The organism is Chromobacterium sp. HL1, assembly GCF_057418835.1.
On sequence record NZ_CP162399.1, the window covers coordinates 2,588,414 to 3,049,786 of the forward strand.

At 64.3% G+C, this 461,373-nt stretch carries 373 protein-coding genes, 15 tRNA genes, 4 rRNA genes, 1 other RNA gene, 2 pseudogenes and 2 riboswitches (2 of these 397 only partly in view); of the genes and pseudogenes, 165 read left to right on the top strand and 230 right to left on the bottom strand.

The window, feature by feature from the left end; genetic code table 11:
* The 3 genes from AB1Z25_RS11715 to AB1Z25_RS11725 all read left to right on the top strand — a co-directional run.
* A protein-coding gene (locus tag AB1Z25_RS11715; RefSeq protein ID WP_048410338.1) for a ribonucleotide-diphosphate reductase subunit beta crosses the window boundary here: on the top strand, positions 1–958 show its 3' portion. 122 nt of this gene lie to the left of the window's left edge; the window shows 958 of its 1,080 coding nt (coding positions 123–1,080); the start codon falls outside the window, past its left edge; the stop codon is at positions 956–958.
* 344 nt (positions 959–1,302) lie between these two features.
* Complete coding sequence (locus tag AB1Z25_RS11720; protein ID WP_486637317.1) at positions 1,303–1,971, top strand: hypothetical protein; 669 nt, start codon at positions 1,303–1,305, stop codon at positions 1,969–1,971.
* A gap of 176 nt (positions 1,972–2,147) precedes the next feature.
* On the top strand, positions 2,148–3,188 hold the full coding sequence (locus tag AB1Z25_RS11725) for an IS481 family transposase (RefSeq protein ID WP_486637318.1): 1,041 nt from the start codon (positions 2,148–2,150) through the stop codon (positions 3,186–3,188).
* A gap of 75 nt (positions 3,189–3,263) precedes the next feature.
* On the opposite strand, the gene AB1Z25_RS11730 is transcribed toward AB1Z25_RS11725, so the two are convergent.
* The 4 genes and pseudogenes from AB1Z25_RS11730 to AB1Z25_RS11745 form a co-directional block, all read right to left on the bottom strand.
* Positions 3,264–4,439, bottom strand: a complete 1,176-nt coding sequence (locus tag AB1Z25_RS11730) for a response regulator (RefSeq protein ID WP_486637319.1) — start codon at positions 4,437–4,439, stop codon at positions 3,264–3,266.
* On the bottom strand, positions 4,436–4,888 hold the full coding sequence (locus AB1Z25_RS11735) for a response regulator (RefSeq protein WP_486637320.1): 453 nt from the start codon (positions 4,886–4,888) through the stop codon (positions 4,436–4,438). Before AB1Z25_RS11735 ends, AB1Z25_RS11730 begins: the two co-directional genes overlap by 4 nt.
* Positions 4,869–8,240, bottom strand: a complete 3,372-nt coding sequence (locus tag AB1Z25_RS11740) for a hypothetical protein (protein ID WP_486637321.1) — start codon at positions 8,238–8,240, stop codon at positions 4,869–4,871. The genes AB1Z25_RS11735 and AB1Z25_RS11740 overlap by 20 nt, the downstream gene beginning before the upstream one ends.
* A gap of 129 nt (positions 8,241–8,369) precedes the next feature.
* Positions 8,370–9,142: pseudogene (locus tag AB1Z25_RS11745) on the bottom strand (transposase).
* Positions 9,143–9,704: 562 nt separating this feature from the next.
* Between AB1Z25_RS11745 and AB1Z25_RS11750 the strand changes: the two are divergent.
* The 4 genes from AB1Z25_RS11750 to AB1Z25_RS11765 all read left to right on the top strand — a co-directional run bounded on the left by AB1Z25_RS11750 (position 9,705) and on the right by AB1Z25_RS11765 (position 13,043).
* On the top strand, positions 9,705–9,995 hold the full coding sequence (locus AB1Z25_RS11750) for a hypothetical protein (protein WP_486637322.1): 291 nt from the start codon (positions 9,705–9,707) through the stop codon (positions 9,993–9,995).
* Between the two features lie 29 nt (positions 9,996–10,024).
* Positions 10,025–10,984: a LysR family transcriptional regulator gene (locus AB1Z25_RS11755; RefSeq protein WP_486637323.1), complete on the top strand. Its 960-nt coding sequence runs from the start codon at positions 10,025–10,027 to the stop codon at positions 10,982–10,984.
* 86 nt (positions 10,985–11,070) lie between these two features.
* On the top strand, positions 11,071–11,727 hold the full coding sequence (locus AB1Z25_RS11760) for a hypothetical protein (protein ID WP_486637324.1): 657 nt from the start codon (positions 11,071–11,073) through the stop codon (positions 11,725–11,727).
* Positions 11,724–13,043 (top strand): MFS transporter, encoded by a 1,320-nt coding sequence (locus AB1Z25_RS11765; protein WP_486637325.1) that lies wholly within the window; start codon positions 11,724–11,726, stop codon positions 13,041–13,043. Before AB1Z25_RS11760 ends, AB1Z25_RS11765 begins: the two co-directional genes overlap by 4 nt.
* 76 nt (positions 13,044–13,119) lie before the next feature.
* Here the strand turns inward: AB1Z25_RS11765 and AB1Z25_RS11770 are convergent, their stop codons facing one another.
* Positions 13,120–14,364 (bottom strand): peroxidase, FMP-type, encoded by a 1,245-nt coding sequence (locus AB1Z25_RS11770; protein WP_486637326.1) that lies wholly within the window; start codon positions 14,362–14,364, stop codon positions 13,120–13,122.
* Between the two features lie 738 nt (positions 14,365–15,102).
* Between AB1Z25_RS11770 and AB1Z25_RS11775 the strand changes: the two genes are divergently transcribed.
* The 3 genes from AB1Z25_RS11775 (at position 15,103) to AB1Z25_RS11785 (ending at position 19,213) form a co-directional block, all read left to right on the top strand.
* Positions 15,103–15,492 (top strand): nucleotide pyrophosphohydrolase, encoded by a 390-nt coding sequence (locus tag AB1Z25_RS11775; RefSeq protein ID WP_486637327.1) that lies wholly within the window; start codon positions 15,103–15,105, stop codon positions 15,490–15,492.
* Positions 15,493–17,373 carry a DNA/RNA helicase domain-containing protein gene (locus AB1Z25_RS11780; protein WP_486637328.1) on the top strand — a complete coding sequence of 627 codons (1,881 nt, stop codon included), beginning with the start codon at positions 15,493–15,495 and terminating at the stop codon, positions 17,371–17,373.
* A 64-nt stretch (positions 17,374–17,437) separates the two neighbouring features.
* Positions 17,438–19,213 (top strand): DNA/RNA helicase domain-containing protein, encoded by a 1,776-nt coding sequence (locus tag AB1Z25_RS11785; protein ID WP_486637329.1) that lies wholly within the window; start codon positions 17,438–17,440, stop codon positions 19,211–19,213.
* A gap of 125 nt (positions 19,214–19,338) precedes the next feature.
* Here the strand turns inward: AB1Z25_RS11785 and AB1Z25_RS11790 are convergent, their stop codons facing one another.
* The 10 genes from AB1Z25_RS11790 to AB1Z25_RS11835 form a co-directional block, all read right to left on the bottom strand.
* Positions 19,339–19,995, bottom strand: coding sequence for a hypothetical protein (locus AB1Z25_RS11790; protein WP_253313594.1), 657 nt, complete (start codon positions 19,993–19,995; stop codon positions 19,339–19,341).
* A 112-nt stretch (positions 19,996–20,107) separates the two neighbouring features.
* Positions 20,108–20,476, bottom strand: coding sequence for a hypothetical protein (locus AB1Z25_RS11795; protein WP_253313593.1), 369 nt, complete (start codon positions 20,474–20,476; stop codon positions 20,108–20,110).
* 197 nt (positions 20,477–20,673) lie between these two features.
* Positions 20,674–21,108 (bottom strand): hypothetical protein, encoded by a 435-nt coding sequence (locus AB1Z25_RS11800; RefSeq protein WP_486637330.1) that lies wholly within the window; start codon positions 21,106–21,108, stop codon positions 20,674–20,676.
* Between the two features lie 73 nt (positions 21,109–21,181).
* Positions 21,182–21,643 (bottom strand): hypothetical protein, encoded by a 462-nt coding sequence (locus tag AB1Z25_RS11805; protein WP_486637331.1) that lies wholly within the window; start codon positions 21,641–21,643, stop codon positions 21,182–21,184.
* 59 nt (positions 21,644–21,702) lie between these two features.
* Entirely contained in the window at positions 21,703–22,170 is a 468-nt protein-coding gene (locus tag AB1Z25_RS11810) for a hypothetical protein (protein ID WP_486637332.1), read from the bottom strand.
* Positions 22,171–22,226: 56 nt separating this feature from the next.
* Positions 22,227–22,685: a hypothetical protein gene (locus tag AB1Z25_RS11815; protein WP_486637333.1), complete on the bottom strand. Its 459-nt coding sequence runs from the start codon at positions 22,683–22,685 to the stop codon at positions 22,227–22,229.
* Positions 22,686–22,785: 100 nt separating this feature from the next.
* Positions 22,786–23,253, bottom strand: a complete 468-nt coding sequence (locus AB1Z25_RS11820; RefSeq protein WP_486637334.1) for a hypothetical protein — start codon at positions 23,251–23,253, stop codon at positions 22,786–22,788.
* Complete coding sequence (locus tag AB1Z25_RS11825; RefSeq protein ID WP_486637335.1) at positions 23,238–24,086, bottom strand: hypothetical protein; 849 nt, start codon at positions 24,084–24,086, stop codon at positions 23,238–23,240. The genes AB1Z25_RS11820 and AB1Z25_RS11825 overlap by 16 nt, the downstream gene beginning before the upstream one ends.
* A 3-nt stretch (positions 24,087–24,089) precedes the next feature.
* On the bottom strand, positions 24,090–24,659 hold the full coding sequence (locus AB1Z25_RS11830) for a PAAR domain-containing protein (protein WP_227103467.1): 570 nt from the start codon (positions 24,657–24,659) through the stop codon (positions 24,090–24,092).
* 576 nt (positions 24,660–25,235) lie between these two features.
* Complete coding sequence (locus AB1Z25_RS11835; protein WP_486635318.1) at positions 25,236–28,589, bottom strand: EAL domain-containing protein; 3,354 nt, start codon at positions 28,587–28,589, stop codon at positions 25,236–25,238.
* 472 nt (positions 28,590–29,061) lie between these two features.
* Here AB1Z25_RS11835 and AB1Z25_RS11840 point away from each other — a divergent pair, with 472 nt between their 5' ends.
* The 6 genes from AB1Z25_RS11840 (at position 29,062) to AB1Z25_RS11865 (ending at position 35,758) form a co-directional block, all read left to right on the top strand.
* Positions 29,062–29,352 (top strand): hypothetical protein, encoded by a 291-nt coding sequence (locus AB1Z25_RS11840; RefSeq protein ID WP_486635319.1) that lies wholly within the window; start codon positions 29,062–29,064, stop codon positions 29,350–29,352.
* Positions 29,353–29,641: 289 nt separating this feature from the next.
* Positions 29,642–30,460 (top strand): BglG family transcription antiterminator LicT, encoded by an 819-nt coding sequence (gene licT / locus AB1Z25_RS11845; RefSeq protein WP_107801716.1) that lies wholly within the window; start codon positions 29,642–29,644, stop codon positions 30,458–30,460.
* A gap of 154 nt (positions 30,461–30,614) precedes the next feature.
* Positions 30,615–32,468 carry a beta-glucoside-specific PTS transporter subunit IIABC gene (locus tag AB1Z25_RS11850; RefSeq protein ID WP_486635320.1) on the top strand — a complete coding sequence of 618 codons (1,854 nt, stop codon included), beginning with the start codon at positions 30,615–30,617 and terminating at the stop codon, positions 32,466–32,468.
* A gap of 23 nt (positions 32,469–32,491) precedes the next feature.
* Positions 32,492–33,889 carry a glycoside hydrolase family 1 protein gene (locus AB1Z25_RS11855; protein WP_486635321.1) on the top strand — a complete coding sequence of 466 codons (1,398 nt, stop codon included), beginning with the start codon at positions 32,492–32,494 and terminating at the stop codon, positions 33,887–33,889.
* Positions 33,890–34,011: 122 nt separating this feature from the next.
* Positions 34,012–35,400, top strand: a complete 1,389-nt coding sequence (locus tag AB1Z25_RS11860; protein ID WP_486635322.1) for a carbohydrate porin — start codon at positions 34,012–34,014, stop codon at positions 35,398–35,400.
* Between the two features lie 49 nt (positions 35,401–35,449).
* Positions 35,450–35,758, top strand: a complete 309-nt coding sequence (locus AB1Z25_RS11865; RefSeq protein WP_227103477.1) for a DUF1484 family protein — start codon at positions 35,450–35,452, stop codon at positions 35,756–35,758.
* Between the two features lie 34 nt (positions 35,759–35,792).
* Here AB1Z25_RS11865 and AB1Z25_RS11870 read toward each other — a convergent pair whose 3' ends face one another.
* The 3 genes from AB1Z25_RS11870 to AB1Z25_RS11880 are packed head-to-tail and all read right to left on the bottom strand — an operon-like array spanning position 35,793 to position 49,856.
* Complete coding sequence (locus tag AB1Z25_RS11870) at positions 35,793–38,891, bottom strand: phospholipase D-like domain-containing protein (protein ID WP_486635323.1); 3,099 nt, start codon at positions 38,889–38,891, stop codon at positions 35,793–35,795.
* A gap of 10 nt (positions 38,892–38,901) precedes the next feature.
* Entirely contained in the window at positions 38,902–42,672 is a 3,771-nt protein-coding gene (locus AB1Z25_RS11875; protein ID WP_486635324.1) for a hypothetical protein, read from the bottom strand.
* Between the two features lie 11 nt (positions 42,673–42,683).
* Positions 42,684–49,856 (bottom strand): hypothetical protein, encoded by a 7,173-nt coding sequence (locus AB1Z25_RS11880; RefSeq protein WP_486635325.1) that lies wholly within the window; start codon positions 49,854–49,856, stop codon positions 42,684–42,686.
* A gap of 447 nt (positions 49,857–50,303) precedes the next feature.
* On the opposite strand from AB1Z25_RS11880, the gene AB1Z25_RS11885 reads away from it, so the two are divergent.
* The 7 genes from AB1Z25_RS11885 (at position 50,304) to AB1Z25_RS11915 (ending at position 77,761) form a co-directional block, all read left to right on the top strand.
* A complete protein-coding gene (locus tag AB1Z25_RS11885; RefSeq protein WP_486635326.1) occupies positions 50,304–53,021 on the top strand; it encodes an MHYT domain-containing protein in 2,718 nt (905 codons plus the stop codon).
* A gap of 271 nt (positions 53,022–53,292) precedes the next feature.
* The gene (locus AB1Z25_RS11890; protein ID WP_107798774.1) at positions 53,293–53,517 is read left to right on the top strand and encodes an MbtH family protein; all 225 of its coding nucleotides are present in this window, start codon (positions 53,293–53,295) and stop codon (positions 53,515–53,517) included.
* 205 nt (positions 53,518–53,722) lie between these two features.
* Entirely contained in the window at positions 53,723–63,268 is a 9,546-nt protein-coding gene (locus AB1Z25_RS11895; RefSeq protein WP_486635327.1) for a non-ribosomal peptide synthetase, read from the top strand.
* A gap of 205 nt (positions 63,269–63,473) precedes the next feature.
* Positions 63,474–70,136 carry an amino acid adenylation domain-containing protein gene (locus tag AB1Z25_RS11900; RefSeq protein WP_486635328.1) on the top strand — a complete coding sequence of 2,221 codons (6,663 nt, stop codon included), beginning with the start codon at positions 63,474–63,476 and terminating at the stop codon, positions 70,134–70,136.
* A complete protein-coding gene (locus AB1Z25_RS11905; protein ID WP_486635329.1) occupies positions 70,133–71,737 on the top strand; it encodes an MBL fold metallo-hydrolase in 1,605 nt (534 codons plus the stop codon). The genes AB1Z25_RS11900 and AB1Z25_RS11905 overlap by 4 nt, the downstream gene beginning before the upstream one ends.
* Before the next feature lie 119 nt (positions 71,738–71,856).
* On the top strand, positions 71,857–74,589 hold the full coding sequence (locus AB1Z25_RS11910) for a condensation domain-containing protein (RefSeq protein ID WP_486635330.1): 2,733 nt from the start codon (positions 71,857–71,859) through the stop codon (positions 74,587–74,589).
* Between the two features lie 76 nt (positions 74,590–74,665).
* A complete protein-coding gene (locus tag AB1Z25_RS11915) occupies positions 74,666–77,761 on the top strand; it encodes an amino acid adenylation domain-containing protein (RefSeq protein WP_486635331.1) in 3,096 nt (1,031 codons plus the stop codon).
* A gap of 30 nt (positions 77,762–77,791) precedes the next feature.
* Here AB1Z25_RS11915 and AB1Z25_RS11920 read toward each other — a convergent pair whose 3' ends face one another.
* Together AB1Z25_RS11920 and AB1Z25_RS11925 are read right to left on the bottom strand one after the other, a co-directional pair.
* Entirely contained in the window at positions 77,792–78,481 is a 690-nt protein-coding gene (locus AB1Z25_RS11920) for a type 1 glutamine amidotransferase domain-containing protein (RefSeq protein WP_107799548.1), read from the bottom strand.
* A gap of 137 nt (positions 78,482–78,618) precedes the next feature.
* Complete coding sequence (locus tag AB1Z25_RS11925; RefSeq protein WP_107799549.1) at positions 78,619–79,080, bottom strand: MerR family transcriptional regulator; 462 nt, start codon at positions 79,078–79,080, stop codon at positions 78,619–78,621.
* Positions 79,081–79,161: 81 nt separating this feature from the next.
* Here AB1Z25_RS11925 and AB1Z25_RS11930 point away from each other — a divergent pair, with 81 nt between their 5' ends.
* A complete protein-coding gene (locus AB1Z25_RS11930; RefSeq protein WP_107799550.1) occupies positions 79,162–80,388 on the top strand; it encodes an NADH:flavin oxidoreductase/NADH oxidase family protein in 1,227 nt (408 codons plus the stop codon).
* Positions 80,389–80,398: 10 nt separating this feature from the next.
* Here the strand turns inward: AB1Z25_RS11930 and AB1Z25_RS11935 are convergent, their stop codons facing one another.
* On the bottom strand, positions 80,399–81,286 hold the full coding sequence (locus AB1Z25_RS11935) for a LysR family transcriptional regulator (RefSeq protein WP_486635332.1): 888 nt from the start codon (positions 81,284–81,286) through the stop codon (positions 80,399–80,401).
* 138 nt (positions 81,287–81,424) lie between these two features.
* Here AB1Z25_RS11935 and AB1Z25_RS11940 point away from each other — a divergent pair, with 138 nt between their 5' ends.
* The 3 genes from AB1Z25_RS11940 (at position 81,425) to AB1Z25_RS11950 (ending at position 84,004) form a co-directional block, all read left to right on the top strand.
* Positions 81,425–82,297 carry an MBL fold metallo-hydrolase gene (locus tag AB1Z25_RS11940; protein WP_486635333.1) on the top strand — a complete coding sequence of 291 codons (873 nt, stop codon included), beginning with the start codon at positions 81,425–81,427 and terminating at the stop codon, positions 82,295–82,297.
* A gap of 139 nt (positions 82,298–82,436) precedes the next feature.
* Positions 82,437–82,628, top strand: a complete 192-nt coding sequence (locus AB1Z25_RS11945; RefSeq protein WP_253315288.1) for a hypothetical protein — start codon at positions 82,437–82,439, stop codon at positions 82,626–82,628.
* A gap of 5 nt (positions 82,629–82,633) precedes the next feature.
* On the top strand, positions 82,634–84,004 hold the full coding sequence (locus AB1Z25_RS11950) for an amidase (RefSeq protein ID WP_486635334.1): 1,371 nt from the start codon (positions 82,634–82,636) through the stop codon (positions 84,002–84,004).
* Between the two features lie 167 nt (positions 84,005–84,171).
* On the opposite strand, the gene AB1Z25_RS11955 is transcribed toward AB1Z25_RS11950, so the two are convergent.
* On the bottom strand, positions 84,172–85,080 hold the full coding sequence (locus AB1Z25_RS11955) for a LysR family transcriptional regulator (protein WP_227103509.1): 909 nt from the start codon (positions 85,078–85,080) through the stop codon (positions 84,172–84,174).
* A gap of 114 nt (positions 85,081–85,194) precedes the next feature.
* Between AB1Z25_RS11955 and AB1Z25_RS11960 the strand changes: the two genes are divergently transcribed.
* The 3 genes from AB1Z25_RS11960 (at position 85,195) to AB1Z25_RS11970 (ending at position 88,413) form a co-directional block, all read left to right on the top strand.
* Positions 85,195–86,136 carry a DMT family transporter gene (locus tag AB1Z25_RS11960; RefSeq protein ID WP_107799555.1) on the top strand — a complete coding sequence of 314 codons (942 nt, stop codon included), beginning with the start codon at positions 85,195–85,197 and terminating at the stop codon, positions 86,134–86,136.
* Positions 86,137–86,297: 161 nt separating this feature from the next.
* Entirely contained in the window at positions 86,298–86,774 is a 477-nt protein-coding gene (locus tag AB1Z25_RS11965) for a hypothetical protein (RefSeq protein WP_227103511.1), read from the top strand.
* Between the two features lie 217 nt (positions 86,775–86,991).
* Complete coding sequence (locus AB1Z25_RS11970; RefSeq protein ID WP_486635335.1) at positions 86,992–88,413, top strand: Dyp-type peroxidase; 1,422 nt, start codon at positions 86,992–86,994, stop codon at positions 88,411–88,413.
* 142 nt (positions 88,414–88,555) lie between these two features.
* Here the strand turns inward: AB1Z25_RS11970 and AB1Z25_RS11975 are convergent, their stop codons facing one another.
* The gene (locus AB1Z25_RS11975) at positions 88,556–89,662 is read right to left on the bottom strand and encodes an SGNH/GDSL hydrolase family protein (protein WP_486635336.1); all 1,107 of its coding nucleotides are present in this window, start codon (positions 89,660–89,662) and stop codon (positions 88,556–88,558) included.
* 179 nt (positions 89,663–89,841) lie between these two features.
* The gene (locus tag AB1Z25_RS11980; protein ID WP_227103517.1) at positions 89,842–90,333 is read right to left on the bottom strand and encodes a surface-adhesin E family protein; all 492 of its coding nucleotides are present in this window, start codon (positions 90,331–90,333) and stop codon (positions 89,842–89,844) included.
* A gap of 395 nt (positions 90,334–90,728) precedes the next feature.
* On the opposite strand from AB1Z25_RS11980, the gene AB1Z25_RS11985 reads away from it, so the two are divergent.
* Positions 90,729–91,937, top strand: coding sequence for a hypothetical protein (locus AB1Z25_RS11985; RefSeq protein WP_486635337.1), 1,209 nt, complete (start codon positions 90,729–90,731; stop codon positions 91,935–91,937).
* Between the two features lie 244 nt (positions 91,938–92,181).
* Positions 92,182–93,270, top strand: coding sequence for a chitosanase (locus AB1Z25_RS11990; RefSeq protein ID WP_227103522.1), 1,089 nt, complete (start codon positions 92,182–92,184; stop codon positions 93,268–93,270).
* 101 nt (positions 93,271–93,371) lie between these two features.
* Here the strand turns inward: AB1Z25_RS11990 and AB1Z25_RS11995 are convergent, their stop codons facing one another.
* Positions 93,372–94,013: a CHAP domain-containing protein gene (locus AB1Z25_RS11995; RefSeq protein ID WP_486635338.1), complete on the bottom strand. Its 642-nt coding sequence runs from the start codon at positions 94,011–94,013 to the stop codon at positions 93,372–93,374.
* On the bottom strand, positions 94,010–94,381 hold the full coding sequence (locus AB1Z25_RS12000; protein ID WP_486635339.1) for a hypothetical protein: 372 nt from the start codon (positions 94,379–94,381) through the stop codon (positions 94,010–94,012). Before AB1Z25_RS12000 ends, AB1Z25_RS11995 begins: the two co-directional genes overlap by 4 nt.
* A 162-nt stretch (positions 94,382–94,543) precedes the next feature.
* On the opposite strand from AB1Z25_RS12000, the gene AB1Z25_RS12005 reads away from it, so the two are divergent.
* Both AB1Z25_RS12005 and AB1Z25_RS12010 read left to right on the top strand, forming a co-directional pair.
* On the top strand, positions 94,544–94,882 hold the full coding sequence (locus tag AB1Z25_RS12005; RefSeq protein WP_253315298.1) for a hypothetical protein: 339 nt from the start codon (positions 94,544–94,546) through the stop codon (positions 94,880–94,882).
* A gap of 156 nt (positions 94,883–95,038) precedes the next feature.
* Positions 95,039–95,407, top strand: a complete 369-nt coding sequence (locus tag AB1Z25_RS12010) for a LecA/PA-IL family lectin (protein ID WP_107799565.1) — start codon at positions 95,039–95,041, stop codon at positions 95,405–95,407.
* 85 nt (positions 95,408–95,492) lie between these two features.
* Here the strand turns inward: AB1Z25_RS12010 and AB1Z25_RS12015 are convergent, their stop codons facing one another.
* Complete coding sequence (locus AB1Z25_RS12015) at positions 95,493–95,837, bottom strand: DUF4180 domain-containing protein (RefSeq protein ID WP_486635340.1); 345 nt, start codon at positions 95,835–95,837, stop codon at positions 95,493–95,495.
* A 362-nt stretch (positions 95,838–96,199) separates the two neighbouring features.
* Between AB1Z25_RS12015 and AB1Z25_RS12020 the strand changes: the two genes are divergently transcribed.
* From AB1Z25_RS12020 to AB1Z25_RS12035, 4 genes are read left to right on the top strand one after another with little or no spacing between them, the layout of a single operon-like run.
* Positions 96,200–97,015 (top strand): hypothetical protein, encoded by an 816-nt coding sequence (locus AB1Z25_RS12020; RefSeq protein ID WP_486635341.1) that lies wholly within the window; start codon positions 96,200–96,202, stop codon positions 97,013–97,015.
* A complete protein-coding gene (locus AB1Z25_RS12025) occupies positions 97,012–98,193 on the top strand; it encodes a hypothetical protein (RefSeq protein ID WP_486635342.1) in 1,182 nt (393 codons plus the stop codon). The genes AB1Z25_RS12020 and AB1Z25_RS12025 overlap by 4 nt, the downstream gene beginning before the upstream one ends.
* Positions 98,194–98,218: 25 nt before the next feature.
* On the top strand, positions 98,219–99,145 hold the full coding sequence (locus tag AB1Z25_RS12030) for a glycosyltransferase family 2 protein (RefSeq protein ID WP_227103534.1): 927 nt from the start codon (positions 98,219–98,221) through the stop codon (positions 99,143–99,145).
* Entirely contained in the window at positions 99,142–100,335 is a 1,194-nt protein-coding gene (locus tag AB1Z25_RS12035; RefSeq protein WP_486635343.1) for a phenylacetate--CoA ligase family protein, read from the top strand. Before AB1Z25_RS12030 ends, AB1Z25_RS12035 begins: the two co-directional genes overlap by 4 nt.
* Before the next feature lie 53 nt (positions 100,336–100,388).
* Here AB1Z25_RS12035 and AB1Z25_RS12040 read toward each other — a convergent pair whose 3' ends face one another.
* Entirely contained in the window at positions 100,389–101,090 is a 702-nt protein-coding gene (locus tag AB1Z25_RS12040) for a hypothetical protein (protein WP_107799571.1), read from the bottom strand.
* 487 nt (positions 101,091–101,577) lie between these two features.
* Between AB1Z25_RS12040 and ampH the strand changes: the two genes are divergently transcribed.
* Together ampH and blaCHC are read left to right on the top strand one after the other, a co-directional pair.
* Entirely contained in the window at positions 101,578–102,690 is a 1,113-nt protein-coding gene (ampH, locus tag AB1Z25_RS12045) for a D-alanyl-D-alanine-carboxypeptidase/endopeptidase AmpH (protein ID WP_486635344.1), read from the top strand.
* Positions 102,691–102,910: 220 nt separating this feature from the next.
* Positions 102,911–104,077, top strand: a complete 1,167-nt coding sequence (gene blaCHC / locus AB1Z25_RS12050) for a CHC family extended-spectrum class C beta-lactamase (protein WP_486635345.1) — start codon at positions 102,911–102,913, stop codon at positions 104,075–104,077.
* 19 nt (positions 104,078–104,096) lie between these two features.
* Here the strand turns inward: blaCHC and AB1Z25_RS12055 are convergent, their stop codons facing one another.
* The 4 genes from AB1Z25_RS12055 to AB1Z25_RS12070 form a co-directional block, all read right to left on the bottom strand.
* The gene (locus AB1Z25_RS12055) at positions 104,097–104,411 is read right to left on the bottom strand and encodes a DMT family transporter (RefSeq protein WP_107799574.1); all 315 of its coding nucleotides are present in this window, start codon (positions 104,409–104,411) and stop codon (positions 104,097–104,099) included.
* 1 nt (position 104,412) lies between these two features.
* Positions 104,413–104,724 (bottom strand): DMT family transporter, encoded by a 312-nt coding sequence (locus AB1Z25_RS12060; RefSeq protein ID WP_486635346.1) that lies wholly within the window; start codon positions 104,722–104,724, stop codon positions 104,413–104,415.
* 142 nt (positions 104,725–104,866) lie between these two features.
* Positions 104,867–105,412 (bottom strand): TetR/AcrR family transcriptional regulator, encoded by a 546-nt coding sequence (locus tag AB1Z25_RS12065; protein ID WP_227103543.1) that lies wholly within the window; start codon positions 105,410–105,412, stop codon positions 104,867–104,869.
* 84 nt (positions 105,413–105,496) lie between these two features.
* Positions 105,497–107,059, bottom strand: coding sequence for an alkaline phosphatase D family protein (locus AB1Z25_RS12070; protein WP_486635347.1), 1,563 nt, complete (start codon positions 107,057–107,059; stop codon positions 105,497–105,499).
* Between the two features lie 194 nt (positions 107,060–107,253).
* On the opposite strand from AB1Z25_RS12070, the gene AB1Z25_RS12075 reads away from it, so the two are divergent.
* The 4 genes from AB1Z25_RS12075 to AB1Z25_RS12090 all read left to right on the top strand — a co-directional run bounded on the left by AB1Z25_RS12075 (position 107,254) and on the right by AB1Z25_RS12090 (position 113,773).
* A complete protein-coding gene (locus tag AB1Z25_RS12075; RefSeq protein WP_486635348.1) occupies positions 107,254–108,042 on the top strand; it encodes a uracil-DNA glycosylase family protein in 789 nt (262 codons plus the stop codon).
* A gap of 17 nt (positions 108,043–108,059) precedes the next feature.
* A complete protein-coding gene (locus tag AB1Z25_RS12080) occupies positions 108,060–109,376 on the top strand; it encodes an amidohydrolase family protein (protein WP_486635349.1) in 1,317 nt (438 codons plus the stop codon).
* Between the two features lie 201 nt (positions 109,377–109,577).
* The gene (locus AB1Z25_RS12085; protein WP_486635350.1) at positions 109,578–112,676 is read left to right on the top strand and encodes a response regulator; all 3,099 of its coding nucleotides are present in this window, start codon (positions 109,578–109,580) and stop codon (positions 112,674–112,676) included.
* A complete protein-coding gene (locus tag AB1Z25_RS12090; RefSeq protein ID WP_486635351.1) occupies positions 112,673–113,773 on the top strand; it encodes an HD domain-containing phosphohydrolase in 1,101 nt (366 codons plus the stop codon). The genes AB1Z25_RS12085 and AB1Z25_RS12090 overlap by 4 nt, the downstream gene beginning before the upstream one ends.
* Before the next feature lie 158 nt (positions 113,774–113,931).
* On the opposite strand, the gene AB1Z25_RS12095 is transcribed toward AB1Z25_RS12090, so the two are convergent.
* Positions 113,932–114,375: a hypothetical protein gene (locus AB1Z25_RS12095; RefSeq protein WP_146176650.1), complete on the bottom strand. Its 444-nt coding sequence runs from the start codon at positions 114,373–114,375 to the stop codon at positions 113,932–113,934.
* Positions 114,376–114,844: 469 nt separating this feature from the next.
* On the opposite strand from AB1Z25_RS12095, the gene ssrA reads away from it, so the two are divergent.
* The 3 genes from ssrA to AB1Z25_RS12110 all read left to right on the top strand — a co-directional run bounded on the left by ssrA (position 114,845) and on the right by AB1Z25_RS12110 (position 117,326).
* Positions 114,845–115,209, top strand: a transfer-messenger RNA (tmRNA) gene (gene ssrA / locus AB1Z25_RS12100).
* Between the two features lie 147 nt (positions 115,210–115,356).
* Positions 115,357–117,060, top strand: a complete 1,704-nt coding sequence (locus AB1Z25_RS12105; protein WP_486635352.1) for a sensor domain-containing diguanylate cyclase — start codon at positions 115,357–115,359, stop codon at positions 117,058–117,060.
* Positions 117,061–117,086: 26 nt separating this feature from the next.
* Positions 117,087–117,326 carry a hypothetical protein gene (locus AB1Z25_RS12110; RefSeq protein WP_486635353.1) on the top strand — a complete coding sequence of 80 codons (240 nt, stop codon included), beginning with the start codon at positions 117,087–117,089 and terminating at the stop codon, positions 117,324–117,326.
* A 70-nt stretch (positions 117,327–117,396) separates the two neighbouring features.
* Here the strand turns inward: AB1Z25_RS12110 and argS are convergent, their stop codons facing one another.
* From argS to AB1Z25_RS12175, 13 genes and pseudogenes are all read right to left on the bottom strand, one after another.
* Entirely contained in the window at positions 117,397–119,115 is a 1,719-nt protein-coding gene (gene argS, locus AB1Z25_RS12115) for an arginine--tRNA ligase (protein WP_235088265.1), read from the bottom strand.
* A 167-nt stretch (positions 119,116–119,282) separates the two neighbouring features.
* Positions 119,283–119,945 (bottom strand): annotated as a pseudogene (locus AB1Z25_RS12120) (MBL fold metallo-hydrolase); the annotation flags it as partial.
* A 24-nt stretch (positions 119,946–119,969) separates the two neighbouring features.
* Positions 119,970–120,317 (bottom strand): hypothetical protein, encoded by a 348-nt coding sequence (locus AB1Z25_RS12125; RefSeq protein WP_486635354.1) that lies wholly within the window; start codon positions 120,315–120,317, stop codon positions 119,970–119,972.
* A gap of 108 nt (positions 120,318–120,425) precedes the next feature.
* Positions 120,426–121,265, bottom strand: a complete 840-nt coding sequence (locus AB1Z25_RS12130) for an ABC transporter permease subunit (RefSeq protein ID WP_107799587.1) — start codon at positions 121,263–121,265, stop codon at positions 120,426–120,428.
* Positions 121,262–122,170 (bottom strand): ABC transporter permease subunit, encoded by a 909-nt coding sequence (locus AB1Z25_RS12135; RefSeq protein WP_107799588.1) that lies wholly within the window; start codon positions 122,168–122,170, stop codon positions 121,262–121,264. Before AB1Z25_RS12135 ends, AB1Z25_RS12130 begins: the two co-directional genes overlap by 4 nt.
* Positions 122,171–122,462: 292 nt before the next feature.
* Complete coding sequence (locus AB1Z25_RS12140; protein ID WP_486635355.1) at positions 122,463–123,557, bottom strand: polyamine ABC transporter substrate-binding protein; 1,095 nt, start codon at positions 123,555–123,557, stop codon at positions 122,463–122,465.
* Positions 123,558–124,299: 742 nt separating this feature from the next.
* Positions 124,300–125,643, bottom strand: coding sequence for a prephenate-dependent tRNA uridine(34) hydroxylase TrhP (trhP, locus tag AB1Z25_RS12145; RefSeq protein WP_107799590.1), 1,344 nt, complete (start codon positions 125,641–125,643; stop codon positions 124,300–124,302).
* A gap of 32 nt (positions 125,644–125,675) precedes the next feature.
* Positions 125,676–126,095 carry a hypothetical protein gene (locus tag AB1Z25_RS12150; protein WP_107799591.1) on the bottom strand — a complete coding sequence of 140 codons (420 nt, stop codon included), beginning with the start codon at positions 126,093–126,095 and terminating at the stop codon, positions 125,676–125,678.
* A 166-nt stretch (positions 126,096–126,261) separates the two neighbouring features.
* Entirely contained in the window at positions 126,262–126,477 is a 216-nt protein-coding gene (locus AB1Z25_RS12155; RefSeq protein WP_227107940.1) for a hypothetical protein, read from the bottom strand.
* 32 nt (positions 126,478–126,509) lie between these two features.
* A complete protein-coding gene (locus AB1Z25_RS12160; protein WP_486635356.1) occupies positions 126,510–127,343 on the bottom strand; it encodes a ferritin-like domain-containing protein in 834 nt (277 codons plus the stop codon).
* A 157-nt stretch (positions 127,344–127,500) separates the two neighbouring features.
* A complete protein-coding gene (locus AB1Z25_RS12165) occupies positions 127,501–131,364 on the bottom strand; it encodes an ATP-binding protein (protein WP_486635357.1) in 3,864 nt (1,287 codons plus the stop codon).
* A gap of 10 nt (positions 131,365–131,374) precedes the next feature.
* Positions 131,375–132,106: a response regulator gene (locus AB1Z25_RS12170; protein WP_107799595.1), complete on the bottom strand. Its 732-nt coding sequence runs from the start codon at positions 132,104–132,106 to the stop codon at positions 131,375–131,377.
* Complete coding sequence (locus AB1Z25_RS12175; RefSeq protein WP_158274294.1) at positions 132,103–133,317, bottom strand: EAL domain-containing response regulator; 1,215 nt, start codon at positions 133,315–133,317, stop codon at positions 132,103–132,105. Before AB1Z25_RS12175 ends, AB1Z25_RS12170 begins: the two co-directional genes overlap by 4 nt.
* Before the next feature lie 206 nt (positions 133,318–133,523).
* On the opposite strand from AB1Z25_RS12175, the gene fliW reads away from it, so the two are divergent.
* Together fliW and AB1Z25_RS12185 are read left to right on the top strand one after the other, a co-directional pair.
* Positions 133,524–133,958 (top strand): flagellar assembly protein FliW, encoded by a 435-nt coding sequence (fliW, locus tag AB1Z25_RS12180; protein WP_107799597.1) that lies wholly within the window; start codon positions 133,524–133,526, stop codon positions 133,956–133,958.
* Positions 133,958–134,524 carry a DNA-3-methyladenine glycosylase I gene (locus tag AB1Z25_RS12185; protein ID WP_107799598.1) on the top strand — a complete coding sequence of 189 codons (567 nt, stop codon included), beginning with the start codon at positions 133,958–133,960 and terminating at the stop codon, positions 134,522–134,524. The genes fliW and AB1Z25_RS12185 overlap by 1 nt, the downstream gene beginning before the upstream one ends.
* Before the next feature lie 59 nt (positions 134,525–134,583).
* Here the strand turns inward: AB1Z25_RS12185 and clpB are convergent, their stop codons facing one another.
* Positions 134,584–137,163, bottom strand: coding sequence for an ATP-dependent chaperone ClpB (clpB, locus tag AB1Z25_RS12190; protein ID WP_107799599.1), 2,580 nt, complete (start codon positions 137,161–137,163; stop codon positions 134,584–134,586).
* Between the two features lie 244 nt (positions 137,164–137,407).
* Between clpB and AB1Z25_RS12195 the strand changes: the two genes are divergently transcribed.
* A complete protein-coding gene (locus tag AB1Z25_RS12195) occupies positions 137,408–137,890 on the top strand; it encodes a hypothetical protein (RefSeq protein ID WP_107799600.1) in 483 nt (160 codons plus the stop codon).
* Positions 137,891–138,049: 159 nt separating this feature from the next.
* On the opposite strand, the gene AB1Z25_RS12200 is transcribed toward AB1Z25_RS12195, so the two are convergent.
* Both AB1Z25_RS12200 and selD read right to left on the bottom strand, forming a co-directional pair.
* A complete protein-coding gene (locus tag AB1Z25_RS12200; RefSeq protein WP_227107930.1) occupies positions 138,050–138,547 on the bottom strand; it encodes a LexA family protein in 498 nt (165 codons plus the stop codon).
* Between the two features lie 10 nt (positions 138,548–138,557).
* A complete protein-coding gene (selD, locus tag AB1Z25_RS12205; RefSeq protein ID WP_235088252.1) occupies positions 138,558–139,598 on the bottom strand; it encodes a selenide, water dikinase SelD in 1,041 nt (346 codons plus the stop codon).
* A gap of 20 nt (positions 139,599–139,618) precedes the next feature.
* On the opposite strand from selD, the gene mnmH reads away from it, so the two are divergent.
* Together mnmH and mnmC are read left to right on the top strand one after the other, a co-directional pair.
* Entirely contained in the window at positions 139,619–140,656 is a 1,038-nt protein-coding gene (mnmH, locus tag AB1Z25_RS12210; RefSeq protein WP_235088250.1) for a tRNA 2-selenouridine(34) synthase MnmH, read from the top strand.
* 100 nt (positions 140,657–140,756) lie between these two features.
* Complete coding sequence (gene mnmC, locus AB1Z25_RS12215) at positions 140,757–142,742, top strand: bifunctional tRNA (5-methylaminomethyl-2-thiouridine)(34)-methyltransferase MnmC2/FAD-dependent 5-carboxymethylaminomethyl-2-thiouridine(34) oxidoreductase MnmC1 (protein WP_227107926.1); 1,986 nt, start codon at positions 140,757–140,759, stop codon at positions 142,740–142,742.
* Positions 142,743–142,813: 71 nt separating this feature from the next.
* On the opposite strand, the gene AB1Z25_RS12220 is transcribed toward mnmC, so the two are convergent.
* Complete coding sequence (locus AB1Z25_RS12220) at positions 142,814–143,242, bottom strand: acyl-CoA thioesterase (protein ID WP_107801826.1); 429 nt, start codon at positions 143,240–143,242, stop codon at positions 142,814–142,816.
* Between the two features lie 1,037 nt (positions 143,243–144,279).
* Between AB1Z25_RS12220 and AB1Z25_RS12225 the strand changes: the two genes are divergently transcribed.
* Positions 144,280–145,008 (top strand): peptidylprolyl isomerase, encoded by a 729-nt coding sequence (locus AB1Z25_RS12225; protein ID WP_107799605.1) that lies wholly within the window; start codon positions 144,280–144,282, stop codon positions 145,006–145,008.
* A 60-nt stretch (positions 145,009–145,068) separates the two neighbouring features.
* Here the strand turns inward: AB1Z25_RS12225 and AB1Z25_RS12230 are convergent, their stop codons facing one another.
* Complete coding sequence (locus AB1Z25_RS12230) at positions 145,069–146,310, bottom strand: chitinase (protein WP_486635358.1); 1,242 nt, start codon at positions 146,308–146,310, stop codon at positions 145,069–145,071.
* Between the two features lie 222 nt (positions 146,311–146,532).
* On the opposite strand from AB1Z25_RS12230, the gene AB1Z25_RS12235 reads away from it, so the two are divergent.
* Positions 146,533–147,117, top strand: a complete 585-nt coding sequence (locus AB1Z25_RS12235) for a LysE family translocator (protein WP_227107922.1) — start codon at positions 146,533–146,535, stop codon at positions 147,115–147,117.
* Here AB1Z25_RS12235 and AB1Z25_RS12240 read toward each other — a convergent pair.
* The 5 genes from AB1Z25_RS12240 to AB1Z25_RS12260 all read right to left on the bottom strand — a co-directional run bounded on the left by AB1Z25_RS12240 (position 147,091) and on the right by AB1Z25_RS12260 (position 151,978).
* Positions 147,091–147,954, bottom strand: a complete 864-nt coding sequence (locus tag AB1Z25_RS12240; RefSeq protein ID WP_486635359.1) for an AraC family transcriptional regulator — start codon at positions 147,952–147,954, stop codon at positions 147,091–147,093. The two genes, AB1Z25_RS12235 and AB1Z25_RS12240, sit on opposite strands and share 27 nt — an antisense overlap.
* A 3-nt stretch (positions 147,955–147,957) precedes the next feature.
* On the bottom strand, positions 147,958–148,722 hold the full coding sequence (locus AB1Z25_RS12245) for a YdcF family protein (protein ID WP_486635360.1): 765 nt from the start codon (positions 148,720–148,722) through the stop codon (positions 147,958–147,960).
* A gap of 53 nt (positions 148,723–148,775) precedes the next feature.
* Complete coding sequence (locus tag AB1Z25_RS12250) at positions 148,776–149,858, bottom strand: type 1 periplasmic-binding domain-containing protein (protein WP_227107920.1); 1,083 nt, start codon at positions 149,856–149,858, stop codon at positions 148,776–148,778.
* A gap of 25 nt (positions 149,859–149,883) precedes the next feature.
* Entirely contained in the window at positions 149,884–150,738 is an 855-nt protein-coding gene (locus AB1Z25_RS12255) for a hypothetical protein (protein ID WP_486635361.1), read from the bottom strand.
* A 208-nt stretch (positions 150,739–150,946) separates the two neighbouring features.
* Complete coding sequence (locus AB1Z25_RS12260; RefSeq protein ID WP_227107918.1) at positions 150,947–151,978, bottom strand: flagellin N-terminal helical domain-containing protein; 1,032 nt, start codon at positions 151,976–151,978, stop codon at positions 150,947–150,949.
* A 229-nt stretch (positions 151,979–152,207) separates the two neighbouring features.
* On the opposite strand from AB1Z25_RS12260, the gene AB1Z25_RS12265 reads away from it, so the two are divergent.
* Together AB1Z25_RS12265 and AB1Z25_RS12270 are read left to right on the top strand one after the other, a co-directional pair.
* Positions 152,208–152,957, top strand: a complete 750-nt coding sequence (locus tag AB1Z25_RS12265) for an MgtC/SapB family protein (RefSeq protein ID WP_227107917.1) — start codon at positions 152,208–152,210, stop codon at positions 152,955–152,957.
* 105 nt (positions 152,958–153,062) lie between these two features.
* Complete coding sequence (locus AB1Z25_RS12270; RefSeq protein ID WP_486635362.1) at positions 153,063–154,088, top strand: hypothetical protein; 1,026 nt, start codon at positions 153,063–153,065, stop codon at positions 154,086–154,088.
* A 64-nt stretch (positions 154,089–154,152) separates the two neighbouring features.
* On the opposite strand, the gene flgL (AB1Z25_RS12275) is transcribed toward AB1Z25_RS12270, so the two are convergent.
* The 11 genes from flgL (AB1Z25_RS12275) to flgB (AB1Z25_RS12325) all read right to left on the bottom strand — a co-directional run bounded on the left by flgL (AB1Z25_RS12275) (position 154,153) and on the right by flgB (AB1Z25_RS12325) (position 164,369).
* On the bottom strand, positions 154,153–155,076 hold the full coding sequence (gene flgL / locus AB1Z25_RS12275; RefSeq protein ID WP_227107915.1) for a flagellar hook-associated protein FlgL: 924 nt from the start codon (positions 155,074–155,076) through the stop codon (positions 154,153–154,155).
* 10 nt (positions 155,077–155,086) lie between these two features.
* Entirely contained in the window at positions 155,087–156,868 is a 1,782-nt protein-coding gene (gene flgK, locus AB1Z25_RS12280; RefSeq protein ID WP_486635363.1) for a flagellar hook-associated protein FlgK, read from the bottom strand.
* Between the two features lie 81 nt (positions 156,869–156,949).
* On the bottom strand, positions 156,950–157,936 hold the full coding sequence (flgJ, locus tag AB1Z25_RS12285) for a flagellar assembly peptidoglycan hydrolase FlgJ (protein ID WP_107799617.1): 987 nt from the start codon (positions 157,934–157,936) through the stop codon (positions 156,950–156,952).
* A 94-nt stretch (positions 157,937–158,030) separates the two neighbouring features.
* Positions 158,031–159,107, bottom strand: coding sequence for a flagellar basal body P-ring protein FlgI (locus AB1Z25_RS12290; protein ID WP_370445216.1), 1,077 nt, complete (start codon positions 159,105–159,107; stop codon positions 158,031–158,033).
* An 80-nt stretch (positions 159,108–159,187) separates the two neighbouring features.
* Positions 159,188–159,868: a flagellar basal body L-ring protein FlgH gene (locus AB1Z25_RS12295; RefSeq protein WP_107799619.1), complete on the bottom strand. Its 681-nt coding sequence runs from the start codon at positions 159,866–159,868 to the stop codon at positions 159,188–159,190.
* 58 nt (positions 159,869–159,926) lie between these two features.
* The gene (gene flgG / locus AB1Z25_RS12300) at positions 159,927–160,709 is read right to left on the bottom strand and encodes a flagellar basal-body rod protein FlgG (protein WP_253314873.1); all 783 of its coding nucleotides are present in this window, start codon (positions 160,707–160,709) and stop codon (positions 159,927–159,929) included.
* Between the two features lie 72 nt (positions 160,710–160,781).
* Entirely contained in the window at positions 160,782–161,525 is a 744-nt protein-coding gene (locus tag AB1Z25_RS12305) for a flagellar basal body rod protein FlgF (protein WP_107799621.1), read from the bottom strand.
* Positions 161,526–161,542: 17 nt separating this feature from the next.
* Positions 161,543–162,787 (bottom strand): flagellar hook protein FlgE, encoded by a 1,245-nt coding sequence (gene flgE / locus AB1Z25_RS12310; protein ID WP_235088229.1) that lies wholly within the window; start codon positions 162,785–162,787, stop codon positions 161,543–161,545.
* A 36-nt stretch (positions 162,788–162,823) separates the two neighbouring features.
* On the bottom strand, positions 162,824–163,534 hold the full coding sequence (locus AB1Z25_RS12315; protein WP_486635364.1) for a flagellar hook assembly protein FlgD: 711 nt from the start codon (positions 163,532–163,534) through the stop codon (positions 162,824–162,826).
* Positions 163,535–163,545: 11 nt separating this feature from the next.
* Positions 163,546–163,956 carry a flagellar basal body rod protein FlgC gene (gene flgC / locus AB1Z25_RS12320; RefSeq protein ID WP_019102824.1) on the bottom strand — a complete coding sequence of 137 codons (411 nt, stop codon included), beginning with the start codon at positions 163,954–163,956 and terminating at the stop codon, positions 163,546–163,548.
* Positions 163,956–164,369 (bottom strand): flagellar basal body rod protein FlgB, encoded by a 414-nt coding sequence (gene flgB / locus AB1Z25_RS12325; protein WP_019102825.1) that lies wholly within the window; start codon positions 164,367–164,369, stop codon positions 163,956–163,958. The genes flgC (AB1Z25_RS12320) and flgB (AB1Z25_RS12325) overlap by 1 nt, the downstream gene beginning before the upstream one ends.
* Positions 164,370–164,670: 301 nt before the next feature.
* Between flgB (AB1Z25_RS12325) and AB1Z25_RS12330 the strand changes: the two genes are divergently transcribed.
* Positions 164,671–165,468 (top strand): response regulator, encoded by a 798-nt coding sequence (locus AB1Z25_RS12330; RefSeq protein WP_107799623.1) that lies wholly within the window; start codon positions 164,671–164,673, stop codon positions 165,466–165,468.
* Positions 165,469–165,491: 23 nt separating this feature from the next.
* On the opposite strand, the gene AB1Z25_RS12335 is transcribed toward AB1Z25_RS12330, so the two are convergent.
* Entirely contained in the window at positions 165,492–166,319 is an 828-nt protein-coding gene (locus AB1Z25_RS12335) for an AcrVA2 family anti-CRISPR protein (RefSeq protein ID WP_227107910.1), read from the bottom strand.
* Positions 166,320–166,395: 76 nt separating this feature from the next.
* Positions 166,396–167,925, bottom strand: coding sequence for an EAL domain-containing protein (locus tag AB1Z25_RS12340; protein WP_227107908.1), 1,530 nt, complete (start codon positions 167,923–167,925; stop codon positions 166,396–166,398).
* Between the two features lie 519 nt (positions 167,926–168,444).
* Between AB1Z25_RS12340 and AB1Z25_RS12345 the strand changes: the two genes are divergently transcribed.
* Positions 168,445–169,764 (top strand): DEAD/DEAH box helicase, encoded by a 1,320-nt coding sequence (locus AB1Z25_RS12345; protein WP_107799626.1) that lies wholly within the window; start codon positions 168,445–168,447, stop codon positions 169,762–169,764.
* 71 nt (positions 169,765–169,835) lie between these two features.
* On the opposite strand, the gene AB1Z25_RS12350 is transcribed toward AB1Z25_RS12345, so the two are convergent.
* Complete coding sequence (locus tag AB1Z25_RS12350; RefSeq protein WP_253314871.1) at positions 169,836–171,518, bottom strand: glycoside hydrolase family 9 protein; 1,683 nt, start codon at positions 171,516–171,518, stop codon at positions 169,836–169,838.
* Positions 171,519–171,655: 137 nt separating this feature from the next.
* Entirely contained in the window at positions 171,656–172,867 is a 1,212-nt protein-coding gene (locus AB1Z25_RS12355) for an ROK family transcriptional regulator (RefSeq protein ID WP_227107905.1), read from the bottom strand.
* A 232-nt stretch (positions 172,868–173,099) separates the two neighbouring features.
* Between AB1Z25_RS12355 and AB1Z25_RS12360 the strand changes: the two genes are divergently transcribed.
* From AB1Z25_RS12360 to AB1Z25_RS12375, 4 genes are read left to right on the top strand one after another with little or no spacing between them, the layout of a single operon-like run.
* Positions 173,100–173,966: a glucosamine kinase nucleotide-binding domain-containing protein gene (locus AB1Z25_RS12360; protein WP_486635365.1), complete on the top strand. Its 867-nt coding sequence runs from the start codon at positions 173,100–173,102 to the stop codon at positions 173,964–173,966.
* 28 nt (positions 173,967–173,994) lie between these two features.
* Positions 173,995–175,239 carry an ABC transporter substrate-binding protein gene (locus tag AB1Z25_RS12365; RefSeq protein WP_227107901.1) on the top strand — a complete coding sequence of 415 codons (1,245 nt, stop codon included), beginning with the start codon at positions 173,995–173,997 and terminating at the stop codon, positions 175,237–175,239.
* Between the two features lie 10 nt (positions 175,240–175,249).
* Complete coding sequence (locus tag AB1Z25_RS12370; protein WP_486635366.1) at positions 175,250–176,116, top strand: carbohydrate ABC transporter permease; 867 nt, start codon at positions 175,250–175,252, stop codon at positions 176,114–176,116.
* A gap of 16 nt (positions 176,117–176,132) precedes the next feature.
* Positions 176,133–176,990 (top strand): carbohydrate ABC transporter permease, encoded by an 858-nt coding sequence (locus tag AB1Z25_RS12375; RefSeq protein ID WP_227107897.1) that lies wholly within the window; start codon positions 176,133–176,135, stop codon positions 176,988–176,990.
* A gap of 19 nt (positions 176,991–177,009) precedes the next feature.
* Here AB1Z25_RS12375 and AB1Z25_RS12380 read toward each other — a convergent pair whose 3' ends face one another.
* The 3 genes from AB1Z25_RS12380 to hmpA form a co-directional block, all read right to left on the bottom strand.
* Positions 177,010–177,867, bottom strand: coding sequence for an endonuclease (locus AB1Z25_RS12380; RefSeq protein WP_107799633.1), 858 nt, complete (start codon positions 177,865–177,867; stop codon positions 177,010–177,012).
* Positions 177,868–177,963: 96 nt separating this feature from the next.
* Positions 177,964–178,413, bottom strand: coding sequence for an Rrf2 family transcriptional regulator (locus tag AB1Z25_RS12385; RefSeq protein ID WP_107799634.1), 450 nt, complete (start codon positions 178,411–178,413; stop codon positions 177,964–177,966).
* A gap of 198 nt (positions 178,414–178,611) precedes the next feature.
* A complete protein-coding gene (hmpA, locus tag AB1Z25_RS12390) occupies positions 178,612–179,829 on the bottom strand; it encodes an NO-inducible flavohemoprotein (RefSeq protein WP_253314867.1) in 1,218 nt (405 codons plus the stop codon).
* Between the two features lie 249 nt (positions 179,830–180,078).
* Here hmpA and AB1Z25_RS12395 point away from each other — a divergent pair, with 249 nt between their 5' ends.
* From AB1Z25_RS12395 to crcB, 7 genes are all read left to right on the top strand, one after another.
* Positions 180,079–180,870: an oxygen-binding di-iron domain-containing protein gene (locus AB1Z25_RS12395; protein ID WP_107799636.1), complete on the top strand. Its 792-nt coding sequence runs from the start codon at positions 180,079–180,081 to the stop codon at positions 180,868–180,870.
* On the top strand, positions 180,863–182,248 hold the full coding sequence (locus AB1Z25_RS12400) for a type IV pilus assembly protein FimV (RefSeq protein WP_486635367.1): 1,386 nt from the start codon (positions 180,863–180,865) through the stop codon (positions 182,246–182,248). Before AB1Z25_RS12395 ends, AB1Z25_RS12400 begins: the two co-directional genes overlap by 8 nt.
* A gap of 8 nt (positions 182,249–182,256) precedes the next feature.
* Complete coding sequence (locus AB1Z25_RS12405) at positions 182,257–183,309, top strand: hypothetical protein (protein WP_486635368.1); 1,053 nt, start codon at positions 182,257–182,259, stop codon at positions 183,307–183,309.
* Between the two features lie 18 nt (positions 183,310–183,327).
* Positions 183,328–183,876 carry a GTP-binding protein gene (locus tag AB1Z25_RS12410; protein WP_107799639.1) on the top strand — a complete coding sequence of 183 codons (549 nt, stop codon included), beginning with the start codon at positions 183,328–183,330 and terminating at the stop codon, positions 183,874–183,876.
* Positions 183,873–184,505 carry a peptidase M23 gene (locus tag AB1Z25_RS12415; RefSeq protein WP_486635369.1) on the top strand — a complete coding sequence of 211 codons (633 nt, stop codon included), beginning with the start codon at positions 183,873–183,875 and terminating at the stop codon, positions 184,503–184,505. Before AB1Z25_RS12410 ends, AB1Z25_RS12415 begins: the two co-directional genes overlap by 4 nt.
* 48 nt (positions 184,506–184,553) lie before the next feature.
* Positions 184,554–184,916, top strand: coding sequence for a roadblock/LC7 domain-containing protein (locus AB1Z25_RS12420; protein ID WP_048410238.1), 363 nt, complete (start codon positions 184,554–184,556; stop codon positions 184,914–184,916).
* A 223-nt stretch (positions 184,917–185,139) separates the two neighbouring features.
* Positions 185,140–185,529, top strand: a complete 390-nt coding sequence (gene crcB / locus AB1Z25_RS12425) for a fluoride efflux transporter CrcB (RefSeq protein ID WP_107799641.1) — start codon at positions 185,140–185,142, stop codon at positions 185,527–185,529.
* 129 nt (positions 185,530–185,658) lie between these two features.
* Here crcB and pcp read toward each other — a convergent pair whose 3' ends face one another.
* From pcp to pxpB, 7 genes are all read right to left on the bottom strand, one after another.
* Complete coding sequence (gene pcp / locus AB1Z25_RS12430) at positions 185,659–186,303, bottom strand: pyroglutamyl-peptidase I (protein ID WP_474453719.1); 645 nt, start codon at positions 186,301–186,303, stop codon at positions 185,659–185,661.
* A complete protein-coding gene (locus AB1Z25_RS12435; RefSeq protein ID WP_486635370.1) occupies positions 186,300–187,310 on the bottom strand; it encodes a DUF2891 domain-containing protein in 1,011 nt (336 codons plus the stop codon). The genes pcp and AB1Z25_RS12435 overlap by 4 nt, the downstream gene beginning before the upstream one ends.
* Positions 187,311–187,319: 9 nt before the next feature.
* Positions 187,320–188,306 carry a DUF979 domain-containing protein gene (locus AB1Z25_RS12440; protein ID WP_486635371.1) on the bottom strand — a complete coding sequence of 329 codons (987 nt, stop codon included), beginning with the start codon at positions 188,304–188,306 and terminating at the stop codon, positions 187,320–187,322.
* Entirely contained in the window at positions 188,303–189,016 is a 714-nt protein-coding gene (locus tag AB1Z25_RS12445; protein ID WP_107799645.1) for a DUF969 domain-containing protein, read from the bottom strand. Before AB1Z25_RS12445 ends, AB1Z25_RS12440 begins: the two co-directional genes overlap by 4 nt.
* A 63-nt stretch (positions 189,017–189,079) precedes the next feature.
* Positions 189,080–189,817 carry a 5-oxoprolinase subunit PxpA gene (gene pxpA / locus AB1Z25_RS12450; protein ID WP_253314439.1) on the bottom strand — a complete coding sequence of 246 codons (738 nt, stop codon included), beginning with the start codon at positions 189,815–189,817 and terminating at the stop codon, positions 189,080–189,082.
* Entirely contained in the window at positions 189,802–190,734 is a 933-nt protein-coding gene (locus AB1Z25_RS12455; RefSeq protein WP_486635372.1) for a 5-oxoprolinase subunit C family protein, read from the bottom strand. Before AB1Z25_RS12455 ends, pxpA begins: the two co-directional genes overlap by 16 nt.
* Positions 190,727–191,389 carry a 5-oxoprolinase subunit PxpB gene (pxpB, locus tag AB1Z25_RS12460; RefSeq protein ID WP_227107880.1) on the bottom strand — a complete coding sequence of 221 codons (663 nt, stop codon included), beginning with the start codon at positions 191,387–191,389 and terminating at the stop codon, positions 190,727–190,729. The genes AB1Z25_RS12455 and pxpB overlap by 8 nt, the downstream gene beginning before the upstream one ends.
* 155 nt (positions 191,390–191,544) lie before the next feature.
* Here pxpB and AB1Z25_RS12465 point away from each other — a divergent pair, with 155 nt between their 5' ends.
* The 3 genes from AB1Z25_RS12465 (at position 191,545) to AB1Z25_RS12475 (ending at position 195,848) form a co-directional block, all read left to right on the top strand.
* Entirely contained in the window at positions 191,545–192,054 is a 510-nt protein-coding gene (locus AB1Z25_RS12465; protein ID WP_081546777.1) for a winged helix DNA-binding protein, read from the top strand.
* A 479-nt stretch (positions 192,055–192,533) separates the two neighbouring features.
* Positions 192,534–194,957 carry a putative bifunctional diguanylate cyclase/phosphodiesterase gene (locus AB1Z25_RS12470; protein WP_107799649.1) on the top strand — a complete coding sequence of 808 codons (2,424 nt, stop codon included), beginning with the start codon at positions 192,534–192,536 and terminating at the stop codon, positions 194,955–194,957.
* A 96-nt stretch (positions 194,958–195,053) separates the two neighbouring features.
* The gene (locus AB1Z25_RS12475; RefSeq protein ID WP_227107878.1) at positions 195,054–195,848 is read left to right on the top strand and encodes an iron-containing redox enzyme family protein; all 795 of its coding nucleotides are present in this window, start codon (positions 195,054–195,056) and stop codon (positions 195,846–195,848) included.
* Between the two features lie 117 nt (positions 195,849–195,965).
* Here AB1Z25_RS12475 and gltX read toward each other — a convergent pair whose 3' ends face one another.
* The 29 genes from gltX to AB1Z25_RS12620 form a co-directional block, all read right to left on the bottom strand.
* Positions 195,966–197,351 (bottom strand): glutamate--tRNA ligase, encoded by a 1,386-nt coding sequence (gene gltX, locus AB1Z25_RS12480; protein ID WP_253314441.1) that lies wholly within the window; start codon positions 197,349–197,351, stop codon positions 195,966–195,968.
* A gap of 120 nt (positions 197,352–197,471) precedes the next feature.
* A complete protein-coding gene (locus AB1Z25_RS12485) occupies positions 197,472–198,503 on the bottom strand; it encodes a substrate-binding domain-containing protein (protein WP_227107874.1) in 1,032 nt (343 codons plus the stop codon).
* A gap of 134 nt (positions 198,504–198,637) precedes the next feature.
* Entirely contained in the window at positions 198,638–199,576 is a 939-nt protein-coding gene (gene rbsB / locus AB1Z25_RS12490; RefSeq protein ID WP_107799653.1) for a ribose ABC transporter substrate-binding protein RbsB, read from the bottom strand.
* A gap of 62 nt (positions 199,577–199,638) precedes the next feature.
* Positions 199,639–200,577 carry an ABC transporter permease gene (locus tag AB1Z25_RS12495; RefSeq protein ID WP_019099980.1) on the bottom strand — a complete coding sequence of 313 codons (939 nt, stop codon included), beginning with the start codon at positions 200,575–200,577 and terminating at the stop codon, positions 199,639–199,641.
* A gap of 66 nt (positions 200,578–200,643) precedes the next feature.
* Positions 200,644–202,137, bottom strand: a complete 1,494-nt coding sequence (locus AB1Z25_RS12500) for a sugar ABC transporter ATP-binding protein (protein ID WP_235088190.1) — start codon at positions 202,135–202,137, stop codon at positions 200,644–200,646.
* A gap of 11 nt (positions 202,138–202,148) precedes the next feature.
* Positions 202,149–202,547 carry a D-ribose pyranase gene (gene rbsD, locus AB1Z25_RS12505; RefSeq protein ID WP_107799654.1) on the bottom strand — a complete coding sequence of 133 codons (399 nt, stop codon included), beginning with the start codon at positions 202,545–202,547 and terminating at the stop codon, positions 202,149–202,151.
* On the bottom strand, positions 202,544–203,431 hold the full coding sequence (locus AB1Z25_RS12510) for a ribokinase (RefSeq protein WP_486635373.1): 888 nt from the start codon (positions 203,429–203,431) through the stop codon (positions 202,544–202,546). The genes rbsD and AB1Z25_RS12510 overlap by 4 nt, the downstream gene beginning before the upstream one ends.
* A 297-nt stretch (positions 203,432–203,728) precedes the next feature.
* Complete coding sequence (locus AB1Z25_RS12515; protein WP_107799656.1) at positions 203,729–204,454, bottom strand: YebC/PmpR family DNA-binding transcriptional regulator; 726 nt, start codon at positions 204,452–204,454, stop codon at positions 203,729–203,731.
* 97 nt (positions 204,455–204,551) lie between these two features.
* Positions 204,552–205,328, bottom strand: a complete 777-nt coding sequence (gene fliR, locus AB1Z25_RS12520) for a flagellar biosynthetic protein FliR (RefSeq protein ID WP_107799657.1) — start codon at positions 205,326–205,328, stop codon at positions 204,552–204,554.
* Complete coding sequence (fliQ, locus tag AB1Z25_RS12525) at positions 205,328–205,597, bottom strand: flagellar biosynthesis protein FliQ (protein ID WP_019099986.1); 270 nt, start codon at positions 205,595–205,597, stop codon at positions 205,328–205,330. Before fliQ ends, fliR begins: the two co-directional genes overlap by 1 nt.
* 71 nt (positions 205,598–205,668) lie before the next feature.
* A complete protein-coding gene (gene fliP / locus AB1Z25_RS12530) occupies positions 205,669–206,415 on the bottom strand; it encodes a flagellar type III secretion system pore protein FliP (protein ID WP_107799658.1) in 747 nt (248 codons plus the stop codon).
* Positions 206,412–206,861 (bottom strand): flagellar biosynthetic protein FliO, encoded by a 450-nt coding sequence (gene fliO / locus AB1Z25_RS12535; protein ID WP_486635374.1) that lies wholly within the window; start codon positions 206,859–206,861, stop codon positions 206,412–206,414. Before fliO ends, fliP begins: the two co-directional genes overlap by 4 nt.
* Positions 206,862–206,872: 11 nt before the next feature.
* Positions 206,873–207,322, bottom strand: a complete 450-nt coding sequence (gene fliN, locus AB1Z25_RS12540; protein ID WP_048414031.1) for a flagellar motor switch protein FliN — start codon at positions 207,320–207,322, stop codon at positions 206,873–206,875.
* Positions 207,323–207,351: 29 nt separating this feature from the next.
* A complete protein-coding gene (fliM, locus tag AB1Z25_RS12545; protein ID WP_048413985.1) occupies positions 207,352–208,353 on the bottom strand; it encodes a flagellar motor switch protein FliM in 1,002 nt (333 codons plus the stop codon).
* Positions 208,354–208,358: 5 nt separating this feature from the next.
* Entirely contained in the window at positions 208,359–208,820 is a 462-nt protein-coding gene (locus AB1Z25_RS12550) for a flagellar basal body-associated FliL family protein (RefSeq protein WP_227107866.1), read from the bottom strand.
* A 166-nt stretch (positions 208,821–208,986) separates the two neighbouring features.
* Entirely contained in the window at positions 208,987–209,928 is a 942-nt protein-coding gene (locus tag AB1Z25_RS12555) for a flagellar hook-length control protein FliK (protein ID WP_486635376.1), read from the bottom strand.
* A 73-nt stretch (positions 209,929–210,001) separates the two neighbouring features.
* Positions 210,002–210,430, bottom strand: coding sequence for a flagellar export protein FliJ (gene fliJ / locus AB1Z25_RS12560; RefSeq protein WP_227107862.1), 429 nt, complete (start codon positions 210,428–210,430; stop codon positions 210,002–210,004).
* Between the two features lie 30 nt (positions 210,431–210,460).
* Entirely contained in the window at positions 210,461–211,855 is a 1,395-nt protein-coding gene (gene fliI / locus AB1Z25_RS12565; protein ID WP_227107860.1) for a flagellar protein export ATPase FliI, read from the bottom strand.
* Entirely contained in the window at positions 211,836–212,669 is an 834-nt protein-coding gene (locus AB1Z25_RS12570) for a flagellar assembly protein FliH (protein WP_486635377.1), read from the bottom strand. Before AB1Z25_RS12570 ends, fliI begins: the two co-directional genes overlap by 20 nt.
* On the bottom strand, positions 212,650–213,648 hold the full coding sequence (fliG, locus tag AB1Z25_RS12575; protein WP_048413990.1) for a flagellar motor switch protein FliG: 999 nt from the start codon (positions 213,646–213,648) through the stop codon (positions 212,650–212,652). Before fliG ends, AB1Z25_RS12570 begins: the two co-directional genes overlap by 20 nt.
* Positions 213,641–215,335: a flagellar basal-body MS-ring/collar protein FliF gene (fliF, locus tag AB1Z25_RS12580; RefSeq protein ID WP_227107856.1), complete on the bottom strand. Its 1,695-nt coding sequence runs from the start codon at positions 215,333–215,335 to the stop codon at positions 213,641–213,643. The genes fliG and fliF overlap by 8 nt, the downstream gene beginning before the upstream one ends.
* 101 nt (positions 215,336–215,436) lie before the next feature.
* The gene (gene fliE / locus AB1Z25_RS12585) at positions 215,437–215,757 is read right to left on the bottom strand and encodes a flagellar hook-basal body complex protein FliE (RefSeq protein ID WP_019099998.1); all 321 of its coding nucleotides are present in this window, start codon (positions 215,755–215,757) and stop codon (positions 215,437–215,439) included.
* Positions 215,758–215,759: 2 nt separating this feature from the next.
* Positions 215,760–217,136, bottom strand: a complete 1,377-nt coding sequence (locus AB1Z25_RS12590; RefSeq protein ID WP_107799666.1) for a sigma-54-dependent transcriptional regulator — start codon at positions 217,134–217,136, stop codon at positions 215,760–215,762.
* A gap of 22 nt (positions 217,137–217,158) precedes the next feature.
* Positions 217,159–217,866, bottom strand: a complete 708-nt coding sequence (locus AB1Z25_RS12595; protein WP_107799667.1) for a chemotaxis protein CheB — start codon at positions 217,864–217,866, stop codon at positions 217,159–217,161.
* Positions 217,867–217,936: 70 nt separating this feature from the next.
* On the bottom strand, positions 217,937–218,434 hold the full coding sequence (locus AB1Z25_RS12600) for a low molecular weight protein-tyrosine-phosphatase (RefSeq protein ID WP_255411647.1): 498 nt from the start codon (positions 218,432–218,434) through the stop codon (positions 217,937–217,939).
* A gap of 129 nt (positions 218,435–218,563) precedes the next feature.
* Complete coding sequence (locus AB1Z25_RS12605; RefSeq protein ID WP_227108577.1) at positions 218,564–220,789, bottom strand: ATP-binding protein; 2,226 nt, start codon at positions 220,787–220,789, stop codon at positions 218,564–218,566.
* A 5-nt stretch (positions 220,790–220,794) separates the two neighbouring features.
* The gene (locus AB1Z25_RS12610; protein ID WP_486635378.1) at positions 220,795–221,304 is read right to left on the bottom strand and encodes a putative pterin-binding protein; all 510 of its coding nucleotides are present in this window, start codon (positions 221,302–221,304) and stop codon (positions 220,795–220,797) included.
* Positions 221,305–221,315: 11 nt separating this feature from the next.
* Positions 221,316–222,533, bottom strand: coding sequence for an EAL domain-containing response regulator (locus AB1Z25_RS12615; RefSeq protein WP_158274295.1), 1,218 nt, complete (start codon positions 222,531–222,533; stop codon positions 221,316–221,318).
* Between the two features lie 192 nt (positions 222,534–222,725).
* A complete protein-coding gene (locus AB1Z25_RS12620; protein ID WP_107799671.1) occupies positions 222,726–223,649 on the bottom strand; it encodes a LysR family transcriptional regulator in 924 nt (307 codons plus the stop codon).
* Between the two features lie 95 nt (positions 223,650–223,744).
* Here AB1Z25_RS12620 and AB1Z25_RS12625 point away from each other — a divergent pair, with 95 nt between their 5' ends.
* Positions 223,745–224,713, top strand: a complete 969-nt coding sequence (locus AB1Z25_RS12625) for a bile acid:sodium symporter family protein (protein WP_486635379.1) — start codon at positions 223,745–223,747, stop codon at positions 224,711–224,713.
* A 133-nt stretch (positions 224,714–224,846) separates the two neighbouring features.
* Here the strand turns inward: AB1Z25_RS12625 and uvrB are convergent, their stop codons facing one another.
* A complete protein-coding gene (gene uvrB, locus AB1Z25_RS12630) occupies positions 224,847–226,859 on the bottom strand; it encodes an excinuclease ABC subunit UvrB (protein WP_107799673.1) in 2,013 nt (670 codons plus the stop codon).
* Between the two features lie 223 nt (positions 226,860–227,082).
* On the opposite strand from uvrB, the gene AB1Z25_RS12635 reads away from it, so the two are divergent.
* A complete protein-coding gene (locus tag AB1Z25_RS12635; protein ID WP_107799674.1) occupies positions 227,083–227,952 on the top strand; it encodes a serine hydrolase in 870 nt (289 codons plus the stop codon).
* Positions 227,953–228,019: 67 nt separating this feature from the next.
* Here AB1Z25_RS12635 and AB1Z25_RS12640 read toward each other — a convergent pair whose 3' ends face one another.
* The 7 genes from AB1Z25_RS12640 to AB1Z25_RS12670 all read right to left on the bottom strand — a co-directional run bounded on the left by AB1Z25_RS12640 (position 228,020) and on the right by AB1Z25_RS12670 (position 235,845).
* The gene (locus AB1Z25_RS12640) at positions 228,020–228,547 is read right to left on the bottom strand and encodes a fimbrial protein (protein ID WP_081550751.1); all 528 of its coding nucleotides are present in this window, start codon (positions 228,545–228,547) and stop codon (positions 228,020–228,022) included.
* Between the two features lie 66 nt (positions 228,548–228,613).
* Positions 228,614–229,624: a fimbrial protein gene (locus tag AB1Z25_RS12645; protein WP_486635380.1), complete on the bottom strand. Its 1,011-nt coding sequence runs from the start codon at positions 229,622–229,624 to the stop codon at positions 228,614–228,616.
* A gap of 30 nt (positions 229,625–229,654) precedes the next feature.
* Positions 229,655–230,389 (bottom strand): fimbrial biogenesis chaperone, encoded by a 735-nt coding sequence (locus AB1Z25_RS12650; RefSeq protein WP_486635381.1) that lies wholly within the window; start codon positions 230,387–230,389, stop codon positions 229,655–229,657.
* Positions 230,390–230,405: 16 nt separating this feature from the next.
* On the bottom strand, positions 230,406–232,829 hold the full coding sequence (locus AB1Z25_RS12655) for a fimbria/pilus outer membrane usher protein (protein WP_486635382.1): 2,424 nt from the start codon (positions 232,827–232,829) through the stop codon (positions 230,406–230,408).
* Positions 232,830–233,140: 311 nt separating this feature from the next.
* Positions 233,141–233,668: a fimbrial protein gene (locus AB1Z25_RS12660; RefSeq protein WP_107799677.1), complete on the bottom strand. Its 528-nt coding sequence runs from the start codon at positions 233,666–233,668 to the stop codon at positions 233,141–233,143.
* Between the two features lie 356 nt (positions 233,669–234,024).
* Complete coding sequence (locus tag AB1Z25_RS12665) at positions 234,025–234,375, bottom strand: hypothetical protein (protein WP_146176655.1); 351 nt, start codon at positions 234,373–234,375, stop codon at positions 234,025–234,027.
* Positions 234,376–234,894: 519 nt separating this feature from the next.
* On the bottom strand, positions 234,895–235,845 hold the full coding sequence (locus AB1Z25_RS12670) for an N-acetylmuramoyl-L-alanine amidase (protein ID WP_486635383.1): 951 nt from the start codon (positions 235,843–235,845) through the stop codon (positions 234,895–234,897).
* Between the two features lie 245 nt (positions 235,846–236,090).
* Between AB1Z25_RS12670 and AB1Z25_RS12675 the strand changes: the two genes are divergently transcribed.
* Entirely contained in the window at positions 236,091–236,432 is a 342-nt protein-coding gene (locus tag AB1Z25_RS12675) for a hypothetical protein (protein WP_486635384.1), read from the top strand.
* A 216-nt stretch (positions 236,433–236,648) separates the two neighbouring features.
* Positions 236,649–237,509 carry a flagellar motor stator protein MotA gene (gene motA, locus AB1Z25_RS12680; protein ID WP_107799681.1) on the top strand — a complete coding sequence of 287 codons (861 nt, stop codon included), beginning with the start codon at positions 236,649–236,651 and terminating at the stop codon, positions 237,507–237,509.
* Here the strand turns inward: motA and AB1Z25_RS12685 are convergent.
* Genes AB1Z25_RS12685 through AB1Z25_RS12700 form a run of 4 tightly spaced genes read right to left on the bottom strand, consistent with a single transcriptional unit; the run spans position 237,493 to position 241,556 of the window.
* Positions 237,493–238,449, bottom strand: coding sequence for an ABC transporter ATP-binding protein (locus tag AB1Z25_RS12685; protein WP_486635385.1), 957 nt, complete (start codon positions 238,447–238,449; stop codon positions 237,493–237,495). The two genes, motA and AB1Z25_RS12685, sit on opposite strands and share 17 nt — an antisense overlap.
* The gene (locus AB1Z25_RS12690) at positions 238,442–239,995 is read right to left on the bottom strand and encodes an ABC transporter permease (RefSeq protein ID WP_107799683.1); all 1,554 of its coding nucleotides are present in this window, start codon (positions 239,993–239,995) and stop codon (positions 238,442–238,444) included. Before AB1Z25_RS12690 ends, AB1Z25_RS12685 begins: the two co-directional genes overlap by 8 nt.
* The gene (locus AB1Z25_RS12695; protein WP_486635386.1) at positions 239,995–240,543 is read right to left on the bottom strand and encodes a GNAT family N-acetyltransferase; all 549 of its coding nucleotides are present in this window, start codon (positions 240,541–240,543) and stop codon (positions 239,995–239,997) included. The genes AB1Z25_RS12690 and AB1Z25_RS12695 overlap by 1 nt, the downstream gene beginning before the upstream one ends.
* A complete protein-coding gene (locus tag AB1Z25_RS12700) occupies positions 240,540–241,556 on the bottom strand; it encodes a thiamine ABC transporter substrate-binding protein (RefSeq protein WP_253314456.1) in 1,017 nt (338 codons plus the stop codon). Before AB1Z25_RS12700 ends, AB1Z25_RS12695 begins: the two co-directional genes overlap by 4 nt.
* 45 nt (positions 241,557–241,601) lie before the next feature.
* Positions 241,602–241,696, bottom strand: a riboswitch (TPP riboswitch).
* 149 nt (positions 241,697–241,845) lie between these two features.
* On the opposite strand from AB1Z25_RS12700, the gene AB1Z25_RS12705 reads away from it, so the two are divergent.
* Entirely contained in the window at positions 241,846–243,345 is a 1,500-nt protein-coding gene (locus tag AB1Z25_RS12705) for a DUF1800 domain-containing protein (RefSeq protein WP_486637347.1), read from the top strand.
* Between the two features lie 13 nt (positions 243,346–243,358).
* The gene (locus AB1Z25_RS12710) at positions 243,359–244,537 is read left to right on the top strand and encodes a DUF1501 domain-containing protein (protein ID WP_486635387.1); all 1,179 of its coding nucleotides are present in this window, start codon (positions 243,359–243,361) and stop codon (positions 244,535–244,537) included.
* A gap of 50 nt (positions 244,538–244,587) precedes the next feature.
* Here AB1Z25_RS12710 and AB1Z25_RS12715 read toward each other — a convergent pair whose 3' ends face one another.
* The 4 genes from AB1Z25_RS12715 to AB1Z25_RS12730 all read right to left on the bottom strand — a co-directional run bounded on the left by AB1Z25_RS12715 (position 244,588) and on the right by AB1Z25_RS12730 (position 258,392).
* The gene (locus tag AB1Z25_RS12715) at positions 244,588–253,377 is read right to left on the bottom strand and encodes a calcium-binding protein (RefSeq protein ID WP_486635388.1); all 8,790 of its coding nucleotides are present in this window, start codon (positions 253,375–253,377) and stop codon (positions 244,588–244,590) included.
* A 236-nt stretch (positions 253,378–253,613) separates the two neighbouring features.
* Positions 253,614–254,813 carry a glycosyltransferase family 4 protein gene (locus tag AB1Z25_RS12720; protein WP_486635389.1) on the bottom strand — a complete coding sequence of 400 codons (1,200 nt, stop codon included), beginning with the start codon at positions 254,811–254,813 and terminating at the stop codon, positions 253,614–253,616.
* A 1-nt stretch (position 254,814) separates the two neighbouring features.
* Complete coding sequence (locus tag AB1Z25_RS12725) at positions 254,815–256,236, bottom strand: HlyD family type I secretion periplasmic adaptor subunit (RefSeq protein WP_486635390.1); 1,422 nt, start codon at positions 256,234–256,236, stop codon at positions 254,815–254,817.
* A gap of 8 nt (positions 256,237–256,244) precedes the next feature.
* Complete coding sequence (locus AB1Z25_RS12730) at positions 256,245–258,392, bottom strand: type I secretion system permease/ATPase (protein WP_486635391.1); 2,148 nt, start codon at positions 258,390–258,392, stop codon at positions 256,245–256,247.
* A 362-nt stretch (positions 258,393–258,754) separates the two neighbouring features.
* On the opposite strand from AB1Z25_RS12730, the gene AB1Z25_RS12735 reads away from it, so the two are divergent.
* Positions 258,755–259,579 (top strand): hypothetical protein, encoded by an 825-nt coding sequence (locus AB1Z25_RS12735; protein ID WP_486635392.1) that lies wholly within the window; start codon positions 258,755–258,757, stop codon positions 259,577–259,579.
* 664 nt (positions 259,580–260,243) lie between these two features.
* A complete protein-coding gene (locus AB1Z25_RS12740; protein ID WP_486635393.1) occupies positions 260,244–260,678 on the top strand; it encodes a hypothetical protein in 435 nt (144 codons plus the stop codon).
* A 90-nt stretch (positions 260,679–260,768) separates the two neighbouring features.
* Here the strand turns inward: AB1Z25_RS12740 and AB1Z25_RS12745 are convergent, their stop codons facing one another.
* From AB1Z25_RS12745 to AB1Z25_RS12760, 4 genes are all read right to left on the bottom strand, one after another.
* Positions 260,769–262,142: an efflux transporter outer membrane subunit gene (locus tag AB1Z25_RS12745; RefSeq protein WP_486635394.1), complete on the bottom strand. Its 1,374-nt coding sequence runs from the start codon at positions 262,140–262,142 to the stop codon at positions 260,769–260,771.
* A gap of 4 nt (positions 262,143–262,146) precedes the next feature.
* Positions 262,147–264,081 (bottom strand): macrolide ABC transporter ATP-binding protein/permease MacB, encoded by a 1,935-nt coding sequence (gene macB / locus AB1Z25_RS12750; protein ID WP_486635395.1) that lies wholly within the window; start codon positions 264,079–264,081, stop codon positions 262,147–262,149.
* On the bottom strand, positions 264,078–265,271 hold the full coding sequence (macA, locus tag AB1Z25_RS12755; protein WP_486635396.1) for a macrolide transporter subunit MacA: 1,194 nt from the start codon (positions 265,269–265,271) through the stop codon (positions 264,078–264,080). Before macA ends, macB begins: the two co-directional genes overlap by 4 nt.
* A 153-nt stretch (positions 265,272–265,424) precedes the next feature.
* A complete protein-coding gene (locus tag AB1Z25_RS12760; RefSeq protein WP_486635397.1) occupies positions 265,425–265,799 on the bottom strand; it encodes a cysteine-rich CWC family protein in 375 nt (124 codons plus the stop codon).
* 179 nt (positions 265,800–265,978) lie between these two features.
* Between AB1Z25_RS12760 and AB1Z25_RS12765 the strand changes: the two genes are divergently transcribed.
* Complete coding sequence (locus AB1Z25_RS12765) at positions 265,979–267,127, top strand: branched-chain amino acid ABC transporter substrate-binding protein (RefSeq protein WP_107801116.1); 1,149 nt, start codon at positions 265,979–265,981, stop codon at positions 267,125–267,127.
* Positions 267,128–267,268: 141 nt separating this feature from the next.
* Positions 267,269–267,529, top strand: coding sequence for a GlsB/YeaQ/YmgE family stress response membrane protein (locus AB1Z25_RS12770; protein WP_107801117.1), 261 nt, complete (start codon positions 267,269–267,271; stop codon positions 267,527–267,529).
* A gap of 59 nt (positions 267,530–267,588) precedes the next feature.
* On the opposite strand, the gene AB1Z25_RS12775 is transcribed toward AB1Z25_RS12770, so the two are convergent.
* Positions 267,589–268,812, bottom strand: coding sequence for a branched-chain amino acid ABC transporter substrate-binding protein (locus AB1Z25_RS12775; RefSeq protein WP_107801118.1), 1,224 nt, complete (start codon positions 268,810–268,812; stop codon positions 267,589–267,591).
* A 273-nt stretch (positions 268,813–269,085) separates the two neighbouring features.
* Entirely contained in the window at positions 269,086–272,688 is a 3,603-nt protein-coding gene (gene putA / locus AB1Z25_RS12780; RefSeq protein ID WP_486635398.1) for a trifunctional transcriptional regulator/proline dehydrogenase/L-glutamate gamma-semialdehyde dehydrogenase, read from the bottom strand.
* Positions 272,689–272,995: 307 nt separating this feature from the next.
* Between putA and AB1Z25_RS12785 the strand changes: the two genes are divergently transcribed.
* Positions 272,996–273,349 carry a DsrE/DsrF/TusD sulfur relay family protein gene (locus AB1Z25_RS12785; RefSeq protein ID WP_235087950.1) on the top strand — a complete coding sequence of 118 codons (354 nt, stop codon included), beginning with the start codon at positions 272,996–272,998 and terminating at the stop codon, positions 273,347–273,349.
* A 52-nt stretch (positions 273,350–273,401) separates the two neighbouring features.
* Here the strand turns inward: AB1Z25_RS12785 and rrf (AB1Z25_RS12790) are convergent.
* The 19 genes from rrf (AB1Z25_RS12790) to flgB (AB1Z25_RS12880) form a co-directional block, all read right to left on the bottom strand.
* Positions 273,402–273,516: ribosomal RNA gene (gene rrf / locus AB1Z25_RS12790) — 5S ribosomal RNA — on the bottom strand.
* 68 nt (positions 273,517–273,584) lie between these two features.
* Positions 273,585–273,699 (bottom strand): 5S ribosomal RNA (gene rrf / locus AB1Z25_RS12795).
* A gap of 121 nt (positions 273,700–273,820) precedes the next feature.
* A 23S ribosomal RNA gene (locus tag AB1Z25_RS12800) occupies positions 273,821–276,709 on the bottom strand.
* A 258-nt stretch (positions 276,710–276,967) separates the two neighbouring features.
* Positions 276,968–277,043: transfer RNA gene (locus AB1Z25_RS12805), tRNA-Ala, on the bottom strand.
* A 117-nt stretch (positions 277,044–277,160) separates the two neighbouring features.
* Positions 277,161–277,237: transfer RNA gene (locus AB1Z25_RS12810), tRNA-Ile, on the bottom strand.
* 85 nt (positions 277,238–277,322) lie between these two features.
* A 16S ribosomal RNA gene (locus tag AB1Z25_RS12815) occupies positions 277,323–278,858 on the bottom strand.
* Together the 16S, 23S and 5S rRNA genes with 2 tRNA genes alongside form the textbook arrangement of a ribosomal RNA operon.
* Before the next feature lie 285 nt (positions 278,859–279,143).
* The gene (locus AB1Z25_RS12820; protein WP_486635399.1) at positions 279,144–279,941 is read right to left on the bottom strand and encodes an ion channel; all 798 of its coding nucleotides are present in this window, start codon (positions 279,939–279,941) and stop codon (positions 279,144–279,146) included.
* A gap of 230 nt (positions 279,942–280,171) precedes the next feature.
* Positions 280,172–281,209: a hypothetical protein gene (locus AB1Z25_RS12825; protein ID WP_227107817.1), complete on the bottom strand. Its 1,038-nt coding sequence runs from the start codon at positions 281,207–281,209 to the stop codon at positions 280,172–280,174.
* A gap of 11 nt (positions 281,210–281,220) precedes the next feature.
* A complete protein-coding gene (gene flgL / locus AB1Z25_RS12830) occupies positions 281,221–282,129 on the bottom strand; it encodes a flagellar hook-associated protein FlgL (RefSeq protein ID WP_486635400.1) in 909 nt (302 codons plus the stop codon).
* Positions 282,130–282,139: 10 nt separating this feature from the next.
* Positions 282,140–283,507, bottom strand: coding sequence for a flagellar hook-associated protein FlgK (gene flgK, locus AB1Z25_RS12835; RefSeq protein WP_107800162.1), 1,368 nt, complete (start codon positions 283,505–283,507; stop codon positions 282,140–282,142).
* An 8-nt stretch (positions 283,508–283,515) separates the two neighbouring features.
* On the bottom strand, positions 283,516–283,962 hold the full coding sequence (locus AB1Z25_RS12840) for a flagellar biosynthesis protein FlgJ (protein ID WP_107800161.1): 447 nt from the start codon (positions 283,960–283,962) through the stop codon (positions 283,516–283,518).
* Positions 283,962–285,062: a flagellar basal body P-ring protein FlgI gene (locus AB1Z25_RS12845; RefSeq protein ID WP_019102956.1), complete on the bottom strand. Its 1,101-nt coding sequence runs from the start codon at positions 285,060–285,062 to the stop codon at positions 283,962–283,964. Before AB1Z25_RS12845 ends, AB1Z25_RS12840 begins: the two co-directional genes overlap by 1 nt.
* 119 nt (positions 285,063–285,181) lie before the next feature.
* On the bottom strand, positions 285,182–285,832 hold the full coding sequence (flgH, locus tag AB1Z25_RS12850) for a flagellar basal body L-ring protein FlgH (protein WP_048415603.1): 651 nt from the start codon (positions 285,830–285,832) through the stop codon (positions 285,182–285,184).
* Positions 285,829–286,617, bottom strand: a complete 789-nt coding sequence (gene flgG, locus AB1Z25_RS12855) for a flagellar basal-body rod protein FlgG (RefSeq protein WP_082159140.1) — start codon at positions 286,615–286,617, stop codon at positions 285,829–285,831. Before flgG (AB1Z25_RS12855) ends, flgH begins: the two co-directional genes overlap by 4 nt.
* A gap of 64 nt (positions 286,618–286,681) precedes the next feature.
* A complete protein-coding gene (locus tag AB1Z25_RS12860; RefSeq protein ID WP_107800159.1) occupies positions 286,682–287,413 on the bottom strand; it encodes a flagellar basal body rod protein FlgF in 732 nt (243 codons plus the stop codon).
* A gap of 16 nt (positions 287,414–287,429) precedes the next feature.
* Positions 287,430–288,608, bottom strand: a complete 1,179-nt coding sequence (locus AB1Z25_RS12865; RefSeq protein ID WP_227107813.1) for a flagellar hook protein FlgE — start codon at positions 288,606–288,608, stop codon at positions 287,430–287,432.
* Between the two features lie 38 nt (positions 288,609–288,646).
* Entirely contained in the window at positions 288,647–289,330 is a 684-nt protein-coding gene (locus tag AB1Z25_RS12870; protein WP_107800157.1) for a flagellar hook capping FlgD N-terminal domain-containing protein, read from the bottom strand.
* On the bottom strand, positions 289,327–289,752 hold the full coding sequence (gene flgC, locus AB1Z25_RS12875; protein WP_107800156.1) for a flagellar basal body rod protein FlgC: 426 nt from the start codon (positions 289,750–289,752) through the stop codon (positions 289,327–289,329). The genes AB1Z25_RS12870 and flgC (AB1Z25_RS12875) overlap by 4 nt, the downstream gene beginning before the upstream one ends.
* 3 nt (positions 289,753–289,755) lie before the next feature.
* Positions 289,756–290,115 carry a flagellar basal body rod protein FlgB gene (gene flgB / locus AB1Z25_RS12880; protein WP_039755772.1) on the bottom strand — a complete coding sequence of 120 codons (360 nt, stop codon included), beginning with the start codon at positions 290,113–290,115 and terminating at the stop codon, positions 289,756–289,758.
* 135 nt (positions 290,116–290,250) lie between these two features.
* On the opposite strand from flgB (AB1Z25_RS12880), the gene flgA reads away from it, so the two are divergent.
* Complete coding sequence (gene flgA / locus AB1Z25_RS12885) at positions 290,251–290,967, top strand: flagellar basal body P-ring formation chaperone FlgA (protein WP_227107811.1); 717 nt, start codon at positions 290,251–290,253, stop codon at positions 290,965–290,967.
* A gap of 211 nt (positions 290,968–291,178) precedes the next feature.
* Here the strand turns inward: flgA and AB1Z25_RS12890 are convergent, their stop codons facing one another.
* Positions 291,179–291,883, bottom strand: coding sequence for a glutathione S-transferase N-terminal domain-containing protein (locus AB1Z25_RS12890; RefSeq protein WP_235087946.1), 705 nt, complete (start codon positions 291,881–291,883; stop codon positions 291,179–291,181).
* A gap of 273 nt (positions 291,884–292,156) precedes the next feature.
* On the opposite strand from AB1Z25_RS12890, the gene AB1Z25_RS12895 reads away from it, so the two are divergent.
* Both AB1Z25_RS12895 and AB1Z25_RS12900 read left to right on the top strand, forming a co-directional pair.
* Entirely contained in the window at positions 292,157–293,485 is a 1,329-nt protein-coding gene (locus tag AB1Z25_RS12895) for a methyl-accepting chemotaxis protein (RefSeq protein WP_486635401.1), read from the top strand.
* Between the two features lie 97 nt (positions 293,486–293,582).
* Positions 293,583–294,782, top strand: a complete 1,200-nt coding sequence (locus tag AB1Z25_RS12900; protein ID WP_486635402.1) for an NnrS family protein — start codon at positions 293,583–293,585, stop codon at positions 294,780–294,782.
* Between the two features lie 41 nt (positions 294,783–294,823).
* On the opposite strand, the gene AB1Z25_RS12905 is transcribed toward AB1Z25_RS12900, so the two are convergent.
* A complete protein-coding gene (locus AB1Z25_RS12905; protein ID WP_253314386.1) occupies positions 294,824–296,029 on the bottom strand; it encodes an EAL domain-containing response regulator in 1,206 nt (401 codons plus the stop codon).
* Between the two features lie 310 nt (positions 296,030–296,339).
* On the opposite strand from AB1Z25_RS12905, the gene AB1Z25_RS12910 reads away from it, so the two are divergent.
* From AB1Z25_RS12910 to AB1Z25_RS12925, 4 genes are all read left to right on the top strand, one after another.
* Entirely contained in the window at positions 296,340–297,926 is a 1,587-nt protein-coding gene (locus tag AB1Z25_RS12910; RefSeq protein ID WP_486635403.1) for a methyl-accepting chemotaxis protein, read from the top strand.
* Positions 297,927–298,477: 551 nt separating this feature from the next.
* Positions 298,478–298,651, top strand: a riboswitch (M-box (ykoK) riboswitch).
* A gap of 82 nt (positions 298,652–298,733) precedes the next feature.
* Positions 298,734–299,756 (top strand): magnesium transporter, encoded by a 1,023-nt coding sequence (locus tag AB1Z25_RS12915; protein WP_227107802.1) that lies wholly within the window; start codon positions 298,734–298,736, stop codon positions 299,754–299,756.
* A gap of 196 nt (positions 299,757–299,952) precedes the next feature.
* Positions 299,953–300,540 (top strand): hypothetical protein, encoded by a 588-nt coding sequence (locus AB1Z25_RS12920; RefSeq protein WP_486635404.1) that lies wholly within the window; start codon positions 299,953–299,955, stop codon positions 300,538–300,540.
* A gap of 345 nt (positions 300,541–300,885) precedes the next feature.
* Positions 300,886–301,746 carry a hypothetical protein gene (locus AB1Z25_RS12925; protein WP_486635405.1) on the top strand — a complete coding sequence of 287 codons (861 nt, stop codon included), beginning with the start codon at positions 300,886–300,888 and terminating at the stop codon, positions 301,744–301,746.
* A gap of 69 nt (positions 301,747–301,815) precedes the next feature.
* Here the strand turns inward: AB1Z25_RS12925 and AB1Z25_RS12930 are convergent, their stop codons facing one another.
* Both AB1Z25_RS12930 and AB1Z25_RS12935 read right to left on the bottom strand, forming a co-directional pair.
* Positions 301,816–304,674: an adenosylcobalamin-dependent ribonucleoside-diphosphate reductase gene (locus AB1Z25_RS12930; protein WP_107800147.1), complete on the bottom strand. Its 2,859-nt coding sequence runs from the start codon at positions 304,672–304,674 to the stop codon at positions 301,816–301,818.
* 241 nt (positions 304,675–304,915) lie between these two features.
* Complete coding sequence (locus AB1Z25_RS12935; RefSeq protein ID WP_486635406.1) at positions 304,916–308,239, bottom strand: DUF748 domain-containing protein; 3,324 nt, start codon at positions 308,237–308,239, stop codon at positions 304,916–304,918.
* A 403-nt stretch (positions 308,240–308,642) separates the two neighbouring features.
* Between AB1Z25_RS12935 and AB1Z25_RS12940 the strand changes: the two genes are divergently transcribed.
* Positions 308,643–309,983 (top strand): glutamine synthetase family protein, encoded by a 1,341-nt coding sequence (locus tag AB1Z25_RS12940; RefSeq protein WP_107800145.1) that lies wholly within the window; start codon positions 308,643–308,645, stop codon positions 309,981–309,983.
* A gap of 288 nt (positions 309,984–310,271) precedes the next feature.
* A complete protein-coding gene (locus AB1Z25_RS12945) occupies positions 310,272–311,003 on the top strand; it encodes a transglutaminase domain-containing protein (RefSeq protein WP_107800144.1) in 732 nt (243 codons plus the stop codon).
* A gap of 21 nt (positions 311,004–311,024) precedes the next feature.
* Here AB1Z25_RS12945 and AB1Z25_RS12950 read toward each other — a convergent pair whose 3' ends face one another.
* Positions 311,025–311,840: a class I SAM-dependent methyltransferase gene (locus AB1Z25_RS12950; protein ID WP_107800143.1), complete on the bottom strand. Its 816-nt coding sequence runs from the start codon at positions 311,838–311,840 to the stop codon at positions 311,025–311,027.
* A gap of 326 nt (positions 311,841–312,166) precedes the next feature.
* Here AB1Z25_RS12950 and sph point away from each other — a divergent pair, with 326 nt between their 5' ends.
* On the top strand, positions 312,167–313,687 hold the full coding sequence (gene sph / locus AB1Z25_RS12955; RefSeq protein WP_486635407.1) for a sphingomyelin phosphodiesterase: 1,521 nt from the start codon (positions 312,167–312,169) through the stop codon (positions 313,685–313,687).
* 185 nt (positions 313,688–313,872) lie between these two features.
* On the opposite strand, the gene AB1Z25_RS12960 is transcribed toward sph, so the two are convergent.
* A complete protein-coding gene (locus tag AB1Z25_RS12960; protein ID WP_107800141.1) occupies positions 313,873–314,277 on the bottom strand; it encodes a DUF3995 domain-containing protein in 405 nt (134 codons plus the stop codon).
* Between the two features lie 227 nt (positions 314,278–314,504).
* On the opposite strand from AB1Z25_RS12960, the gene AB1Z25_RS12965 reads away from it, so the two are divergent.
* On the top strand, positions 314,505–315,626 hold the full coding sequence (locus tag AB1Z25_RS12965) for a hypothetical protein (RefSeq protein ID WP_486635408.1): 1,122 nt from the start codon (positions 314,505–314,507) through the stop codon (positions 315,624–315,626).
* A 78-nt stretch (positions 315,627–315,704) separates the two neighbouring features.
* Here AB1Z25_RS12965 and pta read toward each other — a convergent pair whose 3' ends face one another.
* The 3 genes from pta to pflA all read right to left on the bottom strand — a co-directional run bounded on the left by pta (position 315,705) and on the right by pflA (position 319,982).
* Entirely contained in the window at positions 315,705–317,789 is a 2,085-nt protein-coding gene (gene pta / locus AB1Z25_RS12970) for a phosphate acetyltransferase (RefSeq protein ID WP_253314394.1), read from the bottom strand.
* A 115-nt stretch (positions 317,790–317,904) separates the two neighbouring features.
* A complete protein-coding gene (locus AB1Z25_RS12975; protein WP_043594375.1) occupies positions 317,905–319,098 on the bottom strand; it encodes an acetate/propionate family kinase in 1,194 nt (397 codons plus the stop codon).
* 92 nt (positions 319,099–319,190) lie between these two features.
* On the bottom strand, positions 319,191–319,982 hold the full coding sequence (gene pflA / locus AB1Z25_RS12980) for a pyruvate formate-lyase-activating protein (protein ID WP_235087924.1): 792 nt from the start codon (positions 319,980–319,982) through the stop codon (positions 319,191–319,193).
* A 450-nt stretch (positions 319,983–320,432) separates the two neighbouring features.
* Here pflA and AB1Z25_RS12985 point away from each other — a divergent pair, with 450 nt between their 5' ends.
* Positions 320,433–321,566, top strand: coding sequence for a Vgb family protein (locus AB1Z25_RS12985; protein WP_486635409.1), 1,134 nt, complete (start codon positions 320,433–320,435; stop codon positions 321,564–321,566).
* Between the two features lie 141 nt (positions 321,567–321,707).
* On the opposite strand, the gene AB1Z25_RS12990 is transcribed toward AB1Z25_RS12985, so the two are convergent.
* Positions 321,708–322,487: a FadR/GntR family transcriptional regulator gene (locus AB1Z25_RS12990; protein ID WP_486635410.1), complete on the bottom strand. Its 780-nt coding sequence runs from the start codon at positions 322,485–322,487 to the stop codon at positions 321,708–321,710.
* Positions 322,488–322,663: 176 nt separating this feature from the next.
* On the opposite strand from AB1Z25_RS12990, the gene AB1Z25_RS12995 reads away from it, so the two are divergent.
* The 4 genes from AB1Z25_RS12995 (at position 322,664) to AB1Z25_RS13010 (ending at position 325,900) form a co-directional block, all read left to right on the top strand.
* A complete protein-coding gene (locus AB1Z25_RS12995; RefSeq protein WP_486635411.1) occupies positions 322,664–323,053 on the top strand; it encodes a Rossmann-fold NAD(P)-binding domain-containing protein in 390 nt (129 codons plus the stop codon).
* A 47-nt stretch (positions 323,054–323,100) separates the two neighbouring features.
* Positions 323,101–323,571 (top strand): Rossmann-fold NAD(P)-binding domain-containing protein, encoded by a 471-nt coding sequence (locus AB1Z25_RS13000; RefSeq protein ID WP_486637348.1) that lies wholly within the window; start codon positions 323,101–323,103, stop codon positions 323,569–323,571.
* Between the two features lie 86 nt (positions 323,572–323,657).
* The gene (locus tag AB1Z25_RS13005; RefSeq protein WP_486635412.1) at positions 323,658–324,674 is read left to right on the top strand and encodes a proline racemase family protein; all 1,017 of its coding nucleotides are present in this window, start codon (positions 323,658–323,660) and stop codon (positions 324,672–324,674) included.
* Between the two features lie 80 nt (positions 324,675–324,754).
* A complete protein-coding gene (locus AB1Z25_RS13010; RefSeq protein WP_486635413.1) occupies positions 324,755–325,900 on the top strand; it encodes a branched-chain amino acid ABC transporter substrate-binding protein in 1,146 nt (381 codons plus the stop codon).
* A gap of 296 nt (positions 325,901–326,196) precedes the next feature.
* On the opposite strand, the gene AB1Z25_RS13015 is transcribed toward AB1Z25_RS13010, so the two are convergent.
* On the bottom strand, positions 326,197–326,871 hold the full coding sequence (locus tag AB1Z25_RS13015; RefSeq protein ID WP_227107776.1) for a M24 family metallopeptidase: 675 nt from the start codon (positions 326,869–326,871) through the stop codon (positions 326,197–326,199).
* Positions 326,872–327,421: 550 nt separating this feature from the next.
* Between AB1Z25_RS13015 and AB1Z25_RS13020 the strand changes: the two genes are divergently transcribed.
* Positions 327,422–327,862: a hypothetical protein gene (locus AB1Z25_RS13020; protein WP_107800132.1), complete on the top strand. Its 441-nt coding sequence runs from the start codon at positions 327,422–327,424 to the stop codon at positions 327,860–327,862.
* A gap of 312 nt (positions 327,863–328,174) precedes the next feature.
* Here the strand turns inward: AB1Z25_RS13020 and AB1Z25_RS13025 are convergent, their stop codons facing one another.
* The 9 genes from AB1Z25_RS13025 to AB1Z25_RS13065 form a co-directional block, all read right to left on the bottom strand.
* Entirely contained in the window at positions 328,175–329,011 is an 837-nt protein-coding gene (locus AB1Z25_RS13025; RefSeq protein ID WP_486635414.1) for a macro domain-containing protein, read from the bottom strand.
* The gene (locus tag AB1Z25_RS13030; protein ID WP_486635415.1) at positions 329,008–329,571 is read right to left on the bottom strand and encodes a TIR domain-containing protein; all 564 of its coding nucleotides are present in this window, start codon (positions 329,569–329,571) and stop codon (positions 329,008–329,010) included. Before AB1Z25_RS13030 ends, AB1Z25_RS13025 begins: the two co-directional genes overlap by 4 nt.
* A 148-nt stretch (positions 329,572–329,719) precedes the next feature.
* Complete coding sequence (locus AB1Z25_RS13035) at positions 329,720–330,718, bottom strand: DUF4062 domain-containing protein (protein ID WP_486635416.1); 999 nt, start codon at positions 330,716–330,718, stop codon at positions 329,720–329,722.
* Positions 330,719–331,100: 382 nt separating this feature from the next.
* Positions 331,101–331,313: a VOC family protein gene (locus AB1Z25_RS13040; protein WP_486635417.1), complete on the bottom strand. Its 213-nt coding sequence runs from the start codon at positions 331,311–331,313 to the stop codon at positions 331,101–331,103.
* Between the two features lie 393 nt (positions 331,314–331,706).
* Positions 331,707–332,360, bottom strand: coding sequence for a hypothetical protein (locus AB1Z25_RS13045; protein WP_486635418.1), 654 nt, complete (start codon positions 332,358–332,360; stop codon positions 331,707–331,709).
* Between the two features lie 406 nt (positions 332,361–332,766).
* The gene (locus AB1Z25_RS13050; protein WP_486635419.1) at positions 332,767–333,243 is read right to left on the bottom strand and encodes a VOC family protein; all 477 of its coding nucleotides are present in this window, start codon (positions 333,241–333,243) and stop codon (positions 332,767–332,769) included.
* Between the two features lie 200 nt (positions 333,244–333,443).
* A complete protein-coding gene (gene pflB, locus AB1Z25_RS13055) occupies positions 333,444–335,702 on the bottom strand; it encodes a formate C-acetyltransferase (protein ID WP_107800127.1) in 2,259 nt (752 codons plus the stop codon).
* A 227-nt stretch (positions 335,703–335,929) separates the two neighbouring features.
* Positions 335,930–336,757, bottom strand: coding sequence for a formate/nitrite transporter family protein (locus tag AB1Z25_RS13060; RefSeq protein ID WP_227107763.1), 828 nt, complete (start codon positions 336,755–336,757; stop codon positions 335,930–335,932).
* A gap of 5 nt (positions 336,758–336,762) precedes the next feature.
* On the bottom strand, positions 336,763–336,975 hold the full coding sequence (locus AB1Z25_RS13065; protein ID WP_107800125.1) for a hypothetical protein: 213 nt from the start codon (positions 336,973–336,975) through the stop codon (positions 336,763–336,765).
* A gap of 999 nt (positions 336,976–337,974) precedes the next feature.
* On the opposite strand from AB1Z25_RS13065, the gene AB1Z25_RS13070 reads away from it, so the two are divergent.
* The 3 genes from AB1Z25_RS13070 (at position 337,975) to AB1Z25_RS13080 (ending at position 341,299) form a co-directional block, all read left to right on the top strand.
* Entirely contained in the window at positions 337,975–338,196 is a 222-nt protein-coding gene (locus tag AB1Z25_RS13070) for a hypothetical protein (RefSeq protein WP_486635420.1), read from the top strand.
* Between the two features lie 326 nt (positions 338,197–338,522).
* A complete protein-coding gene (locus tag AB1Z25_RS13075; RefSeq protein ID WP_486635421.1) occupies positions 338,523–339,812 on the top strand; it encodes an HAAAP family serine/threonine permease in 1,290 nt (429 codons plus the stop codon).
* Between the two features lie 86 nt (positions 339,813–339,898).
* Complete coding sequence (locus AB1Z25_RS13080) at positions 339,899–341,299, top strand: L-serine ammonia-lyase (protein ID WP_107800124.1); 1,401 nt, start codon at positions 339,899–339,901, stop codon at positions 341,297–341,299.
* Positions 341,300–341,366: 67 nt separating this feature from the next.
* On the opposite strand, the gene AB1Z25_RS13085 is transcribed toward AB1Z25_RS13080, so the two are convergent.
* The 8 genes from AB1Z25_RS13085 to AB1Z25_RS13120 all read right to left on the bottom strand — a co-directional run bounded on the left by AB1Z25_RS13085 (position 341,367) and on the right by AB1Z25_RS13120 (position 349,771).
* Positions 341,367–342,167, bottom strand: a complete 801-nt coding sequence (locus AB1Z25_RS13085; RefSeq protein WP_486635422.1) for an anti-sigma factor family protein — start codon at positions 342,165–342,167, stop codon at positions 341,367–341,369.
* Complete coding sequence (locus tag AB1Z25_RS13090; protein WP_486635423.1) at positions 342,167–342,685, bottom strand: RNA polymerase sigma factor; 519 nt, start codon at positions 342,683–342,685, stop codon at positions 342,167–342,169. Before AB1Z25_RS13090 ends, AB1Z25_RS13085 begins: the two co-directional genes overlap by 1 nt.
* Complete coding sequence (locus AB1Z25_RS13095) at positions 342,682–343,668, bottom strand: YncE family protein (RefSeq protein ID WP_107800121.1); 987 nt, start codon at positions 343,666–343,668, stop codon at positions 342,682–342,684. The genes AB1Z25_RS13090 and AB1Z25_RS13095 overlap by 4 nt, the downstream gene beginning before the upstream one ends.
* Positions 343,655–344,014: a COG4315 family predicted lipoprotein gene (locus AB1Z25_RS13100; protein ID WP_486635424.1), complete on the bottom strand. Its 360-nt coding sequence runs from the start codon at positions 344,012–344,014 to the stop codon at positions 343,655–343,657. Before AB1Z25_RS13100 ends, AB1Z25_RS13095 begins: the two co-directional genes overlap by 14 nt.
* 232 nt (positions 344,015–344,246) lie before the next feature.
* The gene (locus AB1Z25_RS13105; protein WP_486635425.1) at positions 344,247–345,947 is read right to left on the bottom strand and encodes an ABC transporter ATP-binding protein; all 1,701 of its coding nucleotides are present in this window, start codon (positions 345,945–345,947) and stop codon (positions 344,247–344,249) included.
* A gap of 16 nt (positions 345,948–345,963) precedes the next feature.
* The gene (locus AB1Z25_RS13110; protein WP_486635426.1) at positions 345,964–347,025 is read right to left on the bottom strand and encodes an ABC transporter permease; all 1,062 of its coding nucleotides are present in this window, start codon (positions 347,023–347,025) and stop codon (positions 345,964–345,966) included.
* 13 nt (positions 347,026–347,038) lie between these two features.
* Positions 347,039–347,977: an ABC transporter permease gene (locus AB1Z25_RS13115; protein WP_107799538.1), complete on the bottom strand. Its 939-nt coding sequence runs from the start codon at positions 347,975–347,977 to the stop codon at positions 347,039–347,041.
* A 21-nt stretch (positions 347,978–347,998) separates the two neighbouring features.
* Positions 347,999–349,771 (bottom strand): ABC transporter substrate-binding protein, encoded by a 1,773-nt coding sequence (locus AB1Z25_RS13120; protein ID WP_486635427.1) that lies wholly within the window; start codon positions 349,769–349,771, stop codon positions 347,999–348,001.
* 366 nt (positions 349,772–350,137) lie between these two features.
* Between AB1Z25_RS13120 and AB1Z25_RS13125 the strand changes: the two genes are divergently transcribed.
* Positions 350,138–350,503: a hypothetical protein gene (locus tag AB1Z25_RS13125; protein WP_081551307.1), complete on the top strand. Its 366-nt coding sequence runs from the start codon at positions 350,138–350,140 to the stop codon at positions 350,501–350,503.
* A gap of 52 nt (positions 350,504–350,555) precedes the next feature.
* Here AB1Z25_RS13125 and AB1Z25_RS13130 read toward each other — a convergent pair whose 3' ends face one another.
* The 7 genes from AB1Z25_RS13130 to AB1Z25_RS13160 all read right to left on the bottom strand — a co-directional run bounded on the left by AB1Z25_RS13130 (position 350,556) and on the right by AB1Z25_RS13160 (position 360,137).
* Positions 350,556–353,669 carry an efflux RND transporter permease subunit gene (locus AB1Z25_RS13130; RefSeq protein ID WP_486635428.1) on the bottom strand — a complete coding sequence of 1,038 codons (3,114 nt, stop codon included), beginning with the start codon at positions 353,667–353,669 and terminating at the stop codon, positions 350,556–350,558.
* Positions 353,670–353,684: 15 nt separating this feature from the next.
* On the bottom strand, positions 353,685–354,800 hold the full coding sequence (locus AB1Z25_RS13135) for an efflux RND transporter periplasmic adaptor subunit (RefSeq protein ID WP_107799542.1): 1,116 nt from the start codon (positions 354,798–354,800) through the stop codon (positions 353,685–353,687).
* Between the two features lie 309 nt (positions 354,801–355,109).
* Positions 355,110–355,529, bottom strand: coding sequence for an ExbD/TolR family protein (locus tag AB1Z25_RS13140; protein WP_227107752.1), 420 nt, complete (start codon positions 355,527–355,529; stop codon positions 355,110–355,112).
* Between the two features lie 13 nt (positions 355,530–355,542).
* Positions 355,543–355,986, bottom strand: coding sequence for an ExbD/TolR family protein (locus tag AB1Z25_RS13145; RefSeq protein WP_227103650.1), 444 nt, complete (start codon positions 355,984–355,986; stop codon positions 355,543–355,545).
* Positions 355,987–355,996: 10 nt separating this feature from the next.
* Positions 355,997–356,728: a MotA/TolQ/ExbB proton channel family protein gene (locus AB1Z25_RS13150; RefSeq protein ID WP_107799544.1), complete on the bottom strand. Its 732-nt coding sequence runs from the start codon at positions 356,726–356,728 to the stop codon at positions 355,997–355,999.
* A gap of 50 nt (positions 356,729–356,778) precedes the next feature.
* Positions 356,779–357,435 carry an energy transducer TonB gene (locus AB1Z25_RS13155; protein WP_227103654.1) on the bottom strand — a complete coding sequence of 219 codons (657 nt, stop codon included), beginning with the start codon at positions 357,433–357,435 and terminating at the stop codon, positions 356,779–356,781.
* A gap of 161 nt (positions 357,436–357,596) precedes the next feature.
* Positions 357,597–360,137 (bottom strand): TonB-dependent receptor, encoded by a 2,541-nt coding sequence (locus AB1Z25_RS13160; protein WP_227107750.1) that lies wholly within the window; start codon positions 360,135–360,137, stop codon positions 357,597–357,599.
* 714 nt (positions 360,138–360,851) lie between these two features.
* Here AB1Z25_RS13160 and AB1Z25_RS13165 point away from each other — a divergent pair.
* Positions 360,852–361,211, top strand: a complete 360-nt coding sequence (locus AB1Z25_RS13165; protein ID WP_019104007.1) for a DUF2325 domain-containing protein — start codon at positions 360,852–360,854, stop codon at positions 361,209–361,211.
* A 116-nt stretch (positions 361,212–361,327) separates the two neighbouring features.
* Here the strand turns inward: AB1Z25_RS13165 and AB1Z25_RS13170 are convergent, their stop codons facing one another.
* From AB1Z25_RS13170 to hpnC, 8 genes are all read right to left on the bottom strand, one after another.
* Positions 361,328–361,507: a zf-HC2 domain-containing protein gene (locus AB1Z25_RS13170; protein ID WP_107798721.1), complete on the bottom strand. Its 180-nt coding sequence runs from the start codon at positions 361,505–361,507 to the stop codon at positions 361,328–361,330.
* The gene (locus AB1Z25_RS13175) at positions 361,504–362,064 is read right to left on the bottom strand and encodes a sigma-70 family RNA polymerase sigma factor (RefSeq protein WP_107798720.1); all 561 of its coding nucleotides are present in this window, start codon (positions 362,062–362,064) and stop codon (positions 361,504–361,506) included. The genes AB1Z25_RS13170 and AB1Z25_RS13175 overlap by 4 nt, the downstream gene beginning before the upstream one ends.
* Before the next feature lie 82 nt (positions 362,065–362,146).
* The gene (gene radA / locus AB1Z25_RS13180) at positions 362,147–363,508 is read right to left on the bottom strand and encodes a DNA repair protein RadA (RefSeq protein WP_227107748.1); all 1,362 of its coding nucleotides are present in this window, start codon (positions 363,506–363,508) and stop codon (positions 362,147–362,149) included.
* Positions 363,509–363,535: 27 nt separating this feature from the next.
* Positions 363,536–364,099 (bottom strand): hypothetical protein, encoded by a 564-nt coding sequence (locus AB1Z25_RS13185; RefSeq protein ID WP_107798718.1) that lies wholly within the window; start codon positions 364,097–364,099, stop codon positions 363,536–363,538.
* A 15-nt stretch (positions 364,100–364,114) separates the two neighbouring features.
* Positions 364,115–364,870, bottom strand: a complete 756-nt coding sequence (locus tag AB1Z25_RS13190) for an SDR family oxidoreductase (protein ID WP_227107746.1) — start codon at positions 364,868–364,870, stop codon at positions 364,115–364,117.
* 61 nt (positions 364,871–364,931) lie between these two features.
* Positions 364,932–366,200 (bottom strand): hydroxysqualene dehydroxylase HpnE, encoded by a 1,269-nt coding sequence (gene hpnE, locus AB1Z25_RS13195; RefSeq protein WP_253315227.1) that lies wholly within the window; start codon positions 366,198–366,200, stop codon positions 364,932–364,934.
* A 7-nt stretch (positions 366,201–366,207) separates the two neighbouring features.
* The gene (hpnD, locus tag AB1Z25_RS13200) at positions 366,208–367,053 is read right to left on the bottom strand and encodes a presqualene diphosphate synthase HpnD (RefSeq protein ID WP_107801710.1); all 846 of its coding nucleotides are present in this window, start codon (positions 367,051–367,053) and stop codon (positions 366,208–366,210) included.
* Positions 367,054–367,130: 77 nt separating this feature from the next.
* Positions 367,131–367,943: a squalene synthase HpnC gene (gene hpnC / locus AB1Z25_RS13205; protein ID WP_253315226.1), complete on the bottom strand. Its 813-nt coding sequence runs from the start codon at positions 367,941–367,943 to the stop codon at positions 367,131–367,133.
* A 176-nt stretch (positions 367,944–368,119) separates the two neighbouring features.
* On the opposite strand from hpnC, the gene AB1Z25_RS13210 reads away from it, so the two are divergent.
* The 5 genes from AB1Z25_RS13210 to AB1Z25_RS13230 all read left to right on the top strand — a co-directional run bounded on the left by AB1Z25_RS13210 (position 368,120) and on the right by AB1Z25_RS13230 (position 372,421).
* A tRNA-Ala gene (locus AB1Z25_RS13210) sits at positions 368,120–368,195 on the top strand.
* Positions 368,196–368,358: 163 nt separating this feature from the next.
* A complete protein-coding gene (locus AB1Z25_RS13215) occupies positions 368,359–369,144 on the top strand; it encodes a substrate-binding periplasmic protein (protein ID WP_107798714.1) in 786 nt (261 codons plus the stop codon).
* Between the two features lie 119 nt (positions 369,145–369,263).
* A complete protein-coding gene (locus AB1Z25_RS13220) occupies positions 369,264–370,430 on the top strand; it encodes an MFS transporter (protein ID WP_486635429.1) in 1,167 nt (388 codons plus the stop codon).
* On the top strand, positions 370,427–371,539 hold the full coding sequence (locus AB1Z25_RS13225; protein WP_235087863.1) for a class II histone deacetylase: 1,113 nt from the start codon (positions 370,427–370,429) through the stop codon (positions 371,537–371,539). Before AB1Z25_RS13220 ends, AB1Z25_RS13225 begins: the two co-directional genes overlap by 4 nt.
* Positions 371,540–371,596: 57 nt before the next feature.
* A complete protein-coding gene (locus AB1Z25_RS13230; protein ID WP_486635430.1) occupies positions 371,597–372,421 on the top strand; it encodes a MoaF C-terminal domain-containing protein in 825 nt (274 codons plus the stop codon).
* Between the two features lie 16 nt (positions 372,422–372,437).
* Here AB1Z25_RS13230 and AB1Z25_RS13235 read toward each other — a convergent pair whose 3' ends face one another.
* Entirely contained in the window at positions 372,438–373,232 is a 795-nt protein-coding gene (locus tag AB1Z25_RS13235; protein WP_486635431.1) for an SDR family NAD(P)-dependent oxidoreductase, read from the bottom strand.
* A 114-nt stretch (positions 373,233–373,346) separates the two neighbouring features.
* Between AB1Z25_RS13235 and hpaR the strand changes: the two genes are divergently transcribed.
* Positions 373,347–373,787, top strand: coding sequence for a homoprotocatechuate degradation operon regulator HpaR (hpaR, locus tag AB1Z25_RS13240; RefSeq protein ID WP_253315220.1), 441 nt, complete (start codon positions 373,347–373,349; stop codon positions 373,785–373,787).
* Positions 373,788–373,818: 31 nt separating this feature from the next.
* On the opposite strand, the gene AB1Z25_RS13245 is transcribed toward hpaR, so the two are convergent.
* The 4 genes from AB1Z25_RS13245 to AB1Z25_RS13260 all read right to left on the bottom strand — a co-directional run bounded on the left by AB1Z25_RS13245 (position 373,819) and on the right by AB1Z25_RS13260 (position 378,867).
* Positions 373,819–374,406, bottom strand: coding sequence for a DUF3156 family protein (locus AB1Z25_RS13245; protein ID WP_486635432.1), 588 nt, complete (start codon positions 374,404–374,406; stop codon positions 373,819–373,821).
* Positions 374,387–375,889, bottom strand: coding sequence for an APC family permease (locus AB1Z25_RS13250; RefSeq protein ID WP_486635433.1), 1,503 nt, complete (start codon positions 375,887–375,889; stop codon positions 374,387–374,389). The genes AB1Z25_RS13245 and AB1Z25_RS13250 overlap by 20 nt, the downstream gene beginning before the upstream one ends.
* Positions 375,890–375,998: 109 nt before the next feature.
* On the bottom strand, positions 375,999–377,330 hold the full coding sequence (locus AB1Z25_RS13255) for an aspartate aminotransferase family protein (RefSeq protein WP_107798706.1): 1,332 nt from the start codon (positions 377,328–377,330) through the stop codon (positions 375,999–376,001).
* Positions 377,331–377,367: 37 nt separating this feature from the next.
* Positions 377,368–378,867 carry an aldehyde dehydrogenase family protein gene (locus tag AB1Z25_RS13260; protein ID WP_486635434.1) on the bottom strand — a complete coding sequence of 500 codons (1,500 nt, stop codon included), beginning with the start codon at positions 378,865–378,867 and terminating at the stop codon, positions 377,368–377,370.
* Positions 378,868–379,151: 284 nt separating this feature from the next.
* Between AB1Z25_RS13260 and AB1Z25_RS13265 the strand changes: the two genes are divergently transcribed.
* Positions 379,152–380,159, top strand: a complete 1,008-nt coding sequence (locus tag AB1Z25_RS13265) for a helix-turn-helix domain-containing protein (protein WP_486635435.1) — start codon at positions 379,152–379,154, stop codon at positions 380,157–380,159.
* A gap of 8 nt (positions 380,160–380,167) precedes the next feature.
* On the opposite strand, the gene hpaA is transcribed toward AB1Z25_RS13265, so the two are convergent.
* The gene (gene hpaA, locus AB1Z25_RS13270; protein ID WP_235087847.1) at positions 380,168–381,070 is read right to left on the bottom strand and encodes a 4-hydroxyphenylacetate catabolism regulatory protein HpaA; all 903 of its coding nucleotides are present in this window, start codon (positions 381,068–381,070) and stop codon (positions 380,168–380,170) included.
* 254 nt (positions 381,071–381,324) lie between these two features.
* Between hpaA and AB1Z25_RS13275 the strand changes: the two genes are divergently transcribed.
* The 11 genes from AB1Z25_RS13275 (at position 381,325) to AB1Z25_RS13325 (ending at position 392,903) form a co-directional block, all read left to right on the top strand.
* Positions 381,325–381,996 carry a fumarylacetoacetate hydrolase family protein gene (locus AB1Z25_RS13275; protein ID WP_486635436.1) on the top strand — a complete coding sequence of 224 codons (672 nt, stop codon included), beginning with the start codon at positions 381,325–381,327 and terminating at the stop codon, positions 381,994–381,996.
* A complete protein-coding gene (locus AB1Z25_RS13280; protein ID WP_486635437.1) occupies positions 381,993–382,775 on the top strand; it encodes a fumarylacetoacetate hydrolase family protein in 783 nt (260 codons plus the stop codon). Before AB1Z25_RS13275 ends, AB1Z25_RS13280 begins: the two co-directional genes overlap by 4 nt.
* Positions 382,772–384,241, top strand: a complete 1,470-nt coding sequence (hpaE, locus tag AB1Z25_RS13285) for a 5-carboxymethyl-2-hydroxymuconate semialdehyde dehydrogenase (protein WP_235087841.1) — start codon at positions 382,772–382,774, stop codon at positions 384,239–384,241. Before AB1Z25_RS13280 ends, hpaE begins: the two co-directional genes overlap by 4 nt.
* A 107-nt stretch (positions 384,242–384,348) precedes the next feature.
* Entirely contained in the window at positions 384,349–385,233 is an 885-nt protein-coding gene (hpaD, locus tag AB1Z25_RS13290) for a 3,4-dihydroxyphenylacetate 2,3-dioxygenase (RefSeq protein ID WP_107798699.1), read from the top strand.
* Positions 385,214–385,603: a 5-carboxymethyl-2-hydroxymuconate Delta-isomerase gene (locus tag AB1Z25_RS13295; protein WP_227107731.1), complete on the top strand. Its 390-nt coding sequence runs from the start codon at positions 385,214–385,216 to the stop codon at positions 385,601–385,603. Before hpaD ends, AB1Z25_RS13295 begins: the two co-directional genes overlap by 20 nt.
* A gap of 48 nt (positions 385,604–385,651) precedes the next feature.
* Positions 385,652–386,455, top strand: a complete 804-nt coding sequence (gene hpaH / locus AB1Z25_RS13300) for a 2-oxo-hept-4-ene-1,7-dioate hydratase (protein WP_107798697.1) — start codon at positions 385,652–385,654, stop codon at positions 386,453–386,455.
* Between the two features lie 19 nt (positions 386,456–386,474).
* The gene (gene hpaI, locus AB1Z25_RS13305) at positions 386,475–387,278 is read left to right on the top strand and encodes a 4-hydroxy-2-oxoheptanedioate aldolase (protein ID WP_486635438.1); all 804 of its coding nucleotides are present in this window, start codon (positions 386,475–386,477) and stop codon (positions 387,276–387,278) included.
* Between the two features lie 76 nt (positions 387,279–387,354).
* Positions 387,355–388,740, top strand: coding sequence for an MFS transporter (locus AB1Z25_RS13310; protein WP_107798695.1), 1,386 nt, complete (start codon positions 387,355–387,357; stop codon positions 388,738–388,740).
* A 144-nt stretch (positions 388,741–388,884) separates the two neighbouring features.
* A complete protein-coding gene (locus AB1Z25_RS13315) occupies positions 388,885–390,054 on the top strand; it encodes a p-hydroxyphenylacetate 3-hydroxylase oxygenase component (protein ID WP_486635439.1) in 1,170 nt (389 codons plus the stop codon).
* A 204-nt stretch (positions 390,055–390,258) separates the two neighbouring features.
* Positions 390,259–391,179 carry a p-hydroxyphenylacetate 3-hydroxylase reductase component gene (locus tag AB1Z25_RS13320; RefSeq protein ID WP_486635440.1) on the top strand — a complete coding sequence of 307 codons (921 nt, stop codon included), beginning with the start codon at positions 390,259–390,261 and terminating at the stop codon, positions 391,177–391,179.
* 140 nt (positions 391,180–391,319) lie between these two features.
* Positions 391,320–392,903, top strand: coding sequence for a GMC family oxidoreductase (locus AB1Z25_RS13325; RefSeq protein WP_486635441.1), 1,584 nt, complete (start codon positions 391,320–391,322; stop codon positions 392,901–392,903).
* Between the two features lie 107 nt (positions 392,904–393,010).
* On the opposite strand, the gene AB1Z25_RS13330 is transcribed toward AB1Z25_RS13325, so the two are convergent.
* The 5 genes from AB1Z25_RS13330 to AB1Z25_RS13350 form a co-directional block, all read right to left on the bottom strand.
* Positions 393,011–394,195, bottom strand: coding sequence for a DMT family transporter (locus tag AB1Z25_RS13330; RefSeq protein WP_486635442.1), 1,185 nt, complete (start codon positions 394,193–394,195; stop codon positions 393,011–393,013).
* A gap of 9 nt (positions 394,196–394,204) precedes the next feature.
* Positions 394,205–395,098, bottom strand: coding sequence for a SphA family protein (locus AB1Z25_RS13335; protein WP_253315207.1), 894 nt, complete (start codon positions 395,096–395,098; stop codon positions 394,205–394,207).
* Between the two features lie 62 nt (positions 395,099–395,160).
* On the bottom strand, positions 395,161–396,384 hold the full coding sequence (locus tag AB1Z25_RS13340) for an MFS transporter (RefSeq protein WP_486635443.1): 1,224 nt from the start codon (positions 396,382–396,384) through the stop codon (positions 395,161–395,163).
* 163 nt (positions 396,385–396,547) lie between these two features.
* Positions 396,548–397,525, bottom strand: a complete 978-nt coding sequence (locus tag AB1Z25_RS13345) for a helix-turn-helix domain-containing protein (protein ID WP_107798689.1) — start codon at positions 397,523–397,525, stop codon at positions 396,548–396,550.
* Between the two features lie 155 nt (positions 397,526–397,680).
* Positions 397,681–398,667, bottom strand: coding sequence for a LacI family DNA-binding transcriptional regulator (locus AB1Z25_RS13350; RefSeq protein ID WP_227107723.1), 987 nt, complete (start codon positions 398,665–398,667; stop codon positions 397,681–397,683).
* Between the two features lie 311 nt (positions 398,668–398,978).
* On the opposite strand from AB1Z25_RS13350, the gene ptsP reads away from it, so the two are divergent.
* The 3 genes from ptsP to AB1Z25_RS13365 all read left to right on the top strand — a co-directional run bounded on the left by ptsP (position 398,979) and on the right by AB1Z25_RS13365 (position 404,192).
* Entirely contained in the window at positions 398,979–401,495 is a 2,517-nt protein-coding gene (ptsP, locus tag AB1Z25_RS13355; protein ID WP_107798687.1) for a phosphoenolpyruvate--protein phosphotransferase, read from the top strand.
* Positions 401,492–402,439: a 1-phosphofructokinase gene (gene pfkB, locus AB1Z25_RS13360; protein WP_486635444.1), complete on the top strand. Its 948-nt coding sequence runs from the start codon at positions 401,492–401,494 to the stop codon at positions 402,437–402,439. The genes ptsP and pfkB overlap by 4 nt, the downstream gene beginning before the upstream one ends.
* Before the next feature lie 73 nt (positions 402,440–402,512).
* Positions 402,513–404,192, top strand: coding sequence for a PTS fructose transporter subunit IIC (locus tag AB1Z25_RS13365; protein ID WP_486635445.1), 1,680 nt, complete (start codon positions 402,513–402,515; stop codon positions 404,190–404,192).
* 255 nt (positions 404,193–404,447) lie between these two features.
* Here the strand turns inward: AB1Z25_RS13365 and AB1Z25_RS13370 are convergent, their stop codons facing one another.
* Complete coding sequence (locus AB1Z25_RS13370) at positions 404,448–405,716, bottom strand: hypothetical protein (protein ID WP_253315516.1); 1,269 nt, start codon at positions 405,714–405,716, stop codon at positions 404,448–404,450.
* Between the two features lie 170 nt (positions 405,717–405,886).
* Between AB1Z25_RS13370 and AB1Z25_RS13375 the strand changes: the two genes are divergently transcribed.
* Positions 405,887–406,612 (top strand): substrate-binding periplasmic protein, encoded by a 726-nt coding sequence (locus tag AB1Z25_RS13375; protein ID WP_227107714.1) that lies wholly within the window; start codon positions 405,887–405,889, stop codon positions 406,610–406,612.
* Positions 406,613–406,685: 73 nt separating this feature from the next.
* Here AB1Z25_RS13375 and AB1Z25_RS13380 read toward each other — a convergent pair whose 3' ends face one another.
* The 3 genes from AB1Z25_RS13380 to AB1Z25_RS13390 form a co-directional block, all read right to left on the bottom strand.
* Positions 406,686–407,483, bottom strand: a complete 798-nt coding sequence (locus AB1Z25_RS13380; RefSeq protein WP_486635446.1) for a hypothetical protein — start codon at positions 407,481–407,483, stop codon at positions 406,686–406,688.
* A gap of 34 nt (positions 407,484–407,517) precedes the next feature.
* Positions 407,518–408,660: a hypothetical protein gene (locus AB1Z25_RS13385; protein WP_486635447.1), complete on the bottom strand. Its 1,143-nt coding sequence runs from the start codon at positions 408,658–408,660 to the stop codon at positions 407,518–407,520.
* A 298-nt stretch (positions 408,661–408,958) separates the two neighbouring features.
* Positions 408,959–409,516, bottom strand: coding sequence for a GNAT family N-acetyltransferase (locus AB1Z25_RS13390; protein WP_486635448.1), 558 nt, complete (start codon positions 409,514–409,516; stop codon positions 408,959–408,961).
* Between the two features lie 145 nt (positions 409,517–409,661).
* Here AB1Z25_RS13390 and AB1Z25_RS13395 point away from each other — a divergent pair, with 145 nt between their 5' ends.
* The 7 genes from AB1Z25_RS13395 (at position 409,662) to AB1Z25_RS13425 (ending at position 417,791) form a co-directional block, all read left to right on the top strand.
* Positions 409,662–410,705 (top strand): Tle-like phospholipase domain-containing protein, encoded by a 1,044-nt coding sequence (locus AB1Z25_RS13395; RefSeq protein ID WP_486635449.1) that lies wholly within the window; start codon positions 409,662–409,664, stop codon positions 410,703–410,705.
* Positions 410,706–411,049: 344 nt separating this feature from the next.
* Positions 411,050–411,466 (top strand): hypothetical protein, encoded by a 417-nt coding sequence (locus tag AB1Z25_RS13400; protein WP_107798678.1) that lies wholly within the window; start codon positions 411,050–411,052, stop codon positions 411,464–411,466.
* A gap of 257 nt (positions 411,467–411,723) precedes the next feature.
* On the top strand, positions 411,724–412,698 hold the full coding sequence (locus tag AB1Z25_RS13405) for an ABC transporter substrate-binding protein (protein WP_107798677.1): 975 nt from the start codon (positions 411,724–411,726) through the stop codon (positions 412,696–412,698).
* A gap of 18 nt (positions 412,699–412,716) precedes the next feature.
* The gene (locus tag AB1Z25_RS13410; RefSeq protein WP_227107708.1) at positions 412,717–413,547 is read left to right on the top strand and encodes an ABC transporter permease; all 831 of its coding nucleotides are present in this window, start codon (positions 412,717–412,719) and stop codon (positions 413,545–413,547) included.
* Positions 413,548–413,793: 246 nt separating this feature from the next.
* Positions 413,794–414,585: an ABC transporter ATP-binding protein gene (locus tag AB1Z25_RS13415; RefSeq protein ID WP_081545119.1), complete on the top strand. Its 792-nt coding sequence runs from the start codon at positions 413,794–413,796 to the stop codon at positions 414,583–414,585.
* A gap of 27 nt (positions 414,586–414,612) precedes the next feature.
* Positions 414,613–416,451, top strand: a complete 1,839-nt coding sequence (locus AB1Z25_RS13420) for an ATP-binding protein (RefSeq protein WP_486635450.1) — start codon at positions 414,613–414,615, stop codon at positions 416,449–416,451.
* The gene (locus tag AB1Z25_RS13425) at positions 416,448–417,791 is read left to right on the top strand and encodes a sigma-54-dependent transcriptional regulator (RefSeq protein WP_227107706.1); all 1,344 of its coding nucleotides are present in this window, start codon (positions 416,448–416,450) and stop codon (positions 417,789–417,791) included. Before AB1Z25_RS13420 ends, AB1Z25_RS13425 begins: the two co-directional genes overlap by 4 nt.
* Before the next feature lie 186 nt (positions 417,792–417,977).
* On the opposite strand, the gene AB1Z25_RS13430 is transcribed toward AB1Z25_RS13425, so the two are convergent.
* From AB1Z25_RS13430 to AB1Z25_RS13445, 4 genes are all read right to left on the bottom strand, one after another.
* Positions 417,978–418,640 (bottom strand): DUF6348 family protein, encoded by a 663-nt coding sequence (locus tag AB1Z25_RS13430; protein WP_486635451.1) that lies wholly within the window; start codon positions 418,638–418,640, stop codon positions 417,978–417,980.
* 53 nt (positions 418,641–418,693) lie between these two features.
* Entirely contained in the window at positions 418,694–420,304 is a 1,611-nt protein-coding gene (locus AB1Z25_RS13435) for a methyl-accepting chemotaxis protein (RefSeq protein WP_107798672.1), read from the bottom strand.
* A gap of 89 nt (positions 420,305–420,393) precedes the next feature.
* Positions 420,394–422,160, bottom strand: coding sequence for an ABC transporter transmembrane domain-containing protein (locus AB1Z25_RS13440; RefSeq protein WP_486635452.1), 1,767 nt, complete (start codon positions 422,158–422,160; stop codon positions 420,394–420,396).
* Between the two features lie 126 nt (positions 422,161–422,286).
* Positions 422,287–423,567: an OmpP1/FadL family transporter gene (locus tag AB1Z25_RS13445; RefSeq protein ID WP_486635453.1), complete on the bottom strand. Its 1,281-nt coding sequence runs from the start codon at positions 423,565–423,567 to the stop codon at positions 422,287–422,289.
* 245 nt (positions 423,568–423,812) lie between these two features.
* Between AB1Z25_RS13445 and AB1Z25_RS13450 the strand changes: the two genes are divergently transcribed.
* The 3 genes from AB1Z25_RS13450 (at position 423,813) to AB1Z25_RS13460 (ending at position 425,720) form a co-directional block, all read left to right on the top strand.
* Complete coding sequence (locus AB1Z25_RS13450; protein WP_227107700.1) at positions 423,813–424,370, top strand: peptidylprolyl isomerase; 558 nt, start codon at positions 423,813–423,815, stop codon at positions 424,368–424,370.
* Positions 424,371–424,435: 65 nt separating this feature from the next.
* Positions 424,436–424,927 carry a peptidylprolyl isomerase gene (locus AB1Z25_RS13455; RefSeq protein WP_107798668.1) on the top strand — a complete coding sequence of 164 codons (492 nt, stop codon included), beginning with the start codon at positions 424,436–424,438 and terminating at the stop codon, positions 424,925–424,927.
* A gap of 76 nt (positions 424,928–425,003) precedes the next feature.
* Entirely contained in the window at positions 425,004–425,720 is a 717-nt protein-coding gene (locus tag AB1Z25_RS13460; RefSeq protein WP_235087796.1) for a UDP-2,3-diacylglucosamine diphosphatase, read from the top strand.
* An 84-nt stretch (positions 425,721–425,804) separates the two neighbouring features.
* Here AB1Z25_RS13460 and tilS read toward each other — a convergent pair whose 3' ends face one another.
* Together tilS and AB1Z25_RS13470 are read right to left on the bottom strand one after the other, a co-directional pair.
* Positions 425,805–427,061 (bottom strand): tRNA lysidine(34) synthetase TilS, encoded by a 1,257-nt coding sequence (tilS, locus tag AB1Z25_RS13465; protein ID WP_486637349.1) that lies wholly within the window; start codon positions 427,059–427,061, stop codon positions 425,805–425,807.
* Between the two features lie 61 nt (positions 427,062–427,122).
* Positions 427,123–428,088 (bottom strand): acetyl-CoA carboxylase carboxyltransferase subunit alpha, encoded by a 966-nt coding sequence (locus tag AB1Z25_RS13470; protein ID WP_486635454.1) that lies wholly within the window; start codon positions 428,086–428,088, stop codon positions 427,123–427,125.
* Positions 428,089–428,306: 218 nt separating this feature from the next.
* On the opposite strand from AB1Z25_RS13470, the gene AB1Z25_RS13475 reads away from it, so the two are divergent.
* From AB1Z25_RS13475 to AB1Z25_RS13540, 14 genes are all read left to right on the top strand, one after another.
* A tRNA-Val gene (locus AB1Z25_RS13475) sits at positions 428,307–428,382 on the top strand.
* A gap of 13 nt (positions 428,383–428,395) precedes the next feature.
* A tRNA-Asp gene (locus AB1Z25_RS13480) sits at positions 428,396–428,472 on the top strand.
* A gap of 26 nt (positions 428,473–428,498) precedes the next feature.
* A tRNA-Val gene (locus AB1Z25_RS13485) sits at positions 428,499–428,574 on the top strand.
* Positions 428,575–428,585: 11 nt separating this feature from the next.
* A tRNA-Asp gene (locus tag AB1Z25_RS13490) sits at positions 428,586–428,662 on the top strand.
* A 26-nt stretch (positions 428,663–428,688) separates the two neighbouring features.
* Positions 428,689–428,764 (top strand) — tRNA-Val (locus AB1Z25_RS13495).
* Between the two features lie 10 nt (positions 428,765–428,774).
* Positions 428,775–428,851: transfer RNA gene (locus AB1Z25_RS13500), tRNA-Asp, on the top strand.
* A 27-nt stretch (positions 428,852–428,878) separates the two neighbouring features.
* Positions 428,879–428,954, top strand: a tRNA-Val gene (locus AB1Z25_RS13505).
* A gap of 11 nt (positions 428,955–428,965) precedes the next feature.
* A tRNA-Asp gene (locus tag AB1Z25_RS13510) sits at positions 428,966–429,042 on the top strand.
* Positions 429,043–429,068: 26 nt separating this feature from the next.
* Positions 429,069–429,144: transfer RNA gene (locus AB1Z25_RS13515), tRNA-Val, on the top strand.
* A gap of 13 nt (positions 429,145–429,157) precedes the next feature.
* Positions 429,158–429,234, top strand: a tRNA-Asp gene (locus AB1Z25_RS13520).
* A gap of 42 nt (positions 429,235–429,276) precedes the next feature.
* Positions 429,277–429,353, top strand: a tRNA-Val gene (locus tag AB1Z25_RS13525).
* A gap of 6 nt (positions 429,354–429,359) precedes the next feature.
* A tRNA-Asp gene (locus AB1Z25_RS13530) sits at positions 429,360–429,436 on the top strand.
* A 188-nt stretch (positions 429,437–429,624) separates the two neighbouring features.
* The gene (locus tag AB1Z25_RS13535) at positions 429,625–431,181 is read left to right on the top strand and encodes a FecR family protein (protein WP_253314152.1); all 1,557 of its coding nucleotides are present in this window, start codon (positions 429,625–429,627) and stop codon (positions 431,179–431,181) included.
* Between the two features lie 9 nt (positions 431,182–431,190).
* The gene (locus AB1Z25_RS13540) at positions 431,191–432,843 is read left to right on the top strand and encodes a CHASE2 domain-containing protein (protein WP_107799690.1); all 1,653 of its coding nucleotides are present in this window, start codon (positions 431,191–431,193) and stop codon (positions 432,841–432,843) included.
* 49 nt (positions 432,844–432,892) lie between these two features.
* Here AB1Z25_RS13540 and AB1Z25_RS13545 read toward each other — a convergent pair whose 3' ends face one another.
* The 6 genes from AB1Z25_RS13545 to pmbA form a co-directional block, all read right to left on the bottom strand.
* Entirely contained in the window at positions 432,893–435,535 is a 2,643-nt protein-coding gene (locus tag AB1Z25_RS13545; protein WP_486635455.1) for a TonB-dependent receptor plug domain-containing protein, read from the bottom strand.
* A 299-nt stretch (positions 435,536–435,834) separates the two neighbouring features.
* Positions 435,835–436,326 carry a disulfide bond formation protein B gene (locus AB1Z25_RS13550; RefSeq protein WP_107799692.1) on the bottom strand — a complete coding sequence of 164 codons (492 nt, stop codon included), beginning with the start codon at positions 436,324–436,326 and terminating at the stop codon, positions 435,835–435,837.
* A gap of 82 nt (positions 436,327–436,408) precedes the next feature.
* Positions 436,409–437,548 carry a patatin-like phospholipase family protein gene (locus AB1Z25_RS13555; RefSeq protein ID WP_486635456.1) on the bottom strand — a complete coding sequence of 380 codons (1,140 nt, stop codon included), beginning with the start codon at positions 437,546–437,548 and terminating at the stop codon, positions 436,409–436,411.
* Between the two features lie 131 nt (positions 437,549–437,679).
* A complete protein-coding gene (locus AB1Z25_RS13560; protein ID WP_486635457.1) occupies positions 437,680–438,597 on the bottom strand; it encodes a DNA-3-methyladenine glycosylase family protein in 918 nt (305 codons plus the stop codon).
* Positions 438,598–438,600: 3 nt separating this feature from the next.
* Positions 438,601–439,245, bottom strand: a complete 645-nt coding sequence (gene alkB / locus AB1Z25_RS13565) for a DNA oxidative demethylase AlkB (RefSeq protein ID WP_486635458.1) — start codon at positions 439,243–439,245, stop codon at positions 438,601–438,603.
* A gap of 154 nt (positions 439,246–439,399) precedes the next feature.
* Positions 439,400–440,743, bottom strand: coding sequence for a metalloprotease PmbA (gene pmbA / locus AB1Z25_RS13570; RefSeq protein ID WP_486635459.1), 1,344 nt, complete (start codon positions 440,741–440,743; stop codon positions 439,400–439,402).
* A gap of 85 nt (positions 440,744–440,828) precedes the next feature.
* Here pmbA and yjgA point away from each other — a divergent pair, with 85 nt between their 5' ends.
* Genes yjgA through AB1Z25_RS13595 form a run of 5 tightly spaced genes read left to right on the top strand, consistent with a single transcriptional unit; the run spans position 440,829 to position 444,861 of the window.
* Entirely contained in the window at positions 440,829–441,380 is a 552-nt protein-coding gene (gene yjgA / locus AB1Z25_RS13575; RefSeq protein ID WP_081545106.1) for a ribosome biogenesis factor YjgA, read from the top strand.
* Entirely contained in the window at positions 441,380–441,958 is a 579-nt protein-coding gene (gene mog / locus AB1Z25_RS13580) for a molybdopterin adenylyltransferase (RefSeq protein WP_107799697.1), read from the top strand. Before yjgA ends, mog begins: the two co-directional genes overlap by 1 nt.
* A 3-nt stretch (positions 441,959–441,961) precedes the next feature.
* Positions 441,962–442,909, top strand: coding sequence for a YheT family hydrolase (locus AB1Z25_RS13585; RefSeq protein ID WP_107799698.1), 948 nt, complete (start codon positions 441,962–441,964; stop codon positions 442,907–442,909).
* Between the two features lie 57 nt (positions 442,910–442,966).
* A complete protein-coding gene (locus AB1Z25_RS13590) occupies positions 442,967–444,283 on the top strand; it encodes an MFS transporter (RefSeq protein ID WP_486635460.1) in 1,317 nt (438 codons plus the stop codon).
* Positions 444,284–444,291: 8 nt separating this feature from the next.
* Complete coding sequence (locus AB1Z25_RS13595) at positions 444,292–444,861, top strand: hypothetical protein (RefSeq protein ID WP_486635461.1); 570 nt, start codon at positions 444,292–444,294, stop codon at positions 444,859–444,861.
* Positions 444,862–445,012: 151 nt separating this feature from the next.
* Here the strand turns inward: AB1Z25_RS13595 and AB1Z25_RS13600 are convergent, their stop codons facing one another.
* Complete coding sequence (locus AB1Z25_RS13600; protein WP_486635462.1) at positions 445,013–446,164, bottom strand: HD-GYP domain-containing protein; 1,152 nt, start codon at positions 446,162–446,164, stop codon at positions 445,013–445,015.
* A gap of 167 nt (positions 446,165–446,331) precedes the next feature.
* On the opposite strand from AB1Z25_RS13600, the gene AB1Z25_RS13605 reads away from it, so the two are divergent.
* The gene (locus AB1Z25_RS13605) at positions 446,332–447,177 is read left to right on the top strand and encodes a dienelactone hydrolase family protein (RefSeq protein ID WP_486635463.1); all 846 of its coding nucleotides are present in this window, start codon (positions 446,332–446,334) and stop codon (positions 447,175–447,177) included.
* Between the two features lie 6 nt (positions 447,178–447,183).
* On the opposite strand, the gene AB1Z25_RS13610 is transcribed toward AB1Z25_RS13605, so the two are convergent.
* On the bottom strand, positions 447,184–448,290 hold the full coding sequence (locus AB1Z25_RS13610; RefSeq protein ID WP_158274297.1) for an HD-GYP domain-containing protein: 1,107 nt from the start codon (positions 448,288–448,290) through the stop codon (positions 447,184–447,186).
* Between the two features lie 143 nt (positions 448,291–448,433).
* Here AB1Z25_RS13610 and AB1Z25_RS13615 point away from each other — a divergent pair, with 143 nt between their 5' ends.
* From AB1Z25_RS13615 to AB1Z25_RS13630, 4 genes are all read left to right on the top strand, one after another.
* A complete protein-coding gene (locus AB1Z25_RS13615; protein ID WP_235087776.1) occupies positions 448,434–449,033 on the top strand; it encodes an HD domain-containing protein in 600 nt (199 codons plus the stop codon).
* Between the two features lie 240 nt (positions 449,034–449,273).
* Positions 449,274–449,477: a cold-shock protein gene (locus AB1Z25_RS13620; protein ID WP_019101682.1), complete on the top strand. Its 204-nt coding sequence runs from the start codon at positions 449,274–449,276 to the stop codon at positions 449,475–449,477.
* An 81-nt stretch (positions 449,478–449,558) separates the two neighbouring features.
* The gene (locus AB1Z25_RS13625) at positions 449,559–450,119 is read left to right on the top strand and encodes a DUF1415 domain-containing protein (protein WP_227107675.1); all 561 of its coding nucleotides are present in this window, start codon (positions 449,559–449,561) and stop codon (positions 450,117–450,119) included.
* Between the two features lie 81 nt (positions 450,120–450,200).
* Positions 450,201–450,935 carry a hypothetical protein gene (locus AB1Z25_RS13630; RefSeq protein ID WP_486635464.1) on the top strand — a complete coding sequence of 245 codons (735 nt, stop codon included), beginning with the start codon at positions 450,201–450,203 and terminating at the stop codon, positions 450,933–450,935.
* Positions 450,936–451,098: 163 nt separating this feature from the next.
* On the opposite strand, the gene AB1Z25_RS13635 is transcribed toward AB1Z25_RS13630, so the two are convergent.
* From AB1Z25_RS13635 to AB1Z25_RS13645, 3 genes are all read right to left on the bottom strand, one after another.
* A complete protein-coding gene (locus tag AB1Z25_RS13635) occupies positions 451,099–451,668 on the bottom strand; it encodes a lysophospholipid acyltransferase family protein (RefSeq protein WP_107799707.1) in 570 nt (189 codons plus the stop codon).
* 194 nt (positions 451,669–451,862) lie between these two features.
* A complete protein-coding gene (locus AB1Z25_RS13640; protein ID WP_107799708.1) occupies positions 451,863–452,489 on the bottom strand; it encodes a helix-turn-helix transcriptional regulator in 627 nt (208 codons plus the stop codon).
* Positions 452,490–452,497: 8 nt separating this feature from the next.
* Positions 452,498–453,721 carry an MFS transporter gene (locus AB1Z25_RS13645; protein ID WP_486635465.1) on the bottom strand — a complete coding sequence of 408 codons (1,224 nt, stop codon included), beginning with the start codon at positions 453,719–453,721 and terminating at the stop codon, positions 452,498–452,500.
* Between the two features lie 217 nt (positions 453,722–453,938).
* Here AB1Z25_RS13645 and AB1Z25_RS13650 point away from each other — a divergent pair, with 217 nt between their 5' ends.
* The 3 genes from AB1Z25_RS13650 (at position 453,939) to AB1Z25_RS13660 (ending at position 456,318) form a co-directional block, all read left to right on the top strand.
* Positions 453,939–454,166 carry a glycine zipper 2TM domain-containing protein gene (locus AB1Z25_RS13650; RefSeq protein WP_081545093.1) on the top strand — a complete coding sequence of 76 codons (228 nt, stop codon included), beginning with the start codon at positions 453,939–453,941 and terminating at the stop codon, positions 454,164–454,166.
* Positions 454,167–454,262: 96 nt separating this feature from the next.
* The gene (locus AB1Z25_RS13655; RefSeq protein ID WP_486635466.1) at positions 454,263–455,630 is read left to right on the top strand and encodes a deoxyguanosinetriphosphate triphosphohydrolase; all 1,368 of its coding nucleotides are present in this window, start codon (positions 454,263–454,265) and stop codon (positions 455,628–455,630) included.
* Between the two features lie 46 nt (positions 455,631–455,676).
* Complete coding sequence (locus AB1Z25_RS13660; protein ID WP_227107671.1) at positions 455,677–456,318, top strand: histidine phosphatase family protein; 642 nt, start codon at positions 455,677–455,679, stop codon at positions 456,316–456,318.
* Between the two features lie 42 nt (positions 456,319–456,360).
* On the opposite strand, the gene AB1Z25_RS13665 is transcribed toward AB1Z25_RS13660, so the two are convergent.
* The 3 genes from AB1Z25_RS13665 to AB1Z25_RS13675 are packed head-to-tail and all read right to left on the bottom strand — an operon-like array spanning position 456,361 to position 459,392.
* Positions 456,361–456,981: an SCO family protein gene (locus AB1Z25_RS13665; protein WP_107799712.1), complete on the bottom strand. Its 621-nt coding sequence runs from the start codon at positions 456,979–456,981 to the stop codon at positions 456,361–456,363.
* Position 456,982: 1 nt separating this feature from the next.
* Positions 456,983–457,393, bottom strand: a complete 411-nt coding sequence (locus AB1Z25_RS13670; protein ID WP_107799713.1) for a hypothetical protein — start codon at positions 457,391–457,393, stop codon at positions 456,983–456,985.
* Between the two features lie 7 nt (positions 457,394–457,400).
* Positions 457,401–459,392, bottom strand: coding sequence for an RICIN domain-containing protein (locus AB1Z25_RS13675; protein WP_486635467.1), 1,992 nt, complete (start codon positions 459,390–459,392; stop codon positions 457,401–457,403).
* Positions 459,393–460,026: 634 nt separating this feature from the next.
* Here AB1Z25_RS13675 and msrB point away from each other — a divergent pair.
* Positions 460,027–460,419 (top strand): peptide-methionine (R)-S-oxide reductase MsrB, encoded by a 393-nt coding sequence (gene msrB / locus AB1Z25_RS13680; RefSeq protein ID WP_235087762.1) that lies wholly within the window; start codon positions 460,027–460,029, stop codon positions 460,417–460,419.
* A gap of 114 nt (positions 460,420–460,533) precedes the next feature.
* Here msrB and AB1Z25_RS13685 read toward each other — a convergent pair whose 3' ends face one another.
* Positions 460,534–461,373 carry the 3' portion of an ABC-F family ATP-binding cassette domain-containing protein gene (locus AB1Z25_RS13685; protein ID WP_107799716.1) on the bottom strand. It continues 828 nt past the right edge of the window, so the window shows 840 of its 1,668 coding nt (coding positions 829–1,668); the start codon falls outside the window, past its right edge — the gene reads right to left on this strand; it ends in the stop codon at positions 460,534–460,536.

Below are 461,373 nucleotides of genomic sequence, written 5' to 3' on the forward strand. Positions count from 1 at the left end.
ACTCGTGCCCTTCAAACACAAATGGGCATGGGAAAAATACCTGGCCCAATGCGCCAACCACTGGATGCCGCAAGAAGTGAACATGCAGCGCGACATCGAACAGTGGAAAACCGGCCAACTGACCGAAGACGAAATGCGCATCGTCAAGCGCAACCTCGGCTTCTTCGTGACCGCGGACTCCCTGGCCGCCAACAACATCGTGCTGGGCACCTACCGCCAGATCACCAGCCCGGAATGCCGCCAGTTCCTGCTGCGCCAAGCCTTTGACGAAGCCATCCACACCCACGCCTACCAATACATCGTGGAAAGCCTGGGCCTGGACGAAGGCGAAGTCTTCAACGCCTACAACGAAATCAAATCCATCCGCGACAAAGATGAATTCCTGATCCCCTTCATCGACGTACTGTGCGACCCGGCCTTCAAGACCGGCACGCTGGAAAACGACCAGAAGCTGCTCAAATCCCTGATCGTGTTTGCCTGCATCATGGAAGGCCTGTTCTTCTACGTCGGCTTTGTGCAAATCCTGGCGCTGGGCCGCCAGAACAAGATGACCGGCGCCGCGGAACAGTACCAATACATCCTGCGCGACGAGTCCATGCACTGCAATTTCGGCATCGACCTGATCAACACCATCAAGCTGGAACAGCCGGAAATCTGGACCGAAAGCTTCAAGGCCGAGATCACCGAACTGTTCAAGCACGCGGTGGAACTGGAATACGCTTACGCCGAAGACACCATGCCGCGCGGCGTGCTGGGCCTGAACGCCAGCATGTTCAAGGAATACCTGCGCTTCATCGCCAACCGCCGCATGCAGCAGATTGGCCTGGACCAGCTCTACCCCGGCGTGAACAACCCCTTCCCGTGGATGAGCGAGATGATCGACTTGAAGAAAGAGAAGAACTTCTTTGAGACCCGAGTCACCGAATACCAGACTGGCGGGGCATTGAGCTGGGATTGATTTGAAATGTCAGAAATCGGAAAGGTTGAAATTTAGTAGTCAAAGTTTGAAATGCTACTTGTCACCCTAAGGAAAAGGCCCTGCAATGCAGGGCCTTTTCCTTAGGGTGACAAGGTGGCAACATACAAAACAGCCGCGGGCTAATGCGAGCACTGATTACGACTTATTGACCAACGCGGTCGTTCATACTCTTGTGTTAATATAACTACTATCAGTCAGAAGCTGGTTTTTGCCAAAAAATCAGAGGAGTCATCAAAAGACCGATCCACAAGTCAAATTCATCAAATTTCACTCAAACAAAGCCAGCACATCAAAATTTAAAACTTACCTTTGGCTCAAATTATATGAATTATGATCGAAATTTAGAAAAACAATTTTTTGAATACCTTATATCCATTGGGTATCCAAAAAACTCAATAATCTATCAACCCGCCACTCACCCGGTGCAAAGCATGAGGTGCTACAGGCCGAGCTTTGCCCTAATAGACCCGAAAAATAACGAACACATAGCAATAATTGAGGTTAAAGAATCTAATATTGAAGAAGGGGCATTAATTTATCGAAATATGTGTGACTACCGAAAGGCTGTGGGAGCTGATTGCATTCCTGTTTATATTGTATCACCATCCAGTAACGATGCTTCCCATTTTCTTCTTAACTCCTTTGACGACAAAGGAAAAATAAATATCATTGACCATGGTTTATTTCCTTCATTTGAAGCTCTGTCAGCAAAAGAGTCCGCAGACAGAAAGGCAAATCTTAGGCTTCGTCAAGCGGACGTTGGTGATAAATTCAGGATAGTTTGCTGGAGTGCCTCGATCATTTTTTGTATACTGGCAACTTCTGACTTTGTGCTAAAAGAATTTTTCGGGATAAGCTTGTTGACAGCTGAGCGTATCTCTCTTTTTGGTGGGGCTCTAGCGTTGACTGTCATTCCATATGCACAGAAATTTAAAGGTTTGGGTCTCGAATGGGAGAAAGTTAAAAATTCAAATGAGTCGAAAGAAGAATAATCTCACAAATGGTTTAAATAACTTACCCCTCTAGCTGAATGAGGTTTTAACTAGTCCTTTCACTGTAGAAGTTCCGATTTGATCTGACAGTCAGGCCTTGCCGATAGGTGGGGTTACCCGTTTTGATAGAGGTGCGAATCTTCATCAAGACAGCGCGCAAGTGCAGGAGTAACCCCATGACAAGTCTCAACCAGAACATCATCAAACACAAGATCGGCCTGTTGAACCTGGCCGCTGAGCTAGGCAACGTCTCCAAGGCCTGCAAGGTGATGGGCCTGTCCCGAGATACCTTTTACCGCTACCAGAACGCAGTGGCTGATGGCGGCGTCGAGGCGTTGTTCGATGCCAATCGTCGCAAACCCAATCCCAAGAATCGCGTAGACGACGCCATAGAGGCGACCGTAGTTGCCTATGCAACGGAACAGCCTGCGCACGGGCAAGTGCGGGTCAGCAACGAACTGCGCCAGCGCGGCGTGTTCGTTTCCCCTTCCGGTGTGCGCTCAGTCTGGCTGCGACATGACCTGGCATCGTTCAAACAGCGGCTACGCGCTCTGGAACATCTGGTAGCTGAACAAGCCATCGTGCTCACCGATGCGCAGATCGCGGCACTGGAGCGCAAACAAGAAGATGATGTCGCGCATGGCGAGATTGAAACAGCGCATCCGGGCTATCTAGGCTCGCAGGACACCTTCTATGTGGGCACGATCAAAGGTGTCGGGCGGATTTACCAGCAAACCTTTGTCGATACCTACAGCAAGGTGGCGTTTGCCAAGCTCTACACCACCAAAACGCCGATCACCGCGGCGGATCTGCTCAATGATAGGGTGTTGCCGTTCTTTGCCGAGCATGGAATGGGGGTATTGCGTATGCTGACAGATCGCGGAACCGAGTATTGCGGCAAGCCGGAAACCCATGATTACCAGCTGTATTTGGCGGTGAATGATATCGAGCACACCAAGACCCGTGCGCGGCATCCGCAGACAAACGGGATCTGCGAGCGCTTCCACAAAACGATCTTGCAGGAGTTTTACCAGGTGGCATTCCGCAAGAAGCTCTATCTGGAACTTGACGAGCTACAGGCCGATCTGGATGCTTGGTTGGTCTACTACAATCAGGAACGCACCCACCAAGGCAAGATGTGCTGCGGCCGCACGCCTGTACAAACCTTTATTGATGGCAAACGGGAATGGAGGGAGAAGATAGACAACTTGAATTGATCTGACAGCCAGGCGCCGTCAAAACGGGAGACTGTCAGATCAGGTCTGAATTTCTACAAATTAGCTATATCAGCACTACATAAATGAGCCGATGAAAAACCAAGCCAGAAACAATGCAATCAATGCTTCTTTAAAAAAACCGATCAGCGATATAATTTTTTCAAATAATTCATAATGCAAAAAACCATCACTTCTCACGTCAACCGACTCGATATTAGAGTCCCGATCCAATAGTGGAATCCAATATCTTTCCATAAACCCATCTGACGTAAAATAAAGACTATGACCACCATTGAAAAACCTGTTTATAAGTCTATCATCGTTGACGCCATAGAACCCTGTTTTTCCTGCCATGCCGACAAAAGGAACAATCGCTTCATTTACCCAAAGCACGTAGTCAGAGTCGCCACACTCATTAACGATCCTAGCATTAGTTTTAGCTAAAATAGGCCTCAAGCTGTAATTTGATTTTAAAACGCTACCACTAAAAACAATAGTCGCAATTTTTGGAACCCATCCCTCCTGTAGCACGGCACATAAAGATTTTGCTAAAAGATAGGTTCCAAAGCTATGAGAATAAAAAACAAATTGCTTATCTGAATGTTCTGAAAAAAGTCTTTTCAAATGCGCAGTCAATCTACGCACCTCAACCCACCGTAAGAAAGGAATACAAAATGCGACAATAGAAAAATACCCATATTTGTATGAGCCAACCTCAATTGACGAACTAGTCCGCTCGGCTATTATTTTCAACCTATTCTGCCAACCACCAAAAGTTCTAATCCCATGAATTGTAAGCGCATAGATTTTAGAGTCAGCACCAGAACGATCTACACGGGCTTTAAATGCATAGGATAATGCACTACTGATTTTACTCTTCCATGCTCCACTTCCTCGTTGAGCCTCAACAATTGTATGACAGTATTTTTCAAACTCCTCTCTAAAAGAGGAAATATCATCAAGATGTGCAGTTATTCCAATTATTTTCTCAGGCTTTTTGAGCGATGGAGATCGGGATATTTGCGCAAGAAGACCAATCCCATTACTAAAATTAGCGGAGGCATGTTTATTTTTTGGCAAAACAACATCCAAAACCAAAGCATCAAAATACATGCTTCTTAAGAAAGACTTTGCTTCGTCAACATTATCTACAGCAGTTATATTAATAGCGCCAATTTCCACACAGGTGCTTAAGTGCCTTACCAGTTCATTTTGACGAGGCACATCATCATCTACTATTAGTATATTCATTCTCTAATCATCATCAGTATTTTTGAGAGTTGCTCTTTCCAAGCGCTTTTGAAACTATCATAGTATATAAGCTCTATAAAATTTTCTCCGCAGTCGATTCTTAACTCATTTTCCAATGACTCCAGCGAATGGGAAGACTCTTTGTCACTAAAGGATTCATATTGCGTTATAAAAACAATGTTAGCTTTTTTTTGTCTACGCATTATTTTCCTTGCTAACTCTTTTCCTCCAAATGCTCTAAAGCGACCTCCAGACTCCACACCCCCTCTATCATATGTCGGCAAACTAATATCTAGAATTATAAGATCATACTTAGTGGAATTTATTTTCTGACTTCCGGTGGAGAATGAATTTGCCTCATCTATTGCGACTCCCGGAATTACTTCCTTTATGAACGATGACACTCTCTCTCTCTTAAGAGCACTATCTTCAACAAATAGTATTTTCATCACAGCTCACCGACGTAGTAAATATACAACCATCCCAGCCAATGCTAACATCAATTTGACTGCTAATGGACTGAAGGTTATTCAATATCTTGTACAAACCCGAGTCTCCTTCCGTTCTCATCAGCCATGAGGAATCAGGATCACGCATCCTTTCTGACGTATGTTTTATAGATTCTACAGTTAGATTTTTAGCTTTTTCAGGAGAGACGGGATTCTTAATTTTAACAACCCAGCCCACTTCTGTACTGGCCCCAGTAATTTCAATCTGGACAGCACTACCAAAGCCGCTATGCCTAAAGCAATTATCTAGTATGTTTATAAATGACACAACAAAAGGCTTGATGGCAATACTGTTGATTCTAATATCAGAAACACCATGAGACAGATTAATATATATATTACTCTTTTTTCCTTTAATAGTATCAAAGTAACGCACCGAAACATCAATTAGCAGATCCAAAGATTGATCACTAGGTGCTCTTGCTTGATAAATATTAAACCACTCAGTCACCATTGTAATATCTTCTTTGATGTCACTCTTAGTCTGAATAATGGCCTTTGAAAGATCGCTTAATACATTTCCACCTCCTGTTACATTGTCAATACGATTGATCAACTGATCAAATAGATTATCAACACTACTCCGAAAATCCCCATTGAGTTTTTCTTTTATTTTTTCTAACCCTATTTTAGTTTTCCCCCATAAAATTTCGAATAAACCTTCAATGAAATTATCACAATTATCTGCACCATCAATCAAATTTTTAAGAAATTCGAATTCTTCTGAGAATATGGTGAAATTAAAGCAACGCTCCCCGTTTTCCATACCATTAAACTCAATTTTCATCCATTCCTCTGCAGCCAGGAGCAAGTTATGAAATTGAGCAGAGAACCACCTCAGCTCCGCATCAGTCTTTTCCAAAACCTCATTAACCACTAGTTGATTTGTTTCAAACCAATAATTAATTTTCTGATACTGATCATCACCACCAATCTCTGAAAGTAGATATCTTTTCTCCGGTCGCGAGCGCATGAGGTTTGAAAAGAAACCATGCCTAATTTCTGTACTTAAATTTTTGTCAAGACCATGACTTTCATCGAATAAGAAAACATGTGTGACCGTATTGACCATTTTCAAAAGAATATTATTTTTATCCCCGGCGACAAGTGCAATCGCAACGCCCTCCTTGTCCTCCCCGCTATTCAATACTATGTAATCATTGCTCGTACTATTTTTAGAAAATTTATAAAGATCAAAGAGTGACCTAACCTCGTCCGAGGTAATTTTTATCACCTGCGCATTGCTAACAAATACCTTACCTCCATGAAACTCACTTACTCCTGCATCGATTGCTATCCCACCGATAATTTCTTCAATCTCTTTTCTTGCTGCATCCGCAGCAATCACGCTTTTTTCTTGCAAAACATTAATTATTCGCAAGCGTTCTTCCTTTGGGCCTGTCGAACTCGAAAAGCAGCCAAGAAAATCAATAACCTCTGGAGAGCAAATATCCCTATAAAAAACCTTCTCCATATTATTGAGAACATCGACCCTTTCAAGCAACTCCGATGGAAAACTGACATCATTCGAAACAACATACTCCTCAAACACTTCATTTAATAGTGCATCAGATTTTGTAGATATGTATTTAACAAAGTAAAAAACAATCACAACTGCTTCAATTGAACACACCATATTTTCCGCAATATAATTCTCCAATACATTCATCGGCAGGCATGCATAGCACTCAGGATTGTCGGCAAGCGCTTCTGCACTCACCCTCATCGCACTTTCATAATCGTCAATTGAAATGAAATACTCCACAGACAGTTCAATCCAATCTTTTAGCAAGGGAGCGATGTCTTTAAATACCAATAATTCTCTTTTCACCTCAACATCATCTGCGCCATTTTTAATCAATTGCAGTATTTTATGCTTGGTTTTTCTGTGGTTAGGCCAATTTTCTTTTTCTATGGAGATATACTCTGTCTCTACAATACCCCCTCCCCCATTGGCGATGCTAATAATTAATGGGGTACAACTTTCAGTTATTGTTGTCGCTAATCGTGAGATTTCTTTCCTTTCTTTGGTAGAGAAAGTCAATGGCGCAGCTATCATTATGGCCGACTGTAATGCTACAGCTTTCTCAATACCATTTAGCCTAACTGCAAATGACAAAAGATTGTCTTTGACTTGCCGCTGCCCTGAGCCGAGCGAATATACTTTGGCAAGATTTTCAGTTATTACTGACAATGGACTTTCATCAAAATTGTCATTACGGCCTTGCAAAGCAATAGACTTTGCCTTGATATTTATAAGTGCAAATGGATTCTCAGCGTCAAAAATACTTTTGTTCAGTATTTTATGGTACTCTCCACACTCATAACTCTCTATCATATCATTTAAATATTTACTGGTTATTTTATTTTCTCCAGTAAATTTGCTTTTTATTACGCCTAGCGCCTGGGAGTTTGTAGTTTCGTAAATTGTTTCTATGAAGAAGTGCAGACCAGATTTGGACACAGAGATCGGACTATCTGAATCTAGGCTTTCTAACGCGCGGGGCACCCACGCCATAAACATACAGTATTGATCCACCAGAGGAAATATTTGTATTAACGACAACGCCGACAATTGATCATATTTTCCCAAAATCGGATCTGGAACAAAGAGCAAAGCAAACATGCTAGCATAATCACCCAAGCCGGCACTTTTAAGCTCATTTATATTTTTTATCACCAACTGTTTTAAATGAACAATTGACTGACTTGAATGGGAAAGCATAAATAGACAATTTATTATAAAACTAACCATTTCTGCATTAGTCCGACCTTTACAAGAGTCAGAAAATTTTTGTAGCTCTTCATTTTTCCCAAGATAGCTCAACAAAAGAATTTTGCTTCTGATAAACCAAAACGACTCCCCTAACTCGGATTTTATTTCTTCCAAAGCTACTTCTGCTTTTTTAAAATCTCCAACCAAGAAACCATTCTCGAAATCGGCTCTCAATCTGATAAATTTGTTTATACGATCAGATTCTTTTTTAAATAAACTTGCAGAAAATTCCAAATAGCGATCATCATTTCTTCGAACAATTTTAAGCCTCGGAAACTGTCCAAAATTTTCTATTTTATTTGCAAGCCCTCCAATTGAATCCCTGAAAGGCTTCAGATCTAAAGCCATGTTCATGGTCTCCAAAAAAATATCGCGCTCGCTTTCTTCTAGAAACCTTACAAATGGCTGCTCTAAACTTTCCTTAGCAATGAAACTTCTTGCAATTGGACTGGAGATCAACCACTTAAAATCTGGTACCGATTTTCTTACACGCCTGGTAATGTTTTTTTTTCTCATAAACACCATCCTTAATTCAACATAAAATCAACCAAATTATTACATGGCATCTTTTTGATTATTGACATTTACTCATCAAAAACCTCGTGCAATTTGTTGGCCTCCTCCCGACTAACCGAGCAGTCTAGTCTAGAGATTCCCGGCTTCAAGGTGAGCAAGTCGGAACTCGCTCGGGGTCTGGTCGCCCAGCAAACGGTGCGGCCTGAATTCATTGCAATCCTGCCGCCAACGTTCGATCTTGTCTCGCACATCTTCCAACGACAGAAACCAATGGACGTTCAGACACTCATCCCGCAGGCTGCCCATGCTCCAGCACGCATTCAGACTAGAGGTGATCGGCCGTGCAGGTCGATGGACAGCTGCCACACGCCGTCTGGGACGTTTGCGCCGCAGGTTTAGCTCCTCCTCGCAATAGGTCCGGTACGTCTTCTTGTGATTGATCAGCCACCCCTCGCACCGCAGCAGGACATGAATGCGGCGTGCTCCATAGCGAATCCGCGTGGCGGCAATCTCGCTAATTCGCGGCCGCTCCGCTCGATCGTCACGAGGGTGGGGACGATAAAAATACGTCGCTTGCCGCAACAGAATGACAGCTGCGGCGCGGCGCATACTGACGCGGTACGCACCGATCAGGAAGTTGGCCAGCTCGCGTTTGCTAGCCGGCTTCACAGCTTTTTTTGGATGACTTCCTGCAGCATCTGCTTATCCAGGCTCAGATCCGCGACCATACGCTTGAGCCGGGCGTTTTCTTCTTCCAATTGCTTCAGACGTCGTAGCTCGCTGACGCCCAGGCCACCGTATTTCTTCTTCCAGTTGTAGAAGGTAGCTTCAGAGACGCCCATCTTGCGACAGACCTCTGCGACAGTGGTGCCGGACTCGGCCTAGCGCAATGCGAAGGCGATCTACTCTTCCGTGAACTTCGTTTTTCATGACAAATCTCCTGCCTGGATGGGCTTAAATTTGCCAGAAATCTCTACTTTTCGCTGCTACGGTTTTGCGGGAGGAGGTCATCCTAAAAACAAATGACCACGTACTCAGAATCGCTCCAGTAAGACCTGAAATCCTGGTGCATGGAGTCCTCGACGGTTTTGCAAAAGCACATCAAACCAAAATCATATGTCATGCCACTAGCAATGTCACACAACTAACATCAAATCATCTGCCATCTACCCAAGCGCCTCCTCCAGAAAGCCGCCCCCTTCTTGACGCCCCACCCCCGCCTCAGTACCCTGTGCTCGCGCTGCGCCCAATAACGCCGCGTCGGGTTTGGAAGCCCGTGATCTACTGAACCTAGCGGCACCGCCGCTGTATAGGTTCGCCTAGCTGTACCCTCGTAGTACCCGCAAGAGGGCAGGCCGTGGCATTGAGCCTTACGGCTGCCGTAGTAGATCGCGGTCTTCCAACCTTGTCACGTGCCTGTCCAAGCCTCTCCGGGCAGGCTCTAAAGCTGACTAGGAGACTGCAATGACACCTTCCCATCCGCACTCCGCTTTCGCCAAACCACCGCCAGACTTACAGCCCCCAACCCTGGCCGCCTGCGCCATCGCCTTGAACTGCCTAGCCACCCTGCGTCATGCGCTTGACGCCTTCCAGTCCCACGCCGCACTGACACATCAACCCCGTTTGCAGCATCTGGCCTACGCCGCCACCGCGGTACTGGACGATTGCGTCAGCCAGTTGCACAGCCTTTCCTATGATTCCCTTCCCTGCCCGCCAGGCGAGAAGCAGACAAACCCAGACACCGCGCTGCGCTGAGGCGCGGCGGAACTTCATGGGAGCTAGGGATGAATACTCGCTTTGTTGAAGCCTTTATCTGGGTGGCGCGTTTGGGCAGCTTTCGCGCAGCGGCGGATCGGTTGTTTCTGACCCAGGCCGCCATTTCCCACCGCATCGCCGCGCTGGAGCAGGAATTGGGCGGCAGAGTGTTTGAGCGCAAGCCGCGCGGGCTGAGGCTAACGCCCTTGGGTAGCCGGCTTTTGCCTTACGGCGCGCGCTTGCTGGAGTTGGAAGCGGAAATCATGCAACTGGACCAACCTGGTGCGCCTTTGCTGGGGCTGGTGCGCATTGGCGTGATAGAAAGCGTGGCGCATACCTGGCTGGTGCGTTTCCTCCAGCGCCTACAAAGCAAGCACCCCGGTATTGAGGTGCAGTTGAGTTCTGAAACCACGGAGAAGCTGCGCCACAGCCTGCGCGCGGCGGAAATCGACATCGCCTTGCAAAGCGATGCGGCGCTGGGGGACGGCATTGTCAGCCGGCCCTGTCTGCCGCTGGCCATGGGCTGGGTGGGGCCCCCTGGCAAGGCCCGGCCGGAGGAGGCTAGCCTGGACCAGTTGCTGCGCACGCCCATCATCACCATGAGCCGTGGCTCCCAGCCTTATTTGGCGGTAAAGGATTTGTACCGCAAGGCGCGGCTGCCGCCGGGCAAGGTGCATTGCGTCAGCTCCATCGCCGCCCTTGCGCGCTTGGTGCAGACGGGTTTTGGCTATGCGCTGCTGCCGCTGGCGCCGGTGCGGGACAAGATAGAGCGCGGGGATTTGCGTTGGATTCCCTGCGCCCAGCCGCTGCCGGCCCAGCAGTTGGTGGTGAGCCATCTGGAGCGCGACGCGTCGGAAGCCATTAACTTGGCGGCGGAGCTGGCTTGCCGTGAATCGGACGATTTTGTCCGCGCCCTGCCCGCCCCTTATGCGCCGCCGGCGGAATTGGCCTTGATAGATGGGCCAAGCTGCGCCGATAAGAAAAGCTGATCAAGCGCCGCAAGAATTACTCGTTTGTCCTGCTGCGGCGCGGCGGCGATCATCGCGACATGTCAGCAGCCTTCCGGAGGCTTTCCATGCGCCCAAGTTCTCCCGCCATGCTCGTGGTCGCGTCCAATGTCGACGCGGCTAACGAGGCCGATTTCAACCAGTGGTACGACCGGGAACATCTCGAAGAGCGCGTGCGCCTGCCCGGCTTCATCTCCGCCGCGCGCTATCAATCCGAGCAGGCGGAGCACCGCTATCTGGGCTTGTACCGCGCGCAGTCGCTGGACTGTTTCTCCTCAGACGCTTATCAGGACGCGTTCCGACATCAGACCGAGTGGTCGCAAACCAATTTGCGGCGCATGCGCCAACCCATGCGCCGAGTATGCCGGGTGTTGGCGGAGGTGGGGCAAGGCAGCGGCCGTTGCCTGCTGATGCTTCCGCTGTCCGCCCTGGCCCGGGCCGACGAACTGGCGGCCCAAGCGCGGGCCTTTGGCCAAGCCCATATTCAGTCCTCCGGTTTTGTTCGCTCTTGCTTGCTGTGGCCGGACGCGAAACTCAGCCAGCCGCTGCCGAACGAGTCGCTGGACAATCGTCTGCTGCGGCCCTTGTTGCTGATGGAGTGCAGCCATGAGGATGCGCGCTGCCATGCGCTGGAGCTGGCCTGCTTGCTGCTGGACGGCAAGGAGCAAGACGCCGCCCGCTACGATCTCAAGTGGAAGCTGTTTGCAGAGGAGTTGAGCCGATGACGCAGACCCGCGCTGCAGCGACGCCAACGGACGGCCAGACCGCCACCCGCCCCAAAATGGGCCGCTTGGCCATGGCCAGCATGCTGGGCACCACGCTGGAATGGTACGACTTCACGGTGTACAACCTGATGGCCGCCCTGGTGTTCAACGTGCTGTTCTTCCCCTCCTTCGACCCCTTGACCGGCACCATACTGGCGTTTTCCACTTACGCGGTGGGTTATCTTTCGCGGCCCCTGGGCGGCGCGGTGTTCGGTCACCTGGGCGACAAGCTGGGCCGCCGTTTCGTGCTGATCGCCACCTTGCTGCTGATGGGCGTGGTCACCGCCCTGATGGGGCTGCTGCCCACTTACCGGGATTGGGGCATCTGGAGCCCGCTGCTGCTGGTCAGCCTGCGCTTTTTGCAAGGCGCGGCGATTGGCGGGGAATGGGCCGGCGCGGTGCTGCTGTCCATGGAGCATGGCGCGCCGACGCAGCGCGGCCGTAATGCGTCCTTTACCCAAGTGGGGCCGTCCTGCGGCACTTTGCTGGGCACCGGGGCGATTGCCGCGCTGTCCTGGTGGCTGAGCCCGGACGCTTTTCTGGAATGGGGCTGGCGCGTGCCCTTCTTGTCCAGCGTCCTCTTGGTGGTGTTTGGCCTATGGCTGCGTCGCGGCGTGGAGGAAACCCCGGTGTTTCAGGCCTTGGAGAGCCGCCAACTCAAGGCGGCCACGCCGGTGCGGGAGGTGTTCACCGGGCATTGGCGGCGCTTGCTGCTGGCCGGCGGCGTGCGCATCGGTTCCGATGTCTTGTACGCGCTGGTGGTGGTGTTCACGCTGACTTATGTGACCACGGTGCTGCAACTGCCGCGCTCGCTGGCCCTGACGGTGACAATGATAGGCGCGGCGGTCAATGCGCTGGCCGTCCCCTTGTTCGGCATCTTGTCGGACCGCTGGGGCCGCCGCCCGGTGTACGCGATGGGCGCTTTGCTGGGCGCGCTGTGGGCATTCCAGTATTTCCGGCTGATGGACAGCCAACAGCCGCTGCAAATCGGCGTCGCCGTGGTGGCCGGCCTGCTGATCCACGCAATGATGTACGGCCCGCAAGCGGCTTTCGTCACCGAGCAGTTCCCGTCCCGCATCCGCTACGCCGGCTCGTCCCTGGCTTACACCCTGGCCGGCATCGTAGGCGGCGGCTTCGCGCCCTTGATCATCACCAGCCTGTACCGGGCCTTTGATTCCACGCTGGCCGTTTCCGCCTATGTGCTGGTCGCCTTGTGCTTGACGCTGCTGGCCTTGCTGCTGGCGCGGGAAACCGCGAAGCAAGCGCTGGAGGAGTAAACCAGATGAACACGCTGACTTTTCAGCAAGAAACACCGCTTCACTATTGCGAAGCGGTGTTTTCGTCCAAAGAGTCCTAGTAGTTTAAATGCGACCTACCAGTCGGTTTCTTTCTCAAAGTATTGACTTGGATATGCGGCCAGCGCGTCACTTGCCCGTTGGAGCCGAACATGAACTCAAAAAATAGCACTTGTTCATATTGAAGCTGCAACACCTCACAGCCGTCGCTGTCGATCACCGTTTGTATCCACAAGTTCAGATTCATCTCGGTAACATTGGCAAAGGTGCTCACAAAGGGGGTGTTTAGAATCCCACCTTGCGGCCCGCCATTGTGTTTGCTGCTGAGCTGAATCAACGTGTATTTTTTGATGCGCTGGTCTTTGATCACATCACGCAACCGCAAATCAGGGCGTACGGAATACGGGTAGTTTGGATCAGCGACAATCCGTTGGAAATAAGTCAGATTGCTGTCCGGCTGGGTGGCCGGCAATGACTTGTCAAACGCCCAAGCCGGCGCGGGTTCATCCAGATTAAGCGGCGCAGCCGGTGTGCCCTCCTGAACCGACAGCAGTGCGGCTGCGCCCATGCTGGGTGAAATGGCGAGCGGAGACCCAGTCAGGGGCACGGGGTTGGCAGCAACGGCAGCCGGCACCGTATTATTGTCTTGCGGCGGAGGAGTCGTTGGCCACGAGTTGCTAAAAGGCTGAGTCCAACAGTCGGTGCCGGTGGGATATTCCGGTTTGCCTGGAATGTCCGCCTGAAATCCGCCGGTGATCATCATTGCACTGCCATGGGGTATGGTCCCGCTACGCGCAATGGAATAAGGCGGCACGTAATTTGGTCCGTTGGCGCCGGCGCCAATGGCAATTCCAGGGAAACCGTTATCAGAAATGACGGATTCCTCAGTAGCCGCATGGTTGTACATCGGGTTCATCCACAAATACATGCCATCTTCTTCGTGAATGCCCACGCCGTCACTGACGCGCTGTATGCTTTGATTGTATTTCACCGCGCCCGCAAACTGCTCGTTGGTGCCGCCCCGATTCCGTACCCCACCATCCACCAGGGAGAACGTGAGTTCTTCGGTATAGTTTTCACAGAGGAAGTGGAATATGCCGAAAATGGTTTCAGAATTTGTCCCCGGAGACGGCATACAGGTGGTATGCAAGCCCCATCCCAGATTCGTCTTATCCGGATTGTAGTTAACCCATGTGCCTTCCAGCTGCTTCAGCACACCATAATCAGCCGGCTGATCCAGTACTTTATCCGAATATTCTGGATAGGGCGGAGCTGGCGTTTGAACCACATTGTTTTCAGGCATACACACCTCGCATGATCATTCATTTTGATAAAGGGCGGTGCAGCGAAAAGACAATAAAAGCCGTGTCAGCTTTACGGGACTTGCTATACAAATAAAAACACACCAATGAAAAGCTGGGTTTCTAGCAAAATTTGTATTTGCGTGGCTGAAATATTCTGCAAATCTCCAGCCCGGAAATGAACCAAATTCCACCATACAAAAATCCTAGCACTAGACATGACAATGTCAAGACAAATTCTATTGATTATTTTATTGTGAATAGAGAACGTCTAAGTTAGGCGAAATTTTCTGAGAAACCATCTTTGGAGAGAATGCGGTCATGGGGACGGTAGAACCGAAACCCAAGCACAGTGGAGGTGATATCGCCCTCCCGGGCGATTGCGGTACAGCCGCCGCCTTCCATCCGCACTTCGCTTTCGCCAAACTACAGTAGCCCACAAGCCGACACTTGCCTTTGAGGAACGCTTGCTGGAGCTAGAAATGAAGATCATGCAACTGGTGGAAGCAGATGCCCCTTTGCACGGGCCAACGCGCATCGGCGTATTAGGAAACGCAGCGCATAACAGCCTGACTCTCAAGCTATTGGCTCCCCCTCCACCAGAAACCCGGATTTTTCTACAGCACACGGGGCCGCCCAGGATTGCCCACAAGTGCCGCGTCAGTCCACAATAGAGAGTATTGCGCACAACCCCAGATACATATTCTGCAAGCGCAGCTATCCTCGCAGGAAGTAACACAATGACGAACCAAACCCTCCACAACGACAACACGCCTCTGGTTGAAACCTCCAGGCTGGCCACTGCACTCGAAACCTTTGCTGCCGAACGCGATTGGCATCAGTTCCACTCCCCCAAGAATCTGGTTATGGCTCTCTCTGGGGAGGTTGGGGAACTGATTGAAATCTTTCAGTGGATGAGCGAAGACGCCTCAAAGAGCGCAGGCAGTCACCCGGCCACGGCCGACAAGGTACGTGAGGAACTGGCAGACGTGTTGCTCTACCTTGTCCGCCTGGCTGATGTCTTGGGCGTTGACCTCAATGATGCGGCCAGCAAAAAGCTGCAGTTGAACACTCAGAAATACCCGGCCGACAAAGTCCGCGGCTCCAGCAAGAAATACAACGAGATCTGAATGCAAGCGTCCAGTTCAACCCATACCCTCATCTACCAGGCCGATAAGCAGAAATTCCTTCAGGATGCAGACCGCTATATCGAAGACCTGATCGAAATTCAGTATCAAGAGAAGACTGGCAAGAAAGTAAGCCCTAAAGAGAAGCAATCCTGGCAGAACTCGCTGCAGGAAATGGCTAAGATCTTGCGTGATGACAGCATCCCGGCCAGTGCGGGAGTGGGTATCGAACTATTCGCACCTCAGTCGATGAGCCGCATAGACTTTACTCTCACCGGTTATGACGAATACGGGAACAAGAAGGCAGTCATCATTGAGCTCAAGCAATGGAGCGGCATTGAGCAGACCGGCAAGGATGCCATCGTACGCACCATGCTGGGAGGCGGATTGAATGAGGCCATTCACCCCTCGTACCAGGCCTGGTCCTACGCCATGCTGTTTGAAAGCTTCAATGAGTCGGTTTCATCCGGCGACATCAAGGTGATACCGTGCGCCTTCCTTCACAATTACCCCGAAAACGACAACGCCATCCTGGATGCCCGATTCAAGGAGTACACCGAACAGGCGCCATTATTCCGTAAAGGGCTAGCCGAACGAGACAAGCTGCTTGCCTTTCTGCGCCAACACATCCAAAAGGGAGACCAACAGGCGGTGTTGCAGCAACTCATCAGCAGCCGAATTGGCGCATCCAAGGCGTTTGCTGACTCCCTGGCTCAGCTGATGAAAGGAAACACCGAGTTTGCCCTGATCAATGACCAAAAACTGGTTTATGAAAGCATCAAGGAAATTGCGCAGGCGGCAGCCCCGGGCAAACACAAAGTCATCATCATTGAAGGCGGCCCTGGCACCGGCAAAACCCTCATCGCCATCAATCTGCTGGTCAAGCTGCTGCAAACCGGCATAGCCATCAAGTATGTTTCCAAGAATGCCGCTCCTCGGCATGTCTACAAGGCCAAGCTAACTGGTACGGTTAAACAGACCCACTTTAACGGCTTGTTCACTGGCTCAGATAGCTTTCACGCCATGGAGCCGGATAGTTTTGATGTGTTGCTCGTTGACGAGTCCCATCGGCTGACAGAAAAAAGCGGCATGTTCAATAATCTGGGCGAGAACCAGATGAAGGAGTTGATCAACGCCGCCAAGTGCACGGTCTTCTTTATTGATGAAGACCAACGCGTTACCTTCCGCGACATTGGCTCCAGGGAGCAGATTCGTCACTGGGCGGCCATCAAGGAAGCGGAGATACACGAGTTCACCCTCAGCTCGCAGTTCCGTTGCAGCGGGTCAGATGGCTACATGGCATGGCTGGACAATGTTCTCGACATCCGCGAAACCGCCAATAATCTGCTGAACACCCAAAGTTACCACTTTAAGGTTTTTGATACGCCGGAAGCCATGCATGAGGCTGTCGAGAAAAAGAATGGAAAAAACAAGGCACGCGTTGTCGCAGGTTACTGTTGGCCATGGAACAGCAAGACGGATACCAGCCAGATGGACATCGTCATTGGTTCTCACTACCAGCGCCAATGGAATCTGGCCAGCAACAGCATGGTGTGGATTATTGCCCCAGACTCCATTGACCAAGTGGGCTGTATCCATACCTGCCAGGGTCTTGAGGTCGACTACATCGGCGTGATCATTGGCCCCGACCTCATCGTCCGCGATGGCCAGGTCATCACCGACGCCAGTCAGCGCTCCTCCATGGATCAAACCATCAAAGGCTACAAAACGCGTATCAAGAAAGATCCTGCGGGTACCAAAGCACTGGCAGACCGCATCATCAAGAATACTTATCGCACCTTGATGACGCGCGGCATGAAGGGTTGTTATCTCTACTGTTCGGATCCAGAAACTGCCGACTACTTCAGAAGCAAGTTACAGTAAGCCAACCCTTGCTTACAAAACAGCACGCGAAAACGCAAGCAACAGAAACCGCCGCCAACAGCACATGACCGCACTCGCCACACTGACCATTCAAGAATTCTGTGAAAAAGCCAAAAACCCAAGCTTTCCAGATGAACTTGAACAGCGTTATGCAGAAGTCTTTGAGCAGAGCCCGCTCAGCCCTCAAGAAAAGTCATCATGGACTCACTCCTTGCCGGCCCTGGCAGCCTTGCTGGAATCACAGCGGATCAACGGGCACATTTTGCTCGAATACCCCATGCCATTAGGCACTAGACGAGCAGATTGCGTGCTGATTGGCGCTGACGCGGATGACAACACGCATATCCTCATCATTGAGCTAAAGCAATGGTCTCAAGGCAGCATCAGCCTGAGTAAAAGCGATGAGCCACGCAGCCTGACGGTTCATGCTCAACCGCCTTACTCAACGGAGCACCCTTGTGACCAAGCGCAAGTTTACATGACCGCGCTTGAGCACATGCTTGATTTCGGCTCCCATCAGCCAGTCATGCATGCCATGGCTTATCTGCACAATTACAGGGAAGTTGAAGATGATCTGCTAAGGTCACACCCCTTTGCCTCCCATCTGCAGAATGCGTTGCTACTCACTCTTAACCAGGGACAAGAAGCCGCCGCGAGCGTGCTTGGGCAACTACAGCAGCCCAGTTCTCTTCTTCCCTTTTTGTGCAATCCGGTACTGCATTACTCCGATGCCTTTATCGCCAACTTCAGCGACAAACTCAATTGCAGCGCCCTATTTGAGCCCAGCGCCGAACAAGAACAGACATTCCGAAAAATTCTCAGCGTGTTGGATGATACAAAGCATCGAAGCTGCGTCGTCATTAAAGGGATAGTTGGCACCGGCAAAACGGTTCTGGCCATGATGCTTATTCGGCATCTCATGCAACAGCGGAAAAACCCAAAATACTATGTTATCTCCGCAGCCATCAAAGACTGCCTGCGCGCCCTGGATTTTAGCGCAGGCGGGCCTGCAAGCACCAAGTATTTAATCGTCGACGAGGCGCATCGTCTTAACGGCAAGTTTCTAGCCCAGCTCTTTAAAAATAAGCAACTCATCGTTTTTTTCATCGATGACAATCAATGGCTACAGCCCAACGAGAACTGCCGCAGCGCCGACCTCTCTGCTGCCGCCCAAAAAGAAGGCATGCAGCTCATCCAGCATACCCTCTCCGTACAATTGCGTTGCCGAGGGGCCGATAACTATATCGCTTGGGTTGATCGCTTTCTCAACCATGGCAAGCTCGACACCCTCAAGCCTGACACAGACTTTGAAGTTCAATTGGTAGACAATCCGCAACAAATGGAAAACCTGCTGCGCCAACGCGCACAGAGCAACACAAGCTGCCGCATGGTTGCCGGGTACTGTTGGGATTGGAGCACAATACATAGCCCGCCTGGCGAGGGCCACGATATTGAGATCGAAGATTGGACTGCGCGCTGGAATCAGTACTCGGCCTATGCCGACTGGAATCAGAGGCCTGGCTTTCACACTGAAGTTGGCGCAATCTATACCGTTCAAGGTTTTGAATATGACTATGTCGGAGTGATCATTGGACCAGATTTAATCCATACATCCAATGGCCTTAGAGTGCGCCCTAGTTATCAGAAATACAAACCATTGCAAGATTCGCTGGATAGACCAGAAATCTCAATACCGCAGAGGAAGCAAGAATTTGCCAAGGCTGTACGCAATATCTACTACGTATTGCTTACCCGCGCCAAGAAAGGCGTATTCATTTACGCAACAAACCCGGAATTAAGGAATACTCTGCAAAAATTAAAAACACTTGAACCAACCTAACTCAAAAAATACAGGATGGCGCATAAGACGGACGGCAGAGCGGGGAAATCGAAAACTGCACAGGTGCCTGATGATCGCCAGGACGATACGGCTGTCAGGCATCCCCACCCCAAACGTGGCCTCCATCAGTCAAGCAAAAACCTATACACATTCCCCTCCTCCACAAAGGAAGCGAAATGCTTGCCCGCCAAGGGCACAAATCGGCCGGACTTAATCGCGTACTCATTGAGTACCACCCCAGCCGGCTCATCCTTGCCACCCTGATAGCGATACTCAAGCTTGTCGAACCGTACTTGGCCGTTCAAAAACCTAAGGCCCTGACAGGATGCAAACAGGCTGGGTAGCTTCCATCCTTGAGGCTTGGATCTGCCCAAGCGCAACAGGTAGACCGACTTATGTCTCACCGCCGTACCCGAGGCCGATGCAGGCGTATTTTCCACGCATGCCCAGCCGGCGGCGAAATACGCCACAGCCCCTCTCCCCAAATCCCCTGCATTAACCACCTCGCCAGGGAAAGCCTTGATCGACTTGGCCAACCATGTCCTGCCATCCAGGATGATCTTACCCTCTTTCAGCTCTACCTTATGACGGCCACCCGCTGCCATGCCCTGCCAAACATATCGGATGTCTTGTTCCCCCTCCAGGCTGAAAGGTTCTAGCTCGATACCCGAAGACTGGAATAAGCGATTTGGCAGGCTGCGGTAATAGGTCTCATACCCATCAAACAGCTCAGCAGCTAGGGCCCATGTTGGCAGAAACAGTAAAACCGCAAAATGATTCATGCGCATATCATTGTAAGGTCAGCAGAAACAAGCCATTTTATCGCCGCTCTAGCCTGCAGAACTCGGCATTTTACACTTCAACAGAAGCTCCCGGCTTCACCAACAATCAAACCTAGCATTTTCTACTAGCAGCTCCCCAATCTCGTAGTGTAAGATACTTTTTAGGTCTCATAAAACCAAAGCACGACCTGTGTTTTAGCTCATTCAACGAATAACTTACCCGCCCCTCCTTCTGAACTGACAACTCATATCTTTTCCCGCTTTTATACTTATAAAAAATCAAGCCATTCCCTTGAAGATGATGCTCTTGAATAAACCCATTATCCTCAGGCGTTGCGCTCAAATTAATCCGATCGACAACGTGAAAATCCTCATCAAGCAGATAGAACAGATAATTTGTCCCCTCCCAAAAATCATTCTCAAGAACAACAAGAAATAAATGATCTATCTTATATTGAGCAAAAACAGTTTCATAATCCACCCTAACTCTTGTAGCATGACCATCAAACATCAAGTCAAAGCATTCGTCCACCTCCCTTAAGGGCTTCACTTTCTGCAAGTGAAACAAATTTATTGAATGTACCATCTAATAAAATCTCCCCACACTTGCCCCACTTACATTTGACAACCACTTTTCAAAAACAAGCCCCTACACCTCTGTTAAAAGCAAATATTTTCTCAATCTAAAAAATCAAAAAATGACCTCCCCTTAAAATCACTCAACGAATAAAAAACCTTTCCTTTACCATCTATCTTTAAAGAGTACTTCTTGGAGTTATCTGATCTTTTGAAAACAAACTCTCCCTCCGAAAAATGCTTATCAGTCATAAACCCATCAATCCCATAAGACTGAAATTGCTTCACACAATCCAAAGTCGAAAGACCTTTATCCAAAAGATAAAAAGCGTAGTTGACAATCTCAAAATGTTCATTCTTCAGCACGACAAAAAAACACCCATCCATTAATTTATATTGAACGACAATATCGTGATAGTAGATAGATTTGATACCAGTGCCCGCTCCTTCATACAAAAGTGTATACTCAACATCTCTTGATTCAGAAAGGTAGACATCACGTTTAGCTATGCTGAAAGCGCTTATTGCAACTGCCAATTTGCAAACTCCCCTAGCCTTTCATCTAGACAATCAATCGCCATTTTTATCAAGATTACAAGAACAGAAGGCATCATGCCTGCACTGACAGGGTTAAGAATTTCCGTGGCCTGATAAAATCAAGCAAAGCCCTATATTTGAAATCCCTTCCTGAATAACGAAATTCACCATCATCGCTAATCTTCAGCGCATATTTTTTATTATTCAGAGATCTCTCAAAGCAAAACACACCATCATTCAGTTGATAGCTCTGTATAAACCCCCTATCCAATTCAGACCAATCCAGACACAAGCAATCCAAGACATGAAGATTGGCATCAAGCAAATAAACAATATAATTTACAGCATCAAAACACTCATTTTCCAAAACAACAAAGAATCGCCCACTTTCACCTAAGCCATGCTGAATAAAGATAGTTTCACAATATGTTCTTACTCCTGTCCTATTGCCATCAAACAGTAGAAAGTAATAAGCACCCCCATCATTTGATGACCTCTCATCTTTTAGCAAGCTGAAGTTTATTATTTCAGACACCACCTTGCCCTCCTTTACACCTCACCCTACCACAACAATCGAAACCTTAAATAGCAGCACTACACTTCAGTTAGTGAAAAATATTTTTTCAGGCGAAGAAAATCAAAAAACGACCTACTCTTCAGGTCTCTTGTCGAATAAAAAAATCTTCCTACATGATCAATTTTCAAGACATATTTTTTCGCATTACCGGCTCTTTTGAAAGTAAACTCATCTCCATCAAGCCTATGGTAAACGATAAATCTCTCTTCACAATCATCAGAAGCAAATTGTCGCACACAGTCTAAAATCGAGAAATCATAACCCAAGAGATAAAACTGATAATTAGTATCCTCCCAGGAGTCATTTTCCAACACAACAAAATAGCGCCCCTCCTCCAACTGATATTGGGCAAAAACAGCATTATAGTAAATAGACCTGATACCGACATCTTCTCCTTCACACAAAAGCACATACTCCACCTCTCCAGACTTGGAGAGATGGGCATTACGTTCTTCTATACTGAAATGATTTATTGTTACTGCCAATTTGAAAGCACCTCCTCCCAGACGACCAACTGAGCCCTGATTAAAAGAAACTATGCCTACCCTGTCAGGGTTAAGAATTTTCGTGGCCTGATGAAGTCAAGCAGGGCCCTATATTTGAAATCCCCTCCTGAATAACGAAACTCACCACCATCGCTAATCTTCAGCGCATATTTTTTATTGTTCAGAGATCTCTCAAAGCAAAACACACCATCATTCAGCTGATAGCTCTGTATAAACCCCCTATCCAATTCAGACCAATCCAGACACAAGCAATCCAAGACATGAATATTGGCGTCAAACAAATAAACAATATAATTTACAGCATCAAAACACTCATTTTCCAAAATAACAAAAAATCGCCCACCTTCGCCTAAACGATGCTGGATAAAGACAGTTTCACAATATGTTCTTACTCCTGTCCTATCGCCATCAAACAGTAGAAAGTAATAAGCATTCCCATCATTTGATGTTTTCTCATCTTTAAGCAAGCTGAAGTTAGTTATTGTATATTGCACTTTGCATGCCACTCTAGTTCCTCATCTAAAGCTATCCACTACACATTTCAGCAAATAGTCTAGCAGCAGCAATTCCCACACAGTTGCACTCAAGACAAAATCACGACACTTCCATCAGCATCAAGTATTTTTTCAAACGAAGGAAATCAAAAAATGATCTACCCCTAAAGTCACTCATTGAATAAAAAAACCCACCTTTGCGGTCTATTTTCAAAACATACTTTTTGGAATTACCTGTTCTTTTGAAAGAAAATATTCCTTCTGAAAAATGCTTATCAGTCATAAATCCATCACACCCATAAGACTGAAATTGCTTCACACAATCCAAAGTCGAAAGACCTTTACCCAACAGATAAAAAGCATAGTTCACAATCTCAAAATGTTCATTCTTCAGCACGACAAAAAAACATCCGTCCATTAATTGATATTGAACGACAATATCGTGATAGTAGATAGATTTGATACCAGTGTCCGCTCCTTCATACAAAAGTGTATACTCAACATCTCTTGATTCAGAAAGGTAGACATCACGTTTAGCTATGCTGAAACCGTTTATTGCAGCTGCCAATTTGCAAACTCCTTCAATTCCTCATCTAGACTATCAACCACCGTTTCAGACAATGCTCCACCAGCAATACTACCCGCCAAAACTACCGCAATCGCACAAAATGGAGCACCTGGACCGCAAATAGTAGAAACCGCCAGTCCAGCAGCCGCTCCCCCTAGCACACCCCCACTAATGATAGCACCCTGCCTTACAGCTTCTTTCTTCTTGTTCTCTGCCTCTGCTATTGAATAAGTCGCTAGTGTTGCGGTCACTACCCAGCCCACCTTCCCCATAACTTTTAATTTCTTTGCGACTCCATCAAACCCATCATTTGTTCGAGCCGAAGAGTTAATAATCTTATAATAAATACTTGTTTTTTTCGAGCGAGTCAGTTTTTCAAAATCCTTACCATACATATCCTTGGCGTATTTATCTAGCAACTCCCTCTCACTCACCCCCTTGGGCTTATGCTTTTCCGCTAAGGCAACTCCTTGCCTTGAAGTCACCGCTCGGTGCTCCAGCATGATTTTGTTACGCATTTGGATGGAAAAGCTCATACCATCTTTTGCCGTTATGTTACCGGCACTCACTTCATCAAGCACTGCCTGTCCCATGCGGTGAATATTATTCTGATAAGAAATCCGTACATTCCCATCATTAATAGCATCCGTCGCAAAGCGCGCCGCAGCAGCTTCAAGAGCTTCAATGCTTTTCTTGAGAGGCGACTCCAGTTCATGCCGCAGATTAACCTGATAGTAACCTCGGTACTCGATCTTATATTCGGGGACGCTGGCCCCGCTGGTGGTGGAAGTGCCAGCACTGCGGCTTCTGCCATAGGTCACGGAATCAGTCATGTCTCAGCCCTCAATCAGATTAATGAATTGGTTAAAGAGGCATTCGCCATTATCTTCGTCATCCGGAATTTCCACATGGACACCCGCCACCTCGGCCATGGAGTCAATCCGCAAGCAGCTGGCCTGGTCAAACGTCATGTCTTTGGAACTGCCGTCGTTGAAGTTGATCGTGCAGGCCAAGCCTTGGTAGTTCTCCTGGGCGGGCAAAGCGAACTCGATCCAGTTCGGGCCTTGCGCCAGCATGGGCGCTCCCGCCGCAATCATCGCGCTCAGCGGCCCCGGCACCCTCTTGGCTGCGCCAGGGTCGGTATCTACCGTGGCTTGAGACTGGGAGGCAATCAGGACTGCGCCGCAGGAAGTGAGCATCCCTTCCACCGCCACATTCTTGCCCATGAAGATGACGTTTTGCGCCCCGGCCACGATGACGAACTCTGTCTTGCACTGCGGACAGTAGCCACGGTGGCCGATGCCGGATGCGTTCTTGCCATAGATATTGAAGTTGGGGAATGACTCCAGCACGGTGCCGCCATGTGAAGTGGTATCGCCCTCCCGGACGATTGCGCGCGCAGCCATAGTTTTCCTTTCCATTCAAGAAAGTAGCTTCCGGCACGCCACGGGCATTCTCGGCAATTATTCTTAAGATATCAACTAAACGAAGTCCCCTGCTCCGATTTGTCCATACGGAGGCAACCGAACCTAGCGGCTCCGCCGCTGTATAGGTTCGTCTGGCTGCGCCCTCGTGGTACCCGCAAGAAGGCCAAGCCTGACGGCTGCCGTAGTAGATCGCGGCCTTGCAACCTTGTCGCGCGCCTGGTCAAGCCTCTCCCGGCTGGCGCCAAAGTTGACCAGGAGGCCGCAATAACGCCTTTCCCTCCGCACTCCTCTGCCTATGCCTCGTCCATGGGATATGCCGGGCCGCCGGTCATCAAAGCATTGCGGGGCTTAGAGCGGCTAACAAAATCAGTTTCACATCTGAGGCAAGGCGCGCCGACGCAGGCAGTACTTGAGTACGGCAAGTCGGCGCAACGCAGCATCAGGAATTTGTTAGCCACTCTTAGGCCAGCGCTTGCTCACGCAACAGGAGCACAACACCTTGCCGCAGCTAACCACCCAAGCAAAGCGGCTTGCGGCACAGGAGGCTTTCCCACGCTATGGCGCCCGGAATGTGGTGGTCCAGGCGGCGAACTGCTCAGCCGGCATCGGCGCGGCAATAAAATACCCCTGAGCATAGTCGCAGCCCAGCTCACGCAGGCTCTGCCAGTCAGCGGCGGACTCCACTCCCTCCGCAACCACCAGCCGTCCCAGATGGTGGACAAGTTCGATGGTGGATTTCACGATCATGGCGGAGTCTTTGTCCTGCGACATATTCATCACAAAAGACTGATCAATCTTGATGTAATCCACCGGCAGTTTTTGCAGATAGCTCAACGACGAGTAGCCGGTGCCAAAATCATCCACATACAGTGCGACACCAGCGCATCGCAGTTCATGCAACAAGGCCAGCGCCAGCTCCGGGTCCAGCATCACGGAGCTTTCCGTGATTTCCAGCTCCAACAAGCCGGTGCGAATCGAACGCTGTTCCTGCCAAAGCCGCAGCTTGTCCGGCAAGGCGTCGTCCTGCAGATTGCGCACCGATAAATTGACCGCGATGGGCAGCATCAGCCGCTGCCTCTGCCAGGCTTGCAGAAGCTCCAGTGTTGCCGTAATGACCCACTCGGTCAGCGGGTGGATAAGCCCGGACCGCTCAGCGATATCAATGAAGGCGCTGGGCCCCAATAAGCCGTGCTGTGGATGCTGCCAGCGCACCAAGGCCTCGGCGCCGCAGACCCGGCCATCGGCCAGGCTGACCTTGGGCTGCAGGTATAGCCGCAGCTCGCCCTGCGCTATGGCATGGCGGAGTTCTCTGGCCAGCGTCAGCCGCTCCGCCTGCGTCTCGCCCTTGCCCGGTTCGTACAGGCAATAAGCCACCCCTCGCTGCTTGGCCTGCTGTGCGGCCTTGCCCATATGACGCAACAAATCGTGTACGTTCCCCCCATGTTGAGGGAACAGCGCGATTCCCACTCTTGCAGCAACGTCCAGGGTCAGCCCCGCCACTTCAAAAGCGGTGGTCATTGTCCAGGTGACCGCAGTGACCAGCACCAAGGCCTCTTGCGCATCGGCGCCGGGGAGCAAGACCGCAAATTCGTCGCCTCGCACGCGCGCGGCCAACGCGGCGGCGGGCAGGCAAGCCCTCAGGCGAGCGCCAAACTCACGCAATACCTGGTCGCCCTGCGCAAAGCCGAGCACCTCGTTGATTTCCCCCAGCCGTTCGATATTGAACTGCAGCACGGCCAGCATGCGGCCCTCCTGGCTGGCGTGCACAACGGCCAGCGTCAATGCCTCTTCAAACTGCAACATATTGGGCAGGCCGGTCAGTTGATCATGGCGCAGCATTTGCTGCATGGCTGCGCGGGCCTGCTCTCGTTCCCGCTGCGCACGCAAGGAGCCGATGCCGAACGCGAGATCGGCGCTGGCCTCAATCAGCAAATCAATCTCGTCGTCGTCAAAGGTATCCGCCTGCTTGTCGTAAATGGTCAGGGCGCCGATCACGCGGCCGTCCACCCGCAACGGGCAGGCCAGGCCGGATGCCGCTCCATACATCAAGGCCCGCAGCGCCTCATACCGGCTGTCGTTCTGCATGTCGCGCGCCAGTTGCACCTTGCCGGTACGCACGGCTGTCGGCGTGATGCTGATGCCGCCGGCGGCATCGGCTCTGCCCAGAACAATGCCTTTCAGTTCGTCCAGCCCGCCGGCAAAGCCGCATTGAGCCATCGGCTGTAGCTCTTGCGCCTCTCCGTCGCCATACCAGATCACCGCCGTGTCGTAACCGCCGGCCTCAACAATGGCCCGGCAGCTGCTGTCCAGCAACTCCTGCTCGTCCTTGGCGCGCAACATGGCGCGGTTTCCGGCGCTGAGGGTACGCAAGGCGCGGGAAACATGCTCCAGCTCGCGCACTTGCTGAGACAGTTCGTTGTTGAGCAGCTGGATATGCTCCTCTGCCGCCTTGCGCTCGGTGACGTCGATGCCCAGCACGTAATAACCGATCACCTCCTCCTGCTCATTGCGTTTGGGCACATAGCGTATGTTTTGCCAAACCCCTGGAAAAGGCTGCCAGTCATAGTCCAGCGGCTCGCCTGCCAGCGCTTTGTCAATGCGCGGACAGGCTATGTCGTAACGCTCTTCCCCCAGAATTTCCTTCACCGCGCAGCCGGTGATGTTCACGCGCTCTGGCGCAAAGCGCTGCCGGTACTGTTCGTTGACATACACATAGAGGCGATCGGCATTGACATAGGCAATCAGCACCGGCACTGCGCTGAGGATGGCGTCCAGATGCGCCTCGCTTTCCACCAAGCGCAAGGACCGGTCCTGCACTCTCTCGGTAAGCAGGGCATTCTGCGCCAGTATGGTCAGCCGGGCATCCCGTTCCGCGGTGGAGTCATGGAATACGACCACCACGCCGTTCAGTTGACCGCCGCTGGCGATAATCGGGGCCACGGTGTAGCTGATCGGGCACTGCCGGCCGTCGCGCGCCACCAGTTCCCCATGCCAGGACTCCGGCATGTGCAGGGCCTGAGTCACCATTCTTGTGCCGCACGCCAATAAATCGATAGCCCGGTCGTCTTTATCCCGCCGCACGGTCAATATCTGTGACAGGGGCAAGCCGACGGCCTCGGCGGCGGGCCAACCCGTGAGCAACTCGGCCACCCGGTTGCAACGGGTAATCAAGCCAGCCGCATTGACGGAAACAACCGCGTCCCCAATCGAATGCAGCGTGGCGGCCAGGCTTTCCTCGCTGGACGCCAATGCCTCCCGGCTGGCCTTGAGCGCCCGCCATTGCCGCCGCACCATGAAATATGTCCCGGCCAGCAGCAGGTAAAGCGTGATGCCGCTCAGGCCGTTCCACCATAGCTGCCACTGCTGTGAGCGCTCATAATCGATCTGCCTCCGTTCCAACACCAGGTGCTCTTCCTGGTCCATTTCGTCCAGCAAGCCATACGCCCGTACCCGGGTGGCGTGTATCGGCGCTCGCGCGGCGTAGGCGCTGGCCGCCGCGCCGCCTTGCCGACGGTACACGCTCTCCACTTCACGAGAGATCGCCAGCCGCTGGGTGACGACCTGGTGCAGCGCCATCAAACGCTTAAGCTGTTCGGCATTGTCGCCAACTCGTGTACGAAGCTGCACCAGCAAGCGCTCGCGCGCCTGAATGACCCTGTCGCGCTCCTTTAAATTGGATTCATCGCCTGTCAGGCGATAGTTCTGAGTGCTCATTTCCACTTGCGTGGTATAGCCGCGGATATGCGCCAACTGGTCCATGACCAGAACGCTGTTCGCCAGCCAGTGCGCGGCTTGACTGGCGTTGTCGACAACCTTCCAGATGGAAAGCGACAGCGCCGCTACAAACAACATGGCAACGGCAATGGCGACTCGCAACTTGGCTTCAAATCGGTCTGGCAAAATGTCCACCCCGGCGTGCTGACCCCAATCAATATCCTATATAGATAGTAAATTCCGCCACGGTAGAACAAGGCATTAACCATAGGGTTTGGTCTTGAGGCCCCACAAACTCCAGTCCGCTCCCCCTTGAAAATTCCAACTTGATGAACCACGGCGCATCCTTAGAAGGATGACAATCATGAAACCCTTCTCTCCTCCGCCATTGGCTTGACGCCCCATCCCCGCCTCAGTACCCTGTGCCTCGCGCTGCGCCCAATACGCTGCGTAGGGCTGGCAAGCCCAGAAATGTATGATCGCAGACTCTTTTGTGTCCGCTTTGGCACAACTACGTCTGCTGCCACGCTGTACCCATTCGGGTAGGCCGTGGCAGGGAGCTCCTTGTGGGCTGCCGGTCCTTGATCATACATACCGGTCTTGCCACCTTGTCACGTGCCTGTCCATGCCTCTCCGGGCAGGCTCTAAAGCTGACTAGGAGACCGCAATGACCCCTTCCCATCCGCACTCCGCTTTCGCCAAACCACCGCCTGATCCACAGACCCAAACCCTGGCCGCCTGCGCCCTGGCCTTGAACTGCCTCGCCACCCTGCGTCACGCGCTTGACGCCTTCCAATCCCACGCCGCACAGTCACATCAACCCCGTTTGCAGCATCTGGCCTGCGCCGCCACCGTGGTGCTGGACGATTGCGCCAGTCAGTTGCACAGCCTTTGCCCCGACGCCGTTCTCTGCCCGCAGAACGACAGGTTTCCAACACTGACTTGGAGACCGCAATGACGCCTTCCCTCTCTTTCGCCACGGCCGCTAAACCGCCCCCGGCTGCCCGCTCTGTCAGACGCCCGCATCAGTCGGCGTTGAATCGTCATATTTTTAACAAATTAAGTTGTCATTCCTACCATCCTATGGTCTTATGCGTTGATGACACTTGGGACCAAAGCCGTGACAGGGTTCCCGCGTCGTCAAACCGGATGTATGTGCTCAAGGATTGTTACTGCGCAAGCAGGCAAAACCTGATGACTTGGCTGAGGCCAAGCCGTCAGGTTTTTTTGTTTTCAGGGTGTGCGCTATGAAAATCAGCAAAATCTTGAACAACAACGCGGCCCTCGTGTTGGACGAACACCAGCATGAGTTGGTGGCCATGGGCTGCGGCCTGGGGTTCCAAAAGCGCCCGGGAGACGCGCTGGATCCGGCCCGGATCGAAAAACTCTTCGCCTTGCAAAACCATGAGCTGACATCCCGCTTGAGCGAAGTCTTGAGCGGCATCCCCGCGGAGGTGATGGCGGTGTGCGCCGATATCCTCAGCCTGGCGAAAAAGCAATTGGGCAAACTGCCCGAGGAGGTGTATCTGGCGCTGCTGGATCACTGCCATTTCGCGATTGAACGCCAGCGCCAGGGCATTGCCCTCCACAACGCGCTGCAATGGGAAATGCGCAGGCTCTACCCAAGAGAGTTCGCTCTTGGTCAGCAAGCGCTGATGCTGATTGAGCAGCGCCTGGGTCTGAGCCTGCCGGAAGATGAAGCGGGGTTCATCGCCTGGCATTTGACCAATGCCCAAATATCAACCGAGGCTCTCGGGATGCAAGCCATTTCCCAATTGATGCAGCAGATACTCCGGATTGTCACCTACCAGCAAGGGCGTGAGCTTGACGAGCAAATGCTGAACTACCACCGCTTCATTGCCCACCTGAAGTTTTTTGCGCAACGCGTGTTGTCGCAGCAGACATTGCCTGTTGGAGACGCCTCCTTGCATGCGGCGGTGAAGGCAAGCTACCCGCAGGCGTGGCGCAGCGCGGAAAGCGTTAGAGGCTTTATTTGGGAGCAGTACCAGAAGGAACTTGAGTTGGACGAGATGATGTTCCTCGCCATTCACATCAGCCGTCTGTAAGCCTGATCTTTACTCGCCGGCGGCTTTGAGCCGCCGAGACATCAACAGGGTTGTTACTGTCTAGAACAGGCAAAACCTGACCACGCCTCCCCCATTGCGGGCGGGCGCGGTCAGGTTTTTTTTTGAGCGTTCGCTCGCCATAGGGAGGAGAACAATGGACATACTCGCCAAGCTGATCGTCGCGGGAGTGGGCGGCAAGGACAATATTCTGAGCCTGGTGCACTGCGCCACCCGTCTGCGCTTCAAATTGCGCAACCCGGGGCTGGCCCATGCCGAAAGCTTGAACAGCCTGCCCGACGTTCTCATTGCGCTGGAGAGCGGCGGGCAATTCCAGGTGGTGATCGGCAACCGGGTGGCGGAGGTCTATGCCGAGATACAGCCGCTGATGGGTGCCCAGGAGGACGCCGATAAGGAAGAAAAGGATGGGCTGTTCAATCGTTTTATCAGCCTGGTATCGGCCATCTTCATGCCCGTCCTGGGCATTCTTACCGCCTCCGGTGTTTTAAAAGGGCTGCTGGCTCTGTTCGTGGCTTGCGCTTGGCTGAGCAAGAGCAGCGGCACTTATTTACTCTTGTTCACCGCCAGCGACGCCTTGTTTTATTTCCTGCCGATGGCGCTGGGCTATACCGCCGGCAAAAAATTTGGCGGTAATCCTCTGTTCACCATGGCGATTGGCGGCGCCTTGGTGCATCCACAAGCGCTCCGTGCTTTTGAGGCCGCCAAAGACCCGGGGACGGCGGCTTTGGATTTTCTCGGCCTGCCCGTGACCTTGATGAATTACAGCTCCTCGGTGATGCCCATCCTGTTTGCGGCCTGGGTCAGTTGCCAAGTCGAGCGTAGGCTCCGTCCACGCCTGCACGACTCGGTGCGCAACATCCTGACGCCCCTGACCTGCCTGATCCTGGTTGTGCCGCTCACCTTCATTCTGATAGGACCGCTGGCCACTTGGGCCAGCCAAACACTGGCGGGCGGCATTCAGGTCTTGTACGGCTTCATGCCCATGCTTGCGGGCGCCGCCTTGGGCGCGGGCTGGCAGGTCTTGGTGATCTTCGGCCTGCACTGGGGCTTCATCCCGCTGTTCTACAACAATCTGAGCGCGCTGGGCTACGACACCTTGACGCCCATGTTGATCCCCGCTGTTTTAGGGCAGGCTGGCGCAGCCTTTGGGGTGATGCTGCGCAGCCGCGACGCCAAAAAACGCGCCCTGGCCGGCTCGGCGGTCACGTCCGGCCTGTTCGGCATTACCGAACCGGCCATCTATGCCATCAATTTGCCGGCCAAACGCCCTTTCATCTTCGGCTGCGTGGGAGGCTCGCTAGGCGGCCTGTTTGTCGGCTATGTGCAGGCAAAAAAATACTCGATGGGTCTGGCCAGCATTTTTTCCTTTGCTCAACTCATTCCCGACAGCGGCATCGACTATACGGTTTGGGGAGCGATTGCCGGCAGCCTGCTGGCGGCGAGTCTCGCCGCGCTGCTCACCTTCTTCTTCGGCCAGCCCAAGGCCGAGGCGGCCGCCGCCGCGACGGCAGAGCCTCCAACCGCGGTCGATGCCGCATCGTCTTATCAAGTCCTCTCCCCGATTCATGGCCAGCCCCAGGCGCTCAACACGGTTCCGGACCCCGCCTTCGCCAGCGGCGTGCTGGGCAAGGGCGTGGCTATCTTGCCGCATAGCGGGCGGGTGGTGGCGCCGTTTGGCGGCCGGGTCAAATCCCTATTCCACTCTTGCCACGCCCTGGCGCTCGTCGCCGACGACGGCACCGAAATGCTGATCCATATCGGCATCAACACCATCAAGCTCGATGGCCGCCACTTCAACGCCCATGTCCGGACAGGCGACGCCATCACGGCGGGCGATCTGCTGTTGGAGTTTGACCGCGCCGCCATTGCCGAGGCCGGCTTCGACATGACCAGCTTGGTGCTGATCAGCAACCCCGGCTGCCCGCAAGTGCAGCCTCTCACCATGGCCGAGGTGGCGGAGTTGGCCCCTCTGCTGGCCGTCAGTCGTTAACCACCGCATCAGGAGATATAGAGATGACATTGTTTCCCACTGATTTTCTATGGGGCGGCGCTTTGGCCGCCAATCAGGCTGAAGGCGCTTACCTGGCCGACGGCAAAGGCCTGTCCACCTCGGATGTGCTGCCGCAAGGGGTGTTTGGCCCCATCGCCCAGCGCGTGGCCGGCGACAGCGGCCTCAAGGACCAGGCCATAGACTTTTATCACCGCTATCCGGAGGACATCGCCCTGTTCGCCGAGATGGGTTTTAGCTGCCTGCGCGTGTCCATCGCCTGGAGCCGCATCTTTCCCCAAGGCGACGAGGACGCGCCCAACGAGGCCGGGCTGGCGTTTTATGATCGCCTGTTCGACGAAATGGCCAAGCACGGGATTCAACCCTTGGTCACGCTGTCGCACTTCGAAATGCCCTATGCGCTGACCCAGCGACACGGCGGTTGGGCCAGCCGCCAGACCATCGCCTTTTTTGAGCATTACGCCCGCACCGTGTTCGCCCGCTATCGCGACAAGGTCAAATACTGGCTGACCTTCAATGAAATCAATATGGCGCTGCACGCGCCGTTTACCGGCGTCGGTCTGCCGCCGGACAGCGGCAAGCAAGCGGTTTACCAAGCCATCCATCACCAACTGGTGGCCAGCGCCCGTACCGTCAAAGCCTGCCATGAACTGATACCGGGCGCCCGGATCGGCAATATGTTGTTGGGAGGCGTTCGTTACCCGCTCACGTGCCGGCCGGAAGACGTGCAGGAAGCTTTGCGGCAAAACCGAAAGTGGCTGTTCTTTGGCGATGTGCAGGCAAGAGGCGCTTATCCGGCCTATATGCAGCGCTTCTTCCGCGAGGCAGGCATCGCGTTGGACATCCGCGCTGCCGACCTTGACGACCTGCGCGCCACCGTGGATTTCATCTCCTTCAGCTACTACATGTCCGGCTGCGCCTCAGCCGATCCCACAGTGGGCCAACAGGCAAACGGCGTGCTGGGCATGGTGCCCAACCCTCACCTGCCCAGTTCGGAATGGGGCTGGCAGATCGACCCGCAGGGCCTGCGCTACCTGCTCAATCTGCTCTACGACCGCTACCAGAAGCCGCTGTTCATCGTGGAGAACGGCCTGGGCGCGCGCGACGAGGTGACGCCGGACGGCCGCATCCACGACCCCTACCGCATCCAATACCTCAACGATCACCTGCTGCAAGCGGCCGAGGCGCTGGACGACGGCGTGGAACTCCTTGGCTACACCAGTTGGGGGCCTATTGATCTAGTCAGCGCCTCCAAGGCGGAGATGTCCAAACGCTACGGCTTCATCCACGTCGATCTGGACGACCAAGGCCAAGGCAGCCTGGAGAGACGGCGCAAGGACAGCTTTTACTGGTATCGAGACGTGATACGCAGCCGGGGACAAACGCTTAAGCCGGCCGGCTAATCGCAGAAACGGGAACATTCGCGGCCCGCCAACAGCGGGCCAAGCCATAGCAGGCGCTGCCATAGGCCAGGAGCGGGCTTTGCCCGCGCCTAGGCAGCCGCCGGAAAGATCAGGAGACAAACATGCCTACCTTGTTCTCTACCGCCCCGCGTCGCGGTCCCTTGGCTTTGGCGCTGAGCTTAGGGGTATTGCTAAGCCCCGATGTCATTCAAGCCGAAAGCCAAAACCCAGCCTGGAACGGCACGGTTCTGGGCTTCGAACCACAGGCCGGCGACTTGCTCAGCACCGATACCGGTATTCGCAACCGGCTGGAACAATATGGTTTTCGTTATCGCCTGGCCCACGTCAGCCAAACCGCCTACAACGCCAAAGGCGGTTACAACACGGACAAGAAAGCCGAATACATCGACCAGTTTTCGCTGACCTTCAGCCAAAGCCTGGAGGCGCTGACCGGCATGCCCGATGCCGCGATCGAGGGCAATATCGTCAACCGCAATCATGACAACAATCTGACCAGCACGCGGCTGCGAGACCCACGCGTCGGTTTCAACGATCTGGCGCAGGAAAGCTGGGGCGGCCAGTCCATTACCCGGCTGGGCTGGCTGACCTTCCGTCGCAGCTTTCTCGACGGCAGATTGCAGTGGCGGATAGGACTGATGAACAAGGTGCAGGACTTCGACCAGATCATTCCCTGCGATTTCCAGACCTTGAATCTGTGCGGAGGAAAATCCGCCGGCTCGCGCACTTGGTACAACTGGAACGTGCACTACTGGGGCACAAGCTTACAGTACCGGCTCACCCCGGAAGTCACCCTGAAAACCGGCCTGCTGGAACAGAACCCGCAAGCGCCATCACGCAGCCACGCCTGGAGCGTATCCACCGACGGCAGCCGCGGCATCCTGCTGCCGCTGGAAGCGGAATGGAAAACCCGCCATTTTGGCCTGCCAGGCATTTACATGCTGGGATTGCTCTATACCAATGCCAAGCAACGCGACTTCTACGCCGGAGCATCCGGAGGCGCGGGAACGGACGACCCCGCGGGGTATCGGCACTACCGCAATACTTGGTATCTGTACACCGGCTTCAATCAACAGCTGACTCGCCGTCTTGAAACAGCCAACCGCGGGCTCAGCCTCTCCTGGAGCTTGGGCGTGGCCGATCAACGCAGCAACGCCCGGTCCTATGCCAGCTCCTTGTCCTTACGCTATCGCGGACCATTTGATGCCCGGCCAAATGACTGGCTGGCCTTGGGCGTATCCAAATTTCAGGCCAGCCCCAACTGGCGCCGCAGCCAGAACCTGCTGAATCAGCGAGCCGGCGTCAGCGACTATCAGGACCCGCTTTACGCGCCGCTGCCGGAATCCTCGGTCAACGCCGAATTGATCTACCGCTACCAGGTCTGGCCCTGGCTGGAGTTGCAACCCGGACTCCAATACTGGGTGCGGCCGGGAGGGCTGGTTCAGACGCCCAATGCCTGGGTTGTGGGCCTAAAAACCACCCTCAACTTCTGATATCGCCAATCTTCTTGAGTTTTTCAGAGGGGTCAAACCAAGGAATGCCATGACAACGACCTTGCCCGCCATGGAGCAATTAAGGCGCTTGAACCAGAACCTGAGCAATACACAGGACCAGAGCGCCTTGCCGCAGCTTGGCCGGCAACTGGCCCGGCAATGCGAAGAGATGGACGCCCGTCTGACGCAGGGCCTGATCGACATCCGCGCCGCCCATCTCGGCCTGCAGGCCATCCTGACCCTGCTGCAGCGCCGCGACGAGCCCTTGCTGTGGAGCAGCGAAGAAGCCGCGGCGCTGCTGGAGCCGCTGCAACAGCGCCTGAGCCAGGGCTTAAGCCGCATCAACCGCCTGGTCTAGCCCGCCTGGCCTCCCTGCCGGCGGCCGGCGGGCCTCAGGTGCTGCTCTCGCTCAGCAGCCCCACCAGGGTCAGCAGCCCGGACGCGCCGGTGGCGCCGTTGGGATCGGCGACATCCTCGCTCTGCGGGATGACCGACGCATCCGTCGGGCCCAGCCACAGCGGGGCCAGCCGGCTGAGGCCGCCTTGCATCAGCAGATCCGAGATCAGATCAAAGGCCGCGGCGGGCGATTGCAGGCGCAGCCATTCCGAGGCCGGCAGCCCCGCCGCGTCCGTTGGACTCACCTGCAGCTTGGCCGCCATCAGTTGCCGGCGGAAGGCGCTCACCTTGCGGCTGTAACCGCCGGCGATGTCCCGATCGAACGAGGCCACCGCCATGCTGCCGTCAAAGGTCATGCCGCGGCGCCGGAAATGGGTGGCGCCGCTCAGGCACCAGACGTCGTCGACAATGACGGTGGTGGTGCGCAGCTGCGCCCAGCGGCCGGGGAAGCCGCGCGGGTGGAACACCGCCACGCGCGCCGCGCCGGCGCTTTGCAGGATGTCCACGGCGTCCTTGCGCAGGGCGATCGCCCTGCGCACAAAGGGCGCGTACGCGGGCGCGAAGTCCGTCTCGCGCGGCAGGCAGACAATCACTTTCAGATTGGGGTTGGCCGCCATCCGGTCCGCTATCTTTTGTGCAAGGTCTATCTCATAGGCGGCGGGCGGGCCGCTGGGCCGCGCGGTGCGGGCGAAACCGGCGGTCTCGATGTAGATCAGTTCATCGGCCTCGCCGATGGCGCGGGTCAGCGCCCAGAGCGAATCGCGGTTGCCGTGCTTGGAGACGAGGAATTCGCGCCGCACCGCGTTGATCAGCCGGTCTTCGTTGGAGATGGTGATGGACGGCGCGCTGCCCAGCCCCAAGGCGGCGGCCAGCTGGTTGAGCAGGTTCTGGAAGGTGATGGGCGAGGACGAGCCCAGCGGGTTGTCGTCGGGCAGCAAGGACAGTTCCGGCGTTTCGCATACCGCGCACACCGTTTCCAGCGCCACGCCCGAGGAGCTGCCGGGCGTGGCCGCCGGCGCGGCGGCGGGCGGGTTGAAGTTGTTGCCGCCGGACATGGCGATCCAGCCCGGCGTGCTGTCTCCAGGCAAGGGAAAGATGGGCTGGACGCGGCGCAGCGCGTGCTGGGCCAGGTCGTAAGCCAGCGCGCCGGTGACGCGCAAGCCGGGCGCATGGGTGTCCGGGCCGGCGGGGTTGCCGGGGTTGGCGTTGGCGTGGTCCGCCGATCGGCTTTCGCGCGCCCAGCGGCCGCCGCTGAGCACCGCGTCCCAGTCCAGCCCCGCCGATACGTTGGCGCTGGGGACGCCGGTGACGACGATCGCGTCGAAGCGCGCCATGGTGGGCATGCGCGGCCCTTGGCGCGGCTGGGTTTCGGACATCAGCGCGCGCGCCAGGTCCGCCGCGGTGGCCGGGGAGCCGCCCGGCGGCGTCACGGTGCGCGGCAGGCCGAAGAGCGGCACCGGGCAGATGGATTTGATGTTGTCCGGCCAGGCCGCCAGTGGGTCTCCGGCGGCGAAGGGGTCGGCCGGCGCGGCCGCCGGCCCGGCGGCGATGACGGCGCGCTGCGCCGCCCACATGCGCCGCCGCCCGGTGCGCGGCGCGATCACCAGGTCATAGACCAGGGTGCCGGGGCTGGGCAGCGGGTCCCCGGGCTTCAGGCCAAACGGGTTGCGCACCAACACCTGCACCGGGCTGCCCGCCGCGGCGATCGCCGCGCCGCCGTCCGCGCGCAGGAAGGAGAGCTCCTCGCCTATGGCCTGGATCAGTTGGAAGCGCTGCGCGAAAACGCGCACGGTGGCGCCGCTGGGCGCGAAATCGGCCGGGATGGCCACCACTACGTCGTTGGTTCCGGACCAGGCGGCGGTGACGCCGGCTGGCGGCGCCATGCCCGCGCCAAAGCCGGCATTGGTGTTGGGGCCGGGAAAAGCCGGCCAGTGCGCGCCCGCGCCCGGCGCGGCGGCGGTGCCCACGCCGGGTTCAAAGGTGGGCGACACGGCGAACATCAGCGCGCCGGCGCCGGCCCCCATCATGCGCCCCGCCGTCTGAGACGCCGCGGCCAACATGTCCGGGCCGTCCGCCAGGTAATCCACGGTTACGCCGTCCCTGACCTGGGGCTGCAGGTCCGCCGGTATTTTCTGGTCGTCCGCGGGGATGCCGTTGACCGCGGAGGCGGTGCGGTTGCCGCGCAAATGCCAATCCAGGTCCACGGCGAAGGCGCGGACGAACTGGCGCGCCAGCGTCACGCCCGCCGGCAGATTGGGCACGGCGAGCGGTCCGGCCGACATGGTGCCGCCGCCGGCCCAGCCCAGGCGCAGCCTGGCCGCCGCGCCGGCTCCCGTGCCCGCCAGTTGCTGGCCGGCGCTCATGGCCACCAGCCCTGCCGCGCCCAGCGCCGTGGACGAGCCGCCGCCGGACGCCTGCCTTTCCACGCCGGGGCCGCCGCCCACCGCTGAAAACGCGCGCCCGTGCAGCGTGACCACCTGGGCGAGCACGCCGCCGGCCAGGCCGGCAATGCTGCGCACCCCGCCCGCCGCCGCGGGCGATACCGCGCCGGCGCTGATATCCAGCGCGGGAAACGCCGTTTGCAGATCGTCCAGCATGGCGGCCACCGCGACGGGGTCGACGATGAGTCCGCGCGCATCGTGAAAACTCAGCGCCGCGCCCGCGGCCCCGGCCGGCAGGTCATCGCCCGGATCGTAGCTGTGCGGCGAGACATTGTCCGTCAGGCCGCGGACAATCAGGGTATGCGGCACGGCGCGCACCTGGGGCTGCCCGGGCGCGGCGTAACGGCCGGCGGCCAGCGTCTCCAGCCGCGCCGCCGCCTGCGGATGCAGACGCAGCGCCGCGCCGGCCCCGCTCAGGGGCGCGCCGTCCGCCGCGCGGAACGCGGCCAGGCTGTCCAGGTATTCAAGAATGCCGCGCCACGGCGCTTTGGGCGCGCCGGCAAAGGCGAGCGTGAGCGCCGCGCCGTCAAACGCGGGGTTGGCCCCGCCCCAGCGGGGCCCCAGCCGCAGCGCGGTCAGCCCCAGCGCGTCCAGTCCGTGGTCCTTGAGCGCCTGCGCGGCGCCCGCCGGCGTCAACGTGAAAACCGTCACCATGGCGCGCTCCTTATCCGTGGGCCCGTTGTTCGACCGTGCGGCCGTCGGGCGTGATGATGCGAACCAAGACGCCGCGCAAGGCCAGCGCCGAGACGATGGCGAAATGGTCGTGCGCCGGCGCGGCCTGCCGCGCCACGGCCGGCCCCGACGCGCCGAGGACGGGCCTGCCGGACACGGTGGGCACCGAGCCCAGCTCCGCCTCGAACACATAGACCCCGTTGATCAGCTTGAACTGGGACGGCGCGGGACGCGGGCCGATGATGATGGGCGGGATTCCTATGCCGCCTATGCCGCCCAGCCCGGGCGGCAGCCGCGGCGAGAGGGGCGGAATGGTCCGCAAGGGCCGGATGGGCGGTATCGGCGTAATGGGCGGAACCGACGGTTCGGGCGTCAGTTCTATGCGCAGACGATAGACCCCGCCCGCATCGCTGTCCGGCGCGTTGCTGCTAAAGGTGTAGGCCTTGCCGGATGGCGACAGGGCCGCGCCGACGATGGGCGACAACAGCGGCAGCGGGACGATGGAGCCGGACGGGATGGCCAGCGTGCGCTCGCTCGCGCGTCCCAGCGGGTCCGTCATCCGCACCGTCACCGACACCGCGTCGCCCATGGCGGCGCGGCGCACCAGCAGCCGGTATTGGGTGGGGCCGCCGTCTATGCGCCAGACGTCCGTGCCGGTGACGGGCGGCGCCAGGCCCAGTTTGTCCAGCGCCGTCTGCCGCCGCAACAGGGCCGCGCCGCCGGCCAGGACGGCTTCCACCGACAGCATGTGCGGCCCGGCCGGCGTGGCCGCCACCGGCGCGTTGGAGCTGAACTGCAGCAGTACCGCGGCCGGATCGCCGCCGGGCCAGCTCATCGTCAGCGGGGACAGGTCCGGCGGCCCGGCCGGCGGGATCAGCACCGACACCGCGGGCGACGGCCGCGAGCGCCCCTTGAGCACGCCGCGCAGCGCGTCGTCGTCGCTCCAGGCCACGGCGCGATACCAGACATTGCGCCATGAGCCGCTGGGGCGGTCTTCGCCGGCCAGGCGGGCGATCCAGTCGCCGCCGCCGTCCGGCGCGCTCACCGTCCAGCCGCCGCCGCTGGCCATGACGCTGGCGATTGGCGGGCCCATGCTGTCCAGCGCGCGCGCCGCGTCGTCCACGCGCACGCGGTACAGGTCTATGCGCTTGGGCCGCGCGCCGGCGCCGCCGCGCGTGCCCACCCGGATGCGCGCCCGGTAGTCCGGCGCGGCGGGCGGTTTGTCGAACACCATCTGCACTTCTATCGTTGGCGGCGCGGGCTCGGCCACGCGCGGCGCGGCGTAGGCGATGAGCGCCTGATCCGCGTTCGGCCCGCTGGGCCAGGCCGCTTCGTGGCCGCCCGCCATCATGGGCAGCACGGTGTAGACGTGGATGTCGCGCGAGCCGCGCGGCATCGTCACGTCGGCGGCGGTGACGGTGATCAGTTCGGCGTTGCGGCGGATGAAGTCCCGGCGGATGGGGTTGGCCTTGAACGCCTGCTTGATCGTGCTCAGCCGCTGGCTGAGCGTGCGTTCCGGCGTTGGTTCCGGCTGCCCGGGGTGGCTGCTGAGAATGCGGGTTTCGGTGCTTTCGTACACCGCGTAGCCCACGGCGCCGGCCACGGCCGCCCAGCTCAGGTGCGCATGGCATTCGCCGGCGGCGTCCGGCAGGCTGGCGAGCTGGACGATGTCCACGACGGTGGGCCGCGCGCGCGGATCGGAGGCGTAAGCCAGGCGCGGCGTAGGCGGCCAGGGGCCGCTGCGGTGCGGCGCGATGGCCTCCACCGCGCGCGCCTCCAGCACCAGGCCGATATGCGGCGCGGCGCCGAAGTCCAGCGAGAAGCCGGGAATCGTCAGCCGGTAACGCCGGCTGCTGCCCTGCGCGGCGTGGCCGGGCGTCACCACCGCCGCGCCTTCCGCGTCCAGCGCGTCCACCGTGCCGCCGGCCAGCGCGGGCGCGTCGCCGGCGAAAGTCAGCTGCATGGCCGCCGCCGCGCCGCCCAGCGATTTTTGCAGCCCCGCCGGCGCGGGCGCGGCCGGCGGAGCGCTGCTGCGCGTGGCCGCGGCGAACAGGCGGCCGCGCAGATCGATGCGCGACGGGGTGCGCACGCGCCAGTCCACCGATATCTCGCACACCAGGGACGCCGCGCAGACGCTGCCGCTGCCCGGGTCCGTCGCGCGCAGGTCGGCGGACAGGAACTGCACTGGCGAGAGGTCCGGCTGGCCCACGGTGATGGCCGCCGCCGCCCAGGGGCTCCAGATGCCGAAAATGTTCTGGGTGGCCGCCGCATACGTCATGGCCACGCTGCCCGGATCATTGGGGACGGCGAGCGCGCCGTCGGTGGCGCTCTGGCGCGTCGGCTCCGGGTCGCGGTCGTTGCGCGCGCTGCCGATGGGGCGATGGCCGCCGGCCTGCGCGTGCTTTTGCAGCAGCGCCTCGGCCGCGCCGGGCGCGCCGTTGCGGCGCCGCGCCGCGGCGTAGCTGGCCACCGCGCTCAGCTGGTTCAAGGGAAAGCGCTCCCAGCTCGCCCGGATCGACGCCAGCCAGTCCCGGTCCGCCTGAGACGGCCGCAGATTGGCCTGGAAGTCCACCGCGAAATCCGCCGGCGTGGGCGCGGGCAAGGCCAGGCCCGGACGCGGCACCAGCGCGGCGAACTCCACCGGCCCCGACGCCCCGTCCAGCCCCTTGTCCCACAGGCCGGTGATCAGCCAGTCCCAATCGCTGCGGCTGGCGTCGCCGAACAGCTGGCTGCTGGCGAAGTTGATGGGCGGAATGTCCTCGTCCGCGTAGCCGGTGCCGTAGCCCAGCGTCACGGCCAGCAACGGATCGGTCGACGCCGCCATCGCCAACAGTCCCACCGGCGACAGATCGGCCTTGCCCGGGTCCGTGGCGGGCATGGTTTCGCCGGCCGGGTTCTGCGGCGGATCGATGGTGAAGGTGAAGCGTTTGGCCGCCTGCTGATTGGGCGGCAGCGAGGCCACGTCATGCAGCATGGGCAGCAGTTCGATGGCGCTCTCGTCCACCAGCTTGGCCGGGTCCGGCAATTGCCACATCGGCGCCGGCGCGGCGTCCGGAAACGCCGGCCACCAGCCCAGCGGATTGACGCCGCGCTGGTAGCGGTCCACCGCCGCGTCCGGCGCCGGCATTTCCGCGCCCACCCTGCCCTGTTTGACGCCGTGGCGCTGGCCCAGCCCCGCCCAGTCCGCCTCCGCCACCGGCAGCCCCACCGTTTCCACCAGCTGCCAGCCTTCCACTTTTTCCAGTTCGTCGGCGTTGAGCCCGGTGGGCGCGTCGTAGCTGGAGACGTTGACCAGCATCAGCCCGGTGATCAGCGGCGCCTGAAACTCCAGGGTGTCGCTGCCGCCCGCGGCCAGGGTGCGGGACTGCACGGCCACGATGGCCTCCAGCACCGGCGGTCCGGCCAGCACGGCCACGCTGAGCATGCCGCCGGCGCTGGAATGCACGGTCAGCCGCGCCGAAGCCAGCGGCGCGTCGAACTGAATGATGCGGAACAGCGGCGGCAAGGCCAGTTCTTCATAGCCCACCGGATGCGGCTGGCCCAGCGGCGTGGCCGGACGGCGCCAAACCTTGAAGGGCTCGCTGGGCAGCCCGGCCGCGGGGCTGGTCTGCCAGCGCAGCAGCAGCGCGCGCCGTTTGGGCGGCACCATGGTCGCCGCGCCGATATTGGGGTTGACTCCGCCGCGCTGGCGCAGGAGGGCGGTGAAATCCACCAGGGCGCCTTGCGCGTTCAGGATCGCGGGGTCGTAGATACGGGTCGCCATCTCGGGGCTCCTCAGAACTCTTCCCACGGCGCATGCGCCAGCGGTTCGTCGACGATCACAAAATCGGTGGGCGCGGCGCCCGCGCCATCGAGATAAGCCGCCTTGAAGACCTTGCGCTCCAGCGCGAGGCGCAGCCGCTGACCGCGCGCGCCCGCGCCCAGGCGGATCAGCGCGCGCTGATTGCCCGGCGCCCACAGCGTCTGGCTCACGCCGGCCGCATTGCCGGCCGCCGGGGTCAGATCCAGCCAGACTTGCTCGGTCATCTGCCAGCGTTTGCTGGGCGGCGTGTCGCCGCTGGGCTCCTCGCTGGGCAGCGGGCGGGTGCGGCGCATGGGCTCGGGGGCGTCTATCATCACCGCCACCGGCTGCGGCGTGGCCGCGGGGTTGGCCTGTTCCCAGAACACGACGACGCGCGGGTCCTTGGGCACCGGCATCGGCTCCAGCCCGGCGGCCATCATCGCCTGATCCAGCTCCGGCCCCTGCGGGTCCCGGCTGGCGAAGGCGGCGGTGGCGAAAATACCCTGCATGGCCCCCGTCGGCGCGTAACGGTGCTCGGTCAGCACGCCCTGGAAGGCGGTGGCGAACGCGTCGAAGGTGCCGAAGGCGCCGGTTGAGAAATGCCGCCGCAGCACGCGCTCGCCCACGGCGTTCTTGGGCGCGCCCATGGGCACGGCTTCGATGTCCAGCACGTAGTCGGTGTAGGGATCGAGCGGGATCGGGAGAGTCAGCTCGCTGTGGCGCGAGCGGTCGACATCGACCGGGATGCACGGCCCGAACTCGGCCAGCTTGTCCACCAGCGCGCCTTCGAACGGCGACATCACGCTCGCCTTCACATCGCCCAGCTTGGGCTGGATGCCGGCGCCGCCCCCGGCGGGATGGACGATGGGCACAGGATGCTCGATGCCCGGCACGTTCACCTGGGCGAACGAGGCGGCCTTCAGGCGCACGCGCAATTCCTTGCCGTAGGCCCCCCACAATTTGTCCACATCGTTGGTCCCGAACACCAGGCGCACGTGCTCCTCGCCAAAATAATGCGCTTCCCCGGCGGCCGGCAGCGTGCACAGCATCCACGGTTCCAGCGATTTGGGGCTGTTGGCGTCGGTGCGGAACCAGAAGTCCTGCGTCTGCGCGCCGCCGTCGGTTTCGTTGCCGGCTTTGTCGCGGGCGCGGATATGGACCGTGGTACGCAAGTGGTACAGCTCGTCCGGCGCCAGCAAGGCCACGTCGCCGCTGGCGGCGCCCAGCAATTGCTCCAGCACGCCGCGGTTGCGCTGGGTCTGGCGTTGATCCCAGTCTTCGCGCGCGGCCTCGGCCCAGCGGGTGAACTCCAGCGCGGCCACATAGTACGGCCGCCCGCTCACCTCGCGCTTCTTAGCCGCGGCCGGGTCCTTCGCGTGCGGCACGCCGATCTCGATGCGGTCCAGCTTCTCCGCCTTGTCCAGGTGGATCAGATACGGCACATAGCCCTGCGCCTGCATCAGCTGAGATTGCAGCACCACGTGGGACACCGGGTCCACCCACGGCCCGTTGGCGTCCGTCCAGCGCGGCGGCAGGCCGAGCAGGCCAAGCGCGTCGGCGTTGCTCACCACGCGGCGGCCGATCTCGGCGCCGTTCACGTCCAGCAGGCGCAGCACCAGGCCGCGCGCCGGCGTGGGGTTGGGCGGCAGTTCGCGCCGGGCCAGCAGCAGGATGCGGCCGTCGACGATGGCGCCGCAGCTCACCACGATCACATCGTCCAGCGGGCCTTGCTTGAAGCCGGCCTGCTCCAGTTGCGCGGCCACCTCCCCCGCGCGGCGCTTGTCGCCGAACACCACCGGCAGGCCGATGTCGTACAGCGGAGACGCCAGCAGACGGCTGTCGCAGCGGCGCGGCGGCACGGTGGCGGCGCCCGGCGCGGCGGCCGGCGGCGCCAGCGTGGCCAGGCCGGCGCTGATCTGCGTCAGCGCCGCGCGGTTGATGACGGTGCTGCTCGCCAGCTGGCGCACGGTGTCGGCAAACGCGACCGGGGCGACGTCGATGCGGTCGGTCCGGCGCAGCGCGATGGACGGCGCGGTGGCGGCTTCCAGCACCGCGCGCCCGACGGCGAGACGGCTGGCGAAACCCGACAGATTAAGCGGCGCGGCGGCGCCCGCGGGCACGGTGGAGGACGGCAGTCCTGGCTTCTGGCGGCACGGCACTTGCGTGCCCGCGATGACGGCCGGCACGATGCCGCGCTGGCGGTCCAGCTGGCGCTGGCCGGTGCGCCAGCGTTCGCTCACCTCCAGCTCCAGGTCCGGCGCTTCCGAGCGCTTGGTCTTGTCCGGGTCCGGCCAGGCGATGCCGTCCACCTGCCAGCCGGTTTCCGACGGGCCGCTGGGTTCGTGCTCGAAGGTCCAGAGCACGGCGGCGGCGGGCGCGGCGTCGTGGCAGACGGTGCCCCAGCGTTCGGTGATGTTTTCTTCCAGGAACTGGCTGCGCTCCAGCGCCTTGGGCGTGGGATTGGGCACCCAGTTCAGCAGGGACAGATTGGCGACGAGATTGCCTTCGGTGGGGTCGTTCAGCGTCCACCAGGTCGACGGCGTCGGCCCCGGGCCGACCGCGACGCCGCCGTCGGCGCGCGTCAGCTCCACGGCGGTCACGTCGTAGCGGTAGGCGTAGTCGCCGCGCTTGACGAAGCCGTCGGCCGGCGCGCCCGGCGATCCGCCCGGCGTCTGGCCCAGAATCGTCAGCGCGTCGTCCACCGGGGTGGCCGACATCGTGATCACCGGAATGGCGTCTATGGGCACCACCGGCAAAGCCGGATTGTTGGCGGCCGGCTGCGCCGCGCCGCGCAGCGCGTCGCCGATTTTCGAATCAATGCCGCGGTCCACCCCGGTGCCCACCACCAGCGCGGGCGAACGGCTGACCAGGCTCACCGCCCGGACCAGCTCGGGCGCGGCCGGGATGATGGGGTTTTGCTCGCCGATGTGGAAATCGACGCAGCCTTTGATGCTGAAGAAGAACAGATCGATCTCGCCGCAGATCTCGCCGTCTATCCGCGAGATCTGCGAGCCGTCGGACTTGGTGCCGATCTGCACTGTCAGATCCGCCGACGCGCTGATGCTGATGATGAACAGGTGCAAGTCCCCGCGGACGTAGAGCAGGCCGCCCACGTAGAACGGGTCGAAGCCGAGCACCGCGTTGAAACCGGCGGTGGCGCGCAGATAAAGGTTGATCGAGGTGTTGCCCCAGGTGATGGACACCTCCAGGCCCACGGCCAAGCCCACGCCCGAGACCGCCGACAAGCCTTTGTACGCCGGGATGCCGTGCCCGGACACCATCACATAGCCCTGGCCGTCGAACACCTTGAGGATGTTGGCGTGGATGGGGCCCGGCAGCGGACGGTTCATGCTGTCGCTGCCCGGGAAGGTGCCCAGGTAGACGTGCCAGTCGCCGCCGTGATTGAGGTTGAAATACGCCTCGATCGGGATGGTGATCTGCACGATGGGGGTGATCTTGAAATCGATGGACAGCCCGATGGTCAGCGTGCCGCGGCCGAAGTCGAGATCGATCACGCACAGGAAGGTGCCTTCGGCGGTTTTGTCCTTGAGGTCCGGCAGCTTGGCCAGCAGATTGGCCTTGACCACCAGCAGCAGGCGCGGCCCCGGCAATTCCAGCAGGACCATCCCCTTGACATTGAAGATGATGCCGCCTTCCATCGTGCCCAGGATGGCGCCCACACCGAAGGCCCAATGGTCTATCTGCGGCTTCCACGCCTGAAGGTTGGTCGGATTGCCCTGGGCCCGGTCCTTCAGCCAGGTGAGCGCGGGCGTCAGCGAGGTGATGCCATCCTCGTTGCGGGTGTAGTGCATGGCGAACAGGCCGAGGAAGCCGTAAATGCCGAAGCCGGACTGCGCCAGCGGTATCGCCACCGGCAGCTCCAGTTCCAGCGAGATCGCCACCGCCGTGGCCGGCCCGCCCAGGGCCGCCGGGATGTCGGACACCGCGATGCCCGCCGCCAGCCGCAGCTTGATGGGCACCAGCGATACGTCGATCTGCCCCTTGATCTCGAACGGGTTGGCGTTGATCTCCATATAGCCGCGCCCTTCTATGGTGCCCGGCACCTTCAGGCTGGCGGCGAAGGCCGTCAACTCCGGCGGACCCGCCGGGTCCACGGGAATGCGCACCCGCGCGCGTTCTATGGTGATCACGCCCAGGTTGACCGCGAAACCGAGATCTACTTCGAAGGTCAGCGGATTGGTCCGCGCGATGCGCGCGCCCAACACCTGGATGATCTGGCCCAGCGGGTCCGGCACGCGCACCGCGCCCGGCCCCGACAGGTCGATGGAATAGCCCTTGGACGAATCGAACATCGGCCGCAGCTGGAAGCGGTTGGCCGAGCCCGGCGGATAGCCCATCTGCAGGCCTATCGCCTTGTAGCGCACCGCCAGCGGCTTGTTGCGCGGAATCTCCAGCAGCTGGAAGCCGCCAATGGAGACATTGGCCGACACCGCCGTTTCCACGTCGAACAGCAGCGTGGAAACCCACTGCCCCGCTCGCGTCGTCACATGCAACTCGCCGCCGTACAGCACCACGCGCTCCACATTGAACAGGCCCAGCTCCGCCAGCGTGATGGGCAGCGCGAGCGCGGCCCCGGTCAACACCAGGGCGCCGACGTCGCCGTCGGCCGGATTGGCGGGCGCGGTGGCGGCCAGCAGCGGCGTGAACACCGTGGTCATGCCCAGCACGTTGCGGCCGGTGCTGGGGGCTTGCAGCGGCTGGCCGGCCAGCTGCCCCGTCATCACCAGGCCGTCGCGGTCGTTGGGATCGGCGCCCAGGTAAAGCTTGACCTCGTCGGTCTGGCTGGCCGGATCGCGCTGGTAGAGGATCTGGTAATTGACGATGCCGTCCGACGGGTTCTGGCTGCCCAGGCCCTGGAAGGTGGGGATGTCGCCCTGGGCGACGCCGCCGTTGCGCAGCCGCTGTTCGGCCGCGGTTTCAAAATCGATCGACCCGCTCAATTCAATGGCGACGAACTGATCGCGCACGATGCGCACCTTGAGCGCGGCGGAGCGGAACCAGTCCGGCGGCGGCGGCGTGGCGGGCGCGGGATCCCGCGTGGGGATGGTGGGCGGCGGCGGCGGCGGGGCCGCCGGCCGCGTGGCGTCGCCCTGGGTGACGGTGCCCGGCAAGGCGATGGGCCCGAAGCCGCCGATGCTCGCCTTCCACCACAGATTGCGCGCGCCGGAATGCGTCTGCCAGTCCGCGGTCCAGGCCGGCGGCGGCTCCGCCGCGCCGATGTCGGGCGGGTCCAGCGTCAGCGTAAAGCTGGGGATGCGCAGATTGGCGTCCGGATTGGCCGCCTCCGCGCTCAGTATCTGCTGCAGCGCCCGCGCGCGGCGGCGCGAGAGCAGGTAGTTGTACTTGGCCTTGGCCACATTGCCTTCGAAGCTGGCCACGCCGGTCAGCGTCAGCGCCGCGGCGGAAATGCGTTTGAGCGCCGCGCGGTACTGCTGCATGAACGGCGTCGCCGGCGGCGTCCAGACGGCGCTGCCGCTCGGGTCCACCGCCGGCGAGCTGTTGGTGTTGTCGGGGATCAGCGCGTAGTCGGCCGGATCGCTGTCATTGGGGTGATCGAAACGGTAGTAGCAGGTGATGCCGGTCACGGAGCCGCTGCTCAGCTCCGCGCGTATCGCCCGGGTTTGCCCGGCGGACACCGGGATCGTCACCGTGGCGCCGGGGCTCTGCGCCGCGCCGTCCACGGTCCAGGCCGTGGCCGGATTGGCCGGGTTGAGGCTGACGGTGACGGAGCTCGCGTCCTGACGGACGAGCAACAGCTCGGGCGTGGTCTGCGGCTGCCCTTCCAGCGTGATGGAGGTGGTGCGCACCGTGGCCGGCTGGCCGGGCGCGGCGCCGGGCGCGGGCAGGCTCTGCGTGGCCTGCTCCCGCCGCGCGGTGATGGTGAGGGTGGCGCTTTTCTGCGGATTGGACGCGTCGGTGGCGGTGACGCCTATGCTCATGTCGGCGGCGCCGGACAGATCGATGTCGTGCACCAGGCCGTTATGCGCGCCGCCGCCGAAGCTCGCCTGCCCGACATAGGGCGCGCGGCCCCCCGTGATGTCGATCACCATGCGCGTATGCGCGGGCAAGGACGCCTCGGCGGTGTGCTCACCGGTGCGGCGGATGCCGATGGCGGCGCCGTCCGGCGTGAAAAAGCGCGCCGACACATTGAGCTGGCCTGCGCCCTGGTTGATCACCATCAGCTCGAAATCGCCGGTCACGCCGCTGGATTGGCCGAAGCCGATCAGGAAGTTGCGCACCCCGGCGTCCACGGCGAAGTCCTGCATGCCGTTGGGGGCCACGAACAGGCGGATCTCCGGCAGATAAAGCCCGGTCCAGCTCTCGTCGAAGCCAAACTGGTCCAGCACCTCCGGCGGCGTGTAGCCGTCGGCCAGGTCCAGCGTGGCGGAGCGGAATCCGAAGCCCACCACCTGCCCGTCGCCGACGAAGGCATAGGGCGGCGTCATCGTGATCAGCTGCGCGGCGCCGATGTCGCCGGGATCGTCTATGCCGGTGACGCCCAGCGAAGCGATGGACACGTTCAGCGCCGCGGCGGCGTCGCTGCCTTGCGACAGGCGCAGCTTGATCTTGGGCAGGGTGAAGAAGACGTCGCTGCGCGAGGCGTCCGGCACCAGCAGGCCGTCGCTCTCCATCTTGGCCGGCTTGAGGAAGGGAGGCCGCAGCACGATGCCGGCCAGCACCAGGTCCAGCGTGAAGCCGGTGCCGGGATAGTCCGAGGGCGGCGCATCGCCGGGGATCGGGTCCCAGGCGTTGAGCACGGCGCGCACCGGCGCGAAACCCGCGTCGCCGCCGGGAATGCCGCCCACGCCGTTGGCGATGATGGCGCCCGCCGCGCGCGGCACCGACAGGGCGAACTCGACGTGGGTGTCCGTGATGTCGAACCAGGGGTCGCGCCGGCCGGGCTGGCTGCGCGGGTGCCCTTCGGTATTGGACGCCTCTGCGCGCAGCGTGCCGCTGGACGGATCGAAGCTGATCTCGACATCGCCGGAGAAGCGCGCCACACCGCGGATGACCGTGCCTTCCACGCCAAACGCCGTCTCGAAACTCTCGACATACAGGACGGACAGCACGGCATGCCAATCCGTGTTCTCGCCCTTGAGCAGATAGGGACGGAACAAATCCACGAGCGCAAGTTCGGTAACCATCAGAGCTCCCTTTCTTGAAAAGGAGTCAACGCGTCGGCGGGGCGCTAGAGACTGATCAGGAAAGCATAGGCCACTGTCAGCGGATATTCCATTAAGTTTGTAAATTCAATAGGATATGGTTTATGGAAAGCCTTTTGGCTGATTGAATGCGTCAACAAACCCGGCGGTAATTGACGGCTTCCGCCCGCCTGCGGGCCATCGACCGACCCGCCCCTTCACCGCGGCATGAGCGCCTGGCCACATGCGCGGCGTACCTGCCGATGCGGCTGGGGGCACGCGGTTGCTCCCGCCCTCCTTCCACCACAGGCCGGCAGATACGGCGCATGAGCGCTACGACAGACGCCGTTTGCCCAAGCCCGCCGACGCGGCCGCCATTGTCTATACCTGAGAGGAGTCCCGGCGCTTAAGTTGGCATAGCGTAAAGAAACCATTGAAAATGGGGAGTCCATGCTCAGTTCGTTTTTCATTGACGCTTACCAGTCCTATTTATTTCTACCGACCCAATACAATCTGTGGCTGGTGGCGCTGTCCTTGCTGGTCGCCGTTTTCACCTCTTGTCTGGCGCTGCAGATCGCCGGCCTGGCCCGCGAGGCCAGCGATCGCTGGCTGCGCCGGGTCGCCCTCGCCACCGGTTCTTGCGCCATGGGGGGCGGCATCTGGGCCATGCACTTTGTCGGCATGCTGGCTTTCAGCGTTTGCAGCACGGTCCAATACGCGCTGCTGCCCACTCTCTTGTCCATGCTTCCCGCCGTCGCCGCCTCGCTGATTGCCTTGCACTTGCTGTCTCAGCCCAAGATCGACGGCAGGCAGTTGCTGATCAGCGGTGTGCTGGTGGGGAGCGGCATCGGCACCATGCATTATTCCGGCATGGCGGCCATGCGGATGACGCCGCTGCTGCGCTACGACCCGCTGTGGTTCTCCGTTTCCATCCTGCTCGCCGTTTTGCTGAGCACCTTGTCGCTGTGGATACGCTTTGGCCTGGACAATAAAAAAATCGGCAAGGGGTGGATGACGCTGCTCAGCGGCGCGGTGATGGGGGTGGCCATTGCCGGCATGCATTATTTCGGCATGGAAGCCGCCCGCTTCATCGGCACGCCGGACCCGGCGTTCCGCAACGCCTTGGACAACAACGCCGGCCTGGCCGTCGCCATCGCCATCACGGTGCTCCTGCTCGGCAATATGGTCTTCGTCGGCAATGTGTTGCTGCGTTACCGTCCCTTGTACCTCAGAACGCAAAGCAATGAATTGAAGCTACAAGCCACCTTCAACACCTCGCTGGACGGCATCATCACCATTGATGAAAAAGGCCGCATCTTGACGGCCAACCCGGCGGTGGAGCGCTTGTTTGGCTGGAAGGTCGACGAGTTGCTGGGCAAGAACATCAAGCTATTGATGCCGGAGCCGCATCACTCCGAGCATGACCGTTTCCTCTCCGACTACAAGCAGACTCAGATTGCGAAGCTGATCGGCAGGGAGCGCGAGGAGATGGCGCTCAGGAAAGACGGCGTCCAGTTTCCCATCCGGCTATCGATAGGCAAGGTGTTGCTGCCCGATCAGGTGATCTACGTCGGTTTCATCGGCGACATCAGCGAACGCTACCGCATCCAGCAAGAGCTGGAGGACCGTGAAAAGCAGTTCCGCACCCTGATAGACAACATTCCCGGCGTCGCCTTTCGCAGCCACTGCCTGGAACCCTGGAAGACCATCTTCATCAGCGAGGACATCGAGAAGCTCTGCGGCTGGCCGGCCAAATCCTTTCTGGACGGCCGCATTCAGCTGCTGGACATCATCCATCCGGAGGACCGGGACAGGGTGCGCGAAACCATCCGTACCGCCCTGGAGCAGCGGCAGCTCTATGTTCTCGAATATCGTCTGCTGTGCCTGAACGAGGAGGAGCGCTGGGTGTTGGAGAGCGCTCGCGGCGTCTACGACGACGCCGGCGCGCCGCTGTTGATTGACGGGGTGATTCTGGATATTTCGGAGAAAAAGGCGGCGGAGTTCGCCTTGATTGAGGCCAAGAATCGCGCGCTGTCGGCGGTCAAATCCAAAAGCGCCTTCCTGGCCAATATGAGCCATGAGATCAGGACGCCGATGAACGCCATCATCGGCTACACCGATTTGCTGCAAGACACCGAGCTGGACGCTCAGCAAAAAAGCATGCTGAAAACCGTCAACCACTCCGCCAAAAGCTTGCTGGGCCTGCTCAACGATGTCCTCGACACCGCGAAGCTCGAACAAAACGCCCTGGAGCTGGAGGAAGCGCCCTTTTCATTGCGCGAGGTGGCGGAACACGTGATCGACATCCTGCGGCTGAGCGCCAGCAAAAAAGGCATCAGCTTGCAGTTGAAATACCCGGCCATTATCCAGCAGGCCTTTATCGGCGACGCTTTCCGGGTGCGGCAAATCTTGATGAATCTGGTTGGCAACGCCATCAAATTCACCGCTCAGGGCGGGGTTTGGCTGACGGTGCTGTCCGCGGGAGAAAACGTGGTCATCCTGATCCGCGACAGCGGCATCGGCATGAGCAAGGACACCCTGGCCAAATTGTTCGAACCCTTTTCCCAGGCGGACGCCTCCACCACACGCCGCTTTGGCGGCACCGGCCTGGGTACCACCATCGCCTTGCAGCTGGCCCAGAAAATGGGCGGGCGGATCGAGGTGCAAAGCACCCCGGACAAAGGCTCCATCTTTCAGGTTTACCTCCCCTTGCGCCCGGCGCCGCCGGACGCCCTGTCCTGCCTGGAGCCGGCGGCGACGGAGCTCATGCCCAAGCCGCCGTCCCCCCTGAACATCCTGGTGGCCGATGACGATGCGATCAATCTGGACATCGTCACCATCCTGCTCAAAAAATACGGGCACCGCATCTATACCGCGTCCAATGGCAAAGAGGTCATCAACGCGTGGCAGCACCACGACATCGACCTCATCTTGATGGACATTCAGATGCCGGTGATGGACGGCATCACCGCCTGCAAGTTCATCCGTCAGGTGGACCCCGACAGCGACAAGCGCGCCACGCCCATTATCGCCTTGACCGCCGGAGCGTTTCAGGAGGACCGCGAGGCGGCCATGGCCGCCGGCATGGACGGCTTCATGACCAAGCCCATAGACGTCATCCGGCTGCAAGATGAAATCGAACGCGTGATGAAGCGCATGGCCGGCTAGCCGCCGGCGCTCCCGGCCGAGGGCGGCGGCGGATCCGCCGCGCGCCGTGGCAGCTTGCGCGATGAGCGCCGCATCGAACCCCTCGCGCCGTACGCGCATTCCGCCCCCTCCGCGTTTTTCTCCCTGCCCCGCTCCGCCTCGCCATAGTCCATTTATTGCGATAAAACCATATTTATTTAATGACATGTTCATTTTGTATTGATATGCTGTTCAGATATTTCTGCGCACTGACGCAGACAAACCTCATGAGACAGCCACAGGGAGAAGTGTCATGGCGAACCCGTTCGACAATAAGGAAGGCGTTTTTTTCGCCCTGGTCAACGATGAGGGCCAGTACTCGCTCTGGCCCGAGTTCGCTCCGGTTCCGGAGGGTTGGCAAGCCTGTTTCGGCCCCTCCGACCGCCAGTCCTGTCTGGACCACATCGAACAAAACTGGATAGACATGCGGCCCGCCAGTCTGGCCCGCGCTCAGGACGCCTTGCTCTCCACCGGCTGATTCCCGCCCCGGCTCAAGGGGGCCATGCCGGGACGCGCCCGCTTTCAGGACAAAGCGCGGCGCCGCTCTCGCCATCTCGCGGCGGCGCGTTCGCCGCGCGCCCTACCCGCCATCCCGCTCCACACCGAAAAAAACGCCGGCCGGCCGCGCATGCGCGGAAGGTTGCGGCCTCACGCCCTGTTCCGCAAGCCATTCAAGGTGCGATATGAACGACAACGCCGTTTTTCCCTCCCGCAATCCGCACGCCGCGGCCGCCCCGGCTGAAACCTTCGCCGCCCTGTTCGCCCGAAGCGCGGCGGACCATCCCGACGCCATCGCGCTGCGACACGGCGCGCGCGCGCTCAGCTACCGCGAGCTGGACGACCAGGCCAACCGTCTGGCCCATTATCTGCGGGAGCTGGGCATAGACCGCGAAACGCCGGTGGGGCTGTGCCTGGACCGCTCGCCCGAACAAATCATCGCCATGCTGGCCATTTTCAAGGCCGGCGGCGCTTATCTGCCGCTGGACCCCGATTACCCGCGGGAAAGGCTGGCCTATATTCTCAACGACGCCATGCCGGCCGCGCTGCTGACGCGGGCCGCGCTGACCGAACAACTGCCGGTCCACTGGGCGCGGGTGGTGGAACTGGATACCGAGCAGCCCACATGGCAGACGCAGCCGGATCAGGCGCTTCCGCTTCACGATTTCCCGGACCAGCTGGCGTACCTGATCTACACCTCGGGCTCCACCGGCCAGCCCAAGGGCGTGGCGGTGACTCACCGCGGCATAGGCGCGCTGGCGCGCGCGCAGAGCCGCCGCTTCGGCATCGCCGCCGGCGCCCGCGTGCTGCAATTCGCGTCTTCCAGTTTCGACGCGGCCTTCTCCGAAATCGCCATGACCTTGCTCTCCGGCGCCTGTCTGGTCACCGCGCCGGCGGCGGAATTGACGCCGGGCGCGGCGCTGGCGGACTTGCTCGCCCGCCAGAAAATCAGCCATCTGACCCTGCCTCCCAGCGCGCTGGCCCTCATGCCGGACGGCGGCATCCCGCAGGATTGCGGCCTGATCGTCGCCGGCGAGGCCTGCCCGGCGGCCCAGGTGCGGCGCTGGTCCGCCGGCCGGACCATGCTTAACGCCTACGGCCCCACCGAGGCCACCGTGTGCGCGACGATGAGCGGCCAGATGCGGGATGAGGCCCCCGCCGACATCGGCGCGCCGCTGCCCGGCGTCCAGGCTTACGTGCTGGACGACGCCCTGCGGCCGCTGCCGCCGGGCGTCGAGGGCGAGCTGTATCTTGCCGGCGACGGGCTGGCCCGCGGCTATCTGGGCCGGCCGTCGCTGAGCGCCGAGCGCTTTGTCGCCAATCCCTTCGGCCCCGCCGGCAGCCGCTTGTACCGCAGCGGCGACCTGGCGCGGCTGCGCGCCGACGGCGCGCTGGACTACCTGGGACGGGCGGACGAACAGCTCAAGCTGCGCGGCTACCGCATCGAGCCCGGCGAGATCGAACACCTGCTGACCCAGCAAGCCGGCGTGAGCCAGGCCGTGGTCCGCCTGCGCGAAGACCTGCCCGGCATCAAGCAGTTGATCGCCTACGTCGTTTCCCGCGCCGGCCTGCAAGCCGACGGCGCGGCCTTGCGCGCGGCGCTGGCCGAGCAACTGCCGGATTACATGGTGCCGGCGGCGGTGGTGCCGCTGGAGCGCCTGCCGCTGACCCCCAACGGCAAGGTGGACAAACAGGCGCTGCCCGCGCCGGATTTCGAAAACGCCGACGCCGGCGAGGCGCGGGACTGGCTGGAGAAAACGCTGGCCAAGCTGTACGCGGAAGTGCTGGGGCTGTCCAGGGTGGGCCTGGGGCAGGGCTTCTTCGATCTGGGCGGCGACAGCATCAGCGCCATTCTGCTGGTCAGCCGCGCCCGCGCCCACGGCCTGCAATTCAGCCCGCAGGACGTGTTCGACCATCCCAGCATCGAGCGTCTGGCGCTCCGGGTCCGCCCGGTGGACGCCGACGCGGCGGCGGGTGAATTGCCGCCGGCCAGCGCCGCGGACCTGGAAAGCATCCGCGCCCGCTATCCGGCGGTCAGCGCGGTGCTGCCCTTGTCGCCGCTGCAGCGGGGCCTGCTGTTCCATCTGTTGTACGACGAGGGTCAAAGCGACGTCTACCTGATACAGATGGGCTTCCAGCTGGATGGCCCGCTGGACGCGGACAAGCTGCGGGCGGCCGCCGAAGGCTTGCTGCAACGCCATCACCATCTGCGCGCCGCCTTCTCCGCGGACGGGCTGGAGCAGCCGGCGCAAATCGTGCTGGAGCGCGTGGAGACGCCCTGGCGCGAGCTGGATCTGTCCGCGCATCAGGCCGATGAACAGCAGCGCGCCCTGGAACGGCTGCGCACGGACGACTACGCCGCCGGCGTGGACCCGGCGCGCGCGCCGCTGCTGCGCTTTACCTTGGTCAAGCTGGACGCGGAGCGCCACCAGCTGCTGTGGAGCTTCCACCACCTGCTGTTCGACGGCTGGTCGGTGCCGGTGCTGCTGCGCGAACTGTTCGCCCTCTACCGCGGCGACGCGCTGCCGCCCGCCATTCCCTACCGCGATTACCTGGCCTGGCTGCACACCCGCGACCGCGACGCCGCCAAGCGCCAATGGATCAAGCATCTGGCCGGGCTGGAGCAGCCGGCGCGCCTGGCGCCCAGCGCGTCCCAAAGCCGGCAGCTGCCGCGCAACCACAATGTGACGGCGGACCCGGCGGTCTACGCCGCGCTGGAGCGGCTGGCCCGCCGGCAAGGTCTCACCCTCAACACCTTGTTGCAAGCCGCCTGGGCCATTCTGCTCGCCCGCCTCTCCGCCTCAGACGACGTCGTTTTCGGCGTCACCGTCTCCGGACGTCCGCCGGAACTGCCCGGCGTCGAGCGCATGGTCGGCCTGCTGATCAACACCGTCCCGCTACGCCTGCGGCTGCAGCCCGAGGAAACCCTGACCGCCCTGCTGCAACGCCTGCAGGCCCAGCAGGCCGCGCTGATCGAGCATCAACACCTCAGCCTCGCCGAGATCCAGCAGGCGGCCGGCCTTGGCGATTTGTTCGACACCCTGCTGGTCTTTGAAAACTATCCGATCGCCGATGACGATCGCCGCGTGGACGACGCGCTGTCCATCGGCTATCTGGGCGGCCAGGGCGTAGACACCTCGCACTATCCGCTCAACCTGTGCGCCGTCCCCGGACCCGAACTCGAGCTGCGCTTCGGCTACCGGCCCGATCTCTTCTCCGCCGACGCCGTCGACGGCATCGCCCGGCAATTGCTGGAACTGCTGCGCCTGATCGCCGAACAGCCCGAGCTGCCGCTCGCCCGCATCCCGCCGGCCACGCCGGCCCAGCAAGACGCGCTCGCCGCCTGGAACCGCACCGACGCCCCGCTGCCCGCCGCCACCCTGACCCAGTTGCTGGAACGTCAGGCCGCGCTCAGCCCCGACGCCGAGGCGCTGCGCTTCGACGAGGCCGCCCTCAGCTACCGCCAGCTGCACCAACGCGCCAACCGCCTCGCCCGCCGCCTGCGCGCCGACGGCGTCGGCCCCGAGACCCTGGTCGCCGTCGCGCTGCCCCGCTCCATCGATCTGGTCGTGGCCCTGCTCGCCGTGCTCAAGGCCGGCGGCGCTTATCTGCCGATCGATCTCGACTATCCGGCCGAGCGCATCGCCTTCATGCTGGCCGACGCCCAGCCCGCCGTGGTCATTTCTCGCTCCGAGCTGCTGGCCGGCCTGCCGGTCGAACGCGCACTGTGTCTGGACCAACTCGACGAGACCCTGTCCGATGCGCCGCTGGAGCTTCCCGGCGACGACAGGCATCCGGCCTACGTCATCTACACCTCCGGCTCCACCGGCCGCCCCAAGGGCGCCGTCAACAGCCATCGCGCCATCGTCAACCGCCTGCTGTGGATGCAGCACGCCTACCCGCTGGCCGACGACGACGTGGTGCTGCAAAAAACCCCGTCCAGCTTCGACGTCTCGGTCTGGGAGTTCTTCTGGCCGCTGATCGCCGGCGCCTCGCTGCTGCTGGCCCGGCCCGACGGCCATCGCGATCCCGTCTATCTGGCCGAGCTGATCCGCCGCCGCGGCGTCACCACCCTGCATTTCGTCCCGTCCATGCTGGACGCCTTCCTGCAGGAGCCCGCCAGCGCCGGCTGCGCCAGCCTGCGCAGCGTGCTGTGCAGCGGCGAAGCCTTGCCCGCGCCGCTGCTGGCCCGCGCCGCCCAGACGCTGCCCTGCCCGCTGCATAATCTCTACGGTCCCACCGAGGCCGCCGTCGACGTCACCGCCTGGACTTGCGATCCGACGCGCGACAGCCGCTCGGTGCCCATCGGGCACCCAATCTGGAACACCCAGCTCTTCGTGCTCGACGCCATGCTGCGGCCCTTGCCGCCCGGCATTCCCGGCGAGCTGTATCTGGGCGGCGTCGGCCTGGCCCGCGGCTATCTTCGCCGTCCGGCGCTGACTGCCGAGCGCTTCGTCGCCCACCCCTTCGCCGCCGGACAACGGCTGTACCGCACCGGCGACCGCGTCGTCCGCCGCGAGGATGGCGCGCTGGACTATCTGGGCCGCCTAGACCATCAGGTCAAGCTGCGCGGACTGCGCATCGAGCTGGGCGAGATCGAAGCCGCGCTGCTGGACCAGCCCGGCGTCGCCCAGGCCGTGGTCCTGATCCGCGAGGACGCGCCCGGGCAGCGCCGGCTGGTCGCCTACGCGGTGCCCGCCGCCGGCGTCCAGGCCGACGTCGCGCGCTGGCGCGACGCGCTGGCCACCCGTCTGCCCGACTACATGGTGCCCGCCGCCTGGGTGCCGCTGGATGCGCTGCCGCTGACCCCCAACGGCAAGCTGGACCGCCACGCCCTGCCGGCGCCGGAGCTGACGCTGGCCGAGCACCGCGAGCCGGTCACCGAAAAAGAAAAACGGCTGGCCGAAGCCTTCGCCCAAACCCTGGACCTGGAGCGCGTCGGCCTGGACGACAGCTTCTTCCATCTCGGCGGCGACAGCATCAGCTCCATCCAGCTGGTGAGCCTGGCCCGCAAGCGGGGCTTGGGCCTGACGCCGCGCCAGGTATTCGAACACCCCAGCGTCCGCGGCCTCGCCCAAGTTGCGACCGAGGCCTCGGCCCTGGCCGTTGACACGCGCGCCGACGCGCCGCTGCTGCGGCTGGAGCCGGCCGAAATCGAGCGCCTGAGCCGCCGCCGCCCCGGCCTCGCCGAACTGCTGCCGCTGACGCCGCTGCAGCAAGGCCTGCTGTTCCACGCGCTCTACGACCACTCCGCCGCCAACCCCTATGTGGTGCAGATGCGCATCGAGCTGGACGGCGCGCTGGACGGGGCCGCGCTGCGCCGCGCTGGCGAAGGCCTGCTGCGCCGCCACCCGCACCTGCTGGCCTCCTTTATTCACGAGGACACCCAGCAACCGATGCAGGCCTTGAGCCTGGACAGCGCCGCGCCGTGGCGGGAAGCCGATTTGTCGGCGCTCAGCGACGACGAGGCGCGCGCGCGGCTGGAAGACATGCAGATTGCCGATCATGGGGAGAGCATGCCGCCGGACCGCGGGCCGCTGCTGCGCTTCACCCTGATTCGGCTGGCGCCGGAGCGCCACCGCCTGCTCTGGACTTTCCACCACCTCTTGCTCGACGGCTGGTCCCTTCCCGTGCTGCTGGAAGAACTGTTCGCGCTCTACCGCCAGGGAGAATCGGCCGCGCTGCCGCCCGCGCCGGCCTACCGCGATTACCTGCTCTGGCTGTCCGGCCGCGATCAGGCCGCCGCCCGCCAGGCCTGGGGCCAATACCTGCGCGGCGTGGACGAGCCCACCCTGGTGGCGCCCGGCCTCCCCGCCGCGGAACGGCGGCCGGATCTGCACACCGCCGCGCTGACGGCGGAGCTCAGCGCCGCGCTGTCCGCCCAGGCGCGGCGTCGCGGGCTGACCCTCAACACCCTGGCCCAGGCCGCGTGGGGTCTGCTGCTGGCCCGCCTGACCGGCCGCGACGATCTGCTGTTCGGCATCACCGTGTCCGGACGGACCGCGCCGCTGGAAGACATCGCGCGGCTGCCCGGCCTGCTGATCAACACCGTGCCGCTGCGCCTGAAACTGGAACCGTCGGCCACGCTGGCCGGCTGGCTGGACGATCTGCAATCGCGCCAGGCCGCGATGATGGAGCATCAGCATCTCGGACTCGGCGACATCCAGCAGCTGACGGACATGGAGGAGTTGTTCGACACGCTGATGGTGTTCGAAAACTATCCGCAGCTCGACACGCTGCGCCAAAGCCGCGCCGGCGACGGCCTGAGCGTGCGCCCCGTCGACGGTTTGGGCGGCGATGTGTCGCATTACCCGCTGGGCCTCTGCGTGGTGCCGGGAGAAAGACTGGAGCTCCGGCTGGGCTGCCGCGCCGACGCCTTCCCGCCGGCCGCGGCCGAGCGCATTCTCGCCAGCCTGACGCGCCTGTTCCAGGCGCTGGCCGGCGATCTTGAGCGGCCGCTGGCCAGCCTGCGCTGGCTGGACGAGGCCGAGAGCCGCCAGCTGGACGGCTGGAACGCCACCACTCGCGCCACCGCGCCGGCGACGCTGCCCGAGCTGTTCCGCCGGCAGGCCCGGCTGACGCCGGACGCCGTCGCGGTCTGCGCCGGCGACGTTCGCCTGAGCTACCGCCAGCTGGATCTGCAATCCAACGCGCTGGCCCACCGCTTGCGCGCGGCCGGCGTGACCGTGGAAACGCCGGTGGCGCTGTGGCTGCGGCGCGGCCCGCTGCTGCCGGTGGCCATCCTCGGCGTGCTCAAGGCCGGCGGCTGCTATATCCCGCTGCACACCGCCCAGCCGGAGGAGCGGCGGGCCTGGACCCTGACCCAGTCACGCGCCGCTTTGCTGCTGGCCGACGAGGCCCCGGCGCCGGCCATGCTGCCGCCGGGCCTGCCGGTGCTGCGGATAGACGGTCCGTCCGACAGCGCCGAGCACCCGCCCCGCCTGAAGCTGACCCCGGACGCGCTGGCCTATGTGATGTACACCTCCGGCTCCACCGGCGTGCCCAAGGGCATAGCCGTCAGCCACGCCAACGTCAGGGATCTGGCGCTGGACCGCCGCTGGGAGGGCGCGTCCCAGAGCAAGGTGCTGCTGCACTCTCCGCATGCCTTCGACGCCTCCACCTACGAGCTGTGGACCCCCTTGCTGCACGGCGGCCAGGCGACGCTGGCGCCGCCGGGGGACAACGACATCGACTCGCTGGCGGACGTCCTACAGCGGGAAAGCGTCACCGCGGCCTTCCTGACCACCGCGCTGTTCAACCTGCTGGCCGAGGAGCGGCCGGACTGCTTCGCCAGCCTGCGCACGCTGTGGACCGGCGGCGAAGCCGCCTCGCTGCGCGCCTTCCAGCGGGTGCGGGAGCGCCATCCGGGGCTGGAACTGGTCCACGTCTACGGCCCCACCGAGACCACCACCTTCGCCACCTGCTGCCCGCTGCCGTACGATCAGCCACTGGCTGCGCCGCTGCCGATAGGCGCGCCGATGGACAATACCCGCGCCTATGTGCTCGATTCCGCGCTGCGCCCGCTGCCCGTCGGCGCGCCCGGCGAACTCTATCTGGCCGGCAGCGGCCTGGCGCGCGGCTATCTGGATCAGCCGGCGCTCAGCGCCGAGCGTTTCGTGGCCAACCCCTTCGGCCCCGCCGGCAGCCGGCTCTACCGCAGCGGCGACCGGGCGCGCTGGCGCGCCGACGGCCAGCTGGAATTCCTCGGCCGCGCCGATCAACAAATCAAGCTGCGCGGCTTCCGCATCGAACTGAGCGAAATCGAGGCCAGGCTGAGCGAACACCCGGCCGTGTCCCAGGCGCGGGCGGTGCTGCGCGAGACGGACGGCGCGCCGCGCCAGCTGCTCGCCTATGTCGCGCTCCACCCCGGCGCCGACCTCGCCCCGTCCGCGCTCAGACAAACCCTGGCGGCGCAGCTGCCCGACTATATGGTGCCAGCCGCCGTCGTCGCGCTGGACGCGCTGCCGCTGACCCCCAACGGCAAGCTGGACCACCGCGCGCTGCCCGCGCCCGATTTCCAGGCCGGCGAACGGCGGCCTCCGCGCAGCGACGCCGAGCACATCCTGGCCGGGCTCTACGCCGAGCTGCTGGGCCTGGACGAAGTCGGTCTGGACGACGGCTTCTTCGATCTCGGCGGCGACAGCATCGCCTCCATCTTGCTGGTCAGCCGCGCGCGGCGGCAAGGCTTGCTGCTCAGCCCGCGCGAGGTCTTCCTCCATCCTCGGGTGGAGGCGCTGGCCGCCGTCGCCCGGCCGGTCGTCGCCGTCGCGGCCGAGGACACCGCGGAGGGCCCGCTGCCGGCGACGCCCATCATCCGCTGGTGGCTGGAGCGCGGCGGCCCGCAAAGCGGCTTCTACCAATCCATGCTGTTGCAAACCCCCGCCGGATTGGAACAAGCCCATCTGCTGCAGGCGCTGCAAGCCTTACTGGACAAACACGACGCGCTGCGGATGCGGCTGGACGCGGACAACGGCCTGAGCGTGCCGCCGCCCGCTTCGACATCGGCGCAGGACTGCCTGCGCCGCATCGCGGCGGACGCGCATCTGGAGATCCCGCCGGCCGACATCGCCGCCGCAGCGCGGCAGCTGGACCCCGCCGCCGGCGCCATGTTGCGGGCACTGTGGCTGGACGCCGGCCCGGACGCGCCGGGCAGGCTGTGGCTGGGCATCCATCACCTGGCGGTGGACGGCGTTTCCTGGCGCATCCTGCTGCCCGACCTGGCCTCCGCCTGGCGCGAGGCCCGCGCCGGCCAAGCCATCCGGCTGGATCCGGTGGCTACTTCCTTCCGCCGCTGGGCGCTGCTGCTGAACGAGGACGCCGTCCGCGCCGCCCGCGCGGCCGAAGCGCCGATGTGGGCGGCCATCCAAGACCAGCCCGATCCGCCGCTATCGCCCTGCCTGCTGGACCCGGCGCTGGACACGGCCAGCGCCAGCCGGCGTCTGAGCGTCGCGCTGCCTTCCGCCGTCACCGCCGATCTGCTGACCCGGGTGCCGGCGCTGTTCCACGCCGGCATCAACGACGTGCTGCTCACCGGCTTCGCGCTGGCGGTGGCGCGCTGGCGGCATGGCCGGGGACGGGACGGCGGCTCCGCGGTGCGCCTGGAATTGGAAGGCCACGGCCGCGAAGAGCGGGGCGAGCATTGCGATCTTTCCCGCACCGTGGGCTGGTTCACCAGCCTGTTCCCCGTCTGTCTCGACCCCGGCACCTCCGCCGCGGCCGCCCTGGACGACGACGCCGTGCTGGGCGCGGCGTTGAAGCGGGTCAAGGAGCAATTGCGCGCGCTGCCGGACCGGGGCCTGGGATACGGCTTGCTGCGCTATCTCAATCCGGAGACCGCCGCCCAACTGAGCGGCGCCGCGCCGGCGCAACTCGGCTTCAACTACCTGGGACGCTTCGCCACGCCGGCGCGCGGCGACTGGATGCCGGCGCCGGAAGCGGCCGGGCTGGACGGAAACAGCGATCCTTCGACGCCCTTGTCCCACGCGATCGAGCTCAACGCCGCCACCCACGACGGCCCGGACGGACCGGAACTGGTGGCCACCTGGCTGTGGGCCGGCCGCCTGTTCGACCGGCAGGAGATCGAGAAGCTGGCGGAGGACTGGTTCGACTCGCTGCGCGCCTTGGCCAGGCTGGGCCGCGCGCCGGACGCCGGCGGCAGCACCCCGTCCGACCACCCCCTGGCCGGCGGGCTGTCGCAGGAGGAGATAGACCTGATCGAAGCCGGCTTCTAAGAACCTGTTCAATGTCTGCTGCGCTTCAGCGATACGGCGTTGAAAACCAGCTCAAAATGCTCATGTACCACCTGTACATTCCGCTTTTTCGCTCGTTTTCGCCTTGTCTCGCCCTTGCTCGCGAGACTTTGAACAGGCTCTAAGAGCCTGTTCCAAATACTTTCCGGGCGGCCGCCGACGGCGACCGCCCATTGCGAGGTTCACGATGTCGAAGATCGCCGAAATCCTGCCGCTGTCGCCATTGCAGCAAGGATTGCTGTTTCACGCGCTGTACGACGAACGCGAGGTGGACGCCTACCATGTCCGCAACCGCTTCGAGCTGCGCGGCGTCCTGGACGCCGGCCAGCTCAGGCGCGCGGCGGAGGCGCTGCTGCAACGCCATCCCAATCTGCGCGCCGCCTTCGTCTACAAGGGGCTGGCGCAGCCGCGTCAGGTGGTGCCCCGCGAGTTCGAGCTGGATTGGCGCGAGGAAGATCTGTCCGGCCGGGACGCCGCCGCGCTGGACGCACTGCTGGAGGCGGACCTGCGCCGCCGCTTCGATCCGGGCAAGCCGCCGCTGCTGCGCTTCATCCTGGTCAAGCTGGACGCGGAACGCCATCAACTGCTGTGGAGCTTCCACCACCTGCTGTTCGACGGCTGGTCCATGCCCATCCTGATGGACGAGCTGTTCGCGCTCTACCGCCAGGGAGAATCGGCCGCGCTGCCGCCGGCCGCGCCCTACCGCGATTATCTGGCCTGGCTGCAACAGCAGGACAAGGCCGCCGCCGCCCGCGCCTGGGCCGCCAGCCTGGACGCGCTGGACGAGCCGGCCAAACTGGGCGCCGCCGCCGCGGGGGAACGCCAGCTGATCCTGTCCCGTCAAACCGAAACCGCCCCGTTGCAGGCGCGGGCCCGCCAACTGGGCGTCACCCTCAACACCTTGCTGCAAGCCGCCTGGGCCATTCTGCTCGCCCGCCTCAGCGCCTCAGACGACGTCGTTTTCGGCGTCACCGTCTCCGGACGCCCGCCGGAGCTCCCCGGCGTCGAGCGCATGGTCGGCCTGCTGATCAACACCGTCCCGCTGCGCCTGAGGCTGCGGCCCGAGGAAACCCTGGCCGCCCTGCTGCAACGCCTGCAGGCCCAGCAGGCTGCGCTGATCGAGCATCAGCACCTCAGCCTCGCCGAGATCCAGCAGGCGGCGGGAAGAACCGAGCTGTTCGACACCCTGCTGGTTTTCGAAAGCTATCCGGCGCTGCCCGGCGCGGCCGACGGCGAGGTGGCCGACGGCCTAGCCTTGATTCCGCTCGGCGGCGACGGCGCGGACACCTCCCACTATCCACTCAGCCTGTGCGCCGTCCCCGGACCCGAACTCGAGCTGCGCTTCGGCTACCGGCCCGATCTCTTCTCCGCCGACGCCGTCGACGGCATCGCCCGGCAGTTGCTGGAGCTGCTGCGCCTGATCGCCGAACAGCCCGAGCTGCCGCTCGCCCGCATCCCGCCGGCCACGCCGGCCCAACAAGACGCGCTCGCCGCCTGGAATCGCACCGACACCCCGCTGCCCGCCGCCACCCTGACCCAGTTGCTGGAACGTCAGGCCGCGCTCAGCCCCGACGCCGAGGCGCTGCGCTTCGACGAGGCCGCCCTCAGCTACCGCCAGCTGCACCAACGCGCCAACCGCCTCGCCCGCCGCCTGCGCGCCGACGGCGTCGGCCCGGAAACCCTGGTCGCCGTCGCGCTGCCCCGTTCCATCGATCTGGTCGTGGCCCTGCTCGCCGTGCTCAAGGCCGGCGGCGCTTATCTGCCGATCGATCTCGACTACCCGCCCGAACGCATCGCCTTCATGCTGGCCGACGCCCAACCCGCCGTGGTCATTTCTCGCTCCGAGCTGCTGACCGGCCTGCCGGTCGAACACGCCTTATGCCTGGACCAGATCGACGATGCGCTCGAGACCCTGTCCGATGCGCCGCTGGAGCTCCCCGGCGACGACAGGCATCCGGCCTACGTCATCTACACCTCCGGTTCCACCGGCCGCCCCAAGGGCGCCGTCAACAGCCATCGCGCCATCGTCAACCGCCTGCTGTGGATGCAGCACGCCTACCCGCTGGCCGACGACGACGTGGTGCTGCAAAAAACCCCGTCCAGCTTCGACGTCTCGGTCTGGGAGTTCTTCTGGCCGCTGATCGCCGGCGCCTCGCTGCTGCTGGCCCGGCCCGACGGCCATCGCGATCCCGTCTATCTGGCCGAGCTGATCCGCCGCCGCGGCGTCACCACCCTGCATTTCGTCCCCTCCATGCTGGACGCTTTCCTGCAGGAGCCCGCCAGCGCCGGCTGCGCCAGCCTGCGCCGCGTGCTGTGCAGCGGCGAAGCCTTGCCCGCGCCGCTGCTGACACGCGCCGCCCAGACGCTGCCCTGCCCGCTGCATAATCTCTACGGCCCCACCGAGGCCGCCGTCGACGTCACCGCCTGGACCTGCGATCCGACGCGCGACAGCCGCTCGGTGCCCATCGGCCATCCCATCTGGAACACCCAGCTCTTCGTGCTCGACGCCATGCTGCGGCCCTTGCCGCCCGGCATCCCCGGCGAGCTGTACCTGGGCGGCGTCGGCCTGGCCCGCGGCTATCTTCGCCGTCCGGGCCTGACCGCCGAGCGCTTCGTCGCCCACCCCTTCGCCGCCGGACAACGGCTGTACCGCACCGGCGACCGCGTCGTCCGCCGCGAGGACGGCGCGCTGGAATACCTGGGCCGCCTAGACCATCAGGTCAAGCTGCGCGGACTGCGCATCGAGCTGGGCGAAATCGAAGCCGCGCTGCTGGACCAGCCCGGCGTCGCCCAGGCCGTGGTCCTGATCCGCGAGGACGCGCCCGGGCAGCGCCGGCTGGTCGCCTACGCGGTGTCCGCCGCCGGCGTCCAGGCCTACGTCGCGCGCTGGCGCGACGCGCTGGCCGCCCGCCTGCCCGACTACATGGTGCCCGCCGCCTGGGTGGCGCTGGACGCGCTGCCGCTGACGCCCAACGGCAAGCTGGACCGCCGCGCCTTGCCGGCGCCGGAACTGACGCTGGCCGAGCACCGCGAGCCGGTCACCGAAAAAGAAAAACTACTGGCCGAAGCCTTCGCCCAGACCCTGGGCCTGGAGCGCGTCGGCCTGGATGACAGCTTCTTCAACCTCGGCGGCGATTCGCTGCTGGCCTTGCGGCTGAAGGGCCTGGCGCTCAAAGCCGGCGTCTCCTTCGAACTGGCCAGCCTGTTCGAACACCACAACGTGGCGCTGCTGGCCGCCCATGCCGAACAGGCGGCGGCCGCCGCCGCGCCGGCCGAACCGTTCTCGCTGCTGGACCCCGCCGACCGCCGGCGGTTGCCGCCGGACGCGGTGGACGCCTACCCGCTCAGCCAATTGCAGCAGGGCATGCTGTTCCACAGCGCCTTCCGCGACGGCTCGACCCTATACCACAACATCGTCGGGCTGGCGGTGTCCCTGCCTTACGACGCCGCCGCGCTGCGTCGCGCGCTGGACGCGCTGTGCCGGCGGCATGAGTTGCTGCGCACCCGCTTCGCGCTGGACGGCTACCAGGAACCCTTGCAACTGGTATTGGCCACGGCCGCCATTCCGCTGGCAGAGAGCGATCTCGGACAGCTGCCGCCCGCCGCGCAGCAAGACACCCTGGCCGCCTTCATCGCCGCCTGGTCCAAACAAGCTTTCGATCCCGGGGCCGCGCCGCTGCTGCACGCCCACGCCCACCGGCTGGGCGAACGGCGCTTCCATCTGACGCTGCGCATCCACCACGCCATCCTCGACGGCTGGAGCGACTCCGTCTTCATCGTCGAACTCGCCCAGCTCTACCAGGCCGAGTTGGCCGGCCGGCCCTGCCGGCTGCCCGCGCTGTCCAGCCGCTACCGCGACTACATCGCGCTGGAACGCGAGGCGATGACCTCGCCGGCCAGCCGGGATTTCTGGCGGGAACAGCTGCGCGGTTACGAAGCCGCCGCCGCGCTGCTCGCGCGGGAGGAAAACACCGCCTTGGCGGCCGACGGCCCGCTGCAGATCCACGCCGACATCGCCATAGACGAGCCGGTTTCGACGGCGCTGACCGCGCTGGCGCGCCGCTTGAACGCGCCGCTGAAATCGGTGCTGCTGGCCGCCCACCTGGCGGCGCTGGCCATGCTGACGGGCAAAAGCGGCGCCTGCACCGCGCTGGTCACCAACGGCCGGCCGGAAACCGCGGACGCGGAGCATATGGTGGGCCTGTTCCTGAACTCGGTGCCGCTGCGCATGGAGATCCGGCGCGAACCCTGGACCCGGCTGATAAGCCGCGTGATAGACGCGGAACGGGCGCTGCTGCCGCACCGGCGTTATCCGCTGGCCACCATGCTGCGCGACGCCGGCCTGCGCGACGCCGGCGAGGCCATTTTCAATTACACGCATTTCCAGGCGCTGGAAGCGCTGGCCGACTGGCGCCAGCAGGACAGCGCGATGGACAACAGCTTCGCGCTGCAAATCAATTTCCGCCCCGACGGCGCGCGCATCGCCGGCAGCCTGACCGCCCACCGCGACGCCCACGACGCCGACGCGTTGCGGCGCTACGCTCGCTGCTACGCCGCCGTGCTCGCGCAGCTGGCCGGCGGCCCCGACGGCCCGGTGCGCCGTCTGGACCTGCTGGACGAGGACGAGCGCCGCCTGCTGCTGGATGGCCAGGCCAGCGCCCGCGACATCGCGCCGCTGCCGCTGTGCGAGCTGTTCGAGCGGCAAGTCCGCCGCGCGCCGGACGCGCCGGCGCTGGACTGCGACGGTGAAACCTTGAGCTACGCCGAGCTCAACCGCCGGGCCAACCGGCTGGGCCGGCGGCTGATCGCCGCGGGCGTCGGACCCGGCCGGCTGGTGGCGGTGGCGCTGCCCAAATCGGCGGCGCTGCTCGTCTCGCAACTGGCGACGCTGAAAGCCGGCGCCGCCTATCTGCCGCTGGACCTCAACTACCCGGCGGAGCGGCTGGCGCTGATGCTGGACGACGCCCGCCCGGCCCTGGTGCTGAGCGACGCCGGCTCCGCCGCCAGCCTGCCGCAAACCGCCGGGCCGGTGATGGCGCCGGAGGCCGACGATAGCTTCGCGGACGGCGACATCGGCCAGCAAGAAAGGCTGCGCCCGTTGACGGCGGACGATCTGGCCTACGTGATCTACACCTCCGGCTCCACCGGCCGGCCCAAAGGCGTCGCGGTCGGCCACGCCGGACTGGCCAGCCTGGCGCAAGACCTGAAGGAGCGCTGCGCGCTGGACGCGTCCGCGCGCGTGCTGCAATTCTCCTCGCCGGGCTTTGACGCCTCGGTGCTGGAAATGCTGATGGCCTTCGCCGGCGGCGCCTGCCTGGTGCCCGCCAACGCCAGGCAGCTGGACGCCGATAGCCTGCCGGGCACGCTGCGCGCCGCGCGCGTCAGCCACGCGCTGCTGCCGCCGGCGCTGCTGGCCATGCTGGAGCCGGCGCCGGATCTGCTGCCTGGCGCCTTGCTGGTCGGCGCCGACGCCTGCCCCGCCGAGGTGGTGGCCAAATGGGCGCGCGGCCGCCGGATGATCAACGCCTACGGCCCCACTGAATCCACCATCTGCGCCACCCTGAGCGACCGCCTGACCGACGGCGCGCCGCCCATAGGCCGGCCGGTGCTCAACAGCCAGGTCTATCTGCTGGACGAGGCCTTGCAGCCGGTGCCCGTCGGCGTCGCCGGCGAGCTGTACGTGGCCGGCGCCGGCCTGGCGCGCGGCTATCTTAACCGCCCCGCGCTCAGCGCCGAGCGTTTCGTCGCCAATCCCTTCGGCGCGCCCGGCAGCCGGCTCTACCGCAGCGGCGACAAGGCGCGCCGCCTGGCGGACGGCCAGCTGGAATTCCTGGGCCGGCTCGATCAGCAGATCAAGCTGCGCGGCTATCGCATCGAGCCGGGCGAGATCGAGGCCGCGCTGCGCTCGCAAACCGGCGTGGCCCAGGCCGTGGTCTTGCCTGTCGACGACGACGGCCGCAAGCGCCTGGTCGCCTACGCCGTCCCGCGCGCCGGCGCCAGCCTGGACGGCGCGCGGCTGCGCGCCGGGCTGGCCGCCGGCCTGCCCGACTACATGGTGCCCGCCGCGGTGACGGTCTTGCCCGCGCTGCCTTTGAACGCCCACGGCAAGCTGGACCGCGGCGCGCTGCCGGCGCCGGTCTTCGCGACCGCGCCGCAACGCTTGCCGGCCACGCCGCTTGAACAGACGCTGGCGGCCTTGTTCGCGGAGACGCTGCGGCTGCCGGCCGTGGATCTGGACGCCGGCTTCTTCGAATTGGGCGGCGACTCGCTGCTGGCGATGCGGCTGGCCGCCCTCATCCGCGGCAAGCTGGGCGTCAAGCTGTCGATGGAACAGCTCTTCCTCGCCCCCAGCGTCGCCGAATTGGCGCGACGCCCGGCGTTTGGCCGCCCGGACGAACCGTCGTCGGCGGCCGGCGGCCGCTCGTTCTGGCTGACCGTCCGCCGGCAAGACGGCGCGCCGGTCTCGCTGCGCTGCGACGGCGAGCTGGAGCTGCCGGCCTTGCGCCAGGCCTTGCGCGAGCTGGGCCGCCGTCACGCCGTCCTGAACGCGCCGGCCGAAACAGGGGCAACGATCAAGACCGCCAACGGCCTGGCCTTGCCCGCCGCGCTGCACCAGGCCGCGGACAGCGGCGCCGGCGCGCCGATCGCGCCGCTGCTGCGGGAGCTGGCCAAGGCTTACGCCGCCCGCGCCGACGGCGGCGCCCCCGATTGGACGCCGCTGCCGCGGCCATACGCCGACTACGCGGACTACGCCGCGTCGCGCGCAGAACTCAGCCAGGCGACGGCTCCGTCCGGCACGCCGGCTTCGCGCCCTTTCCCTCCCTCTTCCACGACATTGGAGCAAGCATGAACACTCCCCATCCCGACACGGCCGTCTACCTGAAAAGCGGCGTCAAACTGGAACCGCTGTTCCACCGCTGGTACGCCTGGAGTCATCTGGTGTCGCCGGTCCAGCAGGCGATCAATCTGGCCTTCCGCCAGATTCCGCTGCTGCGCTCCTTCATCGCCAACCCCAATGTGCACATCGCCGCCTCCAAGAACCCCCAGATGCTGGGCGGCCCCTTCCTGGAGCTGCCGGCCAGCGATCTGCCCGCGGTGCGCCGCCTGCTGCAGGACACGCTGAAGGACGCGGCGCCGCTGCTCCGCTTCGCCGAAGACCTGCAAAAGCTCAATCGCCAGCTGCAGCAAACCGCCAGCGGCCACAGCCTGGACGCGGTCTACGCCGAGTTGTCGCCCACGCTGGCCGGCCTGGTCGAAGTCAGCTACGACCTCAACCATCACCCCGGCCTCCGCGTGCTGGACTCCTTGCTGAGCTATCCGGACGCCGCGGACGCGGACCGGCAGGCGCTGGCTTTCAGCACCGAACGCGACGAGCAGCGCCATTTCTTTCTGAACACGCCCCGGCTGGACGGCGACGCCAGGCTGGTGCTCCCGCTGCCCTTCGCCGCCCCCCATCACGAAGCGCTCGCCGCCAGCCGGATACGCGCCGTCCCTTACGCGGAGCTGAAGCAGGCGCTGAAGGTGCCGGCGGAGCAGGAAGCCCGCTTCCGCGGCTTCTTCGACACCGAAGCGCCACAGCGCGAGCAGCCCGAGTATCACGGCGGCGACGTGCGCATCCGTTATTTCGGCCACGCCTGCGTCTTGCTGCAAACGGCGTCCACCTCGGTCCTGATCGATCCCTTCGTCACCTGGGACCGGGATGGCGAACCGCAGCGGCTGACTTTCGACGATCTGCCCGACCATATCGACTACGTGTTCATCACCCACAACCATCAGGACCACTTCAGCCCGGAGCTGCTGCTGCAATTGCGCGGCCGCATCGGCCGCCTGCTGGTGCCGCGCCACAACAGCCGCAGCCTGGCCGATCCGTCGATGAAGCTCACGCTGCGCGCGCTCGGTTTCCGCAACGTGTCCGAACTCGAGCCGATGGAAAGCGTGCGCTTCGACGACGGCGAAATCGTCAGCCTGCCGTTTTACGGCGAGCACGCCGACCTGGACATCGAAAGCAAGCACGGCATGTTCCTGCGGCTGAAAAACCGCCGCTTCCTGTTCCTGGCGGACTCGGACTGCAAGGACCGCGCGCTCTACCGCCGCATTGTGGAGCGTCTGGGCAAGGCGGACACGCTGTTCATCGGCATGGAGTGCGACGGCGCGCCGCTCAGCTGGCTGTACGGCCCGTACACCGGCAGCCCGCTCAGCCGGCGCGACGACGAATCCCGCACCTTGTCCGGCTCGGACTGCGAGCACGCCTGGAGCATCGTCGAGGAGTTCGACTGTAAGAAGATCTACGTCTACGCGATGGGGCAAGAACCCTGGATGCGCTTCGTCACCGGCCTGGAGTATTCGGCCGACAGCAAGCAGATCGTCGAGTCGAACAAGTTCCTCGAGCGCTGCCGCGCCGCGGGCCTGAGCGCGGAACGGCTGTACGGCTGCAGCAGCTTCAGCTGCTGAGCCTGTGCAATGTCCGCCGCGCGCCGTAAAAGCTTCCAGGACGCCGTCGCCGGCTTGGGGCGCGGGGCTGAATAAAGGCTTGCTCTTGTCGACTGATTGCCGACCCAAGGTATTCGCTTATGAAATTTTCACTCGATGCCGGCTACGGCTGGCTTGCGTCCTTGCAACAGGAACGACTGTTCCACCTGGATCCGCTGGCGCCGGACGCCGCCTCATGCTCGTTTCCCGTCGTGCTGCGGATAAGCGGCGCGCTGGACGCCGCGGCATTGGAGACGGCCCTGGCCGCGGTCGTGGCCAAACACGAGGCCTTGCGCACGACGATGGCCTTCGACGGCGACGAGCTGCTTTGCTCGACGCGGCACGCCTGGCCCGGCCCCCTGCTCCAGCCGACGCGCCAGGAACCGGCGAGCGGGGACGGCGCCGGCCTGGCCGCGGCCGTCCGGGAAGTCATCGACCGCCCCTTCGATCTGGCGACGGGGCCTTTATTTCGCTTTGCTCTCTTTCAACCGGCGGATGATGAGGCGAGCCTGGTCATGGTGTTCCATCAGGCTGTTTTTGACGCCTGGTCGGCCGGCATCCTGGCTACAGACCTGGACACGGCTTATGCCGCCGCCTTGAACGGCGGCGACGTCGAGCTCGCGCCCAATGCGCTCGATTACGCGGACTTCGCCCATTGGCAGCGCGAACCATGGCGCGCCGGCGCGCCCCGGCCTTCACGATTGGGCGCGGACGGTCCGTTGCCGGCCACGATATCGACGGACGGCGCTCAATGGGCGCTCAAGCTCCCCTCCGAGCAGGAACAACAATTGCGCCGGCTTCAACAGGAAACGGGAGACGCCTTGCTGGTCGTTTTCTCATCCTTGCTCGGTCTTTTCCTGGGCGCGGAAAGCGGCCGGGATGAAATCCTCATCGACGCGTCCGTCCCGGGGCGACGCCACGCGGAAGCCAATGACATCATCGGCCTGTTCGAAACCCCGCTCCCGCTGCGCTTGCGCCTGGACGCCAAGCCCACTCTGCGGGAGATGCTGGACCAGGTCCGCACGCAGGCCGCGCAGGGCGCGGAGAACCGGAACATGGCGTTGGAACCCTCCGCCGCCTTGGAGCCGCCAGGGTTTCAAGTCGCCGCGCGGGTGCGAAAACGCCCGCTCTGGCGTCTCGCCGGCCTGCGGCTGACCGAGCAGGCGGCGCATGCCGGACGCGCGAAGCGCGACTTGAGCTTTGTGCTGGACGAGCGCGACGACGGCGTCTGGCTGACGCTAGAGTACGCCGACGCCTTGTTCGAAGCCTCGGCCGCCCAGCGGCTCTTGAACGGGCTGGTCCGCTTCGCCGCGCAATGCCTGGCCGATCCCGCCCGCCGGCCGGACGCCTTGCCGACGGCTGATGAGCAAGAACTCGCCAGCCGCGGACAAGAGCGGGACACCGGCGCGCTCGCGGCGTTGGCGCGGCCCCAGGCCGACGCCCGGCTGGGCCAGCTGTCCAGCAATCAGCAAAGCCTGTATTTCTTTGAGAAACTGGCCCCGGACCGCGCCTTGTACAATGTCCCGCTGCATCTGGAGATGCGCGGCCAGCTGGACCCCGCCCGCCTGGAGGCGGCGCTGGAACAGCTGCTGAAACGCCATGAAGCCCTGCGCGCGCGCTTTGTGGAAACCCCGGCCGGCCTGCGGCAGGACGTCGGCGCGCCGCCCTCCCGCGTACTCGAAACCGCGGATCTCAACCAACTGCCGCCGGAGCGCCGCGACGCCGGCTTCGCCAGCCTGGAACGGGATGTCAGCTCGACCCCCTTCGACCTCGCCGCCGGCCGGCTCTTCCGCTTTTGCCTGGCGCGCCGCGACCGCGATCACTGGGTGTTGCTGATGGTGTTTCACCACATGGCGTTTGACGGCCATTCCGCGCAGATATGGCTGCGCGATCTGCGTACCCTGCTGCGAGGCGGCGCCTTGCCCGCCGTGGGGCCCGCGATGACGGTGAGAGAGGCCGCCGCCGAGGAGCGGGCCTGGCAGCGCAGCCGCGACTACCAGAAGGCGCTGAGCCGCTGGCTAGACCGCCTGGCGGGAACCGCGGCCCCGCTCAATCTCAGGCCGGACCGCCCGCGCCCGCTGCGACGCGACTACGCCGGGGCCTTCCTGGAATGCGCCTTGCCCCAGGCGCTGCTGGGCGAGCACATCCAGCGCGCCGCCCAGCTTGGCGCCTCGCCGTTCATGGCCGTCGCCGCCCTGCTCGCCGCCTATCTGTCCGCGCGCGGCAATCAGGCCGACGTCTGCCTGGGCTTCCCCCATGGCGGACGCGGCGACGGCGCGATCGAGGACACCATAGGCAATTTCGTCAATTTGCTCGCCATGCCGGTGCGGATAGAGACCGCCGACACCCCGCGCAACATCATTGAAAAAGTGCGCCAAACCGCCCAGGCGAGCTACGCCGGCTACCGGGTGCCCTTCTCCTCCCTCGTCGATCGGCTTGGCCTGGAGCGCGTTCCAGGCCAACACCCGGTCTTCCAGGCGGTGGTCACCGTCGATCAAGACTTCGACGGCTGGACGCAGGACGGCCTGACCGTGGCCTTGCTGCCGGGCAGCAACCCTATCGCCAAGTTCGACCTGGCCTTCGGCTTCAATCTGGCGCGCAGCTGCGTCCGCATCGAGTACGCGACCGATATGTTCGACCCGGCGTCGATTGAAGCCATGGGCGCGGAACTATCGGCCTTGCTGTCCCAGTGCGTGCGGGGCTTCGACGCGCCGCTGCGGCAGGCCGCCGGCGCGACGGCCGCCGGGGAGGTGCCGCGCGCCGCGCCCAAGCTGCTGAGAAAACCCAAGCCGGCCGGCGCCGGGAACGCCGGCTTGGCGGCGGACGCGACTTGAGCCCATGTCAAGCGCCGACAACTGACCAACCGCCGGAGGGCGCAAAGCGCTCTAGCCGGCAGGACATGCAAAACCAATGACTCATCCAACAGAACTCAGCGCCTGCCAAACGCTTGCCGAGGCCTTCTCCCGCTCGGTCCAGCGCTTTCCCGACCGCATCGCCGTGCAATGCGCGGCGGCTTCGCTCAGCTACCGGCAACTGGATCAGCGGGCGGACGCCCTGGCCCGCCGCCTCCGCGCCATGGGCGTGACCGCCGAAACCCTGGTGGGCTTGTCCGTGCGCAGATCGTCCGATCTGATCGTCGCCATGCTGGCCATTCTGAAAGCCGGCGGCGCCTACCTTCCGCTGGACCCGGAGTATCCGGCGGAGCGGCTGGACTACCTCGTCGGCGACGCCCGGCCCAAGCTCATCGTCGTGGATGCGGCATCGCGGGAACGGCTGGCCGCCGCCGCGTCCGCCAAGGACATCCCGCAGCTTGATCTGGACGCTTTTGCCCCATCGCGCGACGAGACGCCCGTGGGCGGCGGCGCGCCGAATCGCGACAACCTGGCTTACGTCATCTATACCTCGGGCTCGACCGGAGGCCCCAAAGGCAGCCTGATCACCCAGCGCAATGTGCTGCGGCTGTTTACCGAGTCCCAGCCTTATTACGACTTTGGGCCGGAGGACGTCTGGCCCTTGCTGCATTCCTACGCCTTCGATTTTTCGGTCTGGGAAATCTTCGGCGCGCTCTTGCATGGCGGAACCTTGCTGGTCCCGGACCTGGCCACCATTCGAGACCCTTCCGCGCTGCTGGCGTATTTGCGGCGGCATGGCGCGACGGTGCTCAACCAGACGCCGTCCTTCTTCTATCAGCTGGCCCTGTATCTGAGCGAGCATCCGGAACAGCGCGAGGCCCTGGAATCACTGGCCTTCGTGGTGTTTGGCGGCGAGCGGCTGGACCTGACCCAGCTCAAGCCCTGGTTCAAGACCATGGGCGACGAGGGCCCGGTGCTGGTCAATATGTACGGCATCACCGAGACCACCGTGCACGTCACCTTGCACGTGGTCGACGCCGACGAGACGAAGCATAGGAAGTCCGCCGGCATCGGCTCGGCCTTGCCGGACTTGTCGCTGTTCCTGCTCGACGAGGACTTGCAGCCGGTGGCGGCCGGCGAGGTCGGCGAGCTGTATGTCGCCGGTCCGGGACTGGCGCGCGGCTATCACGGCCGGCCCGGCCTGACCGCCGAGGCCTTCATTCCCTGCCCCTTCCCCGGCCGCGAAGGCCAGCGGATGTATAAAACCCAGGATCTGGCGAAGATCGATCCGCACGGCGAGCTGGTTTACGAATCACGCAAGGGCGGCTACCTGAAGATCCGCGGTTTCCGGGTTTCGCTGGCGGAGATCGAATCCGCGCTCTGCGAGCTGGACGGCGTCGCCAACGCGGTGGTCCAGGCCTCGTCCGAGGATGGGCGAGATCTGGTGTCGGCCTATCTCCGCTTTGCGTCCGCGCCGATGAGCTTGCGGGAACTCCGCCAGGCGCTGGCGGAAAAACTGCCCGGCTTCATGATGCCGCACCACTTTCATTGCATCGACAGCCTGCCGCTGACCGCTCACGGCAAGATCGATCGCAGCCGTTTGCCGCACATGGCGCGGGCCCTGAGCGACGAACGCCCGCCGGACGCGCCGGCCTCGGCCGATGAAGCCGACATGACGGCGATCTGGCGCCGGGTGCTCGGCGTGGAACGTCTTGGTCCTAACGATGATTTCTTCGCCTTGGGCGGGGACTCCATCCGCGCCGTGGAACTGATCATGGCGCTGAATCGCGCCGGCTGGGCCGCCACGGTGGAAGACGTGTTTCACTCGCCCAATGTCCGGGACCTGAACGACCGCAGCCTGCGGGGCGAAACCGGCTTGCCGCCGACGCGGGCGAAACGCGCGAACGCCGCGTCCGACATGCAGCGCCTGATGCTGGAGCACTATCAAGCGGCCCCGGCAGGGCTTGGCGTCTATCACGTGCAGCAGTGGTTTGACTGCGTGGACGCGGCGCTCGACATCGGACGGCTCATGGAGGCCTTCCGCTTGGAGTTTTCCCGGCATCCCGTTTTCCGCACGCTCTTCGTCCGCGACGGCGACGCGATTCTCCGCACCGACGCGGGCAGGGAACGGGTGCGCCTGGACGCCGTCGACCTCCGGCGCGACGCCCCTGCCCGGCGGCGGGCGCGGATTGCCGAATACGCGCGCGCCGATCTCCACGCGCCATTCGCGCCCTTCGAGGCGGCAAGCGAAACGGCGCGGCTGCGCTTCTTCCAAACCGAGGACAGCCGCTGCGTCGTTTTCCTGAGCATCCACCACGCGATAGACGACGGCTGGGGGCAGCAACGCTTTTTCGACGCGGTATTCCAGCGCTATCAGCGCCATGACGCCGTCGCGCCGCCGGCGCGCGCGGACGTGTTTTCCGAATACGTCGCCCTCCAGCAGCGCATGGCCCTGGACCCGGCGGCGATTGAATACTGGCGGCGAGCGCCGTTTGCCGGCGCGCAGACGCTTGAGCGACGGAGAACGCCGCCGGCCGGAATGACGGAGCACAAAAAACGCATCGCGCCCCGGCTGGTGGCCCGCGTCGGCCACTGCGCGCGCGCGCGGCGCATCCAGACGCGATCCTTGTATTTGGCCGCCGCCGGGCAAGCGATCGCGCGCGCGACCCGGGACCCCCAGGTCTTGATCGGAATGGTGGTCAACGGCCGGGTGCCGGAACTGAGCGATCCGCTGGACGCGGTGGGCCTGTTCTGGAATTTGCAGCCGCTGTCGTTTCAGGCCTTGGCGTGCCCGCTGGAAACGGCTGAGGCCATCCACCAGCGCCTGCTGCTGCAGGAGAAATACGCGCTCTACCCGCTCAGCGCGATTTTCGATGCGCGCAGCCCCGGCCGGGAGTTTCTTTACACCTTCAACTTCACGAATTTCCGGGCGCGGGATTCGAAAACGGCGGATTTGCGGGACTGGGACGGCGTGGATCGCTTCCACTACCCCGTCAATATCGCCGTCCATCTGGATGAAGGCTCGGACATCGCCGAATTCCGGCTGAGCGGCGATCCCGCTTATTGCGGCGAGGCCGCGGCGGACGCGCTGTTCCAGGCTTTTGAAGAAGCGCTGGGCGTCGCCGTCGGGGAGCTGGCCGGCCTAGGCGCTTGACGCGGCCGCGCGAGGCCGGCGCTCCCGGCCTCAGCGCGACAGCAAGGCGGCCACTCGCTTGGCGGTGGCCTTGGCCGACTGCGGGTTTTGCCCGGTCACCAGCCGGCCGTCCACCACCACCTTGGGCATGAACGGCAGCCAGGCTTTTTCATAGCGGGCGCCGCGCCGCCTCATTTCCTCCTCGGCGTTGTAGGGCACTTTGCCGGCCACGCCGGCCAACACTTCCTCCCGCCAGGAAAAGCCGGTCAGCCGACGGCCGGCCACCAGCAGCGCGCCGTCGGACAAGCGGATATTCAGCAGGCCGCAATAACCGTGGCACACCGAGGAAACGACGCCGCCCTGCTCATAGATCTCGCGGGCGAGCCGCTGCAAGCCGGCGTGCTCCGGAAAATCCCACATCACCGCGTGGCCGCCGGTGAAATAGATCGCGTCGAACGCCGCCGGGGCGATGTCTTCCGGCTTGGCGGTATCCGCCAGCAAGGCCCGCTTATCGGCGCTGGCCAGCCAGGCCCGCGCCGAGGCGTCGGCGTTCGGCCATTTCAGCGAGCGCGGCTCCAAGGGAGAGGCGCCGCCCAGCGGGCTGATCAACTGCTGCTCCCAGCCTTGCGCGGCGAACACCTCGTAAGCGTGGCTCAATTCAGACAGCCACAAACCGGTGGCTTCGGACGGATCGGCGTAGTGAGCGACATTGCTCACCACATGCAGAATGCGCTTGCTCATGACGGCATCTCCTCATCAAAGCGCCGCTGGGGTTTGAATACGGTTTGCATCGGCCGTTTCCGGCGGCGGGCCTGCGCCACCTTAAGCTTCAAGTCCGCTTGAGGGTCAAGGCATTTCACCTGAGCCTAAGCGCCCGTTTACGACTTTTCCGGGAGCGGGCCTTGCCCGCTTCCCGGCGCTCCGCCCGCCGCGCCGTCCTCGTCGCGCAGGCGGTTCAACACCCATTGGGCCCGCTCGTCGCAGGCCAGCCCTTCCGGCCCGTTCTCCATGCTGGCGATCACCCGCCGCAACTGAGCCTTGTTCTGCTCCAGCCGCTGCTGCAAGCGTTCGATCTCGGCCACTTTGCGCATGAGCCCCGCCAGCAGGTCCTCATGCTGCCAGGCCTTAGGCTCCGTCGGCAGCAGACGGCGAATCTCCTCCAGGGAAAACCCGGCGCTCTGGGCGCTGGCGATGATGTCCAATATCCACAGCGCTTCCGGGCCGTAATCGCGGTAGCCGTTGGCCCCGCGCGCCACCGCCCGGATCAGGCCGCTGGCTTCATAAAAGCGAATGCGGGAGGCGGTCATGCCGCAGCGCTTCGCCAATTCTCCAATTTTCATCCGCGTTCTCGATCGGGGCTTGACATTAAAGTTAACTTTAAACCTATGGTTGAGCCAAGATCAAACCCGGAGCGCGCGCTCATGACCCTATTCAGCCCCTTGACCCTTCCCAACGGTTCCAGCCTGCCCAACCGCATCGCCAAGGCGGCGATGGAAGAAAACATGGCGGACGCGGACCAGGCCCCGTCCGATGCCTTGATGAGGCTCTACCAGGCCTGGGCGGACGGCGGCGCCGGCCTGCTGATCAGCGGCAACGTGATGGTGGACGGCCGCGCGATGACCGGGCCGGGCGGCGTGGTGCTGGAAGACGAGCGCCAGATGGAGCGCTTCCGGCGCTGGGCCCGGATCGGCCGCTCCCGCGGCGCGCAGTTCTGGTTGCAGATCAACCATCCCGGCCGTCAGATGCCGGCCAATCTGGGCCAGGCCACCTGGGCGCCGTCCGCGGTGCCGCTGGACCTGGGCAAGATGTCCAGGCATTTCGCCCTGCCGCAGGCGATGACGCCGCAGGGGATCGCCGATGTGATACGGCGCTTCGCCCGCAGCGCGGGCCTCGCCGAGCAGGCCGGTTTCGACGGCGTGGAAATCCACGCGGCCCACGGCTATCTGCTCAGCCAGTTCCTGTCCCCGCTGTCCAACCAAAGAACGGACGCCTGGGGCGGCCCGCTGGAAAACCGGGCCCGCCTGTTGCTGGAGATCGTCAAAGCGGTGCGCGCGGAGGTGTCCCCGGGCTTCGCCGTGGCGGTCAAGCTCAATTCCGCCGATTTCCAGCGCGGCGGCTTCAGCGCCGACGACGCCCGCCAGGTGGTGCTCTGGCTCAATGAGCTGGCGGTGGATCTGGTCGAGCTTTCCGGCGGCAGTTACGAAGCGCCGGCGATGCAGGGCGAGGCCCGCGACGGGCGCACCCTGGCCCGCGAGGCCTATTTCCTGACGTTCGCCCAAGCGCTCCAAACCGTGGCCGCCATGCCGGTGATGGTCACCGGCGGCATCCGCCGCCGGCCGGTGGCCGAACAGGTGGTGGCCAGCGGCGTGGCCATGGCGGGCATCGCCACCGCGCTGGCCCTGGACCCCAGGCTTCCCAGCGACTGGCGCCAGGGCAAGGACACCGCTCCGGCGCTGCCGCCCATCGCCTGGCGCAACAAGCCGCTGGCGGCGCTCGCCAATATGGCCGCGGTGAAGTTTCAGCTGCGCCGGCTCAGCCAGGGCAAGACGCCCAAGCCCCAGGTGTCGCCGCTGCGGGCGCTGATCCAGCAGCAGCTGGCCGCCGCCTGCCGCGCCCGCCGCTATCGACGCTGGGCGGCGCAACGCTGAGCCGGTGGTCTCAAGCGCCCGGCAGCGCGGCCAGAAAGCGCTTCAGCGCCGGGTTGGCCGCGTCCTTGCGGCTGACGAAGCTCAGCGGCATCGGCAAGGACAAATCCCGCAGCCGGAAGAAGCGCGCCTGGGCCGGCGGCCGGCCCAGATTGGCGGAGTTGACGATGGCGGCGCCGATGCCGGCGCAGACCAGCGACAAGATCGCCGTTTCGGTGCCGGCCTCCTGCGCCACCCTAAGACGCACGCCCAGTTGCCGGCAAGCGCTGATCAGGCGGTCGTAATAGCCGGGATAGGCCTCGCGCGGCATGGTGACGAAGGGCCGGTCCGCCAGGCTGCGCAGCGCGATGGGGCGGTTCTCGTCGTGGCCGGTGTCCCAGCAGCGCGGCAGCGCCAGCACCACGTCGTGCTCCAGCAAGGGCAGGCCGGCCAGGCTTTCCGGCAAGTCTTCGTATTGGTAGATGAAGCCGCCGTCCAGCGCGCCCTCCTCCAGCGCGCTCAATTGCTGCGGCGTGTTCAGCACGCTCAGCTCCAGCGCCACCTCCGGCGCCTCCGCCTGGAAGCGGCTGAAAGCCTGGGGCACCAGGCCGTCCCAACCGGCGTTCTCCACGCAGCCCAGCCGCAGCCGGCCCAAAAGTCCGGCGGCCACGCGCCGCGCGCTCTCGGCCGCGTCGTCCAGCGCGGCCATCGCTTTGCGCACCTCGCGCAAATAGCTTGCGCCGGCCGCGGTCAGCTTGAGGCCGCGCGGCGAACGCTCAAACAGCGGCAGGCCCAGCTCTTGTTCCAGGTCCTGGATCTGCCGCGACACCGCCGGCTGGGTGATGTGCAGATGCTCGGAGGCCAGGCGCACGCTTTGGTGCTCGGCCACGGCGATGAAGTAACGAAGATGGCGCAATTCCATGCGGGGTCTTTCGGCTTGGCTATGCTTTTAAGTTATCATGAATTAATAATTCGGCATTGGAAAGCATGGGTAATTTCCGCGATAGTGACGGTCAAGCCGCCGGCCGCACCGGCGCGCACCCTAGCCGCAGAGACCCAAATGGACACCATCAGCCCCACTTATCAACTTGGCGACGCCAAGATCACCCGCGTGACGGACACCCTGCTGCGCGGCCTGGCCCCGTCCTTCCTCTACCGCGATTGGAACGAGACGCTGCTGGCGCAAGAGCCGGGCTTGCGCGGTCTGCTGGACGCCGACGGCGCGCGCCTCACCCTGAGCGTGCACAGCTGGGCGGTGGAATGGGCCGGCCAGGTTTTCCTGATCGACACCGGCGTCGGCAATGACAAGGAACGCGCGTTCAACCCGCTGTTCCACCGGCTGCAAACGCCCTTTCTGGAACGCCTGGCCCGCACGGGCATCCAGCCCGCGGACGTCGACCACGTGTTGCTGACCCATTTGCACGCGGACCATGTGGGCTGGAACACGCGGCTGATCAACGGCCAGTGGACGCCCACCTTCCCCAAGGCCCTCTATGCTTTGCCGCAAGGCGATCTGGATTTCTTCGCCACGCCGGAAGCGGACAGCCGGCGCATGGTGTTCGACGACAGCGTGGCGCCGGTGATCGCCTCCGGTCAGGCGCGCGTGATCGGCCTGGACGGCGGCGACTACCAGGACGGTTTCCGCTTCCACCCCACGCCCGGCCATTGCGCCGGCCATATGTCGATTTCGCTGAGTTCGCGCGGCGAGACGGCGCTGTTCTGCGGCGATGTGATGCATACGCCGATGCAGGTGTACCGGCCGGAATGGAATTCGGTGTTCTGCCGGGAGCAGGACGCGGCGCGGGCATCCCGGCGCTGGCTGCTGGACTTCGCCGCCGAGCGCCGCGCCCTGGTGTTCAGCGCCCACTTCGCCGACAGCTCCGCCGGCCGGGTGACGCGCCGGGACGGCGGCTTCGGCTGGACCTTCCTCTGAGGCGCCGCTTAACGATCCGCCGCCTCCGTGGGGCGTCCCCGTCCACGCGGCTTTGAAACGCCGACGACAAGCTGCTCTAATCCTTAATCTCAATGCCTTGCGCCAGGCCTTGCACAGGCCCCCAACCTAGGAGCTCCTCATGGCCCTTCCCACCCTCTCGCCGGAGGCCGTCGCCGCCCTGGCCCTAGCCGCCGGCCTCAAGCTCGCCCCCGATCGCCTGGAGGCCGTCGCCGCCACCCTGGCCTTCATCCGCGCGGAAATCGCCAAGCTGGACCGGCTGAGCCCGGCCGACGCGCGCTCAGCGCCCCCCTTCGACCCGGACTGGAGGTAAACCCCGTGCAAGCCTATCAATTGAGCATTGTGGACACCGCCCGGCAGATAGCGGACGGCCAGTTGTCGCCGGTGGAGCTGACCCGCTCGGTGCTGGAGCGGGCGCAAGAGAAAGAAGACCAGCTGTCCGCCTATGTCACGCTCGCCGCGGATCAGGCCATGGACGCCGCGCGGCGGGCCGAGCAGGAAATCCGCCGCAAGGAATACCGCGGCGTCTTGCACGGCATCCCCTACGCGCTGAAAGACCTGATAGACGCGGCCGGCCTGCCCACCACCGCCAGTTCGCAAGTGCGCCGGCATCACCTCGCCGCCGCCGACAGCGAGGTGGCCGCCCGGCTCAAACAGGCGGGCATGATCTTGACCGGCAAGACCCATACCCATGAATTCGCCTTTGGCCTGACCACGCCGCAAACCAACAATCCCTGGGCGCCGGAGCGTTCCCCCGGCGGCTCCAGCGGCGGTTCCGCCGCCGCGGTGGCTTATGGCGGCGCGCTGGCGGCGCTGGGCACCGACACCGGCGGCTCCATCCGGGTGCCGGCCGCCTTGTGCGGGCTGGTGGGCCTGAAGCCCACTTACGAACTGGTGTCCCGCCAAGGCGTGGTGCCGCTGTCCGGCTCGCTGGACCATGTCGGCCCCATCACCCGCACCGTGGCGGACGCCGCGGCCTTATTGGACGCCATCGCGACGCGACGGCCGCCATCGGCCGACAGCTACCGCCAGGGCCTGGGCCAGGGGGTGGAGGGGCTGCGCGTCGGCGTGGCCGGCAATTATTTCTGCGAGCATATCGCGCCGGACATCCAGGCCGCGCTCCAGGATCAGCAGGCCGAACTCGCCGCCGCCGGCGCGACGCTGGTGGAGGTCGAGATCCCGCTGACCGATTTCATCCTGCCCATCCAATGGGGCCTGATAGCGCCGGAAGCCGCCGCCTATCACCGGGACGCGCTGCGCCGCGCGCCGCAGCTGTACGGCGACGAGGTGAGGACGCTGCTGGAAGCCTGCATGCTGGTGCCGCAGAATGAACACGCCCAGGCCCAGTCCGCGCGGATCGCGCTACAAACCGCCTGGCGCCGGCTCTTCGCCAGCATCGACCTGCTCTTGGTCCCCACCGTGCCGCACACCGCGCCGCTGCACGGCCAGGACAGCTTCGTCTGGCCGGACGGCGTCGAGGAGAGCGTGGTCTCCGCCTATATACGGCTGAGCACGCCCGCCAATGTGCTGGGCCTGCCGGCGCTGACGGTGCCGGCCGGCCTGGACCGGGCGGGGCTGCCGTTCGGCGTACAGGTGATTGGCCGGCCTTTCGACGAGCTCACGGTGCTGCGCGCCGGCCAGCTGATAGAGAGCCGCTGCCAAACCCGGTTTGACCTGCCGCGGGCCTAAGAATCGGTTCACAGCCTGCCGCGCTTCGCGACGCGTGGCGCGGCGGGCGCCGCTTAAACATGCTCATGCGCCGCCTGCGCATTCCGCTTTCTCAGCGGCTCCCGCCTTGTCTCGCCCTGGCACGCGAGATTTTGAACAGGCTTGTGGACTGTCCGCATCGCGTCCGCTCACAAACCGCCCAGCGAACCGTCGCGCAGGCTCTTGGCCATGGTTTTGCAGGTATGCAGAAAAGCCGCCACCGCCGGGCTGACGTGCTTCCGGCTGGGCACTGCCAGGCCCACCGCGCGCCGCACCATGGGCGCCAGCGGCTTTTTCACCACGCCAGGGCATAAGGCCAGCAAGGGCGCCGGCACCGCGAGATCGGCGACGATGGACACCCCGGCGCCGTTCTCCACCATTTTGACGATGGTGAGAATCTGGGCGTAGCGGTGCTTGACCATGGGCCGCAGGCCGGCGGTTTCAAACAATCTCTCAATCAGCGCGGTATTGCCCGCCAGCGTCATGATGAAGGGCATGTCGCACAAATCCGCCAGCCGCGCCGCCGGCTGGCCGGCCAGCGGATGGCCGGCCGGAATCAAGGCCACGAACTGGTCCTCCACCAGCGGCAAGGTGTCGAAACGATCGTCCGGCAGCACCACGAAGCCCACGTCCACCCGGCGCTCGCTGACCCATTGCGCCACTTCGTCGTCCTCGCCCTCTTCCACGAACACGTCGATTTCCGGATAGCTGGCGCGGAACTGCTCAAGGATGCGCGGCAACAGCAGCAACGAGGAGGTGGTGCCGAAGGAGCCGATGCGCAGCACGCCGCGGTTCAGGCCGCGCGCCGCCGACGCCTCCTGACGGATCGCCTCGGCCACGCCCAAGAGCTCGCGCACGCGCAGCAGCAGGCTGTTGCCGGCCTCGGTGGCCTCGATGCCGGCCTGGCCGCGCGTCAGCAGGGTCAGCCCCCATTCCTTCTCCAATTGCCTGATCGCGTGCGACACCGCGGATTGGCTGATGCCCAGTTTGTCCGCCGCCGCGGTGAAACCGCCCAGCTCCGCCACCAGCGCAAAGATTTCCAGCTGCGTAAAGGTCATGACCGTCTCGTTCACCCATGAGCAAATGCTCATTTTTCCATGAATTCAAACAATCAATAGTATATACGCACCCACATAGCATCAGGAGGCCGGGCGGTGCGCCCGGCGCCCACCATGAATCACTCAAGCACCCTCGCCGTCGCGGCGCAGCCCGCCCGCGCGCAAACCGCGCTCAGGCCGGCCCTGTCTCTGAAACTGGCGCTGACCGCACTGTTCTGGGGCGGTACCTTCATCGCCGGCAGAGTGCTGGCGCAATCCATGCCGCTGATGACCGCCGCCTTCGGCCGCTTCCTGGTGGCCGCCCTGCTGCTGGTGCTGGTGGCTTGCCGGCTGGAAGGCGGGCTGCCGCGGCTGAACCGCTCGCAGATCGCCGTCACCGCGTTTCTGGGCTTTACCGGCATTTTTCTCTACAACGCCTGTTTCTTCGGCGCGCTGGCGCGCATTCCCGCCGGCCGCACCGCCTTGTTCGTCAGCCTCAATCCCATCATGACCGCGCTGGCCGCCAGCCTGATTTTCCGCGAGCGTCTGGGCCTGCGCCGCTGGGCCGGCATCGCCGTGGCCTTGCTGGGCGCCATGGTGGTCATCACCCGCGGCGATCTCGTCGGCACGGTCCACGATTTCAGCCAGTCCTTCGGCGCCGGCGAAGCCCTGATGAGCCTGGCGGTGCTGAGCTGGGCGGCCTATACGCTGGGCTCGCGCAAGGCGATGGAAACCCTGAGCCCGATCGCGGCCACCACCTACGCCACGCTGTGGGGCCTGGCCTTCCTGTCCCTGGGCGCGGCCGGCGAGATCGGCTCCGTTCCCTGGGCCTCCTTCGGCTGGCGGATCTGGCTGTCCATGCTCTATCTGGGGGCCATAGGCACCGTGGTGGGCTTCATCTGGTATTACCAGGGCATCCGGGAGATCGGCCCCTCGCGCGCCGCCGTGTTCACCAATCTGGTGCCCGCCTTCGGCGTGCTGCTGTCCGCGGGGCTGCTGGGCGAACCCATTCTGGCGTCCATGCTGGCGGGCGGCGCGCTGGCGGCGGCGGGCGTGTCCCTGACCAACCGCAAGTGAGCGTTCGGCCGCGCCCGCCCCCGCCGGGCGCGGCCCTCGGGCAAGCCCTTAGTACGAATACCTAAGCCACGGCTATTGATTTGCAAAACGAATAAAATCGCATTGACAGTCAAGGTCGCGCTGCTAGGCTTCAATTCCCAAACCCCTTAGGGAGAAGCCCCATGGCCAGCCCGCTCACCCTGTTGATGCCGGTCATTCCCGGCACCAGCCTGGAAGCCATCGCCGCCACTCTGGCGGAATACGAACCCACCCTGCATCAAGCGCTGACTTCGATCGGCACCGTCCATTACGCGCGCACCTTGCTCTTGGACCGCTCCGCCGCCAATCTGCAGCCCACCGGCAAAAGCAGCGACAACTACGTGATCGCGGTGATCACCGAATACGACGGCAGCTTCAACGCCTACATCAACGACTTCGTCGCCCAGGTGGGCACCGTCTTCGACGCGCTGCTGCAATTCGTGGTGGGAGGCAAGGCGCTGACCCCGGTGGCCAATAATGTGGCGGCCTTTCAGGCCTTCATCGCCCAGAACGACGCGTCCCAGCATATTCCCAACAACGGCGGCGGCGGCAAGGACGACAACGGCTTGTACCAGGCCTATCCGTACACGGTGCAGACCATACTCGCCGCGCTGGACTGAAGCGCGCCCGCCAGGCGCAGGCGGCCCGCCCGCTTGCGCCTTAGAGCCTGTTCAAAGTCTCGCGAGCAAGCGCGAGTCAAGGCGAAAACGAGCGAAAAAGCGGAATGTACGCGTGGTACATGAGCAGCTTGAGCGGGTACTCGCCGAGCGGCTCTTCACGAAGCGCAGCGGACTTTGAACAGCCTCTTACACCCGTCCCATTGCTGAAAGGCATGCCATGAACAGCCCCGACCTCCCGTACGACGACATCCAAGGCACGATTCTGCGCGGCTACCGCGTGGACCTGGCCCGGCATTTCATTCTGAGCGTTAGCGACAAGGCCGCCGCCGGCGAGCTGATCCTGAAACTGGTGGAGGGCCGGGACGGCCTGCCGAGCATCACCAGCGCCAAGCGCTGGCTGCAAAAACCGAACGGCTTCCTGAACATAGGCTTCACCTGTCCCGGGCTGCGCATGCTGGGCGTCGGCGCCGAGCAGCTGGCCAGTTTCGAATCGACCTTCCAACGCGGCGCCACCGATGGCGACACCGCCAGCCTCGTTGGCGACATCGGCGCCAGCGCGCCTGAAAAATGGATAGGCGGCCTGGCCAATGGCGAGCAGGTGCACATCGTGCTCAGCTTGTGGGTGGCCAAGGACCCGGCGCTGCTGGAAAGCCTCAGCGCGCGGCTGCGTCAGGCCTTCGCCGGCGCCGTCAGCGAACTATCCGCCCATGACGCCCAGGCGCTGCCTGACAATCAGGTGCACTTCGGTTACCGCGACAGCATCGCCCAGCCCACCATCGCCGGCGCGCCGCCGCGCAAGCGCCCGGAACCGGACGATCAGGCCGTCATCGCCACCGGGGAATTCCTGCTCGGCTACACCAACGAGGGCAAGGGCGTGTACTCGGTGCAACCGCCCGAACTCAGCCGCAACAGCAGCTATGCCGCTTTCCGCATCCTGGAACAGGACGTGGCCGCTTTCGACGCGTTCCTGAGCGAATACGCGGCCAAGGCCGGCATCGATCCCGAACTGCTGGCGGCCAAGGTATGCGGACGCTGGCGCAACGGCAACCCGCTGACGCTGCGGCCGGACGAGGCCGGCGCCACGCTGCCGACCAGTCAATTGAACGACTTCAACTACGTCAATGCCCAGCCGTCCCAAGACGACACCCTGGGCCTGAAATGTCCGATAGGCTCCCATATCCGCCGCAACAATCCGCGCAACGGCGCGGTGGTGGGCACCGACAGCGCCCACCACCGCATCGTGCGCCGGGCCATGCCTTACGGCCCGGCCTACGACCCCGAACACCCCTCGGCCGCGGCCCGCGGCCTGATCGGCTACTTCATCAACGCCAGCCTGAGCAATCAGTTCGAATTTCTCAGCAGCCAGTGGAACCTGCTCAGCGACTTCGTCAAATCCGCCACGGAACCGGGCAATCCGGACGCCGGCAACGCGGTGTTCAACATCAGCGGAGAAGACGTCTTCCTCGGCGTCAACGACGCCGCGGACAGCAGCTTCACCCTGGCCGCGCCCGGCCGCTCGGGCAAGAACAACACCGTGTTGCAGGGCTTCTCGCGGATGATCACCACCCGCGGCGGCGCGTATTGCTTCCTTCCCGGCATCGGCGGGCTGCGCTACCTGGCGCGGCTGGCCAGCGGCTAAGAGCCTGTTCAAAGTCTGCTGCGCGTCGTGAAGCCTTGCACGGTGAGTACGAGCTCAAAATGCTCATGTACCACGTGTGCATTCCGCTTTTTCGCTCGTTTTCGCCTTGTCTCGCCCTTGCTCGCGAGACTTTGAGCAGGCTCTAAGACGCGTCGGCCGGCCGCCCGTACTGCTCGCGGATGAAGTCCGTCATATGCGCGGCCAGGATCTGGTGCACCTCCTGACTGGGGTGCACCTCGTCGTGGAACAGGTGGCGATGCGAGCTGTCCAGCGGCCGCGCGTCGCCGGCGAAGCCGAGCACGCGCGGCAGGTCGATATAGCCCTCGTGCTTATTATGCAGAGTGTCGTAATCCACTGTTTCCGCCAGCTCCATCAGGTAATCCAGCTTGGCGCCGATATCGAAGAAACGGAGGGTCACCCCGGCGTCGCGGTAGCGGGCTTGCAACGCCTCCACCGCCTGGCTCAGCTGCCGGTTATGCCGCTGAGACAAGTCGTGCAGCTTTTCGGCCTCCGCCGGCGGCTGTTTGCGCGCGTTCACGGTTTTGGACAGATCCGGCGCGCCGGCCACCAGGATGTCCTTGACCCCCTTGGCCACCAGCTTGTCGATCTGCCGCTCGTAGGTGCGGATCACCTTGTCCACATCGGTCTTGCCGAAAGTCATGTAGTCGTTGGACCCCAGGGCCAGCACCGCCATATCGCCCGGCTGGAAGTGGTGCTTATTGATCTGGCGCTCCATATGGGAGATGAACATGAAGGCCGGGTTCCACTTGGAGTACTTGCCGGCCACCGCGCCGCCCTCGGCGTAATTGACCACCGGCTTGCCCAGAAAAGCCCTGGACGCCAGGAAGTCCGGCCAGGCGAAGCCATTGGTGAAACGCCCTTCGTAGTACTGGCGCGAGGACGGCATCACCCCCAGGGTTTTGCTGAGCATGCGGCCTTCGGAGTCCGACAGGCTGTCGCCTATCACCACCAGGCGCTGGATATGCCCCAGGCTCTTGCCCTCCCCGGCGGCCGCGGCCGGCGTCTTGGCCTGCACCGCCTGGTTTTTCAGCGCCAGCGCGAACAGCGCTTTTTTGTCGAAGCCAAGCGAGGCGACGGAGTCCGAGCGCGACAGCGTGGAAGGCTCGTGCCGCAATTGCCGCAGCCGCATGATCAGCCTGGACGCCTCCGCCAAGCGCGCCTCCTCGCGCCGGGCGCAGTGCCTGGGAACCAGCAGTTTTCCGGGTACGAGTTTGCAAGTCATCGGCATGGCGTAAGCTCCTGTGCGCGATCCGCGGCGCGGTCAATGGGTTTTCAATGTGCCGCAGCATGCCCAAGCGCGAGCCCGCAAGCTTGCTTAAAACGATCACGCCGCCGGTCAAGGCGCGCAAAAAAGCCCTGCCGAGGCAGGGCGCTTGCCGTAGGCGGCCGCGTTCCGGGCCGCCGCGATCAGCGGCTCTTATCCCGATGAAACGCCAGATGCTCGCTGGCGTAACGCCTCTGCTCCCGCAAGAAGCCCTGAATGCCCTGCCGCATCGCCACCGCCATGTCCGGCCGCTTTTCCGGCTTGCAGATATAGGTCCACAGAAAATCCTCCTGCGTGTCCGGCTGGATGTCCTCCATCTTGGCGTGCTCGAACTCGGTTTCCCGCGATTCGCCGTTCACATCGAAAGCCACCGTCATCGGCATCATGATCAGGCGTTGCCGGCAATGGATCTCGTACAGGGACTGGCTGTAGGCGTAAGCCGTCATCGGCTTGTCCGCCTCGAATCTGGGCGCGCACAGCGTCCAGAACTTGACGGTGCCGTGCGGCGATTGCGCAATGCTGTCGGTATCGATCAACAAGCCGCCCTCGCTGGGGTTGAAGTAGGTGAAATCCCAGCTGGAGGCGCTGGCCATGGAGGACAACAAGATAAAAACGCAGGCAATGACTTTCAACATTCTGATTCCCAATATTTTTCCAATCGACACGCGCAATGCAGCGGCGGCGGGCATGATAACAGCCCTGGTTTTTCCTTGTGAATGGCCGGGCGCGCTCTGAATCAAGCGTGCGGAGCCGAAACACGGCAAGGCGAATCGGCGCCGCTCAAGGCCAAGGCTGATAAATGGGTCGCGGATCAAGGGCTTTTTCTTACACTTGAACCAACCGTCCATCGGCCCGCGGCCGAAATCGTTTTCTGAAAGTCTTCCCCGCCGCTCAGCCTTCACACTGCGCCCCAATAAAATAACCATGCGGCAAACCTGGGTTCGCTCCCCAGGGCGTCCGTCGCCGTCCGCTTCGGACGGCGCGCCGAGACGCCGCCGCTCCAAATCAGCACCTCGCCGGGAAAACCGCCATGAGCACCATTCCAACCGCCATCCAACTGCGGGCGCAGCAGTACGACCTGTCACGCCTGCAAGACCACAAGGAACACAGCCGCGTCGGCATGCGCAAAGACGGCATGCTGGTGCTGTACACCGGCCGCAGCTATCTGCTGCACCCGGAACAAACCCGGCGCGCCAGGGACTTTCTCCGCGCCCGGGGAGCCGTCGTCGGCTCCGGCCCGCTCAAGCTGTCCGCTTTATTGCGCCTGAGCCCGCCCGTCGTCGCGCCCCGCAACGCTCCGCCGCCGGCTGGGGACAGGAGCTCCTGCCTGCTGCTGCGCAGCCTGATGCAACAGCGAGTCCGCCTGATTCGAGAAGAACTGGGCCTGCTGCGCAGCGCCTGCGTGGTGACGCGGGCCAAGCAACGCCTCGTCCAGCCTGAGGCCAAGGCGGACGCCCCGCTCCCGCAAGCCATGCCGCCGGCGCTGCTGCGCCGCTTCAAGATGGTGGGCGTGGCTTTCGAGCGTCCGCCGGCAAGCTACGCCGAATTATTGTCCGGCATCCGGGCCTGCGGCCGGCCGAAACAGATCGCCGTCGCGGAAAGAAAACTGGGCAAGGTCGATCTCAGCTCCGCGCCCAAACCCGGCAAGGTCAAAAGCCTGCTCGCCGCGCTGGCGCGCGCATCGGAGGACGCCTGGACCCAATGCGCGCGGGCGCATGGCGGCGAGCAGGCGCGCGCTTTCCGGCAAACCGCGTTCATCCAGGGGTCGACGATAGGCGAACAAGGCGTTTGCTTCCCGCTGGTCGTCAAATGGTTGGCCAGCCAGCGCAGCTGGCCAAACGAGGCCGAGGCCTTTTTCCGCGACATCGAAACCGAGGGCGGGCGGGACGAGGTGATGGAACTGGCGGTCAACAGCTATGTGTGGCGAAGCGTAGACGCCATCGCCGACTATTTCGCCATCTATGGCTTGAGCCCTCGCGGCCACAGCGAAAGCCCGGGCTTCAAGATCGCGCTGGAGCGCGACGGCCTGTACAACATCGGCATCCGCCCCGCCCAAGGCGTCGGCCACGCCTTGGCGGCCAGGGTGGATCATGCCGCGCGGACATTCCGGTTTTTCGATCCCAATAGCGGGGAATACGCGCTGCCGTCCGCCGAGGCCCTGGCCGGCTTTGCGCAAGACTACCTGGCGCTGGCCTACCCTGCGCTGGACAAGGGCAGCGACGTGACGCGGCTGGAGTAGCGCCCGCTCCAAACCTCATCGCCTGAATTTTCCGCGCGCCAATCCGCATAGAATGCGCTTGCTGCGCGCGGCGCTACTTCCCTCTTCCAACGCTGAAACGCCGACAGGAGGCCCATCTACTTGCGCGCATCCGCGCCGCCCGTTCCATTTGCCAGTCCCCCCCTCTTTCGCCAATAAAATCCGTATGGCATTTTGTGCGTTTTCCCGGCTCGCGCCGCCCTACCTCTGTCTACCGGAGAACGTTTTGAAACGCACACTTTCGATGCTGGCCCTGGCCGGCGCCGGCTGGCTGGCCTGCGCCGGCGCATCCTGGGCGCAAGCCTCCCCCGCCGGCAGCGCTCCTAGGCTGGCGGCGCGGCTGGCGGTCTGCGCCGCGCCGTGGAAGGCCGCCACGCCCTATCCGGCCGGCAGCGTGGCCAGCCATCACGGCGTCAACTTCACCGCCGTTTACTGGACCCAGGGCAACACGCCGGACGCCAGCAGCGGCGCGGCGGAAATCGGCCAGCCCTGGACCGCCGGCGCGCGCTGCGCGCTGCCCGGCAAGGCCAAAGCGGCCAATCCGGACGCCAACTTCTCCCCCAGCACGCTGAAATTCCTGAAAGCCAACACCGGGCTGGACGGCGAGCAGTGGAACAACATCATGAAGTTGGTGAACAAGCCGGAGCAAGACTCGCTGGATTGGCCCAAGTTTTACGGCTATTGCGAGGACATCGACGACGAACGCGGCTTCACCATCGGCATTTTCGGCGCCACCACCGGCGGCCCGCGCGATCAGGGGCCGGACGGCCCGACGCTGTTCAAGGAGTTCGACGCCGCCAGCGGCGCCGGCAATCCCTCTATTGCCGGCGGACTGGCGCGCGCCGGGGTGCGCGGCGGCATGCAAGGGCCGGTGCTCAAGATCAGCGACAGCGAGAAGGTGTTCTGCGGCAAGATAGCCGCGCTGCAAAACAACGCCGCCTGGCGCGAAGCGATGTGGCAGACCTTTTACAAGGTCTACATCCAATACAGCGTGCAACAGGCGCGCCAGCGCGGTTTCGGCAGCGCGCTGACGATAGGCTCCTTCGTGGACACCGCGCTGAACCAGGGCGCCAGCGGCGGCTCCGACACGCTGCAGGGACTGCTGTCCCGTTCCGGCGGCAGCGGCGACGAAAAAACCTTCATGAACCGTTTCCACGCCGAGCGCAGCAAGGTGGTGGACACGAATGAATACAACCAGCCGCCCAATGGCAAGAATCGCGTCAAACAATGGAGCGGCCTGCTGAGCCAGGGCGAGACCGATCTGAAAGACGCCGACGCCGCGGTGCTGAAAGCCACCAGCTGGAAGATGAAGTAGGCGCGCCCGGCCCGGTTCACGATCCGCCGCGCATCGTGAACGCCCCACGGTGAGCGCCTTGTCTAAATCCCGCTGAAGCGCAGCGGACCTTGAACAGGCTCTCAGGCCTCGCCCGCCGGCTCCAGGCCGTCCTCCGCCGGCGCCGAGGCCTGCGGCGCGCGGCGCAGCCAACCCAGCGCCCGCGGATGGTCCACCCGCGGGACGCCCTGCTCCATGAGCAAGGGCAGCCGCTCGCGGGCCTCGCCGAACGGGCCGGGGTTCTGCTGGATGATCTCGATGAAATCCGGCCCGGTCCGGCTGACGATGGCGACGTGGCCGTAACGGTTGAAGGTCCAGGGCGCGAACACGATCAGGTCTTCCGCCCGCGGCGCGTCGCCGCCGCCGTTGCGGTATTGCAGCAGGCCGCGCTCGGGATTGAGCGCGCCGTTGTCCAGACGGGACTGGAAGAAATCCCGGGCATGGCCCTTGTCTTGCGGCATCTTGTGGCCAAAACGCTGATAGTAATAGCGTTTGACGAACTCCACGCACTGATAGCGCAGGCCCAGATTGTAGCCGTCCGGCGCCAGATTGCGCCCTTCCACGTTCTGCACGCCGCCGTTGTAATACACGGCGACGCCGTTGAAGGCGTCCACAGGCTCGCCCACCGCGCGGCCCCAGTTGCTGTTCAGATGCGTGGCCGCCCAGTAGGCGCCGCTCAGCAGCGCGAGCAGCGTCAGCGCCGCCTTGCCCTTGCTCAGCTTCATTGCGGTCCGGGCCCGGCTTTGACCTGCTCGTCCAGCCAATCCTCCAGATGACAGGACTCGCCGGAACGGATCGCGTCGATGCGCTCCACTTGCAAGGCCGGCTTGCCGTCCCGCTCCGTGAATTCGCCCAGGACCCGGGCCGAGGTTTTGGCCTGTTCTTCCAGCGCCTGCGGCGACAGGCCCGGCCATTCCGCCAAGGGCCGGCCTTCCTGGCTCAGCAGCTGATAGATAGGTTTGCCGATGCTGCAGCGGGTCAGCCGCAAGCTCCCCTCGTGCGCGCTCAGCATGCCGATATAAATATCCGCCGCCATGGCGGCAAACGGCGTCAGCGCGCCAAGGACAAGCAACATCGGTTTTCGCGGGAACATATCGGTCTCCTTGCGGCCGCCATCGAGACAGGCGGCCTAAAATTCGATCGGCATGTTAACAGTTGCCGTGCCGATGAACCAGCCTCGCCCGGAGCGCGGCTAGCCGCCGCCGGCCGCTCTTGTTATATTGGCGGCCTTCCGTCCTCAGCCCGAACGCCGCCCATGTCCGTCCCCGCCCGTTTCCTTTTCGCCAGCCTGGCGCCGGCCCTGCTCGTTCTGCTGGCCGGCTGCAAGCCGCAGGCGATGCAGGCCAGTTACCACTGCGCCGACGCCACCCGCTTCCACTTCAGCCGCCAGAGCCAGACGGTGGAGCTGATTCGCGGCGAACAGCGTTTTCAGGGCTATATGGACGAACGCGGGCTGCTGACCTGGCCGCGCGACAAGGCCGGCCTGGGGCTGCCGGACAGCTTTTTCATCACGCGCAAGCTGCCGGATGAAATGAAGCTCTACGGCGGCTTCGCCGGCACCGGCCTGGCCTGCAAGCTGGATAAAGGCCGCTGAGCGCCGGCAAGCTATCCAAAGTTCCCCACGCCGACCTCGCCGAAAGATCAGCGGCTAAAACCCCCATCGCCAACTTTAATGAAATAAGCATATTCCTCGCGCCGTCGGCGCGACGTCGAATCTGCTTTCTCTCACTTTCATTATTGGAGATTCACCATGGCTTGGACCGGTACTGTCGCTGCGAACAATCCCAACGGGGAACCCACCACCATCACTTACAATCCCGGCGATGTGATCACCATTGTCGCGTCGGGCTGGGCAGGCTACGGCCCGCAGCCCAACTGGGGCCCGCAGGGCGACAAGAGCCACCCCAATCAGGGCCTGATCTGCGGCGACGCCTACTGCGGCGCGCTGGTGATGAAGATCGGCGCCGGCGGCTTCATCCCGGTGAACACCGGCCTGTTCCGCTGGAAAGCGCCGGCCAACGCGCAAGGCCAGATCACGCTGTACTACAACGATGTGCCCAGCACCTACGGCAACAACTCCGGTTCCTTCCAGGTGAGCATCGGCAAAGACGCGGTCTGATCGCGCTCTTCCGCTCGCAAGCAGCCCCGCAAGGGGCTGCTCCGCGCCCTTTCCCCGCCTTCACGCTGTCCGAGCCGCTACGCGCTCAATGCTGCGCCGCCAGCCAGGCCAGAGCCGCCTCTCTATCGTTGAACACGCGAAACTGCCGGCCACGGCGCGCTTCGCTCAGGTATTCGCCAAAACGTTCGCCGTAGGCGGCGCCGTCGGCGAACACCCCGGCCACGGCAAGACGATAGTTGACCAGCTTCTGAACGAACTCGCCGGCGAAGCGGCTGCTCAAGTCGAAAAAAGCCGGCGGCAAGGCCTCTTCCGCCAGCAGCACGCGCGGCGCGTCGTGCTCCGCGCACAAGGCCACCAAGTCCAGCGCCTGGTCCAGGCTCGCCACCCCGGCGCTGCACTCGATCAACTTCGTCTGCTTGACAGTCGTCACTCGGGTTTCCATCGGCACGCTCTCCCTTGCATGAAAAACAAAAGCAAATCATGACCAAGACATGGCCGCGCGACAAGCGCCGTTTAAGCATGGCTCTTAAGGCCTGCTCAAAAACCCGCGAGCAAGAGCGAGCCTAGACGGCAAGCACAGAGAGAAGCGTGTTTAACACCGCGTCGCCGAAGCGCGACGGACCTTGAACTGGCTCCTAGATCATTCATGCGGATTTTCAATATGGTGGTAGTACCTATATCGGCAGTCTGATCCTTAAACCATATTGATGTCTGCGCAAGCGTAAAAGAAACCGGGCCGGCGGCCGCTCCGCCCGGCCGCCGCGGCGCTCAATGCAAGCAAGGGTTCCGTTCATGCACCGTCTCAGCCAGATCATCATGCCGGTATTGCGGGATTTGCCCGCGTCCCACCTCAAGCGCGAGCTGCTGCAAGCCTTTGAACGGCACGGCAGCCACTTCGACGCGATCGAATCCGGCTTTGCGCGCCTGACCGCGCGGCGGCAAAGCCCGGAAACGCTGCGGCGCTTTTTCCAGAGCTGGAGCCAGACCAACAATAGCGCGATGACGGTGGCCGGCATCAGCAACCGGCTGACGCTGCTGGTCCACACCGGCCAGCCGGTGGCGGACCGCGAGGCCTTGTTCGCCACCATGGTCTGTTTGAACCGCATCGTGGACGAGGATTTGGCGGTCACGCACAAGGTGCTGCACGCGCAGATGTACTACAACATGGCCACGGGCATTGTCGGAGATGACCAGTGGCTGTCCCATGCCTATCTCCACCCCAGCGCCAAGGCCTTCAAAAGCTGGAAGGATCATCAGTCGCTGCGCGAGCCGGACCTGGCCGTCGCGCTGCTGACCACGCTGACGCACGAGATTTACACCCATGGCGAGGTGGAATTCATCCTGCCGCTGTTCCGCCGCTGGCTGACCCAAACGCTGGGCTTCGCCGAGCGAGACGCCACCCGCACGCTGGGCTGGATCAGCGTGCACTGCGGCCCCACCGAGAAAAACCACTTCTTCCACGCCATGAACGCCCTAAACCACTACGCGCGGGCCATGGCGCTGGACCTGGAGCGCTACAGCCTGGACGGCATCGTCGGCGCCTATCTGGAGCAAAAGGCGGCGGTGCTGGCGACGGTGCCGCGGGACGCCGCCGCGGAGGCGCTGTGAGCCGGCCGCGGCCTCCGCTTTTGCGGCTGGCGGACCAGGCCGCCGCGCCGCCGCCCTGGCCGCCGGGTGCGCCGCCCCTGTTCGCCCCGGAACAGTTGGCGCGCGCCCGCGTGGAGGTGTCCGCCGACTATCTGAGCAGCCTGCGGCGCCTGAGCGCGCTGCTGGACGCCGCCTTCCGCGCCATCGTCGGCCGCTACTTTCTGGACCCCCGCATCCGGGCGCTCTATCAGCTGCCCAAGGCCATGGAAGCACTGCTGCGGCGCGCGCACGGCCGGCCTTACCGCGTGGGCTTCTACCGTCCGGACTTCATCTACGACCGCCATGGCCAGCCGCGCATTTGCGAGGTGGGCGCGCGCTACCCGATGAACGGCTGGATGATCAGCCGCTGGCTGGGTCAGCCGGCCGGAGACGACGCCTTCTTGCAAACCCTGCGTCAATGGCATCCGCCCGGCTGCGTGGTGGCGCTGACGCACGCCCGCGAACCCGGCACCGAGATTTTCCTGCTGGCGGAAACGCTGCGCCGCGACGGCGTCCACTTTCTGTCCGCCCGGCCGGAGGCGCTCAGCGTCCGCGACGGCAAGCTGCGGCTGGACGGCCGGACGGTGAACCGCTGCATCCTGGAAATGGATCGCAGCGAGCTGCCGCTGCTGCCGGACCGGGTGCTGGACCAACTGCTGGACGGCGGCGCGTATTTCAACGACATCCGCACGCTGATCCTGGTGCACGACAAGCGGGTGCTGGCGGTCCTGAATCGCGAGGACATCATGCGGGACTGCCTGGACGCCGACGATTACGCGGCCTTGCGCCCCTTTCTGATCCCCTCCTTCGCGCCGGCCTCGCGGGACGGGGCCGAGGCCCTGCTGGCGCGCGCCGGCGACTTCATCGCCAAACCCAGCAGCGGCGGCCGCGGCCTGGGCTCGCTGGTGCGCTCCGCCTGCGGCGAAACCGCCTGGCGCGAACTGGTGCTGGGGCAATGGCCGCAATACATGTTCCAGGACTACATCGAGCAAAGCGAGTTCGTGGACCCGGAAAGCCGGCAGCGCATCCGGCTGGTGGGCATGCAGCTGTGCCGCGACGCGGAAAGCTACGGCCCCGGCGTGTTTCGCGGCTCGGACGAGTTGATCATCAATCTGCACCAGCGCCGCGGCAAGCTGTACTCCGCCGCCGCGACGGCCTGAACCGGTTTCGCGCACAGGGGGCTTCATGCGGCATTCCGTCATTATTCCGCTGTACAACAAACGCGCCTACATCGGCGAGACCATCGCCTCGCTGGCGGCGCAGGAAAAGGCGCCGCACGAGATCATCATCGTCGACGACGCCAGCACCGACGACGGCGCGGAGGCGGCGGAGCAGGCCTTGCGCCACCACGCCCAGGATTTGAGCCGTACCCGCAGCGTGCTGCTGCGGCTGCCGCGCAACAGCGGCCCCGGCGCGGCGCGCAACGCCGGCCTGGCGCGGGCCGGCGGCGAGCTGGTGAGCTTCCTGGACGCCGACGACTGCTACCGGCCGGACTGCCTGCGCTTGCTGGAGCAGAAAATGAACGAGCACCGGCTGGACCTGGCGGTGCTGGGCTACGACAGCGCGCCGCCTGAGGAACGCTTCCCGCAGCTGGACGCCTTGCGCGCCGAACTGGAGCCTTTGGAAGACGAAGCCTTCCTGCTGCCCCGCCCGCTGCGCACCGCCGGCCACCCGGACTTCTTCATGGGCCGGGCCAGCAATGTGGCCGCGCGGCGGCAATGGCTGCTGACGCAGCGCTATGTGGCCGGCGCGCGGCTGAACGAGGGCATCGATTTCTGGTATCGGGTGCTGAAAGAGATCGTCGCGCACGGCGGACGCGCCGGCCTGCTGTCCGCGCCGCTGATCCGCTTCCGCATTCTGGCGGACAGCCTGTCGCACCGGCCGTGCCGGGACTGGCGGCTGCTGGCCACCCCGCCCACGGTGCTGCGCTACGCGGGCAGCCAGGACGCGGACGAATTGCGCCTGGCGCGCATGCTGGCGCAGCGCTGGCTGGACTACGCGCAAGAAGCGCTGCCGGACGCGGCGCAGCGGCGCGCCTTCCTGAGCCGCCACCGTCCGCTGCTGATCCAGCTGGGGCTGACGCCGATGGACGCGGCCAGGCTGCCGGCATGAAGGCGCCGCCCGCCCAGCCGCCCGCGCCGGCCCGCCAGCAGGCCTTGCTGCGCGAGTGCTTCGAACTGGCCCGCGCCCACCCCTTCTATCGAACGCTTTACCGCGGCGTGGCTTGCGCCGAAGACGCGCCGCCGCTGGAGAAGGCGACGCTGCAAGCCGCGCTGGAGACGTTTTCGCCGGAGCGGGAAGCGTCCGGCCTCTATCTGGTGCGCTCCGGCGGCAGCACCCGGGCGGCGCTGATCTTCCCGGTGGACATTGCGGAAAACCTGGCCCAGCGGCAGGCGCTGGCGGACCGGCTGCGCGCCGACGGGGTGTTCGGTCCCGCCAGCATCGCCTTGAACCTGTTCGGCTACGCCAATCTCTACCGCACCGCGGCCATCGTCGACGATGTGCTGGAACGTTGTCAGGCCACCACGCTGCCGATGAGCGCCCACGCCGCCGACGCCGACATCCTGGCCGCGGCGCGGCGATTCCGCCCCAGCCACGTGCTGGGCACCCCGTCGCGGCTGGCCTTGTTCGCCGCCCATCTGGAAGCCGCCGGCGAGCGGCTGAAGATTCCGCAGCTGCTGTACGCCGGCGAAACCCTGCACGCGTCCACGCTGGCGCGGCTGCGCGCCGCGCTGGGCGCGGCCCAGCTCTGGTCGCTGTACGGCGGCGCGGAAACCGGCATCTGGGCCTGGAGCGACGCCAGCCGCCGCCCCGGCCTGTTCCGGGTGCTGCCTCGGGTGGCGGCGGAGATCCTGCAACCGGACGCCGCCGGTTACGGCCGCATCGCGGTCAGCAACGCCTGGCGGCGGCGCTTCCCGGTGTTCCGTTACTGCCTGGGCGATATCGGCCGCTGGGTGGAGTGCGACGGCGAACGCTGGCTGGAATTGCGCGGCCGCGACGGCCGGTCCTTCCGCCTCAATGAAACCACGTACGAGTTGGACGATTTCGCGCAACTGGCCGGCGCGGAGCACGCTTTCCAGATCCAGCTGGACCGCGACCCGGCCGGCCGCGAGCGGCTGACCCTGCTCTTGGCCGAACATCTGGACGCCGGCCCGGAAGCGGCCTTGCGCGCGCGCCTGGCGGCTTTGCTGGGCCTGGCGCCAGATGACGGCGCCTTCGCGCTCGGCTTGGCCGCGCGGGCGCGATGGCGGCTGGACCCCGTCACCAGCAAGACGCCGCCCATCGTGGATTTGCGGGACTGAAGCCGCCGGCGGACCGCCGTTCCGGCCGTCCGCCGCCCTTGCCCGCCGCGCGCTTACAAGGTCTGGAAGTAGAAGCGGTAATCGCCCTGGCCGAACAACATCGACATGCTGGTCAGATTGCTGTTGGCCGGCGTGCCCACCAGGGTCAGGATGGGAATGGAATCGTGACCGTATTGGTAGGCCTGGGTCTGCGGGTTGTAGCCGAACTGGTAGAAGGTGTCCACGCTGCCCACCTTGAAGGCGTACAAGCGGTACGTGCTGCCGTCGAACAACATCGACCAGCGGTGGAAGTCGGTGTCTCCCGGCGCGCCGGTGACGTTCAGGGTGGGAATGGAGTTGTAGCCGTACTCATAGTGGTTGGTGGAGCGGTTGAAACCGAACTGGTACAGCACCGTGGGCGCGCCCAGGCGCCGCAAATACAAGCGATAGGTGCTGGTGCTGCTGTCGTAGAGCATGGACACGCTGCTGGCGTCCGCGTCCGGCGGCGCGCCGGTGATCTTCAACTCCGGGATGGAGTGGAAGCCGAACTCGTACTTGGACGTGGCCGGATTGAACGCGGCCTGGTACAAGGTGTCCGCGCTGCTGCCCTTGAAGAAATACATCCGGTAATACTCGCCGTCGTTGAGCATGGTCCAGCGCGCCCAATTGGTGTCGCTGGGCATATTGGCGATCGACATATTGGGAATGGAGCCGCCATAGGCGAACTTATACGTGCTGGTGTTGGGCACATAGGCGAACTGATTGACTGATGGCATGACGCTTTCCTCCAAAGTGAGTCAGCTGCCCAGGCGCGGGCCCAAGGCCGGCGACCTCCCTACGGCAACAGCAGCTGACAAAACCCGCGCAAACGGCATGACGCCGGCGCGGCGCGCGGGCTGGCGCGTTCAAGCGGGTTTTGCCAGCGGTTCTACCCCTGGCTTGAGGTGATGATTGCGTGATTGCGCATGGATCTCTCCTCCCCCGCGCGGCGGCGCGGGCGAACAAACAGCCACTAAGTCGTCAATCAGGGGCGGGCGCCTTGGCGCGGACGAGGCGGGGCCGATAATGGCGGCGATAGGGACTTCGACTAGCCAGTAATAGCATCTTGAAAACCGGGCGTGCCTGTACTTTCGGACTGGGTCGGCGGCTCTGGTTACAGTCGTTACATATTGCGCGCTATGCCGCCCACCGCCTCCCCCCTAAAATGCACGCCATCTGACGGCGCCGCCGGCGCGCCGCCTCATCCAAGGGAAAGCAAGATCAATGAGAACAAAGGGATTCATCAGCCTGGCCCTGGCCGCCCTGCCGGCCTTGAGCCAGGCCGCCATGCCCATCGCCCAACTGAACCAGCACGCCGAGCGGATTTTCAAGGATAGCCAGGCGGTGGGCATGGTGATGGTGGTCGTCGACAAACAAGGCGGCCTGCAACGCTTTTACGGAGAGACCCGCCCGGGCAGCCGCCAGACGCCGGACGCCAATTCGCTGCTGCGCATCGCCAGCCTCAGCAAGCTGATGACCAGCGAAGTGCTGGCGGCCATGGTCCTGGACCAACGGCTCAAGTTGGACGATCCGCTGCGGAAGTTCGCGCCGGCGGGAAGCGCGCAGTCCAAGGCCCTGGCCGGCCAGCCCATCACCCTGCTCCACCTGGCCACCCACACCAGCGGCTTCCCGCGCGAACTGCCGGGCGTCAAGCCGCGCGACACGCCGGTTTTCGTCTGGCCCAATCAGCAGCAGCGCTGGCGCTGGCTGGCCAAGACCAAGGCCCGCTTCGCGCCGGGTCAGAGCGCGCAATACTCTAATCTGGCTTACGACTACCTGGCCGACGCGCTGGCCGTCGCCGCCGGCAAGCCCTATCCGGCGCTGCTGCGCGACACCGTCACCGGGCCGCTGGCCATGCGCGACACCACCTTCAGCCCCAGCCCCGCCCAATGCGCGCGCCTGCTGCGCGGCGTGGAGGCCAGTCCCTGCGTCAACACCAGCGCGGCCATAGGCAGCGGCGGCGTCTACTCCACCGCCGCCGACATGCAACGCTGGCTGCAGGACCTGGTGCGGCCGCAAAGCGAGCAGCGCAAGCGCCTGTACCAGCAAACCTTCCAGATGCGCTATCAGCGCGCCGAATTGCGCAGCCTCGCCGGCATGGACGTGCCCGGCAAGGCCGACGCGCTGGGCCTGGGCTGGGTGGCGATGCACGAACAGCCGGACACCCGGCCCTTCCTGCAAAAAACCGCCGGCGGCGGCGGCTTTTTCAGCTACGTCGCCATCGACCCCCAGCGGGGGAGCGCGGTATGGGTGGCGCTGACCCGCGGCAAGCAGACCCGCTACCAGGCGATGAGCGACGGCGTGAACCAGTTGCTGCTGGCGCTGAACCGCTCCTAAGAAAGCCGCTTGCGATTCGCCGCGCGTCGCGGGGCCCGATGCGGCAGACGCCGTTTCGAAATCCCCCTATCGCCCAGGCGCATGCGGCTTGATCGGACGCAAGGCCTCGCCTCGCTCGCGGGGCCTTGAACAGACGCCAAACGGCCCTGGCGACGCGCAGACGCCATGACTCGCGCCGCCCCTTCTTTTCCCACATCCTCATCGACAAGGAGGCATCGTCATGCCCGCAATGAATCGCCGCGTCCTGCTGCTGGCCTGCGCCGCGCTATCCGCCCACGCCCTGGCCGCCGCGCCTTCGCCCCAAGCCGCCGTCGACGCGGAAATCCCGGCGCTGATGCGCAAGCACGGCATCCCCGGCATGGCGGTGGGCCTCGCCGTCGACAGCGGCGTTCAGGTTTACAACTACGGCGTCGCCTCCAAGGCCGACCATAGGCCGGTAACGCGCGCCACGCTGTTCGAGATCGGCTCGCTCAGCAAAACCTTCACCGCCGCGCTGGCCAGCTACGCCCAGGCCGAAGGCCGGCTCTCGCTGGCCGACCCCGTGACCCAGCACCTGCCGGCGCTGGCCGGCGGCGGCCTGGAACGGGTCACGCTGCTGAACCTGGGCACTCAGACCTCAGGCCTGCCCTTGTTCGTGCCGGACGACGTCGACAACGCCGGCACATTGCGGCGATTCATGCGGCGCTGGCGCCCCAGCCAGCCGGCGGGCGGGCAGCGGGTCTATTCCAATATCGGCATCGGCGTCCTGGGCCAGATCGCCGCCGCCAGCATGCGCATGCCCTACGCGGCGGCGGTGGAAGGCAGGATCTTCGCCAAGCTGGGCATGGACAGCAGCTTCGTCAACGTCCCCGCCCAGAGAATGCGCGACTACGCCCAGGGCTACGACAAGAACGACAGGCCCGCGCGGCTGACTCCGGCCCTGCTGGCGGACGAGGCCTACGGCGTCAGGTCCAGCGCCGCCGACCTGGCGCGCTTCCTCAACGCCAATATGGGCCTGCTGCCCATGGCGCCCAAGCTGCGGGCCGCGCTCGAGGACACCCATATCGGCTACTACCGCGCCGGGGTGCTGACCCAAGGCCTGATCTGGGAACAATACCCGTATCCGGTGGACCTGCCGCGGCTGCTGAGCGGCAATGCCCCCGCCTACATCTATCAGGGCATGCCGGCGCAGCGCCTGGATCCGCCGCTGCCGCCGCAAACGCGGGCCTTCATCAACAAGACCGGGTCCACCAACGGCTTTTCGGCTTACGCCGCCTATATCCCGGAAAAACGACTGGGCATCGTGCTCTTGGCCAACAAGTCCTATCCGCTGGCCGAGCGAGTGAGCGCCGCCTACCGCATCCTGGCGCGGCTGGACGGCGGACTCGCGCCCGCCGCTCAACCATGATCCCGCACGGCCGTCGTCGCTAGCCGGCGGTCTTGAGCACAACGATGGACGCGACCAGCAGCGACAGATAGGCAAGCTTTTTATTGCTCTTTTTATCGCCCCAGAACAGGATGCCGGTCACCACCGTGCCCACCACGCCAATCCCGGTATAAGCGGCGTAAGCAATAGACATGTCTATGGTTTTCATCGCCCAGTAGAGAAGAAACAAGGAGCTGCTCAAGCCCGTCGCATACAGCGCGCAGCCCCTGACATACCGCTTCAGCGCGATGTCCCGGATCCCCACCACCACCAGAATTTCCAGCACGCCCGCCGCCAACAGATAAAGCCAGTCCATTTCAGTCTTTCACTTGCTTGAGTTGCACCACCGAAAACAGGATCACCGCAATCGCCAGCATCGCCACCGGACTAAACGGCTTGCCGAACAAGGCCACATCCAACAGATAAGCGCCTACGGTTCCGAAGATCACGAAAAACACATAGGCGGTCGACGCGCCCATTCTCTTGGTCGCCAGCACCAGCAAGGAGAAACTGCCAATGATGCAGACAATGGTCGCCAACCATTCCAATGCGCTTTCCGAGCGCTTCAAACCCGCGGCCCACAGTACTTCCAAACCGCTGGCAAACAGCAACGACACCCAGCTAAGCATCTTTAACGCCCCTTCCCCGACTCAATCATCAAAGCCCGTTCAGCCGTCGCGGCACACGCCCGGAGCCTGTTTACGCACCCTCGGGCAAGAACGGAAAAACCTTGCGGCGGCCCACTTGATAATGAGCGCGCCAAGAACGTCTTCAGCGCTCCGCCAATCGCTCGATATCTTGGAACGCGTCCCGCCACTCCTGCTCGCTCATCTCGGCCAGGCCGAAGTAGCGCAGCATGAACGCCCCTTCCACCGCCAGATAGGCCACGCGCGCGCGGCGGCCCTCCTCGGTGGCCACGTCCAGCTTGCCCAAGCGCTCGGCATGCCAGGCCCGCACCCAGTCTTTCTGGTCCTTGGACTCCAGCATGGCGCTCAGATGGCAGGCGGCGCGGGCGATCAAGGCCTCTTCCGTCGCGGTGATGCGGACATGGGTTTTGACTTGCTCGACGCTGGACAGCTGTTCGGCGGCGACGCCCGCGGTTTTCTCGAAACACGCGTCGTAGTGCTTGCCCCAGCGCTCCAACATGGCGTTGACCAGATTGCGCTTGGCGCCGAAACAGGACTGGACCCCGCCCTTGCTGATGCCCACGGCCTTGGCCACGGCGTCTATGGTGAGGGCGGCCGCTCCCTTGCGTTCTATGATCTCTTCCGCCGCGTCCAACACCTGATTGCGATCGATGGATCTGGGTTTGCTCACGATGCCTCCCGGCTCATTGAATACATACATATGTATTCTATTGAATCCCAGGAAGTAGCGTCAAGCGCGCGATGGGCGTCGCAACTAGGCCGGCGCCAGCTCCTGAGTGAACAAGGTCTGGCCGGCCACGTCCTTCAGCCTCACCGTCATCGCGCGGCTGCGGGCGTCTATGTCCACCTGGCCGAAGAACTGCATGCCGGCCAGCGGCGACAGGTTCTGCGTCTCCGGCGCCTTCTGGTACACCACCTTGGGGCCGAACGTCATGTCCAGCGGATTGGGGCCGAAGGTGCCGGCGTTCAACGGACCGGAGACGAACTCCCAGAACGGATTGAAGTCCGCGAAGGCGGCGCGTTCCGGATGGTAATGATGGGCGGCGGTGTAATGCACGTCGGCGGTGAACCACACCACGTTGCGGATATCGCGGCGCTTGATCTCGCCCAGCAGCCAGGCCAGCTCCAGTTCGCGCCCCAGCGGCCGGCCGTGGTCGCCGTTGGCCATCGCCTCCCAGCGCGCGCTGCCGTCCGCGTTCTTGCCGTCGGCCACCTGCAGGCCCAGCGGCATGTCCGCCATCACCGCCTTCCAGACGCCCTTGGAAGCCTGCAAGCCTTCCAACAGCCATTGCAGCTGCGCCCGGCCCATGAAGTTCGCGCCCGGCTCGCCCTCCCGCTGCAGATTGGCGCCGTTGGCGTCGCGATAGCTGCGCATGTCCAGCACGAAGACATCCAGCAACGGCCCCTGCGGCAGATGGCGGTAGACCCGCTCGTCCTCGCCGTTGCCGTGAAACCGCAGCGGCGCGTACTCCAGAAAGGCGCGGGTGGCGCGCGCCTGCAACACGCCTATGTTTTTCTCGCGGTAACGCGGGTCGGCGGACAAGTCCTTGCCGTCGGACCAGTTGTTGACCACCTCGTGGTCGTCCCATTGCCAGATCTGCGGCACCTCGGCGGCAAAACGCCTCACATTGGCGTCCATCAGGTTGTAGCGGTAGCGGCCGCGGTATTCGTCCAGCGTCTCCGCCACCTTGCTCACTTCCGGCGTCAGCAGATTGCGCCAGATATTGCCGCCCTCCACCGCCGTCTCGGCCGCCATCGGGCCGTCTGCGTAAATGGTGTCGCCGCAATGCACGAAGAAATCCGGCCGCTGCCGGCGCATGGTTTCGTAGATGCGCATGCCGCCCCAGTCCGGATTGATGCCGTAGCCCTGGCCGGCGGTGTCGCCGGACCAGACGAAGCGCAGATCGCGCGCCGTTTCCGCCACAGTGCGAAAGCTCCCTGTCACCGGCTCGGACCAGGCCCGCGGATGGACCGCGTCTTCAAAACGCGCTCTCACATACAGCCGCTCGCCGGCCGGCAGGCCGCTCAGATCCACGCGCGCGGTGAAGTCGCCGGCCTCGGTCGCCCAGGGGCCCCGCACCTGGCGCGGGCTGGCGAAGCGCTCGCTGCGGTCCCACTCCACCACCAGGCGCGCGGTCCGGTCGGAGCGCGCCCAGACAATGGCGCGGTCCGCGCCCGCGTCGCCGATCTGGATGCCGGAATTCATCAGCGGGCGCAGACGGTCCGAGGTGACGACGGCCGGCGCGGCCAGCGCCGGCCCGGCCAGCAACAGGCCGCCTCCGGCAAGCGAGGTTTTCAAAAAACGGCGACGATCCATGGCGTTCTCCGGTGTTGATCAAGACAGTCAAAACGCCGATCTTGCCGCGGCAAGATGACGCCAGGATGTCCCGCTAGCGGGTTTTACGTATTTCATTCGCGCGCTTGATCGCATATACCTCAAACACCCGCCGCGCGGCCCTCCGAGCCGGCCCGCAGTCAACGGGCTCCGCCAACAGGTTCAAAGGAAAGCACATGCTCTGGGACCCCGGGCCGCCCCCGCCTTTCTCCTCGCTGTTCGAGCACGCTCCGCTGGCAAGCTATCAGGCTCTCCCGGCCAAATTCCGCCTGGAATGGGGCCCCGTCTACTACCGCGGCCGCCTGGACGGCAGCGCCAAGGTGCTGATCGTGGGACAGGACCCGTCCGCCGATGAAAACCTGACGCGCCGCGCCATGGTCGGCACCGCCGGCCAGCGGGTGCAGGGCTTTTTGCGCAAGCTGGGCCTGGACCGTTCCTACGTGATCGTCAACGCCAGCCTGTATAGCATTTACGGCCAGTTCGACGCCGAGATGGCCGGCTTCATGGACCTGGCCGCGGTGCGCGCCTGGCGCAATCATTTGCTGGACCAGCTCAAGCAACCCGGCCTGCAAGCGGTGATCGGCTTTGGCAAGGCGGCGGCCAAGGTGCTGGACGACTGGCCCGGCGCGGCGTCCTTCAAGGCCGCGCAGCGGCTGTTCCAGCCGCAGCATCCCACCGCGCGCTCGCCCGGCGCGCTGCTCAAATCCTGGAACCAGACCCTGGCCGCGCTGGCGCCCTTGTTGAACCCGGACCCCGGCCTTGCGCCGGACCCCACGCCCTATGAGCTGACGGGCTTTCGCGAGCAGGATCTGGCGCGGATTCCCGCCGCGGACCTGCCCTTCGGCATGCCAGCCTGGCTGGGCCAGGGCGATATGGCCACGCGGGTGATCAAGGGCCAGGCCAAACTGAAAGCCCCGGCCGCCAACGCCTCCATTCTGTGGACGGCGCAGGCGGACCAGGGCTGAACCGGCGGGAGAAGCAAATGAAAAGCCTGGGATGGCTGCTGTGCGCCGCCGCGCTGTTGCCGGCCCACGCCGGGGTGACGGTGACGCCGGGCGACGACGAACACCTGGTGATACGCGGCCGTCTGGTGCTGGCGGAACAAGAGAGCGACGGCCGGCTGGTGCTGGCCGGCGACCGCATCGTCTGCGCCGGCGCGGACTGCGCCGAGCCCCCCGGCGCCACCGTGCTGGACGTGAGCGAGGGCTACGTCTTTCCCGGCTTCATCGACGCCCACAACCACGTGGCCTACAACGCGCTGCCCAAGTGGACGCCGCCCAAGCTCTACCAGAACCGCGGGCAATGGCAGCGCGCCGCCGCCTACAAAACCTTCAAACGCCCCTACGATCAATTGAAGAAAAGCGGCCTGATCTGCGAAATGGTGAAATACGGCGAGGCCAAGGCGCTGATCAGCGGCGTCACCACCATACAGGGCTCGCCCGCCGGCCGCTGCCTGCAAGGGCTGATCCGCAATGCGGAGAACCCCCAGTCCGGCCTGCCGGTCTCTTCCGCCCACGTCCGCACCTTCATCCTGGACGTCGGCGGCGCGCCCAAGATCGACTGGAACGCGACCGACGCCTTCCTGATCCACGTCGCCGAAGGCGTGGACGCCGACGCGCTGGCGGAATTCTCCACGCTCAAGGCCAAGGGCCTGCTCGCCCCCGGCACCACCGTCATCCACGGCACCGCCTTCGGCGACGAGGAGTTCCGCCAGATGGGCGCGGCGGGCAGCAAGCTGATCTGGTCCCCGCAAAGCAATCTGGCCCTGTACGGCCGCACCACCCGCGTCGACCTCGCCTTGCGCCACGGCGTGCCGGTCTCGCTGGGCGTGGATTGGAACCCCACCGGCAGCGACAATCTGTTCGACGAACTGCGCGTGGCGGAAAGCGTCAACCGCCAGCAATTCCAAAGCGCGATCCGGGAACGGGACTGGGTGGCCATGATCACCCGCCACCCGGCGCGGGCGCTGGCCCTGGACGACTACATCGGCGAACTGCGCGCCGGCCTGAAAGCCGACGTCGTCATCCTGTCCAGCCGCGCCGCCGCCCCCGGCCAGGCACTGCTGGACGCCAGACTGCGCGACGTGGCCGCGGTGCTGGTGGACGGCCGGCTGCTTTACGGCGACAGCGACGCGATGGCGGCGGCCGGCCGCGCCGATTGCGACGCGCTGACCGTGGACGGCGCGCCCAAACGGCTCTGCATGCAAACCGCCAAAACGCCCAAGGGCGAGCAGCGGCTGGACGACGTCCGCGCCGCGCTGCGCAAGGTCTACGCCGGCGTGGCGCCGCTGGCGCCCTGAGCCCGCCGCTCAAAGTCCGCGCTCCGCGACAACGCCGATCCGGCGGCGCGTCCCCATGCCCGCCGGTCCCCGCGGCGTCTCCGGCATGCGTGGATACGCAATGGACATTCCACTCCCTGCTTACGAGTGCATATGCTATAAAACAGCAAAATATGATTAATTCATAAACACCAAATCCGTTGATCAATGGAGCTTTGGCGCATGCAGCAAACTCCCGCCTCCGGCAACGACGCCTTCGAGTTTCTGTCCACGCTGCCGCCCAGCCGCGCGCAGCGCCGGCTGGCCCTGGCCGCCATCGTGGTGTCCATGCTGGTCTTCGTCTGCGCGCTGCCCTTCGCCAAGCTGCCCCTGCCCAAGGTGCCCGCCTTCATTCCCGCCTATCAGGCGGCGATGGCGGTCTGCGATCTGGTCACCGCGGCGCTGCTGTTCGGCCAGTACGCGATCTTGCGCGCTCGCGCCTTGCTGGCCTTGGCGACGGGCTATTTGTTCACCGCGCTGATGGCGATGGCGCATTCGCTGACCTTCCCCGGCGTGTTCGCGCCGGGCGGCCTGCTGGGCGCCGGGCCGCAGACCACGGCCTGGATGTATATGTTCTGGCACGGCGGCTTTCCGCTGATGGTGCTGGCCTACGCGCTGCTCGCCCAGCGCAACGACGGCCCCAAGCGCTTCGCCAGCGCGCTGCCGGCGGTGCTGGGCTGCGTCGCCGGCTCGCTGGCGCTGATGGCGGCGCTGACGGCGCTGGCCACGCTGGGCCACCCCTGGTTTCCCCCCATCATGCAAGGCAGCCGCTACACCCCCATCATGTTCGGCGTGGTGTCCGCGGTTTGGGGCTTCAGCGCGCTGGCGCTGCTGCTCTTGCTGCGGCGCTGGACGCGCACCTTGCTGGATGTCTGGCTGGCGGTGGTGATGACGGCCTGGCTGTGCGACATCGCCCTGTCCGCCATGCTCAACGCCAGCCGCTTCGACCTGGGCTTTTACGCCGGCCGCGGCTACGGCCTCTTGTCCGCCAGCTTCGTGCTGATCATCCTGCTGCTGGAAAACGGCCTGCTTTACGCGCGGCTGGCGGACACCGCCGGACAATTGCGCGTGGCCAAGCAGCAGGCGGAAGACGCCACCCAGGCCAAATCGATGTTCCTGGCCAATATGAGCCATGAAATCCGCACGCCGATGAACGCCATCATCGGCATGTCCTATCTGGCGCTTAAAACCAAGCTGAGCGGGCAACAGCGCGACTACGTCAACAAAATCCACAACGCCGGCACCTCCCTGCTGGGCATCATCAACGACATCCTGGACTTCTCCAAGGTGGAGGCCGGCAAGCTGGAAATGGAGGCCGAACCGTTCTGGCTGGACGATGTGCTGGAGGCGGTGTCCTCGCTGGTGGCGCAAAAGGCGACGGACAAATCGCTGGAATTGCTGTTCGAAGTGGGGTCGGACGTGCCCAAGGGGCTGGTGGGCGACGCCCTGCGGCTCAGCCAGGTGCTGATCAATTTGAGCAATAACGCGATCAAGTTCACGGAAAAGGGCCAAGTGGCCATCATCATCAGCCGGCTGGAACAAGTGGGCGACAAGGTCCAGCTGCGTTTTTGCGTGCACGACACCGGCATCGGCATGAGCGAGGAACAGGCGGCGCGGCTGTTCCAGCCGTTCAGCCAGGCCGACGGCTCCACCACCCGCCGCTTTGGCGGCACCGGCCTGGGCCTGACCATCGCCAAGCGGCTGGTGGAGCTGATGGGCGGCTCCATCCGGGTGGAATCCGCCCCCGGCTGGGGCAGCCTGTTCATGTTCAACGCCTGGCTGGGCGTGTCCTCCGCCGTGGACACCCGCCGCCAGGGCCTGCCCGGAGAGATCAAGGGCCTGCGCGTACTGGTGGTGGACGACAACGCCTCGGCGCGGGACATCCTGTCCGACCAGCTGCGCTCGCTGGGCTTCTACGCCCACGCCTGCGCCTCCGGGCCCGAGGCGGTGGCGGCGATCGCCCAGGCCAATCTGGACCGGCCTTTCGACGCGGTCTTCGTGGACTGGATGATGCCGGGCATGAACGGGGTGGAAACCATCTCCCAGATTCGCAGCATCAGCCGCAGCATCAAGGTGGTGCTGGCCACCGCCTTCGGCCGCGACGACGTCCGCGCCCAGGGCGAGCTGAGCGGCTGCGACGCGGTCCTGATCAAGCCCGTCAGCCTGTCCTCGCTCTACGACGTGGTGCTGGCGATGTTCGGACCGCAGCGGGATCACGGCCTGGTGGCGCTAACCGAGGAATTGCCGCGGCTGGACGGCGTGCGCCTGCTCTTGGTGGAAGACAATCTGGTGAATCAGCAGATCGCCGTGGAACTGCTGGGCGACGCGGGCGCGCTGGTGACCTTGGCCAATCACGGCGGCGAAGCGCTGGCGCGTCTGGCCGCGATGGGGCCGCAAGGCTTCGACGCGGTATTGATGGATGTGCAGATGCCGGTGCTGGACGGCATCTCGGCCACCCGGCAGATCAAGGCCGACCCCCAGTTCGCCTCCTTGCCGGTGCTGGCGATGACGGCCGACGCGCTGTCTGAGGAACGGGAGGACTGCATGAGCGCCGGCATGGACGACTACATCGCCAAGCCGATAGACCCGCATACGATGTTCCAGACCCTGCTGCGCTGGGTGAAGCCGATCCCCCCGGGCGCGGAGATCCACCGCGCCGCCGCGTCCGCGCTGGCGCTGCCGGACATCCCCGGCCTGGATCAACAGGCCGGCTTGAAACGCGTGGCCGGCAAGCGCGAGCTGTATCTGCACCTGCTGCGCCAATTCATCGCCGAGGAAGCGGACGCCGCCGCGCGGCTGTCCGCGGCGCTGGAAATCGGCGACTACGTCCAGGCCGAACGCACCGTGCACACGCTCAAAGGCGTCAGCGGCAATGTGGGCTGCGTGCAGTTACAGGAGGCGGCCACCGTGCTGGAGCGGGATTTGCGCGCGCGCGGCGCCATTCATCTGGCGCCGCTGGAACAGGCGCTGGAACAGGTGATGACGGCGCTGCGCGCCGGTCTGGAAGCGGAAGACCGCTTATCCGGCGCCGGCGCGCCGACGGCGGACGCCCCGGCCGGCCCGGCGCTGCTGCAACAACTGGCCGCCCTGCTGGCCGCCAGCGACGGCGACGCGCTGGAACTGTTCCTGCAACAGACGCCGGCGCTGCGCGCCCTGTTCGGTCCCGATGAATTCGCCGACTTCGAAAAAGCGCTGAACCACTTCGATTTCGTCAACGCGCTGACACTGCTGCGCCACGCCGCGGCCGCCCAGCGCATCCCCTTGCCGGAGGACATAAGATGACGGACTCCGCCCCGACGGCCCCGCGTCAGACCGTTCTGATCGTGGACGACACCCCGGAAAACCTCACCTTGCTGTATGGCTTGCTGAAAGACCATTATCGGACCCAAATCGCCAACAGCGGCGAGCGCGCGCTGGAACTGCTGGAAGGCGACGCGCTGCCGGATTTGCTGCTCTTGGATGTGATGATGCCCGGCATCGGCGGCTTCGAGACGTGCCGCCAGGTCAAGGCCAACCCGCGCACCGCGCGCATCCCGGTGATCTTTCTGACCGCGATGGGCGAGAACGAGAACGAACAGGCCGGCTTCGACGCCGGCGCGGTGGATTACATCATCAAGCCCATCTCGCCGCCCATCGTGCTGGCCCGGGTCAAAACCCATCTGAGGCTCAAGGCCGCCGCCGACTTTCTGGAAGACAAGGCCGCCTTCCTGCAAACCGAAGTGGAACGCCGCATCCACGAGGTGCAAGTGGTTCAGGACGTCACCATCCTGGCGCTGGCCTCGCTGGCGGAAACCCGCGACCATGAAACCGGCAACCATCTACGCCGGACGCAGAACTACGTGCTCGCCCTGTGCACCCAATTGCGCAATCACCCGCGCTTCCAGGCCGTGCTGGAAGAGGAAACCATCCAGGAACTGTTCAAATCCGCGCCCCTGCACGATATCGGCAAGGTGGGCATTCCGGACGACATCCTGCTCAAACCGGGCAAGCTGACGCCGGAAGAGTTCGAAATCATGAAAACCCACACCACGCTGGGACGCGACACCATTGCCGCGGCGGAGCGGCTGCTGGACTCTCCCAGCAGCTTTCTGCGCCACGCCAAGGAGATCGCCTACAGTCATCAGGAAAAATGGGACGGCAGCGGCTACCCCCAGGGCCTGACTGGCGACGACATTCCGGTGTCCGCCCGGCTGATGGCGGTGGCGGACGTCTACGACGCCCTGATATCCCGCCGCGTCTACAAGCCCCCCTTCCCCCATGAGCAGGCGGTCGCCATCATCCGCGAAGGCAGCGGCAAGCATTTCGACCCGGACATCGTCGCCGCCTTCCTGAGCATGACGGAAACCTTCCGCGCCATCGCCCTGCGCTATACCGACTAAGAACCCCCTCCCAACCAAGCGCCGCGCCAAGACCGCGCCGTATGCCGCAACAGCAATAAAAAAACAGCCCGCGCCGGATAAACGGCGAAGGCTGTTTTTACATTCCAATCAAAGCGCCATGGCCGCCCTCAGCGCTTTTTCATTTGCGGGGACGCCGTTTAGGAAAGCAGAGATTTAACGGTGCTGCTGGTTTTATGCTCCACCAGCAAGGGCTCCATACTGTCTCTTTTAGTCACGTCCAGATCATGCTTGGAAATGATTTCCTTCAATTGGCAAGCCAATTCCGACATGCTGTACGAGCCCGCTTCAATATCGATCAGCAAACCGTCCACCCGGCTGCGGCTCATGCGGTTGCTTTTCCACTTGCGCTCGAAGCCGCCCGCGGCGGCCAGGCTGGACAAGGCCGCGGCGATCGAGGTCAACACCGTGGAATAACCCTTCAGGTCATGCCCTTGCACCTGCAGCAAGCCGCCCACCACCACGCTGCAGAGAATCGATCCGAAAATGGCCGTATGATGGGCGAAGCTCCAAAGCCGCTGACCTTTGCTAAACCAGTTTCGCCATCTCATGGCTTCCTGCCTGAGCGCCTCTTTATCCATCATATTTCCTCCTCGCTGAGAAGTACGCATTTGCGGCCAGTCATGAAGTCAACATAGTCAATCCAACTGAAGTTGCAAATATTGACGCGTAAAAAGCCCATTAATTTGAAATGGCCCTGGCCGAATTCGACGCTTGAAGGAACAACGCTTAAAAACTGAAATTTCCCGGAAGACCCGGCGCGTCCCAGAAAAGCGGAAAGTGAAAATCCGGGACGCCCCGCTCAAAGGCGCATCGATAAATCTATCAATCTAGACCACGGTCTTGATTCCCGAAAGTCTGATTTCTCCCTTTCCGCGCGGCGACGCTTGCAAGGGAAATCCTGAATCTGTTTCAAGCGGAACCCTATGACAATCGTCGTCTCTCGCCAACGCCGCGCCCTGCTCCGGCCCCCGACGGCGCTTGAATTCGTACGAAAAGCGCCGCGGAACTAGCCTTGGCCGCGCATTGTCTATATAATCTGGATTCTTATCTGGGGGCGACCTGGTTTCGACGAGGGTTGCGAAGCAGATGAGGGCATACCGGGATTTCAGTCACCCCGTAAAACACTGAGTTTATTTAGTCGCAAACGACGAAACTTACGCTCTGGCAGCCTAAGGGCTAGCTAGACACTACAACGGTTCGCAGATGGGCCGGGGGCGTCAAAACCCTGTAGTGTCACTTTACATCTGCTAGTGCTATGTCGGGTTACTTGGCATAGTGCGAAACAATAGGTAACTCGCCAAAGTCCAGCCTGTCCGTCGGCGTGGCAGCGGTTAAATCCAAATGACACGACTAAGTATGTAGAACTCACTGTAGAGGACTTTCGGACGCGGGTTCGATTCCCGCCGCCTCCACCACCACACTGCTTCATGATCCGTCATGAAGACTCGGAAACCCCGATAGCTCAAAGCTTTCGGGGTTTTTTGTCGCCTCAGCCTCCGCAAGGCGGCCCCCGCCCCGCCGCCCATCTATAATCCAGTCATCCCCATCTCCGCAAAGCGACCATGCCTCGCCTGTTGCCCACTTTGCCGGACAGTTTCCGGCTACGGCTGACCGCGCTGTTCGGCGGGCTGTTTCTCGCCTCGGCGCTGCTGGCCGCGCTCTTCCTGGATCAAGTGCTGAGCAGCCGCATCGTGCAGAACCAGGGCGTGGCCATGCATGCGCTGGCCGACAACATCGCCAAGGCCATCTCCACCAATCTGCAGGAACGCCATCGCGAAGTCTTGCTGCTGGCGCAGACGCCCGCCTACGTCCGCGCGCCGCTGGACGGCGACGACCTGCGCCAAAGCCTGGAACGCACCAAGCGGGCCTACCGCTACTACGCCTGGATTGGCATCACCGACCCGGACGGCAACATCGTTTCCGCCACCAGCGGCATGCTGCAGGGCCAAAGCGCGGCCAAGCGCCCCTGGTTCATCCACGGCCGCCAGGCGCCCTTTGTCGGCGACGTACACCAGGCCGTGCTCTTGGCCAAGCTCATGCCCTCCGCCGCGAACCATGGAGAGCCGCTGCGCTTCGTCGACTTCGCCTCGCCGATTTACGACCCCGCCGGCAAATTGCGCGGGGTGCTGGCCACGCACGCGCTCTGGGCCTGGGTGGAGGAAACGATACGGGAACGCCTGCCCGCCAAGACGTCTCAGCAGGTCTTCATCATCGACAAGCGCGACAATACGCTGTCGCCCTTCGAGGCGATAGGCAAGGAGCGCCCGCCCGCGCCCCTGCCTTCCGGCCGGGATTTTCAGCTCGGCGTCTGGCCCGATGGCAAGAATTACCTGTATAGCGAGGCCTGGGTGCGCGAGGCCGGGCTGGACTGGCGCGTGGTCGTCCGGCAGCCGCAAGGGCAGGCCTTGGCGGCCTTGAACCAGTTGCGCGCCAGCCTGATCCTGCTGGGCCTGGTCGCCACCTTGCTGCTGATGGTCGCCGTTTATCGGCTGGCCGCCCTGTTCAGCACACCGCTGGAACAATTGGCCGGCATCGCCCGACGCATCGGCCAGGGAGACGAACACGCCGATTGGACGCTGCCCAGCGGCGCCCAGGAACTGCGTCAGCTCTCACAGGCGATGCGAAGCATGGCCACCGCCCTGCTGGCCCGCAAACAGGAGCTGACCGACATCAACGCCAAGCTGGAGCAGCTCGTGGAGGAGCGCACCGAGTCCCTGCGCGAGGTCAACCACGAGCTGGTGCGCACCGCCACGCGATTGGCGCAGCAGGCGCGCAGCGACGCGCTCACCGGACTGAACAACCGCATGGCCTGCAACGAACAGCTCAGGGAAGAGCACCTGCGCTACGGGCGCAGCGGCGCGCCCTACTCGGTGCTGTTGCTGGACGTCGACCACTTCAAGCGCGTCAACGATCATTTTGGACACGACGCCGGCGACCGCGTGCTATGCCACATCGCCCGACTCCTGCAAGCCACCGCCCGCCTCACGGACTTCACCGCCCGCTACGGCGGCGAAGAGTTCCTGCTGCTGCTGCCCGACACCGACGACAAAGGCGCCGCGGTGCTGGCCGAAAAAATCCGCGCCGCCGTCGAACACTCGCCGGCGCCGGACGCCGGCAAGGTCACCCTCAGCATCGGCCTGGCCATGGCCCGGCCCGCCGACGCCCAGCCTGAAACGGTGGTCAAACGCGCCGATCAGGCCCTGTACCGCGCCAAGGCCAACGGCCGCAACCAGGTTGCGCTGGACACCACGGACGGATCGCATTAAAAGTGAGCCATCGGCCCGGCCGAATCATGACAAAGAGATTCCGCCCGGCGCTGACCGCGCCCGCCACCGCCAAGGATGTGAAGATGAAAGAGCAAATGCCGCCGCCTAAGTATCAGATCAAACCTGAAACCTCAACCCCGCCCCTGCCGGCGGGCCTGTCCAAGGTGCTGGATATGCTCAGCGACGCGACGCGCGCCAAAGAGGCTGAGCCGGCGGCGGACGCAAACGCGGAAGCCGGCACCGGCGAACCGCCCCCGGCGCGCTGAACGCCCTACGCGCATGAAAAATGCCGCTGGCGCAAAGCGCGGGCGGCATGCTTGAAGCGGGAAGACCGGCTTACATCGAGGCCAACACCTTGATGCCCAACAGATCCAGACCGGTTTTCAGCGTCTTGCCGGTCAAAGCGGCCAGCTGCAGACGGCTGGCGCGAACTTCGCCCTCGCTCTTGAGAATGGGGCAAGCCTCGTAGAAGCGCGAGAACAGCGTGGCGATGTTGTACAGATACTGGGACAGGTAGTGCGGATAGCAACCGTCCACCACCGCCTGCAAAGTGTCTTCGAACTGAGCCAGCGCGGCGGCCAGATGCTTCTCCGCCGGCTCGGTGATGACGATGGCGGCGTTGGCGTCGTAGCCGTCGGCCTTGCGGAACACGCTCTGCACGCGAGTGTAGGCGTATTGCAGATAGGGCGCGGTATTGCCCTCGAAGGCCAGCATGGTGTCCCAGTTGAAGATGTAGTCGCTCATGCGGTTCTTGGACAGATCGGCGTACTTGACCGCGCCGATGCCCACGGCGGCGGCGATGTCGCGGCGCTCCGCTTCCGACAGATCCGGGTTCTTCTCCGTCACCAGCGCGAAGGCGCGCTCTTCCGCTTCCTGCAACAGCTCGATCAGCTTGACCGTGCCGCCGGAACGGGTCTTGAACGGCTTGCCGTCGTCGCCCATCATCACGCCGAAGCCGACGTGCTCCAACTTCATGCTCTCCGGCGCGAAGCCGGCCTTGCGGCAGATGGAGAACATCTGGGCGAAATGCTGGCTCTGGCGCGCGTCCACCACGTAGATGACGCGGTCCAGGTTCAGGGTCTTATGGCGATAACGCACTGCGCCCAGATCGGTGGTGGTGTACAGATAGCCGCCGTCCTTTTTCTGGATGATCACGCCCATGGGCTTGTCTTCCTGGGTGCGGAACTCTTCCAGGAACACCACTTGGGCGCCGTCGTCCTCGCTCAGCAGGCTGGCCGCGCGCAATTCGTCGACGATGACCGGCAGGTCGTCGTTGTACGAGGACTCGCCGCGCACGTGCTCGCGCTTGAGGCCGACGTTGAGCTTCTGATACACCGCCTCGCAATGCTTCAGCGACACGTCGACGAACTGCTCCCACAGCTTCAGCACGTCCTGGTCACCGCCTTGCAGCTTGACCACGTAGTCGCGGGCGCGGTTGGCGAAGTCTTCGCTTTCGTCGAAACGCACTTTGGCGTTACGGTAGAAGGTTTCCAGGTCAGACAGCTGCAATTCGGCGTCGCCGGCGTGGCTGGTTTCCACCAGGTAGGCGGTCAGCATGCCGAACTGGGTGCCCCAGTCGCCCACGTGGTTGGCGCGCACCACGTCGTGGCCGACAAACTCCATCACCCGGGCCAGCGCGTCGCCGATGATGCTGGAACGCAGATGGCCAACGTGCATTTCCTTGGCCAGGTTGGGCGAGGAGTACTCCACCATCACGCGCTGCGGCGCAACGCGGCTGATGCCAAGCTTGTCGTCTTTCAGGGCGGCTTCGCTTCGTCGGGCAAGATATTCAGGGGCTAGATGAATATTGATGAAACCCGGGCCGGCGATTTCCACCTTGTCGGCGATGCCGGCAAGATCCAGCGCGGCGACCACTTTCTGGGCCAGTTCGCGCGGGTTGGTTTTCAGCAGTTTGGCGGCGCTCATGACGCCGTTGGCCTGATAGTCGCCGAATTCCGGCTTGGACGCCGGCTGCACCACGGCGGGCGCGTCCGGCGCGCCGGCTGCCGCCAGAGCGGCCTGCACCCGTTGATTGATGAGTTGAAGAATAGTCATTAGAGCCCCAAGAATTGCCGCGAAAACGAAAATTAGTCTTCGCTTCTGAAAAAAACTACTTGTTGATTGTATTCCCGCTTGCCATCAGGGGCAATGCTTGCAACCAAGCCGCGTCGGTAAAATAAGCCTCAAGCGGCGGCGTTTGGGATTTCCTGCCAAGATAGGGCTTAAAACCAGCGGGTTTCGCCCATGGCCGGCAGTTGGAACCTCGATGCGGGGATATTCCATTGCGCTAGCGCTGCGGCGAGATCGTCCTGTGGTTGGTCCAGCGGCTCGTCGGTCAGAATGAAGCTGCCCCAATGCACCGCCCAGGCGGCGCGCGCGCCGGTGTCCAGCAGAATGCGCACCGCCTCTTCCGGATTCACATGCTGAGGATGGAGAAACCAGCGCGGCTCGTAAGCGCCTATCGGCAGCAAGGCAAGATCCGCGGCGCCGATGCGCTCGCCGATCAGCCGGAACAAGGACTCCTGATAACCGGTGTCGCCCGGATACCAGAACTGAAGCCCGTCGCCGCGCACGGCGAAGCCGCCCCACAGCGCGCGGTTTTCATCGCCCATCATCCAGCGCTTGCTCCAATGATGAGCCGGCGTCAGTTCCGCCTCCACACCGCCCAGACAGCAACGCTGCCACCAGTCCAACTCCTGAATCCGCGACGCCGGCACACCGGCGCGCCGCAGGGTCGCGCCCACGCCCAGCGGCGCGGCGAACTGCGGACAGCCGGCCGGCTGGCGCGCCAGACTGCGCACGGTGTTGAAATCGAGATGATCGTAATGGTTGTGGGTGATCAGCACCAGATCGATGGCCGGCAGCTCCCGCAAAGCCATCGGCGGCGGCGACTGCCGCGCCGGCCCCGCTCACTGAAACGGAGAAGCGCGTTGCGACCAGATCGGGTCGATCAGAATGTTCTTGCCGCACAGCTGGATGAAGCTGGTAGCGTGGGCGACCCAGGTCAGCGACGGCCGGTCCCGGTTGGCGTTCAGCGCGGCCAGCTCCGGCGCCTGGCGCGGGATGCGCTCCAGCCTGTGCTTCACCGCCGGCATGCGGCTGCGCTGCCACTCCCAGCGCAACACGTCGGCCAGGCTTGGTTGCCGAAACGGAAACAGATTGCGGTAGCCGTCCGCCTGATGATGCGGCTGCCGCGGGTCCGGCCGGTAGACGGGCAGCGGCCAGCGGTCTTGCAGCCAGGACTTCAATCGCGACATGACGTCACCATACCGAAAGAATTCCGGCATTGTCGCCGATGAAAGAGGAAAACAAAAGACGGCCGGCGCCGCCGTCTCGCCGACGGCGCCGGCCCGCCTCCCCCGCGGTCAGCCTTGGGCGAAGGCCAGCTTCATTTCGCGCTCGCGCTTGCGCTCCGCCGCGCGCATATAGAAGTTGGCGGCGATGACGCCGACGGAGACGAAGAGAATGAACAAGGTGGCCAGCGCGTTCATTTCCGGGTTCAAGCCCAGCCTCACCCGCGAGAAGATCACCATGGGCAAGGTGGTGGAGCCGGGGCCGGACAGGAAGGCGGTCAGCACCAGATCGTCCAGCGACAGCGTGAACGACAGCAGCCAGCCGGAAATCAGCGCCTGGGAGATCAGCGGCAGCGTGATCACGAAGAACACCTTCAAAGGCCGCGCCCCCAGGTCCATCGCCGCCTCTTCCAGCGACAGATTGAGCTCCCTCACCCGCGACTGCACCACGATGGCGACATAGGACACGCACAACATCACATGACCGATCCAGATGGTGAACACCCCTCGGCCCTCCGGCCAGCCAAAAGCCTGCTCCATGGCGACGAAGAGCAGCAACAGCGAGATGCCCTGAATCACTTCCGGAATCACCAGCGGCGCATTGACCATGCCGGCGAACAAGGGAAACATGCGGAAGCGGCCAAAACGCGCCAGCACGAAACCGGCCCAGGTGCCGATCACCACCGAGGCGGTGGCGGTCATCAGGGCGATCTTGACGCTGAGCCAGGCCGCGTTGATCAACTCCTCGTCCTCCAGCAGCGCGGCGTACCACTTGGTGGAGAACCCGGACCACACCGTCACCAGCTTGGATTCGTTGAAAGAGAACAGAATCAGCAGCGCGATGGGCAGATAGAGAAAGGCGTAGCCCAGGCCCAGCACCAGGAAGGACAGCGGCTTGTTCGGCTTGATCATTTCGCGGCCTCCATATTCTTGACCTGGTAGTGCTGGAACAGCGCCATCGGCACCAGCAACAGCAGCACCATCGCGCAAGTCACCGTCGCCGCCATCGGCCAGTCCATATTGTTGAAGAACTCATCCCACATCACGCGGCCTATCATCAGCGTGTCGGAACCGCCCAGCAGCTCCGGAATCACGTACTCGCCCACCGCCGGAATGAACACCAGCAGGCTGCCGGCGATGATGCCGTTCTTGGACAGCGGCAAGGTCACCTGGACAAAGGCCTTCCACGGCTTGGCGCCCAGATCGTAGGCCGCCTCCAACAAGCGCAGATCCATTTTCACCAGATGGGCGTACAAGGGCATGATCATGAACGGCAGGTAGGAGAACACCATGCCGATATACACCGCCCAATTGGTGTGATACAGCCGCAGCGGCGTGTCGATCACCCCCAGCCACAACAGGAACTGATTAAGAAAGCCGTCGTTCTTCAAAATGCCGATCCAGGCGTAAACCCGGATCAGGTAAGAGGTCCAGAACGGCAGAATCACTAACATCATCAGGGTGTCGCGCGCGCGGTCTGAAGCCCGGGCGATGTAATAAGCCATCGGATAGCCGATCAACAGACAGAGCAGCGTGGAGACGAAGGCCATCTTCACCGAACTGATATAGGTGGCGAAGTACAAGTCGTCGCTCAACATGAACTTGTAGTGGCTGATGTTCAGCGCGATGGAGAAGACGTCGTCTTCCAGCTTGGTGAGCGGGGTGTAAGGCGGGATGCCCAGTTGCTGCTGCGAGAAACTGATGCCCACCACCAGCAGGAAGGGCAGCAGGAAAAACACGAACAGGAAGATGAACGGGATGCCGATGACGGTGGTCCGTCCGCTGGGCAACCATTGTTTTAATTTTAAACTTTTCATGTCAGCACCACGTGGCCGGCGCGTTCCGGCTTGGCTTGCATTGCTTGTCTTGCCGGCGGCCCCTTCCGTCTGACGCGGGCGGTGGCTGGGCGGCTTCCTCTTGATCTCTCCTCGGAGTCCGGTCCGGCCCGCTGCTCGCTAGGCCGGAAAGCCGGCTCCAGACCACCCACAGCCGACGGCTGGATGGCCCGGGACTATTCTCCACGCTGCGCCGGACGCGGCCGCCCGCGGGCCGCGCGGCGCGGGCCCGGGGTGGCGGATCGGCATGGGTTCGTCAGGTCCGGTCTTGCGGTCAATGACCGGTCTTAAGCTGTGTCCACAGCCGGTTTTGCAGGCGCATGATGTCCGCCGGCAAGGGCTTGAGCAGGAACAGCGTCTTCACCACCGCCTCCGGCGGATACACCGCCGGATCGTTGGCGATTTCCGGCTTCACGAATTTGCGCGCGGCGGCGTTGGCGGTGGGATAGAACACTTCATTGGTGATCGCGGCGTTGACTTCCGGCGACTGGATGTAATTGATCCATTTGTGCGCCGCCTCCGGATGCGGCGCGTCCTTGGGCACCACCATCACGTCGAACCAGAGCGGCGCGCCGCTCTTGGGGATCACATAAGCCAGCTGGTAAGGCCGCTTGGCCTCACGGGCGCGGTGCTTGGCGATATTGATGTCACCGGAGAAGCCCAGCGCCAGGCAGATGTCGCCGTTGGCCAGGTCGTTGATGTAGCCCGAGGAGTTGAACTGGGTGATGTAGGGCCGGATTTTCTTCAGCGCGGCGAAGGCGGCCTGATAGTCGGCGGGGTTCTTGCTGTTCGGGTCCTTGCCCAGATGGTGCAAGGCGACGGCGAACACGTCGTTGGCCTGGTCCAGCACCGACACGCCGCAGCCTTTCAGCTTGGACACGTATTTGGGATCGAACAGGATGTCCCAGCTGTCCAGCGGCGTGTCCTTGCCCAGCGCCGCCTTGACCTTGTTCAGGTTATAGCCCAGGCCGTCGGTGCCGTAGGCCCAGGGCACGCCGTGGGCGTTGCCCGGGTCCGCGTCGACGATCTTGGCCATCAAGGCCTTGTCCAGATTGGCCAGATTGGGCAGCTTGGATTTGTCCAGCTTCTGATAGATGCCGGCCTCGATCTGCTTGGCCATGAAGTTGGACGTGGGCGCCACGACGTCGTAACCGGCGCGCCCGGTCAGCATCTTGGCCTGCAAGGTGTCGTCGCTGTCGTAAACGTCGTACTTGACCTTGATGCCGCTCTGTTTTTCAAACCCGGGGATGGTGGACTTGGCGATGTAGTCCGACCAGTTGTACACGTTCAGCGCCTTGTCTTCCGCCTGCGCGCTCATCGCGGGGAGCAGCAGCAGCGAACAACACAGATTGCGAACCAGCTTCTTCATGACAGGTTTCCTCAATGGAACGACCGCAGCCGGCGTAGGCGCGGCCTGACCGACGACAAGTTCAGCGCCGCCCTCCTCGCCCGTTGCCGGGCCATGACGCCGCTCCCTCTCCCTTGGCGGCGGAAGCCGCCCAAGGCCCAAGGCGATGCCTGCGCGCCGAAACGCCGTTGCCGGCGACTGCCGACGACACGCGCCGCATTGCCAACTTACACTGCATCGCGCGAGATTCCAGCTGTCCGTTCGCTACGATTTGTAAGAGCCGGCCCGCAAGCCGCCGCGCATCGGGATGAGGCGCGCGGCTCGCGAGCGCTCCCGAGATCGCGGACAACTTCCACGCGCCTGCTCCAAGCGACAAGGTGCCAAGGGTCATTATGGTCCGCGCGCCGTCGAAACGACGACGCGCGGACAAGGGAAACCTGTGCGGAAAACCGGCTGGCGCCGCCCCCAACAGGCTGCGGCCGGCCTCCATCGTCTCCTCTTCTTTCTCATCTCTCCGCGCCCAGCGTGTGTTTAATAAAATTCACACACCTATCTGTAACGCCATTACTTTTTAACCATGTTTTTAGAGCTGCGCAACTTTTATCGATGCTGCCGCGCAAAAAAATAAACACGATTACCACAGACTGTGCTCGTCACGTTAACTATGTTCAACATTCAACAGCCCGTTTCCCAAGCTGGCGGCCATGAAAAACGGGCGGCCGCAATGGCCGCCCGCTTAAGCGAAAATCCGCGTCGACGCGCGTCAGAACAACCGCGCCAGCAAGGCCTTTTCCTTGCCATGCATGCCGGGAATCTTGACCTGCATGCCGTTGCCGGCCGCCACTTCCACCGGCTGGTCCTTGCGCGTCATCTGCGCCAACTCGATGATCTGATTGCCGCTGGGGTGGATCACTTCGATGCGATCGCCCACCGCGAAGCGGTTCTTCACCTCGATCAGCGCCCAGCCGTCGGCGTCCACCGACAACACGTCGCCGACGTACTGGCTCTGCTTGGCCTTGGAATGGCCGGTGAGGTAGTTCTGGTATTCCTGGGTCTGGTGACGCTCCAGGAAGCCCGGGGTGTAGCCGCGGTTGGCGAGGCCGTCCAGCTCGGCCAGCAGGCCGAGGTCGAACGGGCGGCCGGCCACGGCGTCGTCGATCGCCTTGCGGTAGACCTGGGCCGCGCGCGCCACGTAGTACAAGCTCTTGGTGCGGCCCTCGATCTTCAGCGAATCCACGCCGATTTTGGCCAGCTTCTCCACCTGCTCCACCGCGCGCAGGTCCTTGGAGTTCATGATGTAGGTGCCGTGCTCGTCTTCGATGATGGGCATCAGCTCACCGGGACGGCTGCCTTCTTCGATCAGATAGGTCTTGTCCGCCAGCGGATGGCGCTCGGCGCCGCCGCAGGAGGCGAAACTCTGATTGGCCTCTTCCAGCGCCTTGTTGAAGTCGAACTGGATGGTCTGCACATCGCCGGCGTCGTCGCCCTGAGTGTCGTGCACCTTGTAATCCCAGCGGCAGGCGTTGGTACAGGTGCCCTGGTTCGGATCGCGGTGATTGAAGTAGCCGGACAGCAGGCAGCGGCCGGAGTAAGCGATGCACAGCGCGCCGTGCACGAAGACTTCCAGCTCGATGTCCGGGCATTGCTGGCGGATTTCGGCGATCTCGTCCAGGCTCAGTTCGCGCGACAGAATGATGCGCGACACGCCCAGCTTCTGCCAGAACTTGACGCCCATGTAATTGACGGTATTGGCCTGCACCGACAAATGGATGGGCACTTCCGGCCATTTTTCGCGCACCATCATGATCAGGCCGGGATCGGCCATGATCAGCGCGTCCGGCTTCATCGCGATCACCGGCTCCATATCGGCCATATAGGTCTTGATCTTGCTGTTGTGCGGCAAGAGGTTGCTGGCGACGAAGAACAGTTTGCCGCGCGCGTGGGCTTCGTCTATGCCCTGCTTCAGCTCTTCCAGCTTGAAGTCGTTGTTGCGGGCGCGCAAGCTGTAACGCGGCTGGCCGGCGTAGACGGCGTCGGCGCCGAAGTCGTAGGCGGCGCGCATCTTGTCCAGCGTGCCGGCCGGCAACAGAAGTTCTGGTGCTTTCATTGTTTATTCTGTGGGTTCGTTGAGCGGTGGGCTCAGTGCAGCAGACAGGACATCGGCAGCGGCTCGCGGTCCGGCTCGACAAAGCCTTTGCGCGCCGAATCGTCGTCCAGGCGCTCTGAAGAATAGTGTTGCAGAATCACGGCGCGGGGGTCGGCCAGCATGTCCGGGCAGTGGCTGGCGAACGCCTCCCAATCGTCCAGCAACTGCGGCTGGCTGGCCATCCGGCTGTACAGAATCACCAGGATGGCCATGGTCAGGGTGTGGTGGTACTTCATCGCCGCGCCGTTCACCATGGCGAAACGGGACAGCGCGCGCGCGCAGCGGGCGGCGGCTTCCGGCGCCGGGTATTGGCGGCGGTAGGCCCAGGCGGCGTACAGGTGCGCGCGGTGGTTGAAGTCGGATGCAGGCAGCGCGTTGGTTTCCAATTGGCGCAGGAATGCCTGATGGTCCATGACTCGGTTTCTCCGAAAATTCCAAAAAGCAAAGGCTCCACCCAATGTGGAGCCCTGACCCTTATCGATACGGGGGCGATTATGCGCGGCCTGCCGGTGGCAGTCAAGTCCGCGCGCCGTCCGCAAGCAACACTTTAAGCCGCTGTTTTAAAAATCCTTTTCCGGTTTAAGGTCTTTTCGCCAATGCCAACAAAGCGCTGAACTGGCAGATCAGGGCCAGCAGCATCGCCAGCGGACACAGAATGGCCAGCAAGGGGCCGGGGCCGCCGTCCAGGCCGCGCCACAGCGCCGAGCTGAGCGCAAAGGCCAAGGTGCTGAGCAGCAGCACCGTCATGGCGAAGCGCCGCTGCCTTTGCATCTTCTTAAACAAATTCAATAGCATGTTTCATCGTTCCAGGTGAGGCCGCCGGCATTCTAGCCGGCTGGAGCTGTGTCGTCTTCGCACAAGGCGCGCAGCGCTTCCAGCTCCTTGGCTGAAAACCCCGCCCGCTCGCGGGCGGCCAGATTATAGGCCCCGCGGTAAAGCTGGACATCGTGGCGCCGCAGCAGTTCCTGAAAACAGGCCTCCGGCTCCAGCCCCCGCTGCCGGCACAGCCGGCCGAACCAGGCGTTGCCGATGCGCACATGCCCCACTTCCTCGCGCAGGATGATGTCCAGCACCGCCACGCTCGCGTGATCGCCAATGCCGGCCAGCCGCCGCTGAATGCCCGGCGTCACGTCCAGGCCGCGCGCCTCCAGCACCCTGGGCACCAGGGCCATCCGCGCCAGCGGATCGTAATCGGTCTTGCAACTCATCGCCCACAGGCCGTTGTGAGCGGGGAAATCGCCGTAGTCGTGGCCCAGCTCCCGCAGACGCCGCAGCAAGAGGGAGAAGTGGCGCGCTTCTTCCGCGGCGACTTGCAACCAGTCGCTGACGAAGGCGTCCGGCATCTCGCGGAAGCGCCAAGCGGCGTCCAGCGCCAGGTTGACCGCGTTGAATTCGATATGGGCGATGGCGTGGAGCAGCGCGGCGTGCCCCTGCCGGGAGGACAGGCTGCGCTTGGGCACCTTGGACGGATGGACCAGTTCCGGCAGCGGCGGCCGTCCGGCCTCCGGCAAAGGATAGGCCGGCGGCGCGTCCGCGCGGCGGGGCAACGCGTCTAAACGCCAGCCGTGCAAGACCGCCGTCGCCAGCGTCATCTTGCGCTCGACGTCGTCGCACAGCAGCGCCGCTTCCAACTGCGGGTAAAGAGATGTCGACTCGCTCATGGCCGGGTATTTTAGCCGATCTCGCCTCGCCTCAGAACCTGTTCAAAGTCTAGCGGCCTGCGACAAAGCAAGCGGTTTCGCTCATGCGGCGCATGGGCATTTCAATGCCCGGCTCCCCCGCCGCGTCGTCGGCGCGCTGCGGACTTTGAACCGTATCTCAGGCCGGATTGGTTTCATTCTGCCTGGCCAGCCAGACCTCGAACTCGGCCAGCGCGGCGTCGAAAGCCGGCATCAAGGCCGCCACCTGCTCCATCGCCTGGGCCTTGCCCGCCTTTTCCACCGCTTCGGCCGCCTCGCCCAAGGCCTTGATGCCCACCATGCGGCTGGCGCCCTTGACCCGGTGGGCGGCGAAGCTGACGCGGTCGCTGGAGCCTTCCGCGATGGCGCTGCGCAGTTCGGCCACGTCCTCGGCGTTGCCTTGCTGGAAGTCGCGCAGAATTTCCAACTCCACTTGCAGCTCGCCGTTGCTGTACACCTGCAGCACGGAGCGGTCCACCGGCCCGTCTTCCGGCCCGCCCTCAGGTTCGGCCTCGGCGGGCGGCGCCGCCGTTTTTGCCCCGGCCTCCGCCGTCGTCCACTTTTGCAGCGCGGCGGACAGCTCCGCAATCGACAGCGGCTTGGTCAGAAAATCGTCCATGCCGGCTTCCCGGGTCTTGTCCAGCTCCTCCTTGGCGGCGTTGGCGGTGCAGGCGACGATGGGAATACGGCTTCCTTCCGCTTCCTCCTGTTCGCGCGCGCGCACCAGCCGCGCCAGCTGATAACCGTCTATGCCCGGCATATGGCAATCGGTCAGAATCATCGAGTAGCGGCCGGACTGCCATTTGGCGAAAGCCTGCTCGCCGTCCTCCGCCCATTCCGCCGCATAACCCAGCTTTTCCAGCTGCTTGAGGGTGAGCTTGCGGTTGGTGGAATTGTCCTCGGCGAACAAGATGGGCAGCGCGCTCCGCTCCGGCGACGGCGCCGCGGTTTCGACCTCCTCTTCGCGCGGCGTCTCCGCCGGCACGTGGACCTGGGGCAGGCTGACCGGGGCCACCACTTGTTCCGACCACTCCGCCTCCAGCAGCAAACGCGCGCAACTGCCCTGGCCCAGCTCGCTCTCCAGTTCCACATGACCGCCCATCAAGCCGGCCAGCCGCCGGCAGATGGCCAGGCCCAGGCCGGTGCCGCCAAACCGCCGGGTGGTGTCGGAGTCCGCCTGGGTGAAGGGCTGGAACAGCCTGGACAAGCTGTCCTCGGACATGCCGATGCCGCTGTCCTCCACCTCGAAGCTGAGCGACTGGTAATTGGCCATGGTGCTGAGCACCTTGACGCGTATGGTCACGCCGCCCTGAGCGGTGAACTTGATCGCGTTGCTGATGAAGTTCTGCAAAATCTGCCGGACGCGCAAGGGGTCCAGCACCAGCGTCGGCGCCAGTTGCTCATCCACTTCCAACTGGAAATCCAGCCCCTTCTTATAAGCGTTTTCCTGATACAGGCTGCGGATGCTCTCCAGAAACGGTCGCGTCGCCGTCGGCGCGGTGACGATCTCCAGCTTGTCGGCCTCGATCTTGGAGAAATCCAGAATATCGTCGATCAGCCGCAGCAGCGTGTGCGCGGAATCGTGTATTGTCGCCACCGCGTCCCGCTGCTCGCCGTCCAGCCGAGTCATGTTCAACAGTTCCAACATGCCCAGCACCCCGTTCATCGGCGTGCGGATCTCGTGGCTCATGGTTGCGAGGAAGGCGCTCTTGGCGCGGTTGGCGGCATTGGCCTGGTCCCGCGCCATGCGCAGTTCGAATTCGGCCATCTTGCGTTCCGTGATGTCCAGGCAGGCCAGGATCATCACGCCCTCCACCGTTTCCGTCGCCACCGTCTGGCCTTCGAACAGGACCCAGATCGGCAGGCCCGCGCCGGTCAGGCATTCCAGTTCGCAGTGGATGCGGGTGCCCTGACGCATTTGCTGCAAGTGCTCGGTCAACTCTATCCAGCCTTGATCCGACGCCATCAGCTCCATCAAATGCATGCCCACCAGGCCGTAATCGCCGACGTCGAAAATCATCTCCGCCGTCTGGTTGGAGCGGGAAATCTGCAATTGCTCGTTCAGGCGCAGCAAACCCACCGGAGACGAGGCGAACACCGCCTCCTCCTCCTGCAACACGGTGCGCAACTGCGCCTCCGACACCTTGCGCCGCGCTTCCTCATCGTAAAAGCCCAGGATATTGGCGTAGGCGCCGATCAGCGGCTGCATGCCCACGCCCAGGCGGAACACATCCGGCTGCTGCATGCACACCGCCGCGGCGACATCGCCGCCCAGCATCACCGGCAGGGAAATCCAGGTGGAGCGCTCGCTCAGCAGCTGGAACAATTGGCTGAGCGGAGCCGCCGCGTGGGTGACTTCCTGCAGCGACGGCAATTCCGGCGGCCAGCTGCCGGCCTGCAAACGCAGGGATTGCCCGCATTCGTCCAGCGGCGACCAGGCCACCAACAGGCATTCGCGGGCGCCGGTGTGATGGCAGAACACGCGGTGCAGCTCCTCGAACACCTTGTCGCGCGGCTCCCGCGCCAGCAACATGCCCTCCACCACCGAAATCGCCGACAACAGTTCCACACTGCGCTCCAGCGAGGTTTCGGCCTGCCGTCTTTGCTGCTCGTTGCGCACCGTCAGCATGCGCCAGCCGTGGTCTCGGCTATTGCTGAACTGGCTGAGCGAGATCGCCACGTAGAAGCGTTCGCCGTTGGCGGGCAAGCCTTCTCCGGCCAAGGCCACGGTTTCCTGATCGTTCAAGGCCTGGGTCAGATGCGCGGCGCCGCCCGGCACCTCCAGCAAGCTATAGGCCGACATGCCGTGCAAGGCCGCTTGCGGATAGCCGAACATCTTGCCGGCCCCGGCGTTGGCGATTTCGATCCGACCGTTGCGATTGACGATCAACACCGCGTCGCCGGAGGCGTCCAGCATATGCTTCAGCGCGGACAGCGGCCGCAATACGCGGCGCACCATGTAGTACAGCAACACCAGCACCAGGCTCAGCGCCAGCACGCCGAACAAGCCGTCGCGCACCATGCGCAGCAGATAAGTGCGCCGGCTTTCGTCAATGCGCTCGGCCGTCATCCGCTCCACCATGCCGAAGGTGCGCCGCAGCTCCTTATCCAGTTCCAGCAAGTTGACGCGGAAATTCGTGACCTGACGGAAAGACTGAACGCCGTCTATCTGTTCGTATTGCAGTTTGACGACCAGTTGCAGCTTCAGCGTCAAGGTGGTCAGATTGGTGAACGCGGCTTTCAAGGCGTCGTCGTGCACGCCCAGGATCACAGGGCGCAGCTGCTCCACCATGACCATGGCGGAGCTGAGCCGGAAGGCCAGATCGTCCTCGATGTCGCGGTTCATCCGGTGCCCCAGCTGCTCGCGCATGATCAACGCCACCGCATTGCCGCGCAATTGCCCGCCCAGCTGCCACAGGCTCTGCTTGATCATCATCAGGCTGTTGAGCGTGGGATCGCCCTGACTGGCCAGCTGCGCCATGTCCGCAGCCAGGATGCCGCCGGCCTCGTTGCGCATCCGCGCGGTGGCCAGGTAGAGCAGATTGCTCAGCGATTCGTTTTGAAAATCCGGCTGGTGCAATATCTTTGTGGTTTCATCGCGCAGCACCTTGAAATCGTGGGCCAGATTACGCAGCCGCCCCTGGCTGGAGGCGTCCGCCCCGGTCATGACGGGAACCGACGCCAGCGCCACCACGAACTTGGCGTCGGTGTCGCGGGCAAGCTGCTTCAGTTCTTCCTGTTGTTGCGGCGTAGGCGGCGATTTTGCCGTCAGCAGCAGCCGCAGCTTGCTGCTCTCCAGGTTTTCCGCGCTGACCGCCTGATACAAGGCCGAGATGTCTCGATTGAGCTCGGCCACGTGCCGGGCCCTGCGATAGGAGTCCCAGGACTCGTCCAACAGACGCAAAATGGCCCCGGTCTGCAGCACGCCCAGCAATAAGACGATCAGGATCACCGCGCGGCGGATGGATTTGATGTGCTCCTGACGCGGCCTGGAAAACTTCATCGACGGCCGCTCAGAGCTCACGTGACGACTCGGCCTCCGTCTCGGAAACCTCCTCGACGAAGAGCCGCAAAACACCGTAGCGGTCGCTGAAATCGCGCAGCACCGTGATCTGGTTGGCGGAGATGGCCGCGCCGCGCGGCAGCAGCAAATGGCCGTGCTTGCTGTGCAGGTCCTGAGCCAGCACCGCGCCCGCCTTCACCGTGAGCAGGCTGACCGCCATGCCCGGCGGCGCTTCGGGCAGCGCCGGAGCGTCGAACAGCCGGCCGAAAACCTTGCGGTCATATTCGGTGCCGGTGGACACGCCGTAGTAGCTGAACGGATCGATCTCCGGCCGCTTGCGCTGCATCGCCGCCACGATGGCCTTCTCCACATCGGCCGGCTTCGGCGGCTTGACCACGAAGCCGTCTGCGTGCAACTGGCTGGCCAGCACCACATTGCTGCGATCCGCATGGCCGGACAGGAACACAAAGGGCAGATTGGAAGGATTCATGGTGTGGCCGCAGCGCAGTTCCTTGAGCAGATCCATGCCGTTCATCGGCGCCATCTGCACATCGCACAGCACCAGGTCCACCATGCGGATATCCAGCAAGCGCATCGACGCGGTGCCGTCCGCAGTCTGGAAGATGGCGTCCGAGCGCATGCCCATGGTCTGCAAAGCCTGACTGATCAAGGAGCGCACCAGAGTCTGGTCGTCCACGACCAATATCCGCATCCGCGAGAAGTCCACCGCCGCGATACTCATCCCGCGCCCCCTTCCGCCGCCGCGGTTTCCTGACTCCGCCGCAAATAGTCGCTCAATTCGTTTTCACGCACCGGCAAGGCCATATAAGCGCCTTGCACGCAGGGGCAGCCCATCTCCTGCGCCAGCGTCACATCCTCCTCCTCGTCCACCCCGCTGGCGGTGATGGCTCCCGGCGGCAAGCCGTAGATGCGCAAGAACCGCAGCGCCTGCGGGTCCGCGCCCAGCATGGCGCGTATCCATTGCAGGGATTCGATGGGGATGTTCACATGGTCGAACGGCAGCTTGAGCATATTGCTCTGGGTCAGCGAACCGCTGCCGAAATGATCGGCGATCAGCCGGAAGCCCAGATACTTGATCTTGGCGACATTCTCGAAAGCCTGGGCCGGCGATTGCTGCCCCAGTCCCTCGGCCAGCTCGAAACCCAGCAAGCGCGGCGGCACGCCGCGCTGCTGCAACTGGGCATGGCAGTGGTCGAACAGGTTCTCGCTCTCCAGACAGGCTTTGTCTATGCGCACGTTGACGCCGCACTCCTCGCCCAGACCCTGCTGGCGCAGGCTGGCCAACAGGCTGGCGATGCGGGCCACCAGCTCCTCCAGCACCAGGGCGGAGACCCCCTTGCGGCGCGCCAGCACATTGAAAAGACCGGCGCCCCACTCCACCCGCCCCTGCGGCCGAATCAGGGCCGTCACGTCGAAGCCGGCGAGCCGATGGCCGGGCAGGCCCAGGATGGGTTCGATCTCCAGCTTGAATTCGCCGGAGCAGACGTCGGCGAAAAAGCCCTCCACGTCCAGCTGCTGCACCTGGTAGGCGCGCTCCAGATCGTTGAACACGCTGTTGAGCGCGGTGAGAAAGGACTCCGCCGAGTACGGCTTGGACAGGAAGCGGGTGCTGCCTATGCCCAGGCTGCAAGCCATCTCGCTGATGGTGTTCAGGGTTTTGCCGTCATAGCCGGAAATGATCAGCAAGGCCGCCCGGTAGCCGAGCAAGGCCACGTGCTTGATGAAGTCGATGCCGTTCATGCCCGGCATGCCGATATCGGTGACGATCAGGTCGTAGTGGTTCTCCCCGATGCTGCGCAGCGCCTCGGCCGGGTCGCTGAACTCGTCGATGGCCACTTCGTAGCGACTAAAGAAACTGGCCTGGCGGGAAATCAGTTTCCGCAGCACCAGCTGGTCTTCAAGAATCAGAAACCGCTTGGCGGGCAAGCTCATGGGATCTCCCCTTAGCATCGCGCGCGGGCGCCCTGCCGGCTGTCCGCAACCCAATTTAGATACGACATTCGAGTAATATTGATATAGGCCGATAAGCCCTCGGCCACAACCACGGCTTGCAATCTTCGCGCGCGGCGGCGTTCCGCTTGTGCAATTGCCGTCGTCGCCATGCATAATGAGAGCATTGTCACGCCAGGAGGCACGCCATGCGGTTCCAGTCCAGCCAGCTCGGCCAAGTCGATATCGACGAGAGCACCGTCATCACCTTCCCGCGCGGCATTCCCGCGCTGGAAAACTGCACCCGCTTCAAGCTGTTCCACAACGCCACCCAGGCCCAGCCGCAGGTGTTCTGGCTGCAATCGCTGGACGACGCCGGCGTCATCTTCAGCATCACCACTCCGGAAGCGCTGGACATCCGCTATGAGATAGAGCTGGACGACGCCGAAGTGGCCGAGCTGCAATTGCAGCGGCCGCAGGATGTGGCCATTCTGCTGATGCTGAGCAATCAGGCCGATGAACAGCACCCGGCGCTGTCCACGATGAAGGCGAACATCCGCAATCCTCTGGTGATCAATCTGCAAAGCCGCACCGGCCTGCAAAAAGTGGGGCTGCAGTGCGACATCCTGCTGCATAACCGCTGATGCCGGCCCCGGCCCGCTGCGCCTGGTGCGGCGACGATCCGCTCTACGTCGCCTATCACGACGAGGAATGGGGATGTCCCGAGCGCGACGACCGCAAGCTGTTCGAGATGCTGATTCTGGAAGGCGCGCAGGCCGGCCTGTCCTGGATCACCATCCTGCGCAAGCGCGACGGCTACCGCCGCGCTTTTCACGGCTTCGACCCGGTCAAGGTGGCGGCGATGGACGACGGCGACGTTGAGCGCCTGATGCAGGACGCCGGCATCGTGCGCAACCGGCTGAAGATCCGGAGCGCCATCCGCAACGCCAAGGTGTTTCTGCAGATGCAGCGGCAACACGGCAGTTTCGCCGACTGGCTGTGGGCGCATGTGGACGGCCGGCCGATACTGCGCCGCCGCGACGACGAGCGGGTGCCCGCCAGCACCGAGCTGTCCGACCGCATCAGCAAGGCGCTGAAAAAAGCCGGCATGAACTTCGTCGGCAGCACGGTGATTTACGCCTATCTGCAGGCCTGCGGCGTGGTCAACGACCACATGTCAGCCTGCTTCCGCCACCCCGATCGCGGCTGAGCGCGCCGCCCAAAGAAAAAGCCCGGATTCCCGGGCTTTTTTTACGAGCGGGCCTGCGTTCAGGCAAAGCTCAGATGGCCGTCCCGCGCTTCCACCAGGATGGTGGATTTCGGCGGGTATTCGCCGGCCAGGATGGCCTTGGCCAACGGGTTTTCCAGTTCGGACTGGATCGCCCGCTTCAAGGGCCGCGCGCCGTAGACCGGATCGAAGCCGGCTTCGGACAGCAAGGCCAGCGCCTCCTCGCTGATCTGCAAGTCCAGATCCAGCTTGGCCAGCCGGCGCTCCAGGCTCTTGAGCTGGATGCGGGCGATGGACTTGATGTGCTGCTCGCCCAGGCCGTGGAACACCACCACCTCGTCGATGCGGTTGATGAACTCCGGCCGGAACTGGGTTTTCACCTCCGCCATCACCGCCAGCTTGATCACCTGGTAATCGTCGCTGTCCATCGCCTGGATCTGCTGGCTGCCGATATTGGACGTCATCACCACCACGGTGTTCTTGAAATCCACGGTGCGGCCCTGGCCGTCGGTCAGGCGGCCGTCGTCCAGCACTTGCAGCAGGATGTTGAACACGTCCGGATGCGCTTTCTCCACCTCGTCCAGCAAGATCACGCTATACGGCTTGCGGCGCACCTGCTCGGTCAGATAGCCGCCCTCCTCGTAACCGACATAGCCCGGCGGCGCGCCGATCAAGCGGGACACCGAATGCTTCTCCATATACTCGGACATGTCGATGCGGATCAGGTGATCTTCGCTGTCGAACATAAAGCCGGCTAAGGTCTTGCACAGCTCGGTCTTACCCACGCCGGTCGGCCCCAGGAACAGGAAGGAGCCGTAAGGCTTGTTGGGATCGGCCAGCCCGGAACGGGAGCGACGGATGGCGTCGGCCACCGCGCTGACCGCCTCGTCCTGCCCCACCACGCGCTGATGCAGCACCTCCTCCATGCGCAACAGCTTGTCGCGCTCGCCTTCCAGCATCTTGGACACCGGAATGCCGGTGGCGCGGCTGACCACTTCCGCGATCTCCTCCGCCCCCACCTGGGTGCGCAGCAAACGGTTGGGCCTGGCCTGCTCGCCGGCGCCGGCCGCCTCGGCGTCCTGCAGCCGCGCCTCCAGCTGCGGCAGCTTGCCGTACTGCAGTTCCGCCAGCTTCTGCCAATCGCCCTTGCGCTTCAGGTCCTCCATCTCCACCTTGAGGCGCTCGATTTCCTCCTTGATGCTCTGCGAGCCCTGTTGCGCGGCTTTTTCCGCCTTCCAGATCTCGTCCAGGTCCGCATAGGCGCGCGACAGTTCCGCGATCTCGTCCTCGATCAGCTTCAGCCGCTTTTGCGAGGCCTCGTCGCTTTCCTTGTTCACCGCCTCGCGCTCGATCTTCAGCTGGATCAGCCGGCGGTCCAGCCTGTCCATCTCTTCCGGCTTGGAATCCAGCTCCATCTTGATGCGGCTGGCGGCCTCGTCGATCAAATCGATGGCCTTGTCCGGCAAGAAGCGGTCGGTGATGTAGCGCTGCGACAGCTCGGCGGCGGCGACGATAGCCGGGTCGGTGATGTCCACGCCATGATGGATTTCATACTTTTCCTGCAAGCCGCGCAGGATGGCGATGGTGTCCTCCACCGAGGGCTCGCCGACCAGCACTTTCTGGAAGCGGCGTTCCAGCGCCGCGTCCTTCTCGATGTAACGGCGGTATTCGTCCAGCGTGGTGGCGCCGATGCAGTGCAGTTCGCCGCGCGCCAGCGCCGGCTTCAGCATATTGCCGGCGTCCATCGCGCCCTCCGCCTTGCCCGCGCCCACCAGGGTGTGGATCTCGTCGATGAAGATCAGGGTCTGGCCGTCGTCCTTGGCCAGATCGTTCAACACTGCTTTCAGCCGCTCTTCGAATTCGCCGCGAAACTTGGCGCCGGCGATCAGCGCCGCCAGATCCAACACCAGCAAGCGCTTGTTCTTCAGGCTCTCCGGCACTTCGCCGTTGACGATGCGCTGGGCCAGGCCCTCGACGATGGCGGTCTTGCCGACGCCGGGCTCGCCAATCAACACCGGGTTGTTCTTGGTGCGGCGCTGCAATACCTGGATGGCGCGGCGGATCTCGTCGTCGCGGCCTATCACCGGGTCCAGCTTGCCCAGGCGCGCGCGCTCGGTCAGGTCCTGGGTGTACTTCTTCAAGGCTTCGCGCTGGCTCTCCGCGTCCTGGCTGGACACGCTTGCGCCGCCGCGCACCGCGTCGATCGCGGCCTGGATCGCCGCCGGCTGGCCGCCGTGCTCTTTCAGCAGCCGCGCGGCCTCGCCCTTGTCCTGGCTCAGCGCGGACAGGAACAGCTCGCTGGCGATGAACTCGTCGCCCAGCTTCATCGCCGCCTTGTCGCTCAGGTTCAGCAGATTGGCCAAATCCCGCGATACGGTGATCTCGCCGCCATTGCCCTGCACCCGCGGCAAACGCTGCAAAGCCTGGTTCAAGCCGGCTTTCAGGCCGGGCACGTTGACGCCGGCGCGCGCCAGCAGGCCGGCGATGCCACCGTCGGCGTCGTCCAGCATGGCCAACAGCAGATGCTGCGGCTCGATGTAAGCATGGTCTTGAGACAGGGCCAGGCTCTGGGCATCCCCCAGCGCCTGCTGGAACTTGGTCGTCAGCTTGTCGAATCGCATGGAGTGGCTCCTTCGGAAGATTGATAAACACTATCTGGGCATGGCCAGTTGCTTTTCAAGCCTCGCAATCGTCGATCTTGAACCCGATTTTCCCTCAGACGCATTTTATTTATGGCGTTGGCAAAAAATTTAATCTATGCATTAAATCAAGAGCGGAACCGGACTGGCCCAACAAGAGCCGCCCACCCAAGTCCCGAGCCGCCTGACTTGCGTAATCGCTTATCTTCCTTAAAGGGGTATCACCATGAAGCCACTCCTGGCCGCCGGCCTGCTATTGACCGCCTGTTCCCTGGCCCACGCCGACAATGATCTTTCCCTGCTGGCCTACGGCGCGTCCATACACAGCCAATGCAGCGGCAAGCGTTGCGATTTCAACGGAGAAAACCCCGGCCTCGGGCTGGAATGGGCGCCGCTGGGCAACGACGCGGACGGCCGCTGGATCGGCCGCGTCGGCTCTTATCGCGACTCCTTCCGCGAAACGGCCTGGTTCGTCGCCGGCGGCTGGCGCAAGGAATGGCAGCTGGGATCCAGCCCGCTCTACGCCGGCACCACCTTATTGGTCGGTTATCTGGACGGCTCCGGCGTCAAGCAGGTGGTCGCCTTCCCCATGCTCAGCATAGGCACTCGCAAACTGGCGCTGGAAGTGGGCTATGTGCCCAAGATGGACTACACCCCGCACAAGACGCGGGTTGCCGTCACCACCTTCAGCCTGCGCTGGACCTTTTAAGAACCTGTTCAAAGCCTGCTGCGCTTCGGCGATACGACGTTGAGAGCACCGTCGAAATGCTCATAGACCCTATGTGCATTACGCTTGCTCAGCCGTTTTCGCCTGGTATCGCCCTAGCTCGCAAGACTTTGAAATAGGCGCTAAGCCGCGCCGGCAAACTCAGCGCAGCGAACGCACCACCGAGCTGACCACGCCCCAGATCTCGACATCGGTCTCCGCCTGTAAATCGGCGTAGCCCGGCTGAGCGGCGCGCAAGCAGGCGCGATCAGGGCTCAGGTGCAGCCGGCGCACCAGGAATTCCTCGCCCGCCACCGCCACCACCACATCGTTGTGACGCGGCGGCAGCATGCGATCGACAATCAGCAAGTCGCCGTCGAAAATGCCGGCCCCGGCCATCGCGTCGCCGGCGACGCGCACGAAGAAACTGGTGTCCGGGTGCTGGATCAACAAATCGTTGAGGTTGAGCGAACGCTCGAGATAGTCGTCGGCCGGCGATGGGAAACCCGCCGCCACGCTGCCGTCGAACCAAGGAATCTGGGCGTCGTCGGCGCTGGCGCGCCGCGCGCCGCCCACCCGGCCGGGCGCCAGCCGCGCCAGCTCCGCCAAGGGCCGGTCGCGGGCGGCCAGCCGCAGGCGCTCCGGACGCGCGTCTTTCACGTCGCGCCGCTCAGCGGACGATGACGCGGGCCTCGCCCGCGGCCAGGCGGCCGATCTTGGCCGCATAGCCGAAACCGGCGCGCTGGAAACGCGCCAACACCTCGTCGGCCTGCTCCGGCGCCACCGCCGCCAGCAAACCGCCGCTGGTCTGCGGGTCGGCCAAGAGCCGCAGCTGCCACTCCGGCAGCGCCGCGCCAAAATCGACGTGCTCGCCGAAACTGGCCAGATTGCGCTCGATCGCGCCCGGACCGCAGCCTTGCTCCGCGAAAGCGCGCGCCTCCTCGATCACCGGCACCGCGGCCATATCGATGTGCGCCGCCAGCTTGGCGCCCTTGCACACCTCCAGCGCATGGCCCAACAGGCCGAAACCGGTGACGTCGGTCAGCGCGTGCACGCCGTCCATGGCCGCCAGTTCCGCTCCGACGGTATTCAATTTGGTGGTGGAAGCGATCAAGGCCTGATAGCCCTTATCGTCCAGCTCCCCTTTCTTCATCGCCTGCGCCAGCACGCCCACGCCCAGGCCCTTGCCCAGGATCAGCACATCGCCGTCGCGCGCCTCGCTATTGCGCTTGAGCTGGTCCGGATGCACCACGCCCAAGGCCACCAGACCGTAGATCGGCTCGGGGGAATCGATGGAATGGCCGCCGGCGAGCGGGATGCCCGCGGCGTGGCATACCGACTCTCCGCCGGCAAGAATGTCGCGGATGGTTTCCACCGGCAACACCTTCACCGGCATGCCGACAATGGCCAAGGCCATGATGGGGGTCGCGCCCATCGCGTAAATGTCGGACAGCGCGTTGGTGGCGGCGATGCGGCCAAAGTCACGGGCATCGTCGACGATGGGCATGAAAAAATCAGTGGTCGCCACAATGGCTTGCGAGGCGTTCAACTGATACACCGCGGCGTCGTCGCTGGTTTCCGCCCCCACCAATAGATTGGGGAAAACCATTTTTTCCTTGGCCGTCGACAAAATGGACTCCAGCACCGCCGGGGCAATTTTGCAGCCGCAGCCGCCGCCGTGAGACAATTGCGTCAATTTGATTTCAGCCATTTGCGGACTCCGCCATATTTATGCTTTTCAAGGTCGCGAACGTATCACAGCTTGGGCAGTTTGACGAGATCATCGACGTCCGATCTCCGGCGGAATTTGCCGAAGATCATATCCCCGGCGCCATTAACTGCCCGGTTCTGGACAACGACGAGCGGATTCGCGTCGGCACGCTGTATAAACAGGTTTCCCCATTTGAAGCGCGCAAGGTCGGCGCCGCGCTGGCGGCCAAGAATATCGCCCGCCATATCGAAGAGCGCTTCGCCGATCGCCCCAAATCCTGGCGCCCGCTGATCTGCTGCTGGCGCGGCGGCCAGCGTTCCGGCTCCATGGCCCTGATCTTCGCCCAGATAGGCTGGCCTGCGCATCAGCTGGAGGGCGGCTACAAAGCCTATCGCCGCCAGGCGCTGCAATGGCTGGAGGAACTGCCCGGCCAGCTCAAGCTGCGCGTGATCTGCGGCCCCACCGGCTCCGGCAAAAGCCGCTTGCTGCAGGCGCTGGCGCGCGCCGGCCACCAGGTGCTGGATCTGGAGCAGCTAGCCAATCACCGCGGCTCGGTGCTGGGCCGTCTGCCGGACTTGCCCCAGCCGCCGCAAAAATGGTTCGATACCTTGCTGCTGCAACAGATCCGCAGCCTGGATCCCGGCCGCCCCGTCTTCATCGAATCGGAAAGCAAGAAGGTCGGCTTCGTCACCCTGCCCGACGTGCTGTACCGCCAGATGCACCAAGGCGACTGCCTGCTGATCGACGTGCCTTTGGCGGAGCGCGTGCGCTTTTTGCTGGAGGATTACGACTTCTACCTGCGAGACCCCGAAACCTTGATCCGCCAACTGGGCTTCTTGAAAGGGCTGCACTCGGGCGAACAGCTGGACGCCTGGAACCAGTTGATCCGGGCCGGGCGCTTCGACGCTCTGGTGGCGGAGCTGCTGGCCAAGCACTACGACCCGCTCTACTACCGCTCGCTGGGCAAGCATTACCCGCAGCTGGCCAAGACCGCGCCTTTGCGGCTGGACAGCCTGGCTCCGGAGCAACTGGACCTGGCCGCGGCGCGGATAGTCTGAACAGGGGCCGCGGCACCGCTCATCAGCGGCGCAAAACTGCGGTATCATCAGAACATCCTAATTCACCCGCGGCGCCGCGCCGCGCCCCGACCCCGCGCGCATGACCCCACACGCTCAACTTGACTGGCACGACGGTCAACCGGTTTCCCTCGCCTTCGGCGACGTCTACTTCTCCCGCGCTTCCGGCCTGGACGAGACCCGCCATGTCTTCCTGCGGCACAACCGTTTGGCCGAGCGCTTCGCCGAACTGCCCGCCGGCGGCCACTTCGCCATTGCCGAAACCGGCTTCGGCACCGGCCTGAACTTTCTATGCGCGTGGGAATGCTTTTTGCAATACGCGCCGGCCGATACGCGCCTGCACTTCATCAGCGCGGAGAAGTTTCCGCTGACCCCGCGCGATCTGGCCCGGGCGCTGGCGCTCTGGCCCCAGCTCGCCGGCCTGGCGCAGCAGCTGCTGGCCCAATACCAGTCCCTGCCTCCGGGCTGGCACCGCCTGCTGCTCAGCCAGGGGCGCGTCACGCTGACCTTGCTGATCGGCGATGTCCTGGAAGTGCTGCCGGAGGTGGACGCTCGCGTGGACGCCTGGTTCCTCGACGGCTTCGCCCCGTCCAAGAACCCGGACATGTGGCAAGCGGAGCTGTTCCAGACCATGGCGCGGCTCTCCGCACCCGGCGCCACCTTCGCCACCTTCACCAGCGCCGGTTTCGTGCGTCGCGGCTTGAGCGAGGCCGGCTTCGCCGTCAGCAAGACCGCCGGCTTCGGCCATAAGCGGGAAATGAGCCACGGCCATCTGCAAACCCTGCCCGACGGCGAATGGTCGCCTCCGTGGTTCGCCCGCCCGGCGCGGCGCCACGGGGAACGCAGCGCCATCGTCATCGGCGGCGGCATCGCCGGCGCCGCCAGCGCCTACAGCCTGGCCTGCCGCGGCTGGCAGGTCACCGTGGTGGAACGCCTGCCCGAACTCGCGCGCGGCGCCTCCGGCAACCCGCAAGGCGTGCTGTACACCAAGCTGTCCCCGCACTTCACCCCGCTGACCCGCCTGATCCTGTCCGGCTACGGCTATAGCCTGCGCACGCTGAAAACCCAGCTGCCGGAGGACGACGCGCACTGGCGCGGCTGCGGCGTCTTGCAACTGGCCTACGACGCGGCCGAGGCGGAACGCCAGCAAGGGCTGGCCGCGGCCGGCTTCGGCGAAGACTTCCTGCGCCCGGTCGACGCGCGGGAAGCCAGCGAGCTGGCCGGCGTCGAGCTGCAGCACGGCGGCCTGTTCTTTCCGCAGGGCGGCTGGGTCAATCCGCCCGCCCTGGTGCGCAAGCTGGTGGAGCATCCCAATATCCAGGTCCGCACCAGCCGTACCATCGTAGAGCTGGACTACAACCCGCTGGACAAGAGCTGGGTCGCCATCGGCGATGAAGGCTCGGTGGCCATCGGTTCCGTGGTCATTCTGGCCGGCGCGGCGGAAACCGGCGCCTTCGACGCCACCCAGCATCTGCCCTTGAAAAAGATTCGCGGCCAGGTCACCGTGACGCGCGCCACCGAACACAGCGAGGCGCTGCGCACCGTGCTGTGCGGCGAAGGCTATATTTCCCCGGCCCGTTTCGGCGAACACTGCCTGGGCGCCACCTTCAAATTCAACACCGAAGATCTCGGCGTCAACCTGTTCGAGCATCAGGAAAACCTGCAGATGCTGGCGGGACTCGCGCCCAGCCTGTACCAGGCCCTGGGCGGCGAAAGCCTGCTGGACAAAGCCCTGGCCGGACGCGCCGCGCTGCGTTGCACCAGCCCGGACTATCTGCCCATCGTCGGACCGGTCGCCCACGCGCAAGGCCTGATCGACGCCTATCTGCCGCTGAGCAAGGACGCTTCCTTGAAGCTGACCGCCGCCGCGCCCTGGATAGACGGCCTCTACGTCAACACCGCTCATGGTTCGCGCGGCATGATCACCGCGCCGCTGTCGGGCGAAATACTCGCCGCCCTGCTGGAGGACGAACCGGCCCCGGTGGCCCGCAGCCTGATGCAGGCCACCCACCCCAGCCGTTTCCTGATGCGCGATCTGATGCGCAACAAAGTGCCGCGGCAAAGCTGACCCGGCGGCAGCCGGGCGCGAAAAAGCCCCCGCCGCGCCAAGGCGACGGGGGCCGGGAAAACCTGGTCGTTTCAGGCGGCGGACTTGGCCGCCGTCTCCACCGCCGCGCGAATGTCCTCCGGGATGGCGACCGACTTGCCCGCCTGATAATCCACCCACACCAGCGTCACCTCGCCGCTGGCGTACACCACGCCGGGATCGTCGCGCCGATAAAAATGATGGCGCAGCTTCAAGCTGCTGCGTCCCAGTTTTTCCAGTTCGATGCTAATGTCGAGCGTGGCCGGATAGGTGATCTCCTTGCGGAACACGCAGGCGGTGCCCGCCAGCACCGGACCGCAGCCTGAGGGGTCGATGCCGTGCCCCAGGCTTTCCAGCCAATCCAGGCGGATCTGCTCCAGATAACGGAAATAGTACGTATTGTTCAGATGCCCGACGGCGTCCATATCGCCCCAACGCATCACGATGCTGCGGGTATCGATAACCGGGTAATGCTTGTCCACGCTGTTCCCCTTGAAAGACGAGCCGGCGCGGCGTCCATAGGCGCGCCGTTCACAGCCGGCGCGCCATGATTGTTTGCACTGCGTCATGATAGCGGCCAATCCCGTCCGGGTCACATAGCGTCACATAAAACACAACAAATCCAAATATCCGGCCTCGAAACAAATCGGCATACTGGTTTCCGTCAGCAGCCAGGGCTCGCAAGAGTCCTGATCTGGCATGATCAGCGCGCGGGTTCTGTTGGAAATTACCTACCCCTTCTGGCCGGCGCGTTGGTCTCCTGAGCGAAGGTGCAAATTGGGGCCCCATCTGGGGCTCTTTTTTTATGCTTCGCCCTCCCTCAGCCAGACCTGCGCGCCAATTCATTGCGCAAATGTTAAGCCCGCCCCGATTTCATCACAGCCCGTCACACAAGCCCCCAATAATCACTCTATTTGGCCCGTGCCGGCAGGCGCATACTGCGTCCATCGAATCGGCTCTCCCCCGAGGGCGGTTCGATACGATCGAAGCGCTGCCGGCTGTGGATACACGCCCACCGGCAACCGCAACGATCACCTGAGCGAAGGTGCAATTCAGAGCCCCCTGATCGGGGCTCTTTTTTTATGCTCCGTTCCCGGCGGCGCGAGCCAAGCCGGCATGCTTTCGTGTTATGCTCTGAGGGCTGGGCAAAAAAAGAGGCCGCACGGAGGCGGCCCAAACGGGGATCTCAATTCACCAAGTGTCCAAGCCAAAGCTTGGCTCACCAGAACGAAGTACAGACGGACGACGTCTACGTACACATGAACATCAAGACTCGGCAAGCGGCGTACAAGCATGAGCAGCCAACCGGGTTTTCATGCAAGCCCTGAAGCTGCATGGCTCGTATACTAGCGATTAAGCGACCGGGCAAATATAAGATTATTCTTAAAATTTTCGCGCTTTATTCCAACGCCCCTCGATAAGACTCGCCGCCTTTCTTGACAAGCGCGGCGAACGCTTTTTAAATCGCACATTTCCCGCCCTTGGGCGCATCCCTCATCTACCATCACAGGAAATCTCCATGACCATTCGAGTCAACGGCATCGAAATCACCGAAGACACGGTGCAAGCGGAACAAGCCCACTACGCTGACGCGCCGAACCCGCGCGACGCCGCCGTTCAGGAGTTGGTCCTGCGCGAACTGCTGTTGCAGAAAGCCAAGTCCCTCGGCATCGACACCGCCGACCAAGGCGCCGCCATCGGCGCCTTGCTGGAACAGGAACTGCACGTTGACGCCGTGGACGAGGCCGCATGCCTGGCCTTCTACAATCAATACCCCGAGCGCTTCAGCAGCGGCGAGTCCGCCGTGGCCAGCCACATTCTGTTCCCGCTGGGCGAAGGCCTGGCCGGCAGCCTGGCCAAAGCCAAGGCGGAAGGCGTGCTGGAAGAAATCAAGGCCAATCCGGCCCGCTTCGCCGACCTGGCCCGCGAACACTCCACCTGCCCGTCCGGCCAGCAAGGCGGCAGCCTGGGCCAGTTCGGCCGCGGCCAGATGGTGCCGGAATTCGAACAAGCGGTATTCAACACCGCCGCCGGCCAGCTCGCGCCGGATCTGGTGCAGACCCAGTTCGGCTACCACATCATCCAGGTTCAAGAGCGCCATGAGGGCGGCAAGGTAAGCTTTGAGGAAATCAAGGACCGCCTGCAGCAATACCTGAACGACATGGCCGGCAACAAGGCGATGCAGGCCTATCTGGGCCAGCTGGTCGCCGCCGCTCAGATCGAAGGCTATGCGATGCCGGCGCTGTAAGCCACGGCTCGAACCCGTACAAAACCGAGGCGCAATCGCGCCCCGGTTTTTTTACGTCCATCAGTTGCGGCCGCGCAGCGAAGCCCCCACCGGCCGCGAGAACGGGAAGCCGTCCTTGCGGTCCCAGTTGATCGACCAGCTCATGACGCCGCGAAACGACGGATAGGCCTGACTCGGCTTGACGCTGCCGCAATTTTTCAAGGCCATCAGGCAATCCAGCGACTTGATCACGGTATCCGCGCTGACAAAGCCGGAATTGGCGGAACTGCGGCCGGAAGGCACGCCGAAAGCCACCTGATCCGGCCGCAAACCCTTGAAACTGCCCGAAGCGCCGTAAGCCAGCGGGAAACCCTCGATCAACATCTTGCTGCCGCCCACCAACATGTCCACGCTGCCCTCAGCCAATGCGGCGTTGGAATAAGGCGTGTTCAGCCCGCCGTTGTTGTAGTACTGGACATGGATCACGCTCAAATCGTCGCGCAACGCGTCGATGATGGGCAGATAAGCGCCCCAGATGCTGCCGTAGGCGACATAGCCGCCCTGGACATAGGGGTGCTCCGGCGCCATGGACAGGTAGAAACCCGCGCCCACCTTGGCCTTCAACTGCTTCACCGCGCCAATCAGATTGCCGATGATGGGCGCGCCTTGCGACACCCCGCTTTCCAGATCCAGATCGATGCCGTCGAAACCGAATTTGACGATGATGGCGTAGAGGCTATTGACGAAATTCTGGGCTTGCGCCGGAGTGTTCAGCGTGACCGAGCCATTCTGCCCGCCCAGCGACAACACCACCTTCTTACCCTTGGCCTGCTTGGCGCGAACATCCTGGATGAACTGAGCTTCGGAGCCTGCCTTGGGATCCAGCGCGAAGCTGAGCTTGCCGTTGCCCGCGTCGTCGGCGAAGGCCACCGCGATCACGTCCCAATCGTCGCTGACCTGGCTCAGCGGATAGGCGTCGCCGCTGGGGTTGGCGAAATTGTGCCAATAGCCCACCAAAGCATGTTTGGCGAACGGCGCGGACGGCCCAGGAGCGGGAGACGGCGTCGGCTCCGGCGTTGGCTCCGGCGCCCCCGCGCAACTACCTCCCGCCAGCCACAGGGTCGGCGACGCCGGAGGATTCCAGTTGGCGCCGACATGGGCGGTATGCGCCACCCGCGCGGTGTAGTTGGCCGCGGCGTACGCAACCGTGTCGCCGGCCCGATAGCTGGCGCCCTCCTGCCATGCCGGGCAGATCGCCCACGCCTGCCCCGCCGCCAGCGCGCACGCGGACGCCCGCATCACGGTTATCCAGTTCAACGACATGCGTCTTCCTCCTTGGATTGCAGCGTCCGCGTCGGCGCGCGCAGGAGACGGGAGCCAAACGGGACGTCAGCCCAGACCTTGCTGGTATTTAATTGGTATTACATTAAACCATTCATGTCAAAGGCATTTTTTGATAAACCTCTCCGACAGGTCAATTTTCTACAATACGCCCCGCCCTCGCCCGGCTACTTTGTCCGCATCGCCCACCCTCCAGGACACATCATGAATCAGACTCTCGCCATGGCCGGCTTCGCTCTGGCCGCCTCCATCACACCCGGCCCGGTCAATATCGTCGCGCTCAGTTGCGGCGCTCAGCATGGCGCGCGCGCCGGCATGCGCCATGTCGGCGGCGCCACCGTCGGTTTCACCCTGCTTCTGCTGCTGACCGGCCTGGGCCTGGAACAGACCCTGCGGCAATGGCCGGCACTGACGCAGGCGCTGCAATGGGCCGGCGTGGCGTTCTTGCTCTATATGGCGTATCAATTGGCTCGCAGCGATGGCGCGCTGGACTGGGACAAAAGCGGCGTCCAACCCAGCTGGTGGCGGGGCGCGGCGATTCAATGGCTGAACCCCAAGGCCTGGGTCGCGGCACTGGCGGGCTGCGCCGCGTTCACCTCGGGCCAAGACGCAATGGCCTTATGGCGCTTCGCCGCGCTTTACTTTCTGATTTGCTACGCCTCGGTAGCCTGCTGGGTTCTGGCCGGCGCCTGGCTCGGGCAAAAACTGGCCTCGCCTGGGCGGCTGCGCCGCTTCAACCAAGCGATGGCGGTCTTGCTGGGACTAAGCGCGCTGGGCTTGTTGACCTGAGCCCGCGCGGTACTGTCCCGGCGTGGCGGCCACGTACTGCTTGAAGATTTTATGCAGATGAGCTTGATCGGAGAAACCGACGGCCTGCGCCACCTCCGCCAAGGGCAGGCCGCCGCGCATCAGCCGCCGCGCCAGTTGCACCCGCTGATTCAGCAGAAAGCCATGAGGCGTGACGCCGTAACGCCGCTTGAACGCGCGGATCAGATAGGAGGCCGACAAATCCGCCGCTGCGCAGATCTCCTCCAAGCGCAAGGCTTGATCGCAATGCGCGGCGATATATTCCGCCGCGCGCGCCAAACGCTGATTCGATTCCGCCGCCGGCTCGACGGCCAAGCCCAATACTCGGTGCGCTCCGTCGAAGAAGGCGGTGGCCGCCGCGTCTTTCTCCAAGAGCTCCCGCCCCTCCGCGCACAGCACATCGAACAAGGCGTTGAAGCCGGAGAACAGCCGCGGGTCCCGGCTCGCCGCCTCGCCAAAGGGACGAAAGCCGCCGGCCTGGCCCTGACCCAGCCTTTGCTGCAAGCCGCCCAGCCAGCCCACCTCCACATACAGCATGCGATAGGACCAGGCCTGCCCCGCCACCGGATTGCAGGCATGGATGTCGCCCGGATTCATCAACACCAAGGCGCCCCGCTCGCTGCGGCGCACCTTGCCGTTGAAGTAGTCGCAGGCGCCGGCGGTGATGACGCCCAGGGAAAACGTCTCATGCGCGTGCCTGGCGTAACAGACGCGGCGTCCGTCCGCCACTGAGCGCGCCTCGAACTGCGGCAAGGCCGCGTCGCGCCAGAAGCGATGATCGACTCTTGGCCGTGCGGGCGCGGCGGATTGCGTCGGCATGGGTTACTCTCCCTTCATCCGGTAAAACAGCATGCCCAGCCATTCCCTCAACGCGGCGTGGCACTCCTGCATCGCTCGGCCGCTAGGCAGATACCAGGCGACGCCGCCGCCGTCGTAGCGGATAAAGGCGGTTGGCGCGGCGGTGACTTCCAAACCCTGACGCTGGAAAAACGGCAAGGCTCGACGCAAATGCCAGCCCTGGCTGACCAGCGCAATCCGCTTGATTCCGGCCGCACGCAGCAATTCGGCGGAGTAGCGGGCGTTTTCCAGCGTGGTGTTGGAACGCGTCTCCACCCAACGGGGGACGATGCCGTATTCCTCGCGCAGGACCCGCGCCATCACCGCGCCTTCGGCTTCCCCGCCCATCGGCGCGCCGCCGGTCAGCAGTATCGGCTTGCCGCTTTGATGCGCCAGCCGCGCGGCGTAACGCAGCCGCGCCAGCGAGTCCGCGCCCGGTTCCATGCCGCCGTATTCCGGCGCGGGCTTCTTGCCGCCGGACAAGACCACGATGGCCTCCGCCCGGCTCAACGGCTCCGCGCCTATCACCGGATAGCGTTCCAGGCCCCGGTTCAGCCACATCGCCATCATCGGCGTGCTCAAGGCGTACAGGCCCGCCATGCCCAAGATCAGCAAGCCGGCGCCCAGGCGCCGCCAGCGGCGGCGCAGCCCCAGTCCCAGCAAGATCAGCAACAACATGTTCAGCGGCGGCAGCAAGAAGGCGCCCAACACCAAATGGACCAGCGCCTGCGTGGAAATCGTGGAGATCATGGGGATGACGATGCGTGGATTGAGCGCCAGTTAAGCACGCGTCGCGCGGCAAATCAATGCCGCGGGAACCAGATGGCCGCGTAGGCGCGGCGGTAGCCGTTGGCCGGATCGTAGCCGATGCTCAGATAACTGTCGCGTATCGTCTGTTTGACCAAGAGATGCGGCTGGGTAACGTACAGGCTGGGCGGCTGGCGGGCAAAGGCGCGGTTCAGCTCATCGGCCATCTGCCAGCCATGCAAGTGCAAAGGCTCGGCGATGGTCGCCTCCTGCATCAGGCCCGCCCGAATCCGCCTCATCGCGCTCAGCGAGCCGTCGCCCAGCGAAATATTGACGACGGAGGCGTTCAGCTTGCCCAGCGGATAACCGATGGAGTCGTAATACAGATCGTTGATGCCTATGCTGTGGGTCCAGGCCTTGCCGTGGCGCCGATACAGTTCCGCCACCCGCGCCGGCAACAGCTGCTGGACCTGAGCCAGCGAGATGTCTTCCACCGCCAGCACCTTGCAGCGCCGGCACGTCTGCAGCTGCCGCACCGCCTGCCGGGTTTTGGCGGTGGCGATGGCGAAACGGCTGTCGGTGAACAGCACCACGCCGACCGGGCCGCGGCTGCTGGCCGCGATGTAATCGGCGGCGGCTTGCGCCGCGGCCAAGGGGCTGGTGGAGATATTGGTGAACAGCAGTCCGGGCACCGGGCCGGGCTTGTCTCCGGCATGCCAGCCGAGCACGGGCACGCCCAGCGCGTGCAGGCCTTGAATCTGCGGCTGGAATTCCTGGGCGTCGAAACCGCCCAAAGCCACGGCGGCCGGCCGCTCCCGCTGCGCGCGCTCCAGAAACTGGAGCAAGGAATTCCGCTGCCCCTGCCCATCCAGCAGCGTCACGCGCCAGCCCAGCAAACGCCCCGCCTCGGCCAGGCCCCGGTAAACCCCGACCACGCCGCCGTTGCGCAAGTCCGACGCCAAAAACCAGACGCTGCGGCCAGGCTGCGCCGCGGGCCCGCTGACGGGGCCGTCCCACTCGGTCCACTCTCGCGCCGGATTATCCCGGGCTGGCGGCGCGCCGGCGCCCTTGGCCGCCGGATCGGCGGCGACCGGCTCCACGCTCAGCAGACACAGAAGCAGTATGAGAAGGCGCAACATGGACCCACTATAGACCACGGCCGGGTCAAAGCGGCGCGCCGTCTCCCGCCAGCAACTGGCCGGCCACTTCCGCCGCCACCGCAAACAGCAGCGGCGACAGACGCTGCGCCTGTAAACCCGTTGCGCCGTGCCGGCTGATCGCCAAGCCGCTCCACGGCATGCGTTCGCCGATCAAGCAAGCGGCGAGCCTGCCGCCGCCTCGCTCCGCCGCGGCCTCAATCTCCGGCAGGCGCCGACGCAGAGCCCGGCACACCTCGGCCTCGGCCACAAAGGCCAGCGCCACACCGGCCGCCACGCGGCGGATGCGCAGGCAGAATGCGCCGATTCCCGGCGCCGTCAGCCACAGCAGCAGGTCCAGTTCGTCCCGTTCCGGCTCGGACTCGCGCTCCAGCGCGTCCTCTACGCTCAAGGTCAGCGCCGGACCGCCCCACAGCCAAAACGGCAGAGTCAGCGGCAAGGGCGGCTCGCCGGCGGCCTGCCTGAGGCCGGCCAGAGCCAGCTCCGGCAACTGCTGCAACAAGGCGCCCGGCAGATGGCTGCCACCCGCCTGCTGGAACTGGGTCGCGGCCTGGGTCAAGCGTCCCAGCAAAGCCTGCCGCCAGGACTGCGCCAATTCGGCGGCGGCCGGCTGAGGTCTCGCCAACTTCGGCATCGCGGCCTGCTCCAGCTGCCAGGCCCGCGCCGGCGCTTCGCCGCCGCTGTCGCCATCCGGCTTTTCCATCGACAGCGACAGTTCCAGCCGCGGCTGCGTGGCCAGCACCAGTACTTTCAACACCGTTCCCGGCGTCAGCTCCGCCAGACCTTGCGGCCATGTCGGCAGGGCCAGCTGGACGCCGTCGCCGCTCAACAGCGGACGGCCGTCCGCGGTACGGCTCAGCACCGCTTCCCACTGCCGGCCCGGCGTCAGTTCCGCGCCCGGCTGCGCGCCGTTCGAGATCGGCGCGCTCGGCGTAACCGGGGTCGCCGCCGTGATCGCTCTGATTGAAATCGCCTTGCCCCTTCACAAAAGCCCGCTCGCATGACGCAAAAAAAGCCAGCCGCGTACGCAGCTGGCTCCAGATTCGCGCCGGATCGACGCTGAATCGCGATTACTGCAGCAGGGACATCGCCAGGCTGCTCATGCTGCCGCTTTGCTTCAGCATGGAAGTGCCGGCTTGCATCAGCATTTGCTTGGAAGTCATGCTGGCGCTTTCGTTGGCGTAGTCGGTGTCCATGATGCGGCCTTTGGCGGCCAGGGTGTTGTTGTTCACGTTGGCCAGGTTGTTGTTCACGTGGTCCAGACGGTTGGCGTTGGCGCCCAGGGAGGAGCGAACCGAACCTACCGAATCCAGAGCGGCCTGGATGGTGTTGATGGTGTCGGTTTTGCCGATTTCGTCGCCCTTGGCGGCTTTGTCCAGCGCGGCTTGGCCGTCTTGCTGAGCCTTCAGCGCGGTTTCGTAAGCGGTTTTCTTGGCCGGATCGGTCGGAGCGGCGTCGTAGTCGGCTTTTGCGGTATTCGTCGCGGTCACCAGAGCCGGCATCGCATCGGTAGCGGTCTTAACGGCGGTGGCGTAAGCGGTGCCAGCGGCATCGTCCTTGAAGAAGGTCTTGGAAACACTGCCCAGCGCGTCGTTCAGCGCGGTCATGCCATCCTTCATGTTCACCGTCATGGATTCGTCGGCCGACGCGCCGATCTGGAACTTCATCTCATCGGTCAGCTTGCCGCCTTGCAGCAGTTTCTCGCCGCCGAAGGAGGTGTTCTTCATGATGTTGGTCAGTTCCTTGCCCAGTTCGGCGAATTCGGACTGCATCGCGCTCTTGTCGGCTTTGGTGGAGGTGGCGTTGGCGCCTTCGGTGGACAGGTCCTTCATGCGCTGCAGGATGTTGGACACTTCGTTCAGCGCGCCTTCGGCGGTTTGCAGCATGGAGATGCCGTTCTGCGCGTTTTTCATCGCCACTTGCATACCGCGGCTTTGCGCGTCCAGACGGGTAGCGATCTGCAGGCCGGCAGCGTCGTCCATTGCGGAGTTGATGCGGAAGCCGGTGCCCAGACGGGTCATCGAGGTGGACAGCGCGGTTTGGGTGCCGGTCAGGTTGGACTTGGTGTTCAGTGCGGCGATATTGGTGTGCAGGCTCAGCATAGCTTTTGCTCCAGAAGTCAGGTTGGTTGGTCCGGCATTGCTGCCGTCACCATCACAAGGCGGCCGTCTACTGGCAAACTTAAGCCCGCCCGGAACGTGAAAAATCACATCGCCGTCTTGCCTCGCCTCCTCGCCCCTGTGCATGCCGCGCCCTCAAGCCAGTAGCCGCCGGCCTCGCAACTTGCTATCGTCGGTCCGTTCGCCGTTTCAAAGCGCCGCAGGAGCCCGCATGGCACTATCCTTTTCCGAACTGATCGGCCAGTACTGGTCCACCCCCAAGTGGGAAGTGAATCTGCTGATCACGCTGAACCTATTGGGCGGCCTGTTGCTGGGTTGTCTGGTGGGTTACGAGCGCTGGTTCAACGGTCGCGCCGCCGGCATGCGCACCTACGGCCTGGTGTCCATGGCCTCCGCCGCGGCCATCAGCATCGTCGGTTACTCCGGCTACTGGTACGGCGGCCTCTATCCCGACATGACCCACGGCGACATGACCCGTGTGGCCCAGGGCGTGCTGACCGGCGTCGGTTTCCTCGGCGCCGGCATGATCATGAAGGAAGGGCTGAGCATCAGCGGCCTGACCTCGGCCGCCTCGATCTGGATGTCCTCGGTGATCGGCATCCTCGTCGGCGTAGGCTTCTACGCCGCGGCCATCGCCATCACCTTGCTGTGCGTGCTGTGCATGCTCTCCATCAATCAGATGGAGAACCGCTTGCCGCGCCGCTTCAGCCTGTTCATCGTCATCCGCTTCAAGCCGGAATACCAATGGACAGTGCAGACGCTCAGCGCCGGCCTGCTCCGCTTCGGCGTGCGCCTGCACGAGGACAGCATCGCGCTGAACGCCGGCCCGGACGCCACTGAGTGGAGCTTTCTGGTCTCCGCGCAAAACCGGCGCGACCTGATCAATGTCGTGGATCTGTCGCGCGAAATCATGCAGATCGACCATATCGAAACCCTCAGCATCCAGCCCGCGCGCAATTAAGGCCTATCGCCCGGCCGGCCCGCCGGCTAGGTGTTTCCACGCCATCAAGTTTCCCTCCGGATTGACGATATCAGTTCACCTACACTTCCTGTTCCGGAGTCTGCAATGCGAGTCGCGTCCATGGCGCTGTCGATGAGCAGCCAATACAGCTTCAGCCAAAGTCTCAGCGTTCAACAACAAAGCCGCACCTGGGTGCAGCTGCCCCCGTCCTCCCCTCCGGCCAAACCCTCCTCCGACGTCAGCCTAAGCTCCGACGGCGTCAACGCCAGCGCCAAGGACAAGGCCTTCGCCGATGGCATGACGCCGATGCTGGGGCTGATCAAGGACATTCTGGAAAAGGTGCTGGGCGTCAAGTTCAAGGTTGTTGACGGCACTTTGCAAAGAGACGACGGCCAAGATGAGCCATCCGCCGACTCGCGCCCCGCGCGATCCGGCCAGTCCTCTGCCCCGCAGTCGCAGCAAGCGCGCGCCGGCGGCGAGTTCAAACAGACCGTCGACTACCAGGAAAGCGAAAGCCTGGCGTTTTCGGCCAAGGGCTCGATCAAGACCCAGGACGGACGCGAGTTCAATTTCGCGCTGGACGTGCAAATGAGCCGCAGCTTCGAATACCACAGCAGCAGCACGATACAGTTTGGCAACGGCAAGGCCACCGACCCGCTGATGCTCAGCCTGGGCAACGACGCCGGCAGCTTCAGCGGCGCCAGCGTCAGCTTCGATCTGCAGAGCAAGGGCCAGCAAAGCCAGCTGCCCTTCATCAACAACGGCGGCTGGCTGGCCCTGGACCGCAACGGCGACGGCAAGATCAACGACGGCAAGGAATTGTTCGGCACCCAATCGGGCAACGGCTTCGCCGATCTGGCCAAGCTGGACGGCAACGGCGACGGCGTGCTGGACGACGGCGACGCCGCGTTCGCGCAATTGAAGCTCTGGTCCGGCCGCGACGGCGACAAGGACCAGTTGATGGGCTTGAAGGAATTGGGCATCGGCGCCATCCTGCTGCCCAGCGTGGACAGCCCGTTCAGCATCAAGAACGCCGACAACCAGTCCCAGGCCGATATTCGTCGCTCCGGCGTCTACCTGACCGAAGACGGCCGCGCCGGCCGCATCAGCCAGGTGGACGTCTACGGCTGAACCCGGCCCGCGCCAACGACAAAGGCCGCTTACGCGGCCTTTGTCTTGTCCGGCGCACGCCGGATTAGGAGATATAGTTGAACAGCGAAAGCTGAGTCACCTTGTTATAGGTCAGCTGGCTGTACTTCAACGAAGTCTGCGCCAAGGTGAAGTCCGATATCGCCTGCGGCATGTCCAGATCCTGCAAATCGCCGATGCTGCTGGCGTATTGCAGTTTCAGGCTGCCCCCGACATTCTGCATATTGTCGTTCTGCTGGCCGCGGGCGCCGATGGACGCCAAAGACAGCGACATCTGCTGCTGAGCCGCATCGATGGCGTTGATCGCGCTGTTCAGCTGGGTGCCGAAGTTGGCGGGCTTGGGATTCTGGCCCAGCAGAGTGTTCAGCTGGATCAGGCCGTCGAAGGCAGCGGTGGCGCTGCCGCCGGGCGTGCCGAACACCGTGCTGCCCGGATCGGAAATCGTCATCTGCTGCGAAGCGCTGATCTGCACACTGCGCTGGCCGGTATCGCCCAGATACGAAGCCGGCGGCACCGCCGACAAGCTGACCGCGAAGGGCAGCGTATCGGTCTTGTTGCCGCTGAACAGATAATTGCCGCGGCCGTCGGTGGAGTTGGCGTAAGTCGTCAACTCGGTGATACCTTCCTGCAGCTGCTTCTGGATCGCCTGCAGCTCGGTTGGGCTCAACGCGCCGCTGCCGGCGGAAATCGCCAGGCTCTTCATGCTGGCCATCAGGTCCGACGAACTCTTGATCGCGGTTTCCGACAGCGACAGCCAGGAACTGACCGCCTGGGTGTTGTTGATGTACTGGCTGTTCTGTCCCTGCGACTGGCTGATCAGCAGAATGCGCGCCGCGGCTACCGGATCGTCGGCCGGCGTCACCACCCTTTGCTGATTGTCGATCTGCATGGTGAGCTTGTAGATGTTGGCCTGCAGGCTCTGCATATTGTTCAGGCCTGACTGATAAATATTGTTGGAGCTGATACGCATCGGTCTCTCCTTAGCCCATCAGGTTCAGAATGCTGGAGAAGGTGGTTTGCGCCACCTGTATCACCTTGCTGCACGCCTGATAGGACTGTTGGTACTTGATCAGATTGGCCGCCTCCTGATCCAGGCTCACCCCGGTGACATTGGACAGGCTTTCCGTGGTCTGCTTCAAAGTAGTCTGCATGGCCGCGGACTGCAATTGCGCAGTATTGGTCTGGTTGCCCACCGAGGCCACCAACGTCGAATAATACGAACCGTAAGACTGATTGCCCATCAGCTTGAGGTTCTGCTGCGCCAGCAGCTCGCGCAAATTGGTGTTGTCGCCCGGCGGCGGCTTGGTCCCTGCCGGCGCCGGCCCCACGGTAAAGGTCTGGCCGTTGATCGGCGCGCCGGACAGCTGAAAGCTGACGCCCACGTCCACCGGCGGCACCGCCGTGGTCTGCAGTTTGAAACTATTGCTGGCGCCGCCGCCCACCGGCACCACATTGTAAGGTCCGCCGCCGTTGGGGCCGGCGATGGAGGCCGTCATCGTCGCCGGGCTGCCCGCTGCGGTGATGGTCATCCCGGTCATGCCGATGGACGGATGCGTGCCAGTGCCGGGAAAGACCGGCGGCACGCTGTTGATGCTGCCCGCGTAACCGCCCGGCAAGGTGGCCCACACGCCGCTCATGGTGACGCCGTTGCCCCCGGCGCCGCCGGTGGACACCATATTGGACGCGGTGGCCAGTTTATTGGGATCGCCCATCAGCACTTGCAGATTGCTGGCCGCATTCTGCGGATTGGCGGCGTAGCTGCTCAGATCGTTGAAGATGGGCAGGCCGGCGGCGCCGGTATTGTCCACGCCCAGCTGGTTCTGATAATTGATCGAAGCGGAAAAGTTGATCGCCATCGTGCCCAGCTGTTGCCGGGCCTGCAACAAAGGGCCGTCGCGGAAGTTCAGCAAACCGCCCAGTTGGCCGCCGGACATCAGATTGTTCGGAATCGCCGTCACCGTGCCGTTGGGATTGTTGAACACCAATTGCAAGGTGGTGGGATCGCTGGGCAGCGGCTGGGTGGCCAGGGTATTGGTCTGACCGCCGGTCACCAGGGTCTGGCCGTTGCCGACGTATACCGAGTAAGTGCCGTCCGCCTGCGGCACGGCCTTGGCGCTGACCAGCTTGTTCAATTCCAGCATGGCCTGATCGCGCTGGTCCATCAGCGTATTGGGCTGCGCGCTCAGCTGATTGCCGCCGGTCAAGGCGGCGATTTCGGTGTTGAGGCTGGCGATCTGCGAGGCCAGCGAGTTGATGCTGTCCACCGTGCTCTTGATCTGGCCGTTGGCGCCGGACTGCAGTTGCTGCAGTTGGCCGTCGACGGTAGCGAACTTGGTGCTCAGCGCCTGGGCCATATTGAGCACGGTCTGCCGGCTGGGAATGGCGTCCGGCTGCTGAGACAGCGTCTGCATCGCGCCGAAGAAATCCTGCAAGGCGGGCAGAATGGACACATCGGTCGACGCCATCAGATTGTTGATCTGATTCAGCTGCTTGACCTGGGTGCTGTAATAGCTGCTGTTGGTCTGCGCGGTCTGCACCTGGCCGGACAGGAATTTGTCATAGGTGCGCAGCACATTGGTGACGTCCACGCCCTGCCCCAGGAAGCCGAAGCCCTGATATTGCGGCGTGCGGCCGGCCTGGGTGATGTATTGAACGTTGTACCCCGGCGTGGAGACATTGGCGATGTTGTTGCCGGTTACCGACAAAGCCGTTTGAGCCGCATTCAGTCCGCTCACGCCGATCGAGAAAATATTGGAGCTCATGATTTACCTCTCTTTGCCTTATCGGCCCGGCGCGCCAAAACTTGACCCTGAAGTGCAAGCTCGGCCGCCGCTGCCTTGTCCTTAACTGCGCGTGGTTTGCTGCGCCAAAGTCGCCGCCACGTCCACCAGCTTGCGCGCGTAGCGCGGATCGGTGGCGTAGCCGCCGGATTGCAGCGCATGCGCGAAGCCGTACATATTCTGCCCCTGGTTCAGCGCGCTCTTGTAGCGCGGCGAATCCTTCAACAAACGGGCGTAGTCGCTGAAGGCCTCGGAATAAGAACCGTAGGCGCGGAATTTCTCCACCCGCTTCTGCGCGACGCCGCCCTCGTATTCGGTGGTCATCACGCTGACCGTGCGTCCCTGCCAATCGCCGCTGGCCTTGATGCCGAACAAATTATGGCTGTTGCTGCCGTCCGGATGGCGGATCGCCCGCTTGCCCCAGCCGCTTTCCAGCGCCGCGTGCGCGACCACGGCTTCCGGCGCCACGCCCAGCTGGGCCGCGGCCGTGCGGGCATGCGGCAGCATTTCGGCGGCGAAGTCGCGGCTGCCGCCCTTGCCGGCCGCCTCGGCCTTGGTCTGAGCCGCCGGAGCCGTCAAGCTCAACACCGCGCCGGCGGTCTGCTGCGCTTCCTGGTAGGCCTGCAGGGCCTTGGCGCCGCCGGCCGGACGCGCGGCCAATTGCGGACCGGGAGCGGCGTAAATCGTGCGCGCGCTCTTGTCGTCCGGATCGAAGTTCGACTGCTTGGCGATCTGGCGATACAGCATATCGCCCAGCCCCAGGCCGCCGTTGGAGCTCAAAGCCTGGGTCAGTTGCTGATCGTACAGGCCTTGGTAGGTGCTCAAATCGTTGGACTCGCCTTCCGGGTCGAACTTGGTCTCGCGCATGCTCTTGAGCAAGGTGCTCATCAACAAGGCCTCGAACTGCGACGCAGCCTGTCTCGCCGCGCCCTTGGGGTCCTTGATCGCCTGCGCCCGCAGCTCGTTCAGCTGGTTCGGATCCACGGCCAGCTGCCGGTTTAGCAAATCGTTGGCGCTCACGGCGCCGGCATTGATGGACTGAATCGTCATTTCTCGCTCCTGGAATCCAGCTAATAGCAAGATTCGGGCCAGGAATAAAAAGACGGCCGCGCGGCCGTCTTTTTGTTCGCCGTCCTGGCGGCGCTCAGATAATCTGCAGATCCGCTTTCAACGCGCCGGCGGATTTCATCGCCTGCAAGATGGAAATCAGATCCTGAGCGTTGGCGCCCAGCGCGTTCAACGCCGCCACCACCCGGGACAGATTGGCGCCGTTGGGCAGGCTGATCAGCTTGCTGCCCGGGGTGTTGATGCTGATGTCGGCCTGGTTGGTCACCGTGGTCTTGCCGCCGGACAGCGGGTTGGGCTGGCTCACTTGCGGCGTGTTGCTGACGGTCACCGTCAAGTTGCCGTGCGACACCGCGCACGGCGCCAGGGTCACCGCCTGATTCATCACGATGGAGCCGGTGCGGGCGTTGATGATGACGGTGGGGGAAACATCTGCCGGGTCGACGGCAATATTTTCCATCTTGGACAGAAACTGCACGCGCTGGTCCGGATCGAACGGCGCACGCACTTCGATCAGCCTGCCGTCCACCGCGCGCGCGGTGCCCTGGCCGAACGATTTGTTGATCGCCTGCACCACGCGGTTGGCGGTGGTGAAATCGGACTCGCGCAGTTCCAGATTGACGAATTCGCCGGACCCCAGCGCGGTGGGCACTTCGCGCTCCACCGTGGCGCCGGCCGGAATGCGGCCCACGCTGAGCTGATTGATCTGGGCGGAGCTGCCGCCCGCCGAGGCGCCGGCGCCGCCGACGACCACATTGCCCTGCGCCATCGCGTAAATCTGCCCGTCCGCGCCTTTCAGCGGAGACAGCAGCAAGGTGCCGCCGCGCAGGCTTTTGGCATCGCCGATAGACGAGGCCGTCACGTCTATCGCCTGCCCCTGCCGCGCGAACGGCGGCAAGGTCGCGGTCAGCGTGACCGCGGCGATGTTCTTGGGATCGAGCTTGGTGCCCGGAGGCACTTGCACGCCCAGCTGATTCAGCATATTGGACATCGCCTGGCCGGTGAAGGGCGAGGAGGTAACCTTGTCGCCGCTGCCGTCCAGGCCCACCACCAGGCCGTAGCCTATCAACTGGTTGGGACGCACCCCGCCGACATTGGTCAGATCCTTCAAACGCTGCGCGGCCATGGCCGGAAACACGGCCAGCGCCAGCAGCATCGCTAACATCAATCGCTTCATTTTCGCCCGCTTTCAGCCCGCCGCGCCCGCCAGATGGCCGCGCCCGGGCCGGTAATCCGTTAAATCGGCAATATACTCATGAAAAACTTGGCCAGCCAACCCGGCTCATTGTACAGCCGGTGCGTCCCCTTGGTCTGCTGCTCGATGCGGGCGTCCGCCACCTTGAGCGAAGACACGCTGCGGTCCGCGCCGATATCGCGCGGATTGATCACGCCGGACAGGCGGATCGATTCGGTGTCGCTGTTCACCCTCACGACTTTCTCGCCGCTGACCGATAGATTGCCGTTGGGCAACACCTCCAGCACCGTGACGGTGATGGAGCTGACGAAGGAGGTGGCCACCTTGTTGTCGCCCTTGCCGGTATTGTTGGCCGAACCCGAGCCGCCGAAATTGGCGCCGGCCAAACCGCCGGCGGCGCCGCTGGGCAGGAAGGGAATCTTGATGCCGGCGTTGATGCTGCTGTTCAGGCCCGAGGTTCGGGTATTGGTGGTCTGCTCGGAAGCCGAGGTCGACGAGTTTTCCTGGATGTTCACAGTCAGGGTGTCGCCGACATAAGCGGGCATCCGGTCCTGAAACAGCGGCCGGTAGCTGGCCGCCTGGAAAATCGAGCCGTTGCTGGGCATGCTGACCGGCTGCGGTTGCGGACGCGCGCTGGTCGGCTGCTGCACCAGCGGCGGCTCCTGGGTCACGCAAGCGCTCAATAGTGCGGCCAACATCGCCGCCATCGCCATCGCCTTCATCAAACACCTCGTCAATTCAAATCCGAATCGGCCGCCTCAGCCGGCGGCCCGTTCTTGCTTACAGCTGGCTCAGTTTCTGCAGCATCTGGTCCGCGGTGGTGATCGCGCGCGAGTTCATCTCGAAAGCGCGCTGCGCGGTGATCATATTGACCAGTTCCTCGGTGACGTTGACGTTGGACGCTTCCACGAAGCCGGAACGCACCGCGCCGCGGGTATCGGTCTGCGGATCGCCGTCCTGCGGATCGCCGGAGGACGCGGATTGCAGATACAGGTTATTGCCCACGCTCTCCAGACCCTGCGGGTTGATGAAGGTGGTCAGCTGTATGGTGCCCGCGGTTTGCGCCGCCGGATTATTGGGCAAGAAGTACTGCACCACGCCGGCGGAGGACACCGTGATCTGGTTGGCGGTGCCGGGAATATTGATATTGGGGTTCAGCGGATAACCGTCCGGATTCACCACGTCGCCGTTGGAGTTGCGCTTGAACTCGCCGTTGCGGGTATAGGAGGTGGTCCCGTCCGGCAATTGAATGCGGAAGAAGCCCTCGCCGGAGATCGCCATGTCCAGCGGCTGCCCGGTCTGGGTCGTATTGCCCTGGGAGTGGATGCGGGCGGTGGCCACCGCCGCCGAGCCGGTGCCCACCTGCAAGCCGGTGGGCGTGGTATTGCCGTTGGCCAGCTGCGCGCCGGGCTGGCGCAGGGTCTGGTAATACAAGTCCTCGAAAATGCCCCGGCTACGCTTGAAGCCGACGGTATTGACGTTGGCCAGGTTGTTGGACACCACGTCCAGTTGGAACTGGCTGGAATCCATGCCGGTCTTGGCGATATACAGTGCGCGCATCATGGCTTGTTTACCTCGTCTCCAGAGCCGCGTTCCCTTACAGGGCCGCCGCGGCTCGCAATCTCATATTATGGTTTAACCGTTGGTGGACAACAGTTGAGCCGCCTGCTGATCGCCTTGTTGCGCGGTTTGCATCAGGCGGACGTTGAGGTCGTACTGGCGGGCGTGGGAAATCATCTGCACCAGGCTTTCCACCGAGTTGACATTGCTGGCCTCCAGCATTTCCGGCACCAGCTTGACGTTGGCGTCGGCGGCCGCGTTGCCGCCGCCGTTAATGCGGAACAGGCCGTCCTCGCCCTTGTACACTTCTTTGGGGCCCGGGTTGACCATCTTGATCTGCCCGACCAGTTGCGGCGTGCGCACCGCGCCGGACAGCGGAATCGCCACCACGGAGCCGTCCTGGCCCAATTGCACGCGGGAGCCGGTCGGCACCACGATGGGACCGCCGTCGCCCATGATGGGCAGGCCGGAGCGGGTGCGCATCATGCCGGTGGCGTCCAGCACATAGCCGCCGTCGCGGGTATAGGCCTCGGCTCCGTCCGGCGCCTGCACCGCGAAGAAACCCTTGGAGCCGATGGCGAAGTCGCTGACGTTGCCGGTGTGCATCAAGCTGCCCTGGCTCAAATCGTGGCCCACGGTGTTGTCCACCACATAGGTCCGCGTCGGCGCGCCCTCGCCCACCACCGGCAAGGCGCGGAAGGCCACCACGTCGGCCTTGAAGCCGTTGGTGTGCACATTGGCCAGATTGTTGGCGGTGGTGGCCTGCTGCCACATCACGTGCTTGGCGCCGTTCATCGCCAGGTAAAGCATTCTATCCATCGCGCGCGCTCAGCTCATCAGATGTTCAGCAAGGTCTGCACCAGGGTGTCCTGGGTCTTGATGGTCTGCGCATTGGCCTGGTAATAGCGCTGCGCGGTGATCATATTGACCAGTTCCGCGGTCAGGTCGACGTTGGAATCCTCCACCGCGCCGGCCTGGATGGTGCCGGTATTGCCGGTACCGGGCGCATTGTAGGAGGCGATGCCGGAATCGTAGGTCTGCGCCCACAGATTGTTGCCCTTGGACTGCAAGCCTTGCGGGTTGATGAAGTTGGCCAAGGCGACCTGGCCTATGGTCTTGGTCTGGCCGTTGGTGAACGTCGCCTGGATGATGCCGGAGGACGAAATATTGATGCCCTTCAGATTGCCGGGCGCGGAGCCGTCTATGGTCGGCGGCGTGGTCACGCCGAAGTTCTGCCCCACCTGGGTGGAGCCGGTGAAGCTGAAGGCCACGGTCTGCGGCACCGCCGAACCGTTGAGCGGGCTGGGGGTGAAGTTGATATTGAACGGTCCGGGCGTGGTCAACACGCCGGAGGTGTTGAAGGTCAACGAAAAATTATTGCTGTTGGGCGGCGTGTTATTGGCCGGGTTGCCGTCCACATAAGCGGTTGCGGTCCAAGTCCGGCCAGCGGCGGTGGGCGCGCCGGCGACATAGTACATGGTCACCTGGTGCGGGTTGCCCAGCGAGTCGTAAACCGTATTGGTGTTGGACCAGTTGTAGGAGGCCGAATTGGTCGGATCCAGCGGCGCAACGGTCGGCACCGTGCTGCGAGAATCCAGATTGATGCCGAGGGTGGCCTTGGTGGTGGCCTGCGGCGACACCAGGTTGGAGTTCAGCTGTATTTTGCTGACCGGCCCCTGGGTGATGTTGCCTGCCGCGTCCGCCTGCCAGCCCTGCAGGAAATTGCCGTTGTTGACCACGTAACCCTGATTGTTGATCTGGAACTGGCCGTTGCGGGTGTAGGACAAGGTGCCGTCCGGCTGGGCCACGGTGAAGAAGCCGCCGTTGTTGATCGCCAGGTCCAGGCTGCGGCCCGTGGTGGTCACGTTGCCGTTGCTCATGTTCTGCGTCACCGCGGCCACCTTGACGCCGATGCCCGGCGTGGTGGTGGCGATGCCGTACAAGGTGTTGCCGTACATGTCGGCGAACTCGGTGCGCGAACTCTTGAAACCCACGGTGTTGGCGTTGGCCACGTTGTTGCCGATGGTGTCCAGCTGGGTGGAGGCGGCGTTCAAGCCGCTCAAACCTTGTTGAAAGCCCATGATGTCAGTCCTTGAAGTCGAATGAGGTCAGTGGAATCAGGCGGTCATCTGCGCCACATCGCCCAATTGGGCGCGGCTGCCGTCCGGCAGCACCAGTTCGGGAACGCCTTGATCCCACGCCACCGCGGTCACCGTTTGCGTGTTGTAGGCCACGGCCGTGGTGCTGCCGTTGGCGCTGGCCTGGGTCACGTCGGCGCTGAAGCTGTACTTGCCGGCCGGAACCACTTCGCCCTTGTCGTTCTTGCCGTCCCAGCTGAAGGTATTGACGCCGGCCACCGGCTTGTCGATGGTCATGGTGCGAACCACATTGCCGTTGGCGTCCTTGACGTTGACTTTCACCGTTTGCGCCGGCCCGTTCAGCAAGACGCCGGCCGGGGTGGTGCCGCCATCCGGCGGCTTGGGCAGGCTGCTGCCGGCCACCAGCACTTTTTTGCCTATCATGCTGGACGCCATCAGCGACTGGGAGGCCGCCTGCGCGCCGATCAAGGCCTGCATGGACTGGTTCAGCTGCTGAATGCCGCCCACCTGGCTGATCTGCGCCATCTGGGCCGTCATCTGGCTGTTGTCCATCGGATTCATCGGGTCCTGGGAACGCATCTGGGCCACGAACAGTTTCAGAAAGGTGTTCTGAATGTCGCTGGCGCTGGAGCCCACCACGCCGGAATTGCTCTTGCTGCCGTTGACGCTGCTGTTCGGATTGGTCTGAGTCTGACTGTTCAACACGTCATAAGGATTTGCGCTAGCCATCGCCTAACTCCTCACTGGCCAAGCTGCAGCACTTTTTGCTGCAGCGTCTTGGCGGTATTCATGATTTCGACATTGTTCTGATAGGCGCGGGAGGCGGCGATCATGTCGGCCATCTCCTCCACCGGATTCACATTCGGCATCGTCACATAGCCGCGCTGATCGGCCAGCGGATTGCCCGGATCGTACTTGAGCCGCGGCGGGGTCTGGTCTTCGACCACCGCGGTCACGCGCACGCCGGCCACCTGCGGCTGCGCCGCCGTCACCGGAATCGCGGTGAACACCGCGTGACGCCCTTTGTAGGGCTCGCCGGTGGAGCTGGTCGAGCTTTCCGCGTTGGCGATATTGCTGGCCACCAGGCTGAGGCGCATCGATTGCGCCGACATCGCCGAACCGGAAATGGAAAACACATTGGACAAAGACATCAGCTATTGCCTCCCTGGCCCTGGATCGCCGAACTCAGGCCGCTGATCCGCTTGTTCAGAAAAGTCAGCGTCGACTGGAAGCGGACCGCGTTGTCGGCGAAAGCCGCCCGCTCCACATCCATGTCCACGGTGTTGCCGTCCACGCTGGGCTGCACCGCCGCGCGGTATTGCAGCGCGGCGCCGTTGCCCGCGCCGCCGGCCCCGGCAAGGTGGCGGGCATCGGTCAGATTCATCGCCAAGCGACCCTGCGCATCGGTCTGCGCCTGCAAGGCCTTGCCGAAGTCGAAATCCACCGCTTTGTAGTTGGGGGTTTCGTCGTTGGCGATATTGCTGGCCAGCACCTCGGTGCGATAGGCCCGCAAATTCAGCGCTCGCTGCTGAAAGTCGAAATGTTTGGCGATTTTGTCTAGCATGTCAGCCTCCTTGAGGCGACCTTAAAGCAGGAAGCGTGCCAAGCCATGCAGACACGCCAGCGCATTGATTTTTCTAGGCAATCCGTCAAACCCTCGGCCGCAACGGCCCAAACGGCAACAATGAGCGGCAAGATTTGCCGCCTCCGGCCCAAGCGACAGATTTTGCTTGCCGCACCGCGCAATTCGTGCCAAACCAACATAAGAACCATTGAAGACGCGTCCGGAATCGCCGACACTCAGACATTGGCCGGCGCTGGCGGGCGGCTTTGAGAAAATAGAGAAGACAGGCGGGGGAAGAGGCATGCTGGAAGTACAACATTTAATCATCTCGCTGGCGGAACCGTCGCATGTGCAAGCGCAGATCATCAGCAAGGCGCTGGGCGAGATGGGCATCTCCAAAGTGGAGATCCATCCCAACGGCGAAGCGCTGCTCAACCGCGCGCGCGAGTCGCGCCCCGACTTGGTGATCAGCGCCTACTATCTGCCCGACATGACCGGCCAGCAGTTGCTGCAGCAGATGCGCGAAAGCGCCGATCTCAGCGGCATGCCCTTCATTCTGGTCTCAAGCGAAACCAATCCGGAACGGCTGGAGCCCATCCGCCAGGCCGGCAGCCTGGGCATTCTGCCCAAGCCCTTCACCAGCGGCCAACTGGACGAGGTGCTGGCCAACGCGCTGGACTTCATCAATACCGAGAGCCTGGCCATGGAGGTGGACACGGATCTGGCCAACGTCCAGGTGTTGATCGTCGACGACAGCCAGACCTCGCGCCGCCATGTGCGCGCCGTGCTGGAGCGCCTGGGCTTCGAACACTTCACCGAAGCCGCCAGCGGCGCCGACGCGCTGCCCTTGCTGGAAAACGAAAGCTTCCAGCTGATCATCGTCGACTACCACATGCCCGGCATGGACGGCTGCGAGCTGGCGCGCCACATCCGTCAGAACAGCGCTCAGGGGCGAACGCCCATCCTGATGATCACCAGCGAGACCGACCACGACCGGCTGGCCGAGGTGGAGGCGGCCGGCGTCTCGGCCTGCTGCGACAAGCCCTTCTCCACCAACAAGCTCAGAGACACCATACGCGAACTGCTGCAGGAATACTGAGAGCCGACTCCAAGCCGCCGCTCTTATTTCGGCGCCACCCACACCAGGCGCGAATTCGCCTTGGCTTCGCCAAACGCCTGCCGCCGCCAGTAACCCTGGGTCGCGTAAGCCTGCGCGGCGTCCAGCTCGGGAATACGGCAGAAACTCACCTCGCTGAAACCCGCTTTCAGCAATTGGCTGCGGCCGCGCTGCCGGGTCTTGACGCAAGCCGGCGCGCCGGCCTGCTCCACCCATGGCTGCGGCGCGCCCGGCTGCCAGGCCTGCTCCCGTTCCAGTTTGGGCTGGGTCATCATCGCCAGGCCGTTGAGCACCGCGGCCAACAAGGCCTGCCAACGCTCGGCCACCGCCGCGATCTGCGGCGCCAGTTCGCCCGGATAGCTGACCAACAGGGCCTCCACCCCGTCGGACTCGTGCAGCCATTGCGCGGCGTCGCGAGAAAAGCCCTCGCCCACCAGCGTCAGCAGCAAGGCCTTGCGCTCCGCTTGATGCGAGACGAAAGCCCCGCCGCCGCCCGGCACATGTAAAAAGAAGGCGTCGGCCGGCAAGCTCAGCGTATCCGGCAATTGCGAGGGCAGCCGGGTGTGGGCCAAGGCCTGCACCAGGCCGTCGTCCAGATGGGAAATCACGCGGCCATGGCGGGCGAAACAGCCCCAGGACTCCGCCAAAGCCAGTTCGGCGACAATGGTCTGCTGCCCCACTTCGAACACCTGGGCGGCGCGCTCCAGTTCGCGCTTGATCACTTCCTTCATGTCCTTGCGCGCCGCGGACGGCTGCAAAGCCTGAACATACAGCTGGCTGACGCGCTTGGCCCAAGGACGGGAGGCCGCATAACGCTGCACGGCATACATCATTCCCTACCCCTTTCCTGAAACAAAAAAGGGCGCATTGTAACAAAGCGCCCCCGTCGCCCCAAGCCGCGATCCGGTTTCAGCCGCCGCCCTCCCTTTTGCCGGAGGGGCGGGTACGGCTTTCGGCGATGCCGGAATACAGCCACTGCCGGAAATGATTCAAGGTCATCGGCTTGCCGAAGTAAAAACCCTGCAAATACTCGAAGCCCTTCACATTCAAATAGCTTTGCTGCCCCTGGGTCTCCACCCCTTTCACAATCACCTGCACCCCCATTTCATTGGAGGACAAGAGCAGGCCGTCCAGAATATTGCCCTTCAGGCTATCCTGCCCCAAGGCGGACACATAGCCTTTTTCAACCTTTAGATAATCAAAGCCCCAGCGGCTCAAATATGTCTTGTCGGCGTAGCCGGCGCCAAAGTCGTCCAGCGCCAGCCTCACCCCCATCTGCCGCAAACCATTGATCACCTTCTGAGCGCCGGACGCCTCTTGCAGCGGCGCCCGCTCCGACACCTCCAGCACCAGTTGCGCCTGCTTCTCGCGCAATAGATTGACCAGCGGCCGGCAATCCTCCAGCAATTCGGGCAAGGCCAGATGCTCGGTGGAAATATTGAGCCCCACCATAAAGCCGGGCGGCAGCACGATCTGCTTCAACTCCTCGGCCACCCGCCGCAACATGTAGCGCGTCAGCGACACGATCAAGCCGGCCTCGATCGCCGTCTGGATGAATAGCTCGGAGCGCACATTGCCCTGCACCGGGTGCCGCCAGCGCGCCAGCACTTCCACGCCGACGCATTCGCCGCTGGCCGCGGTGACGATGGGCTGGTAATGGGCGAAGAACTCTTTTTGCCGAATGCCCTCGGAGATTTCCCACCCCGTCGCCTTGCGCCCGCCCGAACCGCGGCGCGCGCCCCAGGCGATGCCGCAGCCCAGCGCCGCGGCCAGCAACAAGGCCAGCCACTGGGTTTTCAGCACCAGCAAGGGCGCCGCTCCCCATTGCGGCGCCGCCAACACGCCGATGCGCGCCGGCGCGGACGGCACCCAGGCCACCTCGCCGCCCGCGTCCGGGCCCTGCTCTCTGACCTCGCCGTTGGCGGCCAAGGCCCTCCCTCCGGCCAGCAGGCTCACTTTCACGCCTTCGCGCTCGGCCAGGGCCAATTGCGCGACCAGCGGACCGGCGTCCAGCTCCAGCACTCCGGCCGTATGCGCCAGCCGCAAACCAGGCAACAACTGTCCGCTGCCGGCCGGCAACAGGCTCGCCCCGCCTTCCACGCCGTCCGCCTCCACAACCGCGCCGCGCCGCGATGCGCATAGCAGGCCTCCGGCGCCGCGCGCCTGGGCGAAGCGCACCAGCGAAGTGCGCTGGACCAATTCCGCCAAGGCCTGGGTCTGGGCGCGGCAATCCGGCTCCGGCGGCGGCAGCGTGTCCAATCGCGTCAAGGCGGCGAACGCCGGCGACAATTGCCAAGTGAGCTGGCCGGCGACCAGTTCGGCCTTTTCCCCGGCCAGCGACTGCAAGCGCCACGCCGTCAGCGCCAGCGCCAGGCCCAGAGTCAAGGCCAGGGCCAAGGCGACGCAAACGGCATAGGCCGCGCCAGGGGAGCAGGACATCAACCAGGAGTGAGCCCGGTCCGTGCTTGCGAATCTGTTTTTTCCACTCATTGCCAGCCCTCAACGAAGGTTTCACGCGTGGCCCGTCATCGTTGAAGTGTAGTTAGAAGCCAGCAAATCTCCATAAGCGGACGCCACTTGGTCCAAGCCTGGCCGTCGGTTGTCTTTGCGGATTCCAACAGTTTTTTTGCAAAATCGCCGCGGCAAGCGGCAAACAATCAAATACTTAGCCGGCATGTTTTGAAAAAACAGTTGTAAACCCGCCTGATTTACCGTATAGTCCGGCCTCTTGTGTTTCCACCGGGCATTCCAAACCACGCCTCAGCCCGAGTGAGATTGCTTCATCGTCCCTGACCATTTCCAGGCTTCGTCCACGCTTATAATGTCGCATCAGACTGGACCGCTGTTCGCCGCTTGTCAGGTTAGTGCCGATGATTTACGGCTTAAAGGCGCCGTATAACCGACCGCCACCAACCTGGCTACAAGTGACGCCGGCAGTTTCCGGCTTGAAAGGACATCATGCATTTTTCCGACCTGGGCATTGCCCCGACCATCCTGCGCGCGCTGGAAGCCGCTGGTTACTCTTCCCCTACCGAAGTACAGGCTCAAGCCGTGCCCGCAGCCATCGCCGGCCGCGACCTGCTGGTTTCCGCCCAAACCGGTAGCGGCAAGACCGCAGCCTTCCTGCTGCCGGCGCTGACCAAGCTGTCCGAGCGCTCCACCGGCAAAGGCCAGGGCCCGCGCGTACTGGTGTTGTGCCCGACCCGCGAACTGGCCCAGCAAGTGGAAAAGAACGCGCTGGAATACGGCAAGGACCTGCGCTGGATGAAAACCGTCTGTCTGGTGGGCGGCTCCTCCTTCGGCTATCAGACCCGCGCGCTGTCGCGTCCGGTAGACCTGATCGTGGCCACTCCCGGCCGTCTGATGGACCACATGCGCTCCGGCCGCATCGACTTCTCCCGCCTGGAAATGCTGGTGCTGGACGAAGCCGACCGCATGCTGGACATGGGCTTCATCGAAGACATCGAGACCATCGTCAAAGCCACTCCGGAAACCCGCCAGACCGTGCTGTTCTCCGCCACGCTGGACGGCACCGTGGGCCGCATGGCCGAGAAGATGACCCGCGATCCGCAACGCATCGAGATCGCCCGCACCGAGACCTCGGGCGGCACCATCGAAGAGCACCTGCTGTACGCGGACGACCTGAACCACAAACACCGTCTGCTGGATCACATCCTGAAAGAGTCCGGCTTCGACCAGTGCGTGATTTTCTCCGCCACCAAAGCCTACTCCGAAGAACTGGCCGACAAGCTGTCCGACCAGGGCTATTCCGCCGCCTGCCTGCACGGCGACATGCCGCAAAGCTGGCGTAACCGTACGCTGAACGATCTGCGTCGCGGCCGCATCAAGATCCTGGTGGCCACTGACGTGGCGGCACGCGGCATCGACGTGCCCACCATCACCCACGTGGTGAACTTCGACCTGCCGAAACAGGCTGAAGACTACGTGCACCGCATCGGCCGCACCGGCCGCGCCGGTCGCGACGGCACCGCCATCACCCTGGCGGAGTCCAAGGAATTCCACAAAGTGCGCCGCATCGAGCAGTATCTGAAGCGTCAGATCACCGAAGGCGTGATCGAAGGCATGGAACCCACCCGTCGCCCGCCGAAAGGCCCGCGTCGCAACACCAGCGGCAAAGGCGGCTACGGTGATCGCCGTCCGGGCAGCGGCGGCGGTCGCGGCGGCTACGGCAATCGTCGCGAAGGCGGCTACCAAGGCCAACGCCGCGAAGGCGGCTATCAGGGCAATCGCGGTCCGCGCAGCACCCAGCAGCAGTAAATCTCAGACGCCCCCGGCAGCGGGGGCCGCTGAAACAGAACGCCATCGGCTTGCCGATGGCGTTTCGCATTTCAAGCGCCGTCCGCCCTTCCACGCAAAGCCAGGGCCAGAAACAGCCAGGCGCCGTGCGGCAGCCATTGCTCGGTCCAGCGCCAGGACTGGCTGATATCGGTCTGTTCCGGGCTCAGGAAGGCGATGCCCTCGTCCGCGCCCGGCGCGGCGGTGATCCCATTGCACACCCCGCCGCAGGCGTTGTAATAGCCCGGCTCATAGCGCGGATTATTACGACCCCAGCCCTGCAGCATGCAAACGTCGAAGGGATTGCGCCCCAGAATCCAGTCCAGCGCGCCCTGCGCGTACTTCAGCATCGCCGCGCGAGCGTCCCCCTCCTCCCTCTCCGCCAAGGCGCAGCTCGCGGCGGCCAGCGACGCCAGCCGCGCGTTTTCTCCCTGCCACCAATAAGCGCTTTCATTGGTTTGCGGCATGAAAAAGCGCGCCGCGCCCTCCTCGCCGTCGCGGGCCACCCATTGCCGCGGATAGGCGAAAGGATTGCCCGCCGCCGCCGTCAGCGCCATTTCGGCCTCCAGCCCCCGCCGGACCGCCTGCCGCGCGGCGCTCGCCAACGGCGAAGCCGGCAACACCGCGGCGAAGCGCAACAAGGCGAGATAGGGCAAGCCGGCGTCGGCGCCGTGGAAAAAACTGCGCCGGCGCTCCGCGTCCATCCAGAAGCGGCCCGCCTCGTCCTGCCGCGCCAACATCCGCCGCGCGCGGCGGTCGGCGGCGTCGGCGAACACCGGCTCGCCGCTGGCCGCGTACAACTCGCAAGCGGCCAGCAGGGCGCAATAGTCGTCGATGAGGTTTTCGCTGCCGTCGTCCAGATAGCGCGCATTGTATTGCTGCAGATGGGCGAAGCCGCGCCGCGCCGCGGCCAGATAATCGCCTCGGCCGAACTCGCCGTCGCGCGGCAACTCCGCCGCGCGCGCCAGCGCGGCGATCGCCAGGCCGCCGCCCTGGCGGAAGCCGGCTTGAAAACGCCCCGACTTGAGCCCGCGCTGAGTGGAATAGGCGCACAGTTCGCGCTGTTCCGGCGCCTTGCTCCAGCCGTCGAACACCGTCATATAGAAAAACCCCGACGAATGCTGCATCCGCAACAGAAAGTCCGCGCCGTGCAGCGCCTCGTCCACCATGCGCTCGTCGAACCAGCGCGGCTGCGGCGGCAGCGCCTCGCGGCCGGCCATCAGCGCCCAAGCCAGCAAGGGCGTCTGCTGCGGATTCATGAAGTTGGCGTAAGACAGGTGCGACAGGTATTTGGAACAGTCGCCGGAGGCGTCGAACCAGCCGCCGCGCACGTCCCGCCTCGCTTCGCCGCCCCACTCCGGCGCCGCGCGATCCGCCTGGTCGTAAAGGCCGCTGCAGCGCTGCGACTTGAAATAATGCAATAGGTCGGACAACATCTGCCCGCCCAGGCAGCCCGGCCCCACCTCGAACTCATGGCTGATCACCGGCGGCGCGCTGTCCCGCAGCCACAGCCGATAACGGCCCGGCCGCGTCCAGCCGCTGAAATCCGCCTGCCAGTAATGCCACTCCGGCCATCCCTCCGCCATGCCCTGCGGCTGCAAAGGAATTTCGGTCGCGGCGCGCCCCTCGGCATCCAGCAAGACCAGCGCCGTCGGCGCGGCCTGGGCCGGCGCCTGCAACAAGGCCAGCTTGGACGCTTGCGGTTCGAAACCGATATGGTTCAGCAGAATCTTCATGGCGCGACCCCCGTTCAATTAAATAAAGCGTTTTGCTTTAATGATGGGCAATATTTACGCGCCGCGATGGCCAGGTCAAGCCAATGACATAAAAAGATCTCGCCGTGACGCCGGCGCGCTGGATCGCCAACCGCTTCTCAAGCTTTGAGCAAGACCTCGTACTGCGGATTGAACTCGTCGAAGATCGGCAAGGCCGCCGCGCCCAGCGCCACCGTATCGCGGCCGGCTCCGCCCAGCAGCACCCGCGGGCCGCAGCTTTGCCGGATAGATACCGGCAGCGGATGCAGCCGCTGCTCCAGCTGCTCCAGCAAGGCCGGCGGCAGAAAACCGCCTATCACCACCGCCTCGATGTCCAGCAGGCTTTCCAGGATATTGATCGCCTGGCGCAGCGGCGGCGCAGCGGTGGCCAGCCAGCGCTCGATGCCGTAGCAGATCTCCGGCGTCGGCCGCTGCAGACTGCGGGCCGCCAGCTCCGCGTCGTCGGCCAGACCCAGCGTTTCGTACAGCGCGCGCAGCGACACATAGCGCTCCAGGCAGCCATGGTTGCCGCAATCGCAGGGCCGTCCGTCCGGCATCACGATCATGTGACCGATCTCGCCGGCGTTGTGGCGAACGCCCGCGTACAAGCGCCCGTCCAGGAACAAGCCCGCTCCCAGCCCGGCGCCGATGAACAGATAAACGAAGTTGCGCAGCGCGGCGGCGCGGCCGTACAGCCGCTCGCCGATGGCGGCCGCGGTGGCGTCTTTTTCCAGCAGGACAGGCAGATCCAGCCTGCGCTCCAGCTGCGCCGCCGCGTCCACCTCCTCCCAGCCCGGCAAGGTGGTGGGGCCGACTGAACTCATGCCCTCGACGCCGAAAGGGCCCGGCATCACCAGACCCAGGCCCAGCACCCGCCCCCAGTCTATGCCCGACTCGGCGCGCAGCCGGCCCACCACCTCTTCGATCAAGGGCAAGGCCAGTTGCGGATCCGGCCGCCTCACCGGCGCCTCCACTCGCGCGCGGCATTGACCGGCCAAGTCCACCGCCACCGCGATCAGCGACTGGGTGTCCAGCTGAATGCCCAGCGAGTAGGCCCCGTCCGGGTTGATGCTCAAGGGTATCGCCGGCTGGCCGCGCGCGCCCTCCCGCATCGGCTCTCCGGCCAACAGCATGCCGCCGTCCAGCAATTCCGCCGCGATATTGGACACCGTCTGCGGCGTCAAGGCGGTCAGGCGGGCGATTTCGGCGCGGGTCAGCTGCCCGTTCAGGCGTATGGTCTCGATCACCGCGCGACGGTTGTGCGCGCGGGCGTGCTCCAGATTGGTCCCCGCCACCGTGCGCGGGTCCTGGCCTGCAGGAATGGATTTCATGCCGGCAGTATGGCGAGCCGGCCCCGGGCGGACAAGCGCATCCGCCGGCCTTGTTGCGGCGGCGGCGACAGCCAGGCGGCCCAGTCGCCGCAATTAAATAAATCAACTTGACGAAATGCCATCGTAATGATTGAATTTTCAAAAATTCTAATGGCATCGGACGCCGGCCATGCAAACCCATGATGTTGCGGGGATTTGCGCCGGACGCCCGCATTTGACCAAGGACAGCACCGTGACTGAAGCTTTTGAATACCGCCTGGGCGTTGACGGCGGCGGCAGCGGCACCCGCGTCTGCCTGAGCGACGCCGCCGGCCGCCTGCTCGCCCGCGCCGAAGGCGGCCCCTCCGCGCTGTCGCGCGGCGTGCCGCAAGCCTGGGACGCCGTGAACGAAGTCGTCGCCCACGCCTTCGCCCAAGCCGGCCTGCCGCCTGCGCCGCCGGCGCGATGCGCGATCGGCCTGGGCCTGTCCGGCGTGCACAACGCCGCTTGGGCGGCCGCCTTCCGCGCCGCCGATCCCGGCTACGCCCGTCTGCGCCTGGCCACCGACGGCTACACCACCTTGCTGGGCGCCCACGGCGGCCGGCCCGGCGTGATCGTGGCGCTGGGCACCGGCAGCATAGGCGAAGCGCTGTATCCGGACGGCAGTCATCGCGAGGCGGGCGGCTGGGGTTATCCCAGCGGCGACGAAGCCAGCGGCGCCTGGCTGGGCCAACGCGCCGCGCAATACGCGCAGATGGCGCTGGACGGCCGCCTGGCCGCCACGCCGCTGACCCGGGCGGTGCTGAAACATGTAGGCGGCGACTGGCAGGCGATGATGGCCTGGAACGGCCGCGCCACGCCCACGCTGTTCGCGCAGCTGGCGCCGCTGGTGGTGGCCAATGGCCGCCGCGACTCTCTGGCCGCCGAATTGCTGCGCCAGGCCGGCCGCGATGCCTGGTCCATCGCCAAGGCGCTGGATCCAGACGAGAGTTTGCCGACGGCCTTGTGCGGCGGCCTGGGCCAGGCGCTGCGCGATTGGCTGCCGCCGGAATTCGCCGGCCGCCTCAGTTCGCCGCAAGGCGACGCCTGCGCCGGCGCGCTGCTCCTGCTGGCCGACTGACCCCCTCCTCACTCCATAAGGACATCCCATGCGCCTCTCCCCGCTGCTGCTCGCCGGCCTGCTGGCCCTGGCCGGCCCGGCCCGCGCCGACAAGATCGTGGTCGAGTACTGGACCGACTCGCTCAAGCCTCAGTTCGACGCCTACTTCGCCGCGGCGAAGAAGCAGTACGAGGCGCAGCACCCCAATGTCGAATTGCGCTGGGTGGACGTGTTCAACGAGGGCTTCGAAACCAAGCTCAACGCCGCCATCGCCGCCGGCAAGCCGCCGGCGCTGATCAACCACGACGTGCCGCGGCTGTACAAATACGCGCAAAAAGGCGCGCTCTTGCCGCTGGACGGCGCGCTGGCCGCGGACAAGGCCGGCTATCTGCCCAATGCGCTGGCCGACCTCAGCGTGGCCGGCAAGCTCTACGCCTATCCCTGGTACAACAACGTCAACGTGCTGGTGCTCAACGGCGAATTGTTCCGCAAAGCCGGCCTGGACCCGGCGCGCCAGCTGCTCAGCCTGGAACAGCAACTGGCCGCGGCCAAGGCCATCCGCGCCAAGACCGGCGTGCCCGGCCTGCTGCCCCAACTGGGCCAGATCGACGGCATCATGCTGGGCCGCGGCCTGCCCTTGCTGCAAAACGGCAAGGCGGTCTTCAACAGCCCGGCGCACGCGGCCTTGCTGCGCCAATACGCCGACGCCTACAAAGCCGGCGCGCTGGCCAAGGAGAACCTGTTCGCCGACGACAACTACCAGGCCAGCGTCAAGCTCTACAACAGCGGCCGGCTGGCGATGATGGAGACCGCGCCCACCGCGGTGCGGCGCACTCAGACCGACGCCCGCGCCATTTTCGCGGTCAGCCGGGTGCAACCGGCGCCGCTGGGACCCACCGGCGTGGTCCAGGGCGGCTATCAGTTCGGCTGGGCGGTGTCCAAGGGCTTGCCTGCGCCCACCCAGGCCGAAGCGATCAAGTTCGCCCGCTTCCTGACCAGCGACGCGCAGCAACTGGCGTTTTCCAAAGTCACCGGCGCCACCTTCCCCTCCACCCGCGCCGCGCTGCGCGATCCTTACTTCACCCAGGCCGGCGGCAGCCTGGTCGACGTCGCCCGCGCCCAGGGCGCCAAGGCCGCGCCGGACATCCGCACTTTCAGCCTGAGCGGCGTGCCGCGGCTGGCGGACCTGAAGAAAAAACTGGTGGACAGCGTGGAAGCGGCGGTCACCGGCCGCAAGGACGCCCAGCTGGCGCTGGACGAGGCGGCCGCCTTCTGGAACCGGCAGCTGAAGTAAGCGCGCCGCGATGAAATCCAGCGCCCGCAACGCCTGGCTGTTCCTGGCCCCGGCCCTGCTGCTGATGGCGGCGTTCACCTTTTGGCCGCTGCTGTTCGGCAGCTATCTGGCCTTCACTCGCTACGATCTGCTGTCGCCACCGCAGTGGGCGGGGTTGGAGAACTTCGACTATTTGCTGCAGGACGAGGCGTTCTGGCGCGCGCTGCGCAATTCCCTGCTCTATCTGCTGGTGGTGCCGGTCATCCAATTGGCCGCCATCGCGCTGGCGCTGCTGGCCAACCGGCCGCTGCGCGGCGTCAAGCTGTTTCGCGCCGCCGTCTATCTGCCGGTGATCACCACCGTCGCCGTGGTCGGCATCATGTGGAACTGGATGTACGCCGATTACGGCGTGCTCAACAGCGCGCTGCGCTGGCTGCGCCTGCTGGCGGCGCAGCAGGAAATCGGCTTTCTCAGCGACGAGGACATCGCGCTGTTTTCCGTGATGTTCGTCACCTTCTGGCGCGGCGTCGGCTATTACATGGTGCTCTACCTCGCCGGCCTGCAGGCGATCCCGGCGGAAATGCAGGAAGCGGCCTTGCTGGACGGCGCCAACGCCTGGCAGCGTTTCTGGCGCATCACCCTGCCCATGCTGAAGCCCACCATTCTGTTTTGCAGCCTGATTTCCACGCTGGACGCGCTAAAGGCCTTTGAGGAGGTGTTGGTGATGACCCGCGGCGGCCCGCTGAATTCCACCTATACCGTGCTGTATTACATGTTCCACCAAGGCTTCGATCAGCTGGACTTCGGCCGCGGCGCCGCCGCCGGCCTGCTCTTGACCGTGATCTGCCTATTGCTGGCCGGCCTCAACTTCCGCCTGCTGCGCCCGGCCCACCGCTAGTTTCAGGACGCCCGCCATGACCGCCGTCTCAAGCCCGCTTGCCCGCCCCGCCCGGCAAACCCGTTCGCGCGCGCTGCGGCGCCTGCCGGACTATCTGCTGTTGTTGGCGCTGGCCTGCGCCGCCTGCTATCCGTTTTGGTGGACCTTGATGATCGCGCTGGGCGACGGCGAGCAGGTGTTCGACTTCCCGCCGCGCTTGCCCGAGCCCTTGTCGCTGGCTCACTTTCGCGAAGTCTGGACCCAGATTCCGATGGGGCGGTTTTTATGGAACTCGGCGCTGATTTCCGCCTTGACCACCGCCGGCACCCTGCTGGTTTCCAGCTGCGCCGGCTTCGCGCTGGCGCAGCTGCGCTTCCGCGGCCGGCAGTGGGTGTTTTACGCCATCATCGCCACCCTGCTGCTGCCCAACGAAACCAATGTGCTCAGCAATTACGTGACGCTGTCCTGGCTGGGCCTGGACGACAGCCGCGTCGGCGTGGCGCTGCCGGCCTTGGCCGGGGCCTTCGGCATTTTTCTGATGAAGCACGCCTTCGAGGAGATTCCCGAAGAAATCGTCGCCGCCGCGCGCATGGACGGCGCCGACGACTGGCAGCTGTTTTGGCGCGTCTGCCTGCCGCTGAGCCGGCCTTATCTGGCCACCCTGGCCATCTTCACCCTGGTCTGGTCGTGGAACAGCTATGTCTGGCCCAGCGTGGTGCTGAAGAACCCGGACCTCTACCCGCTGTCCGTCGGGGTGCAATACCTGAAGGGCGCTTTCGCCACCTCCACGCGCATGGTGGCCGCCGGCGCGGTGCTGACCATCGCGCCGGTGCTGCTGGTCTTCCTGTTTTGCCAGCGCTATTTCATGCGCGGCATGGACGGCGCGGTCAAATAAGGCCGCCCGGCCGCCCCGCTCAAGCGCCGCACAGCTCGGCCAGCCGCTGCGGCTCCGCCACCAGGAAATTGCCCTCGCCCTGCAGTTGAACGATGCGCGCGTCGCGGCGGCGCTCCCAGGCGTTAACCGGATACTGGCGCGCCCAGGCGCACATCAGTTGCTGATCCTGACGGCTCATGCGCAGCTGGTAGCGCGCGTGCATGTACAAGGTGATGCGCGCCGCCGCGCCGCGTACTTCCTCGCGCGGCTGGAAACGCTTGTTGCCGAAATCCGTCACCGATTGGCATTGGCCGTACATGGTCGCCGGCTTGCGGCTCCACGCGCCGTAGGCGAAGTTGGCGCGGTCGCCGTTGACCTCGCCCACCGCCGGCACCAGATTGTTCAGATCGCCTTCCGCCATGCGGAACACCGGATCGCTGGACGCGCAGTTCTTGCGGCCGCCCTGCTGCCAGCATTGGCGCTGATGGCCCAGATTCCAGGCCGGCACCACGTGTTCCCACTCGATGCGGCTGGCACGGGTTTCGGACTTGCGCGGCACATAGCCGCAGGACGCCCAATCCACCGCCTTGCCGCGGTAATCGCAACCGCAATAGAAGTCCTGTTCCATGCCGGAGAACACCCGCGGCAGCACTTTCTTGGCGTTGGAAAAATCGCGGTGCCCCACTTGCTTGACGCCGCTGACCAGCTGCGCCGCCTGGACCCGGCCCGGCGCGCCGGCCTCGGCCGCGGGCCGCGTCGCCTGCTCCAGTTGGCGCACCACGGCCGCTCCAGCCTTGGCCAGGGTTTTGACTTCCGCGGATTGGCTGATTTTTGAAAATTCGGCCGCGTCGCAGCCGGCCAACAATAAAACGACGGGGAGAAGGATGGGATAACGCATGGCGGGCAGTGTAAGTACCCGCCGCGTTCACGACAATAAGATACAAAAAATATTACAAATGATAATCCATGTGAATCTCAACAAAATACGCCAACATCATTTTGAGACAGACAAGGGCTGCCGATGCAGCCGGACGATGGCCTCGCCGGTGGGCGCGGCCATCATATCGCGCAAGGTGTATTGGTCCAGCGTACGGAAAAACGCCGCCAGCGCCTCGTCCAGCGCGCCCTTGAGCCTACAGCCCGGCCGCAGCGCGCACGGTGGGTCCGCGCAATCTATCAACTGCGACAGTCCTTCCAGCGTGCGCACCACCTCGCCGACGCGGTAGCGCTCCGGCGCCCGCGCCAGCGCCAAGCCGCCGCCCTTGCCGCGGCTGGTCTGCAGCCAGCCCTGCTGCGCCATGAAGTGGACGACCTTGACCAGATGGTTGCGCGACACTTCGAAACGGGCGGCGATTTCGGGAATGGTGGCCAACTGCCCCTCTTCCTGCCAGGTCAGATACATCAGCACGCGCAGGCCGAGATCGGTAAAACGGGTCAATTGCATGATCTTAAAAACCTGTTCAAAGCCTCGCGAGCCAGCGCGAGACAAGGCAAAAATGGCTGAAGAAGCGAAGTGTACACATGGTACACCAGCATTCTAAAACTGTTTTCAAGGCCCTTTCCGGCCCTATCGCGGACGCGCGGCGGACATTGAACAGGTTCTAAAGCCCGCCGCTCAATAGAGCGCGGGCCTTGCCGCGGCTCAGCCGCCGACGGCGTTGGAGCCGAACACCTCGAAATGCACTCGTTCCGCCGCCACGCCCAAGTCCAGCAGGCTGGCGCGCTGCGCCAGCATGAAGCCCACCGGGCCGCACAGATAATAGTCGGCGTCCGGCAGCAGCGTCATCTCGCGCAGCTGGCTCAGTTGCAGGCGTCCCTGCTGCTGATAGTCCCGGTCCAACACGTCCTCCGCGCGCGGCGCCTCGTAGCAGACATGGGCGCGCAGCTGCGCGTGGCGTTCCTGCATCTGGCGCAAACCGTCGCGCATCGCGTGCGCGCCGCCGTGGCGAGCCGCGTGCAGGTAGCGGATTTCGCGGCGGCTGCCGGTTCTCAGCAAATGCCGCAGCATGGACAGCATCGGCGTCTGACCGACTCCGGCGCTGATCAGCACCACCGGGCCGTCTCGCTCTTCATGCAGGAAGAAATCGCCCTGCGGCGCGCTCAGCTCCAGAATGTCGCCCTCCCGTTTTTCCGCGTGCAGCAGATTGGATACTCGCCCCGCCGGCTTGCCCTCGCCGCCGTCCTCGCGCTTGACCGAAATGCGCAGATATTCGTCGTTGGGCGCGTCGGACAGGCTGTACTGACGCGGCTGGGCCAGCCCCCATTCCTCGACAAAGCATTTGACCGACACATACTGGCCGGGCCGGAAGCCAGGCACCGCGCCGCCGTCGGCCGGCGCCAGATAGAAGGAAGTGATTTCCTCGCTCTCCGCCACCTTGCGCGCGATGCGAAACGGCCGCCAGCCGGCCCAACCGCCTTCGGCGTTGGCGCTGGCGCGGTACAGTTCTCGCTCCTCCGCGATCAAGATGTCCGCCAATTGGCCGTAGGCGGCGGCCCAGGCCGCTATCAGCGCCGGCGTCGCCGCCTCGCCCAGCACTTCCTGGATGGACGCCAGCAAATGCTTGCCGACGATGGGGTAATGCTCGGCGCGGATGCCCAGGCTGACATGCTTGTGCGCCACCCGGGTCAGCACCGGCGCCAACGGCGACGGGTCGTCTATGTGCTGGGCGTAGGCCAGCACCGCCATGGCCAGCGCCTGTTGCTGCTGGCCGGAGTGCTGATGCCCCTGGTTGAAGATGTTTTTCAGCTCCGGGTTATGGCTGAACATGCGGCGATAAAAATGACTGGTCAGGCTCAGGCCGTGTTGCTGCAACACAGGAACGGTGGCTTTGACCAGGGCGCGGGTTTCGGGACTCAACATGGCGGGCTCCTAAAGATGTGTGCTTAATACATTTTATTGTGGGTAAAAAACGCCGACTCGGCGCCGGTCGGCTTAAAGATGTAAAAATAATACATCTTTATGGCGACGCTGTCACCGCCGCGTAAAAATATTCCTTCCGGGTGAGCTTGACCCAGGTCAAGACCCCAACCATACCGCTTGCATAATATCTGCGCATTCTTACGGCATAACACGTCCATTCGCGGGCGGGCCAAGCAAACGGGGCGGTTCATGGCATTGGTGCTTTACGACGACGGCAATCACAAATGCGTCGCCTTCACCGAACTGGTGCAGGGCGAAGGCATACAATCCAATCAGTTCGCCATCATCGACCAAGGCGAGGGCATTCTGCTGGACCCCGGCGGCAACCTCACTTACAAGCATCTGATCGCGGAACTGGCCGATTACTTCCTGCCCTCCCACACCCGCTACATCTTCGCCTCGCATCAGGACCCGGACATCATCGCCTCGGTGGGCGGCTGGCTGCTGATCACCGACGCCCAGGTGATCATCGCCGAAGAATGGACCCGCTTCCTGCCCCACTTCTGCATGCGCGGCGCCACCGCCGGGCGGCTGGTGGCGATTCCGCCGCGCGGCATGTGGATGCGGCTGGGCGGCGCGGACCTGCAAATCGTGCCGGCCCATTACTTGCACACGGTCGGCTTTTTTCAGATCTACGACCCGATCAGCAAGATCCTGTTCTCCGGCGACATCGGCGCCTCCTTGATGGACGGCCACGCGGCCGGCCTGCCGGTCAGCGACTTCGACGCCCACCTGCACGACAGCCACATGCTCGCCTTCCATCGCCGCTATATGTCCAACAACAAAGCCTGCCGGCTGTGGGTGGACATGGTCCGCCGGCTGGACATCGAATGGATCGTGCCGCAACACGGCGGCTCCTTCCAGGGCAAGCCCATGGTGAAGCGTTTTCTGGATTGGTTCGAAACCCTGGAATGCGGCACCGATCTGATCGGCCCCGCCGATTTCACGCCGCCGCCGCGCGAGGCGCCGCGCCATGACTGACTGGCTGCCGCAGAACCCCGTCGATCTGGTCGTCGGCCTGGCGCTGGCCATGGGCCTGCTCGCCTTGCTGGCCGCGCTGCGCTGGCAGGCTCGCCGCGACCGCGCCGCCCAAGCGCGGGACGAGGACATCTCCTTGGCCGAGCCGGACCCAACGGACGCCGGCGACGCCGAGCAGCCCTATCAGGTGGACGAGCTGGATTCGCTCGCCGAAGTCGACATCTTCATCGAGTTCGGCTATCTGGAACAGGCGGCGCAGGCCCTGCGCCACTATGTGGACAGGCAGGCGCCGCACTCCTCCAAGCAGTTGCTGCGGCTGGCCGGCCTCTACCTCAAGACCGGCGCGCTGGACGACTACGCCGCGATGCTGGAACGACAGCACGATCTGGCGCTGATCGGGCGGGAAGCGCTGGAACAAGCGGTGGAAGCCGGCCTGCGCGTCGAGCGCAATCAGCTGGCCCTGCGCGTGCTGGCGGAACAAAGGCTGGGCTGGGGACCTGAGGCCATCGGCCTGCGCCTGGGCGATGACGCGCCGGAACTGGCGGCGGAAGACGCCGAGGAAACCACGGCAGCCGTCCTCCCCGCCCATCCGTCTCAACCCTCGCCTCCCGAAGCCGGACGGCCGCAAGTCTTGCTGCACGGCTGCGCCCCGTTGTTTCCGCTGAATGAGCGGGAGAAAGACGCCATCGCCGCGCTGCTGCCGGCCGAGCGTCAGGCCAAAGTCTGGCTGCGCTGGCAGGAATACGCGGCGGCGACGGCGGCGCTGGAACAGACGCTGACCTTGCGCCCCCACTCGCTGACGCATTTGCTGGACCTGCTGCACGCGCATTACCGGCAACGCCAGCTGCCGCGCTATGCGCGGACGCTATGGCGCTTCCATCTGGCGCTGGGCGAACACGGCGCCGGCCTCAAGGAACAATTGATCCACGCCGGCTGGCTGCTGGGCGCCCATCCGGTGCTGGACCTGCTGGCGCGACGCCCGGACAGGCCGGAACTGGAACGCATCGGCCGCAGCTTCGGCTTCAGCGGCGCGCCTCCGGCCGTCGCGCCTCAGCGCCGGCCGCTGGTGACGCGGCGGACCGAGACGGAGGCGCCCGAGAATCTGGACGCGCGCGGCGAAGCCGACGCCTACCTCAACGAAGGCCAGGTCGACATGGCGATCCAGACCTTGGAGCACGCGGTGCTGAGCCGGCCGGAGGACGCCGCCAACTATCCTCCCCTGTTGCAGCTATACCGCCGCCAGGACGACCGGGCGCGCTTCCAGTGGCTATTGCGGCAACTGCGCGGCCATGTGGCCCAACTGCCGCTGGAAGTCAGCGCGCAGCTGGCCGGTTTCGACGCCGACGCCGGCCCCGCCCGCCGGCGCATGCTGGCCGCCTGAGCACGCCCATGCCGCGCGCCGCCCCTCCCGCCCCCGATATCGCCGTGCTCGCCGTCGGCATGGACGATCGCAAGCTGGCCCTGCTGCGCATGGCCTTCCGCCTGCACCACAGCTTGCGCTACCGTTTGCTCGAACCCCCGTCCGACGAACGCGCGCCGGACCTGGCCATCGTCGATGTCGACAGCCCCGTCGGCTGGCAGGCCTGGGAAACATTCCGCCAGCGTCATCCGGCGCTGCCGGCCCTGATCGTCGCCGCGACGCCGCCGGAGCGCGCGCCCGTCCCGACGCTGGCCAAGCCGTTGCGGGTGGAGACCCTGTTTCCTCAACTGCAAGCGGCGCTGCGGCGCGCGCCCGACGCGGCAAGGGCAGCGGAAGCGTTCCCGGCGCCCGCGCCCCGGCCCGAACCGGTCGCCGCTCCGGCTCCGCCGCCGTCCATGCCGTCGATCTCCATCGCCCGCTTCGACCCCCGACGCGGCCTGCTCGGCGCGACGACGCGGCTGGCGCGCCAGCCTCGGCCGGCGCTCTTGCTGGCCGAGGGCCGGCCGCTGCTGTGGCTGCGGCCGGACCGCGCGCAAGCGCAATGCCTGCAGCCGGCGGAGCAATTGCGCGAGCTGTGCCGGCAAGACGCGCCCGCGCTGCACGCTCAAGCCGCCGGCGCCAGCGCCGGCGTCATCACCCAGCCGCTGCCGGCGCTGCTGTGGCAGTTGGCGATCTGGAGCAGCCAGGGCCGGCTGCCGGCCGGCATCGGCGCGGACACTCCGCTGCGGCTGAGGCAGTGGCCCAACCTGACCCGGCTGGCGGCGCTGCCGGACGCGACGCGACTGAGCGCGCTGCTGACCAAGACACCGGCCACGCTGCGCATCATCATCCGGCTGCTGCGCGTCGATCCCGAACACGCCTGCACCTTCCTCTCCGCGGCCCACGCGCTGGGCCTGCTGGACTGGAACAGCGACGCACCGCCCCTGAAAGTGATCTCCAGCGCGCCGGTGCGCCCCGACGCCGTCGCGCCCGAACGCGCCGGCCTCCTGTCCCGACTCTTGCAAAAAGTGACCCGTTTGTGAGCCTCACGACCTTCCATCATGCGCAGCCCAGATAACAAAATCCTCTTCGCGGGCCCGGTGGGCGCGGGCAAGACCACCGCCATCGCCGCCATCAGCGACATCGCCCCGATCCGCACCGACGCCAAGGCCAGCGACATGACCTTGCATCGCAAGGACCACACCACGGTGGCGCTGGACTACGGCATGTTGCGCCTGGACGCCGACACCAAGATCCACCTCTACGGCACCCCCGGCCAGGAGCGTTTCGACTTCATGTGGGACATCGTCAGCCGCGGCAGCATCGGCCTGATCCTGCTGCTGGACCACAGCCGCGCCAATCCGCTGCAAGACCTCGGCTTCTTCCTGCGCGCCTTCGAGCCGCTGCTGCGTCGCGCGCCGCTGGCGCTGGGCGTCAGCAAGACCGACCTCGCGCCGCTGTCCGCCACCGCCGTCTACGCCGACGCCCTGGCCGCCCGCGGGCTGAGCGCGCCGGTGTTCGAAGTGGACTGCCGCCGCCGCGAAGACATCAAACAGCTGCTGCTGGCGCTGCTGTACTCGATAGACCCTGGCCTGGGAGAACCGCAATGAAAGAAGAACTGCGTCTGAGCGGGCCGCTTTATCCAATGGCCACGCCGGCCGGCGCCTTTTACGCCGTCGCCGGCGCGGAGGCCGACCTGACCCGCCGTCTGCTGCTCAACATCCTGCGGCTGGGCCATGCGGTGCCGCTTAGCGAACCTTTGCTCAGCGAATGGTGCGACGACGAACTGGAACAAGCGCTGGCCACCCTTTACCGCTTGCAACGGCTGGAATTCGTCCACGGCACCGCCGAGCCGCGGCCGGCCGCCGCCGGCAACCTGGAAAGCCAGTTGCCGGAGCTGCTGGCGGCGCTGTCCGGCAGCGGCCAGGCGCTGCTGGCCGACGACAACGGCCTCTATTACGCCACCGCGGGCTTCCGCCACGAAACCGCCGAGGAAATCGCCGCGCTGGCCGGCGACCTTATGTCCTTGAGCCGCCGGCATCACCTGCTGCTCAAAAACCACCTCAACCTGGGCAGCGCCGCCTGGGCCTCGGTGGATCCGGCCGGCCGCAGCCAGCTGGCCTTTTACCCCTTGCACGTGGCGCAGCAGGCCTTCGCGCTGATCATAGGCGGCGAACCGCGGCTGCAAAGCGAAGCCTTCGTCGGCCTGGTGGAGCTGCTGGTGCGCCGCTACGCCTGAACCCCGGCCGCGCGGCGGCCGGCGCATTGAACAATCCAGGAGAAACCCATGCGTGAACAAATGCTCAAATCCATTCTGAGCGACCTCAACGGCGCGTCCGCCGACATCGAAGCGTCCGCCATCATTTCCGCCGACGGGCTGACCATGGCGGCGCTGCTGCCGCAAGAGGTGGACGAGGACCGGGTCGGCGCGATGGCGGCGGCGATGCTGTCCCTGGGCGAGCGCACCGCGCGCGAACTGGCGCGCGGCGGCCTGGAACAGGTGATGGTCAAGGGAGAACACGGCTACATCCTGATGAGCCACGCCAGCCCTGACGCGGTGCTGACCGTGATCGCGCGGCGCGAGGCCAAGCTGGGTCTGATTTTTCTGGACGCCAAGCGCGCGGCGCGCAGCATTGCCGAAATCCTTTAAATCAACGGCTCAATGTCTGCTGCGCGTAGGCGGGCTAGCCGGGCAAAGGCCTTGAAAGCCGCTTCGGAAACGCCCATTCCCCCTTGCGCGTTCCGCCTTCTCGGCGGTTTCGCCTGGTCTCGCCCCGGCGCGCGAGGCTTTGAACTCGCTCCGGCAAACCGGCCTATACTTGGCGGCGTCTGGCCGGCACAATAGGGTTTTGCTTTTATGCCAGACCCGCTCCATGTGGAAAACCATACTCGCCATCTCCGTTGGCGCCGCGCTGGGGGCGCTGCTGCGCTGGGCGCTGGGCGTCAAGCTCAACAGTCTGTGGCCCAGCTTGCCGCCAGGCACCCTGGCCGCCAATCTGGTCGGCGGCTACATCATCGGCCTCGCCGTCGCCTTCTTCGCCAGCGCGCCGGGCGTGTCGCCGCTATGGCGGCTGCTGGTGATCACCGGCTTCTGCGGCGGCCTGACCACCTTCTCCACCTTCTCCGCCGAAGTCGTCTCCCTGCTGCAGCAACAGCGGCTGCTGCCGGCGCTGACCGCCGTCGCCGTCCATGTCTGCGGTTCGCTGCTGGCCACCCTCGCCGGCATCGCCAGTTGGCAGTGGCTGCGCGCGCTCAAGAGCTGAACGCCGTCCAAGAACGCGCTTAGCCGTTCACACCGCCAGGCTTCGCGGCGGGGAGCGCGGCATGCGGATACGACACGGCAACGCTTGCAGACCGTACCCGCCGTGCCGCGCCGTGGATCCTACACCGCGCTAATGCGTCGCCCCGCCGGTTTCCACGATGTCCGTCGTCGCCGTCAACGCCGTTTCCAGGGCCAGCCTCAGGCCGGCGACTATCGTCTCCAAGCTCATGCTGGCCGCGCCGGGATGCGCGGCGGCCTGCTCCGGCAGATACGGGATGTGAATGAAGCCGCCGCGCGCGGGCGTTCCGGCCAAGGCGTGCATCAGGCCGTAGAACACATGGTTGCAGACAAAGGTGCCGGCGCTCTGCGACACCGCCGCCGGAATGCCCGCCGCGCGCAGCGCCGCCGCCTGGGCCTTGATCGGCAAGGTGCTGAAATAGGCGGCCGGCCCGCCCGGCACCACCGGCCTATCTATCGGCCGCCGCCCGGCGTTGTCCGCGATGCGGGCGTCGTCGACATTGATCGCCACCCGCTCAAGCGAAAGCTCGGGCCGCCCGCCCGCCTGCCCCACCGCCACGATCAGCGCCGGCCGCAGCGCGGCCATCTCCTCGCGCAACACGGCCAAGGCCTCGCCGAACACGCAGGGCAGCCGCCGCGCCGCCACCGCCGCGCCCGCCAGCGTCTCGCCGTCCAGCCGGCGCACGGCCTCCCACGACGGGTTCACGCTCTCGCCGCCAAACGGTTCGAAGCCCGTCAACAAAATGGTCTTGCTCATTCGCACTCCCCCTCTTCCAAGGCCAGCAGGGCGAAAGTTCCCAGCCAATGCTCGCCGGTGTAATGGCCGCTGACCACATGCGGCAGGCCGGCGTCCAGATGCGCCCGCGCGCTTTGATTCAGCAGAGGCCTCCAAGCGTCATCCGGCGGCAAGGCGGCCGTCAACTGGCGCAAACACCAGGCGCGGCTCAAATTCAGGCCGATGAGGTGACCGATCTTGGGGTCCGAGCCGTCGCTGACCCGGACCGGGCTCAGCAAGGCAGCGCTGCGCGGCAAATCCGGCGAGAAGGCGCGCAGCCAGTCGCGGAACGCCGCAGCCGACAATAGCCGGCCAAGCAGCAAAGCCTGGCACAGGCTGGGCGACAGAAAGTCGTCGCCGCTCGGTTCCAGCCGCGTCGGATAGTCCGCATCGGCCAGGAAGTAACGCCGGGCGGCCGCCTCCAGCGCCTGCGCCAGCTCGGCATCGGCGGCGGCGCGGGCGTAGTCCAGGCTCAGCAGCAAGGCGAAGGCGGTGTTGGCGTGCCCGCCGCCGCGGATCGGGTAATCCTGCAAAGGCAGAAACCTCAGCCAGCGCTGGCGGATCAAGGCCAATAACGGCTGCATCGCCGCCCGCCATGACCCGGCTTGCGGCAGATCCCAGGCCTCCAGCTCCTGCGCCAGGGCCAGCAGCCAGGCCCAGCCATAGGGCCGCTCGAAGCTGGCGCGGCCCGGCGCGGCGAAATAGTCCGCCTCCGCCTGGAAAGCCTGCGGCGTAAAATGGCCGGCGAACAGGGCGGCGATCTCGGCCTGCTCCGGCAAGGCCGGGAAACGGCGAGCCAGCCGCGCCAGCAGCCAGAAGCCGTGCACGGCGGAGTGCCAGTCGTAGCAGCCGTAGAACACCGGGTGCAAATCGCGCGGCGCGCGCGCGTCCTCCGGCCCGTTCAGCAGATGGCTCAGCAGATTCGGATATTCCCGAACCAGGCCGGCCAGCGGCAGCGCCGCCAGCTTGGATGCTTGTTGCGGATTCATGCGGTCTCCTCAACGGAACACGATGAAATACATCAAGAGGATATTCACGCCCAGCAAAGCCAGCGCGGTGGGAATCTGGGTCTTGATCACCAGATATCGGTCCTTCAGCTCCAGCAAGGCCGCCGGCACGATATTGAAATTGGCCGCCATCGGCGTCATCAGCGTGCCGCAATAGCCGGAGTACATGCCTATCGCCACCAGCGGCGCCGCGTCGGCGTGATGGCCGACGATCAGGAAAGGCAGCGCGATGCCGGCGGTCATCACCGGGAAAGCCGCGAAGGCGTTGCCCATGATCATGGTGAACAAGGCCATGCCGATACAGTAGATCGCCACCAGCAGAAAACGATTGCCCGGATCCACGAACAAGCTCACCGCTTCCTGCACCGCCTGGCCGGTCTTGGCGGCGACGAACACCCCGCCCAGCATCGCCAGCATCTGCGGCAGGATGGCGGCCCAGCCGATGGCGTCCACCAGACGGCGCGATTCCCGCACCGCCTGCAGCGGCGTTCCGCCGGTCAGCCTCCAGCCCAGCAGCACCGCGCAAACGCAGGCCACCGCCAAGGCGGCCAGGGTCAGATGCTTCTGATCCAGCAAGGCGAGACCGCCTACCCCCACGCCCTTCAGCGCCAAGGTGCAGGTCACGGTCAGCAGGGGAATCAGCAAGGCGGGCAGGAAGATCTTGTTGCCCAGGCGCTGGGCGGCGTCCTGCCGCTGCCCATCGCTTCTTTGGCCATAACTGCCCGGAGCCAGCAGGCCGGCGCCGGCCAATAGGGCCAGCGCGACAACAACGAGTCCCACCAGGCGGTAGGTCATCGCCTTGCCCAAAACGGCCGTCATCAAGTCCCCGAACAAAAAGGTGGCGCCGAACAAGAACCAGAACAGCGCGGTGGTGTAACGCTTGGGGTTGCCGCGGTCGCGCAGCGTCATGCCCACCAGGAGCATCACCACGATGCCGATCAGATAATAAACGTCATTGATGCTGAACCATGCATTCATGCCGCGGCCTCCTGTTTCGCGCGCCAGGCGGCGATATCGCCTTGCAGACTGGCGTCAAGCCGCGCCAAGCGCGCCATATGGATGATCAGCGCGCTGATGGCGGTGGGAATCGCCCACAGGCCGATGTGCAGCGGCTCGATATTGGCGATGCCGTTTTCCTTGAGGAAGGCGTCCATCAGCAAGACCGCGCCAAAGGCGATGAAGATGTCCTCGCCGAAAAATACGGCGATATTGTCGCAGGCGGCGGCATGGGCGCGGATGCGGTCGCGCAGCGCCTGAGGCAGCTCCCCCAGTTGATTGGCCGCGGCGCCTTCCGCCATCGGCGCCAGCAGGGGGCGCACGGTTTGGGCGTGGCCGCCCAGATTGATCAGGCCCAGCGCCGCGGTCAGCTCGCGCACCACGAAATACAGCATCAGGATGCGCGCGGTGGTGGCGCTCTTGATGCCGGCTATCCATTGCTGCGCGCGCTCTTTCAAACCGTAGCGCTCCAGCAGGCCGATCACCGGCAGGATCAGGATAAAGGTGGCCAATTGACGGCTATTGAGGAATTTCTCGCCGAAGGTTTCCAGCAGCGTCCCCAGGTCCATGCCGACCGCCAGGCCGGTGCTCAGACCGGCGGCGGTGACCACCAGCAGCGGATTGAAGCGCAAAGCGAAGCCCGCCACCACGACGGGAATGCCCACCAGGGGCAGATAGGATGCAAGATCCATGCAGTTTCTCCTTTGTATGATGGAAATGGCCGCCTGCGGACGGCTCTAGTTTCCGGCTAACGCTCACAAGGCGACGATGTTTACCCCCTCCTGTTCCAAGCGTTGGCGCAGCAGCCGCGCGAAGTGCAGCGCGTGCGCGCCGTCTCCGTGCAGGCAAACGCTGTCGGCGCGAAGCGCCAGCTCGCCGCCGTCCAGGCAGGCCACGCGACCGCGCAGCACCAGATCCAGCGTCTGACGCAAAGCCTGCTCCGCGTCTTCGATCACCGCGCCCGGCGTTCCGCGCGGCGCCAAGCTGCCGTCGGCCAGATAGGCGCGGTCGGCGAACACCTCTTCCACCGCCTGCAGACCGTGGCGCCGCGCCGCGCGGCCGGACTCGCCGCCGGCCAGGCCGACCAGCCTCAGCTCAGGATCCCAATCCCTCACCGCGCGGGCGACGGCGTCGGCCAGCGCCGGATCGCGCGCCGCCTGGTTGTACAGCGCGCCGTGCGGCTTGACGTGACGCAGCCGCGTTCCGGCGGCCTTGGCCATGGCCGCCAGCGCGCCCACCTGGTACAACACGTCCTGGTACACCCGCTCCGGCGCGCGCTGCATAGTCCGGCGGCCGAAATGTTCCCGGTCGGGAAAGCCGGGATGGGCGCCCAGCGCCACGCCTCGCCGCGCCGCCGCCTCCACCGCCAGCCACATCTGTTCGGCGTCGCCCGCGTGCCAGCCGCAGGCGATGTTCACCGAACTGACCTGATCCATAATCGCCGCGTCGTCGCCGCAGCCCTCGCCGATATCGGCGTTCAAATCGATCTGCATGCCTGACTCCAGTCCTGTCCCTGCAAGTACCGGCGCAGACGCGCGCGCGCCGTCGCCGCCTGCTGCGCGTCCACCATCTCGAAACGCAGCTTGGCACCCGGCCGCGCCTGCGCCAGCTTCCACAAATCCGCCTCGATCACGCAGGCGATGCGCGGATAGCCGCCCGTCGCCTGCGCGTCCGCCAGCAACACGATGGGCTGGCCGCCCGGCGGCGCCTGCACCACGCCGGGCAGCACGCCGTGGGACGGCAAGTCCCCGTCGGCCTCGCGCGCCAGCGCGTCGCCCTGCAGGCGGTAGCCCATGCGATTGCTCTGCGAGCTCACCGTCCACTCGCCTTCGCTGAAGGCCTGCCGCGCCTCCCGGGCGAATTGCCGCCACTCCGGGCCCGGCAGCGCGCGCAGCGTCGGCGACCAAGCAAGATTGCGCCGTCCCAGCCGGCCAGACAGCGCCGCCGCCGGCCCCAGCGGCAAGCGGTCGCCCGCCTCCAGCGCCCGCCCCATCCAGCCGCCCAGACCGGCCTGCAGATCGGTGGCGCGCGCGCCCAAAGCCAGGGGCGCGTCGATGCCGCCGGCCAGGGCGAGATAGGCGCGCATGCCGTGGCGGCAGCCGCGCAGCAGCAGGCGCTGGCCCGCGCGCGCCGGATAACGCCAGCCGCTCCACACCGGCTCGCCGTCCAGTTCCGCGTCAAAATCCGCGCCCATCAAGGCGAACCAGCCGTCGCGCAGAAAGCGGACGCCAAACGGCCCCAGGGCCACCTCGATGCCGGCCGCATCCGCGGCATTGCCCAGCAGGCGGTTGGCCATGATCAAGGCCGGCGCGTCCAGCGCGCCGCTTTGCGCCACGCCGAGGTGGCGCAAGCCGCGCCGGCCCAGGTCCTGCACCGTGCTTTGAATGCCGGCCTGCGTGATTTCAATCATCTCCGCCCTCCTGCGGCACAAAGCGCACGCTGTCGCCCGGCAGCAGCAGGGACGGTTCCGCGCGCCGCGGATCGAATAATTTCAATGAAGTGCGGCCGATGATCTGCCAGCCGCCGGGGCTGGTCGCCGGATAGATGCCGGTCTGGCCGCCGCCTATGCCCACCGAGCCGGCCGGCACCGCCAACCGGGGCTCGGCGCGCCGCGGCGTGGCCAGGCGCTCGGGCAAGCCGCCCATATAGGCGAAGCCGGGCTGAAAGCCGAGGAAGTACACCACGTAGTCGGCCGCGGCATGAGCGGCGGCGACATCCTCCTCGCTCAAGCCCGCATGCGCCGCCACCGCGGCCAGGTCCGGACCGTGGCGGCCGCCGTAGCGCACCGGCACGTCCACCCGCCGCAAGCGAGGCTCGGCCTCTTGCGCCGCCGCCCAGCCGCGGCGCAAGCGCTCCAGCCAGGCCTCGCCGTCGTCGGCGTCCGGATCGAAAATCAAGGTGAGATTATTCATGCCGGGCACCACGTCGATCAGCCCGGCCGCGCCCGTCAGCGTCTGCGCCAGCCACCAGATGCGGCGCTGACACGCCAGATCGGCCGGCTTCGCGCTCTCCAGCACGGCGGCGCGTTCGCCCAGCAAGTAATAGCGCATTGGGTTCGATGCCAAACCATTCTCCATATGCAACCGTCCGCCTCGCGGCGCTCGAATTTATTATTTTGCAGACAAAACATCTATAAATTATTTGTATTTATTGGCGATGTCCAGCACAAATGACGTTTTGCTATACTGGCCGGCCAGCCACCTCGTCGCCAGGCCCGTCCATGAACGCTCAACGCAATATCGTCTCCTCATCGCATCTGGTTTCGGAGCGTTGCGCCGAACTGTCCGAGTTCGAATTCGGGCTGATCGTGGCCAACAACGCCTTCAACCGCTGGATGATCCGCTGCATGGCGGCCGCGGGAGAAACCGATATGACCGCGATGGAGGTGTCGCTGCTGCATCACGTCAACCACCGCGGCCGCAGCAAGAAACTGGCGGACATCTGCTTCGTATTGAACATCGAAGACACGCACGTGGTGTCCTATGCGCTGAAGAAGCTGGTGAAGATGGGCTATGTCGGCAGCGAAAAGGTGGGCAAGGAGGCTTTGTTCGCCACCACCCAGGCCGGCGTGGAACTGTGCCAGCGCTACCGCGACGTCCGCGAGCAATGCCTGATCAACGCGCTGATAGACAACGGCGGCCAACAGGCCGATATCGGCGACAACGCCCAGTTGCTGCGCATGCTGGCCAGCTTGTACGACCAGGCCTCTCGCGACGCCGCCTCCATGTAAGAAGCGCTTCAAAGTCCGCGGCGCTTCAGCGATACGGCGTTGAAAACCCGTTCATGAGAGATCCGGCGCGGCGGCCGCGGACCAGCCCTCTTCCTCCTCTCGCGCCGCCGCTTCCCACCGGCGCGCGCACGCGCGCCGACCGCTCCCCGCCCCGCCTTGCGCGCGCCGGCCGCCGCCATGGTCAAGCCAATAGCAAGCCCATGGAAATTAGGCTATTCATTTATTATCAAACTTTCTCATCTAAAATAAACATTCGATATAGTTGTCAAAAACATTGAATAATTTCGAATGGGATGATAAAAACGCCATACACCGGCACATAGACCGGTGAACTTCCGCCCGTCGGCGGGCGCGCCGCGACGGGCAGGCTCCGGACTCAAGCGCGGCGCCGGCTCGCCGCTCGGGCCGGAGAGGTCGGCGGCGGCGCTTGATGGGGACCATTAGCCGCATAGTTACCATATTCATCAGCCGGAACCGCCATGAGGTCGAATACCGCCAACCGACAGTTGCTCTTTGTCGTGCTGCCCTTCCTGCTCATTGTCGTCATGCAGGTGGCGCTAAGCGCGTTCAGCCTCTACGTGGTGTCCACCGCCCGCGCCTACGTGGCGGGGGAAGGCCTGTGGTCTAAAGCGCAGAAGGACTCCATCTACCACCTGACCCGCTACGCTCAAACCGGCTCCGACCACGACTTCCAACGTTATCGGCTGGCCATCTCCATCCAATTGGGCGACCACCGGGCGCGGCTGGCGCTGGACCGCAAGCCGCCGGATCTGGACACCGCGCGCCAAGGCTTTCTGGACGGCGGCAACCACCCCGACGACATCGAAAACATCATCCGCGCCTATCTGTGGTTTCACCACGTCAGCTATCTGGCCGAGGCCATCCGCTATTGGAAAATCGGCGATTACTACCTGCAGGAAATTCAAACCATAGGCGAGCAACTGCGCCAAGGTTACGCCGACGGCTCCTTGAGCCAGGACGACAAGGCCGCCCTCACCTCGCAGATCGCCGAGATCAACGAAGCGGTCAAGGCGCCGGCCCAAGGCTTTTCCCGCGTGCTGGGCAACGCCTCGCGCGAGGTGAGCCAGGCGGTCTGGCGCGTCAATCTGCTGGTGGGCCTGCTGCTGGTGCTGCTGACCATTTTGCAGATCCGCCGGCTGATCCAGGCCTCGGACAATTACAAGGCCGCCTTGCAGGCGGAGCAGCAACGCGCCGAGATCACCCTGCAATCGATAGGCGACGCGGTGATCACCCTCAATATGCAAGGCGCGGTGATCTATCTGAACCACAGCGCCAAGCGCATGCTCAGCCACCTGGAGACGGAAAGCCTGGGCCTGCATTTCGACGAATTGCTCAGCCTGATCAAACAGGGGCAGGACAAGGACAGCACGCTGAGCTTCGCCGAGCTCTGCCGGCTGGACGAAAGCAGCCGCACCTATCCCAAGCTGAACATGCTGCGCCACAACGCGATTCCGCTGCAGGTCAGCCTGGTGGCCGCGCCGATACGCGACCGCCGCGGCGAGCAATACGGCATCGTGCTGGTGCTGCACGACAACACCGCGGAACAGCAATACATCAACGAGTTGTCCTGGCAGGCCAGCCACGACGCGCTGACCGGCTTGCTCAACCGCCGGGAGTTCGAAACCCGCGCCATCAAGGCGATCAAGCAGCTGGGCCAGGCCGAGGCGTCGCTGGCGCTGATGTTCATCGATCTGGACCAGTTCAAGCTGATCAACGACACCTACGGCCACGCCGCCGGCGATGAACTGCTGTGCCAGATCAGCCGTTCGGTGGCGCGGCGGCTGCGCGCCTCGGACACGCTGGCGCGGCTGGGCGGCGACGAGTTCGGCGTCTTGCTCGGCAACAGCTCGGTGGAATCCGCCATCGCCAAGGCCAATAATCTGCGCCAGGCCATCATGGAATGCAGCTTCCAGTGGGAAGGCAACCAATTTTCCATCAGCGCCAGCATCGGCCTGGTCTGCGTGTCCGACGCCGACACCTCGCTGGCCGAGGTGATGCGTTCGGCCGACATCGCCTGCTATATGGCCAAGGAAAAAGGCCGCAACCGCATCCAGCTCCACATCCCGCACAATTCCGAAGTGTCGGCGCGCTTTCACGAAATGGACTGGGTGCAAAGGCTGCGCCAGGCGCTGCGCGACGACAGCTTCACCCTCTACGCCCAGGACATCGTCCCGCTGGCCGCCCATCCGGAACGCGGCCGCTATGTCGAAGTGCTGCTGCGCCTCAACGCCGACGACGGCAGCCAGGTGCCCCCCGGCTTGTTCGTGCCGATCGCGGAGCGCTACGGCCTGATGACCGAAATCGACCGCATCGTGGTGGAAAAAGTGTTTCAGGAGCTGGCCTTGCTGCGCCGCGCCGGCAATCAGGACATCCGGCATTGCGCGATCAATCTGTCCGGCTCCACCTTGTGCGACGACGGCTTCCTCGCCTTCGTGCAGCAGCAGTTCCAGCGCAGCGGCGTGCCGCCGGAGCTGATCTGTTTCGAGATCACCGAAACCAACGCCATCGCCAATCTGGAAGCCGCGCAACGGCTGATCCACGAGCTGCGCCGGATCGGCTGTCTGTTCTCCTTGGACGATTTCGGCACCGGCATGTCCTCCTTCGCCTACCTGAAGCACTTGCCGGTGGACTTCCTGAAAATCGACGGCAGCTTTGTCCGCGAGATGGCGACGGACCCGATAGACCACGCCATGGTGGAAATGATCAACCACATCGGCCACGTCACCGGCAAGCGCACCATCGCCGAATTCGTCGACACGCCCGAGATCGTGGCCGAACTGCGCAAGCTGGGCGTGGACTACGCCCAGGGCTTCCACCTGAGCCGGCCGGAGCCCTTCGGCTTCCGCCACGCGCATGGAGACCGCCGAATGCGACAGCAATAGGCTACCGGCCTGGTCGTCAGGCCGGATCTGGGCGGCCGGGAGGCCGCCGCGTCTGGCCGGCTTGGCCCGGCTTTGCTTCTAAGGAAAGGGGACACCATGAGTAAAGAGATCGGTTTTGTCAGGAGCGGCCCGCTGATGGACCTCCACAGCTATCCGGAATGGACGCGGGAGCTGGTGCGCCATTGCGACGCCTTCAAACGCCAGGTGGTGGAACACGAGTTGTTCCGGCAAATGCGCGACGGCGTGCTGCCCGCCGCCATCCACCAGGCCTTTCTGCGCGGCGGCTGGCCGGTAATCGAACAGTTTCCGCAATACATGGCCAAAAACCTGCTGAAAGTGCGCTACGGCCAGCATCGCGGCCATGATATGGCGCGCCGCTACCTGATCCGCAACATCCGGGTGGAGCAGAACCACGCCGACCACTGGGTGCAATGGGCCGCGGCGTCCGGCGTGGACACGGACAGCCTGCTGCGCAACCCCCAGGCGCTGGAAACGCTGAGCCTCAGCCACTGGTGCCATCAGGTCTGCGAGCGCGAATCGCTGGAGGTGGCGATGGCGGCCACCAATTACGCCATCGAAGGCGCCACCGGAGAATGGTGCGCCGCCGTCTGCTCCAAGGAGGACTACGCCCGGCAGTTCCCCAAGGAAAAGCGCGCCAAGGCGATGAAATGGCTGGCGCTGCACGCGCATTACGACGACGAACACCCCTGGGAGGCGCTGGAAATCATCGTCACCCTGGTGGGCGAAAATCCAAGCGCGCAGCAAGTGGCCGAGTTGCGCCACGCCATCTGCCAAAGCCACCGCTACATGCGCCTGTTGCTGGATCATTATATGAGCCAGCCCGCGCCTGAGACTTGCGCGCGCGTCTGCGCCGAGCCGGCGCTGGCCTGAGGATCTATTCAAGGCCTGGCAAGAGGCGCGCGCCTGCGCCGCATGGGCGTGCCGCCTAAAACAAACCGCCCCGCAAGCCAACGCTTGCGGGGCGGTTTTTTAACGTCGACGGCCGGCTCAGCCGCGCAGGCGACGCAGCACTTCGTCCTTGCCGATCAAGGCCAGCACCGCGTCCACCGACGGCGTCTGGGTGGTGCCGCACACCAGCACGCGCAGCGGCATGCCCAACTGGCCCATCTTGATGCCCTCTTCCGCGCAGAAAGGCTTGAACAGCTCGTGGATGCCTTCCGCGGACCAGGCGTCCAGCGCCGCCAGCTTGTCGGCGAAACGGCCCATGCGCGCCACGCTGTCGCCGGACAGATGCTTGTCCACGTCGGCCGCGGCGGCCTCGCGCTTGCGATAGAAATAATCCACTTCCAGCGCCAGCGCGTTCAGGTCCTGCACCCGCTCCTTGACCAGGGCGATCACCTCCTCGATGGCGGGCCCGCCGGCCAGCTCGACGCCGGCGGCGGCCAGGCGCGGCGCGATCAGTCCGGCCAGGCGGCCGTTGTCCGCGCTCTTGATGTGCTGGGCGTTCAGCCACATGAATTTTTCATGGTTGAAGCGGCTGGCGGACGCGCTCACCGCTTCCAGGCTGAACCACTCGACGAACTGCTCCATGGAGAAGAACTCGTCGTCGCCGTGGCCCCAGCCCAGGCGCGCCAGGTAGTTGAGCAGCGCTTCCGGCAGAATGCCCTTGTCGGCGTAGTCCACCACGCTGACCGCGTCGCGGCGCTTGGACATTTTCTGGCCGTCCTCGTTGAGGATCATGGGCAGATGGCCGTACACCGGCAGCGGCGCGTTCAAGGCCTTCAGGATATTGATCTGGCGCGGGGTGTTGTTGACGTGGTCGTCGCCGCGGATCACATGGGTGATCTGCATGTCCCAATCGTCCACCACCACGCAGAAGTTATAGGTCGGGCTGCCGTCCGGACGGGCGATGATCAGATCGTCCAGTTCCTGGTTGGCGATCTCGATGCGGCCCTTGACCGCGTCGTCCCAGGCCACCACGCCGTCCAGCGGGGTCTTGAAGCGCACTACCGGGGTCACGTCCGCGGGGACGGCCGGCAAGGTTTTGCCGGCTTCCGGACGCCAGCGGCGGTCGTAACGCGGCTTCTCGCCGCGCGCTTCCTGCTCTGCGCGCATCGCTTCCAGCTCTTCCTTGCTGCAATAGCACAGGTAGGCGTGGCCGGAGTCCAGCAACTGCCGGATCACGTCCTTGTAACGGTCGAAGCGATGGGTCTGGTAGAACGGGCCTTCGTCGTAATCCAGGCCCACCCAGTGCATGCCGTCCAGAATCGCCTTCACCGACTCCGGCGTCGAGCGCTCCAGATCGGTGTCCTCGATGCGCAGCACGAACACGCCGTCGTTCTTGCGGGCGTAGGCCCAGGAAAACAGCGCGGTGCGCACGCCGCCGATATGCAGATAACCGGTGGGACTGGGAGCGAAACGGGTACGGATCATGGTGACTCAGGCTCGAAAATCGTGAAACGGCTATTGTACGCCGGCTGGCGAAGCGGCAGCAAACCCCAGGGTCTGTTGAGCTTTGTTTTTCCGCCGGGGAAAAACATAGTTCAACAGACCCTAATCCGGCCAGCGCCGGTGCAGGCTGGCCGGCACCAGGGCCTCCGGCTCGGTCAGCGTCTGCCCTTCCAGCAGAGCCAGGGCCAGGTCCAGGCTGCGCGCCGCCATTTCGCGGCTGTCCTGCACGATGGCGTCGACGCGCAGCGGCAGGCAGTCCAGCAAGGAGTGATCGTCGAAGGTCAGCAGGCGCAGCGGCGCGTTGGCCAGGCCACAATGCTGATTGAGAAAGGCCAGCGCGCCCTCCAGCAGCGACACCGAGGCGGTGAACAAAGCCTGAGGCAGGCGTTGATGCTGTTGCCGCCATTGCTGCATCAGTTCGAAACCGGAACGGCGCAGGTAATCGCGATGGCACACCCAGCCCGGCCCTTCCTCAACGCCGTGAAGCGCCAAGGCCTGACGATACCCTTGCAGACGGTCGCGGCTGGGCGACAGCTCGGGCTGGCCGCCGAAGAACACCACTTCGGACACGCCCTGCTCCAGCGCGTCGCCCACCAGGCGCTCCACGCTGGCGCAGCCGTCGGTCACCACCGACGGGATGCCGCTGCCGTCCACCCGGCGGTCGACGAAGACCAGCGGCAGCCGCCGCACCCATTTCTGGTAGGACTTGGCCTCGTGCGTGCACGGCACCACGATCATCGCGTCCACCTGCCGCGCCGCCAGATGCGCCATCACCTCGGCCTCGCGTCGCGGATCTTCGTCGCTGGTCACCAGCAGCATCTGGTAATCGCGCTGGCGGCACAGTTCCTCCATCGCCTGGGCCAAGGCCGCGTGGGCGGAGTTGGTCAGGTCGGGAATCACCAGCCCCACCGAGTTGCTGCGCCGCGAGCGCAAGGAGCGCGCCGACTGCGACGGGTTGAAATGCTGCTCGCGCGCCACCTTCTCCACCCGCTCCACCGTGGCCCGGGAAATGCGGTAGCGCTCGGCATGGCCGTTGAGCACCATGCTGGCGGTGGTGCGCGACACGCCGGCCAGTTCGGCGATGTCGTCTATGGTCAAACGCTTGTAGCCGCTCATCGACAGCCTATTCCTCATGCGGCGGCGCCATGCCGCCGCGGACTCGATTGCAAAACAGCCCCGGCCTGCGCAAGCGCGGGACGGGGCCGCCGATTGCCGGCCACCTTACCTCAAGCCGGCCCTCATCGCCAGAGCGAGACCGGTCTTCAGGCTTACTGCTTGACCAGGTTCAAGGGCACCGGGATGAATTTCTCCACCTGCTGGCCGTCGATCAGCTTCTTGGCGGTCTGCACGCCGTACTGGCCGATCAGCTCCGGCTGTTGCTGCACGGTGGCGGCCAGGCCGCCGGCCTTGACCGAGGCCACCGCGTCGGCGGTGGCGTCGAAGCCCACCACCGCGACGTTCTTCAGGCCGGCGGCCTGGATCGCCTTCAAGGCGCCCAGCGCCATTTCATCGTTGTGGGCGAACACGCCCTGCACGTCCTTATTGCCCTGCAGGATGTTTTCCATCACCGACAAGCCCTTGGCGCGGTCGAAATCGGCCGGCTGCTTGGCCACGATCTTGACGTCGGCCTTGCCGTCCGCCACCGCGTGGAAGCCCTGACCGCGCTCGCGGGCGGCGGAGGAGCCGGGGATGCCTTCCAGTTCCACCAGCCGGCCCTTGCCGCCCAGCTTCTGCAGCAGGAAGTCGGCCGCCATCTTGCCGCCGGCCACATTGTCGGAGGCGATATGGGCGCTGACTTCGGCGCCGTTGACGCTGCGATCCAGCGACACCACCTTGATGCCCTTGCTCACCGCTTCCTTCACCACATTGGCGACGGCGGAGGAGTCGGTGGGATTGATCAGGATCACGCTCACCTTCTTCTGGATCAGATCCTCCACGCTGGCCTGCTGCTTGGCGGAATCGTCCTGCGCGTCCACAGTGATCAGGCGCACGCCCTCCTTGGCCGCCTCGTCTTCCGCGCCCTTGCGCAGCGAGACGAAGAACGGATTGTTCAGCGTGGACACCGCCAGGCCCACCACCGGCTGGCCGGCGGCCGCGGCTGGGGCGCTGGCGCCGGACGAGGCGCCGTCGGCCGGACCCTGCTTGGTGCAGGCGATCAGACTGGCCGCGATGACACTGAAAACCAAAGGCTTGATTAAGCGTTGCATATCGGAACTCCCCTTGTGTAATGGTCGCTTGCGCTGCGAGCCCGCCGACGGCGGGCCTGCTCTCACTTCTTGCCGCTGCGGTCCAACAGCACCGCCAGCAGAATCACCACGCCCTTGATCACCTGCTGATAGAAGGACGATACGCCCAGCAGATTAAGGCCGTTGTTCAATACCCCGATCAGCAAGGCGCCGATCAGCGTGCCCACGATCCAGCCGCGTCCGCCGGTCAGGCTGGTGCCGCCCAGCACCACCGCGGCGATGGCGTCCAGCTCGTAGCCGGCGCCGGCGGTGGGCTGCGCCGAATTCAGCCGCGAGGTCAGCACCGCGCCGGCCATCGCCGACAGCGCGCCGGACAAGGTGTAGACCCAGATCTTGACCCGGTCCACCTTGACGCCGGACAGCCGCGCGGATTCCTCGTTGCCGCCGGTGGCGTAGACATGGCGGCCGAAAACGGTTTTCTTCAGCATGAACCAGAAGCCGGCGAACATCAGCAACATCCACACCACCGGCACCGGCACCACGCCGGCCACATAGCCGCCGCCCAGCATGGAGAACATATCGCTGCCGAAGCCGGTGATCGGGCTGCCGTTGGACGCCACCAGCGACAGGCCGCGCAGAATGGTCATCGACGCCAGCGTGGCGATGAAGGGCGCCACCTTGCCCTTGCTGATCACCAGACCGTTGCAGCAGCCCATCAGCGCGCCGGACAGAATGCCCAACAGCGTGGCCAGCAGCGGATCGACGCCGGCTTGCAGCAGCATCGCGGTCAGCACCGACGACAAGGCCAGGATGGAACCCACGGACAGATCGATGCCGCCCAGCAGGATGACCAGGGTCATGCCGAAGGCGATCAAGGCGTTGATGGAGACCTGGCGCATCACATTGAGCAGATTGCCCATGGTCAGGAAGTCGGCGCTCATCACCGACAAGCCGGCGCAGATCGCCAGCAGGGCGATGAAAGGCCCGAGTTTTTGCAGCGTTGCTTTTTGTTGCGGGGTCATCTTGCTTACCGTTTCCCTTGCTTGCGCCCGATGGGCGCGACCTGAATATTCAATGCGCGGCGACGCTCAGTCCGCCGTCGCGCCGGCCGCCGCGGCCATGATGTCTTCCTGCGTCGCCGCGCCGGCCTCGAACAGCCCGGCCCGGCGCCCCTCGTGTATCACCAGGATGCGGTCGCTCATCGCCATCACTTCCGGCAATTCGGACGACACCATGACGATGGCCGCGCCGGCGGCGGCCAGTTGATTGATGATGTGGTAAATCTCGGCCTTGCCGCCCACGTCGACGCCGCGCGTCGGCTCGTCCAGCAACAGCAGCTTGGGCGGCTCCGCCAGCCACTTGGCGAACACCACTTTTTGCTGATTGCCGCCGGACAAGGATTTGACGTCCAGTTCCGCGTCGCGGGTGCGGATGCGCAATTGCTCGATCAGCCGTCGCGCCTCCTCGTTCTCGGAACGGCGGTTCACCACCCCCAGCCGCGCGTGGCGGCGCAGATGCACCAGGGTGGCGTTCTCCCGCACCGACATGCCCAGCACCAGGCCCTGGCTCTTGCGGTCTTCGGTCACGTAGGCGATGCCGGCGGCGATGGCGTCGCCGGGCCGGCGGATGTCCAGCTCCGCGCCGTCCAGCCTCACCCGCCCCTGCCGACGCGGCCGGACGCCGAACAAGACATTGAGAATCTCGCTGCGGCCCGCCCCCATCAAACCGGCCACGCCCAGCACCTCGCCGGCGCGGACCTCGAAGCCGATGTCCCGGATGCGGCCATCGTCGGCCAGCCCTTCCACTTCCAGGCGCACCGCGCCGGGCGCAGACGCGCGCTTGGGAAAACGGTCGCCGATCTCGCGGCCCACCATCAGCCTCACCACCTCGTCGAAATCAGTGGCGGCAATCTGACGCTCGCCGACGAAGCAGCCGTCGCGCAGCACGCTGATCTTGTCGCAGACGCGGAAGATTTCCTCCATCCGGTGCGACACATAAACAATCGCCACGCCGCGCCGCTTGAGCTGCTCCATGAAGACGAACAAGGCTTCGATCTCGCGCTCGGTCAAAGCCGCGGTCGGCTCGTCCATGATCAGCACCTTGGCGTTCAAGGACATGGCCTTGGCGATTTCCACCATCTGCTGCTGGCCGATGGACAGCTTGCCGGCCTCTGCTTCCGGGTCGATCTGGCCGGCGCCCAGCTGCTGCAAAATCTGGCTGGCCTCGCGCCGCATGCCGGCGCGCCGGATCACGCCGAAGCGGCTATGCTCGCGTTCGCGTCCCAGAAACAGGTTTTCCATCACCGACAGCTGCGGAATCAAATTCAGTTCCTGATGGATGATGGCGATGCCCTGGGCTTCGGCCTCGGTGGTGGAGCGTATCGTCGCCGGCCGGTCGTTGAGCAGGATCTCTCCGGCGTCGGCCTGATGGACGCCGGACAGAATCTTCATCAAGGTGGATTTGCCGGCGCCGTTCTCGCCCATCAAGGCATGCACTTCGCCGCCCGTCACGGTGAAATCCACCGCCTCCAGCACCTTGACCGGGCCAAAGGCCTTGCTGATGCCGCGCATGCTTACCTTCATCGCCCGTCCCTTCAAAAGATCACGCCGGAATACAGGATCACATTGGCGTACGGCGTGCATTCGCCGGTGCGGATCACCGCCTTGGCCTCGCGGCAGCGGCGCTTGAACTCCTCGTGCGGCGCGTATTCCACCGCCACGCCGTGCGCGGCCATATCGTTGGCCAGCACTTCCACCGCCGGGCTGTGCTGCAGGCATTCGGAGGCGAACAAGGCCCGCTCCGCCTTGAAGTCCGCCAGGATGGAGTCCAACACGCTGGGAAACTCCGGCACGCCCAGGCGCAGGCTCAGGTCTATGCATTCGACGCCGGGCGGAATCGGCAGGCCGCAATCGGCGATCACCAGACTATCGGTGTGGCCCATGCCGGCCAATACCCGCGCGATGTCGCGGTTCAGATGTCCCAGCCGCTTCATGCCTGTTCCTTCAGCATCTGTTGCAGCGCGGCCAGCGACGGCATGCCGCTCTGCGCGCCGGATCGCGTCACCGACAGCGCAGCCGCGGCGCAGGCCAAGGCCATCGCCGCCTCCAGGCCCTGCGGCCAGAACGCGGCCAAGGCGCCGTTGAAGGTGTCGCCGGCGCCGGTGGTGTCCACCGCGGACACCACAAAGCCGGCTTGATGATGCAGGCTGCCGTCGGCGCGGCAGAAATAAGCGCCGTCCTTGCCGCGCGTCATCGCCACCCGTCCCGGCAGTTTGCGCATCAGCGTTTGCCAATCGCCCTGCTCGTCCAGCGCCTGCGCCAGCTCGTGTTCGTTCGGCGTCAACAAGGCGGTCCGTTCCAGCAGGCTGGACGGCAAGGGGCGGGCCGGCGCCGGATTCAGCAAAAAGGGCTTGCCGTGGCGTTGCGCCAGCTCGGCCGCGCGCTCCACCGTGGCCAGCGGCACCTCCATCTGCGCCAGCACCACGTCGGCGTCGCGGAAGGCTTGTTCGTCCTGATCCAGATGCTCCGGCAGCAACTGATGGTTGGCGCCGGGCACCACCACGATGGCGTTGTCGCCTTCGGCCAGGGTAATCGTCGCCAGCCCGGTGGCCACATCCGCCTCGCGCAAGCGGCCGATGTCCACGCCCTCGGCCCGCAAGGTCTCCTTGAGCTGGGAGCCGAACATATCGCGGCCCACGCAACCCAACAAGCTCACCTGCGCGCCCAGCCGCGCGGCGGCCACCGCCTGATTGGCGCCCTTGCCGCCCGGATAGGACGCAAAGCGCTTGCCAAACAAGGTTTCACCCAGCCGTGGATAGCGTTCCGCTTCCACCACCAGATCCATATTGACACTGCCCACCACCAGGACCCGGGTCATAGTTTCCTCATCGTGATCAAACGACGCCGCGGCTAGCCCGGCGGCGCCAATTGCTAAAACGTAATCAGCTGACGCTTTATAGCAGAGCCGCCCACGCGCCGGAAGCGATAAACTCAATCTGTTCAGCAAATGCAACAGTCCGCGCCAAGCCCTTCGGCGGCGCTTGACGCCGGGCGAGCTTCAATGTAGCGGCAAAACTACAGACGGGCCGCGCAGCCCGGACGCAAAAAAAGCTCCCCTGGGGGAGCTTTCTTTTTCCTGCCGCCGCGGGGCCTGTGGCCTACCCGCGTCCGCGTCTTACTCGTCCAGCACCGCGGAGGTGTAGACGTCCTGGACATCGTCCAGGTCTTCCAGCGCGTCCAGCAGCTTCTGCATGCGCGCGGCGTCGTCGCCGGACAGTTCGGTCTCGTTCTGCGGCTTCATCGTCACTTCGCCCATCTCCGCCTTGAAGCCCTTGGCTTCCAGCGCGTCCTTGACGTCGGAGAACTCGTACGGACCGGTGATCACTTCGATGGAGCCGTCGTCATTGGCGACCACGTCCTCCGCCCCGCTTTCCAGCGCGGCCTCCATCAAGGCGTCCTCGTCCACGCCCGGCGCGAACACCAGATAGCCGCAATGGCTGAACTGGAAGGACACGCAGCCGTCGGTGCCCATATTGCCGCCGTACTTGGAGAAAGCGTGGCGCACGTCGGCCACGGTGCGGGTCTTATTGTCGGTCAGACAGTCCACCATCACCGCCGCGCCGCCGATGCCGTAGCCCTCGTAGCGGCATTCCACGTAATCGACGCCGTCCAGCTGGCCGGTGCCGCGCTTGATCGCGTTCTCGATATTGTCCTTGGGCATGGACTCGGCCTTGGCCTTGTCCACCGCCAGGCGCAGGCGCGGGTTCATATTGGTGTCCCCGCCGCCCATCTTGGCCGCAACGGTGATTTCCTTGATCAAGCGGGTAAAGATCTTGCCACGTTTGGCATCCTGACGACCTTTGCGGTGCTGGATGTTAGCCCATTTACTGTGACCTGCCATAGTTGCCTCTGTCTGTTGTCCGGTCCACTGCGGACCTTTCAGTCAAAATTGGCGCTTATTTTAGCAGAACTTGAATCTGGACAGGAATGGCGGCCGCCTACTTGGCCTTGAGCATGGCCAGCATCATCTCGAAACCGGCCTGGTACATCTGCTCCAGCACCGGCACCATCATCGGCAAAGTCAGATAGATGCTGATGAAACCTATCATCAGAGTCAGCGGAAAACCGAAAGTGAAGATGTTGAACTGCGGCGCGGCGCGGGTCATCACCCCGATCGCCAGGTTGGTGATCAGCAGCGCCGCGATCACCGGCATGGCCAGCCAGACGCCCCACTCGATCAGATGGCCGCCCCACAGGGCCAGCGCCTTGATGCCCTGGTCCGGCATGCTCATGCCTATCGGCAGCACCCGATAGCTTTCCACCAGGGTGGACAGCACCACCTGGTGGCCGTCGAAGGCCAGAAACAATAGAAAGGTGAACAGGGTCAGCAGCTGCGACACCACCGGCACCTGGGCCGAGTGCATCGGGTCGAAGAACATGGCGAAACCCAGACCGGTTTGCGAACCCATGATGAAGCCGGCCACTTCCACCGCGGAAATCACGATGCGCATGACGAAGCCCATCGCCAGGCCGATCAACAACTGCTGCAACAGGATGGCGATGCCCTCAGCCGACACCAGCGGCACCGCGGGCAGCGGCGGCAGCAAGGGCGCCAGCATCACGGTGAGGATCAGCGCGAAGCCGGCCTTGAAACGGCGCGGCACGCCGCGATAGGCGAACACCGGCTCCACCAGCAGCAGGCCGACGATGCGCGCGAACGGCCAGACGAACATGGCCACCAGCGCGTTGATCTGCGCGTCGGAAATGCTCAGCATCAGCCGATCACGTGCGGAATGCTCTGGAACAGCCGCGTGGTGTACTCGATCAGCGTGTTCAACATCCACGGCCCGGCCAGCACCAGCACCAGGAACATCGCCAGCAGCTTGGGAATGAAGGTCAGCGTCATCTCGTTGATCTGAGTCGCCGCCTGCAGCACGCTGACCAGCAGGCCCACCAGCAGCGACACCAGCAACACCGGCGCCGCGACGATGATCAGGATGTACAGCGCGTTCTGCACGATATTGATGATCAGCTCCGGACTCATGCCGCCCGCTCCTCGCCTAAAACGCCGGGCCCAACCCGGCGACGTTTCCAGTCACAAGCCATCATGCCGCCTCAGCCAGTATAGAAGCTCTGCACCAGCGAGCCCATCAGCAAGGTCCAGCCGTCCACCAGCACGAACAGCATCAGCTTGAACGGCAGCGAGATGGTCACCGGCGACACCATCATCATGCCCATGGCCATCAGGATGCTGGCCACCACCAGATCGATTATCAGGAAGGGAATGAACACCATGAAGCCGATCTGAAACGCGGTTTTCAGCTCGCTGATCACATAGGCCGGCACCAGGGTCTTCATCGACACGTCGGCCTTGGTTTGCGGCTTTTCCGATTGGGAAATCTCGATGAAGAAGGCCAGATCCTTCTCCCGGGTCTGGCGCAGCATGAAGGCCTTCATCGGCTTGCTGGCCTCGTCCACCGCCTGTTGCAGCGTGATCTTGTCGTCGGAGAACGGCACCCAGGCCTTGGCGTAGACCTGATCGAAGGTCGGCCCCATCACGAACAGGGTCAGAAACAGCGACAAGCCGACGATCACCTGGTTAGGCGGCGACTGCATGGTGCCCATCGCCTGGCGCAGCAAGGACATCACGATGATGATGCGGGTAAAGGCCGTCATCATCAGCATCATCGCCGGGATGAAGGTCAGCCCGGTCATGAACAGCAACATCTGCAGGCTGAGGGAGTAATTCTGCCCGCCGCCGGCCGCCGGCGTGCTGCTCATCATTGGCAGGCCGCCGGCCGCGTCCGCGATCAAGGGCGTCGCCAGCAAGGCCAAGGCGCCGTATCGGAGACAGCGCTTCATTGCGGCCCCGCCTTGTCCTTGCGGTTCTTGTCCATCGCCGCCTTCAACCAGCGCGCAAACGGCTCCGCCGCCGGCGCGACCTCGGTTTCCGCGCCTTCCGGCCGCGGCAGCTTGCTCAGCAGATTGACTTGCTGCGGCGTCACGCCCAGCACCAGCCACTCGCCCTCCAGCTCCACGATCACCACGCGCTCCTTGGGCCCCACCATGGTGCCGCTCACCACCTTCAGGCGGTTGGACGCGCCCAGCATGCCGCCGGACAGCCGTTTGAACAGCCAGGCCATGCCGACGATGGCGCCCAGCACCACTGCCAGGCCAAACAAGACCTGCAGCAAACTCATGAACGGCGACGGCGCGGCCGCCGGCGGCGCGACGGTGGCCGCGGCGGCCAGACTGGACGCCGCCAAATAAAAAGCGCCCTGCACTGCACGGCGCGTCATCGCAAACATGGCTGACCTCGTCATTTTTGCAGGCGGCGAATGCGCTCCGCGGGCGTGATGATATCGGTCAGCCGGATGCCGAACTTGTCGTTGACCACCACCACCTCGCCCTGGGCGATCAGGCAGCCGTTGACCAGCACGTCCATCGGCTCGCCCGCCATGCCGTCCAGCTCCACCACCGAGCCCTGCGCCAATTGCAGCAGGTTGCGGATGGCGATCTTGGTGCGGCCCAGTTCCACGGTCAATTGCACCGGGATGTCCAGAATCATGTCCAGATTCTGCGGCACGCCGGCGCCGGACGTGCTCGCGCCCAGTTCCTGGAACAGGTTCTGCGCCGGCACCGCCTCGGGAGCGGCGTCCACCACTTCCTGCTCGGCCATCGCGGCCGCCCAGTCGTCCATCGATATCTCTTCCTCGCCGCCGGCCCCGCCGGCAGCGGCTGCCGCGGCGGCGGCCGCTTCGGCCTCCATCTGCGCGGCTTGCAATTCTTCTTCGCTCATTACTCTTTATCCCCCAGAGGCTCGTGAAAATCATTCGCGCCGGCCAACACTTGCTCCACCTTCAGCGCATAGCGCCCCTGCACGGTGCCGTAGCTGGCTTCAAACACCGGAATGCCCGACACATCGGCCTCCACCCGTTCCGGAATCTCCAACATCACCACGTCGCCGTTCTTCAAATTCAGAATCTGACCCAAGGTCACCTTGGTCTGGCCCAAGGTCGCCACCAGCTCCACTTCCGCCGCCTGCACCTGATGCGTCATCAGGTTGACCCAGCGGTTGTCCACCTCGGTGCGGTCCGCCTGCATGGTGCTGGACAGCATGTCGCGGATGGGCTCCACCATCGAATACGGCAGACAGATATGGAAATCGCCGCCTCCGGCGCCCAGTTCGATATGGAAGGTCATCGCCACCACCACCTCGGTGGGCGTGGCGATGTTGGCGAACTGGGTGTTCATTTCAGAGCGCAGGTAGACGAACTCGATCGGGTGCACCGGCTCCCAGGCCTTCTGGCATTCGACGAACACCACGTCCAGCAAACGGCGGATGATGCGCTGCTCGGTGGGGGTGAAGTCACGGCCTTCCACCCGCACATGGTAGCGCCCGTCGCTGCCGAACAGATTGTCGACGATCAGGAAGACCAGATCCGGGTCGAAAATCAGCAGGCCGGTGCCGCGCAAAGGCTTGACGTGCACCAGGTTGAGGTTGGTGGGCACCACCAGGTTGCGGATGAACTCGCTGTACTTCTGCACCCGCACCGGCCCAACCGAGATTTCCGCGTTGCGGCGGATGAAGTTGAACAGGCCGATGCGCAGATTGCGCGCGAAACGCTCGTTGATGATTTCCAGCGTCGGCATCCGGCCGCGCACAATGCGCTCTTGCCGGCCGATATCGTAGCCGCGGACGCCCTGCGCGTCCCCGCCGCCGCTGTCATCCTCATCCTCCCCGGAGACGCCCCTGAGTAGGGCATCTACCTCTTCCTGGGAAAGAATATCGTCGCCCATGCCGCTTACTGCTTCTGGATGATGAAGGAAGTGAAGAGCACGCTTTCCACCGGCTGCTCCTCGCCGGCGTCCATCGACTCATTGATGATCTGCTTGACCTGGGCTTTCAGCCGCACCTTGCCGTCCGGCGTCGCCAGCTCGACCGCGGACTTGGACGACAGCAGCAGGATCAGCGCGCTGCGAATCTTGGGCGCGTAATCGGTGAATTTCTTTTTGGCTTCCTCGTCGGCCAGCTCCGCCTGCATGTCCACCTGCAGCAAAGAGCCGTCGTTACCGGCCAGATTCACCACGAAAGTGTCCAGCTTTTCAAAGATCGGCGGACCTTCTTTTTTCTTCTTGGGTTTTTCCTTGGTCTGCTCGGCATGTTCGCCGGCCGCCGCCGGTTTATTCATATTAGTGAACATGTAAGCGGCCAAGCCCCCCACCGCGGCCAACACCAGAACCAGCAACACAATGACGATCAGCATCAATTTGCCGCCGCCCCCTGCTTTTTTCTCTGCTTTTTCCGCTTTTTTATCTTCTGCCATATACCTGCCCTGTTCACTGGGTGTTCATAGTGAAATCTTAAACGATTTCTTCACTATATTTTCTAATTTTAGATGCCAATTGAACAGGGGAGATTATCACAAATGATCAGGCGAAAATGCTGAGAATGCCTCGAGCGGCCTTGATGCTGCTCAATGCATCCATCGGCTCGGGCTCGGCGCTCTCGTTCTCGCGCTGCGATTGTCCGCGCTGAAACGCCTGCTGTTGCTGTCCGGATTGTCCGCTGGACACTTGCGCGTCGGTCAGCTGAATGCCGCCGGCGGCCAACATGGAAGACAGACGGTGCATATTGTTTTCCAGCGCTTCGCGCGTGGCCGGCACCGCCGCGGCGAACAATACCTGGGCCTGGTCGTTGCCGTTCATCTTCAGCGTCACCTCGATCGGCCCCAATTGCGGCGGATTCAGCTGGATCTGCGCCTTGTCGGCCTTGAGGCTGACCATGCCCATCACCTGCTCGCTCATCGCCTTGGCCCAATTGGGATCGGTCACCGGCTGCTGCACGGTGAACACCGGCGTGGGCGCCGTTTGCTTGACCGCCAGCTGTTCATGCCCCTGGAGCGGCAAAAACTGCGGCAGGACCTTGCCGTCTTCCGGCAAATTTTGCTGCGCCTGCAGGGGCAGGTTGCGGGTCTTGCCAAGAGCGGCGGGCAGGGTCGCGGCGACGTCCGGCTTGAGATCCACCGGTTTGGCGCCGGTCGGCAAATCGCCGCTGGCCCGCGGCGCGGTCATCGCCTGCTGCTGGGCGGGCTGCTGCGCGGCGGCCATCAGCGGCATGCCCGTCAAGGGCGTCGCCTGCGCCTGGCCGTCCTCGCCCTTGGCCGGCTTATCCTTGTCCAGGCCTGCGTCCGCCAGCGGATCGGCGTTGGCGCCCGGCAGGAAGGAGCTGCCCAGGGCGCTCATCTGCAGACCCAGCAGGCTGGCGAACAGGTCGCCGGCGCCGGTATCGCCGGCAGTGGCCAGATTGCCGCCCGGCATATTGGCTTTGCCGCCGACCGGATTGGCCGCGGCTGCGTTCACAGGTGTCGTCATGGCCGACTCTCTACAAGTAAGACGCAGACAATAAAGCAACTAGCGTGCCAAGCGCCGGCCTTGGAGCAAGACCTTACTCCTCGCCGTGGGTGCTGTCCCAGAAACGCCGGGTGGCGAATTCGTCGCTGGCCTTTTGCTGAAGCCGCGCCTCGCGCACGGCGGCGCGCTCCTGCTCCCGCTGCAGCAGTTTTTCATAGGCCTTGAGCTTTTTGTATTCATGCTGCCAGGCCTGACGCTCCAGCAAGAAACGCTGGGTGCAGCGCTCCACCTCGCCCTGCTGTTGCACCATGGCCTCGTCCAGACGGGCGAGAAAACGCTGGAAATCCTGATACTGCAAAGCGCTGATGCCCTGAGCGCCGCGGCTGGTCAGCCGTTGCCGGTACTCGCCGCGAAACGCGTCCAGCTGCTCCTGACGCGAACGGGCGTCTGCCAGACGGCCTTGCGCCAGCCGCATGCGTTCAGCGGCGGCCTTCTGCTTGTCCTCGGCCAAGCGAATCAACAACAGGTATTTGCTCTCCGCCACGGCTCAGCCTCAGGACAACACGCCCTGCAATTGTTCGCAGCTGGACGGAAAATCCTGCGACTCATGCATAGGCTGGGTCAGAAAACCGACCATGGGCAGCTGACGCCGCATCGCCTCGTCCAATACCGGATCCGAGCCCGGCACATAGGCGCCGACGCTGATCAGATCGCGGTTGCGCTGATAGCGCGAATACAGCTGCTTGAATTGCCGGGCCAAAGCCATCTGCGACTGCGGCACCACGTCCACCATCACCCGGCTGATGGACTGCTCGATGTCGATGGACGGATAGTGGCCGGATTCGGCCAGTTCGCGCGACAGCACGAAGTGGCCGTCCAGAATGGCGCGCGCCGAGTCCGCGATCGGATCCTGCTGATCGTCGCCCTCGGACAGCACCGTGTAGAAGCCGGTGATGGAGCCGCCGCCCTCGGCGGCGTTGCCGGCGCGCTCGATCAATTGCGGCAGACGCGCGAACACCGACGGCGGATAGCCCTTGGTCACCGGCGGCTCGCCGATGGCCAGCGCGATCTCGCGTTGCGCCATCGCGTAACGGGTCACCGAGTCCATCAGCAGCAATACGTCCAGGCCCTGGGCGCGGAAATACTCGGCCAGCGCGGTGGCGTAGGCGGCGCCGTGCAGCCGCATCAGCGGCGGCATGTCCGCCGGCGCGGCCACCACCACCGAGCGGGCGATGCCCTCGTCGCCGAGAATGTTTTCGATGAAATCCTTGACCTCGCGGCCGCGCTCGCCGATCAGGCCCACCACCACCACGTCGGCCTTGGTGAAGCGCGCCATCATGCCCAGCAACACCGATTTGCCCACGCCGGAGCCGGCGAACAGGCCCAGACGCTGACCGCGCCCCACCGTCAACAGGCCGTTGATGGCGCGCACGCCGACATCCAGCACATCCCGCACCGGCGATCGGTCCAGCGGGTTCATCGGCTGGCTGTGCAAGGGAAACCAGGCGTCGGGATGAATGTCGCCCTTGCCGTCCAGCGGCCGGCCCAGCGAGTCCAGCACCCGGCCCAACAGGCTGAGCCCCACCGGCACCATGCGGCCGGACGCGCCGTCGCCGGCGGCCTGGGCCCGGGTCTTGCCGAATTGCGGCGGGTGCTGCGGCGTCAGCGGCATCACCGGCGTGCCCGGCAGCAAACCATGCACATTGCTCAGCGGCATCAGAAAGACTTTGTCGCCGGAGAAGCCCACCACCTCGGCTTCCACCAGACGCTTATCCGCCAGGGCCACCTGGCAGGCGCTGCCCACCGGCAGCTTGAGGCCCACCGCTTCCATCACCATGCCGGTGACGCGGACCAGCTTGCCGCAGGGCTGCCACAGCTTGGCGGCACGCGCGCTGTCCGCGCAATCGCGCAGCCAGGCGCGCTGGCGCTCAATCAGCGGCGGGCTCATCGTCCATTCCCAAGGCTTTGCGCATGGCGGCGATGCGGGTGTTCATGGTCAGATCCAGCCGCAACGCTGCGGTGTCTATCACGCAGCCGCCGCGCTCCACTTCCGGATCCTCTATCCATTGCCACTGGGTTTCCGGCGTCTCCTGAGCCAGAAACTCCCGCGCCACGGCCAGATCCGCCGGGTTCAAGCGCAGCCGCGCCTGAGCCAGCGTGGCCGGCAAGTCCTCCAGCGCCTCGCGCAGCAGCTCCTGAATCAACAAAGGATTCTGCCGCGCCAGCCCATGGCTCAGCTGGCCGGCGAGCTCCAGCGCCAGCGCCAGCCAGTCCGCCGACAATTCGGTTTCAAAACGGGAAATATCTTGCGCCAGCCCTGCCGCCAGCGCTTGCAGCGGCTGCCAGGCCGCGGCGAAGCGGGCCTCCTGCTCGGCGCGCACCTCGGCCAGCCCTTGCTCGCGCCCGGCGGTCAAACCTTCTTGATAACCGGCGGCGCGGCCGGCTTCCTCCCCGGCCTCATGACCGGACTGCCAGGCTTCCTGATGGATGGCTTCCAACTCCGCCGCGGTGGGATAACCGCTGACCGCGCGCTCGTTTTCGGCCCCGCCGGTTTCCGCTTCGGGCTCGGCCGGGGCCGGCTCGGCGGCGGACTCCGCCTGCGCCTGCGCCTGCTCCTGCTGGCGGCGGCGCTGCTGCGCCAGCTCCATCAGTTGCACCGGCGTCAGTCTCTGGGTCAGGCCGTCCAGCGCGTTGGGACTCCAACTGCTCCAGCCCTCCAGCTCCTCGCCGGGGATGATGGGATTACTCGACGAGACCTTCATCACCGCCCTTGCTGCCTAGCACGATCTGGCCGTCGTCGGCGAGCTTGCGCACCACCTTGAGGATTTCCTTCTGCTCGGCCTCCACTTCGGACAGCTTGACCGGGCCCTTGGACTCCAGGTCGTCGCGCAGCATTTCCGCGGCCCGCTGCGACATATTGCGGAAGATTTTGTCCTTGAGCTCGGCGCTGGTGCCTTTGAGCGCGATGACCAGAGAATCGGACTGCACTTCGCGCAGAATGGTCTGGATCGAACGGTCGTCGATTTCCAGGATGTTCTCGAACACGAACATCTTGTCCTGAATGCGCTGAGCCAGTTCCGGGTCGTACTCGCGGATGTAGTTGAGCGCGGCGGCCTCGACGTTGGAGCCCATGAAGTTGAGGATTTCCGCGGTCAGGCCAATGCCGCCGGCCGCGCTCTTCTTGATGCGGTCGGAACCGGACAAGAGCTGGGTCAGCACGTCGTTCAGTTCGCGCAGCGCCTGCGGCTGCACGCCCTCCAGCGTGGCGGTCCGGATCAGCACTTCGTTGCGCATCCGCTCCGGGAAGAAGGACAGAATGGAGCTGGACAGATCCGGCTCCAGATGCACCAGAATGGTGGCGATGATCTGCGGGTGCTCGTTGCGGATCAGGTCCGCGGCGGAAGAAGGGTCCATCCACTTCAGGCTTTCGATGCCGCTGTGGTCGTTGCCCTGCATGATCTTGTCCAGCAGGTTGGCCGCCTTGTCCGGTCCCAGCGCCTCGATCAGCACATTGCGCAGGTATTCGTCTGACGCGCCGATGCTGGCGCGCGCCGCGCACTCGCCCTTGAATTCGCTGACCACCTCGTCGATCTGTTCGTAGCTCAGATTATTGATCGCCGCCATCGCCAGCGAAATTTTCTGCACTTCCTTGGGACCGAGGTATTTGAACACCTCCACCGCCTCGGCCTGCCCCAGGCTGAACAGCAACACCGCGCTTTTGCGCACTCCGTTCTCACTCATCGGCGCTTATCCATTCCTTGATGATCTGGGCCGCCATGCGCGGATCGGATTTCACCATTTCACGCACCGCTTCCAGATTGGTGGTGTATTGCCGCATCTGCGCTTCGCGCGGATCGCCGCCGCCCGCGGCGCCGCCGGCGTGACCGGCCGCGCCCTCCTCGCCTTCTTCTCCGGCCACGCCCAGCAGGCGGCCGCCCGCGGCGGCGGCCTGCGCCGCGGCCTCTTCTTCGCTGCCCTTGGCCGGCGCCGGCGGCTTGACCAGATCGCGCATGATGGGCCGCACCACGCCGAACAGCAGGTAGAGCACCGCGATGGTCAGCAGGCCGTACTTGATCAGGCTGGAGCCGTTGCTGGCCACGTAGTCGGTGACTTTTTCCTGCAGCGTCGCCGGCACTTCGGCGTCGGCGAAGGCGGCGTTGACCACGTTTAGGGTGTCGCCGCGCTGGGTGTTGAAGCCCATCGCCTCCTTGACCAGATTATTGATCTGCTGAACCTCCTGCGGGGTCAGCGGCGTCGGCTTCATTTCGCCGTTCTTATCCGGCATGCGCCGGTAATTGACCACCACGGCGGCGGACAGGCGCTTGACGCCGCCCTGCGGCATCTTGGTGTGCTGGATGGTCTTGTCGACTTCGTAATTGGTGGTGATGTCGCGTTGCAGCGTGCCGGACGCGCCCATGGTCTGGCCGGACAGCGTGGCGGTGCCCGGCGCGGCGCCCGGCGGCAAGGTGATCGGAGCGGAGGCGGCCGACGGCGGCTGATTGGACAAGGCCCCCGGCACGCCGGACGGCAACGCCGCGCCGTTGTTCAGTTTTTCGCTGATCTGCTGGCTGCGGGTGGAGGACGGATTGGGGCTGGAATTGGGCTTGAAGGTTTCCGAGGTCTGCTCCACCTCGGCGAAATCGACGCTGGCGGTGACCTGGGCGCGAGAATTGCCCTTGCCGAAGATCGGCTCCAGGATATCTTCGATGCGCTTGACGTAGCCCTCTTCCACCTGGCGCACATAGCCCAGCTGGCGCTGATCCAGGCCCGAGTTCTCGTCCGGCCCGTTCTGTTTGGACAGCAGATTGCCGTCCTGATCGACGATGGTGACGTTCTTGACCGGCAGATTGGGCACCGAGCTGGACACCAGGTGCAAAATACCGGCGATCTGCCCGGCGTCCAGCATGCGGCCGCGGAACAGGCTCAGCATCACCGAGGCGGTGGGCTGCTGCTGTTCGCGCACGAAGACGCTTTGCTTGGGAATGGCGATATGGACGCGGGCGGTCTCCACCGAGCCCACCGCTTCAATGGTGCGCGCCAGCTCGCCCTCGATGGCGCGCTGGTAATTGACTTGCTCGGCGAACTGGCTGATGCCGAACTTCTGATTGTCCATCAGTTCGAAACCGACGCCGCCGGCCTTGGGCAGGCCTTGCGCCGCCAGCTTCAGGCGCGCGTCGTAGACCTTGTCCGAGGGCACGGAGATGGTGCCGCCCTCGCCCAACTGATACGGCACGTTCATCTGCTGCAGCGAAGCGGCCACCTGCCCGCCGTCGCGGTCGGAGATATTGGAGAACAGGACTTTATAGCTGGGCGTGCGGTTCAACACCACCGCGCCCACGATAACAGCGAAAATGGCGGCTACCGCCGCGAGGAACAGGACTTTTTTATTGTTGGGAAGCGCTTTGAAGCGATCGGACGCTTCATTCATGCGGCTTCGCCAAACGGGCGTAGCGTTTTCTTCTGCCAGGTCAGCCATACAGTGGTTTTAGGTTCGAGCCCACCGCCGCCGGCTGGTCGGGTCCGGCAGCGCTAGACTTGGGTATTCATGATTTCCTGATAGGCGGTGACCAGCTTGTTGCGCGCCTGAACCATGGTCTGGAACGACAGGCTGGCTTTCTGCAGCGACACCATCACGTCCTGCAGGTTGACCCCCTCGTCACCCAATTCAAATTGCTTCTGCATCTCCTGCGAAGTCTGCTGCGCCGAATTCACCTGCTCCAAGGTGGACTTTAGCACAGCGGAGAAGTCCACCTGGGACGCTTCCGGGGCCGTAGCGGCGGGCTTGCCCGCGGCCAGGGCCGAGGCGGTGCGCAGCTCGCCCAACAGTTGATCGATATTTGGCACTGACATGGTTACTCCAAGCCATTTCCATCTGGAACCTCCTGACATCCGTCGGCTGCGTCTTCATCACGGTAACGCTGCAATTTATAGCGCAAGGTGCGCTCGCTGATGCCCAGTTTTTCCGCGGCCAGCTTCTTGACGCCGCCCACTGCGGTCAAGGTTTCCAGAATATGGCGTTTCTCTAGCGTTTTCATGTCGGTTTCATCCGACACGGAATAGTCTTTTTCAGACGCTGTCCGGGTAACCTGAGCCGCGCCGGAGTCGTGATCCAGCAGCAGGTCGGCGGCAAAAATTTCCGCCCCGGCGGCAAGAATCACCGCCCGCTGCACCACATTCTCCAGTTCGCGGATGTTACCCTCCCAACTATAGGCCGTCAAATGACGTTCCGCATCCTCGGACAGGATCAGATTGCCTCTTCCGGCGGCCTCTGCGTACTTTTTAAGCATGATTCGTGCCAGCGGCAGAATATCGTCGCGTCGCTCGGCCAGCGCGGGGATGCGCATCGGGAACACGTTCAAACGGAAATACAGGTCCTCGCGAAATTGCCCCGCGTCCACCGCGGCCTGCAAATCGCGGTTGGACGTGGCCAGCACGCGGATGTCCAGCTTCAGGGTGCGCGTGCCGCCGACGCGCTCCACTTCCCGCTCCTGCAGCACGCGCAGCAGCTTGGCCTGCAGCGACAACGGCATCTCGGTGACTTCGTCCAGCAGGATGGTGCCGCCCTGCGCCTGTTCGAACTTGCCCGGCAAGGCCTGGGCCGCGCCGGTGAACGCGCCGCGCTCATGGCCGAACAAGGTGGACTCCAGCAGGTTTTCCGGGATCGCCGCGCAGTTGACCGCGACGAAAGGCCCTTCGCAGCGCTTGGAGTGCCGATGGATGTAACGCGCCAGCACTTCCTTGCCCACGCCGCTGGGGCCGGAGATCATCACGCTGACGTCGCTGCCGGCCACGCGGCCGGCCAGCGCGAACAGCTGCCGCATCGCGGCGGACTCGGCCACCACCTCGCCGCTCGTCTCGCTGGGCATGCGCAGCAAATGCTTTTCCACTTCGGCGATCAGGCTGGCCGGCTCGAAAGGCTTGAGCAGGTAATGCGCGGCGCCCGCGCGCAGCAGTTCAATCGCCCTTTCAATGACGCCGTAGGCGGTCATCAGGATGAAGGGCACGCCGGGATAGCGCTTTTTCGCTTCCTCGAACAACGCGTAGCCGTCCATCGGCGCCATCTGGGCGTCGGATACGATCAGCCCCACCGGGGCTTCTTTCAATTTGGCCAGGGCCGCGGCGCCGTCGCCGGCCTCCAAGGTGGGATAACCGGCCAGGCTTAGGGTGTCGACGATGGCTTCGCGCAGGTCCGCGTCGTCTTCCACCACCAGAATAGGGAGATACTTCATGTCTTCTTGTTCTATCAGAGGGTTAAGCCGAGCCGCCGGCTTGTTGTTGCTTTTGCGTGGCCAGCACCGACAAACGCGTGGCGATGCTTTCCAAGGCCAGCACTTCGTGCGCGCCGCCCATGGCGATGGCCTCCTTGGGCATGCCGAACACCACGCAGCTGGCTTCGTCCTGGGCGATGTTCCAGGCGCCGGCCTGCTTGAGCTCCAGCATGCCGCTGGCGCCGTCCCGCCCCATGCCGGTCAGGATCACGCCGATGCAGTTCTTGCCCACCAGATTGGCGGCGGAGCGGAACAGCACGTCCACGGACGGGCGATGCCGGTTGACCGGCGGCCCGGCGTGCAGGCCGATGGCGTAGCCTATGGTGGGCGCCGGCTTGATCAGCAGATGGGAATGGCCGGGCGCAATGTAGACGGTGCCGTTTTGCAGCCGTTCATTGTCCTCGGCTTCCTTCACCGTCAGCTTGCACAAGGTGTTCAGACGCGTGGCGAAGGAATGGGTGAACATCTCCGGCATATGCTGGGTGATCAGGATGGGCGGCATCGAGACCGGCAGCGCGGTCAGCAAGGTGCGCAACGCCTCCGTACCGCCGGTGGAAGAGCCGATGACGATCACCGCCTGGCTGGCCAAGGGCACTTTGCCGGCCTGCTTGGGCAAGATAATGTCGGCGTTGTGGCTGGGCACTACGTCCAGCGGCTTCTTGGCCGCGTTTCCCCTCGTCAGCTGCCCCATACGCGTCCTTGGCTTTCTCTGGTTATTGTAAAAACAGCCCGCGCGCGCGGCGCCGCCGCGTCAAACGGCTTCATGGCGCCGGCTCCGTTTCGGCGTCCGCGATGCGGGCCAGCCAGGCGTCGCAAGCCGCCTCCACCAGATCCAGCACAGTGTCGAAACCGCCTGCGCCGCCGTAATAGGGATCGGGCACGTCGCGGGCGGCGCCGGACAGCGGCTCCAGCAGCAAATGCAGCTTGCCCCGATAGGATGGCGGACATTGGGTATTTAACAAAGCCAAATTTTGCCGGTCGGCGGCCAAAATCCAGTCGAAACGCTCGAAATCGCGCGCCTCCACCTGTCTTGCCCGCAAATCGGACAGGTCGTAGCCGCGACGCAGCGCCGCCTGACAGGTGCGCCGGTCCGGCGCTTCGCCGACATGGTAGCCGTGCGTGCCCGCCGACTCCACATCAATCCGCGCCTCCAGGCCCGCGCGCTTCAGCTTGGCGCGCATCACCCCTTCCGCCGTTGGCGACCGGCAGATGTTTCCCATGCAAACAAATAAAATGGACAAGCAATCGTTCTGGCTCATGGACGGCTTCGGCTCTCTATTTTTATTCAGTATGGGATTCAGGCACCCACTCGCCCCGATCTTATCACTTCCGCCGCCGGCTACGCGTCCGCGAGAAAGGCGCCGGCTATTTTCCCTCCGCCCCCGCGGCTAACGCAGCGCCGGCAAATCCATGCCGGCCAGATAGCCGGCCGCGATGCAGGCGCTGCGCGTCGAGTCGAACAGCAGGCCCACTCTTTCCGCCTCGTCGGCCAAGCCCTCCTCCGCCGCCAGCGCCAAGCGCTCCAGCCCGGCGCAGGATCCGCCCAGCGCGCTGAAGCCCAGGGTCAGCGCGGCCCCCTTCAGATTGTGCGAATGGCGTCGCACCTGATCTCGCTGACCGGCCAGCGCGGCGGCCAGCAGCTCGTCGACCCGGCCCACCTTGCCGGCGAAGAATTGCGCCACCAGCTCCCGGTATTTTTCCAGGGTCAGCATTTCGGTCATTTTTTCGATCATCGCCACGTCCAGCAAGGCCGGCAGCAAGGTGGGCTCGGCGTTCGGCTCCCGCGCCGGCCCATTGCCGAACTGACGCTCCAGCATGGCGTGGAACTCCGTCACATGCAGCGGTTTGGCCAGGAAATCGTCCAGGCCGCCGGCCAGAGCCTTGTCCCGCGTTTCCGCGAGGACGTCCGCCGTCAGCGCGACGATCTTCATCCCCGGCGTCATCGCGCGCTCGCGCAAATGCCCGGTCGCCTCGATGCCGTCCATCGCCGGCATGTGCAAGTCCATCAAGACCAAGTCGAAGGGCTGCCGGGCGGCCGCCTCCACGGCTTCCGCGCCGTCCTGGATCACGGTGACCAGATGCCCTTGCTTTTGCAGCATCGCCTGCATGTATTTGCGATTGATCGGATTGTCGTCCACCACCAGAACGCGCAGCTGACGCTCCAGCCCCGCCGGGTCCGCTTCCGAGCCCGTCTTGGCCCGGCCCTCCGGCGCGTTCATCGCCTGCAAAGGCAGCGACAGCACGAAGACGCTGCCGGCGCCCAGCGCGCTGTGCACGGTGATGTCGCCGCCCATCAGCTGCGCCAGGTTCTGGGAAATCTCCAGCCCCAGGCCGCTGCCGCCGTACTGACGCACGGTGGAGCTGTCGCCCTGGGAGAAACGCTTGAACAAGCGCGCCAGCGTGGCGTCGTCCATGCCGATGCCGGTGTCCCGGACCGTGATCCGCAGCACGGCGCCGGCTTCCGCGCCCGATTCCGCGGCCTCCGCCTGTATGGTTACCGCGCCGATCTCGGTGAACTTGATCGCGTTGCTGAGCAGATTGAGCAGGATCTGCCGCAAGCGGGTGGGATCGCACAACACCCATTCGGGCACGTTCAAATCCAGCGCCATGCGCATGGCCAGCCCTTTGGACACCGCTTGTCCGCGCATCAGGCTTTCGCATTGCAGCAGCAGTTGTCGCAGATTGCACACCGTGGGCAGCAGATCGAGCTTGCCCGATTCCAGCTTGCTGGCGTCCAGCACGTCGTTCAACAGAGCCATCAGGTGGCGGGCGGATTCTTCGGCGGTCTTGATGTAATCGGCCTGCACCGGCGTGGGATTGCAATCCCCCAGCAAGGAGAGCATGCCCAGCACGCCGTTGAGCGGGGTGCGGATTTCATGGCTCATATTGGCGAGAAACACGCTTTTCGCCATGCTGCCGGCCTCGGCCTGAACCCGGGCCTGCTCCAGCACGTCGGTCAGTTCCTCCAGTTCGTGGCGTCGGCGTTCCAGTTGCCGCAGCTGCCGCACCACGATGGTGGCGAAGCCCAGGATCAGCGCCCATTCGAAGGCCATCAGCCAATTGCTGACCACGATGTGCTGCTGCATGCTTTTATTGCGCGCGTCCACCTGTTCCGCCATGCGCTGGTTGGCCACCAGCGACAGGTCGTGCAGCGGACCGCTCAGCAAGTCCAGTTCGGTGTCCAGCCGCCGCAGGCCGTCCAGTTCCAGCTCCGCGCCGGATTGGCGGCCGAAATAGGCGTCGGCCTTGCGGATGAAGGCGTCCAGTTTGGGCCGGGCCTGCTGGTATTCCTGGGTGCCGTCCAGCAGGCTGGAATACAGGCCGTGGTCGACCACGCCCACGCGACTGACGAAGATGTCGTAGCGCTCCTGCAGTTCGGCCCGGTCCTGCTCATGGTTCAGCACATGTTCTATCGTCGTCTGCAGCCGCATCGATTCGGTTTCGAGCTGAAAGTAGGCCCATACGATATTGTCGCCTTCGTAGCGCGCCGCGGTGTTCAGCATGTCCGCCTGCCGCACCTGGATATAGGCCACTCCGGCGAACACGCAGGCCAGCGTCGCCCCGATCAAGATCAGGCTGCGCCAGGCGGAATAGCTTCGCTGCGGCGTCTTCATCGCGCTCAATGCACCTGCAGGGATTTGAGTTGCCAGGCGGAACGGTTGTAATACAGCTCCGAACGCAGCTCTTCTTGCGAATCGTAGGGGTAGACGATGAACAAGGGCCCTTTTTCCCGCACCGGCATCGGTTTGCCGTTCATCTGGGTCGCCAGGATCACGTCGAAGCGGCTGGCGTCGTCAAAGGGGATATCGGTCTTGTAGTCGTTCAGCGCCACCGCTTTCAACAGTTTGCCGTGGGCGCCGGCGGCGGCCAGCACGTCGCGCAGCAAGGGCCCCGAAAAGCGGGTCAAGCCCGGATACCACGGCGTGTGGGTGCTGAAACTGCGCTGAGGCAGTTTGGCCAGCATGGCCATGTCGAAGGCGGCGACGTCACCCTGGTTTTTTTGGCCGACGTTGCCGCTGATCACCAGCACCGCCTTGCCGGCGGGCTTAGCCAAAGCGTCGACCGCCGCGGCCAAGGGCACCGCGGCGGCCAGGCCGAGCAGCAACAACAGGATTCCAAGTCGTTTCATGGTTTTCTCGCTTAGGTGTGCGCTGCAATGAATACCCAATCCCGCGCCGACTGCGGCACGCCTCCGCCGCAATTCGCCAGCCACTCGGCGAAGGAGGCCTCGTCCACCGGCGGGGAGATCAGGGAACCTTGGGCCGCCGATACGCCGAATGCCTGGCACAAGCCCCACTCGGCCTCGGAAGCCACGCCCTCGGCCACCACTTTCAAGCCCAACCGGCGGCCCAATTCCACGCTGGCCAGGAAAATGGAGCGGTTGGTGGCGTTGCTCGCGGCGTCGATGACGAAGCCCTTGTCGATTTTCAATTCGGTGAACGGGATGCGCGCCAGCCGGTCCATGCTGGCGAAGCCGGTGCCGAAATCGTCAATCGCCAGGCCGGCGCCTTTCAGACGCAAGCGCGTCATGATTTCCAGCGCCGAGGCCGGGTCCGCCATCACGCCGCTTTCCGTGACCTCGAACGTCACCCGGGACATCTCAAGATCGGCTTCGTTCGCAATCGCGACCAAAGCAGCCACCAGACTGGAGTCCTTCAGGGATTGCATGGAAAGATTGACCGACATGTCCAGACGCTGCCGCGCGTCCAGGCGTTTAAGCGCTTGCGACGCGTCCGCGAACAAACGCTTGGTCATCTGCGTGATCAGGCCGCTTTGTTCCGCCAGTTCGATGAACTGCAACGGCCCGAGCAAGCCCAGCTGCGGATGCAGCCAGCGCGCCAGCACTTCCACACTCAACACCCGGCCGCTGGCCACATCCACCTGCGGCTGAAAAAACGGCACCACCTCGCCGCGCTCTATGCCCAGGCGCAGTTCCTCGCTGTTGATCCGTTCCAAAGGCAGGCACACCGCCTCCCCGGGCGCGACGGGCGCGGCCAGCATCGCCAGCAATTGCTCCGGATCCACCGGCTTGGGCAAGACGCCGCACAAACGCAGCGCGTACATTCGCGCCAGATCCGCCACGCTGTCCAGCACTCTTTCGTCGAAACCGCTGGTGATCAGCAATTTGCCGCAATAAGCCCTCTCGCCCAAATGACGCACGAACTCGACGCCGTCCATGCGCGGCATGTCCAGATCGCAAAAAATCAGATCAAAGGCCCGGTCGCCGGCATCCAGCTGCATCAGCGCGTCCAGGCCGTCGACCGCCTCGGAAATCTTGCCCATGCCCAGCTGCCGCAATACCGCAGTCAGGAATTGCCGGGACACGGCTTCGTCGTCAACCACCAAGATTTGCGGCATCGTCTCCCCCATCTAGCCCATCTCGTGCTGGCTGTTTTCACTATCGACGCCGGCTGCGAGCTTCCGCGACCGCCCCCGCCGCGCTGTGCTTGGCCGCGCGGCGGTCCGGATCTCGTTTTTGCCCCTGTAGTATCTAAATAGCCCGCCGCCTTCGTCTTTTCCAGCCGCCGCGCCCGGCGCGGCCCGGCGAGCTCAGCCGCCCCAGGCGGCCGGCCGCGCCGCGGCGGCCAGTTCCTCGCGCATTTCCAGCGCCAGCTGCCACACTTTCCGCGCCAGCGGCGACAAGGAACGGTTGGGCCGTTTGATCAAGACGATGCGGCGCCTCTCCACCGGCAGCAAGGGCAATACGCTCAAGCCGCCGCCGGCGGGCGGCGGCATGGCCAGTCCCGGCGCGACGCTGAGGCCCAGGCCGGCCGCCACCATGCGGAACACCGACTGCGAGTGCCCCAATTGCTGCGCCACTTCGCAGGCCAGGCCGTGCCGGGCCAGCAAGTCGTCTATCAGCCGGCGGCTGCCCGAGCTGTGGTCCAGCAAGACCAGCGGCTGGCCGTCCAGTTGCGACCAATGCGCCGCGTCCTGGCCGGCCAAGGCGTGGTCGCTGCGGCACACCAGCCAGAAGTCGTCTTCCAGCAGGGGCTCGCTGTCCAGCGCCGCTGCCGCGTCGGGCTCCACCACCAGGCCGAAATCCACCTGTCCGCCCGTGACCGCGTCTATGTTCAGGCGCTGCACCTGGTCGTGCAACACCAGCTTCAGCTGCGGATAGCGCTGCCGGCACCGCGCGATCAACAAAGGCATCAGGCTGGCCGACAAGGTGGGGCTGCTGGCCACCCGCACCACGCCGTGCGCCTGCGCGCCCTCCATCCGGGCTTCGCCCAGCGCGTCCTGCAGCGCCTCCAGCACCCGCGTCAGCTTTCCCTGCAAACGACGAGCCGCGGCGGTGGGCTCCACCTCGCGCGTGGTGCGGTCGAACAAGCGCAGATCCAGAGCCTGTTCCAGCTCCCGCACCGCGCGGCTGACCGCCGGCTGGGTCAGACCCAGCGCGTCGCCGGCGCGGCTGAAGCCGCCCAGCTCGATCACGGCCTGGAACACTCGCAGTTGGCGCAAAGTCACATTCATATCAATTACTCATCAATTGATCAGATAAATGCATTTGTATTCTCAATTGAGCTGCGGTTCAATAGCGGCATCCCTTGCCATCGCCGCATCGCCCCATGCCCAAACTACTCGACGCCTTCACGCTGTCCCTGCTCGCCACCGTCGCGCTGGCCACCGCGCTGCCCTGCTCCGGCGATGTCGCCGCCGCCTTCAACCTCGTCACCAATCTGGCGATTGCGCTGTTGTTCTTTCTGCACGGCGCCAAATTGTCGCGCGAGGCGGTGCTGGCCGGCGCCGCGCATTGGCGGCTGCACCTGGTGGTGCTGAGCTGCACCTTCCTGCTCTTCCCCGCGCTCGGCCTGGCCTTGCGGCCCGTCTTGCAGCCCCTGCTGACGCCGGAGCTCTATCTCGGCGTTCTCTATTTGTGCATGCTGCCTTCCACCGTGCAATCGTCCATCGCCTTCACCTCCATGGCGCAAGGCAATGTGCCGGCCGCCATTTGCAGCGCCACCGCTTCCAACATCCTGGGCATCTTCATCACGCCGCTCCTGGTCAGCCTGCTGGTGGTCAAGCACCACGGCGCCGGCCAGGGCTGGGGGCCGGTGCTGGACATCGTGATGCAGTTGCTGCTGCCCTTCATCGCCGGCCAGATCGCCCGTCGCTGGATAGGCGGTTGGGTGGACCGCAACAAGGGCTTGCTGCGCTACGTTGATCAGAGCTCCATTCTGCTGGTGGTCTATACCGCCTTCAGCGCCGCGGTGATCAGCGGTCTGTGGCGACAAACGCCGCCGCAGGCGCTGGCCGCGCTGCTGCTGGTCAATCTGGTCTTGCTGGGCCTGCTGCTGGCCATCACCCTCTTGCTGAGCCGCAAGCTGGGCTTCTCTCGCGCGGACCAGATCACCATCGTGTTCTGCGGCTCCAAGAAAAGCCTGGCCAGCGGCGTGCCCATGGCCAAGGTGCTGTTCGCCGCGCCGGTGCTGGGTTCCATCGTGCTGCCGCTGATGCTGTTTCACCAGATCCAACTGATGGCCTGCGCGGCCTTGGCGCAACGCTACCGCCGCCAGCACGCGGAGGAGGGACGCTGAAAAGACGACGCCCCGCTCGGAATCGAGCGGGGCGTCTCGCGGACAAGACCGGACAAGGCAGGGCCTGTCAGCTGGAAGCCCCGCGACTCGTCGTGCAAGGCTTCACACAGCGCAGCAGATTATGAACAGGCTCTTACAGCTCGTTGATCCAGGCCTGTTCTTTTAGATGCTTGAGCTGGTCGCGCAGGCCGGCCGCCTTTTCGAACTCCAGATTGCGCGCGGCCTCCATCATTTCCTTCTCCAGACGCTTGATTTCCTTGGCCAGGGACTTTTCGTCCAACATCGCCACGCGGGCCTTGTCCACCAGCTTCTTGCGTTCGTCCTCCACGCTGTAAACGCCGTCGATGATGTCCTTGATCTTCTTCTGCACGCCCTTGGGCACGATGCCGTGCTCGGCGTTGAAAGCCATCTGCTTGGCGCGGCGGCGCTCGGTTTCATCCATCGCCCGCTTCATGGAATCGGTGATGCGGTCCGCGTAGAGCAAGGCCCTGCCGTTGAGGTTGCGCGCGGCGCGGCCTATGGTCTGGATCAGCGAACGGTCCGAACGCAGGAAGCCTTCCTTGTCCGCGTCCAGGATGGCCACCAGGCTGACTTCCGGAATATCCAGGCCTTCGCGCAGCAGATTGATGCCGATCAGCACATCGAACACGCCCAAACGCAGATCTCGGAGGATTTCCACCCGTTCCACGGTATCGATGTCGCTGTGCAGATAGCGCACCTTGATGCCGTGCTCGGTATAGTAGTCGGCCAGTTGCTCGGCCATGCGCTTGGTCAGCGTGGTCACCAGCACCCGTTCGCCGCGTTCCATGCGCAGACGGATTTCGGACAAGAGATCGTCCACCTGGGTGGCTACCGGCCGCACCTCCATCTCCGGGTCCACCAGGCCGGTGGGACGCACCACCTGTTCCACCACCTGGCCGGCGTGTTCTTTCTCGTAGTTGGCCGGAGTGGCGGACACGAACACGGTTTGCGGCATCAGCAATTCGAATTCGTGGAATTTCAACGGCCGGTTGTCGGTGGCAGACGGCAGGCGGAAGCCGTACTCCACCAGATTGGCCTTGCGCGCGGCGTCGCCCTTGTACATGGCGCCCACCTGGGGCACGGTGACATGGGATTCGTCGATGAACATCAAGGCGTTCTTGGGCAGGTAATCGATCAGCGTCGGCGGCGGATCGCCGGGGCCCCGGCCGGAGAAGTGCCGGGAATAGTTTTCGATGCCTTTGCAAAAGCCCATCTCGTACAGCATTTCCAGGTCAAAGCGGGTGCGCTGCTCCAGGCGCTGGGCCTCCACCAGCTTGCCCTCTTTCTGATACCACTCCAGGCGCGTGCGCAGTTCTTCCTTGATGTGCTCGCAGGCGCGCAGCACGGTGTCGCGCGGCGTCACGTAGTGGCTGGAGGGAAACACCGTGAAGCGCCCCACCCGCTGCTTGGTCGTGCCGGTCAGGGGATCGAACAGGGTCAGCGTTTCCACTTCGTCGTCGAACATGCTGACGCGCAGCGCGGTGTCGCTGCTTTCCGCCGGATAGATGTCGATCACGTCGCCGCGCACGCGGAAGGTGCCGCGGCCGAAATCCATATCGTTGCGATCGTACTGCATGGTGGCCAGCCGGCTGATGATGTCGCGCTGCGCCAGCGTCTCCCCTTCCTTCAGATGCAGAATCATCTGATGGTAGTCGGAGGGGTCGCCAATGCCGTAAATGGCGGAGACGGTGGCGACGATGATGCAGTCCGGCCGTTCCAGAATGGACTTGGTCGCCGACAAGCGCATCTGCTCGATGTGCTCGTTGATGCTGGAATCTTTCTCGATGAAAAGATCGCGGCTGGGCACATAGGCTTCCGGCTGATAGTAGTCGTAGTAGGACACGAAATACTCGACGGCGTTTTCCGGAAAGAACTCGCGCATCTCGCTGTAGAGCTGCGCCGCCAGCGTTTTGTTGTGCGCCATGATGATGGCCGGACGTCCGCTTTGGGCGATGACGTTGGCCATGGTGTAGGTTTTGCCGGAACCCGTGACCCCCAGCAAGGTCTGGTAGGACAGGCCGTCGCCCAGCCCTTCCAGCAATTGGACGATGGCGCCGGGCTGATCGCCGGCCGGTTCGAATGGTTGATGCAGTTTGAACGGACTGTTGGGATAGGTGCGCAGCATGGGTCGAGACATCGGAGGAGATAGCCTGATTCTACGCGGTTCGCCCCCGCTTCACACCCCCGATGCGCCTGCATATAAAAAAGCTGCGATTCAGGCTATACACAGTCAAAACATTGTTTAAAATACAGTTAGACCGAGCATAAAACACGGCTTGCGGCGCAAACGCCGCGAGCCTATTTTTCGGTCCGAGATTCGTTAATATCCGCTCTCCCTGGAGTGAAGCATGATCAAGAAAATTGCAAGCCTGCTGGTATCCGCGGCGTTAGCCATGCCGGTGCTGGCAGGTGCGCCGTCCAGCGTGATGGTGGCCTCGCAGATGGCCGACCTATCCGTTCCGCGACTGAATTCGCATTCGGTCTTGGTGCTCAACGGCATCACCGGCGAACCCTTGTACCAAAAGAACATCCACCAACGCATGCCCATCGCCTCCATCACCAAATTGATGACGGCCATGGTGCTGCTGGATTCCGGCGCCTCGCTGGATCAGGAGGTGACGGTATCCGACGCCGAGATAGACCGGGTGAAAAACACCTCCTCGCGCCTGGCGGTGGGCACCACCCTCAGCCGCAAGGAAATGCTGCTGCTGGCGCTGATGTCGTCGGAAAACCGCGCCGCCGCCACGCTGGCCCGCACCGCCTTGCCGGGCGGCAGCGCCACCTTCGTGGAACGCATGAACCGCAAGGCCCGCAGCCTGGGCATGAGCGAGACCATCTTTTACGACGCCACCGGTCTGGACATGCGCAACACCTCCACCGCCGCCGACCTGGCCCGCATGGTCCGCGCCGCGCACGGCTATCCGCTGATCCGCGCCTTCACCACCACGGAGAAGCACCAGATTCAATCGGTGAGCCGCCGCGTGCTGCAATACAAGAACAGCAACGCGCTGGTGCGCGAAGGCGACTGGGAGATTTCCCTGCAAAAAACCGGCTACATCCAGGAGGCCGGCCGCTGCATGGTGTTGCAGGCCACCGTGGGCTCCCAGCCCTTGATCATCGTGTTGCTGGCCGCCGGCGGCAGCGCCGCCCGCGTCAACGACGCCAGGAGCATCAAAACCTGGCTGGAGGCGCATCCCGGCAGCTGGCTGGCCGGCTGAGTCCGCCGCCTCCAAACGAAAACGGCCCTTCCGTCATATGGCGGAAGGGCCGTTTTCATGCATGCGCTTACATATAGCGCAAGTCGAACTGAGCCAGGCCGTTGGCCGAACCCGGCTTGATGCCGCCCTCCTGCCCTTGCGGCACCGGCGCGCGGGTGGATTCGTACATCGCGTTGAAACGCAGGGTGTTGCTGCCGTTGGTCAAGCCCACCAGCGGCGAATACTGGCCCAGCACGATGTCGCCGCCGCCCGGTCCCATCAGGCGGATGCCCACGCCGGCGGCGCTGCCGTTGATCGCCATCAGTTCGCCGTTGTCGCGGTCGGCCTCTCCGTTGAAACGCACCGCCACCGTGGTCATGGTGTCGATGGAGCACTCGGTCAGCCGGATATCGAAGGACACCGGGCGGGAACGGTCGCCGATCTTGCGGAACATCTGCGAGGACACCAGACCCATGCCCACTTCCAGGCTCTGCGAGTTGGGATCCAGACCGCAGGCGCTCAACACCAGTTCGCCAAAAACGTTCAAGGTGCCGTCCGCCGCCTGCGCCAACGGCGCCGCCAGCGCCAAAGCCAGCACCATCGCCTTGAATTTCATTGCTCCACTCCTTACGCCAATTCAGTTCGCCGTCTCGCCGCCCTCATATCAGAGGGCTCGAGCCGCTCAGATATAATCCAGATCGATATTGACCGTGCCCTGGAACGGGCCTTCTTCCACCTTGCCCATATTGGTGGGGACGATGGTGCCGTACATCGGAACGGTTTTCTGGCGATCGCCCAACTTGAAATCCGCCAGAAACTCAGTTCGCCCAAATGGTATTTGACGACCATCGCTAAAAAACAACTGCAAACCCAAACCGCTATCACTACCATCTTTTTTCTTAACTAAGGTCGCAGTGTATGTATCATTGCTTCCATTTTTGCCGGTGAAGAATCCATTAATTTTTACGGGATCATCACATGTTTTCACCAAGTTCAGACGAAAGTCCTTCCTAGGCAAGGTCGGCACCAGTCCTTTCGTGCTCTTTACTATTCGCCCGAAATCCAACGTATTACTTGCAGGATCTAGGCGCACCTCAACTGCACACTGAATAAATCGAATATTACTCAGACCAACCAATTTATATACTACGTTGCTATTTGGTCTGTCATTAATGCCGCCAACACCATCAAACTGTAGAACCTGAAATTCATTTTTCCCCACGCTACCGCTTGGGGGATATGGTGTTTTCGTGGCAATCTCCACTGTGAAATTCAAATCCACACGTACCTTGGGGCAATTACCAATAGCAGTAGGCTTAGGACATGCCGGGATTCGTTTGCCAGTGTCAATTTTTTGGGTCTGATAGTAAGTGACATTGTTATAGACCACACCAAACTGCACGCCCTGCGGAACGCCATCCCCCCGAGGATTCGGGTAGAAATAAACGTTCTCGGCATCACGAAGTCCGTCGTGATCCTTATAACAATTTACTGAAACTGAACGCGGCGAAGAGTGCCAAATTGCCTTATTCGAAGCCTCAGTAACGGGCACCGCCACCGTGGAGCCAATGCTTTCCGTGATCATTGGGTTAGTACTGCCATCCGCCGGCATGCACGCCAAAGCGTGGCTCAAGGCCGGCAGCATGGCCAGCGCGGCCATCAACAGCAAACGCGGCAAACGACGATTCAACATGGGCTCTCCCTGCGCTGTGCGCCTGCGGAATTATTTCTTGTCTTCGCGGTACTGGCACTGGCCGTCCGCGCAAACGAAGGTAAAGGTGTCCTGAGCGCCGAAATCATTGATATTGCTCAGCTTCAGACTGGCCGGCAGCGCCTTCAGCGCAAAGCGGGCCTCGCCCTTGGGCGGCACCATCAGGCCGTCCATATCGCGCGGCTTCTTGTCGCCCGGCAGTTCCAAGCCCACCAGGGTCAGGTGATAGGGGCTGGGGTTCTTGAACACCAGCTTGCCGGCGGCGGCGTCGAAGCTCAGCTGCAGCTTGTTGGCCGGGTTTTCGCCACGCGGCAATTGCGCTTCCTTGGGACGGTAGAACACCTTGATGCGCGACTTGATCGCCAGTTGCAGCACATTGTCCTTATCGCTCTTGGGCGGGACTTCCTGCACGTTCAGATAAAACAGCGACTCCCGATCGGACGGCAGGCTGGGGTCGGGAATGCGGCTCAAGCGCACCACGCCCTTCTCGCCGGCCTCGATGCGTTGCAGCGGCGGCAGCACCAGGAAGGGGGAAGCCAGGCGCTTGCCCTCGCCGTCGCTGAGCCAGGATTGAACCAGATAAGGTTGCTCCGGGTTCTTGTTGCTCAGCAACATGCTGACGTTCTTGTCCTGCTCCAGATAAATCATCCGGGTGCGGTCCAGCAGGATGTTGGCCTGCGCCGCCAGCGGCGCGGTCAGCGCGGCCAGCACGCCCGCCAGCCCCAGTGCGCGATGAAACGTTTTCATATCGATTCCTTATTCTTTATTCTGCGAGAGGCGCGCACACCATGTCGCGACTGCCCTGGCTCAGCTCGTAATCGGCCGGCAGCGGGTCCACGCGGCAACGCGTCTTGCCCCAGGAGATTTCCAGCTTGGGCGTCGGGCTCAAGCCGGTGACGAAGGTCAGACCGCCGTCGCCCACCATGCCGACGTCGCGCTTGCCGGCCACGTCGCTGACGGTGGCGCCCAAAGGCGGCATTTTGCCATCCGGCAGCCGCACCGTCAGCAAGGCCTTGCGTCCGACCTTGACCGGGAACTCGGTGCGCCCCACCGCGCCTTCGGTCAACACCACACGGCGCACCGCGGAACTGGCCTCCACCGAATCCGGCATATTGTCGTCGTCCAGGCGCACGTCCTGGCTGTAATACGGTGCCACGCTGCTCAGCATCGCGTAGCCGTTGCGGTCGGTCTGCGCCGACACGCCGTAGACCGGCACGCCGGCCACGCCGTCGGTGTCCACCAGCATGCGGGTTTCGCCGCCGTAGCTATTGCCCATGGTCAGGCCCCCGGCGTGCAGCACCAGCGAGCTGCCCAAGCCCGCGGACAGGCTGCTGTAACCGCCCTGCTGCTTGCTGGCCGAGACGTCGGCCTGCATGACGCGGCCGGTGTAATGATAGTCGCCGGACACCAAGGGCTTGCCGGAACGGGTGTCCGCGCTCATCGCCACGTTGTAGCTGTGGTTGGGGTTGCTGCTGTCCGAGTAACGGACGGTGTGATTGGTGTTGCCGGCGCTGCCCTGCACGTCATAGCCGATGCGGCGGTTGTTCTCCAGCGGCATGCTCAAACCCAGGTAGACGCGGTTGCTGCTGCCGGTCTGGTCGCGCAGGTTCTGCACCGACAGATTGAGGCTGACGTTGCGCAAGGAACCGATATTGACGTCGCGGCTCAGCGACAGATCCACGCGCTGGGTGGCGGTGGCGTTCCAATAAGTGGACTTTTCAGCTGACAGAAACACATTGGTCTGGCCGAAAGTCTTGCTGGCAGTCATGCCCACCCGCTGTTTGTCGCTGATATAGTTCTGGCCGTCCAGATCGCTGAGGAATTGGCCGAAGGAACGGAAGTTGCGGTCCGAGAAGCGGTAGCCGAACAGACGGATGTCCGCGTCCAGGCTTTCAAACTTCTTGGCGTAGTTGAAACGGTAAGAACGGCCGGCCATGTTCAGGCCGCCGCGCAATTGGGCGTTGGCCTGGGTCACGTCGGCGGACAAAGCACCCCAGTTGCCGATATCCTTGGCGAAGCCCATCGCCAGCGAACGGTAGTCGGCAGACGCGATGAAGCCGCTGTACAGCGACAAGGTCTGCGTCAGGCCGTAGGACGCCTCGGCGCTGGCCACGTTCGGGTGCGATGCGCTGCCGTTCTGATCCGCCTGGCCGATGGCCGCCTTGTAACGCCACATGCCGTTGCGCGTCAGGAAGGGCACCGAGGCGGTATTGACGGTGAAGGTCTGCTGGCTGCCGTCCGCCTCCTCCACGGTCACATCCAGCTGCCCTTGCGTGCTGCTGTTCAGATCGCGGATGGAAAACGGGCCCGGCGGCACATTGGTGGTGTACAGCACCCGCCCTTGATTGCGGATGGTCACCTTGGCGTTGGTCTTGGCCACGCCGTTGACCTGCGGCGCGTAGCCTCGCAGGCTTTGCGGGATCATGCGGTCGTCGCTGTTCAGCGTGGCGCCGCGCATGGAGAAGGCATCGAAAATCTCGGAAGTCTTGAAGACTTCGCCCAGGGTCAGACGCGCCTGCATGCCGCGCAGATCGCGATACACCTGGGTATTGTTCCAGCTCAGACGGCTGCGGTTAGTCGCGCTGTCGTCGTACTGGTAATTGGAGCGCAGCCTCCAGGGGCCGGCGTTGGCGCCGGCCACGCCGTAACTGGTGGTCTTGCTGCTGCTGGCGCCAAGACCGTTGTCGGTGCGCTGATAGAATACGCGGTAATCCAGCATCGCGGCCGGCACGCCGTCGTTCCAGGTCTCCGGCGGCGCGTAGTCTTCATCGCGATACGCCAGTTCCGCCTGCGGCACCGAGATGTCCAGGCGCGCGTTGCTCTTGCTGTAGCGCACTTTGGCGGCGCTGACCGCCGACAAATCGACGCACTGCTCGTTCTGCGGCCAGACAATGCCGGAGCGCAGGCCCAGCTGGCGAATCAAATCCGGCGGCAAACACGGGCGCACGGTCTGATCCGCGCCTTCCGGGCGGAAATCCAGCTCCAGCTGCTGCAAAAAGCGCTGGTTCAGATACACATCGGCGATATAGCGGCCCGGCACGATATAACCGGCCTGCTCGAACTGCTCCAGGCTCACGCTGCTGCTCGGGTCCAGCTGCAAAAAGGCGTCGTTGAACTCCACCGCATGCGCAATGCAAGGGCCCAGCGTCAGCGCCACTGCCACAATGTAAATGCGATGCTTGTTCATGCCTGCCGATATCCCGATTTAAGTGCGCGCCGCCTGCGGCAGCCTGGCCCAAAACACGCCGTCGCGTCGAAGCGCGCCGGCCTTGAATCTGTCCCGTCAGGCAATGACGAAGCCGCGCCGCTTGTCAGGCGCAGGTGTATGCCTTGGGGGAATGCTTGCAGATGACTATCCTCATGCCCTGGTTTGCAGACTACTCATTGCTGACAGCGGACAAACCAGGCCAGACCATCGCCTAAGCGATGAGACCTTCAGGGCACAAGGAAACAGGAGCCGGAACCTTGCTTGGTTCCGTTATTGAATCGAACTGCGGATTACTTGTACTGCAGATCGAATACGGCGAAGGCATCCGCTTGACCCGGGGTCACGGTTACGGCGTCGCCGGCTTTGGCGCCGTCGGCTTCGTATGCAGCGCTGAAGTTCAGGGTATTGTTGCCGTCAACCAGGTTCAGGGCGGTACCGTACTGGTTCAGCTTGATCTGGTCGCCGTTATTGGTGTTCACCAGACGAACGCCCACGCCTTTGGCGCCGCCGCTCTTCAGAGCCATCAGTTCGTTGTTGGAGCCAGCGGTGCCGGAGAACATCACAGCCACGGTCTTCAGCGTGGTGGTGGTGCAGTCGGTCAGGGTCATTTGGAACGGGGTCGGAGCCGAACGGTCGCCCACTTTCTTGAATACATGGGTCGGCACTTTGCCCAGACCCACTTCCAGGTTCACGCTCTTGGAATCCAGGCCGCAAGCTGCGGTAACGATTTCGCCCTTAACATCCAGGGTGCCGGCGGCGGCGAAAATGGAGGAAGCGGCAACAGCCATCAGGGAACCAGCAAATACAAATTTTTTCATTCTTGACTCCGACTAGGGTAATCATTCTCAAACCGCACAGCAGCCTCGCATGCCGCGTCGCGGACCATCCGCCAGTGCTGACCTGCAGTACTGGAACGCAGACGCATAGTATCAAGCGGAACCATTGCGTAGATTTTTTTGTTTCATATTAAATTTTTTCTTTAAAATCTATGCAAAAACACGCCTCGTCGACTTTAAACGATTTGATGAATCAATCTTGAATATTTGTTTTATTTCAGGGGTTTGTTAAGGATTGAGCGATATTTGCAATAAAACAACACTTCAAATAAAGAAAACCCACTCAGTCAATGCTGAATGGGTTTTTTGCTGATTTATTGAGCAGGTTTGGACTGCAATCAGAAGTAATTGACCACCAGGTTCACCGCGCCGGCCCGGGCGGTGGCGCTCCGCAGCAAATCGCGGCTGCTGAACTGGTTCTCGCCTTTGCGCACGTTCAGGCTGGCGATCTTGCCTTGCTGGGCGGCGGCTTCGCTATCCAGCGTCAGCTTGGCCGGGCTGGCGCATTGATTGAGTTCGAGAGCCGGCTTGGCGCGGGCCGCGTCGGCGCTGGCCACTTCGTGAGTTTGGGCGCTGCAGCCGCCTTCAACGATGGCGCCGTAGAAATGGACTTGGCCGCCTTGGGCCATTGCTGCGGTAGAAAGAGCGGAAAGCAGGGCTGCCAGTCCAAGTGCGTGCAGACGTTTCATTTTCGACCTTCCTTTCCAAATCCCGCAATTAGTAAGCAATCACTTTTAGGTTTCGGCTTTTTTTATAAGCTCAACCAGTTCAATTGCATTCTAGTACAAGTGGCATTTAAATTGAAAGGGCTATTTGATAGTTTTTATTACAAATTATTTTGTTTTAGAAATAAGTGTTTCTTACTAATAAATGCTTGTTTACGCAGAAAGTGCTTAATAACTCTAAATGACGCTGTCTGATTATCGTTATGGCACAAACTAAGTGCGGCCGCCCACCCTCCTTGGCCGGCATGGCCGGCCGCCCGACGGACGGCGACAAAAAAGGGACGGCTAGCCGTCCCTTGGCTCCGCCGGCCTGAGCGCCGGCGAGGATGAAACCTGATAAGCATCTGTTCAATGCCCCGCGAACAAGGGCGAGATCAAGACGAAAACGGCTGAGAAAGAGGAATGTTGGCGTGGCGCATGAGCAGGCCGAAGCGGTACTCACTGCGCCACGCCTCACGAAGCGCAGCAGACATTGAACAGGTTCTAAGGCGTCAGCGGCCAGGTATCGCTGCCCTTTCCATTGTCCTTCTTCGGCGCAGCGGCCGGTTTCGAGCCCGGCGTTCGTCCCGGACGCGGCCGGTCGAAGTATTTTTCCAGCAAGGCGTCCAGGATCGCGGAAGTCTCGGCATCCGGCGCACCGTCGTAGCGCGCAGGCCGGAAATGCATCTGAAAGGCCGCCACCACGTCCTGGCTCTCTTTGTCCAGCACGCCGGTTTGCGGCGCCTCGTAGCCGTAATCCAGCAAGCGTTTCTGCAGATCCCGCACGTCGCCGCGATAAGGCGCCCGGCGCAGGTAGAACTCGACCGCCTCGCGTTCCGGCCAGGCGCCGATATTGTAGTCGCGGTACAAGCGCTCCCAGGGGAACTTCGGCCCCGGGTCCACCTTGCGTCCCGGCGACACGTCGGAATGCCCCACCACCTTGTGCGGCGGAATCTGATGCCGCGCGATGATATCCGCCGCCAGTTGCGCCACCACCGAGACCTGCGCCTCATCGAAGTCGAACCACTGCCGCCGCATCAAGGGCAGTTCGTCCTCTTCCGGAGACGGATAGCCCAGGTTCACGATCTCGATGCCGATGGAGCTGGAGTTGATCAGCCGGTCCCCTTGCCAGTAACTGCGCCCGGCATGCCAGGCCCTGCGCTCCTCCGGCACCAATTGGTACACTTTGTTGGACATGCCCAGCAATGCGGCATCCGGCACCAGGTAGTGCGCGCTGGCGCCGTGCTGGCCCTGGGTGAGCATTTCCAGCGCCAGGCCGTTGGGCACGGCAGTGTAATGGAAGACCAGATTGCGTACTCTGGAATCCTGGTTTTCGGACTGCAGACTGGCGTCCACCCGATAGCTTTTGGCCGTCCCGGCCGCGCTGGCGCAAGCGGAACTCAATACGCTGGCCGCCAACGGCGCCAGCAGGGGCAAGGCCCCGCTCCAAGCCAAAATTCGTCTTCTACTGATCATTTTCCATTCAACCTTAGAGTCAAGCATGCGCGCGGACCTTTTCCCGGCGCACGCAGCAAAGGTAGAGTTTTTAAACTAATAAATAGTTCCAATTAAGATATTGGCATGATAAATGCCATTTAATTAACATGGAAATATCGTCGCTTGGCGCTCAAGCCTGAATCTAGGCTTGCCAGCCCTCCGATCCTGATTTAGATTGCGCTGCGATTCATGGGAAACGGGCATTGAGACTTTCTGCATTCAAATCCATCACCCGGCTGGCCCTGCTGCTGTTCATGCTCTGGCAGGCCTTGCCCTTGGCCAACGCCGCGGTTCACGCCGACGGCGCCCTTGGCCGCGCCGGTCCATCCTATGCCCTCGGCCACGGCACGGCCGCGGTGCAAGCAGTCAGCGGCGGCCACGCCCACTGCGCCGCCGAGTTGGGCGGATGCGGAGAATGCCAGACCCTGCCCGGCATGAGCCCGGCCATGGCGACGCATGCGGCGAGGCCTGGCTGGCCCGACTTCATCGCCGCCCTTCCCTCGCCGCCGCCGCCCAATCCGCCGCGTCGGCCGCCTCGCGTCTGAGAGCCGGTTCAAAGCCGGCCACGCGCCGCGGCGCCTTGCACGGCTGACGCCGCGTCGAAATGCTTATGCGCCGCTTGCGCGCTCAGCCATCGCCACGCCGGCCGGACTTTGAACCGACCCCAGGCCTTCCGCCTTCTTTATCTCGCAGACCCGCCGCGTTCGCCGCGGCGACGCGCCAGGCCGGCATCGGTCTGACTTTGCTTGGGACTACCACATATGAATGTAATCATCGGCTACCTCGTCGTGATCGGCATGATCTTCGGCGCCTTTCTGATCCACGGCGGCGCCATCGGCGCCATTCTCTCCGCGATGCCCACCGAGATGATGGCGATTCTGGGCGGCGCGTTGGGCGCCTTCATCGTCGCCAACCAGACCAAGAATCTGAAAGCGGTGGCGCGCGCGCTGCCCGCCGCGCTCAAGGGCTCGCGCCACAACAAGGCCCGCGCGCTGGACTTGCTGTGCCTGTTGTACGAACTGCAGGCCAAGGCGCGCAAGGAAGGGCTGATGGCGCTGGAAGCCGATGTCGACGCCCCCGGACAAAGCCCGGTCTTCAGCAAGTATCCGGCCATCGCTCAAGACCACCATGCGCTTAATTTCATCCGCGACTATCTGCGCATCATGGTCAGCGGCAATCTGAACGCCTTCGAAATCGAGAGCCTGATGGACGTGGAACTGGAAACCCACCATCAGGAGGGCATGGCGCCTATCGCCGCCATCCAGCGTCTGGGCGACGCCTTGCCGGCCTTCGGCATCGTCGCCGCCGTGCTGGGTGTGGTCAACACCATGGCCTCGGTCGGCGCGCCGCCGGCGGTACTGGGCGGCATGATAGGCTCGGCGCTGGTGGGCACCTTCCTCGGCATCCTGCTGTCCTACGGCATGGTGTCGCCGCTGGGCGCGCTGCTGGAACAGAAGCTGGACGAGGACAGCAAGGAATTGCAATGCATCAAGACCGTGCTCTTGGCCGGCATGCAGGGCTATCCGCCGCCCAGCGCCATCGAGTTCGGCCGCAAGGTGCTGTTTTCCAGCGAACGCCCGGAATTCGAGGAAATGGAACAGCGCATCAAGAGCCTGCGCTGAACGGAATCAGGGCGGACGCGTCCACCCCCAGCCCAAACTGGCCGCCAAGCCGCAGTTCCGCGCCCAGGCTCGCCGCCTCCCGCGCGGACAGGCTCAGGCTCAGCCGCCCCGCCTGCGCCGCCACTTCCACCCGGGCGCCGTCCGCCAGCCAGGTCAGCGACTCGATGCGCGCCGGCGGGTGCTGCGGCCCCAGCCGCAGCGCGTGGCCCGGCACCACCGCGTGCTCCAGCACGTTTTCATAGCCGATGAAGCGCGCCAGCCACGCATTCGCCGGCCTGGCCAACAGCTGCGGCGGCGTCTCGCATTGCACGATGCGCCCCTGGCGCAGCACCGCGGCGCGGCTCGCCATCGCAAACGCTTCCTCTCTGTCGTGCGTGACCAGAATGGCCGGTATGCCGGACTCCGCCAGCAACTGCGCGAACTCCCCTTGCAACAGACCGCGCAAATGCGCGTCCAGGCTGGAGAACGGCTCGTCCAGCAGCAAGAGCCGCGGACGCGTCACCATCGCGCGCGCCAGCGCCACCCGCTGTTGCTCTCCGCCGGACAAGGTCCAGACCTTGCGCCTTTGATAACCGCCCAGACCCAAACGCTCCAGCATCGCCGCGGCGGCGGCGGCGGCCTGGGCGCGGGACGATCCCCTCTCGATCAGACCGAACATCACATTGCCAAGCACGTCCAGATGCGGAAACAAGGCGAAATCCTGGAACATCAGCGCGAAGCCGCGCCGCTCCGGCGGCAGCCGGCTGATGTCCTCGCCGTTGAAACGAACCGCGCCGCCGTCCAGCGGCAGCAGGCCGGCGATGATTTTGAGCAAGCTGCTCTTGCCGCAGCCGGACGGTCCCAGCAGAGCCAGGGTCTCCCCGGCGGCCACCTCCAGCGACACGCCGTCCGCCGCCACCCGCGCGCCGAAGCGCTTTTCAATTCCGATGAGCTCAAGCACGCCCGTCTCCTTTTCCCGGTTCCCCCGGTCTGGCCGCACCGCTTTCAATCACGGCGAAAGCCAGCGTCGCCAACACCATCAGCAGGCCGGACAACAGCATCGCCGCATCCGCGTTGGCCTGGCCCGGCCGGCCCAGCTTCTGATAAATCAAGGTGGTCAGGGTCAACCACTCCGGCCGTGACAGGAATAAGGTCACCGCGAACTCCCCCACCGCGGTGGCGGCCGCGAAGGCCAGCCCGCGCCGCAGCGCCGGCTGCAACAAGGGCCAGATCACCCGTCGGAACAGCCGCCAGGGCGAGGCCCCCAGGGAGCGCGCCGCCTGCGCCAGATGTTCCGGCATGCCGTCCAGCGCCGCGCCGGCGGCTTTGGCGACGAAGGGATAGGCCAGCAAGACGTAGGCCGCCAACAGCATGGCCAAATCCGCGCTCCAGCTCGGATAGAGCAGCAGCAGGCCAAACGCCACGCAGACCGGCGACACCACGAAAGGCAGAAAGGCCAGGGCCCGCAACCACAGCCAGCGCCCGGCGGCCAACGCGTGGCACAGGCCCAGCAAGCCGGACAGCAATACGGTCAGCAAGGTGAAACGCGCCGAGTTGAACAAGGCCAGCCGCAATTCCTCGTCCCACAGTCCGGCCAGGCCGTCGAGCGCGGACAGCGCTTTCCACAGCACCGCCAGCAAGGGCAAGCCGGCGAAGATCAACAGGATGGCGAGGGCCGCCGTCAGCCAGGCGCGGTCCGTCCAGGTCCGCGCGGGCGCGGGGAGCAGCGGCTCGCAGCGCGCCGGCACGCCCAAACGCGCCTCCAGCCAGGCGTAGACCGCGGCGACGCCGCCGGCCACCAGCAAGCTCAGCAAGGCCAGCGCGCCGGCGTCGGCCAGATTCAGCTCATACGCCACCAGCGTGTAAATCTCGACTTCCACCGTGGCGTAACGCTGGCCGCCCAGCAACAGCGCCAGGCCGAAGCCGGAGAAACAGTAGAGGAAGACCAGGCATAGATTGGGCAACAGCCAGGGCAGCGCCGCCGGCCATTCCACGCGCCAGAACGCGCGCCAGCGCCCGGCGCCCAGGCTGCGGGCCGCGGCCAGCCGGCTGGCCGGCACCTGGGCGAAGCCATCGGCGGCCGCGCGGATCACCAGCGGCAGATTGAAGAACAGATTGCCGTACAGCAGCAGCCAGGGCGAATCCTGCAGGTTCAGCCCGCTCAAACCCTGAGGGCCGAACAGCGCCAACACGCCGACGCCGGCGACCAGGGTGGGCATCACGAAGGGCAGCATCAGCAGACGCAGCGCCAGGCCGCGCCCGGCGAAGCGGAAGCGAGCCAGCGCCCACGCCGCCGGCACGCCGAGCAGCAAGGCCAGCGCGCAGGTCGCCGCACCCTGCAGCAGCGACCACATCATGCGCCAGCGCAGATAGGAATCGCTCAGCAAACCGAAGGACAGCGGCTCGCCGCCCTCCTTCAACAGCCGCGCCAACGGCGAAATAGACATCGCCAGCAAAAACAGCAAGGGAGGCGCCGCCAGCAACAGGCGGCTCCGACGGCTCAACATCAAAACGGCGTTCCCTTCAACGGCCAGCGGGCGGTCAACACATCCTCCACCCCGTCTTCATCCTTGCTTTGCCCCGCCTTGGCGAAGCCCAGATCCGCGGCCAAACATTGCGAAGGCAGATTGTCCGGCGCGATGGACAGCACCAGCCGCGGCGCGCCGGCCAGGGCCGCCCAGGCCCCCATCGCCAGCACCGCTTCTCGGGCATAGCCCTGGCGGCGATAAGCCGGGTAAATCGTGTAACCCAATTCCACGTCGCCGTAGTCGCCCAGATAAGGATGGCCGGGCAAGGAGTGGAAATTGACGTGGCCGACCATCGTCAGATCGTCGCGGCGCAGCAAGGCGCGCACCGACCAGGGCGCGTAGTCGGGCTGGCGCTCGATGTCGTCCAGCCGCATGCTCATCAAGTCCTGCTCGTCCAACCATTCCGCCGCTAGCGGCGCGCCCAGCAGCTCGGCCGCCGTTTCCGGCTGACCGGCCAGGCACAGCCACAGCGTCTGCGGGTCCAGATGGCGCAGCAACAGCCGCGGCGTTTCGATGTCCGGAATCATTGCCCGCCCTTCAACACCACTCGGGTCCAGCGCGCCACCCATTGGCGGGAGCGCTCGGCGATCGCCTTGCTGTCCGGCGTGTCGTGCGCGGCCGGCTGCTCCGCGAAACGATAGACCGGGTCCAAACTCACCTTGTCCATCACCGGATACATCCACATGGTGGTGGTCACGTCCTTCTGCACCGCTTCGGAGCGCAGGAAGGCGATGAATTTCTCGCCCAGCGCCGCCTCCTTGCCGCCCTTGACCAGGGCCGCGCCCTCCACCTGGCGGAACACGCCGCCTTTCAAGGGCAGATTGCCGGTGGGCGCGTCGTTCAGTTTCTGTTTGCTGTAGAACACCTCGGCGGCCGGACTGGTCGCGTAGCTGACCACCAGCGGACGGCTGCCGCCGTTCTTGGAGAAATCGGTGTAGTAGGATTCGCTCCAACCCTTGCTGACCTTCAGCCCGTTGTCGCGCAAGCGGCCCCAGAAGGCGAAGGCCTTATCCTCGCCCATGGCGGCGATGGTGGACAACATGAAAGCCAGGCCCGGGCTGGACGTGGCCGGATTTTGCACCACCAGCAGGTTCTTGTAGGCCGGCTTGCTCAAATCCTCCAGCGTCTTGGGCAGCGCCAGCTGGCGCTGGGCGAACCAGGCCTTGTCGTAATTGAGGGTGACGTAGCCGTAGTCTATGCTCACCGCGCCGGGCAAGGCGGCCTTGCCGCCCTGGGCCAGCGCCGCCGGCACCGGAGCCAGCACGCCGGCCTGCTGCGCCTTGCCGATCAGGCTGTTGTCGATGCCGAACACCACGTCGGCGATGGGATTGGCCTTGGTCAGAATCAGCTTGTTCAGCATCTCGCCGGCGTCCCCGGCCTTGATGATGGAGACCTTGGCGCCGTTCTGCTTTTCGAACTCGGCCAGCAAAGGCTTGGACACGGTGAAAGAGCTGTGCGACAGCACGCGCAGCTCGGCCGCCGACGCGGCCAGGCTGGACGCCGCCAGCGCAACGGCTATCAAAGAGGAAAAACGCTTCATGGATATCTCCGTACACGATAGTCCGGAGCAAGCGGAATGCGGGCCCTGGCCCGCGCATCACGCTCCCTCCGCTGGCATGACCCAGATCAGGTTGCAGGGTATTTTCTCAGCCCGCGCCGCGGGCACCCCTGGTGACAGCGCGCCAGTATACCGCAGCGGCCGCCGGCTGGCAGCCAACAATCCTTAACAGAGTGGGCCCGCGCCTTAACACGCCGATGACAAGCGCCTTCTAAGCTGAATGCATGCTTGCGCCCGCTCCGGGCGCGTTTGGAGACCATGCTTGAACCCCATGCCCACCCTTGGCCGGCCGCCGACTAGAGCGGCCGAGGCCATCCGCTTCACCGCAAAAACCGCGCTGGGGCTCCTGCTGGCCGTTCTCAGCCTGCCCGCGCTGGCCCAGGCCGGCATCGGCGTCGCCGGCGCGCGCCATTTGCTGTCCCGCACCGGCTTCGGCGCCAACCCGGCGCAAATCGCCGTGTACGCGCCGCTGAGCCGCGAAGCCGCGGTGGATCGGCTGCTGGCCAATAGCCAGGCCAACGCCGCCACGCCGCCGCCGTCCTGGGTCGACGAAGCCTTCGAGCGGCCGGGGCAGCCCAATGTAGACGAAGAGGCGAAAAAGGCGCTGCAAAAGCTGCGCGCCGAGCACGCGGTGGAATTGCGCGGCTGGTGGCTGAACGAGATGCGCTACACCTCGTCGCCGCTCAGCGAAAAAATGACCCTGTTCTGGCACAACCACTTCGTCTCCGCGCTGGACAAGGTGCGCTCGCCCCAACTGATGTATCGGCAAAACGTCTTGCTGCGCCAGTACGCGCTGGGCAACTTCGGCGCCATGCTGCACGCCGTCGCCCGCGATCCGGCGATGATGCGCTATCTGGACACCGCCAATAACCGCAAGGGCCAGCCGAACGAGAACTTCGCGCGCGAGGTGATGGAGCTGTTCACCCTGGGCGAAGGCCATTACAGCGAACAGGACATCCGTGAAGCCGCGCGCGCCTTCACCGGTTGGGGGCTGGATCGCGACGAGCGCTTCGTCAACCGTCCGCGCTTGCACGACGACGGCGACAAGCTCGTCTTCGGCCAGCGGGGCGACTTCAACGGCGACGATGTCTTGGACCTGCTGCTGCGACAGCCGGCCACCGCCGAGTTCATCGCCGCCAAGCTGTGGAAGGCCTTCGTCTCGCCCAAGCCGGATCCGGCCGCCGTCAAGCGGCTGGCCGCCGGCTTCCGCAACAGCCGCTACGAAATCAAGCCCTTGCTGCGCGCGCTGCTGTTAAGCCCGCAGTTCTGGAGCAGCCAGGGCCAGTTGGTGAAATCGCCGCTGGAGCTGACCATAGGCACCCTGGTCACCTTCGACCTGAACCCGCCGGACTGGCGCGCGCTGGCCGGGCTCAACCGTCAGTTGGGTCAGGACGTGTTCGCGCCGCCCAACGTCAAAGGCTGGCCGGGCGGCGAGGCCTGGATCAACAGCGCCACCTTGCTCAGCCGCAAACAGTTCCTGGACCGCATCGCCCGCGACGCCGCGCCCGCGCGCAACGCCTTTGCGCTGCCGGACGGCGGCATGGACGAAATGAAGGGACGCGAGGCGCGCATCAACCGGCTGGCGGCCGCCGGCCTGCGTTCCATCAGGCTGCAGCCGGATGAATGGAGCGCCATCTACCAAATCCGCAGCGCTCAGGACGCCGCCAAACTCTTGCTGGCCTTGCCGCCGGCCAATCCCCTGCCCGAATCCGGCAGCGGCGCGCAAGCCATCGCCCCGCTGCTGCTGGACCCGGTTTATCAAGTTCACTGACGGAAACCCAGCCATGTTCCAGCGACGACAATTTCTCAAAGCCATGGCCGGCGGCCTGATGGTGTCCGTGCTGCCCAATCTGAGCTGGGCGCTGGCGCCGGCCGGCTATCAACGCCTGTTGGTGCTGATCGAACTCAAGGGCGGCAACGACGGCCTCAACACCGTGGTGCCCTACGCCAGCGCCGACTATTACCGGCTGCGCCCCGGCATCGCGATTCCCCGCGACCAAGTGCTGCCGCTGGACGAACGCCTGGGCCTGCATCCGGCCATGACCGGCCTGCGCCCGCTATGGCAGCAGCAGGAGCTGGCGGTCTTGCAAGGGGTGGGTTATCCCGATCCCAATCTGTCCCACTTCCGTTCCATCGAGATTTGGGAAACCGCATCCAATAGCCAGCAATACCTGAGCGAGGGCTGGTTGACCCGATTGTTCCGCGAGCAGCCGACGCCGCGCGGATTCGCCGCCGACGGCGTGGTGTTGTCCAGCCAGGCGCTGGGCCCGCTGGACGGCGGCGCCCGCGCGGTGGTGCTGAGCAATCCGCAAGACTTCGCGCGCCAGGCCAAACTGGCCGCGGACCAAGGCCATGCCGGCAGCGGCGCGCTGGGCCACATTCTCAAGGTGGAGGGCGACATCCGCCAGGCCGCCGCCGAACTGAGCCAAGCCGCCAAACCCGTGGCCGCGGCGGACTCGCCGATGGCCGCGCCCCGGCCGGCCGGAGCCTTCGCCCAGGCCGTCGCGACTCTGACAGACACCCTGTCCCGCGGCGTATCCATCGCCGTGGCCCGCATCACGCTCACCGGCTTCGACACCCACGGCAACCAGCCGCCCACCCAGGCGCGGCTGCTGGGAGAGCTGGCCGACGGCATCGCCCTGCTGCGTACGCAATTGCAACAGCAGGGGCGCTGGGACGACACCCTGGTGCTCAGCTACGCCGAATTCGGCCGCCGCCCGCGCGAAAACGGCAACCGCGGCACCGACCACGGCACCGCCAACGTCCATTTCGCCGCCGGCGGGCGCGTGCGCGGCGGCCTGTATGGGCAAAGCCCGCAATTGGCCGGCGTCGACGACGGCAACCTGCCTTGCGCCATCGACTTCCGCCAGGTCTACGCCACCGCCATCCAGAGCTGGTGGGGCAAGGACGCCCACAATGTGCTGGGCGGCCGCTTCGCCCCCCTGCCCATTCTGAAGGTATGAAAAAAGCCGGCCCCTAGGGGCCGGCCGTCTACAGAGAACCACTCAGCGATTTACTTCCAGCTGGACGCCAACACCGGCTGCAAAGCCGCCTGATAGTTGTCCGGCAGGTTGACCTGGCCAGCGGCCGGCGGATTGAAGGCCGCCATCGCATTGACCAGCGCCTGCACCTGACTGGCCGCCAGGGCCTTGCCGTCGCCGGACTGGAGGGTCTCGATCTGGTTCGCGGCATTGCCGAACCAGTTGTTAATCGACACCTTGTCCTCAGTGCCGATCACGCTGACCTCCAGGCTGGCGCCCTGACGCTTGAACCACAGCTGGTCGGCATTGACGCCTTGGCCGAACTTCAACACATCCTGGCCGCCGGTGTCGGTGATGCCGTCCTGGCCATCGCCGCGCTCGAACTGATAGGTGTCGTTGCCGTTGCCGCCCTCAAGCACGTCGTTGCCGCGGCCGCCGACCAACAGATCATTGCCCTCGCCACCGTACAAGGCGTCATGGCCGCCGTTGCCAACCAGCCAATCGTCAAGCGCGCCGCCGCGCAGGGTATCGCCCAGCTCGGTGCCCAACAAGGGCACGCCCTGCTTCATCAACTGATCGGCGGTCCACTTCGTGCCGGAAGCGAAGGTGATCTGTTCGATCCAGTTCAGCTGATCGCCAAACCAATCCTTCACCGTCACGCTGTCCTGGCCGTTGATGTGGCGGAACACCATGTCGTTGCCGCTGCGCAGCACCTGGATATCGCTTTCCTTGATATCCGCGCCGAACACCAGTTCATCCCGGTACGAATCTTCCGCGCTGACGCGGTAGGCCCGATCGATGATCACGTCCTGACCGTCGCCCAAATTGAACAGATAGATGTCGCGGCCGTAACCGCCGGTCAGCGTGTCGTTGCCGATGCCGCCTTCCAGCGTGTTGTTCCAGCTGCTCCACGCCACTGTCAGCTGATCGTTGCCGGCGCCGCCGCGCAGCGTATCGCGCTCTTCGCGCCATGAGCCGCCTTCGTTACCGCCAATGATCACGTCGTCGCCGTCGCCGCCTTCCAGCAGGTCGGTGCCGTTGCCGCCGTACAGCGTATCCTTGCCGGCGCCGCCGCGCAGCGTGTCGTTGCCTTCTTCGCCGAACAGGCCGTCGTCGCCGGCACCGCCTTCCAGCAGGTCGTTGCCGTTGCCGCCGTACAGCGAATCGTTGCCGCCGTTGCCCAGCATCCAGTCATCGACATTGCCGCCGCGCAGCGTGTCGCCCAACTCGGTGCCAATCAGCGGCACGCCCTGCTTCATCAACTGATCGGCCGTCCACTTCACGCCGGAAGCGAAAGTGATCTGTTCGATCCAGTTCAGCTGATCGCCGAACCAATCCTTCACCGTCACGCTGTCCTGGCCGTTGATGTGGCGGAACACCATGTCGTTGCCGCTGCGCAGCACCTGGATATCGCTTTCCTTGATATCCGCGCCGAACACCAGTTCATCCCGGTACGAATCTTCCGCGCTGACGCGGTAGGCCCGATCGATGATCACGTCCTGACCGTCGCCCAAATTGAACAGATAGATGTCGCGGCCGTAACCGCCGGTCAGCGTGTCGTTGCCGATGCCGCCTTCCAACGTGTTGTTCCAGCTGCTCCACGCCACTGTCAGCTGATCGTTGCCGGCGCCGCCGCGCAGCGTATCGCGCTCTTCGCGCCATGAGCCGCCTTCGTTACCGCCAATGATCACGTCGTCGCCGTCGCCGCCTTCCAGCAGGTCGGTGCCGTTGCCGCCGTACAGCGTATCCTTGCCGGCGCCGCCGCGCAGCGTGTCGTTGCCTTCTTCGCCGAACAGGCCGTCGTCGCCGGCACCGCCTTCCAGCAGGTCGTTGCCGTTGCCGCCGTACAGCGAATCGTTGCCGCCGTTGCCCAGCATCCAGTCATCGACATTGCCGCCGCGCAGCGTGTCGCCCAACTCGGTGCCCAACAAGGGCACGCCCTGCTTCATCAACTGATCGGCCGTCCACTTCACGCCGGAAGCGAAAGTGATCTGTTCGATCCAGTTCAGCTGATCGCCAAACCAATCCTTCACCGTCACGCTGTCCTGGCCGTTGATGTGGCGGAACACCATGTCGTTGCCGCTGCGCAGCACCTGGATATCGCTTTCCTTGATATCCGCGCCGAACACCAGTTCATCCCGGTACGAATCTTCCGCGCTGACGCGGTAGGCCCGATCGATGATCACGTCCTGACCGTCGCCCAAATTGAACAGATAGATGTCGCGGCCGTAACCGCCGGTCAGCGTGTCGTTGCCGATGCCGCCTTCCAGCGTGTTGTTCCAGCTGCTCCACGCCACTGTCAGCTGATCGTTGCCGGCGCCGCCGCGCAGCGTATCGCGCTCTTCGCGCCATGAGCCGCCTTCGTTACCGCCAATGATCACGTCGTCGCCGTCGCCGCCTTCCAGCAGGTCGGTGCCGTTGCCGCCGTACAGCGTATCCTTGCCGGCGCCGCCGCGCAGCGTGTCGTTGCCTTCTTCGCCGAACAGGCCGTCGTCGCCGGCACCGCCTTCCAGCAGGTCGTTGCCGTTGCCGCCGTACAGCGAATCATTGCCGCCGTTGCCCAGCATCCAGTCATCGACATTGCCGCCGCGCAGCGTGTCGCCCAACTCGGTGCCAATCAGCGGCACGCCCTGCTTCATCAACTGATCGGCCGTCCACTTCACGCCGGAAGCGAAAGTGATCTGTTCGATCCAGTTCAGCTGATCGCCGAACCAATCCTTCACCGTCACGCTGTCCTGGCCGTTGATGTGGCGGAACACCATGTCGTTGCCGCTGCGCAGCACCTGGATATCGCTTTCCTTGATATCCGCGCCGAACACCAGTTCATCCCGGTACGAATCTTCCGCGCTGACGCGGTAGGCCCGATCGATGATCACGTCCTGACCGTCGCCCAAATTGAACAGATAGATGTCGCGGCCGTAACCGCCGGTCAGCGTGTCGTTGCCGATGCCGCCTTCCAACGTGTTGTTCCAGCTGCTCCACGCCACTGTCAGCTGATCGTTGCCGGTGCCGCCGCGCAGCGTATCGCGCTCTTCGCGCCATGAGCCGCCTTCGTTACCGCCAATGATCACGTCGTCGCCGTCGCCGCCTTCCAGCAGGTCGGTGCCGTTGCCGCCGTACAGCGTATCCTTGCCGGCGCCGCCGCGCAGCGTGTCGTTGCCTTCTTCGCCGAACAGGCCGTCGTCGCCGGCACCGCCTTCCAGCAGGTCGTTGCCGTTGCCGCCGTACAGCGAATCGTTGCCGCCGTTGCCCAGCATCCAGTCATCGACATTGCCGCCGCGCAGCGTGTCGCCCAACTCGGTGCCCAACAAGGGCACGCCCTGCTTCATCAACTGATCGGCCGTCCACTTCACGCCGGAAGCGAAAGTGATCTGTTCGATCCAGTTCAGCTGATCGCCGAACCAATCCTTCACCGTCACGCTGTCCTGGCCGTTGATGTGGCGGAACACCATGTCGTTGCCGCTGCGCAGCACCTGGATATCGCTTTCCTTGATATCCGCGCCGAACACCAGTTCATCCCGGTACGAATCTTCCGCGCTGACGCGGTAGGCCCGATCGATGATCACGTCCTGACCGTCGCCCAAATTGAACAGATAGATGTCGCGGCCGTAACCGCCGGTCAGCGTGTCGTTGCCGATGCCGCCTTCCAGCGTGTTGTTCCAGCTGCTCCACGCCACTGTCAGCTGATCGTTGCCGGCGCCGCCGCGCAGCGTATCGCGCTCTTCGCGCCATGAGCCGCCTTCGTTACCGCCAATGATCACGTCGTCGCCGTCGCCGCCTTCCAGCAGGTCGGTGCCGTTGCCGCCGTACAGCGTATCCTTGCCGGCGCCGCCGCGCAGCGTGTCGTTGCCTTCTTCGCCGAACAGGCCGTCGTCGCCGGCACCGCCTTCCAGCAGGTCGTTGCCGTTGCCGCCGTACAGCGAATCGTTGCCGCCGTTGCCCAGCATCCAGTCATCGACATTGCCGCCGCGCAGCGTGTCGCCCAACTCGGTGCCAATCAGCGGCACGCCCTGCTTCATCAACTGATCGGCCGTCCACTTCACGCCGGAAGCGAAAGTGATCTGTTCGATCCAGTTCAGCTGATCGCCGAACCAATCCTTCACCGTCACGCTGTCCTGGCCGTTGATGTGGCGGAACACCATGTCGTTGCCGCTGCGCAGCACCTGGATATCGCTTTCCTTGATATCCGCGCCGAACACCAGTTCATCCCGGTACGAATCTTCCGCGCTGACGCGGTAGGCCCGATCGATGATCACGTCCTGACCGTCGCCCAAATTGAACAGATAGATGTCGCGGCCGTAACCGCCGGTCAGCGTGTCGTTGCCGATGCCGCCTTCCAACGTGTTGTTCCAGCTGCTCCACGCCACTGTCAGCTGATCGTTGCCGGCGCCGCCGCGCAGCGTATCGCGCTCTTCGCGCCATGAGCCGCCTTCGTTACCGCCAATGATCACGTCGTCGCCGTCGCCGCCTTCCAGCAGGTCGGTGCCGTTGCCGCCGTACAGCGTATCCTTGCCGGCGCCGCCGCGCAGCGTGTCGTTGCCTTCTTCGCCGAACAGGCCGTCGTCGCCGGCACCGCCTTCCAGCAGATCGTTGCCGGCCCCGCCGTACAGGGTGTCGTTGCCGGCGCCGCCGAACAGGCTGTCGTTGCCTTCATTGCCGAACAACTGGTCATCCCCGGCCAGGCCGAAGATCACGTCATTGCCCTTGGCGCCCTTCAGCGTATCCGCGCCGTCGGTGCCGTTCAGGGTCACGGCCGCCAAGCTGATCAGCTCGAGCAGACTCCAGCTGCCGCCGTTGGCGAACACGATGCTGCCGGACCATGAGCTCTGAACCGACATGCCGGCCTGGATGGTGATGCTGTCCACGCCGTTGCTATGCCGCAGCACCACATCGTCGCCAATGCGCACCACGGTGATGTCGGTCACCGAAATCCCCACGCCGAAGCGGATCTCCTCGTAGCTGCTCCAAGCGAGGTTGACGCCCTTTTCGCCATAGCGAATGGTGTCCTGGCCGTCGCCCAGATTGAAGATATAGACATTGCGCCCGGCGCCGCCTTCCAGCACGTCGTTGCCTGCGCCGCCCTTCAAGGTGTCGTTGCCGCCGCGGCCAATCAGGGTGTCGTTGCCGGCGCCGCCGTCCAGCAGGCTGCCGCCCGCGCCGCCGATCAACACATCATTGCCGGCGGTGCCGATATAGATACCGCTGGCCCACTGATTGATCTGCACTGAGGTCCAGCTGCTGCCGTCGGCGAACACCACGCCGCCCACCCAGTTGCTCTGGCTGAGGAACCAGCCCTGGATCAGCACCGAATCCACGCCGTTGACGTGTTGCAGCAACACGTCGTCGCCCACGCGCACCACGGTGATGTCGGTCACCGAGATGCCGGCGCCAAAGCGGATTTCGCTCTGGTGGCTGACGCTGACGTTCAAGGAGTTGTTGATCACCACGTCGCGGCCGTCGCCCAGATTGAAGACGTAAATGTCTTGGCTGCCGCCGCCCTTGAGGGTGTCGTTGCCCTTGCCCCCTTCCAGGATGGACACGCCGCCGCCTGCGCTGATCAACACATCGTTGCCGGCGCCGCCTTTCAGGGTGTCGTTGCCGCCGCCGCCGATCAGCACGTCGTCGCCGTCGCCGCCGTCCAGCAGGTCATGGCCCTTGCCGCCCTTGAGGATGTCGTTGCCGCTGGTGCCGATGAAAATGCCCGCGGCGAACTGATTGATCTGCACCGAAGTCCAGCTGCTGCCGTCGGCGAACACCACGCTGCCCACCTGGGACAATTGGCTGCTGAACCAGCCCTGGATGCGCACCGAGTCGCTGCCGTTGACGTGTTGCAGCACGATGTCGTCGCCTACGCGCACCACGGTGATGTCGGTCACCGAAATCCCCGCGCCAAAGCGGATTTCGCTGCTCATGCCCACCGATACGTTCAGCGAGTTGTTGATGACGAGATCGCCGCCGTCGCCCAGATTGAACACATAGATGTTCCGGTCCGCGCCGCCGCGCAAGGTGTCGTTGCCCTTGCCGCCGTCCAGGATCACCGTGCCGCTGCCGGTGGCGATCAGCACGTCGTTGCCGTTGCCGCCGCGCAAGGTGTCGTTGCCGCCGCCGCCAATCAGCGTATCGTCGCCGTCGCCGCCTTCCAGCAGATCGCTGCCGCTGCCGCCGTGGAAGGCGTCGTTGCCGCTGCCGCCCACATAGACGCCTTTGACAAACTGGTTGATCTGCACCGAGGTCCAGCTGCCGCCGTCGGCGAACACCACGCTGCCCACTTGCATGCTCTGGCTGCTGAACCAGCCCTGGATGCGCACCGAGTCGCTGCCGTTGACATGCTGCAACAGCACGTCGTCGCCCACACGCACCACGGTGATGTCGGTCACCGAAATGCCCACGCCGAAGCGGATTTCGCTGCTCACGCCCACCGACACATTCAGCGAATTGTTGATGATTACATCGCTGCCGTCGCCCAGATTGAACACATAGATATTGTGTTCGCTGCCGCCTTGCAGGGTGTCGTTGCCCTTGCCGCCTTCCAGGATGGCCGTGCCGCCGCCGCTGCTGATCAGCACGTCGTTGCCGGCGCCGCCCTTCAGGGTGTCGTTGCCGCCGCCGCCGATCAGCGTATCGTCGCCGTCGCCGCCGTCCAGCAGATCGCCGCCCTTGCCGCCGGTCAGCACGTCCTTGCCGCTGGTGCCGCCCGCGGCCACCACCATGGTCAAGAGCTCGGCCGCGCTCCATTTGGAGCCGTCGGCGAACAGCACCACGCCGGCCCAGCCGGTCTTGTCGACCAGGCCGTTCTTGACGCGGATGCTGTCCTGGCCGTTGACATGCAGCAGCAGCAGGTCGTTGCCGGCGCGCAGTACGCGGATGTCCTTGGCGCTGATGCCGGCCTTGAAGCGGATTTCGTCGTTGGCGCTCAAGGCGGCGATCTTGCCGATCTGGGCACCGTAGTTGATCAGGTCGCGGCCGTCGCCCACGCCGAAGACGAAGGTTTCACGGCCCTTGTTGCCGATCAGCACATCGCCGCCGGCCCCGCCTTCCATCGTGGTGTGGCCGCTGACACCGCCTTGCAGCTGGTCGTCGCCGGCACCGCCGCGCAAGGTGTCCTCGCCGCCGTTGCCGATCAAGGTGTCGTTGCCGGCGCCGCCGTCCAACAGATCGGACTGACCGGAGCCCAGCAGCAGATCGTCGTCGTCGCCGCCGGTCTGCACTTCCAGCAGTTTCTGCGTCAGTTCCGCGCCCAGCCAGACGCTGCCGTCGGCGAACACGATCTGGCCATGCCAACCATGCTCCAGGCTGAAGCCCGCCTGGATGGTGATGGAGTCGCGGCCGTTGGCGTGGATCAGCACGATGTCGTCGCCCTGGCGCTCCACCCGGATGTCGTCCACCGAAATGCCGACGCCAAAGACAATGCGGTCCTGCAAGGTCACGCTGACGTCCACACCGTGCGCGGCGATCACGTCCGCGCCGTCGCCCAGGCCAAACTGGTAAATCTCCGCGCCGGCGCCGCCCACCAGGGTGTCGTTGCCCGCGCCGCCGATCAGCACGCTAACGCCCGCGCCGCCGCTGACCAGCACATCATTGCCCAGGCCGCCGATCAAGGTATCGTTGCCGCCGCCGCCGATCAGCGAATCATCGCCTGCGCCGCCGTCCAGCAGATCGCTGCCTTCCCAGCCGATCAAGGTATCGTTGCCGCTGCCGCCCAGCTGGGTCAGCTTGATATCGGCCTGGGTCCAGACCACGCCTTCGGCGAACACGATGCGCTCGATACGGCTGGACGCGCTGGCGAAATAGCCTTCCACCACCAGGCGGTCGCTGCCGTTGACGTGGATCAGCACCAGGTTGTCGCCCTGGCGGCTGACGCTGACGTCCTTGACCAGGATGTCGGCGCCAAAACGGATTTCGTCTTTCACCGACACGTCCACGCCGCCGGCGTCGCGAATCACGTCCACGCCGTCGCCCAGGTTGAACAGGTAAACATCGGCGCCGGCGCCGCCGATCAGCAGATCGTTGCCGCGACCGCCGTGCAGCACATTGTTGCCGCTGCCGCCGTCCAGGGTGTCGTCGCCGTCGCCACCCAGCAAGGTGTCGTTGCCGTCTTCGCCAAACAACTTGTCATTGCCGGCGCCGCCGTCCAACAGATCGTCGCCGCCGCGGCCGTTCAGCACGTCATTGCCGCCCAGGCCGATCAGATGATCCTTGCCCAGCCAGCCGTTGAGGATTTCCTTGCGCTCGCTGCCGGTCTGCACGATCACGCGCTGCGCCAGATCGTTAATGCCCCATTCGCCGCCGTCGGCGAATACGATGCGCTCGATCCAGAAGCTCTTGTCGGCGAACCAGCCCTTGATGGTGACCGCGTCGTCGCCGTTGCGGTGGGACAGCAGCAAATCGTCGCCCACATGCTCCAGCTGGATATCTTCCGGGCGGATGCCCGGGCCGAAGCGCAACTCGTCGCGGTAGGCCGGATCGCTGTCCGCCGCGTCGCGCTTGTCCTGGGCGTTGTCGGTGATGGTGTCGAAACCGTCGCCCAGATTGAACAGATAGATGTCCTTGTCCGCGCCGCCGATCAGGGTGTCGTTGCCCTCGCCGCCGGCCAACACATTGTTGCCGCTGCCGGCATTGAGCAAATCGTCGCCGGCGCCGCCTTCCAGCGTGTCGTTGCCTGCATAGCCGTTGAGCACGTCGTCGCCGGCGCCGCCCTGCAGCAGATCATTGCCGTCATAGCCGTTCAAGGTGTCGTTGCCGGCACCGCCCTTGAGCACATCGTCCTGCGGGCTGCCTTCCAGCACGCCGCCCAGGTCGCTGCCCGTTACGCTTGTCGTCATAACTTGTTTCCTTATCAATATTTGTTTGTGTCATCACGCACTACGATTTACTGCTTGGTACTGCTCTTGCCGGTTCCACCGCCTAAGAGCCTGTTCAAAGTCTGCTGCGCTTCGGCGATACGGCGTTGAAACCCCCTTCGAAATACTCGTGTACCACTTGTACATTCCGCTTTCTCAGTGGTTTTCGCCTTGTCTCGCCCTTGCTCACGAGACTTTGAATAGGCTCTAAGCCGCCTTCACTCCGCCGGCAAACCCAACAACCGTCGATAGCCCCCCAGCCCCGCCTCCACGCTGTAACGCGCCGCCGTCTCCCGCGCCGCACGCCGCAGCCCGCCGCCGTCCGTCTCCAAGGCCGCCCCCACCTTCTCCGCCAACGCCGCCGCGTCGAAGAAGTCGGTCAGCTCGCCGTTCTCCCCGTCCCGGATCACTTCCCGCACCGGCGCGGTGTCCGAGGCCACGATGCGGCAGCCGCTGGCCATCGCTTCCAGCAGGCTCCACGACAGCACGAAGGGATAGGTCAGGTAGACATGGACCGCCGACACTTGCAGCACCTTTCGGTAAACCTCGTACGGCACCTTGCCCAGGAAGTGCACCCGCTCCGGGTCCACCGGCTTGTCACGCAGCAGTTTTTCGCGCCAGTGGGCCGCGTCGCGCGGCGCGCTGCCGTAGCTGACGCCGTCGCCGCCGACGATGACGATCTGGCTGTCCGGCCGTTGCCGCAGCAGCGCCGGCAGCGCGCGCATGAAGCTGTGGAAGCCGCGATAGGGTTCGAGGTTGCGCGCCACATAGCTGACGATGGGCTGGCCGGCGCGCAGCGTCCGGCCGTTGGGCAGGGTCAGCGTCGCCGTCGGGTCCGGCCCCAGTTGGCCGCAGCGGATGCCTTCGTGCTGGATCTGCACACTCGGCCGGTAGGCCGCCGGGTGCAGGCTGTGTTGCCAGTGGGTGGGGGTGACGCTGTGATCGGCGTGTTCCAGGTTGAGCAGGTGCAGCGCGTTGCGCGCCCGCAGCCGCGCCGCGCCGTCCAGGCTCAGCGGGAATTCCGGGTCGAAGTCGGCGTCGGCCCCTTGGCCGTGGTAGTAGTACTCGCTGTAGTGGATCAGCCGCGCCGCCGGGAACAGGTCTTTGAGGAACAGGGTTTCGCCCCAGCCGGGGTGGGCCAGGATGACGTCCGGCCGGTAGCCGCGCTGTTGCAGCGGCTGCAAGGCGCGCAGCACCGCCTGGCCGTGCAGCACCGCGTCTTCGTAGCTGTGCAGATAGGGGTGGGTGTGCCGGTGCGGGCCGCGGTGCGGCCGGTAACGCAGCAGTTTGACGCCGGCCAGGCCGGGCGCGCTGTCGCGCCCCACCGCCAGCAGTTCGATGTCCGGCCGCTGTTTGAGGTGTTCGGCGATGTGGCGCAGCTGGCCGGGGAAGTTTTGGTGGATCAGCAGCAGTTTCATCTCAGCGCTCGCGCAGGCCTTCGCCCACGTGCTGTTGCAGCGGACTCAGGAAGTAGTCGATCACCCGCCGCCGACCGGTCTTGATTTCCGCGCTCACCGTCATGCCGGCGCTGAGCCGCACCCGCGCGCCGTCTATGCTCAGGTGGTCTTGCTTCAGCCGGATCCGCGCCAGGAACACCAAGCCCTTCTTCTCGTCTTGCATCGCGTCGTGGCTAACGCTGTCCACCACGCCGTCCAGGTAGCCGTAGCGGGTGTAGGGGAAGCTTTCCACTTTGACGGTGGCCGCCTGCCCCGGCCGCACAAAGCCGATGTCTTTGTTTTCGATCTGCGCTTCGATTTCCAGCGTTTCGTCCCGCGGCACCACCGCCAGCAGCGGCTGCGCTTCGGTGACCACGCCGCCCACGGTGTGGATGGCCAGTTGCTGCACGCTGCCGGCCACCGGCGCGGTCAGCCGGGTCAGCGCCTGCCGTTGGCCGGTCTTTTTCTGGTCTTCGCCGTATTGGCGCATTTGTTCGCGCGCTTCGCGCAGTTTGTCGAGGGCCTCGCTGCGGAAGTTGGCTTGCAGCGCTTTGCGCTCTTGTTCTTGCCCGGCGATGGCGGCGTCGAGTTCTTGCAGCCGGCTTTGCTGGCTGGCCAGGTCGCCTGCCTGTTCGATGCGCGCTTGTTGTTTGTCGAGGTAGGCGTGCTTGGAGATGAAGTTCTTGGCCAGCAGGTCTTGGTAGTCGTGTTCGCGCGCGGCGGCGATGCGGCCGGTGGCTTGCAGTTTGCTCACTTGCTGGCGGGTGGTGGCGTGTTCGGCCTGGCGTTGGCGCAGGGTGGCGTTCAGCGCTTCGAGCTTGGCCTGGTAGCCGCGCCATTGGCCCAGCGCCAGGCTTTCTTCGGCCAGTCTCTGGCTGTCGGCGGCGCCGGGGGTGGCCGGCAGCTGCGGCAGCCGGCCGCTGTCCAGCGCGTTCAGCAGCGCCTGGTAGCGCGCGGCGGCCAGCGCGGCGGCGGCGTGGGCGTCGTCGGCCTTTTGTTTGTCGGCGCTGGCGCCGGTGGCGTCCAGTTCGATCAGCACTTGGCCGGCCTTGACTTGCTGGCCGTCGCGCACGTGGATGGCTTTGACCACGCTGGGTTCCAGCGGCTGCAGGATTTTGGTGCGGCCGCCGCTGACGGTCTTGCCGCCGGCGACGGCGACGATGTCGAGCTGACCCAGCGCGGACCACAGCAGCGCGATGAGGAACAGCGCGCCGATCAGGCGCATGCTCCACATCGGCAGCGGGGACAGCGGGCTGTCGGTCAGTTCCAGATGGGCGGGCAGGAAGGCCAGTTCGTCTTCGCGCCGCGGCTGGGGGTCCAGTTGATGGCGGATGGCCCAGTGCGCGGCAAAGGCCTGCCGGTAGCGCCGCGCGAAGTCGCGCAGCGCGTGCAGTTGGTGCTTCATGTACGGGTTTATCCTTGTTGCAGGCTGTGCAGGCGGGCGTAGTAGCCGTCGGGCTGGCGGAGCAGGTCTTCGTGGCGGCCGCTTTCGACGATGCGGCCTTGGTCCATGGCGATGATGCGGCTGGCGCCGCGCACGGTGCTCAAGCGGTGGGCGATGATGAGCACGGTGCGGCCCTGACAGATGGCGCGCATGTTTTGCATGATCGCGCGTTCGGATTCGTAGTCCAGCGCGCTGGTGGCTTCGTCCAGGATCAGGATGCGTGGGTTGCTGATCAGCGCGCGGGCGATGGCGATGCGCTGGCGCTGGCCGCCGGACAGGCTGGCGCCGTGTTCGCCCACCATGGTGTCGTAGCCTTCGGCCTGTTCCATGATGAAGTCGTGGGCGCCGGCCAGTTTGGCGGCGTGGATCACGTGGTCCAGCGCCAGCCCGGGGTCGGCCAGCGCGATGTTGTCGCGGATGCTTTGGTTGAACAGCAGGTTTTCTTGCAGCACCACGCCGATCTGCCGCCGCAGCCAGGCCGGGTCCGCCAGCGCCAGGTCGTTGCCGTCCACCAGCACGCGCCCGGATTCGGGCACGTACAAGCGTTGCACCAGTTTGGTCAGCGTGCTTTTGCCGGAGCCGGAACGGCCGACGATGCCGATGACTTCGCCGGCCCGGATGTCCAGGCTGAGGCCGCGCAGGATTTCCGGGCCGTCCGGCCGGTAGCGGAACACCACCTGGTCGAACTGGATGCGGCCCTGGATCGCCGGCAGCGCCGCGCGGCTGGCCGGCAGTTCGCTGCGGGTGTTGAGGATGTCGCCCAGCCGTTCCACCGAGATGCCGATCTGCTGGAAGTCTTGCCACAGTTGCGCCAGCCGCACCACCGGCGCCGCCACCTGGCCGGCCAGCATATTGAAGGCGATCAGCTGGCCGACGGACAGCTCGCCGGCGATCACCAGCCGCGCGCCCAGCCACAGGGTGGCGACGGTGACCAGTTTCTGGATCAGTTGCACGCCGTTCTGGCCGATATTGGCCAGCCGGGTGACGCGGAAGCCGGCGGCCACGTAGGCGGCCAGCTGGTTGTCCCAGCGCCGGGTCATGTGCGGTTCCACCGCCATCGCCTTGATGGTGCCGATGCCGCCCACCGCTTCCACCAGGAAGGATTGGTTGTCGGCGCCGCGCGCGAACTTCTCGTCCAGACGCCGCCGCAGCAGCGGGGTCAGCCCGGCCGACCACAGCGCGTAGCACGGCAGCGACACCAGCACGATCAGGGTCAGCCAGCCGCTGTAGTACCACATCACCGCCAGGAACACGAAGGAGAACAGCAGGTCCAGCACCGTGGTCAGCGCCTGGCCGGTGAGGAAGTTGCGGATGTTGTCCAGCTCGCGCACCCGCGCCACGGTGTCCCCCACCCGCCGCGCTTCGTAGTAGGCCAGCGGCAGCGCCAGCAGGTGGCGGAACAGCCGCGCGCCCAGTTCCACGTCGATGCGGCTGGTGGTGTGGGCGAACACGTGGCTGCGCAGCGCCGACAGCGCCACATTGAACAGCGACAGGATCAACAGCCCGACGGCGATCACGTCCAGGGTGTTGAAGGCGCGGTTGACCAACACCTTGTCCATCACCACCTGGAAGAACAGCGGCGTCACCAGCGCGAACAGCTGCAACACCAGCGACACCGCCAGCACTTCCAGCAAGAGCTTGCGGTATTTGACGATGGCCGGCACGAACCAGGTGAAGTCGAACTTGGCCAGCGCCCCCGCCGCGGACGCGCGCGAGGCCATCAGCAGCAACCGGCCGGCGTAGCGCGCCGTCAGCTCCGCCTGGCTCAGCACTTGCGGCCGGCCGTGCTTGAGGTCGTGGATCAGCACTTTGTCGCCATCGCAGCGGGCGATGATGAAGTGTTCGCCGTCCGGCCGCAGCGCCAGCGCCGGCAAGGCGGTCAGGCTGAGGCGGTCCGGGCTTTGTTTGACGATGCGGGCTTTAAGGTCCAGGCCTTTGGCGGCCAGCAGCAGGTCGGTTTCGCTGAAGGGTTCGGCCTGGCGGCCGTATTGGTGGGTGAGTTGCGCCGGGTCGGCGGCTACGCCGTGGAACTGGGCCAGCAGGACCAGGCCCAGCAAGCCCAAATCGCTGATGTTTGCGGAGGAGGCAGAACCGTCCGTATCCGTTTGAGCAAGCATAATGACCGATTGTATTTAATGATTGGGGGCACGATATGCCACACCATTACCCAATACAAGTAACACATTCACATTTTATTATGTGATTATTTAGCGCAACCAATAAGTGTTTGTTTGAAATAAAGCTTTTATTGATCTGCAATATTCTAAGTAAAACTACGCATTGACCGTGCAGCGCGCCAAATTGGCCGTCGTTTGCCCTCATGCCGGATGTCATGCGAGCAAGGATTCCCCAAGCCGTCTAGATTGGTACAATAAGCGTCCCGTGACGCCCGCCCGCGGCGGCCGTCCGCCCGTTCACGAGCCCAGCGCCTGATGACCACCGCAAACAGGCCCCCAGAACACCCCAGCATAGGCAGCAGATGACCAGTCCGAACCAGGCCGCCAACCCGGCGTCCACCGCCGAAGAACCGGTGCTCCGCGCTCCGGAAAACGAAAACACCCTGGCCACGCTGGCCATTCCGCTGGGCGAGACCATTCTGACGCTGACCGCCAACGGCACGCCCATTTACGGCATCTTGCAGCGCAGCCGGGCCATGACCGAGCAATCCGACTTCTTCCGGCTGCAGTTTCGCGGCTACGCCCGCGCCGACGGCCACCGCTGGCAGTTGTTCGAGGGCGAGGACAGCCATTTCCAAGCCGCCCACAATTGCGCCTGGGTGCGCGTGGACCGGCCCAGCCGCACCGTCACCTTCGGCCCCAAAAGCGGCGTGCAGGCCAGCCCCGGCTTTGTCGGCACCGGACTCGACGCTTTTCTGTTCGCCAGCGTCATCGCCTGGGCCAAGGGCATTTGTCCGGACCACGCCATCAGCCCCGGCATGATCGCCATGAGCCAGACCTCGTCGGAAGAAGAACGGCTGCAACGCAACGCCTTTTACGCCAGCCAGGGCTTTGAATTTGAATGGCAGGACGCCAACCAGCGTTCCGCGCTGTACTTCAAGGACAAGGTCAACAAGCTGCTGGGGGTATGGAATAAGGAACTGATCACCGAGGTGGGCGGCGAGGCGATGCTGCAATCGCTGGCGCGGCAGGACGAAACCCGCGCCGAGCTGGAACAGCGGCTGGAAAAACTGGAAAGCGTGCACGACAACCTGAAACGGGCGCTGCAAAAAGAACGCACCACCGCCCAGATCCTGACCGGGGTGCTGATCCTGTTCGCGATCTGCGGACTGTGGGCGGTGATCTAAGAGCCTGTTCACGATCTTTCTGAGTGATGGCTCCAAGGCCTGGAATCCGCTGCGCGGATGATAGTTTGCATTGCCGGGGCTGCCCGGCGGGCAGGAAGGGGAATTTGCGCGGCCAAATTCCCCTTCACCCCAAAGGCCGCCCTGCAAGCCTGGCCTGCGGCTTCCCGCCGGTTCCCGTCAGTCCCGAGGCGCGGCTGAACTCGCGATTTGCTAACGTCAAATCGCTCAAACAAAGCAGCCGCTTAAAACCTCGGGCCTGCCACCCGACGGCAGGCTTGAAGGGAGTTGGGGCGCATCGGATACGCGGTTTCCGATACACCAAACCGTGTTTCAAAGCACAGACAAAAGATCGTGAACAGGCTCTTAGAGCCTCCCCATCCGGCTGCCCTGCCTTGACCCTCCCCGCCCCGTCGGCGACAATCCCCGGGCGCCGTTCTCATTAGCGGCGCCGGGATTGGCGTCCCGCCCTGTACACAACGGACTCGCACCTCATCTGGGTGCGGTCCTGCTTTACCATGGCTATGCCACTTGGCAGGTGCATGGTGGGAGAGTGTCATGCACTCGCCGGTTTGTGTACACGGTAACGCCAATCCTGCCACGCGCCTGCCCAATACCTCGCTTTTCAGGCAGGCGGTTTATCTTGTGTCACAGCAGGAGAAACGGCATGTCCCCTATCCTACCCCGCCGCCGCCGCTACAAGCTGGCCGCCATCGAACAGCAGGAAACCCTGCTCCCCTTCGTCCGCTACATCCCGGAGCGCGACTATCCGCATTACTGGCAGATGCCGGAAGCCGACGATGACTTCGACGCCATGTGCGCCTACGGCCGCGAATGCGCGGCTCACCTGCTGCAATGGCTGAAGGATAATCGTTATTACGTGGGCTACGGCCTGCTAAGCCGGGTGGCGCGAGACATCGACTTCAACGCGCGTGAGCAGCGCGGCTACTGGATTGGCTTTTTCAATTATCTGGAGCAGATGCTGTTCTTGGGCGCGCAGCAAGTGAAGGTTTACCGCCACGTGGACAGCCAGCATCAGATGCATGCCGGCAAGAGCAAACGCAGGCAGTTAGAGGAGCGCTTCGGCCGCTTCGGCCGCTAAAGCAAGGGGCGGCGGCCATCACTGACCGCCGCCCTGCGTTTCACAAAGCGGAGCCTTGCGGGGCTCCGCCTCGCTTCCCGGCGAGGCGCTTCAGACGCTTGGCGCGCCGCCCAACACCTTGTAAACATCCGCCAGGTTTTTCAATTGCTCCTGACGCAGCCGGATCAGCGCGGACTCGCTGCCGCGCCGCGCCTTGGCCGCGTCCAGCCAGGTTTGCACGTCAACCGCCCCGGCGCGGTAGCGGCTTTCCGCCAGTTGTTCGCTGCGCCGGTTCAAGGCCAGCGCGTCGGCTTGCAAGCGAGCGGAGCCTTGCAGCCGCTGGCGCGCGCTCAGCGCGTTGTCCACCTCTTGATAAGCGCTGTACAAGGTCTTGCGGAAACTGACGGTTTCCAGCTCGTAATCAGCCTGGCTGCTCTTCAATTGCAGGCCTTGCTTGCGCCACTCAAGGAAGGGCAAGGACAGGGACGCGCCCAGCGTCAGCAGCGGGTTTTGCACCAGGCTGCTCAGCGCGCCGCTGCTGGAGCCCAGCGAACCGGTCAGTTTCAGCGCCGGGAAGAAGGCCGCGCGCTCCTGGTCCACCTTGGCCAGCTTGCCGCGCAAGCGCGCTTCCGCGGCCATCAGATCCGGCCGCCGCTCCAACAGGCTACTGGGCAGGCCGGCGTTTATCGCCGGCAAGACGGGTTCCAGCGGCAGCGCGGCGATAGCCGGCAGCGCCGCGCCGGACGGGCGGTCCAGCAATAGCGCCAAAGCGTTTTCCTTTTGCCCGCGCTCCTCGGCCAGCCCCAATAAGTCCGCCTGTTGACTCAGCACCGCGCTGCGCGCCTGGGTGACGTCCTGTTCGCTCGTCGCGCCGGCGCGCCATTTGGCTTCCGCCAGCGCCTGGATGCGACGCAGGTCCGCCAGATCCGCCTGCCCCAGCGTCTGCCGCGCCTTGAGCGCGGCGATGTCCCAGTACAGGCCGGCGGCGGCGCTGTCCGACAACAGGCGGGCCGCGGCTTCGTCATAGGCGCTGGCGCGGAACTCCTGATCCGCCGCGCGCAAGCGCGCGTCCACCCGCCCCCACAGGTCCAGCTCGTAACTGGTGTTCAAGCTGCCGCCGCTGCTGCGGCTCCAGGCCGAGGACTCTCCCAGCGTGCGCTTGGTCCCGGCATTGATGTCGCCGCTCAAGGAGGGCAAGGCGTCGCTGCGCTCCAAACCTGCCGCGAGCTGGGCCTTGCGCAGCTTGAGCAGGGCGATGCTCAGATCCGGGTTGCGGCTGCGCGCCTGCTCCAGCACCGCCAGCAAGCCGGCGTCGTCGAAGCCTTGCCACCAGCGCTCGCGGCTCATGTCCGCCTGGGCGTGGGACGGGGCGCCGCGCCATTGCGCCGGCGCTTCCAGCGCCTGGCGCTGATACGGCGTGCTCTGGCAGCCGGCCAGCAAGAGGGCCAGGCCCAAAACAGTGAGATTGGATTTCCAAAGCGTCAAACACTTACTCCCGCGCCAAGGCGTCAATCGGATTCAAACGCGCCGCGCTGCGCGCCGGCAGATAGCCGAACACCACGCCGATGGCGGTGGAACACGCCACCGCCAAGATGATGGCCTTCAGCGACAGGGCCATTTTCCACTTGCTGACCAAGAGCGCGAACACAAAGCTGATGCCGTAGGACAGGCCGATGCCGATGGCCCCGCCCACCAGGCAGACCAGCACCGCCTCGGTCAGAAATTGCTGCAAGACGTCGGACTGGCGCGCGCCCACCGCCATTCGGATGCCGATTTCACGGGTGCGCTCGGTCACCGACACCAGCATGATGTTCATCACGCCGATGCCGCCCACCACCAGCGAAATCACCGCGATCAGGGTCAGCAACAGGGCCAGGGTGCGACTGGTGTTTTCCACCGTTTTCAGCACCTCGTCCATATTGAAGGTGAAGAAGTCCTTGCCGCCATGGCGCAAGGTCAACAGCTGGCTGATCCCCTTCTCGGCCAGCGCGGTGGGCTGGCCTTCCTGGATGCGCACCACCATGTAGTCGAAATAAGCCTGGCCGAACAGCCGGCTGCCGGCGGTGCTGTAGGGCATCCACATTTGCAGCGATTTGCCGCCGCCGTTGTCCTTGGTTTCCACCACGCCGATCACGGTGGCCGGCACGCTGCCCACCAGCACCACTTGGCCGATGGCGTCCGCGTCGGCGAACAGTTTGCGGCGGGCGTTGTTGTCTATCACCACCACCTGGCGCTGCATGCGCACGTCGTCGCGGCTGAAACCCAGGCCGGCAACCACTTTCAAGCCGCGCACGCGCAAATACGTGCTGTCCACGCCGGACACCGAGGCGTTGACGTCGACATTGCGGTAGCGGATGCGCAGGCTGTTGCTGGTGACCGGCGACACGCTGTCCACATAGGGTTCCTCGGCCAGCGCGGCCAGATCGCCGGGCAAGAAGGTACGCACGCCGTCGGCCTTGTCGTCGCCCCAGTCCTTGCCGCGGTACACGGTGATGGTGTTGGTGCCGATGGAGCGGATATCGTTCAGCACGTAATTGCGCGCGCCCTCGCCCACCGCGATGATGGACACCACCGAGGTGATGCCGATGATGATGCCCAGCATGGTGAGCACGGTGCGCAGGCGGTTGGCCAGCATGGCGAGCATGGCCATCTTGAAGGCTTCGCTCATGCGTTCGCGCCAGGCCGGGCCGGGCTTGGGCCGGCGCGGCTCGCGCGCGTCCGCCGCCGGACGCGGCGCGTCGGCGGCGCTGTCGCGCAGGATCTCGCCGTCGCGGATTTCGATGATGCGTTCGGTCTGCGCGGCGATGGACGGGTCGTGGGTGACGATGATGATGGTGTGACCGGCCGCGTGCAGTTCCTTGAGGATGGCCATCACTTCTTCGCCGCTGTGGCTGTCCAAGGCGCCGGTGGGTTCGTCGGCCAGGATGATGTCGCCGCCGTTCATCAGCGCCCGGGCGATGGACACGCGCTGCTGCTGGCCGCCGGACAGCTGGCCCGGGCGGTAGTCTTCCTTGCCGGCCAGGCCCAGCCGCGCCAGCAGCTGGCGCGCGCGTTCGCGCCGCGCTTCCTGGCTCATGCCGGCGTACACCGCCGGCATCGCCACATTGTCGATGGCGCTCAGATGCGGCAATAGGTGGTAGCGCTGAAAGATGAAACCGAAATGCTCGCGCCGCAGCGTGGCCAGCTGGTCCTTGTCCAGCGCGCCCACGTCGCGCCCGCCCACCTGGTAATGACCGGCCGAGGGCTGATCCAGGCAGCCCAGGATGTTCATCAGCGTGGACTTGCCGGAACCGGAGGCGCCGATGATGGCCACCATCTCGCCGGCGCGGATGTCCAGGCTGACCTCCTTGAGCACCGCCACTTCTTCATCGCCGGACGGAAACCGGCGCCACACTCCGGACAGCGTCAGGCTGGCTCCGCTCATGCGCTCACCATCACGCTGCCGCTGGGTTCTTCTTCCTTGCCGCCGGCTTCGCTGGTCACCACTTTCTCGCCGGCTTTCAAACCATCCAGGATCTGCACACGGGTGGCGGTCTTCAGGCCGATGCGCACTTGGCGCTCATGCAGCTGGCCGTCCTTGCCCTGCACCTTGACGCTGTGGCGTCCATCCTTGCCGGCCGCGCCCAGCGCGCTCAGCGGAATGTTCAAGGCCTGCTTGGACTCCGCCAGCACGATGCTGATCTGCGCGGTCATGTCCACGCGCAGCTTGCCGTCCATGTTCTTCACATCGAACAGCGCCTTGTAGAAGTTGGCGTTGTTGATTTTTTCCGGCGTCGGCAAGATGGCGCGCAGCTTACCGCGGATGGGCCGGTCCGGCGCCCCCAATACGGTGAAATACACCGGCAGCCCGGCCTTGACGCGAATCACGTCGGCCTCGGCCACCTGGGCGTGCACCGTCATCGTGCTCAGGTCCGCCAGTTTCAGGATCACCGGCACCGTCTGGCTGGCGATCACGGTCTGACCCTGCTGGGTGACGATTTCGATCACCTCGCCGTCCATCGGCGCGGTGATGCGGGTATAGCCCAGCGTGGTGCGGTTCTTGTCGATCTGGAAACGGTTCTGGCGAATCTGCGCCTGCAAGTCGTCCAGCTCCGCCGTCTGGCTCTGGTAGACGGTTTCCGCCGCCAGCAGGTCTTTTTGCGAGGTGGAACCCTCGCTCATCATCTGCTTCTGGCGCGCCAGCTCGCGCTCGGCCTGGCGCAGCGTGGCCTGCTTACTGCGCAGCTGAGCCACGCGGGACTCCAGTTGCGCCTCGGAAACCTTCAGATCGTTGAGGCTGTTTTCCGGATCGATCTCGGCCAAGAGCTCGCCCTTGCCGACTCGGTCGCCGGCCGCCACCTTCAGGATTTTCAACTGGCCGCTGGCCTGGGCGCCCACGTCCACTTGCCGCAGCGGCTTCAGCACGCCGCTGGCCAGCACCACGTCCTCCAGATCGGCGCGGGTCACCTCCGCGGTCAGCACCTGCGGCGCCGGCTTGGGCGCCAGCCACAGCCAAAGCCCCCAGGCGGCCAGCGCCAGGACGGCCAGCAGCGCAATGCCGTTGCGCCACGGCCGCCGGCCCAGATTGACGCGGCGGCGTCCTTGCAAGGAGCCGATCAAATACAGGGGGAGCAAAAGCTTACGAATCCAACGCTTCCAAAATGTCATGTGGCGAGAAACCAAAGCGGAAATGAGGAAAACATCTTAGGACCGCGGGCAACGGGCATTGGTTGCACCCCGCGCCGACAATACGCATTTGACATACATCGCGCCAAGGCGGTCCGCCTGCTATAAGGGCGGTGTCAGCCCGCGCGCCAAATAGCTTTCCCGCAGATGGCGGCGCAGGCATTCCGGGCACAGGCAATCGCCGTGGCCATAGGGCAAGGGCAGTACTTGCGGCAGTTCCGCGCACCAACAAGCGCCGTTGTCGCCGCCCTCTCCGCAACGGAAGGCCGCGCCGCAACGCTCGCAGCGCTTGTCTTTGACCTTGGGCCGCAAGCCGATCAGCCGCTGCCACACCGCGCGCTTTTGTTCGTCGTCGAAGCCGGACCAGCCGGCGATCTCGTCCAAGGTGCGCAGGCAGCCCAGGCAATAGGCGCCGCCCTCGTCGAGACGGCAGAGGCCGATGCAGGGCGAGGCGGGCGCGGGATACGCCTTTGTCATCAAAAATCCATCTTATGTCGCGAAATCAGTCCGCTATTTTAGCGCAAAGCCGCCGCCTACACGCCGCCGGGCTTGACGCTGATCGGCGTATGCACCAAAAATGGGCTGCCGCCTTATTCCTGAGGCGAATATCCAAATAGATTAAAGCTAAATAGACAAAGAGAAATCAGGAGAAATTCATGAAAACGCATCTTAGCCTCATCGCCTGCGCCGCGCTGGCCCTGACCGCCTGCGGCAAATCCGAACAAAGCGCCGGCAGCGCGCCGGCCGAAGCCGGCGCGGTCGTGGTGAAAATCGGCTCCGCCAACCCGCTGACCGGGCCTTTCGCCCACTGGGGCCGCGACGCGGACAACGGCGTCAAGCTGGCGGTGGCGGAAGCCAATGCCGAAAAGCTGACTCTGGACGGCAAGCCCGTCACTTTCGAAGTGGTGTCCGAGGACGACCAGGCCGATCCCAAAACCGCCGCCCAGGTGGCGCAACGCCTGGTGGACGGCAAGGTGGCCGGCATCATCGGCCATCTCACTTCCGGCGCGGCCATTCCCGCTTCGCGGATTTACTCTCAGGCCGGCATTCCGATGATCGCCGCCTCGGTGACCAGCCCCAGCTTCACCCAGCAGGGCTTCAAGAACACCTTCCGCATCATCGCCAACGACCGCCAGCAAGGCGAGGCGCTGGCCAAGTACGCGATCGAAACGCTGAAGGCCGGCCGCATCGCCATCGTCGACGACCGCACCACTTACGGCCAGGGCCTGGCCGACGATTTCGCCAAGGCGGTGGAAGCGGCCGGCGGCAAGGTGGTCAAGCGCGAGTTCACCAGCAATAGCGCCACGGATTTCATGGCCATCCTCACCTCGATCAAGGGGGCGAAGCCGGACCTGCTGTTCTACGGCGGCATGGACGCCCAGGCGGCGCCGATGGTCAAGCAGATGAACAAGCTGGGCCTGAAGGCCGCCTTCATGGGCGCGGACGGCATCAATACGCCCGAGTTCTCCAAACTGGGCGGCGACAGCGCGGAAAGCAGCTACGCCTCCAGCGCGGGCGCGCAAAAAGACAAGATGCCGGGCTTCGCGGACTTCAACGGCAAGTACAAGCAGCAATTCAACGCCGACATCCAGGCCTACGCGCCCTACACCTATGACGCCGCGCGAGTGATGATCGCCGCGATGAAGCGCGCCGGCTCCTCCGATCCGGCCAAATACCTGGGCGAACTGCCCAAGACCGACTTCAAGGGCGTGACCGGCGAGATCCGCTTTGACGACAAGGGCGACATCCAGCACGGCACCGTGTCGCTGTATCAATTGCGCAAAGGACAGTGGGTCGGCCTGTAAACACCGACATTCCCGCCTTGCCTCCACACCCCGGCCTATGCCGGGGTTTTTGTTTTTTGCGGCGGCGCTCCAAAAAAATATGGCGCCATATTAAATAAATGGCTATAACTATTTATTCACAAACTAACATAAGGAGAGGATATGGGACTACTCGTTTCCCTATTGGCCGGCGGCCTGATCGGCTGGCTCGCCGGCAAGGTCATGGGCGTCAGCGAAGGCGTGATCGCCAACATCATCATCGGCATCATTGGTTCGGCCTTGGGACATTGGCTGTTTGGCCGGCTGCTGGGCATCTCTTCCGCTTCGGCCGCCGGTTCCTTCTCCCTGCCCGGCCTGGCTTTCGGCATTGCCGGCGCCGCCATCCTGATTTTCCTGCTGAAGAAGATCGGCCTCTTGCGTTGATCGGGCAAAGAAAAAGGCGACGCTGAACGCGTCGCCTTGTCGCCTGCTGCCGAACCGGCTTATTTGGCTGCGGAAGCGTCCTTGGACGCGGCGGCACCGCCCACGGTTTCCAGCACTTTCCACTCGCCGTTCACCACTTTGTAGACGGTGATGCCGCCGTCTTTCAGATCGCCCTTGGCGTCGTAAGTCCAGCTGCCGGAGGTCACGCCGGAGTGGGTGATCTTGGCCAGCACCGGCAGGTAGGCTTTGGGATCGGTGGAGTTGGCGTCTTTCATCGCCTGGATCAGCGCGCGGGTGGCGTCGTAGCCGTACGGCGAGTAAGTGGCCACGTCCATCTTGAAGCGCGCCTTGTAGCGGCTCTCGTAGTCCTTGCCCTTGGGCATTTGATCCAGCGGCAGGCCGGCCAGCGAGGCGATGGTGCCGTCGGCTTCCTTGCCCGCCAGTTGCAGGAAGGTCGGAGTCTTGGTCATCTCGCCGGAAATCAGCGGAGCGGTCAGGCCCAGGCGCTTCATCTGCTTGGCCATCGGCGCGGATTGCGCGTCGGCGCCGCCGTAGAACACCACGTCCGGCGCGGCGGCCTTGATCGAGGTGAGGATGGCGGCGAAGTCGGTGGCCTTGTCATTGGTGAATTCGCGCTTGACCACATTGCCGCCGGCGGCCTTGGCGGCCTTCTCGAACTCGTCGGCCAGGCCCTGACCGTAAGCGGTGCGGTCGTCCACGATCACCACTTTCTTGGCGCCCAGTTTTTCCACCACGAACTTGCCCATCACCGAGCCTTGCTGGGTGTCGGAAGTCATCGAGCGGAAGGTGTTCTTGAAGCCCTGCGCGGTGAAGGCCGGCGAGGTGGCCATGGCGATCATCGGAATGCCGGCGTCGGAATAGATCTTGGAGGCCGGGATGGAGGTGCCGGAGTTGAAGTGGCCGATGATGCCGTTCACTTTCTCGTCGACGAATTTCTGCGCCAGCTGAGTGGCGGTTTTCGGGTCGGCCTGGTCGTCCTGGGCTTCCAGTTCGAAGCTCACCGGCTTGCCGCCGATGGTGGGCTTCTCGGCGTTGGCGTCTTCAATCGCCAGGGTCACGCCGTTTTTGTATTCTTCGCCGTAGTGGGCTTGCGGACCGGTCAGGGGGGCCGCGAAGCCGATCTTGACCACGCCGCCCGCGGCGGCTTCCGCGCCGGCGGAGGCGCCGGCTGCCGGCGCGCCCTCTTCTTTTTTGCCGCATGCGGACAAGGCGACAGCGGCGGCCACGGCCAGGGAAAGAGTCGTCAGTTTGTTTGCTTGCATCATGTTTCCTCTATTTCTCCAGAGATCCCCATCCGTCACGTGTCGGGATTGGGGGTTTGCGGAACCTGTCTAATGTTGTTATGTACATCCCGCCTTCCCCAAGCAGGGGCGAGCGCGGCGGCTGGCGGCATTATTTCAAGGCCGCCAGCTTGTGGCAAGTGGCTTGTTGGACAAGCCCGCCGCCACCCCATGCGCGCCGGCGCATGGGAAAACCGATTTGATCCGCGGAGTTGCAAGACGAACGGACCGCCGTCGCCGGGGCCCGCCCCGCCTTTAATCGCCTATGCTCATCAGGCTGGCGTTGCCGCCCGCCGCGGTAGTATTCACGCTGAGCGCGCGCTCCACCACCAGGCGGTGCAGATTGTAATGGCCTTGCGCGTCGGCGCGCAGCAGCGGCACCAAGGCGCCGTCGCGCGCGGCCAGCGTACGCTGGGCGGCTTCGGCCTCGGCTTCGGAGCCGGAGAACAGCACGGCGCCGACATCCGCCGCCAACACATCGGCGTCCAGCTCCACCAAGGAGCCCAGCTTGGCGGCCAGGCTTCGGCCCGCCTCATTGGCCGGCAACACCGCGCGGTTGCCGGTGGCGAAGGCCGCCGCCAGCTGCTCCGCCAGCGCTTGCGCGTTGCCCGCCTGGCAACCCACCTTGCCGCGCGGCGCGAACTGCAGCGAGTTCCGCTCGCCGGTGGGGCCCGGCAAGTTCACCAGGCAGGCCAGCACGCTGTCCTTGCGCGCCGCGGCGATGGCCGGCTCCAAGGCCAGGCCCAGGCTGCCGGCGGCGGCCGCCAAGGCGTCCAGCGCCGGCAGGGACAGCGGCGGGGTCTCCGCCGCCAGTTTCGGCTCCCAGGCAGCGCGGCTCAGCCGGTACAGATAGAAGGGGCCGCCGGCCTTGGGGCCGGTGCCGGACTTGCCTTCGCCGCCGAAGGGCTGCACGCCCACCACCGCGCCGACGATGTTGCGGTTGACGTAGACGTTGCCGACCTTGATCTGGCCGACGATGTTGTCGATAGTCTCGTCGATGCGGCTGTGGATGCCGTGGGTCAGACCGTAGCCGGTGGCGTTGATCTCGGCCACCACCTTGTCCAGCTCATTGGCCTCGAAACGCAGCACATGAAGCACCGGACCGAAGACTTCGCGCTTCAGCTGCTTGAGATCGGCGATCTCAAACAAGGTGGGCGCCACAAAGGTGCCCTTGGCGCAGTCCTCGCCCAGCTTGACCTGATGAGTGGCGCGCGCGCTCGCCTTCATCTTCTCGATATGGGCCAGCAGGCCGGCCTGGGCTTCGGCGTCGATCACCGGGCCGACGTCGATGTCCAGCTTGGCCGGATCGCCCACTTTCAATTCATCCATCGCGCCCTTGATCATGGCGATGACTTTGTCGGCGATGTCGTTTTGCAGATAGAGCACGCGCAACGCGGAGCAGCGCTGGCCGGCGGAATCGAAAGCCGAGCTGAGCACATCGGTGACCACCTGCTCCGGCAGCGCCGAACTGTCCACGATCATCGCGTTCTGGCCGCCGGTTTCGGCCACCAGCACCGGGTCGCCGCCGCGCTTGGCCAGCGTGCGGTTGATGATTTGCGCCACCTCGGTGGAGCCGGTGAAGATCACGCCCTGGACGCGCGGGTCCGCGGTCAGCGCCGCGCCCACCACTTCGCCGCGGCCCGGCAGCAATTGCAGCGCCGCGCGCGGCACGCCGGCCTCGTGCAACAAGCGCACCGCGTGCGCGGCGATCAGGCTGGTCTGCTCCGCCGGCTTGGCCAGCACCGCGTTGCCGGCCGCCAGCGAGGCCGCCACCTCGCCGATGAAGATGGCCAGCGGGAAGTTCCACGGGCTGATGCACACCACCGGGCCCAATGGGCGATGGCTGGCGTTGTCGAATTCGTCTTCGATCTGCGCCGCGTAGTAGCGGCAGAAGTCCACCGCCTCGCGCACCTCGGCGATCGCGTTGGCCAGCGTCTTGCCGGCCTCGCGCACCGCCAGGCCCATCAGCGCCGGCATCTGGTCTTCCATCAGGTCGGCCATCCGTTGCAGGCAGGCGGCGCGTTCGGCCACCGGCGTGGCGGCCCAATCGGCGGCGCCTTGCTGCGCCAGCTCCAGCGCGCGGTTCACGTCCGCCGCGCTCGCCTCGATCACGCGGCCCACCAGATCGTCGCGATCCGCCGGATTGCGCACCTGCTGCACTTCGCCGTCGGTGACGTCGCCGTCGCCCAACATCGGGAAAGCGCCCCACGGCTGTTTCTCGGACGCTTGCAGGCCCAGTTGCAGCGTGGCCAGCACATGCTCGCTGGACAGGTCCAGACCCTTGGAGTTTTTGCGCTGCTGGCCGTACAGCTCCAGCGGCGCCGGAATCTTCTTGTGCGGCTGGCCGCCATGGCGCGCGGCCTCGGCCACCGGATCCGCCACCAGTTCGTCTATGGACACCGCCTCGTCTACGATGCGGTTGACGAAGGAGCTGTTGGCGCCGTTTTCCAGCAGACGGCGCACCAGATAGGCCAGCAGAGTTTCATGCGAGCCCACCGGCGCGTAGATGCGGCAAGCCTTGCCCAGCTTGTCCTTGCCCACCACTTGGTCGTACAGGGTCTCGCCCATGCCGTGCAGGCACTGGAATTCGTAATCCTTGCCGGAGGCCAGATTGAACACCGCGGCCAGGCTGTAGGCGTTGTGGGTGGCGAACTGCGGATAGATCGCGTCCTGCGCGGACAACAGCTTCTTGGCGCAGGCGAGATAAGCCACATCGGTGTAAACCTTGCGGGTGTAAACCGGATAGCCCGGCAAGCCGTCCACCTGGGCGCGCTTGATCTCCGCGTCCCAATAAGCGCCCTTGACCAGGCGCACCATGAAGCGGTGCTTGCTGCGACGCGCCAGATCGATCAGGAAATCGATCACATAGGGGCAACGCTTCTGGTAAGCCTGCACCACAATGCCTATGCCCTCGAAACCGTCCAGATCCGGATCGTTGGCCAGCGCCTCCACCAGATCCATGGAGATTTCCAGGCGGTCCGCTTCTTCGGCGTCGATGTTCAGGCCGATATCGTACTGCTTGGCCAGCAGGAACAAGCCTTTCAGGCGCGGCAGCAGCTCGGCCATCATCCGTTCGTGCTTGATGCGGCTATAACGCGGATGGATGGCCGACAGCTTCACCGAAATGCCCGGGCCTTCGTAAATGCCGCGGCCGGCGGACGCTTTGCCGATGGCGTGAATGGCGGTCACATAGTCTTGCAGATAGCGCTGCGCGTCGGCCTCGGTCATCGCCGCCTCGCCCAGCATGTCGTAGCTGAAGCGATAGCCGCGCGCCTCGCGTTCGCGGCCGTTGGCCAGCGCTTCCTCAATGGTCTCGCCGGTGACGAACTGCTTGCCCAGCATGCGCATCGCCATGTCCACGCCTTTGCGGATCAGCGGCTCGCCGCCTTTGGCGATCAAACGGGTCATCGCCGCCGACAAGCCATTCGCGCTGTGCGAAGCCACCAGCTTGCCGGTCACCAGCAAGCCCCAGGCCGCGGCGTTGACGAACAAGGAAGCGCTATTGCCCAGGTGGGCCTTCCAGTCGCCGCGCGAAATCTTGTCGCGGATCAGCTTGTCCGCGGTTTCGCGGTCCGGAATGCGCAGCAGCGCTTCGGCCAGACACATCAAGGCGATGCCCTCGGCGCTGTCCAGAGAAAACTCATGCATCAAGGCATCCACCCCGCTGGACTTGGTGCGCTCGCGGCGCACCTCCGCCACCAGGCGCCGCGCCAGGTCCTGAACCGCCGTGACTTCGCCGTCGCTCATCGCAGCCTGCGGCAACAGCGCCTGCACGCACTCGCGCTCATCGCGACGATAGGCAGAGGTAATGGCGTCCCGCAGCGCCGACTGGCCATGGGCAAATGCGTCGAATTGCATGAATCATCTCCGTGTAGTTTGCAGCCCCGGGCTATCTCTTTTCATTAGCGCCCGGAAAATTTGTCTATTGTATACAAATACAAATAGATTGCTGGACAATATGAAGGAAACTTTTCAGTCCATAATTTCAGCCCAAACAAACCCAACTCGTACAAGCAGTTAGCCGGCGCCAGCCGGGCCCAAGACCCGCCTCACTGTTGCATGCCAACAACTTAGAGCACCCCGCTCCGCCCCCGTCCGCGCATGCCAAGGCCGGCGCAACGTGCCACAATGCCGCCCTGACTCTCTTCATCATAGGCAAACCCTCATGCAAACCGTGCTGATCACCCTGAACGCCAGCCCCTACGGGGACGAACGCGCGCTCTCCGCGCTGCGCCTGACCCTGACGCTGGCTCAACAGGCCGAGCGCTGCCGGGTGCAGCTGTTCCTGCTGTCCGACGCCGTTGTCGCCGCATTGAAAAATCAGAAGACCGCACAAGCGCCGACCCTGGGCGAGATGCTGGCCGAAGCGTTGGAATTGGGCGTGACGGCGCGCGTCTGCCGCACTTGCGCCGACGCGCGGGGAATCGATGAAAGCCTGCTGTTGCCGGGCGTCAAGATCGGCACCATGCCGGAGCTGGCCGAATGGACGCTGAGCGCGGACAAAACGCTCAGCTTTTGAATCCGCAAATGCAAAAAGCCCAGACCGTTTGGTCTGGGCTTTTACATTGGGCGCCTGGCAATGTCCTACTTTCACATGGCGAATGCCACACTATCATCGGCGCTAAGGCGTTTCACGGTCCTGTTCGGGATGGGAAGGCGTGGGACCGCCCCGCTATTGTCGCCAGGCATAAACTGTGTCGCTTCTTTCGAGAAGCGAAACGCCAAGTCTTGGACTTGGCGTTATCGTATTGGGCGTCTGGCGGTGTCCTACTTTCACATGGCGAATGCCACACTATCATCGGCGCTAAGGCGTTTCACGGTCCTGTTCGGGATGGGAAGGCGTGGGACCACCTCGCTATGGCCACCAGACATAAACTGGTACAAACTTGAAGAAGCCTGGGATGGTCTACACCACCCCACATATATTCGGTATTCAATTGTGTCGCACAACACTATCTCGTCGCTCAGTTTCCCAAGCCACTCAAATGATAGGATCAAGCCTCACGAGCAATTAGTATCGGTTAGCTTAACGCCTCACAGCGCTTCCACACCCGACCTATCAACGTCCTGGTCTCGAACGACTCTTCAGGAGGGTCAAGCCCTCAGGGAAGTCTCATCTTCAGGCGAGTTTCCCGCTTAGATGCTTTCAGCGGTTATCTCTTCCGCACTTAGCTACCCGGCAATGCGACTGGCGTCACAACCGGTACACCAGAGGTGCGTCCACTCCGGTCCTCTCGTACTAGGAGCAGCCCCCGTCAAACTTCCAACGCCCACTGCAGATAGGGACCAAACTGTCTCACGACGTTTTGAACCCAGCTCACGTACCACTTTAAATGGCGAACAGCCATACCCTTGGGACCGGCTACAGCCCCAGGATGTGATGAGCCGACATCGAGGTGCCAAACACCGCCGTCGATGTGAACTCTTGGGCGGTATCAGCCTGTTATCCCCGGAGTACCTTTTATCCGTTGAGCGATGGCCCTTCCATTCAGAACCACCGGATCACTATGTCCTGCTTTCGCACCTGCTCGACTTGTCGGTCTCGCAGTTAAGCTACCTTTTGCCATTGCACTATCAGCACGATTTCCGACCGTACCTAGGTAACCTTCGAACTCCTCCGTTACACTTTGGGAGGAGACCGCCCCAGTCAAACTGCCTACCATGCACTGTCCCCAATCCGGATCACGGACCAAGGTTAGAACCTCAAACACACCAGGGTGGTATTTCAAGGACGGCTCCATGAGAACTAGCGTTCCCACTTCATAGCCTCCCACCTATCCTACACAAGTCTGTTCAAAGTCCAATGCAAAGCTACAGTAAAGGTTCACGGGGTCTTTCCGTCTAGCAGCGGGGAGATTGCATCTTCACAAACACTTCAACTTCGCTGAGTCTCAGGAGGAGACAGTGTGGCCATCGTTACGCCATTCGTGCGGGTCGGAACTTACCCGACAAGGAATTTCGCTACCTTAGGACCGTTATAGTTACGGCCGCCGTTTACTGGGGCTTCGATCAAGAGCTTGCACCCCATCACTTAACCTTCCAGCACCGGGCAGGCGTCACACCGTATACGTCCACTTTCGTGTTGGCACAGTGCTGTGTTTTTGTTAAACAGTCGCAGCCACCGATTCTCTGCGACCTCTCAAAGCTCCTCCCGCAGGGGATTCACTCTAAGAGGCATACCTTCTCCCGAAGTTACGGTATCAATTTGCCGAGTTCCTTCTCCTGAGTTCTCTCAAGCGCCTTAGAATTCTCATCCTGCCCACCTGTGTCGGTTTGCGGTACGGTTCTTATGCAGCTGAAGCTTAGTGGCTTTTCCTGGAAGCGTGGTATCAGTCACTTCAGGTCCGTAGACCCTCGTCATCACGTCTCGGCCTTAAGGAGCGGCGGATTTGCCTACCACTCCAGCCTACCGGCTTAAACAGACTATTCCAACAGTCTGATGACCTAACCTTCTCCGTCCCCACATCGCACTGCATAAAAGTACGGGAATTTTAACCCGTTTCCCATCGACTACGCTTTTCAGCCTCGCCTTAGGGGCCGACTCACCCTACGCCGATGAACGTTGCGTAGGAAACCTTGGGCTTTCGGCGAGCGGGCTTTTCACCCGCTTTATCGCTACTCATGTCAGCATTCGCACTTCTGATATCTCCAGCATCCCTTACGAGACACCTTCACAGACCTACAGAACGCTCCCCTACCATCTGCACTTACGTGCAAATCCGCAGCTTCGGTTATCAGTTTGAGCCCCGTTACATCTTCCGCGCAGGACGACTCGACCAGTGAGCTATTACGCTTTCTTTAAATGATGGCTGCTTCTAAGCCAACATCCTGGCTGTCTATGCCTTCCCACCTCGTTTACCACTTAACTGATCATTTGGGACCTTAGCTGGCGGTCTGGGTTGTTTCCCTCTTGACGATGGACGTTAGCACCCACCGTCTGTCTCCCATGCTCGCACTTTCCGGTATTCAGAGTTTGCCATGGTTTGGTAAATCGCAATGACCCCCTAGCCATAACAGTGCTTTACCCCCGGAAGTGATACATGAGGCACTACCTAAATAGTTTTCGGGGAGAACCAGCTATCTCCGAGTTTGTTTAGCCTTTCACCCCTATCCACAGCTCATCCCCTAGTTTTGCAACACTAGTGGGTTCGGACCTCCAGTGCGTGTTACCGCACCTTCATCCTGGCCATGGATAGATCACTCGGTTTCGGGTCTACGCCCAGCAACTAAAGCGCCCTATTCGGACTCGGTTTCCCTACGCCTCCCCTATTCGGTTAAGCTCGCTACTGAACGTAAGTCGCTGACCCATTATACAAAAGGTACGCAGTCACGGAACAAGTCCGCTCCCACTGTTTGTATGCATCCGGTTTCAGGTTCTATTTCACTCCCCTCCCGGGGTTCTTTTCGCCTTTCCCTCACGGTACTGGTTCACTATCGGTCGATCATGAGTATTTAGCCTTGGAGGATGGTCCCCCCATCTTCAGACAGGATTTCTCGTGTCCCGCCCTACTTATCGTACGCCTAGTCCTTGGAATGCGTTTTCGTGTACGGGGCTATCACCCACTATGGCGGTCCTTTCCATGAACCTTCCACTAACACAATCCATAACACGTACAGGCTCTTCCGCGTTCGCTCGCCACTACTAACGGAATCTCGGTTGATTTCTTTTCCTGCAGCTACTTAGATGTTTCAGTTCGCTGCGTTCGCCTCCTCAGACCTATGGATTCAGTCTGGGATCTCCTTGCGGAGGGGTTTCCCCATTCGGACATCGCGGGATCAAAGCTCTATTGCCAGCTCCCCCGCGCTTTTCGCAGGCTTACACGTCCTTCTTCGCCTATGATCGCCAAGGCATCCACCAGATGCACTTAGTCGCTTGACCCTATCATTTCAGTAACCTGGATCACCAAAACAACAAGTGTGTTTGTGCGACGACTACACCGCCCCTTTTGATATGGCGACGCAGCCTAGATACAATCAAATACCCAAGATGACGATCCGTCCGCGTAAAGAGTTAACTCTACGCTTCCTTCTCGCCGTCTTTATATATTCGGCTTCTTCAGTTTGTTAAAGATCGGGCGTTAAAAATACAACGCAAACACAATCAAGCTATCTTGCAAACTCGCTTGTGTTTGAGTTGTGGTGGAGGATGACGGGATCGAACCGACGACCCCCTGCTTGCAAAGCAGGTGCTCTCCCAACTGAGCTAATCCCCCTCTAAACCTGAAATGCCGCGTTGAAACGCGCCTCGTGTGCATCAGCACACTTCGCCGCCTTTCGCCTTGCCTTTCAGCTTTATTTGTGCGGCCGGATCACTCCGACAACAGAAATTCTGGTGGGTCTGGTTGGACTCGAACCAACGACCCCCGCCTTATCAAGACGGTGCTCTAACCAGCTGAGCTACAAACCCATTTCTTGTTCAGCCATCGCTGGCTGACGCCCTTAACTACAAATAACCGATAGGCTGTAAGTACTCGATCAACAACCTTCTCTAGAAAGGAGGTGATCCAGCCGCAGGTTCCCCTACGGCTACCTTGTTACGACTTCACCCCAGTCATGAATCCCACCGTGGTAAGCGGCCTCCTTACGGTTAGCCTACCCACTTCTGGTGAAACTCACTCCCATGGTGTGACGGGCGGTGTGTACAAGACCCGGGAACGTATTCACCGCAGCATGCTGATCTGCGATTACTAGCGATTCCGACTTCACGCACTCGAGTTGCAGAGTGCGATCCGGACTACGATCGGTTTTATGAGATTGGCTCCACCTCGCGGCTTCGCGACCCTCTGTACCGACCATTGTATGACGTGTGAAGCCCTGGTCATAAGGGCCATGAGGACTTGACGTCATCCCCACCTTCCTCCGGTTTGTCACCGGCAGTCCCATTAGAGTGCCCAACTTAATGATGGCAACTAATGGCAAGGGTTGCGCTCGTTGCGGGACTTAACCCAACATCTCACGACACGAGCTGACGACAGCCATGCAGCACCTGTGTTAACGCTCCCTTTCGGGCACCGCCACATCTCTGCGGCGTTCGTTACATGTCAAGACCAGGTAAGGTTTTTCGCGTTGCATCGAATTAATCCACATCATCCACCGCTTGTGCGGGTCCCCGTCAATTCCTTTGAGTTTTAACCTTGCGGCCGTACTCCCCAGGCGGTCAACTTCTCGCGTTAGCTACGCTACCAAGGATTCAAACCCCCAACAGCTAGTTGACATCGTTTAGGGCGTGGACTACCAGGGTATCTAATCCTGTTTGCTCCCCACGCTTTCGTGCATGAGCGTCAGTGTCATCCCAGGGGGCTGCCTTCGCCATCGGTATTCCTCCGCATCTCTACGCATTTCACTGCTACACGCGGAATTCTACCCCCCTCTGACGCACTCTAGTCGTGCAGTCTCCAATGCCGTTCCCAGGTTAAGCCCGGGGCTTTCACATCAGACTTGCACAACCGCCTGCGCACGCTTTACGCCCAGTAATTCCGATTAACGCTTGCACCCTACGTATTACCGCGGCTGCTGGCACGTAGTTAGCCGGTGCTTATTCTTCCGGTACTCTCAGACCCAGCGGTTATTAACCACTAGGATTTGCTCCCGGACAAAAGTCCTTTACAACCCGAAGGCCTTCTTCAGACACGCGGCATGGCTGGATCAGGCTTGCGCCCATTGTCCAAAATTCCCCACTGCTGCCTCCCGTAGGAGTCTGGGCCGTGTCTCAGTCCCAGTGTGGCGGATCATCCTCTCAGACCCGCTACTGATCGACGCCTTGGTGAGCCTTTACCTCACCAACTAGCTAATCAGACATCGGCTGCTCGTATAACGTGAGGCCTTTCGGTCCCCCACTTTCCCCCTCAGGGCGTATGCGGTATTAATCCGGCTTTCGCCGAGCTATCCCCCATTACACGGTACATTCCGATGCATTACTCACCCGTTCGCCACTCGTCAGCGGTGCAAGCACCCTGTTACCGTTCGACTTGCATGTGTAAAGCATGCCGCCAGCGTTCAATCTGAGCCAGGATCAAACTCTTCAGTTCAATTCCAAGCAAATTTTCTGGCACGCAAGATCAAAGAAACATCGAGACATTTCTCGTCTTGCAGTGCAAGTGTTTGGTCATCGACCGAGCACTTACACCTATCGGTTATTCGTTCTGTTAAAGATCGGTGCAGGTCGCTGCGTTTCGTTTCCGCCGCTGCGTTGTCTGCTGAGGAGGCGAACTATACGTCAGGCCCCTAAACCCGTCAACACCTTTCGACACAAAAAAGTGCCCTCTTGCATTAAGCCCTTGAATTGCAATGAAAGCGCTGACGAGCGCGGGCGCTCAACCCTCTTCGCGCCGGCCGGAATCCCTTGGCAGCGGGCTGACTTCCTGCAATCGCCGATAGTCGATATGGTCGTTTTCTTCCGCGTCGGTATAGATCAGGTCGGCAAAAGCGTGATTCCAGCGAATGTCCTGGTGCGAAAAGGTGTGACGCGCCACCATGGGCTGAATGGTGGTTTCATCGATGCCGTTGATGGACAGAATCAGTTGCGCGCGCGCAGCCGCCAACGATTCAGCGTCGCGACCATATAAGGGACTCCCCTCCTCCAGCTTGTGCACCAGCGTCCAGCCGAGCACGAACATAGGGTGCTGGTCGCGCACCAGTTCCAAATCGTGAAGCTTGCGGAAGCTCACGCCCTCGGCGCTGACCTCATGCTGCAGCAGCCGCAAGCGGGCGCTGGCGTCGATGATCACATTATTTCTGGCATTGGCCGCGCGCAGCATCAACGCGGGCTTGCCGTCCAGCAAACGCACCACCGGACTATGGGTAAACACGATGCGCGCCCTGGGCCACGAAAAGCGGGCGAAGGTGACGCCGGTGATCAGCGCGATGCTCATCATGCCGATGAAGATTTCCAGCATCGAGACCCAATGGGCGTACAGGCTTTGCGGATGCATATCGCCGTAGCCGACGGTGGCCAGCGTTTCCACGCTGAAGAAGAAGGCGCCGAGGAAGCCCGGCGGATATTGATTGGCGATGCCGCCGGCCCGCGCCTGGTAGAGCCCGGCGAACAATAGATTCAGCGCGATGAAGGCGGCGGCGATGAATAGATAGAAGCGCGGCCAGCTGATGGTCATGCAGAAATGGTAAAGGTCTTGCAGCGAGTGGCGAGGGACGCTGTGAAGGTAGACGCTGCGGCCCCCTACTTCTACGCGCCGAGCCGGCTTGTTACCGGGGGAAGTCATGAATGGCCAGCCCGTCCTTGAGGTGGGAATGGCTGATTGTGTGAAGATCGCGAACCGGCGTCAATAAACCCGAAGGCCATCGACGCCCTGGTCACCCTCCAACGTTGCCGCTGGAGCCGTTTCTAGCCCAGCGACAACAGCGACACCACCCGGTAACGGCTGACGCCGATCAGGGCCGGCACCAACTCATAGAAGTTGCGATAGCCGTCCGGCTGATTCAGACGCGCGTTGAAATCGGACACGAACTGGCTGGCCCAGCTTTGCTCGTTCATATGCGACAGCTGTTCGATGGAGTGCTGCGCCTCGGCGATCGCGCTATTGATCGCTGCGCGGGTCTGCTGCAGCTGACCGATGGAGCGCACCACGCTTTGCAGCGCCTGGCGCACCTGGGCGTGGTCGCCCACTTTCCAGCGCTCGGGCTGAAACGCTTCGGCCTCAGGCTGCAGCTTGAGCCGCTGCGGAATGCCGCCGGGAAAACGAATGCCGCCGCCGCGCACGGTCATGCGCTCACTGAGCGCGCCCCATTGCGATTCCGGCACGCTGAACGCCAGCTGTCCGTCTTCATTCATTTCCGCGCGCACGCCGCTGGCGGCGAGACCGCGATTGAAGCGGCGCAGGAGATCCTCTTCTTCGGATGCTCCGCCCACTTGCACCGACGCCGGCGCCGCGCCGGATTCTCCGGTGGAGAACACCAGGGTTTCCGCCTGGCCGCCGGACAGGGCGGCCAGATCCAGGCCTTTGACGGTGAAGCCCTGGCGCGCGTCGGCGGCCAGATGGAAGCGCAGCTGGCCGTCCAGGCTGCCGCCGCTGGCGGTCTGGCGCTTGCGCCACTGTTCATTGAATTGCTCGAGCTGGCGCTGCAAATCGCCCTGATTCAACTGGCGTTGGGTCAGTTCGCGACTGAGTCCGGATTTGACGCCTTCCAGTTGACCCAGCAAGCCGTCGACGAAGGACAGGGCCTGCTGCGCCGAGGTCAGTTGCTCGTTGAGTTGGGCGCTGTAGCGCCAGCCCGAGGCCGGCGCGCCGCGCACTTGCGCGGCCGGCTGCGCCTGCGGCGCCGGCGCGCGCTCGATCACGCTGGCGGCGGCGACCGCGCCGGCGTCCTTGCCCCAGCGCTTGCCGCTTTGTTTGACGTTGACGGAGGAAATCGGGGTGTTCATGCCGCGCTCGATCAAATCACGTCAAACAGGGACAGCTGACTGACGCGGCCATAGGCTTTTTGGCTGGCCTGCAGCGCCATGGTGTAGCCGTTCATCTGAATGAAGGCGTCGGCGTAGTCCAGGCTGCCCAATTTGGTCATGGTCTGCTTATTGGAAAGGCTGACGTTGTCGTGATTGAGGGCCAGCGTTTTCATGATGTTCTGCGTGCCGCCCAGTTGGGCGATCTTGCTGGAGATGCCTTCCAGCGCCTTGTCGCTGGCGTTCATCGCGCTGCGGATGTCGGCGGCGACGGTCGGATCCTTATTGTCCAGCGCCGGGTCTTCCAGCCGGCCTATGGTTTTGTCCAGCTGATTGAGGATGTCGGCCATGTTTTCCAGGGTGACGTTGGACGCTTGGGTAATGCCGTCGCCCACCACCACTTGCTGCTTGTCGGTATTGCCGGTGAAGCTGTAGCGGCTGCCCGCCGGCTGGGCGGCGTCGTAAGCGAGGGCGGCCACCGCCGGCTTGGAGCCGGAGAACATGTAGCGGCCTTCGGCGTCCTTGGTGTTGGCCGAGTAGAACAGGCTTTCGCGCAGGCTGCGCAGCGGCGTCGCCATCGCCTTGAGATCGTCCACCGGCGGGTTGTTGGCGGCCGCGGTCAGCAGGTCCTTGGCGTCGCGGATGTCCAGGCTGATGCTGTCCAGGATGGATTCGTTCTTGGACAAGGTGGAGCTGAGCGCGCCGATGTTTTGCTGGTACTGGTCCAGCGCGGCTTCTTCGCGCTGCAAGCGCAACAGGCGCACGCTGGCGATGGGGTCGTCCGACGGCGCCAGCAGCCGGTCGCCGCTGGACATGCGTTGCAGCAGCTCGGCCAGCGCGGAGTTGCTGGTCTGCATCGCCAATTGCATGGTGGACAGGTATTGATTGCTGGAAACGCGCATGCTGTCTTCCTTACAAGATGGACAAGGTGCTTTCGAACAGCTGGTTCGCCACGCTGATCACCTTCATATTGGCCTGGTACATTTTCTGGAACTCCAGCAGGTCCATCGCTTCTTCGTCGCGATTGACGCCGCTTGTGTTGTGCCAGCTCTTTTCCGCTTCGGCGCGAATCACCTTGGCGCTTTCCAAGCCGGATTTGTTCTGCTTGCTGCTGACCGCCAGCTTGCCCACCATTTGCGAGTAGGCGTCGCCTATGGTGACGGCGCCGACGCCGGGCATGGTGATTTTCTGCTGCTGCAGGCCGATCACCGCCAGCAGATTGCTATTGTCGCCAGGCTTGGCCGGATCGCCGGAGAAGCCCAGCTCGGCGGAGGTGATGCCGCTGGTTTTCAGGATGCCGTTGACGCCGGAGGCGTCGTAGACGAATAGCGGCTTGCCCGGCTGGCCGTTGCTGTCGTAGCCCAGCGCCAATTGGTCGTTGACGCGCTTCGCCATTTCGCTGGCCAGGGTTTTCACCTGCGCGCGCATCGGGCGCACGGTCTGGATTTCGTATTGATTGAGCCCGCCCAGCTGGCCGCCCAGACCGTCGCCGGCCAGGGTGTATTTGTCCTTGGAGAAGTTCAGCGTCAGCACCTGGCTGCCGTCCGGCTGGCTGGTATTGCTCAGCGTGGCCGCCTGGGTGTCCGCCACCAGCGGCAGGCCGGTCTTGAGGCTGACGTTCTTGCTGCCGTCCGGCTGCGACACCACGCGCACTTCCACCAGGGCGGACAGCGAATCGATCTGACGGTCGCGCTCGTCTTCCAGGCCGGAGGTATTGGTGCCGATGGCCTTGCCGGCCGAGATCTTGGCGTTGAGGTCGGCGATATTGGACACCGAGCTGTTGATCTGGGTGACGGTGGCGGAGCGCTGCTCGGCGATGGCGCTCAGTTGGGAGCCGAACACCTTGTCCAGGTTGTTGAAGCGCTGCGCCAGCGCTTCGGCGCTGCGGATCACCGGGTCGCGCATCGCGTCGCCGGACAGGCTGGCGGCGCTGAGCGCCTGGAAGAACTGATCGAAACCGGCGGACAGGCTGCTGCCGTCGCGGCCCATCACTTGCTCCAACTGGCCAAAGTAGGGATTCTGCGCCACCAGTTCGCCCTGGCTGGACGCCGCCTGCCACAGCTGCAGGTTTTTGAAGTCGTCGTTGAAGCGGCGCACCGCGTTGACCACCACGCCGGAACCGGAGCTGTACGGGTCGCCGCTGCCGGGCATCAGCGCGGTCAGCACCACGCCCTGGCGCGAGTAGCCGGGGGTCATCTGGTTGGCGATGTTCTGGCTGACGGCGTTCAGCGCGGCCTGGGAGGCGACGGCGCCGGTCAGCGCGTTGTCTATCATGCGCATGGCGGTTCTTACCTTTTATTCAGCGGCAGCAGCGGCGGCGCGAAAGCGGCCAGACCCTGCGCGTCCGGCAGCGAGCCGGGGTTCTGTTTATCGCTTGCGACCGGCGCGCCGCCGTTCTTAAGGTGAATATTGCCACCCTCTTCCGGCAGCAGCTGGCGCAGGATGGCGTTGGCCACGCCGAACACCCGCTGCTTGGCCAGTTGGTCCGCCACCGCGCCGTCGGCGAAATCCATCATGTCGCCGTTGATGGAGTTGGCGAAGATGCTGTCCTCGCCGGCGATTTCGCGCGTGGTCTTGCGGATCTGCTTGAACATCTCGCGGACGAACTGGGCTTCGAACTGCTCCGCCGCGGCGCCGGCCTTGCGGCGGTACTCCGGCGAGGCCGGCTGCACCGCCGGCTCGTCCTTGGCGTCGGCCGGCATCGCCAGCGCGGCTTGTATCTGTTTGCTTTCCATCAGATCACCACCAGTTCGCCGTCGATCGCGCCGGCCTGATCCAGCGCCTGCAATATCGCCATGATGTCGTCCGGCGTAGCGCCGGTGCTGTTCACGGTGTCGATGATGGCGCGCAGGCTGGCGCCGGCCGGCCACTGGAACATGCGGCCGGAACCCTGGTCCACGTTGACGGTGGAATTGGGGACGGTCGTGGTCTGGCCGTTGCTGAACGGCCCGGGCTGGCTGACGCTGGGGTTTTCCGAGATCACCACGCGCAGGCTGCCGTGGGACACCGCCGCCGGGCGCACGGTGACGCCCTGGCTGATCACCACGGTGCCGGTGCGCGAGTTGAACACCACGCGCGGCACTTCGCTGCCCACGCCGACATTGACCCGCTCCAGCCGCGCGACGAAGGCGACGCGCTCGGTGGGGTCCAGCGGCGCGCGCACCTGGATGGTGGTGGCGTTGCGGGTGCTGGCCACGCGGCCGAAGCTGGCGTTGATGGCCTTGACGATATTGGTGGCGGTTTCGAAATTGGGCCGGCGCAGGCTGAGACGCACGCTGTCGCCCTCTTCGAAATCGCTGGGAATTTCGCGTTCGATGGACGCGCCGTTGGGCACGCGGCCGGAGGTGGGCGTGTTGACGGTGACGCTGGAACCGCTCTTGCCCTGGGCGGACACGCCGCCCACCACCACATTGCCCTGGGCCAAAGCGTAGATTTCGCCGTTGGCCGCCTTCAGCTGGGTCAGCAACAAGGTGCCGCCGCGCAGGCTCTTGGCGTCGCCCAGCGAGGACACCGTGACGTCTATGGTCTGGCCGCGGCCGTAACCGGGCGGCAAGCTGGCGCTGACCATCACCGCCGCCACGTTCTTGACCTTGGTGTCGGTGCGTTCCGGCATTTTCAGGCCGAACTGCTTGAGCATATTGGCCACCGACTGGCCGGAGAATTTCACCTGGGAGTTGTCGCCGGTGCCGTCCAGGCCCACCACGATGCCGTAGCCGATCAACTGGTTTTCGCGGATGCCCTCCACCGTCACCAGATTGCGCAAGGGCTGCGCCGTCGCCAGCGTCGCCGCCAGCAGCAGTGTCCATCCCGTTATTTGCTTGATAAAACCGTGCATGATCCGCCCTGAATGATTCTGTGATTGCGCATGCCCGCCCCAAGGGCCGCATACGCGAACGGCGGACGCCCGTCAGCGCCCGCCTGTTGTCCCGCCCGGACTCCCCGCCGCCCCGCCGCTCAGAACGGCATCAGCGGGCTGGCGAAGAACTTCATCAGCCAGCCGGGTTCGTTGGCGTCCGACAAGGCCCCGCGGCCGGAGTAGCCGATGCGGGCGTTGGCGATGCGCAGCGAGGACACGCGGTTGTCGGTGTCGATGTCTTCCACCCGCACATAGCCGGCCAGGCGCAGGAACTCCTCGCCCTGGTTCAGCACCAGCTGTTTTTCGCCCTTCACTTCCAGCAGGCCGTTGCCCAGCACCTTGTGGACCACCACGGTCAGCGCGCCGGACAGCATGTTCTGCTGGGTGGAGGTGGAGGAGCCGTTGAAGTCCCGGCCCGCGTCCACGCCCACTTGCGCGCGGAAGGTGGTGTTACCCAACAAGGACGGCGCGATATTGGCGCCGGATTTCTTGCCGAAGCTGGTGCCGGCCTTCTTGCTGGCCTGAGTGGTTTCTTCCAGCACCACGGTCAGCACGTCGCCGGGACGGAAGGCGCGGCTGTCCGAAGTCAGCGATTGCGCGCCGGCGACGGTGAACACGCCGCCGCCCTTGCCGCGCTGCGGCTGCTGCAGCAATTCCGGCAAGGCGAATTCCTGCGTGGTCTGCGGCGGAATCGGCTGCGCGCAGCCGGCCAGCAGCAGCGCCAGCGCGCTCAGGGCCAGCAGCTTCATCGGGCCGACTGCGCCAGGTACTGCATCATATTGTCGGCGGCGCTCAGCACCTTGGTGTTCATCTCGTAAGTGCGCTGCGCGGCGATCATGTCCACCATTTCCTCCACCACCTGGACGTTGGAGCCCTCCAGCGCGCCCTGCTTGAGCTTGCCCAGGGAGCCGGAGCCCGGCGCGTCGGTGGTGGCATCGCCGCTGGCGGCGGTTTTCTGGAACAGATTGTCGCCCAGCGCCAGCAGACCGGCCGGGTTGACGAAGCTGGCCAGTTCGATCTGACCGGCGGTTTCCAGCGTGCTGCCGCTGCCGCGGGTGTAGCTGACGGTGCCGGTTTCGCTGATGGTCACCGAGGAGGCGTCGGCCGGAATGGTGATGGACGGCTCCAGCGGCAGGCCCTGCGGGGTGACGATGGCGCCCTGGTCGTTGCGCTGCAGCTGGCCGGCGCGGGTGTAGCCGGTTTCGCCGTTGCTCATTTTCACTTGCAAAAAGCCCTGGCCGACGATGGCCAGATCCAAGGACTGATTGGTGGTGGTCAGCGTGCCCGAGGTGAACACTTTCTGGGTGCCCACCAAGCGGGTGCCGTTGCCCAGCTGCACGCCCAGCGGCGCGGTGTTGTCCTGGTCGGTCTTGCCGCCCGGCTGGCGGTCCACTTGGTAGAACAGGTCTTCGAACACCATGCGGTCGCGCTTGAAGCCGACGGTGTTGACGTTGGCGAGGTTGTTGGCGATGGCGGTCAGGCGCGCGTCCTGCGCCTGGATGCCGGTCTTGCTCACCCACATTGCTGGATTCATGTTTCGATTCCCCGATGGTTTGCGCCGTCGGCCTTGGCCGCGGCGCTGTTATTGGAAGGCCGGATCAGGCGCGCACCAGGCGGTTGCCCGCCTCCACCATGTCGCTGGCGGAGTTGAACAAGCGCATCTGCATTTCAAAGTTGCGGTTCAGCGTCATGGTGGCCACCATTTCCTCCACCGCCGACACATTGCTGCGCTCCAGATGCTCGCCCTGCACCTTGACGGTGTCGTCGGCTGCCAGCACGCCGCCCTGACGGCTGATCACCAGGCCGTTGGGGTCCTTGGCGATGTCCTGCGGCAGCGGCTTGACCAGCTTGAGCTTGTCTATCGGCTGCATTTCGCTTTCGCCGGCGGCCAGCACCGAGATCACGCCGTCGCTGCCGACGTGCAGCTTGACGTAGTCCGGCGGCAAGGTGATCTGGCCGCCGTCGCCCAGCACCGGATGGCCGTTGACGCTCAACTTGCCGTCCACGTCCGCCACCATGGCGCCGGCCCGGGTATAGGCCTCGTTGCCGTCCGGCCCCTGCACCGCGAAAAAGCCCTCGCCCTTCACCGCCACGTCCAGGTCGCGGCCGGTTTCCACCACCGCGCCGCTGCGCACGTCCACCGCGTTGGCGCCGTTCTGGCTCAGGTGGCGCGCGTCGTAGCCGTAGCCGGGCACGGTCTGGCTGGTGCTGACGCCGATGTCGGCGCGAAAGCCGCCGGTTTCGGCGTTGGCGATGTTGTTGGCGTGAATCTGCTGCGCCTTGAGCATGCGGTCGGCGCCGCTCATCGCGGTGTAGATCAGTGCGTCCATTTATCCTTGCCCCGCCTTAGACCGCCTGCATCAGCGCCTGGATGGTCTGGTTCTCGGTGGAAATCACCTTGGTGTTGGCCTGGTAATTACGCTGCGCGGTCATCAGGTCCACCAGTTCGGAGGTCATGTCCACATTGGACTGTTCCAGGGTGAAGGCCAGCAGATTGCCGGACAGGCCGGCGCCGGGGCGCGAGTAGACCGCGGTGCCGGAGCCGGCGGTTTCCACCCAGCTGGTCTGCGAAGTGGCTTGCAGCGCGGATTCATTGGGGAAGTTGGCGATGGCCAAGGTGCCCACCACTTGCTTCTGGCCGTTGCTGTAGGCCGCCACCACGTCGCCGTTGTCGTTCAGGCTGGTGCCGGTCATCGAGCCGGACGGGTAACCGTTGCTGGCGTTCAGGGTCTGGCTGCTTTCGCCGGCGAACTGAGTGGTGCCGGTGTAGTCCAGCTTCACCGCCAGCGGGGACGCGCCGGCGGGGGTGCCCAGGTTCAGCGCCACCGGCGCGGTGGGGCTGGTCAGCTTGCCGTCGGTGTCGAAATTCAGGGTGGCGGTGGTGGGCAGGTCGACGCCGTCCAGCGTGTAGTGCACGGTGACGGTGCTGGGACCGGTCTTGCAGAAGTACTGGGTCAGGTTGAGCTTATTGCCCAGGGAATCGTAAACCGTGGACACCGCCGAGCTGTTGAAGGTGTTCTGCGCCTTGTCGAACGGCACGGTCTGCACGCTCCAGCCCGCCGACATATTGCCGACGTATTGCAGCTTGTCGCTGGCCTTGGCCGGGATGTTGCCGTTGGGGATCTTGATGTCGCCGAAGGCGCCCAGCGCATTGCCGTCCGCCTTGCCGTAGCCTTGCACGCGGCGGTTGAAGCCGTCCACCAGGTAGCCGTCCTTGTCCGCGTTGAAGATGCCGACGCGCGAATAGGCCATGCCGCCGTTCAGATCGCGGCTGACGAAGAAGCCGCGGCCGTCGATGGCGGCGTCCAGCGGACGACCGGTGCGCACGGTATTGCCGTTGCGCGCCATGTTCTGACTGTGGCCGACCACTTCCACCCCCATCGGCTGCGCGCCGGCGTAGGCGGCGGAAAAACTGGTGCGGCTGGACTTGAAGCCGTAAGTGCCGGTGTTGGCGATGTTGTTACTGATATTGCCCAGTTGGTTGTTGACGGCGTTAATGCCGGACAAAGCAATGTCGAAACTCATGGTCGCTCCAAAGTTCGTAGGTGTCTTGAATCGGCGCTTCAGGCCTGGGTCTTGCCCAGCAGGCGGGTAATGGCGGAAGCGGGGAATTCGCCCAGGCCGGCCAGCGTCAGCGTAGGCTCGCCGCCGTTGATGGGCAGGCGCACGCCGGATACGGTGGCCTGCATTTCCAGCCCGGCTTTGGATTTGGACGCGGTGCGCACTTCCAGCTTGTAATCGCCTTCCACCAGGCCGTGCTTGCTCGGGTCCACGTTGAAATCGAACTCGCCGGCCGGGCGCTTGCCCAGATCGATCACGGTTTGTTGTCCGCCGGAGTCGGTCAGCACCAGGGACACCTGCTGCTCTTCGCCGGACAGGGTGACGCGGCCGGACAAGGGGTCCTTGCCGCTCAGATGCGCCTGGTCGGCCTGCACCAGCACTTGGCGTCCCACTTGCGAACCCAACGACACACCCTGCAGCTCGCGCAGCATCAAAGCGTTGCCCTGCAACTGCTTGAGCATGTCGGCGGAGCTCTTCATCTGGCTCATCTGCGCCAGCTGGCTGACGAACTGCGAGGCGTCGGTGGGGTCCAGCGGGTTCTGGTTCTGGATCTGCGCCAGCAACAGCTTCATGAACATATCGTCCATGCCCGGGTTTTGTCCGGCGGCCGGGGCCACCGCAGGATTGGCGCCGTTGGAGGCGGCGGACGGGCTCTGCTGCCCGTTTTGCGCGGCGTTCACGCTCATGCGTTGTCTCCCAGTTTCAGCAGGTCCTGCTGCATGCCCTTGACCCGGGCCAGCACTTCCACATTGGTCTGGAACGCGCGCGAGGCCGACAGCATGTCGGTCATCTCCTCCACCGCGTTCACATTGGAATAGAAAACATTGCCCTCGGCGTCGGCCAGCGGATTGCCCGGCTCGTGCGCCTTGCGCACCGGCTCCTGGTTCTGCACCACGTCCAGCACGCCCACGCTGGCGCCGCGCCAGCCGTCGAAGCCGTCGCCGCCCCGGTACTGGGTGGCGAACACCGGCTTGCGGGAGCGGTAGGCCGCCTGTTCGCTGCCGGCGGCGGTGTCGGCGTTGGCCAGATTGCTGGCCACGGTGTTGAGACGCACCGTCTGCGCCGTCATGGCGGAGCCGGCAATGCGGGAAATATCGCGAAAGGACATGGCTTACTGACCTGCTATCACTTTGGCCAGCCCGCGGAACTTCATGTTCAGGAAGGCGAGGCTGGTCTGGAATTCGGAAACGTTCTGCGCGAACTCGGCCTGCTCCACGCCCAGCTCCACGGTGTTGCCGTCGCGCGCCGGGTGGTTGGGCAGCCGGTATTGCAATTCGCCGGACGGCGAATCCAGCGGAAACGCGGCGTCGTCCGCCGAAGCGGCCAAAGCCGTTTTGAAATCGATGTCCCGCGCCTGATAACCGGGCGTGTTCTCGTTGGCGATGTTGGACGCCAGAATACGGGTGCGCTCCGCCCTCAACTGCAAGGCAGCCGGGTGGACGCTCAATGCTTTATCAAGGTGCAAACCCATTGCCTAGACCCATGCGGTTCTCTACCATATTTAAACATCGGCTATCTAATTCACATTAAATGGCCGGTCGATTGAAAAGCGATACTAATAACCGCACCCCCTCACGTATACGGGATAATTACCAAGTCATCTGTAATGGGAATTTTCACATCCTCTCGGCATCAAACCGCGCCGCTATTGGCTGCGCTGCTCATTCTGCCCTGCGTTCCGGCGCTGGCGGCCCCCTATCCGGCCGCCGCCGCGGTGGAACAGACCGCGCGTTCTCTGCTGCTGCAAAAACTGGAAAAAGCCGGCCTGGCAGCGGCCCGCGTCACCCTCAAGGCCTTGCCGCCGCGCGGCTTCAACGCCCCGCCCTGCCCGGAGCCGGTGCGCGTCGCCGCGCTGGACGAGCGCTCCCCCAGCCGCATGCGGCTGCAAGCCCGCTGCGACGCCGCCGGCTGGGACGCTGAATTCATCGTCCGCGCCGAAATCAGCGCCCGCGTGGCGGTGGCGGCGCGCGACATTCCGGCGCGCAGCCTGCTGGACGCCGGCGACATCGAATGGCAGGAACGCCCGGTGCTGGACCCGGCCGACATGGTGGGCGCCAAGACCAAGCTGGAAGGCCTGAGCAACCGCACCGCGCTGCGCCAGGGCCAGCCGCTGCGGCTCAAGGCGCTGGAGGCCAGCCTGCTGGTCAAGCGCGGCGAGGAAGTGCGCATCGTGGCGCGCAACAGCGGCATCGAGGTGGTCGCCGCCGGCGAGGCGCTGGGCAACGGCCGCCAGGGCGAAATCATCCGCGTGCGCAACAGCGCCACCGGCAAGGTGATACGCGCCCGCGCCAGCCTGCCGGGCGAGGTCAATCCGGTGGACTAAGAACCTGTTCAAGGTCTGCTGCGCGTCGTGAAATGTGACACGGTGAGTGCAGCTTCGAAATGCTCATGTACCCCTTGTACATTCCGCTTTCTCAGCGGTTTTCGCCTTGTCTCGCCCTAGCTCGCGAGACTTTGAACAGGCTCTAAGCAAATGAAAAGCCCCCGTTTGGGGGCTTTTGCTTGCGCGGGCAAGGCCGCCAGGAACAAGCGGTTTACGATCTCGCCGGAATCGTCAGCCCGCGCTGCACCGCCGGCCGCGCCAGAAAGGCGTCCAAGGCGCGCGTCACCTGCGGGAAGTCCGCAATCGACACCAGTTCGCCGGCCTCGTAAAAACCGATCAGATTGCGCACCCAGGGGAAGATGGCGATGTCGGCGATGCCGTACTCCTCCCCCATCACCCATTGGCGGCCAGTCAGTCTTTGCTCCAGCACCGCCAGCAGGCGGCGCGACTCGTTCACATAACGATCGCGCGGACGTTTGTCCTCGTAGTCCTTGCCGGCGAACTTGTGGAAGAAACCCACCTGGCCGAACATCGGGCCGATGCCGCCCATCTGGAACATCAGCCACTGTATGGCCTCGTAGCGCGCGGCGGGATCGGCGGGCAGCAATTGGCCGCTCTTCTCCGCCAGATACAGCAAGATGGCGCCGGATTCGAACAAGGCCAGCGGCTTGCCGCCCGGGCCGGCCGGATCGAGAATGGCGGGAATCTTGTTATTGGGGTTCAGCGACAGGAATTCCGGCGATAGCTGATCGTTGCTGTCGAAGCTGACCAGGTGCGCTTCGTACGGCAGGCCGGTTTCTTCCAGCATGATGGACGCCTTGACCCCGTTGGGCGTGGTCAGCGAATACAGCTGAATGCGTTCCGGATATTTCGCAGGCCATTTGCGGGTGATGGGAAAGGCGGATAAATCGCTCATACGCGCTCCATTGAGTTTGGACGGGTGGGTTGCGCGCCCATGATAAGCCCGGCTTTTGCATTTGTCTTAAATCAGCAGCTCGTCAATGGCGAGATGTTATTGACGCAATAGCTGGATACACTGTTAATCCGTGCCTATGGTCAACGCCGCCCACCAATAAGCAATTCATTCAAAAATAAATTTCCCTTCTAAATCATGTGGAATGTATTAGTTTGAAATGAGGTTGGCGTGCTCCAATGGCACTCCTGGATGGCAATTACAATGGAGGCAGCCATGCCCTTTTTTTCCGGAAAACTCAAGGAGCAGCTCAACGAGCTGACCGGCCAACTGGACGGCCTGCGCGGCATGCTGTCCGCCATCGACCGTTCCATGGCGATGATACAATTCACTCCCGACGGCATCGTCACCAACGTCAATGAAAACTTCCTGCGCACCATGGGCTACCGGCGCGAAGAAGTCATCGGCAAGCATCACCGCATCTTCTGCGATAAAAACCATGTTTCCAGCCCCGCCTACGCCGAGTTCTGGCAAAAGCTGAAACGCGGCGAGCCGGTCAACGGCCGCTTCAGCCGCTACGCCAAGAACGGCGAGGAAATCTGGCTGGAAGCCAGCTACACCCCGGTGCTGTCCAGCGACGGCCAAGTGTGCGGCGTGGTCAAAGTGGCGTCCGACATCTCCGACCAAGTGCATCAGGAACAGAACGACCAGGCCATCCGCCTGGCGATCAGCCGCTCCATGGCCCAGATCGAGTTTGATCTGGACGGCAATATCCAGGACGCCAACGAAAACTTCCTCAACACCTTCGGCTATACCTTGGCCGAAATCCGCGGCAAGCATCACCGCATGCTCTGCGACGCCGACTACGCCGCCAGCCCGGACTACGCGGAGTTCTGGCGCCAGCTGCGCCAGGGCAAGTTTTTCCAGGGCCAGTTCAAGCGCCTGAGCAAAAACGGGCAGATCATCTGGCTGGAAGCCACGTACAACCCGGTCTACGACCTCAACGGCAAGCCGGTGCGGGTGGTCAAGTTCGCCCAGGACATCAGCCGCCGGGTGCAGCAATTGCAAGCCCAGGCGGAGAACGCCCAGTCCGCGGTGGAAGTCTCGGTCAATACCGAGCAGCTATCGGTCAAGGGCAGCGCGGTGCTGGAACAAGCCGCCAGCGAAATCACCAAGGTGGCGTCCAGCGTGGAAAGCTCCTCCATCATCATCACCAAGCTGGGCGACAGCTCCGGTCAGATCGGCACCATCATCAGCACCATCAGCGAGATTGCGGACCAGACCAATCTCCTGGCCTTGAACGCGGCGATCGAGGCGGCGCGCGCCGGCGAGATGGGCCGCGGCTTCGCCGTGGTGGCGGACGAGGTGCGCAAGCTGGCCGAGCGCACCAGCCAATCCACCGGCGAGATCTCCGGCATCGTGCGCAGCATCCAGGAAGACTCCAAGTCCGCCATCACCTCCATGCAACAGGTGCGCGGCCTGGCCGACACCAGCTTGCAGCTGTCCGAACAGGCGCGCGACTCCATCGCCGAGATCCGCGCCGGCGCCAAGGAGGTGGTGCAAGTGGTGCGCGACGTGTCGGAGCTGCTGCAGCAGCGCGCCTGAGCCTGGAAGGCAGGCTCGGAAAGCCTTGATCCAAATCATGTCCGCGTCCGCCAGGACGCGGCGATACTGAGGCGCCCACACCTTTCCCGAGCCCGCGATGAAACACCCCCACCCCGCGGCGATGCTGGCCCAGGCGCCGCATCGCGCCGCCTTTCTGCCCGGCATGCTGTTCGCCATCCTGCTGCTGGCCGCCTGGAGCGCCGAGTTGGCCAGCCGCCTGCTCGGCATCCACGCCGCGCTGGCGGTGCCCTCCTCGCTGGCCCACGGCTTCCTGATGCTGTTCGGCTTCTTCCCGCTGTTCATGACCGGCTTTCTGTTCACCGCCGGCCCGCGCTGGCTGGGCGTGGAGCCGCCCGGCCGTCTTATCTTCGTCGGCGTGCCAGCGCTGATGGTGGGCGGGCTGCTGCTGTGGCTGGCCGGGCTGTGGCTGGGCATCTCCTGGACGCTGATCGGCCACGCGCTGTACACCCTGGGCTTCAGCGGCCTCACGCTGACTTTCGCCTGCCTGCTGCTGGCCAGCCCTCAAGCGGACCGCCGCCACGCCTGCGCGGTGCTGGCCGCGCTGTTCTGCGGCGCGCTGGCGCTGCTGGCCGGCGCTTACTGGCTGATCTTCCAGGACGGCCAGGCCTGGCTGTGGATGCGCAATCTGGCCTTGTGGGGCTTTCTGCTGCCGGTGTTTCTGACCGTCTGCCATCGCATGCTGCCCTTCTTCTCCGCCAACGCGCTGCCGGAGTACCAGCCCTGGCGGCCGGGCTGGCTGCTGGCCGCGCTGCTGGCCGGCTCCTTGGGTCATGGCCTGCTGGACGGCTTCGGCCTGCCCGCTTGGCCGCTGGACGCGGCGATGGCCGCGCTGCTGGCTTACGTCAGCTGGCGCTGGCGGCTAGTCGCGGCGTTGCGGGTCAGGCTGCTGGGCATGCTGCACCTGGCTTTCGCCTGGCTGCCGGTCGGCTTCGGGCTATACGCGCTCAATGGCTGGCTGGCTTCGCCGCGCCTGGCGCTGGCGGCGCTGCACGCGGTCACCGTCGGCTTTTTCCTGACCATGATGATCGCCTTCGTGTCGCGGGTGACGCTGGGCCACTCCGGCCAGCCGCTGCAGGCCAGCCCCGGCTTGTGGCGGCTCTACCTGGCCGCGCACTGGCTGGCGCTGACCCGGGTGGCCACCGAAATGCTGCCCGGCGTCTGGTCCGGCTGGTTGTACGGCGCGGCGGCCCTGGGCTGGCTATTGACGCTGGCGGCCTGGGGCCGCGCCTTCATGCCCAGCTACTGGCGGCGGCGCGCAGATGGCAAGCCGGGCTGAGAACCTGTTCACGGTCCGCGGGCCGGCCTTGAGCCCTGCGCTCAAGCCTGCCCGCGCCGGCGCAGATAATCGGGCACTTCGTCGGCCGGCATCGGCCAGCCCAGCAGATAGCCCTGCACATAGTCCACGCCCAGCCGCAGCATCAATTGCAAATCCGCCTCTTCGCCTATGCCTTCGGCCACCACCTGGATATTGCGGTCCTTGGCCAGCCGGATGGTGGATTCCAGAATCTCCCGCGCCACGCTGTCGTCAGCGGCCCCGGCCACCAGCGAACGGTCTATCTTGATCGCGCTCACCGGCAGTTCGCGCAGATACTCCAGGCCGCTGTAGCCACAGCCCACATCGTCCAAGGACACGCGGAAACCGGCCATGCGCAGCCGTATCACGTTTTCCAGCGCCTGATAGATGTTTTTCAGCCGCTGGGTTTCGGTCAGCTCCAGCGTCAACAGGGCCGGCGCCATGCCCAGTTCCTCCGCCGCCTCGGCCAGGCTGGACGGCAAATCCGGGTTGCAGAACTGGCTGGCGGTGAGATTGATCGAGACCCTCAGGCCGGACAGCGCCACTTGTCCGCTCCAACGGCGATAGTCCTCCACCGCCGCGCGGAAAATGACGAAGAACAAGTCTTCGTCCAGACCGTAGTGCTCCAGACCGGGCAAGAACGCCGAGGGCTCCAGCAAGCCCCGCTCCGGGTGACGCCAGCGCGCCAACGCCTCCACCCCCGCCACCCTCAGCCGGGCGGAATCGGCCTGCGGCTGATACCAGGGCAGGATTTCGCCGCACCGCAATGCCCGCTCCAGCTCCTGACGGTCGAAATCCGACGACGCCCCGTCCCATGCCGGCCGGCGCGCCACCGTTTCCCACAGCTTGCATAGCTGTTCCATGGACAAGGGCGTGTTCAGGCTGCCTATCACCGGCAGATTGTGAAACGCGGCCACGCGGTAAGCGCCCATCAGCATGTCCTTGGACAGCGAGCTGTTGAACACGATGGGCGGCACCGCCGGCAGGCCGGACAGATGCCGCAACAGCAGGATGCCGTCCATCCCCGGCATATTGAGGTCGCTGATCATCAAGTCGTAGCGATGTCGCTGCAAACGCTCGAGCGCGTCGGCGCCGTCGCGCGCCTCGTCGATGCGGTCGATGCCCACTTGGCGCAAAGCCTGGCTCAGCGCGCAACGCTGCAAATCGTGATCGTCCACGATCAAAACCCGCATCGGCGCCGGGCCGGGTTTGGCGGTTATCGGTTCCATGGCATGTTCTCTGTCCCTTTCAGAGCGCTATTTTCCTTAGCCGGCCCAAGTGTAAGGAATAGGAAGATGCTGAATTTGCCGGTGAATTTCCGGATATGGTTTTTCCGCTCTTATCAAAATCGCATCAAACTTTGCCGTATGAGAGCGCGTTTTTGTTCTATATCACCATTGGAGACCGCCAAGATGAAATCCCATTCCAATCAAGCAAATAGCGCGAAAAACGACGGCCACAGCCCGGATTGACCCAAATTGAATGAGCGCGTCCGGCGCCCGCGTCGTATACCGGCAACGTCAAGCAGGAGGCCCGGCAATGAGAAGCAATCTTCCCGTGGATGGCACCGAGGTGTTTTTGCTGCCCCACCGCCCCATCGTCACCAAGACCAACCTGAAAGGCCAGATCACTTACGCCAACCGCGCCTTCATCGATATCAGCGGTTTCAGCGAAGAAGAATTGATCGGGCAGCCGCACAATATCGTCCGCCATCCGGACATGCCTCAGGCCGCCTTCGACGATCTCTGGAGCACCATCAAGACCGGCCGCCCCTGGAAAGGCCTGGTCAAGAACCGCACCAAGCAAGGACATTTCTATTGGGTGGAGGCCTATGTCACGCCCATCTGCGAGGGCGGCCAGCCGGTGGGTTATATGTCGGTGCGCAGCGCCCCGTCCAAACAGCAGACCGCCGACGCCGAGCAGCTTTACGCCCGCGTCCGCGAACGGAGTCAGGCGTTTCCGGAAACCCGCCACGCCGCCCCGCCGACGACGGCCTCGCTGTTACTGTGCGCGCAATTGCCCGCCGCGGCGCTGATCCTGGCCGGCGCCGCCGCGGACGGCGCCTTGCGCCTGACGCTGCTGACGCTGGCGGCGGTCTGGGCCTTGGCGGCCTCCTATCTGGCCGGGCGTTGGCTGGCGCGGCCGATAGACGCGGCGCAGCGCGCGCTGATGCGGCTGGCCGAAGGCGACTTCAGCGCCCAGATTCCCCCCTCCGGCCCGCGCGAGCCGCGCGCGGTGCTGGAGGAGATGGAAACCCTGCGCATCCACCTGCGCGCCATCCTGGCCGACGTGGTTGCCGGTGCAGAGGACGTCAGCGAAGCCGCCACCGCCACCCACGCCGAAGCCGAATCACTGAACGCCCGCGGCGAATCCACGCTGGAAGGCATCACCCGGGTGGCGGCCGCCTTGCAGCAGCTGTCGGTGTCGGTGAACGAGATTTCGCAATCCACCCGCACCGGGGCCGAGTTCGCCGACCAGGCCACCGAACTGGCCAGCCAGGGCGAGGCTCAGATGAGCGACACCCGCCAGGCGGCCCAGGCCGTGGTCAGCGAGGTGTCCTGCACCCGCGACATCATCATCAAGCTGGAGCAATCGGTGGAATCGATCAACACCGTCACCGGCGTGATCAAGGACATCGCCAACCAGACCAATCTATTGGCGCTGAACGCGGCGATAGAAGCCGCGCGCGCCGGCGAACAGGGCCGCGGCTTCGCCGTGGTGGCGGACGAAGTGCGCAAACTGGCGGAACGCACCGCCGGCAACACGCTGGAGATAGAACAATCGGTGTCCTTCCTGCGCGAACGCTCGCAAGAAGCGCTGGAGGAAGTGAAGGCCGCGGTGAACAAGGTCCATACCGCCGAGGAAACCATACAAGCGGCGGCCGAGGGCCTGGAGGCAATCCGCAACGCCAACGAGAAAGTGGCGGAGTCCTCCTCCAGCGTGGCCAATATGCTGCAGCAGCAATCGTCCGCCTCCACCGAAGTGGCCCAGAGCATGGAAACCATGAGCACGCTGACCGAACAGAACAGCCACAGCATCGCCGCCACCCTGCAAGTAGCGCAGAAGCTGCACACCACCGCCAGCGATCTGCGCCGCCTGGTCAGCCAATTCGAAAAACATATGTGAGCGGCATCCATCCTGCGGCCGTATGGCATGTTTGCGAAAAATATTCATGCAAACGAGTTTTATTACACAAACTGTGAAAAATTACGGAACTACTTGATAACCATTCTTTCATAACCGTTATTCGTCGCGGCTCTACTGCACTGCACCATGACACCGGTCGCGACGAAGACGGCGCAGGCAGGCGGCGCATGCCGCCCGCCCGCGCTCCCGAAACCCTAATCGCAAGCCAAGCTTAAGGAGGTCGCCGTCCAATAACATCGCGCCCAACGCGACGCACCGCCGCTAGAGCGGCGTCGAGTCCGGCGCCGGAATCGCCCGGCCACGCGCCCGGCCTTCCATTCAGAGCCGTGAACATGATCTCGCCCAAGCCGCACGCGGCTCCCGGGCAAGGAATCAAGCGGTTCTCAGAGTCCGTTCACAGTCCGTCGAGCAAAGCGAGACAAGGCGAGGAGAGTTGAAGATGCGAATGCGCCTACGGCGCGCGAGCATTCTGAACACCCAGTCACCGCGTCCCGCCTTACAAACGCGGACAATTGAATAGGCTCTCAGATGCAGTGTCTCGTTCGGCGAGGCTCCTATGCAAACACAGGTCACTGATCTGACGACGTCGAGAGACGCCCAAGGTTAGGACAGGCTTTATCGGATTAAGGTATAGCCCAAAGTGACTTCCCGCATGCAGTCGGGATACGTTGCATAGTGCCAAAACTTAGACGCGGAGATAGCTTTTCTGCACTCTCTCTTCTGGTTTACGCCCCCATTGTGACAACTGTTTGTGGTTATAAAACAGCTAACGGGGAATACCTCAAAATGTCTTTTGCAAGCATCACCCTGCCTACCGCTCAGGCAAACGAAGTCAATCTGAAAGAAACCGTCGCCTCCTACATGAGCGACTCGCTGATTACCCTCAGCCGCGACATGAAAGTCAGCGAAGCGCGCGAGCACATGCTCAAACAGCTGCGCGACGAAGACATTCCCGCCCAGATTTTCGTCATCGACGGCAGCCGCTTCCTGCACGGTCAACTCTCGGTCAAGCGCCTGCTGACCGAAACCGACCTGACGCTGCCGGTTTCCGCACTGATGGGCCCCACCGCTTTTGTCGTCGAGCCTAACCAACAGCGCCGCGATATCGTGCCGGAGCTGATAGACAAGGGCGTGGACCTCGCGCCCGTGGTCAGCGGCGGCAAGCTGCTGGGCGCTCTGTACGAAAAGGAAATCGCCGCGTTGATCCGCGACGAAGGCACCGACGACGCGCAACGCCAGGGCGCCAGCCTGCCGCTGGAGACCTCCTACCTGGAAAGCTCCCCGTGGAGCTTGTGGAAAAAGCGCCTGCCCTGGCTGCTGCTGCTGTTCTTCGCGGAAGCCTACACCAGCACCATCCTGCAAGTGTTCGAAGAGCAGCTGGAAGCCGCCATCGCCTTGGCCTTCTTCATCCCGCTGCTGATCGGCACCGGCGGCAACAGCGGCACCCAGATCACCTCCACCCTGGTGCGCGCGATGGCGATGGGCGAAGTCAGCCTGCGCAATATCGGCACGGTGCTGCGCAAAGAGGTGACCACTTCCTTCATGATTGCGCTGGCCATCGGCGTGGTGGCCTGGATACGGGCCTGGATGCTGGGCGTGGGCGACGAAGTGGCCTTGGTGGTGTGTCTGACCCTGATCGCCATCACCATCTGGAGCGCCATCGTGTCCTCCATCATCCCGATGCTGCTGAAGAAAATGCGCATCGACCCGGCCGTGGTGTCGGCGCCTTTCATCGCCACCTTCATCGACGGCACCGGTCTGGTGATTTACTTCAATATCGCCATGCTGGTGATTTCCGACCTGGCCTAAAGCCCGCTCAAGGTCTCGCGGACCTCCGCGAGACCGAACAGCATCGCGCAAACGACTCAAGTCCGGGGACAGCCTACGCCTGTCCCTGCCTCCGGCTTGATCGCAAGGCAGGGCGCGCCAAGCCCAATCAAAATCGAGCGGCCATGCCGGCGCCTGCCGGCGCGCCGCCACCGGCAATATTGCAAGGAGTTACCCGATGAAAAACCATACGGTAACGAATCATCAGGATGGCCTCAGCCCTGCCGCCGCTTGCTGCCACACGCTGCTTGGCAACTTGAGCAAGCAGATCTCGCCGAAGCTGAAATCGGACAAGGCGACCCGCCCGGCCGACGAGTGGCAATCCGCCAGCGTGCTTCTGGACCTCCCTCAAACCAATGCCGCCCTATTCCACACGCTGTTGATGGGCATGCTGGCGATGGATGACGCGCAGGCGCTGCAAACCGTGTATCCCTCCCTCAAATACCTAGGGCCGCAGCCTTGCCCCAGTCCCGCAATGAGCTGTATCAGCCCCATCCAAACCGAACACCCCATGACAGCCGACCAAGACTACCCCTTGGGCTTTGCGGTGCGTGCCCATGACGGTCATGGAGCAGCCATCGCCTATGCCGCGCATGAAATGCGCGACATTCATGGCGGCATGCGCTTGAAATCGACTATCGCGCTGCCTGGAGCCCTTCCCTGTTCGCGGCTGCAAGGACACCTGGATCACTTTGCCGCTGAATTTGGCCATTGGCACGCGGCGGTGATGTCCGGCGGCAGCACCTGGGCGGGTTTGCTCTTATAAGCGCCGATTCACAACACAACCGACGCTGCCTTGCCCGACGCGCCGCGCCGCCTGCGCTGGCGCGTCGGCGCGCCTGGCCTTGGGGCAGCCCTCGCCGCGCAAGCCAAAAGCGAAAGAGGCCATGCGCGCGCACGGCGATAGGCACTCCGCTTCCCGCCCCATGTTTTCACGAAACGCAAGCACCTTTGAACAGGCGCTAAGGCCAGTCCTCCTCCCTTGGTTTTTATCACATCATCGCCACATTGTTTTTGCCCAGAAGTCATGCTAATGTCCTGATAAATTTAAATAATCAAGACATACGCCGGCACCTCATTTCATCGCAACGCCACTTAAACGGCCTCTTTCATGACCCATTCAAACCGTAAACGCTTCGCCGCCGCGCTGGCGCTGGCCGCGGCGCTGCCGCTGGCGGCCCACGCCGAAACCTTCGACCTGGGCGCCATTCTCAAGGACGGCATCAAGAAGGCGCTGCAAAAAGATCCCGCCGCGGACGGCGCCGCCGCCCCGATGGCTCCCGGCGTCTACGACGGCTCCGACAAACAGTTCGAGCGCACGCTGACCATCCGTCCCAACGGCAAGTTCGAACTGGAAGTCATGCAAAAAGGCAAACCCGGCCAACTGCGCTCCGGCTCCGGCAGCGGACAGTTGCAGGCCAACGGCGGACAGTGGCGCTATAGCGAAGGCATCTGCACGATGAACGTCCTGCCCCAGGCCTCCGCGGTGCAAGTGCAGGTGGAGCGGTGCGCCAGCGCCTTCGGCGACGTGCCCTTCGACGGCGTTTATCGTCTGAGCAAAGCGACCGGCGGCGCCCAGGCCGGCGGCGGCAAGAACAAGGCCTTGGCGGCGCAGCTGAGCTGCCACAATCTCAACCTCAGCGAAAACGGCGTCGCCAAACTGCTGGCCGCCGCCGCCGGCACCACGCCCAATCAGGTATGGGAACACGAGCTGGCCTTGCCGGGAGGCTATGACTACGGCGGCCTGCCTATCCGCTCCGTGCAGCTGTCCGAAGTGGACGGCGGTTTCCTGGCGCTGTTCGTGGACGGCGACGCCGCCGCCATCAAGAGCGCGATCAAGAAAGCCCAGCGCAAGAGCAGCAGCGCGGCGATGTTGAGCAAGGTGGGGGAAAGCTATCCCTTCCCGGGCAAACCCAACGGCCTGCCCTATGTGCAGTGCCGCAGCAAGGCGGTTCAAAACGGACTGTATTGACGCTTGCCCCAAACGACAATGGCCCCGGCAAACGCCGGGGCCATTGCATTTAGTCGACCCGTTTAAAGCTCAACCGCAAGCGCCGACGTGGCCGCAGGCGGTGCAGAACTCGCAACCGTCTTTCTTGATCAGCGCGTGGTTGCCGCATTCCGGGCAGGGTTTGCCCGGCACCTGTTTCAAGGCGGCGCTGGCTTCCGGGCTGAACAGATCGCTCTGCTCCGGCACCATCACCCCCATCTCCTCCAGCGGCACGCCTTCCTCGGTCAGCACGCCCAGCATCGCGTAGCGGTGGATGATCAGCTGCGCCAGATAGGCGACGGTGGACGGCCAGCTCTGCGATTTTTCCACGCCGGGGATGCGGGCGAAGAAATCGCCCTGCGGCTCGGCGTAGCTCAGCAGCTTGCGCAGCTTGAGGCCGATCCAGGCCGGATCTATCACCCGCATGTCCAGGCTCAGCATTTTGCACAGGCCGTCCAGCTCGCGCGGGTAGGCGCCGGCCAGCCACATCGAATACGGCCGGCGCTGGCCGTTGGGCAGCACCAGTTCCTTGATGAAGAGCACGAAGTCGTCGCCGGTTTGCGGGTTGCTGACGTCCACCGACCAGCTCATGGTGCCGTCGGTGCCCGATTTGGGCTCCTTGCGCGCGAACAGCGCGTCCATCACCGGCGTCGGCTCGTTCTGGTCCGCCGGCAGCGCGCCCAATTGCTCGACGCGATGACGCACCACCTGGCCCAAGGCCGCCGAGGCCGAGGTGGCGTAAACGGTGCGCTCGCCCAGATCGAACACATAGCGCTTGTCGCCGTTGGTGTGCGACAGCGCGTCCAGCTTGGCCGCCAGCCAACCGTGATCGCGGCAGCGCATGTCCATGGACAGAGTCTTGGCCACCGCGCCCAGGCCGCGCTGTTCTTCCGTGGCGTTGACCCAGCATTCGAACGGCGACACCCGGCCGTTCTCCACATGGCCCACCACCACGGCGAAATCGCCGGCGTCGCCTTCCACCATGAAGGTCCACGACGGGTTGCCTTCCTTCAGCTTGGGCCGGTTCGGCCATTTCAGGCTGGACAGCGCCGGCGTCGGCGCGGTGTTGAGCACCACGCGGCGGTCCGGGTCGCCGTCGCCGCTGCCGGACAGGTCCTGCGGTGTGGCGGCGCTGGGCTTGGCCGGCTCCACCGACAGCACCGAACCCAGCACATTATTGGGCCGGTAGGTGGTGATGCCCTTCAGGCCGGCGCGCCAGGCTTCCAGATAGAGGCTTTCGAAATCGTCGAAGGGGTAATCGCCGGGCACGTTCACCGTCTTGGAAATGGCGGTGTCGATATAGGGCGCCACCGCCGCCACCATGCGCATATGGTCCAGCGCGCTCATTTCCAGCGCGGAGACGAAGTAGTCCGGCAAGGCGTTGGTGTCGCCGCCCTGCATCCGGTAAACGCGGTAAGCGTGGTCTTCCACCAGGTATTCCTGCTGGCTGCCGTCGGCCATGCGCTTCTTGCGGGTGTAGAACCAGGAGAACGGCGGCTCGATGCCGTTGGAGGCGTTGTCGGCGAAGGCCAGCGAAATGGTGCCGGTGGGCGCGATGGACAACAGGTGCGAGTTGCGGATGCCGTGCTTGCGGATGCGCGCCTTGATCGCCTCCGGCAGCCGGCTGGCGCAATGCGGCGCGGCCAGGTAGGCGTCGGCGTCGAACAGCGGGAAGCCGCCCTTCTCGATGGCGAGATCCACCGAGGCGTCGTAGGCGGCGTCGCGCATCGCCTCGGAAATGCGGCTGGCGAAGCGGCGGCCCTCCTCGCTGTCATAGCGTATTTTCAGCATGATCAGCGCGTCGCCCAGGCCTGTGAAGCCCAGACCGACGCGGCGCTTGGCCTGCGCCTCGCGCTGCTGCTCTTCCAGCGGCCACACCGTCAGGTCCAGCACATTGTCCAGCATGCGCACCGACATGCGCACCACTTTCTCGAAGCTCTTGAAGTCGAAGCTGGGCTTGTCGCCAAAGGGCTGGCGCACGTGGCGGCACAGATTGATGGAGCCCAGATCGCAGCAGCCGTAATCCGGCAGCGGCTGCTCGCCGCAGGGGTTGGTGGACTCGATCACCTCGCAATAGGACAGATTGTTGTCCTGATTGATGCGGGTCATGAACAGCACGCCCGGCTCCGCGTGATCGTAGGTGGAGGCCATGATCTGCCGCCACAGCTCGCGCGCCGGCACCGCGCGGTAGACCCACAGGCCGTCCGCGCGCTGATAACTGTCGGGGAAAGCGTTGGACGACGGCTCCACCGCGTGGGTCAGCTCCCAGGCGGCGTCCGCCTCCACCGCGCGCATGAAGTCGTCGGAGACGCCCACCGAGATATTGAAATTGCGCAGATCGCCCTGGTCCTTGGCGTGGATGAAGTCCTCCACGTCCGGGTGGGAAATGTCCAGCACCCCCATCTGCGCGCCGCGGCGCGCGCCGGCGGACTCCACCGTTTCGCAACTGCGGTCGAACACTCGCATATAGGACACCGGGCCGGACGCGCGGCTATTGGTGCCCTTGACCCGCGCGCCCTTGGGACGGATGCGCGAGAAGTTGTAGCCAACGCCGCCGCCGCGGCGCATGGTTTCCGCCGCCTGCAGCAAGGCCTCGTAAATGCCCACCTTGCCGTTTTCGGTTTCGGACACCGAATCGCCCACCGGCTGCACGAAGCAATTGATCAAGGTGGCGCGCAGATCGGTGCCGGCGGCGGAATTGATGCGGCCGCCGGGAATGAAGCCGTTTTCCAGCGCCTGATAGAACAACGGCTCGAAACGAGCCGGCTCGCTTTCCAGCGCCGCCAGCGCCTTGGCCACGCGCAGGCGCACTTCGCTCACGCTGTGTTCGCCGTTCTTGGCGTATTTTTCCAACAGCACCTCGCGGGAGATGTCCTGCTCGGTCATGGCGGCGATGTTTTCCTGCTTCATGGTTCCCGGTTCCTCTTGAATTGCGGCCTGCGGCGGCCAGGGCGGCCCCCTTCCAGCATGCAATGGACCGTGTGGGCCGCAAAAGGTTTCAACACGTCCGATACGCAATATCTGGAAAAGAAAAACGGCGTATTACACTATATGTAGTTACGCCGTTCGTTGACACATATCAAGCGCTATTCCACGCCGCCGCCGCTTTTCCCGCTTGTCATGGGTAAAAACACGACGCGCGGCCGCCGCCTCACGGCGTCTTCAGCTTCACCTCCAGCGGCACCCCGTCGCGGCCGGCGGAGACCTTGACCGGCTCGCCCAGCTGGATGCGCTCCTGCAAGGCCGGGTCGGTCTTGAGCATGGCCGCGCGCGCGTTGGCGGCGCGTTGCTTGGCCAGTTGCTGCAGGCTGGCGTCGGTGATGCTCTGCGCGGCGATCAACTCGTCCCGCAGCAGCTTGCCCAGGGCCGCGCCGGACGGCCCGCCCGGCTTCAGCGTGTGGCCCAGCAGCTTGAAGCGGCCGATCTGCTTGCCGTACACCGATTTGACCGCGGACAGGATTTCCTCGTCCTGCATGTCCGGCAGCGGCAGCGGCTCGCCGGCGCCCAGCTGATGGCCGGCGGCGGCGAAGATCGCCAGATCGGTTTGCGCGCGCGCCATTTCCTTGCGGTCCGCGTCGGCGTTGTAACCGCCGCTGATGGACAGCATCAACTTGGGCCGCTTGACCATCAGCCCGGCCACCTTGACCAGCTTCTCCCGCTCCGGCGGCGTCACATTGGCCTCGCCGGCCACGAAGCGGATATCGTCGAAGCCCTCGCCGCCCAGCAAGGCGCCCAGCGCGCGGAACGGCGCGGTCACCACCTTGGTCACCACGTTGACGATGGCTTTCCAGATGATCTTGCCGTAGCTGAACTGCGGATCGTCCAGGCTGCCGGCCACCGGCAGGTCCAGATCGATGCGCTTGTCGCTGTCCTCCAGAATGGCCACCGCCAGCCGCAGCGGCAGCCGCGGGCCCTTGTATTCGCTGTCCGGCAGCTCGTCGCCCAGTTGCAGGGAATCGATCACCACCCGGTTCTCGCCCTTGAGCTGGCGCTGCTCCAGCAGATAGCGCAGGTCCACCGACAAGCGTCCGTCCTTGACCTGCCAGCCGGCGAAGTTCATCGAATACGGGTTCAAGGTGCCCATGGAGATATTGCGGAAGGCCAGGGTGATGTCGGTGTTGTCCGTGGGCGCCAGCGGCGACAGCGCGCCGCGCACCTTGACGTCGCCGAACTGGTCCACGTCGCCGTCCAGCGTGATGTTGCCGCGCTGCTTGGCGCGGGTGGACAGGTTCTGGATGGAGCCGCGCAGATTATGCATGTCGGACGCGAAGTCAGGCTTCATGCCGTGGTCGGCGAACTGCACCCGCCCGCCCTGCACATGGATGGACCGGACCTCCACCAAGGGCAGCGGCGCCGCCTTGGCCGCCGGCGCCGGGGTCGCCGGCTTGCCGCCCTGGCCGGCGAACAGCCGGGTCAAATTGAGCTCGCGCTTTTCGTCCAGCACCAGCCGCGCCGCCGGCCCTTGCAGCCGCACATCGTTGATCGTCGCTTTCAGCGGCATGCCCTGAGCGCTGAGGCCGCGCACTTGCAGATCGCGCCACCCCAGCAAGGGCAGCTTCTCGCCCGGCTCGTACACCGCCAGCCGCGCCACGCCGGCGGAGCCGCCGACGCGCCAGCCGCGCGCGCCGACATCCAGATTCAGATCCGCGGACAACGCGCCGCCGCCGAAACGCAGCGAGGTCCCGCTCAAGGCGTACGGCGCCAGCGGCGCCAGCTGCACCCCGTCGGCGCGCAGCCTGCCCTTGAGCGCGCCGGCCGCGGCGTCGATATCGGCTTTGACCGCCAGCTTGCCGCCGTTGAGCCCGCCGGCCAGATCCAGCGCCAATTGCCGGCCGTCGTCCACCGCCACCGTGCCGCCCAGGCCGGACAGCGTCATGCTGGCCGGCTTGGACAGGCTGCGGTCGGTCCAGCGCAGCTGGCTGTCCTGCAAAGCCATTTCCGGGTAATCGAACTTCCAGGCCGGCGCGGCCTCGCCTTGCGCGCGCGCCGGGGCGGCGGCCGGTTTGGAACCGCCGGCCGGCTCGAACAAGCGGGCCAGATTGATCTGGCCGGTGCGGTCGCGCTCCACCTGCGCATCCAGGCCGCTCAAGCTCAGCTTGCCCGGCTCGATGCGACGGCCCTTTTGCGACAGCTGGCTGGACGCCAGCTCGGCGCTGGCCAGGCTCAAGACCGGCGCCGCGCCCTGCGCGCCCAGCTTCAGCTCGTCCAGCCGCGCCAGCAGGCCGGTCAGCGCGAAGCCGTTGTCCGGCGACAAGGAAAAACGGCCGGACAGCAAAGGCAGCTTGGCCTCCAGCGCCAAGGGCTGGCGGAAACCCTGATCCGCGTAGCTCACGCGCCAATTGCGCAGCTTGATCGCTTCGATGTTCACCAGCCACGGCAGCGGCGCGGCCGCCGGCTGCGGCTTAGCGGCGGCCGGCGCGGCCGGAATCGCCTTCTGCCAGTCCACCGTTCCATCGCGGTCGCGCCCGGCCATCGCCAGACCCTGGTCCAGTTCGATGGACTGCACTTTCAGCATTGAACGCGCCAGGTCCAGCGCGCCGCCTTCGACGCGGACTTCCGGAATCGTCAGTTCGCTGCGGCCGCCCGGCGCCTTCAGCGCGAAGCGCAGCAGGCTGGCGCGGAACGGCGACACCGTCAGCTCCGGCGTCTTGCCGGACATTTCAAAATGGTAGCGCGCGGACACGGACAGCCGCCCTTCCGGCGCGGCGGTGTTGAAATGCGGCTGCACATAGGGCCAGACCGAGGCCAGCGGCAACTCCGCCATCTGCGCCTCGCCGTCCGACTTCAGCGGTTGCAGATTGATGCTGCCCTTCCAGTTGAAGCGGGTGCCGTCGGTCATGGCCGCCTGCATCGTATAACTGCCGTTTTCCGGCAGCGTGGACAGGTCCAGCAGCGACAGATTCAACGGCACCAGGGTGAAGCGCTCGTCGCCGCCCAGTTGATCGGACAACTGCGCCTGGCCCTTCCGGATGTTCAAGGCCTTGATCATCAGCCGCGGCAGCTTGTCCGAGCCCCCTTCGGGCTTGGCCGGGCCGGCGGCGTCGGCGACGAAGCTGGCCCAGTTCCACTGCCCGGCGCGGTTGCGCGCCAGGGCCAGCCGCGGCTCTTCCAGGGAAAACTCCTGCGCCTGCCAGCGGCCGATCAAGAGCATGGACGGATCCAGGTTCAGATACGCCCGCTTCACCGCGAACAGCGGCCGGCCGTCGCCCTCGCTCAGCTTGAGATCCCTGACCTCCAGCGACATGTCCCAAGGCGTGATCCTCACCTCGCCCATGCTCAGCGTGCGGCCTATGCTCTTTGCCCACTTGGCCGCGGCGTCGCTGATCATGCCCGGCGCCAGCCAGCCCAGGAAGCCCCACAGCAGGGCCAGCAAGACGATGGGAACCGCCAGCCAGCGCAAACAACGACGGCGCGGTTTAGACGCTGGCGGCTTGGAATCTGAAGCGGGAGTGATCTGTTCGGTATCGTTTTCCATATCGTCTAATTCTAATACTCATAAAGAGGTCTTAACAGTCCCCTGGGCAGATTTCCCTGTTGCCGCAAACCAACAACTGACCGGCATCCAATCAATAATCATTGCGAATGTCCACGCGCCGGGACTAGCATGCATTCGTTCAAAATATTGAACATTTCGAACCAAAAACGATCAATGCTTTCAAAGCGGCATTGTGCCGTATTACCAAATCTGAGAGGAGCACCCGGATTGCCGATCCATCATTGGGCCCGATTCCAGCCCCGTCCCGCCTGCCCGCGCAGCCCCGGCTGCCGCACACTGGACCGTAGATTATTTTTAGTACAAGCGCAGCGGCCGCATACGCTGAGGCACGACGCCCGGCGCGACAGCAGCTCGGGCGCGCACACATGACAACAGAGGCTTTATGAATAACGCAGAACAAATCAACAAATGGTTGGACGACAATCGCATCACCGAAGTGGAATGCCTGATCCCGGACATGACCGGGCTCGCCCGCGGCAAGATCGTGCCGCGCCATAAATACAATCCGGCCGAAGGCCTGCGTCTGCCGGAAGCCGTGCTGTCCATGACCGTGACCGGGGACTACCCGGACCAGGACTTCACCTCCCTCGCCGATCCCGACATGCGGCTGATTCCCGACGCCAGCACCCTGCGTCCGGTGCCGTGGAACCTGGAGCCCACCGCCCAGATCATCCACGACTGCGCCTTTTTCGACGGCCGCCCGGTGGACCTGGCGCCGCGCAATGTGCTCAAGCGCATCCTCAAGCTGTACGAAGACGAAGGCCTCAAGGCCGTGGTGGCGCCGGAAATGGAGTTCTACCTGGTGGAAATCCAACCGGACGAAGACATCCCGCTGCGCCCGCCGGTTGGCCGCACCAAACGCACCGAAGCCGGCATGCAGAGCTTCTCCATCGACGCCGTCAACGAATACGACGGCATCTTCGACGTGATGTACGACTGGTGCGAAGCCCAGGGCCTGGCGCTGGACACCCTGATCCACGAAATGGGCACCGCCCAGATGGAAATCAATCTGGACCACGGCGACCCGCTGGCGCTGGCGGACCAGGTCTTCCTATTCAAACGCACCGTGCGCGAAGTGGCGATCCGCAACAATATGTACGCCACCTTCATGGCCAAGCCGATGCAGGGCCAGCCCGGCAGCGCCATGCACTTGCATCAGAGCGTGGTGGACAGGGAGAGCGGCAAGAACATCTTCAGCCTGAAGGACGGCCAGCCCTCGCAGAAATTCTTCCATTTCATCGGCGGCCTGCAAAACTATCTGCCGCCGGCGATGCCCTTTTTCGCGCCCTATGTGAATTCCTACCGCCGGCTGAGCCGCTACACCTCGGCGCCGATCAATCTGTCCTGGGGCTACGACAACCGCACCTGCGGCCTGCGCGTGCCGCACTCGGACCCGCAGGCGCGGCGAGTGGAAAACCGCCTGGCCGGCGTGGACGTCAACCCCTATCTGGCCATCGCCGCCAGCCTGGCCTGCGGTTATCTGGGCATGAAACAGGGCCTGATGCCGTCCGAACCGCTAAGCGGCAGCGCCTACGAGCAACCGCACCAGCTGCCCCGCCACCTGGACGACGCCATCGACATGCTGCTCAAGTGCGAACCGCTGACCAATCTCTTCGGCGAACACTTCATCCGCACCTATAGCGCGATCAAGGAAGCCGAGTACCGCGAATACTTCGACGTGATCAGCCCGTGGGAGCGGCGCTTCCTGCTGCTGCACGTTTGATCGGCGCTTAGAGCGTGTTCACCGTTTCGCGAGCCAAGCTGAGACAAGGCGAAAACCGCTGAGAAAGCGGAGCGCGCACACGGTAGACGCGCGTTTCGAAGTGGTACTCGCCGTGCAACGCTTCACAATGCGCTGCGGACTTTGAACCGCTTCTTAAGGCGCGGACCGCTCGCCGCCGGCCCCTGTTCCGGGCCGGCGGCTTTTCCGCCCCACCGTCATCAAACTGTGCATTGACAATCCCCGGCTCAGAATATTCAATATGCTTAACACTTGCCGCCAGAGCATTCCATGCACCCAAGCCCCCAGCCCGACCCCGTCCGCCCAGCGCCCTGCGCCGGGCTGAGCCTGAGCCAAGTCCTGCGCCAGGTGCAAAGCGACGCCTCCCCGGACAACGACCGCGACTACTGCCGCGCGCTGCACGACTTCGTGCGCGACCGCGTGCGCTTCGGCTTCACCAGCCAGTTTGAAACCGTCACGCCGGAACGCACGCTGGCGCTGGGCCGCGGCCATTGCAACGCCCAGGGCGACCTGCTGCGCGCGCTGCTGACCACCGCCGGCATTCCGGCGCGGCTGCGCTTCGTGCGGTTGGACAAGCGCGTGCTGCGCCACGCGGTGCCGGCCCCGATCTACCTCTGCCTGCCGGAACACCTGTTCCACGGCCTGGTGCAAGCGCGGCTGGACGGCCGCTGGCTGCACTGCGACAGCTATCTGTTCGACCCCGACGGCTTCGAACGCCAATACGCGCGCCTGCTCGCCTCCGGCCTGCCCCGCGGCTACGGCCTGCGCCTGGGCGCGGACTGCCGCTGGAGCGCGGACGCCGACAGCTTCTGCCAAGCCGGCGCCGACGACCTCCACGACGAAGACCCGGTCTACGACAACCTGGCCATCGCCCTGCAGGAAAAAGCCGGCAACAACACCTTGCTGGGCCTGCACTTCAACCAATGGCTGAAACTGGCGCCGTCGCCGCTGCGCCGGCGCGGCGAACGCTATCTGAACAGCCGGCTGCATCCCGCCCGCTGACGCGGCCGGCCGGCGCGGCCGCTATGACGGCAAGCCGCCGGCTCCCGGCTTGCACGCCCAGGTGGCGATGAAGGCCGGCAGATAGCCGTCGATGACAAAGCGCGGCGTCGGCTGCATCTCCTCGTGAAACCCCGCCAGCAAGAAGCCGGCCTCCAGCTGGCCGCCTATCTGCTCCGCCAGGCTGTGGCCGAAGACCAGCGCCTCGCCGCCGGCCCGCTTGGCCGCCAACGCCTCCGGCGCCAGATCCCGCAGATCGGAATACGGCGCCGGATAGCGCGGCCGGATCAGGCCCTGGCGCGCGTATTCCGGATCGCGGTCGCCGATGAAGGCCGCCGGATTGAAAAAACTGCTGAGCAGGCGGCCGCCCGGACGCAGCACCCTGAAGCACTCGCGCCACACCGGACGCACGTCCGGCACGTAAAGATTGGAAATCGGGTGGAATACGCAATCGAAGCTGGCGTCGGCGAAACGGGACAGCTCGCGCATATCGCCCAGCTCCGTCGCCAGGCTCAGCCCTTCGCGCCGCGCCACCAGGCGGTCGCGCTCCAACTGCTGCTCGGAGGCGTCCAATACCGTGACCTCGGCGCCGGCCGCCGCCAAGAGCGGACCCTGCTGGCCGCCGCCGCTGGCCAGACACAGAATGCGCCAGCCGGCCACCTGATCCAGCCAGCCGGCCGGCAACGGCCCCGGCGTCAGCCGCGCCCGGTGATCGCCCGCGCGCGCGGCGGCGACGGCGGCGGCGTCCACCGGCTGCGACCACGGACCGGCCTGCTCGGCCTGGCGGTCCCAGGCGGCCTGATTATGCGAAAAAATATCGAGAGAAACGTGTTCCGACATGGGGAGTCCTATTCCATTCAGAAAATTGGGGACACCCAGCCAAAACCGCATCCATAGCGAAATGGACAGCCCCCGCGAAGGGGCAAAGACGAAGCGGAAGACCAAACGAAACGGCAATGCGGCAAACGGCCCTGGCTGGGCAAACGAGTGACGGGCATTACAGCTTCATTCCGGCGCGCTCCTATCGGGACAACACTGAAGAGATTCAAACCGCGCAAGCCTGGCGGCGCAGGCGCTCATTCTACGCCAGATCAAATTTAAATGACATAGCAATTCTGCAAACAAGGCCATTCAAGCTTTGCGCTCCCTCACCCCTCGGAGACATGATGAAAGCTTGCCTGGCACTGTGCGCCGCGCTGCTGGCCGCCCCCGCCCTCGCCGCCTATCCCGACGACCTCAGGCTGACCACCTGGAACGCGATGCTGCTGCCGCAGTCGCTCTATCCCAATTACGGCCAGGAACAGCGCGCCCGGCTGATCGCCGCCGCCCCCATCCTGCAAAACCAGGACGTGGCGGTGTTTCAGGAACTGCAGGACAACAGCAGCTCCGAAGCGCTGCTGCAAGGCCTGAAAGCCCGCTTCCCGCACCAGACCCCGGTGATAGGCCGCAGCCAGAGCGGCTGGGACGGCACCGAAGGCTGGAACGGCTCCAAGCCGGAAGACGGCGGCGTCGCCATCGTCAGCCGCTGGCCGATTGTGGAAAAACGGCAATACCTGTTCCGCACCGCCGGCTGCAGCTGGGAACAATACGCGCTCAAGGGCTTCGCCTACGCCAAGCTGCAAGCGGGCGGCCGCTACTATCACGTGCTGGGCGCCCACCTGCAGTCGGAAGACAGCGGCTGCAAGGACCACGCCGCGGTGCGCCAGGCCCAGCTGCGCGAAATCGCCGACTGGCTGCGCGCGCGGCAACTGCCCAAGGACGAAATGGTGCTGATTGCCGGCGACATGAACGTGGACCGCCGCAAGCCGGCGGAATACCGCGCGATGCTGGACATCCTGCAAGCCAGCGAGCCGCGCTACGCCGGCGTCGCCGACAGCTTCGACACCGCGCGCAACGGCCTGGCGCTGGAGCGCTACGGCGCGCGCGGCGGCGACGTCCCGGAATACCTGGACTACATCCTGACGCTGAAAGCCCACCGCCAGCCGTCCGCCTGGCACAATCTGGCGCTGGACGCGCCGTCCCCGCAGTGGACGGTGCAATCCGTCGGCAAGCACACTTACGCCTACACCGACTACAGCGACCACTACCCGGTGCAGGCCTTCGCCTGGGCCGACGCCGCCACGCCCACGCAATCCTATACCGACCAGGCCGGCAGCTACCGCCAGGTAAGCCTGCAAAACCTGGGCAACGGCCAATGGCTGCAAAGCGCCGCCGCCAACGACGGCTGGCTGAAGACCGGCCCCGGCAACGGCCCCGCCGCCCGCTTCAATCTGTCCAACAACTTCGCCATGCGCGACAACGGCTGCCTGCGCTCAGGCGACTATCTGCGGGTGGAGCGCGCCGACCGCCCCGGCTGGTTCTGGACCTGGTGGGGCGGCCTGGACGCCAATCAATACGCCTACTACACCAAGCAAGGCCCGCTCAACGCCTCCACGGAACTGCGGCTGCAGATTCAGGACCGGCCGGACGGCTGCCTGCGGGACGGCGACATCGTCAGTTTCAAGGATTGGGCGCGGCAGAGCGATTACTATCTGACCGCCTGGAACGGCGGCGCTCACGATGGCCAGCTCTATCTATGGCAGCCCGGCGTCGGCCCGCGCGAACGCTTCCGCGTCGGCATCGCGCGCCAGCCGCAGCGGCAGGATTGGAAAGCGCAATTGATTTACGCGCAGAACAAGAAGCGCTAAGAACGTGTTTACGATCTCGCGAGCTAAGGCGAGACAAGGCGAAAACAGCTGAAAAAACGGAGTGCACACACGGTATATGAGCATTTCGAAGCGGTACTCGCCGTGTCACGTCTCACGACGCGCAGCAGATCGTAAACAGATTCCAACGAGAACAGCGGGCGGCTAGCCGCCCGCTTTCAGGAGCGTTACCAGGCGAGGATCAGCAACAAACTGCCCAGCAACAAACACAAGGGAGAATAGAAACGGGTGTCGTTGCGGGCGAAGCGGCTGTCGCGCACGCTCTTGAACAAGCCGACGTAGCGAAATTCGCCGATGCCGCGCAGCAGCAACGCCGCCGCCAGCGCCAGCAAGCCCCAGCGCACGGTCTCCATTTGCCAGAAGCGCGTCAGATGGCCATGCAGCGCAACCGCCAGCGCCGACAAGGCCAACACGCCGGCCACGGCGAACGTGCCGCCGCGGGTGGGCTGGAACAAGGGCTTGCCGTCCACCTCGGGCACGGCGGCGCCCATGCCCACGGTGCCGCCCAGCGCCCAATAGCAATGGACCAGACTGATAATCAGAAAAACAGTAATCAAAAACAGGCTCAGCATAAGCAGGTTCCCTTTCTAATTAAGTGTTTATCGGAAGTTCAACCTCGCCTTGATTATAACACAATCCCATCTGCATTGATTTTCGGCAAAAAAACGGCAACGCCGGGCAAACTCGCGCCCATCGCCTCGGGTGGCGCGCTGAGTGAATTCTGCAAGCCGCCCTCCGGCTTTTTGACGACAGTAGCGGGGTCGAATCACTCCATGTCTTCCACTTGAAAGCCCACCCCATGCCAAACATCACCGCCCACAGCGCCACTCGCCCCCTCGCCGCTCCCGCGGCCTTGCCGACTGCCCGCGCCGCCGCCGCTCAGCCACAACTGGGCCTGGGCCGACAGCTGGCCAGCGCCTCGAATCGCTGCGCCGCCGCGCCGGACCGCCCGCAAACCACGCAAGGACCCGTTCCGCAACAAGCCCGTTTCCAGTCGCTGTTGTTCCGGGTGGCCAACGGCGAGGTCAACGCCTCCCCTGCGCGTCAGGACCAAGCGGTGGCGCTGTACGGTCTGAGTCACGCGCAAATGCAGCTGTCCCGTTTCGTGCGCGGCGAACTGGACATGCAAAACGTCGCCACCATCGCCAATTACAATAAGCAGCTGAACATCGTCCATTACAGCCGCGACGACGCCATGTATAGCATCTCGCCTCGCAAGCTGATCCAGGAATTCAGCCGCCACATCAGCGACGCCGCCGCCGGCAAGCTGGTCAAGCGCGCGCCGCAGCCGGCCGCCCCCATCCTCCAGGCCTGGGCCGATTACCTGGGCGCCCATCACACGCGGCTGGACCCGTTTGTCCGGCTCAACGCGCTGCTGGCCGACGTGCCGCCGGCGGAGCGCTCCGCCGTGGCCACCCGCTTTGTGCTGAAGAACACCAGCGGCGGCTGCCGCACGGAAACCACGGTCAACACCTTGCTCTATCTGGTGCACGCCTGCGGCTGCAAAAACGCCGACGACGTCGCCGCCGCGCTCGGCAAGCGCACGCTGGAACAGCGCGACCTGCTGGACCTGTCCGAACTGTTCATCAAGCACTTCTTCCGCAACTCCAGCAAACTGGGCCTGGAATTCTTCGCCCAACAAGGCGCGGAAATCGCCTTTGCCTGGAACGACGCCGGCCGCGGCAAGATGGACCTTGAAGCGATACGGCAAAAACCCTGGCAAGAACAGCAGCGCCGCTTCCAGCACAGCTACGAGCCGATCACCTACTCCGAAGTCCGCTCCGTGCTGCGTCAGCCCGAGCTGTTCGACGGCAAGGTCTCCAAAGTGTATTTCGCCGACAACGGCGTGGAACTGGCCGGCTCTCCCGCCTCCGAGCAATGGGTGGCGCTGACGCGCCCCATCGCCGCGCAGCGCCACTAACTAAACAAGGCCGCATAAGACAACAGCCCCCGGCGCTTTCGCACCGGGGGCTGTTTTCAGATCAAGCGCTCTCGACGCTTACTGCGCGTCCGCCTGGATCGCGGTCAGGGCGATGGTGTAGACGATGTCGTCCACCAGCGCGCCGCGCGACAGATCGTTGACCGGCTTGCGCAGGCCTTGCAGCATCGGGCCCACCGACACCACGCCGGCGGAGCGCTGCACCGCCTTGTAAGTGGTGTTGCCGGTGTTCAGGTCCGGGAACACGAAGACATTGGCGCGGCCGGCCACTTCGCTGTCCGGCGCCTTTTGGCGGCCTACGGATTCCACGCTGGCGGCGTCGTACTGCATCGGGCCGTCAATCATCAGATCCGGGCGCTTTTCCTTGGCGATGCGGGTGGCTTCGCGCACTTTCTCCACGTCCGAACCGCTGCCGGAAGTGCCGGTGGAGTAAGAGATCATCGCCACGCGCGGGCTCAGGCCGAAGGCGCTGGCGGAATCCGCGGACTGGATGGCGATGTCCGCCAGCTGCTCCGCATTCGGGTCCGGGTTCACCGCGCAGTCGCCGTACACCAGCACCTGATCCGGCATCAGCATGAAGAAGATGCTGGACACGATGCTCGCGCCCGGCGCGGTCTTGATCAGCTGCAGCGCCGGACGGATGGTGTTGGCGGTGGTGTGCACCGCGCCGGACACCAGGCCGTCCACCTCGTTCAGGGCCAGCATCATGGTGCCGATCACCACGCTGTCTTCCAGCTGTTCCGCCGCCTGCGGCGCGGTCAGGCCCTTGCTCTTGCGCATTTCCATCATCGGCGCCACATAGCGGCCGGCGGCCTCTTTCGGGGCCAGGATTTCAATATCGGCCGGCAGGGTCACGCCCTGGGCTTCCGCCACTTGGCGGATGCGCTCCGGTTCGCCGATCAGCACGCAGCGGGCAATGCCCTTCTCGTGGCAGATGGCGGCGGCCTGGATGGTGCGCGGCTCGTCGCCCTCCGGCAGCACGATGCGCTTTTGCGAGCGGCGCGCGCTCTCGATCAGACGATGGCGGAAGGCCGGCGGCGGCAGGCGCACTTCGCGCGGCTCGCCTATCTTCTGCACCAGCACCGCGGTGTCGATGCGCTCGGCCACGAAGTCGATCATCGCCTGCATGCGCTCGGCGTCTTCCATCGCCACGTGACGGTCCAGATTGGCCAGCATGGTGCTGGTCTCATAGGTGTCGCGCTCGGTGGACAGAATGGTCAGGCCGGCTTGGCGCGCGGACTGGATCAGCGGCAGGATGCTGCCGGACACCGGTTCGCCGCAGGTCAGCAGCAGGCCGGCCAGCGGCACGCCGCGCAGCATGGCCAGCGAGGTGGCCAGCACCACGTCGCTGCGGTCGCCCGGCGTCACCACCAGGGTGCCCGGCAGCAGACGCTCGGCCATCTTCTCCACGGTGCGGGCCGCCACCACGGTTTCGCGCATGCGCGCTTGCTCGATCTGGCCGGCGTGTTCGATCTTCAAACCCAGCGCGCTGACCACGTCCAGCACGCGTGGCGCGTCCAGCTTGGCGTCGTAAGGCACGCAGCCCAGCAGCGGCGTGGCGCAGCCCTGCGCCGCCAACTCCGCGCGCAGGCCGGCCAGATTGCCGCACTCCGCGCCGCGGTTCAGCAGCAGACCGGCCAGTTTGCCGTTGCCGTCGGCGCCGAACTGGCGCTGCACCAGCTGCACGCATTCGGCGATGTCGCGCGCGCCGCGGCCGGCGCCGGACAGCACCAGCAACAGTTCCGCGGACAGGCTGCCGGCCATTTCCGCGTTCAGGCGGATGGCGGTTTGCGCGTCGCTGTCCGGCACCAGGCCTTCAACGATCAGCACGTCGTGATTGTCCCGCGCCTGTTCCGCCAGGCGCACCACGTCTTCCATCAAGGTGGCCAGCTCGCCTTCGCGCAGCATGGCTTGAGCGCGGGCAAACGGGATGGACGCCGGCGCGTCGATATTGCACAGCTGACGGGCGAAGTGGCTGGACAGCTCTGCGCCCACGCTGGCGGGCTGCGCGATGGGCTTGACGAAGCCCACCTTGATGCCGTCGCGCTCCAGCGCGTGCACCAGGCCCAGGGTCATGGAGGTCAGCCCGGCGTCCGAACCATAGGAAGCCAGGAAAAACACTCGTTTCGGTTGTTGCGATGTCATGAGTTTTACTTTCGACGCGCGCGCCGCCGCAAAGCGGCCCGGCGTTCAGAATCAGGCGGCGGCCGACGGAGCGCCGGCCGCGCGATACGGACGCGGCTTGCGCCGCGAAGTCCTATCAGATACCGGCCAGGTCGGCGGTATCCTTGGCGATCATCCACTCTTCGTTGGTGGCCATCACCAGCGCGGTGGTGCTGCCCGGCTGGCTGATCACGCCGGTGTTGCCGCGCACGGCGCGCTCGTTGGCGGCCGCGTCCACGGCGAAGCCCAGCACCTTCATGTGGTTCAGGGTCTTCTCGCGCAGCAGGCTGGAGTTCTCGCCGATGCCGCCGGTGAACACCAGCGCGTCGATGCGGTCCAGCGAGGTGGCCAGGCCGCCCAGCAGGCGGGCCAGACGGTGGGCGAACATGTCCAGCGCCAGTTGCGCGTCCACATTGCCTTCCGCCGCCGCTTCTTCAAGAGCGCGACAGTCGCTGGACACGCCGGAAATGCCCAGCAGGCCGCTCTGCTTGTTCAGCAGATTGTCGATGCCGTCCAGATCCAGGCCTTCCTTGCGGGCGATGAAGGTCACCGCGGCCGGGTCGATATCGCCGGAACGGGTGCCCATGATCAGGCCTTCCAGCGGGGTCATGCCCATGGTGGTGTCCATGCACTTGCCGTTTTTCACTGCGGAAGCGGACGCGCCGTTGCCCAGGTGGGCGATCAGGATGCCGTGATTAGCCGGGTCCAGCTTCAGCTCGGCCACGGTTTCGCCGGCGATGAAGCGGTGGCTGGTGCCGTGCATGCCGTAGCGGCGCACGCCGTATTCTTTGTAGAAGCGCTGCGGCACGGCGTACATATAGGCCGGCTTGGGCATGGTCTGATGGAAGGCGGTGTCGAACACCACCACCTGCGGCAGCTTGGGGAAGGCTTTCTGCGCGGCGCGGATGCCCACCAGGTGGCCCGGGTTGTGCAGCGGCGCCAGCGCGCAGCATTCTTCGATGCCGGCCAGCACTTCGTCGGTGATCAGCGCGGACGCCTGGAAGCGCTCGCCGCCGTGAACGATGCGGTGGCCGATGGCGACCACGCTGTCCAGCCACTCATGCTCGCCCATGAAACGGGTCAGCGCTTCCATCGCCTCGGCGTGGCTGCCGCCGTTCAGCGACTCCGTCTTCTTGCCTTCCGCGGTTTTGAAAATGATGCGCGAATCCGCCAGGCCCAGGCACTCGGCCAGACCGGACAGCAGCGGCTCGCTGGAGCCCTTGGGCAGCAGCGCGAATTTCAGCGAGGAACTGCCGCAGTTGATCACCAGAATTTCAGAAGATGTCGTCATAATATATCAGCGATTCATGATAGATAATTCGATAAACAAGCAGCGCCGCTCCGGGCGACGCTGCCAGCCAAAAACCACCGGCCGGAAGGCGTTCAAGTCACCTTCAAGCCTTTACAGGAAAACAACTCGCGGGCACGTTTGACTTGCTCCGGCGTGGGAATCGGCGTATCCGCCAACTGGTATTCCATGCCCAGCTTCTGCCACTTGTCCATGCCCAACTGATGGAAGGGCAACACCTCCACCCGCTCCACCACACTGCCCAGGCCGGCGACGAAATCCGCCAGCCTGCTGATGTCCTCGTCGCCGTCGGTCAAACCCGGCACCAGCACATAACGCACCCACATCTTCTTGCCCAGGCGTTGCAGCCGGCGGGCAAAGTCCAGCGTCGGCTGCAAGGGCTGGCCGGTCAGCGCGTGATAGCGCTCCGGGTCCGAATGCTTGATGTCCAGCATCACCAGGTCCACCGCGTCGAACCACTCGTCGCTCACCCGCTCGTGCAAAAAGCCCTGGGTATCCAGCGCCGTGTGCAGGCCGAAGCGGCGCTTGGCCTCGCGGAACAGCGCGCCCACGAAAGCGTCCTGCATCAGCGGCTCGCCGCCGGACACCGTCACGCCGCCGGCGAACTTCAAGAAGCGCGCGTACGGCTCCAGCTCCGCCATCGCCTGCTCCACCGTGGCCTGGCGGCCGTTGTGCAGCTTCCAGGTATCCGGGTTATGGCAGTATAGGCAGCGGAACTGACAGCCCGAGGTGAAGAAGACAAAGCGCATGCCAGGCCCATCCACCCCGGCCCCGCTCTCCGTGGAGTGCAGGTAACCCACCACGGATTCGGGAGACATGGCGTGTTCTTGCGGGACCGTGTCCACGGCGGTTTGGGTATCTGGCATGCGTTTGTGCTCCTATGGCCGACAGAGGCCGGCCCTTAACAGGCCGCCTTTTAAAGCATAGTGCGCGGTTCCGAACGGGGGCGAGCCCAAAACGCCAGAGCCGAACACAAATGTTATTTTACGAACACATTTTATATTCTAAAACGAAAATATGTGTTTGATACAGGTCAAAAGCGTACATTGTGATGTGCGCACGCCACATCCTCCCACACCCCCCACCCGGCAAACCCTTGATTTACGTGGAGTTCTAGTTAAAACAGTCGTTAGTTTTACCTTGCACTGCAATATTTCCGCTCGTTCTCGAACATCGTCATAACACGCCGGGGGCATAAACCCGGCCCCGCAAGCGCCGGACCGCGGCTGAGCTGGATCAAGGCAAGCCCCGTTTTTGCAAACGTCATGACCGCCGCCTATTATGCCAAAGGGATTCCACACCTTCGGTAAACCGCCATGAACGCACTGCGCCTCGCCCTCAAAAGCGTGATCGAATATCCGCTGCCCGCCTCCAGCCAAACCCATGAAGTGGCCGCCATCGGGGCGGACCTGCTGCTGATCTCCCAGCAACCGTCCGGCGCCCTGGTCAAAATGCGCGTGGACCCGCACAGCGGCCAGCCGCGCGCCGCCGTGTCCCACGTCATCGACAACCCGTTTTCCGGCCTGCACGGGCTGACCGTTTCCAAAACCTACCCCGGCTGCCTGTGGGTGACGCTGCAATTCCAGTCCGAGCTGCTGCTGATAGACCCGATAGCGTCTGACCTCACCACGCCGCCAAAAATCCTCAAGCGGGTGCCGCTGCCGCCGCCGGCGCGCGGCCCGCACGTGGTGGCGGAAGACGGCGACATCCTGTGGACCTCCTGCAAGGACAGCCATCACATCGTGCGCATCAACAGCCTCATGCCCGCGGACGCCACCCTCTATCCCTGCCCGCCGCGGCCCATCTTCGTCCAGCTCCACCCGGACAGCGGCGACGTGTACGCCACCCTGGACCAATCCAGCCAGCTCTACCGCATCCCGGCCAACGGCGACGCGCCGGCCGCCATAGAAATCCCCGCCGAACACGGCAACACCCCGGTGGGCATGGTGCCGGGGCCGGACGGCAATCTGTGGTTCGCGCTGCTGGGCAACGCCTCCGGCGGCAACGGCGGCTTCGGCCGCGTGCTGGCCGGCGGCGACATCGACTGGTTCCAGCTCACCACCGCCCCGGCCGCCGGCGCCGGCTTCATCCACCTGGGCTTTCCGCCCGCCGCCGGCCCGGAGCCGCGGCTGTATCTGCTGGCCTCGTCCATGGCCAGCGCCAACGCCCTCAACGGCGTGGTGCAAGTGAAGATGAGCGCGGACTACAGCCGCGTGGAAGCGCAACAAACCATCGCCTTCCCCTCGCAGCACAGCATGAGCCACCGCGTGCTCAGCACAGTGCACGGGCTCTACGCCACCGAACTGGGCGCCTGCTGCCTGGCGCATCTGCTCCCGGCGGAGAATCGTTACGGCGAAGGCGTCAATGAAATGGCCGACCCCTATTCGCTGTGGGGCTGCGGCATACCGGAGGGAGAAGTGCGTTATCCGGGAGCGCACCGGGAGGAATAGCGCCTGGCCATGCCCGGTCTGGCGAAGCCTTGACGGCAGGATACGACTGAACGGCTCCGGCCCCGCAAACAGCCCTGTCCAGTGACGGGCGCGCCTGCGGGGCCGGAGCCGTTCAGCCATGCGGATCCATGCGCTGGCGGCTTAGCCGGAGATATCCCGCCTTACCCTTCGCAAATGCTGCTCGACGTAAAAGGCCGCGGCATCCTCATCGCCGATGATGATGGATTCGTAAATCAGCTGATGTTCCGCAACGTACAAGCCAATACGCTCCTCGTCATAGATGCCATCATCGCGCAAGCGCTGCCAGAGAGGCTGCGCCATGGCTTTGGCCACCTCATCCGCGATGCGCACCATCAGCGCATCGCCTGTCATCACCGCCAGTTGCCGGTGGAACAAGCGGTCGCTTTCGCTCCAGAGCACTTGCTGCGCCGGAATGTCTATGTTTTTGACCCCCTTCATTTGCGCCAGGTAATACTCCGCCCTTTCATCGCGCTGGCCTTTTCTGGCCGCCATGCGGGCAATGGCCGGTTCTAGTATCAGCCTAACTTCCAGCGTCGATATCGGACTGTCGTCCGCCTGCCCGCGCTCGTTTGCGGGCACGGCTTGCCGCAGCCGTTGCAAGGCATCCGGGCAGACATAGGTGCCCGATCCACGACGCGTCATCACCAGTTGCTGATTCTGCAAAGCGCCAATGGCCTCCCGTACGGCGGGCCGGCTCACGCGGTAACGGGCGGCGAGCTCTCTTTCCGAGGGCAGCCGCGACTCAGGAGGAAACTCCCCTCCAACAATGCCGTTGCGGATCTGTTCAGCAAGCTGCTCATAGATGGGAAGCGGCTGAAAGTGGCTCTGTTCCAGAGTACTGGCATCCATTCTGGTTACCCCAAAACCAATTTGTTGTGAATTGGTGACAATTACGACCATGCCCCCGCCGCCGCAGCAGAAGCCCTTGTGACGCCGCCTCTAAATTGGTAATTTACAAAACAAGTTAACGATATAACAAGGTAATTTTAAGACCAGTTTTATGGATTCCGGCAAAAACCCCAAGGGTAAACCGCGGATTTGGTCTGAATTTTGCCACTTATCGATGAGGGAGCACCATGTCCATCCCCGTACTGCCCGCCTCCGCAACCAAGAGCTTGTTGCCGATTGCCGATCTTTGTCAGGCCCTGTCCCTTGCCGCCGCCGAATACACGGCAGGGCGAATCATCAGCCCGGAGCGACAGGTGCTGCCCTTGCGGGGCGACGCCGTGCTGCTGTCCATGCCGGCCAGCGCCAGCGATATCGGCATTCACAAACTGGTCAACGTGTGCCCGGACAACCTCAAGCAGGGCCTCCCCACCATCCATGGCATCGTCAGCGTGTACGACGCCCTCACCGGCCAGCCGCTGCTGATTCTTGACGGCCCCACGGTGACCGCTCAGCGCACCGCCGCCATTTCCATGCTGGCGATCAACAGCCTGTACGCCGGCAGGCCGCCATCGCGCTGATAGGCACCGGCAAGCAGGCCTCCGGCCATCTGGAAGCCATTGCCGCCCTGTTCCCGGACATCCGCGTGGATGTGCATGGCAGGGAAATGGCGGACAGCGCCGAATTCTGCCGCCGGCACGCCCCCCTTCCCTTAGCGCTACGGCCATGCCGCGGCCGCGTAGCGGACGATGTCGGCGTAGTGATCACACTGACCACCAGCAAAGCGCCGATCTACCACGAGGACGCCCGCAGCAACCGGCTATTGGTGGGAGTGGGAGCGTTTCGTCCGGACATGGCCGAAATCGGGCCGGCCGCCATCGCCGGCAGCCAGCTGTTCTCTGACGACCCTGTCGGAGCGCGGCATGAAGCCGGAGACCTGATCCAGGCGGGCGTGGACTGGGACACCGTGCAGTCCTTGGCTGAGGCGATAGCAGGACGCTACGACATCAAGCGCCCGCGGCTGTTCAAGAGCGTGGGCACCGCGGCCTGGGATTTGGCGGCGGCGCGCTGCGCGCTGGTGCATTGGAAGGCCGGTTAGCCGGGCGGCAACGTCCAGTTAGCCAAACGAACGGTGCGCCAACGCACCCGGTGATAAATAGGGTGATAAATAGGAGGAGTGAACACATGGATCCATTGCCTGCGGATTTTGTCATCGAGACCGTGGAAATGCACACCGGCGGCGAGCCGGTGCGCATCGTGCTCAACCTTGGCGACAGGATTCAAGGAGCGGACATCCTGGCCAAACGCCGTTTCATGAGCGAGCGCCTGGACCCCGTGCGCCGCCTGCTCATGCATGAACCACGCGGCCATTACGATATGTATGGCGCGGTGCTGGTGCAGCCCTCCATGCCAAACGCGGACCTCGCCGTGCTGTTCACCCACAACGAAGGCTATAGCACCATGTGCGGGCATGCCGTGATCGCCCTGGCCCGCTTTGCGGTGGACAGCGGCAAAGTGCCCGCCGTGGCGCCGCTGACGCGGGTGGGCATCGAATGTCCATGCGGCCTGGTGGAAGCCTTGGTGGAAATCCAGAACGGCAAGGCCGGCGCCGTGCAATTCGAGAGCGTGCCCGCCTTCGCCTTTGCCCTGGACCTGCCCGTCACCGTGCCGGGCATCGGCGAAGTGGTCGTGGATATCGGCTACGGCGGCGCCTTCTACGCAGTCGTCGCCGCTGAAAAGCTGGGCGTGTCGCTGGATGGCCGCCTGCGCGAGCTGGTGGACGCCGCCTCCGCCCTCACCCAGGCGGTGCGCGACGCCATCGCGGTGCGCCACCCCATTGCCGACGACCTGAGCTTCTTGTACGGCAGCATCCTCACCGATGGCCGCGAGCGGGCCGCCGATGGCGGCAGCCGCAATGTCTGCGTCTTTGCCGACGCCGAAGTCGACCGCAGCCCCACCGGCTCCGGCGTCACCGCGCGCATGGCCATCCGACACGCCAAGGGGCTGGTCGCGCCTGGGGAAACCTGCGAATTTCAAAGCCTGACCGGAGCGCTGTTCAGCGGCACAGTGACCCGCCAAGCCCAACTGCCGGGCCATGACGCGGTGACGGTACGCGTGGCCGGGCGCGCCCACTACAGCGGCAAAGCCAGTTGGTCATTGGAGCCTGACGATTTGATTGGCCGGGGCTTTCTACTGCATTGAACGCTTGCGTGGCGGCCCCCGGCCGCGCAAGGCGATGGCGCGGCCAGCCATCAAAACAGAGCAGCGCAAAGGAGACACGCATGAAACAGCAGCATCCTCGCAGCCTGACCGTCCTATTGGCTCTTGGCGGCACGATGACCCTCTTCGCCCTCAGCCCCGCCCATGCCGACACCGTGGTGAAAATAGGCTTCTCCTCGCCCTTGTCCGGCCCGCAATCCCACTACGGCAAGGACAATGAGAACGGAGCCAAGCTGGCGATCAACGAGCTGAACGCCAAGCCCATCACCCTCGGCGGCCAAAAAGTGAAGTTCGAACTGCGGTCCGAAGACGACCAGGCGGACCCGCGAGCCGGCACGCAAGCTGCTCAACGCCTGATGGATGCCGGCGTCAAAGCAGTGATCGGCCACTTCAACTCCGGCGTGACCATTCCCGCCTCCCGCATCTACGCCAAGGCCGGCGTCCCGCAGCTGTCGGTCTCCACCAACCCCGCCTACACCGCCGCCGGCTACAAAACCGCCTTCCGTCTGGTGGGCAGCGACAGCCAGGTGGGCGGCGCGCTGGGACGCTATGCGGTACAGCAGCTCAAGGCGCAACGCATCGCGGTCATCGACGATCGCACCGCTTACGGCCAGGGCATTGCCGACGAATTCATCCAATCCATCACCAGCCTGGGCAAGCCGCCGATCAAGCGTGAATACACCCATGACAAGGCCACCGATTTCAGCGCCATCCTGACCGTGCTGAAAGCGCAGAAGCCGGACATCGTGTTCTACGGCGGCGCGGACGCCCAAGCCGCGCCGATGGCGCGCCAGATGAAGCGCCTGGGCATGAGCGCCACCTTGATGGGCGGCGACATGCTGAGCACCGAGACCTTTATCAAACTGGCCGGCGCCAATGCGCTTGGCCACATCTCCGCCGTACCCAGCGGGCCGCTGGAAGCGCGGCCGGCAGGCAAGGCATTTCAAGCGCGCTACCAGGCCAGTTACCAACAAAACGTCGTCCTGTTCGCCCCGCACTTCTACGACGCGGTCATGATGGTGGCCGACGCCATGAAGCGCGCCAACTCGCCGGAACCGGCCAAATACCTGCCGCTGCTGGCCCAAACCCGCTATCAGGGCGTCAGCGCCGACTTCAGCTTCGACACCAAGGGCAATCTGAAGCAAGCGCCCGTGACGATCTCCGCGGTGGAAGGCAATGCCTGGAAGGTGCGGTCGGTGGTGCAGTAAGAACCGGTTTACGATCTGCTGCGCGTCGGCGATACGGCGTTGAAAACAGCTTCGAAATGCTCATGTACCACGCGTACATTCCGCTTTCTCAGCCGCAACGCCTTGTCTCGCCTTAGCTCGCGAGATCGTAAACACGTTCTAAGAACCAATTCATAATCTGCTGCGCGTCGGCGATACCGCCTTGCCTCAGATTCTCTGCGGGGTTTTGTTAGCCGTTCTCAATTCGCCCGCGTCGCGGACGCAAACCCCGGCCAAGCGCCAAAGCTGGCGGGCGGCTCGCCGCCGCCCGTCCCGGATCAGCCCTCGATCACCAACAGGTCTTCATAGAAAGCGCCAAACTCGCCGGACGGATCGGCAATCTGGATTTCCAGAATCCACAAACCGGTGTCCGGGCATTGGGCGAAATCGCCCAGGCTGCCGGCCTTGTAAATGGCGTGCGGAAAGTCCGATACCCGGTGGCCCTTGATGTCCAGGTTCAGCCGCCAGCCCATTGCCTCGGCGCGCTCCGCCGCGTACTGGTACAAGGCCGGGCCGGCCAGGCGCTCGCGCCGCCACTTGTCCGCCACCTCCTGCCACAGCTGGCGCGCCGCCTCGGCACAGGCCTGCTTGCGCGCGTTGTCGCCGACCACGAAGGTATCGCCGGCGTCGCCCTCGTGGCCGTCCCAGACAATGCCCAGGTCAATGAAAAAGATATCGTCGTCCAGCAGCACATTGTCCGGGTCGATCTGCTGCTTGAAGATTTTCAGCGTGCTGCGGCCAAAGCGGATGATGATGCCGTGCCAGATGCGGTCCATGCCCATGCTTTCCAGCTCAGCCTTGGCCAAATCCTTGGCCTGCTGTTCGGTCATGCCGGGGCGGATCTGCGCGGCGATGCGCCGCACCGCCGCCATGGTTTTGTCGCGGGCGACGATCATTTTGTCCAGGGAGAAAGCGCTGCCCACCGCTTCCGGAGGGAGAGAGACTGTGGTCATAAGAAATGCCCTGTCTTAAGAACCTGTTTGCGATCTGCTGCGCTGCATGAGAAGTGACACGGTGAGTACCGCTTTGGAATGCTCATATACCACAAGTACATTCCGCTTCCTCAGCCGGTTTCGCCTGGTCTCGCTCTTGCTCGCGAGAACGTAAGCAGGTTCAAAAAATAAAGTGATGAAATGGGCAGTGAAGTATACCGCAACGCAGCAGAATCATGACATTCAAATTACGGACAAATCCTCCTGCCAGCCCCTGCCCTCGCGCCCCCGCTGGCTTGACCCTGCCGGCCCACTCGGTAACAATCGCCGGGTGCTGTTATTCACGGCACCGGGATTGGCATCTCGCAATTAACAACCAACGGACATATGCGTTACCGCATAGGCCCGTATTTCTCCATGGCTGCGCCAAATTCGGCAGGCTCGTGGTGGGGGAGCGCCCCGCGCTCGCCGGTTGGTTGTTACCGGAAATGCCAATCCTGCCTCGCGCCTGCCAACTCCCGTCTGAATACCTGGCAGGTGGTTTATCTTGTGTCAGCGCAGGAGAAACACCATGTCGAAAACCTTTCCCACTCGCCGCCGCTATCGCCAAGCCTCGCTGGAAGCGCGCGAAACCCTGCTCCCCTTCGTGTCCCGACGCCCAGGACGGCCGCAAGCCGATTACTGGCAGATGCCGGCCGCCCACCCGGACTACGCCGCCGACTGCGCCTACGGCCGCGAATGCGGCGCGCACTTCGTCCAATGGCTGAAGGACAACCCCGGCTATTGCGGCCAAAGCCTGCTGGCGCGCATCACCCGCGACATCGACTTCCGCAAGCCGGAGCAGCGCGGCTACCGAGTGGGCTTCTTCAACTATCTGGAAGCCATGCTGACGCTGGCCGCACGCAAGGTGGACGTGTTCGAGCATGTTGACGAACTGCACCGCCAGCAGCAGGCGCAGATCAAACGCAAGAATATGGAAAACCGTGCAGTGCGGAAGATAGAGAAGAAGTAAGGAAGAACGAACCCCGGCTTTGGCCGGGGTTTGGTTTGGTAGAGGGCTTTAGGGGAAGGTGCGCAACACAACAAGAACTGATCATTCAAATATAGAAATCAGGTCACTCATGATGAGAATAATGACCAGCGCAAAATAGTACCCCCCCTGCAGACATATAACTGCTCTCGCAGTGAGTAGAGACCACTCTAACATTCGACTTGAAAAGCGAACAAATAGCAACCAAGGCTTGCCAACCGGCTACCTCACTCAACGCATTTATTAAGAGGCTTTCAATGCTTACGACCATACAATAACAACATCTAACAACATTCACACTCCATCTCTAGCAGATTTTATATCAAGAAGATTAATTTTTCCAATTTTAGCCTTATGAATCACAATCGTTAGCCTTGCTGGATATTTAAATCTCATCTCACTAATTCTAAATGTCCATAGCATAATTTTCAACAGATCCTCATCACCAATACTCTTATGCCCTTTAATTCGCGTAATTCCCGATCCAAATATCGGAACTGAAACACTCTGTTGAGCGTACACATTATTTATTCTATCCCAAAAATTTATCAGAAACTCTAGGTACTCTGGCATTGTAAGTACAGCCTTATTATCACCATCAAACTTTGAGAATGCAGTCAACATAAAATCATTGTAGACACAAACACTTCCAATCTGATATCTAACCCTTTTCCCAACCTTTCTATCCGCAACAATCCCGAGCTTTTCGCTTTCGCTAAAAGGATAGCTCTCAATATATTGATCAAGATCTAAAACTGGCACCCCAAGATGCCTTTTTATAAAAACACCATTCAACGACTCTTCCGCAATAACCTTATTATCAACCTGCGTATCAAAATATTCATTAAAAGCAATAACTTTCAATCCTGATTCTAAAAAAATATCACCGACCTTGATTGTAACATCGCTTCCTTCAATATCAATATTGATCTTATTAAGCTTATTAGACCAAATCCAAACGCCCAAGTAAACCAACACCAACAGCACAACAAAAACCCCACCACAGGCTGCCTTATATTTTGTAGGCACCTCAAAAAACAACACAAACAGAGACAATACCACACTTATTCCGGAGATAATCTTGAGAAAAATCCCAACCACCTTTCTATCAAATAGACCAACCTTTGTCATGTATTATACCAATAGAAATTTGCAGCTACCTTAGTTGCCACCATAAAATCCGCATCATTTAAAGACATTTCAATAACATCCTTTCTCATAGGAATGTGAAGCGTCGGAACCTTGCCCATCGACTCTCTAAATATAGGTAGCTTACCCCAAAGGCTTTTTATTGGCTGCCCCAACGATCCATTTACTAGAAGACTCTGCTTGGTATCATACTCTGGATACACAACAATAACCGGCAATCCCTGATCATTTATTCCGTAATCTATTTCCTCTCGCAGCGCTCTCGAGTTTGCCGTATTCGAACTGAGAAAAAGTATAATATTTTTTGAATTTCTAAGCCGCTCACGAAGCCTTGGCTTTAGCGTCATTTCCCAGCTGCTATTATCACGCACATTATATGTTTTATCATGCGAATCATTAAATGGGAAAAGCACTTCCTTCCCCTTCCATGCCCGCAACATATTGTAGTAACAAAAGTCTCTTGTAGCATGAGCACCAAGTGCACTTGTACTAAAAGGCTCTGCAACATAAAAGGCTGAGTAATTTCCGTTACGATATGCCATTTTTCCTCCAAAAAAATTATATGCCCACAGCAAACTACTGCACAGACCCACCCTTTAACCCACTACAGAACAACATTACTATCTTGCAGCATTGCATTTGCTGAATAATATTTCTCTCATAAAAAACAAAGATTCAATCAATTACGCATCAAAAAGGAATCTCATCATCGATAGGTTCCGCTTTTGAAATAACAGATTTCTCCAGTCTCACCCACGACAACTCCCATCTATCTGCAGTGAACGGCTTAAGCACCCCTTTCCCATCAAAAATATCTCGCTTAACTTTAAGCAGGCGCTGCTCTTGCTTTCCCTTTTCATTCAGATCATAGAAGCGAACAAACTCAATAAACTCCGGATCATCCCAACTATCTTCCTCTACTGGAGTATAAGACCGAGCAGAATCAAGCCAGATAGTAAACTCTTTAAAGTTAGTAAAATAAATTCTATACTTAACGGTCAGTAATTTTTTTACTTGCTCGAACATGGGATGGTTGGCAAAAAGAATTTCCTTCGTCGCCTCATCCCCTTTTTCGCGAGTCTCCGTAAGGTATTGGACCAATTGTCCAATAGTTTGAATGTTACGTTGAAGCTCTTGAATTAATTCCGTTTGAGGCCTCTTACTTTGCTCGGATAGCAAATGTTGAAACAACCCAGCCCATTGCTCCTGCAAAAGCATCGCAATGTCTTGTGATGTATCAAACGAAAAAATCGGATTACCCTGAGGAAGCGCATATACCTCCTCTAGAAATTCATACACTTTTGTATTGTCAACTGCGCGAAATTTTACACCTGCAATAGCTTTATTATCACGGTAGAACGAATACTCTTCCCGCACCGTCCGCTCGATGAAAACGTACACCTGTTTACCCTTGGCAAATGCCGTCCTAAGCTCAGCTTGGGTAACAGAATAGGGGGTTTTATCCGAAGCGGTCCCAAACTTGCCTCCTATTATACAGATAAGAATGTCGCAGTTATCAATTTCTCGATATGCGTACTCTTCAGGCTTATCTTCTTTTCCGTATGAGATATGGCCACGCTCATGCATTACTGGTTCATAGCCATGATCTCTGATGAAGCGCTCAAGATCTGCTCGGATCGATTTGAGATCATAGTAGGTGGAGCTAATAAATATTCTGGGCTTCGCCATACGAGTTCCTTATAAGATCTGCTACCCACTTACAAAACACTAGCAGCCAAAGTCATGTCTACAAGGCATTAAAATGCATATTTTTTATTATTCACTCAGAGCAGCAAATACAATTTTAATAGTGGACCCAGCATGTAAGGCATTGACCTAAGAGCCATCACCGCTCAAGACCTTAACCCAGCTACAACGTTTATTGGCATGGACACTCTGCTCGCTAAAATTACAAGAATCGAAAAGTCCAGAGCCGCCTATTCACAACCATCTCCTGTAAAAACTGTGCTCCTCGCAACCTCAACCCCCGCAATATCAATCTTCACCATCCCCATCATCGCGTCGAATACCCGCTTGGCGGCGGCGCGGTCCGGATCGGCCAGCACCTCGGTCAACGCGCGTGGCGTGATTTGCCAGCTTGGCCCCACTTATCCTTGCACCCGCCGCAGGCGCTGGCCTGGCCGCCGTTGCCGACGATGGCCTGCCACAGACGGTCGGTTTCGGCCTGCTCTTCGGCGGCCACCCGACCAGAAGTAATGACGTATAAATTAGACCACTTTATAGCACATGGGCATTTTTTGCGGCATTGATCCAAAGCAGGCACTCATAAAAAAGCCTTCTCAGCCGCGACATCACTTCCGCAAGCCGGAGCAGCGTAGCTACTGGGCTGGCTTCTTCAAGCATCTGTAAGCCATACTCACGCAGGCCGCGCGCAAGGTGGACGCGTTTGAGGACGTTGACGAATGGCATCGCCAGCAGCGGGCACAGATCAAACGCAAGAGTATGGAAAACCGCTCAGTGCGGCGGATAGAGAAGAAATAAGGAAGAACGAACCCCGGCTTTGGCCGGGGCTTGGTTTGGGGCGTGACGCTTTCTGAAATAATAATTGCTTAGCTTGCGGCCTCTTAGCCCCTTAGCTGTCCCTCGTGGAGGGCCGCAAGCGGCCAGTTTGCCCATCAAATGGAACTGTCCCCAACCGTTCACTGGGAAGTTCGTTTCAGTGGTTCAGCTTGAACATATTGACGTGAACGCAGGAGGGGACGGCATAGTAGGTCATCAGGTGGTTCTCCAGTTCCGTCGCTGCCGTGGCGAGGTTCGTCAATGTGTGAACGCCAGAATTGGGATCGAAGAAATAGAGATCGCTACCGTCATAGGCAAGCGCCACAGAGTGGGGCGTAGTGCTTTGCATGGCGATCAGGGCCGCGCCGCGCCCGCTGCTCACCAACAGTTCGATGGTGTGCGTCAGCAACTGGACGAAGCCTCCCTCGAAGAAGGAAGACAAGGTTCCAATCGACTTGCAGCCCAGGGTCTGCGCCTCCTGTGAGTACAGGTTATGAAACGCCTGGATGGCCTTGCCCTGGTTGCGAATACCGGGAAGGTTGCCTCCTCTGGGGTCGCTGATCGGCTGGTTGTCAATGTCGGTTTCATAGGCGCCGGATGTCATGAGGCCATCACAGATCTGGTCCTGCAAAGCCATGATGCGCTCAACCTTCCGACTGATATTCCGCTGTTCCAACATGTCGGCAAGTCCCGGCACCGGACCCAAGTCGAGCGCGCGCATGCAGAAATAAAAGGAAATGCCTTCGCAGGAGCCACTATGCCGTGCGTTGAAGTCACTTTGTTTGCAAGCCAAAACGAGGGTGATAGCCACAACATGCTCCTTGCTTATTCTCGGTTTTCATAACCAGCTTCGACTGACCGAGCCGGATATTCGAAGTGAGTCCTGCTCGAAGAACGACCGGCGAAAGGCATACAACTGCAATCTGGCCCCTTTAAATTTCCTGTAGCAGGCGCCTGACGCTTCTAAGAACCTGTTTACGATCTGCTGCGCTGCGTGGCACGTTACACGATGAGTACGCCTTCGAAATGCTCATGTACCACTTGTACATTCCGCTTTCTCAGCCGTTTTCGCTTTGTCTCGCTCTTGCTCGCAAGATCGTAAACACGTTCTACGCAATTGAAACAAGAAAAGCATTGGGCTCAGGAGTAAGCCGATGGCGTGTTGCTGCCCGAAATCAGCCACTTTGGGCCGTCAACAGCCACCTGAAAAATAACAACTACCCCCTCCTCGCCTTCTCAATCCCGGCAATATCAATCTTCACCATCTCCATCATCGCGTCGAACACCCGCTTGGCGGCGGCGCGGTCGGGATCGGCCAGCGCCTCGGTCAACACACGCGGGGTGATTTGCCAGCTCAGGCCCCATTTATCCTTGCACCAGCCGCAGGCGCTGGCCTGGCCGCCGTTGCCGACGATGGCCTGCCACAGGCGGTCGGTTTCGGCCTGGTCTTCGGTGGCCACCTGAAAGGAGAAGGCTTCGCTATGTTTGAAGGCTGGGCCGCCGTTGATACCCAGACAGGGAATGCCCAGCACGGTGAATGCCACGGTGAGCGCATCGCCTTCTTGGCCGGCCGGGTAATCGCCGGGCGCGCGCAGCACCGCGCCGACGCGGCTGTCCGGGAAGGTGGCGGCGTAGAAGCGCGCGGCGTCTTCGGCGTCGCCGTCGTACCACAGGCAGATGGTGTTTTTGCCCATTCCCCTTCCCTTTGCTGGCTCATATCGCTCAAAGACAGGCCATTGCCATGCACAAGAATAAGCAATGGCCGCATGCCCAAAACATACATTTGTCATGGTAGACAATTTTGGCGATCTCGCCGCGCGCATAAAAAAAGCCTCCCCTAGGGGAGGCTTGGCGCTGTGCCGGCTGGCCGTCGCGGTGGCCAGCGGCGTTGGACTTACATGCTGCCGTGGAAGGTGCGGTTGATCACGTCCAGCTGTTGCTCGCGCGTCAGCTTGACGAAGTTCACCGCATAACCGGACACGCGGATGGTCAGTTGCGGGTACAGCTCCGGATGTTCCATCGCGTCCATCAGGGTTTCGCGCTTGAACACGTTGACGTTGACGTGGAAACCGCCGGCGTCGGAGAAGCCGTCCAGGCAGTTGGCCAGGTTGGCAACGCGTTCTTCTTCGCTATGGCCCAATGCGTCCGGGGTGGCGGAGGCGGTCCAGCTGATGCCGTCCAGCGCGGCTTCATACGGCAGCTTGGCTACCGATGCGCCTGCGGCGACAAAGCCTTTCACGTCGCGGCCGTTCATCGGGTTGGCGCCCGGGGCGAACGGTTCGCCGGCGCGGCGGCCGCACGGGGTGTTGCCGGTTTTCTTGCCGTACACCACGTTGGAGGTGATGGTGAGCACGGACTGAGTCGGCATCGCGTTGCGGTAGAAGTGCGGCTGGGCCTTGATCTTGTCCATGAAGGTTTCGGTCAGCCATACCGCGATGCTGTCGGCGCGGTCGTCGTTGTTGCCGTAAGCCGGGTAGTCGCCTTCGATCTTGTAGTCCACCGCCAGGCCCGCTTCGTTGCGGATGATGTGCACTTTGGCGTGCTTGATGGCGGACAGGGAGTCGGCGGCCACGGACAGGCCGGCGATGCCGCAAGCCATGGTGCGCAGGATGTCGCGGTCGTGCAGCGCCATTTCAATGCGTTCGTAGGCGTACTTGTCGTGCATGTAGTGGATGCAGTTCAGCGCCTTGACGTAAGTGGCGGCCAGCCAGTCCATCAGCAGGTCGAACTTGGGCATCAGTTCGTCGTAGGTCAGCACGTCGCTCTTGATCGGCTCAAAGCCCTTGGCCACTTGCACGCCGGACTTTTCATCCACGCCGCCGTTGATGGCGTAGAGCATGGCTTTGGCCAGGTTGGCGCGGGCGCCGAAGAACTGCATTTGCTTGCCGATGCGCATCGCGGACACGCAGCAGGCGATGCCGTAGTCGTCGCCCCAGTGCGGACGCATCAGGTCGTCGTTTTCGTACTGGATGGAGCTGGTGTCGATGGACACTTTGGCGCAGAAGTCTTTGAAGCCGCGCGGCAGCTGGGTGGACCACAACACGGTCAGGTTGGGTTCCGGCGCCGGGCCCAGGTTGTACAGGGTGTTGAGGAAGCGGAAGCTGCTCTTGCTCACCAGGGTGCGGCCGTCTTCGCCCATGCCGCCGATGGATTCGGTCACCCAGGTCGGGTCGCCGGAGAACAGTTGATCGTATTCCGGGGTGCGCAGGAAACGCACGATGCGCAGCTTGATCACCAGGTCGTCGATCATTTCCTGGGCTTGTTCTTCAGTCAGCGCGCCGGAGGCCAGATCGCGCTCGATGTAGACGTCCAGGAAGGTGGCGACGCGGCCGAAGGACATGGCGGCGCCGTTTTGTTCTTTCACGGCGGCCAGGTAGGCGAAGTAGGTCCACTGCACCGCTTCGCGGGCGTTGACGGCCGGGCGGCTGATGTCGAAGCCGTACTTGGCGGCCATCTGCTTCAGTTCGTCCAGCGCGCGGAATTGTTCGGACAGTTCTTCGCGCAGACGCAGCACGTCTTCGTTGAAAACGGCGTCGTCCAGCTCATGGAATACTTTTTGGCGTTCGGCGCGCAGGAAGTCGGTGCCGTACAGGGCCACGCGGCGGTAGTCGCCGATGATGCGGCCGCGGCCGTAGGCGTCCGGCAGGCCGGTGATCACGCCGGATTTACGCGCGGCCATGATGTCCGGGGTGTAGGTGTCGAACACGCCCTGGTTGTGGCTCTTGCGATAGTGGGTCCACACGTCCTTGATGACCGGGTCCAGCTTGAAGCCGAAGGCTTCCAGGCCGTTCTCAACCATGCGCAGGCCGCCGTTGGGCATGATGGCGCGCTTGAGCGGCGCATCGGTTTGCAGGCCGACGATGACTTCGCTGGCTTGGTCGATGTAGCCGGCGTCATGCGCGGTGATGGAGCTGCCGCGGTCAGCGGCTACGTCCAGCACGCCACGGGCGCGTTCTTCTTTCAGCAACTCGCTCAGGGTGTCCCACAGCTTTTGGGTGCGCGCGGTAGCGGGCGCCAAGAAGCTGGCGTCGCCTTCAAACGGCTTGTAGTTCAGCTGGATGAAGTTGCGGACATCCACCTTGCTTTGCCATTCACCGCCGGTGAAATCGCGCCAGGGGTTGGCTTGAGTCGCGTCACGATTCAGAGCATCCATGTGTGCCTCCTAGTAACTATCAGTAAATGTTGAGTACTGAACATATTGTACATTCGGTTTCGAAAAAAATCGTTTGATAAAGATCAACTGCCGCAGACTAAAACGCGCATGCGGCCCCGCCCGAGGCGGCGGCAAAATCTCTTAAAAAACGCTTTATTTTCAATACCATGAAAAACCACATCAACACGCCGTCATTGTAGCCGGCGCATTACATTCGAAAACGAACATCAAACACTCGTTCCAAGCGCCGCCGCGGCCGGTTTTGCGGCTTCGCGCCGCGCCGGCAGGGTGTGGCGCTCCAGCAGGTAAACCACCAGGCCCACGCCCAGCGCGCCGCCGGCGATATTGCCCAGGGTGGCCGGAATCATATTGTGCAGGATGGCGGCGGCGTCCAGGCCTTGCATGCCGTGCAGCAGGGCCAGCGAGAAGAAGGCCATATTGGCGATGCTGTGCTCAAAACCGGAAAAGAAGAACACGAAGACCAGCAGCAGGATCATCAGCATCTTGGCGGCGTCGCCGGCCATGCGCAGCGGCACCCATACCGCCAGACAGATCACCCAGTTGCACAGCGCGCCCTTCCAGAAGATTTCCCAGCCGCCGGCGTGCACTTTGTGCGCGGCCACATTGAACAGCAGGTGGTCGGCCGGCAGGCTGCCCATGCCGCCGGCGCCGGCGAACACGGCGGTAAACAGCAACACGCCCAGCAGATTGCCCAGGTAGACCAGGGTCCAGCTGCGCAGCAGGTTGCAGACGCGGCAGTCGCCGCTGAGCACGCCCACGCTGAAGTACATCACATTGCTGGTGAACAGCTCCAGCTTGCAGACGATGATGCTGACCAGGGCCACGCCGAAGAAGCCGGCCACGGCGATGTAGTAGCCGGGGGAGCCGACGGCGAAGAAGACCTGGCCCAGCTTGAGGCTGACGCTGAGCACCACGGCGATCAGCGCGCCGGCCATGCCGGCGCTCAATAGATAGCGGCCGGGGTGCTGACGCAGCACGGTCTGTTTGGCGGCGGCTTCTGCCGCGACGTAGGCGAGTGTGGAGGCGTGATTCATGTTTTTCATTTCGCGAGCTTGGGCAACGCCGCCAGCCGCGGGTCCATCTTGATGCAATGCCTATCAACTGCTGATGCCGTTTTCAGGTTTTGCCGGATTTTGCCCGGCCCGGCCTGCTTCCGGCATTGGCTTGGTTGGCTGTCATCCTTGATTGGTTCCCGCGTCTGCGCTTGCCCTGATTGTTGATTCACGAAAATTTTATGTTCGTATTGCATCATTGTTGTTTGATAACTATCAAACGCAAGCCTTTCCTTGGCACGCTTTCGCTCAAGCCTTTCTTTTTACAACATGCCCGGCAATGGATTTGCCGTCTCAGCCGCGGCTCAGCCGCCGGCTCTCCTTAGATCCGGTTCAAAGCCTGTCGCGCTTTACAAGACGCGGCGCGGCGAGCGCCGCTTCGAAATGCGGACGCACCGCGCGCGCATCCCGCTTTCTCAGCGGTTTCCGCCCTGTCTCGCTCCGGCTCGCTAGACGTTGACAGCCTATTGCCTAGCCATTCAAGAGCCGCCGCGCCAGGCGGGACGCGGCGCAGCAATCGCGGCTTGAGGACGCGCATGCGTCCCTGGCGCATTCCGCCCTTGAGACCGCCGCGCCTGGCCTTGCCCCTAATCGCGCGGTCTTGAACCGCTAGCGCGGCCAAGCAACCCTGGTGCCGCGTGCGCCGACTTGAGCGATTCCCGTAGCGCCGGCGTTGGCGCGCCTTGCTTCAGCCGTAAAACCTGAGCGTGTTTGGCGCTCTTAAGAGGCGGTTCGCCGCCTGCCGCGCGTCAGCGGGATGGTCAGAGCGAGGCCTTGAAACCGGCTTCAGAGCGCCCATGCGCCCCTTGCGTATTCCGCTTCTTCGGCGGCAAGGCCTTGCCTCGTTCTTGCTCGAGAGACTTTGAACAGGCTCTTAGGCGGATGGCAAGCGCGATAATAAACAATGAAAAACATCATATAAATCATATGGATAATAGAAAAACGATCGTTTGAACGCTAGCGACATGTTGGAAACCAACCAAATAATGTTCGTTTTGAAATATTTTTGTTCGTTTTCGAAAACGATTTGGCTGCTCAGATTTCATATTATGATACTCCACCGCCCGCTCTCGGCTCTGCTGATATAGCAAATGTCTTGACGCAAGCGGCGGCGCCCAGCGCCTCTCCCCCATCCCCGCCCCCAGACGTCAAAACCGAATTAATTCATTTTATTCATCAAGTTACCCAGCAAAAACCGGATGGGCAAACCACTCGCCGCAGCCAAGTACCCGTGCCGCCGCGCCAGCGGCAACCATGCCATTGGCGTGTTCCTTCCCGCTACAACTGCCTCGAACTATTTCGCAAAGTCGATGCGCTTTTTCAAGCAAGCGCTCGATTTCACTCAGCAACAATCAGCAAAGCAACAAGAAAACAAAGCAATCCGAAAATTGGAAGATTCTCAAAAAATGCGCGCTTTCTAGCCATTTTTTCAATAAACATAGATATTTTGTAGTTTTTTAAACCAAAACAAAGCAATCGTCATGATATTGATAAGACATCTACAGCAAATAGCAATTGTTCGGATGTTCGTTTTGCTTCAAAATAAAGTTGATTAGAATCAACTGATGTTCTGAAAGGTGTAACCCTCGCAGTACAACTGCCTATACCATGCACATCAATGAAGCCGTGAATCACTAATCAGCGGTTCCAGCTACTGACCAAAAGTCTAGCAAGAGATGAAAACGGCGCGCCGCCGGGCGGCACGCCAGAACGATTACCCCATTTGTCTTTAATGAAGGCCAATATCATGTCTCAAGCCGTTTCCACCCCCCTGCCCAAATCAGGCGCTTCGTCCTCCTGGACCAAGCAAGATACCGTCTGGATGTTGGGTCTGTACGGCACCGCCATTGGCGCCGGCACCTTGTTCCTGCCCATCAACGCAGGCATTGGCGGTCTGTGGCCGCTGATCGTCATGGCGCTGCTGGCCCTGCCGCTGACTTTCTTCGCTCACCGCGGCCTCACCCGTTTCGTACTGTCCAGCTCCAAGCCGGGCGCCGACATCACCGAGGTGGTGGAAGAGCACTTTGGCGTGGGCGCGGGCAAGCTGATCACCCTGCTCTACTTCTTCGCCATCTACCCCATTCTGTTGGTGTATAGCGTAGCCATCACCAACACCGTGCAATCCTTCATGGTCAACCAGCTGGGCGTGTCCGCTCCGCCGCGCGCCATCCTGTCGCTGATCCTGATCCTGGGTCTGATGGCCATCGTGCGCCTGGGCGAGAAGATGATCGTCAAGGCCATGAGCGTGCTGGTTTACCCCTTTGTCGCCTGCCTGATGCTGCTGGCGCTGTACCTGGTTCCGGAATGGAACAGCTCGGCCATCCAGCAAGCCGGCAGCCTGGGCGACGCCCTGTCCCACGGCGCGTTCTACAAAACGCTGTGGCTGGCCATCCCGGTCATGGTGTTCTCCTTCAACCACTCGCCCATCATTTCGTCCTTCTCGGTTGACCAGCAGAAGCTGCATGGCGACGCCGCTGAACCGGCCGCCGGCCGCGTGCTGATCCGCGCTCACATCATGATGGTGCTGTCGGTGATGTTCTTCGTGTTCAGCTGCGTGTTCAGCCTGTCCCCGGCCGACCTGGCCGCTGCTAAAGCGCAGAACATTTCCATCCTGTCTTACCTCGCCAACCACTTCCGCAACCCGGTGATTGAATGGGTGGCTCCGCTGATCGCCATCGTCGCCATCAGCAAGTCCTTCCTGGGTCACTACCTGGGCGCCAAAGAAGGCTTCAACGGCCTGATCATCAAGCAACTGCGCCAGAGCGGCAAATCCATCGAAACCGCCAAACTGGACCGCTTCACCGCCGTGTTCATGATCATCACCACCTGGGCCGTGGCCACCTTCAACCCCAGCATCCTGGGCATGATCGAAACCCTGGGCGGCCCGGTGATCGCGATGCTGCTGTTCCTGATGCCGATGTACGCCATCGCCAAAGTGCCGGCCATGAAGAAATACTCCGGCGCCGCCAGCAACGTCTTCGTGGTTCTGATCGGCCTGATCGCCATCTCCGCCATCTTCTACGATCTGTTCGCCTGATCGCCCTTCTCTGACAGCCCGGCCGGTTACGGCCGGCTGGGCTCCTCAGCATCAAGCCAAAGTATCAAGCCAAGAGGTAAGCAATCATGTTCAGCATGACTGATATCTACAAAATCGGCGTCGGCCCCTCCAGTTCCCACACCGTCGGTCCGATGAAGGCCGGCCACCAGTTCCTGGGCTCGCTCAAGGAAACCGGCCGTTTCAACCAAGTCACCCATGTTCACGTCGACTGCTACGGCTCGCTGGCCCTGACCGGCAAGGGGCATTGCACCGACCACGCCATCATCCTGGGCCTGGCCGGCAATCTGCCGGACACCGTGGACCCGGAACAAACGCCGGCCCTGATCGCCGATGTGGAAAAAACCCGCCAGCTGACGCTGGGCCGCACGCATCAGCGCGTGGGCTTCGACATGGATTTCCACACCGCCAACCTGCCGATGCACGAAAACGGCATGCAGATCCACGCCTTTGTCGGCGACGAGTGCGTGCTGACCAAAACGTATTATTCGATCGGCGGCGGCTTCATCGTGGACGAGGAGCATTTCAATCAAAGCTCCTGCAGCGACACCCCGGTGCCTTATCACTTCCTCAGCGCGCAGCAGATGATGGATATGTGCGAGGAAACCGGCCTGTCCATTTCCGCGCTGGTGATGGAAAACGAAAAAGCCTTCCATGAGGTCAAGGACGTTCAGCAGCATTTCGCCAAAGTGTGGGATGTGATGAAGACCAGCATTGACCGCGGCATGCGCACCGAGGGCAATCTGCCCGGCCCGATGCGGATTCCGCGCCGCGCGCCGGCCTTGCACCGGATGCTGACCAGCTCCTTGCAAGTGGCCAAGGACCCGATGAGCGTGATGGATTGGGTCAATATGTACGCGATGGCGATGTCGGAAGAAAACGCGGCCGGCGGCCGCGTGGTCACCGCGCCCACCAACGGCGCCTGCGGCATCGTGCCGGCGGTGCTGGCCTACTACAACCACTTCATCCAGCCGCTGGACGAGGACAGCTGCCTGCGCTTCTTCCTGTCTTCCGGCGCCATTGGTTGCCTGTTCAAGCTGAACGCGTCGATCTCCGGCGCCGAGGTGGGCTGTCAGGGCGAGGTGGGCGTGGCTTGTTCCATGGCCGCGGCCGGCCTGACCGAGTTGATGGGCGGCAGCCCGTCCCAGGTGTGCATGGCGGCGGAAATCGCCATGGAGCACAACCTGGGCCTGACTTGCGACCCGGTGGGCGGCCAGGTGCAGATTCCCTGCATCGAGCGCAACGCCATCGCCGCGGTCAAGGCCATCAACGCCGCGCGCATGGCCATGCACCGCGTCAGCAGCCCCAAGGTGTCGCTGGACAAGGTGATCGCCGCCATGTACGAAACCGGCAAGGACATGGACGCCAAGTACCGTGAAACCTCCTGCGGCGGCCTGGCCCTGCAGATCGTGACCGAGAGCAAGGTGGCGCCGACCCAGGCCATCCGCTGGGTGAACGACGCGGCCTGAGCTTAGGCCAGCCGTCAAAAGACAACGCCGCCGGGGCAAACCCGGCGGCGTTTTTTTTGCCCGCGGCTCAGGAGGTCCGCAACTGGCCGTGCGCCGCCTCCGCCAACCTCCCCAGCTCATCCCGCGACAGGCCGGCCGACAAGGCGTAGGCGAAGCGGCCGTCCCACCAATAAAACACGTTGACCGGCCCCTGGCTGGCGAAGCGGAAGCCCGCGTCGCGGCGCGGCGCGGCGGTGGTGGCCACGTACAAGGTCATGCGCTGGCCGGCGGCGTTGTGATACATGAACTGGGCCACCGGCCCTTGTTCGCCCGGCAACAGCCGGCCGCCGATCAACTCATAGCCTTGCGCGCTCAACAGCGGCGGCTTGACCCGGCTTTGCAGCCGTTTGGACAGCCAGGCCACCAACTGGTCCTGATGCTCGGCGTCGATTTCCACCGGCCGCTTCACGTCCGGGCTGTACACCACATGCGCCATCGCCGCCAAGCGCGGCAAAGGCTCCTGGCCGTCCGCCGCCGCCACCCACTGCGCAGCCGGCGCTTGCAGCTGACCGCGCAGCAACCAGCCGCCGCCGCCGCCCAGGGCCAACATCAGCACGGACGCGGCCGCGCCCTGCCACCACGGCACCCGCCACCCTCGCCGCAACGGAGCCGGCGGCGGCAGCGCGGCGGCCAGCAGGCGCGGCGGGACGGGCTCTCGCAAGGCCGGCTCGAACAAGGCGCCGATATCGTCCTGCAAGCGGCGGTAAGCCCGCAGCCGTTCCCGCGCCTCCGGATGGTTGTCCAGATAGGCTTCCACCGCCGCGCGCCGCTCCAGCGGCAAGGCGTCGTCCAGATAAGCCTGCAATTCCTGTTCCGTGACCGTTTCCATCATGCTCCTCCTCCGGCGGCCGGCGCGGCGCCCGCCTCCATCAAACCGCGCAAGCGTTCGCGCCCCCGGCTCAGCCGCGACATCACCGTGCCCAGCGGAATGTCCAAGGTCGCCGCAATCTGCTGATAGCTCATGTCCTCCAGCGCCAGCAGCAGCAACACGGCGCACTGCTCCTCCGGCAGCCGGGCCAGATTGGCCGCCAGCTCGCGCAGCGCCAGGCCGCGCTCCTGCGGCGCGTCCACCTTCAGCTCGGCCATATCCTCCGACAGCGGCTGCCGCCTGGCGCCGTAGCGGCGAAAGTCATCGATATGCTGCCGGTGCATGATGCCGAACAGCCAGGGGCGCAAATCGCGGTCTTCCCGCCATTGCCGCCACTTGCGCCAGGCTTGCTCCAGCGTGTCCTGCACCAGATCGTCCGCCGCGCCCTGATCAAACACCAGGGCGCGGGCATAACGCCTCAGCCGCGGAATGCAATCCACCAGCAGACGGTGGAAGCGCTGTTGGGCGGCCTCGCTCATCCAGCGGCGGGGGCCAGCACCCGGACAATGGCCTTACGCGTCAAATCCACCTCCGCAATGCCCAGATCTTCGTTCAACACCCAGGCCTTGCCGCTGTCCCGGCTGAAGCTGATGGCCTGACGCGGCCCGCTGAAGCCGGTGATTTCCCCCACCGCTTCGAACGCCGGCAAGGACACCACGGTCAGCGAGTGGCTCTTGAGGTTGCCGGAATACAGGAAGCGCCCGTCCGGCCGCAAGGCCGCGCCGTAAGGTTCTTGCCCCACTTTCACCGTCTTGATCACGGTCCGGCTGGGCACATCCACCCAGGACAGCGTATCCGCGCCGCTATTGGCGGCGAACACGCTGCGGCCGTCGCCGCTGACGGAGATGGCGCGCAGCTTGTCGAAACCGCCCACCTCGGCGCGGGTCTCCAGCTTGGCCGCGTCCACCAGGGTGATCTTGTCGCCCAGGAAGTTGGTGACGAACACGGTGCCGCCGTCCGGCGATACCTTGATGCCCTGGCGCGGCTGGGCGAAACCGGTCAGCACTTTTTCCACCTTCCATTGCGGCAGGTTCACCACGGTCAGGCTGCCGGCGGCCTGATTATTGACGTAGAGCCGGCTGCCGTCCCGGTTCAGCGCGGTGCCGAAAGCCCCCGGCCCGATGGCCAGGCTGGCTTCCCGCGTCCAACTGCCCGCGTGCCAGCGCTCCACCACGCCCTTGCTGCTGTCGGAGACGTAGAAGCGCTCCCCGTCCGGGGAAAACACGATATTGCGCGGCGTGACGAAGCCCGGCAGTTCGCGCAGCAGCTTGCCGGCGCGCAAGTCATAGGCCAGCAGCGTGCCGCGGGAGCTGTTGCCGGCCAGGGCCAGCGTTTCCGCCGGATTGACCGCCAGGGTGTTGTTGCGGATTTGCGGATCGAAAGCCGCCGGCTCCTGCGCCCAGGCCAAGGGCGTCGACAACGCCGCCAACAGCAGTGCCGCCCTCGCTTTAACGCGCCACATGCCATACCTCCTTGAAGCCGTCGCCGGCGCGCTCGCCCGGCTTGCCGTCTTTGGCGAAACGGTACAAGGGCTTGCCTTGATACGCCCACTGCGTCTGGCCGTCGTCGCGGCGGACCCGGCTGAAACCCTCCGGCGCGCTGTCCTCGGCCGCCGCCAGCAAGGGCGGCCACAGCGCCGCGCAAGCCTGATTGCACGCGCTGCGGCCGCTGCCGGCCGCATCCTTGTCGAAGACGTACAGCGTCATGCCTTGCGCGTCCACCAGCGCGCCGTCGCGCCGCGACGCCGCCTCCCCGGCCAACGCGCCCATGCTCAGCGCCGTCAGCGCCACCGCCATCCATGCTTTCATCGCAGACTCCTCCCGTTGTAGAACACGCGGCGATTACCGGCCCTCATCTCAAGGCCTGCGCGCCGCGGCGCTCCATCTTGACGAAACCGCCGACCATTCGGCGTTCAGTACGGGGTATACGGACGGACGGCGCGCTTTATTCCCGCCGCGACGCGTTTTTTTCAGTTCCTGCCGCCAAACCATGAAAAAACCGCCGGTTTCCCGGCGGTTTTGTGTGAATGGCCGTCAGCGCTTAGGCCGGCGCCATGCCCACCCAGCCTTGCGGGATGGACTCCAACAGCTTGCGGGTATAGCTCTGCCGCGGCTCGCGGTAGATCTGGTCCGCGTCCGCCTGCTCCACCACCTCGCCCTTGTTCATCACCATCACCTGGTCGGAGATATGCTTCACCACCGCCAGATCGTGCGAGATGAACAGATAGGACAGGCCGTATTCGTCCTGCAGGTCTTGCAGCAGGTTCAGCACTTGCGCCTGCACCGACACGTCCAACGCCGACACCGATTCGTCGCAGATCAGCACTTCCGGCTTCAAGGTCAGGCAGCGCGCGATGGCGATGCGTTGACGCTGGCCGCCGGAGAATTCGTGCGGGTATTTCTGCAGCGCCCCGGCCGGCATCCCCACCTTGTCCAGCAGTTCCTGCGCCAGCTTGCGCCGTTCGCCGCCGTCGCGGCCGATGCCGTGCAGCTGCATCGGTTCGCTCAGGATCTGCTCCACGGTGAAGCGCGGGTTCAGCGAGGCGTAGGGGTTCTGGAAGATGATCTGGATGCGCCGCTTATAGGCGTGGAAGGCCTTGGCGTCCATGCCCAGCAGGTCCTGGCCGTGGAACAGCGCCTGGCCGCCGCTGGCCTGGTGCAGCCGCACCAGGGTTAGCCCGACGGTGGTCTTGCCGGAGCCGGATTCGCCGACGATGCCCAGGGTTTTGCCCTTGGCCAGTTTGAAGGACACGTCCTTGACCGCGTGGAACTGGCGCTTGCCGAACAAGCCTTCGCGCACATCGAAGGATTTGCTCAGCCCGCGCACGTCCAGGATGATTTCGTCGTCGTCCCGGTAGCCGCGCTCGCGCTGCGGCGGTTCCACATAGCCGCCCGGCTGCAGGAAGTCGTCGATCACCGCCAGCCGTTGCGGCCGCCGGTCCAGGTGCGGGCGGCAGGCCAGCAGCGCCTTGGTGTAGGCGTCCTGCGGCGCGTCGAAGATTTGCTGCACGCTGCCCTGTTCGCGGATTTCGCCGTGACGCATGACGATGACTTCGTCGGCGAACTCGCCCACCACGCCCAGATCGTGGGTGATGAACAGCACCGCCATATCGTGTTTCTTCTGCAGGTCCGCGATCAGTTGCAGGATCTGCTTCTGGATGGTCACGTCCAGCGCGGTGGTGGGTTCGTCGGCAATCAGCAGCTTGGGTTCGCAGGCGATGGCCATCGCGATCATCACCCGCTGCTGCTGGCCGCCGGACAGCTGGTGCGGGTAGCTGTCCACCTTGCTTTCCGGTTCCGGCAGGCCCACTTCGCGCAACAGTTCGATTGCGCGCCGGCGCGCGGCGCGCCGGCCGAGCTTGGCGTGCAGCAGCAAGGCTTCCATGATCTGCTCGCCCACGCTGAACACCGGGTTCAGCGAGCTCATCGGCTCCTGGAAGATCATCGCGATGTCTTTGCCGCGCAGCGCCCGCATCTCGGCGCCGCCGGCCTTGAGCAGATCCCGCCCTTGCAGCAGGATCTGGCTGTCCGGGTGGATGCTGGCGTGTTGCGGCGACAGCAGGCGCATGATGGCCATGGAGGTCACCGATTTGCCGGAGCCGGATTCGCCCACCAAGGCGACGGTGCGCTTGGCCGGGATGTCGAAGCTGACGCCCTTGAGCGCCTGGAAATCGCCGCCGTTCTCCTGACGGAACGCCACTTTGAGGTTGCGCACCGACAGCAGGGTCTGGTTCTGAGTCATAGTCTGTTCTCCCCGCTCACTTCGCCGCCGCGCGCGGGTCCAGCGCGTCGCGCAGCGCGTCCACCAACAGGCTGAAGGCGGTGACCAGCAGCGACATGGACAAGGTAACCGCCAGCATTTGCCACCAATAGCCCTGGATCAGCTCGGTGGGCGCTTCCGCCAGCATCGATCCCAGGCTGACCTGGCGCACGCCGACGCCGAAGCCGAGGAAGGACAGGATGGCTTCGTACTTGATCAGCGCCACGGTGAGCAGGGAAAACTGCACCAGCAGCAGATGGGAGATATTGGGCAGGATGTGGACGAACATCTTGCGGGCGTTGCCGGCGCCGATGGCGTCCGCCGCCTGCACGTATTCGCGGCCCTTGAGCTTCAGGTATTCCGCGCGCACCAGGCGGAAAGTGCCGGTCCAGCTGGTCAGCGCCATCACCGCGACGATGGTGGTGATGCCGCGGCCGGAGACGGCGGCGAAGGACAACAGCAACAGCATGTCCGGCACCGAGGTGAACACGCTGTAAAACCAGCCCAGCGCGTCGTCCACCCTGCCGCCGAAATAGCCGGCCGCCGCGCCCAGCGCGCAGCCCACCAGCAAGGCCGACACCGCGCCGAACACGCCGACGAAGATGGAGGTGGAGGTGCCTTTCAGGGTTTTCTCTATCACGTCGCGGCCGCGCAGATCCGCGCCGAAGGGCAAGGTGGCGCGCTTGGCCGGCGCGGCCTGCGCGTATTCGCCCGCGTGCTGCCGCGCCTGTTGCAGCTCCTGGCCTATCGGGTCTTCCTCCGGCGTCATGGTGACGATGGGGGCGGACGCCTGGGCGGGCTTGGCCGGCTCCGGCGGCAACACGTCGTCGGCGGAGGCCTGCACCCAGCTGGGCGGCGCGTAGGGCACGGCGATTTCGTCGGTCCAGCCGCCGCCCACCAGATTGAACCAGCCGCCGACGGCCAGCAGCAGGTAGACCGCCACGATCCACAGCGAAACAAAGCCCACTTTCTTGCGTTTCAGCCTTTGCCAGCCCAGCGCCCACAAACCGCGCGACGGGGCGGCCGGCGCGGCGCCGGCGCCATTATGCAATGTCGTCATTTCCAGCCCTCTCTCACTTGAGCTGCACGCGCGGGTCGATCAGCTTGTAGACCAGATCGCCCAGCAGATTGAACACCATGGTGGCGATGGCGATATAGATGGTGATGGCCTTGATCACCGGGAAATCGCTCTTGTTCACCGCCATCACCACCTCGTTGCCCATGCCGGGAATGCCGAAGAAGCTTTCCAGCACCAGCGCGCCGATCAACATATAAGGCAGCGACATCATCACGCTGGTCACCACCGGGATCAGCGCGTTGCGCAGCACGTGCTTGAGCATCACCGCGCGTTCGGACAGGCCCTTGGCGCGCGCGGTGCGCACGTAGTCCTGGCCGATTTCCTCAACGAAGAAGCTGCGGTAGAAGCGGATGTCCGGCCCCAAGGACACCATCAGGCCCATCAGCAGCGGCAGCGGCACGTAGACGAAGAGATTGACCCAGAAGGCATCCCCCCAGCCGCGCACCGGGAACCAGCCCATTTTGAAGGCCAGGAAATACTGGCCGGCGATGATGTAGACCAGCGCGCTGACCGACATGGCCACGGTGCAGGCGATGGTGACGATGTGGTCGGTCAGGCCGCCGCGGAAATAAGCGACCAGCGCCGCCAGCGGGATGGCGATCAGCAGGTCCACCACCAGCATGGCGCCGGTCAGCGTCAAGGACGGGCCGACGCGGCTGCCGATGATGTCGGCCACCGGCTGCTGGGTGGACCAGGAGGTGCCGAAGTCCAGCGTCAGCACCTGTTTGACGAAGATCCAGAACTGCTGCGGCAGGCTCTGGTCCAGGCCCAGCTGGGCGCGGATATTGGCCAGCACGTCCGGCGTCAGGTGCTTGCCGGCCAGCACCAGCGACGGATCGCCGCCCACCAGGGTGAACAGGGTGAAAACCAGCAGCATGACGCCAAACAGGGTTGGGATCATCTGCAGGATGCGACGGATGATAAAAGCGGACATGATGTTCTCCTCGCCTGCCGCTTACTTCTGCACGTCCAGGAAACGCCAGATGTAGTTGTAGTTGGGATGCAGCTTGGCGCCGCGCACCCAGGGCTGGATCAGCGTGTTGCGGAAACGGGTGTCGCTGAAGGCCCAGGGCGTGTCCGCCATCACGATCTTGTTCATCGCGTCGTACAGCCGGTTGCGTTCCGGGCCGTCCTCCAGATTGCGGGATTGCTCGTACAGCCGGTCATAGCGCGCGGACTGGTAGCAGGCGTAGTTGACGCCGCCGGTATTGGGGCCGTACAGCAGCTGGACGAAGTTTTCGCCGTCCGGGAAGTCCGCGATCCAGGCCGCGCCGTTCATGCCGAACTTGCATTCGCGCTGCGCCTTGATCTGTTCGTTCCACTGCATCACGCGGAAGTCCACGCGCACCTTGATCAGATCGAAGGCTTTCTGCCAGTACTCGTTCCATTGCTTGTCGATGGCGGTGGGGCCGGTCAGGAAGTCCACCACCATCGGCGCGCCGTTTGGCTGGCGGCGGTAGCCGTCCGCGCCCTTTTTGTAGCCGAAGCGGTCCAGCAAGGCATTGGCCAGCGCCGGGTTGTAGGGGAAGGCGCCGCGGAAATCCGGATTGTGGCCGGCCACATTGGGCGGCACCACGTACTGGACCTTGACCGCCTGGTTGCGGCGGATGTCGCGTATGGTTTCGTCGGTGTTGAAGGCCATGGTGATGGCGCGGCGCAGCGCGATCTTGTCCTTGCCGTAGCCGCCCACCACCGGGTCTTTCATGCCGAAGGCGTAGAAGGTGATTTCCTCGTCCAGGCTGCGCAGCAAGCGGACGCCCTGGCGCTGGAGATCCGGCTTCAGTTCCGCCCGCCACGGATTGCCCGGGTCCATGCGCAGCAGCTGCCGGATCAAGGGCTGGGGAATGCCCACCAGGTCCAGCTCCGCGCTCTTGAACGCCAGCCAGGTGGGCTGTTCCTCCTGGATCACCGACACTTCGATGCGGCCGATCTGCGGGTAGCTTTTGCCGTTCATCTCGCGGGCGACGCGCTGGTCTTCCGGATTGTCGCCCGGCGGGTAGTTGAAAGTCTGCTTACGGAAATGGGGGTTGGCCACCAGCGAGATGTGGGTGCCCGGCTGCCATTTGGCCAGCATATAGGGACCGGTGCCCACCGGGTGGGCGTTGGTGTTGCTGCCGTAAGCCTCCACCGCCTCGCGCGCCTGGCCTTGCACAAAGGGCGCGGCCAGGATGTATTTCAGCGCCGGGTACGGCTGGGTCAGCTTCAGTTGCAGGGTATAGCGGTCCAGCGCGCGCACGCCGGCCACCGGCGCGTCGTAGTTGATCTTGCCGCCGGCGGGCTTGGCCCAGGCGTCCAGGCCGACGAATTTGCCGGCCACCAGATCGCTGATCGGCGAGGCGACCGCCGGATCGATCAGCCGCTTGAAGGCGTAAACGTAGTCTTCCGCCGTCAGCTCGCGCTTCTTGCCCTTGAAGGCCGGGTCCGGCGCGAAGTACACGCCTTTTTTCAGGGTGAAGGTGTAGGTTTTGGCGTCGGCGCTGACCGTCGGCATGGCGGTGGCGACATTGGGCACCACCTTGACCGGCCGCGCCAGGTAGTCGAAGGTCAGCAGCGGGTCGAAGATGTGTTCGATGATGGCGCCGGAGTAGATGTCCGAGGTCTTGGACGGGTCGAAACCGGTCTCCGGCGCGTTGAAGGCCACATGCAGCACCTTGTTCATGTCGGCGGCCTGCGCCGACATTCCTCCCCACGCCATCAGCGCCAGCAGCGCGCATCGCTTCAGGCTCATGATTTTCTCCTTTGTTGTCGCTTCGGCCTGGCGTCTTGCGCCGGCCCGCTTATTATGTCGCCGTTCTAGCGGCTCTTAGAACGTGTTTACGATCTCGCGAGCTAAGGCGAGACAAGGCGAAAACGAGCGAAAAAGCGGAATGTACACGTGGTACATGAGCATTTTGAGCTTGGTTTCAACGCCCATTTCTATCCATCCCGCCGACGCGCGGCAGATCGTAAACAGGTTCTTAACACTCATGAACAAGGTGCGCCGGCGCTGCTTGTTGACAAGCGGCGGCGGCGACGCCATCGTAAAAGTATCCCTTCAAACCACCTCAGGCGGACGCCGTCTCCCCCCGCCTGGCACATTGCTCAGGAGCGCCTCATGAAAACAACGCTAGCGCTGTCCCTGCTGGCCGCCAGCCTGCTGACCGGCTGCGCCACCCAGGCGGGTTACGCGCAAAAGGTCTACGGCTGGCAAGGCCGCGACGTCAACGAGATGCTGGCGCAATGGGGCGCGCCCACCAGCCAGCTGACTATGCCCAACGGCAATCAGCTCTACACCTACCGCAGCGCCTACAGCCAGGAAATGCCCTATCAGGGCGGTTTCTACAACTACCCCTGGGGCTTCAGCGGCGGCGGCTCGGTGTATTACCGCTGCACCACCAACTTCGTCGCCGATCCCAAAACCCATACCATTCAGTCGGTGAGCTTTGAGGGCAATGACTGCGTGGCGCCCCCTAAAAATTAAACACCGTCCTCGCCAAAAGAAAGAGCCTGCGCAAACGCAGGCTCTTTTCGTTTCAATGTTCGGCCGCCGGCTGGTGCGCCGGCTTGCCGCCCAACAGGCGGCGTACCCGGCTGCGCAGGCCGTCCAGATAGGTGTAGACCACCGGCACCACGATCAGGGTCAGCACGGTGGAGGTCAGCAAGCCGCCGATGATGGCGTGCGCCATCGGCCGGTTGCTCTCCGAACCGTCGCCGGTGCCCAGCGCCAAGGGCAGCATGCCGAAGATCATCGCCAGGCTGGTCATCATGATGGGGCGCAGCCGCACCCGGCCGGCCTCGACGATGGCCTGGTTGCGCTCCATGCCTTCGCGCCGCGCCTGGTTGACGAAGTCCACCAGCAGGATGCCGTTCTTGGCGGCCAGGCCCATCAGCATGATGATGCCGATCACCGAGAACATATTCAGCGTGGAGCCAAACAGATATAGCGAACAGAACACGCCGACGAAGGCCAGCGGCAAGGCCATCATGATGGTCACCGGCAGCGTGAAGCTGCGGAACTGCGCGGCCAGGATCAGATAGATGAAGATCACCCCCAGCGCCAAAGCCTGCACCGCGTAGCCCAGCGATTCCTGCATGTCCTTTTGCTGGCCGCCCTGCACCAGCATCACGCCCGGCGGCAGCTTCAGGCCTTCCACCAATTGATGCACCTCGGCGGAGACGGTGCCGGCGTCGCGGCCTTCGATATTGGCCAGGATGGTGATCTCGCGCATCATGTTGACGCGCTTGATCTGGCGCGGGCTGATGCCCTGCCGGGTCTCTATCAGCGAGGACAGCGGGATCATATTGGCCGCGCCGTGCGCATCCGGCCGCCCGGCCACGGTCAGCGCGTCCAGCAGCTCCTGACGGCGCTCGGACTTGGGCACCCGCAGCTTGACGTCGTAGTTTTCGCCGTCCGGCGCTTCCCAAGTGGTGACCGCGTTGCCGGCCAACAGGATGGACAGAGTCTTGCCCACGCGGGCCAGGTCCACGCCCAGACTGGTGGCGGCGTCGCGCTTGAGCACCAGGTTCAGCGCCGGGTCGCCTTCGCTGAGGTTGGATTCGATGTCGCGCACGCCGTGGATCTTGCCCAGCCGGCGCATCAGGTCTTCGGACACCGCGCTCAGTTCGCGCAGGTCGCTGCCGCGCAAGCCCACCTTGACAGGCTTGCCCTGCTGCTGCTCGTTGGCCACGGATTTGATGGTGACGCCGGCCACCGGCAGCACCCGCGCGCGCGCGTCGGCGATCACCTGGCCCAGGGTGCGCTGGCGGCTGTTCTTGTCGCCGATGTCCACCGTCACCGAGCCGTCGTTCTTGCCGGCGCCGAAATTGCCCTCGCCCACATTCATCGAGATCGACTTGATTTCGGGAATGCCCTTCACCGCCGCCGCCAGTTCATGGCCCTTGGTGGCGGTGTATTCCAGCGCCGATCCGGGCGCGGTCTGGTAGCTGATGGTGAATTTGCCGCTGTCGCGCTCCGGGATGAACTCGCCGCCGATGCCCGGCACCAGCGCGAAGCTGGCGACGGTCAGCAGCAAGGCCGTGCCCAGCACGGTCTTGCGGTGGGCCAGCGCCCAGCGGATCACGCCGACGTAACGCTCCGACAACCGGTCCAGCGAGCTTTCGAAGGCGTCCAGCATCCGCCCCAGCGGGCCGAGATGCTTGTCGCCGTGGTGGTGCGGATCGTGCCAGATGGAGGACAGCATCGGGTCCAGCGTGAAACTGACCAGCATGGAGATCAGCACCGCCACCGCCACGGTCAGGCCGAACTGGTGGAAGAACTTGCCGATGATGCCGCCCATGAAGCCCACCGGCAGGAACACCGCCACCACGGTCAGCGTGGTGGCCAGCACCGCCAGGCCGATTTCATTGGTGCCGTCCAGCGCGGCCTGATAATGGCTCTTGCCCAGGCCGGCGTGGCGCACGATGTTTTCGCGCACCACGATGGCGTCGTCGATCAAGAGGCCGATGGACAGCGACAGGGCCAGCAGGGTCAGCATGTTCAGGGTGAAGCCGAACATCTGGATGGCGAACAAGGTGCCGATCAGGGACACCGGCAGGGTCAGGCCGGTGATCACGGTGCTGCGCCAGCTGCCCAGGAACAGGAAGACGATCAGCACGGTCAGGCCGGCGCCTTCCAGCAGCGTGGATTCGACGTTGTTCAGCGACTTCTTCACGTCCTCGGCGGTGTCGTAGGTGTAGCGCACCTGAACCCCGGCCGGCATCTGGTTCTTCAGCTCCGCCACCCTGGCCTTGACGCCCTCGGCCACTTCCACCACGTTGGCGCCGCGCGCGGCGCGCAAGTCCAGCGACACGCCGGGCCGGCCGTCTATCAGCGAGATGCTGGACTGCTCGGCCTCGGTGTCGGCCACGGTGGCGATGTCCTCAAGCCGGATGGGTGCGCCGTTGCGGTAGCCCACCGCCAGTTGCGAGAAGTCGTCGGCGGATTTCAATTTACCGGCAACGCGGATCGCCCACTCCTTGCTGACCGCCGATACCGAGCCGGCGGGGAAATCCTGGTTGGCGGCGCGCAGCGCGTCGGCCACGTCCTGCAGGGACAGGCCGGAGGCCTCCAGCCGCACCGGGTCCACGTCGACGCGGATCTCGCGGCGCACGCCGCCGATCAGCTTGACGTCGCCGACGCCGGCCACCATCTGCAGCCGCTTTTTCAACACCTTGTCCACCCAGGTGGTCAGTTCGCGCGGCCGGGTCTGGTCCGAGGTCAGCACCAGGGTCAGCATGGGGTTGTCGTTGGGGTCCACCTGGGACACGGTGGGCGCGGAGATCTCGCGGCGGAACTGGCCCTGGATGGCGCCTATCTTGTCCCGCACGTTCTGCACCGCCGACACCGGATCCACCGACAGCTCGAACTCCACCACCACGGTGGAATTGCCTTCCATGGAATAGGAGCGGATTTCCTTGATGCCGTTGATGGTGTTGACCGCCTCTTCCACCGGCTTGGAGATTTCGCTTTCCACCACTTCCGGCGAGGCGCCCGGATAGTCGGTGGACACCAGGGCGATGGGGAAGCGGATGTCCGGCATTTCCTCCACCGCCAGCCGCTGCCAGGAAAACAAGCCCAGCACCACCAGCGTCATCATCAGCACGGCGGCGAAATAGGGGTTGCGGACACTGATTCGGGTCAGCCACATGCTGCGCCCCTCCGCTTAGAGTTTGCTGCCCGGCAGGGAGACCGGATCGCCGGCCTTCACCCCCACCAGGTCCACGGCGATCACGTGCTCGCCCGGCTTGACCCCGGACACCGCCGCCAGCCGGTCCGCCTCGGAACGCAGCAACAGTTCCACCGGCCGCCGCTCCAGCCGGCCCTGGCGCGCCACCAGCACCCAGGGCTGGCCGTCCGGATCGTGAATGGCCGGCAGCGGCAGCACGATCTGGTCGTTGATCTGGCGCAGCACAATGCCGCCCTTGGCGAACTGTCCGGCCTTCAGCTTGTATTCCGGGTTCTTCACGCGGATGTACAGGGTGAAGCTGCGGGTGCCCGCCACCGCCACCGGATTGATGCGCACCACTTCGCCGCGCTGCGGCTCGGCCAGGCCGTCCACACTGAAGCCGGCCTGCATGCCGGGCTGGATCTGCGAGATCAGCCGCGCCGGAACGGTGGCGGCGATTTCCAGCACCGACAAGTCGGCGATGGCGAACAGCACCGCGTTCTTGCCGGCCACTTCGCCCGGATTGATCTTGCGCTCGTAGACCACGCCGTCTATCGGCGCGCGGATCTGGGTGTCCGCCAGCAGCCGGCGCGCGCGCGCCAGCTGGGTGGCCTGGGCCTTGGCTTCGCCCTCCTTCACCCGGTAATCGCTGTCGAATTCGTCATAGGCGATCTGCGAGATGAAGCCCTTGTGCAGCAGCTCGCGCTGTTTTTCCAGTTTGACCTTGGCCAGGCGCAGCCGCGCCTCGGTGTTGGCCACCTGGGCGTTCTGTTCCGTCACCGATTGCGACAGCACTTCGGCGTCCAGCACCGCCAGCACCTGACCGCGCTTGACCGCCTCGCCCTCGCGCACGCGCACTTCCTTGACCCGGGCCTCCACCTCGGCGGCCACGGTGCCGCTGGTCAGCGCGTTGAGCGATCCGGTGAAGGCGATCGTCGCCGCCAGCGCGCGCGGCTTGGCCGCCATCACATCCGCGGTGGACAGCGCCCGCGCCACCGGCGCGGAGGCCGCGGCCTTGCCGGCGGCGCCCTCCTTGGGCGGGTCGGACGGCTTGGCGCCGCAAGCCGCCAGCGTCAACGACAAGAGCGGGACTATGACAAATCGTGTGTTCATCTGTTTTGTTCTTTTCTATGGTTGAGCCGCCTGCGACGCGGGGCTCGGACACGCGCTATCGGCCGCCGCGTCAGGCTCGGCGGCCGCGCATCCAGGACGATGAAACGACGCAAGATTCCCCCTTGCGCCGGCGCGGCCGGACCAGGGCCGCTCGGCATCATCCCACAGGCTTCGCCGCGGGATATGCCATTGTGTGGTCGTATTGTCTTGTTGTTGTGAAACGTGGGCGAACAAGCCTCAGCCAAGCATTTGGGCGGCCTGACTGCGGCCGCCCGTTATCATGCCACAACACTATCCATTAAACATATGTCATTGCACAAACTGCTCGGAGCCCACGATGCCCAATTTAGTCACACCCAAACGCTGAGATTCCGCCAGCACCATCGCCACCGGCTCATACCCCGCGTCCTTGTTCGGCTTGATGTGGAACTCCGGCTGCGGCGCCCGCGCCGCCGCTTCCGTCAGCTTCTTCTCCAAGGCCTCCCGGTTCGCCAAACGCTCCCCGTTCCACAAGATCCCGTTGTCCGCCGCAATGTCGATCTGCACCACCACCGGCTTTTCCAAGGGCTTGGAGGGGCTGCTCACCGGCATGTCCAGCTTCACCGCGTGCGTCTGGATCGGGATGGTGATGATCAACATGATCAGCAGCACCAGCATCACGTCGATCAAGGGCGTGGTGTTCATCTCCACCATCAGCTCGTCGTCGGACGAGCCTACGTTCATTCCCATCTTGCTCTCCCTTCTAGTTGCGCGGCGGCGGTTCGGTAATAAAGGCGATCTTCACGATGCCCGCCTGCTGCACCGCCAGCACGATCCGGCCGATCGGGCTGTACTTCGCCGCCAGATCCCCGCGGATGTGCACTTCCGGCTGCGGCTCCTTCTTCGCCTCCTTCACCAGCCGCGCCAGCAGTTCTTCCTGCGTCTTCACCGGCGTGGTGTTCCAGTAAATGGTGTTGCCGGTGTCCACCCCCAGCACAATGTTCTCCGGCTTGGTCTGCGTCGGGATATTGCTTTCCTTCGGCAAGGCCATCTTCACCGTCTGCGTCACCACCGGCACCGTGATCAGGAAGATGATCAGCAGCACCAGCATCACGTCCACCAGCGGCGTGGTGTTGATCGCGGACATCACCGCGTCTTCGTCGCCCTTGCCGTGGCCTTGGCCGAATCTTGCGTTGCGCCCCTTCATCGTCGTCGCCTCAGCGCGCGTTCAGCAGGCTGGCATGCAGGCGGCCGGCCACCACGCGCACCATGTCCAGCACCAGCTTGTTGCGACGCACCAGCCAGTTGTATCCCAGCACCGCCGGCACCGCCACGCCCAGACCGATCGCGGTCATGATCAGCGCCTCGCCCACCGGGCCCGCCACTTTGTCGATGGACGCCTGGCCGGACATGCCGATCGCGGTCAGCGCGTGGTAAATGCCCCATACCGTGCCGAACAGGCCGACGAAGGGCGCCGTGGAACCCACGGTGGCCACCACCGACAGGCCGTTTTGCATATGGTGGCTGGCGGAGTCCACCGCGTCGGAGATGGCCATCGACACCCAGGTGTTGAGGTCCACACGGCCGGCCAGTTCGCCCTTGTGTTCGGCCGCCGCGTCAATGCCGGCCGCCGCCACCGCGCTGAACATGCCTTCGTCGGCCAGTTCGCTCGCGCGTTTTTGCAGTTCCGCGCCGTGAGACGCCAGCAGTTCCCGGCCTTGCTTGAGCAGGCGGCGCTGTTCCAGCAGTTTGACGATGCCCACGTACCAGGTGGCCGCGGACATGATCAGCAGAATGATCAGGGTGCCGCGCGCGACGATGTCGCCTTGCGCCCACAGGGCGTCGATGCCGTACGGGTTGCTGGTCACGTGCGCGGTTTCGGCGGCCAGGACAGGCAGGCTGGCCAGCAGGGCCAGGGCGGCGAAGGCGGTGCGAGTGGTCTTGGTCATGCTTTGGTTCTCCTAAGAGTTGCTGTGCTCCGGTCGAGGCGCGCTCGCGCTCATTCGCCGGAGTCGAGTTTGAAGCCGAATTCCTGGCTCAACAGGCTGTTGGGTTTGCAGCTATAGCCTTGCAGCGCGGCGCTGATCGCCGACTGGAAGCCGCTGCGGTAACGCGGCGGGATGCCGCCGTCGAACGAGATGTTGGCGATGTGGCTGAAGCGGCCGTTGTCGCCCACCTGGAAGGCCACGCGCACCACGCCCTGGATCTCGTCCTGCTGCGCCTTGCTCGGGTATTCCGGGGCTTGCAGCTGGGTGCAGTTGGCCTTGGCCGACACCGGGCCCTTGGGCGCTTCCACCGCCGGGGCGGGGGTGGGCGCCGGCTGCGGCGCCGGGTCCGAGGTGGTGGACTGGATCGCGTTGGCCGTGGAGGTGACCGGCGGCGGATTGACCACCGGCGGCACATAGGCCTGCGGCTTGGGCGCAGCGGTGGGCTGCACCACTTTTTCTATCTTGGGGGGCGGAGGGGGCGGAGGCGGCGGCGGTTCGCTGATGACCGCCACTTCCACTTTTTGCTGGATCACTTTGACCACGCCCTGGGCCAGGCCCGACACCAGCGCGTAGATCAACAGTGCATGGAAGACGATCACGCCGACCAAGCCCGCGATGCGGCGCTTGGGCGGGGGACCGCCGATTCCTCTGGCTGTGATGCTCGTCATGTTTATACCCACAATTGCGGCGACTAGACCGGCCCCTCCCCGCCTTGTGAGCGGGCGGAGCCGGCGCGGCCGCCATTTGCCACTCCGGCCTTCGCGCGAAAGCCGGTTCCTGCGTCCTCCCTCCAGCCGGGGCGGCGCAAGGCCGTCCCGGCATGGCGGAGTTACATCTTGTAGCTGGCCTTCACGAAGTAGGCTCGGCCCACCGCGTCGGTGAAGCGCGGGTCATAGCCCTGGGGCGTGGTTTCGCCCTGATTGCTCCACGGCGGCAGTTGGTCGAACAGGTTCTTGATGCCGGCGGTCACGGTCAGTTGCTTGTTCCAGGCGTAGGATCCGGACAGGTTCCAGGTGGAGTAAGGCTTGACCATGTGGCTGGGGTCGGAATCGGTGTAACCGGACTTGTAAGCCTGGGCCAAGATGCCGCTCCACGAGCCGCGCATCCAGTTCAGCGCCAGATTGTGCTGCCAGCGGAAGGTGGGGCTGCCGTTGACATAGGCGCCCAGATCGCTGTGGTAGTCTCCGCCCTTCTCGTACTGGAAGCTGTGCTTACTGATGTAAGTGCCGTCCAGATTCACCGTGAAATCGCCAACCGAGGTGCGCGGCAGACGGTAGGAGAAACCCAGGTCGACGCCGGCGGCGCTGGTGTTGCCCAGGTTGTCGGTGAGGTCGGTCACGTACAGCAGATTGTTCTTCGAATCCCGAACGAACAAATTGGCGTATTTGCCCGGGTTGGCGAAGATGGTCTGCTCGTTCAGCGAACCGATGGAGTTCTGGATATTGGTCCACCAGAAGTCCACGCTGGTGGTCAGGTCCTTGACCGGCTCCAGCACCATGCCGAAGGAGATGGACGAGGATTTTTCCGGCTGCAGGCTCTTGTTGCCGCCGGTCAGCAGATTTTGCTGCGTCTTGACGCAAGAGGACGAACCGGCGCCGGGCTGCGCCACGCCGCCCGGGCACAATACCGGGTCGGTGTAGTTCTTGGCGGTCAACTGCTGCTGGGCGGGCTGATTGATGTCGTACAGCGACGGCGCGCGGAAGCCGGTGCTGGCCGAGCTGCGCAGCAGCAGTTGCGGCACCGGCTGGTACTTCAGCGACACCTTGGGATTCACCGAGCTGCCGGAATCGCTGTAGTGGTCGTAACGCACCGCCAGGTTGGCGTCCAGATGCTTGATCACCGGGATGTCCAGCTCGCCGTACAAGGCCTGGGCGCTGCGCTGGCCGCTGCCGTCGTTGGTTTTGGTCAGGCCGGTGCTCAGCGTGTCGGTGGACAGCGCATGGTTGTAGGTATGCTCGATGGTTTCGCGGCGCGCTTCGGCGCCGATGGCCACCGCCAGCATGCCGGCCGGCAGTTGCAGCACTTCCTTGCTGACCTTGAAATCCGCCAGATCGAGTTTGGACTTGGCCTGCTCGATGCGGCCGCTGGACGAGAACGGTTTCCAGGCGGCCGGATCGGAAGTCCCTGGATCGAAGCCGCTGTTCAACGCGTTCTGCAGCTTGCTCTGGCTCAGGTAACCGCCGTCCAGATCGTGAGTGACCTTGCTTTCCGAGTGGCCGAGACCGGCGCGGTAATCCCAACCGGCGATCAAACCCTCCAGATTCATCTGCAAACGCTGGGTGGTGGCGGTGGTGCTGTCCACGCGCGCGCCGGCCGGCACCGAGCGGCCATACACCGGGAACGGGCCGTCCGCCGGGTTCTGACCCGGCGCGGTCGGCGAAGTCACGTCACCGGAGAACGGCGTCGGCGCCACCCAGGTGGTGTTCTTGGTTTCGGTCACCAGATATTGCAAGGACAGCTCGTGGTCGCCGATGCGGGTGGTGCCCTTGAGCACGCCGGTCTGCTGCTCGACCTCGGGCTGGATGGACGGATACAGCGAATACAGCTGCGAACAGGCGCCGCTGCCGTCCGGCGTCGAATACGGCGGCGCGCAATTGGGCGAGCCGGTAATCAGGTCGCCGCTGGGCAACAGGTAGTTGGGGGGAAAGCTGTTGACGCTGCGCTTGGTGCTGCTGGTGATCTGAGACGCGAAATCACGCTGGGTGGCCATGATCTTGTTGGTCTTGTGATACTCGTAAGCGCCGTAGATATTGAAGCCGTCCTTGCCCAGATCGCCGTAGCCGTAGGACAGGTTGACGCTGCGCTCCTGGCCGCCGGAACGCTGCGGGGACAGAAACTCGCCGCCGATGGACAGGCCCTGCATGGTTTTCTTGGTGATGAAGTTGATCACGCCGCCGATGGCGTCGGTGCCGTAGATGGCGGAAGCGCCGTCGCGCACCACTTCGATGCGGTCTATCACCGTCAGCGGAATGGCGTTGAGGTCGACCGAGGTGCCGTCCATTGGCTGGTTCACGATGCGGCGGCCGTCCAGCAGGATCAAGGTGTACTGGTGACCCAGGCCTCGCAGGCTGGCGTAGGAAGCCCCCCCGGTGGAAGCGCCCACCGCGGCGTTGGCTCCCTGGGAGGACTGGTTGGCGGCTAGGCTGTTGACCACTTGCTCAACCGACGTCATGCCCTGTTTGATCAGGTCGTCGGTCTTGATGATGGTCATCGGGATCGCCTGCTCCTGCTTGATGGAGCGCTTGATGTTGGAGCCGGTGATCTCCACTCGGTCCAGGGTGCCGCTTGCGTCGTCCGCATGGGCCAGAGGCATGGCTCCGGCGCCGAGCATGGCGAGCGCCAGCGCGATTCTCTTCTTGCGATAGTTCATGATTCTCCAATCCCTTGTAAGTTCATCCGGCCACTGACCTCGTCGGGTTTATGGCTCTATTCAGAGCATCGTTGTGCTCATTTTTTGATCTGAACCGAAGGCGATCCGAGTGTGCGAATTAATCATGATCAGCGTCAATAAACTTTTCCGCGGCGGCCCCCCGCCATCTTCAGAGCGAGTAGGCACTATGTTTTAAGCAATGATTCTTAAGGACTCAAAACCTTTATTAAACAAGCGTCTAACCGGTATTAGAAATCCAATATACAAAAACCCTCATCGCATACTTAGAGCAGAAACTACAAAAAAAAGGCATGCATCTATCCCGTAAGCATGTTGCTTTTTTGCAATTGCGTTAAAAACAGCGCAGCGTAAATACTTCTTATTCTGTGTTTTTAATACTTGTTACATGTAAAAAGCTGGTGGCTGCCATGCATTATTCAGATGCCACTTTCTAAATCTCCTCCGGCAGGCGGCGCGGCCGCGGATTACGCCACGCCGGCCAGCCGGCCGCCCTCGCCCCGCGCGCCGGCCCGGCATGAAGCGCGCTCATGCAAGACCCGCCGCCGGCGCCGCTCTCTCGGGCAAACGGCCCACGCGGCGCGACCGATCCGCCACAGTTCACCCCTGTCCTGATTGCCATTTTCAAAGTTTGTGATTGACCGGCTAAATGATAACGATTATCATTTCTAAAAATTCACCCAGGAGGGATGTCCAATGAATGCCATGCTTGTGGGAGCCGATACCCTCGGCAATATTCCGGATGTGCTGCGCGATTTCGGCATCAACATCCATCGTCACGTCAGCGGCCGCAACAGCTCGCACCAGCGCAAGGTGGACCGCCTGCCGGCCGGCACCGACCTCTTGATTCTGTTCACCGATTTTCTGGGCCACAACGTGATGCGCCATTTCCGCGAACTGGCCTCGGAAAACCAGATCCGCTTCATCGCCTGCCGCCGCTCGGTCTGTGCGCTCAAGCAATCGCTCACCGGAGCCGGCCTCAACGACAGCCAATGCGCCGCCTGCCCGCACCAGTGCGCGGCGGCCAAGAGCGGCGGCGGCAAGCGCAAGCGCTGATTTTTTCTTACCACCCTTGAAGTTAAAAGCCGGCTTGCGCCGGCTTCTTTTTATCCCGCGCCGCGGGCAAGAAAAAACCGGCCAGAAGGCCGGTTTCCCCTTGCGCTTTCAAATGGCTACTCCCCGCGCCCCGCCTTGCGCGCGGCCTCCCCCAACTGCTTCAGCTGTTGCGAGAAATTGCGGCAATTGCCGCACATGAACAGGTGCACGCGCAGACGTACGTGTTCCCACTGGCTCAAGGGACGATCCTGCGAGGCCGAGATCAAACGGCTGGCCTGACGACAACTCAACTTCATACGCTAGCCTCCCGGCTCCAGCGAATCGAAAAACATTCCCGCAAGCTCATGCGGGCGCGATACAGCAATACGGAACAGTTGGTCGCACTGATCTCCAGATTCTTACAGATCTCCGCGATCTCCATGCCCATCACCTCGCGCATCACGAACACCATCGCGGTGCGGCGCGGCATCACTTCCGAACACTGCTCGAACACCTCCCAGAACTGGCGCGAGATCAAGGACTGCTCCGGCCCGCTCCAGGCCTTGACCGGCTCGCGCCAGTGGCCGTCCCGGCTGAACAGACCGTCGAAATCACCGTCGTCGGCCTCGTTCTCCAGCGATTCGAACAGCTTCTCCTTGCCCTTGCGGCGCAAGGCGTCGATCAGCTTGAAGCGCAGGATGGAGGTCAGCCAGGTGCGCAGCGTGGATTTGCCGCTAAAGGAGGCGCGGGACTCCAGCGCCGCCAGCAGCGTTTCCTGCACCGCCTCGTCGGCGGCGTCCTTCTCGCGCAATTGCGCCAGCGCGTAGCGGAACAGATAAGGGCGTTCCGCTTCTATGTCTCGGTCTTCTATCATTCGCTATCCGCTTTCTTAGAGTCTGTTTACGATCTCGCGAGCTAAAGCGAGACGCAGCAGATCGTAAACAGGCTCTTGCCGCTCACTCGCGGCAGAATTCCACCGCCTGATCCAGGCGCTCCACCGCGATCACCCGCAGCCCTTCTATCGGCTGGCGCGGGCTGTTGGCCTGCGGCACGATGGCGCGGGTGAAGCCCAGCTTGGCCGCTTCCTTCAAGCGCTCCTGGCCGCGCGCCACCGGGCGCACCTCGCCGGCCAGGCCCACTTCGCCGAACACCACCAGCTTTTCCGGCAAGGGCTTGTTGCGCAAGGAGGACACCATGGCCAGGATGATGGCCAAATCGGCCGCCGGTTCGTTGATCTTGACCCCGCCCACCGCGTTGAGGAACACGTCCTGATCGAAGCAGGCGACGCCGCCGTGGCGGTGCAGCACCGCCAGCAACATGGCCAGGCGGTTCTGCTCCAGGCCCACGGTCAGGCGCTTGGGCTGGAAGCCGTGGCAGTCGTCCACCAAGGCCTGGATTTCCACCAGCAAGGGCCGGCTGCCCTCCTGGGTGACCAGCACGCAGGAGCCGGACACATCGTCGCGGTAAGAGGACAGGAAGATGGCCGAGGGATTGGACACGCCCTTGAGGCCGCGGTCCGTCATCACGAACACGCCCAGCTCGTTGACCGCGCCGAAACGGTTCTTGATCGCGCGTATCATCCGGTAATTGGAGTGGGAATCGCCCTCGAAATACAGCACGGTGTCCACCATGTGCTCCAGCACGCGCGGGCCGGCCAGCGAACCTTCCTTGGTGACGTGTCCCACCAGCAGGATGGTGATGCCGGTCTGCTTGGCCATGCGCGTCAGCTGCGCCGCGCATTCTCGCACCTGGGACACCGAGCCGGGCGCCGAGGTCACTTGGTCGGTGTACAGGGTCTGGATGGAGTCGATCACCGCCACTTCCGGCTGCTCGCGCTTCAACGTTTCCAGGATGGCTTCCAGCCGGATTTCCGCCAGCAGGTTGACGCGCTCGGTGGCCACCGCCAAACGGGTGGCGCGCAGCGCGATCTGCTGCGGCGATTCCTCGCCGGACACATAGAGCACTTTGCGGCGCGCGCCGATTTCGGACAGCGCTTGCAGCAATAGCGTGGATTTGCCGATGCCGGGATCGCCGCCGATCAGGATCACCGCGCCGCGCACCACGCCGCCGCCCAGCACCCGGTCCAGCTCGTCGATGCCGGACGGATCGCGCGGCACTTCCTCGGTTTGCACATCGGACAGCTTTTGCACCTGGGTGGCGCTGTCGCTCCAGGACTGGAAACGGGCGTTGGCCGCCGGCGCGGCCTGCACCGCCTCGGTCAGCGTGTTCCAGGCGTTGCAATGCGGGCATTGGCCCTGCCATTTGGGCGTTTGACCGCCGCACTCGGCGCAACTGAATACGGTTTTGATTTTTGCCATCAGGACAACGGAAAGAAGTGGGCGGGCTCAGCCGTGCGAACCAGGCGCAGGGCTGTTCTTATTGAGTTCATTGATGATGTTGAGCAGGCGTTTCTGCTCCGGCTCCGCGCCGGAGGCGGCCTTGGATTTTTCCCCGCCTTCGCCGGCCGGCTTGTTGCGGATGGCCGCCAGCACCGCCTCCACTTGAGGATCGGTGCGCGCGGCGCGTTCGGCTTCTTCGTTGCTCAGCGGCCTGGGGCCGGAGGGAGAGGTGTTGGCGCTGGATTTTTCCGCCGGCGCGGACGCGGCGCCGTGGCCGCTGGCGGTGGGCGCCGGCATGCCGGCGGAGGCGGACGCTTCCCGTGGCGGCTCCATGGTGTCCAGCTTGTTCTTGGCCATGTACTCGTTCATCTCGCGCCAGCCGGCGTAAATCGCCGCCTTGTCGGCTTCGGGATTGCGCAGATAGCACTCTTCCAGCGAACGGCCGGTCTGACGGCAGGCCGCGCCTATCGCCTTATTGGCGTCCTTGGTCAAGCCGGTGACGTTGCCCACCCAGTTGCAGCCGGTCAACGCCAGCAACAGCGGCAACCATAGCCATCGCCCTATGCTCATGCCTCCCCCTTCCCCTCAAGCGCGCCGGGCGCGCAAATCCAGTTCCACGATCTCGCCGCTGCGGCCCTGGCTGGCGGGCCCCAGCCAGTACAGCAAATGCGGCATCAGTTCGGACAGATTGCCGCGTTCGGACTTGTCCTCGCCCGGGTGGGTGCGGTTGCGCTGCGGCGAATTCACCGGCCCCGGGATCAGCTGGTTGACGCGCAACTGCGGGTAAACGTCCCATTCATTGGCCGCCACCTGGGTCAGGTAGTTGAGGCCGGCCTTGGACGCGCCGAAACCGCCCCAGTACGGCGCCGGGTGCAAGCCGTGGGTTTCGCCGACGAACAGCACCGCCGCGTCCGGCGAATCCTTCAACAGCGGCAGACAGGCCCGGGTCAGCGCGAACGGCGCCACGGTATTGATCCGGTACTGGTCCATCCATTCTTCCACCGTCTGATTGGACAGCGGCGACAGCGCGTAAAAATGCGAGGCGCAGTGCAGAATGCCGTCCAGGCGGCCCAGCTCGCGCTTGATCATCATCGCCAGATTGTTGAAATCGCCCTCCGCCGCCTTCAGCAGGTCCAGCGGCACCGCCGCCGGCTCCGGCCCTCCGGCGGCCGCTATTTCATCGTAGACCTTCTCCAGGCCTTTGACGCTGCGCGCCAGCAACACCACGGTGGCGCCATGACGCGCCAACGTCAGCGCGGCCTCGCGGCCTATGCCCTGGGAGGCGCCGGTAATCAGCACCACGCGGTCCTTGAATGCGTTAGAGGCGATATCTGTCGTCATTTTTTTTCGCTATCTTGTAATCAGGGCCATCGGCGGCGCGCCCCTGCGGCCGCCGGATGGCTCACAGTCTTCCAATCACCGCGCGGGCGGCTGCGACGCCGCTTCGGACGGCCCCCTCCAAAGTGGCAGGATAATCAGCATGCGTCCAATCTCCCGCCAAATAAAGCGATTGTACCGGGCTTGGCTGCGCCGGTCGCCTCATATCGACCAAACTGGCAAAAGTGGCCCGCCGCTCCGCCAGCACCCGGAAATCAAGCCGCCGGCCGGCGCGCGGATCAAGCCGGCGCACGTCGGCCTCCACCAAAGCAGCCAGTTCCTCTTGCGCAAGCGCGTCCAGATGCTGCGGCGCGCTCATCACCGCGGCCACCCAGCCGGTCTCGCCCATCAGCGCGCCGCGGTCGAACAGCCAGTCGCCGACGCCGCCGCTGCAGGCGCACATCGGCGCCGGCAAACGGACCGCGCCTTCAAACTGCAGGTAGACGGTGTAGATGGGCCAATAACGATAAGCATCGGTCAGCTGGCGCAGCGCTGGATCCGCCGTCAGTTCCGCCGCGTGATACGGCGCCACCGCCAGCACGGCGGCGTCGAAGCGCTCGCCGTCCACGCTCACCCCCGTTGAATCCGCCGCCACGCCGCGCACGCGCCGGCCGGCGCGCAGATCCGCGCCACGCGCCGCCAGCCAGCGCCAGGCCGGCTCCGGGAACAGGGCGGACAAGTCCACTTTGGGCAGCAAGAGATCGCTGGCGGCGCGCTCCGCGCCCAGGCTGTCGCGCAGCACCGCGGCCAGCACCCGCATCGACGCCTGCTCCGGCGGCGTGTTGAGGCCGGACAACACCAGCGGCCGCCAGAATTCGCGGATCAGCGTTTCGGACTGCCCTTGCTCCAGCAGCCATTGCGTCACCGCGCAATCCGGCTCCACCCGCCAGCCCTGCCCTTTCAAACGCTGCAAGGCCAGCGCCAGCCGCGCCTTGTCGCGCCAGCTTATGCCGCGCGCCGTCAGCAGGCCGGCCGCCAGATGCAAGGGCGCCGGCAGCCGCGGGCAGCTCAGGCTGATGCCGCCCTGGCGCCGCCAGTTCATCGGCAGGCGCAGCAAGGCCCGGCTCTCGTCCACGCCCACCGCGGCCATCAGCCGCAGGCATTCGCGATACGCGCCGATCAGGATGTGCTGGCCGTTGTCCAGCCGGCTGCCGGGCACGCCGATGCGGCGCGCGCGGCCGCCCGGCTCGCGGCCGGCCTCGAACACGGTCAGCTCCGCCCGCCCGGCCAGCTCCACCGCGGCGGCGAGGCCGGCCCAGCCGGCGCCGATCACGGCGACGCGCGGCCTGCTCATGCGCAGCTCACGGCCGGTAGCCGAAAGTCCAGGTTTTCCATGCCAGCCACAGCTTGCGGATGGGCGTCAGCGACAGCCGCTGATTGAGCACCTTGGCCGGGCCGTCCAGCTTGATCTCCTCCAGCGTGGCGCGGTAGATCGCGGCCATCAGCAGGCCGGGGCGCTGAGACTTGCGGTCCGCCGCCGGCAGCATTTCCCAGGCCTGACGGTAGTATTGCTGCGCGCGCTCGATCTGGAATTCCATCAAGTCCTTGAAGGCCGGGCTTTCCTCGTAGTGCAGAATGTCCATCGCCGGGCAATTGAAGCGCTGCAACTCCTCCATCGGCAGATAGATGCGGTCGCGGCGCGCGTCCTCGCCCACGTCCCGGATGATGTTGGTCAGCTGGAAGGCGATGCCCAGCTCGTGCGCGTACTCCAGCGTCTTCTCGTCGCCGTAGCCGAAGATGCGCGCCGCCAGTTGCCCCACCACGCCGGCCACGCGGTGGCAGTACAGCAGCAGGTCCTGGAAACGCTGGTAGCGCACCATGCTCAGGTCCATGGCCATGCCGTCTATGATTTCTTCCAGCTCGCTCTGCGGCAGGCCGAAAGCCCGCGCGTGCGGCTGCAGCGCCTGCATCACCGGGTGCTCCGGCGCGCCCTGGTAGAGCTTGGCGATTTCGCCGCGCCACCAGGCCAGCTTGGCGCTGGCCACGCCGGGGTCGTGGCATTCGTCCACCACGTCGTCCACCTCGCGGCAGAAGGCGTACAGCGCGGTAATCGCGCGGCGGCGCGACTCCGGCAAGAAGCGGAAGCTGTAATAGAAGCTGGAGCCGCTGGCGGCGGCCTTGTCTTCGCAATACTGATCAGGCGTCACGCGCCACTCCTGTCCAAGCGGCGGCCGCGGCGGGCCGCCGTCCTTCAATCATATTCATCGTCGTCGCGCCGCGGCGCTCACTTGGCGCGCGCCGCGCGCCACAGCATGTAAATCCAGTCGCGCCATCCCAGCACCGGACGGCGGCGGAACACGTCGCCGCCGGAGTCGTGCAGCTTTTTCAGTATCCGTTCGCCGCCCAGGATGATCAGCCTCAGTTCCAGCCCCATCCGGCCCTTCAACACTTTGCCCAGCGGCGCGCCGGCCTGCAACATCTTGCGCGCGCGCTCGATCTGGGCGCGCATCATAGGCTGCCACAGGCCGCCGGCGTCGCGCGCGGCGATCTGCGCCTCGCTCACCCGGAAACGCTGCAAATCCTCCTGCGGCAAGTAGACCCGGCCCTTGCGCCAGTCCAGCTCGACATCCTGCAGGAAATTGATCAGCTGCAAGGCGGTGCAGATGCCGTCCGACATCGCCAGCGAGCGCCTATCGTTCTCGCCGTACAGCGCCAGCATCAGCCGGCCCACCGGATTGGCGGAACGGCGGCAGTAATCCGCCAGTTCCGCATAATCGCGGTAGCGGGTTTTCCCCACGTCCTGGCGGAAGGCCGCCAGCAGATCGTGAAACGGCTGCAAGTCCAGGCTGTGCTCGGCGATCGCCGCCGCCAGATTGCGCATCATGGCCGTGTCCGGCGTCTGGCCGGCGCCGATGCGCTCCAGCTCCGCGCCCAGGCGGTCCAGTTCGGCCAGCCTCAGCTCGGGGGCGTCGTCGCCCTCGTCCGCCACGTCGTCGGCGTAACGCGCGAAATGGTAGATGGCGTGCACGGCGCGGCGCATCCTGCGCGGCAGCAGGATGGAGCCCACCGGGAAATTCTCGTAATGCCCAACCGACATCGGCTTGCTTCCTGTTGTATGGCTGGCGAATGGGCGATTATAACCGAGCGCTCCGGACCCTCCTATGCCGGCGGCCGCGCCGCCGCCGGAAAATTATCCAAAAAAAGTGGCGGAGGCTATTTACACGCTCCTGCCGCTGCCATATACTGCGCAGCACTGTGAAACGCAGCCGGTGCGGGGGTATAGCTCAGTTGGGAGAGCGCTTGCATGGCATGCAAGAGGTCAGCGGTTCGATCCCGCTTACCTCCACCAAAAACTGCTTCACAGCGAGACGCCGCCCAGCGCGGCGCGCAGCAAAAGCCGATTCCGAGGAATCGGCTTTTTGCATTGTCCCCGCCCTTTTCCCGCTTGCCTTTTTTTGTTGCGGCGCAAATAACTAAAGCAAGTCCATCCCCTCCCGTCGCGGAGCTTCCGTATGCCGCGTGCCCGCCTGATCTTCCTGCTGCTGTCCCTGTGCGCCTTCGGCGCCGCGGCCGAGCCGCGCCCGGCCAGCCTGCGGCTGTGCACCGAAGACATGGACGCGCCGCCGTGGCGCAGCCAGAACGGCCCCAGCCTGAGCTTGCAGATGCTGAAGTCCGCCGCCCAAAGAAGCAATATCAAGCTGGAAATCCGGGAGATGGCCTGGGTGCGCTGCCTGAACGAGGTGCAGAACAATCAGTTGGACGGCGTCTTCGAGATCAGCTTCAAGCCGGAACGGCTGCGCATCGGCGTCTATCCGATGAAAGGCGACGCCGCCGACCCGGCGATGCGCATGCATCTGGACAGCTACAGCCTGTACCGGCTCAAAGGCTCGCCATTGGAATGGGACGGGCAAAGCCTCAGCCACCTGGAAGGCGCCGTCGGCGCGCAGACCGGCTTCTCCGTCATCGCCCAGCTTCAGGCGCTGGGCGCGCAGGTGGACGACAGTTCGCGCAATCCGGAGCAGAACCTGAACAAGCTCTTGGCGCGCCGCATCGGCGCCCTGGCCTTGCCCACGCTGACCGGCGACAGCCTGCTGGCGGGCAATCCGGCCTATAGGGACAGGATAGAAAAAGTGGGGCCGGACCTGGTCGCCAAGCCTTACTACCTGATTTTTTCCCACCGCTTCGCGGACGGCCACCCCAAGCTGACCCGCCAATTCTGGGAAGCCATCGCCCAGACGCGGGACACCCCCGAGTACCGCAAGGCCCTGCAAGACGCGCTGCGCCAGCTCAACCGCTGACGCCGCCGTGTTGCGCCCCCGCTATCCCAAATCGGCAAAACGCCGTCCGTCCGCTTGCCCCCAAACGCGAATCTTGCGAGCGTAAGCTCTGGTTCACCACTCGCCCGTCGGGGGAAAACATGAGCGTTCGTCTGCCCGCCCACACCGTCGCGCCCGTCCGCGGCGGCGCCTTGATCGCCCTGATCGCCTTCGCCGCCGTCGCGCCGCTGGTGCTGATGACCGCGCCGGCGCTGGCCGGCCAATTGGCCAGCCAGTTCGGCCTGGGGCCGGAACGCATCGGCCGCCTGTTCGCGGTGGAGCTGGGCGCGATGAGCCTGGCGACGCTGCCGGCCTATTTCTGGCTGCCGCGCGTGGACTGGCGGCGCGCCGCCGCCTGCGCCGCCTGGCTGTTCATCGCCGCCAATCTCGCCTCCTGTTTCGCCGCCACTTACGCCGAGCTGCTGCCGCTGCGGCTGCTCAGCGCGCTGGCCGGCGGCTCGCTGATGATTTTATGCCTGTCCACCGCCGCGGCCAGCCCCAATCCCGAACGCGCCTACGGCCTGTGGGTGTGCGGCCAGCTGGCGCTGGGCGCCCTGGGCCTGCTGCTGTTTCCGGCCTGGTTCGCCCGTCACGGCGTCGCCGCCTGTTATCTGAGCCTGGCGGCGCTGATGGCCCTCTGCCTGCCGCTGGCCCGCTGTTTTCCGTCCGCGGCGGCCCGGCCCGCCGCGCCGTCCGGCGCGGGAGCGACGCCCTGGCGCCCGGCGCTGATCGGGGCGGCCGCCACCTTGTGCTTCTACGTCAGCCTGAGCGGCACCTGGACTTTCATCGGCAGCATCGCCGCCCAGGCGGGACTGAGCCCGGAGCAAAGCGGAGACTGGCTGGCCCTCGCCACGCTGATGGGCATCGCCGGTTCGGTCTGCGCCGCGGCGATCGGCGGTCGCGGCGCGCGCCGCCGTCTGCTGATCGCCGGCTACGGGCTGATGCTGCTGGCGCTGGCCCTGCTGCTGGGCGCGCCGCGCGCCGGCCGCTTCGCCGTGGCGGCCCTCGTCTTCAAATACGCGTGGACCTTCATCCTGCCCTTCATTCTGGCCACGCTGGCCGCGCTGGATCACAGCGGCCGGCTGATGAACACCGTCAATCTGGCGATAGGCGGCGGCCTGGCGCTGGGACCGGCGCTGGCCGGCGAATTGATGGCCGCCCGCGGCCAAAACCCTCAAACCCTGCTGCTCGTCGCCATGGGACTCGCCGCCTTGTCGCTGGCCCTGTTGCTGACGCTGCGGCCCGCAAGCGTCAGGAGTCCGCAATGACCGCCCGCACCGCGTTTTTCTTCGACGAACTCTGCCTGTGGCACAGCGCCGGCCCCCACGCTCAGATCCTGCCGGTGGGCGGCTGGGTGCAACCGCCTTCCGGCGGCGGCCACGCCGAATCCCCGGACAGCAAGCGCAGGCTGAAAAGCCTGATGGACGTGTCCGGCCTCGGCGCCCGGCTGCAAACGCGCGGCGCGCCGCCCCTGGACGAGGACGCGCTGCTGCGCGTGCACACGCCCGCCTATCTGCAGCGCTTCAAGGCGCTCAGCGACGCCGGCGGCGGCGAGCTGGGACCGCAGGCGCCGATAGGCCCCGGCAGCTATGAAATCGCCAAACTGTCCGCCGGCCTGGCCTGGGCCGCGGTGAACGCCGTGCTCGCCGGCGAGGCGGACAAGGCCTACGCGCTGTCGCGCCCGCCCGGCCATCATTGCTCGGCGGACGGCGCGATGGGCTTCTGTTTTCTGGCCAACGCCGCCCTCGCCGCGGAGCTGGCCATCGCCCGCCACGGCCTGAGCCGCGTCGCCATCGTCGATTGGGACGTGCACCACGGCAACGGCACCCAGTCCATTTTTTACCGGCGCGGCGATGTGCTGACCCTCTCCCTGCATCAGGACGGCTGTTATCCGCCCGGCTACGGCGGGGCCGAGGACCGCGGCGAGGGCGAGGGCCTGGACGCCAATCTGAACATCCCCTTGCTGCCCGGCGGCGGCCACCAGGCCTATCTGGACGCGATGCGGCTGCTGGTGCTGCCGGCGCTGCGGCGCTTCCGGCCCGAGTTGATCATCGTCGCCTGCGGCTACGACGCCAACGCCGTCGATCCCCTGGCCAGAATGCAGGCGCACAGCGACACCTTCCGCGAGATGACGCGGCAGCTGGCCGACTATGCCGACGCCGAGGCGGGCGGACGGCTGGTCCTGCTGCACGAGGGCGGCTATTCCGAGGCCTACGTGCCCTTTTGCGGCCTGGCCGCGCTGGAGGCGCTGTCCGGCGTCCGCACCGAGGTGCGGGACCCGCTGCTGGAACTGATCATCGCGCAGCAGCCCGGCGCGCCGCTGCGCGAGCTGCAAACGCGCCTGCTGGAAGCGCAGGCCGAGCGGCTCGGGTTTTGAGCGCCCGCCCCAAAACGAGCCGAGTCCGCCATTTAGCCATCGATAAGGAGCCGCCCCATGTCCAATCCCACTCCCGAATTCATCCAGGTCGGCGCGCTGGCCGACGGCTTCGCGCCCGACAGCCTGACCCTGCCCCGCTGCGCCGAACTGGACGGCCGCAGCCTGCGGCTGTGCTTCGACGACGACAGCGCCGCGGACTGCCGGCTGGAGTCCGGCGGCGACGCCCGCGTCGTCCTTGAGCGTCCGGGGCGAGCCTCGGCGCTGGCGGAGATAGACGGCTTCCACGCCAGCTCCTTGCGCGCCGGCGTCTATTTCATCGATTTCCGTCACCAGGGCCCGGCCGCGCAGTCTCTCAGCCTGATCCTGGACTTGGCGCAGCGCCGCTTCACCCTGGTTCTGGGCCGGCTGCCCGACGCCGACGCCGCGCGGATCTGCGCTTTCGACCGGGTGGAGCGCCAACTGGAATTGACCGGCGTGGACGTCGAGTTCCTCCACGGCGCCGTCGGCCAGGCCGCCGCGAGCGTCCCGCCGCATCCGCCCAGCGCGGAGCTGATCGGCATGCGCAACCGCTACCGCTACAGCCCCACCGAGTGCTACGAACACATTTATCTGAACGACAGTTTCTACGCCTGGCACTGCCTGGAAGGCGTGGAGCGCGGCCTGGCCGACGTCGACCGCTGCCACTGCCTGCAAGTGGCGGAGCGGCTGTATTTATTCGTCTGGCGCGAAAAAATCATCCCCACCCTGGGCGTGATCCTGATCGATCTGGAACGGATGCGCACCGACGGCAAGATCTTCGGCTATCAGGACGGCGGCTTCGGCGCCACCCGCAACTTCCGGGTGGGCGCGCGGGCCAGCGTCGTCAACTACGTTCGCGGCTGAGGAGCCGCGCCGGGCTTCAGTCCCGCTCCAGCCGGGAGTACGCCAGCGTCGGCACATCCACCGCCGTCGCGCCGCCGTCCGCCGTCAGGCAGGCGCCGCTGACCATGGCCGCCTCGTCGGACAAGAGGAAACGGCAGACCGCGGCGATGTCCTCCGGCGTCGCCGGCCGCCGCAACGGCACATCGGCGGTGACGCGCCGGTAGGCGGCGTCCAGGTCCTCGCCATAAGCCGCCATCAGCGGCCGCATCTCCTCGTCCGCCATCGGCGTGCGCACCCAGCCCGGACACAGCGCGTTGACCCGCACCGCCGGCCCGTAGTCGCGCGCCAGCGACCGGGCCAGGCCCAGCAAGGCGTGCTTGGCCGTCACATAGCCGCAGGCCGCAGGCCCGGCCGCCAGGCCGGCGATGGAGGCCAGCAACACCATGCTGCCGCCCTGCCGGATCAGGTCCGGCAGGCAGGCGCGGGCGCTGACGAAGGCGGTGTCCAGATTGGCGCGCATCGCGGCGCGCCAGGCCGCGTCGTCGGTGTCCAGCGCCGCGCCCATGCCCAGGCCGCCGGCGCAGGCGGCCAAGCCGTCCACCCTGCCCCAGCGCGCGCGGATGCGCGCCAGGAAATCCTCCCAGGCCGCGGCGTCGGCGGCGTCGCCGGCCAAGGCCAGACCGCCGGTTTCCTCCGCCAGCGCCAGCAAGGGGCCGGCCCGCCGTCCCACCAGGGCCAGCCGCGCGCCTTCGGCGGCGAAGCGGCGCGCGCAAGCCGCGCCGATGCCGGAGCCCGCGCCGGTGATCACTATGGTTTTATCGCGCAAAGACATCTCAGCCTCCTTGTCGTTCGCCGTCTAAACCCGACGGCATTATGTTAATATATTCATTTAAAGTAAACAGGCCGCCCCCCTTACCCTCCCGCGACTTTAAACCAAGGAGCCGCCATGGACCCTACGCAGCGTCCCTACCAATACCAACTGCCGCAACGCCTGCTGCGCGCGCGCGAAGCGGTGATGTCCTACTTCCGTCCGGTGCTGAGCCGTCACGGCCTGTCGGAACAGCAATGGCGCGTCCTGCGCCTGCTGGCGGAACGCGGAAACATGGAAGCCGGCGAGATCGCCCAGCGCGCCGGCATCCACCCGCCCAGCCTCAGCGGCATCCTGGCGCGCATGGAAAGGGACGATCTGGTTTACCGCCACCGCGCCCAAGCGGACAACCGTCGCTTGATCGTCACGCCGACGCAGCGCGCCAAGACGCTGACCCAGCGCATCATCCCGCTGTCCAACGACTGTTACCGCCAGATTGAAGCCCATTTTTCCCAGGCCAAGCTGCAAGCCTTGCTCGCCTTGCTGGATGAGTTGGAAAGCCTGCCCGCGCCGTCTTAGAACCTGTTCAAGAGCGGACCGCCCGCCAGACCTAGCCCCGCCCCGCCTCCGCCGCCAGCAAGACGCGGCGGCAGGCGGCCAGGCTGGCCAGCACCGCCAGGCCCTGCACGCCGCGCAGGCCGATGTAGCGCCGCAAGGGCGGCAGCCGGCACGCCACCTCGCTGGCGCCGTAAGGCTCCAGACACAGCAACCAGCCGTCCTGGCCGCCGTGCAGCTCGCAGCGCTTGAAGTCCAGCGGCGACAGCGCGGCGCGCACATCCGCGTCGGCGCGCAAGCGCTCCAGCAGCGGCGCCAGCGCCGCCGCGTCTCCGTCCAGCAAATCGACGACGATGCCGCGGCGACGCCAGAAGCCGCCGTGACGCAGGCGGATGCGCGCGCGGCCCGGCGCGCCCGGCACCGTCAGCCGGAACTCGCAAGCCACCATATAGGCCAGCCAGCCCGCCTCCACCCGCTCCCGCGCCAAAAAACTCCACTCCCCGTGCGGAAAGCGAAAACGCCGCTCCGCCTCCTCTTCGGCCTGGCAATCCAGCTCCGGCCAGTCCAGGCTCAGCCGCGCCAGCGTCGCGCCCGGACGATAGCCGCCCGGCCTGCGCCAGGCCTCAACCAGCCGCGGCCACACGTTCCAGCTCCCGCCGCAAGACCTCGTCCTCGCCCTGACACTGCGTGTCCAGAATCCGCTCCAGCGGCACCGGCCGGAACGGGTTGACCTTCTGCACCAGCAAGGTCCACAGCAGCGCGTACACCAGGGTCAGGCCCAGCATCCAGCCAAAGGGCAGGTAGATGTCGCGCGCCTGCATGCCGGGCGGGGTGATGAAACAGATCGCCAGCACGATGCCCAGCGCGGAGCCTATCTGCGGCAGCGGAAACCACGGCGAGCGGTAGGCGCGCGGGAAATCCGGCCGCGTCAGCCTCAGCCGCACCACGGACAGCGTCACCAGCAGATAGGCCACGCCCCAGGAACAGACCGCCGCCAGCACCAGGGGCATGATGCGGTCCAAATCGCCCTGGATCAACCAGGCGTGGACACAGGGGATGAGCACCGCCGCCGCGATGCCGCACCACGGCGTGTTGAAACGCGGATGCAGATAGGCGAAGCAGCGCGGCAAGGCGCCGTCCTGGGCCATGCCGTACAGGATGCGCGGCAGCGCCGCCATCAGGGTGTTGATCGTCGCCGCGCCGGCCAGCAGCAGGCCGACGCCCAGCCAGATCTTGCCGAAGGGCCCCATCACCCGCTCGGCGAAGGCCGGCAGCGCCATCGGCGTGTCCAGCAGCCGCGGGCCGTCCGCATGGGCCGGGTCCAGCGGCGTATTGGCCACCTGCCTCACCATGGCCGCGCCGTACAGCAGCATGGTGACGGCCACGCCGCTGAGCCCCATCTTCAAAGCCCGCGGAATGGCGCGGCCGGAATCGCGCAGCTCCGGCGCCAACGGCGTCACCAGCTCCGCGCCGACGAACATGAACATCGCCATGCCCACCAGGCTGAGCAGCAGGCCCGGATCGTCCAGACGCAGCGGCGCGCCGAACCAGCCGCCCAGATCCACCGCCGGCGCGCGCAGCAGGCCGACCACGCCAAACACCGTCAGCGTCGCCCACATGCCGAAGGTCAGCGCCACCTCGGCCTTGCCGAACAGGGTCACGCCCAGCGCGTTGAGCGCGCCGAAAACGATGACCAGGCCCACGCCCACCATCCAGGCGCTGCCGCTCTTTTCCAGCATGGTGTTGAGATGGTCGAAATTCACCAGCGCCATGATGCCGGACAATATGGTCTCGGCGGTGCCGGCGAACACATGCACCAATAGATAGGCCGACAAGGTGCCGGCGATGGCCAGGCCGCGGCCCAGGCCGGCGCTGATGTAGTCGTACACCGCGCCGGAAGTTGGCAGCATCGCCGCCGCTTCGGCGAAAGTGGTGGCCTGCGCCTGCATCATCAGATAGGCGATCAGCATGGCCAGCGCGAAAGTGCCGCCGGCCATGCCGAAGCCGCTGGTGGCGGTCAGTATCACCGGGCTGGCCATCACCACGCCCACCGAGCTGGCCAGCGCCACCGGAAAGCCCACCACGCCGCGGCTCAGGCTGCGGCTCAAACGTTCGCTAACAGACATGGTTCTCCTCCCTCCTCCCTCTTCCATCCGCCGCCGCGCCGGCCGCCGCTCTCTGTCTTCCTGGCGGCGTGCCGGCGCGGCCGGCTGCTCCCCGTTCGGGCCGGGCCGTTCAGGCCTCGGCCAGCCCGGCTTCCAAGGCCGACGCGATCACATCGGCGTGCTCGCGCTGCAACACCAGCGGCGGCGACAGAATGATCTTGCTGCCCACCGGCCGCACCAGCGCGCCGGCCCGGCGCGCGATCTCCGCCACCTTGTCGGCGTAGCCGCTTTGCGGGTCTATCGGCTCCCGGCTGGCCTTGTCCTTGACCAGGTCCAGGGCCAGCATCAGGCCCTTGCCGCGCACCTCGCCCACCGCCGGATAACGCTCGGCCAGCGGCAGCAGCCGCTCCAGCAGGTAGGCGCCCGTTTCCGCCGCCTTAGCCGGCAGGTCTTCCTCCTGCACGATACGCAGATTGGCGAGGGCGGCGGCGCAGGCCACCGGGTGGCCGGCGTAGGTGTAGCCATGCATGATGACGCCGCCGAAATCGCCGTTGGCGGCGAAGGCGTCCGCCACGCGCTGATTGACCACGGTGGCGCCCAGCGGCAGATAGCCGGAGGAGATGCCCTTGGCCAGGCACATCATGTCCGGCTTCACCCCCCACAGCCGGCTGCCGAACATGGAGCCGGAGCGGCCGAAGCCGGTGACCACCTCGTCGGCGATCAGCAGCACGCCGTGGCGGTCGCACACCTCGCGCACCCGCGGCCAATAGCTGGCCGGCGGCACGATGACGCCGCCGGCGCCCTGTATCGGCTCGGCGATGAAGGCCGCCACCGTGTCCGGGCTCTGGAACAGGATTTCGCGCTCCAGCATCCGCGCGCAGATTTCGGCCAGCTCCTCAGGGTCGTCGGTGAAGGGGTTGCGGTAGGGCCACGGGGTCTCCACATGGAAGCAGCCGGGCAGCAGCGGTTCGTAATTGCGGCGGAACACCGTGTTGCCGTTGACCGAGCCGCCGCCGAAGTGGGTGCCGTGATAGCCCTGCTTCAAGGAGATGAATTTGACCCGGTCCGGCTGGCCCTTGAGCCGCCAGTATTGGCGCGCCAGCTTGAGCGCGGTTTCCACCGCGTCCGAGCCGCCGGAACTGAACACCACCCGCGCCATGTCTTCCGGCCGCAGCATGTCGATCAGCAGCGCGGACAACTCCTCCGCCCGCGGATGGGAGATGCCGTCGAAAAGCTGGAAATACTCCAGTTCGTCCAGCTGCCGGGCGATGGCCTGCTTGATTTCGGCGCGGTTGTGGCCGACGTTGACGTTCCACAAGCCGGCGACGCCGTCCACCAGCTTGACGCCCTGGTCGTCGAACACGTGGCAGCCGTCGCCGCGCACGATGCGGATGGGCGGCCGCTCTTTCATTGCGTTGGGATGCAGCATGGGGTGCCAGAAACGGGCCTTGTCGTAGGACATGTCTTTCTCCTGAATCAAAGTGGAAGCGCGTCCGCGCTCAATGGGCGATGCAGACCGATTTGATCTCGGTGAAACTCTCCACCGCGCCCTTGCCGAACTCGCGGCCGAGGCCGGATTCCTTGTAGCCGCCGAAGGGCATGCCCGGGTCCAGCGGTATATGGCTGTTGACCCAGACCGTGCCGGCCTGCAAACGCGGCACGATGTCCAGCGCCGCCGACAAATCATTGGTCCACACGCTGGCGGCCAGGCCGTAGCGCGTGTCGTTGGCCAGCGCCACCGCCTCGTCCACCTCGTCGAAGGGCATCAGCGCCAGCACCGGGCCGAAGACTTCCTCGCGCGCCACCGGATTGTCCGGCGCCAGGTCCGCCATCACCGTGGGCTGCACGAAATAGCCGGGCAAGTCGGCGGCGCCGCCGCCCGTCAGCACGCGGGCGCCGGCGGCGCGGCCGCGCTCGATCAGCCGGCACACCGCCTGCTGACGCCGCTGCGACACCAGCGGGTTGACCTGGGCGTCCAGATCCATGCCCGGCCCCAGCCGCATGCCGGCCACGGCGGCGGACAGCGCCTCGGCGAACAGATTGAACTTGCTGCGGTGCACGTACAGCCGCGAGGCGGCGGCGCAGACCTGGCCCTGATTGAGAAAGCCGCCCAGCAAAGCGCCCCGCACCGCCTGGTCGATGTCGGCGTCGCCCAGCACCAGCATCGGGTTCTTGCCGCCCAGCTCCAGCGCCAGCCGGGTCATATTGTCCAGCGCGGCGTGGCCGACGGCCTTGCCCACCTCGGTGGAGCCGGTGAAGCTGACCTTGCCGATCAGCGGATGCCCGGCCAGCGCGCGGCCCGCCGCCTCGCCGCGCCCGGTCACCACATTGAACACGCCCGGCGGCACCCCGGCCTCCAACGCCAGCTCCGCCAGGCGCAAGGCGCTCAGCGGCGTCTCGCTGGCCGGCTTCAACACCGCCGTGCAGCCGGCCGCCAGGGCCGGCACCGTTTTCCACAAGGCGATCATCAAAGGGAAGTTCCACGGCGCGATGCCGGCGGCCACGCCCACCGGCTCGCGCCGGGTGAAAGCGGTGAAACGCGCGCCCGGCGGCGCCGGAATCGACACGTCCAGGGTTTCGCCGGTGATCTTGGTGGCCCAGCCCGCCATATAGCGCACGTATTCGATGGAGCCGCCCACCTCGATGGCCCGCGCCAGATGGATGGACTTGCCCTGGTTCAGCGTTTCCAGCTGCGCCAGCTCCTCGGCGTGCGCTTCCAGCACATCCGCCAGCCTCAGCAATACGCGTTCGCGCTCGGCCGGCCGCAGGCCGGACCAGACGCCGGATTCGAAGGCGCGCCGCGCGCTGCCCACCGCCGCGTCCACATCGGCGGCCTCGCCGTCCGCCACGCTGGCGATCACCGCGCCGCTGGCCGGATTGCGCACGTCCTTGCGCCGGCCGGACAAAGCCGCCCGCGGCTTGCCGTCTATCCACAGCCCGTGCTCCCGTTCCAGAAAGGCCCGCACCGAATCCAGCACCAGCACCAGGTTTTGATCCATCCTCGTCTCCTTTTCGATCAAGCTTGCCGCCGCGTAGGCGCGGCCGGCGATGGCCCAATATACCCAGCGCCGCCGCCGCGGCTGATCCCAAATCGGCAAAGCGCGACCCGGCCCTTCTCGTTGCGGCGCAGCATGTCGCCAGATGGAAACATGCAGTAAAAACAATGCTTAAGCGACGCAAAGAGCGCTGGACATTTCGATTTAAATAACATATTAATCATTTTGAGATCCAGAGAATGGACCGAGAACAGGCGGACTCCATCCCCACCCACCGGAGAAAGCAGATGATTGCCGCAGCCCGTTGCTTTGACGACGCCCACCTGCACGCCGAGGCCCTGCCCGGCTGGGAGCAGCTGTACAGCCAGATCAGCGGCGGCCGCTTCCGCAGCACCTTGAGCCGGGTGCGCACCGCGCGCCTGGATATTTTCCGCGAAAGCTTCAACCAGCGCGTGGTGCAGCAAGGCCGCGCGCCCGGCGGCATGATCCATTTCGCGCTGCCCATCCGCGCGCCGTCGCCGCTGAGCCTGCAGGGCGTCGCCGTGCCCGACGACGCGCTGATGGCGCTGCGCGGCGGCGAGGACTTCGTCCTCCACCTGCCGCCGGGCGCGGACTCCGTCCAGGTGTCGGTGCCTTACGAGGATTTGGCCGAACTGACGCCCGCGCTGTGCCGCCCGCTGCGCGAGGCCCGCGGCAAAACGCCGGTGTTTCCGGCCCGGCCGGCCGCGCTGGCAGCGCTGCGCGCGCTGCTGAACGGCGTGTTCGAACAGGCTTTATTGGACCCGGCGCTGCTGTCCTACGCCGGCAACCAGAAAGTGATCCAGCACCAGTTGCTCAGCCTGCTGCAAGACGCCTTGGCGGACGGCGCGCTGGGCGAGCGCCGCGGCAACCTGACCTTCGCCACCCATTGCGACATCGTCAGGCGCAGCCAGGCGCTGGCGCTGGCCAAGCCGGACGAGCCGGTGACGGTGCTGGAGTTGTGCAGCCGGCTGCGCGTCAGCCGCCGCACGCTGCAAAACAGCTTTCAACTGGTGGCGGACACCACGCCGGTCGATTATCTGCGCTCCATCCGTCTGAACGCGGTGCGCCGGATGCTGCTGAACCCGGCGCGGCCCGGCCACGGCGTGCGCGACGCCGCCGGCGCCTGGGGCTTTTACCACCTGGGCCATTTCGCCGCCGATTACCGCAAGCTGTTCGGCGAGGCCCCATCACACACCCGCGGCCGGGCTCTGGCCCATCTGGGCGCGCCTCCCGGCGCGCGCGGACTGGAGCCGGTCAACGATCCAGCCAACTAGACGCGGGCTCAGGCCTGACGGCGCGCGCGGTAGTCGCTGGGCGAGCGCCCGGCCATGCGCTGGAAGAAACGGGAAAAATAGGCCGGGTCCTTGAAGCCCAAATCGTAGGCGATGGCGTGCACCGAGGCGGCGGAGTAGATCAGCAGACGCTTGGCCTCCTGCAACAGCCTATCGTGCGCCAGCCGCTTGGACGGCAGGTCCGCCAGCCGGCGGCACACATCGTTGAGCCGCGCCTCGCTGACCCCCAGCTCGGCCGCGTAGCGGTCCAGGCTCCAGTGTTCGCGGTAATGCGCTTCTATCAAGCCGTTGAAGCGATGGTAGAGCCGCCACTCGTCGCGCCGCGGCCCGCGGCGCGGTCCCGGCAGGCCGGACAGCCGCAGCACGTCCACCAGCACCAGCTGGGCCAGGGCTTGCCGCGCCAGCTCCGCGCCCGGCGCCGGCGCCTCGCTCTCCCGCTGCAACTGCGCCAGCCGCTCGGGCAGGCGCCGCGCCATATCGGCCCATTCCGCCGGCACCTCGGCCAGCTCCACGCAGAACGGCGCGCTCAAGGCGTCCGGCCCCGCCTCCGCCAGCCAGCCGCGCGCCAGCTCCTGGCGCAAGGTCAGCACATGGCCGTCGGCCTCCGGCCCGGTGATGAAGGCGTGCGGCACCGTCGGCGGAGTCAGGAACAAGAGCGGGGCGCGCGCCTGGTAATGGTCTTCCTCCAGTTGCAGACGGATGTCGCCGCTGGCGAGATAGTGCAATTGCAAAAAGCGGTCGTGCCGATGCACCGGCATATTGCGGCCGAAGAAGGCCGCCAGCCGGCCAAAGGATTCGCAATGGATGTCGACGGACTCGTAGGGGCTGTCGTAAGCCTTGCCGATGTCGATATTGGGTATGCGCGCGCCCAGACCGCGCGGGATTCTGCTCATCGCCGCCCCTCCCTTGTGACATTTTCGCCATAGTCGGCCGCCCTCGCCCTCCGCTCTCGCCAAAAGGCCGCTGCTCAGGCTTTCGCGCCGGATCGGCGGCCCGGGCCGCCGCCGCGCAAACACGGCTTTTGACGATATTACCCGCAACGCAGCATGGATAAACATTGACAGCGGGCCGCCGTCATCGTTATAAACTTTAACATGTTAATGAATATTTGAACAACGGCGATTCATTCAATAACAAGGAGTTAAGCATGAGTCTGGTCCTAGACGCCGCGACGGAGCGGCCGGCGGCCATCTACGGCGCGGCGCTCAACCACCGTCGTTTGCAGACGGCGCTGGCGGCGAAGTTCGAACAAGCGCCCTATCAGCGCCCGCCGCAAGCGCCGGTCTTGTTCGTCAAACCGCGCAACACCGTCAGCGTCGCCGGCGCGCCCATCCCCTTTCCCGCCGACGCGGACGCCGTCTACGCCGGCGGCGCGCTGGGCGTGCGCATCGGCCGCGACGCTTGCCGCGTCAGCGCGGCCGACGCGCTGTCCCATGTCGGCGGCTACGCGGTGGTCAACGAAGTCAGCCTGGCGGAAACCAACTTCTACCGCCCGGCGATCCAGGCCAAATGCCGCGACGGCTTCTGCCCCGTCGGCCCGGAAGCCGGCCCCGACGCGATCGACCCGCAACGGGTGCAGGTGCGCACCTATGTCAACGGCGCGCTGGCCGAAACCAACGACAGCGCCGACTGGCTGCGCGGCGTCGCCCAGTTGATCGCCGACGTCAGCCAGTTCCTCACCCTCTACGCCGGCGACCTGCTGATCGTGGCCACGCCGCCGCGCGGCGCGCGGCTGCGGCCGGGCGACGCCGTGGCGGTGGAGATAGACGGCATCGGCCGCCTGGAAAACATCGTCGCGGCCGAGGAGGACATGCAATGAGACACGCCCGCATCCGTTATCAGGGCCGAACCTGGCGCGCGCAGGCCAGCGACGACGGCGCGCTCTTGCTGCCGGACGGCCGCCGGCTGGACGAAACCGAGGCGGAATGGCTGCCGCCCTGCCAGGGCACCCTGTTCGCGCTGGGCCTCAACTACGCCGACCACGCCGCCGAACTGGATTTCAAGCCGCCCAGCGAACCGCTGGTGTTCCTGAAGACGGCCGCCGCGCTGACCGGCCATCGCCGGCAATCGATGCGGCCGGACAATGTTGAATATATGCATTACGAGTGCGAACTGGTGGCGGTGATCGGCAAGACCGCGCGCAAGGTGAAGCGCGCCCAGGCGATGGACTACGTCGCCGGCTACACCGTGTGCAACGACTACGCGGTGCGCGACTACCTGGAAAACTACTACCGGCCCAATCTGCGGGTGAAAAACCGCGACGGCCTGACCCCGATAGGCCCGTGGCTGGTGGACCGCGACGAGGTGGCGGACCCGCACAGCCTGGAGCTGGCCACCTATGTCAACGGCCGCCGCGTCCAAAGCGGCAATACCCGCGACATGGTGTTCGACATCCCCCACCTGATCGAATACCTGTCCGCCTTCATGACGCTGCAAGCGGGCGACATGATCGCCACCGGCACCCCGCAAGGCCTGTCCGACGTGCGCCCCGGCGACGAAGTCGTCGTAGAGGTCGAGGGCGTCGGACGGCTGCTCAACCAGATCATCAGCGAAGCGGACTGGCTCGCGCGCCGGAACGCGGAAAAGGAAACTCCATGATCAAACACTGGATAGACGGCCGCGAAGTGGCCAGCCAAGACAGCTTCGTCAACTACAACCCGGCCACCGGCGAAGCGCTGGGCGAAGTGGCGGCCGGCGGCGCCGAGGAAATCAATCTGGCGGTGGCCGCCGCCAAGGCGGCTTTTCCCAAGTGGGCGGCCACCCCGGCCAAGGAGCGCGCGCGGCTGATGCGCCGGCTGGGCGAATTGATCCAGCGCGATGTGCCGCGGCTGGCGGAACTGGAAACCCTGGACACCGGCCTGCCCATCCACCAGACCCGCAATGTGCTGATCCCGCGCGCCTCGCACAACTTCGACTTTTTCGCCGAAGTCTGCACCCGGATGAACGGCCACAGCTACCCGGTGGACGAGCAGATGCTCAACTACACGCTGTACCAGCCGGTGGGCGTGTGCGCGCTGGTGTCGCCGTGGAACGTGCCCTTCATGACCGCCACCTGGAAGACCGCGCCCTGCCTGGCGCTGGGCAATACCGCGGTGCTGAAGATGTCCGAGCTGTCTCCGCTGACCGCCAACGAACTGGGCCGGCTGGCGCTGGAGGCCGGCATTCCGCCCGGCGTGTTCAACGTGGTGCAGGGCTACGGCGCCAGCGCCGGCGAGGCTCTGGTCAGCCATCCGGACGTGCGCGCGGTGTCCTTCACCGGCGGCACCGCCACCGGCCGGCGCATCATGCAGAACGCCGGGCTGAAGAAGTACTCGATGGAGCTGGGCGGCAAATCGCCGGTGCTGGTGTTCGACGACGCCGACTTCGATCGCGCGCTGGACGCCGCGCTGTTCACCATCTTCTCCCTCAACGGCGAACGCTGCACCGCCGGCAGCCGCATCTTCGTGCAGAACGGCATCTACGACCGCTTCGTCGCGGAATTCGCCGCCCGCGCCCAGCGGCTGATCGTCGGCGACCCGCAGGACCCCAACACCCAGGTGGGTTCGATGATCACCCGCCAGCATTACGACAAGGTCACCGGCTATATCCGCATCGGCCTGGAAGAAGGCGCGCGGCTGGTGGCCGGCGGCCTGGAACGTCCGGCCGGCCTGCCCGAGTCGCTGGCCTCCGGCCACTTCATCCGCCCCACCGTCTTCGCCGACGTCGACAACCGCATGCGCATCGCCCAGGAGGAAATCTTCGGCCCGGTGGCCTGCCTGCTGCGCTTCAGCGACGAGGCCGACGCGCTGCGCCTGGCCAACGACGTCGATTACGGCCTGGCCTCCTACATCTGGACCCAGGACATCGGCAAGGCCCACCGGCTGGCGCGCGGCATCGAGGCCGGCATGGTCTTCGTCAACAGCCAGAACGTCCGCGATCTGCGCCAGCCCTTCGGCGGCGTCAAGGCCTCCGGCGTTGGCCGCGAGGGCGGCGAATACAGCTTTGAAGCCTTTGCCGAGGTGAAAAACGTCTGCGTCTCCATGGGCGGCCATTTCATTCCGCGCTGGGGCGTGGAACAAGCCTGAGGCGCCACCGGGGCCCAGGCCGCGCAGACGGCCGGCCCCGGCGCGACACCGATCCAAGCAGCAAGACTGCGCCGGCCCCGCGGCCCAGTCGCACCGAGGAGAACGCAATGGGAACCCTAGCCCTGGCGGCCAAGATCACGCACGTGCCGTCCATGTATCTGTCGGAACTGCCCGGCCCGCATCAAGGCTGCCGCCAGGCCGCCATAGACGGCCACAAGGAAATCAGCCGCCGCTGCCGCGAACTGGACGTGGACACCATCGTGGTGTTCGACACCCACTGGCTGGTCAATTCCGGCTACCACGTCAACTGCGCGCCGGCTTTCGAAGGCGTGTACACCAGCAACGAGCTGCCGCACTTCATCAAGAACATGCCCTACGCCTATCCGGGCAACCCCGCGCTGGGCAAGCTGCTGGCCGAGGCGGCCACCGCCGCCGGCGTGCATACCCGCGCCCACGACGCCACCACGCTGCCGCTGGAGTACGGCACCCTGGTGCCGATGCGCTATATGAACGCCGACCGGCGTTTCAAAGTGGTGTCGGTGGCCGCGCTGTGCACGGTGCACGATCTGGCCGACAGCGCGCGGCTGGGCGCGGCGATGCGCGAGGCGGTGGAGCGCGATTACGACGGCCGCGTCGCCTTCTTCGCCAGCGGCTCGCTGTCCCATCGTTTCGCCCAGAACGGCACCGCGGATCAATTCCTGCACAAGGCCTGGAGCCCCTTCCTGGAAAGCATGGACCAGGAGGTCATCGCCATGTGGCTGGACGGCGATTGGAAAACCTTCTGCGACATGCTGCCGGAGTACGCCGAGAAGTGTCACGGCGAAGGCTTCATGCACGACACCGCCATGCTGCTGGGCGCGCTGGGCTGGGGCGATTACCGCGGCCGCGCGGAAATCATCACCCCCTATTTCGGCAGTTCCGGCACCGGCCAGATCAACGCGGTGCTGCCGGTGGAACCGCTGGGAGAGCGCCATGCCGCACTTCATCGCTGAATGCACCGACAATCTGCGCGCGCAGGCCGATCTGCCGGAACTGTTCCGCCAGGTGCACGACTGTCTGGCCGCCAGCGGCCTGTTTCCGCTGGCCGGCATCCGCAGCCGCGCCCACTGGCTGGACACCTGGCGCATGGCGGACGGCGAGGCCGACTACGCCTTCGTCCACTGCACCTTGCAGATCGGCAGCGGCCGCAGCGAGGCCGATCGCCGCGCCACCGCCGAACAGCTGTTCGCGCTGATCCAGCGCCACTTCGAACCGCTGCTCGCCCAACGCTATCTGGCGCTCAGCTTCGAACTGACCGAACTGTCCGCCACCCTCAACTTCAAGCGCAACAACGTGCATCAACGCTTCAGCCCGCCGGGCTGAAACGGCCGAAACCGATCACGAAGCTCAGCGACCACCATGAAAGACTCCATGCTCAGCCCCGACCTGATTCGCGGCGCCGCGCGCCGCCTGCACGACGCCGAGCGCGAACGCCGGCAGATCCGCCAGCTCTCGCTGGACCACCCCGAGATCACCATAGAGGACGCTTACGCCATCCAGCGCTGCTGGGTGGAGATGAAGCTGGCGGAGGGACGCCGCCTCAAGGGCCACAAGATAGGCCTGACCTCGCGCGCAATGCAGATGTCCTCGCAGATCAACGAGCCGGACTACGGCGCGCTGCTGGACGATATGTTCTTCAACGACGGCGCCGACATCCCGGTGTCCCGCTTCATCGTGCCGCGGGTGGAAGTGGAGCTGGCCTTCGTGCTGGGCCGGCCGCTGTCCGGCCCCGGCGCCACCTTGTTCGACGTCTACGACGCCGCCGATTACGTGATCCCGGCGCTGGAAATCATCGACGCGCGCAGCCAGTCCATAGACCCGGACAGCCAGCGTCCGCGCAAGGTGTTCGACACCATAGCGGACAACGCCGCCAACGCCGGCGTGGTGCTGGGCGGCCGGCCGGTGCGCCCGCGCGAGCTGGACCTGCGCTGGGTGGCCGCGCTGATGTACCGCAACGGCGTGATCGAGGAGTCCGGCGTCGCCGCCGCCGTGCTCAACCACCCGGCCAACGGCGTGGCCTGGCTGGCCAACAAGCTCTCGCCTTTCGACGTGGAGCTCAAGGCCGGCCAGGTGATCCTGGCCGGTTCCTTCACCCGGCCGGTGCCGGCGCGCGCCGGCGACACCTTCCACGTCGACTACGGCCCGCTGGGCGCGATCAGCTGCCGCTTCGTCTGAACCCGCTCGAGGAACCTCCATGCAACTTCCCGCCAACCCCTTCAAGGCCGCGCTGCGCGACGGCCGCCGCCAGATCGGCCTGTGGCTGGGCCTGGCCAGCCCCTACAGCGCCGAACTGCTGGCCGGCGCCGGCTTCGACTGGCTGCTGATAGACGGCGAACACGCGCCCAACGAGCTCAGGGACGTGCTGCTGCAACTGCAGGCCGTCGCGCCCTATCCCTGCCACCCGGTGGTGCGCGCCGCCGGCAACGACCCGGTGCGCATCAAGCAGTTGCTGGACATCGGCGCGCAAACGCTGATGCTGCCCATGGTGCAGAACGCCGACGAGGCGGCGCGGGCGGTGGCCGCCACCCGCTATCCGCCGCGCGGCGTCCGCGGCGTGGGCAGCGCGCTGGCGCGCGCCTCGCGCTGGAACCGCGTGCCGGATTACCTGACGCGGGCCGACGATGAAATCTGCGTGCTGGCCCAGGTGGAAACCCGCCAGGCCCTGGCCGCGCTGGAAGGCATCGCCGCCACCGACGGCGTGGACGGCGTCTTCATCGGCCCGGCCGACCTGGCCGCCGACATGGGCCATCCGGGCCGGCCCGACCACCCTGAAGTGCGCGCGGCGATGGACGACGCCATCCGCCGCATCCGCGCCCAGGGTAAGGCCGCCGGCATCCTGATGGCCGACGAGGCCGAAGCGCGCCGGCTGTTGGCGCTGGGCGCGGGCTTCGTCGCCGTCGGCGTCGACACCACCTTGCTGGCGCGCCGCGCCGAAGCGCTGGCGGCGGCCTTTCGCGACGAAGCGCCCGGCCGGCCGCCGACGCCATCCGCCTACTGACTGACCCGCGGCGACCACACAAGAACAAGGCGCCGCCCGGAGCCGATCCTGGCCCCACCCCCGAGGAGAACGCAAGATGAGCCACACCCCCGCCGCCGCAAGCGCCCACGCGCGCAAAGTCGCCTACGCCACCGTGATCGGCACCGCCATCGAATGGTACGACTTCTTCATCTACGCCAGCGCCGCCGGCCTGGTGTTCAACAAACTGTTCTTCGCTCCGGCCGGCGACCGCTTCGCCACCCTGATCGCCTTCGCCTCGGTCGGCGTCAGCTTTCTGTTTCGGCCGCTGGGCGCCTTTCTCGCCGGCCACTACGGCGACCGCCTGGGCCGGCGCGCGATGCTGGTGCTGACCCTGGTGCTGATGGGCGCCTCCACCGCGCTGATCGGCCTGTTGCCCACTTATGAATCCGCCGGCCTGCTGGCGCCGCTGGCCCTGATCCTGCTGCGCGTGCTGCAAGGCATTTCCGCCGGCGGCGAATGGGGCGGCGCGGTGCTGATGGCGGTGGAGCACGCGCCGCGCGGCCAGCGCGGCCGCTACGGCGCCTTCCCGCAGATAGGCGTGCCGCTGGGCCTGCTGCTGGCCTCCGGCGTGTTCGCGCTGATGAGCGGCGTGGTCTCCCCCGGCGACGCCTTCCTGGAATGGGGCTGGCGCGTGCCCTTCCTGCTCAGCGTCGTGCTGCTGTTCATCGGCCAATGGGTGCGCCGCTCGGTGGAGGAAAGCCCGGTCTTCGAGGAGATCAAGGCGCGCAAGGCCGGATCGCGCACCCCGGTGCTGGACCTGTTCCGCCGCCACGCGCCGCTGGTGCTGCTGGCCGCGCTGCTCTTCGCCGGCAACAGCGCCGTCGGTTACATGACCACCGGCGGCTTCATCCAGAACTACACCACCGACCCCGCCGGCGCGCTGCGCATGGAGCGCACCCCGGTGCTGCTCGCCGTCGCCTTCGCCTCCGCCTGCTGGATGGCCTTCACCTGGCTGGCCGGCGTCTGGTCGGACCATATCGGCCGCCGCCGCGTCTACCTGATCGGCTTCGGCGTGCAGCTGGCCGGCGTGCTGACGCTGTTCCCGCTGATCAATAGCGCCAGCCTGCCGGCGGTGCTGCTGGCCCTGTGCCTGCTGTCGGTGGGCACCGGCCTGACGTACGGCGCGCAATCGGCCTTCTACGCCGAGCTCTTCCCCGCCTCGGTGCGCTTCTCCGGCGTCTCCATTTCCTACGCGCTGGGCGCCATCCTCGGCGGCGCCTTCGCGCCGATGATCGCCAAGGCCCTGATCGCCCAGACCGGCTCCACCGCCGCGGTGACCGCCTATCTGAGCGGCATGACGCTGATCGGCCTCGCCTCCGCGCTCTTGCTGCGCGACCGCCGCGACATCCCGCTGGGGCCGGAGCACGAGGCCGAGCAAGCCGCGTCGCCGATACGCTGGCGCCGGCCCGTCGTCGCCGCCGTTCATGCTGAAGCGCCATGAAAAGTACCTAAGACAGCTTGGAAGATGCATTCCAGTGCGTGGTGTCGCTATCCATAATGCAAATTCGCTGAATGTATTCATTATTGAAACGCCCGCCGCCAAAGGCGGGCCGCTTCAGCGCCATCAAGCACAAAGGAGACCACCATGCGCCACCCCAACCCCTTGCTGGAAACCCTGCTTCCCATCCTGCCCGCCATCGCCGCCAACGCGGAGCGGGCGGAACGCGAACGCACCGTGCCGGCGGAAAACATCGCCCTCTTGAAAAGCGTGGGCTTTCATCGCGCCTTTCAGCCCAGGCCCTACGGCGGCCTGGAAATCAGCCTGCCCGAATTCGCCGATTGCGTGGCGGCGCTGGCCGGCGCCTGCGCCAGCACCGCCTGGGCCGCCAGCCTGCTGGCCACCCACAGCCATCAGATCGCGCTGTTCTCCGCCCGGCTGCAAGAGGAAGTCTGGGGCGGCGCGCCGGACGCCACCGCCAGCAGCAGCATCGCGCCGCTGGGCCGGGCCGAGGCCGCGGACGGCGGCGTGCTGCTCAGCGGAGAAATGGGCTGGAGCAGCGGCTGCGACCACGCCGAATGGGCGATCCTGGGCTTCCGCCGCCCCGGCCCGGACGGCGAGCCGCAGTACTGCTTCGGCGTGGTGCCGCGCGCCGATTACCGGATCCGCGACGACTGGCGCGCCGCCGGCATGCAGGGCAGCGGCACCAAGACCCTGCTGGTGGACAAGGTCTTCGTGCCGGAACACCGGATCGAAGCGGCCAAGGACATGATGGAAGGCCGCTCCGCCGGCTTCGGCCTGTACCCGGACAGCAAGATCTTCTACGCACCCTACCGGCCCTACTTCGCCAGCGGCTTCGCCGCCATCAGCCTGGGCGTGGCCGAGCGCATGCTGCAAGTGTTCAAGGAGCGCAGCCGCAACCGCATCCGCGCCTATACCGGCGCCCAGGTGGGCACGGCGCTGCCCGCCTATATGCGGCTGGCCGAATCCACCCACCAGGTGCTGGCCGCGCGCGCCTTGCTGGAAGCCAGCTGGCGCGAGCACGCCGAGCACGGCGCGGCCAAACGCTATCCCACGGCGGAAACGCTGGCTTTCTGGCGCACCAATCAGGCTTACGCGGTGAAAATGTGCATCCAGGCGGTGGACCGCTTGTTCGAATCCATGGGCGGCAATTGCTGGCGGCTGGAAAACGAGGCGCAGCGGCTGTTCCGCGACTCGCACATGACCGGCGCCCACGCCTACACCGACTACGACGTCTGCGCCCAGATCCTGGGCCGTTCGCTGCTGGGGCTGGAGCCGGACCCCGCCATGGTCTAGACGAGCCGTTTACGATCTTCCCTGAGGCCCGACAGGGTGAACGCCGCTTCGAAACGTTCATGCGCCGTATGAGCAAAGCCGCTGTCCCAGTGGTTTTCGCCCTGCCCCGTTCCCGCCCGCGAAATCGCGAACAGGCTCTACCGACATTAGCCCCTCCCACCCGCGCCGCGCCGGCCCCGCGCCGGACGGCCCCGAGGACACGCCATGAACGCACCCGCCCCTGCCCATGACGCGCGCGCGCTGCGCCGCGCGCTCGGCAACTTCGCCACCGGCGTCACCGTCGTCACCGCGACCGCGCCGGACGGCGAACGCGCCGGCGTCACCGCCAACAGCTTCAACTCCGTCTCGCTGGACCCGCCGCTGGTGCTGTGGAGCCTGGACAAGCGCTCCGCCAGCAACGCGGTGTTCGAACAGGCCGGCCACTTCGTCGTCCACGTGCTGGCCGCCGACCAGATCGAGCTGTCCAACCGCTTCGCCCGCGCCGGCGCCGACAAATTCGCCGGCCTGACGCCGGAAACCGGCCTCGGCGGCGCGCCCTTGCTGGACGGCTGCGCCGCCCGCTTCCATTGCCGCCTGCACCAAAAGCTGGACGGCGGCGACCACTGGATTCTGCTGGGCCTGGTCGAAACCTTCGACGACTGCGGCGCCGCGCCGCTGCTCTACCACCAGGGCGTGTACGCCGCCGCGCTGCCGCGCGCCCGCCCGGCCGCCGCCGCGGAACCGCTGCCCGGCTGGCTGGGCGACAATCTGCTCTATCTGCTGACCCAGGCGCTGCAGGCCTACCAGGCCAGCTACCGGCCGCGCCAGCTCGCCACCGGGCTGAGCGGCGGCGAAGCGCGGCTGCTGCTGGTGCTGGAACAGCAAGCGGAACAGGATGCCTGCGCGCTGCAACGCGAGACGGCGATGCCGCCGGAGGCGATAGAACTGGCCGAGGCCGAGCTGCGCCGCAAGGGGCTGCTGAGCCGCGACGCCGCCGGCTGCCGCCTCAGCGAGGCCGGCCGCGAGCAGGCCGCCACGCTGTGGCGCATCGCCGGCCAGCAGCAACGGGAGATTCAGTCCGGCCTGGACGAACAGGATCTGGCCGCCTGCAAACGCGTGCTGCGCGCGCTGATCCGCCAGGGCTGAGCCCGCCTCCCGTCGCCGCGTCCGCGGCGGTCAAGGTCCGGGGCGCGCCGGGTCAAGGCCGCCGCGCGCGGCCGCCCTATGCTGGAGCGACCGCCCATCCTCAAACAGTCCAAGGGCGGCGCGACCACAAGGGAGACGCCATGCGCGACTACGACTACATCCTGATCGGAGCCGGCTCCGCCGGCTGCGTGCTGACCCACAGGCTGATCCAGGCCGGCAAGCGCGTGCTGCTGCTGGAAGACGGCCCGCCGGACGACAACCCCTACATCCGCATGCCGGCCGCCTTCATCAAGGTGCTGGGCAGCGAACGCACCGTCACCTACCGCAGCGAACCGCAGCCGGAAGCCGCCGGCAGACGCATCTTCGTCCCGCAGGGCCGCACCCTGGGCGGCGGCAGCTCGGTCAACGCCATGGTCTATATCCGCGGCCAGGCCGCCGACTACGACGACTGGGCCGCCCTGGGCTGCGCGGGCTGGGAATGGTCGCAAGTGCTGCCCGCCTTCAAGAAGGCGGAAAGCCATATGCGCTTGTCCGAGCCCTACCACGGCGTGGACGGGCCGCTGAAAGTCAGCGACGCCCGCTACCGCCATCCGCTGAGCCTGGCCTTCGTCCAGGGCGCGCAGGAAGCCGGCCTGGCCTACAACGACGACTTCAACGGCCGCGAACAGGCCGGCGTCGGCTTCTACCACACCACCACCTTCGACGGACAGCGCGGCAGCACCGCCGCCACCTATCTGGCTGCGGTCCGCCAAGACCCCAAGCTGGACCTGCGCACCGGCTGCTATGTGCAAAAAATCGGGTTCGACGGCGGCCGCGCCTGTCAGGTGGAATGGCGCGACGCCGGCGGCGTCCAGCGCGCGCGCGCCGCGGCGGAAATCGTGCTCTGCGCCGGCACGCTGTCCAGCCCCAAGCTGCTGATGCTGTCCGGCATCGGCCCGGCGGCGCAGCTGCGCGAACACGGCGTCGCCGTGCTGCGCGACGCGCCGCAAGTGGGCGCCAACTATCAGGACCATCTGGAAGTGTCGGTCTACGGCCGCGCCCGCGCGCCCATCAGCCTGCTGGGCCAGGACCGCGGCCTGGCCGCGCTGCGCCACGGCCTGCAATGGCAGCTGTTCCGCACCGGCTTGCTGAGCTCCAACGTGGTGGAGTCCGGCGCTTTCGTCGACACCGACGGCGGCGGCCGGCCGGACATCCAGTTCCACGTGCTGCCCACCCTGGTGGGCGACGTCGATCGCGAACCCTTGCCCGGCCACGGCATTTCCATCAATCCCTGCCTGCTGCGCCCCAAGTCGCGCGGCAGCGTCGCGCTGGCCTCCGCCGACCCGGCCGCGCCGCTGCGCTTCGACAGCGGCGCCCTGCGCGAGGCCGAGGACCTCGCCGGCCTGCTGCGCGGCGTCAAGCTGGCGCGCCGCGTCCTGCGGGCGCCGTCCATGCGCCGGCTGATCGCCGAAGAACTACTGCCCTCGCCGGCCGAAGACGCCGACGACGCGCTGCTGGAACAACACATCCGCCAGTTCGCCAAGACCGTCTACCACCCGGCCGGCACCTGCCGCATGGGCGCCGACGCCGACGCGGTGGTGGACCCGAGGCTGCGCGTCAAGGGCGTGGCCGGCCTGCGCGTCTGCGACGCCTCGGTAATGCCCGCCATCGTCTCCGGCAACACCAACGCGCCGGTGGTGATGATCGCCGAACGTTGCGCGGAATTCATGCTCAGCGGCCAGTAAGCGCCGCCCCCTGCGTTTCAAGATCCTGCGACGGCGGGGATGGAAACATCCAAGCCGCGCAAGATGCGGCCCGCTATGGCCGCGGCGTCAAGACCCGCGGCGAAGGGTTAATCCGCTCCGGCGCGGCTTGCCTTCAAATGAAATTCCGTGATCAGCATGCCCAGAATAATCAGCCCGGCCCCCAGTAAATTCAAAGGCGACAAGCGATCGCCGGCCAGGAAATAAGCAAAAACACCGCCAAACAGCGGTTCCAGCACAATGATCAATGCGATTCGATTGGGCGAAGAGGCCACTTGGGCCCGGGTCTGCACATAAAAACCGACTGCCGTTCCCAATAGGGCGATGATAAGAATCGCCGTCATCGTCTCGCTTCGAAAGGGAAGCGAGAACTCATTCAAGGCCAATGACTGCAGCAAGGACAAGCCCCCCACGACCGCGACCTGGACAAAGGCGATGTTCAATACCCGCGCTGTTTTGCTGACCTTGGACAAAACAACAATGTGCAAAGCGAAGGAAGCCGCACAAAGCACAACCAGCATATCTCCCCAATGCATGGCCAGATTTTTCAAGGTCAGCAAAGCAAGCCCAATCGTCGCCGTGGCTGCGCCGAATAGCTGACGTTTTTCCGGGCGCACCTTTAACAGCCAATAAGCAAACAGCGGAGTAAAGACAACGGCCAAGCCCGTAATGAAACTAGCATTGGAAGCCGTGGTGTAAGCCAAGCCCTTGGTTTGAAAAAAGAAGGCCAGATATAGAGCGACGCCAGCGGCGACGCCTCCGAAAACATCCTGCCGCGAGAATCGACTCCCTTTGACCCGCACCACGATCCACATCGCCAGCGCGGCGATGAGAAACCGGTAGGCGTTAAACGCCGAGTCGCTTAGATCGTTCAGCGCATCGTGAATAGCGACAAAGGACCACCCCCATAAGGCGGTGACTAAAATCAGCGCGATTTCCCATCCCTGTCTGTGATGGCGTGGCTCAAGCTTACTCATGGATTTTCTTTCCAACTCAGCGACAAGCTGCGGGGAGATGCGCAATAAGCGATCAACTTGCCCGCCATGACGAATTTGGGACCGCCAGGCCTGCGGCGGGCAGCGGTCATCCGGACTGCGTCGCGGAATGGGAAGCGCACTGGATTGCACAAGAATTCCAATCATGCGGCATCTCGATGACGGCGCGGTGAAGAAAGAAGAAGCAAGAGAGGAAAATGAAAACGAGCGCGCGCGGGAGCGCGGCTCCGCCAAGAAAAAAGCCGGACGCAAGCGCCCGGCCGTGTTTGCAAGCCCCATGTCCGCCCGCTACAGCGGCAGCACCAGCTTGGCCCAGACTGCGCTGCCCTCGGGCCGGTTGCGCACATCGAACTCCTTCAACCACCTCAATTCCAGACCGGCCTTGTCGAACTGGTAACGCAGCGCCGGACCGATGGCGAAAGCCTGGCCGCGAAAACCGTTGCCCGCCACCGCCCGGCCGTACTGGACATCGTCCGTGGTCTGCTTGATGAAGTAGCCGTTCAAGCCCAGCCTCCAGGCCGGGCCGGCCGCGTAGCTCAGCGAGTAATCGAAGTGGAACAGCTGGCCGGATTGGTAATCGGTATCGCGGTTCTTGCCGTTGAAGGTGTAGCTGATCTTGGACGACAGCTCCCAGCCGGACGCCGGCAGATAGGAAAAGGCGAATACCGGACGCAGCGAGTAATGATGGGCCCCCAGGTTCAACATCCGATTGCGGTCGTAGTCGCCGGTGGGCAGCACGATGTCGGCCGCCAGCGCCGTGTGCAGCGGCCCGGCGTCGCCCCAGGCCAGCACCGGCCCCAGCACCGCGTCGCCCAGGCCGCCGCGGCTCTCATGCGCGCCGCCGGCGTCCAGGCTCAGCCTGGGCAGCGGCGCCAGCGCGAAGCCGCCCAAGCGCCCGCCCCACAGCGTCCGGTCCGACATATACAGCAGCCGCGGCACCAGCACGTCGGCGCTCAGCTTAAAGCCCGGCGCAGCGGAACGGCCGGCGTCGTCGTTGAAGCGGTCCGCCTGGTAATGGGTGTAATAGAACACGCCGTACCAGCCGGCCGGCGGCAGCGCGCCGGCGAGAAAACCCTCGGCGCCGGCGCCTATGGTGTCCGCGCCGGACTGGGTGGCCTGAGCCGTCGCGCAGGCCAGCGCCGCCGACAGCCCGGCCAGCGCCTTGATCAAGGTCTTGTGCATGATGATCTCCGTCAGGGAGTGCGGCGTCCCGGCGCAGCGGGACGCGCAATGAGAATGGCGGCTCAGGTCGGCGCCTGATCGGCTTCCAGCGCGGCCCCGCCCGGCTTCAGCCGCAGCGGCGCGGTTTCGCGCAGGCCCAAGGACAGCAAGGCCGGCAGCAGCGCGCCGGCCATGGCGATCCACATCACGATGGACAGGCCGTAGCGGTCCGCGGCGAAGCCGGCCACCGTGGGCGCGACAAAACCGCCCGCCAGCTCGCCCACCCCCATGATCATGCCCAGCGCGGTGGCGATGCGCCGCGGCGACACCGTCTCCGCCGGAATCGTGGCCATGAACAGGGTGAAGCAGCCCAGGCCGGTGTAAGTGAGGAAGACCAGCGGCAACAGCCAGACCATGCGGTCCACGTTCAGCAACACCAGCGGGCAGCAAGCGGCGATCAGGGAAAACGCCACCATGGCCGGCTTGCGGCCGATGCGGTCCGAAATCGCCGGCACCAGCCCGCCCCACGCCACCCAGGCGAAGCCCAGGCTGCTCATCACCGCCCCCATCGCCTGCGGGCTCATGCCCTTGACCTGGATCAGAAAGGTGGGCGTGAAGGAAATCAGGATGATGAACCAGGTGATGTAGCTGCAGGCGATCAACACGCACAGCAGGATGTTGCGCTCGGCCAGCAACGAAGCGAAACCGCCGCCGCGGCCGGCCGGCGCCGGCGCGGGCGCCGGCTCGCGCACATGCCGCCACACCAGCCAGGCGATCAGCAGGCCGGGCAGGCAGGACAGATAGAAGGCCGCGCGCCAACCGTAGGCCTCGGCCAGCGCCACCAGCAACGGCGGCCCCAGCACCGCGCCCAGCAAGCCCGGCGCGGAGCCGTTGACGATGCCCATATTGAAACCGCGCCGCGCCGGCGTGGACCCCGCCGCCAGCAAGGATTGGGAAATGGGCAGCACCGGTCCTTCCGCCACGCCCATCAGCGCGCGGAACAGCAGCAAGGACAGAAAGCCGGCCACCAGGCCGGAAGCGGCGGAAAACAGCGAAAACGCCAGCACCGCCGCCACCAGCATCGGCTTCTTCGCGCCGCGCCGGTCCGACCATGCGCCCAGGCCCAGGCCGGACAGCGACCAGGTCAGCGCCAGCGCCGACGCCAGCATGCCCAGATGCGCGGGGCTCAAACGCAGTTCCGCCGCCATGAAGGGAAACAGGAAGGACAGCGCCAGCCGGTCGAAAAACACGAAACCGAAGCTCAGCGCCAGGATGGCCAACAATTTGTTTTCATAGGAGAGGCGCATGGCGGGCCTCTCTTTCGCCAGCGGCGCGCGCGCGGCCGCCCGGCGGCGAACCGCCCATTCGTGTGTGCATGATGGTGTCTCCTCTTTATTAGTTGGGCGTCCGCCGCGCCAGAAAGCGCAGCGGACCCATCCACTCTAACGATGGGGAGAACGCGAAATTTGCCTAATGAGGACAGTCTTGTTGTCTGGGAAGGACGCGCGCGGCCAGGGCCTCGGCTCGGGTATGACTCGGCGTTTCGCCATAACGGCGTTTATAGCTGCGACAGAAATGGGCGATATGGTTGAAGCCCCAGCGGAAAGCCAGCTCGCTCACCGATAAATGGCGCAAGGCCGGATCGGCCAGGTCCACGCGGCAGCGTTCCAGCCGGCGGCCCCACAGGTGGCGCGTCACCGACTCGCCCTCCTGCTCGAAGATGCGGGCCAGCTGACGCGCGGACACGCCCACCGCGCGGCTGATGCGCTCGCAATCCAGATCGTCCTCGGCCAGATGCCGCTCGATATAAGCCTTGGCCCGCCACAGGCTGCACAAGGTGGAACGGGAGGCCGGCAGGCCCAGGCGCGCGCTCCACAAGGAATGCAGCCATTCCAGCAACTGGCTGGCCAGATGCCGCCGCGCGGCCTCGCCGCCGCTGAGCAGGCGATGGGCGGCCAAGGCGTCCATGCCGGCGGCGCGCTCGATGCGCACCAGGCCGCGCTCGTTCCACACCCCCACCTGCTCCTGGAACAAGGACCGCGGAATGTCCAGCACCGCCATCGCCATATCGGCCGGAAAGCCGTGGCCGTAAGGGCGGGCGGTATCGTACAGCACCACATCGCCCGGGCCGTGGCGGGCGCACTCCACGCCCTGATGGCTGAAGCCCTGCCCCTGCAGCATCAAACAGGCGAAGATGGAGTCTCGGCCGTCCCGGCTCAGGCTATGCCCGCTGCGCGTCACCGCGTGCTGGTTGGCCCGTATCGTGGCCATGCGCAGCAGGCCGAAATCCTGCCAGTCCAGCGAAGCCTCCAGCCGCTCTTCCGGACGGCGGTCGCACTCCACCCGGACCAAGAGGCGGTCCACCTCGCTCAGCCAGAAATCCAGCTTGTCGCCGTCCGCCGCCTGGCGTGTGGAAAGATGAATGTCCCCGGCGTAACGCGTGTCCATGGCGGGCCTCCTCCTGACGGCCGCCCGGCTGGGCGGCGATGGCTGAAACGGCATCGGCAAATCATGGCACAATATTTAATACATTAAAAATCAAAACCGCGGCCGCCTTCCGCGCCAGACCAGGGGCTGTCTCGCCGCCGCCACAAGCGCGGCGGCTAGCCCTCGGCCAGGCTGGAGCCCCGCACCACCAAACGGCCGGTCAGCACCACCTTGCGCGTGGGCCGCTGCGGCTGTTCCAGCCGTTCCAGCAGCATCGCCATCGCCGCGCGGCCGATCTCGTCCACCGGCTGCTCGATCACCGTCAGCCCCGGACCGGCCAGCTCGGTCCAGCTGTCGTTGTCGAAACCGGCCAGCGCCAGCTGGCGCGGCAAGGCCAGGCCCAGCGCGCGCACCGCGCGCATCGCCCCCAGCAGCAGCAGGCCGTTGCTGATCACCAGCGCCCGCGGCGCCTCCGCCTCCGTCAGCCAGGCGGACACCGCCTGCTGCGCCGCCTCGGCCGTGGGCGCGACGAAGCGCGCCGGCGCGGCCAGCCCGGCCGCCGCCAGCGCCGCGGCGAAGCCGGCGTGCCGCTCCGCGCCGGTGCTGCTGGTATTGCCGAACAGCCCGCCGATGCGGTCATGGCCCTGCTCGCGCAGATGGCCGACCAACAGACCGGCGGCGGCGGCGTTGTCCAAGACCACCGCGTCGGCCGCGCCGCCGGGCGCGGCCCGGTCGATCAAGACCACCGGAAACCCCAGCGCCTCCGCGTCCAGCGTCTCCGCCGTGGCGCGGGTGGCGGCGAAGATCACCCCGGTGACGCGCTCCTCCTGCATCAGCCTGAGGTACATCGCCTCCTTGTCCGGGTTCTCGTCGGTATTGCACAGAATCACCCGCATGCCGGCCTGGTAGGCCACATCCTCCACCGCGCGGCTGACCGCGGTGAAGAAGGGGTTACGGATGTCGGACACGATCAGGCCTATGGTGTCGCTGTGCCGCGAGCGCAAGCGCCGCGCGGACAAATTGGGCCGATAACCGGTGGCGGCGATGGCCGCCTCCACCTTGGCCTTCAGCGCCGCGCTCACCGGGCCCTTGGCCAGGGCCCGCGATACGGTGGCCACCGACACGCCGGCCGCCAGCGCCACATCCTTGATGCTGACCGTCATATGAAATCGTTTTCTCTTACCAAGATAGAAACTGGGTTTACGCAAGCATACCCTTAAAGCGTAATTTTACAACACTGCCGCTTGAGACGGCGCAAAGATGTAGCGGCGAAACTACGACTGTATTGACAGAAAAAATGTAATCGTTTTCAATCCACTCAGCGCGTGAACGGCGCCGCCCCTCCGCAATGACAGCTGGCGGGCGCGGGCCGATCCGCTATACCGAGCCTGTCCCAAGCCGCGCCGCTTGCGCGTCGGGCCGTGAACGGGTTCCCGGAACCGCGCAGCCAATTGAACCGACAGAAGAGACCGCCATGCACGACACCGGATCGCCCTCCTCCCTGATCCAGCCCGAACTGATCCGGCTGGGCTGTCAGCCCGCCGACAAAGAGGCGGCCATCCGCCTGGCCGGACAATTGCTGGCCGACGCCGGCTGCATAGACCCGGCCTACATCGACAGCCTGCTGCGGCGCGAAGCGGTGGCCAACACCTTCCTGGGCAACGGCCTGGCCATTCCGCACGGCATGGTGGAAGACCGTCAGCTGATCCGCCGCACCGGTATCGCCATCGTGCAGATCCCGGACGGCCTGGAATGGAACCCCGGCCAGCGCACCCGGCTGCTGTTCGCCATCGCCGCCCAATCCGACGAACACATCACCCTGCTGCGCCGGCTGACCCGGCTGCTGCAGGACGAGGCCAGGCTCGAGCAATTGTTCACCGCCGCAGAGCCGGCCCGGGTGCTGGCCCTGCTGGAAGAAGACGCGCCGCCCGCCGCCGTCGACGCCGCGGCCGATCTGGCCGAGCGCGCGCAATGGATAGTCGACTACCCCAACGGCCTGCACGCGCGCCCGGCCGCGCAATGGGTGGAAGCCGCGCGCCGCCACGCCGCCCAGCTGCAAGTGCGCCACGGCCAGGACGCCGCCGACGCCAAAAACCTGATCAGCCTGCTGCAACTGGGCCTGCGCCACGGCGACACCGTCACCGTGTCCGCCCAGGGGCCGGACGCCGCCGCCGCTTTGTCCGGCCTGCTGGCCGCGATGCGCGACGCCTCGGCCCAGGAACAGACCGACGCCGCGCTCGCCGCGCAAAAAGCGCAGCTGCTGGCCGCGCAACAGGGCTGGACCCCGCCCGGCCACCCGCTGTCCATCGCCGGCATCGCCGCCAGCCCCGGCCTCGCCATCGGCGTGGTGCGCGTGCTGCACGCCGGCCAGCTCAAAGTGCCGGACCGCCCGGTGGCGCTGGGCGAAGGCGGCGACCGCCTGCACGCGGCGCTGAGCGCCACCCGCGCCGAACTGAACGAACTGGCCGCGGCCACCGCCAGCCGGCTGGGCAAGGCCGAGGCCGGCATTTTCCACGCCCAGGCGGAACTGCTGTCCGATACCGATCTGATCACCCTGGCCTGCCAGCTGATGGTGGGCGGCCACGGCGTGGAATGGGCCTGGCACCAGGCGGTGGAGCGCATGGCGGAACGGCTGGCCGCGCTGGGCAACCCGCTGCTGGCGGCGCGCGCCGCCGACCTGCGCGACGTGGGCCGCCGCGTGCTGCGCCAGCTGGACCCGGCGCTGAACAGCGCCACGCTGGCCGACATCGACGGCGACGACTGCATCCTGTTGGCCGCCGACCTCACCCCCTCCGACACCGCCACCCTGGACACCGGCCGCATCCGCGCGCTGGCCACCGCCCAGGGCGGCCCCACCTCGCACACCGCCATCCTGGCGCGCACCCTGGGCCTGCCGGCGCTGGTGGCCGGCGGCCCGGCGCTGCTGGACATCGCCGACGGCACCCCGGCCATTCTGGACGGCCTGGGCGGCCGGCTCTATCTGAACCCCGGCGAGCAAGACCTGGCCTCCGCCCGCGACTGGCTGCAGGCCCAGCAACGCACCCAGCAGCAGCAGGCGGAGCAGCGGCAGCGTCCGGCGGTGACGCCGGACGGCCACCGCGTGGAAATCGCCGCCAACATCAACCGTCCGGACCAGGTGGCCGCCGCGCTGGACGCCGGCGCCGAGGGCGTGGGCCTGATGCGCACCGAATTCCTGTTCCTGGAACGCGAGCAGGCGCCGAGCGAGGACGAACAGTTCCACACCTACAGCGCCATGCTGGACGCGCTGGACGGCCGGCCGCTGATCGTGCGCGCGCTGGACATAGGCGGCGACAAACAGGTGGACTATCTGAAGCTGCCGGCCGAAGAAAACCCCTTCCTCGGCATGCGCGGCTCGCGTCTGCTGCTGCGCCGCCGCGATCTGCTGGAACCCCAGCTGCGCGCGCTCTACCGCGCCGCCCGCGGCGGCCAGCCGCTGTCCATCATGTTCCCGATGATCACCTCGCTGAAGGAAATCACCCGGCTCAAGGGATGGTGCGAAGGCATACGCCGCGAGCTGGACGCCCCGGCGGTGCCGCTGGGCATCATGGTGGAAGTGCCGGCCGCGGCCATGCTGGCCGATCAACTGGCCGAATACGTGGACTTCTTCTCCATCGGCACCAACGACCTCACCCAATACACGCTGGCGATGGACCGGCAGCACCCGGAACTGGCGGCCGAAGCCGACAGCCTGCACCCCGCGGTGCTGCGGCTGATCCAGCACACCGTGGCCGGCGCCTCCCGCCATCAGCGCTGGGTGGGCGTGTGCGGCGGCATCGCCGGCGATCCCTTCGGCGCCGCGCTGCTGACCGGCCTGGGCGTGGCCGAGCTGTCGATGAGCCCGCGCGACGTGGCCGCGGTCAAGGCCAAGCTGTGCGCCAACGGCCACGACCGGCTGCGCGAGCTGGCGCAGCAAGCGCTGGCCTGCGACAGCGCCGACGAAGTGCGCATGCTGGCGCGGGAGCTGACATGAGCGCGCGCGTCCACACCGTCACCCTCAATCCGGCGCTGGACCAGACCATCGCCCTGGCCCGGCTGACGCCCGGCGCGGTCAACCTGGCGCAAAGCGCCAGCAGCAACGCCGGCGGCAAGGGCGTCAACGTGGCCAGCTGCCTGGCGGACTGGGGCGCGCCAGTAAGCGTCTGCGGTCTGCTGGGCCGCAACAACAGCGAAGCCTTCGAACAGTTGTTCCTGGACAAGCGCATCGCCGACCACATGCTGCGCCTACCCGGCGACACCCGGGTCAACATCAAGCTGGCCGACCTCTCCAGCGGCGACACCACCGACATCAATCTGCCCGGCATCGCCGCCGGCGAAGCGCAACTAGAACAAGTGGGCGCCGAACTGGCCGCCCGGCTGCGCCCCGGCGACATCGTGGCCTTGTGCGGCAGCCTGCCGCCCGGCCTGCCCGCCAACAGCTATCTGCGGCTGTGCCGGCTGCTGCGGCCGCTGGGCGCGCGGCTGCTGCTGGACAGCAGCGGCGAGGCGCTGAGCCAGGCGCTGGACGGCGACGCGCCGCCGCATTGCGTCAAGCCCAACCGCCACGAACTGGAGCACTGGGCCGGCCGCGCCCTGCCCGACACCGCCGCGGTGCTGGACGGCGCGCGCGGGCTGCTGCAACGCGGCGTGGAACAAGTGGTGGTGTCGCTGGGCGCGGACGGCGCGCTGTTCGCCGGCCGCGACCACGCGCTGCTGGCCGCCTTGCCGGCGCAACAACCGCTCAGCACCGTGGGCGCCGGCGACGCGCTGGTGGCCGGCCTCGCCGCCGCGCGGCTGGACGGACTGGACCGCGAGGCCGAAGCCCGGCTGGCGGTGGCCTTCGCCGCCGCCAAGCTGGCGCGCGTCGGCCCGCACCTGCCGCCGCCGGAACAAGTGCGCGCGCTGGCGGCGCAAGTCCGGCTGCGAAACCTGGGCTAAGCGCCCGTTAGCGACGCGGCACCAGGGGGCTTCGCCTGCGGCTCCAAACTAAAAACACAAGGGAAACAACGCCATGAACCTACTTGCCATCATCGCCTCCGGCGAACGCAGCACCCAGGGCCGGCTGGCCGCGGAAGCGCTGCGCCAGGCCGCCCAAGGGCTCGGGCATTCTCTCAGCCTGGAACTGGACGGCGCGCCGCCGCTGGACGCGGCCGAAATCGCCGCCGCCCAGGCCGCGCTCCTGATCGGCCCCGCCGCCGATCCGCGCCTGGACGGCCTGCCCGCGCTCCGCCTGAGCCTGGACCAGGCCCTGGCCGATCCGGCCGACGCCGTCCGCCGGGCCGCGGCCCTGAGCGCCCCGCAAACCGAAGCGCTGCGCATCGTCGCCGTCACCTCCTGCCCCACCGGCATCGCCCACACCTTCATGGCGGCGGAAGGCCTGAGCCAGGCCGCCCAGGCGCTGGGCCACGCCATCCGCGTGGAAACCCAGGGCTCGGTGGGCGCGCAGAGCGCGCTCAGCGCCGGCGAGATCGCCGAGGCCGATCTGGTGCTGATCGCCGCCGACACCCAGGTGGAGCTGAGCCGCTTCCACGGCAAGCGTCTGTTCCAGAGCGGCACCAAGGCCGCCATCAACGACGGCCGGGCGCTGCTGCGCCGCGCCATCGCCGAGGCCGCGCCCCACCGGCCGGACGCCGCCGGCGCCGCGCCGGAAAAACCGGCCAGCGAGCGCAGCGGTCCGTACAAACATCTGATGACCGGCGTTTCCTTCATGCTGCCCTTCGTCACCGCCGGCGGCATCATGATCGCGCTGGCTTTCGCGCTGGGCGGCATCTACGCCTTCGACGACGCCAACAAGGGCACCCTGGCCTGGGCGCTGTTCCAGATCGGCGCCAAATCCGCCTTCGCGCTGATGGTGCCCATCCTCGCCGGCTATATCGCCTACTCCATCGCCAACCGCCCCGGCATCGCGCCCGGCATGGTGGGCGGCATGCTGGCCGCCAGCCTGGGCTCCGGCTTTCTCGGCGGCATCATCGCCGGCTTCATCGCCGGCTACGGCACCGACTGGCTGAACCGCAAGATCCAGCTGGGCCGCAATCTGGACGGCCTCAAGCCCGTGCTCATCCTGCCGGTGCTGGGCTCGCTGCTGGTGGGCCTCTTGATGATCTACGTGATCGGCGGCCCGGTGGCCGCCCTGCTGGGCATGCTGACCGAGGCGCTGAAGAGCTTGCAAGGCAGCAGCGCGCTGGTCCTGGGCGCCATCATCGGCGCGATGATGGCCTTCGACATGGGCGGCCCGGTCAACAAGGCCGCCTACGCCTTCTCCACCGGCCTGATCGCCAGCCAGGTCTATACGCCGATGGCCGCGGCCATGGCCGCCGGCATGACGCCGCCGCTGGGCATCGCGCTGGCCACCAAGCTGTTCGCCGACCGCTTCAGCGCCGACGAGCGCGAGGCCGGCAAGGCCGCCGGCGTGTTGGGCCTGGCCTTCATCAGCGAAGGCGCCATCCCCTTCGCCGCGCGCGATCCGCTGCGGGTGATCCCCGCGCTGATGCTGGGTTCCGCCGTGGCCGGCGCCATCTCCATGCTGGCCGGCGTGGAGCTGAAAGTGCCGCACGGCGGCGTCTTCGTACTGCCCATCCCCAACGCCGTCAGCCATCTGGGCCTCTATCTGCTGGCCTTGCTGGCCGGCACCGCCGTCACCGCGGTCGCGCTGCGCGCGCTGAAAAAGCCCGCCCAGCCCGCCGCGGCCTGAGCCCGCCGGCGCCCAAGCAAGCGAAAGCCCCTCCCGGCCATGGCCGGGAGGGGCTTTTTTATGCGGGTTTCAGCGCCGTGGCGCCGACGCGCCGCGAACCGTGAAAATCCTTAGCGCCTGTTCCACGTCTCGCGAGCAAGCGCGAGACAAGGCCTTGCGGCTGAAGAAGCGGAATGGCCATACGGCACATGAGCATTCTGAAGTCGTACTCGCCGGGCGACTTTTCACGAAGCGCAGCAGAGTTTGAACAGGTTCTCAGAGGCGCAAACCCACCCCCAACTGCGGACGCGCCAGCCCGGCCAAGACCATCTGCACCGAGGCCGAGGCGCGCTCAAACGCCTGATCGATGCGCCGCTCGTCCTCCGGCCCCGCCATCTGCAAATCCGCCTTCAACATCTTGCCGATGCCGGACAAGGTCTCCGTCACCTCCGCGCCGCGGGCGTTGAAACGCTCCAGCAGCTTATGCAAGGGGTAATGTTTCTTGGCCACCGCCGAATCCTTGCCGGCCAGATAGTTGCGGCCCACCGTCTCCGCCAGCGAGCAGCCTTCGCGGTTGAACAGGTAATCGATGTCGTTGAAGCGCTCCGCCTCGAACGACTCGCCGAACTTGGCGCGGCCAAAGTCGATCGCCTTCAGGAACACCGCGCCGTCCTCCTTGCGTTCGTGCACCAGCAGGTTCTGCATGTGCAGATCGCGGTGGGACAGCTGATGGCAGTAGAAGGTCCTGGTCATGTCCACCAATTGCGCCGCCACGCTGCGGGCCTGATCCAGCGACAGCAGAGGCAGGCCGACATCCAGTTCGCGGCTGACGATGACCGCCGGGTCGTACTGCTCGACCCGGGCGTAGGCGAACTTGTCGCTGACGCCCGGCGGCGCGGCGATCTGCTGCTGGGTGGAGAGATAAGCCCGCAACGCCGGACGCGACTCGGCGTACGCCTCCAGCTGGCCTTCGCGGACGAAATCCGCCCGGCCCACCCCGTCCCGCGCCTGCAAGACCCCGGTATCGGCGTGAAAGCGCTTGTGCACCCCGCCGGAAGCAAAATCGCCGTCCAGCAGATACATCAGCCCCGGCGAGACGTCCATCCGGTAATCCGCCAGCGACGCCGCCTGCGCCTGAGCCTGCTCGGCGCCCAGCGGCGCGCCCAGCCGCGCCAGCACCACTTCGCGCCCCTCCTGCGACAGCCGCTCCGTTTTCAGCGGCTGGCCGTTGATGCAGTAACTGATCTTGCCGCCGCCCTGTTCCGGCGCCACCGCGACCGTGAACAAGTTCCGGTTGCTGGGCGTGGCCAATTGCGCCAAGCGATTGAAAATATCGAAGGAGCGCGCCGGCGACGGGCTGTCCACCAGCTTGAACAGGGTGTTCAGCGCATCCTGCTTTTTCTCGGCGCGGAACACATCCTTGAACTTGTCCCACAAGCTCATATGCGTGGCCGTCTGCCGATCGCCGCTCATCATGCGGGCCACCCGCTCGTTGCTCAGGGAAAACGCCGGACCGCCGGCGCTGAAACTAATGGAAGAAGACATCGCGGCTTACCCCGTCAATGATAGTGCGAACCGACCGCGCCCCGCCCAGGGGGCGCCCCTGACGGCCATTCTCGGCAAGGCCGCCGCGGGACGCTTGCAAAAACCGCCCGGCTTGCCGCCCCGCCCCGCTCCGGCTATACCAACGGAAGGCGGCGACGACGGGGGCAACCATGAGGCGTGTGTTGAGCATGCTGTTGTTTTGCGGGGCGGCCTGGGCGGCCCAGCCGGAGACCTGGCGCATCGCCGGCGACATCCAGTTCGCGCCCTATAGCTACCAGAACGACGCCGGCGCCAAACCCCAGGGCCTGGACGTGGACATTGTCCAGGCGGTGATGGCGGAAGCCAGAATCCCCTATCAGTTGCACCTCTACCCCTGGGAACGCGTCAAGCAGATGCTGGGCAACGGCGATGTGGACATGGCTTTTCAGTTCGCCGGCACCGCCGAGCGGCGCGGCCAGTACGAACTGGCCGGCCCGATACGCACCGGCCGCACCGTGTTCATGGTCTTGAAGCAGCACGGCCTGCAAAACTGGAGCACCCTGGCCGACCTGGCCCCGCTGACCATAGGCCAGGTTCACGGCTACGCCTATGAATCCGCCTTCGACAGGGCCCAGCTCAAGCGCGACGCCAGCGCCACCAATCCCGAACAGCTGCTGCTGATGCTGCTGGCCGGCCGCATCGACCTGATCGTCGGCGACCGCGGCCAGCTGCTCTACTACGCCCGCCAGCTGCGCGCCTTGCCCAATGTGCGCATCCTGCCCAAACCGCTGGTGGAAATGCCGCGCTTCGTCGCCTTCGCCAAGGGCGACAGCCGCGCCGTCCAATTCAACGCCGCGCTGGCCCGGCTGCAGCAAAGCGGAAAACTGCAAACGATTTACAACCACTGGCAGCAATGAGCGCCCGCCCTTGGACGCAAAAAAGCCCGGCCGCCTTCTGAGGAAGGCGCGCCGGGCCGGTCCCCGCCCGCGGCTACAAGCAGCCGGCGGTGCCGCCGCCCACGTTCAGCCTGGCCGCCGCGTTGCCGCGCAGCGACATCACGTTCTCCTTCAAGGACTGCAGCCGACGTCCGTTGAATTCATGCGCCAACTCGCGCGCCGCGCTGTTTTCCGCCTCCTCCGCCGCCTTGGGCAGATAAGAGATCTTGATGTCGGACACGTAGTCGGTCTGATTGGCCAACTGTTGGCGGATCACATTGTCGCAAGACGCGCACGGCGCTTGCGAGATATAGCCGACCATGCGTCCGCCGCGCGGCACCGCGCCGTCCAGGATGTCCTTCTCAAAGGTTTTCAAGGCCTTCAGCTCCGCGTCCGTCGCCTGCTTGTCTATGATGGCGGACAGCTTGCCATTGGGCACGTTCACATTGGTGGCGGCCTTTTCCACGCTGCTCTGACGCAGATAGCCGGGATAGGCCTTATGGCCCGGGGAATTGGCCTCGTACAGCAAATCCGCGGTGTCCTGGCCGGACATCGCGTTGTACACGCGGGTGCCGCCCGGATAGTTGTACTCGAAACGGGCCACCGTGGCTCCGCGCCACTTGGTCTCCAGCTTCTTCAGCTTGGACGAGGACGGCGGATTGGCCTTGGCCGCGCCGCTGACGCCGTTGATGTGAAACTCCATCGCGTTGACCAGTTCTCCGGGCACCAGGCTGTTCTTGTCGGTCACCTTGCTGATGTCCACCGTCGCGCCCGCCAGCGCCGCGGCGGACAAGGCCAGCATCAGAACGGCCGCCGCCGCCCTGCGCGCTTGCTTGAATGTACGCATAGTCATATTCAATCCTGTTCGCATTGCTTGATCGCCAAGCTCAAATCCGGCAGAAGCGGCTGAGATAGCCGGACTCTGTGGCCGCCACTTCCTCCTCGGTCAAGGCCGCTTCGGCCCCCAATTCGGACGCCTCCAAAGTGGAGAAGAACTCCATCGCCGCCATGCCCTCCATCAGCAGCGCGATCGGCAGCAAGAGCTTGGCCAGCCGTTGGAAACCGCTGCTTTCCTGTTCGGACGGCGGATGCGGCTTCATTTGCTGCTGATAGAGCTTGCGATACCAGTCGCTCAGCTTCTGGTCGGTCATATTGGCGTAGCACAGCTTGCCGCTGCTCTCCGGGTAAAGGTTCTTGCCGTCCTTGGCGCAGGGGAAGTCGAACAGATAGCCCTTGCGGTCCTGATAGGCCGCGGCCAGGCGCGCCACGCGGAACTGCGCGGCCGGCTGGAACTGGCCGCTCTTGAAGCTGGCCGAATTGAAACGGGTGCGCCGCACCTCGTTGTGCAGCAGGTTCATCAGATAGTGCTTGTCGTATTCGGACAGGCTGTTCACGCCGGTGGTGGCGCTGCTCAGATAGCGGTCCAGCACCTCCTTGCGGATGCCGTTCTGCAACTGCTTGGCCGCCGGCACTTTCTGCGTCGCGTCGCGCAGCAACTGCGCCGCCACCGCGAACTTGGCGGCGATGGTGCTGTAACCGTAGCCGAACACGTCCAGGCTCTTGTAGAAGATGTCGCCGTCCACCCCGGCCTTGAAGGCATTGGCCAACACCAGCTTGTCCTCATCCTGGCGATAGCCGGCGCGGCGGCGGTTCAGATCCACGTCCGCGCCCGGCAAGGCCTTGTTCAGACCCGCCTCGCTGGCGAACAATTTGACTGAATCGTCCATGCTCAGATTGACGCGGTGATAGCGGTTGAAATCGCTGAGCGCGTTATTCCACTCAATGGAATTGATGATGGGCGGCTGGAGGTTGAGATCGGAGTAGGCCGAGCCCGGCGTTTTCAGGAAGTCCTTGGCGATCTTGTCGCCGCCGAGATCGCCCTGGCTGCGGTTCTTGGTCTTGTAATACAGCACCGACTTCAACAGGGTGTCGGGCACAAAGGTTTCGGCCATCGCCGGCGGCGTCAGCAGCAGGCCGGCGGCTGCCAGGCCGCTTAGCCAGCGCGAACGCCGAGTAAAGCTTTGGGTCATCACGGACTCCAATGGAGATTAGAAACAGGAGGAAGGCATGGGTCGCTTTCAGGTCTGTTCAAAATCCGCCGCGGCGAGCGCCGCTTTGGAACAGGCTCATGGACGATGAGGCGCGGATCGGGCTGCCACCCGTTCACGCCAATAAATAAGCGTAATATAAAATTCTAATAGACTAGAGCCTAAACTCAGGGTTCCGCCTGAAATTGCAAAAATCGCTCATCGCGCATAAAAGCAGCCCATCCGCCATGCCGCGGGCAATAAAAAAGCCGCCTGACGGCGGCGGTTCTCCCTCCCGGCTTCAAGCCTCGGGCGGCGCCGCGGCCCACTCCGCCGCCGACAACAGATACAGGCAATGCCGCCGCAGCGGATGCCCGGGCGCCAGGGCCGGATGATCGAAATCCCGTCCGGTGTTGCGCATGCCCAGCCGCTGCATCAGCCGCTGCGACGGCAGATTGGGCAAGGCGGTGAAAGACACGATTTCGTCCAGGCTCAAGGTCTCGAAACCGAAGGCCAGCGCCCGACGCGCGGCCTCGGAGGCGTAGCCCCGGCCCCAGGATGCGCGCCGCAGCCGCCAGCCCGCCTCCACGCAGGGCATGCACGGCAATTCCGCGCGCGGCACCGCCAGGCCGACGAAACCGAGGAAGTCCCCGGACGCTTTCTCCTCCAGCGCCCATAGCCCCCAGCCGCGCGTCTCGATCAAGCCGCGCTGGCGTTCCATGCCTTCCGCGCTGTCCTCGGCGCTCAGCAGCGCCGGAAAATAACGCATCACCTCCGGATCCCGCCCCATGGCGACGAAGGGCGCCAGATCTTCGTCCCGCCATTGGCGCAGCCATAAACGCTCCGTCTCCATCTCCATCGCTTCCCCTTCCCGTTCACCGCGGATTCATCCCGAATCCGTCATTATCACGGAACCGTAACCGCCGGCTGAGTAAAATCTGCAAGGCAAGCCGTCCGCGTCCCTTTAGCATGCGGCGATCAACCTTCTCACGCGTCTGCCCATCATGCTCATTCAAGCTTCCCGCGCCGCCGCGCCCCAAACCACGGCAGCGGACGAACCCGCCCGCTCCCACGCCGCCGCCAGTCCGATATCGGCGCGGCTCAGCCAGACGGCCAACCGCGCGGACGCCCCCGCCCCGACGCGGACCGCGCCGCGCGCCAATCCGCTGGACGGCCTCTGCGCGCCGCAGCCGCTGGAGCGGCTCAACCCCGAGCCGGCCCGGCAAAGACTCAAGGACAGCGCCCTGCTCGCCAACTTCCCCTATAGCCGGGATCTGGACAGCCTGCGCGCCACCCAATGGAGCCCGGACGCGGAACTGGCGCGGCTGCTGGCCAAGGGCAGCAAACTGGAGTTTCAGCCCCAGCAGGCGCGCCTGATGGACCCGGAAAGCGGCCTAGTGGCCTATGTGTTCCGCAACAAGGCCGAGGGGGACATCCGCCTGGTCTTCGGCGGCACCACCAGCGGCCGCGGCGTGGGCGGCCTCGCCCAGCGCAATCTGAAAAACCTGGCCAGCGTGGCGCGGCAGTGGCGCGCCAACATCGGCAACGCCGCCTTTGGCGGCCGCCCCGCCTGCTACGCCCAGGCCGCCCAGCTCACCCGCAAGCTGCAAAGCCTGGCCGCCGGCCTGCCGCTGATGCGCAGCGGCGAGCCCGGCTACACCGTCAGCACCGGCGGCCACTCGCTGGGCGGCGGCATGGCCGCCTACGCGGCGATGCAGCTGTCCACCCCGCAGCGCCCCGTTCACGCCGAGTGCTTCAGCAGCGCCCAGTTCGGCCGCGGCCTGCAAAACGAACTGCTGGCGCGACACGGCAACGATCTGGATCAGGCGCGCGCGGCCGCGGCCCATATCCGTCATTACTGCGTCCAGGGCGATCTGGTGCCGGCGCTGGACGGGCTGTTGCCGGTGCGCCACGTCGGCCAGCTCTATCTGCTGCCGGCCAACCGCCAGGCCGACGACAGCCGCCTGGGCCGCCATGACAAATTCCTGGATCATGTGCAAGACTTCGTCGCCAGCGCCTGGCAGGGGCAATCCCGGTTTTACGCCTAGAAGACCCGGCCGCCGCCCGGCCCGGGCCGGGCGGCTCAATCAGCGGTCCAGGCGCCGATGCCGCCTTGACCCCCTCATCTCCGCTAGGCACAATCGCAAACGCGCCGCCCCAAACCGGCAGCGCCCAGATTGGAGTCTGGCCCCGCCGCCTCGGCCCAAGCGCCGCAACCGCTTGGTCCGTGCCCTTGCACCCTTCAGCCATACCTAAAACGGGCAGGCCGTGGTGGGAGGGTGCTCGCACCCGCCGGACCGTGGCGCCGGAACTCCAATCCTGCCATGCGCCTGCCATGAGCCTGCGGCTGCCCGTCGCCCCATCGGCAGCCTGAATCAACAGGAGTGCGCGCATGTCCGTCAAATACCCGATTCGCCGCCATTACCGCCCCAATCTCAAACCCGTTTCCTATCAGGAACTGCCCTTCGCCGCGCGCTTGCCGGACCATCCTCAAGTCCATTGCTGGCAAGTGCCGCCGGCCGACGATTATCGCCAGGCCTATTTGCTGGGACGCGAATACGCCGGCCATTTCATCCAGTACCTGCAGGACAATCCCGACGTCCCGAAACGCGCCTTGCTGGCGCGCATCGCCGCCGACGTCGATTTCTCGGTGCAAGGACCCGAGCAAGGCTATTGGGCCGGCTTCTTCGCCTTGGTCGAACAGGTGCTGATCTTCCCCATCGACATCTTCGGCTACATCGACCGCATCAAGCTCCGGGAGGACGCCTTGCGCCAGCAGACGGCAAAACGCTTGGCCGATACTGAATAAGTGCAGCTATTGCGCCGCCGACGACTGAGCCGCTTTTGGCACAGCCGCCGGCGGTGCTGGCTGAATCCGGCCACGCGCTCCCGACGCAAGCCATGAAAATCAACAGCTTAACGATGAAGTGGGCTGGCACGCGCTTTGCCTAATAAGAACCACCTCGCGGCCTCGCTCCGCGTCGCCGCGTCGTTTAAATGCAAACGTCGTATAAATAGAAGGTTGCCGCGCTCCGCCCGGCCCCATACCCGCAAAGGAGAAACACCATGCAACGCATCCGCACCTGGCTCTGTCTCGCCGCCCTGGGCGGTGGCCTTTCGCTGCCCGCCCTCGCCGCCGACGTGGTCCGCCTGGGCAATCTCAAGTTCGCCCACTACGGCGCCATCAGCTATATGAAGGAGATTGCGCCCAAATACGATCTGAAGATCGAAGAGCGCATGTTCGCCAAGGGCATAGACATCATGCCGGCCATCGTCGCCGGCGAAGTGGATATCGCCGCCAGCGCGGCGGACGCGGCGGTGGCCGGCCGCGCCGGCGGCGCGCCCATCTTCGCGGTGGCCGGCTTCGCCAAGGGCGGCGCGCGCATCGTGGCCGCCAAGGACAGCGGCATCAAGAGCGTCAAGGATTTGAAGGGCAAGAAAGTGGGCGTGGCGCGCGGCGGCGCGCAGGAGCTGCTGCTGGCGGCGGAGCTGGCCAAATACAAGCTCAGCTGGTCCGACAAACCGGGCAAGGACGTGCAGGTGATCTATATGCCCTTCGCCGATCTGAACCAGGCCTTGATGGGCAAGCAGATAGACGCGATGAGCCAGTCCGAGCCGCAGTCGTCCCAGGCCATCAACAAGGGCTTCGGCGTGGAAGTGCTGAAGCCTTACGACACCCCGCTGGGCGAGCCCATCCGCACCCTGGTGATGACGGAGAAAATGTACAAGGAACGCCGCGGCGTGGCGGAACGCTTGATCAAATGCTTTGTGGAGGCCACCAACACCTTCATCAAGAACCCCAAGCTGGCGGAAAAATACGTGCGCGAGAATATGTTCAAGAACCAGATCAGCGCCGACGATTTCCAGGACGCGATCTCCAACTCCCCGTACAGCTACGATCTGAGCGTGGCCCATATCCAGACCACCACCGACATGATGCAGCAGTACGGCATCGGCAAGATGGCCAAGCCGCCCAAGGCGGCGGACTGGGTGAAGCTGGACTTGCTGAGCAAGGCCAAGCAGGACCTCAAGGTTAATTGACGGCGGCGGGAGCGAATCATGCAGCAGACTGTGTTTTCCCGGCTGGGCCAGGCCTGGTCCAGCCTGGCGGTGCCCATCGCCATCGTGCTGATCTGGCAGGCCAGTTCCAGCCTGGGCTGGATCAATCCGCAAATCCTGCCCTCGCCGCTGGCGGTATTGCAAAAGTGGCTGGCTTACTGGCAGCCGCTGGAAGCCTACGATCCAGCCTCCGGCGGCTATCTCGCCTGGCTGCTGTCCGGCGAGCTGGTCCACGACGTGGCGGCCAGCCTGTGGCGGGTGGTGCTGGGCTTTGCGCTGGGCGGCGGCCTGGGCTTGCTGCTGGGGCTGTTCATGGGCGTCAGCGACCCGGTGTACCGGGCCTTCAACCCCTTGATCCAGTTCCTGCGGCCGATCCCGCCCATCGCCTGGACCCCGCTGTCCATCCTGTGGTTCGGCCTGGGCAATCCGCCGGCGGTGTTCCTCATCACCATAGGCGCTTTCTTCCCCATCCTGATGAACACCATTTCCGGCGTGCGCAATGTGGACGGCATCTATATCCGCGCCGCGCGCAACCTGGGCGCCAGCCGCGCCACCCTGTTCCGCCGGGTGATCCTGCCGGCGGCCACGCCCTTCATCTTCACCGGCGCACGGGTGGGCATGGGCACCGCCTTCATCGTGGTGATCGTGGCGGAGATGATCGCGGTGAACAGCGGCGTCGGCTACCGCATCATGGAGGCGCGCGAGTATTTCTGGACCGACAAGGTCATCGCCGGCATGGTCACCATCGGCATTCTCGGCCTGTTGATCGACATGCTGATGCAGGGGCTGAACAACCGCCTGCTGAAATGGCATCGCGGCATCGACCAGTAAAAACCCGCTCAATGTCCGCTGCGCGTTGTGGGGCCTCGCAAGGTGAGCGCCGCTTAGAAATGCCCATGTACCCCCCGTACATTCCGCTTTCTCGGCAGTTGTCGCCTTGTCTCGCCCTAGCGCGCGGAACATTGAACAGGCTCTGATCACAATGCGCCGCCGGGCCCGCTTCGACGCGGGCGCGGCGCAAAGAACGAATTCGCGCAACAGCGGCCCCCACTGCTGCGCGACATGGAAGGATGAGGCATGAGCGCCCAGATCGAAGTGCAACAGGTGCAAAAAGTATTCAAGACGCCGGGCGGCGACGTAATCGCCCTGCGCGACATCCAGCTGGACATCCAGCCCGGCGAGTTCGTCTGCCTGCTGGGCCCGTCCGGCTGCGGCAAATCCACGCTGCTCAACGCCATCGCCGGCTTCGCGCCGCCCAGCGGCGGCGAGATTCTGGTGGCCGGACAGCGCGTCGCCGCGCCCGGGCCGGACCGCGGCATGGTGTTTCAGGAGTACGCGCTGTTTCCGTGGATGACGGTGGAACAGAACATAGGCTTCGGCCTGGAAATCCAGAAACGCTCCCCGGCCGAGATCCGCGCCGCGGTGGAGCCGCTGCTGGACAAGCTGCACCTGCGCGACTTCCGCCACCGCTTCCCCAAGGACCTGTCCGGCGGCATGCGCCAGCGGGTGGCGATTGCGCGGGTGCTGGCGCTGGATTCGCCGGTGATGCTGATGGACGAGCCCTTCGGCGCGCTGGACGCGCTGACCCGGCGCTCCTTGCAGGACGAGCTGCTGCGCATCTGGCAGGAAAGCGGCAAGACCATCATCTTCGTCACCCACAGCATCGAGGAATCCATCTACCTGGCGGACCGGGTGGTGGTGATGACCTACCGCCCCGGCACCATCAAGCGCGACGTGCGGGTGGAGCTGCCGCGCCCGCGCGACCCCAGCGCGCCGGGCTTCAACGATCTGAAACGGGAGCTGACCCGGCTGGTGATGGAGGAACATTCACGCCACGAAGCCGCGGAACTGCAAGCTGCGGTAGACTGAGGCATCGCCGATTTCCGATCCGCCGCCATGCTCGCACGCGCGTTGCGTTTCCTGCTGAAAAGCCTGCCCTCCCTCTTCTTGCTGGCCTTGGCGCTGGGCGGCGGCTGGGTCTTGGCCAGCCGCATGCTGCTGACCGAAGCGGAGCGCGAGGGCCGGCATCGGGCGGAGATGCACGCCGCCAACCTCGGCGCCACGCTGGAGCAATACCGCTATCTGCCCTATGTGCTGGCGCTGAACCAGGACATCCTCAACCTGCTGGCGGACCCGCGCAATCCGCGGCGGGTGGAGGCGTTGAACCGCTATCTGGAACAGGTGAACCGGCAGTCGCGCACCTCGGCGCTGTTCATCGTCAACGTGGACGGCATCGCGCTGGCGTCCAGCAACTGGATGTCGCCGTACAGCTTCGTCGGCAACAGCTACGCCTTCCGCCCCTATTTTCAGCAGGCGCTGGCCGGCCGGTCCGGCAGCTTTTACGGCATAGGCAGCACCAGCCGCGAGCCGGGCTATTTTCTGTCCTGGCCGGTCTTGTCCGGCCGCCGCGTCGTGGGCGTGGCGGTGGTCAAGGTCAGCCTGGCGCCGCTGGAGGAAGCCTGGCGCAAGGGCGCGGAGCCGGTCTTGGTCAGCGACCGCCACGGCGTGGCCTTTCTCAGCGCCAATCCGGACTGGAAGTTCGCCACCTGGCAGCCGCTGCCGCCGGCGGTGCGCCGCCAGATCGACGCCACCCGCCAATACCTGGGCGCCAAACTGCATCCCTTCGCGCTGCTGCAACCGCACGCAGGCTGGCGCGAGCAAGCCTGGCTGGCGCCGGACAGCGAGCGCAAGCTGCTGGCCGGCCGCTATCTGCAAATCCGCCAGACCTTGCCGCAAACCGGCTGGACGCTGACCTTGCTGGTGGACATGCACGGCCGCAACCTCACCTTGCTGGCCATCATGAGCACGCTGCTGGCCAGCGGCCTGGGCCTGCTGACGCTGTGGCATTACCGGCGGCTGCGGCTGAGCCGGCTGCGGGAGCAATTGGCGGCGCAACAGGCTTTGCAGCAGGCCCACGACCAGCTGGAGCGCAAAGTGGCGGAACGCACCCGCGATCTGGCGCTGAGCAACACCCAGCTGTCGGCGGAAATCCGCGAGCGCATCCAGACGGAAAACAGCCTGCGCATCACCCGCGGCCAATTGGCCGAAGCCAGCAAGCTGGCGGCGCTGGGCCAGATGGCGGCCGGGGTCGCCCATGAAATCAACCAGCCGCTGGCGGCGCTGCGCGCCTTCGCCGACAACGCGGTGACCCTGTTGCAGCGCGGCCGCCCGGACGACGCCAGCGACAATCTGGGCCAGATTTCCCAGTTGGTGGAGCGCATCGCCCACATCACCCGGGATCTGAAAACCTTCGCCCGCCGCCACCGCGGCCCGCTGGGCCAGACCAATCCGCTCGCCGCGCTGCGCGACACGCTGACCTTGCTGCAGCCGGCGCTGCGCGAGGCCCGGGTGGAGTTGGAGCTGGACCTGCCACCGCGCTGTCCCGACATCGCCTGCGACGCCATCGGCCTGGAGCAGGTGTTCACCAATCTGCTGGGCAACGCCATAGACGCGATGCGGCAGCAAGGGCGAGGCCGGCTGGAGATCAGCCTGCTGCACAAGGCGGGCATGCTGGAATTCCGCCTGCGCGACCACGGCCCCGGCATCGCCGACGCCGATCTGCCGCATCTGTTCGAGCCCTTTTACAGCACCAAGCCGCGCGGCCAGGGCCTGGGCCTGGGGCTGGCCATCGTGCAGGAAATCGTCGAACAGTCCGGCGGCCACATCGAAGCCTGCAACCACCCGGACGGCGGCGCCCGCTTCATCATCAACTGGCCTTGCGAGTCCGCCTCATGAAACCCTCCCCCAACGTCCGCGCGGGCGTGATCTACGTTGAAGACGACCCGGCCGTGCGCATGGCCACGCTGCAATCGCTGGAATTGGCCGGCCTGCCGGTGCAGGCCTACGCCGACGCCGAAAGCGCGCTGACCGCGCTGAGGCGCGACGAGCGCGCCGTCCTGCTCAGCGATGTGCGCCTGCCCGGCCTCAGCGGCCTGGAGCTGATGGAACAGGCGCTGAACCAGGACCGGGAACTGCCGGTGATCCTGGTCACCGGCCACGGCGACATCGCGATGGCGGTGGCGGCCACCCGCGCCGGCGCCTACGACTTCATCGAAAAGCCCTATGCGCCGGGCCGGCTGATCGAAACGGTGCAACGCGCGCTGGACAAGCGCCGGCTGACGCTGGAAAACCGCGAACTGCGCGCCAGCCTGGCGCGCAGCAACGGACCGGTGCTGATCGGCCATAGCCCGGCCATGCAGGCGCTGCGCGAGACGCTGGCCAATGTCGCCGATACCGACGCCGACGTGCTGATCCACGGCGAAACCGGCACCGGCAAGGAAATGGTGGCGCAGGCGCTGCACGCCTGGAGCCGTCGCCGCGAGCGTCATTTCGTGCCGCTGAACTGCGCCGGCCTGCCGGAATCCATTTTCGAGAGCGAAATTTTCGGCCACGAGGCCGGCGCCTTCACCGGCGCGCTCAAGCGCCGCATCGGCAAGATAGAGTACGCCAGCGGCGGCACCCTCTTCCTCGACGAAATCGAAGGCATGCCGCTGGCCTTGCAGGCCAAGCTCCTGCGGGTGTTGCAACAGCGGGTGGTGGAAAGACTGGGCTCCAACAGCCTGATCCCGGTGGACTGCCGGGTGGTGGCCGCCACCAAGGACGATCTGGCCCTGGCCAGCCGGGAGCGGCGCTTCCGCGAAGACTTGTATTACCGGCTCAATGTGGTGTCGCTGCGGCTGCCGCCGCTGCGCGAACGGCGCGAGGACATCCCGGACTTGTTCCAATGGTTCGTGGAGCAAGCGGCGGCGCGCTTCGACCGACCGGCGCCGGACACGCCGCCGGCGCTATTGGGCCGCCTGCAGGCGCAGACCTGGCCGGGCAATGTGCGCGAGCTGCGCAACGCGGCGGAGCGCTATGTGCTGGGCGTGGCGCCGGACGACGGCGAAGCCGCGGCCTACGCACCCAGCGCGCTGGACGCGAGGGTGGACGCCTACGAGAAGCAATTGATCGAGCAGGCGCTGCTGCGCACCCAGGGCCAGGTGATGCAGGCGGCGGAGCTGCTGGGCATTCCGCGCAAGACCCTGTACAACAAGTTCGCCAAGCACGGCATAGACCCGGACGGCTACCGCGCCTGAAGGACCGGCTTACGGTCTCGCGAGCACCAGCGCGGCCGCCTCAGAAGCTGTTTACGATCTCGCGAGCTAGGGCGAGACAAGGCGAAAACGAGCGAAAAAGCGGAATGTACTCGTGGTCCATGAGCATTTTGAGCGGGTACTCACCGTGCAGGGCTTCACGACGCGCAGCAGATCGTAAACAGGTTCTCACACCGCGCGCAGCAGCATGAAATGGCGCAGGCTGTAATAACCCTGCGCCGCCGGCCACGGCAAGGCGCCCAACAGGCTCAGGCCCGCTTCCCAGCGTTGATTGTCCAGCAGCGCCTCGGAGACGAACTCGCCGTTCAGATTGCAGAAGAACAGCCGGGTCCAATGCGCGTCGCCGGACAGCGTTTCCGCGCGCAGCGCGGCGGTGGCCTGGCGGAACAGCACCTCGAACAAGGCTTGCTCCAGCCGATCGGCGCCGCCGCGCAGGCCGAAATTGCCGATATAGGCCATATAGTCGCGGCCGGCGATTTCCCAGCGCCGTTCGGTGACTTGCGCTTCGTCGCGGACGCCCCACAGGCCGGCCAGCAACACGTGCAGCACATTGGCGCTGAAATTTTCCAGCGCGTCGTTCAGCCCTTCCCGGCCCGCGCCCAGGCCGGCGAAGCTTTCCATCAAGCGGATGTCGTTTTCCAACAGCACGTGGATGTCCAGCCGGCCGTTGTTCTCGCCCGGCGTCCAGTGAGCGCCTATGGCCGGCAGTTGGCCCTGCGGCAGCAGCCAGCCCTTGGCCTCCTGGCAGGGCAGGCCGTGGGCGGCCAATAATTGCGCCAGCAGCGGCGTGGGGTCGAGCGCGGCTTGGGCTTCCGGAACGTGGGCAGACAAGATGGCCATCCTTTTGATTTGATCGCGAGGCCGGCAGTGTACCACCGCCCGCCTCACAGCCTGAAGCTGGCCGCCGCCTGCCGCAGTCCGGCGGCCAGCGTCTCCAGCGCTTCCACCTCGGCCTCGGCCGCCAGGGCGGTGGCGCGGGTCTGTCCGGCCAGGCCGGCCACCTGCTCCATATTGCCGGCCACCTCGCGGTTGGCCTCGGCCTGCGCCGCGGCGGCGCCGGCCACCGCGCGGATATTGTCGCGCGCGGACTGCGCGCCGCCGCGGATGCGCTGCAAGGCGTCCGCGGCCTGCCGGGCCATGGCCACGCCGCTGTCCACCCGCGGCCCCACCTCGCCCATGCTGGCCACAACGGAATCGGTGTCCGCCTGAATCGCCTGGATGGTGGCGGCGATCTGGCGCGTGGCCTCGCCGCTGCGGTCGGCCAGCTTGCGCACCTCGTCCGCCACCACCGCGAAGCCGCGGCCCAGTTCGCCGGCGCGCGCGGCTTCAATCGCCGCGTTCAGCGCCAAGAGATTGGTCTGGTCGGCGATGTCCTTGATCACCGCGGCGGTGACGTCGATCGCGCGGCAGCGCTCGGCCAGTTCGCCTATGCAGCCGGAGGCCGCCGCCACCTGGCCGGACACCGCCTGGATCTCCTCGGCCGCGCGGCGCACCAGGCCTTCGCCCTCGTCCGCCAGCGCGCAGGCGTTGGCGGAGTCCGACTCGCTCTCCGCGCTGCGGCGCGACACCTCCGCCACGCCGTCCAGCATGCCGGCGGTGGTTTCCGCGGCGCCGGCGCTGGCCGCCGCCGATTGCTCCACCTGGCCGTGAATCTGCTGCATGCGTCCGGACAAACCGCCCACCGAACGCTCCAGCTGCGCGGAACCGTCCTGCAGACGTTCGATCAGCTGGCGCAAGCTGCGCTGCATGCCGGCGAAGGCGTCCATCAGGCTGCCCTCGCTCGGCGCGCGCTCCAATGTCTGGCTCAGATCGCCGGCCGCCATCGCCCGCGCCGTCGCCGCGGCCGCCTCCGCCTCGCCGCCGATCAAGCGGAAAATGGACGCGGCCACGCGCCAGGCCAGCAGCGTCACCACCGCCAACACCGCCAGGCCGATGCCGGAGAGCTTGAGCGCCAGGCCGTTGAACTGGCTTTCCACATCGTCCATGAACACGCCTGTGCCTATGGTCCAGTTCCAGTCCGGTATCCGCATCACCGCATTGAGTTTGGGCAGCACCTCGTTGCCGTTGGGCCGCTTGGTGCGCACCAGCGCAAAGCCGAAATCGCCGTTCGACAGCGCGTCGCGGTAGGCCTGCACCAGGGTGCGGCCGTCCGGCAGCTTGCCGCCGGTGTCCCGCTTGCCCAGCTTGCGCCGGTCCGGGTGCACCAGCACCAGGTCCGACGCGTCGCGCGCGAACACGTAGTTGCCCTTGTCGCGCAGTCCGGACATCGCTTCGACCGCGCGCCGCTGCGCCTCCTCGCGCTTGAGCTTGCCGCTTTGCTCCTGCTTCTGGTACATCGCCACCTGCTGGCCCGCCAGGTGCACCAGGCTGCCGATCTGCGCCTTGCGGTCCTCCAGCAGAGTGGAACGCAAGGTGTGCAAGGCGAATCCGGCCACCACGCACAGGCCCAGCCCGGCGCACAACACCACGCCCCCCAAACGGACAGCCAGTTTCATGTCTTCGCTCCATCACGGGTCTCGGCGCCGCGCGGCGGCCGTTCATCCATGGAGCATAGACTATTCATTATGCTTAAGCGGACGCTGCCTCAACCCTCCCCGCCGGCGAACTGCAAGGCCGCCAGCCGCGCGTACAAGGGCGAGTCGGCCAACAGGCTCTGGTGACTGCCTTCGGCCACGATGCGGCCCTGGTCCAGCACCACGATGCGGTCCGCCTGCTTGACCGTGGCCAGCCGGTGGGCGATCACCAGGGTGGTGCGGTTTTGCGCGGCGCGCTCCAGCGCCTGCTGCACCAGTTGTTCCGACTCCGCGTCCAGCGCGCTGGTGGCTTCGTCCAGCAGCAGCAAAGGCGGGTTCTTCAGGATGGCGCGGGCGATGGCGATGCGTTGGCGCTGGCCGCCGGACAGGCGCACGCCGCGTTCGCCCAGATAGGTGTCGTAGCCCTGCGGCAACTTCTCGATGAAGCCGTCGGCGGCGGCGGCGCGGGCCGCGGCCCGCACCTCCTCGTCGCTGGCCTCGGGTTTGCCGTAGCGGATGTTCTCCAGCGCGCTGGCGCCGAAGATCACCGAATCCTGCAAGACCACGCCCACATGGCCGCGCAAATCGGCGAAGGACAGCTCGCGCACGTCCACGCCGCCCAATAGCAATTGGCCTTGCTGCGGATCGTAAAAACGCAGCAAGAGCTGGAACAAGGTGGACTTGCCGGCGCCGGACGGCCCCACCAGCGCCACGTGCTCGCCGGGGCGCACGCTGAGCCGGATGCCGCTGAGCGAAGGCTGGCCGGGGCGGGACGGATAGGCGAAATCGACGTCGCGCAACGCCAGGCCGGCGGGCCCGGCCGGCAAGGCGCGCGGCGCGGCCGGCTCCGTCACCGGCGAACGCAGGGACAGCAGCTCCATCAGACGCTCGGTGGCGCCGGCCGCGCGCTGCACATCGCCCCACACCTCCGCCAGCGCGCCGATGGCGCCGGCGGTCACCACCGCGTACAGGATGAACTGGCCCAGCTGGCCGGCGCTCATCGCGCCCTCCAGCACCGCGTGCGCGCCCAGCCACAAGACGAAGACAATGGCGCCGAAGATCAGCAGGATCACCGCCACCGTCAACCAGGAGCGCGCGCGGATGCGCGCCAGCGCGGCGTCGAAACCCGTCTCCACCGAAGCGCCGAAGCGCCGGCTCTCCCGCGCCTGCTGATTAAAGGCCTGCACCGTGGGAATGGCGTTCAGGGTTTCGCCGGCAATGGCGCTGGAATCCGCGATGCGGTCCTGGCTGGAACGGGACAAGGTCCGCACCCGGCGGCCGAAAACCACGATGGGCAAGACCACCAGCAACAGCGTCACCAGGATGTAGGCGGTCAGACTGGGGCTGGTGGCCATCAGCATGGCCAGGCCGCCCAGCATCAGCAGCGCATTGCGCAGCCCCATGGACAGGCTGGTGCCGATCACGGTCTGCACCAGGGTGGTGTCGGTGGTCAGCCGGGACAGCACCTCGCCGGTCTGGGTGACTTCAAAGTATTCCGGGCTGACCCGGATCACATGCTGGTACACCGCGCGGCGGATGTCGGCGGTGACGCGTTCGCCCAGCCAGGACACGCAATAAAAACGCAGCGCGGTGGCCAGGGCCAACACCGCCGCCACGCCGAACAGGCCGAGGAAATAGCGGTTGATGTCCACCGCCGCGCGCTGGCTGAAACCATGGTCGATCAGAAAGCGAAACGCCACCGGCAGCAACAGAGTGGCGGCGGCGGCCACGATCAGGGCCAGCAAGGCCAGCCAGGCGCGCAGCCGGTACGGACGCAGATAAGGCAACAGGCCGGCCAGCGGGCTCAGCCGCAGCCATGGGGAGGGGGCAACGGACATGGGAATGGACGCTCAGAGAAACACAGCGCCCTACTCTAGCCTGCCGCCGGACAAACCGCACCCCCGGATATGAAAAAACCGCCGCGGGCGAAGCCGGCGGCGGCGGGACGGTCAGGCTTGCCTGAATCAGAACTTGTACTGCATCTGCACGCCCAGCAAGTGGCCGCGAATGGAGCTGTAAGAACCTTGCAGCGTGTCGATGTTGTTCCGAGGACTCTTAGCGGTATGGTTGACGTCGCGGTCGCCCACGCCCATCAGATAGGTGTAGCCGGCATCCACGGTCAGCTGCTTGCTGGCCTTGTAGCTGGCGCCCAGGCTCAGCCAGACGCGGTCGGTGTCCGGAATCAGCGGATTGCGGTAGCTGGCGTTACGCACCGGGCTGGTTTCGTAGCCCACGCCGCTGCGCAGCGTCAGTTGCTCGTTGAAGTTGTAGTCGGCGCCCACCGAGAACAGCCAGCTGGCCTTCCAGTGATTGTCGATCACGGTTTCAGCCATCGGATTGCCCTTGATCACCAGCTGATCGAAGCGGCTCCAGTTGGTCCAGCGCGCGGTGGCGCTCAGCGCCCACTTGCTGTTCAGACGGCTGAAACCGGACAACAGCAGCGATTCCGGCGTGGTGACGTCGGCGGCGCCGGCATACACGCCATCCAACTTGGGCAAGCCAGGGACACCAAGACGATCAAACCCGCTCGCGGTATAGTCGCCGCGCGCCTTATGGTGCAGCTTGGAGCGATAGGACAGGCCAACGCGATTGTCCTGGTTGAACGCGTACATCAGGCCCAGATTGTAGCCGTAGGCCCAGCTGTCGGCGTCGATCTCGCCGGTGGCGCCCGGGAAGAAGGCGCCCTGCTTCAGATCGGCCTTGGCGTACTGCGCCGACACGCCGGCGCCGAAGCTCCACTTGTCGTCCAGCTTGTAGGCGAAGGACGGGTTGAAGTCCACGGTCATGATGGAACTGGAAATGCCGTGGTTGCGGCCCACCCAGTTGTCGTCATAGCTGGCGCCGAGGCCGAAGGGCACGGTGATGCCCAGGCCCAGGCGGGCGCGTTCGCTCAACTGATGCACCAGATAGGCGTTGGGGATGAATTCGGCCTTGGCGCGGCCGTTGTCGCTGCCCTGGCGCGCGGCCGGGAAACCGCCCTTGCCTTCGAACGGCGCGTCGATTTCGGCGTAGGTGAAGCCGCCCTGCACCTGAGTGCCTTCAATCAAGGTCATGCCGGCCGGGTTGTAGAAGACGGCGGACAGGTCGTCGCCCACCAAGCCGGCGCCGGCGTGGGCGCGGCCCAGGCCGGCCACGCTTTGCTCGGACAATTGGAAGCCGGCGGCCTGAGCCAGCGGCGCGGCGACCAACAGGCCGGCCACCAGCGCGGGAATGAGGCGAACAGCGGAAGGTGCGAATGCTTTCATTTTTTATATCTACCCCGGCGGCGGCTGCCGCCTTTTGTTATTGGAAACCGAGCTTGCGTGCGAAAATATGCCATCCAAATAGATAGCGATCACACAATTTTTAGGGGGTGGAGTCTAAATACTATTTTTTAAAAAAACAAGAAGTCCGCCTTAGGCTAAAAGCATAAGACAGCCGCGCCATGCGCTGAATCAAAAGGCTGTGCTAATATTGGCGGCTCCTCATAACCCTGTTGAATAAAGCAACCATGAAACGAATGCTGAGCATGCTGGCGTTGAGCGCGCTGCCCGCCGTGGCCCTGGCCTCGCCGACAGTGGAAATGACCACGAACAAGGGCAATATCGAGATTGCGCTGGACTCGGCCAAAGCCCCCAAGACCGTGGAAAACTTCGTCGCCTACGCCAAGGCCGGCCACTACAACGGCACCGTGTTCCACCGCGTGATCGACGGCTTCATGATCCAGGGCGGCGGCTTCGACACCAAGCTGAACCAGAAGCCCACCCGCGCCGCCATCGCCAACGAGGCGAGCAACGGCCTGAAGAACGGCATAGGCACCATCGCCATGGCCCGCACCGCGGACCCGAATTCCGCCACCGCCCAGTTCTTCATCAATGTGGCCAACAACGACTTCCTCGACTATAAATCCCCGACGCCCCAGGGCGCCGGCTATGCGGTGTTCGGCAAAGTGACCCGCGGCATGGACGTGGTCAACCGCATCGCCAAGACCCGCACCGGCAGCATGAACGGCATGGGCGACGTGCCGTTCGAGCCCATCGTGATCCAGAAAGTCACCATCAAGCCTTAAGCTTTTCTACAACCTCTTTCATACCGGCAGGCCCCACGCGGCCTGCCCGTCATCAAGGAAACACCATGATCAAACTGACCACCAACTTCGGCGCCATCGTGCTGGAACTGTTCGCCGACAAGGCCCCGAAAACCGCCGCCAACTTTGAAGAGTACGTAAAAAGCGGCCATTACGACGGCACCATCTTCCACCGCGTGATCAACGGCTTCATGATCCAGGGCGGCGGCTTCACCGCCGACATGTCGCAAAAGCCGACCAACGCGCCGATCGAGAACGAGGCCAATAACGGCCTGGCCAACAAGGCCTACACCGTGGCCATGGCCCGCACCATGGACCCGCACTCGGCCTCCGCCCAGTTCTTCATCAATGTGTCCGACAACGACTTCCTGGATTTCAAATCGGAAAGCGCCCAAGGCTGGGGCTACGCCGTGTTTGGCCAGGTTGTGGAAGGCCAGGACGTAGTGGACAGCATCAAGGCGGTGCGCACCGGTCGCAGCGGCCCGCATCAGGACGTGCCGGCGGAAGCCGTGGTGATCGAGAAAGCCGAAATCATTTGATTCGCCGACGCCGCGCGACGCGCGGCGCGCTTCCAGCCCGGCCGTCCGGCCGGGCTTCAACTCATCCGCACGCGACATGGCCATTCACTTCATTTCCGATCTGCACCTGGCGGACGACACTCCGGCGCTGAACCGCTTGTTTCTGGACACGCTGCAAGCCTGGCAAGGCCGGATCGACGCGCTCTACATCCTGGGCGATCTGTTCGAATACTGGGTGGGCGACGACGACGATTCGCCGTTCCTGGAAACGCCGCTGGCCGCGATGCGCGCCTTCGCCGCCGCCACGCCGCTGTACGTGATGCACGGCAACCGCGATTTCCTGCTGGGCGAGGGCTTCTGTCTGCGCAGCGGCGCGCGGCTGCTGGACGATCCAAGCTTGATCGAGGCCCATGGCCGCCGCTGCCTGCTCAGCCACGGCGACGCGCTGTGCACCGGCGACGCCGCCTATCAGCAGTTTCGAGCCGTCAGCCGCAACCCGCAGTGGCAGCGGGCGATGCTGGCGCGGCCGCTGGCAGAGCGCCACGCGATCGCGCGTCAGGCGCGCCAGCAAAGCGAGATGAGCAAACAACAGAACGGCCTGAGCGAGATTTCGGACGTCGCCGCCGACGCGGTCGAGGCGCTGCTGGCCGCCCACGACTGGCCGACGCTGATCCACGGCCATACCCACCGCCCCGCGGCCCACCGACACGGCGCCTCCGAGCGTTGGGTGATCCAGGACTGGCACGGGAACCAGGGCGGCTATCTGCGCCTGGACGATGCGGGCATCGTCAGCCTGCCGCTGAACGCCGCCTGAGAATTTGCGCAAAGTCCGCTGCGCATCGCGAGACATGAGATTGCAAATGCAAAACGCCTGCCGGATCGGCAGGCGTTTTTCACGTCAGCGCGGCTCCGCCGACAGCGGCCGCCACAGCGGCCACCAGCCCGGCCCGCAGGCCAGTTCGGCGTCCACCGTCACGCCGGGCAGCGCCAGCACGCGCCCGTCGGCGTCGCACAACAGCGGCCAGCGCTCGCGCAAGGGCGGCGCGATGCCGGACTCCTGCAGAAAGTTCTTCACCGGCTTGCGCCCCATCCCGGCCGCCAGCCGCTCGCCGCCCTCGCGCGGCCGCAGGCTCAAACCCCGCGCCAAGGCCTCCGCCGGCAGGCCGCGCGGCCGCCACTCCCAGCTCAGCGTTCCGCCCCACTCTTGCACCAGGCGTTCCGCCGCAGGCTCCACCGCCCCCAGCGACACGGCCGCCGGCGCCGGCAGCGCCGGCAAGGCGAACAGGCCGTCGCGATAACGGTATAACAGGCCCCGCGCCAGACTCAGCCGCGGACAGCTGGCGGCGCCGGCCTCCAGCGCCTGGCGCTGGAACTCCGCCAGCGCGTCCGGCTCCGGCGCCGGCCAGGCCAGACCGCGCAGCCAGGCCAGCAGGCATTGGCGTTGCCTGGCCGCGGACAAGCCGCGCCAGCGAGTCAGGTCCAGGCCGCCTTCGCGCCGGCAAGCGGCCAGATCCTGCGCCGCCACCTCGTCCAGCACCGCGGCGGCGTCCGCCAGCAAGCCGGCCGATCGCGTCAGATGCCGGCGATAATCCGGCAGCGCCGCCTCCAGCTGCGGCAGCAGCCGCTGACGCAGCAGATTGCGCCGCCAGCGCTCGTCCTGATTGCTCTCGTCCTCCACCCAGCTCAGGCCCTGCGCCTGAACGAACGCCTCCAGCTGCCGCCGGCGCAAACCCAGCAAGGGCCGCCACAGCCAGGGCCCGTCCGCGTCCAGATTGCGCAAGGCCGGCATCGCCGCCAGAGCGCGCGCGCCGCCGCCGCGCAGCAATTGCAGCAGCACGGTTTCCGCCTGATCGTCCAGGTGATGCGCCAAAACCACCACGCCGGCGGCGGAACGCCGATACGCCTGGTAGCGCGCCTCGCGGGCCACCGCTTCCAGACTGTCGCCGCCGCTCAGGACCAGCTTTACCCGCTCCACCCGCAAAGACGCGCCCAGCGACGCGCACAAGGCGCGACAGTGCTCGGCCCAGGCGTCGGCGTTCGGGCTCAGCCCGTGGTGCACATGCACCGCGCGGATCTCCAGCTCCGGACGGCGCTCCCGCGCGCGGCACAGCAGCGCCAGCAGCGCCACCGAATCCAGGCCGCCGCTCAAGCCCACCTCAAAAGCACATTGGCCGGACAATTCGTCCGGCCAATGGCTTAACAGAGATTCGAGCGGGTCAGGCTGCGGCTTCCTTGAAGCGGCCATAACTCATCAATCTGTCGAAACGGGTTTTCAGCAACTCGTCGATCGGCTTGCCGGTCAAGTCTTTCAACTCTTCCTGCAGCACGCGCTTCAGCGTCGCCATCATCTGAGCGTGATCGCGATGCGCGCCGCCCACCGGCTCGTTGACCACGCGGTCGATCAAGCCCAGCGTCTTCAGGCGCGGCGCGGTGATGCCCAGGGCTTCCGCGGCGTCGGACGCGCGCTCGGCGGTCTTCCATAAGATGGAGGCGCAGCCTTCCGGCGAAATCACCGAGTAGGTGGCGTATTGCAGCATATTGACGCAATCGCCCACCGCGATGGCCAAGGCGCCGCCGGAGCCGCCCTCCCCGATCACCGTGACGATGATGGGCACGCGCAAACGCGTCATCTCATAGAGATTGCGGCCAATGGCCTCGGACTGCCCGCGCTCCTCGGCGCCGATACCGGGCCAGGCGCCGGTGGTATCGACCAAGGTGATCACCGGAATGCCGAACTTCTCGGCCAGCTTCATCAGGCGCAAGGCCTTGCGATAGCCTTCCGGATGCGGCATGCCGAAGTTGCGGCGGATCTTTTCCTTGGTGTCGCGGCCCTTCTGCTGGCCAATGACCATCACCGACTGGCCATTGAAACGCGCCAGACCGCCAACGATGGCCGCATCGTCGGCGTAAGCGCGGTCGCCGTGCAGCTCTTCGAAGTCGGTGAAAATACTCTCTATATAGTCGAGCGCGTAGGGGCGCTGCGGATGGCGCGCCACCAAGGCGATTTGAGACGGCGTCAGCTTGGCGTAGAGGGACTTGGTCAAGTCCTGGCTCTTCTTCTGCAGGCGCGCGATCTCCTCGGAGATGTCCAGCACGGAATCGTCCTGAACATAGCGAAGTTCTTCTATTTTGTTCTCGAGCTCGGCAATAGGCTGCTCAAAATCGAGAAAGGTCGGCTTCATTCGTAACGTCATCCGATAAATAGCTAATGGCGGCATGATACCTTAGCGGCAAAGTCGGCGTCACCTTTCTGTCTGACAAAAACATTAAATTTTGGAGCATTTATTCGAAATTGCCGCCGGTTGCAAAAATTTGCGGGTAGACCACTTGCGCAAGCTTAAACCCTGTGTTTTAATTCGCCTCCTCGCTGAAACGCAAACGCAGCAGCGAAAAGGATTCAGGGCGTTTAGCTCAGTTGGTAGAGCGTCTGCCTTACAAGCAGAATGTCGGCGGTTCGACTCCGTCAACGCCCACCAAAGTTTTGCGGTTGGAGTGGTAGTTCAGTTGGTTAGAATACCGGCCTGTCACGCCGGGGGTCGCGGGTTCGAGTCCCGTCCACTCCGCCAACAGTATAAAAGCAGTACCCGGATTCGGGCGTTTAGCTCAGTTGGTAGAGCGTCTGCCTTACAAGCAGAATGTCGGCGGTTCGACTCCGTCAACGCCCACCAAAGTTTCGGTTGGAGTGGTAGTTCAGTTGGTTAGAATACCGGCCTGTCACGCCGGGGGTCGCGGGTTCGAGTCCCGTCCACTCCGCCAACAGTATTGAAGCAGTACCCGGATTCGGGCGTTTAGCTCAGTTGGTAGAGCGTCTGCCTTACAAGCAGAATGTCGGCGGTTCGACTCCGTCAACGCCCACCAAGTTTCGGTTGGAGTGGTAGTTCAGTTGGTTAGAATACCGGCCTGTCACGCCGGGGGTCGCGGGTTCGAGTCCCGTCCACTCCGCCAACAGTATTGAAAGCAGTACCCGGATTCGGGCGTTTAGCTCAGTTGGTAGAGCGTCTGCCTTACAAGCAGAATGTCGGCGGTTCGACTCCGTCAACGCCCACCAAAGTTTCGGTTGGAGTGGTAGTTCAGTTGGTTAGAATACCGGCCTGTCACGCCGGGGGTCGCGGGTTCGAGTCCCGTCCACTCCGCCAACAGTATTGAAGCAGTACCCGGATTCGGGCGTTTAGCTCAGTTGGTAGAGCGTCTGCCTTACAAGCAGAATGTCGGCGGTTCGACTCCGTCAACGCCCACCAAAGTTTTACGGTTGGAGTGGTAGTTCAGTTGGTTAGAATACCGGCCTGTCACGCCGGGGGTCGCGGGTTCGAGTCCCGTCCACTCCGCCAACAGCATTGCATAGCAGTATCCGGAAACGGAGCAACAGTTTCGGGCGGTTAGTCTCAGTTGGTAGAGCACTGCCTTCACACGGCAGGGGTCGCTGGTTCGAGTCCAGTACCGCCCACCATTTGCTGGAGTGGTAGTTCAGTTGGTTAGAATACCGGCCTGTCACGCCGGGGGTCGCGGGTTCGAGTCCCGTCCACTCCGCCAAGCATTGCAAAAAAGCAGCCTTTAGGCTGCTTTTTTGCATTTTGCGTCGCATATTTCAAGCAAGCATTCGCATATCGCCCAACTTAGGACAAACAACTACCATTCTATTGCTTATCAGCTTGCAATGCGTCTGGGCTGCGGTGATACTTTTGGTTGACTTTCTGCATTCCATATAAAGAGATTCAACTATGCGCAATTTAATCCTGGCGGCTGGCTGCTTCGCCAGCACACTGGCCCTGGCGGGCGATCCCGCCGACAAGGCCATCTGGGAATATACGGTCAAAAACGGCGACAATCTGTGGTCGCTGGCGGCCGAGCATCTGTCGTCTCCCGCTTATGTGCCGAAGCTGCAAGCCAGAAATCGCATCGCCAACCCCTATCGGCTGATCCCCGGCAGCATCCTGCGGGTCCCCTACCCCTGGATCCGGCAGGCGCAATCCGACGCCACCCTGGAGGACATGGCCGGCGAATCCGCCGCGGCCGACGCCAAGGGCAAGCCGCTGGATCTGGCGGTGGGCAAGAAATACCCCAAAGGCACCCGCTTCACGACCGGCAACGACGCCATGATCAAATTGCGCTTCGTCGACGGCTCCTCGCTGGTGATCAACGCCAATACCGATCTGAGCCTGCAAACCCAGGTCTATTACCCCAGCACCGGGGCGATCCAGTCCCAGATCAAGCTGAACAACGGCAGCACCGGCAATTCGGTGATTCCCAACATCCTGATGCCCAGCCGCTACGAGATCCGCACCCCGTCGGCGGTCACCACCGTGCGCGGCACGGAATTCCGCGTCAACGCCGCCGGCGGCGAAGACACCTTGGCGGAAGTGCTCAAAGGCAGCGTGGAGGTCAAGGGCCGTCGCAGCAAGGTGGACGTGCCCGCCGGTTTCGGCACCTTGTCCAGCCGTAAAAGCGGGCCAAGCAAGCCGGAAGAACTGCCGCCGCCGCCGGACCTGTCCACCGTGGCGGACAATAGCCAGTTCAACCCGCCGCCGCTGGAGTGGCAGCGCGACGAACGCGCCGCTTCCTACCGCGTGACCTTGAGCGGCAAGAAGCGCCTGGCCGAGCGCCAGTTGCAGGCGCCGCGTTACTATCCGCGCCTGCCGGGCAACGGCGACTACGTGCTGCACGTCCGCGCCAAGAACCGCTCCGGACTGGAAGGCTACGACAGCACGCGCAGCTTCAAGCTGCAAGCCTACCCGCTGCCGCCGCTGTTGTTCACCCATGCGGACGGCGTCCAGCTGCGCGGCAAATCCCTGACCTTGCGGGTGGACGCCAGCGCGGAACGGCCGCTGCGGCTGCAGATTTCGCGTCAGCCGGATTTCGCCCAGCCGCTGCTGGAACAGAGCGTGGCCGAGGCCGAGTTCAAAACCGAGTTGCCGGAATCCGGCATCTGGTACTGGAGGCTGGCGCGGCTGGACGCGCAAGGCCGGCCGGGCCCTTTCTCCGCCGCGCAAAAAGTGGAGACCAAGGGCTGGCTCAGCCGCCTGGACAAAACCACCCCGGTGCTGGCGGCCCGCCCCTATCCCGTCGCCCGCGCGCGCTACACCCTGACGCTGACCGCGGCCCAGGCCGCCAACGCGCAGCCGTTCTCGCTGAGCAGCGATAAGCCGCAATGGGAGCTGAAGGCGCTGGAAGCCTTGCCGGCCGGGCAATACAAGGCAAGCGTCAAGATCGAGGGAGAACACGGCTACTTGGCGACGGAAGAGCAAGAAATGCTCACTCTTCCCGGAAAACTTCCCTAGAATGGCAACATGCTAACTTACTATCGCGACAAGATTCTGCGCTTGTTGCCTTTTTTGCTGGCCTTGCTGGCGGCTCTGCTGACCCTCTCCGGCCTGTTGCTGCGGCTGGACTTCTGGCTGTACGACGGGCTGATCCGGATCAAGTCCAACCATAACCAGACCAGCGACATCGTCGTCGTCGCGGTGGACGAGCGCAGCCTGTCGGAGCTGGGCCGCTGGCCCTGGCCGCGCGAATTCCACGCCCAGCTGGTGGACAAGCTGGCGCAGGCCAAGGCCGTGGGCCTGGACATCGTGTTGGCCGAGCCCTCGCACAATATGCCGGAGTCGGATCAGGCGCTGGCGGACGCCATCCGCCGCAACGGCAAAGTCATCAGTCCGGTGTTTCCGGAAATGCAGGACAACCGCCTGACCGAGACCCGGCCCCTGCCCGCCATCGCCGCCGCCAGCGCCGGCCTGGGGCACACCGACTACGAATTGGACAGCGACGGCGTGATCCGCCGCGTCTATCTGAAAGCGGGCCTGGGCTCGCCCCACCACCCCAATTTCGCGCAGGCGGTGCTGGATCTGGCCAATGGCCAGCGCCAGTCCGAACAGCAGAAAATGGCGATGCCGCACGGCAAGCCGGGCAGCTGGCTGCGCGAAGACCCGGTGATGGTGCCCTATCTGTCCGGCCCGCCGCCGTTCCAGCAAGTGTCCTATATCGACGCGCTCAATCAACTGCCTCCCGCCTTCTTCGCCGGCAAGATCGTGCTGGTGGGCGCCACCGCCACCGGCCTGGGCGATATCCACGCCACGCCGCTGTCGGCCAACAACCGCGGCATGCCCGGCGTGGAAATCAACGCCTTCCTGCTTCATGGGCTGCAACAGGACAACACGCCGGTGCCGCTGCCGCTGGGATGGAAAGCCGTCATCAACGCGCTGGCCATCTTGCTGCTGGACCTGCTGCTCAGCCGCTACAAGCACCGCCAGGGCATTCTGCCGGCCTATCTGCTGGCCTCCTGTGGCGTGCTGGTGCTCAGCGTCCTGCTGCTGACGCTGGCCTCGGTGTTCTGGAGCGGCGTCACCACCGCCATCCTGCTATGGCTGGCCGGCAGCGTCCGCTTCGTGTCGCGGCAATCCAAGCTTTTGCTGCAGGCCAATACCGACGGCCTCACCGGGCTCTACAACCGCCGGCACTTCGACGAAATCCTGGCGCCGACGCTGGACAAGCACCGCGCCGCCGGCAAGACGCTGGCGCTGCTGATCCTGGACGTGGACAACTTCAAAGGCTACAACGACCACTACGGCCATTACGCCGGCGATCTGATCCTGCAAAGGCTGGCGCAAGAGCTGAACGCCTACTTCAGCCCCCGTCGCCACATCGTGGCGCGGCTGGGCGGCGAAGAGTTCGGCGTGCTGCTGGAAGAATGCGGGCAGGACCAGGCGGTGGCCGCCGCGGAAGGCTTCCGCGCCCGGCTGGAAGAACTGGAGCTGGCGCATTTGAAGAGCCCCTTGCGCAAAGTCACCTGCAGCATAGGCGTCGCCGCCCGGGTGCCGGAAACGGACGACAACGGCCGCACCTTCTACGAAGACGCCGACAGCGCGCTCTACATCGCCAAGCGCTCCGGCCGCAACGCGGTCAGCCCCGCCCCCGCCACCTTGACGCCTCAGCACCAGCGCTGACCCCGCTCCGACGGCCTCGCCCCGCCATGCCCGCGGCCTATGCGCCCTCCTAGAATACGTAACGGCCGGACAGGTACAACATCCTCCCCCATAAATCGGTGGCGGGGCCGGAGTAAGCGGCCGCCCCGCCGCTGAAGCCGGCCCCGGTGGCGTAACTGGGCATCCGGTTGCCCAGATTGCGTATGCCGCCGCTGACGCTGAAGCCCTTGCTCGGCTTCAGGCCGACACTGAGATCCAGCGCGGTGTAGGACCCCACCCTCTCCTTCACGTCCCCGGCATTGCGGTACAGCTGGGAGTACAGGTTCTTGAAAGACGCGTAGCTGCGCGCCGTCAGCCCCACAGAATAGCCGCCCCGGCTGTAACTCACTTCAAAGACGTTTTTCCAGCGCGGCTGCGCGCCGTAATCGGCGTACTCCAGCATCGGATCGGTCTCGGTCTGCGATTCCCGGTAGCTGAAGATGCGGCTTTGCGCGTTGCGGAACTTGAGCTTGCCGTAAGCGCCCAGCGACCAGTCGTACTGCACATCGATGTCGACACCGGAAGTCCGGGTCTTGCCGATATTCATGTACGGCGCGGAAATGTAGTCGATATCCCCCCTTACGCCGGGAAGATCGGCGGGCTTGCGCACCACGAAGCCGGGAAAACGGTCCGGATTGTCCAGCACGTATTGCGGGTCCAGCGACTGCACGGTGTTGGACACCTCGATCCGGTACCAGTCCACGGTGGCCGACAGCGCCGGAGTCGGCTGCAGCACCAGGCCCAGCGCGTAGTTCCGCGACTCCTCCGGATTCAGCCCCGCGTTGCCGCCGCTGCGCAGCTGATTGCTGGCCAAGCCGCAGCGTTCGCGGGCGATGCCGCGGTCGGCGCACTGCGCGTAGTCGTACACCGAAGTGTAGGCCTGGCGCGACGCGTACAGCTGAGGCAGCGTCGGCGCCTTGAAACCGGTGGTGACGGAGCCGCGCAGCATCGCCGGCTCCCAGGGGCGGAAGGAAAAAGCCAGCTTGGGGTTGAAGGTGTCGCCGAAATCGTTGTAGCGGTCGGCGCGCACCGCCAGCTGGACCTCCAGATTCTTCAACACCGGCAAATTGACTTCGCTGAAAGCGGACAGCACCGAGCGGCTGGCCCGCAGACTTTGCTGGACGGCGAAATTCATGATCTTGCCGGTTTGCAGCAGCGGGTCCGGCTGCGCGTCTATCGATTCATGCGACCACTGCAGACCGGCGGCGAAGCCGGCGGGGCCGGCCGGCAGCCTGAACCACTCCTCATTGCTGGCCTTGAATTCAAACGCCGACAAACGCGACGAGGACGTGTTGGCGATGGTGGCCAGATACGGCCGCAGCGCGGCGGCGTCGTTCTGCTGCGAAAACGGGTTATAGAGCGGCCCGCCGTCGGCGCCGTTCCGCAACATGGCGAGGAAAGCGTCGTTCAACACCACATTGTTCTGCCTCGCCTCCACCTTGTTCAAACCCAGGTTCAGCGAGCTCTCCAGATCCCAGTCGCGCCACAAGGCGCGCCCGCCCAGCACCGCGCGATACGTGTCGCTGGTGATCTCGTTGAGCCGCCGGCCGTTCTCCGACAGATTGCGGGTGATTTGCAGATTGTCGGTGGGTTTGAAGTCCGGATACACCGACGCCAGGCCGCCGTCCCGCGGATAAATCGCCCAATTGGGCGACACAATGGTCTGCACAAAGGAATAAGCGCCGTCCAGCGGCGTCTCGGTGCGGTTCAGTCCCAGTTCGGCGAAGAACTCCGCGTCGCCGCTCAAACGCCGGGTGTAATGGGCCATCAAGCCGTAGCGGCTGGTGCGCGGCGCCAACTGAGCGCCCATCTCATCCACGTCGGACACGCACAGCGCGGCTCCGCTGGGCCGGGTGGTCAGCCGCCACGGCGGGCAGCCGGGCAAGGGCTTGGCCAGCGCGTTGCTTCTGTCGGCGTTGGGCGTGCGGTCGTTCCAATAGCCCCATTGCGCGCCGCTGCGCAGATCCGGCCCGCCCTGAAAACGGTAATCGTTGCTGCGGGTGGCGTCGTGGTTGCGGCTGAACACCGGCTCGCGGTGGTAAACGTCGAAAGACAGCAGCAGGTTCTGGCCGTCCTGTTCCAGATCCCCGAAGCCGCCGCTCAGATTCAGCCCCTGCTCGATGCCGTCTCCATCCAGATTGCCGCCGCCGCGCAGCGCCGCCTCGGCGCCCCGGAAGTTGCGCCGGGTCTTGAAGTTGATCACGCCGGCCACCGCGTCGGAACCGTAAATGGCCGATGCGCCGTCCCGCAGAATCTCCACCGATTCAATCACCGACAGCGGCAAGGTGTTCAGATCGACAAAGGCGTCGGTGCCGCTGATGAACATCGCGTAATTGGGCAAGCGACGGCCGTTCAGCAAGACCAGCACGTACTTGGAGCTCATGCCGCGCAGGCCGGCGGTGGCCGCGCCGGCGGCAAAGCTGTTGGAGTTGGTGCCGGCCAGCAGGCTGCCCACCGACGGCAGCCGGTCCAGCAACTGGATCACGGTGGACGCGCCGGTCTTGTCGATATCCTCTTTCTTGATCACCTCCACCGCCAAAGCCTTTTCCTTGCCGATGCGCTTGATATTGGAGCCGGTCACCGTCACCCGCTCCAGCGGGATGGCCTCCTCCGCCCAAGCGCCCATGCCCAAGCCCATGCCCGCCGCGGCAACCGCCAGATAGCTGCGTTTCATCTCCTTACCCCCTGTAGTGCGCTCGCCGGTCGCGGCGCGCGCCCCTAAGCTGCCGCAGCGGGCGCTACAAAGAGATTGGCGGCGGTCGCCGGCCCCCTCCCCAAGGCCGGAAGACCACACATCCATTTAAAATCAACATCTTAAATAAATTTCAGTTGTGGCGATAAAAGCACAGGCGCGCCTGCCCGCCGCGCGGTTTCCGATGCCGGCATTATTATTTACATCTTAAGCATGCAATAAGATCATGCCCCAAAGAAAAAGGCCGCCCAAGGCGGCCTTCGCTGCGCGGCAATCCGGCGTCAGGCGGACTTGCGCGCCATCAACCAGCCGGCGAAGCCGATCACGCCGACGAAGAAGACCGCCACCCAGAACGGCATCGCCATCCCCAGGAAGGTCCACTCCACGGTAGCGCACTCGCCGCTGCCTTTGAACACCTTGGAAATCACCTCCGTCAACGGCGAGGACTCCATCAGGAACTCCAGGCCGGGACCGCAGGCCGGGACCTGGTCCGCCGGCAGATGTTGCAGCCACAATTGGCGCAGCGACACCGACAGGCCCGCCAAGGCGGCCAGAATCGTCAAACCGCCCCAGGCCCTGGCGCCGCAACGGCCTGGATTGACCAGCGCCGCCAGCAAGGCGATCACGCCCGCGGCGATCACGCCGATGCGCTGGAAAATGCACAGCGGGCACGGCTCCAGGCCCAGCTGGTATTGCGCGAACAATGCAAAACCCATCGCGCCGGCGCAGGCGGCGGCGATCAGCAGAAAACCTTGTCGGTTGCTCAAGCCCATATCTTCCTCAATGTTTGGCGGTATTACGTCATGGCGCATGATTGTGCCATACAACATGGAGGAGTCAGAACCGCCCCGCGGCTTAAAGTTCCAGAAAGCGGCGTATCGCCTCTTTCTGATGCAAGGCGTCCTTATAGCCCAGCGTGATCAGCTCGCGGGTGTAGCCCGGCTCGAACAATAGATAAGTGGCCAGGGCGGTGCCGCGGTGACGGGTGGCGCCGGTGCCCTTCAGCAGGAAGCGCAGCAAGGGCGGAAACAGCCGGGTGTGCTTGTAGGCGATGCCCTCCAGCGATTTGCTGGGGTTGAGCATGAAGATGTCCACCTTGCGCAACTGGGTCTGCCGCGCCAGGTCCTCATGGCTTTGCAGCAGCGACACGGTGTGATTGACCCGGGTCAGCCGTTCCATGTCCACCGACATGCTGTCTATGAACACGCTATTGAGCAGATGGCCGAAAATCTGCGCCGGCGACGGATAGAAACCGCTGTGGCGGCGTTCTATGGTGTCCGGCCGCTTGCTGGCCAGGCCGACGACAAACAGCTTTTCCGCGCCCAGGTGCAAGGCCGGCGACAAGGGGGACAGCTGCCGCACCGCGCCGTCGCAGTAAAACTTCTCGCCCAGGCAGACCGAGGGGAAAATCAGCGGAATGGCCGAGGTGGCCATCATGTGTTCGATATTGATGCGTTCGCGCAGCCCCAGCCGCTGATAGCGCTCCCACTCCTCCAGGCTGTCCGCGCCCTGGAAAAAAGTGACCGACATCCCGGTGGTGTAGCAAGAAGCCGTCAGCGCCAGCGCCTTGAGCACGCCGTGACGCACGGAATGGTCTATGCCCTCGAACACCATCACCTTGGTCAGCAGCTCGCGCAGCGGGGCGTTGTCCAGAAAGCTCTTGGGATTGCGCCACAGACGGCCGCCGGACAGGATGGATAGGCCGAAGTGCAGAAAAGTCTTCAGAAAATAGCCGGAACTGGCGTCGTAGACATCCTGGATGTGCAATTGCTTCCACATCTGCGCCAGCGTGGACACCGCCAGATGGAAATTACCGGCGCCGGAGGCCAGCGCCACCGCATTGATCGCCCCCGCGGACGTGCCGCAAATAATGGGAAAGGGATTGACGCGCGCATCCGGCAGCAGCCGGGCAATTCCCAGCAACACCCCCACCTGGTACGCCGCGCGCGCGCCGCCGCCCGACAAGACCAGCCCGATATCGGATTGCCTCCCCATCCCGCACCTCGCGTGGCTATATTGGCGGCGGATCGGCATGCCCGACGCCGCACGGCTTCTTGTTCTATTTAGACATAGTCAAACGCCGCGGCCAGCGCCAACTTCGCGCGGAGGAAATCGGCCGTACAGGCTCAATAAGCAGCCGCCGTCTGCATGGCCCATAAATGCGCGCCCACCAGCGCGCGCCACGGCGCGAAGCCTTGCAGCCATTGCTCGGTTTCGCGCGGCGACACCGCCTCGGCCCGCTCCAGCAAGCGCTGCAGGCCGCGCCGAACCGCCACGTCCCCGTGCAAGGAGCCGTCCAGCCAGCCATAGCCGCGCAACAGCGCGTAGCTGACCGTCCACGGGCCGATGCCGGGCAAGGCCAGCAAGCGCGCGGCGATCTCCTCCGGCGCGCCGCCGTCCAGCCAGCCCTGCAAGGGCAAGCCGCCGTCGGCCGTCTGCCGGCTCAGTTCCAGCAAGGTCCGGGTCTTGGCGCGGGAGAAACCGGCCTGGCCCAGTTGGTCCGCCTCCAGCTCCGCCAATTGCTCCGGCGACGGATGGCACAGCAGACCGCCGCTGTGGCGCTTGCCGACCAACTGCATCAGCCGACGCCGCAGCGAGATGGCGGCGTGCACGCTGATCTGCTGACCGGTGACGGCCCAGACCAGCGCCTCGAACGGCGTGGTGGTCTGCGGCACGCGCAAGCCGGGACGCGCGGCGATCAGGCCGGCCAGCTGCGGATGGCCGCGATGCGCGCGCTCGAAATCCGCCACCGGCTGCGCCAAGCCCAGCATGCGGCGCGCCATGGCGGTCAAGGCCGCCGCGTCGCCGGTCTGAGGCGAAACGTCCGCGTCCAGCCCCACCCGCACCGCGTCCGCGGCGAACGTCATGCTCAGACAGGCCGGCTCGCCGCGCCACAGCAAGCCCTTGCTCAGGCTCAGCGCCGTCACCCGCTCGGACAGCTCCTGAGCGTCGCGGCGGTGGAAGGCCATGAAGTCGTCCCGGCGAAAATCCGCGGGCAAAGACAGGGATAAAGACAGCGAAACGGAATCGGCCGGTTCAGCCATGGATCAGCGCGCCTTGCGAAAAGTCAGATTGATGCGGCGGCGCCCCAGCAAAGGATGTTCGCCCTCCGCCACCGGCAACACCCCGTGGAAACGCATGCGGTCCGGCCCGCCCCACACCAGCACGTCGCCATGGCGCAGCTGGACGCGGCCGGGACGCTCGGCGCGGCTGAAGCCGCCAAACAGAAACACCGCCGGCAGGCCCAGCGACACCGACACGATGGGCGCGCTGAAATCGCGCTCGTCCTTGTCCTGGTGCAGCGACATCTTGGCGCCGGGCGCATAGCAATTGATCAGACAGGCATCCGGCGCGAAACCAGGGAAGCCGGCTTCGGCGGCGGCCCGCTCGGCCAGCGCGCGCAACAAGGCCGGCATCGCCGGCCATGGCAGGCCGCTGAGCGGGTCGCGCTCGGCATAGCGGTAACCGCGCGCGTCGGACACCCAGCCATAAGCGCCGCAGCTGGAGGTGGTCACCGACATCGCACGCCCGCCCGGCGTCTGCATGCCGTGCGGCGGCGCCTGCCGCAGCAACGCCTCCACCTCCGCCAACAGCGCGGCGTCAATGTCGCAGACACGGCGATGCAATAGGGCGGCGCCGGGCGACAGGCGCTCCAGCCAGCCGCCCTCTTCCGGCGCGAACAGATCCGCCATCGCCGGCCTCAGAACCTGCTCAAAGTCTCGCGAGAAAGAGCGAGACAAGGCGAAAACCGCTGAGAAAGCGGAATGTACATACGGTACATGAGCATTTCGAAGCGGTACTCACCGTGCCAAGTTTCACGATGCGCAGCAGACATTGAACAGGTTCTCAGGCCTCGCCGGCCACCATCATGCTACGCAACAGCACCGAGCCCATCTGCCGGCCGCCGCGCTCCAGCACGTCGTTGCCCACCGCGTCGATCTGCATGAACATCTCGCGCAGATTGCCGGCGATGGTGATTTCCTCCACCGGGTGCACGATCACGCCGCGCTCCACCCAAAAGCCGGCCGCGCCGCGCGAGTAATCGCCGGTGACGGTGTTGACGCCCTGGCCCAGCAGCTCGGTCACCAGCAGGCCGGTGCCCATGGCCTGCAGCAACTCCTCCAGGCTTTCGCCGGTGGAATGCACGACCAGATTATGCGCGCCGCCGGCGTTGCCGGTAGTCTGCATGCCCAGCTTGCGCGCCGAATAGCTGCCCAGCATATAACCCTGCAGCACGCCCTTGTCCACCAGACGGCGCGCCACCGTGGCCACGCCCTCGTTGTCGAAGGCGCCGCTGGCCATGCCGCGCAACAAGAAGGGATCTTCGTCCACGGTGATGTTGGCCGACATCACCGGCTTGCCCAGAGAATCCAGCAGGAAGGACGATTTGCGGTACAGGCTGCCGCCGCTGATGGCGGCCACCAGATGGCTGAGCAGCGAGGCGGCGATCGGCGCTTCGAACACCACCGGATACTGGCCGGTCTTCACCTTGCGCGCGCCCAGCCGCCGCGCCGCGCGCTGGCCGGCCTTGGCGCCGATGGCCTCCGGCGCGTCCAAGTCCTCGCGCCGCCGCGCCGACGAATACCAGTAATCGCGCTGCATCGCGCCGCCGTCCTCGGCCACCACCGCCGCGGAAATGCTGTGGCGGCTGCTGGCGTAGCCGCCGATGAAGCCGTGGCTGTTGGCGTAGGCGAAATGGCTGGACTGCGAGGACGCGGTGCCGCCCTCGGAATTGCGGATGCGCGGATCGGCCGCCAACGCGGCGGCCTCGCAGGATTTGGCCAGCTCGATGGCTTCCTCCACCGGCAGCGCCCACGGGTGGTACAAGCTGAGATCGGGAAACTCGGTGGCCATCAATTGGGAATCGGCCAGGCCGGCGCAAGGGTCCTCGGCGGTGTAGCGCGCGATGTCCCGCGCCGCGCGCACGGTGTCCGCCAAAGCCTCTTCGGAAAAATCGGAGGTGCTGGCGTGGCCCTTCTTCTGCCCCAGGTAGACGGTCACGCCCACGCCCTTGTCCTGGTTGTACTCGATGGTTTCCACCTCGGACAGGCGCACGCTCACCGTCTGGCCCAGGCCTTCGGAAACGTCGGCCTCGGCGGCGCTGGCGCCCTCGGCCTTGGCCAGTTCGATCACGCGGGAGGCGATGTCCTCCAGCGCGGCTTGGCTGAAACTGAATGTTTTGTCTGCCATAGTGTCTTTCGCAATGGTCGAAACGGCCGGAGGCCTTTTCCGGTATCATACCAGCCTTGAGAAAACCGATTGAGAATTGCCAACGATGACCCATTACCAGAACGACAGCCCGGACGACGGCTACGTCAGCAAATCCCAGCGCAAGCGCGATATGGATGCGCTGCAGGACCTGGGCCGCGAACTGGTGGAGCTGTCCAAGGACACGCTGAAAAAAATGCAGCTGCCGGAAGACTTGCTCACCGCTATTCTGGACTATAAACGCTTTACCGCGCACGGCGCGCTTCGCCGCCAGCTGCAATACATCGGCAAGCTGATGCGCGACGTGGACCCGGAACCGATCCAGCAATACCTGCAAATTCTCAAGGGCGAATCGTCCGAGCACATCGCCTGGCAGCACCTGCTGGAGCGCTGGCGCGAACGGCTGATGGAAGACGACAAGATGCTGGCCAACTTCGTCACCGACTTCCCGGCCGCCGATCCGCAACAGCTGCGCACGCTGATCCGCAACGCGCGCAAGGAAAAACAGGACAACAAACCGCCCAAGTCCTTCCGCCTGCTCTATCAGGCCGTCAAGGACGTGATCCCGGAACCGGGCAAGCCGCGCCTGCATCAGCAGGACCAAGAGGACGACGAGTGATGCTGAAAGTAGGCCTGGTCTCGATCTCCGACCGCGCCAGCAGCGGCGTGTACGAGGACAAGGGCATCCCGGCACTGCGGGACTGGCTGGCCGCCGCGCTGGCCAGCCCCTTCGCCGTCGTCTCCCGGCTGATCCCGGACGAGCAGCCGCAAATCGAAGCCGCGCTCAAGGCGCTGGTGGACGAGGAAGGCTGCCAGCTGGTGCTGACCACCGGCGGCACCGGCCCGGCGGCGCGCGACGTCACCCCGGAAGCCACGCTGGCGGTGGCGGACCGCGAGATGCCCGGCTTCGGCGAGCAGATGCGCCAGATCAGCCTGCGCTTCGTGCCCACCGCCATCCTGTCCCGCCAGGTGGGCGCGATCCGCAAGCAGGCGTTGATCCTCAACCTGCCCGGCCAGCCCAAGGCGATCAAGGAAACGCTGGAAGGCCTGCGCGGCGCCGACGGCCAGGTGGAAGTGCCCGGCATTTTCGCCGCCGTGCCCTATTGCATAGACTTGCTGGACGGCCCCTATATCGAAACCCATGAGACGGTGGTCAAGGCCTTCCGCCCCAAATCGGCGCAGAAAAAGCCGGACTGAGCCATGGCTTACCAGTCTCCCGCCTGGCTGCGCGGCGGCCACGCCCAAACCATCTGGCCGGCGCTGGCGATCAAGACCCGCCGCCCCGACTACCGCCGCGAACTGTGGGACACGCCGGACGGCGCGCGCATCGCGCTGGACTTCGTGCCCGGACGGCCCGGCGCGCCGCTGGTGGTGCTGTTTCACGGCCTGGAAGGCAGCAGCGACAGCCACTACGCGCGCGCGCTGATGCAAGCGGTGCAGCGGCGCGGCTGGAACGGCGTGGTGCCGCATTTTCGCGGCTGCGGCGGCGTGGACAATCCCTTGCCGCGCGCCTATCACGCCGGCGACGGCGCCGAGGTGCGCTGGATTCTGAGCCGGCTGGCGCAACGCTTCCCCGTTTTGGCCGCCGCCGCGGTGTCTCTGGGCGGCAGCATGCTGCTCAACTATCTGGCGGACGAAGGCGCGCAGGCGCTGCCGCGCGCGGCGGCGGCGGTGTCCGCGCCGCTGGACCTGGTGGCGGCCAGCACCCGGCTGGACCGCGGCCTGGGCAAACTGCTGTACACCCGCATGTTCATGGGCACGCTCAAGCCCAAGGCCTTGGAATCGCTGCAGCGCCATCCCGGCCTGTTCGACGGCGGCAAGCTCAGCCGCGCGCGCACCTTCATCGAGTTCGACGACCTGGTCACCGCGCCCATCCACGGCTTCGGCACCGCGCTCAATTACTGGCGCAGCGCCAGCGCCAAACCGCGGCTGGGCCAGATCGCCCGCCCCACCCTGGTGCTGAACGCGCGCAACGACCCCTTCCTGCCGGAGCAGGCGCTGCCGCGCCAGACCGACGTGGCCGCCAGCGTCACCTTGGAGTTCCCCCGCCACGGCGGCCACGTAGGCTTCGCCTCCGGCGCCTTCCCCGGCACGCTGGACTGGCTGCCGTCACGCTTGCTGGAATTCTTCGAACCGCATCTGGATTGACTGCGCGGCGCTTTCTGCGCATCTTGACGGCATCCCACCCTCAAGCGAAAGCGCCGCATGGCTTCCGACACCGTCAAGACTTCCGTCCTGCGCAAGACTTATCTGCGCATTCTCGCTCCGCTGTTCATCGCCTCGGTTCTGGCCTTTCTTGACCGGGTCAACGTCAGTTACGCCACCCTGACCATGAACGCCGACCTCGGCTTCAACGCCAAGGTCTACGGCCTGGCCGCCGGCATCTTCTTCGCCGGCTACGTCCTGTTCGAAGTGCCCGGCGCCATCCTGGCCGAGCGTTGGAGCCCCAGCCGCTGGATCGCCCGCATCCTGTTCTCCTGGGGCGCGGTCAGCATGCTGCTGGGCCTGGTGCAGAACGAGTGGCAGTTCTATGTCCTGCGCTTCTTGCTGGGCGTGTGCGAGGCCAGCTTCTACCCGGTGATCTACGCCTCGGTGATCCCGCGCTGGTTCGTCGCGGACACCCGCGCCCGCGCCATTTCCATCACCCTGTGTTCGCTGCTGGTCTCCGCCATCGTCGGCGCGCCGCTGGCCGGCTGGATGGTGGGCCTGCAGCCCTTCGGCCTCAAGGGCTGGCAAAGCCTGTTCCTGCTGGAAGGCGGCGTCACCGTGCTTTACGGCTTCGCCATACTGCTGTGGCTGCGGGACGATCCGGCCCAGGCCGCCTGGCTGAGCGCGGAGGAAAAGCGCTATCTGATCGATACGCTGAAGGCGGAAGCGGCCGCCACGCGTGAACAACAGCCGGCCACGCTGCGCCAGGCGCTGGCGCAGCCGGCGGTGTTGCGGCTGTGCCTGATCTATTTTCTATGGATTACCGGTTTCTGGGGCTTCAGTTTCTGGATGCCCACGGTGATCAAGAACGCCTCCGGCTGGTCGCCGCTGGCCATAGGCCTCGCCTCCGCCGTGCCCATGCTGGCGGCGCTGGCCGCCATGCTGTGGCTGGGCCATTCCTCGTCCCGCCGCGGGGAAAAGCGCTGGCATGTGGCGCTGCCGCTCTTGCTCGCCGCCGCCGGCTTCCTGATCGGCGCTTTGAGCGACAGTATCGCCGTGGCGCTGCTCTCGGTCACCGTCGTCGCCATCGGCGTCTACAGCCCGATGGGCGTGTGGTGGTCCATCCCCACCACGTTTCTGACCGGCACGCTGGCGGCGGGCGCCATCGGCCTGATCAACTCCGTGGGCAATGTCGGCGGCTTCATCGGCCCTTACGCGCTGGGCTTGATCGAGGCCGCCACCGGCAGCCACACCCTGGCTTACTTCTGGCTCAGCGGCTCGCTGCTGCTCAGCGCGCTCTTGGTGCTGGGCTTGAAGCCGCAAGCGCAAACAGCGGACAATTCCAGCCAAGCCGCCGCTTCCGGCGGACGATAGGAAGAACCATGCCGACACGAATCTTCGTCCTCGCTCTCTGCGCTTTTCTGCTCTCCGCTTGCGCCGGCATGGCCGAGCGCCTGCGCGGCTCCCTGGAACCGCCGGCCGAGCGCGGCTACGCCATTCTGTCGCTGACCGGCAAATCCGCCAATCCGGACAGCGCGACGCTGGGGCTGAACATCGCCAACGCCGCCGGCCGCGTCGTGGCGACCGACAGCGCCAGCCTGCTGACCGACACCGTGTTCGGCGAGCAGGGCAAGTCCATGGCCGAGGGCAAACTGATGCTGTTCACGCTGGAACCGGGCCAGTATCGGGTGGAGCAAGTCTGGGCCAACTGGCTGGAGGACGGGGCCTGGGGCGTCAGCCGCAAGATGCGCAGCTTCCGCCTGGCCGCGCCGTTTGAGCTGAAACGCGGCGAGACGGTTTATCTGGGCAATGTGGACGTGGAAATGAGCTTCTTGCCGGAAGCGCGGTTGCGCGACGAGTCCGAGCGCGATCTCGCCCACATCCGCCGCATCTGGAAGATCAAGGACGTGTCCGACGTTCAGCTGCGGCCGCTGGGGCAAGCACGGCTCTGAGCTTCCGTTCAAACCCTCGAAGCCAGCTCAAAACCCGGCATGGCCGCCGAGAAAGCGAAAGGCTCATACTATGTATGAGCCTTTCTTAAGCCACACTCACCGTATTATGCCCGTCCGCGCACGGTAGATCGCGAGCCGGTTCCGAACCCGCTCACTTCTGCCACAGCTTGGCCAGATAGGCCGGCTTCACCGTCGCCGCCGCGAGCGGTACAGCTTCCAGCACCCGGTAGGCGTTCTGTCGGGTGTCGCGCAGCAGCGCGTCCGCGTACGGCGCGCCGTCCAGCTTGCGCAAGGCCGCCACGCGCGGCGCATTGGCCTTGTCGCTGCGATGGGTGACCACGCCTATCTCGTTGCTGGCCAGTTTGACGAAGCTGCCGGGCGGATACACGCCCAGCTCCTTGATCAGCAAGGCCGCGTGCTGCGGATCGAAATCGCCCAGCTCGCCGCGGTACAAGCTGCCTATCACCAGCGCCGGCAAGGCCGGCGGAGGCTGATGGATGCAGGAACACAACACGTCCACCATGTGCAGCAGGGCCGCGTCCGGGTGGATCTCCTCGCCGCGCAGCCCCTGCGGGTAGCCGTCGCCGCCGCGCTGCTCCTGATGGGTCTGCACCAGAAGATGCCAGTGCTCGTCCACCACCCCGGCCTCGCGCAAAATGGCGGAGCCTACGATGGGATGGGCGTAGAGATCGTCGCGCTGCGCGGCGTCCGGCGGCGTCGGCTGCCGCGACAATTGATTGAGCAGGCCGGTGATCGCCAGGTTCATGCTCAGCGCCGCGCCCACCACCGCCTGCAAGCGCGCCTTCTCCATGCCCAGCCGCCGGCCCAGCACCGCCATGATGGCCGCCACGTGCACGCTGTGGGCGCTGCCGATATCGCGATAGGGCGTCAGCAACACGCTGGCCAGCACCCCGTCCGGCTGTTTGCTGGCCAGCCGGATCAACGCGTCCGCCATGTCCGCCAGCCGCCCGGCCAAGCCTGGCACCGCCAAGCCGTGCAATAGCAGGCCCTCGGCGCGGCGGGTCTGGAAGCCCAGTTCCATGATGGGATTGGGCTGCACCTGGGCCGCGGCCTCTTTTTCGCGCTGCGCCGCGCGCTCCAGCTGTTCGCGCTCCAAGCGCGCCGCCACCTCCTCGCTGTCGCCGTGCGCCAGCGTCACCAGCCGCTCGCGCTGCTCCGGCGTCAGCACGTAATGGCCTTTTTTCAGCAGCAGCAGGCCGTTCTTGGCGTATACGTCGACCGGCAATTGCTGGCCGATGCGCAAGAAGCTGGTGGGCAACTTCACTTTGGAGGAGTCCGGCATAATCTATTTACGTTTCGTTAAGTCATGCTTCAATGGCTGTGAATAATGCCGCATTCCATCGGCCTAAGGAAGCCCCCGCGGTCCCGCTCTCGCGCCGGCTTGCCATGCAATGCCGATGACATTAATCTAGTTGCTTCAATCCTCTTGCCTCGTTGGAGAATGCCGTTATGACAAGCAATCGACGCGTCGACGCTTCGCGCAGGGACTTCTTGAACAGCGCGGTGGGCGTGGGCTTCGCGCTGGCGGTGCAGCCCATCGCCGCCAGCGCCATTCTCACCGACGGCGACGGCCTCAGCGCCGGCGCGGTGGAAATCCCGACCGGGCCGGCCGTCATGCCGGGCTACATGGCCAAGCCCGTCGCGGCCGGCGGGCCCTTGCCGGTGGTGCTGGTGGTGCAGGAAATCTTCGGCGTGCACGAGCATATCCGCGATCTGTGCCGGCGGCTGGCCAAGGCCGGCTATCTGGCGGTGGCGCCGGAGCTCTATTTCCGCCAGGGCGACCCGAGCAAGGTCGCCAGCATCGGCGAATTGCTCAGCGGCCTGGTCAGCAAGGTGCCCGACAGCCAGGTGCTGGCCGATCTGGACGCCACGCTGGCCTGGGCCGGCGGCCACGGCGGCGACGTCAAGCGCGCGGCCGTCACCGGCTTTTGCTGGGGCGGACGCCAGGCGTGGCTGTACGCGGCGCACAATCCAGCGCTCAAGGCAGGCGCCGCCTGGTACGGCCGGCTGCAGGGCGAGGCCGGCGCCAACACCCCGCGTCAGCCGCTGGACGTCGTCGCCCAGCTGCATGCGCCGGTGCTCGGGCTTTACGGCGGCCTGGACAAGGGCATTCCGCTGGAATCGGTGGACAAGATGAAGGCCGCTCTGCGCGCCGCCGGCAAGCCCTCCGAAATCGTGGTCTACCCGGAGGCCGACCACGGCTTCAACGCCGACTACCGTCCGACTTACAACGCCGCCGCCGCCGCCGACGCCTGGCGGCGCATGCTGCAATGGTTCAAACAACACGGCGTCTGACACCGGCTACTCTCCCGGCGGCCGTCTGGCGCAGGCCGCCAGCCGCATGCGGATCACCTGATTGAAGCGCGCCAGCCAGTAGGGATCGAACTGGCGCTCCGAGGCGTTGATCTCGGCGATGGCGCGCATCATCGAATGCCGCAAGCCCCGATGCGCGTGCTTCAAGGTCACCGCCTCGAACGCGTCCACCAGGGCCAGGATGCGCGCGCCGCTGCAAATTTCGTCGCCGCGCAAGCCCTGCGGATAACCGCGGCCGTCCGGCATCTCGTGATGCTGGGCCACCATGCGCGCCGCGTCGGCCCAGGCCGGCATCCTCTCCAAGAGGCCCGCTGCCCAACCCGGATGCTCCGCCATCTGGAGGCGCTCGGCCTCGCTCATCCGCCCCACTTTCAACCAGAACGACTCCGGCAACAGCATCATGCCGATATCGTGCATATACACCGCCGCTTCCAGCTGCCTGTCGTCCACCATCCCCGGCGCCTGACGGCTGGCCTCCAGCGCCAATTCCAGATTGCGCTCGGTGCGGCCCTGGAACTGCGGCAGACGCTGCTCGAACTGCAGCGCCAATAGCCGGAAAAAAGCCAGATCGCCCTGGCTCAGCTGCGCGGCGGCGTCCGCCGGCGCATCCGACTCGATCACGTGCAAGGGAATGCCGGTGATCTGCTCCACCAACTGCTGACAACGCTGCAGCAGCTCGCCTACCGGGCACTCCGCCACCTGGTTCAAGGCCCGCATCAGCAGAGGCAGCTGCAGATCGTCCAGCAGTTCGTGGTTATCCAGCGCCTCCAGCGCCAGGCCCAAGCGGTCCATCACCAACAGCATCACATCGCCTATCGAGTCCTCGTAGACCACCTCGCCGCTGCGCAGCCGCTCCAACAGGCTTTCCAAGGCGTGGACGAAAGGCACCACGAAGCGCACCTGGCACATGCTGGCGTCGCCCTTGATGCTGTGCAGCAAGCGAAACAGCTGATCGATCTGAGCAGCGTCGGTGTCGCCGAAACCCAGCTGGCAAACCAAGTGCTCCACCTGCGGCGCGTAATCGCTCATCACCTCCATGAAATCGTGAAACGCCTCCGGCTCCACAATCTCCAGCGTCAGCTCCTGCTTACCCATGCCCCCTCCCATTTTCAATCGCCCTTCATTCCAGTATATGCAGCATGCGGCAAAGCGTGCGACAGCGGCCTTTCCAAACCGCCACGCGCCGCGCATAATTTGCGCCCCCGGCGCATCGTCCGCTCTTTATGTCCGATATTCCCATGCAAAACCCACTGCAAACGCTGCAACAACACATCGCCTTCATTATTGAAGTGGATAAACTCAAAACGGTGTTGCGCAAAACCAAAGCCGCCCATGTCGACCGCTACGAAAACTCCGCGGAACACAGCTGGCAAATCGCGCTGTTCGCCCTCAATCTGCGCGACTTCGCCGCCGAGCCGGTGGACATCGACAAGGTGGTGCGCATGTTGCTGATTCACGACCTGGGCGAAATCGACACCGGCGACACCATCGTCTACGCCGCGGACGGCGCCGCCGAGCGCGAAGCCGAGGAACTGGCCGCGATGCGCCGCATCCTGGGCCTGCTGCCCCAGCCCATGGCCGCGGAGCTGCTGGCCTTGTGGCAGGAGTTCGAGGCCCGCCAAAGCGCGGAAGCGCGTTTCGCCCGCGCGATAGACCGATTGATGCCCATCTTGCTCAATCTGCAATCCGGCGGCCAAAGCTGGCGCGAAAACGGCGTCGGCAAGCAACAAGTGCTGAGCATGGCGGTGGGCAAAGTGGAGGACGGCTGTCCGCTGGCGGCGGACTGGTTGCGCGTGGAATTGGACCGCGCGGAGCGGGACGGTTACTTCGGCGCCTGAGCCCAAATGGAGAAAACCCGGTAGAAATGCCAGGGGATACTGAAAAAACAGGATAAAAACCCTTTCGGCCATGCAGAAAACGCTTGCCATGTCCCGGAACTATAGGCACTATTCCTGCCGCAGGATGCTCAAGTTGTGGATGTGTTGTTGTCGTAGTGGCATTAAGTCCGTACCTCAGTCGCCATTTCCCTTGAACTTCGTGCCTTTTATTTCAACTGCTCGTTTTGAGGAATTAACAAAATGGCAACCGGTACCGTTAAGTGGTTCAACGACTCCAAAGGTTTTGGCTTTATCACCCCGGATGAAGGCGGCGACGACGTGTTCGCTCACTTCTCCCAGATCAATGCCAAAGGCTTCCGCACCCTGGCTGAAAACCAGCGCGTTAGCTTTGACGTCGTAGACGGCCCGAAAGGCAAACAAGCCTCCAACATCCAGCCCATCTAATCATCGCGATTAGTACAGCTTGATGAAAACCCGGCCTCGCGCCGGGTTTTTTGCATTTACGCTTCAACGCAAGGAATTCCCATGTCCGTCTCCGACGATCACGAACACATCATCGCCGCCACCCGCGACTGGCTGGAAAAAGCGGTGATAGGGCTCAATCTCTGTCCGTTCGCCAAGAGCGTCTACGTGAAGAACCAGGTGCGCTACGTGGTCAGCGACGCCGCCCAGCCGGATCAGTTGGCGCAAGAGCTCGCCTCCGAACTGCGCCTGCTGGCCGACAGCAGCCCGGACGAGATCGACACCACCTTGCTGATCCACCCTCGCGCGCTGCAACGCTTCCTGGATTTCAACGACTTCCTCGACATCGCCGACGCCATCGTCGAAGACATGGGACTGGACGGCGAGCTGCAAGTGGCCAGCTTCCACCCCAAGTTCCAGTTCGATGGCACCGGCATCAACGATATCGAGAACTACACCAATCGCGCGCCCTACCCCACGCTGCACCTGCTGCGCGAAGCCAGCATCGGCCGCGCGGTGGAAGCCTTCCCGCAGGCGGAAGCCATCTATGAAAAGAATATCGAAACGCTGAAACAGCTGGGCCTGGACGGCTGGAAAGCGCTGTTCGCCGGCAAAACGCCGTAAGCGCGGGCTCGCCGCGCATTGCCAAGCCCGTCGCGGGCGTGGTACACCACGGGCATTCCACCTTCTTGGAGTTCAGCCCCCATGTCGCTCAGGCCCTTGCTGCCGCTCGTCGCGCTATTGTTGAGCGCTTGCGCTTTCACCCCGGTGCAGAAGCCCGTCGCCGGCGACGACTTTCGCGGCAACGAGCTGGGGCAGAGCAGCGCCAATCGCATGGCCAACCTGGCCATGCGCGACAATCTCGCCAGCTTGCAAACCCTGCTGGAAAAACTGTACAAGCGCAATCCCAGAGAATGGCGCAAGACCGGCGCGGCCGACTACCCGGCCGCGATGCGCCAGGTCATGAGTTCCATCCGCAACAACGTCCCGCTGCCGGCCTTGAGCGGCCAGCGCTCGATCGCGGCGATGAGCGCGGCCTTCGACCCCGGCTTTGGCGGCGACCGGGCCGGCGCCTTGATTTACGGCATGGGCTCCATGCTGGTGGATGCCTACGGCGGACGCACCGAGCTGTTCCTGGTGCATGGGCTGGACGCGCAGCAACTGGCCAACGCCTCGCACAATCTGGAAGTGGCGGCCTGGATGCTGAACAACCGCCAGATCAGCGGCGCGCCGGTCTTGCTATCCAATGAAATCGGCAGCGTGCGCAATCTGTCCTTCGAGCGGGAGTTCGGCAAAATGATGGCCAGGCTGGATTTGCTGGCGGAATTGTCGGACGAGAAACTGCGCCGCAGCGCCATAGACTTCGGTCAATCGCTGATCGCCGGCCCCTTCCTGCAGTTTCTGCCGGTCAGCGCCGTCGCCCAGGCCGCTGCGCCCTGAGAGCCCGTTCAAAGTCTCGCGAGCAAAAGCGAGACAAGGCGAAAGCCACTGAGAAAGCGGAATGGACTCATGGCGCATGAGCCTTTCGAAACGGTTTTCAAGGCCCCGTTCCATCCATCCCGCTGCAGCGCGGCAGACATTGAAGCGGTTCCGGGAGTCGGGCTCAGCTCCGACGCTTACCCACCTTGTCGCGGTAAAAGGCGCGAATGCGCGGCATATCGGCGTCGATATCGCCGCTGGGCGTGAATATGGGGCCGAAGCCGGCCTCCTTGCGGCTGTAATCCAGGTACGCCAAGGCCACCGGCACCTCCGCGCCGCAGGCGATGTGATAAAAGCCGGTCTTCCATTCGGACACCGCCTTGCGCGTGCCCTCGGGCGGAATCGCCACCACCAGCCGGTCCGAACGCCGGTAAACTTCCACCATCTGCTGCACCAGGGAATTATTCTGATGCCGCTTGACCGGAATGCCGCCCAGCCAGCGCATCACCGGCCCCATCGGTCCGGCGAACAGCGTGTGCTTGCCCATCCAGTAGATCTTGGCCCGCGCGGCGAAACACACGGCCAGCGTCAGCGGAAAGTCCCAATTGCTGGTATGCGGCGCGCCGATCAGCACGTATTTGTCCAGCTTGGGAAACTCTCCTCGCAGCTTCCATCCGCTCAGCTTGAGCATGGCGATGGACAAGCAGCGGAACAGCGGCCGGATCACGGGCGTGTCGAAAATGGTGAAATGCATGACGGTCCTGAGCAAGGGCCTCGCCCAGGACGGGGAGCGACAACCGAACAGGCGCCGCCCAGCGTCGGGGCAAGCGCCAACCACGTGGAAAAACGCCGGAATGTACCTGATAAAACTATCCCGGTAAATCCGCATTGCGAAATACAATCAGATCTCGCAAGTCCATGAATTCAAAAAGCAAGCGCCGCGCCACCTCACTCCGCCAAGGGATGGATGCGGTACACGCAGCGCCGCCCGCCGTCTTCCAGCGCGTGCTCCAGCCGCCGCACTTCCGCGCCCGGCCCCAACACCCGGGCGAACAGCGCCAGCTCGGAGCGGCACAGGCCCTGACATTGGCGCGCCGCCGCGCAGATCGGGCAATGGTTTTCCAGCAACAACCAGCCGTCGCCGTCCAGGCGCGCCTCCGCCATATAGCCCTCCTGGCTGCGTATCCGCGCCAACGCGGCCACCCGCTCCCCCAGCCCGTCCGCGCCGGACATCGCCAGCCGATATTCCTCCTCCGACTGCGCCTCTCGCCGTTGAATCAAACTCTCCAGGCCGGACTCGCCAAACAGCTCCCTCACCTGCTCCAGCAACTGCAAGGTCAAATCCGCGTGCCGGTCCGGAAAACGGCCATGGCCGCTCTCGGTCAAGCGCCAGAGCTGGGCCGGCCGGCCCACGCCCTGAGCCTGGGCCTCCATCCGCGCCAGCCCCTTCTCCTCCAGCGCAAGCAAATGCTTGCGCGCGCCCATGCTGGTCAGTCCCAATTCCGCCGCCAGCGTCTGCGCCGTCTGAGGCCCCCGCGTTTTCAGCAGATACAGCAGCCGATCCGCGCTATTCATCGCCGCGGTCACCGGGCCTCCTCCGCCTCGCGGATCACGCCTTGCAGCCAGGCGGCGGCCAGGCCGCACGTCAAAGCGCCCAGAACCAGCACCAGACGGGTGTCCAGAATGGTCAGCACGCTGCCCAGCAAGGCCACCAACACATTGGCCACGCAGAAGATCGTGGTCAGCAGGCCCATCACGCTGCCCTGCCCCAGGCTGGCGAAGCGCTCCGAACACCAGCTGGGCAGGATGGCGTTGTAAATCGCCAGCGGCACGCCCAACAACACAATCAAGCCTATGCCCGGCCAAGGCAGATCCGCCAGCAAGCTCAAACCCAGCAGGCCCAGGGCCACCCAGGCCGCATTGATGCGCGCCAGCTCCAGCGGCGCCCGTTTATGCCCAAGTTTGCCCAGCAAGGCGCTGGCCGAGGTCATCAGCACGCACATCAGCGCCGTCACCACCGCGATGCCGCGGCTGTCCAGCTGCGCGTACTCCACCAGCCACAAGGGGTAGAACTCGTAAAAAGCGTTGACCCCGACGGCGAAGGCCAGCTGCATCCAGAACAGCCGCGCCAGCAAAGGGTCCGCCGACAGCAGACGAAAAGAGTGCTGGCCGCGCATCACCTGCAGCAAGGACTGCTCCTGGTGCATGCGCTCGCCGGTTTCCGGCAGGAAGGCCAGCAGCACCCCCAGGCACAGCAGGATGGCGCCGGCCGCCAGCAGGAAAGGCACCGCCTCGCCCAGCGGCAGGGTCAAACCGCCGATCAGCGGCCCCACCAGCCAGCCGGTGTACAGCACCGCATTGAGAATGGCGAAGGAACGCGCGCGGTCCAACTGCGGATGCAGATCCGCCACGATGGCGCGCGCCACCGCCACATTGCCCTCGGTCAGGCCGGTAACGAAACGCGCCAGCACGAACAACAGATACCAGCGGCTCCACAAGGCGTACGCCGTCAGCAAATAGCCCAGAAAGGTCAGCAACAAGGTTCCGGTCAGCACCCGCCGCCGTCCCAGCCGGTCCGACAACGCTCCAATCAAGGTGCTGCCCAGCAAAATGCCCAGCGGGTTGGCGGCCAGGGCCACGCCCAACAGCAGCTTGGGCGGCAGCCCCAGGAAGTGGTTGAACGCATCCGGCGCGGAGTTCACGAAGATGGGCGCCAGGATGGGATAAGGCATGGCCACGCCGGCCGTGCTCATCAGCGCCACCAGACAGACAGTCAGCAAAATCAGTTTGGGATGGGAAACATTCATGACGCATACCAATGGGACAATGGCCCATGCTAATCTCGCCATCGCAATAAGTAAACAAATTAGTTTACTTAATATCGCGCCGCGTACTGGAAATCATCAATACAGCATATAGAATGCTGTACGTATGGTTACGAAAAGGCGCGCAGAAACAGGAACCAGATGGCATTCCAAGCGTCTCAAACTACACAAGACCTACTTTATGTTTTTGGAGACTTCCATGACTTCGATGACCAGCAAATCCGCCGTTAAAGCCATTGCCGCCAGCCTGATCGCCGTCAGCCTGCTGTCCGGTTGCGCCAATATGTCCAAGCGTCAGCAAAACACCGCCATCGGCGCGGCCGCCGGCGCCGTGCTCGGCTCCGTGCTCACCGGCGGCGACGCCATCGGCACCGTGGGCGGCGCCGCGGTGGGCGGCGTGGTCGGCAATCAGACCGGCAAACGCTAAACCCGCAACCCCATTCCAAGAGCCAGCCCCGCGCTGGCTCTTTTGTTTTGCCCGCCGCGCCCATATCATCAATACAACAGCACCACGGGCCACGCCATGACCTCCTCCGCACGCATGAATTGGGAACGACTCCTCTCCACCAAACGCTTCAAAGTCATTCAGGGCCACGTCAAGGAAACCCGCACCCCGGCCACCGAAGAAGGCAGCCCGGGCTTGCGCACCGACTTCCACATCGACCACGACCGCGTGGTGTTCTCCAGCGCCTTCCGCCGGCTGGGCCGCAAAACCCAGGTGCACCCGCTGGCGCGCCACGACCACACCCACAACCGCTTAACCCACAGCGTGGAGGTGGCCAGCGTCGGCCGCAGCCTGGGCAACCGCGTCGGCATGATGATGCAGCACGCCCATCTGCTGCCGGACAACTACACGCCGCACGATATCGGCGCCGTGGTGCAAGTGGCCTGCCTGGCTCACGACATCGGCAATCCGCCCTTCGGCCACACCGGAGAATACGCGTTGCGCGACTGGTTCCGCGCCGAACGCAACGCCCACTGGCTGCACGGCCTGGCGCCGGAGGAAATCCGCGACGTGCAGACCTACGAAGGCAACGCCCACGGCCTGCGCATGCTGGCCACGCTGGAAATGTACACCAGCGAAGGCGGCATGCGCCTGACCGCCGCCGCCCTGGGCGCGCTGATCAAATACCCGTGGACATCGGACGCCGAAGCCGCCCAGGCGCGCGACAAATTCAACATCTACCGCACCGAGCTGCCCTATTTCCAGCGCGTGGCCTCGGAGCTGGGCCTGCTGCCCAAGGGCGTGATGCAATGGAGCCGCCACCCGCTGTCCTACCTGATGGAGGCCGCCGACGACATCTGCTACGCCATTCTGGATCTGGAAGACGCGGTGGAGATCGGCATCCTGGACTTCAAAGAGTTCGAAACCCTGTTCTCCGGCTTCACCGAATACGAACGCATCTGGGACATGCAGGACGTGCGTCAGAAATGCGGCACCCTGCGCGGCATCGCCATCGGCCGCTGCGTCAGCGAAGTGGCCGAGAAATTCATGCTGCACCACGACAGCCTGCTGCGCGGCGAATTCCCGGCCAAGGACTTGATCAACCTATGCGGCGCCCAAGTGCAGGACGCGCTGATCCACGCCAAGGAACTGGCCAGCACCCGGGTTTACCGCCACCGCACCAAGCTGGTGACCGAACTCGCCTCCTACCCGTGCATGGCCGGCATCCTGGACGCGCTGATCCCCGCCGCCCACGCCTACGTCAGCAAGGGCGCCGAGCGCCTGAGCCCGCGCGAGCACCTGGCCATGGGCTTGCTGGAACAGCACATCCGCAGTGACGACAGCCTGTATCAGGCCTATATGAAAGTATTGGACTTCGTCGGCGGCATGACCGACAACTACGCCGCCAACCTGGCGCGCGACATTTCCGGCGTGGGCATTCTATAACTCCGCCCCGCCGCAATTCGGCAGTTAAAAAATCAGAAAGACAGGAATGCAGCACACCACCCGTTTTTGCATCGTCCGCCATGGCGAAACCGACTGGAACCGCGAATATCGACTGCAAGGCCACACCGACATCCCCCTCAACCCCACCGGCCAGGAACAGGCGACAAGCCTCAGCCGCGCGCTATGGCCGGGGCGCTACGCCTTCGACGCCCTCTACGTCAGCGACCTGACCCGCACCCGCCAGACCGCCGCGCCGCTGCAGGCGCGATTGAATCTGACGCCCACCTTCAGCGCCGAATTGCGCGAGCGCCACATGGGCGTGTTTCAGGGCCTGACCTACGCCGAGGCGGAACACAGCATCCGCGACGACTATCTGCAACTCAAATCCCGCGATCCGGACTACGACCTCAAGGGCGGGGAAAGCCTCAACGCCTTCATGGGCCGCATCCGCGACGGCTTCACCGGCATCGCCCGCCGCCATCTGGGCCAGACCCTGCTGGTGGTCACCCACGGCGGCGTGCTGGAAATGATGTACCGGCTGGCCACCGGCAAGCCGATGTCCGAAGCCCGCGACTTCCCCATCCCCAACGCGGCCTTGAACTGGCTGAGCTATAGCGACGGGCAATGGCGGCTTGAACAATGGGCCGACGAATCCCACCTGGCCGCCGCGCTGGACGAAATTCAATAGCAGGACGGCCGCGCCCCCAAGCGGAGCGCGGCCGGCCGCCAACTACGCCAAGGCCAGCAGAGTGCGCGCGATGGTTTCCGCCGACGGCAATTCCGTTGAGCGCCACACCAAGCGGCTCTTCGAATCCACCAGCAAGACCTCCGTGTGGTGCGCGCTCAAATCCGTCCGACGCTGATTGAACGTGGCCAGCATCAGATCCAGGTCGGCCAGCTCGGGGCGGGCCGCCCGCCAGCCTGGTTTAGGCCGAAACCGGGCCAGCCACCGCCGCAACTGTTCCGGCGAATCGTTCAATGGGTCAAGACTCAACGACAATAACTGTATCCGCGCCCGCTTTGATTCCGGCAGCAAATCCTGCACTTGCCGAAACGTCGCGCCCTGGATCGGGCAGACATTGGAGCAGGCGGTGAAAATCAGCTGAACCGCCGTCACGCGCCGCTGCGACAAGGCGTGAAAGCTGCGCCGTTGACCATCGCTGTCATTCAGCATGAAGTCCGGCAGCGGCAGCGGCGGAGAAATCTCTCCGTGCGCCAGGGCCAGATTTCCGGCCCACGCGGTTTTGGCCAATGCGGCCGGCCCCGCCAGCCATAAAGGCGCCAGACCCGCCAAGCCCATCGCAAACCTCCGCCGTCCCGGATTCAACGGCGCGCCGCCCTTGCCTTGCATGCTAATGCCCCTGTAGAAAAAGCCATAAAGCCCGGCATTCCGCCGCGCTCAGCCGGTAGCGCGGCATATCCGTGCCGATCAGGATATCGGTCGGGTCTTTCCCGCTACGCAACATCTCGCAAAAGCTCGGTTCGGTATACGCCCGCTCCGGCCCCCCGCGCCTGGCGCTGGCCTCCGTCAAGAAGCGCGCGCCCAAATCCGGCGCAAACCGGCCATCCGCCCGCGCCTGATCCTGCAGACGATGACAGTTGGCGCAACGCGCGTACTCGCTGTCCAAGGGGCGGTTATGGACATACAGCTGGCCGACCAAGGCGGTCTGGCCGTAGAACAGCCGGCCGCCGTCCACAGCCTCCTCGCCGCCGGCCGCGCACGGCGTCCCCCACAGGGCAAGCCCGCAGGCGAGCGCGCCCAAGCCGCGTTTAATTGATGGCGATGATGCGAGCGACACTGGGCACCCCTTGCGGACTCATCGCGAACAACATGTAATAGCCCGGCAAAACCGCGCCGCTATCCGCGGGAATCTGCAGGGAATAACGCATTTCCCCCGCCATCGGCGCGAGTTGCGACACCGACAAAGCGATCCGACGCTGATCGTTGTTGACCGAATGCGTCACCGCGGACAGCCTCATCAAGGCGAACTGGCTCGCCGCCTGCTGCGTTTTGACTTCGATCACGCTCCCCGGCCGCGCCTGCGCCGGCGCGGCGCTAATCACCGGCCGAGCCGCCGGGCTGCCGTCCGCGTTCAACAAATAAGGAGGGGTCAGGATCTCCGCGTTCAAGTGATTTTGCGGGCAGCCGGCGCCGCACAAGCCGCCGCCGCCGACAAACACCCGCCCATCCTGCAACAGGATCGCCGTGCTATGGTAGGTCCGCGGCACCTGCATGGGCTTCAAGGGCTGGAACACCTGTTTCGCCGAACTCCACAGCTCCGGCGTCAGCACCGCATAGGAGTCCGTGAACGGCTGCGGTATCGTCTGTCCGCCCACCACCACCACGTCGCCGTCGGGCAAGGCCACCGCATTGGCGAATGCGCGGCGATAGCTCATTCCGGGCAGCGACTTCACCTTCACCTGGGCCTTGGGTCCGCCGCGGATATCGATCAGATGGGCCGAGTTGCTCGCATAGGTGGTGCCCGTGTTCTGCTGATAAGCCGGCGCTCCGCCCAGCTTCAGAATCAGGCCGGCGTCAAACATCACCGCATTGCCGTTGATGCTGTAAGGATCATTGCCGCGCGTCCCCGCCGAAACGATGCTGCCGGCTCCGCTGGTGCCTATCCAGTTCATCTGAGCGCTGGGGCCAGCATGGAACACCGTCCCGCCGCTGCCGGCGAACAGCCATAAATGGTTGTCGCCGCGGTACACGCTGCCATTGGCGTCCTGCGGATCGGGGCCGATCACATTGTTTTCCGGCACGCCGGAAAGCACGGTCCAATGACCGTTGCCCCACACCTCCCCGCTGCGGTTGGGCCGGCTCTTGCTGTTGTAGCCGCCGCTCCAGGAACCGCCCAAAGTCAGCACCCGGCCGTCCGACAATACGGTATTGGCCTCATAGCCCCGCGGGATGTTCATATTGCCGCTGGCGCTCCAGCGCTTGGCCGCCCAATCGTATATTTGCGTTTTAGGGCTGCTGGAGCCGCCGTTGATCAGCAGATTGCCGTTGGGCAACATCGACGTGCCGGGGCAGAACAGATTCGCGCCGGTGGTCACTACCGTCAACGGCAGCGGCGCGTTCTTCGCCGCGTCGAACAGCGCGGTATAGGTCTTGCTATTGCCGTTGCCACTGTCCCCGCTGAAGGCGTCGGGAAAATCCGCGGACCACATCATCAACTTGTTGTCCGGCAGATTGGCGACGCCCACCGGGGTGACCGGCAGAGGAATCACACCGCTCCAGGCGGAGGGAAGCGCCGCGCTTTTGGCGCCGGGATAATCGAACATGAACTGGTCGTTCACCTGCGCCTTGCCCTGGCACGGCCATTGCACCACCTTGGTTCCCTGCGTCACAACGCCGGAAAAGATGTTCACGCACTGGCCGCTGGAGGCTGACACGATATGGTAAGTGCCGACATCCACCGGCTGGATTTTCCACTGATCATTGGCCACCGCCACGCTTTGGCATGGCCACTGAATCAGCTGAACGCCCTGGTTTCGGCTTGAAGCCGGCACATTCAAGCACATCTGCGATTTCTGCGAGACGATGTGGTAGAAGCCGTTTGCCAGCGGCACGAAAGTCCATTGCTCATTGCTCCCCGCCGAGCAAGGCCATTGAATGATGCCGGCTCCGGAGCTGGTCGAACCGCCGCCGACATTCAAGCACTGCCCGCTATTCACCGCCACGATGCCGGTGGCGGCCGCCGCGCTCACTTCAGGACACAGCAGCCATGACACGCCGAGAACACCGCTCGCCAGCGTCATCAATCTGTTTCCAAGCTTCAACATGAAGTCCCCTTAATAGCCTGTTCAAAGTCCGCTGCGCCCCCTGGGCGCAACACGGCGAATCCATCTTCAGAGTGCCCCTCCAGCGCCTGTTTATTCCTCGTCTTCAGCCGCAAGACCTTGCCTCGTCTTGCTCGCAAGGCTTTGGACAGGCGCTTATAAATCGCTTGATCCACACACCTCACGGCATGCCAAGATGCCCTCCTGGTCCTTTCTCACGGCCGGATCGGCCGGCGCCGGACACTGCCGCCACTCTGATGGCTCGCCCCAACAAAAACAACAAAAATTTACAACAGATAATGATTTTTGTATCAAATACAGTACACCGTCCTGGAGGAAAGACCAAAAATCTCCGGACGCTTGAAAACAGAGGCGCTATTCAGAAGTACTTTTCAATTAAATTAATACATTAACAATAAGACAGGACATGTTCTCCCGCCCTCCCCATGCGGTTGCTGTCATCCGCGGGGCGCCGGCACGACTAAAGGGCAGGACAGGAGCCCGTCACCGCCCTCGCCACCCGCGCCGCAGGCAAGCAAAACCTCAAGGCCGGATGTACCGCAGCCGCGCCCGGCCCTAAAATAGACTTAAACCATCCGCAAAGGAGCACACCATGACCCTGCAAAAAACCGATCAGGAATGGCAAAGACAGCTGACGCCGGAACAATACCGCGTCACCCGCCAGGCCGGCACCGAACACCCGTTCAGCGGCGAACACTATACCCGCACCGAAACCGGCGATTACCACTGCGTCTGCTGCGGCACCCTGCTATTCCACAGCGACGCCAAATACGACCCCGGCTGTGGCTGGCCCAGCTTCTGGGCCGAAGCCGCCGGCGCGCGCATCGCCCGCATCGTCGATACCTCGCACGGCATGGTTCGCACCGAGGTGCGCTGCTCCGAATGCGACGCCCACCTGGGCCATGTGTTTCCGGATGGTCCCGAGCCCAGCGGCGAGCGTTATTGCATCAACTCGGCGGCGCTGGGCTTCACGCCCAAGCCTTGAGACCGCCCAGGTCTGCCGCTGAACTGACCCCCAAACCAAAAAGGCAGCGCCGCCACGATCCATGGCGACACTGCCTTTTATGACTTCCCCAACTGCGGGCGGGCCTGCCGCCGTTTAACGCTTGCCGGCCGCCTCTTCGCGTCGGCGCTTGGCTTCTTCCAACAGATAGACCTGATAATCGTCCAGATCGCCGTCAAAATCGCTGACGCCGCCGCGCGACACCATCCAGAACTCGTCGCAGACCGCGCGCAGCAGCGCGCGGTCGTGGCTGACCAGCATCACCGAACCCTCGAACTCGTTCAGCGCCACGCTCAAGGCCTCGCGCGTGGCCAGGTCCAGATGGTTGGTCGGCTCGTCCAGCAGCAATAGATTGGGGCGCAGCCAGACTATCATGCACAGCACCAGCCGCGCTTTCTCTCCGCCGCTCATGCTGCCCACCGCCTGCTTGACCATGTCGCCGCTGAAATTGAAGGTGCCGAGGAAATTGCGCAGCCCCTGCTCGCGGCAGTCGTTGGACGGTGGTCGCAGCTGCGCCGGCGTTTCTCGCGCCAAGCGCAGCATATGCTGCAGCGGATCGTCTTCCGGCCGCAACACGTCCAGCTCTTGCTGCGAGAAGTAGCCGATGTTCAAGCCCTTGCCGCGTATGATCTCGCCGCCGGTGGCCGTCAGCGCTTCGGCCACCGTCTTCACCAGCGTGGACTTGCCCTGGCCGTTGGCGCCCAGAATGCCGATGCGCTGCCCGGCCAGCACCGAGCGGTTCACCCCGTTGACGATCACGACGGGCGGCGCGCCTTCCTCCGCTCCCTCCGCCGCCGGATAACCGAACGAGGCCTGAGACATGGTCAGCATCGGGTTGGGCAGGCTGCTCGGCTCCTTGAACTCGAACTGGAAGTCGGCCTCGGTCAGCACCGGCGCAATCTTCTCCATCCGTTCCAGCGCCTTGACGCGGCTTTG

What these genes read in the sequence shown, in the direction of transcription:
- AB1Z25_RS11720 (WP_486637317.1), top strand. Translation starts at nt 1,303, where the DNA reads ATGAATTATGATCGAAATTTAGAAAAACAATTTTTTGAATACCTTATA.
- AB1Z25_RS11725 (WP_486637318.1), top strand. Translation starts at nt 2,148, where the DNA reads ATGACAAGTCTCAACCAGAACATCATCAAACACAAGATCGGCCTGTTG.
- AB1Z25_RS11730 (WP_486637319.1), bottom strand. Translation starts at nt 4,439, where the DNA reads ATGAATATACTAATAGTAGATGATGATGTGCCTCGTCAAAATGAACTG.
- AB1Z25_RS11735 (WP_486637320.1), bottom strand. Translation starts at nt 4,888, where the DNA reads ATGAAAATACTATTTGTTGAAGATAGTGCTCTTAAGAGAGAGAGAGTG.
- AB1Z25_RS11740 (WP_486637321.1), bottom strand. Translation starts at nt 8,240, where the DNA reads ATGAGAAAAAAAAACATTACCAGGCGTGTAAGAAAATCGGTACCAGAT.
- AB1Z25_RS11750 (WP_486637322.1), top strand. Translation starts at nt 9,705, where the DNA reads ATGACACCTTCCCATCCGCACTCCGCTTTCGCCAAACCACCGCCAGAC.
- AB1Z25_RS11755 (WP_486637323.1), top strand. Translation starts at nt 10,025, where the DNA reads ATGAATACTCGCTTTGTTGAAGCCTTTATCTGGGTGGCGCGTTTGGGC.
- AB1Z25_RS11760 (WP_486637324.1), top strand. Translation starts at nt 11,071, where the DNA reads ATGCGCCCAAGTTCTCCCGCCATGCTCGTGGTCGCGTCCAATGTCGAC.
- AB1Z25_RS11765 (WP_486637325.1), top strand. Translation starts at nt 11,724, where the DNA reads ATGACGCAGACCCGCGCTGCAGCGACGCCAACGGACGGCCAGACCGCC.
- AB1Z25_RS11770 (WP_486637326.1), bottom strand. Translation starts at nt 14,364, where the DNA reads ATGCCTGAAAACAATGTGGTTCAAACGCCAGCTCCGCCCTATCCAGAA.
- AB1Z25_RS11775 (WP_486637327.1), top strand. Translation starts at nt 15,103, where the DNA reads ATGACGAACCAAACCCTCCACAACGACAACACGCCTCTGGTTGAAACC.
- AB1Z25_RS11780 (WP_486637328.1), top strand. Translation starts at nt 15,493, where the DNA reads ATGCAAGCGTCCAGTTCAACCCATACCCTCATCTACCAGGCCGATAAG.
- AB1Z25_RS11785 (WP_486637329.1), top strand. Translation starts at nt 17,438, where the DNA reads ATGACCGCACTCGCCACACTGACCATTCAAGAATTCTGTGAAAAAGCC.
- AB1Z25_RS11790 (WP_253313594.1), bottom strand. Translation starts at nt 19,995, where the DNA reads ATGAATCATTTTGCGGTTTTACTGTTTCTGCCAACATGGGCCCTAGCT.
- AB1Z25_RS11825 (WP_486637335.1), bottom strand. Translation starts at nt 24,086, where the DNA reads ATGACTGATTCCGTGACCTATGGCAGAAGCCGCAGTGCTGGCACTTCC.
- AB1Z25_RS11830 (WP_227103467.1), bottom strand. Translation starts at nt 24,659, where the DNA reads ATGGCTGCGCGCGCAATCGTCCGGGAGGGCGATACCACTTCACATGGC.
- AB1Z25_RS11840 (WP_486635319.1), top strand. Translation starts at nt 29,062, where the DNA reads ATGACCCCTTCCCATCCGCACTCCGCTTTCGCCAAACCACCGCCTGAT.
- licT (WP_107801716.1), top strand. Translation starts at nt 29,642, where the DNA reads ATGAAAATCAGCAAAATCTTGAACAACAACGCGGCCCTCGTGTTGGAC.
- AB1Z25_RS11850 (WP_486635320.1), top strand. Translation starts at nt 30,615, where the DNA reads ATGGACATACTCGCCAAGCTGATCGTCGCGGGAGTGGGCGGCAAGGAC.
- AB1Z25_RS11855 (WP_486635321.1), top strand. Translation starts at nt 32,492, where the DNA reads ATGACATTGTTTCCCACTGATTTTCTATGGGGCGGCGCTTTGGCCGCC.
- AB1Z25_RS11860 (WP_486635322.1), top strand. Translation starts at nt 34,012, where the DNA reads ATGCCTACCTTGTTCTCTACCGCCCCGCGTCGCGGTCCCTTGGCTTTG.
- AB1Z25_RS11865 (WP_227103477.1), top strand. Translation starts at nt 35,450, where the DNA reads ATGACAACGACCTTGCCCGCCATGGAGCAATTAAGGCGCTTGAACCAG.
- AB1Z25_RS11870 (WP_486635323.1), bottom strand. Translation starts at nt 38,891, where the DNA reads ATGGTGACGGTTTTCACGTTGACGCCGGCGGGCGCCGCGCAGGCGCTC.
- AB1Z25_RS11875 (WP_486635324.1), bottom strand. Translation starts at nt 42,672, where the DNA reads ATGGCGACCCGTATCTACGACCCCGCGATCCTGAACGCGCAAGGCGCC.
- AB1Z25_RS11880 (WP_486635325.1), bottom strand. Translation starts at nt 49,856, where the DNA reads ATGGTTACCGAACTTGCGCTCGTGGATTTGTTCCGTCCCTATCTGCTC.
- AB1Z25_RS11885 (WP_486635326.1), top strand. Translation starts at nt 50,304, where the DNA reads ATGCTCAGTTCGTTTTTCATTGACGCTTACCAGTCCTATTTATTTCTA.
- AB1Z25_RS11890 (WP_107798774.1), top strand. Translation starts at nt 53,293, where the DNA reads ATGGCGAACCCGTTCGACAATAAGGAAGGCGTTTTTTTCGCCCTGGTC.
- AB1Z25_RS11895 (WP_486635327.1), top strand. Translation starts at nt 53,723, where the DNA reads ATGAACGACAACGCCGTTTTTCCCTCCCGCAATCCGCACGCCGCGGCC.
- AB1Z25_RS11900 (WP_486635328.1), top strand. Translation starts at nt 63,474, where the DNA reads ATGTCGAAGATCGCCGAAATCCTGCCGCTGTCGCCATTGCAGCAAGGA.
- AB1Z25_RS11905 (WP_486635329.1), top strand. Translation starts at nt 70,133, where the DNA reads ATGAACACTCCCCATCCCGACACGGCCGTCTACCTGAAAAGCGGCGTC.
- AB1Z25_RS11910 (WP_486635330.1), top strand. Translation starts at nt 71,857, where the DNA reads ATGAAATTTTCACTCGATGCCGGCTACGGCTGGCTTGCGTCCTTGCAA.
- AB1Z25_RS11915 (WP_486635331.1), top strand. Translation starts at nt 74,666, where the DNA reads ATGACTCATCCAACAGAACTCAGCGCCTGCCAAACGCTTGCCGAGGCC.
- AB1Z25_RS11920 (WP_107799548.1), bottom strand. Translation starts at nt 78,481, where the DNA reads ATGAGCAAGCGCATTCTGCATGTGGTGAGCAATGTCGCTCACTACGCC.
- AB1Z25_RS11925 (WP_107799549.1), bottom strand. Translation starts at nt 79,080, where the DNA reads ATGAAAATTGGAGAATTGGCGAAGCGCTGCGGCATGACCGCCTCCCGC.
- AB1Z25_RS11930 (WP_107799550.1), top strand. Translation starts at nt 79,162, where the DNA reads ATGACCCTATTCAGCCCCTTGACCCTTCCCAACGGTTCCAGCCTGCCC.
- AB1Z25_RS11935 (WP_486635332.1), bottom strand. Translation starts at nt 81,286, where the DNA reads ATGGAATTGCGCCATCTTCGTTACTTCATCGCCGTGGCCGAGCACCAA.
- AB1Z25_RS11940 (WP_486635333.1), top strand. Translation starts at nt 81,425, where the DNA reads ATGGACACCATCAGCCCCACTTATCAACTTGGCGACGCCAAGATCACC.
- AB1Z25_RS11945 (WP_253315288.1), top strand. Translation starts at nt 82,437, where the DNA reads ATGGCCCTTCCCACCCTCTCGCCGGAGGCCGTCGCCGCCCTGGCCCTA.
- AB1Z25_RS11955 (WP_227103509.1), bottom strand. Translation starts at nt 85,080, where the DNA reads ATGACCTTTACGCAGCTGGAAATCTTTGCGCTGGTGGCGGAGCTGGGC.
- AB1Z25_RS11960 (WP_107799555.1), top strand. Translation starts at nt 85,195, where the DNA reads ATGAATCACTCAAGCACCCTCGCCGTCGCGGCGCAGCCCGCCCGCGCG.
- AB1Z25_RS11965 (WP_227103511.1), top strand. Translation starts at nt 86,298, where the DNA reads ATGGCCAGCCCGCTCACCCTGTTGATGCCGGTCATTCCCGGCACCAGC.
- AB1Z25_RS11970 (WP_486635335.1), top strand. Translation starts at nt 86,992, where the DNA reads ATGAACAGCCCCGACCTCCCGTACGACGACATCCAAGGCACGATTCTG.
- AB1Z25_RS11975 (WP_486635336.1), bottom strand. Translation starts at nt 89,662, where the DNA reads ATGCCGATGACTTGCAAACTCGTACCCGGAAAACTGCTGGTTCCCAGG.
- AB1Z25_RS11980 (WP_227103517.1), bottom strand. Translation starts at nt 90,333, where the DNA reads ATGTTGAAAGTCATTGCCTGCGTTTTTATCTTGTTGTCCTCCATGGCC.
- AB1Z25_RS11985 (WP_486635337.1), top strand. Translation starts at nt 90,729, where the DNA reads ATGAGCACCATTCCAACCGCCATCCAACTGCGGGCGCAGCAGTACGAC.
- AB1Z25_RS11995 (WP_486635338.1), bottom strand. Translation starts at nt 94,013, where the DNA reads ATGAAGCTGAGCAAGGGCAAGGCGGCGCTGACGCTGCTCGCGCTGCTG.
- AB1Z25_RS12000 (WP_486635339.1), bottom strand. Translation starts at nt 94,381, where the DNA reads ATGTTCCCGCGAAAACCGATGTTGCTTGTCCTTGGCGCGCTGACGCCG.
- AB1Z25_RS12005 (WP_253315298.1), top strand. Translation starts at nt 94,544, where the DNA reads ATGTCCGTCCCCGCCCGTTTCCTTTTCGCCAGCCTGGCGCCGGCCCTG.
- AB1Z25_RS12010 (WP_107799565.1), top strand. Translation starts at nt 95,039, where the DNA reads ATGGCTTGGACCGGTACTGTCGCTGCGAACAATCCCAACGGGGAACCC.
- AB1Z25_RS12020 (WP_486635341.1), top strand. Translation starts at nt 96,200, where the DNA reads ATGCACCGTCTCAGCCAGATCATCATGCCGGTATTGCGGGATTTGCCC.
- AB1Z25_RS12030 (WP_227103534.1), top strand. Translation starts at nt 98,219, where the DNA reads ATGCGGCATTCCGTCATTATTCCGCTGTACAACAAACGCGCCTACATC.
- AB1Z25_RS12035 (WP_486635343.1), top strand. Translation starts at nt 99,142, where the DNA reads ATGAAGGCGCCGCCCGCCCAGCCGCCCGCGCCGGCCCGCCAGCAGGCC.
- AB1Z25_RS12040 (WP_107799571.1), bottom strand. Translation starts at nt 101,090, where the DNA reads ATGCCATCAGTCAATCAGTTCGCCTATGTGCCCAACACCAGCACGTAT.
- ampH (WP_486635344.1), top strand. Translation starts at nt 101,578, where the DNA reads ATGAGAACAAAGGGATTCATCAGCCTGGCCCTGGCCGCCCTGCCGGCC.
- blaCHC (WP_486635345.1), top strand. Translation starts at nt 102,911, where the DNA reads ATGCCCGCAATGAATCGCCGCGTCCTGCTGCTGGCCTGCGCCGCGCTA.
- AB1Z25_RS12055 (WP_107799574.1), bottom strand. Translation starts at nt 104,411, where the DNA reads ATGGACTGGCTTTATCTGTTGGCGGCGGGCGTGCTGGAAATTCTGGTG.
- AB1Z25_RS12060 (WP_486635346.1), bottom strand. Translation starts at nt 104,724, where the DNA reads ATGCTTAGCTGGGTGTCGTTGCTGTTTGCCAGCGGTTTGGAAGTACTG.
- AB1Z25_RS12070 (WP_486635347.1), bottom strand. Translation starts at nt 107,059, where the DNA reads ATGGATCGTCGCCGTTTTTTGAAAACCTCGCTTGCCGGAGGCGGCCTG.
- AB1Z25_RS12075 (WP_486635348.1), top strand. Translation starts at nt 107,254, where the DNA reads ATGCTCTGGGACCCCGGGCCGCCCCCGCCTTTCTCCTCGCTGTTCGAG.
- AB1Z25_RS12080 (WP_486635349.1), top strand. Translation starts at nt 108,060, where the DNA reads ATGAAAAGCCTGGGATGGCTGCTGTGCGCCGCCGCGCTGTTGCCGGCC.
- AB1Z25_RS12085 (WP_486635350.1), top strand. Translation starts at nt 109,578, where the DNA reads ATGCAGCAAACTCCCGCCTCCGGCAACGACGCCTTCGAGTTTCTGTCC.
- AB1Z25_RS12090 (WP_486635351.1), top strand. Translation starts at nt 112,673, where the DNA reads ATGACGGACTCCGCCCCGACGGCCCCGCGTCAGACCGTTCTGATCGTG.
- AB1Z25_RS12095 (WP_146176650.1), bottom strand. Translation starts at nt 114,375, where the DNA reads ATGATGGATAAAGAGGCGCTCAGGCAGGAAGCCATGAGATGGCGAAAC.
- AB1Z25_RS12105 (WP_486635352.1), top strand. Translation starts at nt 115,357, where the DNA reads ATGCCTCGCCTGTTGCCCACTTTGCCGGACAGTTTCCGGCTACGGCTG.
- AB1Z25_RS12110 (WP_486635353.1), top strand. Translation starts at nt 117,087, where the DNA reads ATGACAAAGAGATTCCGCCCGGCGCTGACCGCGCCCGCCACCGCCAAG.
- argS (WP_235088265.1), bottom strand. Translation starts at nt 119,115, where the DNA reads ATGACTATTCTTCAACTCATCAATCAACGGGTGCAGGCCGCTCTGGCG.
- AB1Z25_RS12125 (WP_486635354.1), bottom strand. Translation starts at nt 120,317, where the DNA reads ATGTCGCGATTGAAGTCCTGGCTGCAAGACCGCTGGCCGCTGCCCGTC.
- AB1Z25_RS12130 (WP_107799587.1), bottom strand. Translation starts at nt 121,265, where the DNA reads ATGATCAAGCCGAACAAGCCGCTGTCCTTCCTGGTGCTGGGCCTGGGC.
- AB1Z25_RS12135 (WP_107799588.1), bottom strand. Translation starts at nt 122,170, where the DNA reads ATGAAAAGTTTAAAATTAAAACAATGGTTGCCCAGCGGACGGACCACC.
- AB1Z25_RS12140 (WP_486635355.1), bottom strand. Translation starts at nt 123,557, where the DNA reads ATGAAGAAGCTGGTTCGCAATCTGTGTTGTTCGCTGCTGCTGCTCCCC.
- trhP (WP_107799590.1), bottom strand. Translation starts at nt 125,643, where the DNA reads ATGAAAGCACCAGAACTTCTGTTGCCGGCCGGCACGCTGGACAAGATG.
- AB1Z25_RS12150 (WP_107799591.1), bottom strand. Translation starts at nt 126,095, where the DNA reads ATGGACCATCAGGCATTCCTGCGCCAATTGGAAACCAACGCGCTGCCT.
- AB1Z25_RS12155 (WP_227107940.1), bottom strand. Translation starts at nt 126,477, where the DNA reads ATGCTATTGAATTTGTTTAAGAAGATGCAAAGGCAGCGGCGCTTCGCC.
- AB1Z25_RS12160 (WP_486635356.1), bottom strand. Translation starts at nt 127,343, where the DNA reads ATGAGCGAGTCGACATCTCTTTACCCGCAGTTGGAAGCGGCGCTGCTG.
- AB1Z25_RS12165 (WP_486635357.1), bottom strand. Translation starts at nt 131,364, where the DNA reads ATGAAGTTTTCCAGGCCGCGTCAGGAGCACATCAAATCCATCCGCCGC.
- AB1Z25_RS12170 (WP_107799595.1), bottom strand. Translation starts at nt 132,106, where the DNA reads ATGAGTATCGCGGCGGTGGACTTCTCGCGGATGCGGATATTGGTCGTG.
- AB1Z25_RS12175 (WP_158274294.1), bottom strand. Translation starts at nt 133,317, where the DNA reads ATGAGCTTGCCCGCCAAGCGGTTTCTGATTCTTGAAGACCAGCTGGTG.
- fliW (WP_107799597.1), top strand. Translation starts at nt 133,524, where the DNA reads ATGCGGTTCCAGTCCAGCCAGCTCGGCCAAGTCGATATCGACGAGAGC.
- AB1Z25_RS12185 (WP_107799598.1), top strand. Translation starts at nt 133,958, where the DNA reads ATGCCGGCCCCGGCCCGCTGCGCCTGGTGCGGCGACGATCCGCTCTAC.
- clpB (WP_107799599.1), bottom strand. Translation starts at nt 137,163, where the DNA reads ATGCGATTCGACAAGCTGACGACCAAGTTCCAGCAGGCGCTGGGGGAT.
- AB1Z25_RS12195 (WP_107799600.1), top strand. Translation starts at nt 137,408, where the DNA reads ATGAAGCCACTCCTGGCCGCCGGCCTGCTATTGACCGCCTGTTCCCTG.
- selD (WP_235088252.1), bottom strand. Translation starts at nt 139,598, where the DNA reads ATGGCTGAAATCAAATTGACGCAATTGTCTCACGGCGGCGGCTGCGGC.
- mnmH (WP_235088250.1), top strand. Translation starts at nt 139,619, where the DNA reads ATGCTTTTCAAGGTCGCGAACGTATCACAGCTTGGGCAGTTTGACGAG.
- mnmC (WP_227107926.1), top strand. Translation starts at nt 140,757, where the DNA reads ATGACCCCACACGCTCAACTTGACTGGCACGACGGTCAACCGGTTTCC.
- AB1Z25_RS12225 (WP_107799605.1), top strand. Translation starts at nt 144,280, where the DNA reads ATGACCATTCGAGTCAACGGCATCGAAATCACCGAAGACACGGTGCAA.
- AB1Z25_RS12230 (WP_486635358.1), bottom strand. Translation starts at nt 146,310, where the DNA reads ATGTCGTTGAACTGGATAACCGTGATGCGGGCGTCCGCGTGCGCGCTG.
- AB1Z25_RS12235 (WP_227107922.1), top strand. Translation starts at nt 146,533, where the DNA reads ATGAATCAGACTCTCGCCATGGCCGGCTTCGCTCTGGCCGCCTCCATC.
- AB1Z25_RS12240 (WP_486635359.1), bottom strand. Translation starts at nt 147,954, where the DNA reads ATGCCGACGCAATCCGCCGCGCCCGCACGGCCAAGAGTCGATCATCGC.
- AB1Z25_RS12245 (WP_486635360.1), bottom strand. Translation starts at nt 148,722, where the DNA reads ATGATCTCCACGATTTCCACGCAGGCGCTGGTCCATTTGGTGTTGGGC.
- AB1Z25_RS12250 (WP_227107920.1), bottom strand. Translation starts at nt 149,858, where the DNA reads ATGTTGCGCCTTCTCATACTGCTTCTGTGTCTGCTGAGCGTGGAGCCG.
- AB1Z25_RS12260 (WP_227107918.1), bottom strand. Translation starts at nt 151,978, where the DNA reads ATGCTGAGCCTGCACACCAATATCGCCGCACTGAACACCAAGTCCAAC.
- AB1Z25_RS12265 (WP_227107917.1), top strand. Translation starts at nt 152,208, where the DNA reads ATGGCACTATCCTTTTCCGAACTGATCGGCCAGTACTGGTCCACCCCC.
- AB1Z25_RS12270 (WP_486635362.1), top strand. Translation starts at nt 153,063, where the DNA reads ATGCGAGTCGCGTCCATGGCGCTGTCGATGAGCAGCCAATACAGCTTC.
- flgL (WP_227107915.1), bottom strand. Translation starts at nt 155,076, where the DNA reads ATGCGTATCAGCTCCAACAATATTTATCAGTCAGGCCTGAACAATATG.
- flgK (WP_486635363.1), bottom strand. Translation starts at nt 156,868, where the DNA reads ATGAGCTCCAATATTTTCTCGATCGGCGTGAGCGGACTGAATGCGGCT.
- flgJ (WP_107799617.1), bottom strand. Translation starts at nt 157,936, where the DNA reads ATGACGATTCAGTCCATCAATGCCGGCGCCGTGAGCGCCAACGATTTG.
- AB1Z25_RS12290 (WP_370445216.1), bottom strand. Translation starts at nt 159,107, where the DNA reads ATGCTGCTGGCGCTGGCCGTGTTTCCGGCCATGGCCGCGCAGCGTTTG.
- AB1Z25_RS12295 (WP_107799619.1), bottom strand. Translation starts at nt 159,868, where the DNA reads ATGAAGGCGATGGCGATGGCGGCGATGTTGGCCGCACTATTGAGCGCT.
- flgG (WP_253314873.1), bottom strand. Translation starts at nt 160,709, where the DNA reads ATGATGCGCGCACTGTATATCGCCAAGACCGGCATGGATTCCAGCCAG.
- AB1Z25_RS12305 (WP_107799621.1), bottom strand. Translation starts at nt 161,525, where the DNA reads ATGGATAGAATGCTTTACCTGGCGATGAACGGCGCCAAGCACGTGATG.
- flgE (WP_235088229.1), bottom strand. Translation starts at nt 162,787, where the DNA reads ATGGGCTTTCAACAAGGTTTGAGCGGCTTGAACGCCGCCTCCACCCAG.
- AB1Z25_RS12315 (WP_486635364.1), bottom strand. Translation starts at nt 163,534, where the DNA reads ATGGCTAGCGCAAATCCTTATGACGTGTTGAACAGTCAGACTCAGACC.
- flgC (WP_019102824.1), bottom strand. Translation starts at nt 163,956, where the DNA reads ATGTCTTTGTCCAATGTGTTTTCCATTTCCGGTTCGGCGATGTCGGCG.
- flgB (WP_019102825.1), bottom strand. Translation starts at nt 164,369, where the DNA reads ATGCTAGACAAAATCGCCAAACATTTCGACTTTCAGCAGCGAGCGCTG.
- AB1Z25_RS12330 (WP_107799623.1), top strand. Translation starts at nt 164,671, where the DNA reads ATGCTGGAAGTACAACATTTAATCATCTCGCTGGCGGAACCGTCGCAT.
- AB1Z25_RS12335 (WP_227107910.1), bottom strand. Translation starts at nt 166,319, where the DNA reads ATGATGTATGCCGTGCAGCGTTATGCGGCCTCCCGTCCTTGGGCCAAG.
- AB1Z25_RS12340 (WP_227107908.1), bottom strand. Translation starts at nt 167,925, where the DNA reads ATGTCCTGCTCCCCTGGCGCGGCCTATGCCGTTTGCGTCGCCTTGGCC.
- AB1Z25_RS12345 (WP_107799626.1), top strand. Translation starts at nt 168,445, where the DNA reads ATGCATTTTTCCGACCTGGGCATTGCCCCGACCATCCTGCGCGCGCTG.
- AB1Z25_RS12350 (WP_253314871.1), bottom strand. Translation starts at nt 171,518, where the DNA reads ATGAAGATTCTGCTGAACCATATCGGTTTCGAACCGCAAGCGTCCAAG.
- AB1Z25_RS12355 (WP_227107905.1), bottom strand. Translation starts at nt 172,867, where the DNA reads ATGAAATCCATTCCTGCAGGCCAGGACCCGCGCACGGTGGCGGGGACC.
- AB1Z25_RS12365 (WP_227107901.1), top strand. Translation starts at nt 173,995, where the DNA reads ATGCGCCTCTCCCCGCTGCTGCTCGCCGGCCTGCTGGCCCTGGCCGGC.
- AB1Z25_RS12370 (WP_486635366.1), top strand. Translation starts at nt 175,250, where the DNA reads ATGAAATCCAGCGCCCGCAACGCCTGGCTGTTCCTGGCCCCGGCCCTG.
- AB1Z25_RS12375 (WP_227107897.1), top strand. Translation starts at nt 176,133, where the DNA reads ATGACCGCCGTCTCAAGCCCGCTTGCCCGCCCCGCCCGGCAAACCCGT.
- AB1Z25_RS12380 (WP_107799633.1), bottom strand. Translation starts at nt 177,867, where the DNA reads ATGCGTTATCCCATCCTTCTCCCCGTCGTTTTATTGTTGGCCGGCTGC.
- AB1Z25_RS12385 (WP_107799634.1), bottom strand. Translation starts at nt 178,413, where the DNA reads ATGCAATTGACCCGTTTTACCGATCTCGGCCTGCGCGTGCTGATGTAT.
- hmpA (WP_253314867.1), bottom strand. Translation starts at nt 179,829, where the DNA reads ATGTTGAGTCCCGAAACCCGCGCCCTGGTCAAAGCCACCGTTCCTGTG.
- AB1Z25_RS12395 (WP_107799636.1), top strand. Translation starts at nt 180,079, where the DNA reads ATGGCATTGGTGCTTTACGACGACGGCAATCACAAATGCGTCGCCTTC.
- AB1Z25_RS12400 (WP_486635367.1), top strand. Translation starts at nt 180,863, where the DNA reads ATGACTGACTGGCTGCCGCAGAACCCCGTCGATCTGGTCGTCGGCCTG.
- AB1Z25_RS12405 (WP_486635368.1), top strand. Translation starts at nt 182,257, where the DNA reads ATGCCGCGCGCCGCCCCTCCCGCCCCCGATATCGCCGTGCTCGCCGTC.
- AB1Z25_RS12410 (WP_107799639.1), top strand. Translation starts at nt 183,328, where the DNA reads ATGCGCAGCCCAGATAACAAAATCCTCTTCGCGGGCCCGGTGGGCGCG.
- AB1Z25_RS12415 (WP_486635369.1), top strand. Translation starts at nt 183,873, where the DNA reads ATGAAAGAAGAACTGCGTCTGAGCGGGCCGCTTTATCCAATGGCCACG.
- AB1Z25_RS12420 (WP_048410238.1), top strand. Translation starts at nt 184,554, where the DNA reads ATGCGTGAACAAATGCTCAAATCCATTCTGAGCGACCTCAACGGCGCG.
- crcB (WP_107799641.1), top strand. Translation starts at nt 185,140, where the DNA reads ATGTGGAAAACCATACTCGCCATCTCCGTTGGCGCCGCGCTGGGGGCG.
- pcp (WP_474453719.1), bottom strand. Translation starts at nt 186,303, where the DNA reads ATGAGCAAGACCATTTTGTTGACGGGCTTCGAACCGTTTGGCGGCGAG.
- AB1Z25_RS12435 (WP_486635370.1), bottom strand. Translation starts at nt 187,310, where the DNA reads ATGAATCCGCAACAAGCATCCAAGCTGGCGGCGCTGCCGCTGGCCGGC.
- AB1Z25_RS12440 (WP_486635371.1), bottom strand. Translation starts at nt 188,306, where the DNA reads ATGAATGCATGGTTCAGCATCAATGACGTTTATTATCTGATCGGCATC.
- AB1Z25_RS12445 (WP_107799645.1), bottom strand. Translation starts at nt 189,016, where the DNA reads ATGGATCTTGCATCCTATCTGCCCCTGGTGGGCATTCCCGTCGTGGTG.
- pxpA (WP_253314439.1), bottom strand. Translation starts at nt 189,817, where the DNA reads ATGCAGATCGATTTGAACGCCGATATCGGCGAGGGCTGCGGCGACGAC.
- AB1Z25_RS12455 (WP_486635372.1), bottom strand. Translation starts at nt 190,734, where the DNA reads ATGATTGAAATCACGCAGGCCGGCATTCAAAGCACGGTGCAGGACCTG.
- AB1Z25_RS12465 (WP_081546777.1), top strand. Translation starts at nt 191,545, where the DNA reads ATGAACGCTCAACGCAATATCGTCTCCTCATCGCATCTGGTTTCGGAG.
- AB1Z25_RS12470 (WP_107799649.1), top strand. Translation starts at nt 192,534, where the DNA reads ATGAGGTCGAATACCGCCAACCGACAGTTGCTCTTTGTCGTGCTGCCC.
- AB1Z25_RS12475 (WP_227107878.1), top strand. Translation starts at nt 195,054, where the DNA reads ATGAGTAAAGAGATCGGTTTTGTCAGGAGCGGCCCGCTGATGGACCTC.
- gltX (WP_253314441.1), bottom strand. Translation starts at nt 197,351, where the DNA reads ATGATCCGTACCCGTTTCGCTCCCAGTCCCACCGGTTATCTGCATATC.
- AB1Z25_RS12485 (WP_227107874.1), bottom strand. Translation starts at nt 198,503, where the DNA reads ATGAGGAATAGGCTGTCGATGAGCGGCTACAAGCGTTTGACCATAGAC.
- rbsB (WP_107799653.1), bottom strand. Translation starts at nt 199,576, where the DNA reads ATGCAACGCTTAATCAAGCCTTTGGTTTTCAGTGTCATCGCGGCCAGT.
- AB1Z25_RS12495 (WP_019099980.1), bottom strand. Translation starts at nt 200,577, where the DNA reads ATGACCCCGCAACAAAAAGCAACGCTGCAAAAACTCGGGCCTTTCATC.
- AB1Z25_RS12500 (WP_235088190.1), bottom strand. Translation starts at nt 202,137, where the DNA reads ATGAAGGTAAGCATGCGCGGCATCAGCAAGGCCTTTGGCCCGGTCAAG.
- rbsD (WP_107799654.1), bottom strand. Translation starts at nt 202,547, where the DNA reads ATGAAGCGGCTGGGACATCTGAACCGCGACATCGCGCGGGTATTGGCC.
- AB1Z25_RS12510 (WP_486635373.1), bottom strand. Translation starts at nt 203,431, where the DNA reads ATGACCCGGGTCCTGGTGGTGGGCAGTGTCAATATGGATCTGGTGGTG.
- AB1Z25_RS12515 (WP_107799656.1), bottom strand. Translation starts at nt 204,454, where the DNA reads ATGGCAGGTCACAGTAAATGGGCTAACATCCAGCACCGCAAAGGTCGT.
- fliR (WP_107799657.1), bottom strand. Translation starts at nt 205,328, where the DNA reads ATGCTGAGCATTTCCGACGCGCAGATCAACGCGCTGGTGGCCATGTTC.
- fliQ (WP_019099986.1), bottom strand. Translation starts at nt 205,597, where the DNA reads ATGAGTCCGGAGCTGATCATCAATATCGTGCAGAACGCGCTGTACATC.
- fliP (WP_107799658.1), bottom strand. Translation starts at nt 206,415, where the DNA reads ATGAAGCGCTGTCTCCGATACGGCGCCTTGGCCTTGCTGGCGACGCCC.
- fliO (WP_486635374.1), bottom strand. Translation starts at nt 206,861, where the DNA reads ATGTTTGCGATGACGCGCCGTGCAGTGCAGGGCGCTTTTTATTTGGCG.
- fliN (WP_048414031.1), bottom strand. Translation starts at nt 207,322, where the DNA reads ATGGAGGCCGAAGCGGCCGCCGCCGCGGCAGCCGCTGCCGGCGGGGCC.
- fliM (WP_048413985.1), bottom strand. Translation starts at nt 208,353, where the DNA reads ATGGGCGACGATATTCTTTCCCAGGAAGAGGTAGATGCCCTACTCAGG.
- AB1Z25_RS12550 (WP_227107866.1), bottom strand. Translation starts at nt 208,820, where the DNA reads ATGCTGATCGTCATTGTGTTGCTGGTTCTGGTGTTGGCCGCGGTGGGG.
- AB1Z25_RS12555 (WP_486635376.1), bottom strand. Translation starts at nt 209,928, where the DNA reads ATGACGACACCTGTGAACGCAGCCGCGGCCAATCCGGTCGGCGGCAAA.
- fliI (WP_227107860.1), bottom strand. Translation starts at nt 211,855, where the DNA reads ATGAGCCCGCCGCTGATTGAGCGCCAGCGCGCCTGGCTGCGCGATTGC.
- AB1Z25_RS12570 (WP_486635377.1), bottom strand. Translation starts at nt 212,669, where the DNA reads ATGAAGGTCTCGTCGAGTAATCCCATCATCCCCGGCGAGGAGCTGGAG.
- fliG (WP_048413990.1), bottom strand. Translation starts at nt 213,648, where the DNA reads ATGAGTGAGAACGGAGTGCGCAAAAGCGCGGTGTTGCTGTTCAGCCTG.
- fliF (WP_227107856.1), bottom strand. Translation starts at nt 215,335, where the DNA reads ATGAATGAAGCGTCCGATCGCTTCAAAGCGCTTCCCAACAATAAAAAA.
- fliE (WP_019099998.1), bottom strand. Translation starts at nt 215,757, where the DNA reads ATGTCAGTGCCAAATATCGATCAACTGTTGGGCGAGCTGCGCACCGCC.
- AB1Z25_RS12590 (WP_107799666.1), bottom strand. Translation starts at nt 217,136, where the DNA reads ATGAAGTATCTCCCTATTCTGGTGGTGGAAGACGACGCGGACCTGCGC.
- AB1Z25_RS12595 (WP_107799667.1), bottom strand. Translation starts at nt 217,866, where the DNA reads ATGGGGCAGCTGACGAGGGGAAACGCGGCCAAGAAGCCGCTGGACGTA.
- AB1Z25_RS12600 (WP_255411647.1), bottom strand. Translation starts at nt 218,434, where the DNA reads ATGAGCCAGAACGATTGCTTGTCCATTTTATTTGTTTGCATGGGAAAC.
- AB1Z25_RS12605 (WP_227108577.1), bottom strand. Translation starts at nt 220,789, where the DNA reads ATGAAGACGCCGCAGCGAAGCTATTCCGCCTGGCGCAGCCTGATCTTG.
- AB1Z25_RS12610 (WP_486635378.1), bottom strand. Translation starts at nt 221,304, where the DNA reads ATGAAACGACTTGGAATCCTGTTGTTGCTGCTCGGCCTGGCCGCCGCG.
- AB1Z25_RS12615 (WP_158274295.1), bottom strand. Translation starts at nt 222,533, where the DNA reads ATGCCGCAAATCTTGGTGGTTGACGACGAAGCCGTGTCCCGGCAATTC.
- AB1Z25_RS12620 (WP_107799671.1), bottom strand. Translation starts at nt 223,649, where the DNA reads ATGAATGTGACTTTGCGCCAACTGCGAGTGTTCCAGGCCGTGATCGAG.
- AB1Z25_RS12625 (WP_486635379.1), top strand. Translation starts at nt 223,745, where the DNA reads ATGCCCAAACTACTCGACGCCTTCACGCTGTCCCTGCTCGCCACCGTC.
- uvrB (WP_107799673.1), bottom strand. Translation starts at nt 226,859, where the DNA reads ATGCTGCGCACCTATCCCAACAGTCCGTTCAAACTGCATCAACCATTC.
- AB1Z25_RS12635 (WP_107799674.1), top strand. Translation starts at nt 227,083, where the DNA reads ATGATCAAGAAAATTGCAAGCCTGCTGGTATCCGCGGCGTTAGCCATG.
- AB1Z25_RS12640 (WP_081550751.1), bottom strand. Translation starts at nt 228,547, where the DNA reads ATGAAATTCAAGGCGATGGTGCTGGCTTTGGCGCTGGCGGCGCCGTTG.
- AB1Z25_RS12645 (WP_486635380.1), bottom strand. Translation starts at nt 229,624, where the DNA reads ATGTTGAATCGTCGTTTGCCGCGTTTGCTGTTGATGGCCGCGCTGGCC.
- AB1Z25_RS12650 (WP_486635381.1), bottom strand. Translation starts at nt 230,389, where the DNA reads ATGAAAACGTTTCATCGCGCACTGGGGCTGGCGGGCGTGCTGGCCGCG.
- AB1Z25_RS12655 (WP_486635382.1), bottom strand. Translation starts at nt 232,829, where the DNA reads ATGAACAAGCATCGCATTTACATTGTGGCAGTGGCGCTGACGCTGGGC.
- AB1Z25_RS12660 (WP_107799677.1), bottom strand. Translation starts at nt 233,668, where the DNA reads ATGAAAAAATTTGTATTTGCTGGTTCCCTGATGGCTGTTGCCGCTTCC.
- AB1Z25_RS12665 (WP_146176655.1), bottom strand. Translation starts at nt 234,375, where the DNA reads ATGAAACGTCTGCACGCACTTGGACTGGCAGCCCTGCTTTCCGCTCTT.
- motA (WP_107799681.1), top strand. Translation starts at nt 236,649, where the DNA reads ATGAATGTAATCATCGGCTACCTCGTCGTGATCGGCATGATCTTCGGC.
- AB1Z25_RS12690 (WP_107799683.1), bottom strand. Translation starts at nt 239,995, where the DNA reads ATGTTGAGCCGTCGGAGCCGCCTGTTGCTGGCGGCGCCTCCCTTGCTG.
- AB1Z25_RS12695 (WP_486635386.1), bottom strand. Translation starts at nt 240,543, where the DNA reads ATGATTCCGGACATCGAAACGCCGCGGCTGTTGCTGCGCCATCTGGAC.
- AB1Z25_RS12700 (WP_253314456.1), bottom strand. Translation starts at nt 241,556, where the DNA reads ATGAAGCGTTTTTCCTCTTTGATAGCCGTTGCGCTGGCGGCGTCCAGC.
- AB1Z25_RS12705 (WP_486637347.1), top strand. Translation starts at nt 241,846, where the DNA reads ATGCCCACCCTTGGCCGGCCGCCGACTAGAGCGGCCGAGGCCATCCGC.
- AB1Z25_RS12710 (WP_486635387.1), top strand. Translation starts at nt 243,359, where the DNA reads ATGTTCCAGCGACGACAATTTCTCAAAGCCATGGCCGGCGGCCTGATG.
- AB1Z25_RS12715 (WP_486635388.1), bottom strand. Translation starts at nt 253,377, where the DNA reads ATGACGACAAGCGTAACGGGCAGCGACCTGGGCGGCGTGCTGGAAGGC.
- AB1Z25_RS12720 (WP_486635389.1), bottom strand. Translation starts at nt 254,813, where the DNA reads ATGAAACTGCTGCTGATCCACCAAAACTTCCCCGGCCAGCTGCGCCAC.
- AB1Z25_RS12725 (WP_486635390.1), bottom strand. Translation starts at nt 256,236, where the DNA reads ATGAAGCACCAACTGCACGCGCTGCGCGACTTCGCGCGGCGCTACCGG.
- AB1Z25_RS12730 (WP_486635391.1), bottom strand. Translation starts at nt 258,392, where the DNA reads ATGCTTGCTCAAACGGATACGGACGGTTCTGCCTCCTCCGCAAACATC.
- AB1Z25_RS12735 (WP_486635392.1), top strand. Translation starts at nt 258,755, where the DNA reads ATGACCAGTCCGAACCAGGCCGCCAACCCGGCGTCCACCGCCGAAGAA.
- AB1Z25_RS12740 (WP_486635393.1), top strand. Translation starts at nt 260,244, where the DNA reads ATGTCCCCTATCCTACCCCGCCGCCGCCGCTACAAGCTGGCCGCCATC.
- macB (WP_486635395.1), bottom strand. Translation starts at nt 264,081, where the DNA reads ATGAGCGGAGCCAGCCTGACGCTGTCCGGAGTGTGGCGCCGGTTTCCG.
- AB1Z25_RS12760 (WP_486635397.1), bottom strand. Translation starts at nt 265,799, where the DNA reads ATGACAAAGGCGTATCCCGCGCCCGCCTCGCCCTGCATCGGCCTCTGC.
- AB1Z25_RS12765 (WP_107801116.1), top strand. Translation starts at nt 265,979, where the DNA reads ATGAAAACGCATCTTAGCCTCATCGCCTGCGCCGCGCTGGCCCTGACC.
- AB1Z25_RS12770 (WP_107801117.1), top strand. Translation starts at nt 267,269, where the DNA reads ATGGGACTACTCGTTTCCCTATTGGCCGGCGGCCTGATCGGCTGGCTC.
- AB1Z25_RS12775 (WP_107801118.1), bottom strand. Translation starts at nt 268,812, where the DNA reads ATGCAAGCAAACAAACTGACGACTCTTTCCCTGGCCGTGGCCGCCGCT.
- putA (WP_486635398.1), bottom strand. Translation starts at nt 272,688, where the DNA reads ATGCAATTCGACGCATTTGCCCATGGCCAGTCGGCGCTGCGGGACGCC.
- AB1Z25_RS12785 (WP_235087950.1), top strand. Translation starts at nt 272,996, where the DNA reads ATGCAAACCGTGCTGATCACCCTGAACGCCAGCCCCTACGGGGACGAA.
- AB1Z25_RS12820 (WP_486635399.1), bottom strand. Translation starts at nt 279,941, where the DNA reads ATGACCATCAGCTGGCCGCGCTTCTATCTATTCATCGCCGCCGCCTTC.
- AB1Z25_RS12825 (WP_227107817.1), bottom strand. Translation starts at nt 281,209, where the DNA reads ATGAACACCCCGATTTCCTCCGTCAACGTCAAACAAAGCGGCAAGCGC.
- flgL (WP_486635400.1), bottom strand. Translation starts at nt 282,129, where the DNA reads ATGCGCGTTTCCAGCAATCAATACCTGTCCACCATGCAATTGGCGATG.
- flgK (WP_107800162.1), bottom strand. Translation starts at nt 283,507, where the DNA reads ATGCGCATGATAGACAACGCGCTGACCGGCGCCGTCGCCTCCCAGGCC.
- AB1Z25_RS12840 (WP_107800161.1), bottom strand. Translation starts at nt 283,962, where the DNA reads ATGGAAAGCAAACAGATACAAGCCGCGCTGGCGATGCCGGCCGACGCC.
- AB1Z25_RS12845 (WP_019102956.1), bottom strand. Translation starts at nt 285,062, where the DNA reads ATGCACGGTTTTATCAAGCAAATAACGGGATGGACACTGCTGCTGGCG.
- flgH (WP_048415603.1), bottom strand. Translation starts at nt 285,832, where the DNA reads ATGAAGCTGCTGGCCCTGAGCGCGCTGGCGCTGCTGCTGGCCGGCTGC.
- flgG (WP_082159140.1), bottom strand. Translation starts at nt 286,617, where the DNA reads ATGAATCCAGCAATGTGGGTGAGCAAGACCGGCATCCAGGCGCAGGAC.
- AB1Z25_RS12860 (WP_107800159.1), bottom strand. Translation starts at nt 287,413, where the DNA reads ATGGACGCACTGATCTACACCGCGATGAGCGGCGCCGACCGCATGCTC.
- AB1Z25_RS12865 (WP_227107813.1), bottom strand. Translation starts at nt 288,608, where the DNA reads ATGAGTTTCGACATTGCTTTGTCCGGCATTAACGCCGTCAACAACCAA.
- AB1Z25_RS12870 (WP_107800157.1), bottom strand. Translation starts at nt 289,330, where the DNA reads ATGAGCGTGAACGCCGCGCAAAACGGGCAGCAGAGCCCGTCCGCCGCC.
- flgC (WP_107800156.1), bottom strand. Translation starts at nt 289,752, where the DNA reads ATGTCCTTTCGCGATATTTCCCGCATTGCCGGCTCCGCCATGACGGCG.
- flgB (WP_039755772.1), bottom strand. Translation starts at nt 290,115, where the DNA reads ATGGGTTTGCACCTTGATAAAGCATTGAGCGTCCACCCGGCTGCCTTG.
- flgA (WP_227107811.1), top strand. Translation starts at nt 290,251, where the DNA reads ATGGGAATTTTCACATCCTCTCGGCATCAAACCGCGCCGCTATTGGCT.
- AB1Z25_RS12890 (WP_235087946.1), bottom strand. Translation starts at nt 291,883, where the DNA reads ATGAGCGATTTATCCGCCTTTCCCATCACCCGCAAATGGCCTGCGAAA.
- AB1Z25_RS12895 (WP_486635401.1), top strand. Translation starts at nt 292,157, where the DNA reads ATGCCCTTTTTTTCCGGAAAACTCAAGGAGCAGCTCAACGAGCTGACC.
- AB1Z25_RS12900 (WP_486635402.1), top strand. Translation starts at nt 293,583, where the DNA reads ATGAAACACCCCCACCCCGCGGCGATGCTGGCCCAGGCGCCGCATCGC.
- AB1Z25_RS12905 (WP_253314386.1), bottom strand. Translation starts at nt 296,029, where the DNA reads ATGGAACCGATAACCGCCAAACCCGGCCCGGCGCCGATGCGGGTTTTG.
- AB1Z25_RS12910 (WP_486635403.1), top strand. Translation starts at nt 296,340, where the DNA reads ATGAGAAGCAATCTTCCCGTGGATGGCACCGAGGTGTTTTTGCTGCCC.
- AB1Z25_RS12915 (WP_227107802.1), top strand. Translation starts at nt 298,734, where the DNA reads ATGTCTTTTGCAAGCATCACCCTGCCTACCGCTCAGGCAAACGAAGTC.
- AB1Z25_RS12920 (WP_486635404.1), top strand. Translation starts at nt 299,953, where the DNA reads ATGAAAAACCATACGGTAACGAATCATCAGGATGGCCTCAGCCCTGCC.
- AB1Z25_RS12925 (WP_486635405.1), top strand. Translation starts at nt 300,886, where the DNA reads ATGACCCATTCAAACCGTAAACGCTTCGCCGCCGCGCTGGCGCTGGCC.
- AB1Z25_RS12930 (WP_107800147.1), bottom strand. Translation starts at nt 304,674, where the DNA reads ATGAAGCAGGAAAACATCGCCGCCATGACCGAGCAGGACATCTCCCGC.
- AB1Z25_RS12935 (WP_486635406.1), bottom strand. Translation starts at nt 308,239, where the DNA reads ATGGAAAACGATACCGAACAGATCACTCCCGCTTCAGATTCCAAGCCG.
- AB1Z25_RS12940 (WP_107800145.1), top strand. Translation starts at nt 308,643, where the DNA reads ATGAATAACGCAGAACAAATCAACAAATGGTTGGACGACAATCGCATC.
- AB1Z25_RS12945 (WP_107800144.1), top strand. Translation starts at nt 310,272, where the DNA reads ATGCACCCAAGCCCCCAGCCCGACCCCGTCCGCCCAGCGCCCTGCGCC.
- AB1Z25_RS12950 (WP_107800143.1), bottom strand. Translation starts at nt 311,840, where the DNA reads ATGTCGGAACACGTTTCTCTCGATATTTTTTCGCATAATCAGGCCGCC.
- sph (WP_486635407.1), top strand. Translation starts at nt 312,167, where the DNA reads ATGAAAGCTTGCCTGGCACTGTGCGCCGCGCTGCTGGCCGCCCCCGCC.
- AB1Z25_RS12960 (WP_107800141.1), bottom strand. Translation starts at nt 314,277, where the DNA reads ATGCTGAGCCTGTTTTTGATTACTGTTTTTCTGATTATCAGTCTGGTC.
- AB1Z25_RS12965 (WP_486635408.1), top strand. Translation starts at nt 314,505, where the DNA reads ATGCCAAACATCACCGCCCACAGCGCCACTCGCCCCCTCGCCGCTCCC.
- pta (WP_253314394.1), bottom strand. Translation starts at nt 317,789, where the DNA reads ATGACATCGCAACAACCGAAACGAGTGTTTTTCCTGGCTTCCTATGGT.
- AB1Z25_RS12975 (WP_043594375.1), bottom strand. Translation starts at nt 319,098, where the DNA reads ATGACGACATCTTCTGAAATTCTGGTGATCAACTGCGGCAGTTCCTCG.
- pflA (WP_235087924.1), bottom strand. Translation starts at nt 319,982, where the DNA reads ATGCCAGATACCCAAACCGCCGTGGACACGGTCCCGCAAGAACACGCC.
- AB1Z25_RS12985 (WP_486635409.1), top strand. Translation starts at nt 320,433, where the DNA reads ATGAACGCACTGCGCCTCGCCCTCAAAAGCGTGATCGAATATCCGCTG.
- AB1Z25_RS12990 (WP_486635410.1), bottom strand. Translation starts at nt 322,487, where the DNA reads ATGGTCGTAATTGTCACCAATTCACAACAAATTGGTTTTGGGGTAACC.
- AB1Z25_RS12995 (WP_486635411.1), top strand. Translation starts at nt 322,664, where the DNA reads ATGTCCATCCCCGTACTGCCCGCCTCCGCAACCAAGAGCTTGTTGCCG.
- AB1Z25_RS13005 (WP_486635412.1), top strand. Translation starts at nt 323,658, where the DNA reads ATGGATCCATTGCCTGCGGATTTTGTCATCGAGACCGTGGAAATGCAC.
- AB1Z25_RS13010 (WP_486635413.1), top strand. Translation starts at nt 324,755, where the DNA reads ATGAAACAGCAGCATCCTCGCAGCCTGACCGTCCTATTGGCTCTTGGC.
- AB1Z25_RS13015 (WP_227107776.1), bottom strand. Translation starts at nt 326,871, where the DNA reads ATGACCACAGTCTCTCTCCCTCCGGAAGCGGTGGGCAGCGCTTTCTCC.
- AB1Z25_RS13020 (WP_107800132.1), top strand. Translation starts at nt 327,422, where the DNA reads ATGTCGAAAACCTTTCCCACTCGCCGCCGCTATCGCCAAGCCTCGCTG.
- AB1Z25_RS13025 (WP_486635414.1), bottom strand. Translation starts at nt 329,011, where the DNA reads ATGACAAAGGTTGGTCTATTTGATAGAAAGGTGGTTGGGATTTTTCTC.
- AB1Z25_RS13030 (WP_486635415.1), bottom strand. Translation starts at nt 329,571, where the DNA reads ATGGCATATCGTAACGGAAATTACTCAGCCTTTTATGTTGCAGAGCCT.
- AB1Z25_RS13035 (WP_486635416.1), bottom strand. Translation starts at nt 330,718, where the DNA reads ATGGCGAAGCCCAGAATATTTATTAGCTCCACCTACTATGATCTCAAA.
- AB1Z25_RS13050 (WP_486635419.1), bottom strand. Translation starts at nt 333,243, where the DNA reads ATGGGCAAAAACACCATCTGCCTGTGGTACGACGGCGACGCCGAAGAC.
- pflB (WP_107800127.1), bottom strand. Translation starts at nt 335,702, where the DNA reads ATGGATGCTCTGAATCGTGACGCGACTCAAGCCAACCCCTGGCGCGAT.
- AB1Z25_RS13060 (WP_227107763.1), bottom strand. Translation starts at nt 336,757, where the DNA reads ATGAATCACGCCTCCACACTCGCCTACGTCGCGGCAGAAGCCGCCGCC.
- AB1Z25_RS13065 (WP_107800125.1), bottom strand. Translation starts at nt 336,975, where the DNA reads ATGATGCAATACGAACATAAAATTTTCGTGAATCAACAATCAGGGCAA.
- AB1Z25_RS13070 (WP_486635420.1), top strand. Translation starts at nt 337,975, where the DNA reads ATGGGCAAACCACTCGCCGCAGCCAAGTACCCGTGCCGCCGCGCCAGC.
- AB1Z25_RS13075 (WP_486635421.1), top strand. Translation starts at nt 338,523, where the DNA reads ATGTCTCAAGCCGTTTCCACCCCCCTGCCCAAATCAGGCGCTTCGTCC.
- AB1Z25_RS13080 (WP_107800124.1), top strand. Translation starts at nt 339,899, where the DNA reads ATGTTCAGCATGACTGATATCTACAAAATCGGCGTCGGCCCCTCCAGT.
- AB1Z25_RS13085 (WP_486635422.1), bottom strand. Translation starts at nt 342,167, where the DNA reads ATGGAAACGGTCACGGAACAGGAATTGCAGGCTTATCTGGACGACGCC.
- AB1Z25_RS13090 (WP_486635423.1), bottom strand. Translation starts at nt 342,685, where the DNA reads ATGAGCGAGGCCGCCCAACAGCGCTTCCACCGTCTGCTGGTGGATTGC.
- AB1Z25_RS13095 (WP_107800121.1), bottom strand. Translation starts at nt 343,668, where the DNA reads ATGTGGCGCGTTAAAGCGAGGGCGGCACTGCTGTTGGCGGCGTTGTCG.
- AB1Z25_RS13100 (WP_486635424.1), bottom strand. Translation starts at nt 344,014, where the DNA reads ATGAAAGCATGGATGGCGGTGGCGCTGACGGCGCTGAGCATGGGCGCG.
- AB1Z25_RS13105 (WP_486635425.1), bottom strand. Translation starts at nt 345,947, where the DNA reads ATGACTCAGAACCAGACCCTGCTGTCGGTGCGCAACCTCAAAGTGGCG.
- AB1Z25_RS13110 (WP_486635426.1), bottom strand. Translation starts at nt 347,025, where the DNA reads ATGACGACATTGCATAATGGCGCCGGCGCCGCGCCGGCCGCCCCGTCG.
- AB1Z25_RS13115 (WP_107799538.1), bottom strand. Translation starts at nt 347,977, where the DNA reads ATGTCCGCTTTTATCATCCGTCGCATCCTGCAGATGATCCCAACCCTG.
- AB1Z25_RS13120 (WP_486635427.1), bottom strand. Translation starts at nt 349,771, where the DNA reads ATGAGCCTGAAGCGATGCGCGCTGCTGGCGCTGATGGCGTGGGGAGGA.
- AB1Z25_RS13125 (WP_081551307.1), top strand. Translation starts at nt 350,138, where the DNA reads ATGAAAACAACGCTAGCGCTGTCCCTGCTGGCCGCCAGCCTGCTGACC.
- AB1Z25_RS13130 (WP_486635428.1), bottom strand. Translation starts at nt 353,669, where the DNA reads ATGTGGCTGACCCGAATCAGTGTCCGCAACCCCTATTTCGCCGCCGTG.
- AB1Z25_RS13135 (WP_107799542.1), bottom strand. Translation starts at nt 354,800, where the DNA reads ATGAACACACGATTTGTCATAGTCCCGCTCTTGTCGTTGACGCTGGCG.
- AB1Z25_RS13140 (WP_227107752.1), bottom strand. Translation starts at nt 355,529, where the DNA reads ATGGGAATGAACGTAGGCTCGTCCGACGACGAGCTGATGGTGGAGATG.
- AB1Z25_RS13145 (WP_227103650.1), bottom strand. Translation starts at nt 355,986, where the DNA reads ATGAAGGGGCGCAACGCAAGATTCGGCCAAGGCCACGGCAAGGGCGAC.
- AB1Z25_RS13150 (WP_107799544.1), bottom strand. Translation starts at nt 356,728, where the DNA reads ATGACCAAGACCACTCGCACCGCCTTCGCCGCCCTGGCCCTGCTGGCC.
- AB1Z25_RS13155 (WP_227103654.1), bottom strand. Translation starts at nt 357,435, where the DNA reads ATGACGAGCATCACAGCCAGAGGAATCGGCGGTCCCCCGCCCAAGCGC.
- AB1Z25_RS13160 (WP_227107750.1), bottom strand. Translation starts at nt 360,137, where the DNA reads ATGAACTATCGCAAGAAGAGAATCGCGCTGGCGCTCGCCATGCTCGGC.
- AB1Z25_RS13165 (WP_019104007.1), top strand. Translation starts at nt 360,852, where the DNA reads ATGAATGCCATGCTTGTGGGAGCCGATACCCTCGGCAATATTCCGGAT.
- AB1Z25_RS13170 (WP_107798721.1), bottom strand. Translation starts at nt 361,507, where the DNA reads ATGAAGTTGAGTTGTCGTCAGGCCAGCCGTTTGATCTCGGCCTCGCAG.
- AB1Z25_RS13175 (WP_107798720.1), bottom strand. Translation starts at nt 362,064, where the DNA reads ATGATAGAAGACCGAGACATAGAAGCGGAACGCCCTTATCTGTTCCGC.
- radA (WP_227107748.1), bottom strand. Translation starts at nt 363,508, where the DNA reads ATGGCAAAAATCAAAACCGTATTCAGTTGCGCCGAGTGCGGCGGTCAA.
- AB1Z25_RS13185 (WP_107798718.1), bottom strand. Translation starts at nt 364,099, where the DNA reads ATGAGCATAGGGCGATGGCTATGGTTGCCGCTGTTGCTGGCGTTGACC.
- AB1Z25_RS13190 (WP_227107746.1), bottom strand. Translation starts at nt 364,870, where the DNA reads ATGACGACAGATATCGCCTCTAACGCATTCAAGGACCGCGTGGTGCTG.
- hpnE (WP_253315227.1), bottom strand. Translation starts at nt 366,200, where the DNA reads ATGAGCAGGCCGCGCGTCGCCGTGATCGGCGCCGGCTGGGCCGGCCTC.
- hpnC (WP_253315226.1), bottom strand. Translation starts at nt 367,943, where the DNA reads ATGTCGGTTGGGCATTACGAGAATTTCCCGGTGGGCTCCATCCTGCTG.
- AB1Z25_RS13215 (WP_107798714.1), top strand. Translation starts at nt 368,359, where the DNA reads ATGCCGCGTGCCCGCCTGATCTTCCTGCTGCTGTCCCTGTGCGCCTTC.
- AB1Z25_RS13220 (WP_486635429.1), top strand. Translation starts at nt 369,264, where the DNA reads ATGAGCGTTCGTCTGCCCGCCCACACCGTCGCGCCCGTCCGCGGCGGC.
- AB1Z25_RS13225 (WP_235087863.1), top strand. Translation starts at nt 370,427, where the DNA reads ATGACCGCCCGCACCGCGTTTTTCTTCGACGAACTCTGCCTGTGGCAC.
- AB1Z25_RS13230 (WP_486635430.1), top strand. Translation starts at nt 371,597, where the DNA reads ATGTCCAATCCCACTCCCGAATTCATCCAGGTCGGCGCGCTGGCCGAC.
- AB1Z25_RS13235 (WP_486635431.1), bottom strand. Translation starts at nt 373,232, where the DNA reads ATGTCTTTGCGCGATAAAACCATAGTGATCACCGGCGCGGGCTCCGGC.
- hpaR (WP_253315220.1), top strand. Translation starts at nt 373,347, where the DNA reads ATGGACCCTACGCAGCGTCCCTACCAATACCAACTGCCGCAACGCCTG.
- AB1Z25_RS13250 (WP_486635433.1), bottom strand. Translation starts at nt 375,889, where the DNA reads ATGTCTGTTAGCGAACGTTTGAGCCGCAGCCTGAGCCGCGGCGTGGTG.
- AB1Z25_RS13255 (WP_107798706.1), bottom strand. Translation starts at nt 377,330, where the DNA reads ATGTCCTACGACAAGGCCCGTTTCTGGCACCCCATGCTGCATCCCAAC.
- AB1Z25_RS13260 (WP_486635434.1), bottom strand. Translation starts at nt 378,867, where the DNA reads ATGGATCAAAACCTGGTGCTGGTGCTGGATTCGGTGCGGGCCTTTCTG.
- AB1Z25_RS13265 (WP_486635435.1), top strand. Translation starts at nt 379,152, where the DNA reads ATGATTGCCGCAGCCCGTTGCTTTGACGACGCCCACCTGCACGCCGAG.
- hpaA (WP_235087847.1), bottom strand. Translation starts at nt 381,070, where the DNA reads ATGAGCAGAATCCCGCGCGGTCTGGGCGCGCGCATACCCAATATCGAC.
- AB1Z25_RS13275 (WP_486635436.1), top strand. Translation starts at nt 381,325, where the DNA reads ATGAGTCTGGTCCTAGACGCCGCGACGGAGCGGCCGGCGGCCATCTAC.
- AB1Z25_RS13280 (WP_486635437.1), top strand. Translation starts at nt 381,993, where the DNA reads ATGAGACACGCCCGCATCCGTTATCAGGGCCGAACCTGGCGCGCGCAG.
- hpaE (WP_235087841.1), top strand. Translation starts at nt 382,772, where the DNA reads ATGATCAAACACTGGATAGACGGCCGCGAAGTGGCCAGCCAAGACAGC.
- hpaD (WP_107798699.1), top strand. Translation starts at nt 384,349, where the DNA reads ATGGGAACCCTAGCCCTGGCGGCCAAGATCACGCACGTGCCGTCCATG.
- AB1Z25_RS13295 (WP_227107731.1), top strand. Translation starts at nt 385,214, where the DNA reads ATGCCGCACTTCATCGCTGAATGCACCGACAATCTGCGCGCGCAGGCC.
- hpaH (WP_107798697.1), top strand. Translation starts at nt 385,652, where the DNA reads ATGCTCAGCCCCGACCTGATTCGCGGCGCCGCGCGCCGCCTGCACGAC.
- hpaI (WP_486635438.1), top strand. Translation starts at nt 386,475, where the DNA reads ATGCAACTTCCCGCCAACCCCTTCAAGGCCGCGCTGCGCGACGGCCGC.
- AB1Z25_RS13310 (WP_107798695.1), top strand. Translation starts at nt 387,355, where the DNA reads ATGAGCCACACCCCCGCCGCCGCAAGCGCCCACGCGCGCAAAGTCGCC.
- AB1Z25_RS13315 (WP_486635439.1), top strand. Translation starts at nt 388,885, where the DNA reads ATGCGCCACCCCAACCCCTTGCTGGAAACCCTGCTTCCCATCCTGCCC.
- AB1Z25_RS13320 (WP_486635440.1), top strand. Translation starts at nt 390,259, where the DNA reads ATGAACGCACCCGCCCCTGCCCATGACGCGCGCGCGCTGCGCCGCGCG.
- AB1Z25_RS13325 (WP_486635441.1), top strand. Translation starts at nt 391,320, where the DNA reads ATGCGCGACTACGACTACATCCTGATCGGAGCCGGCTCCGCCGGCTGC.
- AB1Z25_RS13330 (WP_486635442.1), bottom strand. Translation starts at nt 394,195, where the DNA reads ATGGGGCTTGCAAACACGGCCGGGCGCTTGCGTCCGGCTTTTTTCTTG.
- AB1Z25_RS13335 (WP_253315207.1), bottom strand. Translation starts at nt 395,098, where the DNA reads ATGCACAAGACCTTGATCAAGGCGCTGGCCGGGCTGTCGGCGGCGCTG.
- AB1Z25_RS13340 (WP_486635443.1), bottom strand. Translation starts at nt 396,384, where the DNA reads ATGCGCCTCTCCTATGAAAACAAATTGTTGGCCATCCTGGCGCTGAGC.
- AB1Z25_RS13345 (WP_107798689.1), bottom strand. Translation starts at nt 397,525, where the DNA reads ATGGACACGCGTTACGCCGGGGACATTCATCTTTCCACACGCCAGGCG.
- AB1Z25_RS13350 (WP_227107723.1), bottom strand. Translation starts at nt 398,667, where the DNA reads ATGACGGTCAGCATCAAGGATGTGGCGCTGGCGGCCGGCGTGTCGGTG.
- ptsP (WP_107798687.1), top strand. Translation starts at nt 398,979, where the DNA reads ATGCACGACACCGGATCGCCCTCCTCCCTGATCCAGCCCGAACTGATC.
- pfkB (WP_486635444.1), top strand. Translation starts at nt 401,492, where the DNA reads ATGAGCGCGCGCGTCCACACCGTCACCCTCAATCCGGCGCTGGACCAG.
- AB1Z25_RS13365 (WP_486635445.1), top strand. Translation starts at nt 402,513, where the DNA reads ATGAACCTACTTGCCATCATCGCCTCCGGCGAACGCAGCACCCAGGGC.
- AB1Z25_RS13370 (WP_253315516.1), bottom strand. Translation starts at nt 405,716, where the DNA reads ATGTCTTCTTCCATTAGTTTCAGCGCCGGCGGTCCGGCGTTTTCCCTG.
- AB1Z25_RS13375 (WP_227107714.1), top strand. Translation starts at nt 405,887, where the DNA reads ATGAGGCGTGTGTTGAGCATGCTGTTGTTTTGCGGGGCGGCCTGGGCG.
- AB1Z25_RS13380 (WP_486635446.1), bottom strand. Translation starts at nt 407,483, where the DNA reads ATGACTATGCGTACATTCAAGCAAGCGCGCAGGGCGGCGGCGGCCGTT.
- AB1Z25_RS13385 (WP_486635447.1), bottom strand. Translation starts at nt 408,660, where the DNA reads ATGACCCAAAGCTTTACTCGGCGTTCGCGCTGGCTAAGCGGCCTGGCA.
- AB1Z25_RS13390 (WP_486635448.1), bottom strand. Translation starts at nt 409,516, where the DNA reads ATGGAGATGGAGACGGAGCGTTTATGGCTGCGCCAATGGCGGGACGAA.
- AB1Z25_RS13395 (WP_486635449.1), top strand. Translation starts at nt 409,662, where the DNA reads ATGCTCATTCAAGCTTCCCGCGCCGCCGCGCCCCAAACCACGGCAGCG.
- AB1Z25_RS13400 (WP_107798678.1), top strand. Translation starts at nt 411,050, where the DNA reads ATGTCCGTCAAATACCCGATTCGCCGCCATTACCGCCCCAATCTCAAA.
- AB1Z25_RS13405 (WP_107798677.1), top strand. Translation starts at nt 411,724, where the DNA reads ATGCAACGCATCCGCACCTGGCTCTGTCTCGCCGCCCTGGGCGGTGGC.
- AB1Z25_RS13410 (WP_227107708.1), top strand. Translation starts at nt 412,717, where the DNA reads ATGCAGCAGACTGTGTTTTCCCGGCTGGGCCAGGCCTGGTCCAGCCTG.
- AB1Z25_RS13415 (WP_081545119.1), top strand. Translation starts at nt 413,794, where the DNA reads ATGAGCGCCCAGATCGAAGTGCAACAGGTGCAAAAAGTATTCAAGACG.
- AB1Z25_RS13420 (WP_486635450.1), top strand. Translation starts at nt 414,613, where the DNA reads ATGCTCGCACGCGCGTTGCGTTTCCTGCTGAAAAGCCTGCCCTCCCTC.
- AB1Z25_RS13425 (WP_227107706.1), top strand. Translation starts at nt 416,448, where the DNA reads ATGAAACCCTCCCCCAACGTCCGCGCGGGCGTGATCTACGTTGAAGAC.
- AB1Z25_RS13435 (WP_107798672.1), bottom strand. Translation starts at nt 420,304, where the DNA reads ATGAAACTGGCTGTCCGTTTGGGGGGCGTGGTGTTGTGCGCCGGGCTG.
- AB1Z25_RS13440 (WP_486635452.1), bottom strand. Translation starts at nt 422,160, where the DNA reads ATGTCCGTTGCCCCCTCCCCATGGCTGCGGCTGAGCCCGCTGGCCGGC.
- AB1Z25_RS13445 (WP_486635453.1), bottom strand. Translation starts at nt 423,567, where the DNA reads ATGAAAGCATTCGCACCTTCCGCTGTTCGCCTCATTCCCGCGCTGGTG.
- AB1Z25_RS13450 (WP_227107700.1), top strand. Translation starts at nt 423,813, where the DNA reads ATGAAACGAATGCTGAGCATGCTGGCGTTGAGCGCGCTGCCCGCCGTG.
- AB1Z25_RS13455 (WP_107798668.1), top strand. Translation starts at nt 424,436, where the DNA reads ATGATCAAACTGACCACCAACTTCGGCGCCATCGTGCTGGAACTGTTC.
- AB1Z25_RS13460 (WP_235087796.1), top strand. Translation starts at nt 425,004, where the DNA reads ATGGCCATTCACTTCATTTCCGATCTGCACCTGGCGGACGACACTCCG.
- AB1Z25_RS13470 (WP_486635454.1), bottom strand. Translation starts at nt 428,088, where the DNA reads ATGAAGCCGACCTTTCTCGATTTTGAGCAGCCTATTGCCGAGCTCGAG.
- AB1Z25_RS13535 (WP_253314152.1), top strand. Translation starts at nt 429,625, where the DNA reads ATGCGCAATTTAATCCTGGCGGCTGGCTGCTTCGCCAGCACACTGGCC.
- AB1Z25_RS13540 (WP_107799690.1), top strand. Translation starts at nt 431,191, where the DNA reads ATGCTAACTTACTATCGCGACAAGATTCTGCGCTTGTTGCCTTTTTTG.
- AB1Z25_RS13545 (WP_486635455.1), bottom strand. Translation starts at nt 435,535, where the DNA reads ATGAAACGCAGCTATCTGGCGGTTGCCGCGGCGGGCATGGGCTTGGGC.
- AB1Z25_RS13550 (WP_107799692.1), bottom strand. Translation starts at nt 436,326, where the DNA reads ATGGGCTTGAGCAACCGACAAGGTTTTCTGCTGATCGCCGCCGCCTGC.
- AB1Z25_RS13555 (WP_486635456.1), bottom strand. Translation starts at nt 437,548, where the DNA reads ATGGGGAGGCAATCCGATATCGGGCTGGTCTTGTCGGGCGGCGGCGCG.
- AB1Z25_RS13560 (WP_486635457.1), bottom strand. Translation starts at nt 438,597, where the DNA reads ATGGCTGAACCGGCCGATTCCGTTTCGCTGTCTTTATCCCTGTCTTTG.
- alkB (WP_486635458.1), bottom strand. Translation starts at nt 439,245, where the DNA reads ATGGCGGATCTGTTCGCGCCGGAAGAGGGCGGCTGGCTGGAGCGCCTG.
- pmbA (WP_486635459.1), bottom strand. Translation starts at nt 440,743, where the DNA reads ATGGCAGACAAAACATTCAGTTTCAGCCAAGCCGCGCTGGAGGACATC.
- yjgA (WP_081545106.1), top strand. Translation starts at nt 440,829, where the DNA reads ATGACCCATTACCAGAACGACAGCCCGGACGACGGCTACGTCAGCAAA.
- mog (WP_107799697.1), top strand. Translation starts at nt 441,380, where the DNA reads ATGCTGAAAGTAGGCCTGGTCTCGATCTCCGACCGCGCCAGCAGCGGC.
- AB1Z25_RS13585 (WP_107799698.1), top strand. Translation starts at nt 441,962, where the DNA reads ATGGCTTACCAGTCTCCCGCCTGGCTGCGCGGCGGCCACGCCCAAACC.
- AB1Z25_RS13590 (WP_486635460.1), top strand. Translation starts at nt 442,967, where the DNA reads ATGGCTTCCGACACCGTCAAGACTTCCGTCCTGCGCAAGACTTATCTG.
- AB1Z25_RS13595 (WP_486635461.1), top strand. Translation starts at nt 444,292, where the DNA reads ATGCCGACACGAATCTTCGTCCTCGCTCTCTGCGCTTTTCTGCTCTCC.
- AB1Z25_RS13600 (WP_486635462.1), bottom strand. Translation starts at nt 446,164, where the DNA reads ATGCCGGACTCCTCCAAAGTGAAGTTGCCCACCAGCTTCTTGCGCATC.
- AB1Z25_RS13605 (WP_486635463.1), top strand. Translation starts at nt 446,332, where the DNA reads ATGACAAGCAATCGACGCGTCGACGCTTCGCGCAGGGACTTCTTGAAC.
- AB1Z25_RS13610 (WP_158274297.1), bottom strand. Translation starts at nt 448,290, where the DNA reads ATGGGTAAGCAGGAGCTGACGCTGGAGATTGTGGAGCCGGAGGCGTTT.
- AB1Z25_RS13615 (WP_235087776.1), top strand. Translation starts at nt 448,434, where the DNA reads ATGCAAAACCCACTGCAAACGCTGCAACAACACATCGCCTTCATTATT.
- AB1Z25_RS13620 (WP_019101682.1), top strand. Translation starts at nt 449,274, where the DNA reads ATGGCAACCGGTACCGTTAAGTGGTTCAACGACTCCAAAGGTTTTGGC.
- AB1Z25_RS13625 (WP_227107675.1), top strand. Translation starts at nt 449,559, where the DNA reads ATGTCCGTCTCCGACGATCACGAACACATCATCGCCGCCACCCGCGAC.
- AB1Z25_RS13630 (WP_486635464.1), top strand. Translation starts at nt 450,201, where the DNA reads ATGTCGCTCAGGCCCTTGCTGCCGCTCGTCGCGCTATTGTTGAGCGCT.
- AB1Z25_RS13635 (WP_107799707.1), bottom strand. Translation starts at nt 451,668, where the DNA reads ATGCATTTCACCATTTTCGACACGCCCGTGATCCGGCCGCTGTTCCGC.
- AB1Z25_RS13640 (WP_107799708.1), bottom strand. Translation starts at nt 452,489, where the DNA reads ATGAATAGCGCGGATCGGCTGCTGTATCTGCTGAAAACGCGGGGGCCT.
- AB1Z25_RS13645 (WP_486635465.1), bottom strand. Translation starts at nt 453,721, where the DNA reads ATGAATGTTTCCCATCCCAAACTGATTTTGCTGACTGTCTGTCTGGTG.
- AB1Z25_RS13650 (WP_081545093.1), top strand. Translation starts at nt 453,939, where the DNA reads ATGACTTCGATGACCAGCAAATCCGCCGTTAAAGCCATTGCCGCCAGC.
- AB1Z25_RS13655 (WP_486635466.1), top strand. Translation starts at nt 454,263, where the DNA reads ATGACCTCCTCCGCACGCATGAATTGGGAACGACTCCTCTCCACCAAA.
- AB1Z25_RS13660 (WP_227107671.1), top strand. Translation starts at nt 455,677, where the DNA reads ATGCAGCACACCACCCGTTTTTGCATCGTCCGCCATGGCGAAACCGAC.
- AB1Z25_RS13665 (WP_107799712.1), bottom strand. Translation starts at nt 456,981, where the DNA reads ATGCAAGGCAAGGGCGGCGCGCCGTTGAATCCGGGACGGCGGAGGTTT.
- AB1Z25_RS13675 (WP_486635467.1), bottom strand. Translation starts at nt 459,392, where the DNA reads ATGACGCTGGCGAGCGGTGTTCTCGGCGTGTCATGGCTGCTGTGTCCT.
- msrB (WP_235087762.1), top strand. Translation starts at nt 460,027, where the DNA reads ATGACCCTGCAAAAAACCGATCAGGAATGGCAAAGACAGCTGACGCCG.